Here is a 461,373-nt window from a genome sequence, read left to right on the forward strand (position 1 = left end):
CGAGCGGATTCCCCTCACCGTCAACGGCAAGCTCGACCGCGCCGCGCTGCCGGAACCGCAGTCGACGCAATCGGAATCGGCAGAACCAAGGACAGCCCAGGAGCAGGCCGTCGCCGAGGCCTTCGCCCAAGTGCTGGGGGTGGAGACCGTCGGCATCGACGATGACTTCTTCGAACTCGGCGGGCACTCCCTGCTCGCCACCCAGCTGGTGGCCTCACTGCGGGAGAGGTTCGCCTCCCCACCCGCCCTGAGCGAGATCTTCCACCATCCCACCGTCCGCGAACTCAGTGCCGGGCTCGACCTCGACGACACGGCGCAGGAGCCGGCAGACGAACTCGTCGCCGCAAACCGTCCCGCGACCATTCCCCTGTCCTACGCGCAGAGCCGTCTGTGGTTCCTCAACCAGTTCGACCCGGCATCCGCGGCCTACAACATTCCGCTCACCCTGCGCATCCGCGGAGACTTGGACACCCATGCTCTGCGTTCTGCAATCAACGACGTCGTCGCTCGGCACGAGAGCCTGCGCACCGTGTTCCCGTGGACCGAGGGTCAGCCCGAACAGGTGGTCCGCGCCGCCGACGATGCGCAGATCGCCCTGCCCATTGTGGAGATCAGCGAGGACCTCGTCGATCACACCGTCGATGCGGAGGCGACACACGGCTTCGACGTTTCGACGCAGCTGCCGATCCGGGCCCTGCTGATCAGGCTGGGCACCGAGGATCATCTCCTGCTCCTCACGCTCCACCACATCGCCGCCGACGGCTGGTCGCTGAGGCCCCTGGCCGGTGACCTCTCCGAGGCCTACCGCGCCCGGGCTCGCGGCGCCACCCCCACCATCCCCGAGCTGCCGATCCAATACGCCGACTACGCACTGTGGCAGCGGAGGAATCTCGGCTCCGAAGACAACCCCGACAGCGAGATCGCCGACCAGCTGGCCTATTGGAAGAACACACTGACTGGGGCTCCGGTCGAACTCAGACTCCCCGTCGATCGGCCGAGGAGCGCACAGAACACCGCCCGCGTCTCCCGCAGGATCCCGGTCGACATCGACGCCGAGACCCACGCCGGCCTGCGCCGGCTCTCCGGCGAGCGCAACGCCAGCCTGTTCATGGTCCTGCAGGCCGCCTTCGCTGTGCTGCTGAGCAAGCTCGGTGCCGGCAACGACATTCCCATCGGCACTCCCGTCGCCGGCAGGACAGAGACGAAACTCGACGATCTCATCGGCTTCTTCGTCAACACCATCGTTCTGCGCACCGACACCTCCGGCAACCCCAGCCTCGTCGATGTCGTCGATCGGGTCCGCGCGTCCAACCTCTCCGCCTATGCCAATCAGGATGCGCCGTTCGAACGCGTCGTCGACGAACTCGCACCCCCACGTTCGGACCAGCTCCATCCGCTGTTCCAGGTCATGCTGACCCTGCAGAACACTGCCCCCGCGGCTCTGGACATGGGTGACCTCGACGTCGAACCCGCACCGGGGCCAGAGGTGTCGGAGGCGAAGTTCGACCTCCTCCTCGACCTTGCCGAACGCGAGAACGACGGCGCGCCTCACACGGTCGGTGACATGCACACGGTCAATGAGGCTGCCGGCATCACCGGCTCCCTCGAGTTCGACTCCGCGCTCTTCGACGAATCCACCGCCGAAGCCATCGCCGCACGTTTCGTCCATGTGATCAACCAGTTCGCCGCCGACCCGCACACACCGCTGGGCGAACTCGAGGTGCTGCGCCCGGACGAGCTCGCAGAGATCCGCGCTCAGGGTCAGGGCCGCGACGCGGTCGCACCCGAGTCGACGGTCCTCGACGTCCTCGATTCGACGATCAAGAGGCATCCCGAACGCCGGGCGCTCATCGCCGACGACGGCGAGCTGACCTTCGCCGGCCTCGGGACCCGCATCGACCGGATCGCTCATGGCCTGGCCGCCCGAGGAATCACAGCGGGAGACACCGTCGCCATTGCCCTTCCCCGGTCCGCCGACGCCATCGCGGCACCCTTGGCCGTGCTCTCGATCGGGGCAGTCGCTGTGCCCATCGACCTCAGCTATCCCGGAGAGCGGATTCGGCTGATCCTCGACGCGAGTGCCCCCGCAGCCGTCATCACCGACGAGGCTGAGCTCCCGGTCCGCCCGGGCACAGCGATCGGCACCACCGAACTCCACACCGCCGAGGTGGGTCGACGTGACGATGACACCGCCGAACTCGGTCGCCACAGGGCCGACCGTCCGGCTCCGAGCGACCGCGCCTATGAGATGTACACCTCCGGATCGACCGGCACCCCGAAGGGCGTGGCAGTACCCCACAGTGCCCTGCTGAATCTGCTGGCCCATCATCGGGAGACCATCTTCGCCGAGGCGGGACTCGACGTCGGACCGGTCCAGGCGGCGCACACGGCGGGGTTGGGCTTCGACGCCGCATGGGACCCGGTGCTCTGGCTCGTGGCAGGAGCGAGCCTGCACATCGTCGGCGACGAGATCCGCCGCGATGCCGAAGCACTCGTCCGATTCTGCCGCGAGCATGAGATCCGGGCACTCGAGACCACCCCGTCGTTCGTCAGGCAGCTCATCATCTCGGGGCTGTTCGACGACGAGACCGAGGAAGACCGCGTCCCGCTGTCGCTCGCCCTCGGCGGAGAGGCCGTGCCCGCCGACCTCTGGCAGGAGCTTGCTGCGAACCCTAAGGTGCGAGCCCACAACTTCTACGGTCCCACCGAATTCACCATCGATTCCGTCACCGCCGCAGTAGCGGGAGACCGATCCACCATCGGGCACCCGATCAGGAATGTTCGAACCATGGTCCTCGATCAGCATCTGCGGGAGGTCCCCCATGGAGTCGTCGGCGATCTCTATCTCGCAGGCGCCGGAATCGCCTCCGGCTACGTCAACAGGCCCAAGGAAACGGCAACACGATTCGTCGCCGATCCTCTCGAACCGGGCGCTCGGATGTACCGGACCGGCGACCTCGTGCGCCGACACCCTGACGGCAGCCTCGACTTCGTCTCCCGCGATGACGACCAGATCAAACTGCGCGGATACAGGGTCGAGCTCGGAGACGTCGAGAACGCCCTGGCCTCGGGCAGCGGGGTGACCCAGGCCGCTGCCATCGTCGAGAATCTCACGGATCCCGAATCAGCACGGCTCATCGGCTACTACACCGGGGACGCCGACGAGGCGGCCCTCCGCGATCACCTCGCCGCCCAGCTGCCGGCACCGATGGTCCCCCACATCCTCGTCGGTCTCGACTCGATCCCGTTGACGTCACATGGCAAACTCGACCGCTCCCGGCTGCCTGCCCCCACTGCTTCGGGGACCAAGGACTCCAGAGCCGCGCGCACCGCGGACGAACACACCATGTGCCGAGTCTTCGCGTCCGTGCTCGGCACGGAGGAGATCGGCCTCGACGACGACTTCTTCGACCTCGGCGGGCACTCGTTGCTGGCGGTCTCCCTCATCGGCCGCATCCGGACTGCCTTCGACACCGAGTTGCCGCTGCGCGCAATCTTCGACTCCCCCACACCGGCTGCGCTGCTGAACCGACTCGATTCTCGCGGCCGCACCGGAGCGGTACCCGCCGAGGAGTCCGCGATGACGGCAGAATCGGCCGACGGTTCGCCGCACCTGAGCCTCACCGCGTGGAGTCGGTCGCACGGGCAGACCCGCCCACAGCTGATCCCTCTGTCCTATGGGCAAGCGCGGCTGCACTTCCTCAATCAGCTCGACACCGATGCCTCGGACTACACCATTTCCCTGGCTGTCCGATTCTCCGGAGATCTCGACCCGGATTCTCTCGGCCAGGCGCTGACGGACGTGATCGCCCGACACGAGATCCTGCGCACCGTCTACCCCAGTGTCGATGGCAGCCCCGTCCAGCAGATCCTGCCCCCGAACGCCGGTGAGGGTCTCATGGCACGCCGCACCACAACCTCTGGCACGCAGACCGCGGAGCGAGTGCGGGACGAGGCCGCCGTCGGATTCGACCTCAGCCACGACCTTCCCATTCGTGCGAGCCTCTTCACTGAAGGCGACGAGTGGGTCCTCCACCTGGTGATGCACCATATCGCCACCGACGGCGCCTCGCTGAGACCGCTGACGCAGGACCTGTCCACCGCCTACGCCGCACTGCGCGGCTCGGCCCATCCGATGCAGCGCACCCTCGAGGTCCAATACGCCGAGTTCGCGCTCTGGCAGCGCCATGTTCTCGAGGACCAGCAGGCCTTTGGAGCGGAGGTCCCACTCCTGGAACGGAAGATCCGGGCGTGGCACGACCGGCTCGAGGGGATTCCCACCGACATCACCCTGCCCGCCGATCGTCCCCGTCCCACGACCGCCAGACAGTCGGGTCGTCACCATCACTTCAGCCTCGACGCCCGTACCTCTGCCCGTCTGGCAGCGGTGGCCGCGGAGAACGGGGCCAGCCTGTTCATGGCGCTGCACTCCGTGCTCGCCGGCTATCTCAGCAGGCTCGGTGCCGGTGAGGACATCGTCATCGGCTCCCCCAGCGCCGGCCGCTCGGACCCGGCGTTGGAAGACATGGTCGGACTCTTCGTCAACACCATTCCGATCCGCACCGACACCTCGGCGGGCCCCGGCCTGCGCGAGCTCCTGGCTCGCACCCGCGCCGCAGTCATCGAAGCTGTGGAGCTCGACGACGTGCCGTTCGAGCGTCTCGTCGAATCGGTCAATCCGCCTCGCGACCTGGGACGCCATCCCCTGTTCCAGGTCATGCTGTCCCTCGAGGAGTCGGCAGCACCGAAACTCGAGCTGCCCGGGGTGACCACGAGCATCGAACCTGAGGTCGAAACCGGTGACGCGAAGTTCGACCTCTCGTTCACATTCCGCCGCAGCGATGCCGAGGCGGGGCTCGCGGTGGTCCTCGACTTCAACTCATCGATGTTCGACGCGGAGACCATCGCCGACATCTGCCGACGATTCTCCCGATTCGTCGATGAGGCCGTGCAGGATCCCGACCGTCCGCTTGACGACATCGCCCTGCTCGACCCGGTCGAAACGCGGACGGCGATCGATTCCCTCACCGGCCCCGAGCCTGCAGACACGCCGCCACCGGTGCTCGACGTCTTCGCCGCCACGGCAGCCCGAATGCCCGATGCCGTGGCGGTCCGGTCCGACCAGACGTCACTGTCCTACCGCGAACTCGACGCGGCTTCGTCCGAGTTGGCGTACAAGCTCATCGACCAGGGAGCAGGTGCCGGCGAAACGGTCTCCGTCCGACTGAGTCGCGGCCCCGGCGTCATCGTCGCCACGCTGGCCGTGCTCAAGTCCGGTGCGGCCTTCAACCCGATCGACATCGACTATCCCCGCGGTCGCACCACTGCGATCCTCGCCGACGCCGAACCGCTCATCGTCATCACACAGTCGGGCAGCAGCTCAGAGCTCTCGCCTCTCCTCGCCGATGCCGAGGTCACCCCGAACATCATCGAGATCTCGCCCGACGACGGTTCGGTTCGCACCTCGCCTGCTCCTCAGGGGACGCCGATCTCAAGGGGAACCGCTGCAACCACGACCGCGACGCTGCCCAAGCCTCACCGGGATTCGGCGGCCTATGTCACCTTCACCTCCGGCTCGACAGGCCGACCCAAGGGTGTCGCAGTCGGCCACTTGGCCTTGGCGAACCTCCTCGCCTCCCACCGGGCACGGTTCCTGCCGACCCCGACCGATGAGGCCGACCGGATTCCGGTCGCCCACACCACCGGAATCGGCTTCGATGCCGCTTGGGATCCGCTGCTGTGGATGGTGGTCGGGCATCCGCTTCACATCGCTTCGGAGGCCGTCCAACGCGATCCACAGCAGCTGGCGGCCGATCTACGCCGACTCGGCATCGGATACTGGGAGACGACACCAAGCTACCTTCGTCTGCTCTCCGCCGAACCGGATTTCGAGCGCATGATCGCTGAGGCCGCTGAAGAAGACTCTCCGATCATCCTCGCCCTCGGCGGGGAAGCGATCGATCCCGATCTCTGGCGGTGGCTGCGTGGTCACCCGGGCATCATCGCCCACAACCTCTACGGGCCCACGGAGACCACGGTCGACGCATTCGCCGCACCTGTGGGTGCCTCCCCGACTCCGATTCTCGGGTCGCCGCTTGGGCGCATGCGCGGATACGTCCTCGATGAGCGCCTCCATCATGTGCCGGCCGGGACGATCGGGGAACTGTATCTGGCGGGCGAGCAGTTGGCCCACGGGCACCGGGGCCGACCGGGACTGAGCGCCGAACGCTTCGTCGCCGACCCCTACGGGGGCCCGGGCGAGCGCATGTACCGGACCGGGGATCTCGTCGTCAGGCACGAGGGCGGAGAGCTCGTCTTCATCGGTCGCAGCGATGATCAGATCCAACTGCGCGGATACCGAGTCGAACCCGGGGAGGTCGAGCAGGCCCTGCGCCAGGCACCGGGCGTCAAGGACGCCGTCGTCCGTCCGTTCGGCACGGACCCTGCCACGATGCAGCTCGTCGGCTATATCGTCGCCGAGGTCGGCGCGAGGACGGAGACCGACGACCAGTTCGCCGAGGACGCTGCCGGGACTTGGTCTCGGGACCTCCTCGCCGATGAGGCCCGCGACCATGTGCGCTCGGTCGTTCCCTCCTACATGGCGCCCTCGCACCTCGTCGTCATCGACGAGATCCCCCTCACCGCTCACGGCAAGATCGACGAGGCGGCCCTGCCCGACCCGTCGACCGCGACCGTCGGATCGCGACTGAGACCGCGCACGCCGCAGGAGGAGATCGTCGCCGCGATCTTCGCACGCGTGCTGTCCCTGCCGCATGTCGGCATCGACGAGTCGTTCTTCGAACTCGGCGGGCATTCGTTTCTCGCCCGGCCGCTCATCGCAGCAGTCAACGAGGCCCTCCGTGCCGATCTGTCGGTCCAGACCCTGTTCCGCTCACCGACCGTCGAACAGCTCGTTCGCGAGGTCGGCCGAGGCAGTGCGGACTCCGTCGCTGACAGCCTCCACCGCCTGCTCCCGCTGCGCCGCGCGGGTGCGAAGCCGCCGCTGTTCGCCGTTCACCCGGCCACGGGCATCAGTTGGGGCTTCGCCGCGATGCTCCACGGTCTCGATCCGGATCGCCCGCTGATCGGACTGCAGATGCCCGGCCTCTCACCCGGGGACCCGGAAGAGATGACAGCCCAGACGCTGACCGAACTCGCCGACGACTACATCGACCACCTGCGGACGGTTCAGCCGTCGGGCCCCTACCACCTGATCGGGTGGTCTCTCGGCGGCATCCTCGCCCACCGTCTGGCCACCCGCCTTCAGGAGCAGGGCGAGTCCGTCGCGTTCCTCGGAATTCTCGACGCCTTCCCCACCGGGCAGGAGCGCAACGCCGATGTCGGCGAAGGGTCCGAGCTGTGGGCGAACTACCTCGGCGCCAATCATCCGGCGATCACGGAGACGACGGAGGGTCTCGATGACGAACTTGCCCTGGAGATCCTGCGTGCACACGGTGATCCTCTCGGAAATGTGACACCGGAGACCATTGCGGCGATGACTCGCGGGTTCTTCACCCTGGCCAGACTGATCCGCGAGGCCCCGGTGGAGACGTTCGACGGTGAGCTGGTGCTCTTCACCGCGGCCCGGGACGTTCCGAACGGCACTCCCGGTCCTGACTCATGGCGTCGGTTCGTCACCGGCGACATCCACGTCACCGAGGTCGACGCCCGGCACTCGGACATGCTGAGTGCCGAGGCTCTCGAAGAGATTCTTCCCGTCCTGTCCATCCACATGGACGAGGCCGCCGAATCACAGATGAGTTCCATCCACTCCTGGAACCAAACCCCGCCAAGCAACACCACTAGGAGCTGAACCCCCGTGAATAACCCCTTCGATGACACAACAGGGACCTTCCGCGTGCTGGTCAATGACCTTCAGCAGCATTCGCTGTGGCCATCGTTCGCCGATGTGCCCGCGGGATGGGTCCTCGTGTTCGGACCGGCCAGCCGCGACGACTGCCTCGAATTCGTCGAGGAGAACTGGACGGACATCACTCCACGCCGACTCACCGAGATCGCCTCATAGTGATTCGCCTGGAGAATCTGAGGAAGAACTATGGGGCCTTTCGAGCTCTCGACGGCATTAGCCTGGACATCGAGGAGGGACAGATCTTCGGTCTCCTCGGCCCAAATGGGGCCGGGAAGACGACGACCGTCAAGGTCCTGTCCACACTGATCCGCCCCGACTCCGGCACTGCCGTCGTGGCAGGCCACTCGGTGACCGCCGATCCCACTGCCGTCCGCCGCAGCATCGGCCTCTCGGGCCAGTACGCGGCCGTCGATGAGAAGCTCACCGGTTACGAGAACCTCGTCATGGTCGCCCGCCTCTACGGGATGAGCCGCCGGGAATCGGCGGCCCGCGCCCGCGAGCTGCTGGCCGAATTCGGTCTCAGCGACGTCGCAGGCAAACGCGCAGGCGCCTATTCGGGAGGCATGCGGCGACGACTCGACCTGGCCTCGGCCCTGGTCGTGCGCCCGCCGGTCGTCATCCTCGACGAACCGACCACCGGGCTCGACCCGCGCGCACGTCTCGACACTTGGGAGGTCATCACCACTCTGGTCAGAGGCGGCACCACAGTGCTGCTGACGACCCAGTACCTGGAGGAGGCAGACCAGCTGGCCGATCGCATCGCCGTCATCGACTCCGGACACGTCATCGCCGAGGGAACCTCAACGGACCTCAAGGGCAAGCTCGGTGCCGAACGAATCACACTGACGCTGACCCACCGCGACTCCCTCGACAGAACCCTGCAAATCCTCGACCGCATCATCGGCGACTCCGCCCACCCGCAGACGGACTCGTCGGGACAGCGCATCACCGCGTCCGCACCACTGGGACAGCGGAATCTGCTGCAGGTCCTTGCCGCCTTGGATGAGGAGGGGCATTCCGTCACCGAGGCGGCCCTGTGCCGTCCCACGCTCGACGACGTGTTCCTCGATCTCACCGGACAGCCCACCTCGGCGAGGCCCGCTCGGACACCGGCAGACACCGCCGAGGTGGGAGCATGACCGCACTCGTCTCCGCCGCTCGCGACAGCTCCGTCATCGCCTGGCGCAATCTGCTCACCGTCCGTCGGACTCCGGGCGCCCTGGTCACGGGAGTCGTCCAGCCGGTGATCTTCGTCTTCCTCCTCGCGTTCGTCTTCGGCGGCAGCCTCGGCGGCGGGCCGTACCGGGAGTTCCTCATCGGCGGGATCCTGGCTCAGACGCTGACCTTCAATTCCTCCTTCACCGCCGTCTACCTCGCCAAGGACCTCCAGCTCGGACTCATCGACCGTTTCCGTTCGCTGCCGATGTCACGGGTCGCCGTGATTCTGGGCAGAACATCCTCGGACCTGGTCACCAGCCTCATCTCCGTGGCGGTGACGATGATCTGCGGTCTGCTCATCGGGTGGCGCATCACGGAGGGATTCGGCTCAGCCCTGCTGGGCATCTCGCTCCTGCTGCTCTTCAGCTTCGCCATGTCGTGGATCGGTGCGGTCATCGCACTGACGGCCAGGAGCGTCGAGGTGGCACAGAGCCTCGGCCTCATCTGGCTCTTCCCCGTCACCTTCATCTCCGGAGCCTTCGTCTCGATCGACACCCTTCCGGGCCCGCTGCAGACGATCGCCGCGTGGAATCCCATCACCGCGGTCGCCACCAGTGTCCGAGAACTGTTCGGCAACCCACCACCGGCTGGTTTCGTCACCAGCTCGGGCTGGGCGGCCGACAACGCCGTTATCTATGCGATCCTCAGCTGCGTTGCGGTCATCGCCGTCTTCTCTCCCATCGCCGTCTCCCAGTACCGTCGGATCGGTCGGAGATGACGAGAGCCGCGATCGAATACCTCATCAGCGACATAACAGCGATCGAACGGGTGCTCGGCGAGCACCCGTGGCTCGATTCGCTATTATCACCGGACGAGGCCGCTCGCGCGGACCGCTTTCGCAGACCCTCCGATCGGGCCGCGTTCCGAGGGGCGCATCTGATCTTTCGGCTCATGGCGGCTCGCCGCCTCGGCGTCGATCTCGACGAGGCCGGCGACTTGGAGATAACACGCCGCTGTCGCACGTGCGGCGGCCCTCATGGCAAGCCGACAGTCCCAGGGGCGGAGCTCAGCCTGTCTCGGTCGAACGGGGTCGTGGCGATCGCCTCGGCGCCTGGGACCTCACCGATCGGAGTCGACATCGAACAGGTCCCTCCCGATGTCTTCTCAGGCTTCGACGACTACGTCCTCGGCCCGACGGAGACTCTGACCGAGGGCGGCGATCCCGTGCGTCAGCGCGTCGACCTCTGGGTGTGCAAGGAAGCCGCGGTGAAGACCACCGGGCACGGGTTATCTGTGCCGCCCAGTGATATCGAAATCATGGACCTGCCGTCGGGAATCGGCCCGCACGGACAATGGACGGCCACGATCGCGGCCCCCGGAAATTCCGAACTCGACGCACTCAACATCTCCCGGCTCACATGCCCTCGACCGTATGTCGCTGCGTTGTGCAGTGCCGATCGACTGCCCGTCGAGGCTGTCGGTCTGGAGGAGATTCTCGCCGGCCGGTGAGGACGCATGTAGCCCAGCAAGGTCAACGTCCTCAGGACGGATCCCGATCGCCGAGGACTTTCCCCGGGTTGAGGTTCTGCCCGGGGTCGGTGGCTCGGAATACGGCATCGACCATGAATGCCCCCGGCTCGCTGATGTCGTCGACGAGCCACGGCTGGTGTTCGGTGCCGACTCCGTGGTGGTGCGACAGGCCTCCGCCGGAGTCGATGAACTCCTGCTGGATGCTGTCCTTGACGTCCTGATACTCCGCCAGCGCCGTGTCCTCATCCGTGTAGGGAATTGCAAAGGTGAAGTACAGGCAGGCGCCGCCGTGATAGCTGTGGGACAGATGGCAGAACATGAATCCCGGTCCGCCCTGCTCACTGCGGGTCTGGCGGAATCGCTCGTGCACTCGAGCATGGACGTTCTTGAGATCTCCCCACGTCACTCCCGTTTCGCAGACATCGCCGAAGACCTTGTAGTTGAGCAGGAAGTCGCGTAGATACGGGGTGTCGAACTTCTTCTGATCGTAGACGGCGCCGGGCCCGGAGCCGAGACTGATTCCGCCTCGGCGACCGATGAGTTCCTTCACCTCGGCCTTCTCCCGTGCCACGCGTTCCTTCGACCCTTCGAAGCAGACGTATGACAGGCACATGCCTTCTGTCGTGTCCCATCCTTTGGACCGCAGGTAGGCAAACAGGGCGTCCTGACCGCGAGCCGCGATCGTTGCCTTCACGCCCCGCGGCTCAGAGACCATCGCGAGACTGAACCGAGTCTCGGGCCCATCGGAGAGACGGGTGAACGCGGGCGTGACCTCGGACCGGACGATGTCGTGCATGGCCTCGACCCCACTCGACCAATCAGGGAAGAGGTAAGCGATGACCTGCCGCACCTTCGGCAGCCGATGCACCTGCACCGTGCATTCCGAGATCACACCGAGACGGCCTTCGCTGCCGAGGACCATCTCATGCACCGACGGGCCCGAATCGCGGCCCGGAATGGGCTTGCTCACCATCACGCCACGAGGGTGGACTACGCGAAGTCCACGCACGATGTCTTCGATGTCACCGTACTTGTCCGACTGCATTCCCGATGACCGGGTCGCCGCCCATCCGCCGAGGGTCGAATAGCTGAACGAGTCGGGGAAATGACCCATCGTCCATCCGCGAAGATTGAGCTGCTCCTCGAGGTCAGGTCCGTATGCTCCGGCTTCGACTCGGGCGAGGCCAGAATACTCGTCGATGTCGATGACTCGACGCATCCTCCCGAGATTCAACGAGACGATGGGACGCTCCTCATCCGGACTCGGGGTCACAGAGCCGGAGATGCACGAGCCGCCGCCGTAGGGAATGAGCACGAGATCTCGCTCGAGGACGAGAGCGAGGACAGCGGCGATCTCATCCTCGCTGCCGGGGTAGACAACGGCGTCGACGAGGCGGGTGATCGGCTCGTGGCGCACCCGGTAGAGGTCCGGCAGGGAGCGGCCGAACGAATGGACCACGCGCAGTTCGTCGTCGACGCTGACATTGTCCGACTCGACCACGGCGCCGAGCTCGTCGAGAAGTGTCGATGTCATACGAGACTCGGGTATGTTCAGATCGCTGAGCACCGGGGTGGTCGGCCGCGGAGCATTCCAGAGATCGAGACCGACTTTGTCCTTGGCGATCGCAGCGAAGTCGGGTTTGGTCTCCCACCGGAAGTCGACACCTTCGGCTCCCCAGCCCCACCAGCGGTGTCGCTTGACGTCCTGCATTCTCATGGGTTCACTCATTTCTTCGTCCTTTCCGGCGATTCAGCGTGTTCACTGCCGACACCGATGTCGTCTGCTCCCGTGGCGAAGAGCTCCGCCACGAGTTGCTGCACCCGCGCGGTGAGCTCAGACAGCGATTCTTCTGATCGGGCGGTGACCGGTTCACCGAAGACCACATGCACAGGTGGCCTGCCCGGCACCGGCCAGGCAGAGCCTTTGGGCATCGCTTCTAAACCGCCGACGACCGCTGCCGGCACGATGGGAACCGACGCATCGACGCCCAGCTTGATCGACCCGACCTTGAAATCAGCGATCGTGCCTGACTTCTGCCGACCGCCCTCGGGAAACAGCAGAACCGGCACACCCGAGCGCAGCAGAGCGCGGGGCAGATGCGCGCTGCCGCGTGATCCTTCGCGATAGATCGGAAACGCGTTGAACAGCCAGCGGACGAAGAGCCGCTTGTGCCACACGGTGAAGAAGTAATCGTAGGCGACTCCGGTCGCAAGGAACCGCGACTGTCTGCGCGGCAGGCTCTGCGCGATCATGGGCGCGTCGAGGTGTGAGGTGTGGTTGGCAATCACGAGAAAGCCTCGGTCGAGCTTGCGCACTCCTGGAGCGATACTCACCGTCGGAGTGATCGTCGAACGGACGAGGCCCCGGAAGAGGACACGTTGGAGGAGGAATCGCAGCGCGGAGCGCGTGCGCGACCGGTACTTCGGCGGCGCCGGCGGGGAGAGAGTGTGATCAGTCATCTCCACTGATTCGGAGCCGCTATCGCATTCGGATGGGCATTTCCCCGAATTTCTTCGACCGGTCGAGCGTCGCCGCCCTACCCCTCCTGCTGCCGACGAGAAGTGAGCAGAGCGGACAGACGGTGGATTGCCGGACGCGGCAGCACCCGAAGCGTCGACGAGATCATCTTCCACCGCAGCTGCGGCACCGAGATCCTCTTCCCGCGAGCGACGTCTCGCAAGCACCCCTCCACGAGCATGTCCGCATCCATCCACAGCAGGTCGGGAATCGACGTTCCAGCGATGCCGGCTCGGGAATGGAACTCAGTGCGCACCCATCCGGGCACCAGAGCGGTCACACTCACCCCTGTACCTGCGGTCTGAACCGACAGCGCCTCGGAGTAGTTCTGCGTCCACGCTTTGATGGCGGTGTAATTGTTCTGCGTCAGCCCAGCGCTGACGGAGCAGACATTGATGATCCATCCCCGCCCTCGATGCTTCATCGCTCTGGCGGCGGCACCGCCGATGATCAGCACAGCGCGCTGCATCACTTCGAAGCCGCGATCATGTTCGGTGACATCCGGGCTGAGCAGGCTCGATCGGACCGAGAATCCCGCATTGTTGACCACGATGTCGATATCGGGTTCCGAACCGGGCTCCTCGATCCGAGCCGCCACGCGGGCCTGGGCATCTCGGTCGGCGAGGTCAGCCGCGATCGTTTCGACATGAACTCCGTAGTCGGCGCGAAGCTGCTCGGCAGACGACTCCAGGGCGTCGGGGTCTCGGGCGACGAGGACAAGGCTGACACCGCGTCTGGCGAAAGCGCGGGCAAAAGCCGCACCGATCCCCGCAGTGCCACCAGTGATGAGGGCCACATTCATATTGCTACGATACAGGCATCCAAAGACCGGTCCGCACCGAATCAATTGTGTAAACCACGTCCGCGTTTCCACGGAATCGCACTCTCTACCCGATAGGTTTCCGCATGCACCCCAGCCGATACCTCTTGACCGGTGCCACAGGGTTCCTTGGTCAGGCGCTGCTCCAAGCGCTCCTCGAAAGCAACTCGCACGTCGCCATCACTGCACTCGTTCGTCCCCGCGGAACCCAGTCCGGACATGATCGACTGCAGCGGCTGCTCGGCAAGCCGGTCTTCGCTTCCTGGATCGATCGGGTCGGCGAAAAGACAGTGCGCGAGGCCTTCGAATCGCGGGTCACGGTACTCGAGGGGGATCTCGCTGATCTGCCGCCCCTGACCGATCGCTTTGACGTCGTCATCCACTCCGCGTCGAGCGTGTCGTTCGACGCCGCGATCGACGAGGCGTTCGACACCAATGTCGGGGGCGTCGAGCGACTCTACGCTGCCTTGTCGGAATCGCAGCAGAGCCCCCACGTCATCCATGTCTCGACAGCCTATGTCGGAGGGATCGCAAAGGGCGTCGCGCAGGAGTCCCGGTTGCGCCACACCGTCGATCATGACGATGAGTGTCGGGCGGCCAGACAGGCCAGGACCAGCGTCGAGGCCGAATCCCGGCAACCGGAGAGGCTGCGCCGATTCATCCGCACAGCTCAAGCAGAGAGCTCTCGGATGGGCCCGAAATCGGTGGCCGCCGGGGCGGAAGCCGCCCGGGAGAGCTATGTGCGGGATCGACTCGTGGAGTTCGGACGCACCCGTGCCCAGTCCCTCGGGTGGACAGACATCTACACCTTCACCAAGGCGCTTGCCGAGCGGATCGGTGAAGAGTGGGCAGCCGAGGGGCATCAGGTCTCATTCGTTCGCCCGTCCATAATCGAATCCGCGTTCCGTCGACCGAGCCCCGGGTGGATCGACGGCTTCAAGGTCGCTGACCCCCTCATCATGGCCTACGCCAAAGGAAGCCTCTCGGAGTTTCCCGGGCACGCCGATTCGGTGCTCGACATCATTCCCGTCGACTATGTCGTCAATGTCATCCTCGCCCTTGCCGAACAGGGTCCACTCGAGCGGCAGCCGGCAGAGCACGACAGCAGCTCCGGACAGCCGGAGCAAGGTCATTCGGACTACTACCAGGTCGTATCGGGTACGAGCAATCCCCTGCCGTTCCACCAGATGGTCGGAACCGTCCGCGAGTACTTCCTCGCCCATCCCCTGCCTGACACAGAGGGGGTTCCCACGGTGGTGCCCGAATGGAGCTTCCCCAGCTCCGAACTCATCGAACAGCGCATCCGGCTGAAGGAACTGGTCACGGGCGTCGGCCGCGAAGTCGTCGAGCGGCTGCCCGCCTCGACGCGCACACGCGCTCTGGCCTCACGGCTGCACAGAACCGACGCCAAACTGAAGTCACTGCGTCAGTTCGCCGACCTGTACCAGCAGTACACGAAGACAGAGATGATCTTCGATGATGCGAACACGAGACGTCTGCTTGAGCGACTGCCGGAGGACTGCCCGACCAACCGCAGGTTCGACGTGACCGAGATCGACTGGACGGAATACTTTCAGGACGTCCACATCCCGGCGATCACAGAAGTCACCCGCAGCTATTCGCGCAGACGCCGCCAGAGCGAGGCCCCGCCCACTACGCGCCCCCTGCCGCCCACTTCCGAGGCTCTGGCCGTCTTCGACCTCGACGGGACGGTGATTTCGGCGAACGTCGTGCAGCAGTTCGCGGCGGTCGTGCGCGCCACGCAGCCGATCTACAAGTGGCCGGCGATGATGGGAACGATGGCCGGAGTCGTCCCCGGACTGCTGCGCGCCGAGTACCGCGACCGTTCGGACCTCATCCGCATGGTCAATCGCCGATATCAGGGCTTCGAACTCGATGAGCTCCGAGCGGCCGTCACCGGCCGCCTCGGGCGGACGATCCGCGACTCCATCCGGCCCCAGGCCCGGCAGCTCATCGACGAACACCGCGCGGCCGGTCACCGCACGGTCCTGCTCACGGGCGCTCTCGATGTCCTCGTCGAACCTCTGTCCGATCTCTTCGACGAGGTGGTCGCAACCCGGATGGACGTCACCGATGACGGTGTTCTCTCGGGGTTCCTCGCGAGCCCTCCGCTGGTTGATGAGGCTCGGGCGAACTGGCTGCGCAAATACGCCGACACCGTGGGCGCCGATCTGGGACGTTCGACCGGCTACGGCGACTCTCTGGGCGATGCCGCATGGCTCGAACTCGTCGGCAGCCCCGTTGCCGTCACTCCGGATCTCGGTCTCTACGGCCTGGCACTGAAGAAGCGATGGAAAGTGATGGAATGGTGACAAGCGACAGAACACTCCACAACCCTGTCGTCGAACATCCGCCCGGGCACGTCAGAGGACGACTGTTCTCCGATGCAGAGCATCCCATCGTGCTCCGCACAGCATTCGATGTCGACGACTATCTTGCTCACGCTCGAGGACGCATCGAATTCAACTCAGAGCGCATCGAGGTGGCCGGGGACGTGGTACGCGATCTCGGCTTCCTATGGCGACTGGAGAACTCAGCGCTGGCCGAGACCCGGGCGATGTTCGCCTCCTGGACGTCCAACGAAGCGCGAATCACAGCCTTCGTGACGGGATGGGGCTACGAGCGGTACTGGTTGGCGCGGGCACTGCGCGACATGCTCGAAACCACCCTCAGCCCTGAGGACCTTCGCGGGGGCAGGTCACGGAGACTGCGCGGAATGTGGGTCGAGCGGGGGCTGCCGATACTCGCACCTGTCGTCGGCGGACTGGTCAAGGAACCTCTCACCGCCGGACACATGGCCAGGCTCGCGATACAGGAGGCGGGCCTCCAGGCAGCTGAACGAGCAGTGTGTGCACGTCTCAGCGGTGAAGCCGCTCGCGTCCTGACCGAGATCATCGACCGGCGCGAGACGATCGTCCGCTTCTTCCGTTCGGAGGCGGTGGCTCGGATCCGACGATCACGGATCGAAGCCCTCACCGCTCGTGCTCACCTCATGCGGCCGTGGGCTCCACTGAGGATCGTCGGAGTGCCCGAACCGGATGAGGCCGGCGCTCTGACAAGCATCTTCGCCTCTGCCTCCGACAGACGACGTCTGATCGACTCGGATGCCGAGATCGGACGGTTCCTGCCGGGGAACCCTCAGCCTTCGATGAACCAAGTGACGGCGGCGCTGCGCTCGACGCGCAGAGCCCATGCTCAAGCAGGGAGAAACCATGGCCTTTGACTTCGACAAGTACGCCGAGACGTCCGAGGCGGTGAACTGGACCGATCTGGATCTCGATGTGTTCGATGACATGCCCTTGGACAGAGACACTCTCCGGTCGGTGCGATACATGTGCGACGTCGAATACCACACCACATGTTTCGTCAGGGAGCTGCTCGTCACTCCTTCACACAGTGAGGACGCCACGGCGGCATTCATGACCATGTGGAACCGTGAGGAGTTCTGGCATGGAGAGGCGTTGGCCGCCGTGCTCGAGAAACACGGAATCCACGTCGATTACGACGAGGTCAAAGCCAAGCGGATGAGCTTGGGGTGGAAACTCGCTCTCGGGCCTGCAAAGCAGTCGCTGCTGTCGAACATGGTGGGCACGGACTTCATTGCCGTGCATATGGCTTGGGGTGCGGCCAACGAACTCTCCGCCACAGCCGGATATCGCAGGATGGCGGCGATGCAGGACCACCCGGTGCTCTCTCCGCTGCTTGAGCGCATCGCCAAACAGGAGACTCGACATGTGGCCTTCTACACGACTCAGGCACGACAGAGGCTCGAGGACAACCCACGAGCTCAGAAGATCGTGCGCCTGGCGCTGGGGAAGCTGTGGAAGCCCGTGGGCTCAGGGATGATGGACGATGCCGAAGTCAAGCATGTGATGAGTCATCTCTTCCAGGATCACACAGACGAACTGGACAAGCTCGATAAGAGCGTCCAGAAGCTGCCGGGTCTGGACTCGCTGACCATCTTCCGCGATGCCTTCGCCCGCTTGGGAGTCGGCTGACTGCGGCCGGTTCCGCGAAGGATTACTCACTTTTCTTCTCCATCCGCCCATCCGAAACGGGCACCGCACCGAATACCCAGTACACAGCGAGCAATGGAGATCACTTCACAGCTGTGCGCGAATACGCATCACTGTTGATTAGGAGAAGAACAATGAAGACACTGCTTCGCACACGCACCGCCACCATCCTCTCGGCCGGCGCCATCGGCCTCCTGGCACTGAGCGGCTGCGGAATGGATTCCGGCTCCGGCGGGGAGGAGTCCGGTTCGGAATCGGGCAGCTCCGAATCTCAGCCCGCTGACTCGGGCGAGTCCGAGATGCCCGACGAGTCCGGCGACTCCTCCATGGCCGATTCCGACCTCGTCGGCAAGGGCTGCTCGACCTACGCCGAGGCGAACCCTGACGGGGCAGGTTCTGTCGAGGGCATGGGCCAGGACCCGGTGGCCACTGCCGCCTCGAACAACCCGATGCTCACGACCCTGACCAAGGCTGTCTCGGGCAAGCTCAACCCCGATGTCGACCTCGTCGACACCCTCAACGGCGACGAGTTCACGGTCATCGCCCCGGTCGACGATGCCTTCGCCGATGTGCCCAAGGACGACCTCGACGCCCTGGCCAAGGACTCGGACCAGCTGACGAAGGTGCTGACCTACCACGTCATCCCCGGACAGCTCTCCCCCGATGAGATCGCCGGTGAACACGAGACCGTCGAAGGTTCGAAGGTGAAGATCTCCGGTGAGGGCGAGGACATGAAGTTCGATGATGCCGGACTGGTCTGCGGCGGAGTCAAGACCGCAAACGCCACGGTCTACATGGTCGACGCCGTGATGATGCCCAAGGACTGACATCCCATACTCCTCGCAGCACCGGCCAGGGATCGATCCTTCATATCGCGATCGGCCCCTGGCCACCCCTCCTTCCTCTCCTCACCACCGGAGAACGTGCCAGGCACTGTTCGGAGGATGAGAAGATTGGTGCATGAGTTCAGACGATCCGACGACGTTTCGACACAGTCCCCCGGGGTCTGCGCCGCAACCCCGGCAACCGGCCCCCACCTCGACGGACACCACGTCTGGAGACTACGGTTCGGCCGATCCCAGCGGTCAGCTGCTGCTGAGGATCAGCGAAGGTGACGCGGCGGCATTCGAGGAACTCTTCACGAACCAGTCCAGGATCCTCATGGCCGTGATCGTCCGGATCGTCAAGAGCCAGTCACTGGCCGAGGAGGTCCTGCAGGAAAGCTTCACCGAGGTGTGGACGCGGTGCTCGGGCTTCAATCCCGCGAAGGGGACGGGCCGGGCATGGTTGATCACCCTGTGTCGCAGGCGGGCCATCGACTGCGTGCGCAGCGTCCAGTCCCAGCAGGACCGGGACCTCGCCGATGGACTGCGGTCCACTGCCGAGGCGGGTGATGAGGTCGAGCAGACTGTGATCGACCGGGCGGAATCGGACCGGACAGTCTCGGCGCTGAAGGGACTGCCGGAGGATCAGAGCAGACCGATCGTCATGGCGTTCTATCAGGGTCTGACCCACGCTCAGATCTCGGAGAGCCTCGAGGTGCCGCTGGGCACCATCAAGTCACGGATCAGAGACGGAATGAAGAAGCTGCGAAAGGAATTGGAGGCGAGTCGATGAGCACCGATCGTGACTATCTGGCCGCCGGCCTGGCGCTCGGCGGACTCAGCGACTCCGAGTTCGCCGAGGCTCAGACGCTGGCCGACTCCGATGCCGACTTCCGTTCCGAGGTCGCCGCTTACGCCGACATCATGGCCGAAGCAGCCGAGTCCGACGAGCCGGTCGAGGTCAGCTCGGCGACTCGACAGGCGATTCTCGCCATCCCCCAAACGCATGCGCAGCAGAGGTCGACGAATGAGCCGCTGAGCCCGGCGACTCATACGCAGGCGAACTCGACTGCAGCGCACCCGGTCTCCCTCGCGTCTCCGACTTCGCTGGCCGACCACCGCGAGTCACGTCGTCGCTCATGGCTGCCTTATGCGGCCGCCGCGGCCGCGCTCATCGTCGCGGCTGGATCCGGGGTGACCGTCTGGCAGCAGACGCAGCGTAAGAACCAGCTCGAGGAGGATCTCACCGCCGCGCAGCAGCAGCTCGACGATTCCACACGGCTGATGCAAGCCGACGATCTGCGCACGAGCACGGACGAGCTTCCCGAGGGAGGAACGGTCACCGTGTCATCCTCGGAGTCAGAACAGCTCATCCGGATCAGCCCCGACGGTGTCGGCCGGGTTCCAGAGGGGAAAGCACTGCAGATGTGGGTGATCGGCGACGAGGGGCCCGTGAGCGCCGGACTGATGACCGGAGAATCGACGACGATCGCCGGCCACGCTTTCACCGACGCCAGCGTCTTCGGCATCACCATCGAGCCGGAGGGCGGATCCGATCAACCCACTACGGACCCGGTCGTGGCGATCGACCTGTAAGACCCGGCTCAGGGACGGCGCGTTGCAGACGGGTCGCCACCAGTCTTGTCGCGCTGCTTCCCGAGCACATCAGCCTCTTGAAGTGGATGAGGCCACCGAAGCTGCCATATGCGCCGTCGGGTGGATAGTTGGCTGGACTGTTCGCTTGACGCGTACTGGCACTTTACTTCACTAGGTGAAATACTATCCGAGTGAATGAAAACAACGCCTGTCCACGCGCCAGTCGCCGCGTCATCCGCACCCTCGTTCCCGCCCTCCTCATCCTCGGCTGGTTCGCGGTGTTCGGCTTCGGGGGAATGAGTTTCGGATCGATCGACGATGTCGCCACGGATGAACGATCCTCGTTTTTGCCTGCGAGCGCCGAGTCCACGCAGGTCCAGAACGAGATCGCGAAGTTCACCGGCTCGGATGCGATCCCCGCGATCGTGGTCGCCGAACGCAGCGAGGGGCTCAGCGATGCAGATCAGCAGGATCTCGAAACCTTCGCCAAGGCGGCCGCCGAAGTCACCCCCGGCGCAGAGACCTCCCCTGTCATCCCGTCCGAGGACGGCAAGGCTGCCGAACTCATCGTGTCGATCCCCTCCGACGTTGAGATCGCAGACGTGGTCGAAAAGCTCCAGAGGAACGCCGATCGCACACTTCCGGGAATGGAGGTGTGGGTGAGCGGCCCTGCCGGCTTCACGGCTGACCTGCAGGCGGCCTTCGGCGGCATCGACGGCATCCTTCTCGTCGTGGCGCTGGCAGTCGTCTTCGTCATTCTCGTCGTCGTCTACCGATCCCTTCTGCTGCCGATCCTCGTCCTCCTCAGCTCCATGACGGCTCTGTGCGCAGCCGTGCTCATCAACGTCGCCCTCGCTCGCGAAGGCATCGTGACGCTCAACGGCCAGGTGCAGGGAATCCTCTTCATCCTCGTCATCGGCGCTGCCACGGACTACTCGCTGCTCTTCATCGCCCGCTGCCGGGAGTCGCTGCGAGACAGCACCTCCGCCTCGACTGCGGCGTGGACGGCGGTACGCGGAGTCTTCGAACCGATCCTCGCTTCGGGCGGGACCGTCATCGCCGGGCTTCTGTGCCTGCTCCTGTCCGACCTCGGATCGAACTCCGCGCTCGGTCCCGTCGCCGCCGTCGGCATCGCATGCGCGATGCTCACCACGCTCACCTTCCTGCCGGCCATGCTCGCCGTCGTCGGCCGCGCCGCATTCTGGCCGCGGAGTCCGAAGTTCGCCAGCTCTCACCCCGACCTGACCGGGCCGAACGCCAGGGGGCTGTGGCCGCAGGTGGGGCGGTTCGTCTCCGCGGCCCCACGCCGGGTCGTCACCGGGGTCGCCGTCGTCCTCCTCGCCGGCTGTGCGGGGTTGGCGTTCCTCGACGCCGACGGTGTGCCGCAGAGCGAATTCGTCCTCGGAGACAGTCAGGCTCGAGACGGGCAGCAGGTCATCGACAGGCATTTCACCGCCGGGTCAGGCAACCCCGCCTACGTGCTCGCACCCAGCCATGAACGGCAGCAGGTCGCCGAGGCGATCGCATCGACACCGGGCGTTGACAGTCTCAGCCTCGTCGCACAGGATGCCCCGTCGGGGTCCACCGCGATTGACGACCAAGGTGCTGTCGTCGCGGACGGGCGCTCTGGTCAACCACCGGCAGAGCCGACGGAGATCGACGGGAAGATCATGTTCTCACTGACCCTCTCCGCACCCGCTGACTCGCTGGAGGCCGAGGGCACCATCGAGGATCTTCGTGGGAATCTCTCATCGACCCAGGCGCTGGTCGGCGGAAGCACGGCTGTCGATCTCGATACGAACAACACCTCGTCGCGGGATCGGGCAGTGATCATTCCCATCGTGCTCGTTGTCATCACTGTCATGCTCGCTCTGCTTTTGAGGTCGCTGCTGGCGCCGCTTCTGCTGCTGGCGACCACCGTGTTGAGCTTCGGCACGGCCCTGGGTGTCGGTGCGCTCATCTTCCGCCTCATCGGCCAACCCAGATCCGACCCGTCGGTGCCGCTGTACGCGTTCGTCTTCCTAGTCGCTCTGGGAATCGACTACAACATCTTCCTGATGACCCGAGTGCGCGAAGAGGCGCTCACCCATGGGACCAGGGAAGGCACGCTGCGGGGACTGTCGGTCACCGGCGGTGTGATCACGAGCGCCGGAATCGTTCTGGCGGCCACGTTCGCCGCTCTCCTCGTCATCCCGATCCAGTTCCTGCTCCAGCTTGCGATCATCGTCGCGCTCGGCGTGCTGCTCGACGCTCTGATCGTGAGGACTCTGCTCGTCCCTGCCCTCAACATCTGGATCGGCGACAGGATCTGGTGGCCGTCACAGCTGGCCGCGCCGGCCAAGCACTGAGGCTTCTGACCGCGGGCTCTGCGGCGTGGGGCCGTCGCGCATGACGGTCACGTTCACGTTGCGGAATCGAGGCTTAGGCGCCGGTGTCCTCCTGCCGGGAAGGGCGGTCCCGTCCAGAATCGGCATCGGGATCCGTGAGGTCGCGTTTCGTGTCTCGGAGGAAGCGGATGACGACCTGCCGTTCGGCCGAGCTGAGCCGGGCCGCAGCGTGGAAGCGCCTGGACTGCGCCCGCCCGACGGTGTCGACTGCCGCCGTGTAGGTGGCCGGAGTGATGCTGATCGCCTGAGCCCGACGATCGCTGGGGTGCGGCTCGCGCACGATATGGTCGCTGCGCTCCAACCGGTCGAGCAGCTTCGTCGTCGCTGAAGCGGAGATATTCAGATGCTCGGCGATGCCTCCGGGAGTGCCCACTCGCTGCTGGTGCTGACAGATGATGAGGTAGTGGAGCGCGCGCATGTCGGTGGCGTTGAGCTTCATATAATCCTGCGACTCTTCTGACATCACTCGCTCGGCTTCACGCAGGTCAGCGAAGGCCGCCATCAGCTCCCCGATCTCAGCGATCTCCGCCGATGAGAAGCCCGATTGGTCAATGAGGGTCTGGTCTGGGTCGCTCGAGACGACGTCGTAGACCGCTGACTTCTCGAAATCTGCCACCCCGCGCTCCCACCTCTGCTGTCGCACTCGGCTCCGCTGTATTCGCTTACGAGGCGGAACAGCTTCCATTCTAGTCCTCGAGCACCGTCCAACAGCCGAGGTCGAATCGGCCTCTCCGTCCCGACCGGACCATTCGACCCCAGCACTTGAGCCAGGTGGCTGCATCGATCAGCACGACGGCGGACTGAGCGCCTGCTCAGTTGTCGCAGTCGACGATCACGCGGCCCTTGCTGCACCCGGAGAGCAGCGATGCGAAGGCCCCGGGGATCTGGTCGAATCCGGTGTGGAGTGTGTGCAGGCTCCGGACCTTCCCTGCACGCAGCCACCTGGAGACGGTGGCCTCGAAGTCGGGGCGCAGGTCTTCGTTCGCGGACACGTCAAAGCCGCGCATGGTCAGCTGCCCGAAGATCATGCGGTGGTAATTCGCTGGCCCCTGACGGTCGCTCCCTTTCCCGTACTGCGAAGCGGCCCCGCAGATCACGATGCGCCCGCCGTGGCGCAGAGTCTCCAGTGCGGCTTCCAACTATTGTCCGCCCACATTGTCATAGCACAGGTCGATTCCTTCCGAAGCTGCTTCACGAAGCAGATCCAGTGCCGAGCCGTCACGGTGGTTGAAAACCGCGTCGGCTCCCAACTCGCGCAGAAGTCCGACCTTTTCCCCCGTGCCCGCACTGCCGCACAACAGCCTGTCATGACTGCGTCGTGCTGTCCACACTCTCCGTCATCCGGGCGTCTGGACCGATCGGCTCTCTCACACCGCTGTGGTCCCGCCGATGTTCCTTCTGTCAGAAGGGGGAGGTATCGCTCGCGATGTTTACGATGTAATCTTCTCGGCGAGTGTTGTTTATGGTCGGCAGGCTCGGTGGATGGAGCGGCACCTGGAATCGCATCCGCCGGCAGACCAAGAAAAAGACAACTCTCCAACGTCGGCTGAGCTCAGCCTCGGCGTTGATCAGATTCCTCACCGGCTTTCGATCCGATGGCGCCGCACTCACAGTGAAACCGATAAGGAAGAGAAATTATGGCTATTGTCCTATGGATCCTCGCAGCGCTGCTCGTCGTCTCGGGCGTCTTCGCGATCTTGCGTAAGCAGATTCTTTGGGGCGTCGTCCTCATCGTCGTCGGCTGCCTCGTCGGGCCAGGAGGGGTGAGCATCTTCGCCTGATCCTCTCCCGCCTTCACGTGAGGTGTCATTCCCAGTAGGGAGGCCTCGCGTGAAGCCGGGAACGACGGCGACACCTTTCAGTGCACTGCGGAGGAGGACAGCCTCCGACTCCGCTTCGGCAGGAAAGCACCGTCGCTTCACGTCAGTTGACGCAAGTAGCTGCTGAAGCCGCCGCGTACGCGACCGGACAGACGAGCAGACGTGAGCACTCTGCAGTCATCGGTTCTGCGAATGCGGCCGCCCTCGCGCAGCACCGCATCGACGATTGCTTCGTCCTCACCACATTTCAGCGGAGGCACGCCGCCCATGGCTTCGAGCACGCCGGCGCGCAGACCCATGTTCGCTCCGAATATGTACGGGTGGTTCTCGAGCAGTTCGTGGTTGGCATGCCAAGCTGCGATCAGTTCGGTCGATGCTGTCTCCGGGCGTGGGGCCACAGTGCCCACCAGGCAATCGACACCTGTCGCGGCGAGTTCGAGATGTGTGGTGATCCAATGTTCGGGCACTCTGCTGTCGGCGTCTGTGAATGCGATCCACGCCGAGTCGGAGTCTTGCTCTGTCGTCGATTTCTCTGTTCGCATGAAGTGCCTCCATCCGAAGTCGCGTGCTCGACCGACGGACTGAAAAGAGGTCGCGAGGACGAAGACATCGCGATGTCGGGCGGCAAAATCCTCGACGATGCCCTCCGTGGCATCGGTGCAGGCATCTGCCACGACGAGGACTCGAAACCGACAGTCGATGCCTCTCTCGACAGCGCATGAGCGCGATCGCTGCACCGACTCGAGGCACCCGAGGATGTCTTCCTCCTCATTATGAGCCGGGATGATCACACCCAAACGCGTGATCATGCGTGCCCCTCGGCCGCGGATGGGCGGAAATCCTTGTCGATCGTGATGATGTCCAGACGATAATCCCCTTCATACCGGTGTTCGACCCGATGACGAGGCCAGGCGCCTAAGCAGATGCGATGCACTTCATCGGCATCCAGTGGCCAATCGTCGATCTCTCCCCTCCAGTGGCAGAGCACGAGGACGAAGCGAACCGTTGTCGAGCCATCGATCTTCTCCAAGGTGTCGAAGAGCTGGGAACGACTGAGGTAGAAGCCGGTCTCCGACAGCACGACGCAGTCGAAAGTGCCCTGGGGCCACTCGAAGGGAATGGTGGCATGGACGAAGTTGATTGCCGATGAAGGCGCAGCTCCTCGGCGTCTGGCGATTCGCAGAGCCTGCGAACTCGCATCGACTGCCGTCACCTGCGCCCCGACACCGGCGAGATCATGAGTCAAAGCGCCTACCGAGCAGCCGATCTCAAGGATATGAGCGTACGGAACCGCAGGCAGATGGGTGAGGAGATTCCGGCGTTTGGCGATCTCATATTCGGAACTCCACACCTGCCAGGGGTCACACCGTTGAACGTGGACTTCGTCGAAGACCGCAGAGGCCGCACTGGCGTCGTGGAGCGTCTCTGAACTGGCGCCGCCGCAGGAAACCGGAGTCGCAGCGGCGCGGAAGTCCGAGACAGCGAAGGTGTCTCCGCCACGACGGAAATGGTCGAGATGAGCGGGGCTGACGATTGCTTCGTCTCCGGGCTGATCGGATAGCGCTGACACCTGCGAGGGGTAGCAATCGAACACTGCCTGCCTGTCGAAGTTCGCTGGATCGGGCAGAAACGACCAGCTGCGCCACTCCTCGTCGGAGGGGTCTGCCCAATGCCAGTACCAGATCGGGTACTCGAGCACCGTCGTGTGGCGGTCACGCCCCAACTGCAGGGCGGCTGCTCCGATCGCCTCATGATCGCCATGTCCGTCCCGACTGTAAGGTGAGACGAGCACCACGGGTCCCTGGTGCTGGTCCACTTCGGCCCCGATCTCGTAGACGATCCTCTGGCTGAATGCGCTCAGCTGACCATCAGGCAACCCCACGAAACGACGGGACAGACGCTCGTGATCGAACAGATCCAGTGCCGCATCGAACTCGCGCAGACGAATCTCCCTGAGTTCCTTCGTCGAGTGGGTGGGAGAACCCGGATGGGATTGTTCCCCTGCGGTGAAGAGCAGGACGACGACTCGATGAACGGACCGGCGCAGGCGGGCCAGCAGGCCGGCGGCTCCAAGGGCCTCATCGTCCGGATGTGCGGCAAGGATGATGAACGTGGTCTCGGCAGGCATGGCCTCGACCCCGAGCGCGGGAAGCTCCTGCACACCGGCTTCCCTCCAACAGGCTTCGGGCGTGCCGGTGTCACGATGGTCAAAACTCATTGTGGTCGACCTTCGTGCGAAGTTCCGTGCCGAGAGCGGCTTCATCGCGTGGACCGTGGTGCTGACTGATGTAGACGGTGAGGTCAGCGTCGGCTTTGGCGAAGCCGACATCGCCTGTCAGCGCCGCCGGTCCCGCGATTTCGCGACTCAGGTGCTGGATCCGGCGAACTCCTGAGTAGACGATATTGCGCACTGTCAGGGCCACGGTCCAGGCACGTGCACGGGAGTACTCGTCACTCCCGTCGGCTGCGGCCGCTGCCTGCGCGAGGACGCTGCGAATCGAGAAGATCTCAGCCTCGAGCTGACCGATCAGCATCTCACCGACTGTGGATGAGTTGGAGCGCTTGCTGTGCCGTCGCACGGCATTTCTTGCCAGTCCCACGGCTGCGCCGAACCAACATGCTGCCACTCGGATGCCTCCCCACGCGAATGCAGGTCGATCCAGGTACCAGTTCGGCGGACCGAGGACGGTGACGGGCATTTTCGTGAATGCGACACTTCCGCTCGGGATCTCCTGCAGCCCCACGCTCGGCCAGGCAGTCGGCTGGGCCTGCGCTCGGGGGTCCCTGAGGTTTACGGCACAGGCGTACGATCCCCCGTCGCTGCCGGCGATGACGATGGCGTGCGAGAGTTCGGCGGCCAAGGAACACCAGGCTTTTTCTCCATCGATCACGGTCTGCTCGCCCTCTGCGCCCACGGTGAGGACGTGGGCTGGAGACTCGGCGGCGTAGACGCCCCAGGTCGAGCCATCGGGTGCGTCGTGTCCGGCTTCGGCAAGGATGCCCCGCGCATCCACATGGGGTTCGAGCATCCGAGCGACAGCGACATCGATGGCCGCCACCTCGAGCAGCGACTCCCACTGCCGCATGTGAGACGTCGTTCCGGTGAGTCCGAGAAATCGACTCAGGGCGCGAACCTTGTCAGCGGTCTGCGCATTGCTGGTGACCAGCTTTCGCAGATCATCCTGGCTGGCGGGTTCGTCGCGCCAGGAGCCCAGAGGCGCTGAAATCATCCCAGTGACGTCTAACCGATGCTGTGTGTTCATCTCATATCTTTCTGAAATCGCTGGGCAGGTCCTTATCAGCCATCAGGAGTTCTGGCTGACATCATCGGTGTCCGGGTGGTTGTCGGTGTAGACCCGTTGGCGCATGCGCTGTCCGTGAGTCAGTCGTTTCACATCTAAGTCGGAGTCGAAGCTTGCGCCGATACCGCCGGCGACGACGCCCATCGCTGCGCTGAGCCAGGCGATGTCGAGATAGTTGGCGACCGTCGCCTTCTGCTGGATCTGGGTCGTCATGAATTCGGGGTCGATGACAATGAGACCGCCCAGCAGAATGAGGCCGACCAGTCCCGCGTAGAGCGCGAGCACGGTGATCAGCAGGGTCAGGGCGGTCGAGAGGTTGTAGTACATCACCACTGTTGCCAGGTTGTCTCTGCGCGGTTCGTCCCAGAGTTTGTGGTTGATGATCAGCCAGGTGACCATGACCAGGATGGCGGCCGCGCCGATTGACAGCAGCCGCGTGGTGGACAGATAGGTCGACATCTGCCAGATGGAACTGTAGAAGATGCCGAAAGCTCCTGTGGCCGATGCCGCGGCGAGGGCGCCTGAAAGCTTCGGGACAGTGCGCCACGGGTCGTTGGCCATCGTCATTCCCAGCACCAGACGTGGGCCTCCTGTGATGGTGTGGGCATGCAGCGACTGGTGCTGGGCGTCTTCGTTGTCGGACCAGTCGGACCAGCGGAGCAGAAACCGACGGGTCGTATCTTCGGGATCCCACGGCACCAATTTGTTGACCGAGCTCATCAGGACTTTGATGATGCGGCGCTTGGTCGACCATGCGCCCAGAGTGGGACAGGACACGATCGCGAGATTGCTGTCGGAATGCACCTCGGCGATCAGCGGGTCGCCCTGGGTATGGCGCGGGATCTCGGTGAGTATCAGGACGATGTTGACGTCCGGGTAGTCGGCGCGAAGGTCTTCGACAGCGCTGAGGTCGAGTTCGCTCTCCGGTGTCAATCGGATGGTGTCAGTCGCCGTGTGCAAGGTCGTCGTGACCCCATACGCGTCTTGCAGAAGCCTTTCGAGACGTTGATGAATAGCGGCGGCCCGGCGGCTGGGCAGGCCCGGGTCGGCCACGAGGAGGACCTGGAGGGCCTCTGAAGAGGTGTCGAGCATATTGATCCTTCTCAGCTGGGTGAGCTGTTTGAGGTTACAGCTAATTAGTTGGTGAGAGGCGGATGCGTTCGATGAGTTCGTCGAGAGCATCGTCGAACTGCCGTTGGCGATGATCTTCGCTGAGCAGGTCACTCAGCGCGTTCACGGTGGGATACTCCGATAAGTCGGAGTCGTCACCCGCCCTCTGGTGATCGTCTCCGCCGATGACGTCGAGATTCGTGGAATGGACTTGCAGGAGCAGATCTCCGATGAGGAAGCTGGTGAACGATTTGTAAGCGCCGACCGCGGCCGCATCAGAGAACTCGAATCCCTGCAGAGTGGAGAGGAACTCTTCGACCCATCGCAGACTGCGCAGTGGAGGGCGCAGCCACGGGGCTTGGGACGGCTGCGTGGCGATCAGGGGAAAGATCCCGGGATGATCGCGCGCCAGTTCCTTCGTCGTATTGGCCACCCTCTGGAGATAGTCCTCCCACGATGACGGTGTCTGCCTCATCAGCCGGTTGTCGAACAGACTGTCGATGAGTGCTTCGACCATCGCTTCGAGAAGATCTTCGCGTCCGGAGACATGCCGATACAAGGCCATGGCTTCGACCCCCAGGGACTGCCCGAGACGTCGCATGGTCAGCGCATCGAGTCCGTGTGCGTCGACGAAGATGATCGCCGCTCGCACGATGTCGTTTCTGGTCAGACGATTCTGGGCCATGGGATCCTCCCTGCCCGAGTTGACAAACGTTGAACCTGCTCGCTCACCTCAGATGTCACACAGCCCAAGACCTCCTTTCACTTCTGAGGCGTGATTAGCGCGTAAACACTTTTACGCTATGCCGTCCAGGCTACATCGGGTCCGCGGCGACGAGAACCCCCTGCAAAATTGGCCGTAGGCTCTTCGCACAGACCCACAGTGTCTGTTAGCGTGATTACGTCGTAAACATGAAAGGAGTCGACATGAAACCCGCAGTCAAAGAATTCCAGGACGATACCGCACTGATGGATGAAGTGAAACGCCAGGCGGCGGCGGGCATCTCCAAGGATGACCTCTTCGTCATCTCCCATGATGATGACCGCACCGACCGCGTCGCAGGCAGCGTGAACGCCAACGAACCCGACGATCTCAGCAATCTCGTGGGCACCCGTTACGACAAGAAGGGCGACGAGCTGCGTGCGATCTTCGAGGAGTTCGGCTTCACGTCGATCGAGTCCGACGACCTCGAAGAGAAGCTCGACCACGGCAAGATCCTGCTCCTGATCAACAGCTGAGGCACAGGCAGCCGGACACTTCTCACACAGAATCTCCCAACGCATCGGATCCCGCCTGCTCGCGCGAGATCCGTCGTGCACGCGAAAGGAAGAAAGATGAACGACAGCTCCCCCGAAGCCGACAAGCTCAAGGGCTCCGCAAAATCTGCCGCAGGCAAGGCCAGCGGTGACAAAGGACTGGAGGCCGAAGGCAAGACCGACAAGATCCAGGCCGAGGGCAGACAAGCCGCAGAAGAGATCAAGGATAAGGCTCGTGGAGCCGCCGAATCTCTGAGGAACGGTCCGAAGCACTGACGCTTCCCGGAGGAAGGGCGAGGACTAGGTTCTCGCCCTTCCGCTGCCCCGGCAGGAGAAGAGCTCACCGAGTCTCAGCGGCAGATGAGTCAGAAGAGCGAGAAGAACATGGCAGAGACCAACCCTGAACATTCGTTCATCGTCCTGGCGAACCGCTTACCCGTCGACCGGTGCGAAGGCACCTGGCAGGCCGCGCCGGGAGGCCTCGTCTCCGCACTGGCGCCGATGGTCAGAGCCGAACGTGGGGCGTGGCTCGGCTGGGCTGGAGGCTTCGACGAAACGATCCCACCATTCGAATTCGACCGGATGTCACTCGTTCCTGTTTCATTGACTGAGGCAGAATATCGAGCCTATTACGAGGGCTTCTCCAATGGTGTGCTGTGGCCGCTCTACCACGACCTCATCGTCACTCCCCAGTACCATCGCACGTGGTGGCGCGCATACGAGGCAATCAATTCCCGGTTCGCGCAAGCGGCCGTCCGATCGGCCGCCTTCGGAGCCACCATCTGGGTCCACGACTATCATCTGCAACTGGTTCCGCACATGGTCAGGCTGCTCCGCCCCGACGTGCGGATCGGCTTCTTCAATCACATTCCCTTTCCCCCCGTCGAGCTGTTCGGGCAGCTGCCCTGGCGCAGAGGAGTCATCGAAGGTCTGCTCGGGGCCGACGTCATCGGCTTCCAGCGCAGCTCGGACGCGGAGAACTTCCGGGCGGCGGTGCGGAAATTTGCTGTCAAGGCCGATGGCCCGTCTCCCCTGATCGAGGCTTTTCCCATTTCGGTCGATACCGAGGCGATCCGTCAGGCCGCTGACTCGGAGGCGGTGGCTCGAACCGCGACCCAGATTCGCCGCGATCTCGGCGATCCGGACATTCTGATGCTGGGCATCGATCGTCTCGACTACACCAAAGGCATCCCGAACCGCCTCCGGGCGTTCGATGAACTCCTCGATGACGATCTGCTCTCACCGCAGACCACGAACTTCCTGCAGGTGGCTGTGCCCTCTCGCGAAGGCATCGCAGCCTATCAGGACCTCCGCGACGAGGTGGAGCGACTGGTGGGACGGATCAACGGTCGTTTCGCGACGCTGGGTCGAGGCATCGTCCAATACTCACACCATTCATATTCGTTCGAGGACACTGTGGCCCTGTACCTCGCCGCCGATGTCCTCGTGGTGTCGTCCCTCCGCGATGGGATGAATCTCGTTGCCAAGGAATTCGTCACCGCCCGCAGAAATAGGGCCGGAGCGCTCGTGCTCTCAGAGTTCGCCGGCGCAGTCGACGAACTCGAGCAAGCCATCGTCGTCAACCCGCACGATATATCAGAGCTGAAGAACGGAATGCACCAGGCTGCGTGCCTCGATGACACCCAGGCGCGGGAGCGAATCGCAGCGATGACGGCAACGGTCGAAGACCACGATGTGCACCGTTGGGCACACAGATTCCTCGCAACTCTGCGAGCAGCTTCGCCGCTTGGTCTCGCGATGGGAAAGACTGCGACTGACCATCACGACCGGACTCCACAGAAAATGACGTCATGTGAGTGACGAATCGGCTCGCCCGTCAGCCTCCTCTAACTGATCACCTCAGACATCACAAAGACCGTCACCGAACTCCCGGCCAGGTCGATCCGCAGCTTCCCGTCGTCGCCCATGCCGCCGGCGTCAGCCGACACCCCGGACCCATCCAGCGAACTCGACGCCGACGCCGACTCACTGGAAGAAGGCCCAGAAGCACTCTCACCACTGAACGGCACATCAGCCGGCAGCGGATTCGCCGGCACAACCTGAGTCGCACTCTTCACACCGTTCGACGCCCCATACACCTGAGAAGCCGACGTCACACTGAACCCCGACGGCATCGCCAGCGTCACCGGATTCCCACCCACCGAAGCCGCGTCGTTCGCGTTGATCACAGTCGTGACCAAGGTGCGCCCGTCGTTCTTCACCACCGTGTAGGCGCTCATATTCCCACCGCCGGAAACTGAAGTCCGCGTGAAATGACCACCAACACTCGGCACCAACAACCGCAGCCCCAACATGTTCGGCCTCGCCTGAAACTCCTTCGACCGGTCCCCGTGATCGGCCGGATCGCAGATGAGCGACATCGGCGCTCCCCCATTGCACGCCCCGAGCATCGAATGCATGGCCATCCGCTCGACACCGAGCGTGGCCGCATACATCGTGTAATCGGCCGCCCACAGCGCCGACGCGTTCGTCAGTGACGTGTCGTTCGTGCCCGGGCAGCTCGTCGGCCCAGTCTCTTCGAGCCACAGCGGCAAATCCGCAGCGTCAGCCTTCGATTTCCCGATGCCGAGGTTCTTCTTCGCCGCCTTCTTCGCCAAGGGATCGATAAGGTTCGCCGCCTGCGGCCCCCGCCCTGGAACCTGAGACGAATCGCATTCGTAGAGCTGATACCAGTGCTGCGAAATCGCCTTCTTATGCTTGACCCCGGCGCCGGCGAAAGCGTCCATCCACGCCCCGTCGTAGACATCGGGACCGATGATCGGCGCATCCGGCCGTTTCGCATGGATCGCCTTGGCATACGACTCAAGCTGCTCCACGTATTTGTCCTTGTTCCACCCCTTGCCGCGCACGGCACCGCTGGGCACATCCTTGACGGTGTACCCGTTCGGTTCGTTGCCGATCGCCAGACCGACAAGAGATTCGCCGAGGATGTCGACCGCATGCGCGGCCATGTCCGCTCCGCGTCCCGGATCGTAGGTGCCCAGAGGAATGCCGATGGTGACAGATGAACCGGTGACGTCGACGAGCTTCTTCAGCCGCTTGAGGTCATCAGGGGTGACGGTGACCTTCTCACCGTGCTTCGGCTTCTCACCCTTGGACGTCCAGAATGTCCTCCGGTCGAGAGCATTGCCGCCGAACCGCAGCGCCGGCGATCCGAGGGACTTCAACTGCTCGTCGAGGTTGGACTGCGCTGGATCGAGCCGAGGATCGGCAAGGTCTGTGGCTTCGAAAGAGATCCCGACATTGTCTGCGGTGAGGCCCGGGCCCGTTTTGTCGGTGGACGCTGTCACCACCGCATCGTCTCCGGAGATTGCACCGGCAAACGACTGCTCGAATTCGGTCGGAGTAGGGCTCGGCTCCGGCGACTGGCCAGACGGCGACGACCCGTCCGGATCGAACAACGAACACCCCGACAGAACGAGGGCGAGCGCCACCACGCCGCCCTGGATACTCCTCCTGAGGTTCACTCCAATAACTCTGCCCTGTCCCCGCGGAATCAACAACTTCCTACCGAAGTAGAAAGTCACTGGATCTCAGCCACCTTCGCCGTGGGCAGAGTGAAGATCGACCACTCTTCCCACGGCTCCGGCCTGGCGACCGCTCCTCCGGCATTCCGCACTACAAAGGCTCCAAGGAAATCGAAAGCTCACCTTTCGACCACTTGAGCGTCACCTTGAATCCGCGCTTCATATCCACTCCTCTCCACGGAAGCAAGACACCAGCATGTGCCTGCAACGCCAGCATCACCCGTCTGCAAGAAGGCCGCAACTGACATTTCCGTGGATGACTCCGTCGTATGTATGTAAACTTGGAGACATTCCTGAGTAGGAAACCGACAGACTAGATGCAGAGTAGGACTTCTTGCTTGTCCAACAGGGGATCCCATCAGTGAAGATGCAGAAGATCTATACCCCTATTACCCCTTCACCCCCATATCTCGTGTTACCCCACACATATGTCCTTCAACTTTAGGAAACTCCTTGCCAGAACGTAGATTTGAGATCCAAGCAGACGAACTCAGCCTCCTTCAGAAGGCGTGCCTCGACTCCGGACGGAAGGCTTCCGTCGAATTTGGTGCAGGCTTTGCCATGTCTTCGACCAGGAAGCCCCCAATGGCCAGGCTAGTGAGCTACGGGCCGGCTACCCTCAAGCTCTATCTAACGCTCGTGATGATGACCAAAACACCACCTCACGACCTCTATAGGCCAACCAGCTCGAACCTTCTGGCCAAAATTCTTGGCTATGCCCGAGAGGGCAAGAACGTTGATTCGGCCACCAGAAAGATGAACAGGGCGCTCCGTAACCTTCAGGACGAGGAACTCATCACAGTGACACCCCGTGCTTTACGAGTGCCAGCATTAAGGGTTGAGCACATTCCTAGTGACCGAAAGCGGTACATCACACTTCCACTTGAACTATGGAAAAACGGTTGGATAAATGTCCTCAGCAATGTAGAACTCGCCACTTACGTCGCTCTTCGTCTGAACGCCTCCGGCAAAGAAGACTCACCGGCCCACGTTCGAGGCTATGAACGCCTAGAGTATGGGTTTAGTTCAGAATTCTGGCGACGTGGAGCTCGCGAACTCACCGAGCGAGGCATCGTCGATACATCGATGGATACGCCCGACGATCCGGAAATTGTTAATCGCCGAAGAACCATTTACACTCTCCGCTCGCATACCATCATGGAAAGTAAGCCAAACAGCACCCGATAGGCGGATGCGGCCTCGAGATTTTAGGCGAAATCGACGGAGACTGCGCGGCAGCCGAGAGAGGGAACATGAACATATTTGAAGGATTCGGGTTTTCAGAAAACCCGTACGCGGTAGCTCCACTCAGTGGCGACGCCATGGGTTCCAGGTTGCTCGTGGGTAGGGACAAGGAAGTCTTAAAGCTCCACAAGCACTGGACGTCTGTCGACACCCACGCTTCCATGGAAGGAGACAACGGAGTTGGCAAAACCAGCCTTGTCGCAGTCGCGGCATACCGGGCAATGCAGAATTATTCTGCAGGGGAACTAACCTCGCCATTCTTACCGCTTGTGGAAGCGTTTCAGATTTCAGCTGACCATGAATCTCTGGAACGACATATACTTTCAGTTATAGCAAGATCGATCTTCAAGTACGAAGATTTCCTTTCAAGCGCAGGCTACGATCTCCCAAATTTGGCCAATATAAGAACGTGGCTAGAGTCTCCGTTAGTGTATGGCTATGGCGGCGGCGTAGGGTTCACACCTGTTTCTATTAGCACCTCTCGAAGCACCTCGATAAACACTGGAGGCTTCTCTGAATCCGGTTTCAGATCGGCCGTGCACGACTGGCTGCAAATCATCTTCCCAAAGGGGTCGGCAGGAGGGTTCGTTGGCGTCATCGACAACCTGGAGATCCTAGAGACGTCACAAGAAGCGCGCCGAGTACTGCGCGAGATGCGTGACACGCTCCTAAAGTTGCCTGGGGTGAGGTGGGTGTTATGTGGTGCCAATGGAATCATGCGCAGCGCAGTCGGCTCACCCAGTCTCAGTGGAGTAATAGCCGATCCTATTCCTGTTAGACCACTCAGCGCCCACGATAGCGCGAGAGTAATCGAGCGGCGCCTAGAAGAGTATCGAACACGTTCTGATGCCACTGCACCAGTCGAGCCTCAGGGCTTCGAATACTTATACCGAGTAGCGGGTAACAATCTTAGAATTGCGCTTAAACACGCCCAGGATTTTTCACTCTGGGTCGACATGAACGACTTAATGCCAGCGGACGCTGAAGAACGGATGGCCCTACTCAAAGAGTGGCTTGATCAGCAAGCAGACAAATACGAGACAGAAGCCCGTTCGGTTACTCCTCGAGGTTGGACCTTCTTCGACAAACTACTTAGCGAGGGTGGAAGTTGTACCCCTGGCGAATTCTTGGAATACGGTTTCAACTCAATGCCGGCAATGCGGCCGGTCGTGAAGCAACTCGAAGAAGCAGAACTCGTGTCCAGTTCCGTCTCAGAGTCGGATCAACGTCGCAAGACTATCCAGGCAACACCACGCGGTTGGCTCATCCACTACAAACGATCAAAGTTCTAAGAATGCTAAATATCGCGGGGGCCACCAGAGCCAAATTCGGCGACGAAGATGGCGACACATTTGCGATCACAGACGTGGGCTTTGACCTAATCGTGGAATTCGGTCATTGGTTCAAGACGAGCCCTCCGGCGCGTCCCGACATTGGAGGCGGAGGCGCGCTGGTTGCCTGCCAGGTTCAGTCTGACCAGATCAGTAATGTTCTCCGACTTGGTGCCGCCCCAGGGGCAAGAAATCTCTGCGTCGACATCGGCGCGAACGCACTACGGGAGGAGAGGATGCGCCTCGAGCGAGCGCGGCCTGAGATGAACTGAAAGGCAGATAGGTGGGGAAGTAGTATCTTTGGCTGTTGCCGACGGTGGTCCAGCATCGACCGTATCCGTCGGCTCTCACGGCCTCAGCCCGGTGAAAAGCCTTTCTGAGATCGTTCGAATTCTAGACCGGTTATTGGTTCTGGCACGCGGGAAGACCAAGCAATTGCACCTGACGTCGTTCTCGTCGGCATGGCCGGATTCGGGTAAGCGTGTGCAAATGAGTTTCGCGGGCAAAAACATGTACGGCATCGGACACCTTCGCGGACATATTGACACGACGTCACGCTCGCACATTGGAGAACCACGTGTTGCCCACCCGCCCCACCTCGTCGACGTCCGGAGTCCGAATCCCCACCCGCCGAGGCACCCGCCCCGCGGCCATGGCATCGTAGTGCTGGAGATCACGCCACCTGAGCCCGCCCGAGGAGAGGAACCGCCATGCCCGACAGCATCGCCAGGCCCTCCCTCACCCCCGCTCGCGGAGCGCTCGGCCTCTCGGTGGCAATGGGCATGGGCCGCTTCTTCTACACCCCGGCCCTGCCGCTCATGGTCGCCGCTCTGCATTGGGGTTCCGCTCCCGGCGCATGGATCGCGACCCTGAACTACGTCGGCTACTTCATCGGCACCCTCGTCATCGCCCAAGGCTGGGTCGAACCCAACCGCTTCGTCTACCGCCTCAGCCTCATCGTCTCCACACTGGGCCTCGCCACGGTCGCCCTGACCCCGAACCTCATCTGGCAGGGCGGCATCCGCACGATCGCCGGCATCGCCTCGGGGCTGATCTTCGTATGCGTGACCCAACGGATTCCCGCGAACTCCCGCAAACCGCGCGACGGCGGCGTCTCCTACGGCGGAGTCGGCTTCGGCATCCTCGTCTCCGGAGCCATCGTGCTCGCCGCCGGCAGCTTCGCCGACTGGCGCCAGCTCTGGCTCATCTGCGCGGCCGTGTCCGCGATCTTCTCCATCATCGCCTGGACCTGGCCGATCCCCACCCGGGTCTCACAGAACATCACCGCCGAGGCGGTCGACCCGACCGAGACCAACACCGACGATCCCGCCGAGGCGGCCACCCCTTTCGAGGCCAATCGTCGCCGAGCCATGGCGATCCTCTCCACCGGCTACTTCTTCCAAGGCGGCGGTTACATCATCATCGGCACCTACCTCGTTGTGCTCGCCGGTCCCGTTTTCGGCGCGACCGCGGCCGCCTCGACGTGGCTCATCGCCGGGATCGCAACAGCGGCATCTCCCCTGACATGGTCAGCGGTCGCGGCCCGCATCGGCACGGTCAAGGCGCTGACCGTCTGTTATTGCCTCCAGGTATTCGGCGCCCTGCTCGCGGTCTTCGGTTCCTCACCGATCGTCCTCATCATCGCCGCTGCCCTCTTCGGCTTCACCTTCATCGGTGTGGTCATGATGACGATCGGCGTCGGCACTCAGATGGGTGTCGCGAACGCCTCGGCGAAGCTGACCTCCTGGTACAGCATCGGTCAGATCGTCGGACCGGCCATCGTCGCGGCGGCGCTGAGCGAGCACATCGCAGCCGCGTTCATCGCCTCGGCGATCGCTCTGGCCATCGCCATGGCGCTGACCCTGGTCGGCATTCTCACCGGCAATGTGGAACGCTGACCGGCAACGTCAACCGCTGAAGGCTGACGGGTAACCGTCAGCCAGACCGAGCCATCCCACTCAGGCGATCTCTTCCTCACCCTCGCCAGCTTCGTCCTGCTCGGAGACCAGGCGCAGGAGTTCGAAGCGTGACTTCACCCCGGCCTTGCGGTAGATGCTCGTCAGCCGGAGTTCGACGGTGCGCACGGAGACATAGAGTTCGCTCGCGATCGACCGGTTCTTGAGCCCCCGCACCAGCAGCCGTACGACCGGCAGCTCCTTCTCATCGAGCAGCTCCAGCACAGGCGTATTCGACTCGTAGTTCGGGTTCGAGACGAACACCTTGTCACCGATTTCGATCCCTGCAACTTCCATCAGTGCTTTGGCGTCCTGAAGAACTTCAATGCTGCGACGGTCGTAGCCGAGTTCCTTGAGGCGAGTGGCGAACGCCAGCATTGTCCGGGCCCGGAGGTACTCGTGCTTCCCACCTTCCCACTCGTCGATGACCTGCTCGAATGCGGCGAGCGACTCCTCGCCGTCGAGCAGCTGGGCGTCGAACTTCTTCAGAACGAGATGCGCCCACTCCGAGGGGGCGGCGGCCGCACGACGGCGCAGATCCTCGGCGACTGCAACGGCATCGCCCTTCCTGCCGGAGAGCAGCAGCACCTCGACGTAGTCCTCGTGGATACGCAGCAGCTGCGGGTTCTCCAGATCACGCCCGTATCGAAAGGCTCGAGCGAAATGATCGCAGGCGCTGTCGAATTCCTGCGTCATCAGCGCCACTCGGCCCTGGCCGCCGGCCAAACGAGCCTCGAGGGAATTGCTCTGTCCGGCCCCCAACAGCTTCGCCGTCTCCTGGAGTGTCACCCCTGCCTCGGCGAAGTCGCGGGAGATGGCCTCAAGAGTCGCCCTCATCAGGTTGTTCGCGATCTCGAAATACCGACGGCTTCCCTGATCTGCCCGAATGTAGTCGGCGATCTCGCGTGCCCTGTGGTGACGGCCGGCGCCGATCTCGTTCGCAAACTGACTGTGCATGGCGATGTCCGACCACAGTCGTACCCTGGCTCCGGGGAACTGGATGAATTCGCCGAGGATCTCCCGCGCATCGTCGTAGCGTTCAGCCAGGGTGAGGGCCCGTGCCATGACCAACGTGGCAATCGGTTGCCCGTACGCCGGCCTGACGGTCTTCGCCTGTTCCGCCATGATCGTGATCTCCGGCAGCGGGCTGCCTTCGAACACTGCCTTGTACCACTGCAGAATCACGTTCGCGGCTGTCAGGACGCCAGGATTGCTCCCGCCCACGCTCTTTGCGCGATCGAGCATCGTCTGGGCACGCTCGTATTCCCACAGGTCGAGGTAGATGATCGCTGCTTCGCACAGCAGACGAACGCATTCGTTGGGGTGGGAGTGCTGAAGCTCGCTGACGGTGGCCTCGATCTGCCGTGGTGAGATCGTCTGAAACTGCATGTAGTCGAGGAAGACGAGAATGATAATGCCTTCAAGCCTGGCCTCGGCGGAAACTCCCGTCCCGAAGGCGAATCGCAGGCTGCGCCTGGCCAAGTCATATTCGCCATTGTCGAGGAATCCCGCGGCCACCTCGACGAGCTGCTCTCCGTGTGAGCCGTCGGTCATCCCCAGTGCCCGATCAACGAATTCGGCTGCCCCGTTGACGAAGCCGACCCGCAGCAGCGTGATCGAGTGGTCGAGCATGACGCTTACCAGTGTCACGTCAGGTTCGGTGAAACTGGTGTGCCATGCGCGGGTGCCGGGGAACTGTTCCCCGCTCAGCCTCGCGAGGAGGCGATGGATATCGAGACGTTGGCTGGCGTCGAGATTCCAGTACACGACGGCCGAGACTGCGCGGTCGATCCGCAGTGTGAGCTCCGTGCGGGTGACGAAGCCGGTCTCGATGAGCTCCTCCACAGCCTCGGCGGTGAGTGCTTCGATCTCATCGATCAGCGCGAGTGGAACGTAGAGTCCGCAGCTCAGCACGTTCAGCGCTTCGCGCGCAGCGTCGCTGAGTCCGCTGACTTCACTCTCCACACGTGCGGTAAGTGCCGTGCCCGGTTTAAGCGGCACCGACAGCGGCACGTCATCGGTGAGCTCTTTCATCGAGAGCTCGCCGAGGATGCTCTTGAAGATGAGCGGGTTGCCTGCGCTGGCTCGGGCGAAGAAATCGAGGACCACATAGCTGGCCGTCGCCGGCAGGTTCTCCTGACCGATGCGGATGAGCGTCCTCGCGGGCAGCGGTTCGAGAATGATGCTGGGGATGCCGCTGAACGCACTGCTGTCACCGAGGCAGTCGACCGTGAGCACGTGGCGAAGGCGCGGACTGACCTTGCGGCGCATCACATATCCCAGCACCTGTTGGCTGGCGATGTCCATCTCATCGGCGTCGTCGATAACGACGAGCTGCTCACCGAGGTCGGCACGACGAAGAAGGTCACCGATCGATTTCGCAACGTCGAAGGTCTCGCCGTCAAAGCCGATCCGGTGGGCTGTCGCCAGCAGATCAGAGCCGACTGCAGCGTCGATCGCACCGAGGTAGGCGGTCAGACCCGAATACTGCCAGTTGGATTCGGCGGAATTGATCGCAACCGAAGTGGTCGGAAACTCGTCTCGTTCGAGAAGCGCTGTGACAAGGGTGGTCTTTCCCAAACCGCGTGACCCGGTGAGAACGACGGAGCTGCCGTGCCCGCGACGGACATGGTCGATTACGGCGGTCAGTTCTTCGGTTCGGCTGAAGTAGGCCATGTTCTCTCTTCACTTCTCAAGCTGAATTCGTCTGGATGCAGGGGAGTGCGCTCCAGCTGAGCGTTCGGACCGGGCAGAGTGGGGAGCCGCGGCGATGGCATGCCACGTCGGGGTGACGAGACAGCGTGGTGTGCAGCGTTCAGCCAGATGCCGTGGGAATTGCTGGGGATTCCACGGCACCGGCGATTCGGCACAGAAATTCAGAGTACAAGCGTCATTTGAATTTTCACAATTGTTGCAATGACAACAACCGCCGAGGAGGTCCCCGCAAGTCCGAAATCGCCACGCTTTCGGAAAGGTCTACGGCTTTTGCGGATGGTTTTGCGTGTATTGCGGCTGCGATGTGCGGCACCATCGAAGTGGCGTCTTATCTGCTGACGATTCGTGAAAGGTCCTCGCACACTCCCCTCAGACGCATCCCCATCCCCTCAGACACATCCCCTCTTTTTGACGACCTCGCCGCTCTCACCGTCGGCTAGGTGGCACTGAAGCGACCGCCCGTGTAAGACTACGTAGGCGATTGCTCAGTCAATGATCACCCGATCTGCGAGCAAGCACACCGACTACGACAGCCTCCCCAGAGGAGCGCGGAGGAACCGAAGGAGCTATCCCCCATGACAGAGACTCCTGGGATCACAGGTCATTGGGACATCGATCCCTCACATTCTCGACTGGGATTCTCCACACGCCACGCCATGGTGTCGCGTGTGCGCGGAGCGTTCAATGATGTCTCCGGCTTCGCCGACATCGCCGAGGATCTCGCCGACTCGAAGGCCGAGGTCATCATCCAGACCGCGAGCGTCGACACCCGCAGCGAGGGCCGCGATGAGCACCTGCGCTCGGCGGACTTCTTCGACGTGGAGACCTACCCGGAGATCCGCTTCGTCTCCTCCGCTATCGATGAGGTCGACGAAGGCTCCTACATCGTCACCGGTGAGCTGACGATACGTGACATGACGAAGACTGTGTCCGTTCCGCTCGAGCTCATCGGCGTGGACACCGACCCATTCGGCAACCTGCGCGCAGGCCTCGAGGGCTCGCGTCGCATCGACCGCAGGGACTGGGGCGTGACCTGGAATACGAAGCTCGATTCCGGTGGCGTGCTCGTCAGCGACAAGATCACGCTCGAGTTCGAGCTGTCCCTTATCAAGAACCTCTACGAGGCGGCCCCCGCCGATTCGTCCGGGACCATCGATGAGGACGCGGCCCCCACCAAGACACCGGAACCTACCGCCGAGGCGTCCTCCGCCCCCGAGGCTCCTGAATCGGTGACCCCGACCCCGGCAGCCGACGAGACTGCCCCACCCGCGCCGAAGGCCCCGGAGAGCGCAGCATCGGTGGCCCCGAATGCGGAACCGGCCGGTACGGAGTTCCCTCCCCCGCCACCGGTCAAGCCAGCCGAAACTCACGCTGACAAGCCGACAGAAAAGGCACCTGAGACCAAGCAGTCGGGTGATCAGACGTCCGGAAGCACGTTCGGAAAGCTCTTCGGCCTCCGCTGAGAACCAACCGACTGGGATACCGTCAGAACGAAGACCACACCACTCGCTGTAACCGCTTCGGAAGAGGCACTCAACGCGTTGCCGAAGGCCACGATTACCCGAGTGCACAGTCCTGAAGCAGACTCTCTTGGGCTCCCTATGTCGGACTGTGGCCAACCCGGCGAGCGCTTCACTTCGTGGATAGAGTCTCCTCATGACATCCCGCAGAAACCCTTCGGCTATCGATGCCCTCGCCGATGCCTACTTCGAAGAGCTGACCGTCCTCTCCCCGTCGATCTCGCTGTTCCTCGGAACCGAGAACCCTCACGGCTTCGACGACTACTCCCCCGAGGGACTGAAAGCCGCCAACGACTTACGCTCTCGCACCCTGGCCAAGGTCGATGCTGCGGAGGCCGACGGTCTTTCGACGAACAGCCTGGATGTCACCGACCTTGTCACCATCGATGCGATGCGCGAACGTCTGGGCACCGCCACGGACCTCTTCGACGCCGGCCTGCAGCACACTGTCCTCAACGTCATCGAATCGCCCGTGCAGCAGATGCGGGACATCTTCGACCTGCTGCCCACCGACTCCGCGGCAGGATGGGAAACGATCTCAAAGACCATGGCCGCGCTGCCGCGCTCGATCGACGGCTACCGGGAATCACTTCGATATGCACGGGACCAGCTCGACCGGGTGCCCGCACGCCTCCAGATTGAGCGAGTTGCCGACCAGGCAGATGCGCTCGGTCAGGCAGACAGCCGCTTCACCACGATTGCCAACGAGGCCAGCAGCTCCACCGGCGAGACCCTCGCCCGCGAACTGACCTCTCACGCCCAATCCGCCAGAGCGGCCTTCAGCAGCCTCGCCCATTTCCTCCGCACCGAACTGGCCGGCTCCGCTCCGGAGAACGAAGCCTGCGGCCGCGACGACTATGCCCTGTTCTCACGTGAGTTCCTCGGCGCCGAGGTCGATCTGGAAGAGACGTACGATTGGGCCCTCGAAGAACTGGCCGCCATCGATGCCGAACAGAAGCAGACCGCGGCCCGCATCGACCCGAACGTCGAACTCTTCGAGCTCATGGCCCGACTCGACAGCGATCCGCAGCGCGCTCTCCACGGCACGCAGGCTCTTCAGGAGTGGATGCAGACGGTCGCCGACGAAGCGATCACAGAACTCGGCAAGACCCACTTCGACATTCCGGAACCGCTGCGGACAATCGAGTGCATGATTGCTCCCTCGGCCACCGGAGCGGTCTACTATTCTCAGCCCAGCGAGGACTTCACCCGTCCGGGCCGGATGTGGTGGTCGGTGCCCGACGGCGTCACCGAATTTGCCACGTGGCAGGAGAAGACCACGGTTTACCACGAAGGCGTTCCGGGCCATCATCTGCAGATGGGGCAGGCGTCCTATCTCGCCGATTCGCTGAACAAGTGGCGGCGGCACGTCTGCTGGGTCTCCGGCCACGGTGAGGGCTGGGCCCTCTACGCCGAACGGCTCATGGCCGAACTCGGATTCCTCGACGAACCCGGCGACTATCTGGGCATGCTCGACTCCCAGCGGCTGCGCACCTCACGGGTGGTCGTCGACATCGGCTTCCACCTCGGCCTCAAAGCCCCGGCCCACCTCGGCGGTGGTGTCTGGGACCGCGCAAAGGCGTGGGAATTCCTCACACAGAACGTTGCCATGGACCGGACCTTCCTTGCCTTCGAGCTCGACCGATACCTCGGTTGGCCCGGGCAGGCTCCGAGTTACAAGATCGGCCAGCGATTGTGGGAGGACATCAGAGACGAATCCCGCGCTGCTGCGGGCACGGGGTTCGACCTCAGAGATTTCCACAGTCGCGCACTGAACCTCGGGTCGATCGGACTCGATCCGCTGCGCAGGGCGCTGCTGCGCTGAGTCCGGTCCACTTCCGGGAGGGGGTGTGTCTCACCAGCGCCCCCTCCCGGCAGGCCTTGCGACCTTATTTGGTCTCCCACTCCCAGAAGTTCCAGAACATCGACGGGTCAAGCGTCGTCGTCGATACATTCGAGACTTTGTCCCCATGGATCGTCAGAGACGGGTGCTGGAAGAGTGGCAGCCCGAATGCATCATCGACGAGTTGCTTCTCGACTTCTTCAGCCAAGGAAGCCTGCTTGTCCGGGTCGATGGTCACCAGCATCTGGTCGAGCGTCTTCGTCAGATCTTTGTTGTCGTACCCGCTGTAGTTATTCAGCGCGCCCTTGCGGTAATAGGAGTCCGACTCCGTGACCGCTGTCGTGCTCAGCGCCCATCCGAACAGCGAGGCGTCATAGGTCCCATCTCCGAGGCGGGTCCCCCAGTTGACGTCACCGGCGTCTTCGACCTTGAAGCCGACCTTCTCTGCTGATTCCTTGATCAGCGCGAACAGTTGGGAACGTCTGGCATTCGTGTTGTCGTAGAGGAAGCGCACGCTCGGCCCCTGGGCACCGGCTTCGTCCAGCAGCTTCTTCGCTCCATCGATGTCGACCTCGTCGTAGTCCGAGATTCCGGACTCGGCGACGATGTCGTCGTACAGCGGCGAGTCAGGAGCCTGGTTGAACGAATCCCGTACCTCGGCCTCTTCGTTGAGAGGCTTGATGAGGCGGTCGATGATCTCCTGGCGTGGCAGTGTTTTGAGGAATGCCTGACGAACCTTGAGCGCGGCGTCTTCGTCGCCGCCATAGCTGGCCGGGTCGAAGGGACCGTTGTTGTCGAATGTGAGGTCGACGTGCTCGAACGTGGCGTCCTCGCCCGGCAGGATCGACACATCTTCGAGTTTCTCCGCGGCGGAGAGGACATCGGCCGTCGACTGCGGCTGGGTCAGGTCGACCTCGCCATTTTCGATCGCCTGAACCATGGCCATCGGGTCACCGTTGTAGCGGATCGTCACAGTATCGACCTTGGGTTCGACCGATCCGGTGTAGTCCTCGTCGCGGGACAACGTCAGGTACTGCCCCTCTTCGAAGTCGGTGATCTCATAGGGTCCGTTGTGGACGAGAAGGTCTTTGTTCTCCGGCATCGAGGTGAAGTCGAAGCCGGTGTTCCAGAAGTTCGAGATCTTCGACAGAGCGTTCTTGTCGTTGGATTCGATCGCATCGAGGATCGCTTCCTTGCCCTCTTGTGGGTCGGCGGTGCCCAACGCATTCTTGGCCACGATATGTGCGGGCACACCCGAACCGTAGGCTCCAAGTCCGAATTCGGTCTCCCAGTCGGCAAAGGGTTTCGAGTATGTGAACGTCAGGGATTTGCCGTCTTCGCTGATTTCAGGGAAGTCGTCGATCAGTGGAGCGCCCACTGCCGAGGAGTCGAAGAAGACTGTGCCGTCGGGATTGTCCTTAAGGGTACCGTCATCGTCACGGTTATCGTCGACTGTATTGAAGTGCTGAGATCGTGCCGCCCAGGTCAGAGCGAGGTCTGCTGCGTCGACCGGAGTCCCGTCCGACCAGTTTGCGTCCTCGCCGAATGTGTACCTGACCTTCAGCGGGTCGTCAGAGACCTTTTCCACTTCGCCGAGGGCACCATCGTGCAGTTCGAGTTCGTCGTCGTAGTACTTGAAATTGTCATTGCTCATATAGGCGACGATGGTGTTGGCGACGGCGTTGCCGTCCATCGTCATGTCGTTCATCGACCGGAACGCTTCGTTCCATCCGATGTTGAGCACCGCCCCCTTGCCGCCAGATGAGTCGCCGCCGCCAGGCGGCGTACATCCGGTCATGACGATCGCCGTAGCAGCGGCGAGACTTCCAGCGATGAAATGCTTCTTCACATTGTCCTCTGTTTCCTAGTGATCTTCTGTGGGTGGAGCAGATCTGCTGTGCCGCAGTCTTCGCGGCTGTCCTCACACGGCGGCGTTCGCACTCTGAAGCTGTCTCACTCCGGCCGGAGCGCTGACGCGCAGAAGGAGCGCGAATGCCTGGTCGACGAGGATCGCGAGCACGGCGACCCAGATGGCGCCGGCGATGACTCCCTCCATCCCGTAGGCGACCTGGTTGAGGATGACATCGCCTAGTCCTCCGCTGCCGGCGATCGTAGCGATGGTCGCCGAGCTCACCGTCAACACTGCGGATGTACGGATGCCCGCGATGATCATCGGCAGCCCCAAGGGTAGTTCGATCTTGAGGAGCACCTGTCCGGGTGACATGCCCATGCCGCGAGCGGCGCGAGTGAGGTCGCGGTCGATCGAGTCGACGGCCTGGAAGGCGTAGCTGAGGATCGGCGGAAAGGCGAGCAAGAATAGAGCGATCATCGCGTTGAGCATGCCGATGCCCACGAACCCGATGAGGATCGCGATGAGCGCGAGGCTGGGCAGCGCACGACCGATGTTTGTCACACTCACAGCGAGGAACTCGCCGCGGTGGGCATGGCCGAGCCAGACGCCGATGGGCACGCCGAGGACGATGGCCGCAAGCAGCGGGATGAGACTGATGACCAGATGATCACCGGTCTTGGCCAGCAGCAACCCTACGTTGTCGATCATGAAGGGGAATGCCCCGAAGACGACGTCCATCAGCTCCTCGCTTTCGTCCATGGGGTGAGCCCTCTGCCCAGCAGCACGAGCAGACCATCGAGCGCGAATGCCAGCAGCACGGCAAGGGCTCCGGCTCCGACGAACTGCGTATTGAATGGTGACGACACTGCTTTGATGATCGGAGATCCCAGACCGTCATCGACGACGAAGGCAGCGATCGTGGCGATGCTCACCGTGAGTACGGTGGCGATGCGCACCCCGGAGATGATCGACGGCAGTGCCAGGGGCAACTCGACCTTGAACAGCACTTGGTTGCGGTTAAGCCCCATGCCCGTCGCGGCCCTGCGCACGTCATCGGGAACTCCGGAGAGTCCGACGAGGACTGCCTGGAAAATGATGACGAGGGTGAAGCACACGAGCGCGATCTCGACTGTCAGCAGGCTCAGCCCTGTGAAGGGCACGAGCAGCTGGAACAGGGCCAGCGGCGGCAGGGTGTAAAGGAAGGTCGCGGCCATGCCGATGGGTCCCGCCAGCCACTTCTTCCGGTGGGCCAACAGCCCGGCGAAGAAGGCGATGACGAATCCGATCGATACGGCGATGGCAACCATGACGATATGGCTGAGCAGCGGGGGCCAGAAGACCGTCGACCATTGGCTGATGAACCAGTCGGTGCAGAATGCTCCGTTGTTGATCACACAATCAGAGGCCTGACCGTAGTCGGGGATGGCGGGATCGCCGGCGGGGGCGAAATCGCTCATGTTCTCACGCCTTTCCGATCCTCTCCGGCAGCGGGCGGTGCAATGAGATCGTGCAGGCTCACCTCGCCGAGGCGGTTGCCGCCTTTGTGGACGATGGCCCCCTCCGCCCTAGCGGCGGAGACTACAGACAGTGCTTCGCGCAGAGTCATTGTGGCCTCAACGTCGGGCCATTGCGCCGTCTCAGCACTCGCTCGGTCGCTGCGGTCGGGAACGATCTCGCCGACCGTCGTCAGCGCCAGACGTTTGAGTCCGCGCTCGGATCCGAGGAACTCGGCGACGAAGTCATCGGCCGGGTTCGACAGCACCTCGGACGGCGTGCCGAACTGAGCGAGTTTGCCGCCGGGCTTGAGGATGGCGATCCGGTCCGCCATCTTGATCGCCTCATCGATGTCATGGGTGACGAACAGCGTCGTCTTGCCCACCGCACGGTGAATAGCGAGGAATTCGTCCTGCACTGCGACCCTCGTGATCGGGTCGAGGGCACCGAAAGGTTCGTCCATGAGCATGACCGGCGGGTCGGCGGCGAGCGCCCGGGCTATGCCCACGCGTTGCTGCTGTCCACCGGAGAGTTGAGCCGGGTAGCGCGACAGCCAGGTCTCGACTGGGCTGAGCCCGACCAGTTCGAGCAGCTCGGCCGTGCGCGTACGGATACGCTCTTTGTCCCAGCCGAGGATGGTAGGGACTGTGGCGATATTGTGGGCAACCGTGTAATGGGGGAAGAGGCCGGACTGTTGGATCGCGTAGCCGATGGTCCGCCGCAGTTCGATGGCTGACTGGTCGCTGATCGAGCGGTCGCCGATGCGGATGTCGCCGCTGGTGAGATCGACGAGTCGGTTGACCAGCTGTAGGGCTGTGGTCTTTCCCCCGCCGGAGGGTCCGACGAGGCAGACGAGTTCTCCAGCCTCGACCTCAAGATCGAGAGCGTCGAGAGCGGGCGCGGCCGCGCCTGGGTAGGTCTTCGTAGCTCGGTCAAAGGTGATCGAGGTTCCTGTGGAGTGCTGGGTCATTTCACATTAATCCGTTCTCGTCGAGGAACTCCTTCGCCACCTGTGCCGGATCGAGCCGGTTGATGGCGGAGGCCTCGTTCATCGCCTGGATCGCTTCCAGGGTGAGCAGTGACTGCAGTTCGTCGAGGAACTCAGAAGCATCGTCATCGAGCTCGGCGAAGGTGTCGTCACGGATGAGGGGGACGACGTTCTGGAATCCGAAGAGCTTCGCGTCATCATCGAGGACGACCAGATCGCTGCGCAGAAGCTGCGGGTCGGTCGTGAAGACGTCTGCTGCGTCGATCTCTCCTCGCTCGATAGCCTGGTAGTTGAGCCCGATGCTCAGCGTTTTGAGTTTCATGTTCTCCAGCCCGTAGGTCTCCACGATGCCTTCGTAGCCCTGGCCTCCAGTGACATTGTCGGGGTAGGTCGAGTAGGTGAAGTCGCCGATCCCTTTGAGGTCGGACACGGTCGTCAGATCGTGCTGATCGGCGAAGTCTCGCCGCACAGCGATAGCGTTCTTATTCTCGAACGGTGTCGCCTCGAGCATCGTCACCTGGTTGTCTTCAGCCCACGTCTGCGCGAGATCGTAAGTCTGCTCAGCGGAGTCCATAAGCTTCTCTTCCCCCATGAAGCTGACGACCATCACTCCGGTGTACTCGGGGTAGAGGTCGATCTGGCCCGAGAGCAGAGCCGTGCTGATGATGTCGCTGGAGCCGACGTTCGTCTTGAGATCGACCGTGTAGCCGAGGTTCCTCAACCCCTGAGCGTAGAGCTCGCCCATGATCCAACTCTCAGCGAATCCCTTCGACCCGACGGTGATCGGCCTTGTGCTCTTCTTCGCCCCCGACTGGTCACTAAGCTGACTGCCGGTGCATCCGCTCAGTGACGCGGCGGTCACTCCGAGCGCCCCCAGACCCAGCAGACCTCTGCCGAGCCCGATCAGCGTCTGCCGTCTGTCGACATGTCGATTCTGTCCGAATGCGACCATTCCGCCTCAGTTCAGATGGCGAGGGATGCTCGCCGAGGTGGTTCGAGTGTGGAATGGCTCCCCATCGAGGTAGGCGACGAGTTCGTTGGTGACGACGAAGTTCTCCGCGTCACCGCGCATCGTCGATCGAGTGCGCAGTTCGACATCCCACCCCGAATCGACTGCTGCGTTGTCCGCAGCCTGCGCGTGGTTCGCCCCGATCTTCAGCGCCGGGCGCCGGTAGATGATCGTTCTTTCACACGTCGCCACAGGAGACTGCGGGTCGTTCTCACTGCGTGAGTAGGAGTCCCGTTCGTTGGTGTAGTAGAAGAGACCGTCACTGAGATCGGTCTGCCAATCCTCGGTCACCGTGGTCACGGTGGCGTTGCGACCGACGAGGTCCCAACTCAGCTCACGGGTCATCGGCGCACCGCCCGCGTCGATGACGGACACCGGTGGGGTCGGCGGGGTGCCCAACTGTGCGGTCACCTCGGCGGTGGTACGGGCGTCATCGTCGACGGAAACCACAGTGCGGATGGGCAGTGTCAGCTCGGGAGCTGAGTCGACGGTGATGAGTGTGGTTTCCGGCGAGGGCCAGAGGTTGGGCCAGAAACTCGCGGAGATGCTCAAGCGAAGCCGATGCCCCGGAGCGAACCGGTGCGCTGTGGCCAGCAGCGGGAAATCGACGGTGAGAGGAGTTCCCGGCGTGAGCGGTTCGGGGGTCCCGTGGCTCGAATGATGGGCGAGGTTGAACAGTCCTAGCGTGACCAGGCGCGAGCTGCCGTCGGGAGCGACATCGCACAGACGAGCCGCGATGACACCTCGATCATGATCGGAGGTGAGCGTCGCTCGCATGGTCGGTGTGCCGACGATCTCCAGACCGCTCTCGACCTCCCAGTCGCAGGTGTAGGACCGAGCATCGTCCGCGGCCTGGTCTCCTGCCATCCCGGCGGGTTCGCCGAACTGCAGCCAGCTTCCTCCCTGGAAGCCCAGCAGCGAGGTGGAATCGAGCGGGGTGTGGTCGGAGATCGTCGCCTCGGAGGCGGGCATCACTGTGTCCGCGATCTGCGGGCTCGGCCAGGTCGCCTCGGCGATCCATCGTCCCGGACGGTGCTCACGGTCGGAGTGGATCGGGGTGCTGTCGGGAACATAGGCGCGCAGCTGCGGCTGTTCGTCAATGCCGTTGTCGATCCCGCTCATCCACTTGTCCCACCACCGGACCGCTTCGGAGATGAAGTCGATGCCGGGGCCAGGAGCGGCCTGGTGGGGATAGTTGTGGGCCCAGGGTCCCAGCAGGGCGTGGACCGGTGGCGCGGCGGAGTCTGCCTCACGCCGACGATTGGCGTTGTCCATGAGGCGGAACAGTGTTGTCCGGTATTCGTCGAGCAGTCCGCCGACGGCCAATATGGGAACCTCGATGGCGTCAGGTGTCTCGCAGACGGATGCGTGCTTCCAGTAGTCGTCACGTCGTTGGTGTCCGAGCCAGTCCTCAATGTTGACGGGAGCTTCGTCAATGCGTCGCTTCCAGTCATCTTTCCAACCGTCGACCATCACCGCAGGGTCTTGGGGGCGGGCGTTGTACGCCCACATCGTCGAGGCCCAGGAGAGCATCTGGTCACCGACGATGGCTCCGCCGTTGTAGTGGACGTCGTCGGCATAACGGTCATCGGTGGAGCAGATGGTGATGACGGCGGCGAGTTCCGGCGGTTGCAGTGCGGCAAGCTGCAGGCCGTTGAATCCGCCCCACGACTTGCCGATGACGCCGACTTTGCCGTTGCACCAGTCCTGTGCGGCGATCCATTTGAGTACTTGCAATCCGTCGTCGAGTTCCGTCGCCGAGTACTCATCGGTCATGACACCGGTCGAGTCGCCGCAGCCGCGAAGATCGACACGGACACTGGCGTAGCCGGCGCGGGCGAACTCAGGATGGATCGTGTCATCGCGACCAGCGGTCATGTCGTTCTTGCGGTAGGGAATGTACTCGAGAACAGCGGGAACAGCATCATCACCGAGATCTTCGGGCAACCAGACTCGAGCAGCGAGTTCAACCCCATCACTCAAAGTGATGCGTGTGTGTTTGATGATTCGAACCGGTCGAGGATCTTCGCGGTAACGATCGGCCGGGGCGAGCAATTCGGTGTGGGTGTCGTCGGGAAGTGCAGAGTTCTCAGTATTCGATGACATGGCATGGCAGTCTACGGACACTCCTGCACAGCCGTTCAGTTCGCTCAAAGGCTGAGATATGGCTGACAATATTTTCCCTGGCCAGCACCCTGAGGCGACACCTTCTTCGAACTGGCCCACAGCTCCTGGTGGGCGACGTCATCTTGGCCGCCGTCCGTAAGCACGGCGGCCGAGCGCTGAGCGGGAGTCCCTGCTCAGCGCCCAGCCCCTGTTGTGCCTGGAATCTTGCCGCCGCTGCGACACCCCTCCTCCGTGAACCGAGGGTGCTGCTCTGATCAGATTCGGGCCCGATCGGCGATTGCTCCATCGACGAACGCCGTATATTCCAATGGTTTGTCGATGAGGTGACCGTCGACGATGCCCTGCTGCCAGCGCGCATAGGATTCGGCGTTGATCCGAGCCGTCTCCCACATCCCCCAGCCGCGCAGCTCATCGACGTGCGCAACGAGATCGGCCGGATTCGCTTTCGGGAACGTCCTTTCGAGAAAATCAGAGATCTCGGAGGCCTCGTGCGCCTTGAGCCATTGGGTGGCCCGATCGAGTGCACGCACAAAACCAACCTTGGCGTCGATTGAGGGGCCGTTCGTCGGGTCACTGTAGTAGACGCTCCACGGCACCGGGCCACCGGACTCCGCGAGACAAGTGACGATATGACCGACGCCCTGCCTCCTCAGTCGAGTCGCCGTGACCGGATCAATGAGAAGATAGTCCCCCATTCCTCCGCTGAACAGCTCTGCAAGCATCGCGCCCGAGAGGTCCTGGACGAAATTCACCGCATCGACATCGACGCCGGCTTCAGTCATGACGAGTTTGAGGAAGATCCCCGGGCTGGAACCGTTGCTGCCAGGCATCAGGACGGTCGCCCCTTCAGTCTTCGAATAATCGAATTCCCCGTCGGGCGTATGCGCCATGAGCACGAGCGGACAACGGGCCGACACCTGAGCGAAGGGTTCGTAGACGTGTCCGCGGTCACGGTACATCGACGGCACCCAGATACCGCCCAACGCCGCCTGCGAATCACCGTTGTTGATTTCGTCGAGGACGAGCGTCCAGGGATTCGGGACAATCGCGTCGACGTTCAGACCTTCCTCTTCAAAGTATCCGAGTTCGACCCCGAGGTACTCGGGTAGGTAGTTGACGCTGTGGCCGGTGGCGGCAATGCGAAATTTCTCCATGGGTGTTGTTCCTTATCTATTCTTTGTGATGTGGTGGACGTTAGTTGTCATCGACGGCCGATCTCCGCCTCCTCGTTGAGTTCTTCCAGACTCAGCCCCGCCGTCTCCGGTCCGAACCGTGAGGCCAGCAGGGCGAGGAGATAGAGCGAACCGACGGTGGCGAAAATCGCTGAGAGCCCCCAAGCGTCGAAGATGAACCCCGCGATCGGTGTCATGATGACGGCTCCGAGTCCGCCGATAGATTTGACGACACCGGTGCCGAACCCTCGAATCCGAGTGGGGAACAGTTCGGGGAGCCAGGCCCAGACTGTGGTGTTGAGCATGAGGATGAAGAACTGGAACAGCGCTCCCAGGCCCAGTACCGTTGGGGTTGTCGTGGCGAAGAGGCCGAAAGCAATAGCTGAGCAGGCGGCACCGATTGTGCTCACTGCGATCACGGATCGCCGCTTGAACCTTGAACCGATGACTGCGGCAAAGAGCGCTCCGAGGAGGCTGCCGGCCTGCATCACTGCCGTGTATCCGACACCGGCGACGATGCTGAAACCTTGCGAGACGAGGATCGTCGGCATGAGAGTGAGGATCGAGATCTGACCGGCCGTGAGCATGAAATATGTGGTGGACACCGCGATCGAGCGGCGACGTAGCCGGGCGGAGAAGATTTCCGAGATGCGGACCTTCTCCGGGGTCAATCCAATGGCGCCCGACGTCTCGATGAAGCGCTTCACCGGGATGGTTCTGGTGCGCGGGACGAGTCGTCCGTTTTCGAGAATCGTGAGGGTCCGGTTGCACTCGTCGATGCGGCCCTTCGCAAGCAGGTACCTCGGAGTTTCGGGCAGATAGCGCCGGAATACGACGATGAGCACGACGGGCAGGACGAGAAATCCGAATAGCCATCTCCAGGTGTTCTCCGAGGATCCGAGCAGAGGGGCCAGACTTCCGAAGATGAGCATCCCGTAGAGCGGGGCGAGGAAGTTGCCGATTCCGCCTCCGGCGACATTGAGGGTGGAGACTGCAGCGGCGCGGAACCGAGTCGGGCTGAACTCGGCAAGCATCGTGATTGCCGTGGACAGCTCCCCGCCGAGCCCGAGTCCGACGATCGTGCGGAAAACGAGCAGGAGACCGAAATTCGGTGCAAGGGCGCAGAGCAGAGCTCCGCAGGCATAGACGAGCAGGTTGATGGCGAGGACGTTTCTGCGTCCGAACCGGTCGGCCAGGACCCCGGAGACGATTCCGCCGATTGTCATTGCGAAGAAGGTCGCTGAGTTGAGGAGTCCGATCTGTCCGGCTCCGATGCCCCAACTTTCCTGCAGCGCAGGGCCGACGAGCCCGACCGCGTTCTGTTCGATGACGTCGAAGAAGACGCCGAACACGATGAGGAGAAGGATGAGTCTGTGTGAGCGAGTGAACCCCATGGTGTCGATGGTGGTTGCGAGCTTGCGGCTGGCGCGAAGCCCCTCGGGGTCGGCCTGTTCCGGTTGTGAGGAGGTGAACGTCATTGTTGCTCTCCGATCTGCAGTTAGTGAAGGAGGAGTTTGAGCTTCCCGGGTGTGCTGGTGCGGAGTTTTGTGGTGTCCGCACGGCGGGCTGGGCTCGACGGGCGAACTTCAGCCGGTGATACGGAAGGTCTTGAGTTGCGTGTGACAGCTGAGGTTCTCGAATACGTCATCGGTGACGAGATAGCAGTCGCCGATGTTCGCACCGGACCTGAGCGGAACTGGGACTGGCGGATTGACGCACCTGAGACGGTGTCGCTGGCGCTCGAAGCCGACGGCCTCGAGTCAATAAAAGAGGGGTTCGGCAGGCGGCGATATCGTCCATTAATCCCCAGTTGCAGGGCATCACCGCCCCAGTGAGATGCGTGTAGCAACCCGCAAGGTAAGTGGCGAAAGCCGCTTGGCGGAATTCGGTCGCCTGCACCCCGGCGCGATGGGCGCGGCACGTGCACCCCCCAGGCGGGATCGGCCCAAAGCAACTTGGTGAGGTCCCTAGTTGGTTGGTTTTGGCGAGCCCCTCGAGTTGAGCATCACTCAGACGCTCGAAGTCGCCAGCCCATCAAGGCGCGGCGGATCTCTGCTCTTGCAAATCAGACTGCGGACAAGCATCTTCGGTCATCCTCTGTTAGTGTTCCAGCGCCCTCAGATTACCAATTATTATTGGTATTGCCAAGTTTAATTGGCTCCAGAATGGAGAAATGACCGACAAGCCCGCGAGCAGCCCAGAATGGGCAGAGTTCGCGCGGCAGCTCGGAATCAATCTGCGCAGAGCAAGGGCCGCGAGAGAACTCACTCAAGATGAGACCGCTGCGATTGCTGGCATTTCGCTTTACGCGTATCAGCAATACGAGCGGGGCCGCACGATGAGCGGCCAGGGGTCCGCAACCAATCCTCGACTCGCGACCATTCTGGCCATCAGCCAGTCGCTCGGGACGAACCTGCAGGAGCTGCTCCCAGAGCCTCCGGATCTCACCGTTCGCTAAACCCGTAGACAGCACTCCGGCCGCATTCGCCGTACCGCCACAGTCGGATCAGGCAACCTGGCGAACTTGAGGCTACATAACCGATCGGCGAGGGCGAACCATGGTGGTTGAAGGATTCAACATTTGCTAAGAACAGGCCAGAAGAGCCACGGATAGTAAACACCGAAGGAGTCTCTTCAAGGCAATCGGTACGCGAGCCGATCTCACCCGCGGCTATTATTGGGACCATCACCGTGTGACCTGACAGAGGGAGTGGGACTGCCATGGCCAAGCTGACGAAGATGGTCTCTGCCATCGGTTCTCTCAAGGACCTCAACGCGGCCCGTGCCGAGTTCGATGACGCGTCGAAGACCATCCCCGCCGAGGCGGCTTTCCCACCCGACGACATCCGCCCAGCGGCGGACGATTCCCGAACCCTGATGCTTCGGATCGCGAATCCCGGAAACCTCGCCGAGGCGGCTCCACCGTCATCGAGCCAAGGTGACACTTTCGCTGTCATCCACGTTCCCGCCGGCGGCGAATTCGCTGCCGTGCTCGTGTTCAACCCGTCAACGCAGGTCGAGTCGGGTCAGACGTTCGGCACTATCGCCGACGAGGGTGGCTGGCCGGTCGTTGTGGCCATGGCCGAGGAGTTCCTCGGCATCCGCATCGATCACATCGCACAGTTGGAGTCGAACGCGCTCGGTCGAGTTATCGACGAACTCGGTGGTCTGCAGGTTTACAGCCGCGCTGCGTTCAACGCCGGCGGCACCGACTTCGTCGAGGGGACGAACAATCTCGACGGCGCGACATCGTCGATCTTCACCGCGGCGGACCCGGTCGATGACGCCGGCCAGACGCGAACCCGTAACCAGCGTGCGGTCGTGCGTGCTCTCGTCCAGGGGCTGAAGTCAGGCGGCTTGGTCAAAGACCCAAACAAGGGCGCGGCGGTACTCGGACATTTCGCTTCAGGAATTCAGCACAACGCCGAGCTGACCACGAGTGAGCTCGTCAAGATCGCCAACAGCCTCAGGACCCTGCAGACGGACGATATCGCTGTGGTCACTGTGCCCACGAACTCGCGCCGCGAGGACGACGGCACGGTAATCATCGACTTCGACCCCGAGGCGACGCCTGCACTCAAGAATGCATTGGCCGGCAACGACCTCGCGGACTTCTTCAGCTTTCTCGTCTCCCTGGGGTACTGAGACGCGCAGACTCGCATTCACCGCTTCACTCGGCGTCAGTCGACGATGTGCCCCGCTTTTCCACTAGGCCACGGACGCTTTGCACGATCGACCTGTAGTCCTCGTCTCTGTAATGAAACGGCTGCGGACCCCATTTGTGATCTTTACTGATACGAACCTGGCTACTCTTCCTGGTCACTGTTGATGGGACCATTGACTTAGCAACACTCCGGTAGCGGACGTAGTCTGCATTGGCAGCGGCTGCCCTATCCGCATACTCTTCTGCTTCAGTCGGACTAACGTTTCGCAGGCTAGTCAGTGCTTCGGCAATCCCTTGACCACGCGTCAGTCTGCGACTTGCCTCGCGGCCACCGCGTTGCAGTCGTCGCCAGCTCCGACCTAACTTCGCGAAACTATCGCTCTGAGGATGCTGACCCCCATCGACGGCCCCTGCCCACTCGATATCGAGAAGGATGGTCTTCTCCCACAGTCCTGCCGCTTTGAACCCTTTGATGAGTGTCGCGATGCCAGCTCTCCAACGAGAGAGGTGCTCGTCCGTGCCGAACTCGATCAGTCGAGCCCCTTCGCGACGTGCTGCGCGAGCAGCGCCACAAGACTCGACTTCGATCGAATTCGTCATAGTCGTACCGTCAGGAAACTGCCAGAAACCCCGTCGTTCGTCGACCAGGTCAAGAAGAACGACGTCCAGGTCATTGGCGTTCTCTATGATCCGTTCGAGGCCGGTGCCATTGAGGTCGCTGGTGACCATCCGCTTCTGAAAAGCAGAGGTCAGGTCCCTGAGATCGATTCCGGCCGTCCCATGCGGAGATTCCAGGCTCGTCACTGAGTGCCTGGCCACGTAGGCCACGACCTCGGCTTCAGGCATGAATTCCGCCGTATCACGGCTCACGCACGAACCGAAGATTGCGATCTTCATCGGCCTGAGTCCTGGTGGACGGCAGGGGCTTGGTCTTCCTGCCGCAAGCGCCGTCGCTCCTCATAACGTTCATCAGCGATCTTACGCGCGCGAGACGCGAGCCTCCGACCAGTGAAGTCATCCGCAGCGGCAACCGACGACGCACGGTCATTCGGGTTCGCCGCTCGCAGAACGACCCGTTTCTTACTTGGATTCAGCCGCAGTGGCGGTGCATCGGTAATTCTAGGTGCGCTCACTGCCTGAGAGGCCGGTTTAGGCAGAGCCGGGAACTTGGCTTTCGGCATTTCGGCGTCGAAGGATTTGGGCCAGACCTGTTCTTCGGCAGCGGCCAGCATCGGAGTCGGAGTCTCTTCGACTTCTTCGACCGTTTCCTGTCGCTTCACATGGCGTGCCGGAGCGGCCTTCTTCTTGGACGGGCGCGCCGCATGGCGCGGGATGGGGCTCTGGATGAGTTCGGGCTCGAGGATGTTGATCTCCTCTTTGACCGCGTTGCCCACCACATCGGCGAGGAGCTTGTCGGCGATATCTTCCTTGCCCTTGGCCACATTCCACGCCCACCACCGGTATTTCTCTGCAACAGCCTCGGCGGGGCCGTTCATGAGGATTTCGCCTCGGTGCATCCACACTGCACGGGTGCAGAGCTCCTGAATCACCTTGGCAGCGTGGTTGACCAACAGAACCGTTCCTGCTTCCGCGAGAAGCTCATCCATCGCACGTTCACTGCGCTCGGCAAAGGTCGCATCTCCTGTCGACAATGCCTCGTCAATGAGCAGAATCTTCGGTCGCGCAGCCAGGGCGATGGCAAATCGAAGTCGGGCGCCCATGCCCGAGGAGTAGGTTCCCATCGGCCGGTGGATCGCCGACCCCAATGCAGACAGCTCGACGACATAGTCGAAGGCTTCGGCCGCCTCTTCGGGAGACAATCCCATAGCCAGACATCCGAGGCGCACGTTCTCACTTCCGGACAGCGCTGGTTGCAGAGCAGCGCTGACACCGAGCAGAAGCGGCTGATACCGGACGAGGATGCGGCCTCGATCTGGTTGCTCGACGCCAGCGACGTTGCGCAGGAAGGTGGATTTTCCGGAGCCGTTGGCTCCGACGATTCCCACCATCTCTCCTTCGCGGGCGACGAAGTTGACGCCGCGCAGGGCGCGGACCGTCGTCTGCCCCTCGCGTCCCGCGACGGCGTTCGCCAGGCGGCGCAGACCTTTAGCCCGCTGGCTCGGATCGTTTGTATTGACGGTATAGCGAACCTGCACGTTCTCCGCGATGATATTCGGTTGTTCGAGTTCAGAGCCGCCCATAGCTCTCCTCCCCCCGCCAGAAGAACAGGAAGCCGACAATGAGCAGACCGAACGCCCACGCGGCTGCCATCCCCCACAGCCACGCTGGAGATCCGCCACCATAGAGCAACGAATCTCTAGTCAATGTCAGGTACGCGTGCATCGGGTTGAACTGCATGACCGTCAAGAGGACAGGACGGTCGGACAGCATCTCTTCGATCGAGAAGAACACTCCGGAGCCGTAGAGCCAGAATCGGCTGATGATCGACATGAAGTTCGTCAGGTCGGGGACCTTATGGCCTATTCGGGCAAGAAGGCAGGCAAGACCAACATTGAAGATCGTCTGCAGAATGACAACCGGGATAACGAGTATGACTCGCCAAGTGATCGTCTCGGCCGGAGGAATGAGCACGATGAGGACGACCATGACAGCAACGCTGGGGATAAAATCCAGGAAGTTCCTCACGACTACGGAAATCGGCAGAGCTGCGCGTGGGAACTGGAAGCCCTTGATCATCGAAGCTCCGGATCGGATCGCCCCAGTACCACCGGTCATCGATTTGCCGGTGAACTGGAAGAAGAAAACACCGATGACCAAGTAGCCGATGAAGTTCTCGATGCCGCGATCAGATCCCAGGATCAGCCCGAAGATGAACCAGAACGCCAGCACCGAAAGCAGCGGGTTGAGGAACAGCCAGCCGTAGCCGAGTAGGTTCTTCCTCGTCGAGCTCGACATCTTGGCTCGGGACTCGGCGATGATGAAGTGGCGGCGGTTCCACAGCGCGGCGAGGTAGCTGCTCAGGCTCGTCCGTCGTCCGACGGGCACGAGGCCTTCGCTCGACACGGACGGGATCGAACTCAGCCCGAGGGGGTTCTTCGTCTCACTCATCGCGCATCACTCCCCACGAGCTGAGAATAGACCTGCCCATATCGTCGTCCGATTTCCTTCCACCTGCGAGTTGCAAGAACGTGTGTACGTCCATTGTCTCCGAATCGTGCCCGCGCAGTGTCATCGGCGGCGAGCTCGGACAGCAGGTCCGCGAGTTTCTGCGGGTTCTCCGGCGGTGTCGCCAAGCCTGCACTGTCCGGAACCAGTTCGCGCAGCGCCGGCAGGTCGGAGATGACCACGGGTCTCGCTAGGCCCATCGCTTCGATCGGTTTGATCGGAGTGACCAAGCGGCAGACCGGTTCGTCCTTGCGCGGCACGACGATGGCGTCGAGAGCCAACTGGTAGTCGATTGCCTGTCCTTGGGAGACCCTCCCGGTGAAGACGGCGTTCTCTCCCAGGACCGCGGCGCGTTCCCGCAGTTCCGGCAGGGCGACACCGTCACCAGCGATCAGAAGCCGCAGGTCCGTTCGTTGACTGCGGGCGAGGATGACGGCGTCGACGAGGTCGTCGAGGCCTTCGTAACCGACGATCGACGCCGCCGTTCCGACCCAGATCCCGTCGTCGGGCAGGCCGAGGCTTCTTCTCACATCGGCAGGAGTGCGGGTGACATCAGTGTCGACGACGGCTTCGGAAACCGAGTTCGGAATGAGGGTGATGGATTCTGCTGGCACTCCCTCGGCGATGAGGTGATCGCGCATCGTCGCGCCCAGGGTGATGACGGCGTCGGCGGCTTTGGCGACCTCGATCTCCTTGGCCCGCATGAGTACGAAGCGCTGACTGGCCCGACGAGCCTCGCGTTCTGCTGAGCTGCCACCGGCGGCTGCCCAAGTCTCTTCGAGTACGCCACGGACTTCGTAGACCCACGGCAACCCGGCCGCCCGTGCGGCAGCACCTGTAGCCAATCCGTTGACGTAATGCGTGGTCGTGTGGAGGATCTGCGCGCCGCGGTTCTGTGCCTGAGACGCGAGCCAGCTCGCTTGGTCGTCCAGTCGAGCTGTTGGAGTCGACAACGGGCGGAGGGGAATCTGTCGGAGATAGTCGACACCGTCGACGGTTTCGACGGGTCCTGAACTCACCCGTCCGATCGTCACCGGGTAAGAGGGCCTGGTCGCAGCGGCGACCTCGTGGCCAGCTTCTTTGAGCGTGGTGAGGATGGCGTGCGAGCGGTACGCATATCCCGAGCGGGTGTGTGGCAGCGAGTTCGTCAGCACGTGCAGGGCCGAGGACAGCGAATCCTGCTTTGTTCGTCGCGCCGGGCGGGCCGTGATGTGACTATTTGTGTCGGGCCACCACCCTGGCTGCAGGCTCCGTCGTTCTTCGATGAGTCGAGTTCGGCGTGCGCCCGCGGGCAGAACGGCGATTGCTCCGTCGATGTCTCCCTTGGTCCACCGGATGCGCGAGGACAATGCCGCTGCGCGAGGGACCGCCTCGGCGATGGACTCGGCCTCGTCGAGCAGACCGAGATTGAGAGCGATCTCTCCGAGCAGTCGGGACGGAGATTGCGAGCTGGCGACGAGGTCTCTGGCAGTCGCTTCCTGACCGAGCAGCCATGCGGATGCCGCGTGGCTCGCGTCGCCGGGGAGTCGGCCGAGTGCTCGGCCGACGAGCCTGGAGACTGGTACCGGGAGGCGGCGGGCGAGCTGCATGCCGAAGAAGACACTGTCATCGGTGATGTGCGCCGCTGTCGTGGCGACGACGTTCGTGACCTGGCGGGCGAGGAAGGTGAGGTTCATGATACCACCTGCCGCAGGATGCGATCGTATCCATATCCCATCGCTGCTGCCGAGGCGTGGCGGATGACCCATTCTCTTGGTTCCATGCCGCTGGGGGCGTTCTGGCCGAAGGCGTCACCGGATTCGATGCGATCGCGCATCACCACCATAGCTGCGGCCACGGCATCGACATCCCCGGGACGTGCGACCTCGCCGGCGGCCGTGCCGGTGATGATCTCGGAGGCCTCACCAGCGACAACGCCGAGGACAGGGATCTGACGGGCCATGAGCGAGTAGAGCTTCGACGGCACCGTGCATTCGTAGGAGTCCAGCGGGCTGAGGCTGACGAGACCGGCATCCGCCCACGCCCAATGGGCAGCGAGCTCTGCGCCGGCGTGCTGGGGGTAGAACTCAACGGGGACTCCATTGATCGCGGCATCGTCCTTGAGCGCCTCCGCGTCGACGCCACCGCCGACGATGCGCAGGCGTATTCCTTCGGTGTGGGCCAGGGCGCGGATGGAGGTCGACAGGTCCTGAGACCGGCCGACAGTGCCGACATAGAGGAGGTTGAGCCCGGAGTGCTTGCTCGTCTCCTCGGACGGCGGGATCACCGGGATCGCGCCCGTGGCGGTCAGCCCGGATGCTCCCTCGAGCTCTGCCGGTGAGACGCCGCTGCGGACCACCTCGGCGGTCACGCCGCGCTGTTCCAGACGGTGTTTGAAACCGTCGGTGGTGACGACGACGACCGCGGCCCTGCGCTGGGCGCGGGTGAGCAGATTCGGCAGGAGCCGGTGTTCGAGCGATTCCGTAAGCGCGTTCGGCAGATACCGGCCGAGCGCGCCGGTGACCAGGTTCATCTCTGAGATGAGATCTGGCCAGGCGTCGCGCACCTCCGCGACATGTGGGACACGCAGCAGCCGGGACAAGGCGTCCCCGGCGAGCAGAAACGGCAGTGCCGGAGTCGTGGAGACGATGACATCGGGTTTCATCTTCCCGCGCAGTCGGTCGACGACGGCGGACATGGCGCCGGTGGCCGAGACCGTCTGGTCGAGAAGCTGCCGGGCCATCGACGAACCGCTGTGCAGGTAGGGAACGCGCAGGATCCGCTCACCATCGACTCCGGAGTCCCACGTGCCGCCGAGACGCACGTCGACTCGCTTCCGCCCTCGACCGACCCGGGATCCGAAGAACCTGTTCCGGTCCGGATACGGATAGTGCGGGTGCGGGGCGACGGTGATGACATCATGCCCGGACGCGCGCAGGTGATCGTTGAGGATCCGCCACCGGCGCTGCGGGGCCCCGACCTCCGGGTAGTAGTAGTGGCTGAGCAGGACGATCCTCATGCGTGCACCGCCTGAGCAGAATCGCGGCGACGCAGCCACAGCGGTACGAGGGCGTAGAGCGCGAGCAGGACGACCCAGAACACATGGGCAGGATATGTCGTAACCGTGTTGCCGCTGACCAGCGTTGGTACGGAGAGAATGCAGGCTAGGACGCTCAGCGCGGCATGGAACAGGGACACGGAGCCGTGCGGCCAACCGGCCTGCTGGATGCGCTGATAGATGTGTTCGCGGTGCGGCAGGAAGATGTTCTCGCCGCGGAAGAGTCGCATGACGAGAGTGAGCCCGACGTCGAAGAACACGAAGATCAGTGGGGCGACGATGACGACGATCGGCACGCCTTGGACGAACAGCCACACGGCGAGGACGAACACGGCCGCCCCGATCCCGTAGCTGCCGGTATCGCCGAGGAAGGCCTTCGCCTTGCCGAGGTTGAAGGGCAGGAAACCGATGGCGGCTCCGGCCAAAGCCAGAGCGAGGAGGGCGAGGTCCTTCTCACCGATCCAGGAGCCGACGAAGGCGTACCAACCGGCAGTGACGATCGTCCATTCCGTGACGTAGCCGTTGAGGCCGTCGACGAAGTTCACGGCGTTGACGGTGGCCACTCCGATGATCGCGAAGGCCAGGCCGTGGGCGATTCCCTGCGTGGAGAACATCGCGATGATCGCGCTGAAGAGCAGCGCGAGGACGATCTGTCCGACGAGGCGGCCGGCCGGCCGCAGCGAGTCGAGGTCATCGCTCATCCCGATCGCCGAATAGCACCAGGTGAGTACGAGGAATCCGATGGGCAAGACGATTCGACCGATGCCGAAGACTCCGTGTTCGTCCATACTCCACACCGTGGCGAGCACGGTGGCCACGGTGATTCCGCAGCCGATGGCGATTCCTCCACCGCGCACTGTCGCCCGTGTGTGTGAGGACCGGTGCGAGGGGACATCGACGATGCCCGCACGGCGCAGCAGGGGGAAGACGATGAGGGCGCTGAACGCCGCGACCACCGCGGCCACGACGAGGATCACCAGCGACTGCAGATCCATCAGTGGCCGGCTCCGGTGTCCAAAGGTTCGGCGTCGAGCAGGTCCGTCAGGCGTGCTTCGAGGGCCGCACTGTTGGTGAAGACGTGCGGGTCACGTGATTCGGCCACGAGGTCTTTGAGTGCGGTGAGGTCGATCGGGGTGATCGGCACCTGCGTGATGAGCGGGTGGTTGGGTCGGTCGTCGACCTCCCCCGGGGACAGGAGCGCCTCTGCGAGCTTCTCTCCCGGACGCAGGCCTGTGTAGACGATCTGCGCATCGGTTCGTCCCGACAGCGCGATGACGCGTTTGGCAAGGTCGTCGATCCTGATCGGCTCGCCCATGTCGAGGACGAGTGTTTCCCCCGGACGGCCGATGGCTGCGGCCTGCAGCACGAGTTCGCAGGCCTCGTCGGCGGACATGAAGTAGCGGGTGACCTCCGGATCGGTCACGGTCACCGGATCGCCCGCTGCCACCTGCGCGACAAAGGTCTCAAGCACGGAGCCGCGGGAGCCGAGCACATTGCCGAAGCGCACGGACATGTACCGGCGTCCGGTCTCCTGCGCCACCGTGGCGATCGCGCGTTCGATCGAGAACTTCGTGCGCCCGAGCACGGAGGTTGCCCCGGCCGCCTTGTCCGTGGAGATGTGGACGAAGGATTCGACGTCGTTCGCAATCGCGGCCTCGAGGAGATCGAGGCTGGCACCGACGTTGGTGCGCACGGCCTGTTCCGGAAAGCGTTCGAGGAACGTCAGGTGTTTGAGTGCGGCCGCGTGGAAGATGATGTCCGGCTTCACCTCGGCGACGAGGGCATCGATGAACGCCGGATCACGCAGGTCGCCAAGGACGAGGTCGTCGCTGGTCAGCAGCGCGGACCCCTCGAGGCCGAGTTCGGTGGCGTGGAGTCCGGATTCGTCCCGGTCGGTCATGACGAGTCGGGCCGGATCAAACCGGGAGACCTGACGGCACAGCTGCGAGCCGATGGATCCGCCGGCACCGGTGACGATGACGACCTTGCCCGTGATCGCCGAGGCGATGTCGTCGATGTTCGTCGAGATCGGCTTTCGTCCAATGAGGTCTTCGAGGCTGACATCGCGGAAACCGCGGTGCCGCAGGTCCGCGACATCATGGGAGTCGGGTTCGGGCCGAGTATAGTCGGAGTCCAAGAGCCTCGGCATGATCTTGATTTCGACCGGCCGGGATTCGAGATTCGAGGCGATGCGGGAGAGTTCTTCCGGCTCCAGGTCCGCAATGGCGATGATGACGACACCGGCGCCGGTGCGGTCGACCTGCGTGGCGATGTCGCTGATCGGGCCGAGCACGCGAGTGCCGTTGTAGCGCAGGTGCCGTTTGGCCGGGTCATCGTCGAGGATGCCGACGGCGACGAATTCGTTCCGCATATCCTGCGCGATCATGTCCAGCGCCAGCATCCCCTGGTCCCCGGCTCCGACAACAAGGGTCGGCCGGGAAGATCCCGAGGTGGTAAGGCTGCGCTGTCGCAGATTGCGGCGCACCCAGTTCTCGAGGCTCTTAACCACGACCATGAGCGCGCCCGCGGCGATGGGGACGCTGGTGGGAATGAGCAGACGGCTGGAGAAGGCGTATTCGGCCACCCACATGAGCCCGACGCCCACGGCAACCGTTCCTACGATGGCAGCGAACTGATCGGTCGACCCGCGCCGGTAACGACCACGGTAGATCGCCAGCGGCCCTCCGATGAGGAAGACTACGAAACCGATGATCGCACACACGAACATGCCGGGAACATTGATGCGGTGAGCCTCGAAGTCGTAGCGCACGAGCGTCATCGCCATGACGAGGAACGCGAAGACGAGACCGTCGATGAGGGAGAGCGCCATGGCTCTGCCGTGCCGTCTCATTGGGGTCCGTGAGGGAATGGGCTCAGAATTGCTTCCCACTGTCCTCTTTCCGTTCGGATTCTCTTACTGACGCGATGATTTCAACCTCGGTGACATGCACCGATGCAGACTCGCCGAGCCACGTTCAACTTCCCGATTGTACTATTGGGCCTGACAGGTTTTATACAGAAGGACCGATGCGAACATTAAGAATCGGTTGCAATCCTGGCTGCTTGGCCGCCGCTGAGAGGACTCCCCGTGCCCCGACTGCCACTTCGCACTCTGAGAACCGCTCTGTGGCATCTGCGCAAGGGCGGAATCTCCCAGGTGACGAAATGGCGTCGCCGCCGGACCGTCGCTCAAGGTGCAGCGGAGACTTCGGCCGCGGTGGCCACCGGCAGTCTTTCCGCCGAAGTCCTCGCCGAGCTGTTCCCGCCGCTGCCGCTGTCGCAGCGCACTCCCGTCTTCGACCAACTGCAGGTCGGTGTCATCCTCGATGAGTTCTCTGCCGAGAGCTTCGGTTTCGAATGGTCGACCGGGGCCCTGTCTCCGACCGGGTGGGCTGAGGAGCTCGACGGTCTCGACTTCGTCTTTCTCGAATCGGCGTGGAACGGCAATGCCGGGCAGTGGAAGTTCAAACTCACGGGCCCGTCCGGTCCCAGCGCTGAGGTCACCGACCTGCTGGCCGAATGCCGTCGCCGCGGAATTCCGACGGTCTTTTGGAACAAAGAGGATCCCCCGCACTTCGAGGACTTCCTGCCGTTGGCCGGTCTCTGCGATGTCGTGTTCACCAGCGACATCCGGCTAGTGCCTGAATATCAGTCGAGGCTCGGCCACGACCGTGTCGCGGCTCTGCCGTTCGCGGCCCAACCGGCGATCCACAACCCGTCCCGGCCCTCACGCAACGTCGCCGCTCGTGACATCGCTTTCGCGGGCATGTACTTCGCCCACAAATATCCCGAGCGTCGGGCTCAGATGGATCTGCTGCTCGGTGCCGCCGAGTCTGTCTCGGGGCGGATGCAGCACGGGCTGGAAATCTTCTCCCGTTTTCTCGGCGATGACGAGCGCTACCAGTTCCCCGGGACCTTGGCCAAGCGGGTCGTCGGGTCGCTGCCCTACCGGAACCTGCTCACCGCTTATAAGCACTTCAAGGTCTTCCTCAACGTCAACTCCGTAAACGACTCCCCCAGCATGTGCGCCAGGAGAATCTTCGAGATCACGGCCGCCGGCACTCCTGTCGTCACCACGCCCAGCGCGGCGACCCGGGAGTTCTTCCCCGCCGAGGAGGTGCCGCAGCCGGAGACGAAGGAGGAGGCCGAATGGACGCTACGTGCCTATGTGCGCAGTCCCGAGCTCAGGGACCGCAGTGTGCATCTGGCGCAGCGGCGCATCTGGGCCGAGCACACGTACACTCACCGGGCGATGACGGTGATGGATTCCTTAGGGCTCGACTATGCCCGGCCGTTCCCGACCTCGGTGTCGGCGGTCGTGTCGACGAATCGACCGGACCACCTCGGCGAGGTGTTGGCCACGCATGCCGCTCAGCTGCATTCAGACAAGGAGCTTGTGCTCGTTGCGCACGGTTTCGACGTGCCCACGGATCTGCGCGCCCGGGCGGCGAGCGCGGGCATCGAGCATCTGCAGATTGTTCAGGTGGGTTCTGACCAGCCCTTGGGTGTCTGCCTCAACCGGGGAGTCGAGGCGGCGTCCGGGGAGGTCATTGCGAAGATGGACGATGATGATGTCTATGGGGCGCACTACCTCGGCGATCAGCTGGCCGCGCTGCGCTATTCGGATGCCGATCTCGTCGGCAAACAGGCTCACTACCTGCATATGCGCGCACGCGATCTCGTCATCTGCCGGTTCCCCGAGCGGGAGCATCGGTTCACCGACCTCGTCATGGGTCCGACATTGATGACGCGTCGATCGACGCTGGTAGACAATCCGTTCGCCGATCGCACCCTCGGTGAGGACACCGAGCTGCAGCACCGCCTCATCTCCTCCGGGGCTCGAATTTATTCGGCCGACCGGTTCAACTTCGTCCAGGTCCGCGGCGAGCATGCGCACACGTGGAGTATCGATGACTATCTGCTGTTGGCGAATGGGGATGTCCACGCGTTCGGTTATGCACCGGGGCACTACTGTTTCTAACACGCAATTCAAGGCTCCTAAACAGTGACGGATCGTGCGTCCCGAGCGTGTGTGATAGACTCCAGCAGGTCATTCTTTGAACATTTAGTAGCGGAACGATCAAGTCGGCCCGATCGACAAAGTTCCGCACATACACTGATCAGGATTCCCCGCAGGCACGTGTCCCGACACTGTCCTCAGGGGAATGCGCCGCCGAGGTCATCGGCACCGGAATCACGCGGCGGCGACCGTGTATCCAACCCGGTGTACCGACTGGAGAACGCAGCATATGAATTCCCGAGACCGTTGGGGCTATCGCGTGACCTTGACAGCAGCCGTTGCCCTGGCCGTGGCAGCAGGATTGACCGCCGCATTCGGCTTCTGGGTCGCGACAGCGATCGCGATCGGACTGTGGTTGGCCGTCGTGCCCCTGCTCATCCATCTGCAGACGCGCATTGTCAATGCCGGTACCCGCGCGATGCGTGATTCTCTTGCCCGCCGCAACGTGGCCGCCGTTGATGACGCTGCGCTGATCAGCCGTTTGGACGCGCTCACCCAGGATCTCGCCGTCCTCCGCGCCACAGCCGCCGCGGAGCCGACGCAGAACGAGGTTCAGGCAGATCTGATTCAGCTGGCTCACACACTGCGCCGAGAGGTGCGACTGCTGCAGTACGCGATCTCGATCGCCGACGAATCATCGGTCTCCGACGAGCCCTCCGACGGGGCGTCGGGCGAGTACCGCGCTATCCCCGCGCAACAGTGATCGTCGCACAACCAACGACCACGCCTCAGATCGGCAGCGGCGCACAGAGCATCTCTCACTCCGCTTTGTCGGTGGACTTCAGCTCAGAAACGCTGGAACACCACCCGCTGACAGAGGCCAGCCCGCTATACGTACGTTTCGTCTCCGCTGATGGGGATGAAACCGAGTTCCGTCCCGGTGCCCGACGACAGCAAGTACTCACGGAACTGCGCCGGGCAGTGTCCGCCGAACTCCACTTCCCCAGAGTCGAGCACGTCCTCGCCGAAGCGTCGTCCGTCGGAGAGCCAGCCCTACGCGCCTGGGCAATGGCTCTCACCGCAGCCGAACTAGGACTCACCGGTCCCGTCGACATAGCGCCCACACCGAATCAGCGCTCAGCGCGATCCAACGCTCCATCCTCGTCCGAGCTCTCCGCCGAGAATTGCCGCATCATCGCCGAACAGACAGTCACAGCCGTCCAATCGGTGCAGGCGGCCGCGGCAACATGTTCGGGAGCCGATGCGCTTGCTGTTGAGAGCTTCCTCGGCGAGGCAGTCCAGGACGCGGCCTTCGCCTACTCGCGCGGCGGCACGGTGCGGCAACGGCTCTGCGACGTGCTGACCTTCTCGGGAGCGGATTTCGATTTCCCGTGGCCGCTCATCCGTGGGGCGGCGGAGTCACTGGCTATCCTCTACAACTTCGCCCCATTTCAAGACACCGGATCGACCGTTGCCTCGAAACGACTCCGTGCCTTCGCTGAAATCATTCGATGTCATCTCCTGTTCTTTCCTCCAGAACAAGAAGCAGGACCCCACGGTCGATGCGATCTCACGCCCCTACGTCTGCTCCAAGGAACTGCTGCCTCTTTCGCCGTCGTGGGCGACGTGGGGGCCGTTCCGGGCGTTCGCCACTCGGGCCGCACGCTCGGCCTCGGCCCGTATCAACAACGGAGCGCGGTATCGGCGTCTCTACACTCGTGCGATGTGGGCACCCTCGCTCTATGCGGGCATCCAGGTCAAACTCGATCATCCCGAACTGTTCTGGACTGCGGAGTTCTCCGATCCTCTGTCATTGGACGTCGAGGGATCGCAGCGCGGAGGACCCATCGCGCGTGACGATTTCAGCATTCCGCTCATTGAACGCTTGGAGTCGGACTTTGGCCCGCTGAGCGAGGCGGACCTGACGATCCTCCGGTTCGCCGAGCTGCTCGTCTACGGCTACGCGGATGGGATCGTCTTCACCAATGCCCACCAGAAGATGATCATGATCGAGACCATCGAACAGCCCGAGCTGCGTGAGCGAGTGGAGAGGATCTCCACCGTCGCTCACCATCCCACGCTGAGTTCCGGGTACTACGAGATCGAAACCACCGACTACTCCGTCGATGACAACCATATTCACTTGGGCTACTTCGGTGAGTTCTACACGGCGCGGGGAATCACCGAGATCACCGACGCCCTCCGAGCGCTCCCGGAACACATTCGAGACCGCGTCCGGCTGCATATCTTCACCAACTACATCCCCGAGGCGGCCGGAGGAACAAAGCCGGCCAGCTTCTCGCGCAAGCAGTTCGATCTCCTTGTCAACAGAACGCTGGAAGGCGTCGGCGCCACCGATCTCGACGAGAACATCGTCTTCAACAATTCGCTGCCGTTCCTGCAGTTCCTCGCTGTCTCTCAGGCGCTTGACTACCTCATCGTCACCGATGCCAGCTCGGGGGCGGGACATCCGATCAACCCCTATCTCCCATCGAAGTGGAGTGACTACAAAGGCTCGACCGCCAAGGTGTGGGCATTGGTCGAAGAAGGCAGCGTCTTGTCATCAATGGACCTCGACGTGCGCTCCCCGATCGGAGACGCTCACGCGGCCAGGTCAGTTCTCTGGTCCTTGGTCGCCGACCGGTTTGGAGATGAGGCAGATCTCGCCGAGCCGAAGCCAGAATCCGAATCGGTCGAGGAGGATCAGGCATGAGCAACGTCGAGGGCCCACCGGACAATCGCAGCATCGTCCTCGCCGCCATCGGTCGTGCTTCGACGCCTGAGGTGGCGAAATTCGACGGCGGACCGAGCCTCGGGGCCCTGACCCGGACGACTGTGAGCATTGCTCCGGGCTCTGTTTTGTTGGTCGGTGTGGATGATTCGAAGGCCGTCATCAGGCGCCATCACCCTATCGTGATCGGGGTGCCGGGAATGCTGATCGAGCAGGCGTCGCAGACGACGATCGACACCCTCGTCATCGACTCTGCGGCGTTCGACTGCGGACCGTGGATCGATGCCGACGATCATCAGTCACGTCATCTGGCCGAGGAGCTGTTCGAGGCCGCACGGATCCTGCGCTCACGCGGAGGTCAGTGTTGGCTGCTCCCCCGAGCCGCCGCTGGCGGTTCGATGCTCGCGCGACTCCGCTCGACAGCGACAGCAGACTTCGGAGACCTCCCTGTCGCCGAATACGAGGAAGGAGCGACTCAATCGCCCTTGTGGACGGCACTGGTCGAGCTTGTGAATAAGCGATTTCCCGACGCCTGCCACCACACTTCACTTCAATACCCTGCACCCCAGCACTCGGCGCTTCAATCGGATCGGAAAGATGCCATGTCCTCTCCCCATGTCTCCTCACGTACGGTGAGAACCCGATGATCCGTCCCAAGTCAGTGTTGGTGGCCGCCGACATCGCCTATGAGGCCGATCTCGGTGGGCGAGCCTGGGTCGATTCGATGGTGTCAACGCTCACCGAACGCGACTGGACGGTCCATGTCCTTGTGCGGGAGACCGATAGTATTGATCGTTTTGCGGCGCTCACCGCGCATGGTGCTCGCATCATCGTGCCCGACGACCTCGACCCTCATCACCATGATGAGCACGGACTCCTGCCGAGGTACCGGGCGAGGGCGATCGTCTCCACTGCCGAAGAGCTCGACACCGATCTGGTTCTCGTCCAGGGAGCGACACTTTGCCGCTACGTTGCCGGCTCGGGACGGCTCGACAGTCGCCTGTGGACGGTCCCTTTGAAATCGTCCTTCTTCCAGTGATGGGTTCTCACCGGAGGAACTCGCAGATCTCGCGAAGGTCGTGGGGCCGTCCGCTCGAATCCTCGTCAACGATGAGCTCCAGCGGTCCATGTTGGACTCGGAGTTTCCCGCTGCATCGTCGAAGGTGCGTCTGCTTCCGTACCCCCAGAGTCCTCGGGCTTCGATCGCTCCGGCCGAACTGGCCGACTTCTCACCCGAAGGATTCGACTCCGTGGATCTCCACATCATCGAGTCCCTGTTCTCGTCTGCCGATGCCGATGGTCTCGTGTCGCTCGGGGAACGGTGGCGGAACCAGCGGTGGATTCCGCGCGCACTGATCCACCGTTCCACGGATCCTGGCGATACGACCGAAATCATCCGAGCTCTTCCCGGAGCGGTGCAGGCAACGAGTTCGCCGAGTGGCGGCAGACTCCTGCTTCCCCGCGCCGAGGCGGCCCGACGATTCGGTCTGCTCATCGCCGAGGAGACCGGCTGCGTTCCCATCGACCTCCCGATCTGTGAGGTCGACACCTCTGCGACTGTCGAGACGACGCATCGTTCGGCTGACCGCCCCAACCCGTTCGACGAAGCCTCCGTCGAACCGGTCGCTGAGGAATCTGCAGAGCCGGTCAAACTGGTGATCGCCGGCAGCGACTTCAAGTTCGCGGGGGATCTCGTCGAATCGTTCCTCGCCGATGACAGCTTCGATGTGCGGTTCGATCTCTTCGACCACCATTCCCGCGCGCAGCCGAAGAAGAGTGAACCGTATCTGCAGTGGGCGGACATCGTCCTGTCCGAATTCGCTGTGCAGAACGCCATCTGGTATTCGCAGAACCTCGCCCCGCACCAATCGCTCATCGTTCACCTGCATGGGTTCGAGCTGCTGTCGGACTGGATCAGCGAACTCAACATCGACAATGTCACGACCATCGTGGTGGCCTCGGAGTTCTACCGGCACAAGGCTCATGAGATGCGCGGTTGGCCGCTGGACAAGATGGCGGTCATCCCGAACTCGGTCAATCACCACGACTTCATCCGCCCGAAGCACGATGACGCCCGATTCCACCTGGGCCTTGTGGGCATGGTGCCAGTGCTCAAACGCCCCGACCGAGTCCTCGACCTGCTCGAAGGTCTGCTCGAGATCGACGACCGCTACACCCTGCACATCCGCGGGCACTCTCCATGGAACTACCCGTGGGAGTGGAAGAAAGCCGCTCATCAGGATGCCTATCGGCACTTCTATGAGCGGATCGGTGCGCGCCCGAACCTGCTGAAGTCAATCGCCTTCGAACCGTTCTCGCCCGATATGGCCAACTGGCTGCGCAAGATCGGCTGGGTGCTCTCCCCCAGCAGCAGGGAAACCTTCCATCTCGCAGCCATCGAAGGCGCCATGTCAGGAGCGGTACCACTGGCCTGGGACCGTGAAGGTGCCCGCGAAATCATCGGCGACGAGTGGACCTTCTCTCATACAGCTGACGTCCTCGATTTTGTCTCTGCGAACAACGAAGACAGTAAAACGTACCGGGGCGTTGTCGATCGAGCCCACGAGTCTGCCGTGAAGTACCGTTCCGACGTCGTCGGTCGCGCGTGGCGGCAGTTGGCGGTGTCCGCTCACCGGTCAACAGGGTCCGCTCCTTTCACCGATGTTCCACGTGGGATAGCCGGAGCAGTCTTCCAGCAGACAGATGCTCTGGTCCGGATCGGGGACTTCGACGAGGCCAAAGGCGTTCTGGACCGGCATCTCTCGATCACCAAGAACGACACTTCTCAGCTGAAGTCCCTGGAGATGTTCGTCCGCGGGCTGCTCGTCCTCGACTCACGACGCACGGAGCTCGTCCCACGCGCCGAGGCCCAGACGTCTGTGCTTTCGACCACCCCCGATGACCGCTATGTTCGCGTGTCTGCAGGAAGCGATGCTGCAGGCTCGATCCTCATCGATCCCCAGTTCGTCACGGTCGGGATCGAGGTCGTCCCGTTCGCGTACACGGGCGGGTCCGAGAATTCGGGCCGTCAGGACGCCGCACTTCGGCCTGCACCTGTTCCGGCCCAAGAGGGTCCGACCTATGCCAGATCCGTGGTGACGGATGTGCTGTATGAGCTCGTCGATTTTCGGATTGCGGTCGGCGGACAGCTCCGCTTCGATCGTTGGGTCGAGATCGTCGCGGCCGAAATCGGACAGAAGCTGGATGCTGCTTCAAGCTGCGACCTCTTCATCGATGCTCCCTGGCATGTAGCCCTGCCCGCAGCCATTGCCGCGGGCCGCGCTGGTGTCTCCTACGTGTGGATGCCGCCGCAGACCGATACGGAGCCACTCCTGTCCGAAGTCCTTGCTCATCCCTATTCCGGCAACGTCATCGCTCAGCTCGTCGGGACTCTTGTCTCGAGCGCAACGGCCGTCATTGACTCCGACGCTCGTGACAACGAAACAGCAACGGTCTCAACGGCAGTTTCGCAGCAAACGGCGAAGACGATTCCGAACCGTGTCCTGGCTACCGCGCCTCAGCTCAGTCGCCTCAGCATCCTCGGCGATCGTCCCAACGCCATCATTGATGCCCGCACGTTTGCAGACATTCGGGATCTCAAGGACACCACGCATCTGCAGAGGCCGGTCGGTGCTCTGAATATCACTCGGCCGCGGATCTCGCTCGACCATGCGGCACCACGCTTGGCGTTGCTCGGCGACCGGGATTTCGTCCACCGGCTGGCATCCCTCGCACCGCGAATCCGAGCCACGCCTCTTACGTCGGTCGAAGAACTCAGTCCCGGTGTCGATGCTCTCATCGTCGATTCGAGCGTGTTCGAGGATCTGCAGGCTATTCCGGGACGAGGGACTGCCGTTGCACGGGTGAGGGCGTTGTACGACCGGTGTCGGTCACTGGGTATCACCGGCATCTTCAATGCCTCCGATCTGGTCGGCGGAGACACCGCTGCGGTGCAGATGGCGGAGAAGGCCGACGCCGTCACGGGAACTCGCGCACTGCTGACGGTCGGGCTGATGGCCAGGAATCCGAATTCGATTACCCGGCTGGCATCCGAAACGCTCGACAGCGCCGATGGCGATCACGTGCTCTCCGTGCTTGCCGCTGTCGGTGTGGCCACCGACCCGTCAAGAACCGTCCACAAAGAGTCTCCGGAACCCTCTGGGGTGCAAACCATCGAGGATCCGGGTCTGTTGCCCAAGGTGAGTGCCGGCGAGCTACACTCGTTGGCCAAGGAGCTTCGCTCGTTGAAGGTCGACGATTCCGACGGCGTTTCCGCGATCCTCGCTACCCGCTTTGGCGCCCAACGACTTCCGACACTCTTCGCCTCCGTTGCGGCACAGTCGATCCATCCGTCCAAGCTGGAACTGCTCGTCGTTCTCAACGGCCCGGAGGACGGATCTGATGCCGTCGTCGAGGAGTTCGCTCGCAGCAATCCCCGATTGGGGGTTCGGCTCCTGCGGTCTCCTGTCGAAGGAGTAGCCGAGGCACGCAACCTCGGAATCGAGGCTTCGTCCATGGACTACGTGACCTTCATCGATGACGACGATGAACTCGAACCCAATTATCTGCTCAATATGTGGCTTTCAGCGGACCCGACCGCCATCGTCGCAGCACCTCTGCGGGATGTCACGGCCACAGGGGAATCGCGGATTGATCTGCCCAATAACCGTCGTCTGGCGAGTACCGGTGGACGCCGCATGCCGCTGACCAACGCGCACGGTCTGCTCGGACTCAACGCGTGCAAGCTCATTCCCACACATGTGGTGAAGCAGCTGCACTATCCGACCGGTCTGCACAGCGGTGAGGACGTGGCGTTCATGAGCCAACTGCTGCTGCATGGGCTTGACCTGATCCCAGCTGATTTCGCACCTGGCTCGACCTATGTCCGGCATCTCCGGCCCGATTCGGTGTCCCGCCGGGCACTCACCCGTGACTTCGCGGTCGATCAGCGGCTCGCTGTGATCACCCGGCTCGAAGAAGTCAGAGCCGGCGCAGACAGGGCAGTAAGCAATTGCGTCCGGGCTCTGCAGCTCGATCAGCTCGGATTCGTGTCTCGCTATGTCAGCGAGAACCCGGCTGAGGGCGAATCGGTCATTCGGCAGGTCCTCGCAACAGGGATTCCCGCCGCCCATATCCAGATTCGACACCCAGGGCTCTACGGTCTCGCACAGCAGGTCAGCAGCAACTCACCGGTGCTGTCTGCGGCGACGCCGGGACCCTGAGTTCGGTCCCGAACCGCGCTGGTAGGTCAGGCCGTCTGGTCGGAGAAGTCGGCGATTCGGCTGCCGACGCCCAGAAGCTCTGCGATGGCATGAACCGAGCGTTCCGCGGCTCGACCGTCACCGTAGGGGTTGACGGCGCGAGCCATCGCTTCATAGGCGGACGCGTCGTTGAACAGTCGCGCCACCTCGGTGACGATTTTTGTTTTGTCCGTCCCGACAAGCTTGACCGAGCCGGCCACGACCGCCTCGGGGCGTTCGGTGTTCTCCCGCATGACGAGGACCGGTTTGCCGAGGCTCGGGGCTTCTTCCTGGATACCGCCTGAGTCGGTGAGGACAACGTCGGAGGCGGCCATGACGGTGGTGAACTCGCCGTAGGACAGCGGCTCTGTGACGAGCACATTGTCGAGCGTCTCAACACGAGGCAACACTGCTTCGCGCACCAATGGATTCCGGTGGGCAGGGAGCAGAACTAGCAGTTCGGGGCGTGCTGCGGCCAGCTCTGCCAGCGCATCGCCGATGTTTTCCATCGATGAGCCGAGATTCTCCCGGCGGTGGGTCGTCACCAGCAGTTTCGGGCGGTCGGTGGCGACATAGTCGGCGACGACCGGATCGGTGGGAGCGACGTTCATCTCGACGGCGATGTGGAGGGCGTCGATGACGGTGTTGCCGGTGACGACGATGTCGGCGGGGTCGATGCTCTCGGCGAGCAGGTTGTCCCGCGAGCGTGCGGTCGGTGCCAGGTGGAGCGCGGAGACCTGGCTGGTCAGCTTCCTGTTGGCCTCCTCAGGGAAGGGACTGAAGAGGTTGCCTGAGCGCAGTCCTGCCTCGAGATGGATGACACGAATTCCCCGGTTGAAGGCGGCGATGGAGGCACCCATGACGGTGGTGGTGTCACCTTGGACGAGCACTGCGGCAGGAGCTTCTTCGGCCAGCACTGCGTCGAGTTCTCCGATGACGCGGGAAGCGATGCCGTTGAGTGTCTGCCCTTGCGCCATGATGTTGAGGTCCACGTCGGGGACGATTCCGAACAGGTCGTTAACCTGGTCGAGCATCTCTCGGTGCTGCGCCGTGACGACAGTGCGGGAGCGCAGGGTCGAACTCGATTCGATCGCCCGGATGAGGGGAGCCACCTTGATGGCTTCCGGCCTGGTGCCGAAAACGGTGAGGACTGTGGGGGTCACGCACAAACTCCTGGTCGGGAGAACCGCGGGGCCGCCTCGGCGGGTGGAGTTCTCAAATCAAATACCGGTGAGGGTAATGGCATGCAACTCTGGTAACCTAGCCCATACCGTCTCGGTTTATCTCATCATATACGGTCCGTAGCCACGGATCGAATCAGCGATCCTTCACATTTCGTTCATCTAAAGTTGCCGAAGAGATCACGTCTGTGGTGACAATGTGAGTCATCGTGGTCCAGTCGCCTCGAGTCCGCCTGGGGTAACATCAGAAGTCGTTCAGCAAGAGTTTGGAGCCCCACGCACATGCCGCCCACCGCCACTTCGCAACGTCCCTCAGTCGCCGTCATCGGTCTTGGCTACATCGGCCTTCCGACCGCAGCGGTTTTGGCCAGTTCCGGCGCGGAGGTGGTGGGTGTCGACATCAACGCCGATGCTGTGGCGACGATCAATGAAGGCAAGGTCCCGTTCGTCGAACCGGATATGGCGACCACGGTGGCGGGTGTCGTGTCTCAGGGATATCTGCGGGCGACGACCGAGACCCCACATGCGGACAACTACATCGTCGCGGTGCCCACGCCATTCAAGGACGGGCACGAGCCGGATCTGTCGTTCATCGAAACCGCGGGTAAGCAGATCGCCCCGCTGCTCGAGGGCAATGAGCTCATCATTCTCGAGTCGACCTCGCCTCCCGGGGCCACGGAGTTCCTCGCCGAGACGATTCTGGCTGCTCGACCGGATCTTTCGCTCAAGTCCGGCAGTGCGCAGACGATCTACTTCGCTCACTGCCCCGAGCGTGTGCTGCCAGGTCGCATCATGATCGAACTGCGCACGAACGACCGCATCGTCGGCACGCTCAACGGCAATGCCGGCGAACGGGCTCGTGACCTCTATGAGCTGTTCTGTGAGGGCGAATTCCTCATGACCGATGCGCGCACCGCGGAGATGGCGAAGCTGACCGAGAACGCCTACCGCGACGTCAACATTGCTTTTGCCAATGAGCTGTCGGTGATCTCCGACGGGCTCGACATCAACGTGTGGGAGCTCATCAAGCTCGCCAACCACCACCCGCGGGTCAACATCCTGCAGCCCGGCCCCGGCGTGGGCGGCCACTGCATCGCCGTTGACCCATGGTTCATCGTTGCCACTGCGCCGGACCAGTCATCGCTCATTCGCACCGCCCGCGAGGTCAATGATGCGAAGCCCGGGTATGTGCTCGACAAACTGCTCCCCCAGGCGCGGCGTATCCAGGATGTGCAGATTGCCGCTCTTGGGCTGGCGTTCAAGCCGAACATCGATGATCTGCGCGAGAGTCCTGCCCGGCAGATTGTCGGTCAGCTTGCCGACGAGCTCCCTCAGGCCAACATCATGGCCGTCGAGCCGAACATCGACCGGCTGCCAGCGGAACTCGCGGAGCGCTCGAATGTCACTCTCACCGAGGTCAACGAGGCTATTCGTGCTGCCGACATCGTGCTGCTGCTGGTCGACCACAACGAGTTCACCCGGATCGACCGGACCCTGCTCACGCAGAAGATCGTCCACGATACGCGTGGCGTGTGGGGGTAACCGCAGCCTTCTGCCTCTTCTTGTTCGGCCCGCCTCGGAGACCTCTCCGGGAGCGGGCCGAATCCATTCCGATCGCATTGACATCGGATGAAACACGAGAGAGTCGCCAGGTTGGTGCGAGAATCGGCCGAAATTCGTTGCGGTCGACACCTTGACCGATGAAACATAGGATGTCTAGACTGCAAAAGAGGAAATCGGATGAGATTTCATCGAGAAAATCTCCATTTCTCGAGCAACACATCCGATCTATAGTTTTCTGCTGTGCCCGAGAAAGGGAATCATGTCTCAGATATCCGAGGTCGAGGTCATCGACCTGCGCTTCCCCACTTCACTGAGCCTCGACGGCTCCGACGCGATGAACCCCGACCCTGATTATTCAGCGGCGTACCTCATCGTGACGACGGACGCAGCGCCGGCGGATTCCGGGCACGGGTTCGTCTTCACCATCGGTCGCGGCAACGATATCCAGACCGAAGCCATCCGGGTCATCGCCGAAACCCTCATCGGACGTGATGTCGAAGCGATCATCGACGACATGGGCGGCTTCTGGAAGGAACTCGTCCATGACTCACAGATGCGTTGGCTCGGCCCGGAGAAGGGCGTCAGTCACATGGCGATCGGCGCCGTCGTCAACGCCATGTGGGATCTCAAGGCCAAGCGCGCCGGCATGCCGCTGTGGGAGCTGCTGGGCTCGATGAACCCGCAGGAACTCCTCAACCTCGTCGATCTGCGTTACCTCAGCGATTTCATGACCGCCGACGATGCCCTGGCGATCCTGCAGAAGGCCGAATCCGGCAAGGCTACACGCATACAGGAGCTGCGCGACCGGGGCTATATGGCCTACACCACCTCTCCCGGCTGGCTCGGCTACTCCGACGAGAAACTCGCTAGGCTCTGCCGCGAGGCCCTCGACGAAGGCTTCGAACAGATCAAGCTCAAGGTCGGGGCCAATCGCAACGATGACATCCGACGACTGCGCATCGCCCGGGACATCTGCGGTGAGGGTTTCCCCATCGCCATCGACGCGAACCAGCACTGGGATTCCGCCGAGGCCGTCGACTGGATCGGTGATCTGGCCGAGTTCGATCTGCGCTGGGTCGAGGAACCGACCTCGCCCGATGATGTCCTCGCTCACTCCTACATCCAGAAGCACATCTCGCCGACCCCGGTGGCCACCGGTGAGCACTGCCAGAACCGCATCCTGTTCAAGCAGTTCCTGCAGGCCGACGCCCTGCGCGTGATGCAGATCGACGCAACCCGCGTTGCCGGAGTCAACGAAAACATCGCCAATCTTCTCCTCGCCGCCCATGCTGGAGTCCCCGTCTGCCCGCACGCCGGCGGAGTCGGCCTCTGCGAACTCGTCCAGCACATGTCGATGTTCGACTTCGTCGCCGTCTCGGGTTCGATGGACGATCGCTGCATCGAGTTCGTCGACCACCTGCACGAACACTTCGTCACACCGGTAGATGTCCGCTCCGGACGCTACTGGGCCCCCTCGGCACCAGGCACCGGAGCCGAGATCAAACCCGAGACGCTCCACGCCTTCGCCTTCCCGGAAGGACCGAAATGGACGGAGCTGACCGATACCGCAGGTGCGACGTCACTCGACGCGGCGTCCGCCTGAGCACGCGCTCGGACCTTCAGGTATCCACTACACAACCCAAACTCTCCGCATGACAGGAACGACGACGTGACTGAATCATCTGACACCGCTGTTGACATGGCTCGCGACCATTCGAAGGAACCGATTCCCGGCAAGGTCATCCTCATCGCAGTCCTCGCCGGGTTCTCCGGACTGCTCTACGGCTACGACTCGGGAGCAATCTCCGGGGCGCTACCGCTCCTCATCGATCAGATGGGCCTCAACGTCGGCGAACAGGGACTTATCACCTCGTTGCTCCTGTGGGGCGCCCTGCCATCGATCATCGGTGCCACGATCGCTGCCAGGCGCTTCGACCGTCGCCACCTCCTCATCGTGGCAGCCGTCATCTTCCTCATCGGCTCGCTCGCCTGCGCCATCGCACCCAACCCGGTGGTGCTCGGCGCCGCTCGATTCTTCCTCGGCCTGGGCGTCGGCATTGCGAACATGTTCGGGCTGATCTATCTGTCCGAGCTCTCCCCCACGCGAATCCGCGGTCTCCTCACCGGCCTCTACCAGCTGGCCGTGAACTTCGGAATCCTCGCCGCCTACATCGTCGGCGACGCCTTCCAGACCTCGGGACGGTGGGAATGGATCCTCGGCATCGGAGCCCTGCCCGCCGTCATCTTCCTCATCGGCATGGCACTCGCCCCAGCCAGCCCCCGCTGGCTGATCACCCGCGGCCGTGACGACGATGCGAGAAAGGTGCTCAGCTCCCTGCGCGGCACCGAAGAGATCGCCCGCTTGGAATTCAACGACATCAAGGCCAGCCTCGCCCAGCAGGAAGGCGGCATCGGCATGGTCATGCGCTCAGCGCGCCGACCGATGATCGTCCTCCTCATCCTCACCTTCTTCCAGGTATTCACCGGCATCAACGCTGTCGTCTACTACGCACCGATCATCTTCGCGGAGTCCGGCATGGGCGCCAACGCAGGAGCCTATGCGAACTACGGCGTCGGCATCGCCCTCGTCGCCTCCACCGCCATCGCCCTACCCATCATCGACAAGCTCGGGCGCGTCAAGCTGCTCGCAATCTCGATGATCGGTCAGGCCATCGCAATGATCGGACTCTGGCTGCTGCCCGACGCAGGATGGATCAGCATCTTCGCGGTCTTCGTCTACACCTTCGCCTTCGGCATCGGCATGGGACCGGTCTTCTGGCTCCTCGTCCCCGAGGTCCTTCCCCTATCGATCCGCGCCATCGGCACCGGAATCATCACCTTCGCCCAGTACCTGTTCAATGCGATCTTCTCCTGGGCCTTCCCCGTCGCCCTCGACGCCATAGGATCGATCGTGTTCTTCATCTTCGCGCTGCTGTCGGCGGCCGCTCTGTGGTTCGTCCTCGCGCGGGTGCCCGAAACATCGAACAAATCTCTCGAAGAGATCGAGGCCTACTGGCGGACCGAACGAGCCGCCAAGCACTCCCAGTCCTCGACCCAGAACTGAGCGGAGGCTCCATGCTCACCACACCGATCACTCACCCGGAGCTGCTAGGGGCACTCGCGCGGTGCGGCCACGGATCGAAGATCCTGCTTGCCGACGGCAACTATCCACACGTCACCGGCGTGCCCGCCACCGCCGAACGCATCGGACTGAACGTCACACCCGGTCTGCTCACGGTCGACCAGATCCTGGCCCCGCTGAGCCGGACGCTGACGGTCGAATCCTGCGAGTATATGCTCACCGCTGACTCGTCGAAGGCACCCGCTCTCACCGGCTACGAAGAGATTCTGCCCGGTGTCTCCTTCACCGGTCACGAGCGCTTCGCCTTCTACGACGCCGCACGCGAACCCGACGTCGCCGTCGTCATCGCCACCGGTGACGAACGCCAGTACGCTAACCTCCTGCTCACCGTAGGGGTCGTCACCGCATGAGTACACCCGCACCGCCCGTCGTCGACGCGCATCTGCACCTGTGGGACAGGAACAGTCTCGACTACCCGTGGATGGCAGAGATTCCTCAGCTGCCGCAGACCAGTCTGCCCGAGGAGATTCCGTCGTCGACGATCGGAGCCGTCGTCATCGAGGCCGGTGCACGTGAGGACCAGACCACCGCCGAGGTGGAATGGCTGACCGAGCTGTCCCACCGGTTCCCAGCCATCTGGGGACTCGTGGCGGCCGTCGACCTCAACGACCTCCACCTCGGCGAGGTGCTTGCGAAACTAGGCGAGAATCCACTCGTCGTGGGCGTACGGTGCAATCTCGAAGGCCGTCCCCTCGGTGATCTCGAGCTCGCGTCGTCACCGGTGGCTCCGATGCTGAGGGACGGAATCATCACTGTCCTCGAGGCGGGGCTGACATTCGACATCTGCGTCCGCAGCGCCCAGCTGCCGGAACTCTCCCGGTTCCTGGTCTCGATTGTTGAGGCCCGCGGTTCAGCCGCCGGACTCGTCATCGACCACCTCGGCAAACCCTTGCCTGACGGTCCGATCTCCGATCGCGAGAGCTGGGCCCAGTCGATGCGAAACCTTGCCAATCTGCCCGGACTGCACGTGAAATTCTCCGGGCTGCCAGGGCAGATCACCGGCCCTGTCGATGTCGCCCGCGCACATGAACTCGTCCGCGACTTTCTCGAGATGATCGAGGTGTTCGGGGCACAGCGGACGATGCTCGGCACCGACCATCCAGTCTCCACCCTCGCTCACGGCCTCACGGCCTCCGAGTGGATGGACGCAGTCAACTCAGAGTTCCGCAAGCGACTCACCGCCGACGAGGCGGCCGCGGTCAGCGGCGGAACCGCCACCGAATTCTATGGATTGAGGAATCGATCATGACCATCAAGAACCCTGTCGTCCGCCGACTGCACGACCAGCGCAACCTCGGCTTCGGCGGAGCGCCGATCGGGAACCTCTACCGGAGCATCGACGATCAAACAGCCGTCGGAGCCGTCACGGAGGCCTGGGATCAGGGCATCCGCTACTTCGACACCGCTCCCCACTACGGTCTCGGACTCAGTGAGCGCCGCCTCGGCGAGGTTCTGTCCGACCGCCCGCGAGACGAGTTCCTGCTTTCAACGAAAGTCGGACGTCTGATCCGTCCGGCTGACCTGCCGCGCGAGCTCGATGACGAGGGCTTCGCGGTGCCCGGAGACCGGGTGCGCGTGCGCGACTACTCCCGTGACGGCATACGACGCTCTATCGAAGAATCCCTCGAACGGCTGGGCCTGGAGAAGATCGACATCGTCTTTATCCATGACCCCGACGACTTTTGGACCGAAGCGATCGACGGGGCAGTACCCATGCTCAATCAGCTCCGGGACGAAGGCGTCATCGGAGCCTGGGGCGCGGGGATGAACCAGGCCGAGATGCTCGCCCGCTTTGTCCGCGAGACCGATATCGACCTCGTCATGCAGGCCGGCCGCTACACGCTGCTCGAACAGGGTGGACGTGAAGATCTCATCCCCGAGTGCGAGCGCCGCGGCGTGGGAGTCGTCAACGTCGGCGTCTTCAACTCGGGCATCCTCGCCAACGAGGATCCGCTCGCGCAGGCGAAGTACAACTACGAGGAGGCCCCGGCCCCAATCGTGGAGAAGGCTCAGAAGCTCGCAGAACTCGCGGCCGCGCACGACACGACGCTTCCGGCAGCAGCGCTGGCATTCAGCTACCGAGACCCGGCCGTCACAAATGTGACCGTGGGCATGCGCACTGCCGAACAGGTCCGCCGCAACACGGAGCTCTTCCGGCAGCCGGTGCCCGATGCTTTCTGGGCCGACGCCGTCGCGGCCGGGCTGCTCGCCGTCGACCCGAAGTCATTCGGCGAATGAGTGCCTAGGTCCGTACCGGACATGGTTGGCGCTTGTCCGCCCACCCCCACAGCAAGAGACCGAGTCTTGGGTCCCATCAAAACACCCGCAGAAGGAGATACCCCATGGAGTTCATGAGAATCGGCGCACGCGATCAGGAGACGCCTGTCGTTCGCGTCGGCGACGACCACTTCGACATCAGCAGCGTTGTCAGTGATATCGACCCGGCGTTCTGGGCCGACGGGTCCGCACGTGTGGCACGGGCCCTCGAAGCGGGAAGCCTGCCGAAGGTCCATATCGAGGGCCAGCGCATCGGTGCCCCGATCACCCGCCCGTCCGCAGTGATCTGCATCGGCCAGAACTATGTCGAGCATGCGGCCGAGTCCGGTGACCCGGCCCCTGAACAACCCATCATCTTCTTCAAGACACCGAACACGATCACCGGTCCGTATGACGCGATCGGCATCCCGCCGCGGGCGAAGAAGTTCGACTGGGAGGTCGAGCTGGGAATCGTCATCGGCAAGCAGGCCGCCTACCTCGAAAGCCGGGAGGAAGCCCTGGACGTGATCGGCGGATACCTCGCCGCAAACGACCTGTCCGAGCGTGACTACCAGTCGGTCCACTCGGGCGGACAGTGGTCGAAGGGCAAGTGCGTGAAGGACTCCATGCCGCTCGGGCCGGTCCTCGTGACCGCGGATTCCATCGACGCTCACGATCTTTCGCTCGCCAGCTGGGTCAACGGCGAACCGCGCCAGGGATCATCGACCTCGGACATGATCTTCCCTGTCGAGGACATCGTCTTCCGCCTCTCCCAGTACATGCAGCTCGAACCCGGCGACATCATCTCCACGGGAACCCCGAAGGGCGTGGCCCTATCAGGAAAGTACCCCTACCTGGTCCCCGGCGATGTGTCCGAGGTCGAGATCGAAGGACTCGGCCGACAGCGCCAGGAATTCTTCCAAGTCGAGGTTCCGGCCGGAGTCGGCGCCGACCTGCTCCTGGGCTGAGCAGACAGGGTCGGCCAACTCGGCCGAAGTTCCTCGACGTACACGTCTCGACGCACACGGATCACAACTATTAAGAAAGCCGAAATGAAATGAGCACATCAGAAGAATTCGCCGGACTGACCGCGATCGTCACGGGAGGAGCCTCAGGCATCGGCAAATCCGTCACCGAGCTGCTGTTGGAGTCCGGAGCGAACGTCGCTGTCCTCGACCTCAACCCTGACGGCGCCCCGAACGGTGCTCTCGGCCTGCAGTGCGATGTCTCTGACCGCACCTCAGTCGAGGCCGCCGTCGATGCCGCTGCCACCGAATACGGCGGAATCGACATCGTCATCAACAACGCGGGAATCGGTGCTCAGGGCCAGGTCAATGCGAACGACGATGCCGAGTGGAACAGGGTCCTCAACGTCAACGTCGTCTCCGTCGCCCGCGTCACCGCTGCGGCACTGCCGTACCTGCGCAAGTCGGAGCACGCCGCCGTTGTGAACACCTCGTCGATCGCTGCCACTGCCGGACTGCCCGAGCGAGTGCTCTACTCCGCAACCAAGGGCGCCATCTACTCGATGACCCTGGCCATGGCAGCCGACCACGTCCGCGAAGGCATCCGTGTCAACGCAGTGTGCCCGGGCACCGCGAACACCCCGTGGGTGATGGGTGGCCTGATGTCGAAGGCGGAAAACCCCGAGGAAGAGCTGCGTCAGCTCAATGCCCGGCAGCCGCACGGTCGACTCGTCGAGCCGGTGGAAGTGGCCCGTTCCATTGCCTTCTTGGCCAGTCCCCTGCAGGGCTCGACGACCGGCTCCACGCTGGCCGTCGACGGAGGTATGCAGGGGTTGCGACTGCGCGCCGAATGAGTTGTTTAAAACGCCGAGGCGGCTGTGGGCGGGAACAACGATTCTCCGCGCACAGCCGCCTCGGCGTTTGTTATTCGTTAGATGTCAGATCAACCGATTCGGGTGATCAGTCGCCTGACGTTGGTGGGTTCTGGGTGATATCGGCATCGGCGCCGATGGCATCCTCATCGTCGACGTCGACATGATCGACCCAGCGCTGCACTCCGGTGACGTGCAGAACCATGATCGATTGGGCCAGACGTGCGTCACCGGCGGCGAGCGCATCGATGATTGCGCGATGCTCGCTCAGCGTCTTCTCCACTGCTCCGTCTTCGCTCATTCCTCGCCATGTCCTGGCCCGTGTGGTCTTTACCGAGACCGCTTCGAGCATCGCTGCCAAGTAGTCATTGCCCGCATAGCGGGCGATCGTGGAATGGAACTCGAAGTCCTGTGCGACCAACGACTCGATCGAAGTCGGGTCGGTGTCAGCGATCGTGGCTCGGAGCTCATCAAGGCCGGTCTCGTCGATGAGTGAGGCCGCACGATAGGCGGTTTCAGCTTCGAAGATGCGCCGAACCTCGAGAATCTCCCGCAGAGACCCCGACGCGTGGACGTCGACGAGAAACGACACTGCTTCGACCATGTCCTCGGCTGCGAGGGAAGTGACATAGGTGCCGGAGCCGCGTCTGACGTCGAGGACGTTGATGAAGTCGAGGGCCTTCACCGCCTCTCGCAGTGAGTTGCGGGAGAGGCCGAGCCGTTCGGAGAGTTCGACCTCCGGCGGGAGGCGGTCCCCTGGCCCGAGCTCACCGCTGACGATGAGGGCTTTGATCTTCTCGAGTGCGTCGTCCGTCAGTGCCATGGCCCCAACCTAATACACCTTCTGTCTGTTCTCGCCGTCGTCGCATTCAGATAGCTCAGCCAGCCGCACACCATTCACCAACAACACATGGGATGTCTCTGTCGATCTTACACATTCAAGCCTGCACCCGATAGTGGAGAAAGTGATGAAAACGGCGCATATCCGCGCAGACGCAGATTCATTGACCAAGAGCAACAAGGTGTTATAGATTACAAACATCGGATCATTTGGTGTTGTTCAAGGATGCAGCTGCCTGATCCGCCCCTGCCCCTAAAGCGCAATGCGTTCGTGAAACTCAGCGCATCTGAGCCAGAAAAGAAGAGGAGCCGAATGTCCCGGGAGACAGACAGCGGATTCAGCAATCAGATTCCAAGGAGCTGGGAAGAGCTAGATGCCCGAGAACTGCCTGATTGGTACGGAAAGGCGAAGTTCGGCATCTTCGTCCATTGGGGCGTCTTCTCGGTACCAGCTTGGCGGACCCTCAACGATGAACAATTCGGTTCTTACGCTGAGTGGTATTACGCAAGTGTCTACGGGTCCTACCGCAATGCTGATCCCTCATTCCATCAGGCAATGTATCCGGGCAAAAGTTACCGTGACTTTGCTGCCGACTTCGGCGCGGAGCTCTTCGACCCGCAGGCCTGGGCACAACTGTTTGCTCGCGCCGGCGCAAGGTACGTCGTCCTGACCTCCAAGCACCACGACGGATACTGCCTGTGGCCGACCGCAAACAGGAACAAGCGAAACTGGAATTCCGCTGATGTCGGCCCCCAACGGGACCTGGTCGGTGACCTCACCACAGCGGTTCGCGAAGCGGGTCTGAAGATGGGACTCTACTATTCGATTCCTGAGTGGGAAACCCATCAGTCTCACCGGGTTGATGACGGCTACTTCATCCCTCAGGAAGACGCTGAAAAGCACGGCATAGACCCGGCTGAATATCCGCGCGAGATCTTGCATCAGCAATGGGTTGAGCTCAACGAAAACTACGCCCCGTCGGTCATCTACACCGATGGTGGCGAATGGGACTTTGACGAGGCCTACACAGATACCCGCAAGATGCTCTCGTGGCTTTACGAGAAAGCACCGAACGGCAGCGAAGTGGTTGTCAACGACCGCATCCACCGGGGCATGCCGGGCGTCCATGGAGACATCTACAGCACGGAATACCAAGACATCGAAGGCTTCGGCACGGACCACCCGTGGGAGGAAAGCCGCGGAATCGGAGGATCCTACGGCTTCAATCGCGCAGAATCAGCCGAGGACTATTCAAGTGCTGCGGAGCTGATCGCGATGCTCGTACGCACGGTAGCTGGCGGAGGCAATTTCTTGCTCAACGTCGGTCCGACCGCGGATGGGCGCATCGCCGCAATCCAACAGGAGCGGCTGCTCCAAATCGGACGATGGATGGAGACGAACGGCGAGTCCATCTACGAATCTTCGCCGACCTCGGATCTGGTCTCGTCCGATGATGGTGTCTTCGTCACCAAGCGTCCTGGTGCACGGTACGTGACGATAATTGGGCGGCCGGAACGCCTGAGACTGAGGCTCAACGAATCGTTGACTGTGCTCGGGTGGGAGCTGCTCGGCGATGCCGAAGGAGTCGCCAGCCAGCTGCTCGACGTCAACAGCGGGGACTCAAAACAAGGGTCGGGCGAGCACGTCTCCATCCGACTCACCGAGGCAATCAGAACACCGACACCGCTGACGACAGATCTGCCCATTGTCATCAAGCTGCAGATTGACGGTGAGTGATCTTATGCGCAAGCAAATCAATTCCTCTGGTGATACGGGCCCTGTTGGCGAGAAGAAGGCGAGGATTCCGAACCTCGCGTTAGCGGTGTCGCCGATCGTAGTCATGCTTGTGGTCATAATCGGCGGTGTGACCGTACTCGACATCAGAGTCGAAGTCCTGCTGATGATCGCAGCCGCGTACGCCGCACTTCTCTCCATTTGGCTCGGTCATAGTTGGAAGGAAATAGAAGACGCGCTAGTCACGCAATTCTCCAAGGCGTTCCCGGCTATCCTCATTGTCCTATGCGTCGGCGTAGTGATCGGGTCTTGGGTGGCCAGCGGCACAATTCCGCTGCTCGTGTATTTCGGAGTCGAAGCGATCAGCCCGAAATTCATCATTGTCACCGCCTTCCTGGTCACGCTTATCTTGTCCGTCGCAACTGGTACCTCTTGGGGCTCAGTGGGCACCGTTGGGGCGGCCTTCATCGGTGTGGCCACCGCGATGGGGGCTCCATTGCCTGCAGTCGCCGGAGCCTTGGTCTCCGGCGCATACTTCGGCGACAAGATGTCCCCACTATCCGACAGCACGAACTTGTCTGCCGTGGCGGCTGGAGTCAATTTGTACAAACATATCCAGCACTTGTTGTGGACCACGGGCCCCGGCGCGATTGTCTGCGTCATCGTTTACACGATCGCGGGTTTCTGGTATTCGGACAGAGCACCTGCCGAAGTCCACACAATGGATAAGTTCCTTCACCAGTTGCAGGAGCTCTTCCACATGAGCATGCCGTTCGGTTTGCTGCTGCTGATCCCGGTGGTCATCATCGTCGTAGGGTCATTGATGCGGATGCCGACGGTGCCTGTGATGCTGGCCTCTGCCGCATCTGCATCACTGCTGGCAGTCTTCGGTCAAGGCTTCTCTCTAAAAGACACTGCGCTCTCGATGATGTCGGGATTCACGATGGACATGTTCTCGACCAGTCAGAACTCCAGCGTCGATGTGGGCTCACTTTCTGAAGCTATCCCCACGCTGCTCGAAAGAGGCGGAATGGAGTCGATGACGACGATCTTCCTTGTTGTCGTATGTGCTTTCGCGTTCGTCGCCGCGTTGACTGTGTCCGGTTCACTCGACGTTGTCATGAGCGCGTTGATGAAGGTTGTCCATTCGAACGGCCAGCTCATCGCAGTCACCGTCGCGGGCGGAGTTCTGCTCATCGCCGCCACCGGCACATCGACGGTCTCGTTCCTGATTCTGGGTGGAATGCTCCGCCATGAATACATCCGACGCGGCCTTGAAGCTCGGAATCTCGGCCGCACGATGGAAGACGCCGTCACCGTCGTGGAACCGATCCTCCCCTGGACCCTGGCAGGTGTATTCATGGCTTCCGCATTGGGAGTTCCCACACTCGAATATGCACCGTGGGCAGTTCTCTGTTACTCCGGCGTGTTCTTTGCGTTGCTATGGGGATTCACCGGTTTCGCAGTCTCGAAGATCACCAAGAAGAGCGATGACTACGAAGAGTATCAAGAGATCAAGGAGAAAGTCGCCAGGGAGAACGCAGCGACCTAGGGCGTATCTCCTATATTGACCATTCCAGGACTGGCGCGATCTGCCTCGTGAGCACTTCGGCCCCTGGCAGACGGCATGGAAACGCCACCACCGCTACGCCGTCTACGGCACCCGGGACCGAGTGCTGGCCCGGGAATGCCGTCTACGGTAAGGGTCGACCGCTGGTTGTGGTGGTCACTGGCGGGCAGCGTCACGACGGGGTGATTCTGCCGCAGGTCTTGGCCGACATTAGAGCGCCACGGGCTGGTGGCGGTCGTGCTCGCACACGCCCACACGCGGTTCTGGCTGAACGGGTTTACGGGTTCAATGCCAATCGCGACCATCTGCGTTCGCGTGGCATTCGGGCGATGACTCCGGACAAGAGTGATCAGATCGTGACAGCGGCCGTCCCAATCCGATCCGGGTCTGCAACCCGAGCGCACGACCCAGTCCAGGCTGCGCGAGCCTCGTTCTGACCCTCGTCAGCCTGAGTTTCGTTCGGCGGATCGCCACCTTCGTCGTCTGTGTGGACTTGGCGATCGCGGCCGTGCCCCAGCAGCCGTGGCGCTACCACTTCGGCGACCGATTCCCTGGGCGATCGCCTTCCTCACTATTTCGGTCTGCCTCATCTCGGCGCTGGGCATCGCGAGCTTGCTGAAGATCTCTGTCAGCCGAGTGAACGGATTCTCGACTACCAATCTATACGATATGTAAAGTTCCAGACTCCTTGTAAGCTGAGAGAAAACCCGGTACGAAGGATTTCCCATGGTGTTCATCGACCCCGAGCCCACAGCACTGGAACAGATCAGGCTGGACAGCGAGCGGGGCTTTCTCGGCACTCGCGAACAGCCCCTCATCACTGCCGACGACGGCAGTGTCGTCTCTGACCTCAGCGCCTACGACTTCCTCACCGACCCGGCTCCTGCCGAGGCCGATCCTGTGCTGTGGGAGCATTCGGGTCGTGTCGCCCGTCACGGACTCTTCCTCGTCATCGAAGGCATCTACCAAGTGCGCGGATTCGATCTCGCCAATCTCACCCTCATCGAGGGAGCCGACGGTGTGATCGCCGTCGATGCGCTCACGAGCACGGAAACCGCCGAGGCGGCCCTTGAACTCTACTTCGCCCACCGCGGCAGGCGGCCGATCACCGGAATCATCCTCACTCATCCGCATGTCGATCACTTCGGCGGAGTCGAGGTCCTCCTCGCCCACGCGGTCCCCGGTGCGCCTGTGCTGGCCCCGGAAGGGTTCCACCACCATGCGCTGCGGGAAAACCTGCTCGCCGGTCCGGCGATGCGCCGACGCTCGGTCTACATGTACGGCACCGAACTCGAGCCGGGCCCGACCGGCCACATCGGTTGCGGCCTCGGCCAGCGAGTGGCGACGGGAACCACGACGCTGACTGCCCCCACCGATACGATCACGGCCACCGGTGAGACCAGGACGATCGACGGTCTGGAGTTCGTCTTCCAACTCACCCCCGGCACCGAGGCTCCGGCGGAGATGAACTTCCTTCTCCCCCGCCTCGGCGCTCTGTGCCTTGCGGAGAATGCGGTGCACACCCTGCATAACATCATCACTCTGCGCGGTGCCCAAGTTCGCGATGCCAAGCTCTGGTCCGACTATCTCGATGAGACGTTGAGGCTCTTCGGGCCGCGGACCTCCGTCGCCTTCGCCACTCATCACTGGCCCACTTGGGGACGCGAGAGGGTCGCCGACTTCCTCACCGTCCAGCGCGACGTCTATGGCTTCCTGCACGATCAGACCGTGCGGCTGATGAACGACGGCTTCACCGCCGATGAGATCGCCGAACGGCTGGAGCTGCCCGAGGCCCTGGCCGCCTCCCCCGTCGTCCGCGGCTTCTACGGTTCGGTCAGCCACAACGTCAAGGGCATCTGCCAGTTCTATCTCGGATGGTTCGACGGCAATCCCTCACATCTGTGGCCGCTGCCGAAGTCGGAGAGCGCAGAGCGCTGGATCTCGATGCTCGGCGGGGTCGACTCCGCTGTATCGCGGATGACGGCCACACTGCCCGATGCGAGCACCGAGGATCTGCGGTTCGCCTCTGAGGTCCTCGACGCCTGCGTCTTCGCCGACCCCGGCCACAGCAGAGCCCGCAATCTCCTCGCCGATGTGCTCCAGCGCTTGGCCCATGGGTGTGAGAACGCCGTGTGGCGCAATGAGTATCTCAGCGCCGCCGCCGAACTCCGCAGCGAACCGGAGGCGGTGCCCGGAGCGACACCGCAATGGCTTTCTCCAGCCGGAGCGCAGTCGGGCAGCGGCTCCCGGGCTGACGCAGATGGCCGACCGTCGCAGGGCCGTCCCCACAACCGGATCGCTGCGGATCTCGGCCTCGCCGATGTGCTCGACTCGATGTCCGTGCGCCTCGACGGTCATGCAGCGGCCTCGATGCGGCTGAGCATCGACCTCGTCGAACTCGACGCCGAGTCCTCAGCCCGGGCCGTCCATCACGTCGAACTCCACAATGGGGTCCTCCATCACCGCCGTGAACCTCTCGCGGCAGGAGCATTACCGGAGTCATCGAGCCTGTCGTCTTCCGGTGCCGAGGCAGACCTGAGGATCGAGGTCCCACTCGGGTCGGCTTCGCGTCTGGTCGCGCGCGGCCTCACGGGCTTCACCGCCTCGGGCGACACCGCTGCGTGGGACCGCCTGCGCGCACTGCTGACCACCGCCCGACGCGGCTTCCCCATCATCGAACCTCGGTGAGCATCGTCGGACTGCCGTGACGCAGGACTTGCGAAGCCAGCAGCACTGAGCGGCCGGCGGAGCTGTCTCCGCCGGCCGCTCAGGCATCACCGTCTCAGACCCGGTGCCGCCTCGACGTCATTTCGTGATGCGCATCGTCTTCGTCGCCGGCAGACCGTCATAGATCCGCTGCTCGAAGCCCGGGGCAGTCGTCAGCTGAGCCGGGATTCCGCTCAACGGCACGGCGTATGCCTGCTCGAAGACCCGATCCTGCAGCTTCGCATAGATCTCGCAGCGTTTGCTCTCATCCTCTTCCGCCATGGCCTGGGCGAGCAGCTTCTGCACATCCTTGTGCTCGTCTCCGGTCGAGTTGCGTCCTCCGTCCTCGGTCACCATACCGGTGAACCGGGAGATGCCGTCGTAGAGGGTGCCCGAGGTGTTGATGAAGTTGAGGATTGCCATATCCCACGACTCAGGTTTGGAAGCGAGCTCGGTGGCCAGTCCCGCCGGGTCGACCGACCGCAGTGTGTTCTTCGCTCCGGCTTCGCTGACGACCTGGTCGACATACTTGTTGCCGGCGCCCTTGGCGACGGCCGGAGTGCCCAGCTGCACCGACTCCGCACCCTCGAGGCTCTCGGCCGCTGCCGCCGGATCATTGGCGATGAGGCGGGACTCGTCTGTGTTCGCGCAGGGAACCGTCTCGGATACGAAGCTCGTCGACGGCTCACCGAGCCCGTTCGTCGCCGCCTTCGCGTAGGCCGAGCGGTCGATGGCCTGAGCCACTGCCCGGCGCTTGTCCGCGTCAGCGAAGACGCGGCCGTCGCGTTCGTTGAAGACGAGGAACATCGTGCCCACCGAGAAGCGCTCAGAGCCGAAGTCCTCCTCGTCCTTGAACCGAACCATCGGCTCACCGGTGATGGTGGCGACGTCGAGGTCCCCGGTGATCATGCTGTTGGCGACGCTGTTGTAGTCGGTCGACACCGTGAAGTGCACGGTCTTCGCAGGATCACCCTTGAGCGGTTCGGCGAATTCGGGGAACGTGTATCCCGAGTCGCGCAGCGTGAACTCCACGCTGGCGCCCGGTTTGAAGTCTTCCAAGGTATAGGGGCCCGAAAATGCCGCTTCGACCTCTCCGGTGGCGGTCTTCTCCGGGTCTTCGAGTCCCGCCGGGCAGACGATTCCGGCTTCGGGCTGCGACAGTCCGCGCAGCATGTCCGCCCAGGGTTTGTCGAGTTCGATGGTCACGGTCCCCGCATCGTCGTCGGCGGTGATCTTCGGAGAGTTGGGCCCGAAGACCTGACTCTTCTGCTTCGAGGTCTTCGCGAATTCCTCGAGGGAGTCCTTGACGATGTTCGGGGTGATCGTCGTTCCGTCGGCACAGGTAGCGTCTTCACGCAGGGTGAACGTCCCCTTCGTCGGCGTGACGTCCCAGTCCGTCGCAAGATCCCCGCTGACGCCGTCTTCCGCATCGGAGTCGAGTGCCACGAGCGAGGCATAGAGCAGGCTGCTGGACTGGGTTCCCGGCACCCCCGAAGCCGTGTACGGGTAGAAACTGTTGGGGTCGGCGATCATCGTCGATCGGATGGTGTCGGTGGTTCCCTCGCCGCCACTCCCGGTGGCTCCGGTCGTGCAGGCGCTGAGCCCCAGCGTCAGGGCGGCGAGACCGGCGACGGCGGGAACGAGTCCGGTCGCCATCGACCGGCGTCGTGTGATGGACATTCTGTCTCCTCGTGGTGGTGGGTGGATGGGGTCAGTGCGGTGTCAGCGCAGTCTCACGTGCTGTGAGTTCGCGGCTGAGGCGGGCGAAGACGGGCTCGAACCGGGGGACGCTGACGGACTCGTCGACGGGGTGAGCGCCGAAGTGCGCGATCACCGTCTGCCGGGCGGGGTTGATGTAGAGCCTCTGCCCGGAACGGCCGCGGGCGACCAGTGCCCCTTCGCCGTCCTGGGGCAGCCACCAACCGCGCCGATAGGCCAGCACAGGTCGGTCGATCCTTTCGTCGCCTGTGCCCACGACGTCGGATGCGGGGCCTTCGGGCACCGTCCAGAAGTCTGCGACCAGGTCCGCCGGCAGCACCTGGTCCTGGCCGACCGCACCTCCGTCGGCCATGAGCTGCCCGAAGCGGGCGAGATCGGCCAGAGTGCAGGCGAAGCGGCCGGAGACGAGTTCCCGACCAGTGGGGTCAAGTCCGAAATGAGCGTCGCTGCTCGCCCCGATGCGCGAGTAGACCAGTTCTTCGAGCAGAATAGACACGGTGGCTCCGGTCGTCCGGCGGACGACTTCGCCGAGTGCTTCTGTGTTCCCGTTCTCGTATCTGAAGGACTGCCCGCTGGAGCCGTCCTCTCGCGATGTCGCCAACCTCTCAAGCAGTGTCCGGGGTCCGGTGTAGTCTGCCGGCGCCGGCACCATGCCGACGGCGGCGAAGAAGGCACGCGCCTCGGTCTCCTTGTCGAAGAGCCGCTGTCCGTAGCGCACGGCGGTGAGCATATGGAAGGCGTCGTCGACGCCGGCGAGGCCGAATCCGGTGCCCTCCAGCTCCGGCACGTAGTCGCCGATGGTTCGGCTGGGATCGATCTCCCCGCTGCGCATCAGCGAGGCCAGGACCAGCGCGAACACCGATTTCGAGATCGAGGCAGTGACATGCCTGTCCTCGGGTCCGAATCCGTGGCGCCAGTCGCTGTGGACGAGCCGGCCGCAATGGAACACGAGCAGACCGGTCGTGTCCGCACTGTCACAGAACCGGCGCAGGCTCACCTCGGTGCCGTCGCTGCCCGGCACCATGACCTCGCCGAGGCCGTCCGCCAGACTCGTCGGGACCTCGAGGTCACCCGCCCGGCTGAGGGCCGACTCGGTCGCAGCCGGTTGCCGGGTCTGCCGTGCCGTATCCGCTGCCTGTCGACAGTGGGCGCGCACTGTGCGCACCGGCATGCGATCTTCGTCGTTGGTCATATGGGCGCGGATGGCGACAGGGTCGGAGAACCCTGCCTGCGCGGCTGCCTCCGCCGCTGTGCGTCGGTCTGGCTGGGTCTCATTCATGAGAGCTTGAACCCCTTTCCGCCCGGAACGGAGTCGAGCAGCGTTCGCGTGTAATCGGCTTGAGGGGCGGCGAACACGCGGTCGAGCTCACCGACTTCGACGATGCGACCGGCTCTCATGACGACGATGTCGTCGCAGACTGCCTGTGCCACCGCGAGGTTGTGGGTGATGAAGATCATCGAGTGCTCGGTGGCTCCTTCGCGCAATCGGGCCAGGAGCCGGATGATCTCGGCCTGCACGGACACGTCGAGGGCCGAGGTGATCTCGTCGGCGACGAAGAGTTCGGCTCCGACGGCCAGCGCCCGGGCTATGGCGATGCGCTGTCGCTGCCCGCCGGAGAACTCGTGCGGGTAGCGGTAGGCGACCGATGCCGGCAGCTGGACGCTTTCGAGGACCGCGGCGATCTCCTCGGCGTGGGACCGGGGACTGGCAGACTTCGGGTCGAAGGCCTCGGCCAGGGTCTGGGCGATGGTCCGACGCGGATCCAGCGAGGAATACGGGTCCTGTGGGATGTACTGGATCCTGCGGTAGAGCGCATGCCGGGCACGCCGCTTCGCCCGGGCCAGCTCGGCGCCGGCGACGGTGAGGCTGCCGGTGGAGATCCGGTTGATCCCCACGATCGCTTTGGCCAGCGTCGACTTTCCCGAACCCGACTCTCCGACCAGGCCGACGACGCGTCCGCGCGGGATGTCGAGGTCGATGTCCTTGAGCACATGGTGATAGCCGAAGGAGAGGTTGAGCTCCCTCGCACGCACGATCACATCGTCCTCGGCCCGCACCGGCCGGGCCTCGTCTTTCACAGTCACGCTCATGGCCTGCTCCCTTCCGGCAGTCCTCGGCTCATATCGATCTGGGGCACCGCATCGAGCAGAGCTGCGGTGTAGGGGTCGGAGACCTCACCGGCGGCGAGCTGGGCGGCGGTGAGCTCCTCGACGACCGCGCCATCACGCATGACCAGCACGCGGTCGCAGAGTTCTCCGACGACGCCGAGGTCGTGGGAGATGAAGAGCACGGCTGTGCCGAGTCGCCGACGCAGCTGGTGGAAGATGCGCAGCACCTCGACCTGCACCGTGACGTCGAGGGCCGTCGTCGGCTCATCGGCGATGAGCAGCTGTGGCCGGTTGACCACCGCGGCGGCAATCATCGCTCGCTGCCGCATTCCGCCGGACAGCTGATGCGGGTACTGCTTCATCCGCAGTTCGGGCTGATCAATACCGACGGTTGCAAGGGCCTCGATGATGGCCTGCTGCGCTTCCTTGCGGGAGTATCCCGAATGGGTGCGCAGAACCTCGGTCAGCTGCGGACCCATCGTGCGCGAGGGGTTGAAGGTGGTGCCGGGGTCCTGGTAGATCAATGCGATCTCCTGGGCCAGCTGCGCCGCTGCCGGTGTGCCCTTCATGTTCATGTCTCCCACCCGCAGCTCTTCGGCCTCGAGCGCGAGGTCATCGGCGAGGAGCCCGGCCACGGACATCGCGGTGAGCGACTTCCCGGACCCGGATTCGCCCACGAGGCCGACAATCTCGCCGGGGGCCACATGCAGGTCGATCCCCTTGACGAGGGCGCGACGTTGCTGACCGCCGCGGATTGCGAGTTCGCGCACCCGCACCAGGGCCTCGTCGTCTGCCGCGGGCGAGGCTGTGGCGTTCGCCTCGGGGGTGCGCGGGGACCAGGTCCGGGCGGTGCGAGGGTCGGCGTGAGCGGCCAGGCCGTCGCCGATGAGCATGGCCGCCACGGAGGCGAGCACGATCATCACAGCGGGCCCCAGCGCCTCAATCGGCTGCGTGTAGAGGGACTCGAGGCTGTCGTTGAGCAGCGAACCCAGATCGTATTGGGGCTGCTGGACGCCGAGCCCGACGAAGGACAGGGCGGAGATCTCGACCAGAGTGGCAGAGAAGATCGTCGTCGCCAGCACCAGCAGCGGTTCGGCCATCGCCGGGATCATGTGCCGAACAGCCAGATGGTAGGAGCCGACGCCGAGGAAGCGCGAGGTGAGGAAGTATTCGCTGCGGGCCGTGCGTCCGGCGAGGTTGGCCGTTACGCGGGCGAATCCGGGGATCCCCGCGATGCCCAGGGCGAAGACCGCCGTGGTCGCACCGGGCAGGAGGATCGCAGCGATGATGAGGGCGGTGATCAGCGTCGGGTACGCGACGGCGGTCTCGAGCAGTCGCAGGCACCATTCACGCACGACACGAGGCGCCAGCCAGATCGCCACTCCCACGACGAGACCGCCGACGACGGAGATCGCTGCGGCACAGACGGTCATGATGAGCGTCAGGCGGGTGGCGACGAGGACTCGAGCGAGATTGTCCTGCCCGAAGTCGTTCGTCCCCAGCGGGTGGCCTCTGCCCGGCGGCAGAGCTGTGTCATTGGTGATGGCTGTCGCCGAACCAGTGACGAAGATCGGGGCGACAACGGCGATGAGGACCAGTGCGACCATGAGGACGACACCGAATGTGAAGGCCGGCCGCCAGACAGTCGGGCGTGAGGCAGTAGACATGGATCAATCACCGGCTTCCAGGGTTCGAGGGTCGACGAGGGCCAGCACGATGTCGACGACGAGGATGAGGAGGGTAGCGATGATCCCGAGCAGCAGGATGGTGCCGCGAATGACGGGATAGTCGCGTTCGGTGATCGCCGTGACGATTCCGGTGCCGAGTCCGGGCCAGCCGAATACTGTCTCGATGACGACGGCTCCGCCGAGCATGCCTGCCAGGATCAGCCCTGAGAGGGTCAGGGTGGTGGTGAGCAGGTTGGGCAGCACATAGCGAGTGGTGATCTTCCAGGTGCTCAGACGCCAGCCGCGGGCGGTGCGCACATAGTCCTGTTCGAGGATCGTTGCCGCCTCGCGCCGCACGATGCGAGCGAGCGCGCAGGCAGGGCCGATCATGATCGCGGCCGTCGGAAGTACGAGCGATGACAGGGTCGCCGCACCCGAAGCGGGAAACCATCCGAGAAGCACCGCGAAGATGTAGACGATGAGCGTAGCGAGAACATAGTTCGGCACGGCGAAGACGAAGCTCGTCGCGGCGTTGAACGCATGGTCGAGACCGGGACGGCGGCCACCTCGGGTGAGCAGAGCCGCCGCGGTCCCGGCGGGCACCCCGAGCATCAGGGTGAGCACGATGGCCATGATCGCGATCTCGGCGGTGAAGGGCAGTCGAGCAAGCACGACCGACCACACCGGCAGACCGGTGGCGAACGACGCTCCCATATCACCGGTGAAGATGCCGCCGACGTAGTGGACGAACTGCACGCCCAGCGGCGCCTCGAGCCCGAGCGCGGTCCGGGTGGCCTCGATCTGCTCGGCAGTCGCGCCCTCCCCTGCCGCGACGACCGCGGGGTCGCCGGGCAGCAGCGGCACGATGAAGAACGTGATGACGATGAGCAGGCCGAAGGACAGCAGCACTCCCCCGCCACGGCGGATGAGGAATCGGGTCCATGGGTGCTCGGTCGGTCTCCGGCGTCGGGCATTGGGACTTGCGCCCCGAGTCGACGTGATGGACAGGGCCATGAAGACAACACCTCCTCGTGTCGTGTGCGACTGCCTAGTTCGCCTCGGCACCGGACAGTGCGGTCGAGGACATGGCCTGAATTACATATTGTCCGCTTTTAGACACACTGTCAAGATTTATTCGGAGTGCAAAGTAGTCGGGCGAACATGCCGTGGCGGCACGCCGACGCCGGGCCCTCACCGCGGGCGGTCAAGACGCGCGACAGAGTCCCAGAAGTGAGCGGCTGCGCTCAGAACGTCCCTTCGGGGATCTCGTCGAAGCCGCTGGCCCACATGCGACCATGCACGGAGAGCTCAGTGAGCACCTGCGCGACCTCGGCCGCCGGGATCGGCCGCTCCTCGGGCTCGAGCCACCACAGCAGCACCGTGACCTGCTCGCCCACCCAGGCGCGGGTGAGGATCTCCGGATCTACCCGGAACTGCGCGCCGGTCACTTCGGCGCGCTTGAGGAAGATCTCCTTGGCCGCTTCGGTGCGGGTGTCGACGAAGATCCGCAGCGCCGTGCCATCACCCTCGCCACGCAGGATCACGCGGTAGGCGTCCCGCTCCTCCTCCGCATGCTCGAAGAGGATTCGCAGCGCTTCGCCGGAGAAGTAGGAGTTCTCGCGCAGCCGCAGCTGTTCGAGCCGCGCAGCCAATTCACTCTGGAGGTCGAGGACGATCTGAGTGAACAGCGCAGGTTTGTCGCGATAGTAGGCATAGAAGGTCGCGCGCGAGATATCGGCCTCCGCAGCGATGTCCTCGATGGTCACGGCATCGTAGCCGCGCTCGAGGACGAGCTCGACCAGCGACGACTTCAGCGCGCGCTGAGTCCTGCGCGCCCGACGGCTCTCAGCCATCTCCACTCCTTCCGCACCAGCACCGCCGACTGGCGACACCTCAGCCACAACCGTACCGACACATTGTCATTTCTGGACTCCGGTGCCCAAAGTTGTACACTGTGTCTAATTCTAGTCACATTGTCGTGAGGAGATCTCGGATGCTCAACCTTGGTTACTACATCACCCGCGCCGCCCAGCACTGGCCCGACACCGAGGCGGTGGTCGCCGGCAGTCTGCGCCTGAGCTTCGTCGAGCTCGACGCCCAGTCGACAGCGCTGGCCGGCGCTCTCGCCGCCCACGGCGTCAACCGGGGCACGCCGGTAGCGACTTTCGCTGGGAACACCGGAGAACTCGTCGTCATCGAAGCGGCCCTCTACAAGCTCTCGGCCCTGCGAGTGCCCATCAATGCCCGCCTCGGGGTTGCCGAGACCGCCCACATCCTCGGCGACGCCGGAGTGGCAGTCCTCTTCGTCGACCGGACCCACTTAGCCTCGGCTGAAGCGGCTGTCGCGGCAGCAGAGGCGAACGTGCGCCTCGTTGTCCTCGGAGACGACGGCGACCGCGGCTATGCCTCCTTCCTCTCTGAGGGTGCAGGAGCAGAGCCCTCCGAGGTGATGTTTGACGCTGAGGAGTCCGATCCCTGCGTGCTCAACTTCACCTCGGGCTCGACCGGCAAGCTCAAGGCCGCGGTGCAGACGGTCGGCAACCGTCTGGCGAATATGCGCAAACGCCTCATGGACCCGTCGAAGTCGACGGGCCAGGAAACCAGATACCTCGTCGCCGGGCCGATCACCCACGCCTCGGGCATGGGAGTCCTGGCCGCCCTCAGCCGCGGTTCGACGATCGTCGTCCTAGCTTCCTGGGACGCCGGCGAGTTCCTGCGCCTGGTCCGTGACGAGCGGGTGACCTCGTCCTTCGTCGTCCCGACCATGCTCCACATGCTCCTCGACCACGGCATCGAGCCCGAAGATGTCGCGACACTGCAATCGCTGACCGTCGGCGGTGCCCCGGTGAGCCCGAAGAGGCTGAAGGAGGCCGTAGAGGCATTCGGACCGATTATCGAACAGGGGTACGGACAGGCAGAGACGACCAGTGGGGTCACGGCGCTGACCAAGGAGGACATCGTCCGCGGCATCGAATCCGATCCACAGCTCCTGCTCTCCTGCGGACGCGCCGTCTTCGACTCGGAGGTCGCAGTCCTCGACGACGACGGCAGGCGCGTGCCTGCCGGGGAGCTCGGCGAGCTGGCGGTGCGCGGCCCCGACTGCGTGAGCGAATACTGGGGCGCTCCAGAGCTGAGCGCGGAGACATTCCGCGACGGATGGGTGCTCACCGGCGACATCGCCTACATCCGACCCGACGGCTACGTCTTCATCGTCGACCGGAAGAAGGACATGATCATCTCGGGCGGATTCAACATCTATTCCACCGAGGTCGAGGCCGCAGTCTATGAACACCCCGATGTCAGTGAGGTCTGCGTCGTCGGCGCCCCCGACGACCGATGGGGCGAGTCAGTGACCGCCGTTGTCGTCGCACGCAGCGGCTCGCAGCCGAGCGCGGAGTCGATCATCGACTTCTGCGGCGAGCGCCTCGACCGCTTCAAGAAGCCACGGCGCATCGACTTCGTCACCGAACTGCCCGTCAACCGCAACGGCAAGATCGATCGTCGACAGATCCGCTCCGGCTACTGGGCCGGTGCCGAACGCAGCGTCAACTGAGCGACCAGGCCCGCCGTTCTCGGTCCGCCGCAACCACCATCTGCCGATTGGAGACAGACATGTCCTTCACCCTCAACCCCGACTATTCCGACCACCCCCTCGCCGAGACCATCGCGAGTCTGCGCACCTATCTCGACGGAGAGCTCGCCGAATACGAACAGAAGCGCGAGCTGCATCCGGAGTCGCGCTTCGACCGCGAGACTCTGCAGAAGGTGTGGAAGCGCTCCTATGAGCTCGGCTTCTACGGAATCCACCTGCCTCCGGAACTCGGCGGCAGGGGACTGAACCACACGGACCTGGCCATTCTCAAGGAAGAGGTCTCCGCCTCGGGGCGGGTGCTGGCCCAGAGCGTGCTTGGGGATATGGGAGGGCCTCTGCGTGTGGGCTCCATCTTCCACTTCGCCACCCCGACCCAGATTGAACGATATCTGCTGCCCGTCATACACGGCGAGCGCGCCTGCTGCTTCTCCCTGACGGAGACCGATGCCGGATCGAATGTGCGTGCCATGCACACCGTGGCCACTCCCGAAGGCGAAGGCTGGAGGATCTCGGGGCACAAGGTGTTCTCCTCGGCGGGCCCCTTCGCCGACTTCTCGATCCTCATCGCCCGTATGGCCGGCGAAGAGGAGGCATACTCGGCCTTCCTCGTCGATCTCGACTCTCCCGGCGTCCGGGTCGTCGAGGGTGAGGTCCCGCTGTCCGGCCAGCACATCGAGTCCGACATCATCCTCGACGATGTGCGCGTCGAACCCGATCAGCTCCTCGGCGAGGTCGGACAGGGACTGAAGATCGGACTCGGCCGGGTGACCACGAATCGATTGCTGCACTGCCCGACTGTTCTGGGACAGGTGCGAAGGGCACTGACGCTGACCGTGGATTTCGTCCGCAATCGTCAGGTCGCGGCGGGGTCGATGGCCCAGCTGCAGTCCGTCAAGCACACTCTGGCCGAGATGGCCACCGACTACTACGCGGCCCGGTCGATGACCTTCGACGCCCTGGCCGCCCTCGATCGGGGTGAGGCGATCATGCCCGAAGCGTTCATGTGCAAACTCTTCGTCGCTCAGAAGGCTTTCTCCATCGTCGATTCCGCGATGCAGCTGCAGGGCAAGGCCGGCATGGTCCACGGATCCGAGATCGAGGGGATCTGGCGGCGTCTGCGGATGTTCCGGATGCTCACCGGCTCCGACGAGATCCAGAAGAACGGGATCGCAAAAGAATTGTTCAGGGCATGATGACCTGCACTCACTCAAGCAGTTACTCTGACACACCGCACAGAACTGAGATAGTTTTCAGCAACAAGACAGTCCTGCATTTGGAGTACAGATCGTATGGTGCAGTCCATTGCACGACATCTGCCAGAAGATCGCGCCCATCCTGACCGCAGTGGCAGCGGCGTAAGGTGGACTCAACGTCTCACCCGCAGGACGAGTCCGAGTCGTTCCTGCTGATGAAGCACCCGTCCGTTGCCGCCCACCGCTGTGCTGAGGAGAAGAATTGACCGCTGAACCGATCTGGCTTCCCGACCCTGACCAGACCCCGCGACCACAGATCGCCGACTTCACCGACTTCGCGAACCAGAGCACGGGCAAATCCATGGCAGGGTATGACGATCTGTGGAAATGGTCGGTGACCGACCTCGACGGATTCTGGGGCGCGGTCTGGGACTACTTCGACGTCATCGCCGATGAGCCCTATAACGAAGTCCTCGCCGATCGGTCTATGCCGGGTGCCACATGGTTTCCCGGCACTCGGCTGAATTACGCCGAACACGCCCTGCGAGCTGGTCTCGACGACAAGCTCGCCGACGAACCAGCCATCATCACCATCAGAGAATCCGGCGAGCACACTGAGACCACCTGGCGCGAACTGCGCCGCCAAGTCGGATCCGTCGCCGCCTGGCTGCGCGACCAAGGAGTCGGCGAAGGCGACCGCATCGTCGGCTACCTGCCGAACACCCACCACACGCTCATTGCATTCCTCGCGACCGCTTCGGTCGGCGCCATCTGGTCTGCCTGCGCCCAGGACTATGCCGCCGAAGGCGCCGCAACGAAACTCGGCCAGCTCGAACCGAAGGTACTCTTCGCCGCCGACGGCTACCTGTGGAACGGTCAGGCATTCGACCGCCGCGACCAGGTCGCGGACTTGGCCAACCAGATGCCGAGCCTGAGTGCCGTGGTCGGGGTGGGCAACCTCGGCGAGGAATTCATCGATGAACACGGTCAGATCACGAACCTTACCGCCTGGGACGATATCGCCTCCGGGGATGCCGAACCCGAGTTCACGCGCGTCGATTTCGATACCCCGCTGTGGGTGCTGTACTCCTCGGGCACGACGGGGATTCCCAAGGGGATCGTGCACAGCCACGGCGGGGTCGTCATCGATCACCTGCGCCTGCTGGGTCTCCACCTCGACATCCGGCCGGGTGACCGGTTCTTCTGGTACACGAATACGAACTGGATGATGTGGAATCTCGTCGCCTCGGCGCTGGTGGGCGGTGCCACTACGGTGTGTTTCGACGGCAGTCCCCTCTATCCGGGGCCCAGTCGACTGTGGGAGATCGCCGCGGACGCGATGGCCAATGTTCTCGGGGTCAGTCCCGGGATCTTCCTCGCCGGGATGAAGGCAGGGATCGAACCCGGCAAGGAGTTCGACCTCTCCGCACTGCGGACGATCGGTGCCACCGGCGCCCCGGTGCCCGCCCACTGCTTCCCGTGGGTGCGCGATGCCGTCGGCGAGCGCGTGCAGCTGGCCTCGACGAGCGGCGGCACGGACGTCGTCAGCGGCTTCGCCGGATCCGCTCCGAACTGTCCGATCTGGGCCGGGGAGCTGTCGCGGCCGGTGCTCGGCGTGGCGTTGGAGTCCTGGGACGATGCTGGTCAGCCTTTGGTTGGCGAGGTCGGGGAGATGGTCATCACCGAACCGATGCCGTCGATGCCGGTGAAGTTCTGGAACGATCCCGACGATGAGCGCTACCGCGACACGTACTTCTCGATGTTCCCCGGAGTCTGGCGCCACGGCGACTGGATCACCATCACCGACCACGGCAGCGTCATCATCTCCGGCCGCTCGGATGCCACCCTCAACCGGCAGGGGGTGCGCCTGGGCAGCGCGGACATCTACGACGTCGTCGACGGTATCCCCGAGGTGGCCGAATCCCTGGTCATCGGTGCCGAGCAGCCCGATGGCGGGTACTGGATGCCGTTGTTTGTTGTGTTGGCTGACGGGGTTTCGTTGGATTCCGGGTTGCGGAAGCGGATTGCTGGGGAGCTGCGGTCCAAAGCGTCGCCCAGGCACGTGCCCGATGACATCATCGCGGTCCCGGCCATTCCGCACACCAAGACCGGTAAGAAGCTCGAGGTCCCGGTGAAGCGGCTGATCCAGGGGCATTCGGTGGAGAAGGTGGCAAATCCGGATGCTGTGGACTCGCTTGAGGCGCTGGAGTACTTTGCGCGGTTTGCGGAAGGGGCCGGCGACTGAGCCTGCACTCGATACCGAGCTGAACGAACCCGACCCCGTACTCCACTGTTCGTGGAGGTACGGGGTCGGGCCGCCTCGGCGAGGATTTTGGTTCTTCAGCTGTTCCAGCGTTCCTGTTCTCTGGCATGAGTGCTCAGGTACGCGCCAGGACTGAACTTCTCGTCGTAGAAGTCGGTGTCAAGATGCTGGGCCTGGAGATAGTTCATGATCCACACCGAGGGAACGGTGCCCGGGAACTTGCCGAATGTCTCGTCAATGTATTCGGCCTGTGCAGTGAGGAGTTCCATGAACTCGTCGTCGAAGGGCGCCGCCGCGCTTCGGACCGTCTCGGAATGCTTCCATGGGCCGGGGGTTCCCGGATTGAAGGGACCTCCCGGACCGAACTTCCGTTCGGCAAGTGCTTCGACGACTTTCCGCATGGACCCGAAGTGCGGCCTGGTGAAGGACTCGAAGATTCCGTCGCGACCTGTCGGGTTGGGCATGGCCCATCGATCATCGGTGTCGTACCTGAAGCCCAAGCCTGGGACCTGTGGGTTGTCGGAAGCACCGAGGACGGACAGTCGGTCGATGCCGTCGAAGCTCCATCCGCCCAAGCCGATTGCGCCGAGCGCCAGATGACCCACATAGCTGGAGGTCATCAGTTCCGCGCTGGCTTCAGCCAACGAGTACTGCTCGACGAAGCTCAACGGCTGCGGATCGTCGAAGTGGGCAAGCCGGTGGCGATACTTCTCCATCCCGGGAATCTCGCGGTCGTTGATGTCGTCATAGATGACGTAGCCGTTCTGTGAGAAGAAGGCGATGTTGAGCAGCGTCTGCTGCGCGAGATCGGCAACGGGGATCACGAGAAGTGAACCTGGCCAGTTTCCAATCCACGTGTTGTGTCCCTCGAAATACGGCTGTTCGCGTGGCAGATACAGTCGTTCGTCGCTAACTCGCACAGCACGCGCAAGAACCGAATTGAGCGCATTCTCTACCGCGTCGTCCGACTCAAAGGTGTTGATATCGAGCTGATGGTCGAGGACATCGTCCCTGGTCGGCAGATAGTACGTGCCCGAATCGTCGGTAAAGAAGAACTGAGTCGTATGGAAACCCGCTGCCGACGGGAAGGTCCGTCCAATTGCTGAACCGCTGTAGTTCGGGAACTGCGGTGCATACCCGGGGTGTCGACTGATGCCGAAATGCCATCCGGTCTGTCCGGTGACAGTGGCCAGCACCAGAGCACGTTGCAGGTCTGTCAGCGGGCGGGATTCCTTCCGGCTCTTAAACGCCAGTACCCCGTCCGGGATCTCTCCACCGACGGGGAACCGGCGTGAGCGACGTCCGAGCACTGCTTCAAATAAGGGAAACTCGGACAGCTCCTTCAGAGCTTCGCGTTCCTGGCCGGTCAGGTCGATCGCTGCAAGTCCGTTGTCGAATGTGGTCATCATCGTCCTCCGTGTCAGGGTCTTCTTTCTCGAACCGTAGCCGACTACTCTCCGCCAAGCTATGGCCGTTGTCATACGTGTAGAGCTGGCACGGGCCCCGTGCGTCCTCGCTTCCGTCAGCCGAGGCGGACCTCTCCCCGGCTGATCGCAGTCTCACCGGACTCATTGACCAACTCGAACCGGATCCCGCCCGAAGTATCAGCCACGTGCAATATTGTCGTCGAGGGGCAGAAAATCATCGCCGAGAGCTTTCCGCTGAATCCGAAAACTCGGCTCGGGTCGCCGTCGGCCTCGTGATTGACGATGGCAGAGAGGACTGCAGCAAAGGTCCCCGTGCCGTGGATGATCAGACCCGGGATCCCCGCCGCCTCAGCGGCCTTGCGATCGGTATGGATCGCCCCGTAGTCACGCGCACATTCCGAGAACACATAGGGTGCGAGCTTGCTGAAGGGAATCTCGATTGTGCGATCGAACGGCTGCCCTTCGTCGAGCGTGGACTCTGGAATCTCCGGCCTCACGTCCGGTCCGTCGAGACCGACACCACGGAAAATCGTCTGAGTGTAAGAACGAGCGACCTGCGTATCGCCTACATTGGTGTCTATACGGATAGTCAGTCGCAATCCTGACCTGCGCTGCTCTGCGCCGACAAGGACTGCACGACTGTCGAGGCAGTCACCGGAAGTGAATGGAGCCAGCAGATCAGTGTGATTGTAGCTGTGCACTCCTTGGGCTCGCTCGGCTTCACTGAGATCGAGCACTTCGTGAAGCGCCCCAATTGCGTCCCATTCGAGGTGGGAAACATAGGTAGGATGCACCGCAGGAGCCTCAGTCCGGTTCTCGAAGTAACGGTCATTCTCGTCTCCGACTGCGGCAGCATAGTTGCTCAGCCAACGGTCCTCCACGAGGTCACTAACGACCTCACCCTCTCTGCCCACGGAATCTGAATGCAGTGACATACCGGTACTCTCTTCGTTGAAGGCGGGACAACCAAAGCTCAAACATCAGTAATTGCTTAATTATGACTTCTATCATGGAAGTTAAACTGCTTTCAACCACTAGAGGAAGAGGCTGAATGTCTGCACTGCCGCGCGACGCCGCCCCCACGGCAGTCGACTATTACTCCGGTGGACAAACCACATACCTGTCGAAAGCACCCGAGCAGAAGCGCGCGCAGGTGACGTTCAATCGCATCGTCTCCGCCGCAGTAGGCCTCCTCCTGGAACGCGGCCTCACCGCATTGAACACCAATGCCGTGGCCGAGGGCGCGGGAGTAAACGTCGCGTCCGTCTATTCGTACTTCCGCAACAAAGAGTCCATCTTGTACTTTCTCGCCGAATTCTACGAGGGCTCCAGAGTGGCCCTGGTCGCCTCGGGAGCCGAACGGATCCGCAATGGCGCAGACTGGAAGCAGACCGTCGCCGAGATAATCGACGCGATGGTCGACTTTCGCATCGCTCACCCTGGATGCGTCGTTGTCCGCAACGCTGTGGCATCCGTACCGGATTCGCCAGATTTCGACGCTGCCTCGACACGCGAAGCAGCCGAATCTCTGACGGAGTGCTTCCTCCGGCTATCGCCGACAAGTTCGCTTCAGACGCTACGGAAAGTCACGCTCTTTTTCGCCGACACGGTGACCGTTACCGTAGACCGCGCATTTGCAACGATGCCGCACGACGCACAAGCTATCGCATACCTCAAGGAGATGTCTGAGGCCTGGCTGTCAACGTACATCGACGCCCCGTAGCCCCTCAGCTTCAACCTCACCCGCACTTCACCCCGCCATCTCACGGCTGAAGGCAGTACCCGACCCTCCTCAAACCTGTCCGAAAAAGGCGTTGACGACTCTCACCTCCCCGTCCTATGCTCTGAAAAGGCAAATATAAGTAATCACTTGCTTATCGCCTGCTGTCGCCGCGATCTTTCCTCGTTGTGCGATCGACTTCATGCAAAGGAGCAGAAGAATGCCAACTGACCTCGCCGAGGAGCTCTCTCGCTATCTCGGGACTTCATCCACATCGAAATGGCTGACAATCGACAGCGACCACCTCAGAGAGTTCGCTCATTCGACCTTTCTCGACGCAGCATCTGTTGACACGACGATCAGCAAGAACAACGTGCTTGGGCCCGACCTTGTTGATGGTTTCATGCTTCTGTCAATACTCATGCACGTCGAGTTCGCCGATCCCCTGAGCAATCGCGTCGGCCTCTATGGATTCAACTACGGTCTCGACAGAGTGCGATTCACCAACCCGGTCTTCGTCGGACAGCGGATCCGCTACCACCGGACGGTCGTCAACGTCGAAACCAGGACTCCAACGCGTTCGATCATCACGTCCGAGCACTCCGTTGAGACCGACGATGGCTCAACAGCGATGCACGCCATCTGGAAAACGATGCTCATCGACGGCCCCAACGAAGCCGAATGACCGGCCAAAGCGGAGGAGAAATATGATTCAGGCAAACACAGCCACACGCGACTGGTGGCTCTCTGGCGACACCACACAGTTCCGTCCGATCTTCACAGACGTTCTCGAATGGTCCCGCCAGCAGCCGCATAAACGGGCCTTGATCTTCGGTTCAAGGACGTGGACCTACGCCGAGCTCGGAGCCGAGATCGACCGTTTCGCACGAGCACTGTTAGCCCATGGCATCACACCAGGCGATCGAGTCGCGATGATGAGCACACCGCGGCCGGAGTTTCTCATCAGCTACCTCGCTGCGACTTCCATCGGCGCAATCTGGCAGGGTCTCAACCCCAAGTACACCGAAAGGGAGCTGCTCCACATCGTCGGAGACTCAGCCCCCGAAATCCTATTCGTCCTCGGCCCCGAAGTGGAAGCGGACCTTCTCGAACGGCTAACGTCGACGGTCAACCATCTGGGACTCGACTCACCGATCGTAGTGTTCACAGACACCGAGAACCGAAGTGACCTCGATCCAGAAGGAAGTGCTCCAAGTCAGCAGGCGAGGATCGCTTCATTCCTCGAATCGGCAGACTCCGTTTCCGTGGAACAGCTCGATCGTGCGCGCAGCGAGGTCACCGTCGAACAGCCGTCCATCCTGGTCTACACTTCCGGAACGACCGGAGCCCCCAAAGGGGCTCTCGTACGGCATTCCGGACTATCCCGACTCGCCCACATCCAATCCAAGAGATGGGGAGTCGACCACCCACGCATCATCATCAATCAGCCAATCAACCATATTGGATGCGTCGGCGATCTGTGCAGTGTGAGTCTCCACGCCGGCGGCACCTTGATCTTCACCGATCTGTTCGATCCTGGACTGACCCTTCAGCTCATCGAGACTCATGAGGTGAGCACACTCTTCCAGATTCCTGCCCAACTCCAGATGATCGTCGAGCACGAGAGTTTCGACTCAACCGACCTGTCCTCCCTCAGTGCTGTCGGATGGGGTGGAGGAACGTTAAGTGAAAAGCTCATCAATGCGTTCCGCAGCCGAGGAATCGATGTGCAGAACACCTATGGACTCACGGAAGTGACCTCATCGGTGTCTTACAGCCGGCCTGGCGCGACGAATGAAGAACTCAACACCTCAGTGGGCGAACCGGACCCCGAACTACAGATCCGCTTCCTAACTAAAGACGGCGAATGGAGCTCGGCAAACGGTCCCGGCGAAATATGCGTCAAACACCCGACAGTGATGCTCGGATATCTCAACCTCAAGGAGAAGACCGCCGAAGCGTTCACTCCCGATGGATGGCTGCGCACCGGTGACATCGGCGAACTCGATGCAGATGGCAATCTCCACCTCATCGGCCGTACCCACGAGATGTTCAAGTCGGGAGGCTATAACGTCTATCCGCGCGAGATCGAAGCGGTTCTCGAAGCCCTTCCGGGAGTCGCCGCTGTGGCAGTCGTTCCACGGCCTGACGAAAAATTCGGCGAAGTCGGAGTCGCCTTCGTTGAAGGTGCAGCGAATCTGAATGCGGACGAGCTACGCACTGCCGCCCGGGCCGAGCTCGCCAATTTCAAGGTGCCGAAGGAGATCCACATCGGCGCACTACCGCACCTGCCTAACCACAAGATCGACAAACAGCTGCTCAAGTCGCGCGCGACGCGAGAGAGCCACAATGACACCTTTCGAACGGAGAACATGTCATGGCCGAACTGAAGAAGACGCTCGGCGCCGGCACCCTGATCGCCCTTGGCGCAGCTGGCGTAATCGGGTCCAGTTTCCTCTACCTCTCTAGCGCCTTCTTCTCCGAATTCGGGGCAGGAGGAGTGATCCTCGGCATGATCGGAGCCACGTTCCTCGCCGCCTGCGTCGCGCTGGCCATCAGCGAGCTGACTGCCGCATTCCCACGGGCCGGCGGTGAGTTCGTTTACGCTTTCGCCGCGTTCAATCGGCCCGTCGGATTCCTCGTCGGTTGGATCGCTATTGGAATCTACGTAGGCATTGTCGCCTTCTACGTCACTGCCGCCGGCTTCCTCCTCGCCCAGGTAGTTCCGAGCATGGAATCCGTCCCGCTCTATGCCATTGGCGGAGAGACCGTCTACCTGCCAGTGCTCGCGCTAGGCGTAGTGCTGATGCTCATCATGCTCGGACTCAATTGGTTCGGAGCTCAGCTGGCCTTTTCGGCCCAGCTCGTCCTCTTCCTCATCATGGTTGGCCTCGGCGCCATCATTGTCGTCGTCGGATTCGGACACGGCGAACCCAGCAACTTCTTCCCCGCATTCTCCCCAGAAAACCAGAACGTCGCCGGTGCGCTCGTCTCGTCAACGAAGTTCATTCTTCCTGCCCTAGGTTTCCTTACCGGCTTCAGCATCGTCGCTGTCATGGCCGAAGAAGCGAAGATCTCACCGAAGAAGGTGGGCACGATCGTCATCTTCGCCGTAATCGTAGCCGGGGCCTTTTACGCGATCATCTTCGCTGCCACTGCGTGGGTCATCCCGTGGACGAAGACGGCCGGTCTCGAGGCCGGAACGATCGACGCATTCAGAGAAGCCGGATTTGCACCGTTGGCCATGGCGGCCTTCGCCATCGGCGTCCTCGGAATCGTCACGACGTTCCTCGCTGTGTTCTCGGCAGTCTCGCGCCTTCTATTCTCCCTGTCACGGGCGGGCATGCTCCCTCGCTTCCTCAGTGCAGTCGACCCGAAATATGGAGTTCCCCGAAACGCCCTTCTCTTTACAGCTGCTGCCGGTCTGGCGATGGGTTGGATCGGCCCGGGTGGACTCACTTGGTTCCTCAACACCGGTGGGGTCAACTTGGCGTTCATGTGGATTTTCACCGTGGCGGCTTTCTACCAGTTGCGGCGCACCCACCCCCATCTCAGCCGCCCTTATCGGGTACGGCAGACTTGGCTGCCTGCACTCGGTGGTGCCGCAGGTGTGATTCTCGTAGTAGTCAGCTTGGTCCCCGGAACACCACTCTCGCTTGGCAGTATCGGGGAATACGTCATTGTCCTCGCCTGGCCCCTCTTTGGATTCCTCCTCTATTGGTTGACGAAAAAGCCAGCCGATCCCGAAGACAGCCTGCGCTTGCTACTCGGCGACTACTATCACGAGTTTCGAAACAGCGGACCCGACCGTTCTCAGAGCACGGAAAGCTCCGAGGCCGAACCGCGATAGTCATAGTGGATTGGGACGTCGACCTCGATGGATTCCGACGGGACCTTCGTGAAACTTGATGGGCTGCTTGGCCTCGGCGAGTTCGAAGCCCCGTGGTCGACGATGTCATCAAACAACGAACATGGCCGAGGCGGTCCGACCATTGTGGTCGGGCCACCTCGGCGAGGGTTTTGGTTACTGACGTCGATGGAATCGACGTCATGTCACGGGATCATTCCCCGTCGATGTGTTCGGCTGCGGTCTCCTTGGTGTTCTCGACGTTGGCGACGACCTCCGCCGACTTCAGGCGGGTCTTGATACCGACGTAGAAGACGATGGCGGTGAAGATGGTGCAGACCAGCTCGCCCCAGCCGAACGTGAGCACGCCCATGGCGCCCTCGCCGTAGTTGCTCAGCAAGCTGAGCACGGCCAGTCCGCCGAGCCACAGGATCATCCACCAACCGGACTTGAACTGCAGAGGCGGGATCTTGCTGCGGTCGCTGAATGCATAGTGCAGGCCGAGGACCACGTAGCCGAGGGCCATCGCCAGGAACAGCTTCCAGTTCGTATCCCACCCAGTCCAGAACACGATGAGGTTCGCGGCGAGGAACCCGAGGAACGGGAGGACGTCCCCGCCGGGCAGGCGGAACGGACGCTCCTGATCGGGCAGCTGCCGGCGCAGCGCCGCGACCGTGATCGGACCGGAGCCGAAGGAGATGACTGTGCCGGAAGTGATGAACCCGACCATCTTCGCCCACGACGGGAACGGGAAGAACAGGAAGCAGGCGACGATGAACGTGATGAGCAGACCGAACCACGGGATGCCCTTCTTGTTCAGCTTCGTCATGGCACTCGGGGCATTGCCCACGCGTGCCTGCGAGTACGACAGCCGCGGGGTGAGCGCGGTGAAGATCAGGCCAGTGTCGGCTGGAGAGACGACGGCGTCGATGTAGAGGATGATCGCCAGCCACATCGCGCCGAGCATGATCGCGATCTCCGCCCACGGTCCCGCCGAGTTCGAGAACGACAGTCCGCCCCAACCGTCCTTGAGCAGGTCGGTGGGGATGGCGCCGATGAACGCGACCTGCAGGAGGATGTAGATGATGCCGGTGAGCACGATCGAACCGATGACGGCGAAGGGCACGTTCCTCTGCGGGTTCTTCGTCTCACCCGCGAACTCCACGCCCTGGCGGAATCCGAGGTAGGAGAAAACGATGCCCGCAGCTGGAAGGGCCGCGAAGATCGGGGCGATGCCGTTGGGAGCGAAACCGCCGAACTCGGCCATATGGAAGTGACCGGGGTTGAACGCCAGCAGCGCCAGTCCCACGAACACCAGGACGATGACGATCAGCTTCCACCACACGAGCACGTTGTTGAACTGGGCGAAGAACTTCACGCCGAACATGTTGATGACGCAGAAGACCGCGACCATCGCAATGCTCACGAAGATGCCCGGCACCGTGAGGACGAGCACCCCCTCCTTCGACTCCATCAGCCACGGCATATAGCTCGAGGCATACTGGACGGCCGCGAGCACCTCGATGCCCACGGTTCCCGCCGCCGACAGCCACGTGATCCACCCGCTGGTGTAGCTGGCGAACGAACCGAAGGCATAGTGCGGGTAGCGCACGACACCGCCGGCGACGGGGAACATGACACCGAGTTCGGAGTAGTTCAGAGCCACGAAGATGATGAGGACCGCACCCAGGGCCCACGACAGGATCGCGGCCGGACCAGCCATGCTCGCGGCATCGAAGGCACCGAAGAGCCAACCGGAGCCGATGATCGACCCGACTCCGGTGAAGAGCAGGCCGGTCTTGCCGATATCGCGTTTGAGCCCTTTGTCATGGACGACGGTCACGCTCGTGGGCGAGCCCGACGACAGGGAACTTTGTGAGGGCATCTTTGCCTCCCAGGGTAGACGGCAGTTTATCCGCCGCTAGTTTTCTCCGATCGGCGTGTGATGTCAATTACATAGCCGTGTTATACGGCCAGGTCACAGACTCAAACGACCCCGAACACCTCTTTTCGGTGTTCGGGGTCGAATGGTGGAACGTTGAGGGTCACTATGTGAGGTTTACGCCTCGAGGTGGGTGCCGACGCGGTGGGCGCGGGCCTCAGCTCCCGGCGTTCGCGTCCGCGTTCAGGTGGGCGCGCGCCTCGGCGAGCATGGCCTCACGGGTCGCGATCTTCACGCGCTCACGACCTTCAGCCTCGCCGAGGGCCTTCTCGGCGGCCTCGAGCCGGTGATAGCCCTCCCAATCCGTGAAGTCGACGCCCTTCGACTCGAGGAGCTCGACGATCGAGGACTCCTCCGGGTACAGAGGTTCGGTGAGCGCCCCGGCGGCCTGATCGTCGAGGATGTGCCCGATCGTCTCGAGCGCATCGCCCTTCGTATGACCGATGAGCCCGACCGGTCCGCGCTTGATCCACCCGGTCGTGTACACGCCGGGGATGACGTCTGCCTCGGCGGCATGAGCCTGATCTTCGGCGTCGACGACGCGTCCTTCGTGATTCGTGATGACCTTCTTGGCCTCGTCGAAGGGCAGCTGCGGCAGCTGCGTTCCCGCATAGCCGACGGCCCGGTACACGGCATCGATGTCCCAGTCGTGGAAGTCCCCGGTGCCGTTGACGCCACCGGTCCCGTCGAGTTCCTGACGTTCCGTGCGCAGACCGGTCACCCGATCCTCGCCGAGGATGGCCACCGGTGCGTGGAGGAAGTGCAGGTGCAGTCGCCGCTTCGCCCCGGTCTCCTCCCGCATCGCAAAGTCCGTGAGTGTCTTCGTCACCTGCTTGACCTGGTTGCTCGACTCGATGGCCTCGAGCGACCCCTGATCGAACTCGTAGTCCTCGGGATAGACGATGATGTCGACGTCTTCGACCTGACCGAGTTCACGCAGCTCGAGAGGCGTGAACTTCGCCTGCGCAGGGCCACGCCGTCCGAACACATGGACATCGGTGACCTTCGAGGACTTCAGCCCCTCATAGACGTGGTCGGGAATCTCCGTCGTGTGGAGGTCATCGGCCTGCTTCGCGAGCACCCGAGCCACGTCGAGGGCGACGTTTCCGTTGCCGAGCACAGCGACCTTCTCCGCATCCAGTGGCCACGTCTGGGCGACATCAGGATGCGCGTCGTACCAGTTGACGAAGTCGGCGGCACCATAGGAACCGGGCAGGTCGATGCCGGGCAGCGACAGGGGTGCGTCGACGAAGCAGCCGGTGGAGAAGATCACCGCATCGTAGCGGTCGGTGAGCTCGCCGAGGTTGATGTCGGCCCCGTATTCGACGTTGCCGAACAGGCGGATGTCACCACGGTCGAGGACCTTGATGAGCGCATTGATGATGCCCTTGATCCGCGGATGGTCGGGAGCGACACCGTAGCGGACGAGCCCGAAAGGAGAGGGCAGGCGTTCGAAGAGGTCGATGCTCAGTTCCAGGTCATGTTCGGCCTTGGTCAGCAGGTCGGCGGCGTAGATGCCGGCGGGACCGGCACCGATGATGGCCACTCTGAAGGGAATAGCAGGCATGGATTTCCTTGATCAGTCGTTGGTGTTCTGGGGTGCCAGAGCTGCGATGAAGGGATGGTCTTTGTCGACAACCCCGTGGGCGGCAGCTCCGCCCGGGGAGCCGATGTCGTCGAAGAATTCGACGTTCGCCTTGTAGTAGGCCTCCCACTCATCAGGCACATCGTCTTCGTAGAAGATCGCCTCGACGGGGCACACAGGTTCACACGCTCCGCAGTCGACGCATTCGTCGGGGTGGATGTAGAGGGAACGGGTGCCTTCGTAGATGCAGTCGACCGGGCATTCCTCGATGCAGGCTCGGTCTTTCAGGTCCACGCACGGTTGGGCGATGATGTAGGTCATGGGTTCCTCACGAGTTCGGATGCCGATGCGGCAGGCTCGGTCGCCTGGGTGAACGCACCATCGGCGTAGGGGCTCAGGGTCACGACATCACCGGCAACGATCACGGCCGGTGAGCGGACGCCTCGGCGAGCCGCGCGGAAGGCGATGTCGCCGAGGGTTCCGATGGTCACTCGTTGGTTCTCACCGAAACCGTCTTCGACGATCGCGACCGGGCAGTCGTCACCGCGCCCGGATCGGGCGAGCACCATCGCCGAATTGATGAGTGTGCCCACTCCCATGAGCACGACGACGGTGTGGTCGCGTCCCCCGCCGATCTCGCTGAGCTGGTCGTGACCGGTCACGACCGTGTACGAGGTGGCGACGCCTCGGTGGGTGAGCGGGATTCCAGCGACCGCGGGAACGGAGTTCGCGCTGGTCACCCCGGGAACGACGCGGACATCGACTCCGGCGGCCCGGCAGGCGATGACCTCCTCTCCCCCACGTCCGAGGACGAACGGATCCCCGCCCTTGAGTCGGACGACCCGACGGCCGAGCTTCGCCTGTGTGATGAGGATGTCGTTGATCCCGCTCTGCGGCACCGGATGGTGCCCCGGCAGCTTGCCGACGTCGATGATCTCCGCGTCCAGGGGTGCACCGCGTTCGGTTTCGAGCTGATCGATGACCGATCTGGCGCCGAGGCGGTCGGCCACGATGACGTCGGCGCGTTCCAATGCGCGCAGACCGGTGACGGTGAGCAGTCCGAGATCGCCCGGTCCGGCACCGACGAGCAGGACCGTGCCCGGCTGCTGTGGGAGGAAGAGCGTCATGACTGGTCCTCGATGGATTCGGGGCTGGGGGCCGCCTCGGGGGTGTGGATTCCGGCCGCGAGGGTGTTCCCTGTCTGCGGGTCGATGACGACGAAGGCTCCGGCCGTGCCGTGGTCGCGGAAGTCCGGGACCGGCAGCTCGGCGGACAGCTTCACACGGGCCAGGCCGATGTCGTTGCCGGCGAGCACCTCGGCGGGTTCGGTCTCGGAGGTCTCGAGGTTGCGTTTGGCCTCGATGGTGACGATCCCCTTCACGGTCGTCGTCCCCGTCTTGATGAGCACCCGATCCCCCGTGCGCAGGCCCTCCGCGGTGAACGGGAACACCTCGGCGCGCAGTTCCCGGCGCGGGGTGGGCAGGGTGCCGGCCGCGGCGATGACGCTGCCACGGGCGGTATCGACGTCATCGGCCAGCCGCAGCGCCACCGACAGCGGCGCACTCGCGGTCTCAAGGGGACCGCTGGCGGTATCGATGCCGGTCACCGTCGTTTTCAGCCCGGCGGGGTGGATCTCGATCTCATCGCCGAGGCTGACCCGCCCGGCCGTGATCTGTCCGGCCACCGCCCGGTAGTCCCGGAATTCCTCGGGGTCGAGACCCGGTGCCAGGCCCCCTTGCGGACGCAGCACGGTCTGCACGTCGAGGCGGAAGGCCTCGAGGTCGGCGGTGTCTTCGTCCGTGCTCGGCAGGGTCTCGAGGAGTTCGAGCAGTGCCGGCCCGGTGTACCAGGGAGTGTTGTCCGAGGTCGTGGCGACATTGTCCCCGGCCAGGGCGGAGATCGGAATGAGGTGCGGGGTCTCGAGGCCGATCTCGTCGGCGAGTGTCTTGATGTCGTTCTCGACGGTCTCGATCGCTGCCTGGTCGTAGTCGATGAGGTCGATCTTGTTGACGGCGATGATGACGTGGCGGATGCCCAGTCGGGAGACGACGGTGAGGTGCCGGCGGGTCTGTTCGGTCGCGCCGGTGCGGGCGTCGATGAGGACGACGACGGCATCGGCGGTCGAGGCTCCCGTGACCATGTTCCTGGTGTACTGCACGTGTCCGGGGCAGTCGGCGAGGATGAATGAGCGACGGTCGGTGGCGAAGTACCGGTAGGCGACGTCGATGGTGATGCCCTGTTCGCGTTCGGCCCGCAGACCGTCGGTGAGCAGAGCGAAGTCGAACTCACCTCCCAGGAATCCGCGTTCCCGGCTGGTCGCGGTCACGGCGGCGAGCTGGTCGGCGAGGATCGCCTTCGCATCGTGGAGGAGCCGGCCGACGAGCGTGGATTTGCCGTCGTCGACGGATCCGGCGGTGGCGAAGCGCAGCAGCGTCTTCGTCGTCGTGTCCAAGGTCGGCGTCGCCTCGGTGGTGGTTGTTTCGGTGGTGGTTGTGGTCGTCATCAGAAGTACCCGTCCTTCTTGCGGTCTTCCATCGCCGCGGCCGAGATCCGGTCGTCGGCGCGAGTGGCTCCGCGCTCGGTCACAGTGGTGGCGGCCACCTCGGCGAGGATTGACTCGAGGTCATCGGCGCTCGATTCGACGGCCCCGGTGCAGCTCATATCTCCGACGGTGCGGTAGCGGACCTCCTTGGTCGTGACGGTCTCGCCGTCGCGCGGGGGAGGAGAATTCGCCCGTGGCCCACCACATACCGTCGCGCTGGAAGACTTCGCGATCGTGGGCGAAGTAGAGCTCGGGCAGTTCGATCCCTTCGCGGGCGATGTAGCTCCACACGTCGAGTTCGGTGAAGTTCGAGATCGGGAACACGCGCACGTGTTCGCCGGGCAGGTGGCGGCCGTTGAAGAGGTTCCACAGTTCGGGGCGCTGGCTGCTGGGGTTCCAGCCGCCGAATTCGTCACGGAGGGACAGGATCCGCTCCTTCGCCCGGGCCTTGTCCTCGTCCCGGCGGGCGCCGCCGAAGACGGCGTCGAACTTCCCGCCGGTGATGGCGTCGAGCAGCGGCTGGGTCTGCAGGGTGTTGCGAGTCCCGTCGGGGCGTTCGCGCAGGCGACCGTCGTCGATGTAGTCCTGGACCTTCGCCACCGTGAGGTCGAGGCCGTACTTCTCTGCCGTCTCATCGCGGAAGCGGATGATCTCGTCGAAGTTGTGTCCGGTGTCGACGTGGAGGAGTCCGAACGGGATCTTCGCCGGCCAGAACGCCTTCGCCGCGAGGTGGAGGACCGTCACGGAGTCCTTGCCGCCGGAGAACAGCAGCACGGGACGTTCGAACTCGGCGGCGACCTCACGGATGATGTGGATCGCTTCGGATTCGAGGACGTCGAGAGTGGACAGGCTCGCACCCGGGTTGTGGGCGGGCACCGCCTCGGTGTTGGTGTGTGTGTCGTGGTTGAACTGGGTGTCGATGCTCATGTGTGGAGTCCGCATTCTGTTTTGGTCGATCCGGCCCAACGGCCGGCGCGAGGGTCTTCCCCTTCGGCGACGGGGCGAGTGCAGGGCTGGCAGCCGATCGACGGGTACCCCTGGTCAAGCAGCGGGTTGACCGGGACGTCGAAGGCGCGGGAATAGTCGAGGAGATCATCGAAGGACCACGCGGCCAGAGGATTGACCTTGACGAGCCCGTTCTTCTCATCGAAGGTGATCAGCGGCGTATTCGTCCTGGTGGGAGACTCGTCACGGCGGACTCCGGTGAACCAGAGTTCGTAGCCGTTCAGTGACTTCTTCAACGGTGCGACCTTACGGCGGGCGCAGCACAGGCCCGGGTCGCGGGCGAAGAGGTCCTTGCCGAATTCGGCGTCCTGCTCTTCCACGGTCTGCTCCGGGAGGACGTCGACGATGTGGACATCGACACGGCGAGCCACCTCGTTGCGGGTGTCATAGGTCTCCCGGAAGTGATAGCCGGTGTCGAGGAAGAGGACGTCGACGCCGGGCTGGTACTGGGCGACGTAATGCGGCAGTGCCGCGTCGGCCATCGAGCAGGCCACGGCGCAGGCCGCGGTGTCGAAGTTCCGGGACACCCAGCGGATGACGTCGGCGGGATTGGCCTCGGGAACACCGTTCTCCGGGTCACCGGCGAGTTCACGGGCACCCGCCTCGGCGAGGGCTTTGAGTTCCTCGACGGGGCGCGGTTCGGGGCGGGACTGCGTCGCTGCCCCTCCCTTCGCCGCGGTTGCGGAGGTGGGCGTTGCCTCGGTGGCGGTCGTGTTCGTACGGGTCATACCAGTTCCTCCTCGTCAACGCGGTGGGCCCATTCGGAGAAAGTCTCGGTCTGCCCACGCCCGGCGAGGAAGCGACGGACGAGTTTCTCGACGTAGTCGCCGAGGTTCTCGGCGGTGACCTTGAGTCCGCGGACGGTGCGGCCGAGTCCGGCCTCGTCGCGGTCTTTCGAGGCCAAGCCTCCGCCGACGTGGACCTGGAATCCGGGGACCTGTTCGCCGTCGTCGGTGGTGACGATCTGGCCTTTGAGCCCGATGTCGGCGGTCTGGATGCGGGCGCAGGAGTTCGGGCAGCCGTTGAGGTGGAAGCTGATCGGGTGGGGCAGCTCCTCGATGTCGGCGAGGCGCTCCTCGAGCTTGGTGATGGTGTCGGCTGCGGTCTGCTTGGTCTCGACGATGGCGAGTTTGCAGTATTCGATGCCGGTGCACGCGATCGTCGAGCGGCGGAAGAGGTCCTTGCGGCTGGAGAGGCCCAAGGCGTCGAGCTCGGCGACGACGGCTTCGACGTCCTTCTCCTCGATGTCGAGGAGGAGGAACTTCTGGTGCGGGGTGGTACGCAGGCGGGTGGAGCCGTACTTGTCGGCAAGGTCGGCGACCTGGCTGAGCAGGGTGCCCGAGACGCGGCCGACGACGGGGCTGACCCCGATGTAGTAGCGGCCGTCGGTCTGCTTGTGCACGCCGACGTGGTCGCCGGCGGTGATCGGCTTGGCCGGCGCCGGACCGTCGGCGAGTTTGAATCCGAGGTATTCGGTCTCGAGGATCTCGCGGAACTTCTCCGGACCCCAATCGCCGAGCAGGAACTTCAGGCGGGCCTTGTTGCGCAGGCGGCGGAAGCCGTAGTCGCGGAAGATCGAGGTCACTCCCAGCCAGGTCTCGACGACCTGGTCGGGGGCGACCCAGGCGCCGAGGCGTTCGGCGAAGCGGGGGACGACGGACAGGGCGCCGCCGACCCACAGGTCGTAGCCGATGCCGTGTTCGGGGTGTTCGACGGCGACGAAGGAGCAGTCGTTGATCTCGTGGACGACGTCCTGGCTGGGGTGGCCGGTGATCGCGGTCTTGTATTTGCGGGGCAGGTTCGACAGGCTCTGGTCGCCGATGTAGCGGCGTGAGATCTCTTCGATCGCCGGTGTCGGGTCGATGAGCTCGTCGGCGGCGATGCCGGCGACGGGTGAGCCGAGGATGACGCGGGGGACGTCGCCGCAGGCTTCGGTTGTCTGCAGGCCGACGGCTTCGAGTCGGCGCCAGATCTCGGGGACGTTCTCGATCTCGATCCAGTGCAGCTGGATGTTCTGGCGGTCGGTGAGGTCGGCGCTGTCGCGGGCGAATTCGGTGGAGATGTCGGCGATCGTGCGCAGCTGCTCGGTGGTGAGCTTTCCGCCGTCGATGCGGACACGCAGCATGAAGTACTCGTCCTCGAGCTCATGCGGCTCGAGCTTCGCGGTGCGGCCGCCATCGATTCCGGGTTTGCGCTGCGTGTACAGGCCCCACCAGCGGAAGCGGCCGTGCAGGTCGTCGGAGTCGATCGACGAGAATCCACGTTTGGAGTAGATGGTCTCAATCCGGGCGCGAACGTTGAGGCCGTTGTCTTCGGCCTTGTCGATCTCGTTTTTGTTCAACGGTTCATGGCCGTCGATCTTCCACTGCCCATTGGACTTCTTCGGGCGGGCGGGCCGCTTTGCGGCCTGTTTACCTGCCGTTTCCTTGTTCTCTTCCACCTGAGTGGACATTGCTGTCTCCAAACGCTGAGGGGAACCAGTGATGAATCACGCTACATGAATGCCGAATTGCTCAACCAATTACCGAAGGGTTTGTGTCACGAAGTGACATATGGCGTCACGGCTTGCCGTGGGCGGTTGCGTGGGTGCGGTTAAGCGTTGAGCATCTGCGGGGTGAGGTTGTGGGGTTGGGTGTGAGGTTGGACGTAGGCAGGACAGCCGCCTTCGGCATGGGCGCCACCGTGGCCACTGTTGAGGCCGGCCGCGAGAACACCGTCGCGAACTTGGCCGCGGATGCCCTCTCGGACTCGGTCGCGGACGATGTCAACGAGTTTCGGCGGGACGGCGGACGTGGTGCCGCCTCCGGTGAGAAGCGGCGGGGCGAGGAAGCCAGCCGAATCAGTGCCGCCCTCAACGTGCTTGCGGGCGAGGTCGTCGAAGAAACCGGGGGCCAGCAGGTAGTTCGCCAGCACGGGTCGGGCACCGCGACTGCGGTTCTGTCCGACGAGGTCTTTCAATGGCACTCCTCCGCCGGCGAGGAAGCCGACCTCGACGGGGCGCTCGAGTTCTGCGGCCAGCAGCCTGCCCATCTCGCGGCAGGATTCGTTGGCCCGCTCGTCACTCGATCCGGCAGCGGCGAGGATGACGTCGTCGTTGTCGCCAAGCGCCGGGAGGCGGTCGGCGAGGATCTCTGCAAGCCTCGGGTCGGGCCCAAGCGTGGGCGTTCGTCGAACGTCACGGTCCGATTCAGCGGCACGGTCGACCGCCTCAGCGAGGTCGACATGGACGTGATACCCCGCCGAGAGCAGGAGCGGCACGAGGATCACCGGACGGTCGGCGGGCAGTCGGGCGATCACCTCGTCGACGTCGGGTTTTTGGACGTCCACATGGCCGAGCATGACCTCGTCGGCAATCCCGCGAATACGCAGGTCCGTGGCGATCTCTGTCGCGAGCACTTCGATGAGGACCTGCCCGGTCGGCGATGAGGTTCCGTGGGAGATCAGGCCCACAGACGGCAACCCTGTCATTGCGCCCGCTCCTCAGCGTTTCTCTGCGCGAGCCTCTGCACCCGTTCCCGCACCTGCCCCGGGGCCGTCAAGGTCACCGGGCAGGCTGATTGCTCAACGACTGAGCAACCAGGGCGAGCAGTGATCGTTTGGATTGAATGCATTCGCATAGCGTAACCCATCCGCCTCGGCGTCGCATTCAGGCTGTTCATCAGCGAAATATCGACATTCGACGTCATCTTTCGACACACGGCGACCGAGTTCGTAGGATTGCTGCCGATTTTCCTTTCTGCTCAACAGTTTCGCTAGTGTGTGTTGTCAACGCGTCTTTGCGTTGCCGGCATCGTCCGCATCTTCGACGCCTCACCAATCTTCTGCGCCTCCACATCCTCCGCGTCATCCACGAAAGGCAAGCACATGCGTCAGCTCATCATCCTGGGAATAGTCGGGCTCATCGCGCAGCTCATCGACGGTTCCCTGGGCATGGCCTATGGGGTCACCTCAACCACGCTGCTGCTCGCGGCGGGTACGGCACCGGCGGCCGCCTCGGCGGCGGTGCACCTCTCTGAAATTGGGGACGACGTTGGTGTCGGGGATCTCGCATCACAAGTTCGGCAATGTCGACTGGCGGACCGTCGCGATTCTGGCCGGCCCGGGGTTCGTCGGAGCGATCGCAGGGTCGACGTTCCTCGCCAGCCTGGACGGGGGAGCGGCGACCCCTTGGATCTCAGGGATCCTGCTGGCGCTCGCCATCTACGTCATCTGGCGTTTCCTGGCACTCGGCGGTGCGCGTCCGACGTTCAAGTCACGGCCGAGCGCGAAGATGCTCGTCCCCGTCGGGCTCATCGGCGGCACACTCGACTCGGTCGGCGGGGGCGGCTGGGGTCCGGTCGGAACGACGACGCTGCTGTCCTCGGGACGTTTGGAGCCGCGCAAGGTCGTCGGCTCGATCGACACCAGCGAGTTCATCGTCGCGGTCGGCGGTTCGCTCGGGTTCCTCATTGCGCTCGGATCGCAGGGCATCGAATGGCAGATCGTGGCGGCGCTGCTCGTCGGCGGCGTCATCGCCGCACCGTTCGCCGCGTGGCTGGTGAAGCTGCTGCCGGCCAAGGTGCTTGCGGTCGCCGCGGGCGGAATCATCGTTCTCACGAACGTCCGCACCATCTTGCTCGCCTTCGGCCTCGGTTCGTCGACTGTGTGGCTGACGCTCGCCGGCCTGGCGCTTGTGTGGTTCGCACTGCTGGCTCACGTCGTGCGCATCGAACGTGCGGCAGCGAAGGTGCGGAAGGCCGAGGAGGCTGGCGTCGAGGTGCCCGTCGGCGGGTGAACCGCCTCGGCGAGGGCGTTCCTTCCCTCTTCCATACCGTCGTTCAAGGCCAAGCTCGCTTATCGCGAGGCACACGCAACCAAATGCGCGGGCCGGCTTGAACGAGGCGAGGAAACCCCGTCGAGCACATGGATTCCTGCGGGTGAAGGCCGATAAGCCGGCGAGAACACGCGAACAGACCCGACTCCGCACAATCGCGGGGTCGGGTCTGTTCGGGTCTGCGGTGCGGTCAGCGCTGGCTGTAGAGCTTCCGGGCCATGATCACGCCGATGAGGGAGAGCAGCGACAGTCCCGCGTAGTAGAAGCCGGGCACGGTCAGCAGACCGGTCGCGCCGAGCAGTGCGGTGAGGATGAGCGGGGCGAAGCCGCCGAAGATCGCGACACCGAAGCTGTAGGCGATGGTCATGCCGGAGCTGCGCACCTTGACGGGGAACAGTTCGGACAGCAGCGCCGGCATCGGACCGAAGTAGAAGACCATGAACAGGCCGACGATCGCCTCGCACAAGGTGAGGACTTCGATCGAGGGATTCGCGGTCAGGAGGATGAACATCGGCCAGGCGACGATGATGCCCACGATGGTCGTCGGGATCATCACGGTCGTCGGTCCCACCCGGTCGGCCAGGCGGCCGGCGAACGGGGCACCGATGAGGGTGATGACACCGGCGACGACGGCGCCGGGGAATGATGCCCAGGCGTCGAGGCCGAGGTTGGTGACGGCGAACTGCGGCAGGAAGGTGATGAGGTAGACCGAGATCGTGGCCATCGCGATGATGAGGAACGCGGAGAACAGGCGACCGAAGTTCTCACTGAGGAGGACGCGAAGCGGGTTGTCGGTCTTCTCGGCGGCCTTGAACTCAGGAGTGTCATCCATCTTCGAGCGGATGTACCAGCCGACGGGTCCGATGAGCAGGCCGAGGGCGAAGGCCACGCGCCAGCCCCAGGAGTGCAGGGCCTCTTCGCTCAGTGCCGAGCTGAGGATCCACGAGATTCCGGCGGCCAGGAACATCGAGATGCCCTGGGTAGCGGTCTGGAAGGAGGCGTAGTAGGCCTTACCGCGCTTGGCGTTCTCGGTGAGGAAGGCTGTGGCTGATCCGAATTCGCCGCCGGCGGAGATGCCCTGGATGATGCGGGCGATGATGAGGCCGATCGCGCCCCAGATGCCGATGGTCGCTTCGCCGGGCAGGATGACGATGATGAACACGCCGAGGGTCATCAGACCGATCGTCAGCGACAAGGCCGATTTGCGGCCGTGCTTGTCCGAGTAGCGGCCGATGATGATCGCGCCGAGGGGGCGGACGACGAAGGTGATGGCGAAGGTCGCCCAGGTCATCAGCTGCGCGGACAGGCCTTCGCCGGGGTAGAAGACCGCGGTGATCGAGGTGGCCATGAACCCGAACAGGATGATGTCATACCATTCGAGGGCGTTGCCCAGTCCGGCCGCGACTACGGCCTTGCGGGCCCGCGACTTGTCTTCGCGGGACTCGACGGGTGTCTCAGTCATCGTGTGCCTCTTCTTGTAGGTGCCGGGATGCCGTGGTTGGCGAAGCCGGTGGTGGATCGTGGAATTGCAGGATGCAGGCACCGTTGCTCGTCACCCGGGCGGATGTTGCTTATTCACAGACCCGGTCGGAGTCTCTGATCTGACAAGTATGCCCCCTGTTCTCGTCAGCGAGACGATTGTAGTCCCGTAGTATCCGGCCGCAAAGGCAGTCTCAGCAGGTGACGAGTCACGTCAGTGTCGTTGTCGACGCCTTTCACCACATCGCCGCGGCGATTTGGTGAGGGCCCCGCACAGCGCGGACAGTGGAGCTCAGGGTGTCGCTGGCTGCGGCGAAGTGAAAGAAACGGCCCCGTCCTCAGCAGAGAACGGGGCCGAGTTCGCAAGGGGCCGAAGGCCGGGCAGACTAGGGCTCAGGCCGGCTCTTCCTGATTCTTTTCCTTCGCCTTCTCGGCCTTGGTGAAGGCCTGGTACTTGCGAATGACCTCAAGCGCCGGTCCGTCGGCGAGCAGCTCGCCCTTCTCGATCCACAGTGCACGGTTGCACGTGTCCTTGATCGTGCGCATCGAGTGCGAGACGAGGAAGACGGTACCGGCGTTCTCACGGATGGCTCGGATACGACCCTCGGAACGGTCACGGAATTTCTTGTCACCGACGTTGAGCGCCTCGTCGACGATGAGGATCTCGTGCTGCACCGAGGTCGCGATCGCGAACTTCAGACGCTGGGACATACCCGAGGAGTACGTTCGCATCGGCAGGTCGATGAAGTCCTCAAGCCCGGTGAACTCGACGATGTCATCGAACTTTGCATCGATCTCGTCACGAGTGAGCCCCAGAGCCAGAGACCCGAGGACGATGTTGCGGGCGCCCGAGAGATCCGGAATCAGTGCGGCACCGACACCGAGGAGGTTCGGCCGAGACGTTGCATAGATCGCACCCTCGGAGGTCGGAGTCAGTCCGGTGATCGACCGCATGAGCGTGGACTTGCCCGAGCCGTTGCTGCCGATGATGCCGATCGATTCGTTCTTGTGGGCGACGAAGCTGATGCCTTTGAGTGCGTGGACCTCTCTCAGCTCCCGGCGCTTGGACATGACGTCCTTGCTGCCGAGCTTGAGCTTCTTGCCCGTAGCCAGAGTCTTGTACCGGACGTGGACGTTGTCGCAGACGACGACGGGAGGATTGTTTCGCGTCACTTCGGGCAGGCTGCCGGTGTCGAAGGCCTGCTCTTCGTTCGTCTCACTCATCACGACCGAACCTTTCCTCGGCCTGCCAGAAGAACACGAAGCCGATGATGAAGATGCCGAATGCCCAGATGGCCAGGTGCCAGAAGTAGTCGTAGGGAATGACACCGTCCTTCATGAGGATGCCGCGGGCGATCGCCAGGACGTTGTTCAGCGGCTGCCAATCAGCGAAGGGCTGCAGGGACGGGTTGATCTTGTCGACCATGACCTTGAGGTCGAAGAAGACGCCCGAGGTGTAGAAGATCATCCGGGAGATGAACGGAGTCACCTGGGAGAGGTCACGGAAGTGGACCGTTGCGCGGGCGAAGATGAAGGCCACACCCTGGTTGAAGATCCAGAACAGGAAGACCAAGGGGATGAAGAGGAACCAGTCCCAACCGGGTTTCGCGCCCCAGAGCATGACGAGAAGTGCCATGAAGATGAAGGTGGGAATGAAGTTGAGCAGGTTCTGGAACACCGTGGCGATCGGCAGCACGATGCGCGGGAACGGCAGCGATTGGACGAGAGAGGCGTTCGAGATGATCGATTTCGATCCGCCGTTCATCGAGGTGTTGAAGAACTCGAGCACGAAGACGCCGATGATGACGAAAGGGGCGAAATCGTCGGGCCGGGCGGTGGCGCCCCGCATGATGAACCCGAAGACTGTGCCGTAGATGAGTGCGGAGAACGCCGGACGCAGAAGCACCCAGAGCATGCCGAGGCGATTGCGTTCGTTCTCGGACTGCATCCGGTACTTCGCTAGCGTATACGTGAAGTCGCTTCGGTTGAGAAGCTGTTTGACGTACTGAGGTAGAGACGGCCGTCCACCGACTCTCTCGAGTCCGTGCTCGGCAGCAAGCCTGGCCATATCCATGAACAGAAAATTCTCTCGTCGGCGACTGGGGATAGAACAGAAAGAGTCTACGGGATGAGACTAGCGCAGACTCACAGTCGGCTGTGAGCCTTGAAGTCGAAGTCGGGGTCGGCGATCTGAGCTCTCGTCGGAATATTGTTACCGCCGAGTACCCGTCGGGCGGCCGCCTGCATCGGGGGCCAGTTGAACGTCTCGACGCCGACGAGCACCGACTCCGGGGCGGGTCCGTCGAAGTGGAAGACCTGGAACTTCGCTCCGCTGGGGTCGTGTCGGGTGATCGTATCGTCGGCGTCGGGGCTCGTCAGGCCCGCCGTGAACACCTTCTCCGGGCCTTGGAAGCTCCAGTGCCAGGGAACATCGGACCAGACTTTCGGACCGTCGTCCGGCCCAGAATCTGAAGCGGATTCGGGCGCATTATCACCGTCGTTCGAAGCCGTGTCTGATCCTTCAGTGAGCAGTTCAGCGAGGAATTTTCCGTGGCTTTCGGCCACCGGTTCACAGGCCCAGGGGTGGTCGAGTGCATAGGGTCCGGCGGTGACGATGGCACAGTCACCAGCGGCGAAGACACCCGGATTGGATGTTGCCAAACTCTCATCCACACCCCACGCCTGAGCGGGTCGGTGACCATCGATCGGGATCAGCCGAGGGCGAGCCCCGACGCTGGTGACGAACAGGTCGTGAACATCGGCCGGGATGTCATCCGGGCTCGCAGTGTGGGTGACGAATTCGACTCCGGCGGCCTTGTGCTTGTCGAACAGCGCCTGCCTCACGGGAGCGGAGAGCTGCTTGCGCAGGGGTTCGTCCCCGCGCAGGTAGACCGTGGCGTGGTGTCCGGCCGCCACCGCCGAGGTGGCCACTTCCATTCCGAGATAACCGGAGCCCAGCACCCCGACGTTGAGGGCCTCGGTTGCGCTATTCACACGTTCAAGAATCCATTCGGCGTCGCCGAGGTCATAGACCGGCAAGGCGTCCGGATAAGCGGGGACATCGGGGCGATTCGCCTCCATCCCGGTGGCGAGAATGCAGTGGGTGAAGTCGATGGACTCCCCCGAAGCCAGCTGGATGGTGCCCGCGGTCGCGTGGTGGTTCGCCAGCGGATGGGGGTGTCGCTGGGTCTCGGCGGTGTAGCGGGAGTCCGCGACCGCCTCGGCGAGGGTGATCTCTTCTGCCCGGTCACGGACGAAGGTGATGTGCTCGGTCGATTCGAGGTGGTACGGCAGGTGGTGGCGGGAGCCGTCGAAGAGGTGCTTCGACAGCGGCGGCCGCTCACACGTTTCGCCGGCCTGGGGGTCGATGACGGTGACGGCCTGACCGCGCGCGTTCAGTTCCCGCGCCGCGGTCGTGCCGGCCAGTCCCGCACCGATGATGACGATCCGCTTGCTCATGCCTCCATGCTAATCCTCGCCGAGGCGGCCGGGTGGGAGGTGCGGGTGTGAAACCGACCTGGTCAGCCCTCGGTGACGAAATCCTGGATGATTTCGGGGGAGGCATGGATGCACACCATTTTGAGATTCTCAGTTCCGATGTTGCGGAAACGATGGACCGTTTCGGCTCCGACGGTGACGACGGCGCCGGCCTCGGCAGCGACGGTTTCATCAGCTGCGTCGATGCGCACTTGCCCCGACAGGACGATCCATGTCTCTGTGTAGGGATGCCAGTGCAGATCGGGACCCTTTCCCGGTCCGGTGTCGACCCAGAAGAACGAGACGTCGGCACCGTGCTCGGCGCCGATGAACTTGGCCGTCGGCGATCCGGGCAGCAGCAGGTCGGAACGCTGCATGACGGTGATCATGCCGGTCTGCTCGCCTTGCCGTCGAGCCAGAGCATGTCTGATTCATCGTTGTGTGTGCCGCCGGTGCCGACGTGTTTGGCGTCGATCTGCGGGCCCTTCTTGATGACGTGGACGAGGGCCATGCCGTGCCCGCGGCCAAGTCCATAGTCGATTTTGAGCCACTCGAGGATGGCTCCGGCCTTGACCGAGTCGTCGTCGAACCCCTTGTCTTTGGCCAGGTCGATGAACTGGCGAGGAGTGAGTCCGGTCTTGTCTTCGATGGTGTCGAGATAGGCCTGGAACGACATGGTGGGTCCCTTCAGCAGAACATGATGCCGAGCGACCTTGCGCGACACCGCGAGGCCCCGCACCGGACCCGCCTGAAAGAGAGCATAGTCTCTTCGGCGGGCCCGCTCCACAGTTATGTGAGTGGCTGATCCAATAGACCGTGCAGTCGCCTCGGCCGCTCGCTCCATGCGTTCAGATGACTCACCCGCTCAGAGCTCCGTGGTCTGCGTGCCGCCGGACGGGCGGTCTCCGGTGATCTTGGACTTGACCATGCGGAACAGGCCCGATGCCTTGCCGCCGGGCAGGCCCCAGTGCTGTGCGGAGTGTGTGACGACCTTGATGAGTCCGAGGTTCGGGTCCCGACGATCGTCGAACCACGCCTTGGCGGAATCCGACCACAGTTCATCGACCTTGGCCTCGTCATCGACGAACTTCACGCGTCCGGCCACGGACAACCAGTTGCCTGCCTCAGCGATGCTGATGTTGACTTCGGGGTTCGTCCGCAGCGCCTTCGCCTGGTCGCCGTCGAGGGCGAGGAAGAACCAGACGTCGGCATCCTCGGTGACCTCCTGCGGTGCCATCGGGTGGGCGAGGATCTTGCCATCGGCCAACGCGGTCGCGAGCATGACGGAGTCGCTGCCGCGCAGGATCTTGACGACGTCGGACTGGTCGAGCTCATCGGTAGCCGCCTGGCCTGCAGGAGCCTTCCCGTCACCGGCGGCGGAGACCTGGCCGGCCTCCGTATCATCGGTGGCAGCGGTGCGGGCCGGTGGCCCGGAGTCCTCAGATTCGGAGCTCAGGGATCCCTCGGCGGCTCTAGATTCGTCGACGGCCGTGTGCGAACCGTCGGGGTTGCGGTAAAGGTTCGCACCTTGGCTGGCAGCGGCGTCGCGCGCCCGGGTTTCGACGTCCCCCTCGGTGTAGCCGGCCTTTTCGCCCGGGGCGATGTTCGAGGTACCGGCGAACTTCTCGGTTGTCTCGTCGAGAACTGCGGCGACGTCGCGAGCCTTCTCCTCGCCGCGACCTTCGGTGCTCTTGTCTCTGTTCATGACCATTTCCCTCTTCGTCGGCGATGATTCGTCATTCTTCCATGCGATCACGGTGCGGAACGCTGACTGACTCAACATGGTGGGCTTTCCCAGTCGGCGCACAGACGCGCCGCCCTAAGAGACCTGCCCCACCTCACAGAGACGGGGCCCGGCCCGAGGCGCCAGACACCGCGCCATTCGGTGCTCGGGTGGAGAGCAGATCGGTCCGGCAGCCCATTGCGTCCGTGTCCTGGCTGATGTCTAGACTGAAGCCATGGATGAAGAAACGACCGTCACCGTCAACGACATCCCCGAAGGGGCAGCCATCATCGACGTCCGCGAGGACGACGAATGGGAGGCCGGGCACATCGAGGGCGCGATCCACGTGCCGCTGGGCGAACTGCCGAGCCGCCTCGACGACCTTCCTCTCGATGACGACATGTACGTCGTCTGCCGCACCGGCGGGCGCTCGAACCGGGCGGTCGCCTGGCTCAACCAGAATGGCTTCGATGCCTTCAATGTCGACGGCGGCATGGGTTCGTGGAACCTCGACAACGGCAAGCCGATCGTCTCCGAGACCGGCGAAGAGCCCTGGGTGAAGTGATTCTCTCCCCTGCCGTTTTCAGCCGCTAGATTCAGGCCGTTGATAAAGTTATCAAGCTGACCCGCCTGGTCTAGTCAGCCTCGGCGGGTTCGGGGATCTCATCAGGCCGGTACTTCGGCAGCCTTGAGGCCGGCACTGCCGCGATCAGGCTGATGCCGGCAAGGATGAGGAAGCCGAGCTTGAGCGTGCGCAGTCGCTGCTGGGAGTTGAGCTCGACGGCATGCTCGACCTGCTCCGGTGTCGCCGTCGTCCCCGCGAGGACGTCGCGCAGTTCGTCGTTGCTCACGAAGTTCGCATTGTCGAGGTCGACCTGTTCGACGAGTTCTGGCGGCAGGTCGGGATGGTCATCAGCGGCCGATGCCAGACCGGCCGAAAGCACCGTGACCAGCAGCGCTCCCATCACCGCGGTGCCGACGGCCGACGCAAGATTCTGCGCGGTGCCGCGGATCGAACCGACATCACCGGCCAGATGCTTCGGCGCTGCCGTGACCAACACATTGAACACCAGAGTGACCAGCGCACCCTGACCGATGCCGAAGACGATGAGGCCGAGAATCGTCGGCAGAGTCTCCCAATTGTTCGTCACAACGAAGGCCAGCCAGACGAGTGCCGCCGTCGTCAGCCCGAAGGAGAACAGGGCGATGGTGCGAGGAGAGTAGCGCTTGTAGAAGCGGACGATGAGGGTGGCGGTGACGAAGACTGTGAGGTTGAACGGCAGCATCGCCAACGAGGTGTCGAAAGGGGTGCGCCCCTGCACGACCTGGATGTAGGTGGGCACGGTGAAGTTCACCGCCGCTTCCATGGCCACGATGACGAACATCGCATAGACCGCTGCCCTCTCACTGGGACGACCGAGCACGCTGATGTCGACGAGCGGAACCTTCCCCGCCGCCTTCCGCCGCTTCGTCCAGACGAAGAACAGCTGCCCGAGGACCACGCCGACGACGATGAACACCGGCGCCGGTGACAGCCCCGCGATCGAGAACGGCGCCCCATCCTCGGCGCGGATGATCCCCCACCCGTTGAGGTTGTTGAACCCCAACGTCAGCAGCACGACCGCAGCACCGATGAGCGCCGAGGCGACGAGGTCGATCCGGATCGCAGCGTCCCCCTTGTCCGACTTCAGCGTGAACGTCAGCGCGAAGACGATGACGGCCAGGCCCAGCGTGATGAAGAAGATCGGCCGCCACCCGACAAATGTGCCCAAGGCGCCGCCGATGAGGAAGGCGCTCATCCCGGAGAAAGCGCGCGCCGAACCGAGCGAGCCGACCGCTGCGGCCTGCTGCGCACCCCGGTAGTTCTCCGCGATGAGCGCGACCAGGGCCGGCACGATGATCGCGGCGGCGGCCCCGGCGAGCAGCTGACCGGTGATGACCCAGGTGACCGTCCGGGAGAAGATCATCAGCAGCGATGAGGCCGCGAAGACGACGAGGACGACGCGGAAGATGAGCACCCACCCGATCCGCTGTCCCAGCTTCGCACCGGTCATCACGAGCGCGGCTACGGCAAGGCCGTAGACGACGATCGTCGACGAGGCGACCGTGGGCGGAACACCGAAGTCCTCGACCATTCCGCCGAGCGAGATCGGCAGGGCGGCGACGTTGAACGACATGAGCACCTGGGCGAGGAAGAGCCCGATCATCGGTGCCCAGGATCTGCGCTCTTCGGCGATGTCGTGCGGTGTGGTTTCGGAGCTCATCATTGTCCTTTCCCTGGACGTTCGACGGCCGCGTTCGATGCGAAGAGGTTCATGCCCAGGACTCTGGAGATGTGAAAACACGCCCATTGACCGCGCACGCTGTTGCCCGCGGAGTCCAACCTCGGCGAAAAAGTGCCCAGCGCTCCCTTGCCTGGGGCGATGGCGACGATGCCGCCTGCGACCCCGGACTTGGCAGGCAGTCCGATCTCGAAGAGCCATTCGCCGCTGTTTTCGTACATTCCGCACGAGGCGAGCAGCGCGAGCGTGTCACGCGCCACTTCGGCGGATACGACCTGCCGACCGGTCAGTGGATTGATTCCTCCGTCGGCCAGCGTCGCTCCCATCACCGCGAGATCGTGCGCGGTGACCAGCAGCGAGCACTGCCGGGTGTAGATGTCGACGGTGTCGAGTGGATCCGTGATGATCCGCCCGTAGCTCTCGAGCAGGCGAGCCAGGGCCTTGTTGCGCTGATTCGTCTTCGTCTCCGATTCGTACACCCGACCGTCGAGACGAAGCTGCCGCCCGGCGAAGCGGGAGAGCCCGGAGCGGATGTTCTCCCATTTCTCCGCCGAGGTGGCCCCGGGCATGAGTGCGGTCGTGGCGATGGCGCCGGCGTTGACCATCGAGTTCAACGGTTTGCCGTCGTTGAGTTCGATCGCCATCACGGAGTTGAAGGCGAGCCCGGTGTTGTTGACGCCGACGCGCTCGTGGACGAGTTCGGAGCTGCGGGCCTGACAGACGAGTGCGAAGACGAAGGCCTTGGAGATGGATTGGATGGAGAACTCGATATCGACGTCTCCGGCCTCGTGCACGGTCCCAGCCGACTCGATGAGGCTGAGTCCGAACCATCGGGGATCCGCCTCGGCGAGGATCGGGATGTAGTCGGCGACCTCACCGTCGTCGAGTCCGCCGTACCGTGTGTGGATGTCTGCCAGGGTCGCGTCGATGAAGCTGTCGGAGGGCAGGCCACCGGTGGAGGCCCGCTGTCTGACCGATTTCTCGTCGGGCTCGACCATCTTTGATCCTCGTCCCATTCGTGCGGGTTCGCGTGGGGCAGGCCGCTCAGCGCCTGTCCAGAGTGATTTCACCTTATCTCAGGGGAAACCTCTTGCACAGGTCTCTGACCAGTGATGATCACCGAGATTCTCGGTCGACAGTCGTGGCACTCTGCTTCCATGGCGAGCCGGTGGGGTGCGCCATGGAGGAGCCGCGGAGCCGAGCCCCCTTGCTCCGCTTCCACGATGGGTCTAACGTCGAGACCACGGATCACTTCAATACCTCTTGTGATCCCCATTCCTCCGTCGAACGCGGTGAGCGTGTTCAACTCCGAAAGGAGCCGAAGTCATGAGTGACGAGAAGAAGAACCTGCCGGAGAACTCAGCAGAACAGCAGACCGAAGACGAGCAGGACATCGAGAGCACTGCCGTCGGAGTCGGCGCTGAGACAGACGCCGAAGGCAGTTCCCAAACTCCCGAAGAGAGGCTTGAGCGAATCGCGGCTGAGCACGATGTTCCGATCGATCGGGATCCTGAGGAAGCCCAGACCAAAGCCGAAGGGTCCTCCTCCCCAGACAAAGACCGAGATATCAGCGGTGGAGACACGAAGGAAGAGGAGGACGACTCCGTGGAGCCGCCGGACTGAGACGTCAGCCGGGCGAGCGAGGCCGCTAATTCTCGCGCCAAGGAGCCGTCGAAGTCCACGATGCAAGAACTCCGTGGACACAACTGTGCGCAACCGCTGTCATTTGGTTAGGTAGAAGAATGACAACACGCGCCGGCCAGTTGGCCCAGGACAAGGATCTCGTTGACATCCCTGCCCTTCTCGATTCCTATCACGACTTGGTTCCCGACCCCTCGGTGCCTTCGCAAGCAGTGAGCTTCGGGACCTCCGGCCACCGCGGTTCGAGCTTCAACCGCTCCTTCAACGAGGCGCACATCGCGGCCATCACCGCAGCGATCGTCGACTTCCGCAGAGACAAAGGCATCCGTGGGCCGATCTTCCTCGGCCGTGACACTCACGCACTGAGTGAGCCCGCATTCCTCACCGTCCTCGAGGTGCTCGCCGCTGCCGAGATCCCCGCGCTCATCGACGAGCGCGACGGCTTCACCCCGACCCCTGCCGTCTCCCACGCGATCCTCGGCTTCAATGCCGGGAAGTCGCGCGATGATGCACAGGCCGACGGCATCATCGTCACTCCCAGCCACAATCCGCCCGCCGATGGCGGCATCAAGTACAACCCGCCGCACGGCGGACCTGCCGGCACCGAGACGACGACCTGGATCGCCGAACGCGCGAACCGGTACCTCGCCGAGGGGTGGGAGAAGATCCCGCGCACCCCGTTCCAGCGGGCATTCCATCTGGAGAACACCGAGAACTTCGACTACGTCTCGAACTACGTCGACGACCTCGAGTCGGTCATCGACCTCGACGTCATTCGCAGCTCCGGGCTGAAGATCGGCGCCGATCCGCTCGGCGGAGCCAGCGTCGACTACTGGGCGGCCATTGCCGAGGACTACGACCTCAACCTCGACGTCGTCCATCCGGACGTCGACCCCACCTGGTCGTTCATGACCCTGGATTGGGACGAGAACATCCGCATGGACTGCTCCTCCCCCTATGCGATGGCCGGCCTCATTGCCTCGCGCAACGACTTCGACATCGCCACCGGCAACGACGCCGATGCCGATCGCCACGGCATCGTCACTCCCGATGCCGGCCTGATGAATCCGAATCACTATCTGGCAGCGGCCATCGACTACCTGATCGACTCCCGCCCCGATTGGCCGAAGGACGCGGGGATCGGCAAGACTCTGGTCACCTCGTCGATCGTCGACCGCATCGTCGCCGCGCATAATCGCACCCTCTTCGAGGTGCCTGTCGGCTTCAAATGGTTCGTTCCCGGCCTGCTCGATTCGACGCTGGCATTCGGCGGCGAGGAATCGGCCGGCGCATCGTTCCTGCGGAGGGACGGCAAAGTGTGGTCGACGGACAAGGACGGCATCATCCTCGCCCTCCTCGCGGCCGAGATGACCGCGATGACCGGGCAGACTCCCTCACAGCGCTACGCAGGACTGGCCGCGAACCACGGCACCAGCTCCTACGCCCGCCAGGACGCTCCGGCGACGCGCGTACAGAAGGAACGACTGGGGTCCCTGGATGCCTCCCAGGTGAGCGCGAAGACCGTCGGCGGTGAACCCGTCAAGGAGGTGCTCACCTCGGCGTCGGGCAACAATGCGCCCATCGGCGGACTCAAGGTCACCACTGACAATGCGTGGTTCGCCGTACGGCCGTCAGGCACGGAAGACGTGTATAAGATCTACGCGGAATCCCTGCGCGATGAGGACCACCTGCGCCAGGTCCAGCATGATGCACGGACTCTCGTCGACGGGGTTCTGGAGTAAGGTCCAACAGTCCTACGGCTGGGCTTTTGGGTGCGACGCAGTGAGCTGGCCCTGGTCGCGAGAGGCCCGGGCGCGGGCGGCGATTTCCCGCGCCGCCGTCTCTGAACAACTGCATCCGCGTGTTCAAAGTGTGAGCGCAGGGATCCTGATCGCTGCACCCACACTTTGAACACACGGTTACGTATGCGCGGGCGCAGGTGCGGCCGGTGATCGCAGCTTCACGGCACTGCGCGGACCCCTGCTCAGTCCCTCGCGGACTTCTGTTCATTTTGTAAGCCCTCAGCGGGTCACGGTCGGATATCGCTGTCCGGTCGAAATTGTCGCAGAACGGGCTCCCCAACGATTCCCAAACAGAACGAACTTCAGAGCGGTCAGCTTCATGTTCCGCCAGGTCGCACAGGCAGGAACCATTGCCGTTTACCTGGCGTTCGCCACCCTTTGACATCGCCTGTCGCACGACTGCAATATTCCTGTCTTCGCGCTGTTATCCGCTTTGATTGTGCTCACAGTCACCGTTGCCTCTCCCTCAGGATCGGCGACAAGACTGATCTGCGACAACGACCCGTCGCCTAGTCACGACGACACAAAAGCAGAAGGGAAAGCACAATGAAACCCACTATCCGCACACGAACTACAGCTCTCGGAGTCGCCACCGTAGCCGGACTCGCCGGCCTCGGACTCGCTACAGGTCCAGCCATGGCCGCTGATTCCGGTGCTGCCGATGCCTCGACCCAGTCGGCCGCCACGGACGTCGACACGCAGTCCATCTATTATCCGATCGAAGCCGGCAAGTATGCAGATGAACTCGTCATCGCCTGGGGCCAGGACAACACCGACCGAGTCGAAGCGTTTGCCAACGACGAAGTCGCCGAGAAGCTGTCAGACCACGGCAATGACGACGGTTCTCACTGGAGGAACTCCGGAGCAGAAGGCGCCGCAGGAACAACGTACATCACTTACCGGAATACCGAGACCGGCGAGAAGATGACGCTCGGTGTCTCCAACCAGGCCATCGGCGACCAGGACGAATGGGGTGCAGCACCCCACGCTGTGCACCAGGTCAAGTTCGAAGGCTGACTCGCCTCGACCTCATCGCCTTTAGTTCCAGTCATCGATCTAAAACTCGATGACTGGAACTAAAGGCGATTATGCGTCCGCTGATATCGGCCGAAACTCGCCGTACAACAAGAGCCCCGCTCCAGAACGATCCTGGAGCGGGGCTCGGCGTGTGACTTAGCGACGCTAGACCTCGGCATCTGCGGCTGCGATGAACCGCCTCGGCGAGGTTTTAGAGGTGGGCCTCCGGGGCGTTCTGCACGTAGTCGGCCACGGTGTCGTTCTTGAACGCGTCGCGGACCTTCTTCAGCTCATCCTCGTCGACGTTGACGATCGACTGACCGTCCGGGGAGGTGCCGACGCCGGCAACGGGCGCGGTGAAGAACTCGATGTCACCGGGACGGACGTCGCGCATATTGAACGCGGTCGCGGAGATGTACTTCGCGTCCATGCCCGAGTCGACGTACATGTACGGCGCGAAGTTCTTGACCATGTCCTGGATCTTCTTCGGGTTCGACAGGGTATCGGCCGAGATCATCTCGTTCGTCAGCCCGCGGATGAACGCCTGCTGATTGCGCGCACGCTGGAAGTCGCCGTCCTTGAACTGCTTGCGCTCGCGCACGAAGGTCAGCGCTTCGTCACCGTTCAGCACGTTCTCGCCCTGGGTGAAGGTGTGGCCGTTCTTCTCGAACGCCTGCTCGGAATTCACGGTCACCCCGCCGAGGCTGTCGGTCAGTGCCTTGAATCCTTCGAAGTCGATGATCGCCACGTGATCGAGTTCGGTGCCGATGAAGTCCGAAACCGTCGATACGGCCAGCGGCAGACCGCCGTATGACAGTGCCGCGTTGATCTTCGACTTGCCGTGACCCTCGATATCGACGTAGGTGTCGCGCGGGATCGACATGATCTGGACGTTGCCGCCGTCTTCGGGCAGGTGCATGACCATGATCGTGTCCGAACGCAGGCCGCGCGAATCGTTGACGTCGACATCTTTCATCGACTCGTCCGAGCCCAGCAGCAGGATGTTCGTGCCGTCGCCGTCCTTGCCGCCGCCGGACTTGCCGAAGACCTGCTCATCGCTGAGCTGGTTCGCGTTCTTGTCGAACGACCGGCCGACGCTCCAGACGTAGAGCCCGATGCCGAGCACGCCGAGGATGACGATGATCAGCAGTGCGACGAGTACCTTGCGCCAGACGCGCTTCTTCTTGCGCGGGCGCTGCTGTTCCTCGTTCTGGTGGTCGAAGAGATCGTCGAAGGTGGTGTTGTCCGTCATCGGCACTCCGGGGTTTGAGCGGTCGGCGCCGGGCGCCGGGGTCATTGGGCAATCCCGCTCATTGTATAGCGACCGAGGTGACCCATTTCTCAGCCACGCGACTCACCCCGTACCGCACTGCGGAGGCGAACGGGAGGGCAGGGCCGCCTCGGCGAGGTGTTCTGCCTTGTCAGACGCAGTGATCCCCGGTTTCGACCGGGTGGACCGGGACTGATACCGGTTCGTTACCCACCAATGACCTCCGGCGCCGAGGTGAGGGGACTCACCAGTAATAACGCAGAATTCGTCTGGCTGTCGCTGAAGGCGCTCGGTAGACTTTCCTGGTGTTCAATAACTATCGGGAAATTCTGTCGCTTCCCGGTGCTCTCAAGTTCTCCTTGGCCGGTCTCGTCGCCCGGATGCCCATCGCAGTGCTGGGACTGGGAATCGTCCTCTTCATCCAGGGCGTGACCGGGTCGTACGGCATGGCGGGCATCGTCTCCGCCGTCTACATGATCGTCCAGGCACTTGCCGGCCCCGGGATCGCTCGCCTCGTCGACCGCCTCGGCCAGGCGAAGGTCATGGCGCCCATCGTCATCACCCACCTCATCGCGTTGGCGCTGCTCATCGTCTCCGTGTACGAGGAATGGTGGACGGGATTCGTCTTCGTCTTCGCCGGCATCGGCGGCGCCACCGTCGGCTCCGTCGGTTCGCTCGTGCGCTCACGTTGGTCGCATATCGTCGACACCCCGAAGAAGCTGCAGACCGCGTTCTCGTGGGAATCGGTCGCCGATGAGCTGATGTTCGTCTCCGGGCCGGTGCTCGCCACGGTGCTCGCCACCGCCGTGTGGCCGCCGGCCGGAATCATCCTCTCGATGATCACCGTCGGCATCGGCTCGCTGCTGCTCTACATCCAGAAGTCGACCGAACCCCCACCGGTGGAGCGCACCACCGAGGCGAAGGGCCACGTGTTCTCGAACCCGGGCATCTTCGCGATCATCATCGTCAACATCTTCCTCGGCGTGAACTTCGGTGCCATCGACGTCATCGCCGTCGCCTTCGCCGACGAACTCGGCGTGAAGTCCTCTGCCGGTGTGCTGCTGTCGTGCCTGGCGCTGGGATCGCTCATCTCCGGCGCGCTGTACGGGGCCCGCAACTGGCAGGCCGCCGTCCATCACCGCTTCGGCGTGGCCGTGTCCGCTCTGGCCGTGGGCGCATGCCTGATGCTGCTGGCCAACTCGATGATCACCTACGGCATCATCCTCATCGTCGTCGGATCCGCGATCGCACCGAGCCTCATCGGCGCGAACTCCGTCATCGAGCAGCTCGCTCCCCCGCGCAGGCTCACCGAGGCGTTCGCCTGGTTGGGCACCTCGCTGGGCTTCGGCGTCGCCTTCGGATCGGCCGTCGCCGGCAACATCATCGACGCCTTCGATGCGAAGACCGCGATGCTGCTGCCCGCCGGCTGCGCAGTGCTGGGAGCGATCATCGCGCTGTCGCTGCTCAAGCTGCTCAACCCTTCGCGGTCGAGTCACGAAGCCCGGCTGGAGAAGGACCGTCGGCGCGAGCGAGTTGTGGAGGCGTAAAGCGCGCTGGGGCGAGCGCTTGCGCGATCGCTGTCTCGCGCGCCGGTGTCACGTGCAATGGGCGGCAGTGCCGCCTGCCGGCGACCGCCTCGGCGAGCATCCGTCACCTTTTGTGTCACGCCCTCGCGTGAGTCTCTTTTCGCACCGGCCGGTGCGCATCCATCACCCATAGCGCGAAAACACCCCGTTGCCGCGGGGTGTTTTCGCGTTTGCGGGAGGTGATGCGCGGAGGGGATGGCGGCGCGACCGCTCAGCCCAGCACCAGTGGCTCAAACGCGAGCCTGCGGGGTACGGAACTGCAGGGCCTCCTCGGCGATGTCAAAGATCATTGACATCACAATGTCAAACATGCTTTACTTTTAGATGTAAAGAGAAGTTGACATCAAGGAACGGTATGGAAGTTCAGACCTCGGACCTCAAGCAGGTTCGCAAGGCTGCGGTGCTGACGCAGGCACAGTTGGCCCAGCTCACCGGGGTGTCGCGGCAGACGATCATCGCGACCGAGCGCGGCGACTACGCCCCCAGCGTCTATCTGGCGCTGCGCATCGCCCGAGCCTTGGACACGACAGTCGAAGAGATCTTCTCACTTCAGGAGGAATCGTCATGAACAACATCAGCGACAACAAGAACCGCCCCAACGCCTTTGCCGACAGAATCGCCGGCTTCGACGACCCCTCGATGGGAGACGAACGCGAACGCGACGTCATTCTGCGGGCATATACCTTGGGGGCCGTCGTCTCCACCTACGTGTTCTTCGCGCTTGCACTCATCTTTGCCGTCTTCGGCGCGGGAATGTGGAGTGTGCTCATCGTCTTCGGCTCCATGGTGACCAGCATCGTCATCTCTGCATACTGCCAGCGTGAGAATGTGGACTTCTCCATGTCGATGGCTCGCGTCTCGCCGAGGCGGCTGATCGTCGGCAATATCGTCGGCGCCCTGTTCGCCATCGTTTGGGTCGGTGCAATCGTCTTTCATATAAGCAACGGCTACCCGCTCATCGATGTCGGAATGGGCAATCAAACGATGCCAGGTGCTCCCTCCAGCACCTATTCCATCGCGATCGGCGCTGCGTTCGGCTTCATCGTCGCGCTGACCATCATGACGATCTCCCGGGTACGAAAAATCAAGCAGGCCCGCGCCGAGGCGGCCGCCGCCGCTGAGATCGAAGACGAGGACTGATTCCGCTCGGTTCTTGAGGAGCAGTGATTGAGCGTCCATCACCCTCAACGCAAAAACACCCCGTTGCGGCGGGGTGTCTTTGCTGTCTGCGGTGCGACATACCACCTAGTTGCCACTGCTACGCTTGAGACTCCGTGAAAGAGACCGAGGAGGTGGTACCAGTGAACGCAGTTTCGAAGGTGCTCCCCTACGGAGTCACGGTCGGACGGTAGGTCGTCCGGGAGCGCCGATCATTCATCGCACTCCCGAAAGGCACGACCATGCATTTCACCTCCGAACAGCACTTCGACGGGGATTTCGTCGAACGTCAATTCCGCCTCGGCGATACTCCGGGCATTCTTTGGACTCCGTCCTCCGCATCAGAAACCGAGCCGGTTCCGATCATTCTCATGGGTCAGCCCGGCGGCATCGGCATGGAGCGGATGTACCCGCGACTGATGGCACGCGCCCGCAGCACCGCCGCACTCGGGTTCGCATCCGCTTGCCTAGAGATGCCCGGTTTGGGTGAGCGTCCACGCCTCCCCGGCATGGATCAGGCACGCAATCGGCTGCGTTCTGCCATCCTCGCCGGCGAATCACCCTCCACTGATGTCATCAACGAGCTCATCCTGCCGCTCGTCGAGCAGGCAGTTCCCGAATGGCAGTCGCTGCTCGACGAACTCCTGCGCCTTCCCGGTCTTGCTGACAGTGTCGGCTTCTCCGGCGGAGTGATTGCGATCGCTGTCCGGCTGGCTGCGATCGATTCCAGGGTCGCGGCAGCCGGGCTCTTCGCCGGCAGCTTCATTCCCCAGTCGACCATGGAAGAAGCCCGGCGCGTGACCATTCCGCTGCACGTCCTCCTGCAGTGGGATGACGAAGGCAATGACCGTGCGGCCGCCCTCGAACTCTTCGATGCTTTCGCTTCAACCGAGAAGACGCTCTACGCCAATATGGGCGGACACACAGGAGTCCCGGAATTCGCCGGCGAGGATGCCGCCCGGTTCTTCGCCCGCCACCTGAAATGAGCTGACCGCTGCGGCGGGGGCCCTGGGGACGAGGAGATACTCCATCGGCCCCGCCGCGTCAGGCCCAGTCCTTCTTCGCCGACGTTTCGCCGACTCCGGCGTTGAAGACGTTGTGCGGGTCGAGGTCCTTGAAGTGCGCTTCCATCTCCGGCGGCACGGGGTAGAGCCGGCCGTAGTTGTGCTCGGCGGGCACGGCCGCACCGCGGGCCTCGAGCAGCTCAATCATCTGCTGCTTCAGCGCCACCGTGTCGACGCCTTTTTTCGCCACGTGGTCCTGGTGGAAGACGTGGCAGAAGAAGTGCCCGTAGTAGGAGCTGATGTGCAGCTGGTCGGCGATCTCGTCGGGCAGCACCTCGAGCCAATCGTCATCGTCGCGGCGCAGCGCCACATCGAAGGTGATCATGTCCGAGGAGTCCTCACGGTTGAGGTTGAAGTACCGGGTCGCCGCACTTGCGGCACCGAAACGGTGGAGCATCGCGGACTGAGCCTCATCGGCACTGCACACGAAATAGTTACCGTGGTGGGCATCCTCGGCGAAGAAGTCGTTGAGGAACGCACCCATGCGATTCTTCTCCTCGGCGCTGACGACGAGGAGAAGATGATGCTCGAAGCGGTCGCGGTACTCGAGCATCCGCTTGGGCAGCTGCTGCGGCAGCAGGCCGAACGCGTTCTGCGCGATCGTGTCGGCGACGGTCTCGCCGAAGAACGGCAGCTTCGCGAACACGCCGTTGGCCCAGTTCTTCAGCGCGAACAGCTTGATCTGCTCGCGGCTGCCAGCGTGCTTGACCGAGACGAACGTGTCTTTGCCGTACTTCTCGGCGAGGTCGAACGAGGGTCGGCCCATGTATTCGCCCGAGATCGGCAGCGGCATCTCCGAGGTCAGTATCGCCCGTCGCAGATCTTCGAGTTCGGTCGAGGAGTTCGTGCCGACGTAGAACGTGGTCGCTCCCTCTTCCTTCGGGAAGGTGCGAGTGCGCACGGCGAAGACCATGAGTTTTCCGGCCGAACCGGAGGCCTCGTACAGGTAGTCGGAGTTCGAATTGAATCGAGCCGGTGAGTCGACGATCCTGCGGACCTGCTCGCCGTATTCGGTCTCCGTCGTGTCCTTTGGGGCGGGCGTGACCCCGGCGGGATCCCAGTCTCCGCGCTGGAGTTTGTCGAGGATGTGGGCGGGGTCGTCACCGAGCTCCACGCCGAGGTGGTTGACCAGTTCGAGTCGCCCCTCCTCGTTGACGCGGGCGAAGATCGCGTGCTTCGTGAACGCCGGACCCTTGCGGATCTGGGAGCCGCCGGAGTTGTTGGCGATGCCGCCGATGACGGAGGCGCCGATCGAGGACGAGCCGATGACCGAGTGGGGTTCGCGGTGGAACGGGGCGAGCGCCTCGTCGAGTTCGTACAGTGTGGACCCGGCCAGACAGATCGCCTCGCGGGCATCGTTGATGAGATAGATCTCGTTGATCCGCAGGGTCGAGATGATGACGATCGGACGGTCGTAGTCCTGCGCGCCCGGACCGGAGCCGCCGGTCAGGCCGGTGTTGGCCGACTGCGGAATGACGATGAGGTCGTTGTCGACGCAGACCTGCAGGGCCCGCCACATGTCGACGAGGCTGCCGGGTCGCAGCACGGCCAGCACATTGCCGCCGCCGAAGCGGTTGCCCTTGGCGTACGGTGCGGTCGCCCGCGCGGAGGTGAGGACGTGGCGCGGCCCCATGATGTCGATGAACGCGTTGACGGCTGGGGACTGGTGACGTGTCTTGCCGGGCATATGGTCGATCCCTATCGGTAGGCGACGGTTGTTCTCATGGTAGGTGTCTCGGTTCGCACCCCGCACCCCCTCTCAGAACTACCCGACGGCTGTGAGTCTTGGTAGTGGCTGGTCTGGGACCGGCTGGCAGAGTAGGTGTTGGCCGTACCCATCCCGTGATCGTGACTCAACCCGGCGGTGACCCACCCCCTTTGGTGGTGTCTTCGGGCCGATTTGTCCGATCACATGGGTGGTGCGGCCGGCACCAGCCCGGCCCACCTCGGTAACTTGATCAGAAGGCTGTCCACCCCCGGAAAACCGGGGGCGTGACTCATCACAGTGTTGTTCCGAAGTGACTCCTACCCGGACCGGTACCGGCCGCAAGCGGCCGGTCAACCTATCGGTCAAACAGGAAGCTTCGAACCGCCATGTCCATTGTCGCGCACTTATACAACTTCTTCATCGGCGTCGATACCCACGCCAGAAACCACGTCTACACGATCATCACCAACACCGGTCTCCTCGTCGCTACCCGCAGTTTCCCGACGTCGCGGGCCGGGATCAAACGGGCTCTGAACTGGGCTGGTAGGCGCACCGGCGGTGACCTCGACACCCTCTGGGTTGTGGAAGGAACCGCATCCTACGGGGCGGTGCTGACCGGGCACATCGCCGCGGCCGGATACTCGGTCGTCGAAGCCGGGCGGATGGATGCCAAGGCCAGGTTCGGTGTGGGCAAGAGCGACGAGCTCGACTCCTACCGGATCGCGGCATCCGTGTTGGCGTTGCGCACTGACCAGCTGCGGTGGCCGCGACAAGGCGCGGGTGTCCGGCAGGCACTGCGTGTCCTGCTGGCAGCCCGGGACGCGATGACCACGGAACGGACTCGGATGATCAACTCCCTGACAGCTCTGGTGCGCACCATCGATCTGGGCATCGATGCCCGTCAGTCATTGACTGATGACCAGGTCACAGAGATCGCGAAATGGCGGGCCCGCAATGAGGACATTGATGTGTCCACCGCCCGTGATGAAGCGATCCGTCTGGCCAAACGGGTCCTGGCTTTGAATGACGATCTGCAGGACAACCATGACAGGCTCGCCGAGCTCGTTGAAGCCAGCCCGGCCGCGGTCTTGCTGGCCGAGCCCGGGATCGGTCCGTTCAGTGCTGCTGTGTGCTTCACCGCATGGTCCCATCCGGGTCGGGTACGGAACGCGGCTGCGTTCGCAGCTTTGGCGGGGGTCAACCCGATCCCTGCGTCGTCGGGTAACACGCACCGGCATCGGTTGAATCGGGGTGGGGATCGGCAGTTGAACCGGGCTTTGCACACGGTGATCACGAACCGGATGATCCACGATGAGAGAACCAGGGATTATGTTGCCCAGCGCTTTGGTGAGGACCCGACGAAGAAGTCGAAGAGGGAGCTCAAACGCAAGCTCAAATGGTATCTAGCGCGTCGGGTCTTCAGGATTCTCAACGGGCTAGAAACTAGTCCCGCGCCGGCTTGACAGACATAGAAGGATCGGCCCAGCTACCTGGCGCCAGGTTGCTGGGCCGCCGTCGGGTAGCAATTAGGGGTGTTTGGTGGATATGGCGACTGCTGTGAGGCAGGCCAGGCAGATGACGGCCACGGCGGCCAGAGACACCGTGTACGACAGCACAGTCAGCAAGGCGGCGAGCACCGTGGGCAGCAGGAACCCGGAGTACGCCAGCGAATAGTAGACCCCGGTGATGCCGGCGAGCTCCTGCGGTGAGGCGATGGCCTGGACGATGATGAGCCCGGAGACCACACAGATTCCGTACGCGACACCGAGCACGATCGCCACGATGAACGCGAGGATCGGGTCCGCCAGAAGTGCGGCCACCGCCCCGAGCCCCATCCCCACGGTCATCAGCCCGAGTCCGACGACGAGCGCCCGCCCGCCGGTCAGCCGGTTGATCCACGGCACGATGTTCTGCACCAGCGCACCGGCTCCGAGCGTGACGACGGTGAGCACCGTGGCGTACAGCGTCGTCCACTCCCCCAGCTCGCCCTGCACGATCGCCGGCATCACGGCATAGGCGACCCCGGCGGCACCGAACACCCAGGGCGCAGCCGGCACGATCAGTCGCAGGATCGTCCGATGTGCGACGAGCGGAACACGCAGACCGTGCCACCAATGGCCTGCTGCCCGGTGGTCGCGAGGCATCGATTCCGGCGCGAAGATCACCAGGATCAGGGCGGCGAGGTTGAGCACTCCGTGCACGGCGTAGGGCACGACTTCGGGCACCGGTCCCCATTGGGCCAGGCATCCGGTGACCGCCGCGCCCATGGCAAACCCCAAGGTCAGCGTCAGTGAAGGACGCCGGGCACCGGCGGTGATTCCGGCCTGGTGATCGAACGGCGGGGCCGAGAGCTCCTTGATCCAGCTCGTGCCCACCGACATCGCCACCCCGACGCCGATTCCCGCGAGCACCCGGCCCAGGCAGAGCAGCCAGAACAGATCGAAACCGAGCCCGAGGCCGAGGCTGCCGGCTATCGCGGCGAGCGATCCGGCGATGAGGACCGGTTTGCGTCCGTGCCGATCCGACAGCGCCGAGGCGACCAACAATCCCGGAATGAGTCCGCCCACGTACATCCCCAGCAGCAGGTTCGCCTGCCAGATGGCGTATCCGCCGTCCTCCTCATACATGTGCACGAGCGGGGTGAAATGATTGCCGCCCCATGCGAGCAGGAACATCGCCGGGGCCACCATCAGCCACGCCCGTGCCCGCCATGGCCGTTCCGGCCCTCGATCGGGAGCCACCTCGCCGAGGTGGGACCGGGCAGGGTTCGGAACCGGCGTTTCGATGTCCGTGGTGGGGGCCGCCTCGGTGCGGGTATTCCTATTCCCGGTGGGGACTGCCTCGGCGGCGGTATCGGTCGTGGAGGTCGAGGGGTAAGCGGTCATGGTCCTCCTCAGCGGGACTGCGGGAAGTGGGAGCCTTCGATGTGGTCGCGGACGAGACGGGCGAAGCCTTCTGCGTCGCCCGCCTCGGCGCGGTCGGTGAGCGTTTCGTGCTCGGTCAGGAGCGTGTCGAGGGCGTGCGGCGCGTCAATGGCGACCTGGAAGGTCAGGCGGGCCAGGCGCGGGCCCATGGTCGTGAGCATCTCGGTGACGATGGCGTTGTCGCCGCTGCGGATGAGGCGGGCGTGGAAGGCATAGTCGGCGCTGGCGAAGCCGAGCGGATCGCCCCCGTCAAGTGCCTTCCTCTGCTCGCCGAGCAGGGTGCGCAGATCGGCGGCCAGAGCGGTGAGGTCGCCGCCGTCGGCCAGTGTCTCCACGGCGTCGATCTCGAACATCGAGCGCACGGCGAGCAGGTCGCGGCGCTCCTTGCCCGTCACGGTGGTCACGAGCGCGCCCTTCTTGGGGACGAGGCGGACGAGGCGCCAACGCTCGAGCTGGAGCATCGCCTCCCGGGCGGGGGTGCGACTGGCGTTGTGCGCAGCGGCGAGGTCGGACTCGATGAGGAGGTCGCCGGGTTCGTGTCGGCCTTCGATGATCTCCCGGGCGGTCGCCGCGGCCATCCGAACGGCGATCGGAGCGGAGTCGTCGATGCGCTGCCAGGGCAGTGTCAGCAAATCATTCACGGACCCACGATAACAGATGCATACATTGATGCATGCATCTAACGTTTCGGACTACCTGACGGCGGCCCAGCAACCTCGCGCGAGGTTGCTGGGCCGCCGTCAGGTAGTAATTATCGGGAGGGCACTTGGCCGGTGGTGAGCAGGTGGGTGAGTACGTCGGTGACGGTGGCGACCGCGTGGCTGCCGTCGGCCCTCTCCACCAAGGCCAGCTGCACGCTGTCCTCCCGCATCGCCTCGAACGCCCGCACCACGGTCATCGATCCGTCCACGACGGTGACGGGTCGGGCCGCCTCGGTGATGGGAGCATCCTCGGCGAGTCCGAGCACATCCCTGACGTGCACCACATGACTCAGCGGGCCGTCAGCCTCGGTGTGCACGAGGATGCGACGGTGACGGTCACAGCGCGACGCCTCGCGCACCTCCCCTGCAGTCGCTGCCGGACCGACGGCCGTCGGCTCCGGGCGACCGGCCACGAGCTCGTCAAGTGTGAGCCGGGTGAGGTCGAGGGCTCCGAGCAGAGCCTCCGAGGACTCCTTCTCCAAGGTTCCCGCCTGCGCCGAATGCTGCAGCAGCTGCCGCAGGTCCTCGGGTGTGTGCGCCTGATCGACCTCGTCGACGGGTTCGACCCGCACGAGGCGCAGGCACGCGTTCGCCGCGTTGTTGAGCACATGCAGCAGCGGACGGGTGAGGAACATGAACGCTCGCATCGGCAGCGCCAGCATGATCGCCGAGCGTTCCGGGTGCGCCACCGCCCACGACTTCGGCGCCATCTCACCGACGACGAGGTGAAGGAAGGTGACGATGATGAGGGCGAGGACGAAGCCGACGATGTCGGCAATCCACAGCGGCAGGCCCAGCGCCTCGGCGACCGGGGTGATCCAGTGGTGGACGGCCGGTTTCGTGATCGCCCCGAGCGCCAGGGTGCAGGCCGTGATGCCCAGCTGCGACCCTGCCAGCAGCACCGACAGCTCAGTCGAGCTGCGCAGGGCGGCTCGGGCCGAGCGGCTGTCCGCGGCCGCGTCTTCGAGACGGTGCCGTTTGGCGGCGATGAGCGCGAATTCGACGGCGACGAAGAACGCGCTGAGGCCGATGATGACGATCGTGATCACGGTGATGACCCAGGGGTTGCTCATCGTTCCACCTCGATTCCGATCCGCAGCCGCGCGGGCACATGCGTGGCCACCTCGATGACGTCGATGACGAGGCGCTCGGTCTCCGGGGTGTCGTCTCCGCCGAGGTCGGCGGGGTCGATCGGCAGTTCGATCGAGACCCGGTCGCCCACCTCGGGGAATCCGCGGAGGTGTTCGATGACGAGTCCCGACAAGGTCTGCGCCGAGGTGGTCGGCAGTTCTCGTTGGAGCACGCGGGCCACCTCGTCGAGGGGGATGATCCCGGGCGCCGTCCAGGTGCCGTCGCCGGTCTCGATGAGTTCTTCGACGATGTGGTCGTGCTCGTCGGCGATGTCACCGACGAGTTCCTCACCGAGGTCCTCCATCGTCAGGATTCCGGCGAAGCCGCCGTATTCGTCGACGACGCAGGCCATCTGCTCCCGCCGTTTGAGGAGCGTGGCCACCGCGTCCGGCAACGGGAGGGATTCCGGAACGAAGACCGGGTCGCGCAGGAGGGAACGGACCCCGGTCGCGGTGACGGTGTCGGTGGTGCCCGACCCCGCCTCGGCGAGGACGTCGAGGAGGTCGATCGTACCGATCACCTGATCATCGGCGTCGAGCACGGGGTAGCGGGAGTGGCCGCGGCTCATCAGTTCGCGCACCTCGTCCAGGGGCGTGTCGATGTCGATGACGTCGACGCGGGAGCGCGGCACCGTGGCGTGGGCGACGCTCTGCTGTGGGAAGTCGAGGATGCGGTCGAGGATGAGCGAATCGTCGTCGACGATCTCGCCGCCCTCCCGGGATTCGGCGACGATGTGCTTGAGGTCGCGCCGGGTGGCGGAGTGGTCGACGTCGTGGACCGGTTCGATGCCGAGGACGCGCAGCAGGGCGTTCGAGGCTTTGTCGAAGATCGTGATGAGCCAGCCGAAGACGGCGAGGTAGATCGAGGTCGAGCGGGCGAGCCACGTGGCGAGCGCCTCGGGGCGGGCGATGGCCAGGTTCTTCGGGAACAGTTCGCCGAAGAGCATCTGGATGAGCGTCGAGACGAGTAGGGCGAGGACGGTGCCGATGAGCACGCCTGTGCCGGCAGGGATCGGGGTGCCGCCGAGTGCCTCGCCGACGGCGGTGCCGATGAGCGGTTCGGCGACGTAGCCGACGAGCAGTCCGGTGACGGTGATGCCCAGCTGCGCGCCGGAGAGCATGAAGGAGGTGCGGCGGGTGATGGACAGGGCCCTGTCCGCGGCGCGATCACCGGAGGCCGAACGTGCGGCGAGTCGGGAGCGGTCGACGGCCATGTACGCGAATTCCTGCGCCACGAAGTAGCCGGTGGCCACCGTGATGAGGAGGACGACGAGGAGGCCGACGAGAAGCGAGAGCAGCCAGGTCAACGGCGACCACCTGCCCGCGCGCTCTGTACTCGCAGAGCGTCTGCCCGCGCATTATTGAATTGTTCTGAGGTGCGAAGTGAAATGTCCCAGCCGGGACTTCGATAGTCGTCCATGGTCCTTCCGAAAGTGATCAAGTGGGCGGCCAGTATCGATTATCCTGGCCCCGGCTGGCAGAACGCTGAGCACGGACGGGCGGTCACGGACGAATAGTCAGACCGCCTCGGGGACCTTCCTCACCGCTCCCTTGTCTGCGGACTGAGCGAAGGCGGCATAGGCGCGCAGCGCGGTCGAGACTGTGCGTTTGCGTTGACGAGGACGGTAGGGCCCCTCCGCCTCGAGGCGGGACCGACGGCGGTCGAGTTCAGCCTCGGTGACCTCGAGGCTGATCGACCTGCGGGGGATATCGATGCCGATGATGTCGCCGTCTTCGACGAGTGCGATCGTGCCGCCCGCTGCCGCTTCGGGCGAGATATGACCAATCGACAACCCCGAGGTCCCACCGGAGAAACGTCCATCGGTGATGAGCGCGCACGACTTCCCCAGGCCCAGGCCTTTGAGGTATGAGGTCGGGTAGAGCATCTCCTGCATGCCGGGTCCGCCCCGCGGTCCCTCGTAGCGGATGACGACGACGTCGCCTTCTTTGATCTGTCTGCTGAGGATCTTCTCCACCGCTTCCTCCTGTGACTCGCAGACCACGGCGGGCCCGGAGAAGACGTGGATGGATTCGTCGACGCCGGCGGTCTTGACCACGGCACCGTCGACGGCGATGTTCCCGCGCAGCACGCCGAGACCGCCGTCTGCCGAATATGCGTGGTCGATGTCGTGGATGCAGCCGCTGACGGCGTCGAGGTCGAGACTGTTCCACCGGGCAGACTGCGAAAATGCCGTCGAGGAGCGCTTCCCTCCGGGGCCGGCATGCCAGAGTTCCTCAGCGGCAGATGCGGCCTTGCCACCGCGGACGTCCCATTCGTCGAGCCACGCGGACAGGGACGGAGCATGGACGGAGTGGACCTCCTCGTTGAGCAGACCCGCACGGCGCAGCTCCCCCAGAAGTGCGGGGATCCCACCGGCACGGTGCACGTCCTCCATGTAGAAGGTGCGGTCCCCGGCCACGTTCGGGGCGACCTTCGCCAGACACGGCACCCGGCGTGACAGGTCGTCGATATCGTCGAGGTCGAAGTCGACCCCTGCCTCATGGGCGGCGGCGAGCAGGTGGAGGATCGTGTTCGTCGACCCGCCCATCGCCAGGTCGAGAGCCATGGCGTTGCCGAAGGCCGCCGAGGTGGCGATCGCGCGGGGGCGCACCGAATCGTCATCGTCCTCGTAGAGGCGACGTGCGAGATCGACGACGAGGCTGCCCGCCCTTTCGTAGAGGGCCCTTCGCGCGGTGTGCGTAGCGAGCACCGAACCGTTGCCGGGCAGGGAGAGTCCGATCGCCTCGGTGAGGCAGTTCATCGAGTTCGCCGTGAACATGCCCGAACACGATCCGCAGGTCGGGCACGCCGCCTCCTCGATGCGGAGCACATCGGCATCGGAGGTCGCCTCGTTGACGGCCTCGGACATCGCATCGACGAGGTCGAGCGAGCGGACAGTGCCGTCGGCCAAGGTGGTCCGCCCGGCCTCCATCGGTCCGCCGGAGACGAACACCGTGGGAATATCGAGGCGCAGCGCGGCCATGAGCATGCCGGGCGTGATCTTGTCGCAGTTGGAGATGCAGACGAGGGCGTCAGCGCAATGAGCGTTGGCCATGTACTCGACGGAATCGGCGATGAGGTCGCGTGAGGGCAGTGAGTAGAGCATGCCGCCGTGACCCATGGCGATGCCGTCGTCGACGGCGATGGTGTTGAATTCGCGGGGAATGCCGCCGCCGGCGGTCACTGCCTCGGAGACGATCCGCCCGACCGGGGCGAGATGAGTGTGCCCGGGAACGAATTCGGTGAAGGAGTTCGCCACGGCGATGATCGGTTTGCGGCCGAGGTCGGCACCGGAGACTCCGGCTGCGCGGAAGAGGGCGCGGGCTCCGGCCATATTGCGGCCGTGGGTGACTGTACGAGAACGATAGGTCGGCATGGAATCTATCTCAGCGCGGTAGTGGCTTCGGCGGAAGCTACCATCGGTACCAGTACTGGGAGTACTATCAATCCATGATTCGACCCCGCACTCCCCGCCGTGAGCAGCTCGGTGAGTTCCTCACCAGCAGACGCAGGGAACGGCAGCGTTCGGCGGCTGGTCTGCCGCCGAATTCCAGGCGCGGTGACAGCGGACTCAGCCGCGAGGAGGTCGCCACCCTCGCAGGTGTGAGCAGCACCTGGTACACGTGGCTCGAACAGGGCCGGGACACCAATGTCTCCAGGCAGGTGCTCACCGCTGTGGCCCGGGTCCTCGACCTCAGCGCCGCCGAGACCGACTATGTCCTCGGACTCGTCGAACGGGTCGAGGCTGCTCGGGATGATGAGCCTGCTGAGGTCACGGAGTCGCTCCAGCGTCTGCTCGATGCGCTCGATTTCCCAGCCTTCGCTGTCGCCCCGGACTGGACGATCGCCGGTTGGAATGCGGCCTACGAATGGCTGTATCCGGCGATCACGTCGATTCCGAAGCCCGACCGGAATCTCATCTGGCTCATCTACACCGATCCCACTCTGCGCAGGATGCTTCCCGACTGGGAGGCAGAGAGCCGTCACTTCCTGGCCGAGTTCCGCGTCGAGTCCGGGGTGCGCTTGAGCACACCGGGGCACCGTGCGCTCATCCAGAGGCTGAGTCAGGCGAGTGAGGACTTCCGCGAGCAATGGGCCGAGCAGACGGTGGAGCGCTTCGCGAGCAGGCGGCGCGTCTTCGACCACCACGCGCAGGGCATAGTCGAGTTCGAGCACCACCGACTCATCCCCTCCGAAGACTCCCGCCTGCACGTCGTTATGTACGTCCCTGCTACCTGACGGCGGCCCAGCAACCTCGCGCGAGGTTGCTGGGCCGCCGTCAGGTAGCAAGGGAAGTCAGGGGGTGAAGCGGTAGCCCATGCCCATCTGCGTGTGCAGGTACTGCGGTCGGGCAGGGTCGGTTTCGAGCTTCTGCCGCAGCTGGGACATATAGACCCGCAGGTAACCGCGCTCCCCTGCGTATTCCGGCCCCCATACCTCGGTGAGCAGGGTGGTCGCGTCGACGAGGGCGCCGCGGTGTTTGGCGAACACGCCGAGCATGTTCCACTCGATCGGCGTCAGATGCACCTCGGCGCCTTCGACCGTGAGAATGTGGGAGGCGAGGTCGATCACGACCCGCCCGTCGCCGGTGCGTACGAGAGACGAATCAGCGGCCGAACCCGAGCGTCGCTCGATCGCGCGCAGCCGGGCGAGCACCTCGCCGAGCGAGAAGGGCTTCGTCACATAGTCATCGGCCCCGGCGTCGAGGGCGGCGATCTTGCCGTGGGCATCGTGCCGGGCGGAGACGACGACGATGGGCACCTGACTCCACCTGCGCACCTGGGTGATGAGTTCGATTCCGTCGACGTCGGGCAGACCGAGGTCGAGGAGGATGACGTCGACGGCCGCCTCGGCGAGCGCCTCATTCATCTGTCGCCCGCTTCCGGCGATCGTGACCTCGTGGCCTTTGCCGCGCAATCCCACGCTCACGGCACGGGCGATGTCGGTGTCGTCTTCGACGATGAGCACATGCTTCATGGGGCTTCCTCCCTGCCCGTCAGTCCCGCACCTTCCTGACTCGCTGTTCCCGATTTCAGGGGCGCCCCGTCTCGGAACGGAATGGTCAGCACCGCAGTGAACCCGCCGCCGGGGGTCGGTTCCGCGCTGAGCTCGATGCCCATCGCCCGGCACAGTCCCAACGCCACCGCCATCCCGAGACCGAGGCCTTTCGTGTTGGACTCGTTGAGCCTGGTGAACGGTGTGAAGATGCTCTCAAGCGCCTCCGCTCCCACGCCGGGACCGTAGTCGGCGATGCGCAGGTGCACCGCGTCGGCGCCGGCGGAGGCATCGATCGTGATCGGAGCCCCTTCGCCGTACTTCACGGAGTTCTCGATGATGTTGACGAGCACTCGTTCGACGAGCCCCACATCGACCTCGACCCAGGTTTCGGGGTCGATGTCGACGGCGATGGGCGGGCAGGGGCCACCATCGACCTCGCCCAGCTCGGCGGCCCGAGTTTCCCCGCCGGTTTCATCGATCCCGGTCTTCCGGGCCTCCCCGCCGATCTCGTCGAGCGCCGAGGCAACGAGGTCGGCCACGAGCACCGGAGCGGTCGTAATCGCCACCGCACCGGACTGGATGCGGCTCAGATCGAGGAGATTGTCGATGAGCTTCTCAAGCCGCAGGGCACCGTGTTCGATGGTCTCGAGCATGAGCCTCCGGTCGGACTCAGTCAGCTCGATCTCGTCGAACAGCAGCGTCGACGTCGCCGTGGTGATCGCCCCGAGCGGGGTGCGCAGGTCGTGGGAGACCGCGGTGAGCAGCGCGGTTCGCACAGCATTGCCGGCTGAGAGCTCCTCAGCCTCGGTACGGCTGCGCTGCAGGGCCGACTCCGTGAGCACCCGCAACAGTCGACCGGCGTAGGCGTCAAGGATCCGCAGCTCGCCGGCGCTGAGCGGTCGGCCGCTCAGCGCCAGGCTGGTGTCGCCGTCGAGGTCGATGACCTCGCTGGCCTGCGCCCGCGATGCAATCGGTTCCCCCGCCGAGGCGAGGACGAGGTCGGCCCCGCCCGTGCCGTCAGTGCGCGTGGTGCCGTCAGTGCGCGTGGTGCCGTCCGGGCCGGCAGCCGTATCGAGCCGACCGAAGCCACCGCCCCGGGTCAAGAGGGCGACCCCGTCGAGACCGAAACTCGTGCGGATACCTGTGACCATGGCCTCGGGGCTGTCGCCCTCAGCGATCATCGATCCAGCCAGCTCGCTGAGCACCGCGGCTTCGTGTTCGGCGGCTTGGGCTTGCCGGGAACGGCGAGCCGCCTGGTCGACGACGGTGGCCACGGCCACGGCGACCGCGACGAAGATGACGAGCGCAAGGATGTTCTCGAGCTGTTTGACCGACAGCGAGTTCACCGGATGAGTGAAGAAGAAGTTAATGAGCCCGGCCCCGAATACGGCCGTCATCACCGCCGGCCAACGCCCGCCGATGAGTGCCACGAACACCACGACGGTGATGAAGGCGAGGAAGTTCATGCTCAGCGAAGTCGATCCGGGGCCGAGGCCGACGAACAGGGCGGTGAGCAGCAGCGGGGCGATCGCACCGCTGATCCAGCCGAGGATGCGGCGGGCCTGCGAGAGCGGATTGGCCCGGGAGCGCTCGCGGTCGGAGCTCCACAGCCCGGCAGCCTGGGCGTGGGTGACCATGTGCACGTCGATGTCGGCCGCAGAGCTGATGACCCGGTTGGCCACTCCGGGCCCGAATATGCGCCGATACCAGGGTGTGCGGGAGACACCGAGGACGATCTGCGAGGCGTTGAGGGTGCGGGCGAATTCGATGAGCGCCTTGGCCACATCATCACCGACGACGGTGTGCCAGGTGGCGTGGTTGTCCTCGGCGAGTTCCCGGGCACTCAGCAGGTGCGGGGCGCCGGAACGGCGAGTCCCATCGGGTTCGATGACGTGGACGATGTGGAGTTCGCGGCCGGCGACGCGGCCGGCGATGCGCAGTCCGCGGCGGATGAGCGTCGTCGACTCCGGCCCGCCGGTGACGGCGACGAGGATCCGGTCGCGTGCGGCCCAGGTGGCGCGGATGCCCTTTTCGTCGCGGTACTTCTCAAGTCCTTCGTCGACACGGTCGGCCAACCACAGCAGGGCCAGTTCGCGCAAGGCCGTGAGGTTGCCGAGCCGGAAGTAGTTCGACATTGCGGCGTCGACCTTCGAGGCCGCGTAGATTCGACCGTCGACGAGGCGGGTGCGCAGTGCCGCTGGGGTGATGTCGATGAGTTCGACCTCGTCGGCGGCGCGGAGGAAAGGGTCGGGCACCCGTTCGGCTTGGTTGCGGCCGATGATCGCCCCGACCACGTCACCGAGGGATTCGAGGTGCTGGATGTTCACCGTCGTGAACACGTCGATGCCGGCGGCGAGGATCGCCTCGACGTCCTCCCACCGCTTAGTACGAGTCGGGCCGACTTCGCCTGCCACACCGGAATCGGGCGAGTTCCCGTTCCTGCCGGAATCGGGCACGTTCGTGTGGGCGAGTTCGTCGATGACGACGAGTTCAGGCGTCCGGGCCAGCACCGCCTCGGTGTCGAGTTCGTGAAACGTCCGTCCGCGGTAGTCGACGTGGCGGCGGTCGAGGGTCTCGAACCCTTCGGTCAGCGTCCGCGTGAACGCCCGCCCGTGGTCCTCGACGATGCCTAAGACGACGTCACGGCCGTTGGCTTTCGCCGTGGCGGCGGTCTCGAGCATAGCGACGGTCTTGCCGACCCCGGGCGCGTAGCCGAGGAAGACCGTGAGCGAGCCCCGCCGAGGTGATCCCATCAGTGTCCGCCGGTTTCCGCGCCCGAAGACGCCGTGTTCACACGCGCAGCACCCGAGGACTCTGCACCCACTTGTGTCGCTGTGCCGTTCGCGAGGTCGTTGTTGAGGGTGACGACGTTGACGCGGGTCTCGCCGATGAAGCCGAGCAGTGGATGCCGGGTGTTCTTCTCGACCATGGCTGCCACGTCCTTCCTGCTCAGTCCCGTCTCCCGCGCGACGCGGGGGACCTGGAGTCGAGCATACTCAGGGCTGATGTCCGGATCGAGACCAGAGGCCGAGGCACTCAGGGCATCCGCAGGAATCCTCGCCGGGTCGACGTGTTCACGACCGGCAACCTGGGCCCTGCGCTCGGCGATCTGGGCCACGAGTTCAGGACTGTTCGCCGCAAGGTTCGACGCCCCCGAGGCGAGTCCGTCGTAGTTCGAGACCGAGGGCCGGGGGTAGAACCATTCGTCCCCGCTGACCGGTTGAGCGAGGTGGGCATTGCCGACGACCCGGCCCGCGCTGTTGCGGATCGCGGCGTCCTGACCGGGCATGAGGCGGCCGACCGCGACCAGCGTCAGCGGGTAGGCGAGGCCGAGAATCAGGGTGAGCACAAGCAGCATGCGCGCCCCGGTGAGGAGCTGGCGACCGAGGATGGGACCCATGACGGGTGTCCTTTCTGTGTGGACGGGAGAGGAGGAATCAGAACAGCGGAATCAGAGCAGCGGCGCGATGACGAGGTCGATGACTTTGATGCCGAGAAAGGGGACGATGAGCCCGCCGAGACCGAAGACGAGAAGGTTCATCCGCAGCAGCGCCGAGGCCGTCCGCGCCCGGAACCGGACCCCGCGCAAGGCGACGGGGATGAGGACGAGAATGATGAGCGCGTTGAAGATCACCGCTGACAGGATCGCCGAGGCGGGGCTGTGCAGACCCATGATGTTGAGCGCCCCGAGTCCGGGGAACGCGGTCAGGAACATCGCCGGGATGATCGCGAAATACTTCGCGACGTCGTTGGCGATCGAGAACGTCGTCAGCGCTCCGCGCGTGATGAGCAGCTGCTTGCCGATCCCGACGATGTCGATGAGCTTCGTCGGATCCGAGTCGAGGTCGACGAGGTTGCCGGCCTCCTTCGCCGCGGTCGTGCCCGTGTTCATCGCGACCCCGACGTCGGCCTGCGCTAGCGCGGGTGCGTCGTTCGTCCCATCCCCGGTCATCGCGACCATCCGAGACCCCGCCTGCTCTCTCTTGATGAGGGCGAGCTTGTCCTCCGGGGTCGCCTCGGCGAGGAAGTCGTCGACGCCGGCCTCACGGGCGATCGCCCGGGCGGTGAATTCGTTGTCGCCGGTGATCATCACCGTCCTGATCCCCATCTGACGCAGGGTCGCGAAGCGCTCGGCCATGCCCGGTTTGACGATATCGCGCAGATCGATGACTCCGAGCACCCGTGCGAGCGTGCCCGATTCCCTCGCCGAGGCGACCGTGCGGTCGACCTCGGATCCTGACCCCGGGACCGGGTCGTCGACCGCTTCGGCGACAAGCAGTGCAGTGCCGCCTCCGGTGTTGATGCGCTCGACCTCGGCGGTCGCTGAGTCGGGGATCGTGGCTCCGCGGTCGCGGGCCCAGGCGATGACCTCTTTCGCCGCACCCTTGACCACGGTGCGGGTGCCCGAGACAGCGGGGAGGACGATTCCGGACAGGCGGGTGGTCGCCGAGAACGGGATGAACTCGGCCCCGGGAAAGGCCTCGAGACCCGTCGCATCGATCTGGAACTCCGCTTCCGCGAGGGTGACGACGGATCGGCCCTCAGGGGTGTCATCGGCCAACGATGACAGTCGGGCCGCCTCGGCGAGGTCATCCGGAGTGGTCGATCCGAGGGGGACGAAGTCGGTCGCCTGCCGGTCGCCCATCGTGATCGTGCCGGTCTTGTCGAGCAGCAGTGTGGACACGTCGCCGGCGGCCTCGACGGCGCGACCGGACTTCGCGAGCACGTTCGCCGCGACGAGTCGATCCATTCCGGCGATGCCGATCGCCGAGAGCAGCGCGCCGATCGTCGTCGGGATGAGGCAGATGAGGAGGGCGATGAGCACGGTCAGCGACTGCGGGGCACCGGAGAACGCGGCGATCGGGGCGAGGCTTGTGACCACGAGGATGAAGATGAGGGTGAGCACGGAGAGGAAGACGCCGAGGGCCACCTCGTTGGGGGTCTTCTGCCGGTTCGCGCCCTCGACCATGGAGATCATCCGGTCGAGGAAGCTCTCGCCGGGGCTCGCAGTCACGGTCACAGTGATCGAGTCGGAGAGCACCCTCGTCCCGCCGGTTACGGCGCACCGGTCACCGCCGGCCTCGCGGATGACGGGTGCGGATTCGCCGGTGATGGCGGATTCGTCGACGGTAGCTGCCCCCTCGATGACGTCGCCGTCTGCGGGGATCGTCTCTCCGGCGGTGACGAGCACTCGGTCCCCGGCCTGCAGCGTGGAGGCGGGCACGGTTTCGGTGTGCCCGCCTGAGAGCACGCGGGTCGCGTCGACGCTCACCCGGCTGGCGCGCAGGGAGTCGGCCTGAGCCTTGCCGTGCCCTTCGGCGAGCGCCTCGGCGGTGTTGGCGAAGACGACAGTGAGGAAGAGCCAGATGCTGATCGCCCAGGTGAAACGGTTGGGGTCGATGATCGCGAGGATGAGGGTGAGACACGCGCCGATCTCGACGAGGAACATCACGGGGTTGCGCCAGGCGGTGCGCGGGTCGAGCTTCTTCAATCCGAGGAGGCTCGCCTGGGCCAGGGCGGGGGCGGTGATGGTTCTCATCTCACATGAGTCCTTCGTTGATCGGTCCCAGTGCGAGCACGGGGAGGAAGGTGAGGGCGCTGATGACGAAGCCGATGCCGACGACGACCCCGACGAACAGAGGTCGGTGGGTGGGCAGGGTGCCCGGGCTCGCCTCGGCGGGGGTCTGTCCGGCCAGTGACCCGGCGAGTGCGAGCACGGCGCCGATCGGCACGAGGCGGCCCAGCAGCATCACGATGGCCAGGGCGATGTTGAAGAACGGAGTGTTCGCGTCCAGCCCGGCGAAGGCGGATCCGTTGTTGTTCGCCGCCGAGGTGAAGGCGTAGAGGAGCTCGGACAGGGCGTGGGGGTTGAGCTGCGGGGTGTTGCCGGCGGCTGCGGCTGTGGCGGCGGCTGTTGTGGTTGCCGCGTGGGTGGCGGTGGTGTTGAGGATCGAGTCGATCGCGCCGGGCCATAGAGTGGCCGCGGCGGTGCCGAGCAGCGCGAGGGCCGGGGAGACGAGGATGAAGACGCTCGCCAGTGTGATCTCGGTCCGGCCGATGCGTTTGCCGAGGAATTCCGGGGTGCGACCGACCATGAGTCCGCAGACGAAGACGGCGATGATCGCGATGATGAGCATGCCGTAGAGGCCGGAGCCGACGCCGCCGGGCGCGATCTCGCCGATCATCATGTTGAGCATGAGCACTCCGCCGCCGAGGCCGGAGTAGCTTGAGTGCGCCGAATCGGTGGCTCCCGTCGAGGTCAGCGTCGTGGCCACGGCGAAGAAGGCCGAGGGGATGACGCCGAAGCGGGTCTCACGTCCCTCCATCGCCGCACCTGCCGCCTGGGAGGCGGGAGTGGTGTTTGCCGTTTCGAGGACGATGACGGCGGTCAGGGAGATGAGGAAGAAGGCGGCCATGGCCGCGAGGATCGCCCACCCCTGCTTGCGGCTGCCGACCATGATGCCGAAGGTGCGCGGCAGTGCCGAGGGAATGAGGAGGATGAGGAAGATGTTCGCGAGGTTGACCAGGGCGGACGGGGCGGAGAGCGGGTGGGCGGAGTTCGCGTTGAAGAAGCCGCCGCCGTTGGTGCCGAGGTGTTTGATGACCTCCTGGCTGGCATCGGGTCCGCCGGGAATGGTCTGGGTTGCTTGGGCTCCTCCGGTGACGGTGTGTACGACCTGGTCGGGGGTGAGGTTGTCGGTGACGCCGAGGCCGATGTAGATGATCGCGAAGATCACCGAGATCGGGAGCAGGATGCGCAGGGTGGCACGGGTGAGGTCGACCCAGAAGTTGCCGATGAACAGAGAGTTCGAGCGCATGAGGCCGCGGATGAGGGCGACGGCCACTGCGATGCCGACGGCGGCGGAGACGAAGTTCTGGACGGCGAGGCCGGCCATCTGGGTGAGGAAGCCCATCGTCGTCTCACCGGCATAGGACTGCCAGTTCGTGTTCGTGACGAAGGAGACCGCGGTGTTGAGTGCCTGATCGACGGGGACGGCGGGACGCCCGTTGGACAGCGGGAGGAGGTGTTGGAGTCGGAGCAGCCCGAAGAGGACCACGATCGAGACGGCCGAGAACGTCAGCACAGAGAGGAAATAGACCCGCCACCGCTGTTCTGAGGTGGAGTCGACGCCGGTGAGACGATAGAGCAGCGCCTCGGCGCGGGTGTCGGACGTCGACAGGAACACCCGGGCCATGTAGGTGCCCAGGGGAACGTGAGCGGCGGCGAGGAGGACGAGGACGAGCAGGATCTGCGTAATGCCGGTGAACCAGCTCATGGGCGGCCCTCCCTGCAGGGGAGGTGGGGGCGCGAGTGTTCGCAGCGAATGCGGGACCGCGCGTTCGAACGATCGGCCGACCGCCTCGGCGATGGGGTGAGTGACATGCGTTCATCTCACCGCGGTGCGACCCGGACGGCGGGCGATTTTAACGCGATCTTGACACCTCCCAACACAACCCCAACACCCCAATTGCTACCTGACGGCGGCCCAGCAACCTCGCGCGAGGTTGCTGGGCCGCCGTCGGGTAGTCCTGGGAGTGGTTATTGGGTGATGAGGAGGTGCCGGAGGGTCTCGTCGTCGGCGATGACGTCGACGGACGCGACTCGGCCGTCGACGAAGTGGAACAGATAGAGTGCCCGGGCGACACCGTCGGAGATATAGGCGGCCGCGGGAACTCCGTCGATGCTGACCAGCTCGGTGGCTTTCGCTCGCCCGTTGAACACACGGGCCACAGCATCACGGCCGACGACCTCGGGGCGGATGAGTGGGGCACCGAATTCGGCGCCAGCCTGGGCGAGGCTCACGGCAGCGGGGTCGCTGCGCACCTCGATCTCCGGGTCGAGCAGCTGGAGGAGGCCGCCGAAGTCTCCTCCGCGAGCCGCTTCGAGGAAGGAGGTGATGGCGGTTTCCTGCCGGTGTCGGACCTCCTCCGCATCCACTTTGCGCAGGCGTGCGCGGGCCCGGGATGCGAGCTGACGTGCAGCGACCGGGCTGCGGTCGACGATCGGGGCGATGTCGTCATAGGACAGGGCGAAGATGTCATGAAGCACCAACGCCAATCGTTCCAAGGGACCGAGAGTGTCGAGGATGACGTGCAGCGCCACCGTGAGATCGTCTCGGAGCAGGGCGCTGTCCTCCGGTCGATCGGTGCGGACGCCGCTTCCTCCCCCACCACCTCCGGGAGTGCCGGCCGTGTCGGGTGCTTCGCCCGTCGAGTCATGGTCCGGGACTGCGTCGTCGTCAGATGCCTCCCAGTGCAGATCCTCACGCCTTGCGGCATCACGGCGAATGGCGTCGATGCAGACTCGCGAGATGACCGTCGTCAGCCACGCCTCGAGGTTGTCGATGGCCGCGATATCGGCTCGCTGCAAACGGATCCACGCCTCCTGCACGGCATCGTCGGCAGCCCACGGGGAACCGAGGGTGCGGTGGGCGATGGCGAACATCTTCGGTCGATGCGAGGAGAACAGGTCGGCCACCTCGGCGAGGGTCTGCGGTGATGTCTCCGATGGCATTGGGATCCTGACGACGACGGCTTGTCACGTTTTCGGGCCGAGCTGCGACTCATCATTGAGTCCGGCACACGTCGGCCTGATCACCAACACCAGCCAAGGAGTCATCATGACTGTTCTGTCGTTCACCATTCTTGACGAGCTTCGCGCCACTGTCCAGGGGCGCACCTGGTTTCCCGACGACTCGGAATTCGACGAGGTCCACCGCCCGTGGAACCGGGCCGTCGACCAGAACGTCCTCGCAGTCGTCGAAGCCGCCGACGTCACCGACGTCGTCACCCTCGTGAACTGGGCCCGCGAACGAAGCCTGCCGATCGCCACCCAGCCGACCGGCCACGGAGCGACCGGGCGGGCCGACGACACGATCTTGTTGCGTACGACCCGCCTCGACCGCATTGACGTCACCCCCGCACAGCGCACGGCGACGATCGGCGCGGGTGTGAAATCGGGCGAACTGCAGAGAGCGGCGGCAGAACACGGGCTGACCGGCCTGCCGGGCAGCTCCCCGGTGGTGACCGTGGCCGGGGTCGCCCTGGGCGGCGGCCTGAGCTGGTTCGGCCGATCCTTCGGATGGGTCGGCGACAGCATCCGTGCATTCGACGTCGTCGACGCCGACGGTCGGGCTCGCCGCGTCTCGTCGGTTGAGGACCCGGACCTGTTCTGGGCGTTGCGCGGAGGTGGAAGCGAGCTCGCCATCGTGACCGGTCTTGAGGTCGGACTGCAGGCCGCCCCTGATGTCTTCGGCGGGCGTGTGCTCTGGTCCGGCGATCACGCCAGGCAGGTCGCCGAGGTGTTCCGCACGATGACTCACACCGCTCCCGAGGGGCTGACCCTGTGGTTGGAACTCCTCCATTTCCCAGGCTCGGAGCCGATGGTCGCCATCGACTCGACGTACCTCGGCGGAGGGGAGGAAGCACGTGAGCTTATGCGCCCACTCGAGACCCTGCCGACGCCGCTGTCGGATACCCGGGCGCAGATGAGCGTCGCCGAATTGGGTGCGATTACGGCCGAACCGACCGACCCCGGAGTCGGCAGCTCCCGCGCCGAGCTGCTCACGTCCCTTGACGATGACACCCTGGACACGCTCCTCGATTCGCCCATCGACCCGCTTCTGTCGGTGCAGGTCAGGCACCTCGGCGGCGCGTTGGCGCAGCCGACCGACAACCCGCACGGCGCCCTGGACGAGCCGTACAGCGTCTATATGTTCGGTCTTCCCGTCACCGAGGCGGCCGCGGAGTCGATCGAGCATAAGCAGGCCGATCTGGCGCGGGCATTACCTGCCAGTGGACGCAAACCCGTCACGTTCCTCAATCCACACGAGGGCCTCGCCGACGCTTTGCCCGAGGAGTCCCTCACACGGCTACGCCGACTCAAAGAGGAACGGGACCCGGGTCGGGTCTTCCGCGGCAACTTCAGCATCGCCGACTGACCGCTCTCCCCGCCCGATGCCCCCGTGCTACCTGACGGCGGCCCAGCAACCTCGCGCGAGGTTGCTGGGCCGCCGTCGGCCGCGTCTCTGAAGCACCGTGACATCGCTGAATGCGCCCAGAGCAGTACGTATTCAGTGACGTCGCGGTCGTCTGGCAGAACGCTGAACGGCGAAGGTCTCAGCCGCCGAAACTCTCCAAGAGCGCGAGCACAGACTCTTTTCCGAGCTGATTCGCCGCGAGCGGACTGTCTCCGGTCAGGAGGTTGCGGTCGCGTGTGGTGGCACCGGTCATCTCATCGTTGATGATCTCGATGCCATCCTTCTTCAACGTCTCGCCGAGAGCCCATGGCATCTCGCCAGGCAGATAGCCGATGTCGAGGTTCGCCCCGAAGTCGAGCGCGTCCGGAAACGCGGTGACACGGTAGCCGGCAAAGGGATTCGTGGAGCGACCGAGGCCCGCGGCCAACAACGCCGCCGGACCATGACAGAGGGTGATGATGAGCCTGTCGTTGTCCAGGAAGAAGTCCAGGGCAGCCTGCACGTCCCGGTCGAAGGGGATGACGTTCATGGCACCGTGACCGCCCGGGATGAAGATCGCGGCGTAGTCGTCGAGGCCGTTCGCGATGACGTCGGAGAGCCTCAGCGGAGCCTTGAATTTCGCCTCGGCGCTCGACCATGCCGACGCGATGGCCTCGTCCTGCCCGGGGTAGGCCCACCATTCGAATTTTCCGGGTCCGCCGCTGACGGTGGCCACGTCGATCTCGTAGCCAGCCTCGGCCATGTGGTGGAGTGGCAGCAGCGTCTCGACGGGATGGTTGCCGGTGGAGAAGAACGTGCCATTCTTCATGAGCATGTACCGCTCGTCGGTGGCGATCGTGAGGATCTTCCACTTCCCGTCCGTGTATGTCTCCTCGGTGACGGGGCCGTCGAAGTCGGTCCTGCTCGACGTGTACTGGGAGAGCGAGTACGAGCTCGGGAAGAAGGCGTTGGCCTCCGCCTGATCGGGCATTGGGCTCCGGTCCTGAGAGTTGTCGCTGTCAGTCATGTCTTCACCTTTCGCTCGTGTGGCTCACTTGCATGTCGGTGTCGTCGGTGCATCGACTGACCTGTCAGCATACGACACACGGAGAGACGCCGCCAACGACTCGGCCCAACGGGCGCAGGAGGATAAGCCGATCGCTGGACCCCACCCCTCCCAGTACTACCTGACGGCGGCCCAGCAACCTCGCGCGAGGTTGCTGGGCCGATCCTTCTATGTCTGTCAAGCCGGCGTGGGAATTGTTTCTAGCCCGTTGAGAATCTTGAAAACTCGACGCGCGAGATACCATTTGAGCTTGCGCTTGAGCTCCCTCTTCGACTTCTTCGTCGGGTCCTCACCAAAGCGCTGGGCAACATAATCCCTGGTTCTCTCATCGTGGATCATCCGGTTCGTGATCACCGTGTGCAGGGCCCGGTTCAACTGCCGATCCCCACCCCTGTTCAACCGGTGTCGTTGCGTGTTGCCCGACGAAGCAGGGATCGGATTCGCCCCTGCCAGGGCTGCGAACGCAGCCGCGTTACGGACTCGTCCCGGATGCGACCAGGCGGTGAAGAACACCGCGGCAGTGAACGTACCGATCCCGGGTTCGGCCAGCAAGACTGCCGCCGGACTGGCCTCAACAAGTTCAGCGAGCTTGTCATGGTTGTCCTGCAGATCGTCATCAAGATCGAGGACGCGTTGAGCTAAACGGACCGCTTCGTCCCGGGACGTGGCCAGGCCGATGTCTTCCTTCCTCGACCGCCACTTCGAGATCTCGACGAACTGGGCATCGGTCAACGAGTTACGGGCATCAATTCCCAGAGCGACAGTGCGCACCAACGCGGTCAGGGAGTTGATCATCCGGGTCCGTTCGGTGGTCATCGCGTCCCGGGCTGCCAACAGCACGCGCAGGCCCTGGCGGACTCCTTCGCCTTGGCGTGGCCACCGCAGCTGGTCGGTGTGTAGCGCCAGCACGGACTTCGCGATCCGGTAGGAGTCGAGCTCATCGCTCTTACCCACGCCGTACCGGGCTTTGGCATCCATGCGTCCAGCTTCGACCACGGGGTATTCGGTCGTGGCGATATGACCGGTCAGCACCGCCCCGTAGGATGCGGTTCCTTCCACGACCCACAGGGTGTCGAGGTCACCTTTCGTCCACCGGCCTGCCCAGGTCAGGGCCCGTTTGATGCCGGCCCGAGATGTCGGGAAGCTGCCGGTAGCCACGAGGATGCCGGTGTTGGTGATGATCGTGTAGACGTGTTTTCTGGCGTGTGTATCGACGCCGATGAAGAAGTTGTATAAGTGCGCGACAATGGACATAGCGGTTCGAAGCTCCCTGTTTGACCGATAGGTTGTGCGGCCGCTTGCGGCCGGTACCGGTCCGGGATGAGGTCACTTCGGAACAACACTGTGATGAGTCACGCCCCGGCAAGGGGCGGACAGCCTTCTGATCAAGTTACCGAGGTGGGCCGAGTCGGTGCCGGCCGCACCACCCATGTGATCGGACAAATCGGCCCGAAGACACCACCAAAAGGGGGGTGGGTCACCGCCAGGTTGAGTCACGATCACGGGATGGAGAGGCCAACACCTACTCTGCCAGCCGGTCCCAGACCAGCCACTACCAAGACTCACAGCCGTCAGGTAGCAATTATTCGACTAGTTTGCCTTCTTGGCTGATTTCGCCAGTGTGCATGAGGGCCGCGACATCCGCAGACACTTCTGGGATCGACTCGCGGACGACTCCGGCCGACGGCGACCAGACCAAGTTGACCTGCAGGTTCGGGTCCTGGTCCGGGTAGTCGCTGCGGTTGTGGCAGCCGCGGGTCTCTCGCCGCTCCAGCGCACATTCGAGCGTCGCGCGGGCCGCGAGCACCGAGGACCGCAGGTCGAAAGCGTGGGAGAGATCGGCGAATCCAGCGATATCCGGGTGGATGCCGACGTCGGCCATCCGCGCCTCGATGCCGGCGAGCTTCTCCAGCCCGGCGAGCAGTCCGGCCTCGTCGCGAACGACTCCGGCGTGCTCGGTCATGAGGTTGCGGACCTCCCGCTGCAGCGCACGCACGTTCTCCGTGCCTTCGGAGGCCAGCAGATCGGAGATCTCTGCCCGGGCCTCGTCGACCGCGGCATGCGACCGCACCTGCGCCTCCAACGAATCGGAGTACGCGACAGCGGACCGCCCGACGATCCGGCCGAAGACGAGCAGCTCGATGAGCGAGTTCCCGCCCAACCGGTTCGCCCCGTGCAGACCGGACGAGGCCTCACCGATGGCCCACAGACCTTCGACATCGGTGCTGTGATCGACCGGGTCGACCCACACTCCGCCCATCGAGTAGTGCGCGGTCGGCGCGATCTCGATCGGCGAGGCCGTGATGTCGAGCATCTGGGTCTCCATGAGCGTCTGGAACACTCGGGGCAGGCGGTTCATGATGGTTTCGCGCGGCAGATGGGACACGTCGAGCCACACGCCGCCGTTCTCGGTGCCGCGCCCCTCGGCGATCTCCGTGTAGGCGGCGAGCGCCACCCGGTCACGGGTGGAGAGCTCCATGCGCTGCGGGTCGTAGCGTTCCATGAACCGCTCCCCCAGACCGTTGCGCAGGATCCCACCTTCACCGCGGGCCGCCTCGGAGACCAGCGTGCCGGCGGCGTTCTCGGGTTCGATGATGCCCGAGGGGTGGAACTGGACGAGCTCGGCATCGCGCAGCCGGGCACCGGCCTCGACGGCCAGACGGAAGGAGTCACCGGTATTCTCATCCCGACGCGAAGAGGTCCGCCTCCAGATCCGGTTGTGTCCGCCGGCGGCGAGGATGACGGCGTCGGCGTAGATCCGGTAGCCGGTGCCGTCGATGACGTCGAAGCCGAAGGCGCCGAAGATGCGGCCGTCGGCGACGAGCAGCTTCGTGATGTAGACGCGGTCGAGGATCGGGATGTCTAAGGCTTCGGCGCGACGAATGAGGGTGCGCTGGATTTCCAGCCCCGTGTAGTCGCCGGCGAAAGCGGTGCGACGCCAGGTGTGGGCGCCGAAGAAGCGCTGAGAGATCCGACCGTCGTCCTCCTTCGCGAAGTCCATTCCATATCGCTCCAGGTCAGCGATGCCTTCGGCTGCTCCCTGGGTGACGATTTCGACGGTCCGGGGGTTGGCGAGGTCATAGGATTCCTTGATCGTATCGGCAGCATGCTGCTGCCACGTGTCGTCCGGGTCCATCGTCGCCAGGGCCGCGTTGATGCCGCCGGCGGCCAGCGAGGTGTGCGCGTCCTCCTTCGGCCGTTTGCCGACCGCGAGGACATCGGCGCCGGCTTCGGCGACCTCGATCGCGGCCCGCAGGCCCGATCCGCCGGTTCCGATGACCAGCACCGAGGTGGAGATGGAGTGTTCTTTTCGGCGGGGTCCGCCCTGTGTGGTGTGCATGGATTCCACTATGGAACCACCCACTCCATACGTCCAATGCATTGTTTGAGTCAAGTCGATAGCGATAGACTATTGCCATGTCTGACCTGCACGGAGACCCACGATGAACCTCGAACAGCTGAGAAGCTTCGCCGAGGTGGCCGCCACCGGCCATTTCACGAAAGCCGCCGCGACGCTCCATTTGGCCCAGCCCTCGCTGTCCCGACAGATCTCGACGTTGGAGAAGGAACTCGGGGCCGAGCTCTTCCACCGCGCGCACGGACACATCACACTCACTGACGCCGGCCAGACCCTGCTGCCGACGGCGAAACGCATGCTCGCCGATGCCGAGGCGGTCCGCCGCGACATGGACGAGCTCGCCGGTCTGCGGCGCGGTCGCGTCCGGCTCGGTGCGACCCCGACCCTGTGCGTGAGCCTCGTGGCCGAGGCGATCAGCCGGTTCCACACGGCCCATCCCGGCGTCGAACTCGAGCTCGTCGAAAAAGGCTCTCGTGAGCTCATCGAGTCACTGGCCGGCGGCGAACTCGACCTCGCGCTCATCACCCGCACCTTCGACCTCGCCCCGCAGATGCCGAGGCTCAGCCTGCGCGGGATCCTCGCCGAGGATCTCGTCGTCATCGCCGCCGCCGGTTCCGATCTGCTCAACTCAGACCGTGCGCAGACCGATGGGATCACCCTCGCCGAGGTGGCCGACCGTCCCCAGGTCCTGTTCCATCATGGCTACGACCTCAGGGAGGCGACCTCCGCAGCGTTCGAGACGGCCGGACTGAGCCCCCGAGTCGTCGTCGAAGGGGTGGAGATGGATGCGGCGCTGCGGTTCGTCGAGCGCGGCCTCGGGGTCGCGATCGTCCCGGCAATGGTCCTCGTCGACCGGCCATTGCTTGACTCGGCGCCCCTGGCCGATCCGCAGCTGACGCGGACGGTCAGCCTCGCGACGCGCGCGGACGTGCGGGCGACCAGGGCCGCCTCGGCGATGGAGTCGACGGTCCTGTCCACCGCCCGCACGCTCGCCGACACCGAACCCGGGCTGGCGGCGCATGTGCGCCTGGTGGGGTGAGGTCGAGCCTCGGTGAGGACGGAGTGCCTCTATGCTTCAGTCGAAAGCGTGCGGACCATGGTCGAGACCTTCGGACCGTTCGGCACCTGCGTCTCGGCGATGGTACTGAAACCGAATCGGACGTAGAGAGCGACATTGCGCGGATCCGACGTCTCCAGCGACACCAGGGAGCCGATCGTGTCCATCCGGCGCAGACCTTCGGCGAGGATCGCCGACGCGATGCCCGACCCCCAGCTGTCGGGTTCCACACCGATGGTGGCGAGATCCCACGCGGCGTGGGGCCGCGACGGCAGGTGTGTGGCCATCAGCACCTCGAGGCGATCACCGAGCAGCTCGCTCACGCGGTTCTGTCGCTCGGAGTTAAGGTCGGGAGCTTCCGGGGGCACGAAGGCCGCCACGCCCCGGTACTTCTCCTCGACGATCACCAGCCCGCACTCGACCGCGTGGGCGAGATAAATCGCCTGCAGCTCCTCCAGCCGCGCGCGATAGCGGTCGGCCGGCACCGACCACCGCGTCCAGGAGTATTCATCAAAGGCTCTGGAGAGCACTCCTGCGGCGGCGGGGACATCGGCGGCAGTCGCCTCACGCACGGCAATCATCACGATACCAATCTACCGCGGTTCGACGGGTTCGCCGACACCGTCGATGTCCACAGCCAATGGCCGAACGGCGGCTCGCGCCCCAGCCTGGGGTCCGCTCAGTCGTCGCCTCAGAACCAGGCGTCGGCGAGCAGTTTCAGCGACTGGCGCTGCACCTCTGGATCGTAGGCGTAGGTGACGGTGATGAGTTCGTCGGCGCCGGTGCGTTCGACGAACTCGGCCATCTGCGCGGTCGCAGTATCCGGTGAGCCGACGGCGCTGATGGACAGCATCGGGCTGGTTCCGCCCTGCGCATAGATCTCGGCCGGGTCGACCGGGGGCTGCAGATTGCGGCGGCGGCCGGTGCGCATGTCGTTGAACATCTGCTGCACCGAGGTGAACTGGCGGGCCGCCTCGGCGTCGGTATCGGCGACCATGACGTTGATCCCGGCCATGACGTAGGGTTCGTCGATCTGGGCGGTCGGCGCATCGGCGGTGAACGAATCGCGGTAGGTCTTGATCGCGATGTCGATCTGGTCGGGTGCGAAGTGCGAGGCCAGGGAGAACGGGAGGCCCAGCTGACCGGCGATCGAGGCGCCGTTCATCGTCGACCCGAGCACCCAGATGGGCACGTTCATCCCCGCCGAGACCGCGGACTTGATCGGCATCGTGTGCGCCTGCCCTGTCTCGGAGAACCAGCCCTGCATGTCATAGATGTTCTGTGCGAAGTCCTGTGGTTCGGCCGAGGATCGGGCGAGCGCCTGCGCGGTCATCCCGTCCGTGCCTGGTGCGCGCCCGAGGCCCAAGTCGATGCGCGGCCCATGGATGTTCGCGAGCGTTCCATACTGTTCGGCCACCATGAGTGGCGCGTGGTTGGGCAGCATGACACCGCCGGACCCGACCCGGATCTTCTCCGTCACCGAGGCGGCCTGAGAGATGAGCAGTGCTGTGGCGCTGGCGGCCAGGCCCATCGTGTTGTGGTGCTCGGCGAACCACAGGCGTTTGTATCCCAGTTCGTCGGAGAGCTTCGCGTTCGCCATCGATTCGGCGATGCCCTCGCGCGCGGTGGCTCCTTCCCGGATGGAGACGAGATCGAGGATGTTCAACGGAACGGACAAGGCGGAAGGCTCCTTCGGTGGGCGCACGGTGCGGTTGCGGGATGCAGTCGCAGAATTTCAGTCACTTGAGGCAACAGTCCGAGCAGACGGTTCTATTCCTGTGCAGACGGTCCCATTCAGCGGCAAGCGGTTCAGTTCTTGAGCGGCCGACGGATAGTCTTGTGCCACCGGACTCCCCGATGAAGGCGAGATCATGAGCACCTCAGCACACTTTCGCACCCGGCGGCTCCTCACCGGTGCCGCCGTGTCCCTGGCCGTCGTCCTCAGCGCCTGCTCCTCCGATTCGCACTCCGGCGAGACCGACGGTCGGGACGAGTCAGCGGCGGGGGCCGCCTCGGCGAGCAGTGGTTCCGGATCATCCGACACCGGGTCCACATCGTCAACACCGGGCGCGGACTCTCCCGCGGTCGTCGCGACCGGCCTCGAATCCCCGTGGTCGATCGCCTTCCACGGGCAGACCATGCTGGTCAGCGAACGCGATTCGGGTCGCATCCTCGAAGTCTCCGCAGGTGGCGACGTTCGTGAGGTCGGCCGGATCGATGACGCCTCGGCCTCGGGTGAGGCGGGCCTCCACGGTCTCGCGGTCGACGATGACCGTCTCTACGCCTTCTTCGCCGCTGGGACGGAGAACCGGGTCGTACGGTTCGACCTCCTCGGCGAGGCCGGGAATCTGTCCCTGAGTGAGGAGGAGACGATCTTCGACGGGCTGCCGACCGCGAACTTCCACAACGGCGGGCGGCTCGCGTTCGGGCCCGACGGAATGCTCTATGCCACGCTCGGCGATACGGGCGATCGCGACAGCGCACAGGACGAGAGTGCGCTGTCGGGAAAGATTCTGCGCATGACGCCCGACGGCGACGTTCCCGATGACAATCCTTTCGGCGATTCACTCGTCTTCAGCATGGGGCACCGGAATCCGCAGGGCATCGGGTGGGACGACGAGGGCACGATGTACGCCTCGGAATTCGGGCAGGACACGTGGGACGAACTCAACGTCATCGAAGCCGGCGGGAATTACGGATGGCCCGAGGTCGAGGGCATCGCCCAGGGTGACGGTGCGAGTGACGGCGGCTCCGGTGACGGGGACGGTGATTTCATCGACCCGGTGCAGCAGTGGTCCCCCGACCAAGCGAGCCCCAGCGGACTGGCCGTCACCGATGACAGCATCCTCATCGCCGGGCTGCGCGGTGAGCGCCTACACCAAGTTCCGCTCGACGACCTGAAGTCGTCGTCAGAGCTGTGGACCGGCGAGCACGGGCGACTGCGCGATGTGGTCGAAGCGCCCGACGGGTCGCTGCTCGTGCTGACGAACAACACCGACGGTCGCGGAGAACCCGGCCCGGACGACGACCGTCTCCTGCGTTTCACACTCTGAGGTGCTGGCCCGACCGCCTCCCTAGCCTCTCCTTCAAGGCGAAGCACACTTATCAGCCGGTGTACCTCGCCATAACCGCGCTGACGCTTGAACGAGATCGCCGCCGATTCCACCACGGACCGGATACACCGAGGCCCCGAACGCTCTTCGCGTTCGGGGCCTCGTGTCAGACGTGCTGTGTGGGAGTCCTCGCTCAGTTGTCCTTGGTGCCGGGCAGGCCCTGGGACTTGCGACGCATGAGCAGAACGACGATGACGATGATGGCCAGGCCGCCGACAGACAGCAGCACGATCATCGGCGTCGACATTCCGGAGTCGCTGCCGGTGGACTCGCCGATCTCGCCGCGATCCTCGGTGTCCTTGCCGGGTTCGTCGACGACTCCGCCGCCGAGTCCGGCCTTCGTCGACTCTCCGGACGATTCCTTGACATCACCGCCGGAGCCTTCGGCATCCTTGATCGCGAACGAGTAGTCACCGGAGATCGGGTGGCCGTCCTGCGACACCACGCGCCAGGTGACCTTGTAGTCGCCGGGTTTGAGATCATCGGGCAGAGCGACGCTGAGTTTCTTGCCCTCAACGGTCAGCTCACCTGCGGAGACATCCTTGCCGTCGACGACGACCTTGACCTCGGAGCCGACTTCCTGGATGTCGCCGGAGAAGGTCATCTCGAGCCATTTGGGCTGCTGATCGAGTTCGGCACCGTCCTCGGGATTCGACGACACCAGCTGATCATGGGCACTGGCGGCGGGGGCGAATGCGAACACGCTCATCGCGGCCACCAGCAGGGCGGCGAAGCCCAGCCTGAGAGCGGACCAGTTCTGTCGTGTCATGAGACGAGTCATGAGAGTTTCTCCTTCGAGGCGTACCTGCGATGTCGGTCGTGTCAGCAAGCTTGTGCCTACTAGTATCACTGAGTTTTCGCGGCCAGCGCGCGCAGACGATCCGTGATTCCCGGCACGGACACTTCAATTGTCTCAAGAGTTTCTTCGAAATCCTTGAATTCGCCGTACCAGGGATCCTCGACATCCGGCGCCGGAACACCGTCGCCCTCGACCCCGGCCACCCGCGGATCGAACTCGCGTAGCATCCGCAGCTCCGGGGCCGCCTCGGCGGGAAGACCTGAGATCATCCGCTCCAGGGCACGATAGTGGCGGGCGGTCATCGCCACCGCCAGATCGCGGTCGGCCAACCATTCGGGGGTGATCTGCCGAGCGACGTGATCGTCGGTGCGGTAGCCGGCCGCGGCGAGCACACGCGCCTGACGTGGGTCGATGGGGTTGCCGGCCTCCTCGTCGCTGATGCCGGCGGAGTCGACGACCGCCTCGGCGCCGGTATCGGCCAGGTGATGTAAGAGCACACGTTCGGCGGTGACGGATCGGCAGATGTTGCCGGTGCACACGAAAACGACGGATGCCAGACTCATATCTCCTCCTCGGGCAGGGCGTGCGGGGCTCTGATCACGATACTGTGGGGCCATGACTTCTGAAACCTCACTGACCTCGATCAGGCCTCAGGACGACCTGTACCAGCACATCAACGGCGAGTGGATCGACTCGTTCACGATCCCCGATGACCGGGCCGGCGACGGAGCCATGCGTGAGCTCTTCGACACCGCAGAGACCAAGGTCCGCGACATCATCACCTCCGTGTCCGACGCCCCGCAGGAGCCGGGCTCCGAGGGGCAGAAGGTCGCCGACCTGTTCACCTCGTTCATGGATGTCGATCGCATCAACGAACTAGGAGTCGCCCCGCTGACCTCGACGTTCGCAGCCATCGACGCCGCCGAGGACAAGTCTGAGCTCGCCGCCCTTCTCGCCCGGTTGGAGACCGAGGGTATCGGCGGTCTGCTCGGTGGGTACGTCACCGCCGATGCGAAGGACTCCGACGTCTACGCCCTCTATCTCGTCCAGGCCGGCATCTCCCTGCCCGACGAGGACTACTACTTCAACGACGACCACGCCGAGGTGCGCGCGAAGTTCCTCGCACACGTGCAGAAGATCGCGGCCCTGGCCGGCCTCGGTGAGAAGTCCGGGATCTCCGACGCTGAGGTGGCCGCCAAGGTGATGACGTTCGAGACCGAGCTCGCCCGCCACCACTGGGACCGCGTGGCCTGCCGTGATGCCGAGAAGACGTACAACAAGTATTCGATCTCCGAGCTGCGCGACCTCGGTCCCGAGTTCGACTTCGACTCCTACCTGGGGATCCTCACCGCCGATGCGTCTGATCTGAAGTACCTCGTGGTCTCCCAGCCCTCATTCGTCACGGGCATGGCGAAGGTGTGGGCGGAGACCGACATCGAGACCATCAAGACGTGGTTGCGCTTCGTCGTCGTCTCCGACACCGCCTCGCTGCTCTCCGATGAGTTCGTCGAGGAGAACTTCGACTTCAACTCCCGGACTCTCTCGGGCACTCCTGCCCTGCGGGAGCGCTGGAAGCGCGGGGTCAGCCTCGTCGAGGGCTACCTCGGTGAGGCCGTGGGCAAACTCTACGTCTCAGCTGAGTTCCCGCCGTCGTCCAAGGACGCGATCGACCATCTCGTGGGCATGCTCATCAAGGCCTACGACAAATCGATCCGCGAGCTCGAGTGGATGAGCGAGGAGACGAAGGAACGCGCCCTGGTCAAGCTCTCGAAGTTCACTCCGAAGGTCGGCTACCCGGAGGTGTGGCGGGAGTACCCGGCCGCGATCGACTCCTCCGACCTGGTGGGCAACGTGCGTCGCTGCTCGCAGGCCGAGCATGTGCGGCAGGTGAAGCGGATCGGCGGGCCCATCGACCGCACGGAATGGCTGATGACCCCGCAGACGGTCAACGCCTACTACCACCCGGTGATGAACGAGATCGTCTTCCCGGCAGCGATCCTCCAGCCGCCGTTCTTCGACGCCTCCGGTGAGGTGGCCGCGAACTTCGGAGCGATCGGCGCGGTCATCGGCCACGAGATCGGTCACGGCTTCGACGATCAGGGATCGCGTTATGACGGTGACGGCAACCTCGTCGACTGGTGGACCGAATCGGATCGGACCCTGTTCGAGGAGCGCACGAATGCGCTCATCGCCCAGTACGAAGAGCTGGTCCCGGCAGGTCTCGAACCGAATCAGCACGTCAACGGGGCGCTGACGGTCGGTGAGAACATCGGTGACCTCGGTGGTCTGTCGATCGGATGGAAGGCGCTCGAGCTCGAGCTCGGTGAACGGGCGGGCACTCCGGGCGTGCCGGTGGCGCCGTCGGGCGAGCAGGCGAAGGCGTTCTTCGAGGCGTGGGCGAAGGCATGGCGGTCGAAGATGCGCACCGAGGAGCGTGTGCGCAGGCTCTCGATCGACCCGCATTCGCCGGAGGAGTTCCGCTGCAACCAGGTCGTGAAGAACATGACCGCCTTCCACGACACCTACGGCGTGGCAGAGGGCGACGGCATGTACTTAGCCCCCGACCAGCGAGTCACCATCTGGTAATTGCTACCTGACGGCGGCCCAGCAACCTCGCGCGAGGTTGCTGGGCCGCCGTTAGGTAGTTCTGGGAGGAAACGGGCGCTGGGACTGAGGCTGGGAACCGGCCGTCAGCGGTGGTGGCGGATGAGGGCGACCATGCGGTAGTCGAATTCCTGCCAGCTCGTGATCGAGGCACCGGATTCCATGGCCGCCTGGAAGTCCTCGACCTCGGTGCGATCGGATTCGAGCGGAATGTCGAAGGGCATCTCCACGTAGATCAGCCCACTGGCGTCGGTGTGGACGATGTCGAAACCGGCCTGCTTCGGGTCGAGTTCGTTGTTCATCACGATGAGCAGACGGTCCGCCGGCGCCTCGTATTCGGTCTCGATGCCATCGACATAGCCCTGCTGCGAACGCAGCTCACGCTGGGCCTGGATGACGAACGCCGAGTACGCGCCGATGCCGATGACCGGAATCCGTGAAGTCAGCGCTTCGGTGGCGACATCGATGAGCCGCGACCGGGCCTTGCGCCCCAGCGGCGACAGATCTCCGCCGGACATCGCGACCCCGTCGAAGCCGACGAGGGAGATCCGCCCGTCGTCGTGGTTGGGGTTGAGGATGGTGATGTCGAGGCCGAAACGCGAATACCAGGGGCGCGTCACCTCGGCGCTCTCTTCGTCCCACCACACGTAGAAGAGGAACGGCACGTTGATCCCGGCCTCCGAGTAGAAGAACGGGGGACGCCGCTCACCTGCGGTGACGTCGAAGGGAACGACGTTTCCCTCGATCGGGGCCGGGCAGGTGGCGAATGAGGTGAACGCGAACGGGTAGTTCACCGCACGGTTGAAATCGATGACGAGCGACCCGTCCTGATTCGGCACTCCGAGGTCGATGGTCCGCCACGCGGCGGTGGTGCTCCCGTTCGTCGAATCGTGGAAGTCCAGTTGGAGTCCGGTCTTCGGGCACCCGGTGGCGAGCAGGCTCACCTCACCGTGCGAGGTCTCGAAGGTGACGGTTCCCGCCGCCTGTGTCTGCAGCTGCAGGTCCTCTTGGGCGGTTTCGATGGTGTAGGTCTTGAACGGGTCGAACCTGGTGAACCGGGCGAGGAAGACGAAGTCCGGGTCCGGGTCGAAGACCGGAACCTCGAAGAACTTCCCGAGCAGCGGGGACTTCGAATTGCGCACACGCACGCCGAGGCGGCCGCCCCGATCGATGAGTTCGTAGAGGACGTTGCCGACGGTGAACCAGTTGAGCGAGCCGCCGTTCGGAAGCTTCGCGCTGAACCCGTTCTCTTCCACGCGGACCTGTGGCTTGGCGGGCGCTGCTGCGTGCCCGTCGGATCCGCCATCGGACCCCGCATCGGATCCGGCGCCCGTTCCGGCAGAAGGGTCGCTACCCGCGGAGTCTGCCGCAGCCGCGCCCGCACCGGACTGGTCCATCACCCTCGGCAGAGTCGAGGTGTCGCTGGGCACGGCCGGGCTGGTCGCACGGGTCGGTCCTCCGCCGTTCACGCCAGAAGCAGCAACGGCACCAGCTGACTCACCGTTGTCGACCTTGCTGAGCAGGTCGAATGTCTCGGCTGCGGGGCCGGCCTTGATTCCGGTCTTCAGGGATACGGTCACCCAGCCGTCGTCGACGGTGAACGTGCCGGGGGCGTCGGTCCAGGTCGATTCGGCGTCGAGCCAGTGGAGTCCGACGACACTGAGCCAGCCGAACGGTTTCGCAAGGGCTGAGTTCCGTGAGTCGCGCCAGGTGTTCCACTCCGTCACGAACTGGTTCACGTCGAACACTCCTTGCCGTCGCTGGTGCGGTCGCAGGGTCGCTGCCCCCGCCTGATTCTCGGACCCGGTGGCAACCCGGCGTCTGAGACCTGATCTTCTTCACCTCCAAACTACCGCAAACGATAGGCTGGGGAAATGAATGAATCACTCCCGAGACCGGATGTGGCCGCGACGACAGCGGCCGACCTCGGCGACTTCGTCAGCGCATCTCCCAGCTCCTACCACGCGGTGGACACCGCGGCGAAACGCCTGGAAGAGGCCGGTTTCTCCCGCCTCGACGAGTCCGTTCCCTGGGCGCTGACGCCCGGAACCGGGCACTACGTCATCCGCGACGGCGCGCTCATCGCGTGGATGAATCCCACCGTCACCGAGGCGGCTCCCCGGTTCCGCGTGTTCGGTTCCCACACCGACTCCCCGGCGTTCAAACTCAAACCCGGCGGCGAGTTCACCGCCGAAGGCACCCGGCAGGTCGGGGTGGAGATCTACGGCGGGCCGCTGCTGAATTCGTGGCTCGATCGTGAGCTCGCGTTCGCGGGTCGGCTCGGCCTCGCCGACGGCAGCATCGTGCTCGCCCGCACCGGGCCGATCGCCCGCATCCCGCAGCTCGCGATCCACCTCGACCGGCAGGTCAATGAGGGTCTGACCTTGGACAAGCAGCGTCACACCGCTCCCGTCATCGGTCTGGCCGACCTCGCCGAGGCGGACATCATCGAACTGCTCGCCGCCTCTGCCGGGGTCGATGCCGAGTCCGTCGTCGGCCACGATGTCTACACCATTCCCGTTCAGGAGCCGGCCCTCTTCGGTGCCGCCGAGGAGTTCTTCGCCTCGCCGAGGCTGGACAACCTCCTGTCCGTCCACGCCGGCGTCACCGCGCTCACCCAGCTCGATGCCGACGGGCTCGACGGCATCCCACTGTTCGCGGCGTTCGATCATGAGGAGATCGGGTCGAATTCGCGCTCGGGCGCGTGCGGTCCGTTCCTCGCCGACGTCACCGAGCGCATCGTCGCCTCCTTGCTGCCGCAGTCGACGCGCAGCGATTATCTCGCGTCGATGTCCACCTCGGTGTGTGTCTCCTCCGATGCCGGGCATGCTGCCCATCCGAACTATCCCGAACGGCACGATCCGCATGTCCGCCCCCGCCTCGGCGGCGGTCCCCTGCTCAAGCTCAACGCTCAGCAGCGCTACGCCACGGATGCGGTGGGCACCGCCGTGTGGTCACGGGCGTGCGCGGCCGCCGGGGTCGAGTACCAGGATTTCGTGTCGAACAATGCGATGCCCTGCGGGTCGACGATCGGACCGCTGACCGCGACCCGGCTGGGCATGACGACCGTTGATGTGGGCCCGGCTCTGTACTCGATGCACTCGGCACGCGAAATGGTCGCGATCTCCGACGTCGTCGCCCTCGGCGCCGCTGCGAAGGCGTTCCTCCAGGGCGGCTGACCCCATTCCCGTCGCTCAAGGAGCCACGGTTGTCCTCACTGCGTCAGTCGTGATACGAATGGCACGACCCCACGGGAGCCCGCTGCAAGGGCTGAGATCGGACTGGATCGTCCGAGACCGTAGAACCTGATCCGGTTGATACCGGCGTAGGAAGTGAGGACTGCAGATGACTGCATTCACCCGTGAAACACCTGCCCCTGCCACGACTTCGTCTGACGCAGATTCGCACGACCAGTTCACCCTCGAGCAGTATCCGACGCATTCGCCGGCGTGGGTCGAGGACGAGGAACACGGCATCCGCGTTCCCGTGACCCGCATCGAGCTCGAGGACGCGAACGGTCGGGCCAACGATCCCGTCGACGTGTACCGCACCGTCGGACCGGGCAGCATTCCGGAGGAGGGACTGCCCGCTCTGCGACTCCCGTGGATCGAGAACCGCCTCGACACTGAGACGTATGACGCCCGCGGCCACCGCATCGCCGATGACGGTCGTGCGGCCGTCCGCCGAGGTGCCCCGTCACAGCAGTGGAAGGGACGCAAACCGGTTCCGCGAAGGGCCAAGTCCGGCCGCACGGTGACCCAGATGCACTACGCAAGGCAGGGCATCATCACACCGGAGATGCGGTTCGTGGCGCTCCGCGAGCAGTGCGATGTCGAACTCGTGCGTGCCGAGCTCGCCGCCGGTCGCGCGATCATTCCGAACAACATCAATCACCCCGAATCCGAGCCGATGATCATCGGCAGGGCGTTCCTCGTCAAGATCAACGCGAACATCGGCAATTCCGCGGTCACCAGCTCCATCGCCGAGGAGGTGCAGAAGCTGCGGTGGGCCGCGAAGTGGGGTGCCGACACCCTCATGGATCTGTCGACCGGCAATGACATCCACACCACTAGGGAGTGGATCATCCGCAATTCGCCGATCCCCATCGGCACCGTCCCGATCTATCAGGCGCTGGAGAAGGTCGACGGCGATGCGAACGCGCTGACCTGGGAGATCTATCGCGACACCGTCATCGAGCAGTGCGAGCAGGGTGTCGACTACATGACCGTGCACGCCGGTGTGCTGCTGCGCTACGTTCCTCTCACGGCTGACCGGGTCACCGGGATGGTCTCACGCGGCGGGTCCATCATGGCCGGCTGGTGCCTTGCCCACCATGAGGAGAACTTCCTCTACACCCACTTCGATGAACTCTGTGAGATCTTCGCTCGCTACGATGTCGCTTTCTCGCTCGGCGACGGACTGCGGCCGGGTTCTATCGCCGATGCCAATGATGCCGCCCAGTTCGCCGAGCTCGACACTCTCGCCGAACTCACCGAACGCGCGTGGGCCCACGACGTCCAGGTGATGGTCGAAGGGCCCGGGCACATTCCGCTCCACCTCGTGCGGGAGAACGTCGAACGTCAGCAGGAGCTCTGTCACGGTGCGCCGTTCTACACCTTGGGTCCGCTGGTTACGGATATCGCGCCCGGATACGACCACATCACCTCGGCGATCGGGGCGACGGAGATCGCCCGCTACGGCACGGCGATGCTCTGCTACGTCACCCCGAAGGAGCATCTCGGGCTGCCCGACCGTGACGACGTCAAGACCGGGGTGATCACGTACAAGATCGCCGCGCATGCCGCCGATATCGCGAAGGGCCACCCGGGGGCGACGGCCCGCGATGATGCGCTGTCGAAGGCTCGATTCGAATTCCGGTGGCGGGACCAGTTCGCCCTCGGCCTCGATCCGGAGACCGCCGAGGCGTTCCACGACGAGACGCTGCCGGCGGAACCGGCGAAGACCGCGCACTTCTGTTCGATGTGCGGTCCGAAGTTCTGCTCGATGCGCATCTCCCAGGACATCCGCGATACCTACGGCAGCGCCGAGGCGCAGGAGGCCCTGGCGGGAATGCAGCGGAAGAGCCGCGAGTTCCTCGCATCAGGCGGAGAGGTCTACCTGCCCGATCCGACCGTCGGCCTGCGGGAAGGCTGAGTCCGGCTCCGGGCCGGATCCCGCCCGTCGGCCCTCAGAACAACGGAGGGCCGACGGCCCCGGCGAAAACTGCCCGAGGGTCGCACGGCCCGCCGTGCGTAGCGGGGTGCTCCGTTCCTCGTCAGCGTCGTTCAAGGCGGAGCGCGCCTATCGGACTGTACACAGATCGACAGACGCGCCAGGCCTTGAACGAGCGGTTGGGCAACTCGCACTTACTTATTCAGCTCGTCCAGTGCTTTCTGCGAGCCCGGGTGCAGCTTGATCGGCTCCGGCGGTTCGGCGGTGTCGAGGTTGATCTCCTTCGCCGCGGCATGCACCTTGACCAGGTCGTCCTTTTTGTCGAAGAGGAGCTTCGTCAGAGCGCAGGCCGTGCCTTCGTCCATGTCATTGCGGACCATGAGCACGTTCGGGGTGACGATCGTCTTCACCGTGTCGACGCCCTTGTACGTGTCACCGGGGATCTCTGCCACCTCGTAGACGGGGTTGATCTCCTTCATCTTCCCCTCGAGGTCGGAGATGTCGAGGATCTCGACGTCCTTGCCGTTCGAGGTGAAGAGATCGGTGACTCCTGCCGTGGGCAGTCCGCCGGACCACACCATGCCGTCGATGGTTCCGTCCTTCATCCCGTCGACGGTCTTCGACAGGTCGAGGCGCTGTTTGGTCACGTCCCCGTCCTTGAGTCCGGCCGATTCGATGAGACGGTTGGCGATGACCTCGGTGCCGGACTTCGGCGAACCGGTCGAGATCGTCTTGCCCTTGAAGTCCTCGACCGAGTCGATTTCGGCATCCTTGCGCACGACGACGTGAGTGAAGTTGTCGTAGATGCGCGAGAGCGCGGAGATGTCCTCGGCCTCCTTGAAGTCCGCATCCCCCGACACTGCGTCGGCAGCGGTATCGGCCAGGGAGAACGCGATGTCGAAGTCGCCGCTGGACAGCTGTTGGAGGTTCTGCACGGAGGCGCCGGTCTCCGACGCTGTGGCCTTGAGGTCGGAGTTGTCGGAGATCACCTGTGCCAGACCTCCGCCGAGCACGTAGTACACGCCGGTCGAGTTGCCGGTGGCGATGGTGATCTGCCCCGAGGCGGCGGTGCAGCCGTCTCCGCCTTCTGCGGCGGGCTCGGCTTCGCGCTTGCCACCGCATGAACTCATCGTCAGCACTGCGGCCAGGGCCGCAGCGGCGATTGTGAACGTCCTTGTTCGCTTCATGGACTTCGTCCCTTTCTCAGTTGGTCCCGGCCGGTGTTCCGGACGAGGGTGGTTCGGTGGAAAATCCGTCACCGGATCCGTCCGCTTCGGCTGTACTCGGGTCGACCGCATTCGCCGGTGCCTCGTCCTTCGCCGAGGCGGCCGCTCCTGTCACGGTTCCCGTCGCCGAGGCGGCCGGTCCAACCGCGGTTCCCGTCGCCGAGGAGGTCGCCGGCTTGCGTCGGAGGATGAGGTGGATGACGACGGCGAGGGCAAGGGCCGCGAAGCCGACCATCATCGACAGCGGCTGCAGGTAGAGGAGCGCGCCGGCGGCGAGGAAGCACAGGATCCGCTCGGGCCAGCCGGCGCGGCGGATGATCCATCCGCCTGCACCCGCGGCCAAGGCAGCGACTGCGCAGGCCGAGACAAGGAAGGTCCAGACCGCGCCGAGGAACCCTCCCTGAGCGACCAATGCGGCACCTTCGGGTGTGAAGGTGAAAGCCAAAGGCACGAGGAATGCGGGGATCGCGTACTTGCAGGCCTGCCACATGGTGGCGATGACGCGGCCGCCGGTGATCGCCGAGGAAGCAACCGCCGCCAGCGCGGTCGGCGGGGAGACCTCGGAGAGGACCGCGTAGTAGAAGATGAACATCGCCGCGGCCGCCTCGGGGACTCCGAGGGTGATGAGAGCTGGGCCGACGATGACCCAGCTGATGATGAACGAGGCGGTCACCGGCACTGCCAGACCGAGCACCGTCACGGCAACTGCGGCGAAGATGCAGGTGAGGATCAGGATGACCGTCGGATCATCCGAGAATGCCTGCGCTCCCTTGATGAGGATGTCGGAGATGACCTGGCCGAGCCCGGTCTTCGTGATCGTCGAGACGATGATGCCGGCGGCGGCACACACGCTCGTCACCGGCAGAACCGAGCGGATGCCCGTCGACAGGGCCCCGTAGAACACGTCCCAGACGGCGCGGAGGATCGTGGCGGGTTCGCCTCGGCGAGCGAGGATGATCTCGATGATGCCGAATCCGATGCCGACGAGCGTCGCGTAGACGACGGCTTTGAACGGTGCCATGCCGAGGGCGAGGAAGACGACGATGATACCCAGGGAGATGAAGTGGTAGAAGCCCTTTTTGAAGATCGGCCACGACCGCAGCCCCGGCGGCGGGGTGTAGTCGACTTCGATCTTCCGGGAGTCGATTTCGATGGCGAGGAAGATGCCGAGGTAGTACAGGAGAGTGGGCACGACTGCCCACAGAAGGACGAGTCCGTAGGAGACGTTGAGCAGCTCGGCGATGATGAAGGCCGCGGCACCGAGCGTCGGCGGGGACAGGATGGCGCCGATGCCGGAGGCGGCAAGCATACCGCCGGCGTTCTCCTTCGGATAGCCGGCTCTTTTGAGCACCGGCCAGGTGACCGCGCCGAGCGAGACGGCCGTTGCCGTGCCCGAGCCGGAGACCGTGCCGAGGAGGAATCCGGACAGTGCCACGGTGCGTCCGGGGGCTGCCTTGGATTTCTTGAACAGGGAGAAGCTGAGATCGATGAAGAAGCTGGCGGCGCCGGTCTTGTCGAGCACGGCTCCGTAGATGGTGAACAGCACGATGTAGGTCGCGGCCACGTCGAGTGGGATTCCGTAGAAACCGGAGGCGTCGTTGTACAGGGCGTTGACGATCTGGTCGAAGTTCTGCCCGGCATGCGAGCCCGGCCAGTTCACGGGGATATAGGAGCCGTAGTAGCTGTAGAGGAAGAAGACGATGCAGAAGATCGGCAGGATGAGTCCGGTGGTTCGGCGGGTCGCTTCGAGGATGAGCAGAAGCAGGACTCCGCCCATGACGACGTCCAGGCCGGTCAGCGAACCCTGCCGGTTGAGGAATTCGTTGAATCCGCCGGAGAAGAACGGCAGCACCGGATAAGCACAGGTGAGGAAGGTGATGACGACGAGTGCCCAATCGATGATCGACGGGTTGTCGTTCTTCGCCCGTCTCCGCTTCGGCGATGTCGAGGATTTCGCCGAGGCGACCCCCGCCTCGGTGCCGGCCCTACCCTTGCCCCCTGCGCCGTCCGTCGAAACCGCCTCGGCCGCTTCCGCGGCCTTGTCCGCCGCTTCGGCTTTGCGACCGAATCCGGGCCGATAGCAGACGAAGACCAACGGCAGCACGAAGGCGAGGAACCACATGAGGTAGAACTGGTTGCCCTGCCGCAGAGGGAAGAACACCTGGTTGAGCACGAAGAGCGAGACGACGAAGCAGACGATGCCGACGCCGAGGTCGAGTCTGCGCGTCAGCGTCCGCTGCGGCAGCTCTTCGTCGTATTGAGCGATGAGCTCGTCGACGTCGGTCTGCTGCACCGGGTCTGTCGAAGCGGCCTCGGCAGTGCGTCCGGACATCCTCATCCTTCCAAATGTTCGAAAGAGAGCAGCCGCGATCACCGTCGACCAGCGCCGCTCGATCACCTCAATGTGAACTCCCTCACAATATACCGAGGCGCTGACATGACCAGGTCTGCCGACCGCGCGTTCGAGACCCTTGATGGGATCGTTATCCGCAGTACCGAAGAATGAGAATCCCCGAGCCGCTCCCCGGTGTCCTTTTCAGCGTCGTTCAAGGCGGGACGCGCCCATCGAACGGTACACAGACCGACAGACGCGCCACGCCTTGAATGAGCAGTTCGGAGACGTTGTAGGTTGGCGGTATGAGCGAACTCCAGCGTGCCTTCGACGCGCACCTGCACATCATCGATTCGAACCATCCGCTGATCGAGAACAACGGCTATCTGCCCGATCCGTTCACGGTCACCGACTATCGCGTGCGACTGCAGAGCCTCCCCGATGTGGGAGTCGAAGTCGCAGGAGGCGCCGTCGTGTCCGGTTCGTTCCAAGGCTTCGACCAGGGGTACCTCATCGAGGCCCTGCGCCAGCTCGGCGACAACTATGTCGGCGTCACCCAGCTGCCGGATGAGACCAGCGATGATCAGATCCGACGCCTCGACGAGGCCGGCATCAAGGCTCTGCGATTCAATATCGCCCGCGGCGGTTCGGCCACCCTCGATGCCCTCGACGGCTTTGCCCGACGGGCCCATGACCTCGTCGGATGGCACGCCGAGCTCTATATCGACGCCCGCACCATCGATGAGGATCTCGCCGCACGCATCGCCTCACTGCCGGCGGTGAGCATCGATCATCTGGGCATGCACGAGGACGGACTGTCGACCCTGCTGCGCCTCGTCGAGGCCGGAGTCAAGGTCAAGGCCACCGGTTTCGGCCGTGTGGAGCTCGATCCCGCCGAGGCGATCCGTCGCATCGTCGACACCGACCCGACCGCGCTGATGGTGGGGACGGACTTGCCGTCGACGCGGGCACGTCGCCCCTTCGCCGATGCTGATTTCACGCTCCTTCGTCAGGTGCTCACCCCCACCGAGGCGGACGCCGTGTTCTGGTCGAACGCGGCCCGGTTCTACGGCGTCGAGTCCACAACCGCTGAGTAAGCATTCATCTCCCGCCAGTAGCATGAGTGAAATGAGTTCACGTCAGTCGAATCTCGCCTCTACTCTGCATAACCTCGACGGTCGCAGCTACGGCAATCTCAAGCAGATCCGCGGCCGCTACACCTTCGGACCGGTCACCGTGTTCATCGACCGGGTCCAGGCCGATCCGTTCGCCTCTCCGTCGAAGGTCCGGGTCCGCGTCGATCGTGCCGATGCGAAGTTCCCGCTCGACCTCACCACTGATCGCGCCGACCGCATCGCCGCCGCCGATTATCTGCTCCGGGCCGGCAACGGGGTGCTTGCGAAGCTCGATCAGCGCGCACTCATCCTCGGCCGTCCCGGGCAGGAGATCCTCGAGCGGACGAACATCCTCATCGATGACGCCGGGTTCGAGGCACGACTGCTCGTCAATCTGCCTGCGCGCGGCCGCCGCATCCTCGGCCATCAGGCAGCGGACATCCTCACCCGTGATCTGCCGGAATTCGCCGAACGGCTCTTCCTCTTCGACCGCTGGTCGGACGCCCCAGCAGACAGAGGAGGGAACACTCACGGCCCATCGGCCCAGGGGCTCGCCGACCACGTCCGACTGCACCGGGATCAGCTGGAACTGCGCAGCCACCTCGGCGAAGCAGGACTCATCGGTCTCGTCGGAAATGGTGCGATTCTCCCGCGGACGTCCGGGGATTCGGACCTGCCGATGAAGTCCTCCGATGCGGTTGTCTTCACCTCCCCTCTCGAACTCGAGCACACTGTCGAACTCTCCAGCGGCCGCACCGTCACCGGCATGGGCATCCCTCGCGGGGTCACCGTCATCGTCGGCGGCGGCTATCACGGGAAGTCGACGATTCTGCGCGCGCTCGAACGCGGCGTCTACCCGCATATCGCTGGCGACGGGCGCGAATGGGTCATCAGCGACCCAACTGCCACCTCCATTCGAGCCGAGGACGGTCGCGCCGTCACCGGCGACGACATCTCGGCGTTCATCAACAACCTACCCTCGGGCTCTGACACGAGATTCTTCTCCACGACGAATGCCAGCGGGTCGACCTCGCAGGCGGCCAATCTCGTCGAGGCGATCGAGGTGGGCGCGAACACCCTGCTCATCGACGAGGACACGTCGGCGACGAACTTCATGATCCGCGACGAACGCATGCGTGCGCTCATCCCCGCCGAGCGGGAACCGATCACCCCATTCGTCGACCGCGTGCGTCCGCTGCTGACCGAGCAGGGCGTGTCCACGGTGCTCGTCGCCGGCGGATCGAGTGCGTTCTTCGAAGTCGCCGACCACGTCATCGCGCTCGACGCCTATGTGCCCAAGGAAGTCACGGACCAAGCACATGAGCTCGTCGGCGTCACCGCAGCCGACCTCGAAACGGCTCCAACCGGCAGCGACCCACACACCGGTTCGGACTCCCCCGCCGCCCCCTCTTTCATCGCCGCACCGCGTGTGCCGACGGCGAAGGCGCTGCGACCGGCGTCGAAGACGAAGACCGCTCGAGCGAAGGGATCCGACCGGATCCAATTCGGCCGCGACTTCATCGACCTCATCGCCATCGCTCAACTCGTCGACGCTCAGCAGGCGTCGGGAGTGGCCGAAGCTCTCGAATACCTGGCCGAGATCTTCGACGGACGCACCTCCCTGACCGAGGCGCTGGCCGAGGTCGTGGACATGCTCGACGCTGAGGGCCTCGACGGAATCACGGGACACCGCGACCATCCGGGCCACCTGACCCGGCCGCGACGGCAGGAGATCGCCGCCGCACTCAACCGTTACCGGAGCTTGAGCCTCGAACGCTGAATTTCCGTGAAGTGACTCTCCACCATCACTATCCGGGACAACTCAATATTCCGTCGCCGATGGAATGTGGTGATTTCCCGAACAGTTCCCGATCTGCCGCCGAGGCGGCCCAACACCACCGCTGACGTGCGCGGCCTACCCGTCCAGCAGCCCAACCAGCTCGGCGGCCGTGCCGACCGGCAGGGAGCACTGCGTTCCCCGGCACACAATCGCCGTCCCCGCGGGGACGTCGACCTCCCGACCGTCCGGTCCCGGGACGCCTGTCGAGGCCGTGAGCAGAGTGAGCGACGGATGCCTGGCCGCGATGTTGCGCATTGCCTCGTCGACGGTGGCGACCCGCACGGGCGACAAGGCCCGCTCGGCCTGCCACAGCGCGTGTCCGCACCCGCGCGGAGCCTGCCCGGCCAGCGCCCGATAGACCCCGAGCAGCCGATCCCGAACCTCCAACAGCCGTCCCGTATCCAGCTCGGCGACCCCACCCGGGGACGCCGCTTCACCGGATAGCTCCCAGCCACCGAATTCCGACCCGCCAGATGTCGCAGCCTCGACGCCGAGCTCGGCGAGCAGCAGCGCTGCCTCGGCAGCCGCCGATCGTCCCGACGGCACGGTGTTGTCGACTGGGTCCGCCGACTTCACGTCGATGATCCCGTCACCGAGCGAATCGACTGCTTCGAGGACCCCGTCGCCCCGCTCGGCGGTGAAGAGGTCAAGCATCGTCGCACCGAGTTCGACCAGATCGTCCACCCGCACCGAGGGGGCCCCGTCCGGCAGCTGTCGGACCGTGATCCCAGCGGTGATGAGCTGCGCCCAATCGGCGAGCCCGCCCCGCCCTGGGCCGGCGACATCGCCGGTGAAGCTGCGCCGCACGTCGAATCCAGTCGGTCCGGCTGCGTCCACCGGCTCGGATGCCCCTGCCTGCTCGAACCGGTCGTGCATCGCCGTCCAGAATCGCACGGCGGTTTCTGCCCACCGCGCCGAATCTGCAGATTCGGCGTTCCCTGTAATCGCACCACCAGTCGGGTCCGCACTTCCCGTCGAATCTGCACCACCCGAATCCTCAGCTCCCGCGCCGGAGTACAGGGCCGCCTCGGCGAGGGCGGTGACGGCCAAGGAATTCCATTCGGTGATGATCTTCGTATCGCGGGCCGGCTGGGATCGGCGAGCGCGCATCTGCTCAAGCGCCTCGCGCTGTCGCTTCGTCGCCTCGATGTCCCACGGCGCGGGGTGCTCCGCATCGAAGGGCACATCCTCCATGCCGAGCCAGTCGATGATCCGCACCGCCGCGACCACCTGGCCGGACAGCTCTTCCCCTGCCGGCGAATCGACGAGTCCGAGAAGACCAGCCTGCCCCGCCTCCGCGAATTCTTCGGGAGTGAACACGTAGGCCGCGCCCTCCTCGGAGACTCCCGCCGAGTTGAGCGAATCCGCATCGAGGGCGGCGATGAATCCGTCATCGGTCGACAGGTCCCTGATCAGGAAGTTCGCGGTATCGGCGATCTCACGTTCGGCCAGGGCGAGCCACTTCGCCCCCGAATCCAGGGCGCGTTCGACTTTCGCCCAGCCAATGACGGCGCGCAGGTAGAGGGCGTTGTCGTAGAGCATCTTCTCGAAGTGCGGCACGAACCACTGCCGGTCGACGCTGTAGCGGGCGATCCCGCCGCGAACCTGGTCGCGCATGCCACCGGAAGCGATCCGCGCCAGTGTCGAACGCACGGCGATGAGGCAATCGAGGACGAGTTCACCGGTCAGGTGTCCGTCGGCGCCGAGCCAGCCGAGTCGTCCCTCGGCCCGGACCCGATCCATCGGGTGCTCCCCAGCCTCTCCCCCGTTCGCCGAGGTGGTTCCACCGGTTCCCGGGCGCGCCGAATCACCGTCGTCCGCCCGCTCACCCGCCGAGGCGGTCCCGCCCAAGCGCACGAACGCCGCGAGGAGCTGGAGGACGTTCATCATCGGCGGGAACTTCGGGGCACCGCCGAACCCACCCCAGGCCGGATCGTACGAATCGAGCAGCGCTGCGGCGGCGGAATCGAGTTCGTCGGGGGTCAGCGACTCCGCGGCCGCCTCGGCGGGGAGCGCACTGGTCACGGCATCGGCCATCTCGGCCAGACCACGGTCCATCCGGGCCGTCATTTGGTTGACCTCGTCACGGCGGTCCGTCCAGGTCGCTGACACGGCCGAGAGCACCTGCGTGAACGCAGGCAGATTGCCCCGCGGCGCGGGCGGGAAGTAAGTGCCGGCATAGAAGGGACTGCCGGCAGGTGTTGCGAATACTGTCATCGGCCATCCGCCCTGACCGGTCATCGCCTGCAGGGCGTTCATGTAGTAGGCGTCGATGTCCGGCAGTTCCTCCCGGTCGATCTTCACGGGCACGAACCGGTCGTTCATCATCGCCGCAACCGCTTCGTCCTCGAAGGATTCGTGGGCCATGACGTGACACCAATGACAGGTGGAGTAGCCGATCGAGATGAGGATGGGGACGTCACGGCGGGCCGCCTCGGCGAGGGTTTCCTTCGTCCACATCCGCCAGTCCACGGGATTGTCGGCGTGCGCGCGCAGGTACGGGCTGGTCGAGTCGGCGAGTTCGTTCGGCATGCTCCCAGCGTCTCACTTCGAGCGATCGCGTGCGAGGTCATCTCCCGTCGGCCGACCGAGTTCTTCTCACTCGAACCGACAAGGCGGCTGGTTTTTATGGGAGCATGGGGGCATGACCACCGCACCGAACACCGACGCCCCCGACCCGAGAACCGGCCTCGACAGTCGCAGAATGGCCATCACCATCGTTGCCGCCGTCGTCTTCCTCGTCGCCTGGATCGGTGCAGGGCTCCTCGAGGTCAAGGCTCAAGACTCCTACGTGTCGTCACCCGGTCCGAGCCTCCTGCGCCTCGCGCTCATCGCGGTCTCCGGCGCCGCCGCGATCACGATCGCCCGCGGACTTCGCCCGATCCCCCGCAACGTGTTCATCGTCATCACTGTGTTCCTCTGCGCCGTCGAAGCGATCAAGTCGATCTTCACCATCGACACGTTCGGCGCCGACACCGGCGTATTGGCCGACAATCCCGCGCTCACCACAGCCCTGGTCACCGTGAGCCTCATCGTGGCGGTGGCTTTCCCGATCGTTGTGGCACTCGCCCTGGCCGCAGTCACGGCCCAACTTGTTCCCGTCGCCGAGGCGGCCGCCCCCGCAGTCCTCCGCCGCCGTTCGCGTACCGCCGCCATCGGCTTGTTCGCCGCGACCGGGATCGTGCTCCTCGTCTGGTTGCTGCGAACCATGTTCGTCGACGCCATGTTCCTGTTCGAGTACGGTGATGCCTTCAATGCGCTGGGCGCAGCGGTCGGGTTCGTCTCCGCCGTCGCCGCCCTGCGGGTCATCGCCGAGTCTCGGTCGCTGCCGGCTGATGAACCGGCCCTCGGCTCGTCTTCGTCCGGCACCACACCGCGATCGGCTCGCACTCTGGCGTTCGTCGTCGTCGCCTGCGGACTGCACCTGTGCTGGGAGTCGACCATACTGGCAGTCGGGTACCCTCCGGCCGTCGCCATGGGATACCCGGGCTGGGTCATCAGCATGTTCGGCCTCGTCCTCGGCAGCCTCGTGCTCGCGGTCCGCACTCTCAACTGCGCTCCGGCCCACGACGTCGCCCGACCCGGTGACCGTGCCCGGCCCGGCGACACCGCCCAGTCGGACGAGACCATCGAATCCGACGACAGTAATGTGGCCAACGACAGTACTGAGGTCGGCGGCAGCGGCAGCAATCCCAGCAACGAGTCATGACCACCGCGGCGCAGCGAGGCGCTGATGCCGTCGCCGACCGAGACTCTGTCGAGCGACCGGCCCCGCTGAGCCCTGGAGACTTCTCACTGACGGTCCTGGCATTTCTCGTCCATTGCCTGTCGTGGGCGAGCGCCGCACTTCTCATCAGCGCCGATGATGTGTACTTCGCGACGGGTCCGGTCCGCGCGTGGACCCAGCTCGGCACCCTGCTCGTCGCCGGCGCATCGGGGATCGTCCTCATCCGGAGCCTGCCCCTTCATCCGCGCATTGTGCTCAGCGTGGTCACCGTGCTGCTGTTCGTCCCATCTGGAATGGCTTCGCTCGTCTCCGCTTCCGCTGGCGACTCGAATGTCGGGCAGGCGATCGCCACGAATCTCTGGTTACTGCGTCTACTGACGATCGCGGTCTTTCCGCTCATCGTTGCCGGTGTGCTGGCGACGATCCTCGGTCGAGTCCCAGAATCCGCCGGCCTTGCAAATCCCCACGCGGAGGCGGCCGAACCGACTCCACAGCTCCCACGCCATCGCCACGCCTCCCTGGTCACAGCCATCGTCCTCATCGTCTCTGCTCTCATCATTGCGGTGGCCTTCGCCTTCGAACCGTCCGTGGGCAGTTTCGCCGACGCCCCGGCCTCGATCGCCTTCCTCACCGCCTGCGCGAGTCTCACAGCATCGACCGCCGGCCTTTACAGCTTGTACTCCCTGACGCGAAACTGCATCGCCGACTCAGCACCGGGATCCTCTCCCCCGCCGAGGATCGCCCAGGTTCTGACTGCAGTCGCCGTAGTCTGCGGTATGGCCGCGTTCATGGTCTCCACTTCGAGGATGTTCGGCGACGGAGCTGACCTCTATTTCGGCCCGATCGCCGGACCGGTCGGGATGGGCGGGACGATCATTTCCAGCGTTCTGCTCTCTGTCCTCATCATCCGCCAGCCCGCCCACGACTGAGCCGACGCGGGACCTATAGAGCCTCCTCTAGAGAGCTTCGACGACCTCGACGAGGCGGTCGGGAGCGTTGGTGATGATGCCGTCGGCACCGACGTCGATGGCTCGTTCCATCTCGCCGAGATCGTCGACGGTCCACACCAAGCTGGTCATTCCGAGCTCGTGGATGGCGGTGAGGAAGTCCTCGTCGGCCGCGCAGAATTCGGGGTTGACCTGGTCGACCCAGTCCGCGAAGTCCTGGAGCTCGTCCGGGCAGGGTCGGCCGAGCACGCCGACCGGGATCTCCGGGGCGAGCGCGTGGAACTCTTCGACGAATGCCCAGTTCGCGGACTGGACGACGAGCATACCGGCGGCCAAAGCCCGGTCGAGATAGTTCGGCAAGGTGCGCAGGGCGGACAGGACCGCCTCGGCGATTCCGGGATAGAGCTCGGGATGCTTGACCTCGAGCAGCAGGCCGGTGCGAGTGTCGTGGGCGAGGGTGAGCACCTCGGCGAGACGGGGCACGCGGACACCGGCGAATTCCTCGCCCTTCCAGCTTCCGGCGTCGAGTGTGGCGATCTGGGCGGCGTTCATGCCGGCGATGCTGCGGTCTTGCCGATTCGGGTACAGGGTGCGGGCATCGGTGGTGCGATCCACGGTGGTGTCGTGCATGATCACGAGCTCACCGTCGGCGCTCATGTGGACGTCGGTTTCGATCATGTCCGCACCCTGGTCGATGCCGGCGATGAACGCGGGGATCGTGTTCTCCGGCCAATCGGCGGACGCACCTCGGTGTGCGATGACCAGGGGCGGGACCCGAACGCGGGCGGGGTCGATCACAGTGCCGGCCGCGCCGGCGCTGAGGTCGCGGGGCGAGTGATCGGAGGTGGGGGTGGCGAGGGTGATGGGCATTTCAGAACTCCTCCACGGAGACTGCGGGTGGCGTTCGGGCGCCGGATCCAACTGCTGCGCGGTGGCCGAACGATGAGTACTAGGCCGCCCAGACTAGGGGGCCCGAGCAAGTTCCGGATGATGCGCGAGTGGACGGGACATGAATCCTGACGGTGTCGACACTGGCCGTCGCCTGGGCCGATGCTGACTCGGCCGCAGGCCGACGGTGACCTTCAAGCAGGGGCCACTGCCACAGCTGCGGAACCGGAGGTGGCAGACTGGGAGTAACCACGGACGGAGTTCTCGCGTTCCGCACCTCCGATCCTCTCCAGCACAATTGCCGAAGGAGGCGCAGTTCGATGGAGATGCTCCAGAGTGCTTTCGACAGTGTCAGCACCGTATCGTCGTACATCCTCGTGGCTGTTCTCATCCCCACTGGTCTGTATTTCACCATCCGCACGGGAGCGGTGCAGGTCCGCCTGCTGCCCGAGATGTTCCGCACCCTGGTGGAGCCGGGCGGACGGGATTCCGAGGGCAACCGGAACATCTCGCCGTTCCGCGCCTTCTCGATCTCCGCGGCCTCGCGGGTGGGAACGGCGAACATCGCCGGTGTCGCTTTGGCGATCTCGCTCGGTGGACCGGGTGCGATGTTCTGGATGTGGCTGACGGCCATCGTCGGCGGCGCCACGGCCTTCGCCGAATCGGCTCTCGGACAGCTGTACAAGCTCAAGGACGGCCCGAACTTCCGCGGCGGTCCCGCTTATTACATCAAGCACGGGCTGAACATGAAGCGGCTCGGACTGGTCTTCGCCGTCATCGTCGCCATCACCTACGGCATCGTGTTCAACTCGGTGCAGTCGAACTCCATCGTCGACGCCGTCGGGGCATCCTTCGGAGTCGAGAGTTCGGACGGCGTCTTCGCTGCCGTGGCCGGCGCGATCATCGCCGTCGCCGCCTTCGCGATCTTCGCCGGCGGCGCCAAGCGCATCTCGAACATCTCGGCTTATCTGGTGCCGATCATGGCCGGCCTCTACCTCATCGTCGGCATCATCGTCGTGGTGATGAACATCGGTGCCGTGCCGTCGATGATCGCCACGATCGTCACCGATGCGTTCAGCATGGATTCGATCGCCGGCGGAACGCTGGGATCGATCATGCTCATCGGTGTTCAGCGCGGCCTGTTCTCCAATGAGGCCGGTATCGGTTCGGTGCCGAACGCGGCAGCGACCGCCTCGGCGTCGCACCCGGCCAAGCAGGGCTTCGTGCAGGCGCTGGGCGTGTACTTCGATACGATCCTCGTCTGCTCGATCACCGCGTTCATCATCCTGCTGTCGAATCCGGAGTACGGCAGCTCTGCCGAGGGCATCCAGCTCACGCAGACGGCGCTGAGCGGTCAGCTCGGACAGTGGGCGATCCACTTCCTCACGCTCGCGATCTTCCTCTTCGCGTTCTCGTCGATCCTCGGCAACTACTACTACGGCGAAGCGAACATCGAGCACCTGACGACGAACCGCGTCGCGCTGCGCGTGTATCAGGTCATCGTCATGGTCTCGGTGTTCATCGGAGCGATCGCGGCCCTCGACCTGGTGTGGACCGCGGCCGATATCTTCATGGCGATCATGGCTCTCATCAACCTCTTCGCCCTGCTGATGCTCTCGCCGTTGGTGTTCTCGCTGCTGAAGAACTACCAGCAGCAGCGCAAAGCCGGCTTCGAACCGGTGTTCCGACGCGGTGATCTGCCGACTTATCGGCGCATCAACACCGAAGTCGATGCCTGGGACGGCACCGACGAGGTGACCACAACGAAGTTCTGGCATGACCGCGGCAAGAAGGTTCGCTCCGACAACGAGTGAGGCTGCCGAACAGCAGTCGACAACGCACATCGGGCGCTCCCTTTCGGAGCGCCCGATGTGTTTTCATTCCCCAAGATCCGCAGGCAGTCCCCTGACCATAAAGAGGTCCCCATGTGTATCGATCGCGCTGAGTTGGCGAACGCCCTCGCCGAGGCGACCGGATGGTCGGTCTCGGCCGATCCCCACCGTGTGACGTTCACGAATGATGATCCGCCACAGGTCGTCATCTGGACAGTCACCGATGCTGAGATCAGTCAGATGCGATACAACCAAAATCTCACTTCCCGGGAAGCCGGGGGTCGTCAGAGCGCCGAGCTCGGAGTCTTGTGGTTTCCGCTCACGGAAGCATTGGGCCCGTTCGAGGGACCCCGAGGGCATATGGATGGGACAGATCTGACGATTCGCGAATGAAAAGGCCGGTCCGCATCGCGCTCACGTTACGGACCGACCTCTCACGCCGAGGCTGTCAGCGCTTGACTGACTTCGAAGTTGCTCCGGTGGCCCAGCTGACCTGGCTGAACGTGACACGGTAGTACCGCTTGCTCTTCGACTTCACCTTGTAGACGGCCTTGCCCTTCTTTGCAGTGACCGTCTTCAGGGTCTTCCATTTGCTGCCGGACTTGACCTGGAACTTCACCTTCGGGTTGTAACTGCGCTTCTCATCCCATTCGGGGTTGTAGTACTTCGTCGACGACGTCAGCGTGACGGTGCTGCCTTTGCGCTTCGAGGACACCGAAGCGTATGTCTTCCCGCGGACGTAGAAGTAGCCCTTGGTGTAATCGGTACGCGCGTCCCAAAAAACGTCTGAGTTGGCATCTACATATTCCATATCGACCTCAGACGGCCCAATGCGGTATTTCCCAAGCCCCGATAGATCCGGACAAATCAACCCTCGATCTTTGTCGCTCGGTGACGTGTAGTTGCCGAACATGACCGTATCTTCGGAACCGTACGGTCCCGAAATATCTGAGTCAACAGACCACGAATCGACGTTCTTCTTCTTGTACTTCAAATAGACATTGAAGTACTTGCAGTTGTCGTCTGATACGACCATGTTGCTGGCAGATAGCTTCGTCACGTCAAAGGACATCGTGACCGCCTCGGCGGATACAGCAGGACCGATGGTAAGAGCAAGGGCAGCAACGGACGCCACGAGGGCGCGCTTGAGGAACTTCATGGAGACTCCAACTGAAGATGGAATGGAAGAAGATGCCTGAGTCGGAGTCAACGAATGTGTAATCGGCAACGAGAAGTCACGAACTTGAAAGTTGTATGACCGAAGATTACCACACCTGCAGTGCGACCGGCTTCGGCTCAACTTTGCCGTCCAAGCGCACAACTCAACCACACGAAAAAGGCGGCCCGAGCGCAATGCTCGGGCCGCCTCGGCGAGGGGAACTGATTCAGTTCGCGGGTGCCGCTTCATCTTCGAGGATGAGCGGGTACACGCCGTTCTCGTCGTGGACCTCACGGCCGGTGACCGGCGGATTGAACACGCAGGCCATGCGCAGCTCTTCCTCGGCCACGACGGTGTGCTTCTCATTTCCGTCGAGCAGGTACATGACGCCATCGTGGAGCGGGTAGACCTTGCCGGTCTCCTCGTCGGTCAGCGTCCCCTTGCCCTGCACGCAGTACACGGCTTCGACGTGATTCTGGTAGTGGAACGTCGAGGTGGTACCGGCGTAGATCACGGTGTCGTGGAACGAGAAACCGACGCGCTCCTTGCCGAGCACCATGCGGCGTGAGCGCCAGGTCTCGGACTTCACATCGCGGTCGGTGTCGTTGAGGTCATCGCGGTTGACTACGTACATCTGTGGTCCTTTCGCAAAAGGTCGGTGAAAGTGTTCAGGGTGGGCCGCGGGCTTCCGTCTCACTTCGACGGCTCCCGTCGGCCCGGCTGGGCGATCGAGCAGGTGAGCTCGAATCCGCCCAAAGCTCGGGCCGGCGCCACAGTTGCGACGCCGGCCCGGCAGAGGTGGGTCAGGCCAGTGCGGCCTTCGCAGCGGCGGGAGCGAACTTGAGCACTCCGGCCTCGATGATGTCCAGGCCCGCCTGCAGATCGCGCGAATCGATCGTCAGCGGCGGCATGATCTTGATGACTTCGTCATCGGCGCCCGAGGTCTCGAGCAGGAGACCGTTCTCGAAGGCATAGGCGGCGACCTTCTCAGCTACCTCGAGGTCCTCGAAGCAGACGCCGGCCAGCAGGCCGCGCCCACGGATCGAAGCGCCTTCGGCCTTCTCGACGATCGTGTCGAGGCGCTGGTGCAACTCGGCAATGGTGTCGGCGAGCTGGTTCTGGAACTCGTTGTCGGCCCAGAAGGTCTTGATGGCGGCGGTCGCGGTCACGAACGCGGGGTTGTTTCCGCGGAAGGTGCCGTTGTGCTCGCCGGGCTCCCAGACGTCGAGCTCGGGACGGAACAAGGTCAGTGCCAGCGGCAGACCCGAACCGGAGATCGACTTCGACAGGCAGACGATGTCGGGCTCGATACCGGCCTCTTCGAAGCTGAAGAACGAACCGGTACGGCCGCAGCCTGCCTGCACGTCATCGACGATGAGGAGGATGTCGTGCTTCTTGCACAGATCGGACAGTGCGCGCAGCCATTCGGCGCGAGCGGCACGCAGTCCACCCTCGCCCTGCACGGTCTCGACGATGACAGCGGCGGGCTTGTCGACGCCCGAGCCGGAGTCCTCGAGGACCTTCTCCAGCCACAGGAAGTCCGGGACCTCTCCGTCGAAGTAGTCGTCGTACGGGATCTTCGAGCTGTTGGTCAGCGGGATGCCTGCGCCTTCGCGCTTCATCGAGTTGCCGGTCACCGACAGCGATCCCAGCGTCATGCCGTGGAACGCGTTGGTGAACGAGAGCATGTGCTGACGGCCGGTCACCTTGCGAGCGAGCTTGAGGGCCGCCTCGACGGTGTTGGTTCCCGTCGGTCCGGGGAACATGACGGAGTAGTCGAGTCCGCGCGGCTTGAGGATGAGGTCCTGGAAGGTCTGCAGGAACTCACGCTTGGCCGGGGTCTTCATATCCATCGAGTGCAGAACGGCACCCGACTGCAGGTACTCGATGAGCGGGCCCATCACGGCCGTGTTGTTGTGGCCGTAGTTGAGGGCACCGGCGCCGGAGAAGAAGTCGAGGTACTCGTTGCCGTCTTCGTCCCACTGCTTTGCGCCCTGCGAACGGGCGAAGGTCGCGGGCCAGGAACGGCAGTAGCTGCGCACGGCAGACTCGCGAGTTTCGAAGATGTCGGGCTTGTCAGTGGGTGTGGGCTTAGCGCTTTCAGTCATGACTTGAGTCCTTTCGACTTCTTTAAGTTCTGCGTCTGCATCGGATGCAGTCGCCGAGGCGGTGGCCGCTGCCGCTCACTGCGGGCGATCTCTTCCGCCTCCTGGCACCTGGCGCGTCCATGCCCTTGGAACAGGGGGCCGCGCGGCGCCGGGGTGAGGCTCGTTACAGGGGTGCGATCTCGTAGAGGTACTCGGTGTCGTGGCCGTCCGGGTAGAGGTCCGGGGTGAACAGCGGGCGACGGTCGAATCCGGCGCCGCGCTTCTCAGCGAACGCCTGGAACAGGCGGTTGGACGCCGCGTTGTCGTCGGTGATCGTCGTCTCCATGCGGAGAGCGCCGGTCCGGTCGGCCAGTTCATGGAGCATGGTCGATGCGAGTCCGTGTCCACGGAAGTTCTCGTTGACGGCGACCTGCCAGATCATCAGGGTGTCCGGATTCTCCGGACGGGTGTAACCGGTGATGAAGCCGGCGGGTTCTCCGTCGATTCGTGCGATCACCGAGGTGTCCGCGAAGTCGCGGCACCACAGCAGGTACGAGTACGAGGAGTTCAGGTCGAGCACGGCTGTGTCTTTCGCGAGCCGCCATAGATGTTGTCCGTCCTCCAGTTCTGGAGTCCGGACGTCGATTTGCGTCTTCGGTTCAGCGAGTGCGTTAATCACGCCAACAAACCTAACGGGCTGAGATCGAGCGTCAACCTCGAAAGTGCCGATTCCGGGGTACTTCCGCAACGATCGTCCCGAGCTACCGACATGTAACGGACCCGGCTTTCCCCATGGCATCTCTGGGATGTGACGGGGCGCTCCTTCGCGCTCATACCGCGCCAGAGGTTCGTTATCGTTTCGTTACATTTGACTGGAGTTGGAACAAGGGTTCCACGTGTTCCATGTCACTTTGCTTGAATTTGGATAGCAAGGTGTCCTGTTGCCCGAGGTTGCCGTCTGAGGCTCTGCGGGCGGGATCGAGGCGGCTGCGAAGTAGTTCGCGCAGGCGCGAAGGTGTTCGCGCAGCGCCGCCATCAGCCGGATGCTGCGCGCCTGCCGCCGCCGACACGAGTTAAGTGTGCGAAGAATGTCGCCTTGAGACCGGCGGTTTCTAGGTTCTAGTGCAACACCCGGTCTGACCAGCACTATCAGACCGGGTGTTTCCACTGAACGAAGGAACACCCCCATGACCACGCACTACAGACGTCCACGGCTGCCCTTCCACGTCCTCGACGAACTCTTCTGGCTCCTCCTCGAAGGCAGACCACGATCAGCGATCGCTGACCACCTCGGCATCAACCTCAACACCGTCACCCGGTGGGCGCGGCGACTCGGCCTGCCCAAAGGCAGGACCGGCAGAATACTGTCCATGCCGACCACCATCGTTGCTGCCCCGGCACCACCACGACCACCTGCCTACCGCCACCTGACGATCGCCGACCGAATGACGATCCAGGCTGGCCTGCAATCAGATCCGCCATTGTCGATGAGAACCATCGCGACTCAACTCGGTGTTGCTCCGTCAACCGTGTCCCGAGAGATCCGCCGCAACCGACTCATCCAATACGACAGAATCAGCCCACACCCGGTCTACAGTGCCGCCGGCGCCCACGGCCGCACCTATGCCCGACAGGCACGCAAGAAACACCGTCGCACACGTCTCGAGGATCCGTGGCTGCGGGCTCACGTGATCAACGGGCTCAACGACAAGTGCTCGCCCGAACAGGTCGCCGGTAGGCTTCGGCGTGACTACCCTGACCGGAAGGACCTGCACGTGAGCCACGAAACGGTCTACCAAGCTCTCTACGTCCAAGGACGCGGATCCCTGCGTCACGAGCTGGCCGTGGTCAAAGCCCTCCGATCGGGACAGACGGGAAGGAAGCCACAGTCGAAGCTGCCGCGTCGGTCCAACCGTCCCTGGCTCGATGGTGCCTTGTTGACCGACCGTCCCTCACAAGCTGCCGACCGCACTGTTCCTGGCCACTGGGAGGGTGATCTCGTCGTCGATTCCCACGCCGGTGGCCTGGTGACCGTCTTCGAACGCCGGTCCCGGTTCTCCTTGATCCGGAAACTGCCGAACAACCGCGAATCGGTCACCGTCACCGGACTAGTCCAGGACATGATCGCTTCCCTGCCGGAAGCGTTGTTCTCGACTCTCACGTGGGACCAGGGTCAGGAGATGGCTGAGCATCTGCGGATCACTGTCGCCACCGATTGCCAGGTGTACTTCTGCGACCCGCACTCACCCTGGCAACGACCGACGAATGAGAACTCCAACGGTCTCGTTCGGGACTACTACCCGAAGGGCACGGTCTTCGATGAGTCGGTTACTGACGAGGAGATCCAGGCGATGCAGGATCAGCTCAACCGCAGGCCGCGGAAGGTCCTCGGGTTCGCGACCCCGGCCGAGGTCCTGGCTGATCTGTTGCATGAGCAGGTAGCCTGAGACCAGCCCACTGTTGCACTAGAACACTGAGCCCACCACCGATTTTCGGCATTCTTCGCACACTTAACTCTTTCTCCCCGCTGCTTCAGGCCGCTGCAGAGGTACGGAAGTAGATGAGTGCGCAAAGCCGGCTCGAGAGGCCGCGACTCAGGTGAGCGCCGCTTGACTGGCTCCGAACCTCAGACGCACTGACCTCAGCACTCGACGACCCGTCCTGCCTCAGCACTCGACGACGTTGACGGCGAGGCCGCCCATCGCTGTCTCCTTGTACTTCGAGGACATGTCCGCGCCGGTCTGGCGCATCGTCTCGATCACCTCGTCGAGGCTGACCCGGTGCTGGCCATCGCCCCACAGAGCCATGCGGGAGGCGTTGATGGCCTTGCCGGCGGCGATCGCATTGCGTTCGATGCAGGGGACCTGCACGAGCCCGGAGATCGGGTCGCAGGTCAGTCCGAGGTTGTGCTCCATCGCGATCTCGGCGGCGTTCTCCACCTGCTCGGGTGTTCCGCCCATAACGGCAGCCAGTCCCCCGGCGGCCATCGACGAGGCGGATCCGACCTCTCCCTGACAGCCCACCTCGGCTCCGGAGATCGACGCCCGCTCCTTGTAGAGGACTCCGATGGCTGCCGCGGTGAGCAGGAAGTCGACGATGGCTCGATGCTTCGCGGACTCGCCGCCTTCCTTGACTGCGGGAACGTAGTTGAGCGCATAGTGCAGCACGGCGGGGATGATGCCGGCCGCCCCATTCGTCGGCGCGGTGACGACGCGGCCTCCCGAGGCGTTCTCCTCGTTCACGGCCATCGCGATGAGGTTGACCCATTCGAGGTAGTAGCCGGGATCCCGGTCGGGGTCCTCGGCCTTGAGTTTGAGGTACCAGTCGTGTGCGCGGCGGCGGACCTTGAGCCCTCCGGGCAGATAACCGGAGCGGTCCAGGGACGCCGAAGCGCATTCCTCCATCACCGAGTAGATGTGGAGCAGTCCGTGCCGGATCTCGTCCTCGTCGCGCATCGACAGTTCGTTGGCGTGCATGATCTCGGCGATGGACAGATCGTTCTCGCGGCAGCGCTGAAGCAGCTCGACTCCGGAGTGGAAGGGGTAGGGCAGCTCTTCGTCGTAGGACTCGAGTTCGGCATCGACGACAGAATCCGCGACCGCGAACTCGACGCCCGCGCCTGCACCGCTGCCGTCGGCAGCTGCACCATCCTCGGCGGTCTTCTCTTTCTCGAGGAATTCGGTCTCCGAAGTCACGAATCCGCCGCCGACGGAGTAATAGGTCTCCTCGGCGAGAGTCTCCCCGGCAGCGTCGTAGGCGGTCACGGTCATGGCGTTCGTATGGCGCGGGAGGACGGTCAGCGGTCGTTTGACCATGTCATCCTCGGTGAACTTGAGTTCGACGCCGTTGCCGGTCGAGTCGCCGAGGATGATCGTCCCGGTCTCGGACATCCGTGTCCGCCGGGCGGTCAGTTCGTTGGCTTCGATGAGATCGGGGCGGCAGCCTTCGAGGCCGATGAGGATGGCGTCGAAGGTCCCATGGCCGGCACCGGTGGCGGCCAGGGAACCGAACACGTCGACGCGCAGATCCGCCACGGAGCTCAGCGAATCGCTAAGGAGGTCGATGAAGCTCGCGCCGGCACGCATCGGTCCGACGGTGTGGGAGCTCGACGGTCCGATGCCGACCGTGAAGAGGTCGAAGACACTCAATGGCATGGCAATCACTTCGTTTCTGATGAGATGACGACGGGGCCGACCGAACAGCCGTGCACTCACGTGCATGGCAAGCCGATGCCGACGATGTGTCGGCACCGACCTCGACCGACCCCGCTTCAGGGTTTATATCCTCCGCCCGGAGGATGAGGCTCAGAGGGAGTTCGCCTCGGCGTAGCCGGCGGCGTCCATGACTTCGCCGACCTCGGTCACGGCGACCTCGAACAGCCAGCCCTCACCGTAGGGGTCGGAGTTGAGCAGTCCGGGTGAGTCCACGGCCGCCTCGTTGATCGTGACGACCTCGCCGGTGACCGGGGTGTAGAGGTCGGACACGGACTTCGTGGATTCGACCTCGCCGCAGGTCTCACCTGCGGTGACGGTGTCGCCGACCGCTGGCAGGTCGACGTAGACGACCTCGCCGAGGGCATCGGCGGCGACGGCGGTGATGCCGACCTTGACGGTCTTGCCGACGAGCTCATCGGCAGCGCCGTCGACCCATTCGTGTTCGGCGGAGTAGGTGAAGTTCTGCGGGAGCGGGGGCAGCTGTGCCATATGTCTTCCTTACTGTGACTGCCGCCGGAAGGGGCGGTCACGACGTTGTTGTGCCAGGTGGGACCAGTCTACGAGTCGCCGGTCCCACCAGGATGAATTGTGGGTGAGAGCTTCAGTCGGCCTGGCGCTTGTAGAACGGCAGCTGTGTGACGGTGAAGTCGTGTGCCTTGCCGCGGATGTCCACGGTCACGGCGGTGCCCACCTCGGCGCGGTCCCGATCGATGAAGGCCAGGGCGATCGGGTGGCCGAGCGTCGGCGAAGGCTGACCGGAGGTGACGGTGCCGACCTCAGCGCCGTCGATCGACACGGCGGCACCGGAACGGGCGGCACGGCGTCCTTCCGAACTCAGGCCGACGAGCACGCGCGGCGGTTCGGTCTCTCCGAGCTTCGCCAGCGCCTCGCGGGCGAAGAAGTCGTCCTTCGTGTTGAACCCGATCATCCGGCCAAGTCCCGCATCGTACGGGGTGGTGTTCTGATCGAGTTCGTTGCCGTAGAGCGGCATTCCGGCTTCGAGGCGCAGCGAATCGCGTGCAGCCAGACCGCAGGGAACGAGTCCGTAGTCCGCACCCGAGGTCACGAGCGTGTTCCACAGGCGGGTGGCGCCGATGTTGGGGACGTAGAGCTCGAACCCGTCCTCACCGGTGTATCCGGTGCGGGCGAGCATGAGGTCGATCCCGGCGATCGTCAGCGGCATCCACGCGTAGTACTTGAGTTCGCGCACCGCCTGACCGATGGTGATCTTCGCATCCCCCGCCGAGGTGGCTCCCCCGTTGGCATCGTCGGTGACCTGGGCCTTCGCCTGGTCGCCGGCGCCGGTGCGGGGTCCGAATTCGCCGTGGCCGGATTCGTCGAGGGCGCGCAGGATGATCGCCTCCGAGTTCGGCCCCTGCACGGCGATGAGTGCGGTGGCGTCGGACTCGTCGGTCAGGTGCACATCGGAGCCGGGTGCGACGGTCTGCACGAATTGGTGCACGCGGTCCTTCAGCGCGGCGACCACGGTGGGCGTGTTCGAGGCGTTGGGGACGATGAGGAACTCTTCGTCGCCGATGCGGTAGGTGATGAGGTCGTCGAGCAGGCCGCCTGACTCGTTGACTATGACTCCGTACTTGGCCTTGCCGATCTTCATCTTCGAGTACTTCGCGACGAGGGCATAGTCGAGGAATGCGGCGGCGTCGGTTCCGGCGATGCGCACCTCTCCCATGTGGGAGAGGTCGAAGAGGCCTGCGGCCTCACGCACGGCACGGTGTTCGGCGAGTTCCGAACCGTACTTCAGCGGCATGTCCCAGCCGCCGAAGTCGGTGAACGAGGCACCGAGCTCGGCGTGGATGCTGTGCAGCGGCGTCTCTTTGGGTGTGTTCGCGGTCGTATCGGTCATCACTTGTCCTCTTCCTCGAACTCTTCGAAGGCCTCTGGCGGCGGGCAGGAGCACACCAGGTTGCGGTCGCCGTAGGCTCCGTCGATGCGGCTGACCGGCGGGAAGTACTTCGTGAGGCGCAGCCCGGGAACGGGGAACACCGCGGTCTCGCGGCTGTACTTGCCGTCCCAGTCGTCCATCACTGCGGTCGCCGGGTGCGGCGCGAGGGCCAGCGGCGACTCTTCGTAGGTGTACGACTTGCCGATCTCGTCGATCTCGGCGCGGATGGTGCGCATGGCCTCGATGAAGCGGTCGAGTTCGTCCTTGTCCTCGGATTCGGTGGGTTCGACCATGAGGGTGCCGGGCACCGGGAAGGCCAGGGTCGGGGCGTGGAAGCCGAAGTCGACGAGGCGCTTGCAGACATCTTCGGCGGTGACGCCCGTCGCCGAGGTGATCGCGCGGAGGTCGAGGATCGTTTCGTGGCCGACGAGTCCGTTCTCTCCCGAGTAGAGGATCGGGTAGACGTCGCCGAGCTTCTTCGCCAGGTAGTTCGCACCGAGCAGAGCCGAGCGCGAGGCTTCGCGCAGTCCTTCGGCACCCATGAGTTCGAGGTAGGCGAAGCTGATGGGCAGGACTCCTGCGGAGCCGAACATCGATGCGGAGATCGGCAGCTCCTTGGCGTCCGGGTCACCGGCGACGAGCTCCGGCAGCGTGGCATCGCCGGGCAGGTACGGAGCGAGGTGTTCGCGCACCGCCACAGGGCCGACTCCGGGGCCGCCTCCTCCGTGGGGGATGCAGAAGGTCTTGTGCAGGTTGAGGTGGGAGACGTCGCCGCCGAATTCGCCGGGCTTGGCGAGTCCGACCATGGCGTTGAGGTTCGCACCGTCGACGTAGACCTGCCCGCCGGCGGCGTGAACCTTGTCGCAGACCTCGCGGATCTGCGGTTCGAAGACTCCGTGGGTCGACGGGTAGGTGATCATGATGCCGGCGATCTTGCCTTCGTGCTTGGCGATCTTCGCATCGAGGTCGTCCATGTCCACGGAGCCGTCATCGGCCGTCGCGACGACCTGCACCTGGAGTCCGGCGAGCACCGCGGAGGCGGCGTTCGTGCCGTGCGCGGACTGCGGGATGAGCACGACGGTGCGGGCATCGTCACCATTGGCCACATGGTAGGCGCGGATGGCGAGCAGTCCGGCCAGCTCACCCTGCGAGCCGGCGTTGGGCTGCAGGGACACGCGGTCGTAGCCGGTGACCTCGACGAGGGAGTCCTCGAGGCGGCCGATGAGTGCGCGCCACCCCTGGGTCTGTTCGACGGGGGCGAAGGGGTGGATGGAGGCGAATTCCGGCCAGGTGATGGGTTCCATCTCGGCGGCGGCGTTGAGCTTCATCGTGCACGAGCCCAGCGGAATCATCGTCCGGTCCAGTGCGAGGTCACGGTCGGCCAGAGTGCGCAGGTAGCGCATCATCGAGGTCTCGGAGCCGTGGGCGCTGAAGACGGGGTGGGTGAGGAATTCGGTGTCCCGGTGGAACGACGCCGCGAATGCGGGCTCCGGAACGGCGTTGGCTCCGAAGGTTCCCGCCGAGGCGGCTTCGAAGTCGTCCGCGTCGACCCGGGCATAGATGCCTAGGGCTTCGAGCAGGCCGTTGGCATCGGCGACGGTGTGGGGTTCGCCGAAGGAGACGCCGACGGTGGTGTCGTCGATGACGCGGATGTTGTATCCGGCTTGGTCGGCGACGTAGCGGGCGGCTTCGGCATCGGCCACGCGCAGGGCCACGGTATCGAAGAATTCCCAGGTGAGAACCTCGGCGCCGGGGGCGGTGTCCGCGGCACCTGCGAACGCGTGGGCGAGGCGGTGGACGCGGGAGGCGATGCGGGTCAGACCGACCGGGCCGTGGTAGACGGCGTACATGGAGGCGACGTTGGCGAGCAGCGCCTGCGCGGTGCAGATGTTCGATGTCGCCTTCTGGCGGCGGATGTGCTGTTCACGGGTCTGCAGGGCCAGGCGGTAGCCGGGCTTGCCCTGGGCGTCCTTGGATACTCCGACGAGGCGGCCGGGCAGCTGGCGCTGGAGTCCGGACTTCACGGCCATGAAGCCGGCGTGGGGGCCGCCGAAGAACAGGGGCACACCGAAGCGCTGGGCCGAGCCGACGGCGATGTCCGCACCCTGGGAGGCGCAGTCCTTGAGCAGAGTCAGGGCCAGCAGGTCGGCGTCGAAGGTGACGAGCGCACCGCGGTCGTGTGCTCCGTCGACGGCTTCGGTGAAGTCGCGGATGGCTCCGGTGGTGCCGGGCTGGGCGCAGACGATGCCGAAGATGTCTTCGCCGACGAGGCCCTCGGCGAGGTCGGCGACGGTGACGCGGAAGTCCATAGCCTTCGCCCGGGCGCGGACGACGGCGATGGTCTGCGGGTGGAGTTCGGAGTCGAGGACGACGGTTGTCCCCTTCTTCACGGCTCGACGCATGAGCAGGACCGCCTCGGCGACGGCGGTGGCCTCATCGAGGAGGGAGGCATTGGCGATGTCGAGGCCGGTGAGGTCCTGGACGACCTGCTGGAAGTTCAGCAGCGCTTCGAGCCGGCCCTGGGAGATCTCGGGCTGGTACGGGGTGTAGGCGGTGTACCAGGCGGGGTTCTCGACGAGGTTGCGGCGGATGACGGCCGGGGTGATCGTGTCGTAGTAGCCCTGGCCGATGAGCTGGGTGCGCATGACGTTCTGTTCGGCGAGGTCGCGCAGGTCGCCCAGCACATCGAATTCGGAGCGGCCGGCGGGCAGGTTGAGCTCGGTGTTCTGGATGGATTCCGGGACGGCAGCGGAAGAGAGCGCTTCCAGGGAGTCATAGCCGAGTTCGGCGAGCATGGCCTGCACGTCGTCGGCGCGGGGGCCGATGTGGCGGTCGGAGAAGGGGCGCGCGGTGTCCCCTGTTGCCTGCGTCGTATGGGCGAGTGAACTGGTCAATTGCCGTCCTTGGGTCGGTGTCGCGCCCACCGAATTGGAGGACGCAGCGATCGCTGAGTGTCCTCCCCGATCTGTCGGATGCGTGGTCGCACCGCACGTGTGCGGCGAACTCGCGTCCTTCAGATATGCCTGCAATCGGTGGTACTGGGCCTGAGAGTTTCCCGGGGAGGGAATTGCACCTACGGCGCTGCTCGGAAGTCCGGCTCGATTCGGCCCGACTGCGGCAGCTCTCCCACGTCTTGTCTTAGCGGCGTATGAAGTTATGTGCAGAACCAGTTGGGCCTCTGAAGCCCCCAGCTGAGACTGCGCCTCCGATTCTAGTGAATGAAATCACCCCCGACAAACCCCCTGCTGGCCCCCTCGCTGTGGCCACTCTTCCAACTGCCGCGAGGACCAGCTCCCCGCGGCAGATCCCCTGCATCTCCCATGCAGAAATAGGTCGCTATCGGATACTTTCCTTGCTCAGAAGTATCCGATAGCGACCTAGATTCGCCGAGGCGGTGCTGCGGTCCCGCCGCGATGTTCAGATCGCGTTGAGGTCCTTGCCCTTGGTCTCGGGCAGCTTGACCACGGCGACGATCGTTGCCAAGCAGAGCAGGACCACCCAGCCGCTGGAGAGCCAGCTGAGGTCGAGCGAGTTGAACAGTCCATTGAGATATGGTGCCGTTCCGCCGAACACAGCCACAGAGACCGAGTAGGCGAAGCCGATTCCCTGGGTGCGGACCTTCGTCGGGAAGGCCTCGGACAGGACTGCCGACAACAAGGCTCCTGCCATCGAGACCACGAGCAGTGCCAGCGTCGACGCAACGAACAACGTCCAGCCGGTGTCCGTGATCATGCCCATGAGCGGATACTGCAGGATCGCCATGAGCACTCCGAAGCCGATGAGCACCGGCCGACGACCGATCCGGTCGGAGAGGAATCCCCAGAAGGGCAGCGACGCGAGTGCGATGATCTGCGCACCGACGGTCGCCCAGTAAGCGGTCTGCGCATCCATACCGCGCTCGGTGATCGCCAAGGTCGACGCGTACGACGTCCAGGTGTAGTGAGCCGCGGTGATACCGGAGGTCATGAGCACGACGAGGACGATCGCACGGGCCACGCGGCCGCGATCCAGCGGGGTCGGGTCGACAACTTCTTCCGCTTCATCGGCTTCGAAGACATCGCTTTCGACCATTCCGCGCCGCATCCACAGCGCGACGAGCGCGAGCAGACCGCCGAGCGCGAACGGAATCCTCCATGCCCAGTCGGAAACTGCCGCCTCGGAGAAGACGTTCGTGATCACGCCCCCAATCGTGTAAGCGACGACCGAACCGCCGAAGATGGCGACGAAGACGATTGAGCCCCAGAAACCGCGCTTGTGGGCCGGAGCGATCTCAGCGATATAGGAGTTCGCCGTTGCCGACTCCCCTCCGTGGGCGAAGCCCTGTGCCACTCGGATGAGAAGGAGGATGAGTGAGGCGAAGACGCCGATCTGACCATAGGTCGGCAGGACGGCGATGAGGAACGAACCGCCTGCCATGATGAGCATCGTGACGATGAGAACGAACTTGCGCCCCTTCACATCGGCGATCTTCCCGAACACGATGCCGCCCAGGGGTCTCATGAGGAACCCGACGGCGAAGACGCCGAGGGTCGCGAGGACGGAGGAGACTGTGTCCTCGCTGTTGAACATCGCGGCGGCGATGAAGGGCGTGAACACCGCGTAGGCGCTCCACTCGTACCATTCGAGGATATTGCCGATGGTGCTCGCGACGACGGATCGCCGTTTCAGCTGCAGAGGCACCTTTGTCTCTGCGATCGTATCGGTCATGGCTTCCTTTCCACTGCTTCATTGGAGGTGGTGATGCTGTATATCTCTGTGGTGGTGTTCGGTGGTGCGGATACTCCTATCTCGCTCGCCGTCACACGACGGTGGAGGCGACGGCTTCGGCGGCTGCGATGAGTTCGGGGACCCCGGTCTCGAGGCTGCCGGTGAAGTTACCGGCCGACGGCGCCTCTCCGTTGAGCCATCTGGTGTAGATGGCTTCGCTGAAGATCGCGGCCTTCCACAGCGCGAAGGCCTCGTACCAAGGCAATACGGACAGGTCGAGGCCCGTCTTCTGCTGGTAGCGCTCGGCGAGGTCGGAACGGGTGAGGAACCCCTCCCCCGCAGTGACCGGGGTGAGGTCCATGACCGTGCGCGGATTCTCGCGGTCGGTGTAGGTGACGAGGAAGTAGCCGAGGTCGGCGAGCGGATCGCCGAGGGTCGACATCTCCCAGTCGAGGATCGCTGCGACCTCGACCGGCGTCGAGGACGCGATCATCGCGTTGCCGGCACGGTAGTCGCCATGGACGACCGCGTGCCGCTGAGTGGCCGGAATGTTCGCAGCCAACCACTCACCGAGGCGGCTGACCTGGGGCAGCGACCGCTGAGTGTTCTTCCCCCAGAGGGAGGCGAACAACTTCACCTGGCGCTCCAGGTACCCGTCCGGACGACCGAGCGCGGCCACCTCGGGAACTGCGACGTCGACCGAGTGGAGGTCGACGAGGCGGTCGACGAGGGCTTCGCTGAGAGCTCGACGGTCGGCCGCCTCGGCGAGGAAATCAGGCAGTGTGTCGGTGACGACTGTGCCCGGCACGAAATCCATGATGTAGAACGGCACGCCGAGGACCGATTCGTCCTCGCAGACGTGGAGGATCGTGGGCACGGCCACTCCCTGAGCGCCGAGGACCTTCTGGATCTTCGCCTCCCGGACCATGTCGTGAGTCGATTTCGGGATCGGCGGGCGCGGTCCGCGGCGCAGCACCACATCGAGGTCATCACGCCGGATCCGGAAGGTGACGTTCGACTGGCCCTCGCCGATGCGATCCCAGCGGACGGGACCGGACCCGAGGCCATGCGTGTCGAGGTAGTCGGTGAGGACGTCGACGATGAGCAACGGCGGTGCGGACAGTGCCTGCGCCTCGGCCGCGGTGTCGACGACGTCGATGAGCTTCTCGGTCAACGCGCCTCCCTCACGATGTCGAGGCGGGGAGCTCCCGCGGCGACTTCCTTGCGCCGCTTCGATGAGGCACGACGGGAGATCGCGAACTTGTGCGTCTCGGTGGCGCCGTCGTAGATGCGGAACGGACGGACGTCGTTGAGGTACTGGACGAGTGGCAGCTGGTCGGAGACGCCGTCTCCGCCGGTGAGCTGGATGGCCCGATCGATGACACGGTAGACGGCTTCGGAGCAGTAGACCTTCGCGATCGAAGATCTGGAGTTCGCTTCCTTCGCATCGGTGGCGAGCACTTCGGAGGTCTTCGTGATCATCGCGTCAGAGGTTTCGATGTCGATGACCGACTGCGCGATGAGCTCCTGCGCGAGGCCCTGACGTGCGAGGACGTCGCCGAATGCCTCGCGATGTTCGGCACGGTCGAGAGCCGTGTCCAGCGCCCGGCGGGCCAGTCCCAGCCACCGCATGCAGTGCGTGAGGCGGGCGGGTGCCAGGCGAACCTGGGCGTAGGCGAATCCCTTGCCGGGTTCGCCGAGGATCGCCGAGGTGGGGACGCGAACATCGTCGAAGTGGACGTAGGGATGGCCGCCGGCGATCGTGCGATCGACGGTGTGGATCGGCCGCCCGACGCTGACACCCGGGGTGTCCTTGGGCACGAGGAACATCGTGGCCGCCTGGCCCATCTTCGCCTGCGCGGAACCCGAGCCCTCGGTCGCAGCGACCGACTCCTCGGCGTCGGTGGCGGCCATGACGACGAAGAAGCTGCACAGCTCAGCTCCGGAGATGAAGCGCTTGTCACCGGTGATGACCCACTCGTCACCGTCCTTGACCGCGCGGGTCGCCAGCGCCGACGGGTCGGAGCCGGTGCCTGGATGTGGTTCGGTCATGGCGAAGGAGGAGCGGACGTCGCCGGCGGCCAGCGGGGCGAGGAACCGCTCCTTCTGCTCCTGCGTGGCGATCTGGGCGAGCATGTGCATATTGCCCTCATCGGGTGCCATGCAATTGAGCACGGCGGGCCCGATCGGCGAGTAGCCTGCCTCCTGGAACACCGGGGACCAGAACTCGATCGACACGCCCTGGCCGCCCCACTCGGCAGGCACGTGTGGAGCGAAGACTCCGGCCTCCTTGGCTTTGGCCTTGAGGTCGGTCAGAACCCCTTCGTCGAGGTAGTCCCCGGGATGAGGTTCGGCGGGTATGACGACGTCGCGGATGAAGGTGCGGGTGCGCTGGCGCAGCTCTTCGACGTCTGCGGGAATCCGGCTCATGCTGTGCCTCCTGCTGTGATGAGTCCGCCGTCGGCGGTGAGGATCCGGGCGGTGATCCAGTCGGAGTCGGACGACGTGAGGTAGGCCGCAGCTGCGCCGATGTCCTCGGGAGTGCCGAGCCGGCCGGCCGGATAGGCGGCGGTGACTTCGGCTTCTCTGCCTTCGTATAGCGCGGTGGCGAAGCGGGTCTTGACGACGGCAGGGGCAATTCCGTTGACGCGGATATCGGGTCCGAGTTCGACGGCAAGGGTCTTCACGAGGTGGGCCACGGCGGCCTTCGAGACGCCGTAGAGGCCGATGCCCTTGCTCGGATTCTGGCCGGCGACCGAGGAGATGGACAGGATCCGACCCTTGTTCTCCCGGAACTTCAGTCCCTCGTGATGGACGGCCCCCTGGATCCAGGCCAGAGTGCCGAGAACGTTGACCTCGAGGATCTTGCGGGCGGCATCGAGCTCGATGTCGATAGTGTCACCGTAGACCGGGTTGATGCCGACGTTCGTGACGAGGACGTCGAGGCGGCCGAACTTCTCGGCGATCGTGTCGAACACCTCGGCCCGGTGAGCCGAGTCATCGGCCTTTCCCGCGATGCCGATCACGGTGCCGTCGGGGAATTCTGCGACAGTCTCGGCAAGCGGTTCGGGCTTGCGGGCGGTGAGGATGACGGTCGCCCCTTCGACTTGCAGCCGCTTGGCGATGCCGAGTCCGATGCCGCGACTCGATCCCGTCACGAGGGCGACCTGCCCTTCGAAACGGCGTCCGATCGTTGATTCGCTCAATGTCTCTCCTGTCTTGAATGGTTGCCGGTCAGTGGTGCCTATTTATCTGACGCTGCTTCTCTTCCGGAGTCTCGCAGCAGCCTGCGTTGGATCTTTCCGGTATGCGTCTTCGGCAGGTCTGACATGACGTGGACGGTGCGCGGGTACTTGTACGCTGCGAGGCGTTCTTTCGCGAAGGCGATGAGCTCCTCGGCGCTGACGTCTTGGCCGGTGCGCAGGGAGACGTAGGCGACGACGGTCTCGCCGCGGTAGTCGTCGGGCTGGCCGACGACGGCGGCTTCGAGCACGGCCGGGTGTTCATAGAGGACGTCTTCGACCTCGCGCGGCCACACCTTGTAGCCGGAGGCGTTGATCTGGTCCTTGATCCGATCGACGAGATAGATCCAGCCGGCTGCGTCCATGACTCCGACATCGCCGGTGCGCAACCAGCCCTCGTCGAAGGCCGCCTCGTTGGCTTCGGGCTTGCCGAGGTAGCCGGGCGTGATCTGAGGCCCGCGCAACTCGAGTTCGCCGGCGCTGGAATCGGTGATGACGGTCCCGTCGGCGATGTCGACGATGCGGGCTTCGAGTCCGGGGAACGGCACGCCGATGGCCAGGGTGTCCGTGGCCGGGTCGACAGGCGCCTCCGTGTTCGGCGGGACTCCGATGACCGCCGAGGCGGTTTCGGTCATTCCGTAGATGTTGTGGATGTAGTGGCCGAACCGCTTCCGGAAGCGCTCGACCGTGGCCGGCGGCACGGGGGCTCCACCGGAATAGAGGTAGCGGATGCTCTGCAGGTCCTCAGCTGTGGCCGATTCGTGTTCGAGCAGGGCGTTGTAGACGGTGATCGAGCCGATGGTCACGGTGACCTTGTCATCGCGGATGGCGGTGACGATCTTGTCCGCGTTGACGCGGCCGATGAAGTCGAGCGTGATCGGAAAGATCAGCGAGGTCGCCGCGCAGGCGACGGCTCCGGTGATGTGGAAGAGCGGGGCGATGGCGAGCATGACGTCGCCTTCGCCGAGGTTCAGCCAATCTCCGTACGACCGGGCCACGGCGAGCACATTGCGATGGGTGCCGACGGCGCCTTTGGCCGGTCCGGTCGTGCCCGATGTGTAGGTGAGCAGGGCGGCGTCGTCGAGGCCCGGCAGCAGTTCGGTGCGGTGGTCGGGCGCGTCGGTGCGCTTGGAGGCGAGGAAGGGACCCCACGAATCGACGGCGATCCCGGACTCGGCGGGGGTCGCCTCGGCGGGGGTGGTTCCTGACTCACGGGCAGCTGCGGTCTGGGCGTCGCCGATGAGGTCGGAGGGGTCCCGGTCGTATTCGTCGTCATCGGTGGTGAGCACCCAGGTCAGGGAGCCACCGGCGAGGGTCTCACGAACCTGGCCGAGGTCTGCTTCGTCGCAGATGATCGCCGAGGCAGCCGAATCGTCGATGAGCGCGCGCAGTTCGCGGCCGCGGTACATGGGGTTGAGGACGAGGGGGACTACGCCGATCTTCCAGGCCGCGAGCAGCGCCACGGCGAACTGCGGGACGTTCTGAAGGTAGACGCCGACGATGTTCGACTTCTGCAGGCCGCGGGAGAGGAACCCGGCGGCGAGCGCCTCGGCTTCACGGTCGATGTCGGCGGTGGTGAACCTGCGGCCACGGTAGGTCACGGCGATCTGACTGGGGGCCGCCTCGACGCGGGCGTTCCACGCATGAGCCGTGGATGCGTCGTGGATCTCCGGCGTCTCACCGACTCCGGCGGGGTAGAGCCGCGTCCACACATGCCGCGTGGTGGTGGAAGTGCTGTCGGCTGCCATCTGACTGTCGCCCTTCATCGTGTCGGGACCGGAGCATCTCAGCTTCGGCCGACCGAGCGCTCGCTCGGTTAGTTCTGTATCGTAGGTCACACGACGACCGGGCGCAAGGGCGGCCCGGCATGACTGTCGACCGCTCGGGCAGCAAAGCGATCGAACTCAGAGATGGAGGGACGCTTCGGGGGTCGAATGGAACTGCGGGGCAGGAATGGCCGTAGATTAGGGATGAGAAGACAGTGAGACGGAGCAGGCAGGGACAACTCGTGAGCAATGCACCCATGATCGATTGGCGGGACTACGACGCCCCGTTGCTCTCGCCGATCCTCCAGGCCGCTCTCGACAGCTTCGTCACGGGCGGCTTCCACGGCACGAGCATCCGGCAGCTGGCCGGCGCAGCCGGGCTGTCAGTGCCCGGCCTCTATCACCATTTCGCGTCGAAGCATGCGATCCTCGCCGAGATCGACCGTCTGGCGATGGAGGATCTGTGGCAGCGCAGCGTCGCGGCACTCGCCGACGGCGGGCAGGAGCCGACCGCGCGCTTCGACAGGCTCATCGAATGCCTGCTGCTCTTCCACGCGCACCAGTCCGATCTCGCCTTCATCGCCTTCAGCGAGATCCGAGCGTTGAAGGATCAGCACCGGGATGCTCATATCGCCGCTCGTGACCGGCAGCAGAAACTCCTCGACGCGGTGGTCGAGGAGTGCGTTGCCGACGGCAGCTTCACCACGGAGTTCCCGCGGGACGCCTCACGTGCGATCACGACGATCTGCACGGGCGTCTCGCAGTGGTACCGGGCCGGCGGCGAACTCGACCCAGCTGGTGTGGCCGAACGCTACGGCGAGATCTGTGCGCACGCCGCCGGCCTCCCGGTGAAGTAGGGGCCAGCAGCCCGCGAACTGTTCCGCAAACCCCGCCTGCACAGGATTGTTGGGTCGATCCACGGTGGTTTCCACGCCTGAAACACCATGGATCGACCCAACAATGCGCCTCAGAACGGTGCCGCAAAGAACTTAGGTCGCCATCGGATACTTTCCGTCAAGAGAAGTATCCGGTGGCGACCTGGATTCGGGTGCAGATGTCCGATGGCGACCTATGTTTCGGGCTGCCGTTTATCGGCAACCAAGGTTCAGCCGCAGGCTCAGCCTCGGTGTCAGGCGCTGCCGCCGGCGGTGACAACTCCCCCATCGGCTGTGAGCACCTGAGCGGTGATCCAGTCGGCGTCGTCCGAGGCGAGATAGGCGACGGCACCGGCAATGTCCTCGGGAGTGCCGAGGCGCTTGACCGGGTACGCGGAAGCGACTTCTTCCTCCCTGCCTTCGTAGAGCGCGGTGGCGAACTTCGTCTTGACCACTGCCGGAGCGACGGCATTGACGCGGATGTCGGGCCCGAGCTCCACGGCGAGAGTCTTCGTCAGATGCGAGACCGCCGCCTTCGAAATGCCGTAGAAGCCGATGCCTTCGCTCGGGATCTGCCCGGCGACCGACGACAGGGTGACGACGCGGCCCTTGTTCTCGCGGAAGTTCAGGCGCTCGTGGTGGACGGCGTCCTGTACCCAGGCCAGCGTGCCGAGGACGTTGACGTCGAAGATCTTCCGCGCAGCGTCGAGTTCCATGTCGACGAGTGGGCCGTAGACCGGGTTGATTCCGGCGTTGGCCACGAGCACATCGAGGCGACCGAACTTCTCAGCGACCGTGTCGAACACCTCTGCCCTGTGAGCCGGGTCGTCGGCCTTGCCGGCGATGGCGAGCGCCGTGCCTTCGGGGAACTCCGCGACCGCCTCACCCAGCGCTTCGGGCTTGCGCGCCGTGAGGACGACGGTGGCGCCCTCCGCGTTCAGCCGCCGAGCGATTCCGAGACCGATGCCGCGACTGGCACCGGTGATGACAGCGACCTGTCCTTCGAAGCGGCGACCGGATTTCGGAGCCGCCGAGGTGGCTGCCGACTGAGTGGCGGAGGTGCTGTCTGACATAGATGAACTCCAGTGTTCGTGCTCTGACATGGTCATTCGGCGCTGACCTGGCGAATCACCCTGAAGCGAGCGTTCGTTCAGCGATCAGTTCTCATCGTAGGCCCAGCCGTTCGAAGATGACAAGGACTACGGCCATCGAACGAGAAAACTGAACGAGAATGGAGTCATGAATCATCTCGAGTTCCATCTCGACCTCGGCTTGGGCGATCAGTTCCCGCTCGCCCGCGAAGCGATCTTCTCCTGGACGCTGCAGGAACTCGCCGGCGTCGTCGTCCGCCCAGCTCGCCGAGCGGCCGAAGGTCAGATCGTCAGCCTGGGACTCAATCCAGTTTGGCCGACCTCGCCGAGGCGGCTGCGCGGTCGCGATCTGCTCGTGCCCGTGGGTTCGTGCGTCGTCACACGGGTGTTCGATGAGAAGGATCGCGCCGGTTTCACCTATCGCACCCTGCCGGGCCACCTCGAGAACGGTGAGGAGACTTTCCTCGTATCCATCGGCACTGACGGCCGCCTCGGCGTGACCATCAGCGCCGATTCCGTCCCAGCACTTCCTCTCCTCCGTCTGGGCGCTCCGGTGACCGTGGCGGCCCAGGAGTTGATGGCCCGGCGCTATGCCGAAGGGCTGAAGAGACAGCTCAGGACGGCCGAGCGAAGCCGCCGCGCACGCGCCCTCACGACAGCTTCGGCCCTGATCGGCCGAGAGCTGAGCTACAAAGAGACCCTTGCCGGCGGTCAGCACGCGCTGACCATAGCAGCCCGCGACGGAGACGCGGAGCTAGTCGTCCGCGCATTCCCCGCCGGCCATGATGCGGCGATCAGGGAAGCCGAGTTGCTGGACCGGCTGAGCCCGCTCGGTGATCTCGTCCCCCACCTCATCGCCCACAATGCCGACACCAACGATCCGGTCATCGTCACGACCCGTGCCCCGGGCTCACCACCGGATCCGGCGACGCCTCTGACCACCATCGCCCGCGAGATGGCCGCGGCACTGGTGCGCGTCCACGAACTCGACGGTACCGGCCTGCCTCAGACTCCGCAGTCCCCGCCGCCAGGAGACTCTGCCATCGCAATTCGCGCCCAGCGGGAGTGGGCGAACCTCGACCGCGACGAAGAGGTCCTCACGCACACCGATTTCTGGGCAGGCAATGCCTTGTGGACGGGCGGGCGCCTCACCGGAGTCGTCGACTGGTCGGGCGCGAGCCGCGGACCTCGCGGAGTCGACCTCGCTTGGTGCCGTCAAGATCTCGTGCTGCTCGGTTCCCCCGAGGCGGCCGCCGACTTTCTCGACGAGTACGAACGACTCCTCGGCCGCCGCATCCATGACATCCGCGCATGGGACGTCCAAGCCGCGGCACGTGCCCAAGATCGTGTCGAGACCTGGCTGCCGAACTACCACGGGATCGGCCTCACCGACATGACCGCCGAGGATCTCCGCCACCGCCTCGACACCTGGAACGAGCAGCTGTGAACCGGCCCGCCACCGCCATCATCCAACGGTCGGCAGGACCTCCTCGGCGAGGGTGAGCACCGCTTCCACGGAGGCCTTGCCGTGGTCGGCGCGGTGGGCGAGGTAGAGCTTCGTGGGCTCCTCGGGGATATCGAGGGGCACGGCCACGGTGCCGACCTCACGGGTGGCGGCGGACACCGAGTCGAAGGTGATCGAGATGCCGAGTCCGGCCGCGACCAGGGCTCCGATCGTCTGCGAATCCGGCGCGCTCTGGACTACGCGCGGTGCGAATCCCGCCTCGTGGCACAGCCGCAGCGTCGCCTCCCGCAACGTCGAGGAAGGATGCTCGGGCAGAGCGATGAAATCCTCGTCGGCAAGCTCGTTCACCCGCACCGAGGCGCGTCCCGCCAGACGATGACCCACCGGCAGGGCTGCCGAGAGACGCTCGACCATCACCGGCCGACCTGTGACCCCGGGTGGCCGCTTCGCCCACCTCACAAGCGCGAGGTCGAGCGAGCCGTCGACGAGGCGGGTGATCCCCTCCTCGGCGTAGACATCGGAGTGGAGCCCGAAGCTGACCCCCGGCCTGTGCGCGGTGGATGCAGTCACGAGCGCCGCGGCCAGTCTGCGCGATGACGAGTGGGCGAATCCGAACTCGATGTGCCCGGTCTGCCCGTCGGCGGCCCGGCGCACCGCCTCGGCGGCCAAGGTTCGGTACTCGATCATCTTCCGCGCCGGCTCCACCAGCGCCTCCCCCGCCGCGGTCAGCGCCACATTGCGGGTCGTGCGTCGGAACAGATCGACTCCGAGGTGGGCCTCGAGGGCGCGGATCGTACGGCTGAGCGGCGGCTGCAGCATTCCGAGCCGTTCGGCTGCACGACCGAAGTGCAGCTCTTCGGCGACTGCGAGGAACGCTTTGACCTGCTGAATCTCCATCGACTGCTCCTTTTCCGAATCCGTGCTGGAGCCTCTGCCGTTGCCCCGACCGACATCCCAGCCAATACCTGTTCCGATAATAATCCATGTACATTATTGCTGATCCTGTTATATGGTGGGACGGACCACGCGCCCGCTGCTCAAGCACGGGCCCAGAATGCCGAGCTCGACAGCACACAGCAGCGCCGGCGGCCCGACGAGAGGAAGACATTCGACGATGAAGCAGTCGACCACTTCTGAGCACCACGACAGCGGCTCCGGACGCGATCACCATCGGTCGCCTGCCCACGACCGCCTCGAGGAGTTCCTCCCCCGCGCCGGCTCGGGTCCCTTGTCGGGACAGATCGTCGTCGACTTCTCCCGCGTGCTGGCCGGACCGTACTCGACGATGATGCTCGCCGACCTCGGCGCCACCGTCATCAAGGTCGAAGGCCCCAAAGGCGATGACACCCGACACTGGGCACCACCGGTGCGCAACGAGGATGCCACCTACTATCTGTCGATCAACCGCAACAAATACGACATCGTCCTCGACTTCACCGACCCCGATGACCTCGCCACCGCACAGAAGCTCGCGGCCGAAGCCGATATCGTCGTCGAGAACTTCAAACCGGGCGGGTTGGCGAAGTACGGACTCGACTACGACAGCGTCTCCGCTGCCAACCCGACGGTCATCTATGCTTCGGTGACCGGCTTCGGGCCGCAGAACCCGCTGCCCGGATACGACCTCCTCATGCAGGCGCTGTCCGGCTTCATGTCGGTCACCGGCAGCCCCGACGGCTCGCCGTACCGCGCCGGCGTCGCCGTCTTCGACGTCATGACCGGTCTGCACACCACGATCGGCGTCCTCGCCGCGATCCAACACCGCACGCTCACCGGCGGGGGCCAGCTCGTCGAAACCAACCTCATGTCCTCGGCGATGTCCGGCCTGGCCAATCAGTCCGGTGCCTACGCGGCCGCAGGGGTGAATCCGACGCGGATGGGCAACGCCCACCCGAGCCTCTACCCCTACCAGCCGATGGCCGCGAAGTCCGGTGAGATCATCATCGCCGCGGCCAATGACGGCCAATTCCGGATCCTCGCCGAGGTGGTCGGACGCCCCGATTGGTGCGACGACGAACGATTCGCCCAGGCGAAGAACCGCAACGCCAACCGCGACTCCCTTGAGCCCGAACTTCTCGAGGCCCTCCAGGCTCACACCGCACAGGAATGGTTCGACAAGCTCTCAGCCGCGGGCCTGCCCTGCGCCCCGATCAACACGATCGCCGAAGGCGTCGAACACGCCAAGAGCCTCGGTTTGGAACCGGTCGTGGACACCGGCAGCGGCGACCGCATCATCCCGACCGTCCGCAACCCGATCACCCTGTCGAAGTCGCAGGTCTCCTACGACCTCGCTCCCCCAGAACTCGGAGCCGACTCCGATCAGGTCCGCGCCTGGCTCGACAGCCTCTAGATCGCACCGTTTCGGACTCACCCCGACCGAACCGCAATCCCGACACTTGCACGCAGACTTCTGCACAGCATCCACCTGAAGGAGACACAGCAATGGACAACTCAGAACTCGACGACATCCTGTCTGCCGTCCGAGAATTCGTCCGCGAGAAGGTCGTCCCCCTCGAGACCCAGGTCGAGGACGAGGACGCTTTCCCCGAGGCGATCATTAAAGAATCCGCCGAGATGGGACTCTTCGGCTGGGCCCTGCCCGAGGAGTACGGCGGCCTCGGCCTCAATGCCGAACAGGACGCACTGCTGGCCATGGAACTCGGCTACACGACCCCGTCGTTCCGCTCGCTGTTCGGCACGAACAACGGCATCGCCGGACAGGTGCTCGTCAACTACGGCACCGATGAGCAGAAATCCGAATGGCTGCCTCGACTGGCTTCCGGAGAGGTCGTCGCCTCCTTCGCCCTCACCGAATCCGAAGCCGGCTCCGACCCCTCGGGCCTGCGGACGAAGGCCACACGCGACGGTGATGACTACATCATCAACGGCTCCAAGCGGTTCATCACCAACGCCGAGGCGTCCGACGTCCTCATGGTCTTCGCCCGCACCGACCCGAATGCCACGGGCTCCAAGGGCATCTCCGTCTTCCTCGTGCCCACGAAGTCCGAAGGCGTGACCGTCGGCCCGCACGATCACAAGATGGGTCAGGCCGGCGCCTGGACCTCGGAGATCTTCTTCGACGACGTGCGCGTGCCTGCCGCCAACCTCATCGGCGGTGAGGAGGAGAAGGGCTTCTACGCCGCCATGGCCTCACTCAACAAGGGACGCCTGCACATCGCCGCGATCTGCGTCGGCCAGTCGATCCGCATCCTTGACGAATCGGTGCGCTTCGCCGCCGAGGCGAAGCAGGGCGGGGAACCGATCGCCCGATTCCAGCTCGTACAGGCGATGCTCGCGGACATCTACACCGACGTCGCCGCCGCAAAGGCCCTCGCCCTCTCAGCCGCACAGCGCTGGGACGCCGAGACCGATCGCAAGCTCGGCCCCTCCTCGGCGAAGCTCTTCGCCTCCGAAGCACTCGCCCGCATCGCCGACAAGGGCGTGCAGATCCAAGGTGGAATGGGCTATATGCGCGAGTCCGCGGTCGAGCGCTTCTACCGCCACGCACGCCTGTTCCGCATCTACGAAGGCACCTCCGAGGTCCAACGCGTCGTCGTCGCCAAGCAGCTGCTCAAAGGCGCGCACAAACCGCAGTTCAACCTCTGACGCAGGCCGCAGTATCCTGCACGCATAAGCGCAACGGCGGGCCGCCTCGGCGAGGTCCGGCTCCGCTTGGCCACAAAAGAACGAAAGGCATCCCATGACTGAATCCACGCCCGCGCATACCGGCATCACCGTCACCGAACTCGGCGGAGTCACCGCGATCCCCGGCCTGCTGGCCGGCAAGGTCGCCGTCGTCACCGGCGGCGGTCAAGGCCTCGGCCTGGCGATGGCGCGCAGCCTCGTCGACTCTGGCGCGAAGGTCGTACTCGCCGATATGAATGAGGAGACCCTGCAGGCGGCCGTGACAGAACTCGGCGGGGAGGGCGTGGCCACCGGCGTGGTGTGCAACGTCTCCGATCTCGAGGCCGTCGAGAAGCTCGCCGAGGCGGCCACGACCGCTTTCGGCGGCGTCGACATCTGGGTCAACAACGCCGGCATCACCCGCGATGCGACGATCCGGAAGATGACCGAGCAGCAGTTCGACGACGTCATCTCCGTGCACCTGCGCGGCACGTGGAACGGGCTCAAGGTCGCCACCGCACTCATGCGCGAGCAGGACCGCGGCGGATCGATCATCAACGTGTCTTCGATCAGCGGCAAGGTCGGCAACCCCGGTCAGTCGAACTACTCCGCGGCCAAGGCGGGCATCGTCGGCATGACGAAGGCCGTGGCCAAGGAGGTCGCATTCAAGAACATTCGCATCAACGCGATCCAGCCCGGCTTCATCAACACCGCCATGACCGCGGCCATGCCCCAGCACGCGATCGATTCGAAGCTCGCCGAGATCCCGCTCGGCCGTCCCGGCGAACCCGAGGAAGTCGCCTCGGTCGTGCTGTTCCTCGCCTCCGGGCTGTCGAGCTACCTCACCGGCACCGTCACCGAGATCTCCGGCGGCCGCAACATCTGACCAGGCAGAACCTCGCCGAGGCGACGCGCCGTTCGCGTCGTCCCCTCGCCGAGGCGACACGTCGTTCAGATCGGCCCGACGTCCCCGCGGGGACGTCGGGCCGATGTCGTTGGGTGGGGGCGTCCCGCGGGGACGTTTCAATGCAAGTTCCCGACCGCGTCAGTGCGGTTGGTTCTTTTACATCCCCGCGGGGACGTCCGGCTGTGACGGTCGGACCGCCTCGGCGAGGGTCAGTTCTCTGCGGTTCGCCGGCCGGGCAAGCGGACGACTCCGAAGGCGAACATACCGATGAGCGGCAGCAGCGGCCAGATCCAAGTGACCCCGTTGTCGTTGACCATCCCGGTATCGGCCATGATCGCCAGGCCGGCACAGATTGCGACAGACGCGGCGGTCGGCTTCCACACAGGCGGCGCGGGACGGTCGTCGGGCGCGGGTGTTTCGAAGCGGCCGAAGATCGCCACGAGCACTCCGGTGATGGCCAGCAGAGCGATGGCCCACAGCGGTCGGGTGGCCCACCAGATGCCGGTCAGCGGGGTGGGCAGCAGGGCTCGTGCGTCGAGGGCGATGAGGATATTGGCCAGGGCCGTCAGCGCGGTCAGGTGCCAGAGGAACCAGGTCATGATGCGCTGGTTGACCATGACGGTGAGGAACCACAGGCCCGGGCTGCGTAGGAGTTTCGCCAGTGGGCGCTGGAGCATGAGGACGATTCCGGCCTGCGCCATGCCGAGGAAGGCCATGGTCACGCGGGTCGGGGCCGAATTCGAGATCGCGTCAGTACCGGCGGTGATCATCGACACCGGGTACGGGCCGAGCCCGACGAGAAGCCCGAGGCCGACGGCGCCGATGACGAAGAGCAACAGGCAGCGTTTGATGTTGGAGAGTCGCCCGTCGAGCCAGGCGTAGCCGAACTGGTGGAAGCTCGCCCAGACGAGCAGGTAATTCGGGTATCCGGCGAGCTTGCTGTCGGCGGCGATGCTGATGATGTCGATGATCCCGGCCATGCCGATGCCGACGATGATCGACCACCAGCCCCACTTTTCCCACAGGATCAGGCACGGCGGGGCGACGATGACGACGAGCAGGTAGGCGGCGAGGAACCAGGTCGGCACCAGTGCCATCTGGGAAGCCAGCTGCACGGCGGCAGGCTCGGCACCAGCGGCTAAGGCGATGACGCAGGTGACCAACCAGGTCAGCAGCAGCGGGATGAGCGGCAGACCGAGTCGGCGCAGGCGCGCCCTCAGCCATTCGCCGTACCCGGTGTTCCGCCGCCTCGCCGAGCGCCACGACAGGGCGTTGGAGTATCCGCCGACGAGGAAGAAGATCGGCATCACCTGGAACACCCAGGTCAGCGGGTGCGTCCACCGGGCTTGGTCGAGAAGTCCGTGCGGGTTGATGCCGCCGGTGGCGCTGACGGCGATGATCGTCCAATGGCCGAGCACGACGACGGTGATCGCCGCGGCGCGCAGGAAGTCGACCTCGCGACTGCGAGAGTCCGGGGTCGCCTCATCGACCTTGCGGGCCTGGGCCAGAAACGAGCGGGGCATGCGGGGACGTCCTTGTCGGTTGGTCGAGGGAGCAGTTGGTCGAGGGAGCAGTTGGTCGAGGGAGCAGTTGGTCGAGGGAGCAGTTGGTCGAGGGAGCGGGCAGTGCGGGTCCCGCCCATCGCCGAGGTGGTCGACCGCCTCGGCGTGGTCAGGCGCGGTATTTCACCTCGCCGCCGACGACGGTGAGCGCGACTCGGGTATCGCGGATCGCCTCGGCGTGGGCGAACAGGGCTTCTTCGGAATCGTAGCCGAGGAGGCCGTCGCGCTCTGCCGCGGCGACCTCGGGATCGAGCCCTTCGGCCGCGCACGGATCGGTGTCGACGACGATGAAGTCGGCGTCCATGCCCGGCGCCAGATATCCGCGCCGGTCCTCGAGCCCGGCGGCGAAGGCCGGTCCCTGAGTGTGCAGGCGGATGGCCTCGACGGCACTCAGCCGACGGTGCGGCTGGAAGCTCGTCGTCGCGTCTCCGGAGATGTTCGCCCTGGTCATCGCCGCGTAGATCGCGGCGAACGGGTTGGCAGGTTCGACGGGCCCATCGGAGCCGAAGACCACTTGGGCACCCGCAGCGAGCAGATCCGGCCAAGCATAAGCGGCCAGCTGCGCGGATTCGTCGATGAGGTGGAGCAGGTGCAGGTCGGAGATGCAGTGGCGCGGCTGCATCGACGCGAGCACCTCGAGCTCGGCGAACCGGGCGACGTCGGCGGGTTGGATGAACTGGGCATGTTCGACGCGGTGACGCATGGGTCGGCCGAACTTCTCCTCCGCGGCCTTCGTCGTCTCCCGCAAGCGGTCGTAGACAGCGAGCACATGATGGTTCGCCTGATCGCCGATGGCGTGGATGGCCACGGATATTCCCGCCTCGGTGGCGATGTGTGCCTGGTCGAAGAGCTCGTCTTCGGTCATCTGCACGACACCGAAGTTCTCGTCCTCACCGTCGACTGCGGGAAACGCTGAGGACATGTGCGAGGTATGCGAGCCGAGCGCCCCGTCCGAGAACAGCTTCAGCCCACCGCATTGCAGCCAATCATCGCCGTCACCGGTGTGCCAGGCGGTTTCGATCGCCCACGGCACTTCGGGTGAACGCAGGAACAAGGTCACGCGCATGTCCTGGCGACCGGCCGCGTGCAGGTCGTTCCAGCCCAAGGTCGAGGCGATGCCGTCGAAGTCATGGATCCCGGTCAGCCCCTGTGACAGGAAGAGCTCCTGGGTGGCGGCGAGGCGTTCGACTTGGTCCTCGCGGCTGGGTTCGGGGATGAAGCGGGCGACGAGATCGGTGGCGTCTTCGCGTACGAGACCTGTGAGCTGACCGTTCTCGTCGCGGACGAAGCTGCCGCCGGAAGGGTCGGGGGTCGCCTCGTCGATGCCGGCGATCTCGAGAGCGTGGGCGTTGACCCACAAGGTGTGCAGATCGAGTGACCACATCGCCACCGGATGGTCGGGGACCTCGGCGTCGAGGAGCTCACGGTCAGGGTAGCTCGGGTCCTCCCACTTGTTGAGGTCCCACCCGGAGCCGACCACCCAGGTGCCCACCGGGAGGGAATCGGCGCGTTCGCGGATGGCGGCGACCGCCTCGGGCAGCGATTTCGTCTGAGACAGATCGAGGTCGGTCAGGGAGTCGGCGTACAGGATCGAGTGGATGTGGCCGTCGACGAATCCGGGCAGAATGACCTGCCCGCCGCAGTCGATCTCATCGATCTCGAGGCCGGGGATGACCGCAGTGGCACCGACCCCACCCGCCGAGGCGAGCGCCGCCGTCGTCGACGATTCCGCGGCGGCGATGTCGAGGAGTTCGGCCCGGGTGCCGATGGCCACGATGGTCTCCCCATCAACGAGGATCGCATCCGGGGCCGGCCGCGAGGGGTCGGAGGTGGGCGAGGGGTCGGAATCGGGGGCCGTTTCTGGGGCCGCTTCTGCGTTCGATCCGATCGGGTCGGATGCGATCGACGCAGGGGTGTTCGAGTCGGGGGCACTCGAGGCGGCTTGGGGTGCGAAAGTGCGCACCACGGCGTTGGAGAACAGACGCATGGACACCAGTCTAGAGCGGGTCCGGCGAAGGCGCTGAGCGTCCCGACCACCACCCCTTCTTGCTACCTGACGGCGGCCCAGATACCTCGCGCGAGGTTGCTGCGCCGCCGTCAGGTAGTAATTGGTGGGTGAAGGTGAGGGCGCGGCAGACGAATTTCTACGAGGAGTAGAATCGAAGGCATGACTCACTTCTTCAGCACCGATGACTCGCGGCTGGCGGCGAGCGCTCGGATCATCCTGCCCGCCATCTGGCTCGGACTCATCATCGGCATCTCGCTCATCGAGGCACCGCTGAAGTTCACCGCCCCCGGCATCACGATCCCGCTGGGGCTGGGCATCGGTCGGCTGGTGTTCGGAGTGATGAACTGGGTCGAGCTCGTCATCGCCGTGATCCTGCTGTGGTCGCTGCTGAAGTCGGGTGTCGATCGCGTCTATCGCAGTGTGGCATGCGGGCTCATCGGAGTGCTCATCATCAAGGTCGTCGTCATTCGGCCGCTGCTCAATCAGCGCACGGATGCCGTGCTCGCAGGTGTCGACGAGGGTGGGTCGTCCCTGCATCTGCTCTATATTGCCGCCGACGGACTGCTCATCGTAGGGCTGGTTGCCGCACTCGTGATGGCAGTGCGCCGTTGGGTATTGATCCGCCCGGCCGTCGCGGCAGACGACAGATAGAGGAGGCCGCTGGGTCGGCTCAGACCGAAACCGCAGCCGCCTTCCGCGCCCTCACCTGATCGAGGAAAGCTGAGAAGAGGATCCGACGGTCACGGACATCGGCGCCGTTCTCCTCCAGGTGCCACTCGAGGCCGCCGCACCGATTGGTGCTGGGCCGCGCCTTCACCGAGCACCGAGCACCGAGCACCGAGCACCGAGCACCGAGCACCGAGCCATGGCAACTCAGCGGCCTCTTCGGCGAACAATCGCCTTCTGATCAGGTCATCGGGATAAAACTCGATGCGCCACACAAAACTCGATACCCGACTGTACAAAACCCGATGGTTACCGGCACAAAAGTCGATGCGCGAACTCTACATCATTCGTCCGGGCTCCCGACCATCTGCTTCAGCTCCGGCACCTGTGTGAAGATCTTGTCCCGAAAGTCGTTGAGTCTGAGCACGTCGTCGAAACTCAGATGGATGACCTTATAGCCCAAGCTGAGAAGCCGATTGTGCTGTTCGCCTTCCCTCCGGATCAGCGAGGGACCCACCAGAGCGTATTTCTCACTTCCGTCGACCGCGAGGATCGTTCGTGCCTGTTCATTGAGAAAATCGACTCGAGCAATGAAGCCTCGGCTGTCTCGGACTTCGATCTGCTGTTCGAACCCCGTCAGGTTCAAAGCGATGAGGTTGAGTCGGCATTTGCTCTCGGCTGGGCTCTCAGAGAACGGCCCGATCGCATCAACCATCCGCTGCGCGGTGACCTGGCCCGATCGCATGCGAGCAACCGCAGGATAGAACGCCGTCTTGATGATCCGACGTGCCTCGGACTGAAACTTTTCTGTATACCCGGACCTCGGATTGAAGCCAGGGAAATGATCGGCCGTCGCCTGACGCAGTACCCATTCCAGTGCTGCAAAAGCTTCGTGTTGACCCGAAATCCGAATGAGGTCCAAGGCCGTCCTGATCGCCGAGGTGGCCGCAAGGTGACCGAATCGGACCTGATCCTCTGCGGGTACCTCATCCCGCACACGGATAATCTCCTTAGTGTGCGAATTGCTCCTTGGGTGTCTGACCGTGATCGCTTGCGATGCGTCCTTGTACAAAGGTATTCCGTGGAGGACAGCCGCCGATTTGCCAACGATCACGTCCTCTGGCCGGTACCAGCGGTAACTCTGAATGCGCAGCGCTCGGAGCTGGGTCTGATACCTGAAATCGCGCTTCAGGTCGGCTGGAGTTTTGCCGACGTGGAAACTGATCCAGTCGACGTCTCTGATAAATGCCGCAATCCGACTGTGGTCTTTCACTCCGCACTCACGGATCACCGAGTACACCCCGCGGCAGAGACGAATCAGACAACAATCCAGCGCGCTCTTGATCGTTTTGGAAGAGATGCCGGCGGCGGAGAACTCTTCACGATAGATCGTATTCTTCATCTGGCGAGTATCGGCATCAGCGAACTGCCGTTAGTACCCCTTGCGCTGAGGTTGTGGACAACGTTTCGTCGTCCACAAGTCAACGACGGTCGAGTCGAGATATTCTCCACAGGCCACCGATGAACGTCTCTGCACACGAATCCCTGAGAACTCGCAGATGCTGGGCACCGCTGAGACGGTTTAGCCCAGTTGAACCTATGAACGCGCCGACTGTCTGGATTCTCTAAAGGTGCCGAATGAGAAGGTACTCCACAGTGTCTGGTGCGCAAGTGAGCGCTCAGTCCACTGGAGCCCAAGTCTGGTGATCGGCTTTTGCACCATCCGCCATCGACTTACGGGCCATCTGTCATCGCCTTCTGATCGATGCATCTGGTTCGAACTCGATGGTTCGGTCAAAAGGCGATGAGCGCCCGAGAGTCGCCTCAAGTGGCTCCTCACCATCCCCATGCTTCCCGGAACGTACCCTCCGCCGGCCCCGCCGGCGGCATGACATCAGCGCAAAGGCAGAACTCACCCGCAGTCAGACGCCCCGGAGCCCGACCCGGACTCAGAAGTACACCGCAAGGGGGCCGCGGGGTCCGTCGATGACGTCGACTGGAGTGTCGAAGACACGTGAGAGCACCTCGCCGGTCATGATCTCCTCGGGCGCACCGAATTCGATGACGGCACCGTCTTTGACCGCACAGATGTGGTCTGCGTAGTGACCGGCGAAGTTGATGTCGTGGAGGACGATGACGATGGTCCTCCCCATCTCGGCGGCGGCCCGGCGCAGGTGCTGCATCATCTGCACCGATCGCTTCATATCGAGGTTGTTCAGCGGCTCATCGAGCAGCACGTAGTCGGTGTCCTGCGCCAGCACCATCGCCACATAGGCCCGTTGCCGCTGCCCGCCGGAGAGCTCGTCGATGAACCGATTCTCCAGCTCACCGAGCTCGAGGAAGTCGATCGCCTGCGAGATCACTTCCTCATCGGCGGTCGTCAGTCGACCTTTCGAATGGGGGAACCGTCCGAAGCCGACGAGCTGCCGGATCGTCAGCCGGGTGATGAAGTGGTTCTCCTGCCGCAGGATGGACACGATCTTCGCGAGATCCTTCGACTTCGTCGAGCTGACGTCATAACCGGCCACCGAGATCGCGCCGGAATCCATCCCGAGCAGCCGCCCGATCATCGTCAGCAGAGTCGACTTTCCGGCGCCGTTCGGCCCGACCAGAGCGGTGACTCCCCCGGCAGGGATCTGCAGATCGACGGGCCCGATCGAGACTTCGTCGGCGTAGGATTTGCGGACCGATTCGAGCGTGATCACAGGCGCCCCTTTCTCAGGATGACGAGCAGGAAGGCGCCGCCGCCGACGATCTCGATGATGATCGACACGACCCCCTCGGCGTAGAAGATGTTCTTCATGACGAAGTACGCCCCGCCGAGAACGACGAATCCAATGAGCGCGGCCATCGGGAAGAGGCGTTTGTGGTCGAAGGTGTCAGCGAACTGGTAGGCGAGCATTGCGACGAGGAAGCCGAGGAAGACCATCGGTCCGATCATCGAGACGGACACTGCCATGAGGATGGAGACGAAGAAGAGGACCTTGAGCAGTTCGCCCTTATAGTTGAGTCCCAGGTTGCTCGTCATGTCCCGTCCCAGGGCCACCACATTCAGGCGTGAGGAGCAGAGGTAGAGCCCGAGGCAGGCGAGCAGGCACAGCGGGATCGACACCGGCAGGTAGCTCGAATCCGAATTCGAGATCGACCCGAACAGTCGGGCGGAGAGGACGTCGAATTCGCTCGGGGTCAGCGTCCGCTGCATGAATGTCGCGACCGAGCCGAGTCCGCCGCCGATGACGACGCCGATGAGCAGCATGAGCGCCACCGAGGAATGCCGTCCCGACAGCAGCCACCCGTAGAGCGCCAGCGACAGCCCGACCATGAGCACGAGCTGGACGATGAAGGGCACTAGCCCCTTGAGTTCGACGATCGCGGTGACTCCGAAGAAGTACATCGCCGAGGTCTGGATCGCCACGTAGAGGGACTCGAATCCCATGATCGATGGGGTGATGATCCGGTTGTTCGTCACCGTTTGGAAGGCGACCGTGCCGAACGACTGACACAGTGCCACCAGGGCGATGACGACGAGGTTCGTCAGCCGCAGCTCGGCGATCAGCCAGAACCCCGGGTCGGTGATCGGCATCGGATTGTCCCAGGCCAGGATGCCCAGAGCGATCCCCGCCGAGGCGACCGCCAGCACGATGATCATCGTCCAGTAGCGACGCTGCGACCGTTTCGTCGGAAGCGGTCCCGACGACCGCTGAGCAGTCGCAGACCCTCGCCGAGGCGGCCGACCGTACCGTGCGCCCGCACCGGACCGGTCCCCGCCGTTCACGACGGTGGCCGCGGTCGGGTGGGCCGCCTCGGTGCCGGTCCCGGTCGATTCGGTTTCATCGTTTGCGCGCATCCGAGCTCACCCGACCTTTCGCTGACGCAGGAGCAGGGCGACGAACACGGCCGCGCCGACGACGCCGAGGATGAGGGAGACGGGCAGTTCGAAGGGCATGACGATGATCCTGCCGATGAGGTCGCAGATGGTGACGATCGCGATGCCGAGCAGACACACCCAGGGCAGGTTCGAGCGCAGGTCGTCGCCGCGGATGAGCGAGACGATGTTCGGCACGATGAGGCCGAGGAACGGCAGGTTGCCGACGACGACGGTGACCACTCCGGTCGCAATCGCCACGAACACGGTGCCCAGCAGCAGGATCTGGTTATAGTTGAGACCGACGTTGGTGGCGATCTCCTTGCCGAGCCCTGCCACGGTGAAGCGGTCGGCGAGGATGAAGATGGCGACGACGACGGCCGCGACGATCCACAGGGTCTCGTACTGGCCGCGCAGGATCGACGTGAAGCTGCCGGCGAACCAGATGCCCAGCGACTGCAGCATGTCCGTCTGCACCGCGATGAATGTCGAGACAGCGCCGACGACGGCGCCGAGCATGATGCCGACGATGGGCACGATGAGCGAGGATTTCAGGGACACACGGCGCAGGAAGACGAAGAAGACAAGGGTGCCGATGAACGCGGCGATGATCGCGCCGACCATTCGCGCGACGATCGAGGCATCGGGATAGACGATGACGGTGAGCATGAGGCCGAGCCCCGCCCATTCGGTGGTGCCGGTCGTCGTCGGCTCGACGAATCGGTTCTGGGTCAGCAGCTGCATGACCAGTCCGCACATCGCCATGGCGGCGCCCGCCAGGACGAGGGCGATCGTGCGCGGGATCCGCGTGATCTGGAACATCTCGGCCCCGCCCACACCGCCGAAGATGTCGTAGACGCCGGTGAGCAGCGAGAGCGCGAGGAGGATGGCGACCCCGACGATGCCCAACAGCAGGGGCCATCCGAACAGAGGTGCCTTCGCCGAGGCGGCCCCACGTGGGGACGGTTCCGACGTCCCGTTGAGGGACGGATCGACTGTTCCCTGTGGGGACTCAGCCGTCCGGTTGCGTCGGGCTTCGTTCCGACGTCGGGCCACCTCGGCGAGGGTCATCACTTCTGAGCTTCGAGCTTGTCGGCGAAGTCGTTGAAGAACTCGGTGTACGTCTGGATGCCTTCGTTGAGGTAGGTGTCCTCGGGGAAGTAGACGATCTTGTCGTCCTTGATCGCAGGAACGTCCCTAAGCGCTTCGGAGTCTTCGAGGACTTCGGCGGCCGGGGCCGAACCTTCGTCGCGTTCTTCAGGCGCGAAGGAGGCGTCGCGATCGAGGACGATCATGAGGTCGGGGTTCGACTTCGCGATGGCTTCGACGGAGACGTCGTCGCCCTGGTGGTCTTCGCTGCCCTCTTCGACCTCGAGGGCCGGGTCGAGGTCGAGGATGTCGAAGACAGGGCCGACGGTGCGGCCGACCGACGGTGCGGCATAGCCGATGTCGCCGGCCGAGGTGATCAGGCCCATGGCCGTGTCGTTGTCGTCGTAGGCCTTCTGGGCGCGCTCGATCGAGGCGTCGAAGTCGTCGACGAGCTTCTTCGCTTCATCCTGCTTTCCGAAGACCTCGCCGAGGACCTCGGTCTGGCGGCGCAGCTCGGCGTCGAAGTCCTCTTCGTCGCGGGGATCGAGTTCGAGCACGGTTGCTTCGGGGGCCAGCTTGGCCAGGTCGTCATGGAACTGGGCGAATCGCTGACCGTTGACGATGAGATCGGGCTTGGCCTCCACGACCTTCTCGAGGTCGGGTTCGCGGTGGCTGCCGAGGTCGAGGATGGAATCATCCTGCGTGTAGTCGAGGTCGTCGCTCATCAGGGAGACGGCGCCGCCGCTGAGTTCGATGCCCCAGTCGCTGAGCGTCTGGAACGTGCGGTTGTCGGTGGCGACAACGGACTTCGGCGGGGAGGCGACGGTCTGCTTGCCGTTGTTGTCCTCGACCTCGATCGTGGATCCGGAGTCTTCGGCCTGAGCCGAATCGGAGTCTGCCGAGCCGCAGCCGGCCAGAGTCAGAGCGACAACGCCTGCCAGGGCGCTCATTTGAAGGCGAGTCGAAACCATGGGGTCCCACTTTCAGGAATGTACGTATGAGAAAAACGTGTGCGCACACTGAAAGTAAGCTTAGCCTATGCTTTGAAAATAAAGTCAAAAAAGTATGACGTTATCTGCATCACATCTGAAGTGAGGGCTGGGTGGTCGTGTGATGGGGTGGTCGCGCGGTGGACCTCAGATCAGATGGCGGCGATGAGGCGGTCGACTTCTTCCTGAGTGTCGGCGGCGGCGGTCGGTCCGCCGGATCCTCCGCGACTGACCTTGAGTCCGGCCTCTTCGACGATGACTGCCCCACCGGCGTAGTCGTAGATGCCCAGTCCGCGTTCGGCGTAGCCGTTGACCCGACCTTCGGCGACCATGCACAGGTCGAGTGCCGCCGATCCGCAGCGGCGGATATCGTCGTAGCCGGTCATGAGGTCGTCGAGCTTGGCCAATTGGGCGCCGCGGTTGCTCAGGGCATAGGCGAATCCGGTGGCCAGGAGCCTGCCGGACAGCCCGGGCGGAGTCCCGTGCAGTCGTCGCGCCGGAACGGCGGAGCCGGCCTTGCGGTGGTCGGCCAAGCGTCCGTCGACCCGAAAGGCACCGCGACCGGCAGCTGCCAGCCATGTGGCATCCAATCCCGGCGAGGCGACGAGTCCGATCTGCCAGTCGCCGAGTCCGCGGCCGGCAGCTGCCTCAGCTGCGGCCGCACAGACTCCGACGGAGAACGCGTGGTGTTCGATGTTGCGGACATAGTTGACGGTGCCGTCGATCGGGTCGACATGCCATTCCAGACGCGGACCCTCGTCAGCAGCCTCGTTGAGTGCACCGACCTCCGAATCGAAAGCGTTGAGTTTGAGCAGGAAGTCCGCCGGGAAGAATTCGACCGGATCGAGGGCGTCCGAACCCTCTTCGCCGACCATGAGGTCATGGGGCCTGACTCGGTTGAGGTAGCCGCGCACAAGCGCCTCGATCTGCGCATCGGCGCGAGTGACGAGGTCATTCGGCGAGGTCTTCGTGTCGACGACACTGGCGTCGAGGCTCGCGCCGAGCAGCGGCCTCCAGGCGAGCATCTGTTCCCACGCGATGAGTGAGAGGTCGGAGGCGATGCGGATCAGAGAATGGTCGGCGATCTCAGCGGGCAGCGATTCGAGCTCGGAGTTCATACGGCCACTCTAGACAACCCTCTCCGCATCTCGCCCGAGTGTCCGCCGCCGGCCGGGAACCACTCAGATCCGCGACACGTGTAACAAGACTGCAATACACCGGCGAATATGTACTTCTTGTATCTAAGCTGTCCGAGGGGGTCGGGAACTCCGATTGCACGGCTTTTCCGCCGAACTGGAAACGCACCTGAGGTTGTCGCCAGGGAACTTCGGCATCTGATATTTCAGAAACAGTCGAAGAGTCGAATCGTGATGCGATTTCCGCACGCAGGGCAGAATCTTTCTGAAGGCTTTCTCAGCCCATCAGCCCTGTTGCCTCCGTTCATGCAATTCCCTGCTTCCGGCTCCGCGAAGATTCGGTCACGGAATCGTCAGAAAACGTCCATGAATCGCACAAGGGCGGTGATCCATATCGAGCATGGATCACCGCCCTGGTATCTGCGAGGGAAGTGCGAGCACAGAGGGGACCGGCAAATGTCGTTCTGCCCCTGTGTTCTCTGGGGTCAGGCGGGGTCGGCGACTCCGGCTTTCGGCTCGCTGCGCTTGACCGGTCCGTGCCTGCGCACGATCTCCTGAACGGCCTGCGAGGAGGTGCCGGCCGCCTCGGCGATCGCACCGAAGGTCGCGCCTTCTTCGCGGGCGCGCAGAATCGCCATCACATAGTCGGTGTTGATTTTCGAACGCTGCCGTGCGACCTTTCGGACGACTCCGACTAATGCAGTCTGATCAACTGTCAATTCACGAGCTCGACGAGACATGGTTTCTTCCCTTGCATTCATGTAGTGGCCCGTTGCCACGAATTGGTGTAGTCCCATTAGATACCACGAATATGTCAAGACGCCAAGAATTCCCGAATATAGGAACTCAGGCTACTGAGTAGCACCGTTCTGAGCACGTGAGATAACGAACGCATAACTTTCCCTGATCCTGGACGATGACTCTCGCTCGCCATCCCCGCCGTGGAAGATATCGGTGTTCCGGCAACCCAAGTGGCACAATGCGGACATGACGACTATGGCCCATCCCACTGGAGCGAATCGGGCGACCGTCGACGAAGACGAGTCCCAGACAGCGCTTCCCACCGCACTCGCCGAACAGTTCCGCACCGCGGGCATCCGTGATTTCAGCATCGACGACACCGATCGCGCCGCATACTCCTCCGACGCTTCGCTCTTCCGGCTCGTCCCTGCCGCCATCGTCTTTCCTCACGACGAAGACGAAGTGGCGCGGGTCCTCTCCGTTGCCCGCCGCCTCGGCGTGCCGATCACCAGCCGTGGCGCCGGCACATCGATCGCCGGCAATGCCATCGGCCGCGGCATCGTCCTCGACTTCTCTCTCCATATGAACGCGGTTCTCGACCTCGACCCGGAGGAACAGTCGGCCTGGGTGCAGTCCGGCTGCGTCCACGCTCATCTCCAGAAACAGGCCAAACCACACGGTCTGCGCTTCGGCCCGGACCCGTCCACCCACACCCGCTGCACGATCGGCGGGATGATCGGCAACAATGCCTGCGGCCCGCGAGCTTTGGGCTACGGCCGCACGGGCGACAATATCCTGGCACTGAAGATCATGCTCATCGACGGCACCGTCGTCACCCTCGATGACTCGGACGCTTCCACGACGTTCCCGCGGCTGCACGAACTCGTGGCACAGAACCTCGGCACCATCCGCACGAACTTCGGCACATTCTCCCGCCAGGTCTCCGGGTACGGGCTCGAGTCACTCCTCCCGGAGAACGGCTTCGACGTCCGGCGCGCCTTCGCCGGCACCGAGGGCACCTGGGGTGTCATCCTGGCGGCGAAGATGCGCCTGGTCAAGGATCCGAGCTTCACCTCGGCGGTCGTCCTCGGCTACGCGGACATGGTCGCCGCCGCCCACGATGCGCCGCTGCTGAAGGACTTCCCCGTCGCCGCCTGCGAGGGGCTCGATTCGCGCATGCTCGACCGGGTCATCGACACCAAGGGCGCCGAGGCGGTCCCTCCCCTGCCGGAGGGCGCGGGCTGGCTCGTCGTCGAGCTCACCGGCGAGGACGAGGCAAAGCTCGAGGCCGAGACCCAGCGCCTCATCTCCGAATCGAAGTCACTCGACTCCGCGGTCCTCGACGCCCAGGCGGCCGCCGAGGTGTGGGCGATCCGCGCCGATGGCGCCGGCCTGGTCTCACGCACACCCGATGGGCGCGACGCCCACGCAGGGTGGGAGGATTCGGCGGTTCCGGTGGACCACCTCGGCGATTATCTGCACGACCTCATGGAGCTGCTCGAGGAGCACGGACTGTGGGCCATTCCCTATGGCCACTTCGGTGATGGCTGCCTGCACATGCGTGTGGACTTCCCGCTCGAGGATCCGAACGGCGGGCAGGTGATGCGCGATTTCATGGTCGCGGCCACGAAGCTCGTCGCCCGCTACGGCGGGTCGGTCTCCGGGGAGCACGGGGACGGTCGGGCACGCTCCGAACTGCTGCGGCTCATGTACGCCCCGGCAGCGCTCGATCTGTTCGCCCAGGTCAAACGCCTCTTCGATCCTCAGCATCTGCTCAATCCGGGTGTCATCGTCGACCCCGACGCTCTTGACGAATCGATCCGTCTGACTCAGCTGCCTCTGCGTCAGGAGCTGCCCGGCACTCTGGCGATGGCCTATGAAGGCGAGTCTGCCGGTTTCGCCTCGGCCGTGCACCGGTGCACCGGAGTCGGCAAGTGCCGCGCGGATTCGGCGGCCGGCGGCGGCATCATGTGCCCGTCGTATCAGGCCACCCGGGACGAGCGGCATTCGACGCGGGGTCGGGCACGCGTGCTGCAGGAGATGGTGTCCGGGGATCTGCTCGAGCCTCGTTGGGACTCCCCCGAGGTGCACGAAGCCCTCGACCTGTGCCTGTCGTGCAAGGCCTGCGGGACCGAGTGCCCGACCGGCACGGACATGTCCACGTACAAGGCCGAGGTCCTGCACCAGACCTATCAGGGACGGCTGCGGCCGATGAAGCACTATTCGCTCGGGTTCCTTCCACAGCTCGCTCGCCTGGTCACCCCGCTCGCGCCGGTCGTCAACCGGGTATCGGGGCTGCCGGGGCTGACGACCCTGGCGAAGAAGGTGGCCGGCATCGACGTTCGTCGCTCGATCCCGCAGTTCGCGTCCACGACGTTCAGGAAATGGTGGACCACCACCGCCGAGGAGGCACCGCGGTCGCGTGCGAACGACGAGTCCCGCTCGAAGGCTGAGTCCCCGGCCAAGGCGTCGTCACTGGCCTCGGATTCGTTGCGACCGAACGCTGAGGTCGTGCTGTTCGCAGATTCCTGGTCGAACCATTTCGCTCCGCGCATCCTCGCCGCGGCCGTCGCCGTGCTCGAGCAGGCCGGTGTGCGTGTGCGAGTGATCGATCAGACCGTGTGCTGCGGGCTGCCGCTCATCTCCACCGGTCAGCTCGATGCCGCGAAGGCGAATCTCTCGGAGACGGTTACGGCTCTCGATGCCACCGGGGATGTGCCGATCATCGGGGTCGAGCCGTCGTGCTTGGCGACGCTCAAGGATGATTCGCTCAAACTCGTCGCCGATGAGGCCTCGCACCGAGTGGCCGACCGGGTGCAGACTCTGGCCCAGTATCTGCTGAGCATCGGCGCCGAACTGCCGGACCTGTCCGGGATCGAAGCGCTCGTGCAGCCGCATTGTCACCAGTCGGCGATCTTCGGCAACGCGGCAGATAAGGAGCTGTTGGCCAGGGCAGGAGCGAATACGGAGTTCCTCGGCGGGTGCTGCGGTCTGGCCGGGAACTTCGGCGTCGAAGACGGCCATTTCGAAACCTCGGTCGCCGTCGCCGAGGTGGCTCTGCTGCCGGCGCTTCGCAAGCGGGGTCGGGCCGCCGGCGTAGGGTCTCGGACTGGTTCAGGAGTCGATGCTTCGCCGACCGGTGCGACAGGGTCCGGTACCGATGTGTCACCGGAGCGTGCGACGAGTTCAGGTGCGGACGACCGGTTGCAGGTCGTTCTTGCCGACGGGTATTCGTGCCGCACGCAGATCACGGATCTCAGCGACGCCGAGGGCGTGTCGTTGGCCGAGCTCCTCGCCTGGGGATGGGGGCTGCAACCGCGGCGATGATTCCGAGGTCAGGGCCGTCTCGGCGAGGTTTCAGGCCTTGGCCGTCAGCACCGGGACCTCGGCTTCGAGGAGGATGCGCTGTGCCTGCGAGCCGAGGATGAACTTCCCGATCGCCGAGCGTTTGCGCAGGCCGATGACGATGAGCTGGGCTTCGTATTCCTCGGCGAGGTCGTTGAGCGTGCCGGGCAGATCGTCTTCGTGATCGGGCTGGAGCACCTCGACGTCGACGTCCGATTCCTTGCCGAGGTCGACGATCCGTTTGATCTCGTCCTCACCGATCTCGGTCGGAGCTCCACTGGCACCTCGTCGCTGTGAGTTGATCACGACGGCAGCGCTCGACCGCAGTTTGGCCTCCGCGAATCCCGCGCGCAGAGCAGCCTCACCCTCGGGAGCGGGTAGGTAGCCAATGAGAATCGTCATGGCCCCCAGTATATGGACTCATCCATGATTCGTTCACTTCGGGATCACGCTTCGGTCAGCAACCCGCAACCCCCATTGCCCCAATTACTACCTGACGGCGGCCCAGCAACCTCGCGCGAGGTTGCTGGGCCGCCGTCAGGTAGTAATTGATGCTTCGACGACCGCTTGCGCCCTCTCTGCGTGGTCGCGCAGGGCGTCGATGAGCTCAGGTGGGTCGAGCACTTCGATCTCGGCGGGGATGGACGCAAGGGTGGCCGCGACCCATCTGAGGTCCCAGAATCCGCAGGTGATGCGCACACCATCGGCCGCCTCGGTGATGGTGGCGCTCCGGGTGGGGAACCATTCCTTCGCTTCCCGCGCCGAGGCGGCCGTGCGCAGAACGACGGTGTGCGGATACGCGGTGGTGGTCACGGCTGCGGACACAGCCGCCTCGGCGTCGGGGTGCTCACGTGGGGTGATGCTCAATGTCGTCGCGTGAACCCGGCTCATCCGGTCGAGGCGGAAGACCCGATGGTCATCGCGGTCGAGGTCGAAGGCGAAGAGGTACCAGTGCGCGCCGAAGACGACGAGACGGATCGGTTCAACGCGGCGGGGCGTCGAGGGGTGGTCGCCAGTCGGGCCGGGCGACGCTTCGGCAATCGCAGTGCCGGACGCGTCGGTGGTCAGGGCGCCGGCCGGGCCCGTGACGGTGGGGTCGTCGACGGCAGTGCGCTGCATCTTCCGATAATCGAAAGTCGCGATCGTCGACGCATTGATCGCCGAGGCGAGCGTGATGACCGCGCTGATGTCGACTCCGGGTGCGTGGCCTTCGGACACTGACACAGCCGTCGAGATTTCGGCGACGGTCGCGCGCATCGCGGCCGGGAGCATCGTCTGCAGCTTCGTCGTCGCCGATTCCGCGTGTTCGGTGTCCAGGCCGGCCCCGCGCAGGAGTGCCAGGCCGACCGCGGTGGCCAGCGCCTCGCCTGCCTCGAGCTGCAGAGGCGGCAGCACCGTCCGCGATTCGGCGCGATAGCCCCCGGTCAGGCCCGGTGCCGAGGAGATGATGTAGCCGAGATCGCGCAACTCGGCGATATCTCGACGGATGGTACGTGGGGTGACGTCGAAGCGGGCGGCGAGCTCGAGGGCAGTGCAGCTCCTGCCGGATGCGAACAGTCCGAGCAGGCTCAAGAGTCGCGTCTCCGACCGCATTCCACCTCCGAATGAGAAACTTTCGCCCGACTTATTGATGCGGACAGTATATGTCCGCATAGCACCTGACGATAGGATCACCGCTTCAGCCATCCGGCCGCGGCGGACATTGCAAAGGAGAGATCATGCCGTTCTTCACCCCTTCCGTCACGAGCGAAGCCGACGCCGCGTTCACCTACCTCACCCAGCAGTGCACCCAGCTCAAGCTCACGGCGCAGGGCCTGACCGATGAGCAGGCCCGCAGCACGCCGACGGCCAGTGGTTTGAGTATCGCCGGCCTCATCGTTCACGGAGCCCAGGTGGTCAATAACTGGCTCATTCAAGTCAAGGACCCGACGCGAGAGGTCGGCGAGGATGACTACCGGACGGTCAACGAGAAGTTGGGGCTGACAGCGATGTTCGACGGGTCCGCTCTCCCCGACCTCGACATCACCGAGGCGGTCGCAATCTTCGACAAGGTCATCGACGGGATCGAGGACGCGAGGGCCGCAGTCGACGACGCGGGGACCGACCTCGGCACCGAAGTTCCGATGCCGTACAACCCGTGGATGCCCAACGATTTCACTATGACCGTGCGGTGGATCCTGTGGCATTTGGCCACCGAGATCGCCCGCCACGCCGGCCACGCTGACATCATCCGCGAATCGATCGACGGCGCGATCGCCTACCAGCTCAACGCTGAGGCGGACGGCGAACCGTGGCCGCCCGAAGGCATGGACTGGAGCTGAGTCCCCACACGATCCCGCCCAAAACTACCTGACGGCGGCCCAGCAACCTCGCGCGAGGTTGCTGGGCCGCCGTCAGGTAGCAATTGTTAGGCGACGAAGGCTTCGCTGGCCTTGGACACCCGGTCGACCAGGTGGTCGGTGTAGGCCGGCATGGTGAGGAACTCGGCGAACTCCTCGCCCATTGCCGTCTCGCGGAAGATCTCCACGGCCTCATCGAAGTGATCGTCGGCGGTGCGCTCCATCAGAGCCAGCTCCTCGCCGAGGTAGCGCTCCACCAGACGCGAGGTCAGCTGCTGCCCGTTGTCCAGAGTCACCTCGTGGCGGATCCACTGCCAGATCTGCGAGCGACAGATCTCAGCCGTCGACACGTCTTCGAGCTGGTTCTCCAGAGCCACGTGCCCGTTGCCGCCGAGCCATTCGTTCATGTACCCGATGGCCACGCGGATGTTCACCCGCACACCCTCTTCGGTCACGACCGGTTCGAGGCCGGTGATGTCGAGGATGTTCTCGCTGGTCACCTGCACATCGGGGCGCTTGTTCTCCAGCTGGTGCGGCTGCGAACCCAGGGCGGCGTCGAACACGGCCAGAGCCGCCGGAACCAGTGCCGGGTCGGCCACCCAGGTGCCGTCGAAGCCCTGCCAGGCCTCGCGGGCCTTGTCCTCTCGCATGCGCTCGAACTCGGCGGCCACGAATTCCTGGTCCGGGTGATCGGCCATGAGGTTGGACATCGTGCCGATCGCGTGTGCTCCGCGACGGTGGCAGGTGGCCACGAGGCGGTCGGTGAACGCCTTCATCAGCGGCAGGTCCATCGTCAGACGCTCACGGTCGGGCAGAACGTAGTCGGTGGTGTTGCGCAGGTTCTTCACCACGGAGAACAGGTAGTCCCAACCGGCGGCCTCGAGGCCTGCGCAGTGCTCGCGCAGCTCGAAGAGGATCTCTTCCATCTGGAACACCGCGGTGATCGTCTCGATGTGAGCGGTGGCCCGGATGGTGCCGTGCGGGATGCCCAGCATGTTCTGCGCCAGGACGAACACCTTGTTCCACAGGCGTGCTTCCTGCGAGGACTCGAGCTTCGGCAGGTAGAAGTACGGGCCGGAGCCGTTGTCGATGAGGTGGCGGGCGTTGTGGAAGAAGTACAGACCGAAGTCGACGAGAGCACCGGAGGTCGAGAACTCCTGGCCGTTGTCATCGACGTAGATCAGGTGCTTCTCGGGCAGGTGCCAACCGCGGGGGCGCAGTCCGATGGTCGGCTGGTTGTCGTTGTTGACGCCGGGCAGCTGTCCGCGGATGGCGCGGAAGAGGTTGACCTGCCCGCCGATGACATTGGCCCAGGTGGGGCTCGTGGCGTCTTCGAGGTCGGCCAGCCACACCTTCGCCTGCGAGTTCAGTGCCGCCACGACCTCATCCTCGGTGACCGGGCCGGTGAGCTCCACGCGGCGGTCTTCGAGGCCGGGGGCGCCGGCGGATCCGGCGACCGACCAGGAGCGGTCGGCGCGGATGCGTGCGGTCTCGGGCTTGAAACGGGGGAGGGTTCCGCCGTTCATCTCGGCCGCGCGGGCCCGGCGCGTGCGCAGCACGTCGCAGATGGTGCCGGCGAACTCGTCGTGGAGCTTGGCGATGAACGTCAGAGCAGGCTCCGAAAGGACGGTGCCGAAGCCGGTTTCGAGCGGCGCGTTGATCTTGATGTAAGACATGGGCTTCTCCTCACCCGTCGTAGTGTGTGCCTGGAATGTGTGGCTGGTTCTGTGGGTGATCCTCGCCGAGGCGGCTCTGCCGTAAGTCGTGAGCCGTGCGTTGGGATCGTGGCGGGGTTTCGACTCGTCTGTGGTGTGACGGAGCGGATCGACAATGTAAACCCCGTGAAAACACTGCCGATCCGCCCCGGGTTCTGGGTGGGTTCATCCCCGCTGGTCAGCGGGGTGCGAACCCGGTGCGGCTCAGTGGAACTGAGCGGTTTCGGTGGAGCCGGCCAGTGCGGTGGTCGACGACTCCGGGTTGACCGCGGTCGAAACCAGGTCGAAGTATCCGGTGCCGACCTCGCGCTGGTGGCGGGTCGCGGTGTATCCGCGGTCTTCGGCTGCGAACTCGCGTTCCTGCAGCTCGACGTATGCCTTCATCTGTTCGCGGGCGTAGCCGTGAGCCAGATCGAACATCGAGTAGTTGAGCGCGTGGAAGCCGGCCAGCGTGATGAACTGGAACTTGTAGCCCATGGCTCCGAGCTCGCGCTGGAACTTCGCGATGGTCGCATCGTCGAGGTGCTTGCGCCAGTTGAACGACGGCGAGCAGTTGTAGGACAGCATCTGGTCCGGGTACTCGGCGTGGATCGCCTCGGCGAACTTCTTCGCAGCTTCGAGGTCGGGCGTCGAGGTCTCCATCCACAGCAGATCCGCGTACGGAGCGTAGGACAGTCCGCGAGCGATGCCGGCTTCGAGTCCGTTCGTGATCTTGTAGAAGCCTTCGGCGGTGCGCTCACCGGTGACGAACTGCTGGTCGCGCTCGTCGATGTCCGAGGTCATCAGCGTGGCTGCCTCGGCGTCGGTGCGGGCGATGACGAGGCTGGGCACGTTCTCGACGTCGGCCGCGAGGCGGGCGGCGTTGAGGGTGCGGATGTGCTGCGAGGTCGGAACGAGGACCTTGCCGCCGAGGTGGCCGCACTTCTTCTCGGAGCCGAGCTGATCCTCGAAGTGCACACCGGCAGCGCCGGCGGCGATCATCGAGCGCATGAGCTCGTAGACGTTGATCGTGCCGCCGAAGCCTGCTTCCGCGTCAGCGACGATAGGAGCGAACCAGTCATCGACCTGCTTGTTGCCTTCCGAGGTCTCGATCTGGTCGGCGCGCATCAGAGCGTTGTTGATGCGGCGGACGACCTGCGGTACCGAGTTGGCCGGGTAGATCGACTGGTCGGGGTAGGTCTGGCCGGCGGCGTTCGCGTCGGCGGCGACCTGCCAACCGGAGAGGTAGATGGCGTTGAGGCCGGCCTTGACCTGCTCGACTGCCTGGTTGCCGGTCAGCGCACCGAGGGCGTTGACGTAATCACCGGAGTGGATGTCGCCGGCGGTGATCTGGTTCCAGAGGCGCTCGGCTCCGTGACGGGCCAGCGTGTGCTCCTCGATCAGCGAACCGCGCAGTCTGACGACATCCTCGGGCTCGTAGTCGCGAGCGATTCCCGACCAGCGGGCGTTGGTCGCCCAGTCGCGGCGGATGGCTTCAGCATCGTGCAAGCTGTTCTGCGTGGTGTTCTCAGTCATTGTCCTTCTCTTTCTCGATCTCTCGGGGTTGTTGATGTATCCAGTCTGCGGGGGCCGCAAGGGCTCTCGCACTGAATTTCTGGATGAATAATCTCGATATTTCCGGTTTCAGAAATTTCGCGGTTCTGTCATACTGTTTCTCAACCATGTGAACCAGCACACAGAAGCCGAGGGAGGCGCCTTGAACAGCGTTGGCGCGGAAGTCGAGAGCGAAGAGCAGCAGACCGACCCGCTCAGCATCGGCAGAAGAATCCGCTTTTTTCGAAAGAAGCGCGGTTTGACCCTCAACGAGCTGGGGCAGGAAGTGGGGCGTGCGGCCTCGCAGATCTCGACGATCGAGAACGGCAAGCGAGAAACTTCTGTCACGCTCCTGGCCGCGATTGCGAAGGCGCTGAAGACGGATGTCTCCGAGCTCATCGACCCCGCTCCGATCGACGAACGACAGGCCCTCGAGTTGGAGGCCGAACGCAATCAGGCCTCCCCCATGTACTCGGCCCTCGGCCTGCCGCAGGTGCGGATCAAGTCGCTGCCGGCCGATGCCCTCGAGGCGATCGTGGGCCTCCAGCGCCAGCTCGGCGAGGCCCTGGAACGGCGGGCGGCCACACCGGAGGAGGCCAGGCGGGCCAACCGTGAGCTGCGGGAACGGATGAAGGAGAAGAACAACTACTTCGCCGACCTCGAGGCCACCGCCGCCGAGCTGCTCGACCTCGTCGGCTACGAATCCGGAACGGTGTCACAGCGGCAGACGGCACTCATCGCCGAGAAGCTCGGCTTCAGCCTCCACTACGTCTCCGACCTGCCCGAATCGACCCGGTCGATCTCGGATACCGCGAACAAGCGGCTGTATCTGCCCAACGCCGACGCCGCGTTCGATCCGCGGTCGCACCTGCTCATGAGCCTGGCTCCGCATGTGCTCGGCTATGACTCCCCGAAGGATTTCCACGAATTCCTTCAGCAGCGCGTCGAGGCGAACTATCTGGCGGCCGCGATCCTGCTGCCCGAGTCCGCGGCCGTGCCGATGCTCGAGGAGGAGAAGAAGAAGCGGGTGCTCTCCGTCGAGCATCTGCGCGATATGTTCGGCGTCGGCTACGAGATGGCCGCCCACCGGTTCACGAACCTCGCCACCGAGCACCTCGGACTGCCCGTGCACTTCATGAAGGTCCACAATTCCGGCACGATCCACAAGGCGTACTCGAACGACGGACTGCCGTTCCCCACCGATCCGCTCGGCGCGATCGAGGGACAGTTCGCGTGCAAACGCTTCACATCGCGCACCGTCTTCCGTGTCGCCGACCGATTCAGCCCTTACTACCAGTACACCGATACCCCGCACGGATCGTTCTGGTGCACCGCCCGAGTGCTGCCCGGCGGCGACTACGCCATCAGCGTCGGCGTCCCGTTCTCCCACGTCCGCTGGTTCGAAGGACGGGAGTCACCGATCCGCTCGCAGTCCGGATGCCCGGATCCGTCCTGCTGCCGGCAGGCCCCGGATGACCTGGCCGAGAAATGGGAGGATCAGGCGCTGCCATCGGCCCGCATGCACGCCTCCCTGCTCGCCGCAGTCCCGCCCGGAGCGGTTCCCGGCGTCGACGACACCGAGGTCTACGAGTTCCTCGAACGCCATTCCGACTGATCGTCGACATCGATCGACGGTGCAGAAAACCCTCGCCGAGGCGGCTCCCCAACTTCGGGTGCTCCCCGACCCACGTTGACTGACGTTCGGGTCATTCCGCCAGGACTTCGGCCAGGCGGATGAGCATGAGTTCGCGCCACCACAGATACTCGTGCCCGCCCACGAACGGTCGGGGCACGAAGTCGATGCCGCGAGCCGCGAACTCCTCGGTTGCCTCGGCGACAGAGTCCGCAATGACAGTCTCGAGGATCCCGTGGTCGACACTGAACGTCGGATCTGCGGCGGTCGCCGGCCGGGTTTCCACCGTCCGAGACTCCGGCGCCCCTGCGCGTCCGTCCGGACCGTCGTCGGTGCTGCTCGGCGCGAGATCCCAGATCCTGCGCCCCTGATCGTCGGATTCCCAGAACGACGGCGAAAGGCAGATCCCGCGGAACGCTTCCGGGTGCCGCAGGGAGAAGTACGCCGCGGCCAGTCCGCCGTAGGAGGCGCCCGCGACGATCGTGCGGGCCGAAACCTCCGGCGCCATCTGACGAACGAGCGCGAGCACGTCGTCGCAGAACCGAGAATTCATCACGAGGTCGTCGGCGCGCTGGCCGACGGCCGCGTCCTCGTCGAGGCCGTCGTCCCCGACAGGTGCATGGTCGATGGCGATGACCGCTGACGGCGGAGACACCAGCTCGTCGATGGCTGCGAGCAGTCCCCCGCGGATGAACCTCTCCCCGTCGAAGACGACGAGCACCGGCGCCGAGGCGGGACCTCGCTGCGGCCGGTGGGTCCAGATCCGCCTCGGCGCGGAACCGAGGGTGATGACCTGTTCGTCGACGTCGGTCCGACCTTCGCCTGCCCCGCTGCGGGAGTCGGTCGCCGGCCGGTCCCCACCGGTCCAGATCAGGGGCCGGGCATCGGGTGCGGCGAGCTCGAGGACCTGTTTCCTGCGCATGTCCGTGATCGTGAGCAGATCATGGTCACCGGCGGGGACGAACCCCCGTTCGAGGACATCGAGCCATGTCGGACGGTCGGCAACTTGGAGTCCTCGTGGCACGGGCAGGAAGCGAAGCGCCCCGCGATACCCTCGCGGAACCGGCAGCTCGATCGAATACCTCGTCGCGTCGGCACCGTCGGCACTGTCGCCGCCCTCGTCCCGGGCAGGGCGCCGGGTCATGATCCCGCCGGGCACATTCCGTCGGTCGGTGACTCCGTTGAGGTCGACGAAGATCTCCTGCTCGTCTCCGGGAGCCGCCTCGGCGGGGATGGCTGTGGCCGGAAGTTCCACCTGCAGCCTCCAGCTCTCGTCCGGGCCGATCTCTGTCCAGGTGCACAGGGCAGAGGCCGAACCGGTCTGCTCCGCCGACGAATTGATCGCGCTGGTCCCGGTCATGATCCGACCGCCGCCGTGTCGAGCTTCTCTGCGATGGGGCCGACGATCTCGGGCAGCGCGAGCGCGGAGACGGAGCGCAGCCCGCGCCATTCCTCATCGGTCGGCTGGTAGAAGTGGCCGCCTTCAACGGCTGGCAGGCTCGAGAACGTGGGGACTCCGTCGTACTTCTTCCGCAGCTCCGGATCGGGGAAGTAACCGACGAGGATATCGCTCTGCAGGACGTCGAGCTTCTCCAGGGACAGGCTGTCGGGGACCGACCCGTCGGCCATCTTGTCAGCCACGGGGTCGAGCGTCAGCCCGAGTTCGCTGAAGAATTGGACGGTGGCCGAGTCCCGATCGGTCAGCACTCCCACCTCGTCGGGGCTGTGGAAGAGCGCGACGAGGAAGGACCTGTCGGTGAGGTCCGGGTGATCCTTTGCCGCATCGTCGATCGCTGTCTGCGCCGTGTCGATCGCTTTGTCGCCCTGGTCCTTCGCGTCGAGAACGGTCGAGACCCGTTCGGCCTGTGACTGCCAGCTGTCGGGGGTATTCTCCTTGGCCGTGCCCAGGGTCGGCGCGATTTCGCTGAGCTGGTCGTGGGTATCCTTGCCGATGATGGTCCCGGTCGCCAGGATCAGATCGGGTTCCCACGCTACGATGTCCTCGAATGGGATCGTGTCTTCGGTCGACCAGTGGAAGAGCTCCGGATCGTCGCCGCCGAGCTCATCGATCGTCTCCTCCGCCCACGGCATCACGGGCTCGACCGGAGCTTCGGTCATCGCCACGGGGACCACACCTACGGAAAGAGCAGCGTCCGCATCGGAGACGGAGAGAGCGACCACGCGTTCGGCCTTCCCGATGTCAACGGAGCCGAAGGCGTCGTCGACGCTGCCTGCACTCGCCCGTTCTGCATCGGTCCCGTCGGCGGAGCCTCCCCCGCACCCGGTGAGCGCGAGGGCGAACGCGAAGGTCAGTGCCGGCAATCGGCGCCGGCGGACCGCCAATGTCGGAGACGTCGAGGTGGAGGCGGGTCGAATCGCGGGCACGGGCATCGTCACTTTCGGTCATAGTTTGGTTAGCCTAAGCTAAATTACCATAGCAGCTGTCTGCGTCCCAGAGCGGCGGTGCAGGTCAGCTGGGAACGTCAGCGCGGCACGGTCCGCGGCGGGGCGATCTCAGCGGGCCGCGTTCTCGAAGGCCCGATCGACGATCGTTTCGGCAATCGCCAGCGCCGAGGTGGCCGCCCACTTCGGCACGGACCTGACCACGGTCAGCCTGCCGCGCCTGGTCATGGTGAGTTCGTCGATGAGTTCGCCTTCGGCGGTCATCGCCTGAGCTCGGACACCGCGGGCCCCGGGCGCCACGTCGTTCTGGTCGAGCTCGGGAACGAAGCGGCGGATTCCGTCGACGAAAGCAGTCTTGCTCACAATAGGCTTCACTCCGCGGGCCGCTGTCTTCGCAGTCTGTGCGGCGAACTTCCAGAACCCCTTGGACCGGGCGGTCGATGTGATGTCGGCCAGGTCGAATCCGTGCCGATCATAGGACTCGCGGCCGAGGGCGACGAAGGTGTTCGGTCCGAGGATGAGTCCGTCGTCGAGTCCTCGGACGATCGAGGTTTCGGCGAACGGGGACTGCGGGTCGGGAACGGACCCGATGATGCCGCGGACCACCTCGGTGTCGGTGGCCGGGCTTCGGTAGAAGTCGCTGGTGAAGGGTACGATCCTCGGTTCGGCGTCGAGTCCCGCAGAGACGGCGAGGCGATCGGCCTGGAGACCAGCGCAGACGATGACGATGTCGAAGGTGCCGAGCACTTCCTCAACTGGCGCTTCGCTGCGCGCGCTGCCGCCGGGAGCGTCACCAGCGCGCGATCCTGCGCCACCAGTGCGTGAGCCAGAGTCGCCGCTGCGCGAGCCGTCGCGGTTCGCCCACGCGTCAGAGACCTTCTGCGTCCACTCGCCGAGCGTCGATTCGGCCTGTTTGAACCAGTCCTGCTGTCCGAAGCGATCGCGCAGCTCATCTGCAATGCCGATGACAGGTTCGCGGCCCTCCTCACCGCGATATGTCCGCGGCCGGTCGTGGACCTGATCGTCGCGATGGTCACGGTCATGGACCTGATCGTCGCGGCTGCCTCGGTCATCGACAGCATCCTTGCCCGACCCGCCCCGTTCGCCGGCCGCGCTCACACCACGGTCGTCCTCATCGGACTCTCCGGCTGCGGTCCCATCCCCTGCCGGTGGGTCGTCCTTCGGAACCGGGCGCCCACGCAGGCGGACTTCGTTGCTCATGGTGTCGAATCCGGTGACCTCGGTTCCGAAGCGGAATGTCCCTCCGGCGGCGCGCACATCGGAGGCGAGCGCTGCGGTGAGCGCCGAGAAGTCGGCGATGGCCGCATGGGGTGAGAAGAGCCCGAGGACTCCCCTGACGGCCGGTTCGACGGCTCCGATCTCGTGACGCTCGAGCAGTCTGGCGCCTGGAACCTCGTTGTCTTTGGCGCGGGCGAAGATCTCTTCGAGGCGTTCGGCCTCATCGGTGTTCTGGGCGATGAGCAGCTGCCCGCATTCCCGGTAGGGAACGCCTGCCTCAGCCATATAGGGAATGAGCAGCTCGAGGCCGCGGCGGGTGAGCTTCGCCTCCGCCGAGCCGGGCTTCTGGCCGAGCCCGGAGTCGACGATTCCGGAGGTGTGACCGCTCTGATGTGCAGCGACGTTCTCAGCTTTGTCGAAGACGGTGATCTCGGCGTCGGGGAACCGCTTGATGACTTCGCGGGCGGCGGCGACACCGAGGATACCGGCACCGACCACGGCCACTCGTGAAATACTCATACAGCAATCTTGGCACCGTTCGGGATGAAGGAGAAGGATGACGACCGTCTTGGAGTGGACCGGCAAGGCCGCCGCCTTCGACCTCGGTCGCCGCCTCGTGGACGGTGCCCCTGAACGGGAGGGCCACCTCGGTGATGGTCGTCCGCATCTGCGGGACGTCGACGGTACCGCTCACGTTCCCGATCCACACGAGAATCTGCTCGTCGTCGGGGACAATCTGCCCGCGCTGATGGCCCTGCTGGCCACGCACCGCCGGCAGGTCAAGGTCGTCTACATCGATCCGCCGTACAACACGGGCAACGCGCACACCTACAAAGATCACGGGCACGATCACGCCAGTTGGCTGTCATTCATGACCCCGCGACTGCTGCTCGCCCGTGAGCTCATGCGTGAGGACGGGGTGCTTTTCCTCCATCTCGACGACAAGGAGAGCGCGTGGGCTCAGCTGCTCGGGCACGAGATCTTCGGTGAAGACAATTCGCTGGGCACGCTCATCCATCAGCGCGCGAAGGGCGGCGGCAACGCCCGCTCCTTCGTGCGCGGGCACGACTATGTGCACGTGTGGGCCCGCGATGCGAATCAGGTCGGGCCGTTCCTCACAGAGAAGAAGTCACCGGCGAAGCTCGAGGTCATCAACGGCAGGCGGATGCTCGTGGAGACCGATGTGCTGCGCGCCGGCTTCGGCCGCTATGCCCGCGGGTCCGAGCGGCGGCTGATGTACGAGGACATCGTCGCCGTCAAGGGTGAGGGGAAACTCGCCGAGGTGGATGCGAAGCTGGAATCGGGCGAGTACATCCTGCGATCCTGGGGCACAGAGGGCAAGCACGCGGTGGTGCGGGTGACCCCGGCGGAGAAGGCGAGTTCGAAGCTGTACTCGATCATCAAGGCGCTCGGCGGGCAGAACGATCTGGAGCCGCTGGGCCTGGCGGGAGTGTTCAGCTATCCGAAGCCGGTCGAGCTGGTGAAGGCGCTCGTAGCCTCGCAGACATTCTTCGACTCCGATGCCATCGTCCTCGACTTCTTCGCCGGGTCCGGGACCACTGCGCAGGCCGTGATGGCCGCGAACGAACGGGATCAGGGGTCGCGGTCGTTCGTGCTCGTGCAGACCCCGGAGCCGCTGCGGTCGAAGACGGCCCGGGCCGTGGTGACGGCAGCTGGTGGCGGAGTCGAATTCCCTACGATCAGCGAACTCACCGCCGAACGCATCCGCCGCGCAGCCGATGTCCACTCCCCCGGACTGACCTTCACCCAGCTCGAGGTCGTCGACGGCGAATAGCGCCCGGCGGCGACGTGACAGCCGAAGACTGCCCCGCCGTACCTTCCGACTGAATTGCTGGGTCGATCCACGGTGTTTTCGACCTCCAGAACACCGTGGATCGACCCAACAATCGCCTCAACAATCTCCTCCGACGGTACGGCGCCGGGCCGTTTCCAGAATGTGAGGTCAGGGTGCGACCAGTGGTGCCAGTTCCGCTTCGAGGATCGCCTTCGCCGAGGCGGCGCTGCGCTCATCGAGCATGACCTCCTGAGCCAACCCCTTGCCCAAGGCGATCATCCGCATCGCCCACGCAGTTGCGACCTCACCGTTGGTGCCATCGGAGCCACCAGCGCCATCGGTGCCTCCAGCGCCACCGGCGTCATCGACGTCGGCAGCCCCATCGCCTCCGACGACCGCCCGATAGAGGCGGACTCCGAGCTCGAGAGTCGCACGATCGCTGGCTCGGATGATGTCGGCGATCTGCTCATCCATCACCGCCCGGGCGACGTAGGTGTACCACACAGATGCACCGATGCGCATCGTCTCACCAGCGGGAATGAATGCGAAACAGAACTCGCGGAGCGCACTCACCGCCTCGGCGCAACCGGGTTCGGACGGCGCATCGGTACCCTCGGGACCTGCCGCCTCGGCGCTGTCGACGATCTGTCGGCACCCCTCGAGGATGAGCTCACTGCGCGAGGGGAAGTAATGCTGCACGCGACCGACGGAGATTCCGGCCGCCTCGGCGACGGAACGGAACGATACCCCATCGATCCCCTTGAGATAGATGACCTGCCACAGGGCATGGACGATCTCGGTGCGGCGCTGGGCATGGTCGACGATCTTCGGCATCCTCCCACTTTACAATACGATCAACTTGCATCATTATTGCAGTATGAATGTATTGCCATCGCTCGATGAAGGCATCTCGGCCCGCGGTCTGACGAAGAGCTACGGCGGACACCGCGTCGTCGACGATCTCAGCTTCGACGTAGCACCTGGCCAGGTGACGGGGTTCCTCGGCCCCAACGGCGCGGGCAAATCAACGACGCTGCAGATGATCCTCGGCCTCACCTCACCGGACTCCGGCAGCGCAGCCGTCCACGGCCGCCCCCTGCCCGAGCACACGGAACCCGCACGCATCGCCGGGGCGTTCCTCGGCGCCGAACACATGCTGCCGGGGCTCACCGCACGAGGACATCTCGACTGGATCGCCGCGGCGACGGGAACCGCACCCGCCCGGATCGACGAGATGCTCGACCTCGTCGACCTCACCCGCGCTCGCTCCCGCCGCGTCTCACAGCTGTCACTGGGCATGCGTCAGCGTCTCGGCATCGCCGCCGCCCTCCTCACCGACCCCGCGGTGCTCATCCTCGACGAACCGCTCAACGGGCTTGACCCCGCCGGAATCACGTGGCTGCGGTCGCTCCTCACGGATTTCGCGAGCACAGGCAGAACGGTGCTGCTGTCGAGCCATCTGCTGCGGGAGATGGAGCTCATCGCCCATCACGTCATCATCATCCGCGACGGCGCCCTCATTGCAGACCGGCCCCTCGAGGAGCTGCGGCGGGAATCCTCAAGCCGGGTGCAGGTGCAGGGGACGAACCTCGCACCGCTGCTCGATCACCTGCGGGCCGAGGGCATCTCGGTCGACCCCGACGGATCGGGCACTCACGCCGCGATCGCCGGACTCGAGCCCGTCGAGATCTTCAGGCTCTGTGTTCCCCTCGGAGTCGAACTCACGGGACTCGCGACCGACGAGCGCGGCCTCGAAGACACGTTCCTCGGTCTCACGGACTCCGGCGACGATCGGCACAGACACACACTTCGACATCCGATACAGGGAGCGACGGCATGACCACGACACCACCGACCATCCCGGTCCCTCCGCGAGCATCGGCCGCACCGATCACCGCTCGACCCAGCTGGATACGCGCCGAATGGGTGAAGTTCTGTGACCTGCGACGGTCGCGTCAGTTGCTCATCGTCACCCTCATCGCGGGCGCGGTCTCGGCCGTGCTGCTCGTGCTCACCATTCCCGCCACCCGCGGTGCCCCGCTGTCGGAGACGAGCACCGAGGATGTGCTCTCGGCCAGCGTCCTCGGCGTCGATGCCGCCGCGGCCGTGCTCGTCGTCCTCGCGGCATGGTTCGCCGGGGTCGAGTTCCGCACCGGCGCGATCACCGAGACCCTGCTGCGCGCCCGCGGGCGATCAGGCATCGTCGCGGCGAAGGCCGTCGTCATCGGCGCGGCCGCCACGGTCGCCGCTGATCGCCACGGCCGTGGCCGTGACGATCAGCGGCGCCCTCCTCGCGGCCACGCTCGCCGGGGCCGACTGGTCGGAGGTCCTTGCCGTAGCTGTCGGCTCAGGGCATCTGCGGTTGGCCTTCGGCAGCACTTTTCTGCCCGTCATCTATTCGCTTCTCGCGGTCTTCGGTGCGGTCGTCTTCCGCTCGGTCACCGGCGGAGTTCTCACCCCGTTGGCCCTGCTGGTCGGGTCCATGCTCGCCGGCTGGTTGCCGGACGCTCTCGCGTCCGTCCTCCGACCGCTCCTTCCCTTGGGCGCCGTGCACAACATCAGCGGGGTCGCCGAGGCGGGAGGGACCGAGTACATCGGTGTGCTCCCAGCTCTCCTCGTCCTCGTCGCCTGGGTCATCGGCGGAGCAGTGTTGGCGGCGTGGCGGCTGCGCCGACAGGACTTCTGAAGCAGATTCCGAGACCGGCCCTGAGATCGGTTCTGAGACTCTGCGGGCGAACAATCGGACTCTTCAGACAGCGCTCGGGTCAACGACGTAGGGTCGAGGTGACTCAGCTGCCAACTCGAACAGGAGCAACCATGTCAGTCGTCGCCATCAATGCCCTCACCGTCCCCGAACCAGCTCGCGCTGAACTCGAGAAGCGCTTCGCGCAGCGCAAGCATTCGGTCGACGGGGCTCCCGGCTTCGAAGGCTTCCAGCTGCTGCGCCCGGTGGCCGGCGGGGACCAGTATTTCGTCTACACCCAGTGGGCGACGAAGGAGGACTTCGAGAATTGGAAGGCCAACCGGACGTCCTCCCACGAATCGACAGGCAAGGCTCCGGTCTCCGAGCAGGCGAACCTCCTCGAGTTCGAGGTCGTCGACCTCGGCGACTGAGTCACGCGGCAACGCCCCGAGCTTACGCGCCCAACCACGGCGCCGCCTCGGCGAGGGAATGCCAATCGTCCAAGGACGTCGACCTATGCGTCGGCGTCCTTGTCCAATTCACTGAACGCTTCGACCTTCTTCGGGCTGCCGGCCACGAGGATCTCGTCGTCGGCGTAGAGCGTGACGTCTCGATCGGCAATGTCCCAGTGGGTGCCGCCGCGGCGTTTGAACGCGACGATCGTGACGTCGTACCTCGTGCGCAGCCCCAGTGAGGCCAAAGGCACGTCGGTCGTGCGCACCGGCGGAGTGGTGCGCGCCAGGACGAAGTCCTCGTCGATGGGCAGGAAGTCCGAGATATGCCCCCTGATCAGGTGGGCCAGGCGCCGGCCCATATCGTTCTCGGGGCTGATGACGTTGCCGACGCCCAGCTGATGGAGGATCTCGGCGTGGGTTTCGCTGATCGCCTTCGCCCAGATGTGCCGATTGCCGAGCTTGAGGATCCGCGAGGCCACGAGGATGCTCGCCTCGAGGTCGCTGCCGATGGCGATGACGACGCGGGAGACCTCGTCGATGCCGAGCTGTCGCAGCACCACCTCGTCGGTGGCATCGGCGCGAGAGGTGTGGGCGAGGACATCGGCGAACTCGGCTACAACCGACTCGTCACAGTCGACGCCGATGACCTCGACTCCATGCTCTGCGAGTTCGCGCGCCAGGGATCCGCCGAAGCGGCCGAGCCCGATCACGGCCACCGCTCCGTCCTTCGCCAGCGGCGAGGGGTCGCCGGTGAAGAACGACGCGGAGCGCGCCATCCAGTTCTTCTTCTCGTTCATGGTCTTTTCCTTTCTGGGCCGCCTCGGCGGGGGTGTCGGCAGTCGTTGATTCGGCTTTCGATGGACCTGCCATCAGCCGATCAGCGGCCGTTCCTTCGGCAGTTCGTAGCGGATGGGGCGCTCGCGCAGTGCCAGACCGGACGCCACGGTCACCGGACCCAGCCTGCCGAGCGCCATGGTGAGGATGAGGACGATCTGACTGGGCGCGGACAGATCTGCGGTGATCCCGGTCGACAGACCGACCGTGCCGAATCCGGAAATGACCTCGAAGAGGACCCTGCTGAGGCCGAATCTCGGGTCGCAGAGGAGGATGACCATCGTCGCCAGCAGCACCCAGCCGAGCGCGAGGACGATAACCGTCGTCGCCTGTCGATGCACGTCACGGGAGATGCGGCGACCGAACAGGGTCACGGATCGTCCGCCGCTGATCTCCGTCCACGTCGTCGCCGCGAGCACCGCCATCGTCGTGATCTTCACGCCGCCCGCCGTGCCGGCCGGTCCGCCGCCGATGAACATGAAGATATCCATCCCGAACCAGGACACCGTGTGCATCTGGCTGATGTCGATCGAGTTGAACCCGGCCGTGCGCGTGATCGTCGACTGGAACGCCGCTGCTTGGATCTTCCCCCACGCGTCGAGGTGGCCCATCGTGGCCGCGTTGTTCCACTCGATGACGGCGATGAAGACGGTGCCGCCGATGAGCAGAACCGGGGTGATGACGACCATGATCCGCGTGGTCAGACCCCACTTCAGCGGGGTTCGGTAGCGCCGGACGAGTTCGATGAGGACGGGATAGCCGAGCCCGCCGAGGATGACCGCCAGTCCGATCGGACCGCAGATGAAGGGGTCGGCCACGTAGTCGACGAGGTTGTCCTGACGGAGCCCGAATCCGGCATTGTTGAACGCCGAGATCGCATGGAAGATCGCATCCCAGATCGCGGCCGTGACCGGTTCGTCGTAGTGGAAGAAGAACCGGAGGAACAGCGCGAAGGCGACCACGAGTTCCGTGCCGAAGGTCAGCGCCGTGATGCGCAGGACGAGAGGCTTGACGCCGCCGATCGCATCGCTCTTCGTCTCCGAGGCCACGGATTGGCGGAGCCTGAGTCCGGCCTTTCCCGCCAGCAGCAGGGCGAGCAGTGCGGTGAGCAGGAGCACTCCGAGACCGCCGGCCTGGATGAGGCAGATGATGACGATCTGGCCGAAGAGCGTGAAGTCCTGACCGGTGTCGAGGACGACGAGTCCGGTGACGCTGAGCGCCGAGGTGGCTGTGAAGAGGGCTTTGAGCAGTGAGATGCCGCCGTCGGCGACCGTGGCCGCCGGGGTCATGAGCAGAGTGGTTCCGGTGACCAACGCTGCCAGATAGCCCGCGATGACGCGGACGATCGCTGAGCGATGTGAGCTGTGCACCAGACGAAATGTAGCACCATCGCAACGGTTCGGCGTCACCCGCAGGCAACTCACCGGTAACGGTCAGAATCCTGCTACTCTGCCTTATCGGAGTTGCCGTGATTCGGCTCATGCCCGGGGCACGGCCCAGCACCTGTTCGTCCATCCACAGAGAAGTGTCGAGGAACCTCATGAGTCAACCTGAAACCCAGACCGTCACCGGAGATCGAGGCCACGGCTTCGTCCGGGCTCTCGGCACGGTCGACGCACTCTTCATCGGATTCGGTGCCATGATCGGCTTCGGCTGGGTCGTCCTCACCGGGGAGTGGCTCAACGGTGCAGGCACGCTCGGCGCCATCATCGCCTTCGCCGTCGGCGGCATCATCATGTGCTTCGTCGGCACCGTGTACTCGGAAATGGTGGCAGCGATGCCGCATGCCGGCGGGGAGCACAACTATCTCATCCGGGCGATGGGTCCCCGCGTCTCCCTGTTCGGATCATGGGCGATCACCGGCGGCTACATCAGCGTCGTCATGTTCGAGGCGGTATCGGTGCCGAAGACCGCCGTCTACCTGTTCCCGAACCTCGAGCAGATCAAGCTCTGGAACGTCGCCGGCTTCGACGTGTACCTCACCTGGGCACTCGTCGGCACGATCACCGCCATCATCATCGCCTGGGTGAACATCCGCGGCGTCAAGCTCGCTTCGATGGTCCAGACCTTCGTCGTGTGGTTCCTCATCATCGTCGGTCTCATGCTGCTCACCGGCGGTTTCGTCGGCGGCAGCCTCGAGAACACCGAACCGCTGTTCACCGGCGGCGGCGCCGGATTCATCGGCGTCATGGCGGTCGTGCCGTTCCTCTTCGTCGGCTTCGACGTCATCCCGCAGTCCGCCGAGGAGGTCAAGCTGCCACCGGCGAAGATCGGCAAGCTCGTCGTCCTCTCCGTCATCATGGCCATCGTCTTCTACATCATCATCATCGGCACCACCTCGATGGCGATGCCAGCCGACGAGCTGGGCACTCATGACCTCGTCACCGCAGACGCGCTGTCGATCATGTTCGATTCGGACATCTGGGGCAAGATCGTTATCGCCGGTGGACTCGCGGGCATCATCACGTCGTGGAACGCCTTCCTCATGGGTTCGTCCCGTCTCATGTGGGCGATGGCCGCGGCCGGAATGATCCCGAAGTGGTTCGGCAAGCTCCACCCGAAATACCGCACTCCGTCGAATGCCATCATCTTCATCGGCATCCTCTCCGCGATCGCTCCCTTCTTCGGCACTGCAGCGCTCGGCTGGATCGTCGACGCGGGCTCGCCCGCCATCGTCATCGCCTACTTCCTCGTCAGCGTCGGCTTCCTCGTCCTGCGCAAGCGCGAACCGAACATGGAACGCCCACTGCGCATCGGCGGAGATCGCAATGGCGGAGTGGTCATCGGCGTGATCTCATCGGTGCTCACGTTCATCCTCTTCATCCTCTACATTCCGATCACCCCGGTGTCTGCGCAGCTGGCATGGCAGTCGTGGGTCGGCTTCGCGGTGTGGCTGCTCGTCGGCATCTGGTTCATGATCAAGCTGCCCACCGGCATCAAGGCCGGCCCCAATGCCGAGAACGAACTCCTCGCGAAGGTCAAGGCCCTCCGCGGAAAGTGATCGCGGGAGCCGCCGTGTGAGGTGCGGCCGGGGCGCCATAATTCGCCGAGGCGAAGCGTCCTGATCCGCTTCGCCGCGGCGCAGCACCTTCCCCCGCCCCTCACCTTGAGTCGCACCCCGCACCACTAGTGGCACACCGCACCGTGAGTCGCAATCCGCACCGGCGGTCGCATCCCTCACCTTCAGCGACCTATCGCCCCTTTGCACCGGGGTGGTTTGTCGCTGAGAGTGAGGGGTGCATTGCTACCTGCAGGAGAAGCCACTCCGGGTGAGGGAGGCCGGCAGTGCCAACGGGAGGATTCGGCGCCAACGGTGCGTGATGCCGCTGCTCTGAGCCGACTGTCGCGCCCGAATATCCGAGCGCATCCGGACATGCGAACGCGGCCGCCGGCTTTGCGCAACGGCGACCGCGCTCGGTCTCGGGGAGCGGGAGTCGGCTCAGACTGCGGCGTCGAGGCCGCGCGTCTTCAGGCGCTCACGCTGGTTGGGGTTCACGCTCGGGCGGAACGGCATCTCGACCACCTCGGCGCGAACCGGGACTCCGGGAGTATCTGCGAACGGCTCCGGCAGATGCACCCAGTATTCGGTGCCGAGCTCGGTTGCCGACACCGGCACATGGGCCATTGCGATATTCGCTTCGAGTTCCGGCGAATACCACGGCGACGTCACGTACCCGACCGCCTCACCGTCAGCGGCAGCGGAGACGAGCCAGAAGTCCGGCGCATAGTCCGTAATCGGTTTGCCGCCGACCAGCAGGCCCACCAGCTGCGTGCGATACGGCGGAGTTCCGGCCTCGATCAGCCCGCGCACCTCTTCGAGCTTGGCCTTGCCGATATAGTCGGCCTCCTTCTTCCGCGGTACCTGGTACGACAGGTTGACCTGGAACGGGAGCGTCTCGAAGTCCATGTCCTGACCCCACGAGAGGATGCCCGCGGCGATCCTGCGGTGGTGGCTGGGAGCGACGACCTTGAGGTTGTACGGCTCACCGGCTTCCAGGACGGCGTTCCACATGTCCTCGGCGTACTTCGTCGCATCCTTGAGATAGATCTCGTAGCCCTTCTCACCGGTGAATCCGGTCTGGGAGATGATGACGTCGCGGCCGCCGACCTGAGCTTCCATGAGTCCGTAGCTCGGCAGTGTGCGCCCTTCCTCCCCGACGAGGTCGGCGATGACGTCGACGGACTTCGGGCCCTGGACCTGTACGGGTGCGACGTCGATCTCAGCGATCGTGACGTCGAACCGGCCGCCGACGTTGACTCCCTGCAGCCAGAGCATGAGGTCGGTATCGGAGAGGCTGAACCAGAATTCGTCGATGCCGACCCGCAGCAGGATCGGATCGTTGAGGATGCCGCCGGCCTCGTTGCACAGGATGACGTAGCGGGCGCGCATCACCGGGATCTTCGTCGCGTCACGGGTGATGACGAAGTTGACGAACGCCTCGGCGTCGGGACCCTTGACCTGGATCTGCCGTTCGACGGCGACGTTCCACAGGGTCACATCGTTGACGAGGGACTGGTACTCGGCCATCATCCCGCCCTCGTCGCGGGGGATGTAGCCGCGTGGGTGGTACATCCGGTTGTAGATCGACGCCCGCCAGCAGCCCTGCTGCATGGATAGCTCCCAATAGGGCGACTTACGGACGCGGGTGTCGATGAGCATTTCGACCGGGGTGGGGCCGGATTGACGAAGGTTGATCGGGACTTCTCTGTCGCTTTGGTCCACTGACGGGACATTGTTGTCCATGGTGTTCCCCCTGCTTGCACAGTTTTATATTATGGAACTTGATTCCCATATCATGGGTACAATGAGTGTAGGATCGGACACACCGGGACGCAAGGGACTCGCACATGCGAGTTTCATGAATCGACCTCCGAGAAGGAGACGAGGATGTCACAGTCAACGCTGCGCAGGCTGTTGAGCACCGCCCGCTACGAGGTTCTGCCCACGGCCGGGATCGTCGAACGCATCGAGGAGTACGTGGCACCGGGCCGCGAGATCACGGTGACCGCGTCGACGGGGCTGACCCTCGAGGCGACGCTGTCCACGGCCGAACAGCTCCAGGCCCTGGGCTTCCGCGCCGTGCCCCACCTGGCCGCACGGATGATCCACGGCAGACCCGAGCTCACGGAGATCGTCGATCGTCTCGCCGAGGCGGCTGTGGACCGGATCTTCGTCCCCGCAGGGGACGCCACTCCCCCGGCCGGCGGATACGTCGGTGCGCACGACCTCCTCGTCGATCTCTCATCCATGGCCGCACCGTTCCAGCACATCGGCGTCAGCGCCTATCCGGAATCGCATCCGATCATCCCCGACGATGTGACGATCCAGGCGATGTGGGACAAACGCGATTACGCCACGCACCTGGTGTCGAATCTGTGCTTCGATCCGGCGCTCATCGCGTCCTGGGTGCCCAGGGTTCGCGCACGGGGCGTCGAACTGCCGCTGGTCCTCGGTATTGCCGGCAAGGTGGAGCTGGCGAAGCTCGCCCGAGTTGCGACGAAGATCGGGGTGGGAGAGTCCACGCGGTTCCTGCGGAAGAACACGGCGACCTTCACGCGGATGGCCAAGCCCGGCGGATACAACCCGCGGAAGTTCCTCGACAAGATCGGCCCGGTCCTCGACGACCAGGATATGGGCGTCGCCGGTCTGCACATCTATACGTTCAATCAGATCAAGGACACCGAGGTCTGGCGCCGCAAGCAGCTCGCGGCCCTCGGCGGCGCCGAAGAGGTCTCGACCGCGTGGTGATCGAGTGGTGAGAAGCGACGATCGGGCCGATTCGATCACCCGATGTCGCTCCGGTGTCACACAATGGGATCCCCATCCGACACAGTAGGTGGCGGGCCGAAGAGTCGCCCGCCGCAAACGCATCAAGCGAAAGGGACCCCATGGCACGCATCAGCCTCGACCAGATGAACAAGAAGGCCTACGCCTCCGTTGCACATATGGATTCCTACTGCAGGCGAGCCCTCGGCACAGAACTCTACGACTTCGTGAAGCTGCGAGCCTCCATCGTCAACGGCTGCGGATTCTGCGTCGACATGCACTCCAGCGACCTGATCGCCATGGGGGTCTCCTCGCGCAAGGTCGTCAACGTCGCCGCCTGGCAGCACACCGGGTCGCTCTTCGACGACCGCGAGCGCAGCGTCTTCGCCCTCACCGACGCCGTGACGAAGATCGGACCGGACTCCGTCACCGACGAGATCTGGGAAGAGGCGGCGCGCCACTTCACGGATGAGCAGCTGGGAGACCTCCTGCTCGGCATCTCGACGATCAATGTGTGGAACCGCCTGGCGATCAGCACCGAAACAGTCCCACCGGCCGAGGCAGAGTCTGCTGCATCACCGGCAGACGGCGAGCAGTCGTGAGCCGCCGCCACTGAGAATCCACGGTGGTCTACATTGGTGCACGTGAACGCGCCTGACACCGAATCACCGGCGACCCGCGCCTGGGAAGAGCACCGGGGGCGACTCTTCGGAATCGCCTACCGCATGCTCGGAGACGTCGGGCTGGCCGAGGACATCGTCTCCGAGGTCGGCATCGCAGCGGTCGTCCAAGAGCGGAAGGGTGCCGCCGATCGTTCCGACGGTGCCGCTGGCCATTCGACTCAGCCGCCTTCCGGCACGTCGACTCAGCCGTCCGCCGGCCCCGGCAGGACCCGCACAGTGCGTTCCTGGCCGGGGTGGCTGACGACGGTCTGCGTCCGCCGGTCGATCGACCAGGCTCGGCATCTCGAGAGCGTCAAAGAGGAGTACCCCGGGTCGTGGCTCCCCGAACCGATTGCAACCGAAGCACTGCCCGATGAAGCCGTGGCGAACAGAGAGCTGCTGTCGGTGACCCTGCTGCATCTGGCCGATCAGCTCACTCCCGAAGCCAGGGCAGCCGTGGTTCTGTCCCGAGCATTCGACGTCCCCGCGAGCGAGATCTCTTCGATCCTGGACAAATCTGCCGCCGCTGTCCGGCAGATGATTTCAAGAGCCGAACGACGGCTCGACCTCGACAGAGACCTACCGCGCTCGGGCAACAGGCAGGTGATCGACCGCCTCGTCGACGCAATCCGCTCAGGTGATCAGAGCTCGGCGCTGCGTCTGCTGCTGGCCGACGATGCGATCTTCTGGAGCGACGGCGGAGGGAAGGTCCCGGCCACTCGGAATCCGCTGTTCGGCATCGATCGGATCATCCGATTCTTCGCCGCGGTATTCGATCCGAGCGATCCCAGCAGCCAGCAGGTGACAGGGGTGATCGCTGTCAACGGCGAAGCGGGCATCGGAATCGTCAAGGACGGTGATCTGCGTGTGCTGGCCGTCGAGGTCGACGACACCGGCCGCGTGATGGGCCTGCGACAAGTGAACAACCCGTACAAACTGAAACGGATGCGCACCGATCCTGTGTCATGACGCCGGGTACGACCGTCCCTACCGGTGGGTGACCTTGCGTCTGAGACTGCGCGAGAGCAGTCCCGCCTCATCGACGAGGAGCGCACCGAGGCGGTCGTGGTGTTCGGCGATGCGCATCGTCGGTCCGGAGATTCCCACGGCCGCGACGACGTCTCCGTCGATGCCGAACACCGGCGCGGCCAGAGCGTCGAGGCCGATCTCGAACTCTTCGTGGACGATGGCGAATCCGCGCTTGCGCACCGTGTCGAGGTCGTCTGTGAGCTCCTTGCGTGAGCCCAAGGTCTTCTCGGTGCGCCGCTCGAGCCTGCCGGTCGGCAGCGGGATGACGTCATAGGCGAACATGACCTTGCCCAGAGCCGAGCAGTGCGGCGGAACCTCCACGTCCGCCCAGTTCGTGGCGCCGAGGACGAACGTCGAATCGACCTGGGCGACCTGGACGACTCCTTTGGGTCCCGGCATGGCGAGGTTCACCGTCTCACCGGTCTCCTCGCTGAGGCGCTGCAGGGTCGGGTCGGCTGCGGCGACGAGGTTCTCCACTCGGTCGAAGCGGGAAGCATAGGTCGCGAACAGCGATCCGCCGCGGTAGAGGCCGTCACCGTCGCGTTCGACCAGACCGTTGCGTTCGAGGGCGGAGAGCAGGCGCGAGACCGTCGACCGAGCCAATGCGGTCTCTTCGACCACCTCGGTGTAGGAGATCGGGTCGTCGGACCTCACGACCAACGACAGAATCTCTGCCGCCCGGTCGATCGACTGGGTCCCATTGCTCATCGTGCTCAGCTCCGTCGGGGAAAGGGGGTCGGCGGAATCGAGGCCCACCGACCGCACTCACCCTACCCCACGCCCTCAGACTCTGGCCGGGTTGCGCGTCGTGAGTTACAGTTTCGAAATGAGCAACAAAGATGCGGGCTCGGGCGGCGTCCAATCCGTGGATCGAGCCGTGACGATCCTCGAGATCATCGCCCGCACGGGGCTCGCCGGGATCACCGAGATCGCCGGTGAACTCGGCGTGCACAAGTCGACTGCTTCACGCATCGTCTCCACCCTCGAAGCCCGCGGACTCGTCGAGCAGGACCATCGCCGAGGCAGATATCGTCTGGGCCTGTCCATCCTCCGCCTCGCCGGAGCGACGACCGCGCGTCTCGACATCGTCCAGGAAGCCCGCCCGATCACCAAGATGCTCGCCGAGGCGACCGGCGAGACGATCAACGTCGCCGTCCTCTCCGACGGTGCCGCGCTCTACCTCGATCAGGCTTCGTCGACTGCCTCGGTGCAGAGCCACAACTGGGTCGGGCAGCGCATTCCGCTGCACGCGACTTCCAACGGCAAGGTCCTGCTCTCCGGCCTCAGCGAGGCCGGCATCCGTGGGACCCTGGGCGCGAAGCTGACCCGCTACACCCCGCACACCGTGACCTCGGTTGCGCAGCTGCTCACCCAGATCGCCGAGGTGGCCACCACCGGATTCTCGCTCGTCGTCGATGAGCTCGAGGTCGGGCTGACCGCAGTGTCCGCTCCCGTGCGGAATGCTCACGGGGACGTCATCGCGTCGATCTCGGCCTCGGGACCGAGCTTCCGCTTCACCGAGGACAAGGTCGCCTCGGCGAAAGACCTGCTCACTTCGGCCGCCGCCGACATCTCGGCCCGCCTCGGGTGGCGCGAACACTGAGCCACGCGACGTCGGTACCCCACGAAATCGGCACCTGCGAAGCCGACACCCGCCGAAATCGGCACGGACACGCCGACGTCGGCCCCGCCTCGGCGATGGTGTGATCATCCTCGGTGGGGAGGTGGTCAGTCGAGGATGTACGTGGTGCCGCTGTCGATGCTCTCGACGGCGCGGCGGTAGAGATTGCCCACCGCCTCATCGGAGGCCGGCGGGAACCCGGGGAAGAAGTCGTGGAAATGCGTGGCCGATTCCAGAACGGTCGGGCTGGCGACGTTGATGCGGATGCCGCGCGGCATCTCACCGGCGGCGGCCATGACGAATGATTCGATGGCTCCACTGGCCATCGCGGCCGCCGATCCGGTGGGGATCGCGGCGCGGGCCGTCACCCCGGTCGTCAGGGTGATCGAACCGCCGTCCCTGACATGGGGCAGGCCGATGCGCACCAGATCCAGCTGGGCGAGCGTCTTGCCGTAGAACCCCGACTCGAAGTCCTCCCGGGTCAGTTCCGTGACGGGTTTGAACGGGACGTGTCCGGCCGTGCACACGATGGCATCGACCTCACCGACCTCGTTCAGCAGCGCCTCGATCGTCGCCGGATCGTCGAGATCGACCGCCGGATCCGTGCTCCGACCGACCTGAATGACTTCGTGCTTGCCTTCGAGCGCTCGGACGGCCGCGGTTCCGACGTGTCCCTTGGCTCCGATGATGAGTACCTTCATGGTGTCTCCCTCGTCTCGCTGGTGTGGTGGTCTGCTGCGAGCCTAGGCACGTTCGGAGGCGAAGAGAAATACTTCTGTGCGGATATTCATGTCTGAGACGCATGAAAAGGCTGTCGCTCCGCCAGAACGGCTGGTCCCCCTGGGTGCCTCGGTCTTCCCAAGGACTCCGCCTCTCCGCGCGGCCTGGAGAATCCAGATCGGTCGCTATACGCTGAGCGCATGAGTGTTGAGCTGCGTCATCTCCGCGCCCTGGTCGCCATCGATCAGACCGCGTCGTTCACGGTCGCCGCCGCGCTGCTCGGCACGACTCAGCCGACTCTGTCGCGGACGATTTCGCAGCTGGAGGAGCTTGTGGGGACGACGCTGGTCGAGCGGACCACCCGCAGCGTCGTGCTCACCGAGCGGGGAATGGAGTTCGCTGTCGAGGCCGCGTCCCTCGTCGGCCGGCTCGACCGGCTGCTCGAACGCTTCGGCGACGATCGCGAACCCCTCCGGCTCGGATGGGCATGGGCGGGACTGGGCAAGCACACGCACGGGCTCATCAGGGAATGGCAGGCCACCTCGCAGACACCGATCGATGCGAGTCGACCCGACGATCTGGACGCTGCATTGGCCAAGGCCGATATCGACATCGCCATTGTGAAACGGGCCGTCGGTGAACCACAAGCACCCGAGGGACGAGAGTGCCGGCCGCTCTTTCGCGAGTCCCTCGTCGCAGCCGTCTCCGTGTCCAACCCGCTCGCGGCCAGCCCTCAGCTGAGCCTCGACCAGATCGCCCACAGCACGGTGGCGCTGTGCTCCGTCTCGCCGACGGCGAGTCTGCGGCTCTGGGACGACCGACCTGTCGCGCCTCGTCCGCTGATGGCGGGAAATACAGACGAATGGCTGGTCAATGTCGTCCTCGACAAAGCTGTCGGAGTCACCTCGGCGGCGACCTCATTCACCCACTCCCACCCCGAGGTGGTCTATCGCGAGATCGTCGATTCGCCCGAGGTCGACGTCACGATCGAGTGGAACACCCGCGGCGCCCACTCGGCCTGTCCCCGATTCGCCGAGTTCGCTCAGCGGTATTTCCGAGAGCTGACCGCTCAGCCCTGACGCTGTCGTTCGACGCGATCTTCCGACCGCGCAATGACCGCGCAAGCGACCTCTTGACACTCCCGCCTCGGCGGAGGACGATCATCGTACGCAGTTCCACATAGCGCGCATCGTTGCATAATTCGCAACGATGCCGGTGAAGGCGAAGATGCCTTCAGAGAGGAGCCTGCTCATGGCTTCCGTCCCCGCCCAGGCCAGCGTCGTCGTTGTCGGCGCCGGCATCGTCGGCAACAGCCTCGTCCACCATCTCGCCGAGCTCGGCTGGACCGATATCGTCCAGATCGACAAGGGCCCGCTGCCGAATCCGGGCGGCTCGACCGGGCACGCCTCGAACTTCATCTTCCCCGTCGACCACTCGCGTGAGATCACCGACCTCACCCTCGACAGCATGCGCCAGTACAAGGAACTCGGGGTCTTCACCGAGTCCGGCGGCTTCGAGGTCGCCCGCACCGAGGAGCGCATGGAGGAGCTGCGGCGGCGCATGGCCTCGGCACGCTCGTGGGGCATCGAATCCTCCCTCGTCACCCCCGCCGAGGTCGCCGAGAAGGTGCCGTTCCTCGATCCCGAGATCATCCTCGGTGCGTTCTGGACCCCGACGGTCGGAGTCGTCGATTCGGTCCGGGCGGGCACGATGATGCGTGAATCCGCCGAAGCCAAGGGAGCGCTCACCGTGTCCCCGAACACCGAGGTGACCGGCATCGATGTCAGGGACGGGCAGATCGCAGCCGTATACACGACGAAGGGTGAGATCGCGACGAACCGCATCCTCATCGCCTGCGGTGTCTGGTCCCCGCGGATCGCCGCCATGGCCGGTGCGGCCATCCCACTGACTCCGGCGGTCCACCAGATGATCAGCGTCGGGCCCGTCCCGCAGCTGGCCGAGCGTCCCGGCGAGATCTCGTTTCCGATCGTGCGGGACATGGACACCTTCTGCTACGAACGTCAGCACGGCTCGGACATGGAGATCGGCTCCTATGCCCACCGGCCGATCCTCCACGACCCTGATGAGATTCCCTCGATCGAGGCGGCGAAGCTCTCCCCCACGGAGATGCCGTTCACCGAGGATGACTTCGACCCGCAGCTCGAACAGGCCGTCGAGCTCATGCCCGAGGTGCTGTCGAATCCGGACGTCGAGATCCGCTACGCGATCAACGGACTGCTCTCGCTGACTCCGGACGGGGCGCCCATCCTCGGTGAATCACCCCAGGTGAAGGGCTTGTGGTCGGCGGCGGCCGTGTGGGTGAAGGAAGGTCCTGGCGTCGGGCGGGCGGTGGCCGAGTGGATGACGCACGGACTGCCGGAGATCGACGTGCAGGGTGCCGACATCGCTCGATTCCACTCCCATCAGCGCACCCGCGAACACGTGCGCGCCCGCACCTCGGAGGCATTCAACAAGACCTATGGCATCGTCCACCCCGGCGAGCAGTGGGCCAGCGACCGTGACGTCCGCCGATCCCCGATGTGGCAGCGCGAGGCCGATCTCGGGGCCGTGTTCTTCGAAGCCGGCGGGTGGGAGCGGCCGCAGTGGTATCAGTCGAATGCCGGTCTGCTCGAGGAGTTCGGTGACGCGGTCATGGACCGCAGCGCCGAATGGGATTCCCGCTGGTGGTCACCGATCATCAACGCCGAACACCTCGCCATGCGGCAGCGTGCCGGGCTCGTCGACCTCTCGAGCTTCGTCATCTTCGATGTGTTCGGTCCGGCTGCTCTCGACGCTGTCCAGCACATTGCCCTGGCTCAGATGGATGTCGCCATCGGTCGGGTCGTCTACACCCCGATCCTCGATGAGAACGGCGGGTTCCGTTCCGACCTGACGATCATGCGTCTGGCGCACGACCGGTTCCGCGTCGTCACGGGTGCCGCCCACGGAATGGTCGATCTGAAATGGTTCGCCGACCGACTGCCCGATATGGGGGCGCAGATCGCCGATCTCACGAGTTCGTGGACGACGATCGGGTTGTGGGGACCGCGAGCCCGCGACATCCTCGGCTACCTCACCAGTGCTGATGTCTCCCATGAGGCATTCAAGTTCGGCACTGCCCAGACGATCGAAATCGGTTCGCTCGAGGTGCTCGCCTCCCGCATCTCCTATGTCGGCGACCTCGGTTGGGAGCTCTACGTAACGATGGAATCGGGGCTGAAGCTCTGGGATGCGCTCATGGACGCCGGCCACGCGCACGGACTGCTCCCCGTCGGACTCGGCGTCTACGGCACCACGGGCCGGATCGAGAAGGGCTACCGCGCATTCGGGGCCGAGCTCGACTCCGAGCGCAGCGTCGTCGAGGTCGGGATGGCCCGACCGAAGGTGAAGTCCCAGGACTTCGTCGGCAGGGCCGTGTATCTGCGCCACCGCGAGGAGGAGCCGAAGACGGTGCTGTGCTCGCTCACCGTCGACGATCACACGAGTGCCGGCGGGGAGAAGCGGTACATGCTCGGCGGGGAACCCATCGTCTCCGCGGACGGCGATCCGCTGATCGACGGGCACGGTCGCCACTCTTATGTCACCTCGGCGGGATCGGCTCCCAGCCTGGGCAAACACGTGCTCATGGCGTTCCTCCCACCCGCCGAGGCGGTGCTGGGCAACCGTCTGCAGGTCGTGTACATGGAGGAGTTCTATCCCGTGACGGTGGCAGCGGTCGATTCGACACCGCTGTTCGACCCCGACAACGAGTGCATCCGGAGGTAGCCGTGAACATCCTCGTCTGCATCAAACGCGTCCCCGATATCGCCGGTTCCGTCACTCTCGACGACGCGGGCACCGGGATCGACGAATCCGGGCTCGGCCACACCATGTCCTCACACGAGGAGTGCGCTGTCGAGCTCGCGATCCAGACCGCGGCCCAGGCCGGTGGGACCGTCACCGTGCTCACTCTCGGTCCCGCCGAGGCGGTCGAGCAGCTGCGTGCGGCCGTGGCGGTGGGAGCGAACGACGGCATCCTCGTCGAGGCGGCCGACCCGTCCGTGTTCGCCCCCGAGGATATTGCGCAGGTCATCGGTGATGTCATCCGTGATCGCGCCGAGGCGGGGCAGACCTTCGATCTCGTCCTCACCGGTGACGATGCCGCCGACACCGGCGATTTCCAGGTCGGGATCCGCCTGGCTTACGACCTCGGGTACCCGGTGCTCACGAATATCCAGACGATCAGTGTCGGCGGGGCGGCTGGAGGCGGCGGCGAGCGCGGCTCCGGGCGGATCGAGGCGCGCGGGATCGGACCGGTGGGAACGGAGATCTTCTCCCTCGGTCTGCCCGCGGTCGTCGCCGTCCATGAGGGCGGGGTCGATCCGCGCTATCCCTCGATCACCGGGCGGATGAAGGCGAAGAAGGCCCAGGTCGTCGAATACGACGCGCCCGTTCCGGGGATGGGCAGCCCCCGGCTCCGGCTCGAACTGCCTGAGGTGAAGGCGAGTTCGGTGACCATCCTCGGCGAGGGCCCCGAAGCGGCTCCCGCCCTGGTCGATGTGCTCGAGGAGATCGGAGTGATCCGGCCATGACTATGGTTTTCGTCGAAACGGACCCGGCAGGCGAGGTCACACTCACCTCCGCCGAAGCCATCACCTTCGCCCGCAAAAACCCCCAATTACTACCTGACGGGGGCGCAGCAACCTCGCGCGAGGTATCTGGGCCGCCGTCAGGTAGCACGGAGGGGGTGGTGATCGGCCCGCTCAGTGATGCTGCGGTTGAGTCGCTGGGGCGGCTCGGGGTCGGTGTCATCCATCATCTCGACCATCCGGATCTCGCGGAGTATTCTGCGGCGGCGTGGGCCCAGGCGATCGTCGACGTCGCTCCGGAGTCCGGCACACTGTTGGCCTCGGGCACCCCGCGCGGTATGGAGCTCATGGCCCACGCCGCGGTCCGCACCGGCGCCCGCATGGCTGCCAATGTCATCGCCGCCGACGCAGAGGGCCTGCTCCGTCAGGTCCACGGCGGCACCACCTTCGAACGCCTCCGCCTCGACGGGGATCTGCAGGTGCTCACGATCGCCGGCCACGCCTGCACTCCCGAAGAGACGACCCCAATCACCCCGGAGGTCTACGCCTATGACCTCACCGTCGCCGAGGCGGACCTGACCACCCGTGTCCAGCGCACCGAGGTCGAGGCCGCCGATGATGCGTCCGGACTGACCTCGGCCAGGGCCGTGGTCGGGGCCGGTCGCGGAGTCGGTTCGGAGAACGGATTCGCCGAAGTCCTCGAACTCGTCGACCACCTCGGCGGTGCCCTGGGCGTCTCCCGTGTGGTCACGGGCCTCGGCTGGCGCCCACACGCCGAACAGGTCGGCCAGACAGGCAGCCGCATCTCCCCCGACGTCTACATCGCCTGCGGGATCTCAGGAGCAATCCAGCACATGGCCGGAATCGAGGGGGCGAAGACGCTCGTGGCCATCAACACCGATGAAGAATCGACGATGGTCCAGCGGGCGGACTATGCGATCATCGGCGACCTCCACGAGGTGGTCGGAGCCGTCAACGAGGAGATCGTCCGCCGTCGCGGCTGAGCGCAGTTATAGTTTCCTCAAAGACCTCCGCAAATGGGGGTCTCCAGGAAGCGGCGAAAGGCGGCTGTCGTGCGCTCTGTCCACTTGAGTTCGACACGATCGGCGGATCGGCGGTGAACCGGCTCGTCCGCATCGCCTACCTCGGCTTCATCGCCGGCGATACCAAAGCCTTCACGATCATCCACCAGGTCTCATTTGCGATCCTGCTCGGGGCGAGCGCAGCCCTGCTCAGCGCCCTGCGACCGGATTCAGCAGTGGGCCACGAGTGGCTCATATCGGGGTCCGTCCTGCTCGTCATCGCCACGCTCGGTGCCGTCTACTCGGAGAAGTTCTTACGCCCCTGGGTGCCGAATCTCGCGATCCCACTGCTCGACTTCCTCGCCCTGGGCCTGTGCCGATTGGGAACCTACCCCGACGGGGCGGGCCTGTCGATCCTCGCCTTCACCCCTGTCGTCTGGCTGGTCACAAGCTTCCGCACACGCGGCGCCGTCATCGCACTCGGGGCAGTGCTCATCACCCTCACCCCAGTGAGCCTGTTCGGCGGAGATGCTCCGGTCGATGCCGCCCGGATCGTGCTCGCACTCATCCTGCCCGTGGCCGTCGTGCTCGTCTCCGGGCTGACCATCGGGTTCGAGACGCGCCTGCGTTCGATGAACACGCGCCTGACTGCGGCCCTTGAGCGGCAGCAGAGCCTGACCAGCGATCTGCAGAAGACAAGCGCGCTGCTGCGCGGCACCGGTGCCAGCGTCGACGTCGGAGTGATCGTCTTCGACGAGAACGGGGACACCGCGTTCAAGAACCCCGCATTCACCTCCCACCTCGACGCGACGGTCAAACGCTTGGCCGGCGCTCGGACCACCTCGAATGGTCCCGGGGACGCAGACACCACCATCGGCAGTTCCGACGCCGGAGACTCTGTCATCGACGAGTCCGCCATCGCCGACGGGGACATGTTCGGTGCCGATGGGCACACCCGGATCGACCCCAGGGAGTCACCAGTGGCCCGTGCCCGCCGCGGAGAACGGTTCGACGATGAACTGATCTGGGTCGGTCCTCAAAGCGGCGATCAGCTGGCGCTGTCGATCACCTCGGTGAGTTGGCAGGGGCATCCGAGCATCGCCCCGCACACGATCGTGACCACTCAGGACGTGACATCCACTCAACAGCTCATCCGGGCCCGCGAGCGCATACTCGCCTCGGTCTCACACGAGCTGCGGACTCCGCTGACCTCGATCATGGGGTATACGGACCTCGCACTCGACGAACTCGAGAACGGCTCCCGCGCAGCCGCCTCGGCGATAGCCTCATATCTGGCCGTCGTACAACGGAACTCCGATCAGCTGCTCGCCATGGTCGAGGACATTCTCAGCGCCCAACAGACACCGTCGAACCGCTTCGAACTGAACATCACCGAGTTCGAACTCGCCCCGCTCATCCACGACGTCGTCCAACAGCTTCGCTCGACGGCCGCCGACCAGAAAGTCGAACTCGCCGTCGAGTCCGCGGGTTCCCCGACGATTTCCGCCGATTCAAAGCGCATCACGCAGGTGCTGACGAACCTCGTGGTCAACGGCATCAAATACTCCGGGCCCGGACATCGCGTCACCGTCCGAACCCGCTCTGATGCGCTCGGCATCGGTTTCGACGTTGTCGACGACGGGGCAGGAATGCCTGCCCGCGAGGTCGATCAGCTCTTCACGGCGTTCTTCCGCGGCGACGCCGCCCGGGCCTCCAGTCAGCGGGGCGTCGGATTGGGACTCTCCCTGGTCAAAGGCATTGTCGACGCACACGGGGGAACGATCACGGTGTCCTCGATTGAAGGCACCGGCAGCACATTCAGCGTCCGCATCCCCTCCCGAGACGAAGGAGCTCGACTGTGACCCGAAACGAAGGAGCCCGACTGTGACCAGAGACGACGGCCAGTCCTCAACGAGACAGATCGGTCCGATCGCGGTGCTGCTCTCCCTCGTCTATGGGGTTCTCGCGGCCTACATCTTCTGCTTCTCCGGATCCTTCGGGCGCCTTGGTGAGTACTGGTGGTTCGACATCGCGCTCATCACCATCACCATCACGGCTTCGCTCTCACTGGCCTATGTCAGCCTGCTGCTCATCTCCTATGTCCGGCAGAAAGCCGTCGACCCCGGCGACCCCACGGACTTCACCTGGCACTTCCTCATCCCCTGCCGCGATGAGGAATCCGTCATCGCCGAGACCGTCTCGGCCGCGCGGACCTCATTCCCCGAGGCCCACATCTGGGTCATCGACGACGCCAGCGAGGACGCCACCGCCGCCATCGTCACCGACATCATGGACGTCGACGACCGCACCCACCTCATCTCCCGGGTCCTGCCCGAGGCACGGACGGGCAAGGGGAAGGCGCTCAACGCGGCCTATCGCTCGGTGTCCGGATTCGTCGGCGCAGACTCCGCCGACCGTGCCCGCGCCGTCATCGGAGTCCTCGACGCCGACGGGTTCCTCTCCGACAACGCCCTGTCAGTGCTCTCGGGCCCGACTGGCTTCGGAGACGAGACCCTCGGCGCGGCGCAGCTCGAAGTGTGGATGAAGAACCGCGGCGACAAGCGGCCGCGTCCAGGACGCAATTGGTTCCTCAACCTCCTCGGCCGGTTCCTCATCCGGATGCAGGACATCGAGTTCCGCACCTCGAACTCGGCGATGCAGCAGCTGCGGGTGACTACTGGGACCGTCGGCATGGGCGGCAACGGACAGTTCACTCGCCTCACCGTCCTCGACGCACTCACCGACGACCATGGAGAACCGTGGGGAAACAAGCTCAGCGAGGACTACGAGCTCGGGCTCAATATCCTTACCCGCGGATTCCGCAACGGCTACTTCCCGCAGGCCCATGTGTCCCAGGAGGCACTGCCCCATTTCCGCAGACTCCTCACGCAACGCACGCGGTGGGGACAGGGAATCATGGAGTGCGCATCTAATCTGCCTGCTCTGCGCAGGAGCCGCGTCCTGAGGTTCCCAGGGTTCGTCGAGATCCACTATTTCATGAGCCAACCGTGGTTGATGATGCTCAATCTCCTGCTCATCCCGATCGTCACAGCCGTCGCGATCGCCCAAGGATTCTTCGGATTCGTCAGTGATGCCGCGACCTGGATCATCGTCCTCACCGGGCTCGTCTTCGTCGTTCTCCCTTATGCCCTGTGGGGCCCGCTCTACCGACGGTGGGGGCCCGAACCCATCGGTCGGACCGCCTCGGTGCTGCTGGGATTGGGGTACCTCGTCTACGTCTACTTCACCTACTTCTACTATCCCCGCGCGATCGCCCGCATGGTCACCGGCCGGAATTCGTGGGCGAAGACGAAGCGCAACGCCGACGACGTGCTCGTCACCTCGACCTTCACCCCGGCGGCACTGCAAGTCGTTCCGCTGCTCGACCAGAACAGCCTCACCGAACTCGCCGAGGAGCTCGAAGGCAGGGACGAGTACGCCGAGGAGATCGTGTCCCGGTTCGCCCTCATCTGGCCGCGCCGTCTGGCGAATCTGCAGCAGGCCGTGGCCGCCGAGGACGTGCTGGCCACCAGCGATGCGATTGCCAGCATCCGGGTGTCGTCGACGATGGTCGGAGCACGCCGACTGCAGGTGGCTGCCGAAGACTTCACAACCTTGGTCGAGAGCCGCGAGTTCGATGCCGCACGTGCTGCACTGCCGCGATTGTCCCGGGTCGGCGACGACACGATCGTCGAGATCCGCTCCCGTTTCCTCGATCTGCCGACCCGCGGTCAGCACTGAGATCCGGGCTGCGCTGCCCACCGGCACCCAGCCACTGAACCGGGCGATCAGCGCGGTCGACTCACTCTTCGTCCATCGCCTGCAGGAACTCGCGGACCTCGCGTGGTTTGAACGGTTTTGTGAGGAACGCGTCGGCTCCGGCGTCGAGGCTGGCGTCGCTGTCACGTTGCGTCGCCCGGGCGCTGATCACCGCGATCGTCGCCACGGTGCGGGGTCGGATCTGCCGCAGGAGTTCAAGACCGTCGATATCGGGCAGTCCGAGGTCGACGGTGATGAGTGTGCGTTCGGCTTCGTTGAAGAGTTCGAGTCCGAGCTTGCCCGTCGCCACCGATTCGACGCTGTATCCGCTCTGCTCCAGCACGACCTCGAGCAGCCGGCGGATATCGTCATCGTCTTCGATGACCAGTGCGTTCTTCGATTCCATACCGAACCATTCCCTTACGGCCGGCTCAGTCGGCCGCACCTGGACTCCTGCGTTCGCTTCATAGCTTAGTCTTCCCCGTAACGGCAGACGCGAGATTTCCGTTGCCACCGAGCACCTGGTTAACTGTAGAACGCTCGTTAAGTCACCGTCCCAATCAGCTCCCGGAGGCAGTCATGGCCACTTTCGAACTCTCACCCGAAGTGCGCTGGTCGGATCAGGACCTGCTCGGCCACGTCAACAACGCACGGATGATCACCCTCATCGAGGAATGCCGCGTGCGCTGGATGCACGAGATCCGGGCCGGACACATCACCGGCGGCGGACTGCTCGTCGCCCGCCAGACCATCGACTACCTCGTGCCCGTCATGTACGGCCCCGAACTGAAGATGACGGTGACGGTGAAGAAGCTCGGCAACTCCTCGTTCACCGTCAACACCCGCGGTGACCAGGACGGACGTCAGGTCTTCGACCACGACTGTGTGCTCGTCCACATCGATCGGGACTCGCAGAAGCCCACTCCGCTGACGCCCGAGCTGCGCGCAGTCTTCGAACCCTACCTGCAGGACTGAGGCCCGACGATTGGCGTAGGTGGGAGAAACAGTCACGCAAAACCGAGGCGGGCGTGGCCATTCAGCCCACCCAGTGTGAGAGCATCTCCAGCCCAACGGCAGCGAGAATCTCCAGAGGAACGCGCGATCATGGCCGATTCGTTCAAGCCGGCACCGCACCCGTCCGCATAGTCTGAAGTCATGAAACTCGACGCGATCTCGATCATCACCGCAGACATGCCCGCCGCCATCACCTTCTACTCCGCTCTCGGTCTCGAACTCGCCGACGGCGGCCCGGACGCCCCACACACCGAGTTCTCCTCCGGATCCCTGCGGATCCTCCTCGACACCGAGGCGGTCGTCCTCGGCATCGATCCCGAATGGACCCGCCCGACCGGCGGAAACAAGATGTCCTTGGCTTTCGACTGCTCCACCGCCGAGGCGGTCGATGCGACATTCGCCAAGCTCACCGGGCGCGGCGACGGGGGAAGCGATCCCGTGGCAGGAATCGTCCACGAACCCTGGGACGCGTTCTGGGGACAGCGCTACGCTGTGGTCTCCGACCCCGACGGCAACACGGTCGACCTCTTCGCCGCCCTCAACTCCTAATTGCTACCCGACGGCGGCCCAGCAACCTGGCGCGAGGTTGCTGGGCCGCCGTCGGGTAGTTCTGGGTAGGGACGAACTTACAGGACGAACGCCGGGTGCGCCCTCACCCGATGAGCGAGCGCTCGTCCCGCCGCAGGTGAGCGGCATCGGCATACCCGACCTCGGCCGCTGCCGCTGTCCGCGACCGCCCCGCATCGATGAGGTCTCGCGCGGCCCGCCAGCGCAGAATCTTCGCCAGGTGCTTGGGTCCGTAGCCGAACCATTCCGCGCTCAGCCGGCGCAGCTGCCGCGGTGAATACGCGAACTCCGCGGCCGCCTCGGTGACGGTCTGGGCCGGCGAATTCGAGCGCACGTCCAAGGCCCGAGCCAAGGCCATCGGACGCGGATCCAGCATGGCTCGGTCCGTCAGACCGCCAGCCATGTCGAGCAGCACCCGGGCAACTCCCGTCACCGAGGCGGCCCCGCCCTCGCCGACAGCGCGAACCTCTGAATGCCGGCCGCCGATGACAGCGTCGAGGGGCGTCACCCGATCGGCCAGCTCCCCCGCCGAGGTGGTCAACAGCTGCGCAAGCACGCCGGAGTCGAATCGCAGGCCCACCGTCGGTGCAGCCGAACCGTGGAACATCCGTGCCGTGGAATCGGCGCCGGCGATGAGTATCTGCGAATCGATGACGATGAGATCCATGCACCCGTCGGGAACGATGAGCGATGGAGCCGCGGCAGGTGCGACAGTCGGCCCGGAAGCCAGACCGGCGGCAGTGTTCCCACGATCAGGGTCTGCCGCCTCGACGGAGGAAGCCGCCTCGGCGAGGGAATCGGCCTTGTCGGAAACGGAGACCCACAGGCTCGCCCGCAGGCGCGGGATCCGGGTTTCGCGATACACGGACTCGGCCTCCTGACGCTCTCGGCGGTAAACTCGTCTGTGTTCATCTGGTGCGGGCGGCGCGATCTGCCCCCAGAATAGCGCGCGAATGGCCCCACCAGAGGGCCGCACGACTGAGCTCACGGGAAGGAATGATGGCTGCAGCATCCTCGGCGCCGGTATCGGCGCGCAGGCAGGCTCGCCATGTCACTGTCTTCCTCGATGTCGATGGCGTCCTCAACTCCTACCCGGTGCCCAAGCTGCGCGGCATGGCCGAGGGGCGAAAGAAGCTGCACGCGTGGCACTACGAACTCCACTACCGGCCGTCCGTCGTCGAATTCTTCGACCGCATCGTCGAGACCCATGAGGTCGACGTCGTCTGGCTGTCGACCTGGTCGCAGCGATGCAAGTCCGAGCTCGAACCGAAATTCGGTCTGCGCAACTCCTTCGACGTCATCGAAATGCCCGATGAGACGCACAACCGCTTCGCTCACGATCCGCAGCAGTGGTGGAAGGCCCGGGCCATGGAGGACTGGCTGGCCACCCACGAGCACGGGCGTGCGATCTGGATCGACGACGACCTGGCGTGGCCGGCCACCCGCGATTACTTCCTCAAGCACTACTCACCCAACCGCCTCAAGCTCATTGCCCCGGACTTCGCCCACGGCCTGACGAAAGCCCATCTCAAGGAGATCCGGGAGTTCGCCTACCCCAAGACCGACGCTCCAAGGACCATCGACACCAAGCCCGGCGGCCCAATGACCAAGGCATCGACGACATCCGACCCGAAGGGGACTTCATGACGCGCATCGGCCTGCTCGATTCCGGACTCGGACTCCTCGGCACCGCCGACGCGCTGTTCAACCTCGCCCCCGACGCTGACCTCGTCCTCGCCATGGACCCGGACTTCACCCCGTACGGCAGCCTGAGCACCGAGACCCTCGAACAGCGGGCCCTGCATTCGGCCGGAGTGCTCGCCGAATGGGAGCCCGACGCCATCGTCATCGCCTGCAACACCGCCTCGGTGCAGGCCCTCGAGGCCGTCCGCGCCCGCTACGAACCGGCCATCCCCGTCATCGGCACCGTGCCCGCCGTGAAGATGGCTGCCGGCACCGGGCAGGACTTCGCGATCTGGGCGACGCCGGCGACCACAGGCAGCGAGTATCAGCAGAACCTCATCGACTCCTTCGCCGCGGACCTGCACGTGGCCAAGATCGCCTGTCCCGGACTGGCCGAGGCCATCAACGCCGCCGACCTGGACAAGATCGACACCGCCATCGAGGATGCCTTCACCCGGATGGGACCGGGAATGGAGACCGTGGTGCTCGGCTGCACCCACTACGGACTCGTCGCCGACCGCATCATGGCAGCCCGAGCCGGAGCCCTCACCGTCTTCGACTCCCCCATGCCGGTGGCCAAACAGACGCTCCGCCGCATCGGCCTCGAACCCGCCGGAGTCGGCGAGGATCAGCCCGGCACCGGACGCGTGCTCGCAACCTTCGCGTCCGGCCGACGCGTCAGCCTCCCCCAGGCCTTGGATGCCTACCCGGCCGGCAAACGACTGCTCGCCCGAGAGGCCTGACTCCACCTCCCCTCCGCGTTCCCTCCGAACCCGGTCTTTCCCAACCGCACAGGCGTAGAATAGACCAGACAGTCAATCGTCAAAGGAGGCGATTCGACATGTTGGCGCTCAGTATCCTCGCCGCACTTGTCGCACTCGGAGCAATCACGCTGGGTAACAGCCTGAAGATCGTCAAGCAGTACGAACGCGGGGTGGTCTACCGCCTCGGCAGAGTCAACGCCGAGCCCCGTCCGCCCGGAATGACCGCGATCGTCCCCTTCGTCGACAAACTCGAGAAGGTCAACCTCCAGATCGTGACCATGCCGATCCCCGCGCAGGAGGGCATCACCCGCGACAACGTCACCGTCCGCGTCGACGCCGTCATCTATTTCAAGGTCGTCGACCCGCGCAAGGCCGTCGTCGACGTCGAGGACTACCAGCTCGCCGTCGGCCAAGTCGCGCAGACCTCGCTGCGTTCGATCATCGGCCAGAGCGAACTCGACGATCTGCTCACCAACCGCGAGCGCCTCAACCAGGGCCTGGCGATTATGATCGACAGCCCCGCCGTCGACTGGGGCGTCCACATCGACCGCGTCGAGATCAAGGACGTGGCCCTGCCGGAGACGATGAAACGCTCCATGTCGCGCCAGGCCGAAGCAGAACGCGAACGCCGATCCCGCGTCATCATCGCCGATGGTGAACTGCAGGCCTCGAACAAGCTCGCCAAGGCCTCCGAGGCCATGGCCCACACCCCGTCCGCCCTGCAGCTGCGTCTGCTCCAGACCATCGTCGAGGTGGCCGCCGAACGGAACTCGACCTTGGTCCTGCCCTTCCCCGTCGAGCTCCTGCGCTTCCTCGAGAACAACACCCCGACTGCTCCTCCCACCACCGAGGCGGGCGCGAAGTCGACCACGGAAGCAGGAGTCACACCCACCACGGACACCCCCGCCGAGGCGGCCGACCGGTCCGGATCGGACACGACGTCGAGTGCCCCGGCTGACCTCGACGCCATCGTTCAAGCCATGTCCGAATCGCTTAAGCTCACCGGGCTGATGCCCGAGCAGGAGCGTGTCACCTCGGACATGCCGGAGCAGGAGCGGACCACCTCGGATTCGGCCGCACGATCCGACTCCGCCGATCAGGAGGAGCACCTCGGGCACGCCTGAACCGTCGCACCCCGGCCGGTGACCGCCCTGGATCCGCCCACCGACCGCCCCCGGCGCCGTCTTCAGCGTCTGTCCAAACCGGAGGACTAGGCTGTGGGCATGGACCTCAAGCGCACTGGAAGAACAGTCATCGTCAACGGCGTCATCGCCCTCGTGATGGGTGCGCTGATGATGGTCTGGCCAGGCACCTCCGCCGAGGTGGTCGTGCGGATCTTCGCCTGCTGGCTCGCCGTCATCGCCGTCTCCTCCCTCGTCTTCGCACCGCAGGGAGGCCGCACCGGCAGCATGGTCACACGCGCGGTCCTGCTCATCCTCCTCGGTGCGCTCATCTTCTTCACCCCGATGCTGTTCGCGTCCATGGTCACCGTGCTGACCGGATTCGCCATCATCTTCTTCAGCTTCCTCGCGCTCACCATGTCCTTCTTCATCCGTCGGATGGGAGTCAGGACCTGGTGGGCGCTCACCGTCATCGGCGTCCTCGGCATCATACTCGGCGGCTTCTTCCTCTTCGCACCGGGCGCCGGAGTGACCGCGCTGATCTTCACCCTCGCCGGGTTCATCATCCTCGTCGGCATCGCCCTCATCGTTCTGGGCCGTCGACTGCGCAAGGTCGACAGGCAGATGAAATCCGATCCGCACCGCAATCGCCCCGATGAAGGCGGCGGCGATGTCATCCGCGGGGAGATCATCGACTGATTCCGGCCGCCTCGGCGAGCTTTTCCCCTTTCGACAGAGCCCCGATCCGCACAGCTGCGGGTCCGGGCTCTGTCACGTGCCTACAGCACACCAACTCACGCACCAAAGTCGGCCCGAAGTGGTCATTGTCACAACATGACTTTCCGACTCCTACACACCCAAGCGCCCTCTTCCCACGAAGATTGACTCATATAGCATCTGACCTGGAACATTGCGTGAACGGAAGGCGAAAAGTACCGAGTGTGCATGAGCATTTCGTGAGTCTCGGAATCGGAGTTAACCGTGCATTCATCTTCTCCGTAACCTGGCGGTCATCCGCCCTGCGAATCATGGAGGCAGACAGACACTGCCACATCGACTGAAATTCGCGAGGAGAACGAATGACCCAGGTTCTGGCACCGGAGCGCCACACTCCGCCACCTGCCGTCGGCCGCAGCAACGACCGCCTCTGGCATCTGGCCTTCGGCGGCCTGATGGCGATCACCCTCATCGCCTTCACCCTGTGGTCGCTCGACTTCGTGGGCCGGGACGCACCCCGCATGGTGCTCATCACCACGGTCATCTTCGGCGCCTTCATGGCCTTCAACATCGGCGGCAACGATGTCGCCAACGCCTTCGGCACCTCCGTCGGCGCCGGCACCCTGACGATGAAGCAGGCACTGCTCATCGCCGCGGTCTTCGAGGTCAGCGGCGCGCTTCTGGCCGGCGGTGATGTCACCGACACGATCAAGAGCGGAATCGTCGACCTCAGCGGGGTGGCGATCGACCCGATGGACTTCGCGTTCATCATGATGGCGGCCCTCCTCGGCGCGGCAGTGTGGCTGCTGGTAGCGACGCGGATGGGCTGGCCGGTGTCGACGACGCATGCCATCATCGGCGGCATCATCGGTGCATCACTGACGATCGGATTCGTCACCGGCACCGGCGGATTCGCCATGGTGCAGTGGTCCGAGGTCGGCCAGATCGCGATCTCCTGGGTGCTGTCTCCTGCCCTCGGCGGACTCGCCGCATTCGTCATCTACGGGCTGATCAAGAAATACGTGCTCGGCAAGTCGCTGTCGCACACGCTGAAGCCGCATATGCTCGCCCCGGTCTCCGCAGCCGAGGGATCCGTCGACGCGCAGATCGACGCCGCCGCCGAGGATGCCCCCGCCGAGGGAGGATCGATCGGCACGCACTCGGCCCTGCAGCGGTGGGTTCCCCTCATCGCCGCCGTCGGCGCTGTCATCATCACCGCAATGCTGCTGTTCAAGGGACTGAAGAACCTCGACATGAGCGTGACCACGGTCGGCGGTCTGCTCATCATGGCGATGATCGGCGCGGCCGTGTGGCTGGCAGTGTTCGTCTTCGCCAAGACCCTGCGCAAGCAGACTGTGCCCCGTGCGACGTACATCCTGTTCTCCTGGATGCAGGTGTTCACCGCCTCAGCATTCGCCTTTAGCCACGGTTCGAACGACATCGCCAACGCCGTCGGCCCCTTCGCCGCCGTCCTCGATGTGCTCCGCACCGACAGCATCAGCGGCGAGGCGAGCGTGCCGTTCGCAGCCATGCTCACCTGCGGCATCGCCCTCATCGTCGGTCTCTGGTTCATCGGCCGCAAGGTCATCGCAACGGTCGGCACGAACCTCACCGAGATCCACCCGGCCTCCGGATTCGCCGCCGAACTCGCTGCCGCGGGAATCGTCATGGCCGCCTCGGTGAGCGGTCTGCCGGTGTCGTCGACGCACATCCTCATCGGTGCGATCATCGGCGTCGGCCTGGTCAACCGTTCGGCAAACTGGAAGCTCATGAAGCCGATCGCATTGGCCTGGATCATCACCCTTCCGGCCGCAGCGGTCATCGGTTCGGTCGGCGTCATCGCCCTGCGCACCATGATGGGCTGACCCACTGGCACGAACGCTCACACGCGTTCGCCGGACTCCGTTCGACACACGGCTTCGAACGCATCCGCACGTCCGCCCTGCCGACTTCCACACGAAGTCGGCAGGGCGATTTTGTCCGAACCCTGGTCTCGGCAAAGCTCCCTGTGCTATCTTGTTCCGCATGGGAACATTGAACAGCAGCGCAATGACTGCGCCTTGCTTCTTTATTCGTCACCGCAGCGCCTGACAGCGCGCCTGACGAATTCTTCTGCGATCGGCTGACCGACGACAGTCACCCTGATCTGCTCTGCAAGCGCGTTGTCCTCCCGGAGAGCCATCGGCATCCGGGCGATGCGACAATCGGCTGATCCCTTTCCGATTCACTGACCACTTCGATCATCATGATCGACCGGGTCTATACGAATCGATCAGACTCACCATCATTGCGCTGCCTCGGGTGCCTCCATCTTCCTTTTGGAGCACATCCCATTGCGACCCCACACGTCACGACACCGTTCGACACGCAGTCAGTCCCATTCGCTCTCGGCCCCGCGGTCACAGCACGGCGGGCGGCATGAACTCGGCCAGAACTTTCTGCGTTCACCCACCACCATCGACACGATTGCGAGCCTGGCTCGTTCCACCTCCGGACCGATCATGGAGATCGGTCCCGGGGATGGGGCAGTCACTTCCGAGCTCTACCGGCTCGGTCGAAAGCTCACACTCGTCGAACTCGACGAAACGAGGTTGGATCACCTTGAAGACACGTACCCGCGGGCCGAGGTCCGGCACGCCGACATCCTGACCACCCGGCTCGACCGGCCGGTCATCGTCGGCAATCTGCCGTTCCACCTCACCACCCCCATCCTCCGCAAACTGCTGCGTTCCGGGCGCTGGCAGCGGGCGATCCTGCTCACCCAATGGGAAGTGGCCCGCAAACGCGCCGGCATCGGCGGATCGACCATGATGACCGCGCAATGGACCCCATGGTTCGACTTCCGCCTCGTCACCCGCGTCCCCGCCGACGCGTTCACCCCGAAGCCCAGCGTCGATGGCGGCATCCTCACCATCGATCGCTGTCCCACCGGATCGATTCCAGACAATGCTCGATCCGAATATCAACAGTTCGTCCGTTCGGTCTTCACCGGTCGCGGGCGAGGAATGAAAGGAATCCTCTCGAAGATGAGCATCACCGATCATCGCACTCTGCAATCGACCATGGACCGCAACGACATCAGAGGAGACATCTTGCCCAAAGATCTCACCCCCGACCAGTGGACCGGACTGTTCACCGAACTGGTCACCGAAACAGATCACAAGGATGCGAAGAAGGGAAAGACCATGCGAAACAGCAAAGCACCCAAACAGAACCCCATCACCGAGGCGGCCCCGCAGACACCGTTGATCACCGGGGAGATGCCCATCGTCGGCGCCAAACCGGCGACCGAGAAGCTACAGGCTTCCATCCCGGGCACCGATCCGAAGGCGAAGAGCCATGACAAGGGTCATCTGCAGGCCGAACGCGGTTTCATGAATCAGCATCAGAAACCGCAGCAGCCCCAGCCGAGGTGGAACCTGCCGCGCAGGTGAGTCTCCGATGCTCCGGTCCGACGTTTCCCCGTCGGACCGGAGCGTTGTCCGGCCCGTGCTCCTCCATGCCGATGCGCCGACGGACCACGACACCGGCGACTCCTCCGTCTTCTCCGGAAGTTCATCTTCGCCGACTGCCGGCGCTCGTAGACTGAAAACAGCAGGTCCACGCACTGCGCATTCGGTCGAGAGGTCAGCCGGAATGGACAATGAACACGGCACGCACATCAGACGCTTCATCAATGGGTGGTGTCCTGGCTGCGAAGAGAGCAGCAGCCTGACACCGGGTCGACTCAATTCCGACGGAACCATCGAATTCCGCACCTGTGTCGACTGTGGGGAAACCGTCGAGGACCACGATCCTCGATACTGGTCATCGGCCGCCGACGCCGATGAAGAAGGACTCGTCTAGATTCCTCCTCCGCCGGCCACGGAGGTCACCAACGCAAAGGTCGTGTCAGACCCTCCATCTACACTGAAATCACGTTCGCGAGCTGTGGCCATCGGTACCTGGCCGGCCACACGGCAACCCGTCATCGACCGGGTGCCCCAGGGGAAGAACGGGCCCGCGCCGACCGCTCGGGCAAGCTTCGATCCGGGTCAGCGCTGCGCAGGCGCGCCCGAGAAGGACGGTTTGCCATGTCCGCAGACTTCAACGACTCCGCCGACTCCCACAACCACTCCGAGAACCGCCGCAGGGCCGCCGAACAGTGGCCGGGCTTCGAACCCGAGGTTGCCCTGCACTGGTCGAAAGTTCTACTCCACCACTCCCCTGACCCGCAACGCGCCGGCATCAAAGCTCAGATGAGTTCGGCGATCAAACGGGGCATTCCGATTGCCGGACCCGGCTGGGTGAGCACTGCCGATGCGGCTCGCAGTGATGGCTTCACACCGGTGCTCTATCAGACCCTGTTCGACACGCTGCAATCCATTCCCAGAACGGCATTCCGGTCCCACCCGGGACATCGGCAGAACGGGCACGGAACCTACCTGCCCGGCACCCCGTATGAATCAGAACTCTGGTGCGACTGGCCGAAGCTCTTCCTCGCCGAAGGTTTCGACGCTCACGCAGCCACGACGCTGATCCTGCTACGTGCTGAACCGAAGTTCCCACGCCCGCGAAGCAACAACTGAGCAGAGGGTCTTTGACCTCACCGAACCCAAACACCACTGCCGGTCGGATCAACAGATCCGACTCGGTCAGCTCGCCGAGGAAGCCACGCGCAGATACACGGCCGCGGCGAGCGCGGAGTCGATCGTCTCCTGCTTCCCTCCGATATCCACGGTCACGACTTCATCGGTGTGATCGACGACGTCGAGCGCGACATCGGGCAGCACCCCCGCCTCGGCGAGCTTCCCGAGAACAACAGGATCAGCATCGGAGACCCTCAGCACCGCATAGGATCCGGCGGCCGCCTCGGCGAGCAGGGTCGGAATATGGGAATCGACGGCACCGTCGGCACCCGGAATGGGATCGCCGTGCGGGTCGGACGTCGGGTGGCCGAGGAACGCGTCGATGCGGTCGATGAGCCGATCGGAGGCTGCATGCTCGAGGATCTCGGCCTCGTCATGAACCTCGTCCCAGCCATAGCCGAGCGACTTCACAAGAAACGTCTCGATGAGCCGGTGCCTGCGCACCATCGACAGGGCGATCGCCTTGCCCTGCTCGGTGAGCACCGGTGGCTTATATGGGACGCGGGTGATGAGACCGAGTTCGTCGAGACGCTTGAGCACCTCGGTGACATTGGCCTTCGTCGTGCCGAATCGGTTCGCAAGTTCGGTGGCCGTCATCGGGTCGCCGCCCCATTCCTGAGCCGACCAGATGGCCTTGAGGTAGTCCTGGCTGACCTCGGAGACTTCACCTGCACGCATGCCCCCAGTATCCCATGGACGCGTCACCGCGCGTCGACACTTCACCCGAAGTGGGAGATCGGACACAGATGTTCCCAAACGATTACCACCGACCCACCCCATCGCCGAGGCGGCCCTGACAAAATCTCAATCATGACCTCCCAGCCCATCCCCTCCGACTCGGTTCACCCAACCGACAACGCCGACCAAACAGGGTCGGTTCGGCCCGCCATCCCCGACGGCCCCTCCCTCACAGACGGCTGGTCCCCGTTCCGTGCGCTCCGCCGCTGGGCGAAGGCCCGCAAGCCGGCGTCCCGACCAACAGCACGGCGAGGGCCGACGACCCCGGACAACCCGCGAGCACGATCAGAGAGGATCAATGCGGCCGGCCTGTTCCGCCCCGGCGAGATCGAGTACGCGCGGCTGCGGAGCCTGCCGCCGTTCGACACCGATCTGCTCATCCTCACCAACCTGCGGATCATGCGGGTGCGCACCGATGCTCAAGGCTCCATCGCGCAGCTCTCGGAGGCGGCTGCTCGGCAGGTCAGCGCCGTTCGAGCAGAGGATTTCCGCGGACGCGCGACCGTGACCGTGGAGCTGCACGTCGGATCGTCGATGCGGCTGGAGGAGACCATCCCCACCGAGGCGCAGCGATTCGTCGACACTCTCACCGAGGTGGCCGCTCGCTCCCGGGCATGATCCGTTCCACCCTTCGGGCCCGTTCGAACCGGCTCCCGTGCCCGGCCCGGCTGGACAACCCGGCAGCTTAGTCAACTTCCTAAAAAGAGGGGGTGCTGTCTTTGTGAAAATCCTCCAACCGTAGAATAGATCGGGCCCATTTTCGGGCCCAGTCCACTTTTGTCTACCGGAGGTCGATGCGTGCAGGATCCGAACGAAGAGAAGTTGAAGCGCCCAGTCGTCGAGCGTGAGCGATTCGGCGGTACCGACCGAGCTACGAGAATCAGCAGGGACGTCGACCCCGAGAAGCGCGCTCCGATCGACAGCACGGAGATGAGCAAGGGCCCGGAGGAGCTCTCCGACGAACGCGGCTCCCGGGTCAACTGGCGAGTCTTCATCGTCGCCTCTCTCATCATCCTCGCGTTCTCCGTGTGGGCGATGATGATGCCCGACTCGGCTCAGTCGACCATGAAGACGGCTGTGGACTGGATCGCAGAGAACCTCGGTTGGTTCTATGTCGTCACCGTCACCGTCGTCATCGGCTTCGTCCTCTGGGTGGCACTGTCCAAGGAAGGCGGCGTCAGGCTCGGCCCGGACCACTCCCGCCCGCAGTACAACCTCTTCACTTGGGTCGCGATGCTCTTCGCCGCAGGCGTCGGCATCGACATGCTCTTCTACTCGGTGACCGGACCGATCACCCAGTACCTCCACCCGGTCAACGCCTCCCCCGAATCGGCGGCAGCCGCTCAGGACGCCGTCGTGTGGACGATGTTCCACTACGGCATCGCCGGCTGGTCGATGTATTCGCTGCTCGGCATGGCGATGGGCTACTTCGCCTACCGCTGGGGCATGCCCCTCTCGATCCGTGCGGTCCTCTACCCGCTGCTGGGCAAGCGCGTGCGCGGAACCACCGGTGATGTCATCGACATCTTCGCCCTCGTCGGCACCGTCTTCGGCGTGGCCACCTCGATGGGCATCGGCGTCGTCCTGCTCAACGTCGGGTTCGCCACTCTCTTCGGCCTCGAAACCGGGCTGGCCCTGCAGATCGCGCTCGTCATCGTGGCCGTCGTCATGACCGTCGCCGCCTGCACCTCTGGCGTGGACAAGGGCATCCGCCTCGTCTCCGAGCTCAACCTCTGGTCGTGTGCGGCGATGATGCTCTACATCCTCATCACCGGCAAGACCGCCTTCCTGCTCAACGCCATGGTCGAGAACATCGGCCGCTTCATCTTCACCCTGCCCGAACGCACGCTGTCGACGTTCGCCTATGTCGACGGCGGCTCCGAATGGATGGGCGGCTGGACCCTGTTCTTCTGGGCCTTCTGGCTCGCCTGGGGTCCTTTCGTCGGGCTGTTCCTCGCCCGCATCTCCCGCGGCCGCACGCTGCGTGAGTTCGTCATCGCTGCGATCACTGCCCCCGTGATCTGCGACTTCATCATCGTCACGATCTTCGGCAACTCGGCCCTGTCCGAGGTCTTCAACGGCAACGACGAGTTCGCGAAGACGGCCATCGCCTCCCCGGAACAGGGCTGGTACGACCTACTCGAGATGTTCCCGGGAGCGACGTTCCTCATCGGCCTGGCCACTCTGTCCGGACTGCTCTTCTACCTCACGAGTGCGAACTCCGGTGCCATGGTGATGTCGAACTTCTCCTCCTCGATTCCGAATCCGGAAGAGGACGGAGCCAAGTGGCTGCGCATCTTCTGGGCCCTGGTCACGGCAGTGCTCACAATCGCCATGCTCGTCGCCGGCGGCGTGACGACGATGGAGTACGCAACGCTGATCTTCGCTCTGCCGGTGACGATCATTGCCTACCTCGTCATGGCCTCGTTCTCGAAGGTGCTGCGCATGGAGCGCGCCGAACGCGAAGGCCGGACCCGTCGTCGCCGCACCACGGCCGCCCACGGTGGACGTGCTCCGGAGAAGACCTGGCGTCAGCGACTGGCGACCCTTCGCTCCTACCCGACGAAGAAGTCCGTCGAACGCTTCGTCGCCGAGGTGGTCGGACCGTCCCTGGAAGCCGTGTCCAAGGAGTTCCGCGAACTCGGCTACACCGTCGAACACATCCAGACCCTCGACGAAGACACCGAGATCACGACGAACACGCTCAATGTCGACATGGGCGAGCAGCGCGACTTCCACTACGAGGCCGCAGCCATCGAGGCGAATGTGCCGTCATTCGGTGCCCGCAACGCCCCACGAGGTGACGACAAGTACTTCCGTATCGAGGTCTTCACGCAGACCGGTTCGGAAGGATACGACCTCATGGGTCTGAGCTCACAGCAGATCATCGATGACGTGCTCGACCGGTACGAGAACCATCTGTCGTTCCTCGCCTACTCGCACGAGCACTCGTTCCAGTCGGTCGTCACTCCACCGACACCGCCGACCACGGATTCGATTCCGGCGGTGCCCACTGAAGCCGACGATGTCGAGGACCTCGAGGAACCGAAGCACTGAGTGAAACCCCTCGCCGAGGCTGCCGTGCCCGCCCGTGCACAGCCGCCTCGGTGACGGGGTTAGCACAGCGATAGAAGGAGCGGTGACCGATACGGTCACCGCTCCTTCTGCGTCGGGACGGGGAATCTGACCGGGAACCGCTCAGATGTGTCAGGACCACTACCGGCACATCATCGATGCCGACCTCGGCGACTTCGGCGGCGACCCGTACTTGGCGCCGTCCGTGTTCTTCGGCATCCTCCTCGCCGCGCATGCTGTCGCGCACGCGACGCTGGCCATCGTCAGCGGAGACGATCATCCCGACCACGCCGAGGCAGACCCGCACACTCCGCGGCAACCAAAGTCGATCACCCGGTTCGTCCACGCTCCGCTGTCTCGGGTACTCCTCGTCGGTCCGATCTGGGCGGTCTGCGCATTGGTCGCACTGTTCATCGGTCATACCTATTCTGCGGACCCCGGCTTGTCGGGAACCGTCTGGGGAGACCTCACCGGCAACCCGCTGTCCGCTCTGTCGACCGTGTTCCTCTGCTGGGCGACAACGAACATGTCCTTCGCCTGGTCGTCTCTTGCCGAAGCGTTCAATCGAGATCACCGGCCGGGCTCTCTCACGATTCTCACCTGCGGGCTCGGCCTGGGGTGTCTGACGGCCGGTCTCTTCGGCTTCTTCGGTCTCGCCACACTTCCAACAGTCATCGCGTTTCTGCTCGGCGTGGTCTGCCTCATCGTCTCGACTGCTCTTCTCATCCCGCTCAGGTGGTGGGCGATCAGGCGAGTCGACCGTTTCGACTCCGGTGAACGGCCATCTGCCAGCAGTCGGCGAAGTCCCGGCCGGCCCGTTCAACCGCCCGAGGACGCCCTCCAGCCGGGAGAGCGGATCCTCACCAGCTACCTCGGTGAGACCCCGAGTTCCCGTGCAAACGGCGGCACCGCCGACCCGCAGATGTTGGTGCTGACCGACCGACGGATCTTCCGTGCCTCGATCATCGCACCTGGGCGCACGTTCGTTCTCGAGCAGGCCGAACCCGGTCAGTTGAGTGGGGGCGCATCGGAGCTTCGCACCAACCAGGTGATCACGACGGTGCTGTTCAATGGTCGACAGCCGATGAGCGTCACAGGAGGAACCGCGGAGGCATCCGGCCGTTTCGCCGAGGCGGTCACCGTCCTCGCGCGGACGGGTCGCCTTCCTCGCTGATCCGACGCGGCACTCCACATTCTCCCGTGACTCCGACGCAACGGATCCGGAACATCACAGCACCCACGGCTCGCAGAGTTCCTGCGAGGATGGAGGCATGACTAGGGACAGTCGCTCCAGGGGCAGTACTACTCTCGTGTTCGGGATCGGGTTCGCCGTTTTCGCCTCGATTGCCTTCTTCCTCGCCAATGCCGGTATCAACCCGATCAGCAATCACCGGTTCCGGGGAATCAACCCGGACCAGGCACCGGGCATCGGGATACTGGTTCTGTTCTTCTTCTCCGCCGTTACCGCCTTCGTCTTCTACGAGGACAAACCGCCCGCCGGCAGCAGCGCCGCCCGTGCACAGCAAGCCGCCGATCCTCATGGAGTGAAACGCAGACAGCCGCCCACTGCCTTCGTCCGGAACCCCTGGCCTCGAGTGTTCGCCGTCGAACCGGTGTGGGCCGTCTGCGGAGTCATCGCCACCTTCATCTGGCACGCCTTCGCGAAAGACTCCGGCATTCCCGGCACCGTCTGGGGCGACCTCACCTCGTCACCGCTGCCGGCCTTCGCTCTGCTGTTCGGGCTGTGGGGCACCGCCAACCTCAGCCTCGCGCTCGGCGCGATCGCCGATGCCTTCCACCGCACGCTTTGGGCGGTCTTCCTCGTCGTCTCGGTGCTCATCGTGATTCTGGCGATCACCATCGGCGTCGTGGCCTCGAACATTCTCACGATGTCACCGGTCGCGGCTCTGGCAGTGACCGTCATCTGCCTCATCATCGCCACGGCGGCCCTGGTCCCCGCACGCCTGTTCGCCGTCGCCCGTGACCGCGTCACCAACCGGATCGACGCCGCCCATGAAACTCGAGTGCAGTCGCTGCTGACAGCCCTCGCTCCCGATGAGAACCTCGTAGTCCACTTCGCCGACAGGGAGAACCCGGACGGACAGATCCTCGCCGCCACGAACCAGCGGCTCCTCCTGGCCGCGCCCACCAGCACCGGAACCGGACCCACCCGACCGGGCAGGTCCGTATCCTCGACCAGGCTCATCCAGGACAGCTGCGCGGCGCCAGCACCAAGTTCCGCCGGGCCGGGCACACCACCTCGGCGCACTTCCGGGACCGCCCGGACATGGAACTCATCGGCGGGGACCCGAGCGAGGCAGAGAAGTTCGCCGAAGCGCTCACCTCTCTGGCCACGACCGGACGTCTTCCGCAGGAGGAGGATACTTAAGCCATGGACCTCAGCCAGGTGGTCGCACTGCTCACCGCCGGCGACTACACGATCTCCCGCGAGATCATCCAACGCGGCTTCGGTGTGCTCTTCCTCATCGCCTTCGCCTCCGCGTTCAACCAGTTCCCGGCTCTCCTCGGCGAACGGGGACTCACCCCTGCCCCACGCTTCATCGCTCTGACCTCGGCCCGACAGGCGCCGAGCCTCTTCCGCTGGAAGCGGTTTGCGTATTCGGACCGACGACTGCGCCTCGTCTGCGTGATCGGAATGGTCCTGGCCGCCTCGGCGATCATCGGTCTGCCCCAAGCCGGCCCCGCATGGGTGCCGATCCCGGTGTTCCTGGCGATGTGGGCGCTGTATTTCTCGATCGTGTCGATCGGGCAGCGCTTCTACGGCTTCGGTTGGGAATCGCTGCTGCTCGAGGCCGGGTTCCTCGTCGGCTTCCTCGGCTCCCACGAGGTGGCCCCGACTCTGCCGATGATCCTTCTGCTGCGCTGGTTCGTCATCCGCATCGAATTCGGTGCCGGAATGATCAAGATGCGCGGGGATTCGTCCTGGCGGGACCTCACCGCGATGGACTACCACCACCAGACCCAGCCGATGCCGAAACCGCTCTCCCGGCGCGCGCACCTCATGCCCGGTTGGTGGCACAAGGCTGAGACCTTGGGCAGCCATATCGTCCAACTCGCCGCGCCGTGGCTTCTGTTCCTGCCCCAGCCGATCGCATCGTTCGCCGCTGTCGCGATCATCATCACCCAACTCGCGCTCGTGGTCAGCGGCAACTATGCGTGGCTGAATTGGGCGACGATCCTGCTCGCCTGCTCCGGCATCAGCGACACGTTCTTCCGCTGGATCGTCGGCGGCCCGTTCCCCGAATGGGGGTGGAGTTCCATCACCGATCCCACCACCACCGAGGCGGCCGACCCCGCACCCACCACCGCGCCGGTCGAGGCGCTGCCGGTCTGGTGGCTGATCGTCGTCCTCGTATTCGTCGTATGGCAGGCGTGGCTGAATGTGCCAGCGCTGCGCAACCTCTTCTCACCGAATCAGCTGATGAACGCGAGCTTCAATCGGCTCGGGCTCGGCAACGCCTACGGCGCTTTCGGATCGATGACCGAGACCCGCAACGAGATCATCATCGAAGGGTGGATCGCACCCGAGGACAGCAGCGCCGATCGCGGCGCGGATGCGGGTGGCGACACTGACGGCGCGGCTGCTATCGACGACGGCTGGCGCGAGTATCGGTTCAAGGGCAAACCCGGTGATGTCTGCCGCCGCGGACCGATCGTCGCTCCTTATCATCTGCGCCTCGATTGGCTCATGTGGTTCGCCGCGCTCGGCGACTACCGACAGACCTGGTTCACCGCACTGCTGCGCGCGATCGGCTCCGGTGATGCGCAGATCCGCAGACTGATGGGCCTCGACCCCTTCGACGGTGCCGCACCGGACCTCATCCGTGTCCGCGTCTTCACCTACCGCTATGCCACCCGCGCCGAACGGCAGGCGGCCGCCGCAGCCGGAGAACCGAAACCGTGGTGGGTGCGTTCGGACCCGCGAATCCTCGTTCGGCCGATAGACTTGCGACAGAGCTGACCGACGATGCGCGCACTGAAGAACTGACCATCCATGAGCACCCACAAGCGGGCACTGTCCCACGGACTGACCGGCGCTTTCGCCCTCAGCGCCGTGGCGACTGTGGTGTTCTTCGTCGTCAACACCGGCTTGGCACACGCATCCAGCTCATCGGACGTCGTCATCGATGCTGCGGCGGCCGGACCGCTGACCTTCGCTTTCATCGGACTCATCACCTTCGTCTCAATCATCTTCTTCACAGGATCCGACCGCGGCGAAGGACTCGAATCCGAACTGAACGGAGCCCCACGCGGATCGCTCACCCTCTTCACCCGCGACCCGCTCATCGCTGTCACGAGCATCGGACCGCTGTTCGGGCTGTGCTTCAGTCTGGCTGCGCTCCTGTGGCACTCTTTCGCATCCGTACCCGGTGCTCCCGGAACCGTATGGGGTGACTTCACGAACTCGCCCCTGCCGTTCTTCGCCTTGTGCGCGGCAGCCATCGCCTCGACGAACTTCGGTCTGGCGATGGCTGGAATCACGGTGGCGGTGCGCAGCCGCACCGGCATGGCGCTCTGGCTCGTGGCCGGCAACGTCATCCTCGGCATGGGGGCCGGGGCACTGTTCGCCTGGCTCTCTTTCGCGAACACGGTCATCGCCGCGGCAGTCACCGTGCCGCTGGCAGCGATCTCCGTCATCATTCTGCTCGGAGCCCGCCGGATGACCCTCAGCAGCACCGGCGAGGAGAAACTCTCCGCGCGAGCCCGCCGCCGTGGGCCGACCCCGCCGCCCTATGACGCCCTCGACCGGGATGAGTCCGTGTGGCTGAAGATCGGCAACAACAATCCGCGCGGTGCCGAATACCTCCTCGTCACACCTTCCCGCCTGATCCACACCCGCCCGACCACCTCAGGAAATACGGAGATCATCGACGAGGCGGCACCGAATCAGTTGGTCGGGGCGAGCACTCGAGTCGATCACGGGTATGCAACCGCCGTTGTGCAGTTCCGGGATCGACCGGCTTTCCGCCTGCACGGCACCGACCCCGAGGAGGCCGCCGAGTTCGCGCGCAGGCTCACCGTCCTCGCCCGGTCGGGGATCCTCCCCGACTGACGAGCCGCCTCGGCGAGGTGATTCTCAGTTCCGCAACGGGACCTCGGTGACACCGATGCGAGGAGCCGCCTCGGCGAAGGTCCATCGCAACACCACCCTCCACACTCCTCCGTCAGCGGAATGGACCGCCGTTCCGGCAGTGCCCAACGACTTGGCTTTCCTCAGCTCAGGGCATAAAGTTAACGTACCTTAACTTTTATTCGGGACCCCCGACGACAAGGAGCCCCTCGTGTCTGAGCACAGCAATTCCACCACCGCCGCCGACGCCGCATCTGCACCCGGAAACGCCCCCACCGGGCACCCGATTTCTCGCTCTCGTCGCGGACTCACTGCCGCCCTGGCCGCGGCCCTTCCCCTCGGTCTGGCCGCCTGCGGCAGCGCCGCGACGGCCGAGGACGCCGGCGACAAACCGGTCGTGCTCACGACCTTCACGGTGCTCGCCGATATTGCGGACAATGTCGCGGGCGAGCACCTCGAGGTCGAGTCGATCACGAAGGCCGGGGCCGAGATCCACGGCTACGAACCCACTCCCGGCGACATCCGCAAGGCTGCGAAGGCCGATCTCGTACTCGACAACGGGCTCAACCTCGAGCAGTGGTTCTCCCAGTTCGTCGACGAGGTCGACGTCCCTCATACCGTCGTCAGCGAGGGGGTCGACGAGCTCTCGATCACCGAGGACGCCTACGCAGGCAAACCCAACCCGCACGCCTGGATGAGCCCGCTCAACGTCCAGATCTACGCCGAGAACATGGCCCGCGCCTTCGCCGACCTCGACCCGGACCACGCCGATGACTTCACTGCCAACGCGAAGGACTACAGCGAACAGCTGCAGACGGTGCAGGACGACCTCGTCGAGGACCTCTCCACGCTGCCGAAGTCCCAACGGGCGCTGGTCACCTGCGAAGGAGCGTTCTCCTACCTCGCACGCGATGCCGGACTGAGGGAGAAGTACATCTGGCCGGTCAATGCCGAATCGCAGGCGACACCGGGCCAGATCACCTCGGCGATCGATTTCGTCGAGGACAACGATGTGCCCGCAGTCTTCTGCGAATCCACGGTCTCCCAGGCGCCGATGGATCGGGTCGTCGAAGCCACCGAGGCCGAATTCGGCGGCACGCTCTACGTCGATTCGCTGTCGGAGGCCGATGGCCCCGTGCCCACTTACCTCGACCTCATCCGCCACGACGCGCAGGTCATCGCCGAGGCACTGACCGGGAGCGAATCGTGAGTTCTGCAGCTCCCGCGTCCGTGACCGAACAGACGGGCTCCACGGTCGGACCGGTCGGCGATGCACCCCCGGCGATCACCGTCGACGAGGTGACCGTCCACTACGGGGACACGCTCGCTCTCGATCGCGCCTCCCTGACGCTCGAGCGGGGACGCATCTGCGGGCTGATCGGGATGAACGGCTCGGGCAAGTCGACCCTGTTCAAAACGATCATGGGCATCGTCGACCCCGACTCCGGGCGGGTGAGCATCGACGGCGGCCCGACACAGCGGGCCCGCAGGGCCGGAGCACTCGGCTATGTCCCTCAGAGCGAGGACGTCGACTGGGACTTCCCACTCTCGGTCCGCGATGTGGTGATGATGGGTCGCTATGGCCGCATGGGCCCGCTCCGGATGAGCCGGAAAGCCGATCGCGAGGCCGTCGAGAGCGCTCTGGACCGCGTCGAACTCACCGAGTTCGCCGACCGACAGATCGGTCAGCTCTCGGGCGGGCAGAAGAAACGGGCCTTCGTCGCCCGCGGACTCGCGCAGGGGGCGACGATCCTGCTCCTCGATGAGCCTTTCGCCGGCGTCGACAAACGCAGCGAGGCGACGATCACCGGCCTGCTGAAGGAACTCGCCGAGGCGGGGGCGACGGTGCTCGTGTCCACTCACGACCTCAACGCGCTGCCCGCACTCGCCGACGAGGCGATCCTCCTGATGCGCCGCGTCCTCCTCCACGGCTCTCCCGCCGAGGTGCTCCGACCGGAGAATCTCGCCCGGGCGTTCGGCCTCGACCCGTCCGGTGCGAGCGTGACACCCCGGGGCGGTGAGCGTCCCAACTCCGACCGAGCCGACCGCATCGAAGGAGAGACGGCATGACTCTCATCGATTTCCTGCTCGAGCCCTTCGGTTTCGACTTCATGCTCCGCGCCTTGGCGACGACTCTGATCGCTTCGGTCGTGTGCGCCGTTCTCTCCTGTTGGCTGGTGCTCATCGGCTGGTCGCTCATGGGCGATGCCGTTTCGCATGCAGTACTGCCCGGAGTCGTCCTCGCCTATGTCGTCGGCGCGCCGTTCGCCCTCGGTGCGGTGGTCTTCGGATTCCTCGCAGTCGGACTCATCGGAGCCGTGCGTGACACCAGCCGAATCAAGGAGGATGCGGCGATCGGCATCGTCTTCACCTCGCTCTTCGCCCTCGGCCTCGTCCTCATCTCCGTCACCCCTTCGCACGTCGACCTCAACCACATCATCTTCGGCAACCTCCTCGGCGTCTCGCGTTCCGAACTGGTCCAGGTGGCCATCCTCGGCGTGATCACCCTGCTTGTGCTCGCAGCCAAGAACCGCGATTTCACGCTCTACGCCTTCGACCCGACTCATGCACATGCGCTGGGGATCAATCCGCGCCTCCTCGGCGCCACCCTGCTCGGGCTGCTCGCCCTGACCTCCGTGGTCGCACTGCAGGCGGTCGGGGTCGTGCTCGTCGTGGCGATGCTCATCGTGCCCGGCGCGACCGCATACCTGCTCACGGACAGGTTCCAGCGGATGCTGCTCATCGCGCCTGCGATCTCGATTCTGTGCGCGGTGATCGGTCTCTATTCGAGCTACTACCTCGACACTGCTTCCGGAGGGATGGTGGTGCTTTCGCAGGGCGCGGTCTTCGCTCTCGTCTACCTCTTCGCTCCTCGACATGGACTCATCGGTCGTCACTTGGCAGCGATGCGCCGTAAGCGCGCGAATACACGAGTCCGATCCGCATCGACCCAAGCCGGCCGCTCCGCCTCGGCGAAGGTCAGCCGACGCCGAGAGCCAGCAGAACGATGAGCACGACGTTGAGGGCGATGATGAGCGCCGAGGCGGCCACGGCGATGAGCGTGATCCAGCGTGCGTTCGCGAATTCGCCCATCACGCGGCGGCTGCTCGTGAGCCTGACCAGGGGGATCATCGCAAACGGGATGCCGAGGCTGAGCACGACCTGGCTGAGCACGAGCGCCCAGGTGGGGTCGACTCCGATGGCGAGAACGATGAGCGCGGGGATCATCGTGAACGCGCGCTGCCACACGATCGGGATATTCACCCGCAGTAGGCCCTGCATGATCGAGGCGCCCGCATAGGATCCGACGGCGCTCGAGGCCAGCCCCGAGGCGAGGAGACCGATGCCGAAGAAGAGGCCGACGACTTCGCCGAGGTTGGCCGTGACGACCGCGTGGGCACCTTCGATGGTGTCGGTGCCGGTCTGGCCGCGCAGCGCTGCGGCGGCCAGCAGCAGCATCGCGATGTTCACGGACCCGGCGACGACGAGGGAGAGCACGACGTCCCAGCGGCTGGCGCGCAACAGCTGCCCGGTCGAGGCGGTCGCATTGCCACGATGACGATCGACCGACAGTGCCGAATGGAGGTAGATCGCGTGGGGCATGACGGTGGCGCCGAGCATGCTCGCGGCCAGCACCACGGAGTTCGTGCCTTCGAGCCGTGGCACGATTCCACCTGCGGCTTGCCCCCAATTCACGTTCCCGACGAACAGGCCTGCTAGAAAGCCGATGGCGATGATGACCAGGAATCCGATGATGACGAATTCGAAGGGACGCTGACCGCGGGTGGATTGGATCGACAGCAGGAACAGCGACACCACGCCCACGATGAGTCCGCCGAGCAGGAGCGGCAAGTCGAAGAGGATCTTCAGTGCGATCGCGCCGCCGATGACTTCGGCGAGGTCGGTGGCGATGGCGACGACCTCGGCCTGCCCCCAGTATGCGAGGCGGGACCTCTTCCGAAGGCGATCACCGAGGAGGCTCGGCAACGACTGCCCGGAGACGAGCCCGAGCTTCGAGGACAGGTATTGGACGAGAACGGCGATGAGGTTCGCGGCCACGAGCACCCAGACGAGGAGGTATCCGTACTCCGCGCCGGCGGTGAGGTTGGCCGCGACGTTGCCCGGATCGACATACGCGATGGCGGCGACGAAGGCCGGGCCGAGGAGGACTGCGGTGGAGATCTTCTTCCGGCCGTGCTTCTTCCGCCCACGCTCACGGGTGCGCACCGACGCAGAGGGTTCGACGTTCATAAAGTTAAGGTACATAAACTTTCCTGTTGAGGGCAACACGACACCGGGCCTGGAAAGTGAACACGGAAGGACCTAAGGTTCGAGCATGGCCAGTGAACACGTTCAGCTGAGGTCCGGCAAGCGCCGGCAGACCGAGGATCGGATCATCGGTGCCGCCGCCGAGCTGTTCCTCGACCGCGGCTTCAAATCCACAACCGTTCGGGCGATCGCCAAGGCCGCGGAGGTGTCGGTGGGCCGAGTGATGGCGGTCAGTGACAAGGACGCCATCCTCGTCCGGTGCTTCGATCGGTGGATCGGGCAGCTGCAGGACGGGACCTACACACCATCGCCTCGGCGAGAGAGCCTGTCGGAGCGAGGAAGCTCGACGGCCGCAGGTTCGGTCGGGATGAGGGCCGGCGCTGGGGCAAGCCCCAGGGACACGGGCCCGTCCCGACCATCCTCGGCGGTGCAGCGTCATCTGCTCGAACTCTTCTTGCCCTTCCTCGAGTTCTTCGCCGAGCACGAGGACCTGTCACGGGACTACGCTGCGGCGATGATGCGGGTCAAGGGCGAGCCCGAGGTGTTCAATACCCTCGCTGCAGATCTGCAGAGCCGCCTGAGCGAATCGCTGGTCTCGATCGGGATCAACGAGGACCATGCGCGGGCCAGCGCCGCAGCACTCTACGACTCATACCTGGGCATCCTCTTCCGGTGGGCGGCGACGACGATGAGTCTCGACGACGCCGTCGAGGCGATGCTGGCCAGCATCGTCTTCCACACTCGCGTCCGGAGTTCGCTGTGAGGGGTTCACGATGATCCTGCTGCCCGATCCGATCTGGCCGGTCGTCGTCCTCGCGGTCATCGTCTTCGGCGACGGCCTGCTCACCTTTCGACCGCCGCAGGCGATCGCCGCCTGCCTCGATGGCGTCGGCTTCCCGCGGGAGTGGTGGTGGGTGCTCGCGGTGGTGAAGTTCCTCGCCGCGGCTGGCCTGGTGGCGGGGATCTGGATTCCCGGGTTCGGCGCGGCGGCCGCGGCGGGCCTCGTCGTCTACTTCCTCTGCGCCGCGGTCGCTCATCTGCGGGCCGGCTATATCGGTCGGGATTTCTGGCTGAATTGCCTGGGCATGCTCGCCGTCAGCCTCGCCGTGCTCATCTTCTGCTTCGTCGTATAAGCGCCCGCTTACTGCACGCCGTAATCCATGTCTCAGTCCGGAGAATTCTTCGCCACATCCCGCACCTCGATCCTGTTTTGGCCTAGAGTCGAAGTACGGCACCGGCGCCATCGCGGTGCCGAGCCGTCCGGCAGAGTTGCAGAACTGCTCGGTGTTGGTGCCGAGCCACCCGGCAGAGGAGTGTGGACATGCCCGAATATGCCGACAGCAGTCGCACGCGCGACGAGACTCCCCACGAACGCCACGAACGATGGGCCTGGATCCACGAGACAGCCTCGATGACAGGGTGGAACTTCTCCCCGCTGGCCGGACGCCTCGTCGCCGATGATCCGCCGTGGGACTTCGACCAGATCTGCCTCGACGCAATGGCCGAGTCGAGCAGCTGCCTCGACATGGGCACGGGAGGCGGCGAGCGCCTCAGCGAACTCATCGATCGCCTCGAGGAGGCCCGGCCTCCCGGCGAACCCTCGCCGACGATCTCCGCGACCGAGGGGTGGGAGCCCAACGTCCCCTTGGCCGCCTCGATGCTGGAGGACTACGGCGTCGAGGTCACCCGGTACGACAGCGATCACCACCCGGAGATGCCGTGGGACGACGACGAGTTCGACCTTGTGATGAACCGCCACGAAAGCTATGACCTCGCCGAGGTGGCCCGAGTCCTCTCCCCGGGCGGACTGTTCCTCACCCAGCAGGTCGACGGCACGGAGGCGCAGGAGTTCCGCGACCTCTTCGGCGGCGGGGCGGGCGATCTGCGCCAGCAGCTCGAACCGCGCATCAGCGACGTCGAGAGTGAGGGACTGGCGATCGAGGCGGCCCGCAAGTGGCAGGGAACGATGCGCTTCACCGACGTCGAGGCGGTCATCGAGTACCTCGCCTATATTCCGTGGGATGTCCCCGGGTTCACCGTCAGGTCCAACCTCGATGTCCTCAGACGCTTAGCCGAGTCGAGTGAGCCGATTTCGGTCACACAGAAGCGGTTCCTCATCGTCGCCCGCAAGCCCTGAACCCCGAATCTAGGTCACAAACGGAGGTTCCTCGCGCCCGAAAGTATCCGTTTGTGACCTGAATTCGCGGCTACTGGCCGGGCTCGGCCCGCAGGGAGGTTTTCCCGACCTCGCTCTTGGGATAGCAGGATGGGGCGCAGCCGGTCCTTGTCGATAGCGTCGAAGCATGACTTCGACGGACTTTTCGTACCCTCAGCCCACCGATGATGAGCTCGCGGCACAGCAGCCTCGAGTCCCGACTCCTCCTGCCCAACCCATCTATGCCTCCCCGCGCCCCGACGATCTTGCCGATGCTCATGGCTCCGCTGCGGCCCGAATGGACGGTGCCGCCTCGGCGAAGTCGCCGACGCTGGGCAAGGTGGCCGTGGCGCTCTCGATCGTCGCCATGGTCCTCAGCCTGGCCGCCTCGGTGATCCTGGGCGCCACCGTCGGCCCCTCCGAGGCGGCATCCGGTTATTACTTCACCGACACACCGGACTGGTATCAGACCCTGGCGACCGTGCTCGTCGGAGTCCAGGGCCTCTGCACCTGCGCGGGAATCACAGCCATCATCCTCGGCATCACGGCCGCGGTCACCGGGCGGGGCCGAACACCCGGCGTCATCGCCATCGCAATCGCAGCGATCGCCCCGTTCGTCTCTTTCGGCACCTTCATCGTCCTCAGCTTCATCGCCGCCTGAGTCTCCCCGGACTCCGTCGAAAAACGGGCTGAGTGTCGAGAAACGGGTGCGTACATGCGTTTCTCGACACTCAGCCCGTTTTTCGGCAATCTGTCCGAATTCCGAACCGCTTATTGACACCGCCCCTCCCTCGATGCACGATTGAACAAATCGATTTGGCCGCTGTATTTCAGGCCGATCACGATGTGCATCGAGGAGCAGTGCCATGCCCGCAACACCCGATCCGGACCACACCGGCAGCACAGTCGGCAACGACGCCGCCGTCGACACCGACACAACGCCGTCCGCGGACACCACCACATCCGGCAAGGCCGTCCACCCCGTCGATCAGCTGCGGCCGATCCGCAATCTCGTCCCATTCGCCATTCAGCACGTGCTCGTCATGGTGGCGACCCCGATCTCGTCGGTGTTCCTCATCGCCACCGCACTGGGGCTGGACGCGCAGACCACCTCGGCGGTGCTGTCGGCGGTCTTCGTCTTCTCCGGTCTCGGGTCGATCCTGCAGTCGGTGGGTGTGTGGAAGATCGGCGTGCGACTGCCGTTCGTCATGCTCCCGGGCGGGGCCGCGACGATCCTGTTCATCACGATCGCGCAGGGCACCGACGTCGAGACCGCGGTCGGAGCAGTGCTGCTCACGGGAGTCTTCTACATCCTCGCGGTGACGCTGTTCGTCAAGGTGCTCAAGTTCTTCCCGCCGCTGGTCATCGGCATCATGGTCATCGTCATCGGCATCAACCTCGTTCAGGTCACCGGCAAACTCATGGTCGGCGAACCGGACTCACCGGACTTCGGCGACCCGCAGAACCTGCTGCTCGGCCTCATCACCATCCTCATCACCATCGTGTGCTTCCGGTTCTTCCGCGGAATGCTCGGCAAGCTCTCTGTGGCCGTCGGGCTCGTCGGCGGCACCATCGTCGGCGCGTTCATGGGAGCCACCGACTTCTCCAGTCAGACCGACGGCCCGCTGTTCGCCGTGCCGACCCTCTTCCCGTTCGGTTCGCCGAAGTTCGACCTCATCGCGGCGATCCCCATGCTGCTGTGGGCTCTCGCATCGATGGCCGAGGCGACCGGACAGACGATCATCAACGGCGAGATCGTCGGCAGGAAGGTCGAACCGCACCGCGCGGTCCCCCGCCTCATCCGATCCGACGGCATCATCACCATCCTCGGCGGCCTCTTCGGCACTCCCGCGATGGTCACGAGCGGCGAGAACGTCGGAATCGTGCGCGCCTCCGGTGTGCGCAGCCGCTACGTCACCGCGATCGCCGGAATCCTCCTCATCCTCATCGGACTCAGTCCCGTCGCCCGCATACTCAACGGCGTGCCGTCGGCCGTCGTCGGCGGCACCGCTGTGGTCGTCTTCGCCATCATCGCCGTCCTCGGCATCCAGATGCTCGCGAAGATCGATTTCAACCAGACGGGCAACCTCATCACCGCGACCGTCGGCCTGGCCGCGGGCCTCATGCCGGTGCTCCTTCCCGGAATGTACTCGAAGCTGCCGCAGACGGCATCGTCCCTGCTGGGAAGCGGTGTCGCCATGGCCGCGTTCGTCTCGGTGCTGCTCAACCTGCTCTTCCACCACACCGGCAAGCGCAACCGTCACCCGAAGGCCCGGACTCCGATCGCCGACCCGAGCAAGCTCGACCAGAGACCTGCCGACTACCGGATCTGAGGTTCGGCCGGTGGCCGGATCTGAGATTCGACGCGGCACCGTACCACTGGCCCGAGAGTCAGGCTCCGTCCTTGCTCCGGTCCGGCGGATGGCCGGCCGTCGATTCCCTGACGACGAGAACAGGACCGGATGAACCCGCCGAGGCGGCCGACCCAGTATCGTCCGCAGCGGCGGGTTTCGCGTCGCCTCCATTCAGGGCGGCGGACTCCGTGCCACTGTCCAGAGCGGCGGATTCCGCGTCGCCTCCGTCCCGGGCGACGGATTCCGTGCTGCCGTCCAGGACAGCGGTCGCATTCGAGGAATGATCACCGTCGAGAACGGTGACGAGCATCTCGACCGCCGCGCCCGAGATCGCCTCGAGGCCGAGGTCGATGGCGGTCAGCGGAGGATTGCTCGTGCGTGCGCGCAAGCCGTCGTAGCGGGTGGCGATGAGCAGGTCCTCTCCGACCGTTCGGCCGGATTTCTGTGCGGCTCCCACCGCTCCGGTGGCGAAAGTGTCGATGGGCGCGAGCACCGCGTCGATGTCCGGGTGCTCGGCCAACAGCTCCTCGGCGGCGGCGAAGGCTCCGTCTTCTCCGGAGGTCTCATCCGCCTCGGCGATCAGCTGCGTGAAACCGCGGGCGGCTGCGGTCTCGGCATAGACCTCGCGGGCCGCGATCTGTGCTCCGCGCAGGCTGCGGCTGACCAGCAGCGCCGGCTGTGTGGCTCCCTCGTCGAGGAGATGATTGAGCAACAGCTGAGCAGTCGCCCGGTGGTGGAGGTCGATGCTCCACTTGCTGGCGGCTCCGGTCGAAGCTGTCGATGCACGCGCCGGACCTGCCTCGTCAGAGGTCAGGGCGTCGTCGCCAGCTCTCGAACTCGGTCCGTCGATCGTGACGTAGGGAATGCCACGGTCACGCAGCGCCTCGGCGAGGGGATCGTCGACGGTGGGCTCGAGGAGGATCGCACCGTCGATGTCGAGCAGATCGACGGGGTCAGCCGCCTCGGTGGGTGGGGCGAGGACGAAGACGTAGCCTTCGAGCAGTGCGGTCCGCGCACATCCCATGGCCAGTTCGGTGAAGAAGCCCAGCTGAGACGGCCCGGCGGACACAGCCGCGGGCATCGAGGACAGCAGGGCGAGGGTCTGCGACTTGCCCGAGCGCAGACTGCGGGCACGGGCGCTGGGCCGATAGTTCAGCCGCTCGGCGACCTCTTTGACCTTGGCCCGGGTGGCGGCATTGACCTTGCCCTGACCGCTGAGTGCATGGGACACAGTCGTCCGCGACACTCCTGCCTCACGCGCCACATCGGCGATCGTGACGCGGTGCGCGCGCGGGAAGTCAGACATGGAATCAGCCTACTTCACTGCGTGGCGCCGACGAGGGCACAGCTGCACACGAGGTTCGCTGCCCGAAAATAGGTCGCAACCGGACAATTCTCGCGCTTGAAAGTATCCGATTGCGACCTAGGTTTGCAGCCCAAGATTCCGTTTGCGACCACTCTTCGCCGCACCTGGCACTCGCCGCCCTCACGCCTGAACGATGACGATGATGCCGGAGACGATCGCAAAGCCGAGGACGATATAGCGCAGCACCGGCCCGTCGAGGCGGTGGTGGACATATCGGGAGAGGAACGAACCGACCGCGAGGAACGGCAGCATCCACGCGGTCGTGACCATCGTGTCCGCCGAGACCTGCCCGCTGAAGGCGAGCACGATGAGGGAGATGATCTCTCCGACGAGGAAGCACACCGCCACCGTCGAGCGCAGCTCCGGGCCGGGACTGTGCTGATAGGCCAGCGCGTAGGGCGGGCCGCCGATGCCCGTCGAGGTCTCCGTGACTCCGGTGATGAGCCCGACCGTCGCGAGCACCGGCTTGTTCGGCGTGAACTTCGGTGCCAGCAGCGCGACGACCGCGGCGATGAGCGTCGACCAGCCGATGAGCAGCGCGAGCTGGTGCAGGTTGACGATGACGAGGATCCACAGACCCGCGAATGTGCCGGCGAACCGACCGACGCTGATCCATTTCACACCGGTCCAGTCGATGTACTCCCGCTCGCGCGCGGCGATGTAGAGATTGAGCGGAATCATCAGCACGAGCAGCATCACCGGAATGAGGCTCGGGTCGATGAACGTCACGACGGGCGCTAGGATCATCGCAAACCCCATCCCCGTCGATCCCTGCACGAACGCAGAGATGAGGACGACCGCGGCGATGATCGCAAAGGCGAGCATCGACATCAGAAGTCATCCCTCGCCGAGGTGGGGCCGCTGTTCCGCGGTGCGTTCGCCGAGGTGGGGCTGCCGTTCCACGGTGCGTTCACCGAGGCGGTCCCACCGTTCCACGGCGTGTTGGCCGGGGCGGTCCCGTGCTCGGCCATCCACCGTGCCCGGTGGTCGGCCGCGTTCGGGTCGATGCGGGTGATCGGGGAGTTCTCCACCACCCGTCGGGAGACGTCTTTCGCACGCTCGAGGAATTCGCGGCCATCCCAGTCGACGGGCCAACCGCCCTCGAGGCGCAGTTTGCCGTCGACGATGACCGCTTCGATCTGGTCACGGTTGGCCAGTCGGACGAGTTCCCACGGCACATCCCAGGAAGGCACGAACTCCGGAGTGTCGATATTGAGCACGAGCAGGTCGGCACGGGCACCGGGTGAGATCTCCCCGATCTGCCCGCCGAGTCCGACCGCGTCGGCACCGCCGCGCAGGCCCTGTTCGAGCCAGGTCCAGCCTCCGCCGGCCGAGGAGTCGATGACGTCCATTCCGCCGGTGAGCCGCTGCGCGGTCTCGGCGGCGTCAAGGAGGCGGAAGGCATCCGAGCGGGTGCCGTCGGTGCCGAGTCCGATGCGCATTCCGAGTTCGTGCATGAGCAGTGCGGGCGCCACGGCATTGCCCTTCCAGGAGCTGGCGACCGGGTTGTAGGCGATTGCGCCGCCGGAGTCGCGGAGCAGTCGGATCTCCCGCGGGGTCAGGAGAGTGGCGTGTGCGGCGAGCAGCTCGGGACCGAGCGCACCGAGGCGGGCCAGCCTTTCGAGCGGACGCTCACCACCGGAGATGAGGGAGCGCTCGACGGCGACGATGTGCTCGTTGAGGTGGGTTTGGAACGGCACACCGGCCTCCCGGGCAAGGCGTGTGATCGCCACGAGCGCCTCGTCGGAGGCGACCTCGGGGATGGACACGGCCAGGGACGGGTGGACGAGGGACTCGGCGTCCCACCTGCTCAGGTGGCGTTCTGCGGCGGCGACCACCTCGGCGACGGTCGAGGCGCGCATTCCTCCACCGAGGTCGTTGCAGATGACCCCGAGCACGCAGCGCAGGCCGACCTCGGCGGTGATATTGGAGATCGCGGAGACGTCGACGCTCGAGCGGGTGCCGGCGTCGGTGACGGTGGTGAAGCCGCCGCGCAGGGATTCCCAGGCGGCCAGGCGGGTGGCGACGTCGATGGCCTCGGCGTCCATGTTCGACTCCATGGGCACCCAGACGCGCTGGAAGATCTCGGAGGGCTCGCCGAAGACGAGGGATTTGCCGAAGGTCTGGGTGAGGTGGTGGTGGGCGTCGATGAAGCCGGGCATGAGCAGGCGTCCGGGCAGGTCGATGCGGACAGGTTCGGCGGGCGCCCAGTCGGCGCTCGGACTCGGGTCGGCGGCGTTCGCGTCGGTCAGCAGCGATCGGGCCTGGGCGTCCACCTCGGCGAGGGGGCCGACAGCGAGGATCCGGCCGTCGTCGACGAGCACCGCGTGGCCGGTCTGCGCGCCTTCGGGAAGGAGGACCTTCTCCGGGACGAGCAGTGTCGGGGCTTGGTGGAGGCTGCGCAGCTGAGTCATCGGTTCCTTCGGGCTTCGAGGGCAGAGCCAAATCGATTTGGCTACGTTCAGTCTACGGTTGTCGGGCGTACCGGGTCAACGATTTTCCGGGGCCGATCGCCGATTAGAATGAGGGGATGACGACCTTGCCGCTCACCCCCGCCTCGGCGGATCATGGGCACCTGCACTGCGGGTATTTCGAGCGCGGGGAGTGCCGTTCCTGCGCGCTCATCGAAACACACTACGGGCAGCAGATCGCCGACAAGGAAGCTTGGTGCCGCAAAGTCCTCGCCGAGGCTGCTCCGCGAGTTTGGCTGCCGACCTTCGCCGGTGGATTACGGGACTTCAGGAATCGGGCGAAGCTCGCCGTCGGTGGGTCAGCCGGGAATGTCACCTTGGGCATCCTCGATCAGGAGTTCCACGGTGTCGATCTGCGTGACTGTGGGATTCAGACCCCGGCGATCCGGGCGGTGATCCCGGTGCTTGCGGACTTCCTCGATGCCACCGGACTCGAGCCTTATGATGTTGCTGCTCGCCGCGGGGAGTTGAAGTTCGTCCATGTCACGGCGGCACCTTCGGGTGAGCTGATGATTCGTTTCGTCGTCCGCACTCAGCATGGGCTGGACGTGCTGCGATCGCGGAAGGGTCGGCTCTTCGAAGTCATCCCCAATGCGTCCGTGGTGTCGGTGAATCTGCTGCCCGAGCACAAGGCCGTGCTCGAGGGCAGCCGCGAAGAGATGCTGCGCGGCGAATCGCTGCGGATGAACCTCGATCGGGTCGATCTCCATCTGCGGCCGCAGTCTTTCTTCCAGACGAATACCGCTGTCGCCATCGGGCTCTACAACCAAGTGGCCGAGTGGGTGGACGCTGTTGACGCTTCGAACCTGTGGGATCTGTACTGCGGCGTCGGAGGGTTCGCGCTCTACTGTGCTTCCCCTGCGCGACGGGTCACCGGGGTCGAGGTCAGCGAACAGGCGATCGAGTCAGCGAAGGTCAGTGCCGCCGAACTCGGCATCGAAGCTCGGTTCCTCGCCGGCGATGCCACGGAGTTCGCCGAGACGAACCTGGCGGCACCGGCTGATATGACTGGCTCAGTCGCGGCGGCTGGGACGGGCGACCCGGTCTGTGTAACGGAACCGGCCAACCCGGCCGGCGTCGACCGGCCGGACTGCGTGATCGTCAATCCGCCTCGGCGGGGGATTGGTGCACGACTGTCGGCAGTGTTGGAGAACACCGGCGTCGAGCACATCGTCTACTCGAGCTGCAATCCCGTATCGCTGGCAAAGGACCTCGCGCGGATGCCTGCCTACGAGGTGACCCAGGCGCGGATCTTCGACATGTTCCCGCACACGAAGCACCTCGAGGCCGCGGTCCTCCTCCAGCGGCGGTGAACAACCGCGTGCCCGCGCCGATCGCTCGGGCTACCGCCGACCGCTCGCCTTGACTCGGCCTGCACTCGCCCGCCGCTCGACATACCGCCCAGCGCACGCCGCATAATTCGGTACAGCGACGGTAACTCGAGCGGTCGGCGACGTCGGACGTTCGCGAAAACTGTTCCGCTTCGACCTCTGGGGTTGTATGCTCGGTGGCGATGACCGGACAGGCAAACAGCCGCTCACGGATCGGTAACCCGGTCGACAGTTGAGCCGCAGAGGTCACGAGCGCTCTGCTCGCGGCCCTCCCCATGACGAAGCCATTTTCACAATTGTCAGTTCTCCCTGCCCGAAAACATTCTCGGGCGATCAGCGAACCACCACTCATTCGAAAAGGACTTCATCATGTCAGCAACCTTCAACCACACCATCATCGCCGCAGCGGATCCGGCCGCCTCGGCGCAGTTCTATGTCGATATCCTCGAGGCCGAACACACCGAATCCTGGGGACCGTTCGCCAACATCATGCTCTCCGACGGAGTCATGCTCCAATTCGCCACTCCCCCACCGGGATATGACATTCTGCCCGTGCACATGGCCTTCCTCTGCACTGACGACCATTTCGACCGAGCCGTTGACCTGCTCAAACAGCGCGGCCTCGATTTCTGGGCAGACCCACAGCGCACTCGCCCGCAGGAGACGAACACCGAGCACGGGGGTCGCGGAGTGTATTTCCTCGACCCGTCGGGAATGTATCTCGAGCTCATCACTCGCCCCTACCTCTGACTGCCCCTGACACTCACCGACCGCTCGAGTCAGCACCCACCGCTCGCCGCATGACTCGGTCCAGCGACGGCAACATGAGCGGTCGCCGTGACCCAGCAGCGTCAATGCTCCACCGCGAGAAGACTCACACTCTGCCGTTTCTGCCCTCACACATGCGGTGACTCGGCGACGAGCGCATAGACTCGTCAGTCGCACGGCCCCACGAACGACCCAGTTCGCGGGGCCTGTTGTGTAATCTGCCGATCCCGACCGACCCGACGATCGCTCATGCCTGCCGCCGAGGCGGCCACGAGCGCGGAGACCACGATGACGATGCTGAACTCACCCTCCCCCGAACCCGCCAGCAGCACTGCAGGCGGTTCCGACCGCTCCACGGCGTCCACCTCCTCGGGCGGGTCGGACGACCCTCCCCCTGCCCCCGGGGCCGGCCCTGCCGCCGGAGCCGGACCCGAGGCAGGGACAGAGTCCGAGGCTGCTCCGGGCACCACACAGACCGCACCCGTCGCGGCCCCACGCTCCAACCGGGTCGGGACAGTCTTCATATGCTCGGTCATCGCCGTCATCGCCTTCATGGTGTGGGCAACGATCGCCCCCGATGCCCTGTCGGACATCATGACGCGGGCGATGACGACGGTGTCCACCGGATTCGGCTGGATCTATCTCGTCGTTCCCTTCGCCGCGATCGCGATGCTCGTGTGGTTCGCAGCCAGCCGCTTCGGTCGCCTCCGCCTCGGCTCATCCGATTCCCGCCCCGAATACCGCACGATCACCTGGCTGGCGATGATCCTCGCTGCCGTGATGGGGATCGGCCTGGTCAGCTACGGGGTAGCCGAGCCGATGTCCCACTTCATGACCCCGCCCCACGGACTGGCGGAACCGGAGACCATGGACGCGGCGATTCGCGCGATGCAGTTCTCCTACCTCGACTGGGGCTTCCAAGCCTGGGCGATCTTCGGCGTCTTCGGACTGGCCATCGGCTATTCCACCCACCGAAAGGGCCGGCCAGCACTCGTGTCCACGATGCTGCGCCCCGTCCTCGGCCGCTTCGTCGACGGCTGGGTCGGCAGCTTCATCGACATCCTCACCATCATCGCCACACTCTTCGGCACGACGACGTCCCTGGGACTCGGTGCCTCGCAGATCGGCGAGGGCCTCAACACCGTCCTCGGCATCGACTCCACCATCATCGGCCAGATCATCGTCATCACCGTGCTCACCCTCCTCTTCACCGGTTCGGCACTGACCGGAGTGAGCCGCGGCATCAAGTACATCTCCCAGATCACGCTGACCATGGCGACCCTGCTCGGGCTCTTCGTCTTCATCACCGGACCCAGCGGTTTCGTCTCCAACCTGTTCGTCCGCTCCATCGGCGCCTTCGCCGGAGACTTCGTCGAACTCAGCTTTATGACCCCGACCAGTGCCGAGGACAGCGAATGGATGCTCGGCTGGACCTATTTCATGATGGCGTGGTGGCTGTCCTGGAGCGCCTTCGTCGGCATCTTCCTGGCCAAGATCTCGAAGGGCCGCACCATCCGGGAGTTCGTCGCCGGCGTCCTGCTCGTGCCCAGCGCCGTGTTCTTCATCTGGTTCACCGTCATGGGCGGTTCGGCGATCAAATTCGACATCGATGGGGCCGGGATCGGTGAGGCCACTCAGAACAACCTCGACACCGCCTTCTTCAGCCTCCTCGACCAGCTGCCGCTGTCCATGCTCGCTTCGGTCTTCACGATCGTCATGGTCACCCTGTTCTTCATCTCCTCGGCCGACTCGAACACCTTCGTCCTCAGCTCGCTGTCCTCACAGGGATCCTTCGCGCCCCGGCGTCCGGTGATCGCGACCTGGGGGTTCCTCACCGGCGGCTGCGCGGTGGTCCTGCTCCTCGTGGGCGGACTGCAGGCCCTGCAGCAGGCGGCGATGCTCTCGGCGGTGCCGTTCACCATCATCGTGGTCGTCCTGGGCATCGCCCTGATCAAGGAGCTGCGCAGCGATCACCAGATCGTCGAGGAGGTCGCACGCGAACGACGCGTGCTCGGACTCTGACGCTCGATCCGATCACACCAACCGCTCACGTTACCGTCCACCACTCACCACATAACTCAGTACAGTGACGGCAACGTGAGCGGTCGGTGAGGACCGGCAGTTCAGGCAGCCCAAGCAGGTGACGTGACCAGAACTGAGCACCCTCACCTCAGCTTGGCGGTCACCTCGGCGGCGGCAGCCTTGACCCGGTCGACCACAGGACCGGTGTCCTCGGGCAGGGTCTGGGTGACGAAGGAGAGGCCGATGGCTGCGATCGGGCGACCCAGCACATCGAACACCGGTGCCGCGAGCGTCGAGATTCCCGGCGTGACTTCGCCGTGTTCGATCGCGCTGCCGGTCCGTCGTTCCTGGGCGAGCACGGCGTTGAGCGCCTTCACCGAGGTCGGGCCCTTGCCCGTGCGCGTGACGAACTCGGTTTCGGACTGCAGCATCGCCAGCACCTCGGACTTCGGCAGCTGGGCGAGGATCGCCCGGCCGGTCGCCGTGAGGTAGCTCGGCATGCGCACACCGGTGGCGGTGATGACCGCGACGGATTTGAGCGACTGCTCCTTGAGCACGTACTCCGTCTCCCAGCCGCGGATGACGGCCAGCTGCGCGGTCGTGGCGGTATCCTCGGCGAGCTGACGGACGATCGGCTGCGCCAACCGCTGCAGGGGATTCGTCCGCAGGTAGGACGCCCCGAGCTCGTGCACACCGGCTCCGAGCACATACCCGGATTCGGTGCGCGCCACGAGCCCGAGCTCCTCGAGCACGGCGAGGATGTCATATGCGCTCGACCGCGGAATCTCCAGCGACCTGACCAGAGCACCGGCCGTGATCGACCGATTCGACGAGGCCATATGCCGCAGGATCGCGATCGCCCGCCGCAGTGCCGGAACCTCAGCCACGACTCAGCCCTCCATCTCCAAGACCGCGAAGGCCCGAGAGTAGAGCTCGGCGATTTCGCCGAGTTCGGTGTGCACTCCGTCGCGCACGCGGACTTGGCCGCCGCTGACGGTCAGATGCACGTCCGCCGAGGTGGCCGTGAGGATGATCTGCTCGTCCAGTGAGCCCATGGTGCGCATGCTGTCGGTGCGCAGAGCCACGAAGTCGCACGCCTTCCCGACCTCGAGCGCGCCGACGGGAAGGTCGAGGCTGCGCGCCCCGCCTTCGGTGAGTGCCGTGATGAGTTCGGCCGGGGAGAACCGTCCGCGCTGACCCGACCGCAGCCGCTCCCCCGCCTCGAGCCCCTGGGTCTCGCGCAGGGCGTCGAGGACGACGTGTTGGTCGGAGCCGAGGGAGATCACCGCTCCGGCGTCGGCGAGTTCACGGGCCGGTCCGATGCCGTCGGCGAGGTCCGCCTCGGTGCAGGGGCACATGACGATCGTCGATCGGGATCCGCCGAGGATCGCGATGTCCTCCTCGCTCAGGTGAGTGGCGTGGACGGCCGAGAGCCGGTCGTCGACGACGCCCGAGCGGGCGAGCACCTCGGTCGGGCTGGCTCCGTACGCCGCCTGCGAGGCGTCGTTCTCGGCCGGCTGCTCGGACAGGTGCACGTGCACGGGGCCGGACATTTCGGCGAAGCGAGGCAGGTTTGCGGCTGGGACCGCGCGGATCGAATGGATCGCCGCACCCACGTGGACGAAGCTCTCACCTGGAGCCTTGACGGGGAATTCGTCGGAAAACGTGTCGATCAGGCCGGTGTGCCGGTCCATGTATCCGTCGATTGTGCCGTCGCCGAAACGGGCCTGTTCGGCCGAGAGTTCGGAGTCGATGGCGCCGGTGAGGTAGCAGGTGTCGAGCAGTCGGATGCGGATCCCCGCCGAGGCGGCCGCTCGTGCCAGCGCTCGTTCCATCGCGTGGGCGCGCCGTTCGTCATCGTCGTTCGCGTCGCTCGCGTCCCCGCGGGGACGTTCGGTGTGTTCGTCCGCCTCGGCGACCGGATCCGCCGCGTCCCCGCGGGGACGATCGGCGCCGTAGGGTGTTCCGTCCTGAGCATGGTGGACGTAGTGGAACTCCCCCACCGAGGTGTAGCCGCCGGCGAGCATCTCTGCGAAGACAGCGCGGGCCACGGTCTCGTAGGACTGGGGGTCGAGTTTCGCGGCGACGGAGTACATGACTTCCCGCCAGGTCCAGAAGGTGCCGCCGTCGCCGTGGGTGCGACCGCGCAGCATCCGGTGGAAGGCATGCGAGTGCGCGTTGACTCCACCGGGCAGGACAAACCCGTGCACCGCCTCGGCGTCGGAGGGGGCGGCGTCGATTCCGGTCTCGACCGCGGTGAGCGTTGCGGTGTCATCGGCGCTCAGCAGCACCCCGTGGGCGACGGCTCCGTCAACCCAGGCGGATTCGCACCAGTAACGGGTGCTCATCGTGCACCTCCTGCCGTTGGGCCTCCGGTACTGCTGTCGGCAAGGGCGTGTTCGATGCCGAGTTCGCGGGCGAGCACCTTGACGAGCGCGTCGACTCCGGCCCTCTGGTCGTCGACCTCGCAGGCCTCTTCGGGAGCGTGGGAGACACCGGTCGGGTTGCGGACGTAGAGCATCGCCGCCGGCACATGGGGTGCGAGGATTCCGGCATCATGTCCGGCGCCTGAGGGCAGCAGCGGAGCGTCCGGCAGCACCGAGGTCAGGCGCGAGTTGAGGTCGGCGGTGAAGTGGGTCGTCGGCGAGTAGGACTCCTGCGAGATGGTCACCTCGACACCGGAATCGGCGCCGTGGTCCTTCGCACGTCGGCTGATCGCTTCGAGCACCTGTTTGACGACGGCATCGTCAGGATGGCGGATGTCGAGCCAGAAGCTCATGGTCGAAGCGATGACGTTCGTCCCGCCCGGATGGATGAGGGTACGGCCCACGGTCGCCACGGCGCTCGCGTCAGTGGCGGCCGCTAGGGTCGGGATATCCCCGATCACACGGGAGGCCGCGACCACCGGGTCGGCGCGATGACTCATCGGAGTCGTGCCGGCATGGTTGCCCTGACCGGAGAAGGCGAAGTGCCAGCGCCCGTGGCCGATGATCGAGGAGCCGATGGCGACGGCCTGATCGGTGTTGATCAGACCGACGCCCTGTTCGACATGGAGTTCGGTGAAGGAACCGATTCCGGCCAGCCGAGACTGGTCACGCCCGATCCGATCCGGGTCGAGGCCATAGCCACGGGCGACGTCGGCGAAGGTGTCACCGGCGGCGTCTTTGAGGCCGAGCGCGCGGTCAACGTCGATGGCGCCGGTGAGCAGCCGCGAGCCGAGGCAGGCGACACCGAAGCGTGAGCCTTCCTCTTCGGGGAACACGGCTAGCGCAAGAGGCCGGGTGGACTGGTCGAGTGCGCCGGAGGTCTTGAGCACGTCGAATGCCGCCAGCGCCGAGGCGACGCCGAGGGGGCCGTCGAACTCGCCGCCGCCGGGCACGGAGTCGAGGTGGGAACCGGTGACGACGGCGTTCGCACCCTGCGGGGTGGCCCATGCCCACGTGATTCCGTTGGCGTCGATCTCTGTGTCGAGGCCGCGGCGGTCCGCCTCGGCGAGGAACCACTCACGCAGCTCCCGTTCGGTGGCCGAGAATCCGGGCCGCTGGTAGCCCGGCCCGCGGGTGTCGCGGCCGGTGTCCTCGATCTGGCTCAGCAGCGAGACGACATCGCTCATTGTCAGTTCACTCCGTTCGAAATCGGTCGGGTCCGGTGATGTGTCGGAGCCGTGGTCAGCCGGCCCTGGCATCAGAGGCCCGACGGTCGGGTCCGGTGCGGACGAGCCGCGGGGCGGGACGGACCACACGCAGGTTCCACCCCGGCCCGGCGTCAGTCCTGGTGGGTGGTGGCTGCGGAGGTGCCCGAAGCCTCGGCGGCGGCTTCGAGGTTGCCCAGCGCAGTGAACTCGGGATCGTTGACGGCCGGTCCGCCGTCTTCCGGTTGCCAGGTTCCGGCAGCAGCGGTGACGGTGTGGGTCAGCGGTGCGACCGACTCGGCGGCGGCGACGAGCGAGCCGTCCTTGACCTTCGCAATGGTCTCGGCGAGTTCGGGCGAGAGGAACCGGTCGGGTCCGGGCCCCGGCACCGTCTCACGGATCGCCGCGATCACGGCTCCGGTCACCGGTGCCGGTGCGGCGTCGCGCATATCGCAGGCTCGGGAGGCGGCATAGAGTTCGATGCCGACGACGGAGGCGAGGTTGTCGACGACCTTGCGCAGCTTGCGTGCGGCCGACCACCCCATGGACACGTGGTCTTCCTGCATGGCCGAGGACGGGATCGAGTCGACCGAGACCGGAGTGGCGCCGCGTTTGGCCTCGGAGACCATGGCCGCCTGCGTGTAGTGGGCGATCATCAGGCCGGAGTCGACGCCGGCGTCATCGGCGAGGAACGGGGTGAGGTTCTGGTTGCGGGCGACATCCATCATCCGGTCGGTGCGGCGTTCGGACATCGAGGCGACGTCGGCGGCGACGATGGCCAGGAAGTCCAAGGCATGGGCCAGCGGTGCACCGTGGAAGTTGCCGTTCGAGGACACCATTCCATTGGTGAGCACGACGGGGTTGTCGATGGCGGCCCGCAGTTCGCGTTCGGCCACCTGGGTGGCGAAGGCGACGGCGTCGCGGGCGGCGCCGTTGACCTGCGGGGCGCAGCGCATCGAGTACGCGTCCTGGACGAGGTGGGTGGAGTCGCGGTGGCTGGCAGTGATGCCGGAGTCGGCGAGCGAGGCGAGCATGTTCGCAGCCGAGGCGGCCTGACCATCGTGCGGGCGCAGCGCGTAGTGGAGTTCAGGGGCGAAGACGGCGTCGGTGCCGAAGAGTCCTTCGATGCTCATGGCCGCGGACACATCGACGGCGGTGAGCAGGTTCTCCAAGTCGGTCAGGGCCATGATGAGCATGCCCAGCATGCCGTCGGTGCCGTTGACCAGCGCGAGGCCTTCCTTCTCGGCCAGGGTGACCGGGGTGATTCCGGCCTTCGCGAGGATCTCATCGGCGGGCCCGGCCACCCCGTCGGGCCCCTCGGCCACGCCTTCACCCATGACGACGAGGGCGCATGCCGACAGTGGTGCGAGGTCACCGGAGCAGCCGAGTGATCCGTACTCGTGGACGACCGGGGTGATTCCGGCGTTGAGCAGGTCGACGTAGGTCTGGAGGACTTCGGCGCGGACGCCGGCCCGACCGGTGGCCAGGGTGCGGGCGCGCAGCAGCATGAGGGCGCGCACGACCTCGCGTTCGACGGGTTCGCCGACTCCGGCGGCGTGGGAGCGGATGAGGGATTTCTGCAGCTGGGTGCGCAGTTCCGCGGGGATGTGACGCTGGGCGAGCGCACCGAATCCGGTCGAGACTCCGTAGACGGGCTTCTCCGCCTGAGCGAGGGCGTCGATGGCCTCGCGGTACTTGTTCACCCGGGCCAGGGTGGCATCGGACAGGGAGACCAACGCTCCGCGACGGGCGACGTCGACCACCTCGGCGAAGGTCAGCGTATCGGGGTCGAGATCGATGAATGTGGTCATCGTGTGCCTTTCTGTGAGTGCGTCAGTGTGATGTCTGAGTCGTGGGTGAAGTTCTCATACGTCGACGCCGAGGTGGTTCCTCCCCGTCGACGCACTGTGCTCGTGCGTAGGTGGTTCAGTCGCGGGGCCGGTTGTCGACGATGAGCTCACCGCCGGAATAGACGCGTTCGACCAGCTGCACACCGGGCCGGTAGGCCAGGTGCCGGTAGCTGGGTGCGTCGAGGATGGCCAGGTCGGCGCGGGCCCCCACTCCGAGGTGGCCGACATCGGTGCGTTGCAGGGCGTTGGCCCCGCCCGCTGTAGCTGCCCACACCGCCTGTTCGACGGTGAAGTGCATGTCCCGGACGCCGATGGCGATGACGAATGGCATGCTGTTGGAGAACCCTGACCCGGGATTGCAGTCGCTGGCGATCGCCAGCGATACTCCCGCGTCGGCGTAGCGGCGGGCGTCGGGGTAGGGCTGGCGGGTGGAGAATTCGATGCTCGGCAACAGGGTGACGACGGTGCCCGCCTCGGCGAGGACGGCGAGGTCCTCATCGGAAGCGAAGGTCGCATGGTCGACCGACACGCAGCCGAGTTCCGCGCCGAGCTTGAGCGCCCCGCCCTCGGTGAGCTGATTGGCGTGCAGCCGCGGTTTCATTCCGACGGTCTTGCCGGCTTCGATGATCCGCCGGGTCTGGACCTCGGTGAAGGCACCGGTTTCGCAGAACACGTCGATCCACTTCGCTTTGCCTTCGGCCGCCGGGATGATCTCGTCGATGACGAGGTCGACGTAGCGTTCCGGCTCGTCCTTGAACTCCGGCGGGACGACGTGCGCGGCGATGAGGGTCGATTCCTCGGTGTGCCGGTTGATGATGTCGAGGGCCTGGATCTCGTCGGGCACGGTCAGCCCGTAACCGGACTTGATCTCGAACGTCGTCGTTCCCTGCCGCTTCGCCTGCTCGAGCAGGTGGACGAGGTTGGCCTCGAGTTCGGATTCCGTGGCGGCGCGGGTGGCGGCCACGGTGGTGGCAATGCCCCCGGCCGAGTACTTCTGCCCGGCCATGCGGGCCGCGAATTCCTCGGACCTGTCGCCGGCGAAGATGAGGTGGTTGTGGCTGTCGACGAAGCCGGGGATGACGGCTTTGCCGCCGAGGTCGATCGTCTCGAGTCCGCCGAGGTCATTCGCCGAGGTGACTTCCCCGTTTGCGATGTCATCGTCGTTCAGGCCTTTTCCGACGCTCTCACCGAGGCGGCTCGACATCGCCGTGTCCGCCTCAGCGGACGGTCCCGACCAGATGATCCGACCGTCGTCGATGAGCAGCGCGGCATCGGTGATGATGCCCAGCTCGCCGAGGGTGTCGAGGTCGTTGACGACGAGTTCGCTGATGCCGGTGATGAGCTGCATGGCGAGTCGGGCCTTTCCGATCGAGAATGAGTCCCTCTCAGTATGGACCGCTCGGTGGCGGGGCAGAACCTCTCCCGCAGATATTTGTCCGATATTTCGGACGGCCGAGTGATGGGGGTCTGGTGAACCCGCCCGCCGGCTCGGTCGGGAACTCCCCGCGGCCCAGAAAAAGGTGAGTAGCCCAAGTTTGAAACCGGGCTACTCACCTTTTTCTGAGCTATTCAGCGACCGCGCCGTCGACGCAACGCCGCGGACTGCTTACTGTGCGGCGGATTTCTCGTCGCGCTTGTCGAGCTCGGGGATCATCGGCACGCGCTGACCGCGCTCTTCGGCCACCTCGGAGGCGCGATCGTAACCGGCGTCGACGTGGCGGATGACGCCCATGCCCGGGTCGTTCGTGAGCAAGCGTGCCAGTTTCTGAGCGGCCAACTCGGTGCCGTCGGCCACGGAGACCTGTCCGGCGTGGATGGAGCGGCCGATGCCGACGCCGCCGCCGTGGTGGATCGACACCCAGGTCGCACCCGAGGAGGTGTTGACCAGGGCGTTGAGCAGCGGCCAGTCGGCAACGGCGTCCGTACCGTCGAGCATGGATTCGGTTTCGCGGTAGGGGCTGGCGACGGAACCGGAGTCGAGGTGGTCACGGCCGATGACGATCGGGGCCGAGATCTTGCCTTCCGCGACGAGCTGGTTGAACAGCAGACCGGCCTGGTGGCGTTCCTTATAGCCGAGCCAGCAGATGCGTGCCGGCAAGCCTTCGAACTCGACGTATTCGTTGGCGGCGTCGAGCCAGGTGTGGAGGTGTTCATTCTCGGGAAAGAGCTCCTTGAGAGCCTGGTCGGTGACCTCGATGTCCTTCGGGTCGCCGGACAGCGCGACCCAGCGGAAGGGTCCGAGGCCTTCGCAGAAGAGGGGGCGGATGTAGGCGGGGACGAAGCCGGGGAACTCGAAGGCGCGGTCGTAGCCGGCCTTGCGGGCTTCGTCGCGGATCGAGTTGCCGTAGTCGAAGACCTCGGCGCCGCGGTCCTGGAATTCGACCATGGCCTTCACGTGCTTGGCCATGGATTCTTCGGCGCGGATGGTGAACTTCTCGGCATCCTGCTCGGCCTCTTCGTGCCAGTCGTCGACGCTCACGCCCACCGGCAGGTAGGACAGCGGGTCGTGGGCCGAGGTCTGGTCGGTGACGATGTCGACTTCGGCTGCCTCGGGGCGGTCGAGGATGAGCGGGAGGATCTCCGCGGCGTTGCCGACGAGTCCGACGGACAGGGCCTGCTTGTTCTTCTTCGCTTCGATGACCTTGGCCAGTGCGGTGTCGAGGTCGGTTTCGACCTCGTCGAGGTAGCGCTTGCCTTTGCGGCGATCGAGGCGGGTCTTGTCGACGTCGATGATGAGGCAGGCGCCGCCGTTGAGCGTCACGGACAGCGGCTGGGCTCCGCCCATTCCGCCGCAGCCGGCGGTGATGGTCAGGGTTCCGGCGAGGGTGCCGTCGAAGCGCTTGCGGGCGATGGCGCCGAAGGTCTCGTAGGTGCCCTGGAGGATGCCCTGGGTGGCGATGTAGATCCAGGACCCGGCGGTCATCTGGCCGTACATCATGAGGCCTTCGGCCTCGAGCTCGCGGAAGTGCTCCCAGTTAGCCCAGTCGCCGACGAGGTTGGAGTTCGCAATGAGCACGCGCGGGGCCCATTCATGGGTGCGCATGACGCCAACGGGCTTGCCCGACTGGATGAGCAGGGTCTCGTCGTCCTCGAGGTCGTCGAGGGTGCGCACGATCGCGTCGTAGGCTTCCCAGGAGCGGGCGGCGCGACCGGTGCCGCCGTAGACGACGAGGTCTTCGGGACGTTCGGCAACCTCGGGGTCGAGGTTGTTCATGAGCATGCGCTTGGGTGCTTCGGTCTGCCAGGACTTCGCGGTGATCTCGGTTCCGCGGTCGGCACGGATGACGCGGGACGGGTCGTGCTGGGTGAACGACGGCTTGGTGGTCATGGGATTCTCCTTGTCGCTGTGTCCGACGAGGCGGATGCTTGGCTGCCGCTTCGCCGTCGCGCCGAGGTGTGGGCTCCCCTGCGCTGTCGGCTCTGACTACACCATCCATTCTGACGACTGGAGCAGAATGCGGAAGTGGCCCGCATCAAGTTCCGTCCGACATTTCGGACATCCACGCATCGTCCGTCAGGCCGAAGGCCGGCGCAACGAGATTGAAGTCGGCTCAACGAGCTCGAACGGTCCCGGCGAAGTCAGGTGATTCAGGCAGTGATCGCGTGGTCGCTGATCGGTTTCAGTGCCGGATGGGTGTGCAACCCCTCAACTCCTTTGAGCTGACGAACGAGGAGAACCGAAGTTGCGGCGATGCCCGGCGAGAAGATTTGAAGAGGCTCAGTCCTGTCTCCGAAGTCCAGGGTCAGTGTCATCGCTTCTAACTCAGGGAAGAAGGCAGCCACCACATTGAAGTAGAACGACAACGTGCGGCTGCCGACCGGAATGATGAGCCTGCGATCAGTGACGAGAACATCGACGTATTGGATTTCTCGCCACTGCGCCGCTGCCACGCGCTGCGCCTGAGCGCGAGCATTCGCTCTACCCACTGCCGAGCCGATCATCGCACCGGCAACGAAGAGCGGGCTGCCCATAGCGAAGACCCCGCCCGTGCTGTAGGTGACGTTCTGTCCATAGAAGCGTGCGTATTTTGCCCGGCACTGGTCGAGAAGAGACTCTCCGGGCTCGAGGTTGAGGTTGAAGTCATCGGAGCTGGGCAGGGAGTCTCCCCGAGCAAGAGCCTCAAACCAATGTGTCGCATACACTCTGGCCATGGTTCTCGCTTCAAAATCGCAACGAGGACCACCTTCGGCAACGATCTGCTGTTCCATCTTGCGAGTCCAGGCCGCATGACGCTTCTGCATCTTCTTCTCGAACAGCCGACTACGTCGATACGTCTTCTGGGCACCGATGATCGCCAGAATGATGAACACGACCGGCGCAATTCCAAGGCCGAGGCCCGAGACAATGACCAGCCAGCCGATTCCTGGCCCGTCTTCGCTGGGCAACGCCGACGCCGCAATCAATGCGAACACGTATGCCGAGATCGGGATAAGCAGCAATGGGACAACCCAGCGAAGATGCCGCCTGAAGCCGCGTTCCACGTTCATCACTTCACCTTCGCAGTGCTATTGCCGATCCGCACAGGCCCGAATTCATCACTCCGGTCTCGGCATGACTCATTGTTGCTACAGACGCTACCAAACCATTGCGCGCAGAACCGGGTCAGTGTCCACGGGGAAGACCGGCTCGTGTGGTCTGCAGCCGACTGGTCCGCGCCCCCACCCTCATCTCGCCACTTCTCCACCCGTTCGCTCGCCCCATTTCGATTCATTACACCTACTTCTCAATCGAGACGTTTTCGATCCTTTAAATCAAGATGGGAACCGCATAAGGTCATGGGCAATACCTCAACCCGGACCATCTATCCCTCACGATCACGAATCGCCCGCATCCCGAAAGAGGAACAACGATGTTCATCGCTCCCACCGCCGTCGTAGCCGCCACCGAGTCAGACGCCCTGCTGACGACTCGCACCCGGGCGCAGAACTGGCGGTCGAAGGACATCGGGATCCCGGACCGCGAACTCACCGATGCGGCGCTGGAGGATCTCGCGCAGCGGGCGAACATCCTCGGCGAAGAATCCTTCGAACGCACCGTCGCCGCCGTGCGCTCCAGCCGCAGCGGCGAGTGCCCGATCATCCCCGACATCGCCTCGGCCGCCGAGGTGTTCCGTGAGTTTCTCCGTGCCGCCCGCATCGACGGCTGGCTCTATGTGCGCGAATCCGACGGGTATGTCCACCCGTATCTCGTCGTGGGCATCGACGTCGAACACGGTGACAAGACCCGCGGGCCGCGCGTGAAGGTCACCCTCGAAGCCGACAACCCCACGGTCAAACGTCCCTCCCGGGCACCCCGGATCCTCTATTTCGAAGAGACCGAGATCGTCGGCAAGACCCCGGAAGAAGCGCTCACCGCGACCGGAGCCTTCCGCGAATCCCCTGAACTCAAAGACGAATACTCACGGCGCCGCGCGGATTTCAAGGAGATCATCGACCACGGATTCGGCAGCCAGTACCTGTTCACGGGACGCGCCATCCGCACCGATGACCACCGTGCGGCCAACCGCCGCAGCGGCCGCAAGGTCGTCAACGACGTCGCTCCCGACGAGATAGCCGGTCTGCGCGGAGTCAGCGCTTCAGTGCTCTTCGACGCCGGCGAGTACGGACCGATCCCCGTCCTCACCGCGGTGCGCGTCTTCGACCTCGCAGCGCAGGACTATCTCGACGTCAACACCGGAGACCTGCGCGCCTTCGAATACGACCCCACCCTTCAGGACAAACTCGTTCTGCCGCCGGAACAGCGAGAGCTGCTGACCATTCTGACCACCGACATCGAGGTCTTCACCGGCGACATCATCGAAGGCAAGTCCGCCGGAAACGTCATCCTCGGCAAAGGCCGCCCGGGAGTCGGCAAGACCCTGACCGCGGAAGTCTATGCCGAGGTCATCGGCAAACCCCTGTACTCCATCCACTCCGGGTCCCTGGGCATCACACCCGAGGCCGTGCGGAAGAACCTCGAGATCATCTTCGACCGCGCGAAGCGCTGGAACGCCGTGCTGCTGCTCGACGAGGCCGACGTCTTCGTCCTCGAACGCGGTTTCGACCTCACACAGAACGCCATCGTCGCGGAGTTCCTCCGCACCCTCGAATACTTCGACGGGCTCCTGTTCCTCACCACCAACCGCACGAACGGTGTCGACGAAGCGATCCTGGCCCGTTGCGCCGCCGTCATCGACTACCAAGCCCCGTCCGCCGAGGATGCGCGCCAGATCTGGCAGATCATGGCCGCCGGCAACGAGGTGGAACTCGGCGACGATCTCCTCGACCGACTCGTCACGGAGTTCCCCGACATCACCGCCCGCGACATCAAGATGGTCCTGCGCCTGGCTCTGCGCATCGCCGCCCACCGAGGCGAGCGCCTCGACCTCGACGACTTCGCCCATGCCGCACGCTTCCGGGGAATCCGGATGGCCAGTGCCGCGGAGGCGACCGAGCTGGTCGGTGCCCGATGAAACTCGAGACCCGCCAATTGGAGTACTTCTCCATGGTCGCGCGCGAACGGCACTTCGGGCGGGCTGCCGAACGCCTCAAGCTCGCACAGCCGTATCTGTCGCAGCAGATCCGCAAGCTGGAAAGGCAGTTGGGGACCACTCTGCTCAACCGCACCACTCGCTCGGTGTCGCTCACCGACGCCGGAGCCCATCTACTCGAAGAGGCAGATCGCGTGCTCGCGCACCTCGACGCCCTCGGCAAGGAAGTCCAGCTCATCGGCGCGGGGCTCACCGGACCGCTGCGTCTCGGCTTCACCGGATCGACGACCTACGGGATCATGCCGCAGGTCGTCAGGCGCACGGCCAGTGCGGCTCCGAAGCTGCAGCTCAACGTCAGCGGAGAGATGGTCACTCCCCGGCTCGTCGACCGTCTGCTCGACCGCAGCATCGACATCGCTCTGCTGCGCGGAGGCACTCAGGCGAAGGGAGTGAGCAGCAGCGTCATCGGCAGCGAATCCTCCATCCTCGCAGTTCCCTCTGATTCTCTGCTTGACGCTCCCGGATCGATCACCGCGGCAGAACTCGGCGAGCATGCCCTCGTGGGATACCCCGAGAAGTCGACGATGTCGGAGATGACTGCGGAATTCCTCGGCCGCGCCGGTTCTCGCCCCGACTACTCCGTGCGGGCCTCCGAGACCTCGACGCTGATGTCGCTCGTCGCCGCCGGCCTCGGCGCCGCGATCGTCCCCCACACCGCCACCGCGCTCGGCATCCCCGGAGTCCGCTTCCGCAGCATCGACGAGGCGCCCCGCACGGACCTGACTGTCGTCTGGCGCTCAGACGAAGAGACCCGCACCATCATCCGGATGATCGAGATCATCACCGAAGTCGTCGGCGAGAACATCGACGATCCCACCGCCGAGGAGAAGGAGCAGCCAGCGTGAAGATCACTGGCGTCGAAGCCGTCCCGTACCGCATTCCCATGCGCAAACCGCTCAGGTTCGCCAGCGGCGAGGTCCACCACATCGAACACGTGCTCCTGCGGATTTCAACCGATGATGGCCTCGTCGGCTGTGCCGACATCCCACCGCGTCCCTACACCTACGGCGAGACGAAGGAATCCGTCGTCGGCATCGTCAACGGAGTGTTCTCGGATGCGCTCATCGGCAGGGACCCGCTCGACCGTTCCCTCATCCATTCCCGGCTGCACCGCACCATCGGCAATCAGACAGCCAAGGGCGGAGTCGACATCGCCCTGTGGGACCTCATCGGCAAGGCGCTGAACACGCCTGTGCACCGCCTCCTCGGCGGGTTCGCCGATTCGCTCGAGGTCTCCCATATGCTCGGATTCGCCCCCACCGAGGCGGTCATCGAGGAAGCGCAGCGATTCACCGAGACGTACGGGGTCCGGTCGTTCAAGATCAAGGTCGGCAGGCGCCCGGTAGCCCTCGACGTCGACCTCGTCGCCGCCCTCAGAGACGAACTCGGGCCCGATGCGCTGCTCTATCTCGACGCCAACCGCGGGTGGACCGCCACCGAAGCCGCTCAGGTGCTCGAGGCCACGGCCGGACTCGACCTGCGCTTCTTCGAAGAGCCCGACGACGCCGACGAGATCCTCGGAAGACGCCGCCTCGTCGCCGCCTCCCCCATCCCCATCGTCGCCGACGAATCGGCACCGAATCTCGGCGCCGCGGCCCGGGAGATCCACACGGGCGGCGCCAGCGCACTGTCGATCAAGACCGCACGGACTGGTTTCACCGAATCCCAGAAGATCCTGTCCTTTGCCGAGGCACTCGGCCTCGACGTCCTCATGGGCAATCAGATCGACACTCAGCTCGGCAGCACTGCGACAGTGACCTTCGGGGCCGCCTTCGAACATTCCTCACGATGGCCGGCCGAACTCTCGAACTTCCTCGACATGGCTGACGATCTCATCGCAGAGCCGATCGAGATCAGCGACGGACGGGTCCATGCTCCGACCGTTCCCGGCGTCGGCACGATCATCGACGAGGACAAACTCGCCCGCTACCGCATCGACTGACAACCCGAACCGACCCCCGCCCGACCACCCTTTATCCCCGACCTCGAAGGAGAGAACATGCTCTACCTCGTCAGAATGGACGTCACTCTGCCCCAGGACATGTCGGCAGACGACACCGCCGAGCTGTTGGCTCGTGAGAAGAACTATTCGCAGGAGATCCAACGCGACGGACGGTGGAAGGAGATCTGGCGAGTCGCCGGCGAGTATGCGAACTACTCGGTCTTCGACGTCGCCGACCACGACGAACTCCACACCATCCTCAGCGGGCTGCCGCTCTTCCCTCATATGAAGATCGCCGTCACCCCGCTGGCCACTCACCCGTCCCATATCTGAGACCGGAACCGATCCGGCACTGTATCAAAGGAGAGACACATGTCAGAGAACAGCTTCACCGCCGAAGTCGACGCCAAGGCCGCCGATTCCGGCGCCAATGCCTCCGCCCAGTTCCGTGAGCGTCAGGCTCGCGCCGCCGCCGGCGGAGTCGTCGACCACGAGCGGGTCAGCCTGTTGGCGGGAAAGGCCGTCAAGGCACTCAACGACCTCGTCATCGAAGAGCAGGTCAGCTATGAGGAATACAACGCCTTCAAGGCGTGGCTGATCAAGGTCGGCGAGGACGGCGAATGGCCGCTGTTCCTCGACGTCTGGCTCGAGCACTCCGTCGAGGAGGTCGCCAACGAAGACCGTGAGGGTTCGAAGGGCACCATCGAAGGCCCCTACTACGTCACGGATTCCCCCGAACTCCCATGGGACGGCACCATCCCGATGCGCCCCGACGAGCCGGGCACCCCGTTCGTCTTCAAGGGCCAGGTCACGTCCGTCAGCGGGGAGCCGCTGCCAGGAGCCAAGCTCGAACTCTGGCACGCCGACAACCTCGGCTTCTACTCCCAGTTCGCCCCCGGACTGCCCGAGTGGAACCTCCGCGGAACTTTCGTGGCCAACGAGGCCGGCGAATACGAGATCCACACGATCCGTCCCGCGCCCTACCAGATCCCCACCGAGGGCGCCTGCGGTCAGCTCATCGAGGCGGCCGGTTGGCACGCCTGGCGTCCGGCGCACATGCACTTCAAGGTGCATGCGCCCGACCACCAGCTCATCACCTCGCAGCTGTACTTCCCCGGCGATCCGCACAACGACGATGACATCGCTTCGGCCGTCAAACCCGAACTGATGCTCGATCCGCAGCCCAACCCGGACGACGAGGGCGAAATGGTCACCTACAACTTCGTGCTCGATCCCCAGCGCTGATCCTCAGCAGGGGCAGGGCCTGCGCCGGATGAGGTGCGGGTCCGAACTGAGCGCCTCGGCCACGACGAATTCATCGTCGCGGCCGAGGCGCTCGTTTCGTCCTGAGGGCAGTAATGCCACCACAGGGACGGGGCCCTCGGGTATCCGCACCGTCCCGCACCCGCGGGATTCACACCTCGGGGATTCCGTCACCGAGGTGGACCGCCGCCAATTCTGTGCGTGACCTGATCCCGAATTTCTCGTAGATGTGCGTGAGGTGGTACTGCACCGTCTTCTCCGCGATGAAGAGTCGACGTGAGACCTCGGCATTCGTCATCCCCTGGACGACGAGGTCGGCCACGGACATCTCCTGCGGGGTGAGGATGATGGAGTCGATGTTCTCCGGTCCAGCAGGACTCCCCTCCGCGTCAGGATTGCCTCGCCACGCCATCCCGGTCGCACGCAGCTCCCGATCACAGCGTCGCAGCTGAGCCTCGGCACCCACTCCTTCATAGAATTCCCGTGCCCGGACCAGACTCTCGACAGCATCCCGACGGCGGTTGGCCCGTCTCAACATCTGGCCGCGGCTGAACAGCACCTTCGCCACGGTCGTGTCGTTCTGGCCGTCCATGAGGATCGTCAGCGCGCGGTCGAATCCGTGCTCCGCCTCGGCGAGGTCACCGGCGTCCTGAGCGACCCTGGCTTTCGCCGCCTCGGCGCATCCACGCATATAGGCTCCAGATGTCGCAGCGTGGACGTGGAAGCTGCCGGCGATCTCGGTGGCCTGCTCGCTCATTCCCACGGCGATGAGCGCATCGACGATCTCCCAGCCCCACGGCCAGAAGGAACTGCGCGACTCCGTCCCCCGATCGACGTCGAGCAGGGGCCGCAAGGCCGCGGCTCGACCATCATGGTCACCCCGGAGATCCGCGGCGACCGAACGGGCCAGACGAGCCGGCACCTGCATCGCCAGATAGTCGCTGAGGATGGCGCCGTGTCCGCTTCGGCTCATCACCTCATCGACGGGGCGACCCCGCCAGAGCCTGATCTCGGCAGCGGTCCACTGCAGCAGCTGAGCGAGCAGCGGAATGTTTGCGTCATCGCAGATGCGCAGACCCGCCTCCGCCGTCTGCAGCGCGTCGTCCCATTCACCGAGGAGGTACTGGACTCGCGCCAGCCACCCGTAGGCCCACAGTGAGATCCGCAGCGAACCGCGCTCCCGATGAGTTGGCGCTGCGGCTTCGAAGTCGCGGACGGCTTTTCGATGGTCACCGGCGAGCATCGCCACCCACCCCTCGCACAGACGCAGTCGCTGCTCCTGTGCCCCGCGGAGTCGTTGGGCTGCCATGGTCCTCAGCTCCGCATCGGCTTCGGCGAGGAGTCCCTGCGCGGCGAAGCCGAGTCCGCGGACGACTCGGGATTCGACATAGGCGGGTTCGCTCGGATCACTCAGTTCGATCGCGCGGCTCGTCCATGCGCAGATCTTCGGACCGTCCCAGCGCACGAGGGAGTCCAAGGTCCGGCGCAGAGCGATCTGGGCATTGAGTTCGTCACCGCCGGCGCCGGCGTTCTCGGCACGAGCGAGCAGATCGTCTGCCAGGGCGGCCTGCCCCCGATGAGTGGCGATATTGGCCAGCACGGTATCGCGCAGCACCGACGGGGCGATGCTCTTTCCGATTTCGACCCACGGCAGGACTTCCGCCACTCTTCCTGCGCTGGCGAGCGCATCGATGCCGGCCAGGAGTTCATGGTCGCGGTCGGCAGAGGCAGGGAGGACTCGTGCGGCCCCGAAATGCAGCTGCGCGGCATCCTCCCAGCGTCCCTCCCGCTCAGCATCGACGGCAATGGTGATGAGACGCATGGCCAGCTCGGGGTCGAGGCCCAATGAAGCAGCGGAGAGGTGAAAGAGCTTCTCCTCTTCCGATGGGGCGGTCTCGGCAGCTCGGCGGCGGAGAAATCGCCGTGTCGACGGCGCCATAGTCTCGAGGATCACCTTGGCCGCAGCAGGGTGGCACAGACGCAGGGTGGTCCGACCCGCCGAGTCGTGTTCTCGAAAGACGCCTCGAGCCACGCCGAGGTCGATGGTCCCTTCGACGTCATCGATTCCGGCGACGTCCATCACCCGTTTGAGATCCTGCGGTCGGCGCAGAATGGCCAATGCGGAGGCAACGTCCTCGACTTCGGAGGAACCGGTGCTCTCGATCCGGCCCAGGACCTCCTGGGTGACTGCCGGCGGCAGCGGCAGCTGACCGGGGTCAGCGGGCCATCGGCCCGGAGGCAGCAGAGCCAGGATCTCTTCGGCGGCACGCAGTCGGCCGCCGCTCTGGGTGACCAGGGCGGCGGCTCCGTGATCTCCGATGTCGTGGAATCCGCGACCGGCGGCCAGTTCGATGGCATCGTCGGTGCCGAAGTCGCAGATCTCGATCCGGGCAGCATGGGAATCCCTCGCCATCCTCAGGAAGTCGGGGTCCAGCGAGTCTGTCGATTCCGGATCGAGGCAGATGAGCAGCAGGGTGCGGGTGTCGCGCATTCGCCGCCCGATCTGACTGAACACCTGCAGACTTTCGGGATCGGCGAAGCCGATGTCGTCGAGGACGATGAGACGCCCATCTGAGCTCGGACCGGTCGTCGGTGCGGTCTTGTCGCCCCTCAACAGTTCGATGAGGGCGCCGGCCACCTGCAGCTGCATGGTGGCGGGGCATTCGCTGCCCTCCTGCAGAATCTCGGATGCGTCTCTCAGTTGTCCGAGCAGGGCGAACGGGACCCCTCGGCTCCAGTGCGTGCCGACGAGGACTTCGCAGCTATGCCCGGTCGCGTCCTGCAGCGCACGGACGATACCGGACTTGCCAGTACCGGACGCCCCTTCCAGGACGACGATCCTCCCACCTGTGTCGGCCAGCGACTTCCACAGGTCGAGGACGGAGTGGAGGGCTCGTGTCGGACCGGGCAGCAGTGGAAGCGCAGCTGACCCTGCTCCGTCTATCCCTGATCACCTCCGCCGACCGGCAGCACCGAGCCGTTGATGTACGAGGCCGCATCGGAGGCGAGGAAGACGATCGGCCACGCCTGCTCTCTCAAGGTGCCGTAACGGCCGAACAGGCTCGATTCCGTCGTCTGTTCGACGACCTGTCGGAACCATCCTCGCTCTTCTTCGGTTTCGGCGCCCGGGCCGCGCGGGATCCGCCGTTCGGGGGCTTCGGTGCCTCCCGGTGCCGTTGCGACCACACGCACTCCCGCCTCGGCGGCCTCCATGGCCAGTGATGCGGTGAGCGCATTGACCCCGCCTTTCGCAGCCGAATACGGGACGCGATTGACTCCGCGGGTGGCGATCGATGACACGTTGACTATGGTACCTTCGCCACGAGCTTTCATCCCCGGCAGGACGGCACGGCACATCCACAGCGTCGGGAACAGGGAGCGGCGGATCTCCGCTTCGATATTCTCCGGTTCGTAGTACTCGTACGGCTTGGCCCAGATTGTGCCGCCGACGGCGTTGATGCAGACGTCCGGCAGCCGCAGCGCCTCGGTTCCTGCAGCCACCACGTGTTCCGCACCTGTCCAGGCCTCGAGATCACCCAGCACCGTCGCCGAGGCGAGCCGACGTCCCCGTGCAGCCGCGATCTCCTTCGCTTCCGCTTCCGTCTCGGACACGAGATCGGATCGGTCGGCGAGGATGAGGTCGGCTCCCTGGGCGGCAGCGAGCAGCGCCGTCTCCCGGCCGATGCCCTGGGCGGCCCCGGTGATGAGCACGAGCTTGCCGGTGAGCAGCCCCTGGTCCTCGACCCGCTTCTGCGCCGTCTGCGATTCAGGCGTCTCGGCCGACTCAGGAGGCATGCGGCACCACCATGCACATCGTCGCGCGAGTGTGCTCGCTGTGCGAACGCAGAACTCGACGCGCCGCATCGATGTCGTTGTTCTCGAACGCCGCAACGAGGTCGTAGTGCTCGGCGTCGACCTCGGGGGCGATCCAACCGCCGTTCTTCAGCGCCTCGACGATCTGGCTCTGCACCTCCAGCCGACGGAAGCTCTCTAGGAAGGCTGGATTGTCGGAGAGGATGAAGAGGTACTCGTGGAATTCTTCGTTGAGTTTGCCGAACTCCTCCGCGTCGATGATCTCTTCGCCCTTGAGCGCCGTCGAGACGTTCTCCGCCAAGCGTCGGAACTGTTCGAGCTGCTTGTCTGTCAGCCGCCCCATGAGCAGCTCGGTCACCGCGAGTTCCAGGCCGGTGCGTGCCTCGAGGTGGGCCATCGAGTCCTGGCGGGTAAAGGAGAGCCGTCCGGTCTGCATCGACGACACCGCATCACCGGCGCTGATCGCATCGCCTGACTCCTCGATCGTCTCTTTGCTGACCGGGGCACCGGATTCGTCGTCATCGGTCGACCCTTTGGGCGCGAACCGCTCGTAGTAGAAGTTCGCCGGCGTGATGTCCTCGTCGCCCAACCAGCTCGACACTGCATCGACCATCGGCGGCGGGCCGCAGAGGTAGATGTCGACGTCTCCGCCGTCGAGATGCTCGTCCTCGATGAATTGGGTGACGTACCCTTTCTTCTCCGCAGTGCTCTCCGGCGAGGACACACAGAAGCTGTAGCTTAAAGTGCCCAGTCTCTCGACGTACTCATCGAGGCGGTCGAGTCCGACGAGATCGGAGTCATTGGTGACACCGTAGATGAGGTGGATGGGCTGATCCGTGCCGTCGTCGGCGAGCTTCTCCAGGATGGACAGGATCGGGGCCAGGCCGGTCCCGCCCGCCAGCATCAGCATCCGCCGCTTCGGGGGACGGAGGAAGAAGGTCCCGAACGGTCCGGTCATCGTCAGCTTGTCGCCGACGGCTGCACGTTCGGTGAGGAAGGTCGACATCGCCCCGCCCGGGGTGTTGCGGACCATGAATGAGGTGTTCTCGATTTTCGGACCGGAGCTGAAGGAGTACGACCGGGCCTGGTCGGTGCCGGGAACCTGGAGGTTCATGTACTGGCCGGGCAGGTAGGCGAGATCGTCCCGGTTCTCCACTGCCAGCGTGAAGCTCACCGTCGAGTCCGCATGGAACTCAAGGTCGACGATCTCGGTGTCGAAGTCCGAGGCCGAGGTCTTCGCCACGTCCGAGGTCGTGGGGACGTCGATCGTCATGTCCGTCTCGGGGGTGGCCTGGCAGGTCAGCACATAACCGGCGTCGAGCTCGTCCTCGGTCATCGCATCGTCGATGAAGTCGCCGGGATCGAACTCTCCGGAAGTGCAGAACGATTTGCAGGTTCCGCACGCTCCGTCACGGCAGTCCGAGGGCAGGTTGATCCGCGCCTTGAACGCGGCCTCCATCACCGTTTCGAACTGGTTGACCTTGATGATCTTGGTGACGCCGTCTTCGAAGCTGATCGCTACGTCATTGCTCATTGTCTTCTCCTAAGTCTCTTCTGCGCGTCCTCGGGCAGGTGGGGCTGCGCGTCCTCGGGCAGGTGGGCCATCGATCTGATCGCCGATGGTCAGATCATGTAGATGTCGATGATCTGATGCACCGTGTCGTTCTTGAGGATGACCTTCTTGTCGCGGATCACCGGGGTCTGGCCCGACAGATCGAGGCTGTAGAGACTGTGGCCGTAATAGGTCAGCGTGCTCTGGTAGCGGTAATAGTGAGTGGTCCAGCTGAATCGGACCTCGACCCTGTCGCCGTCCCGGGACAGGAATTCGATTCCGCCGAGGTTGTGCTCCGTGCGGGGCTCGGGCAGCGAGGTCGCCGCCGAACGGTCGGTTCGGATCCGGAAGACGCGGTCTTCCAGGCCGCTGCGGTCCGGGTACCAGATGAGTGAGATCTCGTTCTGCGGGTCGCTGGTCAGGGTGTCGTCTACGTCCCAGGCGGGCATCCAGAAGGAGGCTTCCGGGTGGTAGCACTCCAGCCATTCCTCGAACTGCCATTCGTCGAGCAGGCGAGCTTCGCGGTAGAGGAACTGGCGGATCACCTCGGCGGTCTCCACATCGACGACGAGTGCGGAAGAGGTCTCCTGTGCGGTCAAAGTCATGATCGGGTCGGTCCTTTCGGGGTCTGTGCCGCGCGTGCGCGGTTGAATTCCGGGTTTGCGCGGGACGGTTCTGCGAATGCGCGGGTCAGCTCCGCGTGTCTGCGGATCAGCTCCGCGCGGAGGGCTCTGCCGCCGCTTCCTCCCGTTCCAGGGCGTCGACCATCACGGACTGCCAGTATTCGTGCTGGACGGGGTAGAGACCTTCGTCTTCGGTCTTCGCGCCCGAGGCGATCGGATTGATGCCCAAGCCCTTCGCCTGTTCGTCGGGCCCGTCGATCTGGTGCTCCTGACCACGGGACATGTCGTTCCACGGAGCTGCCGAGGCACGGTAGGTCTTGTGCGCGGACCGGAACTCCTCGAGATCATCCGGGGTGGCCATGCCGGTGGCGTTGAAGAAGTCTTCGTACTGGCGGATCCGATTCGCCCTCGCCTCGGCGGATTCGCCCTTCGGCGCGATGCAGAACGTCGTGACCTCGGTGAGGTCGGCGGAGATCGGCCGGATATGGCGGATCTGCGAGCTGAACTGGTCCATCAGGTAGACGTTCGGGTAGAGGCAGAGGTTGCGGGAGATGTTCGTCATGAAGTTCGCCATCGTCTCCCCGTATTCCGTGACCAGACGTTCCCGTTCCGACCACAGCGAACGGTCTTCGGGGTTCGTCCATTCCTGCCACAGCAGCAGGTGCCCGTAGGGGAAGGAGTAGAAGCCGCCGGCGACCTTGCCCCAGCCGCCCGCGTCCATGGCCTTGGTCTCGTTCTCCGATTCTCCGGACTTCCGGCGGGCTGTGGTTGCCGCATAGTTCCAGTGCACGGAGGTCACGTGGTAGCCGTCGGCGCCGTTCTCCGTCTGCAGCTTCCAATTGCCCTCGTAGGTGTAGGTCGTCGCACCTTTGAGGACCTCGAGACCGTCCGGTGACTGGTCGACGACGGAGTCGATGATCACCCGGGTGTCGCCGAGGTGCTCCTCGAGCGGAAGGACATCGGGGTTGAGCGAGCCGAAGAGGAAACCCCGGTAGTTTTCGAACCGGACGACTCGGGTGAGGTCGTGCGAACCTTCCTTGTTGAACTGCTCGGGGTATCCGCCGTTGCGGCCGTCTTTGACCTTGAGCAGCTCACCGGAGTTGCGGAAGGTCCATCCGTGGAAGGGGCAGGTCAGGGTGGTGCGGTTGTCGGTCTTGCGGCGGCAGAGCATCGCTCCACGATGGGCGCAGGCGTTGATGAGGCAGTTGAGTCCGCCCTGCTTGTCGCGGGTGATGACGATCGGTTGGCGACCGATATAGGTCGTGAAGTAGTCGCCGATCTCGGGGATCTGGGACTCGTGGGCCAGGTAGACCCAGTTGCCTTCGAAGATGTGCTTCATCTCGAGCTCGAAGATCTCCTCATCGGTGAAGATCTGCCGATTCACTCGGCGGACGCCTTCTTCGGGCCGTTCCTGGACGCCGTTCGCGATGAGTTCGCGGGTATCGGGGCGGACATCGAGCGTATCGGTCATAGGAGCCTCCATTGGTCTCTGCGGTGCGTTCGAGCATCCGATCTCAGGGCGAGCATTCGGCGCTGCCCGATCGGTCCACCCCATCCTCGGCGATCGTGATGCTCTTCACACCAGGGGGATGCCTAGGCATGACCCAGGGGGTGAGGACTGGGGTTCTCGGGGTGCCGGCTGCGGACCTCGCGCAGCTAGGGTGACCGGTGATCTCTCAGCGTTGAGGAAAGGACCGCACCTGTGGAACGCATCGAACAGCTCTATTCGGATCTCGCTCGGCTCGGCCGCGAAACGGAGATGATGGACACCGTCATCACCATGCTCGCCGACGACCTGATGGAGAAGACCACCGCTGACGGACACAGCCGTCATGTCGTGCTCTCGCGGATCGTCGAGGGCGGTTTCGAGCTCTCCCGCCTCATCGAAGAATCACTCGGACTGCCGACCGCGGCCGACGACGATGCCGTCGAGGATGTCCGCACCGGTTTCCGGCGCTGTCATCTGGCGTTCACCGCTGCGGCGGGTCACCTGAGCCGAATACCCGCCGACGAGACCGTGGACTACCGCGGGCTCCGGCTGAGCCCGGGCGAAGTCGTGAGCCAGCGGATCGGTGAGATCGTCATCGCCCACGATTCCCTCGGCACCGCATGGACCATCGAGGAGGCCGATCCGGACTCCGCGCTCGATGCCTTGGAGACGCTCATCCGCAGACTGCGGATCGCAGAGGCGGCTCCGAACCTCATCATCGACACGACCGAAGGCGACCGCTGGGAGATCGGCGAGGACGGTCAGATCGTCACCGGCGACCGCGAGGACCTCGTGCAGTGGCTGGCGTGGGGGCATCCCGGGGAGATCGAATCCGCCGCAGAGCTGCCCGACCTCCCGACCCTGCCGCGCTGGACCTGAGGACCACTGCATGCACGAGAACCAGCGAATAGCCCCGGTGGGTGAGTCCCAGAGCGGGACCGCCTCGGCGAGATCGGCTGCTGACCATGCCGCCTCGACACGACGCGAACCGCTGCTCGAGCGACCTGGCACTCGGATGCCTCGATGGAGGGAATTTCGGCGCGACATCAGCGTCGAATTCTGCCTGAATGCCCTCGTCGGCCTGATCTTCGGCATCACCGGACCCATCGCGGTGACGATGGCTGTGGGACTGGCGGGCGGCCTCAGCGATGCCCAGCTGTCGTCATGGGTCTTCGGGATCTTCCTCTCGGCGGGCTTGGCCACGCTGGTCATGTCACTGATCTACCGGCGCCCCCTGGGTTTCGCCTGGTCGATTCCTGGCACCGTTCTGCTCGGCCCATCGCTGCAGCACCTGAGCTTCGGCGAGGTGGTCGGCGCGTTCTTCGTCGCCGGCATACTGACCTTGGCCCTGGGCATGAGCGGCCTGGTCAGAAAGGCGATGGCAGCCATTCCGCCGCCGATCGTCATGGCCATGGTGGCAGCGCTGTTCCTGCGCTTCGGCACCGACATCGTCACCTCGGGGCAGGCGACACCGGCGATCGTCGTTCCGATGATCGCCGCGTTCATCGCCCTCACAGCGCTGCCCGGACTGGCTCGGTTCATGCCGCCCGTCCTGGGCGCACTCATCGTCGGATTCCTCGCCGTCGTCGCCCTCGGACAGCTGGACCTGTCATCGGGCGGCCCCGTCCTCGCCCACCCGGTCTTCACGACTCCCGAGTTCACGTGGGCGGCCCAACTCGAACTCGTCGTCCCGCTGACATTGACCGTCCTGGTCGTCCAGAACGGGCAGGGCGAGGCCGTGCTGCGCCACGCCGGACATGCCACTCCGGTCAATGCCTCGGCGGTGACCTCGGGAATCATGTCGGTGGTCAATGCCTGCTTCGGCGCGGTCTCCGCCTGCCTGACGGGACCGACGAACGCCCTGCTCACGTCCTCCGGAGAACCGAAGCGCCAGTACTCGGCAGCGGTCGTCTATTCGTTCCTCTGCTTCATTGCTGCCCTGTTCTCCCCGCTCGTCACGCGCTTCATGCTCGGCACGCCCGAGGCCTACATCCTCGCTCTCGGGGGAATGGCGATGCTGGGAGCTCTGCGGCAGGCGTTCGTCTCCGCGTTCTCCACTCGTTTCACGTTCGGGGCACTGGTGACCTTCGTCGTCACGATCGCCGAGTTCGACCCGTTCAACATCCATGCGGCCTTCTGGGGAATCCTGTTCGGCTGCATCGCCTCGCGCTTCCTCGAGCCGGGAGACTACCGCGCCGCTGAGGCTGCCCGGTCGCGGGACGATGCTGCTGCGAAGTCCTCGAACGGCTGATTCCGGGCCACCGCGTGCGGGTGCCCTTCGACCTCCGCGCCATACTGCCCTTCGCCATCGTCCCCGCCGGCGACCTCCGCAACCCGCTGCACCGGCGAGATCCGGTAGCTGGCCGGAGTCCGGGCGAGCTTGATCGGCGAGGCCACCCCGCGGTAGCCGTCGCCCATCTCCACGACCATCTCGCGGTGCGCGGTATGCGGGTGTTCGACCACCTCAGCGGCATCGAGGATCGGACCGGCGGGCACGCCGATGCTCATGAGCTCCTCGGACAGCGCCTCTGCCGACGTCGAAACCATGAGAGCTTCGAGTTCGACCCGCAGCGCATCCCTGTTTCCCAGACGCGCGGCATTATCGACGAACCGCGGGTCCTCGGCGAGCCCCGGAGCACCGAGGTGGTCGACGAGCTTAGCGAACTGCGCGTCGTTTCCGGCGGTGATGAATACCTGCCCGGCCCCGGTCGCGAACGCCGAATACGGGGCGATGTTCGGATGGTCGTTGCCGGACAACTTCGGCACGGCCCCACCGCCGAAGAAATTCGGCAGGTGCGGATGCATGACGGAGATCCCGCAGTCGAACAGCGTCGTCTCGACCCGCTGACCGCGCCCGCTGGTCACCCGCTCCTGCAGCGACATGAGCACGCCGATGGCCGCGTTGAGCCCGGTGACCATGTCGACGGCGGGCATGCCGATGCGCATCGGCCCGGTCGACTCATCCCCGTTGACCGACATCAGACCCGACATCGCCTGGATGATCGCGTCGTACCCGGGCCGCCCGCCCAGCGGACCGTCATCGCCGAAACCGGTGATGGACGCGTGCACGAGGTGCGGGTAGCGGTCCGGAATGTCCGACACCGGGTCAAGCCCCCACTTCGCCAGGGTCCCGGTCTTGAAATTCTCGACGAGCACATCGGCCCCGGCCAGCAGCCCGTGCAGCGCCTCCTGCCCCTCCTCGGTGCGCAGGTCAAGGGTGATCATCCGCTTGTTCCGGTTGATCCCGGCGAAGTAGCTCGACACTTCCGGCGCCACGAACGGCGGCCCCCAGTTGCGCGTATCATCGCCGGCCGGAGGTTCGACCTTGATGACCTCGGCACCGTGATCGGCCAGGATCTGCGTGCAATAGGGCCCGCCGAGGATACGCGAGAGATCGATGACCGTGATTCCGGAGAGTGCTCCCGCGCTCACTGCCCGCTCCCTCCGGAACGCGCAGTTCCATCGTCGGAGGGCTCTCCTGCTCCACCTTCGCCGAGGATGTCCTCAACAGCCGCGAACGCTTCGTCCCGGCCCATGCCGGCACCGTCGATGAGGGCGTCCAGTACGGCGTCGTCTTCGACGACCGGGACGAGCGGGTTCTGCGGCATCAGCTTGTGGCGCAGCACCAGTGCGGCGATGACGATGCGCGACCAGTCGCCGCGGCTGTCTCCGATCCGCGCGCCTTCCGAGGCCATGATGGACGCGCACACGAGGTTGTAGGTCGCGGTCGCGAGCTGACGCACCCGTGCCTGCTCAACACCTTCGGGCGTGGACTCGAGCGCGTGCAGCAGCGTCGAGCTCAGCGATTGGATCTGGCTGCGGAACGCGGCCGGGAGGTCGGCCGCCTCGGCGATGAGCGTCTCCAGGTGCAGGAACAGCGGTTTGAGCGTTCCCGCCCGGTGAGCGGCGCGGATGACGTCGAGGGCGACGATGTTCGAGGTGCCCTCCCAGATCGATCCGAGCTGGGAGTCGCGGAAGACGCGGGCGTCACCGTACTCCTCGATGTAGCCGACTCCGCCGCGGATCTCCATCGCGTCCGCGGTGACCTTGCGGGCGTCGCGGGTGGCCCGGAACTTGATGAGCGGAGTGAGGATGCGCAGCACCGAGGCGGCTTCGGCATCACCGGCATCGGCCCGGGCGAAGACCTCCGCCGTGTGCAGGGAGATCGACAGCGCCTGTTCCGTGGTCGTCATGATCTTCGCGAGCTGGCGACGCTGCAGGGGCAGCTTGCTCAACGTCGAACCGAAGGCTTCGCGATTGCGGCAGATGAACTTCGACTCGCCGAAGGCCCGCCGCATGAGGCCGGCCGCGCGCACGGCGTTGGACAGGCGAGAGGAGTTGACCATATCGGCCATCTGCACGAATCCGCGTCCGATATCGCCGACGAGGTAGGCCGTCGCTCCCTGCAGGCTCATCTCGCCGCTGGGCATCGACCGGGTGCCGAGCTTGTCCTTAAGACGGACGATGCGCATGGAGTTCGGCGAACCGTCCTCAAGAGTGCGCGGTAAGAGGAAGAGTCCGATGCCTTTGATTCCGGGCTGTGCACCCTCGGGGCGGGCGAGGACCATGGCGAGTTCGGCGTCGGCGTTCGAGCAGAACCACTTCTCACCGGTCAGCGCCCAGGTGCCGTCGCCGTTGTCGACGGCCGTGGTCGTCGCCCGGCCGACGTCGGAGCCGGCGTCCTGTTCGGTCATGAACATCGCGCCCTGGGTCAGGGTGTCGACATCGGTGCTCGTCAGTCCGCCGATGAAGCGCTCGACGAGTTCGGGTGAACCGTACTTGCGCAGGGTGCGGGTGAGCGAGTCGGTCATGTTCACCGGGCACAGCAGCCCGAATTCCGCCTGCGTGAACAGGTAGACGAGGAGGTATTTGACGATCGGCGGCATCGGTTCGTCCCAATCGAGGACACCGGGCCGGTGGCTCATTGCGGCCAGCCCGAGTTCGCCGAAGGCGACTTCCTGCAGGCGACGGTAGGCCGGATGGATCTCGACCGACTGCTGATCGGCACCGTTGCGGGTGCGGTGCTTGAGCACCGGAGGATTGACGTCGGCATCGTGAGCGAGGTCGTCGAGCTCTCCGCCGAGGCGGGGCCCGAGGTCCTCGAACACCGGCCGGAGGTGCGCGAGCAGCTTCTCGTCGAGGTAGAGCGGAAGGAGGTCCTTCAGCGACCGGTCGTCGGCGAAGCGGTCGATGCCGTAGCTGTCCGGAACGGGGGTCATGGTCGTATCGGGCGACGAAGCAGTCTCACGCAAGATAATCTCCTTTGATGGTTTCTTCGACCGTATGCCCGAGAACCTGGGGCTGACAAAGATATTTCTCTTATCCCTGATAATCTTCGGTTATGGCTGAACCGAGTCTCAAGCGCCTCCAGTACTTCATCGCCTTGGCAGAGCACGGCAAGTTCCAGCTCGCCGCCGACGCGGTGAACATCTCACAGCCGGCGCTGAGCGCCGAACTCAAGAGACTCGAGGACTTCGTCGGCAAACCGCTGTTCCACCGCAGTCCCGTGACGAAGCTGACCGCCGCCGGAGAGGCGCTGCTGCCCTATGCGAAGTCCGCCGTCGGAGCCGCCCACCGTTTCAACGAATATGCGGCGGCCGTGAACACGGGGGCGCCGACGTCGATCTCGATCGGCACAGTGGCCACCTTCCTCCATCGCGGCCTGCCGCAGACGATCACGGACTTCTCCGCAGCGCACCCGGACATCCTCGTCACCACAGAGGAAGCCACCTCGGCGGCGCAGTCGGACATGCTGCTCGGCCACGACATCGACATCGCCTGCGGACACATGCCCCTCCAACATCCCGGCGTCGTCTGCACTCCGGCTGCCCGGGAATCGTTCTGGCTGTGCGCTCCAGCGGGCTCACCGATCACCACCATCGCCGAGGCGGTCGATTCCCCGTTCGTCATCTTCCGCAAGAGCGCGTCCCCGATCTATCACGACACCGTCGTCGGCATCTGCCGCACGCACGGCTTCGAACCGCAGATCCACCATCGGACAGCCAGCTGGTCGGCCGCCGTCGAGATGGTCGCCCACGGACTCGGCGTCTCGCTCGTCCCCTCACCGGTGGCCCGCAGCTACCACGGCGATGAGCGACTGATCTTCACTCGGGTCGGCACTCGCCCGAATGCCCCGCAGGCGTGGATCACCGTCCGCCGGGAGGATCAGTCGACACTCATCGGCGACCTCGCCCTCGACCTCGTCATCGCCTCGGAATCACTCGCCGACCCGGTCGCCGACTGAGGAACCGAGCCTCGCCGCACGGACACTCCGGCCCGGCTGGAACCGGGCGGCCTCGCCCCGCCCGGCACCGCAACGGCGAGCGAGCGCATCCGCTTCGCTTGACGCGTGGGCACAGCCGCCTCGGCGAGGGCATGACCGCACTCTGATACGCATCGCGCAACAATCCGTTGCTCGACTACCTGTGCCAGTATCAGCAGAAATTCTCTCCTCGCGTCTTACGGCCCGGTAAGCCGCAGAACATAAGGGAACTCAGCTATAGCATCACTCTAGGTTATGACGACATAACCAAAAAGTGTTTGCGTGGCCTACAAGGGCAACTTACGGTGAACGAGCACCCATGCCACGTCAGAGACGCCTGGCATCGGTCGGCGCAATGACGCTCCACCTGAGAGGAATCGCATGTCTGATTCGGTCAACACCGCGAAACGCGCTCGCAAAGCCGGAATCGCATCATTCATCGGAACCACCATCGAGTGGTACGACTTCTACATCTACGGCACCGCCTCGGCGCTGGTTTTCGGGCATGTCTTCTTCCCTGACACCCTGCCTGCCGGCGTCGGCACTCTGCTCTCCTTCGTCACGCTGTGGGCGGGCTTCCTCGCTCGTCCGCTCGGCGGCATCATCTTCGGTCACTTCGGTGACAAATACGGCCGGAAGAAGACCCTCGTCGTCACGCTCGTGCTGATGGGCGCGGCATCGTTCCTCGTCGGACTGCTGCCCGGATATGCGACCATCGGCATCGCCGCTCCGATCATCCTCACCTGCCTGCGCATCCTGCAGGGCATCGCGGTCGGCGGCGAATGGGGCGGATCCGTGCTCATCGCCAGCGAGAACGCCCCGAAGGGCAAGGGAGTCCTCTACTCGGCCTTCGCCCAGCAGGGATCACCGGCAGGAAATCTCATCTCCTCGGGCATGTTCTTCCTCCTCGCGCTGCTGCCGACTCCGCAGTTCCTCCTCTACGGCTGGAGGATCGCGTTCCTCGCCTCGATCTTCCTCATCGTCATCGGCCTCGTCATCCGCCTCAAGCTCGAAGAGCCGGAGAACATGAAGGTCGTGAAGAAGAAGGACGCCGTCGCCAAGGTTCCCGCCTTCGAGGCGATCAGGAAGCACTGGGTGCTCATCCTCCTCGGCGCCGGTGCGCTGCCGCTCATCCAGGTCACCTACCTCAAGACGACGTTCGCCACGGCCTGGGCCACGGACACCTCTCACTCTTGGGCGTACAGCTCGTCGACGTTCCTCGCCGTCGTCACGCTCGCGCTCGTGGTGCAGTTCATCGTCCAGCCCTTCGGCGCGATCATCCTCGACCGGGTCAAGGACATGCGCAAGGCGATCTTCTGGATCATCCTGCCGGAGTTCGTCCTGATGCCGCTCATGTTCTTCGCGATCGAATTGGGCCATCCCGGCATCGCGCTGGCAGCCATGGCCGCTGCGACTGTTCCGCACTCGCTGTTCTACGCCGGCATCGGCGGCATCATCGCCCGGGCGTTCCCCACGCGGGTCCGGTACACGGGCATCTCGCTGGCCTACCAGCTGTGTTCGATGACCGTCGGAGGCGGCACCGCTGCGGCCGCACAGTGGATGTACACGAGCTCGGGTTCCATCGTTCCTGTGGCGATCCTCAGCGCAGGCTATGCACTCGTCTCCCTCGTCTGCACGCTCATCCTGCTCAACAAGACCGGCTGGACGGCCAGCGAGAACTCGAGGGCCGAGGCCGCCGACGAGGAGGAGTTCGCCGCAGCTCTCGCCGCCGAGAAGGCCGAGCGCGACGCCGACCCGACGGGCGCGCCTGGTGCGACCGGTTCCAAGCCGGCCGCCGGTTCCGCACCGGCCGCCGGTTCCACGCCGGCCGCCGACTCCGCGGACGCGGTCGGCACGAGCCATTCCGTGTCGGCGGCCGACGCCACAGGAGCGGGTTCCGAACCCGCACCGGCGCGCGCTCCCGTCACCCCCTAGGCCTCGGCTTTTACGACGGTGCGGCTCCGAGTTCCTATTGGACTGGGGCCGCATCACGTTGTGTGGTCGCAGAACTGCGTCCCCGACTTCTTCCACCAAATAGCGCCAGCAGCCCTGTTTACGACCAATAGCACTAGTTGCAACATGTGCTATTCGTCGTAGACAGTGCCGTGGCGCTGGTGCCCTCGGGCTGGCGCAGCGGGGCTACGGCCGGCCGGCCAACCTCTGCCGACTCCCGCACCCGCCCCAGCCTCAGCGCAGGTAGAGGCGGACCGTGTCGATCTCGTCACGGAGCAGGCGCACTTCTTCGGCCGTCGGCGCCTGGGTCTGCGTGACATCCTCGGCGACGGCGAGGTCCCAGCCGGTCGCTTCCTGCACCTGCGCGACGGTCACTCCCGGGTGGACCTCGCTGAGTTCGAGCTCGCCGAGGCGCTCACGCCGCCGCAGGATCCCCAGCGGGGTGATGACGGTGGAGACACCGAATCCGCGCGGTTGGATGAAGTCCGGCTGCGCCGCCGCGCGCACGGGCGAGGCCGAGGTGACGAAGTCGAGTTCGGCGGGGAAGGCGGCCGGGTCATGGCGGCGGAGGACGACGAAGACCTCTCCGGCATTGGCCATGATGTCGGCGGCGCCGCCCGAACCGGGCAGGCGCACTTTCGGAGATTCCCAGTCGCCGATGACGGTGGTGTTGAGCGAACCGAACCGGTCCACCTGAGCCGCGCCGAGGAATCCCACATCGACGTTCCCACCTTGGAGAACGTAGCCGAAGAGGGCATGCATATTGACGACCGCCTCGGCGCCGGAGACGACGACGGAGTCCGCGATGCCTTCGGCCATCGATTCGGGGTGCGCGCCGGCGACCCCGGATTCGTAGATGAGCTGGATGTTCGGATTCACCGTGCGGTGGGCGAGGTCGACGGCCAGAGTGGGCAGCCCGACGCCGGCGAAGACGGTGCGGCTGCGGACGAGCATCTTCGCAGCCGCACAGACGATGAGTTCGGTTTCGGTGAAGTCCTTCGCCGAGGCGGTGCTCACTTCAGGCTCCCTTCGCTCGGTTGCGTACGGCGTCCGTAATCGACCACGCCCGAGGGGCGCGGATCCACGAGCAGACCGCGGAGACGATCGTGACCGATCGATTCGAGGTATTCGGCATGGTCGCGGGTCCTGCGCACATGGACGTCGAGCCACTCCTGCAGCCGGGCGGGGTCCTTCGAGATCGCGGTCCATTCGCGATAGAAGGCATTGTCGCGATCGTAAGAGCCCTGCACATAGGACGGGTGCGCCCCGGTTCGCACCTCGCACACCGCGTCGACGGCGTGAGCCGGGATGAGAGTGCGGTTCGGGTCGGAGCGGACGACCTCGTCGTCGACGATTTCCTCGACGGTGACGATGACATGGTCGGCCGCGTAGACGGCTTCCTGCTGAGTGCCGGTGATGCCCCAGATCTGGACGTTGCCATGACGGTCGGCGCGCTGGGCGTGGATGATCGTGACATCGGGGTTGAGCGGCGGCACGACGTACGTCTTCTTGCCCGAATACGGGTCGACGACGGAGCGGATGTCCGGGTTGATGCCGGGGATGTCGGAGCCGACGAACGAGGCGATCGGGGCAAAAGGCAGGCGAGCGGCACCGGCGTGATAGCGCAGGGTCATCGCGTGGTGCGAGTACTCCTCGACCGCAAGCGGCCGCGAGTCGGCCGATTCGATGCGGCGCCGCACCTCGTAGAGGCTGCCGGCCGAACCGGAGGCGAAGAAGGAGCAGACAAGGCGATCGACGCAGTCGGCGGCGATCATCATGTCGCTGAGAAGATCGGGGGTGAGCCGGCAGAAGGTGAGTCCGGAGATTCCCTGTCGGATGATCTCGTGTCCGGCGGCGAACGGGATAAGGTGGGAGAACCCCTCGAGCGCCACCGTGGCCCCGTCCTCGACGTAGCGTTCGATGGCCTCAGGCAGACTGACGACTGTGTCACTGTGCATGGTTCGCAGGCTATAGCAATTACCGAAATCCGCAAAATATCTCTGTGATTATTGTCAATTCATGCAATAATTAAGACATTCGCCCGGACCGCCTGATACAGGAGAACACAGTGGAGCTGCAGCAGATCCGCGCCTTCGTCGCCGTCGCCGAGGAACTCCACTTCGGCCGCGCCGCCGAACGCCTCGGCATGGCCCAGCCCCCGCTGAGCCGCACCATCCGCTCCCTGGAGACCGAACTCGGCGCCTCACTGTTCCAACGCACGACGCGCTCGGTCAGCCTCTCCCCCGCCGGTGAGGCTCTGCTCGAACCGGCCAAACACATGCTCGCCACCCAGCAGGCCGCCATCGAATCCGTCCACCGCTCCTCCAGCGGCGAGGTCGGACGCGTGCGCTTCGGCTACTCGCATCCATCCTCCCGGGACCTCGCCGCCACCCTCGTGGCAGCCTCGCACGAACGCAATCCGGGCATCGCCTTCCACCTCGAGTCGACGGTCTATGCCGACGAAGGCCTCGAGAGGATCATGGACGGCACTCTCGACCTCGCGCTGGTCCGCTGGCGTCGGCGGCCTCCGCTCATCGCGGGTCGCCCAGTGGCGATCGAGCGCCCATGTGTCGCCTTGCCGAGTTCACATCGCCTGGCGAATCGGAAGAAGATCGACGTCGCAGAGCTCGCCGATGAGCCTTTCGTCCTCCTGCCCGCGCGCCCGAATTCGAACCTGCGCGAGACCGCCATGCGCCTGTGCCTCGATGCCGGGTTCAGCCCGCGCACGGTCCAGGAGGCCCCCGATTCGCAGTCGATCTCTGCGCTCGTGGCCGCCGGAATGGGTGTGACGATCACGTTCGACTCCGTCGCCGCCGGCTACGACTCGCGGATCACCGCCGTGCCGCTCGATCTCCCGAACGAAGCTACCCAGCTTCACCTCGCATACCGCCTCGACCAACAGGACGCAGCCCTGAGCACGGTCCTCGATGTCGCCGAGGCGGTCCTGCCGACAGTCCGCTGAGCTCGGCCGGTCTCACCGCCGTTCGGAAAACCTCCACACCCGCCGCCCACGCAACCGACCCCACCATCGTTCACCGCGCACGCGTCCGCCGTCGGCACATCCGCCATCGGGGCGTCGGATGCCCATTCATTGAGATGACCTCTTGTCTCTCGCGATCTATTCGGATATGTTCATAAATCAGAATGTATTGATATCAGCATCGGCAGTGATGCCGAAGGGATCGATGCCTCACCGCCGCAGCAGGACGGCTCGATCACAACCCAAAGGGAGACTCTGTGTCCGAAGACATCGTCATCTGCGAACCTCTCCGCTCCCCCGTGGGCGGATTCGGCGGACAGTTCAATAACGTTCCGCATGAGGAGCTCGGCCGACAGGTCCTCGCAGCTCTGCTGGAGAAGACCAACCTGCCGGGCGAGGCCATTGAGGATGTCATCCTCGGCAACTGCTATCCGCACATGGAGACTCCGGCGATCGGCCGCGTCGTCGCCCTCAATGCGGGACTGCCGATCACCGTTCCCGGCCGCCAGGTCGACCGTCGCTGCGGCTCCGGCCTGCAGGCGATCGCCGACGCCCACGCGATGATCTCAGCCGGTTTCGCCGACCTCGTCGTTGCCGGCGGCGTCGAGTCGATGAGCCGCGCACCGTTCTTCAACGAGGAGATCCGGTGGGGCGTCAAGGGCGGCAACATCGAACTCAAGGACGGTCTCGTCCGCGGCCGCCTCACCGCCGGCGGCAACGATTACCCGGTGCCCGGAGGAATGATCGAAACCGCGGAGAACCTGCGTCGGGAGTACAAGATCTCGCGGGAGGACCAGGACGCCTACGCCGTTGAATCGCATCGTCGGGCCGCCTCGGCGACGGAAGAAGGGAAGTTCGCCGAGGAGATCGTGCCGATCACGCTGCCGGCCACCAGGAAGACCCCCGAACAGGTCATCACGACCGACGAGCACATCCGTCCCGGATCGACGGTCGAGAAGCTCGCGAAGCTCAAGCCGATGCTCGGGAAGTCCGACGATGAGGCCACGGTGACCGCCGGCAATGCCTCGGGTCAGAACGATGGTGCCGCGCTGTGCATCGTCACCACCGCAGCCAAGGCCGCCGAGCTCGGTCTGCGGGTCTTCGCCCGCATGCGCAGCTGGGCGGTGGCCGGAGTGCCGCCGAAGACGATGGGCATCGGCCCGGTCCCCGCGACTGCGAAGGCACTGCAGCAGGCGGGTCTCGAACTCGGCGATATCGACCTCATCGAACTCAACGAGGCATTCGCGGCGCAGGTGCTCGCCTGCACGACCGAATGGAAGCTGTCCGAATCCGACTTCGCCGAGCGTCTCAACGTCAACGGCTCGGGCATCTCCTTGGGCCACCCGGTCGGCGCCACCGGTGGGCGCATCCTCGCCACCCTGCTGCGCGAGATGGATCGCCGCGAATCGCGCTACGGCCTCGAGACCATGTGCATCGGCGGCGGTCAGGGCATGGCAGCCGTCTTCGAACGCGTCGCCTGACAGGACGGCCTCGCCTGAGGCTGATCGACTCGAGGAGCCAGCAGCTCACCCCAGGCCGAGTGAAGGACCGTCCGCATCTGTCGCGGGCGGCCCTTCATGCCGACTCCGGCCACCCCAGGGACGGACCGCCCGTCAGCGCTCGATCCAGTCCGACACCTCGGACAAAATCCGCGGAGACCCCGTTGTCTTCGCCCAGGTCAGCGCCGAGGATGAGGAACATGAACGCAACGAAGCAGCTGCTGACCGGGGTTCGGGTCGCCGATTTCTCCCGGGTCCTCGCCGGTCCCTACGCCACGGCGATGCTCGCCGATCAGGGCGCCGAGGTCATCAAGATCGAGATGCCCGGCCACGGGGACGATTCCCGACATCTCGGACCCTTCACAGATTCCGGGTCGACTTACTTCACCGGACTCAACCGCGGAAAGCGCTCGATCGAGGCCGATCTCAAGGACCCGGAAGACCACGCTCGACTGCTCGATCTCATCGCGAGCTGCGATGTCGTCGTCGAGAACTTCCGGCCCGGCGTCGCCGCGAAGCTCGGCCTGTCCTATGAGGACCTCAAGGCCGTCAAACCCGATATCGTCTACGCGTCGATCTCCGGCTTCGGACAGCACGGCGCCCAAGCCGAACGCCCCGCCTACGACACGGTCATCCAGGCCCTGAGCGGCCTCATGGCCTCGACCGGCTTCCCCGACGGCTCCCCCACCCGAGTCGGCGAATCCATCGCCGACGTCTCCGCCGGAGTCTTCGCCGCCTTCGGCATCGCCTCGGCGCTCTTCCACCGCCAGACGACCGGCGAGGGCGCCCATATCGACATTCCGATGCTCGACGTCATGCTCGCCATGCAGCCGACGAACGCTTCCCTCCACTCCGCCGGATCCGCCCCCACCCGGGTCGGCAACCGCCACCCCGTTTCGGCACCGTTCGACACCTATCGCGCCGCCGACGGACTCCTCGTCATCGCCGTGGCCAACGACCGACTCTTCGCCACCCTGGCCGCCACCCTCGGCAAGCCGGAGCTGGCCACCGACCCGCGCTTCGCCACCGACGCTCATCGGTCGGACAACGACGAGGCTCTGCGCATCGAGATCGAAGAATTCACCACCGGGCGCACCGTGAGCGAGCTGTGCGGGATCTTCGATGCCGCCGGAATCCCGAACTCTCCCGTCCTCGATTTCGCCGAGGCGCTCACCGGCCCCATCGGCTCCGATCGCGATCTCACTGCCACCGATCCCCGGTCCGGGCACGCCTTCCTCGGCCACCCGCTCCTCGTCGACGGCGCCCGCCCCGCGTCCACGCTTCCGGCGCCCCGCCTCGGCGAACACAACGCCGACTTCGCCGCACCCACCGACGCACCCTGACCTGACCGGCTGGCCTCAACCTCGCCGAGGCGGCGCACTCCGCACGAATCCCCTGGCCTCTCAGTCAGGATTCCCCGATCCTCCTGGTCGGGACCCCGTCCAATTCCATCGAACCGATCCCCATTGCAAAGGAGCACTCTTATGGCCTTCGACATCACCGCCGATGAACAGGAACTCGTCGACGCCGTCGTCTCGATCAGCAAGGACGTCCTCGTCCCACAGGCCGCGGCCGCCGACGCGAACGAACGCGTCTCCGACGAAACCCTGAAGACCCTCGCCGAGGTGGGGGTCATGGGGCTCAACCTGCCCGAGGAATTCGGCGGGCCCGGCGTCGGTTCGGTGGCGATGAGCCAGATGGTCGCCGCCATCACCGAGGCGTGCGCATCGACCGCGTCGATCGTCACCGCGCAGTTCCTCGCCACCGACTCGATCCTCCTCGGCGGCACCGATGCCCAACGCGAAGCGTGGCTGCCACGTGCCGCTGCCGGCGAGGTCATCGGCGCTTTCGGGCTCACCGAGCCGGGTGCCGGTTCGAACCCGGCGGAGATGTCGACGAAGGCCACACGGGTCGACGGTGGTTGGCATCTCAAGGGCACGAAGTGCTTCATCACCAACGCCGGCTTCGCGGACTTCATCATCGTCTATGCGAAGACCGACGTCGATGCCGGCCACAAGGGCATCAGCGCATTCATCGTCGACACCGCGGCCGCCTCGGCGGGGCTGGATTTCAATCCCCCGGAGAAGACGATGGGCCTGCGCGGCAGCCCGGTCTTCGAATTCGTCATCGACACGGTCGTTCCCGAGGATGCCCTCCTCGGGAACGCAGGCGAGGGCTTCACCACGGCGATGCGCGTGCTCGACCGTGGTCGCATCGAGGTCGCGGCGATGAGCCTGGGAATCGGCAAGGCCGCTCTCGACGCCGCCGTGGATTGGGCGGGCGAGCGCAAGATCAGCGGGAAACCGCTGGGCCGCCTGCAGGGCATCGCGTTCAAGCTCGCGGACATGTACACGAAGTACCGGTCGGCGTGGCTGCTGACGATGGACGCCGCCGAACAGCGCGATTCGGGGGTCGATTTCACCCGGTCTTCGGCCACGGCAAAGCTCGCCGCCTCCGAGGCGGCCGCGTACATCGCCGATGAAGCCCTGCAGATCCACGGCGGCTACGGCTTCACCCGGGACTTTCCGCTCGAACGCTACGTTCGCGATGCGCGGATCTACCGCATCTACGAAGGCTCGTCGGAGATCCAGCGCACGATCATCGCGCGCTCTCTGTCGAAGTAGGGGCCGGTGCGGCCGGGAGACCGGGCGCGAAACGCCACCGAAACGTGTCGGAGTCTACGATCGGCACGGTATCTGAGGGCGAGTCGGTCGCTCCTCGGACCCCCGCTCCGCTGTCCGGACGTTCCGGGCCGCCTCGGCGAGATTTTCCGATATTTCGGACAGAAAGTGTGATCTGGACCTCGTCGGGTGTTGTGCAGTGGTGCCACACTGAACCAGGTCCATCAGTTCAAAGGAGACAATCATGGCTAGTACGACCAATTCGGGGATCGAGAAGCGGTCCATCGAGATGGTGCCTGACGCGGAGCGTCACGGAACGCCACGTTCCCAGTTCACTCTGTGGTTCGGCGCCAACACTCAGATCACTGCGATCGTCGACGGGGCTCTGGCCGTCGTCTTCGGTGCCGACGCGCTCTGGGCCATCATCGGCCTGCTCATCGGCAACATCATCGGCGGAATCGTCATGGCGCTGCACTCGGCGCAAGGTCCGCAGCTGGGTCTGCCGCAGATGATCTCCTCGCGTGCTCAGTTCGGCATCATCGGTGCGATCATCCCGCTCGTGCTCGTCGTGCTCATGTACATCGGCTTCGCCTCGACCGGCGCGGTCCTGTCCGGTCAGGCAGTCAACCTCATCATCGGCGTGCAGACTCCGTGGATCGGCATCGTCATCTTCGGCGCGCTCACCGCCCTGGTGGCCCTGCTGGGATACAAGTACATCCATGTGCTCGGTCGGATCTCCTCGGTGACGGGTCTGCTCGGGTTCCTCTTCATCACCTACTGCGTCATCACCCAGGTCGACGTTCCCGGACTGATCTCGGGTTCATCGTTCGCCTTCCCCGCCTTCCTCTCCGCGATCGCCCTGTCCGTGGGCTGGCAGCTGACCTACGGCCCCTACGTCGCCGACTATTCGCGATACCTGCCGCGGTCGACCCCGTCGTCGAAGACCTTCTGGTTCACCTTCGGCGGATCGGTCATCGGATCGCAGTGGTCGATGACCCTCGGCGCGCTCATCGGGGCCGCCGCCATGACGGAATCCGGCAACGAATTCGTCGAGAACCAGGTCGCCTACGTCGGTGACATCGTCGGCGGTGGCGTCTTCGCGCTCCTCATCTTCATCGTCATCCTGCTGGGCAAGCTCACCGTCAACACGCTCAACGCCTACGGTGCGTTCATGTGCACGCTGACGATCCTCACCTCCTTCGGCAACAAGGCGACGATCCGTCGCTGGACCCGCGCGGTCTTCGTCATCGGCATCGTCACCCTCACCGTGCTTGTGGCGCTCCTGGCCTCGGCGGACTTCCTCGCGAACTTCAAGAACTTCGTGCTCGCGCTGCTCATGGTGTTCACGCCCTGGAGCGTCATCAACCTCACCGACTACTACCTCATCTCGAAGGACCGCTTCGACATCCCAGCCTTCTACGACCGTCATGGTCGCTACGGCAACTGGAACTGGCGCGCGCTTCTCGCCTACGGCATCGGCGTCGTCATCCAGATCCCATTCCTCGCTCAGTCCTTCTACACCGGACCGCTGGTCGCCAAACTCGGCGGCGCGGACATCTCGTGGCTCGTGGGCATCGTCGTCACCTTCGTCCTCTACTTCGTGCTCATCCGCAACCACGGAGTCGCCCCGAAGGAGACGATCTACCCCAGCCTCGAGGAACTCGAGCGCAAGTGAGCCCCACCCTCACCGAGGCGGCCCTGCCCATCCCGGGCAGCTGACCTCGGCGGGGTGGTTCGGCTCCTCCAACGGCCGTCGGCCGGCAGCGTGCTTCGCTGCCGACCGGCGGCCGTCGTCGTGTCCCCTGTGGGTGGATCCACCTCGAAACCTGCATGAAAATCAGGGTGGGTCCACCCGCAGGGGACATCAACGGTTCCCGCAGCGCGGCAGATCAGTCGCCGAAAGCTCTCCCCAATCAGATCGCCACTTCACGCTCACAACGAGCAATCGATCATCGTCAAACCCACCCCTTCTGCGCAGTTCATGCACTATTGTTGCGCAAATCACGCATTTGATGGCACACTTGCATGAGCCGTGCCGACCGGGCCGTCGTCCTTCGATTCGCCCCGAGACACCGGCACGATCACTGGACAGATCCACCTTCGTGCAAGGAAGCCGAGTATGACCGCGCAGAACATCGACCGGGACGACCGCGCAGGCGCCGACGCCGCCGTCGACCCCTACCATCTCGACCCCAAGGACGTGCTCGAACCGCCCACGACCTTTGCGGGCAAGCTCAAGTACCTCGGTCCCGGTCTTGTCATCTCGGCCGCGGTCATCGGCTCCGGCGAACTCATCACCACCACGGCGCTCGGGGCCAAAGCCGGATTCGTCCTCCTCTGGCTCGTCATCATCTCCACCGCGGTCAAGGTCTGGGTCCAGCTCGAGCTCGCACAGTGGACCATCCTCTCCGGCAAGCCCGCGCTCGAAGGCTACGGCCACGTCGGTCCCCGCCTCATCGGGCGTGCCGGGTGGATCAACCTGCTGTGGATCCTCATGGACTTCGCGAAGGTCCTCCAGCGCGGCGGCATCATCGGCGGTGCCGTCGCTGCACTGAGCATCATGCTGCCCGTCTTCGGCGAGCCGCTCTCGACTCCGTCTCTCGTCTTCTGGACGGTCGTCTCGCTTGCGGTCGTCATCGCCCTGCTCGTGACGAACAGGTACAGCATCGTCGAGAAGTTCTCCGTCGGCGCGGTCATCATCTTCACGGTCTCCACCGTCGGACTCGCAGTATCGCTGCCCTTCACCGACTTCGCCTACACCTCGGCGGACGTCATGAGTGGACTGACCTTCGCCATTCCCGCCGGCACCCTGGGCTTCGCGGTCGCGATGTTCGGCATCACCGGCGTCGGCGCCGACGAGATGACGACATACACCTACTGGTGCCTCGAAAAGGGCTACGCCCGCTACACCGGTCCGAACGACGGCACCGCGGAACGCGCCCGCCGCGCCCGCGGCTGGATCTCGGTGATGCGCACGGACGTGCTCGTCTCCTGGATCGTCTCGACCGTGTGCACGATGTCCTTCTACGTCATCGGCGCGGCCATCCTCCACCCGCAGAACCTCGTGCCCGAGGGCAACGACATGATCACCACGCTGTCGTCGATGTACTCCTCGACGATGGGTGAAGCCGGACACTGGATCTTCCTCATCGGCGCCTTCGCCGTCCTCTTCTCGACCTTCATCGCCTCGACCGCGAGCGTGCCCCGGCTGTGGACGAACACGGTGTCCATCCTCGGCCTCTTCGAATGGGAGAACACCCTCACCCGTGGCCGCATCATCCGTGTGCTCACCGTGGTCTTCCCGATCATCTGGGCACTGAGCTACCTCATCATCCAGTCCCCGGTGATCATGGTCCAGATCGGCGGTGTGGCCAGCGGCGTCTTCCTCGTCGCCGTCGTCATCGCCGTCTGGTACCTTCGCTCCCGAGAGGTGCCGGCCGAGTTCAAGTCCAACCACTTCTTCACGGTGATGCTCGTCTTCGCCTCCCTGGCGATCGGCCTGCTGGGCATCTACACCGTGTTCGAGACCTTCGGAATCGAGATCGGAGCCTGATGCGCCTCACCGTCCTCACCCCGTCTTTCGGCAAGCAGTCGAATACCCCTCGCGCTCGCGCAGACGAGCTCGGCCTCGACCTCGACTACCGGACCGAGAATCATCCCAAATCCGGGTCCGACCTCATCGAGACGATCTCCGGCGCCGAGGCGGTCCTCGTCGGTCTCGATCGGATCAACGCCGAGGTGCTCGCCGCCTGTCCCGACCTCAAGGTCGTCGCGAAGCACGGAGCCGGAGTCGACAACATCGACCTGGACGCCGCCGCTGCCGCCGGAGTCAGGGTCGTCAACACTCCCGGAGCGAATGCCGAGTCCGTCGCCGACCTCACGCTCGGGCTCCTCATTATGGGCGCCCGCCGGATTCGCGCCGCCGAGGATTCGCTGCGCACCGGCGAGTGGGGCGTATTCTTCGGTTCGCAGCTGAGCGGCAAACGCCTCGGCATCCTCGGCTTCGGCCGCATCGGGCGGGAGGTCGCGAAGCGTGCCGCAGGATTCGGCCTGAGCATCGCCGCATACGATCCGTACGTCCCCGATGAGGCCATCGCCGAGACGGGGGCCGAGCCCCAGAACCTCGCCGAGGTGGTCGCAGGGTCCGATTTCCTCACCCTCCACCTGCCCGGTGGCGACGAGCCGCTGCTCGATGCCGAGCTTCTCGCCACGATGCCCAAGGGTGCCGGGCTCATCAACGCGGCCCGTGGCGGGCTCGTCGACGAGGCAGCTCTGGCCACGGCTCTTGAGTCCGGGCGGCTGTCATTCGCCGCCCTGGACGCCTTCGCCACGGAACCGCCGGCGGCGGACGATCCGCTGCTCTCCGCGCCGAATCTCATCGCCACCCCGCACATCGGCGCCTACTCGGATATTGCGAACGCGAACATGGGAACCTGGGCCGTCGAAGACGTCGTCCGGGTGCTGCAGGGCGAAGAGCCCCGCTTCCCCGTCGCCTGACCGATACGTCGATCAGCTCAGTTCCCCTCTGCCGGCTCGGCTGTCGGCTCCGGCGCGTCCAAGCGCTGATTCAGATTTCGTTGGCGAGCAGGAACTCAGGGAGTCTGCGATGTTTGATTCCATTCACGTTTCCTCCGACAAGAGGGTCGAGTGTCAGCAGGTATTTCGGATGGTTGTCCGCAATCGCTTCGAGCGGCCGATGTTCTCGGTGGCGGGTATCCTCAGTCGCGATCGTCGTGGCCACCTGGATGTAGACGACCTCGTCGGCACGCTGAGCCACAAAATCGACTTCGGCTGTTCCGATCCGACCGATGGTGACCTCGTAGCCGCGTCGACGCAGCTCCATCCACACGATGTTCTCCAGCACTCCCGGCAGACGCTGGTCCGAGTAGCCGAACAGGGCATTGACGATGCCATGATCGCCGACGAAGTGCTTCTCATCTGTCGCGAGGATGGCCCTGCCGTGCAGATCGAACCGAGGAACTCGTGCGATCACGAAGGCTTCGGACAGTGCCGTCAGATAGTTGAGCACGGTCTCATGGCCGATCGACCGGCGCTGAGACTTCATGAAGTCGGCGACACGTCGAGCGGAGAACGGATTGCCGACATTGTCGATCGCGAACGCGGCGACGCGTTCGAACATATCAGCGTCACGGATCCGATTCCTCGCGAGCACATCCCGGACGAGCGTGGACCTATAGATGTCCATGATCATCGAGCGAGCGTCGACCTCGTCGAGTGGCAGCATGTGCACACCGGGGAATCCGCCGAGGCGCAGATAGCGTGTGAACTCGGCATCTGTGCCCCCCATGTCGTCGGCGGCGAACGCCTCTCGGAACGACAGGTATTCGCGGAAGGACAGTGGCCATACTTCGATCGTCACGTACCGCCCGGCGATGTAGGTCGCGAGTTCGCCGGACAGCAGTCGCGAGTTCGACCCAGTGATGTAGAGATCAGTCCTCCCCTCGGCAAGAAGCGAATTGACCAGGCGCTCCCACTCGGTGACTTCTTGGATCTCATCGAGGAGGACGTAGGTGCGGCCCTCGCTCGGGAGCACATCCTTGAGGTGCGCATTGAGCGCTTGAGCCGATGCCAACGACGCATGTTCGAGGGAATCGAAGTTGAGATGCACGATGCGTTCGGGGTCGATGCCACGCGCGATCAGCCGCTCGACGACGAGGTCGAGGAGCCGCGATTTGCCGGACCGGCGCAATCCGGTGAGCACTTTGACGACCGGAGCGTCGATGAACGATTCGAGCTTCTCGAGATACTTCGGCCTGTCGACGATAGACATCGCACTACCCCCTCACTGTGGCGATCACAATCGCCGCACAGGTCGATCTGACCCATGGTGGCGATTATAATCGCCACAATCTGTTGAGTGAAGGATTCTGGCGGTTGTAATCGCCACGGAACGGGCGGATCAGGTCAGCCTGTCTCAGGCCAGGCCGCGCTCCACGTCCGCGACCACTGTCGCAGCGACCTGCTTCTTCGCTTCATCCGAGAGCGCGTTGAACGGCGCCCTGGCCGGGCCGAGGCCGAATCCGCGTTCGTTCGCAGCTGCCTTGACGACGGTGTTCGGGTTGCCGAGCGCGAGACAGTTGCGGATCGGGCGGATGCTGTCCTGTGCAGTGCGCGCAGCATCGGTGTCGCCGGCGACGAACAGGTCGTAGATCGAGGCCATCGTCTGCGGGTAGATGTTCGCGATGCCGCTGATCCCTCCGGCACCTCCTGCCAGCAGGGTCCAGAGAATGAGGGAGTCATTGCCGGAGATGACGTCGAAGGTCTCGCGATCGGTGCGCTCGAGGTACTGCAGGATTGTGTCGAAGTTCCCGCTCGAGTCCTTGACTGCGGTGATGTTGTCCACGGCTGCGAGCTTTTCGAGCGTCGCCGGTGCCACGACATTGCCGGTGCGTGCGGGAATGTTGTAGACGATGACCGGAACGTCGACGGAGTCGGCCACGGCCCGGAAGTGATTCTCGATCTCGACCTGCGAGGCGGCCGCGAAGTACGGGGTGATGATCGACAGCGCGTCGGCACCGGCCGCAGCGGCATCGGCGGCGATCGCGATGGTCTCCCGGGTCGTTGCGGCTCCGGCACCGATGACGACGGGGACGGCGCCGGCCACCTCGTCGATGACGATCCGCGCGGCCTCGGCGCGTTCATCGGCGGACTGGGCGTAGAACTCACCGTTCGTGCCGAGGGCGAAGATGCCATGGATGCCGGCGTCGAGCTGACGGCGGACATGGGCTCGCAGAGCGGACTCGACGAGGTTCTCATCCCCGTCGAACGGGGTGGCGATAGCGGCGAGGATTCCTGAGATGGATGACATGATTTCCCTTCGAACGGTTGGTGCAGCCGAGCCTGTGCAGGGTTGCGAGATCGGTGGAGACGGATGCGGGCCGGCAGCTCTGCCGACAGCTCTTGATTCGTGAGTCAGCGGTTGTACTTCGGCTGGGAACCGCGGATTGCGGCGGTGGCGTCATCGACGGCGGTGAGCACATCGGCCGGCAGCGGGCCTTTGGCGATTGCGGCGATATTGCCCTCGAGCTGGGAGACGCGGCTGGCTCCGAGCAGCAGGGCGGAGATTCCGGGTGCCTCGGCGACCCAGCGCAGGGCGAGCTCGGCCTGCGGGATCCCGGAATCGTCGGCGACGGCGGCAAAGGCCTCGACCGAGGCGAGGACGGAGTCGGAGAGGTAGCGCTGCGAGTACATCTCTGCCAGCACGGATCCCGAGAAACGGTCCCCCGTTCCGTCGGTCGACGGGCGGCGGGCGAGCAGGCCCCCGGCCAGCGGGTTGTAGGCCATCGTTGCGATGCCGTGGGACTGTCCGCATTCGAGCCATTCGTCCTCGATCCGGCGGGCCAGGACGCTGTAGACGTTCTGCGCCACGACGGGGCTTGGAGCGCCCGCGCGCTCGGCGGCGGCGATGACGTCGACTGCCTGCCAGGCGGCGAAGTTCGAGATGCCCAGCGCGGTGATCTTGCCTTCGGCGCGCAGGGCGGCGATGGTCTCGAGCGTCTCGTCGAGCGAGGCCGCACGGTCGGGCTGGTGGAGATAGAAGAGGTCGATCGATTCGACGTCGAGGCGTCGCAGCGATCCTTCCACGCTCGCGCGCAGGCCGGCTGCGGACAGCGGCGAATGCTCGCCGGCGTCGGCGTGGGGCATTCCTGCCTTCGTCGCGAGCACGATCCGGTCGCGGTGCTTCTTCACCAGCGGCGAGATCAGGCTCTCGGTCGTCGACTTCGCATATCCGTTGGCGGTGTCGATGCCGGTGATCCCGGCCGCAACGGCTGCTTCGAAGACCTCGTGCGCTGCCGCTTCGGTCACGGTGTCGCCGAAGGTCATCGTGCCGAGCACCAGCCGGGACAGGGGGACGGAGACTCCGTCGAGCGTGATGGTCGAGTCTGTGGTCAAGGGAGTCTCCTCGTTGAGTGGGGCAGATCGTCGATACACCGATCTTCCCATTTGTGCGTGGATCGTGCAACAGCTTGCGCATTCCGCGCACACATGTCAGTGTAGAGGGTGTTCAGCCGGACCGGACGCAAAGGAGTGCCATGTCAGCAGGCGAATCCGGTGTCCTGGTCATCGCCGACGATCTCAGCGGCGCCGCCGAGGTCGCCGCCACGCTCGATCCGGGCACCCCGATCGTTCTCACCCCGTCGAGTGCAGAGTCCGCGACCAGCTCAGATGACTCCATCGCCGAGGCGAACGCCGGCGCAGAATCCGATCGGCCCTTCACCGAGGCGGCCCACACCGATCCCCGGAACCTTGTCGTCGATCTCGACTGCCGTTATCTGCCGGCCGAGTCGGCCGGCGCCCGCACTTCGGCTGCGCTTCGTGACTTCGGCTCGTCACGCGCCACACTCATCAAGGTCGATTCCCTGCTGCGCGGCAACATCCGCGCCGCGCTCGCTGAGGCCGTCGGCCACGCGAGCGGCCCCGTGATCTTCGCTCCGGCGCTTCCGCAGCAGGCCCGCACGGTCGTCGGCGGAGTGCCCTTCGACAACGGAATTCGGCTGAGCAGCACCCGCGCCTGGAGCCTCGAGGACGGCAGCGCACCGGAGTTGCTTTCGGATCTGTGCCCCGTCCCCGCCCGCCATTTGGGTCTCGACGAACTGCGGTCTCTCCCCAGCACCGATGCTGCCGACGTCTTCGACAACGCCGCTGACAGCCGCGACACCGCTGCCAGTTCGGAAGCCAGTGTCGACGTCTCGAATGTCGGCTTCGGCGGCGAGCGCCTCATCACCGCCGACGCCGAGACGATGGAGGATCTCACCCGTATCGTCGCTCTCGCCGAGGCGACCTCGGCCATCCTCGTCGGCACTTCCGCACTCGCGCGCACCCTTGCCGAGCGTCGACGACGTGAACTCCCTGCGCCAAGCGACGCATCTGCCCTGGCCGATGTGGGTGACGCTGCAGCTGAACGGCCCGAGCCCTCATCATTTCCGCGCATGCCCACACGGGTCCTCACTCTGCTCGGCACCGCAGCGGAGAGGATCGAGACGCAGATCGCTCACCTGCGTGACCACTCGGACACTCGTGTGCTCGACTTTCCCGCCACAGAGGTAGCCGCGTGGGCCGACGATCCGCGCCGTCTCGACGATTCCGCCGTACGTGTACGCGCGGCGCTGGCCGAGTCCCACCTCGTCGTCCGACTCACCGACACGGGAGCATCCGTCGACCCTCGGCCGCTGCCGGGGCTCCTCGCCGAACTCACCACCCGTGCACTGTCCGGATTCGGTCCCATCGCCCTCGCAGCCGCCGGCGGCGAGACGGCACGAGCCGTGTTCGACCGCCTCGGCGTGCACCGGATCGAAGCGATCCGCGAAATCCACCCGGGGGCGGTGCTGTCCACGGTCGGGACCGCCTCGGCGAGCATTGCCGACGATGTCGACCTTGCCGCCGTCGTCACCCGGCCCGGCGGCCAGGGCGGACCCGATTCCCTCACCCTCATCCATGAGGCTCTGACCACCGGTGAGCCCACCACGACCACCGCGGCCACCGTCGCGAACCACGAAGGAGAGTCAATGAACGCGCTTCCCACTGTCGCAGTGACCATGGGCGACGGGGCCGGCGTCGGCCCCGAGATCTGCATCGCCGCCTGCCTCGACCCCTCGGTGCTCGCCGTCGCCGCGCCCGTCGTCATCGGCGATGCCGCGCGACTCGAACAGGCCGCGCAGGTGCTCGGCACCGCGGTCGAGATCCGCCGCGTCGACTCCCCCGCCGAGGCCGAACACGTGCCCGGAGTCATCAACGTCATCGACCTCGCCCTCCTTCCGGGCGACCTGCCCTGGGGCGAACTCTCCCCCGTCGCTGGAGATGCCGCGTTCCGCTACATCGAACGCGCCTCGCAGCTGGCCATGTCCGGTGAAGTGCAGGCGATCTGCACGGCGCCGCTCAACAAGGAGGCCCTCCACTCCGCCGGGCACAAGTACCCCGGGCACACCGAGATGCTCGCCTCGCTCACCGGCACCGAGGAGGTCTCGATGATGCTCTCCTCCCCCAAGCTGCGCGTCATCCACGTGACCACCCACATCGGACTCATCGATGCCGTGGCGAAGATCGAGCCCGGCCTCGTCGAACGCACCGTCCGCCGCGGCCACGATGCACTCGTCCGGGCCGGACTGGAACGACCGCACATCGGGGTGTGCGCGATCAACCCGCACGCCGGTGAGAACGGGCTCTTCGGCTACGGCGAAGAGGAGCAGAAGATCACTCCGGCGATCACGAAGCTGCAGGCCGACGGCATCGACGCCGTCGGGCCCCTGTCTGCCGACACCGCCTTCTTCCTCGCCGGCCGCGGCGACTACGACCTCATCGTCGCGATGTACCACGACCAGGGCCATGGACCGATCAAGGTCCTCGGCATCGATGCCGGCGTCAACATCACCGTCGGCCTGCCGGTCATCCGCACCTCCGTCGATCACGGCACCGCGTTCGACATCGCCGGCACCGGCAAGGTCGACACCGAGTCGATGAGCGAGGCGATGCGTCAGGCTGCGGCTCTCGCCGTCGTCTGAGTTCGGAAGGTCATCCGGCGGAGGCGAGGTGCGGTCCGCACAACGGAACACCGTGCCAGCGCCAAGGCAGTGGTGCGATCCGCGCGTCACCGTTGTCTGAGTTCTGCGCGGTTCGCGCGATAATCCGCGATACAGTGGCGATCAACGGCAATCCGACAGGAGAGACATGAACGCAGGCGAACGTCGCGAGGAGATCCTTCAGCTGGCGCGCACCCAAGGTGAGATGAGTGTCGAGACTCTGTCGGAGATGCTCGGAGTCACCGCGTCGACCATCCGCCGGGACCTGGCGAAGCTCACCGATTCCGGCGAATTGGCCCGCACCTACGGCGGTGTCATCGCTGTGCCCACCGAGGCGGAGACCACTCTGGCTGAACGGTCGCACGAAGCCCCCGAGGTCAAACGCGCGATCGGTTCCTGGTGTGCCAAGCAGGTGCCGGCGGGCTCACATGTGCTCCTCGACGCAGGCACGACAACCGCGCAGGTTGCGCGCGGACTGCGCGAGACTTCCCCGCTGTCGGTCGTGTCGACCGGGTTGACATCGCTGCAGCAGATGGCTGATCTCGAGGGGGTCGAGTTCACCCTTCTCGGCGGCAGATATCGTCCCGTCAGCCAGGGCTTCATCGGCCCCATCACCGAGGCGGGGCTGGAGAAGTTCACGTTCGACTTCGCCTTCCTCGGCGCCGATGCCGTCAACGCTGAGGACGGTGTGTGCGAAGCCCTGCCCGAACAGGTCCGCCTCAAGGAACTGATGAGCCGCCGCGCCACCCACGTCTTCGTCGTCGCGCACGCTGAGAAGCTCGGCCAGCGGCCCTTCCATGCCTGGGCCGACCTCGGCAGCGGATGGACGCTCGTCACCGACGATTCGGCCGATCCGGCGCAGATCACACCGTTCGAAGAGCGCGGAATCGCCGTCGTCCGTGTCGACCAGATGGGCAATGCCGTACACAACTGACGGCACGCGAGCATATAGAAGCCCCGGGGGCTCAGCCCCAGAGTTTGCAGTCGGTGTGGACCTGGTCCTCGACTCCGGAGATCCACGCTTCGTCGAAGACGACGTGCCGGATCGCCCGTCGGGAGCTGAAGGCGTAGACGACGTGGATGAGCCCGTCGGCATCGACGATGCCGTGCGGATACTCCTGACGGCGATTGCTGCGTAGGTTGCCGTCACCGGAGAACCCGTCACCGGGCTCGATGACTCGACGCACCGGCCAGGTGCGGCCCTCATCGTTCGACACTGCGATGACGATCCGCATCCGTTCGTACGGCCAGACCACCTCGCCGGGTTCCGTGGCGACCTGGTGCTCGTTCGAGACGAGAGCGAGCATGCCCGAGGGCAGACGGAAGGCGCTGAGACCGGCATTGTTATTCGGCACCTCGGTGGCCTCGGGAACCGACCAGGTCTCTCCTCCGTCGTCGGATCGGCTGAGGTAGACCCAGTCGGCGAAGCGTGAGCGGAAGAGGCTGACGAGGCGTCCCGGTTCGAGCTCGACGACGTTCGGGTGGACCCGACCGGCTGCATCGGGGAACTCGACCTGTCTCCAGATCGATCCCTGATCCGTGGAGATCTGGACGACCGGTCGGTCGGAGCCGTTTTTCGAATCGTCGTCGAAGCACAGCCACTGAGTGTGCACCCACGTCCCGTCCTCAAGGACCTGGATGGGCTGCCGGCAGAACGTCCCCTCCCGGTCGAAGAGCGTCTCCGGTTCGCTCCAGCTCACTCCGTCGTCGGTCGAACGGATCACTTTGACCACGGAGGTGTGCTGGAGGTTGAAGGTCTCGGGGACCCCGGACTGGCGCGACAGCTGGGAGGTATAGACGAGCCAGATCGTCCCATCGGGGGAGGCGAAGAGACCGGGGTTCTGATCAGATCGGATCTCATCGTGGGTCACCGCCGCCGAGGCGGTCCACCGTCCCGTATCGATGCCGAATCGGGAGACGAGGATGTCGATGTCCTTGTTGCCCTCATCGCTGCCGCCGAACCAGGCGGCCAGGAGTCCTCCGCCGGGCAGGGACAGGATCGACGGCGCGTGGTTCGAGCGCCGATCGGTCGGGATCACCGCGGCCGCGGAACCGTCGTCCTCGAAGCAGCGGAGCCAGCCGTCAGCCGACGGTGCGGGAACTCGTTCGAGTGCGGGCTGGGACAGCAGTGTCATGGGTGTCTCCTCCATGTCTTGGCAGTGAAATCAGGGTACGTAAGAGTGGGTCGCCTCGACGGGATCGTTCGCACGGCAGCCGTGGGCCGCCTCGGCGAGGGGATCCCCGGACCGACGGTCCGGACTCATCATCCGAACGCGGTCTGGAACATCGCGGGGATCTGCATGGCGATCTGGACGCCGACGACGATGGCGATGATGCCGAGGAGAAGCAGCAGTCCGGTCTGCCATTTCCGGTTCACCGCGTACGAGTGCATGTGCTTCTTCCGCGAAGTCAGCAGCAGGATGCACACGACGATGATCGGGAGGCTGAGCACGGTGGAGATCGCGGTGCCGACGATGTTGAGCGAGATGAGGTCCGGGGCGCCGGGGATCGTCGAGGCCAGAGGCAGGATGATGAAGACGATCGCCTGGATCCACCGGAAGGCGGGGTTCTCCTCATCGCGGCCGAGGAACTTCCGCATCGACGGCACGGTGTGGTTGATGCCGTTGATGGCCAGCTGGGAGAAGCCACGCGACTGCGGTGGGAAGCTCGTCATCGCGGCGAAGAAGATGCACATCCACAGCAGATACGGGCCGACCGGGCCGACGGCGACCGAGAGCATGTGGGAGAGGTCGAATTCGTCGGCGATGGAGAAGCCGGGGTGGGCGGCACTGAATTCGGCGGCGACGATCCAGAACAGCAGGTTGATGATGAGCAGCGGGGCCATGCCGGCGATGAGGTCGAACTGCTGAATCCTCCGGTATTTCGGCCCGACCCAGCCCTTGTCGCGCATGAACCCGGAATAGAGCAGGTTGGGCATATTGCCGGCGATCGTGCCGATGGTCGCCGAGGCGATGACGATGGGGGCGAATGCCGAGGTGTTCTGCTCCTTCGGGATTTCGAAGGCCATGCCCTGGACGAAGCCAGCGATGTCGAAGGTGCCGATCTTGATGAGCGCGTAGACGAACGCGACGATCATCGCGACCGAGGCGAAGCGGGCGAAGTACTCGAGGACCACGAACTGCTTGCGCAGCATCACCAGCGACAGGGTGAGAGCGACGATGATGATCGCGCAGAAAAATCTGCCCCAGGAGCCTCCCCACTCACCGCCGGTGAGTTCGTGGAGGCCGACGGCAGCGGCGAGGAGGAAGGTGGCCTGGGTGATGAAGCCGGCGATGAGGACGACCGCGGCCATGATCCCCGGCAGCACCGGCGACAGGCGGGCGAATCCGTCGAGGATCTGCGTGTCTCCGTGCTTGTTCATCAGCGTGTACTTCGCGATGGACGAGATGATGAACGTGCGGGCGACGAGCGAGAGGATGAGCGTCCACAGCAGCGCATACCCGTAGGAGGCGCCCGAGACCGAGGAGCTGACGAGGTCGCCGGTGCCCAGGAAGGACATGGCCAGCACGAGGCCGGGGCCGACCGAGGTGACGAGGCCGAGACCGCGCGGCAGCGGATTCTGCGCGGGCATCGAAGAGACAGAGCTGCGTTTCACGCTATGGACGTCGGCGGCCATGGCTGCACTCCCATGTGTAGATGGACAACTGGGTGATCGCCCGGCGAATGATGCAGCGGTGGAGGCGCGTCATCATCGTGCGCGATCTTCGTAAAGACTAGCCCATTCATGCGTGTTGTGCGCAAGTGTTTTCACAAAGAAGATGGTGAGCTGTTCGGTTTGCGCATAGAATAGGTGCTTAAAACGCGCAATCTGCGCCGCACGGCCATTGTCGTGAGCGGCGAGTGCCGTCTGACCGGAGGCCCGCAGATGTCTGACCGTGGAGCCCACAGCGGAGAAATGAGGAATCGATGGAGATCATCCAGTACCTGATCATCGGGATCGTGGTGCTGGGTTCAGCCTGCCTGCAGGGCTCCATCGGATTCGGCCTCGGCATGATCACCGCACCGGTGCTCGCGCTCCTGCGCCCCGACCTCCTGCCGTCCGCTCTTCTGCTGCTGGCCACCCTCACATCATTCACGGCGTTCGCCCGTGAGCGTCAGGACGTCGATTGGAAGCTCGTCGGCTGGGGCGCCCTCGGACGACTGCCCGGCATCGCTATCGGCACCGCCGCCGTGGTGCTGCTGCCGGATTCCGGACTGTCTCTGATGCTCGCGATCACAGTCCTCGCCGGCGCTGCATTCAGCCTGGTCGGCTGGTCACCGGCGGCCTCGCACCGCAATATGTTCTTCGCGTCGTCGGTCTCGGGGATCTTCGGCACGGCCACGAGCATCGGCGGACCCCCGATCAGCCTCATCATGCGCTCGCTCGATCCGTCATCGATGCGCTCGACGATGAGCGCCTACTTCACCCTCGGCAGCATCCTGTCTCTGACGGGACTGACCATCGGCGGAGAAGTCGGCACCAGACACCTCATCGCGGCGGCGGTCCTGCTGCCGTTCATGCTCATCGGACTGTGGCTGTCGAACTTCGTCATCCGACGCGCCGACCGCCGACTCCTCTACCGCCTCGCCGTCGGCTCTTCGATCGTCGGCGCGCTCCTCGTCATCGTCGAAGTCGTTCGCTCTCATCTCGCCTGATCAGATCCGACCTGATCCAGCGCCGACCAGCTCAGACCCGGCACGACCAGACCCGACCCGGAAACACCCGCCCCGACCAGGCAACAGACCGAATCAACCACTTAACTACCACTCAGTTCTACTATCAAGTAATGTGTGTGGTGCCCGTCACAATCAGGGCGTCCAACGGTGAACACTCTGGCCGACGGCACCCCGTCACCACACTGACCTCACCGTCACGGTGCACTCCACCGCGATCTGCACCGACACTACTGTCCCGCACCTTCTCAATGCCGAGAGACATGGCAGAACAGGACCACCGCCTATGAGCACGCCAACTACAGCACTGCCGACCACCTCCTCACACGGGCCCCGTCGTCGCCTCCAGGCCCTGAGCGCCGCAGCCGTCGTCGGCCTCGCACTCACGTTGTGCACGACCACCGCGCCGGCCCACGCCGCCGAACTCGTTCCGCAGACCGATGCCGAGGCCGAACAGTTCCTCGACGACCGTGCGGCAGAGGATCCGAGCACACTCGACCGCGAATCAGTCCCCGAGGGCATCAGCGTCGAACAGGCGAAGAAAGCCGTCGAGAAGACCGACGAGCTCACGCCCGCCGACGTCGAATACGCAGCCGCGCAGGAAGACCTGCCGGCATCAGGAGTCCCCGGAGATTTCTATCAGACCCCGGACTCGCTGCCGAGCGAGGACGGCACAGTGCTCAAGCAGGCCGACTCGGAGTTCTACCTCGATCCGGTGAAACTCATCAAGCATGACGCGAAGTCGACGGTCTTCATGTATAAGACCACTGATGAGAAGGGCCAGGCCCGAGCCGCGACCGCCACCCTGCTCACTCCGAACGGCGCGAGCGGCCATGCCGACGATGCCGTCGTCATCTCGCCGGGCACTCAGGGCATCGCCGACAAGTGCGCTCCCAGCCGTCAGCTGGGCATGGGAACCGAGTACGAGGGGATCTCCGTCGCCTCAGCCCTGGCCGCGAAGCATCCAGTCGTCGTCGTCGACTACATGGGCCTCGGCACCGAGGGCACTCACCACTTCGTCGATCGCGTCGAAGAGGGTCGGTCGGTCCTCGATGCGGCACGTGCCGTCCAACAGGTCGATGGCAGCGAGATCGACGAGGACACCAAACTCCAGCTGCGCGGCTACTCGCAGGGCGGTCATGCCACGACGGCGGCCCTGGAACTCCAGAAGGAGTGGGCACCCGAGCTCAACATCGCCTCGGCTTCGGCCGGCGCGGTGCCGGTCGATCTGCACAAGACCGTGTCCGGACTCTCGAGCGTCTACACGGCATTCGCGCTCTACGGTGTCGTCGGGTTCGCCGAGCAGGCCGACATCGATACAAGCGACTTCCTCAACGAGAAGGGGCAGAAGATGGTGGCCGAAACAGCGGACAAGTGCACCGTCGAGGCCCTGCTCTCGACAGCCTTCACGGATGGGAAGTCGCTGACGAAGAACGGCGAGTCATTCACCGACATCATCGACGAGAACTTCACGGACATCGTTGACCGGCAGCGGTTGGGCAAGGCCGAGGTTCCGGATGTTCCGCTGCTGGTCAACCACAGCCGCCTCGACGACGTCATCTCGTTCGATCAGGGCAAGGAACTCGCCTCGACGTGGTGCCGAGCCGGCCACAAAGTGGCGTTCGAGGACAACCTCGGGCCCACGCATGTCGGCGGCTACGTCGCCGCGCTGCCGCGCATCGAGACCTTCACCACCCGCACCTTCGCGGGCAAGGCTCCGCTCGACAGCTGCTGGAGGCTGTGACCTCCCACCTCACCGAGGCGGCCGGCCCAGTTGGGGAATCTGTCCCCACCGAGGCGGCCCGCCCGGTTGAGGAGCCCATAGGCCCGAGGCGGTCCACCCTGAACGGGGTGGGCCGCCTCGGCGATATTCACGGGGTGGGGCTGTGCCTGTGACGGTCACATGACGTAGGAGAGGATCATCGAGACGAGGGTCGCGACGACGACGGAGTTGAAGGCGAAGGCGACGATGACGTTCGTGCGCACCAGTCGCCAGGCTTTTCGCGATACCGCTCGGCCGGGGAGCGCGGCCGTCATCGTCGATGACAGCACGGAGAAGGTCAGGTAGTCGCCGAACTCGCGTGGGCCCTCCATGTCGAATTCGAGTTGCCGCTCCCCCGGGCTGCCGCCGCCACTGAGGTCGAGACGCATGAACTCGAGTGCGAACGAATACACGAGCACCGCCCACGAGGCGATGACATTCGCGATGCCGAGCGCCGCAGAGACGACGATGCTGGCGCTCGAGTCAGAGGTGACGAGGAAGATGTTGAAGATGAATGCGAGATAGGCAGCCATGGTCGCCCAGGACACTGCTCCGCCCATCCCGAACCACCGCGACCACCATCGTCGGCGGTTCGCCACTGACCACCGGGAATGGACGATGAGTTCGGTCTCGTCGAGGTCTCTCAGTCCCGCGTGGGTCCACAGCAGATAGGTCAGCGCGAAGAGCGGCCAGAAGACGAGGAAGAGGTTGATGACCTCGTGCGGCAGGGCCAGCGATGCAGCCATGCTCGGGCCAGAACCCAGTGGGTCGAAGTCGAATCCGAACACGAGGATGCCGCTGACGATGAGCGCAGGAACTCCCGCGATATTTGCGCGCGAGTCGTCGGAGAGGGTGAGCATCTGACTGTGCGTGGGTCTCATCGGCCCGGCTCCGGTTCGTTCGACGCGGCGGCTGTTCGAGTTCAGCCTAGTCGAGGGTGGGCTCGACTCCGCCGATCTCCGAATCGGACCGGTGGCACCGAGTCAGACCAGGCATCCCGAATCAATCGAACTGATCCCCATGTCAGACCAGCCACGGGTCTAGTCAGACTAGCTGCGAGGCGAAGGCGAGCAGGTCGCGGTCGCTGCCGGGGCGACCGACCAGCTGCACCGCCTGTGGTCTGTCTCCGGCTCCGGCCCCGGGCAGCGGGATCGTCAATGCCGGCCAGCCGAGCACGTTGAATGGCATCGAATAGCGCATGAACTTCGCCGCCGTGCCGGAGTCGATCTCATCCCAGCGGGCCACGGGCCCGTCGATGGCCGGAGTGAGCAGGAAGTCGGTGCCGCCGAAGACCGCTAGTGACCGTTCCCGCAATTTGGCGAGCGCGTCCAGCTGCGTCCGGTATTCAGCCTGCTCGAGGCCCCGTCCTACCTCGACCTTCTTGGCCACACCCGGTTGGTAGTCCGCGGCATGCTCGGCGAAGAGGTCTCTGTGGACCTCGAAAGCCTCATAGAGGCGGATGTAATCGTAGATCGGTGCGAGGTCGTCGAGGAGTTCGTCCAGGGCCGGCCCACTCGCCGAGGTGATCGTGAGCTCGGGAGCCGACCTGAGCAGGTCTCTCGCCCGGTCATCGTCATCCGCGAAGAGACTGACATCGATGGTGTGTGCACTGCTCCCTCGGCCATCACCCGAACCGGCTCCCGCGATCACGTCGAAAGCCGTGGTCATCACGCCGAGGTCGGAGGCGAAGAGTCCGACGGTGTCGAAGCTCTGCGAGAGCGGGAAGACTCCGTCGACGGGCACGACGCCGAAGGTCGGTTTGAACCCGAGCACGCCTTGGCAGGCCGCCGGCACCCGCACGGACCCGGCCGTGTCGGTGCCCAAAGCCAACTGCACCACCCCGGCGGCAACGAGTGCGGCCGATCCGGAGCTCGACCCGGCGGTGCACAGTGCCGCATCAACAGGATTGACGACTCGGCCGAAGGCCGACTCGTCGCCGAGGATTCCGTAGGAGTACTCCTGGCAGTTCGTCTTCGCCACTGGGATCGCGCCCGCCGCTTCGAGTCGGTCGACGACCGGCGCCGAGGTAGCAGCCGGGGCATCGCTGCGCACATTCGATCCCATCGTCGTCGGGTATCCGACGAGGTCGATGACGTCTTTGATCGCGAAGGGAATCCCCTCCAATCGCCGAGGCGGCTGACCGGAATCCCGGCGGCCGATCGATTCCGCGGTGAGGGCATTCGCACGGTCGACGGTCATCGCTGTGACGGCGTTGAACTGCGTTCCGGCTCGCTCCATCTCGGCGAGGGTGTGCTCATCCATCCGATGAGCCTATCTGAACCGTCGGCGCCAGTCCGGGCCATGGGCACAGCGCTTCGATGGCGGCGGCGACGTCGAAGGCGCGGACGTCGTCATAGGGGTGGGCGATGACCTGGACACCCGTGGGGATGCCGCAGTCGGCCATGCCGGAGGGGACGTTGACGATCGGCACGCGGTTGCAGATGTTGAACGGCATCGTCATATGCGCCTGCCAGTAGTGGTCGAGGCGCACACCGTCTCTTCCGCTGTTGTCGGACGCACCGTCCGCCCCGGAAGCGTGTTCCCCTTCGCGACCGACGCCGTCGACGCCGATCGTGATCCCATCGAGGTAGCTGGCTCCGGCCTCCAATCCCGCCACCGCCGAGGTGGGTGCCAAGAGCACATCGAAACCGTCCATTGCTGACGCCAGCTCCGCCTGGATCTGTGCTTCCATGGCGAGTCCGTCGTAGAAGGAGCGGCGGCCGGCGACCGCCTCGGCGTCGGCCATGAACCGCAGCGTGTATTCGGCCAGGGTGTCCTCGTGGCCGCGGGTGGCGGCACGCATGGCGGGGGCGAGGAGATTCCCGAAGTGGGTGAACGCGGTCTCGAAGATCCGCTCGGCCGTCCACGGCAGTTCGATCTCCTCGACGTGTGCCCCGGCCGATTCCAGCGCCGAGGCGACCGCGCGGGTATTCGCTTCGATGTCCTTCCCGACGGGGAAGTCCCCCAAGCGCACGCACAGAGCGACCCTGCGTCCGCGGAGTCGGTCGGCCGCCTCGGCGGGGTCGAACTCAGCGAGGAACCCGGGCGAGGAGATGGTCGCATGATCGCTCGGATCGACCCCGACCATGACCTTGGCGAGCAGGGCGGCGTCGGCGACGGTACGCGCCATCGGCCCGTCCCCGCGGTACCAATCCGCGGCCAGAGGCTGGGCGCCGGGGATCCGACAGTACGGGGCCTTGTACCCGACGGTGCCGGTGAAGGCGGCGGGCAGCCTCGTGGATCCGGCGATGTCCGAGGCCGTGGCCAGGGGCGCAAACCCGGCTGCCAGCGCAGCACCGGAACCGCCGGAGGACCCGCCCGGTGAGAGGTCCGGGTTCCACGGATTGCGGGTCACGCCCCACAACGGCGAGTGCGTGATGGTCGCGCAGCTGAACTCCGGAGAGGTCGCTCGGGCGTGGACGAATCCGCCGGCAGCGCGGATGCGGGCGATGATCGCGGCATCATGGTCGGCGACGGTGTCGCGTTCGTGCAGCAGCCCTTGAGTGAGGCCGCGGCCGGCGAGCGCGTGCTTCTCCTTGGCGATCACGGGAAGTCCGAGCAATGGCCGGGAGACGGCCGCCTCGGCGAGGTCATCGCTGGTGGCGTTCGCGTAGAAGTCCTCGGCTTCCCGCGCCGAGGTGACCGCCTCCTCGACGACTTCGGTGACCGCATTGATGCGCTCGTCTTCGGCGGTGATGCGGCCGATGAAGGAGGTCAGGTAGTCGATTGGGGACAGCTCCTTGGACCGGAAGGCGGCGAGCGCCTCGGCGGCGGACAGGGTCCAGGGTTCGGCTGTCGAACTGGTCGGGTCTGCGGCCGAGGCGGCGGCGCTGGGGCGCGGGGTATCGGTGCTCATGCGCGCGCCTCGGCGACGGACGAACCGACCCAGACGGCACCGTCGCGGACATCGGCGAGCTCACCGCGGACGAGTTCACCGGCGACCGAAGTGAGTACGCGGACACCGCGGAGCATGTCCTCATCGGTGGTGAACTCGCGTTCGCAGTGGGAGACGCCGTCGACGCTGGGAACGAACATCATCACGGCGGGCACGCGGTGATTCATCGCCACGGAATCGTGGCCGGCCATCGTCTCCAACCGGCGGATGCTCAGGCCTTCGTTGGCGACAGCCTTCTCGGCGAGTTCAACGCCTTCGGATGGGAAGTGGCGCTTGTCGCGGATGTCGAAGTCGCGGGCGTTGATGGTGATGTCGTGGGCACGGGCGATCTCGGCGATCTGCGTCTTCAGTGAGTCGCGGGCGGCTTGGACGATGGCAGGATCGGAGGAGCGGAGGTCGGCGACCATGTGGACGCGGCGGGGCACGACGATCGGAGAGTTCGGTTCGACGACGTGCTGGCCGACCGAAGAGACGAGGGCTTCTTCCTCGAACTCGTCGACCACCTCGGCGACGGCGAGGACGACCTTGGCCGCGGCGACGAGCGCGTCGTGGCGGTCGGCCATGGCTGTGGCCCCGGTGTGGGACTGCTCGCCGAGTACGTCGATGTCGAGCTTCTGCGTGTACCAGCTGGACTCGACGACGCCGATGTCCGTGGCTTCGCGTTCGAGGATTCGGCCCTGTTCGATGTGGATCTCGGCGTAGGTGATCGCCTCCGGCGGGGTGTCGGTGCCGGCATAGCCGATGGCGCCCAGCGCCTCTGCGACGGTGGTGCCTTCGAGGTCGGCGACGGCGAGCATCTCGTCGAGGTCGAAGAGCCCGGCGTAGACGGAGCTGCCCATGATCGACGGGGCGAAGCGCCCGCCTTCTTCGTTGAACCAGTTGACGACGGCGAGGTTGAAGGTGGGTTTGAGGCCAGATTCGGCGAGCTCCTCTTTGACGCGCAGGGCCGCGAAGAGGGCTGCGATGACTCCGTAGGCTCCGTCGAAGCGACCGCCGAGCGGCTGCGAGTCGAGGTGGGAGCCGATGAGGACGTACGGGGCATCGGGAACGAACTCGAGGCACGCGAACATGTTCCCGATCGCATCGACGCGCACGTCGAAGCCTTTGTCCGTCGCCCAGCCGCGCATCCAGTCGCGCGTCTGCTTGTCTTCGGCCGTCAGCGCCTGCCGGTCGACGCCGTTGTTGTCGGTGGCACCGATGGTGGCGACGAAGTGGAAGTCTGCAAGGAAGGCCGCGTCGGAGGATGGGGGTGCCTGATGGTTCATTGCTGATCGCTGCTTTCTTGTGGGTGGTGTGGGTGTGGGTCTGTGGTGGGGTTGGCGCGTCTACCCCAACCGTCCGCGGGTCTCGGGGAGGCGCGTGACGAAAATGAGGACGAGGCACACGGCGGCCGCAGCGGCCATGTAATAGCCGGGCGCGGTATTGACGCCGGTGATGTCGACGAGCCACGTGCCCACGAACGGAGCGGTTCCGCCGAGCGCCGCGTAGGAGATGTTGTAGCTGATGGCCGCCGAGGTGAACCGCGTCTTCGTCGAGAATCGCTCACAGAAGAAGGTGTAGCAGCCGCCGCCGTAGCAGCAGAGCGCGAGGACGAAGATCGTCTGCCCGAGGAATGCCAGCCCCATGTGTCCGCTGGTCACAAGCCCGAATGCCGGCACCGAGGTGACCGCGAGCAGGATCGCACCCGCGATGAGCATGGGCCGACGTCCGAATCGATCACCGAGATGGCCGGCGATGGGCAGGAAGATCGTGTAGCTGGCCATCGCGATCGCGTTTGTCAGCAGCGACTGTTCGCGGCTGAGGTCGCCGGTGGTCTGGATGTAGGTGACGAAGTACGCCGAGAGCATGTAGAAGCCGAGCGCGGTGACGCCGAGGACGAAGAAGACCTGGAGCATCCCGACCCAGTTCTCGCGAAAGCTTTCGCGGATCGGGCTGAACTCCTTGGGCCGTTCGGCAGCTGTCTTCTTGAACAGCTCGGATTCGTCGGTCTTCGACCGGATCCACAGCCCGACGGCCGACAACGGCAGCGCCAGGAGGAAAGGAACGCGCCAGCCCCATAAGTCGAATGAGGCATCGCTCATCACCGTCGACAGCAGGAGGATGAGGCCGCCGGCGAACACCGAAGGCAGAGCCGTCGCGGCCAGGGTGATGTTGATCCACAGTCCGCGCTTGGCAATCGGAGCGTGCTCGTAGACGAAGGACGGTCCGCCGACGGATTCGCCGCCGGCAGAGAAGCCCTGGCCGAGTCGGGCGAGGATGAGCAGGATCGGCGCGAACCACCCGATCGTGTCGAAACCGGGGAGGATGCCGATGAGGGCTGTGCAGGCTCCGACGAGGAAGATCGTGATCGTCAGGGTCTGCCGCCTGCCGACCTTGTCGCCGAGAGCTCCGAAGAACAGTCCGCCGAGGGGGCGCATGACGAACGCGACTCCGAAGGTCGCGAAGATGACCAGCAGACCGGTGATCCGGTCGCCGTCGGGGAAGAAGTACTCGGACAGGATCACTGCCGATAGACCGTACAACGTGAAGTCGTAGAACTCGACGAACTGGCCGATGCTGCCGCCGAGGAGCACCTTCCGCTGCATCTTCGTCGACCGACCACGGCCGTCGGCTGTGGGCGTGTGCTCCTGGTCGGTGGTGGGAGTGGACATCAAAGCTCCTTTGCTCTGTCCCATGAAGGGGCTGTCACCCTGATGGGGCGGAAGCATCACCGTCTGCCCGTGTGATGCCTGCCATTTATTGTGATGAGCGAATCGGAATCAGTCCAACAGATACTTTTGAACATTGTCATCAATTGAATCAATGAGAGCAGACGTGGTCGGCGCCCGGACCGTCACTGCTTCACCGCAGCACCCAGAACCTCTTTGCTGACTTCGCAGAATGCCTTCCCGCGTCGGCTCAAGCGCACGCCGCTGGGCCAGATCACGGCGAGGTCGATGCTCGGGAAGTCGTCGAGCAGGGGAACATCCACGGTCTGCAGCCCGATATAGGTACCCGATGACACGCTTTGGCTCAGCAGCGAATACCCGTGTCCCATCGCCACGAACGACCGCAGCGTCTCGTAGCCGGAGAACGAATGCCTCGTCTTCGGCACAACCCCTGCGATGCGGAACAGTTCGTCGTAGTACTGCCTGGAGAAGGGCAGATCGAGCTGAATGTAGTCTTCGTCGGCGAGTTCACTCAGGCGCACCGGTTTCGGCTGCCCACCCCCGGCAAGGCGATGATTGCGGGACACCAGAACGTGAGGCTCGACGACGTCGAGGAGGAACGTGCCGAATCGGCCCGTCGGACCGAGCATGTACGTCAGTGCCAGATCACAATCGCCTGCCGTGACGGCCCTCTGCAGCTCTTCCAGGTCGGCCTCGAGGTACGTCACCTGCACTTTTGGATAGCGCTTCGCGAACTCGTCGTGGATCAGCGGCAGTCGGGTCGGCGCGATCGGCGAGAACACGCCGACGGTCAGGCTTCCGCTCAGAGACCGGGACAGCCCTTGCGCAGTTTCTCCGAGCGCATCGGAAGCCTCGAGGAAGCTGGTCACTTCGGCCAGGAATCGCTTACCTGCCGGAGAGAGCACGACCGATCGGTTCTTCTGCCTGATGAAAAGGTCGAGGCCGATGGTCCGCTCGAGCTGGGCCATCGCCGTCGAGATCGCCGACTGAGTGACGTTGAGCTGCTTCGCCGCCTCGGTCATGTTCTCCCGCCTGGCGACCTCCTGGAAGTAGCGCAGCTGCACCAGGGTGAAATCAAGGGCCATAGCTCCCCATCATCCCACCGACAATGGCGATGCGTGCAGATCCAACCTCGCCGAGGCGGCTCTATCCGAGCACTACCGGTCAACCCTTCCCAGGCGGCCAGGCTCCAACCCTTCCCGGACGCCAAGCATCGCACAGATCACCCACCTCTACCGGGTAGGACCCCGTTCCGAGAATCCTCCCGACACTTCAATCGTCGCCGATCCCGAGTCAGTGCCGACGAGTAAAGTGCCCTCAAACTGACTCACATCCCAATAACCAACTCAAAAGCGACATTTACATTTAGTATGCCATTTCCAGTCGAATTTTTTTCGAAGATTCTATTGTCTTCTATTCTCTGGCTGCCTACAATTGAGCTAAGAGACCTTCAATGACGAACGGAACTCAACAGCGATGACCTTCACCCCCGACCGCAAGCGACGCAAGTCAGGAAAGCGCGACCGCCGCGCTGCCACTGACTCGCGCGGTGGGGCGAGCAGAAGACCGCCAACGAACACCACACCGGCAGATCTCGCGGGCGCCACATCTCAGAATGCCCACGCACCCGAGGACACCGCGCAAGCACAACCCGAAGAAACATCGGGCCCCGCAACACTGGCCGAACAGCTCAAGGCGGCCGGGCTCGACCTCAGCGGCCACCACTTCGCCGAGGTATTCGAAGCCCTTGACCCAGTTTCGACCGACGATGACGCAGCGATTGACAATGCGCCGATCGCCGACGACGAACAAATGGGCGAAGACACGTCGGCTGTCGATGCCGGACAACCGAACACAGCTGGCACGGCTGTCGGTTGCGAACAGTCGAGCGAAGGCGTCGAATCAGCGACATCCATTGAGAACGAGCCGAACGGCCCGACAGACACGATCGCAGGTCCAGACCCGACCGCACTGTTTGTGGCAAACGAGCAGGCCCGCTCAACCACGCAGCCCACATCCGCGGGCCCCGCCAGCTCGGCCACTACGAAGGACCCTGACGCCGCTCAGCCCGAGGCTGGAACTGATTCTCAACGACCAACCTCGATGCACCCGATCCTCACCGACGCGGCGTGGAACGACCTTGCCGCGAGCGCTCCCGAAATCACCGACTCGATCGCCTCCCTGACCGAACTGGTCGGAGGTCTTCGCGCTTTCGACCGGCCGATGGGGCCGAACGAGGCCCTGCAGGTCATCGATGGAGCAGAGGCTCTGCGTCGACTCAGTGAATCTCTGTCCACCCTGGCACTGGCCGCCTACGAACGTGTCGGCACGCCTAAGGACAGTGGCGCCAAGTCGACCAAGGCGCTCATCCAGGAACGCCTCAACCTCTCGGGGCGAGAAGCTAACCGCCGGGCAAGGCTCGCAGAGAATCTCGGCGGACGAGTTGCGCTCGACGGCCAATCGCTTGAGCCCGAACACCCGCTCGTCGCCGAGCAGCTCCACCTCGGCACCCTGCACGCGGAGCACCTCACTGTCATCGAAGACTGCCTCAAGGCACTGCCCGCGTGGGTGGATCACGAGACGAAGTCCCGTGTGGAGACCGACCTCGTGAAGTACGCGAAATCGGTGACTGTGAGCGAGCTCCGCGACATCTTCCGTCGGATGCTCGCTCTCATCGACCCCGACGGCACCGAGCCGCTCGACCCCAGCGATCGTTCCGCCTACTTCATCACTGCCCGGCCCAAGCGCAATGGAGACTGGAGGCTGGAAGGCGTCCTCGACCCCGTGGCGGGATCCGAACTGCACGGACTGCTGACCTCCAGGATTCAATCCGCGAAAGACACCACATCGACCACCGCAGAACCCACCGGTGACAACCCGTCGAACACTGCAGAATCGGGCGACGACACCACATCGAACAACGTCCGCCCCACCGACACTGAAGCGGCCCGCCCCGCGGCCGACGACGCTCCCGCGCTCTTCCCGAACGTCGGACTCGGTCAGGCTGCCGGCGAAGAGAAGTTCGAACCCATCGACGCAGTGCTCACCGGCGATCGTTATGACGCTCCCCCATGGGCTGTCTTAGACGCCGCCAACGATTCCAGTGCCGACAGTGAAGCTGCCGGTGACGCCGGTGCGGATACGGCCGATTCCGCTGCCGACCGCCCCGTTCATGCCGGTCAAGGGGTCCGCGCCGATGGTTCGGCCGTCGATCTCATGAGCGAGCAGCCCAGTGCGAAGGCCTGGATCTACGAACGTTTCGCCACTCTCATTTCGCGCATCAGCATGAAAGAAGCCGCCAAAGGTTCGCCCTACGCCCTGGTCGTCACAGCCAAAGCGTCCGACATTGCCAACGGCATCGGCGAAGCCACCACAGGCTCCGGCGACCGCTTCCCGATGGGCGACGTCGCTCGACGCGGCCTCGATGGCACCGTTTTCTTCCACCTGATGGACGAAAAGGCTCGCACTGTGGAAATCTGCACGGAACAGCGCTTCGCCAACAAGAAGCAGACCGCAATCGTCACCGCCAGGGATCGCGGATGCGTGTTCCCCGGCTGCGACGCACCAGCGGGGTGGTGCGACGTGAACCATGTTGTGCCGCACGCCCTGGGCGGCAAGACAGACATCAACAACATGTGCCTGCTTTGCTCCTTCCACCACCACCTCATGGACCGCTCCGACTGGGAAGTCTTCATGCTCGGCGACGGACGGCCGGCATGGCGACCGCCCGAAAGCATCGACCCCGCCCGCACTCCCATCCTCCACTCACGATTCGTCACCGACGACATCATCAACGGCCTCTTCGGCACGTAGCTGCGCATGGCCATTCAATGGCACCGCTGTGCCTCCATTCTGATGTGAGCGCGAAAGGCCTTGTCGCGGCTGCCTTCACCCCACAGGACTCGGGTTTACGCGCTAGTCGGAGCGCAGGCGGCACAGCAATCGGCCCGAAAACGGTCCTCGCCGGTCAGAGAGCAGACGCTGCATAAGAGATTCTCAGACGGGTGCAAATAGACTGGCCTCATGCACCTCGGCCTAGTGACTTCCAGCGCGACCGCGATTCCACACGACATCTCGGCGGCAATCCCCAGCCCGTCCATCTCGAGCTTCCAACTCGGACCGCTGACGATCCATTTCTATGCACTGTGCATCCTCGTGGGCATCATCATCGCCATTGTGCTGACGAACCGCCGCCTGACCAGGCGCGGTGTCGAGGACTGGCAGGTGCTCGACATCGCGACTCTGGCCGTACCGATGGCCATCGTCTTTGCCCGCATCTATCACGTCATCACGCACTACACCGATTACTTCGGTCCCGGCCGCAACCCGTGGAACCCGTTCGAACCCGGCTCGGTATGGGCGATCTGGGAGGGCGGCATCGCGATCTTCGGTTCACTCATCGGCGGCACGCTGGGTGCATGGATCATGTGCCGCCGCCTCGGCCTCAAACTCACCACTCTGCTCGACGCCCTGGCACCGGGCCTCATCCTCGCTCAGGCCTGCGGTCGCTTCGGCAACTGGTTCAACCAGGAGCTCTTCGGCCTGCCCACCACGTTGCCTTGGGGACTCGAGATCGATCCCGGCAATCCGGCAATCCCACTGGGCACTCCCCCCGGCACCCTCTTCCATCCAACGTTCCTCTACGAGGTCATCTGGAACAGCCTCGGCGCTCTCGTCCTGCTCTACCTCGGCCGCAAGGTCTTCTTCCAGTGGGGACGCCTATTCGCTGTCTATCTCATGTGGTACGGCGCCGGTCGCATCGTCTGGGAGTCCATCCGCCTCGATCCGAGCTTCGTCATCCTCGGCCTGCGCACCAACGTGTGGGGCGCGATCGGCGCCGTCGCTCTCGGTGTGGCGATCATGCTCATCCAGTGGAAGCGCCACCCCGAGCCCGAAGAATCACCGTTCATCCCCGGCCGCGAACCCGAAACCGCGAAGGACTGACACCCACCCTCGCCGAGGCGGCTCCCCGGGTCCGTGGATGCGCACCCTTCCGTGGGCGCATTCGCCGTCGGGTCTACGTTCATCAATCAGAGCCCCATTCACCCGGCAGGGTTATGGTCGCCCATCAAACTACTGTCAAGTAACATAGATTGCATGCACTTCTTCCGCATGATCCTGCACCTGCTGAGGTCCCGCCGACGTTCCGCGCGCGACATCTGGGACACCTACTCCCTCCCTATGCGCGTCCACCTGGGTGAGATCGACATATTCATGCATCTCAACAACGGCAAGTACCTCTCCATCATGGACCTGGGACGACTGGACATGATGGTACGCAGCGGAGCATGGCAGGCGATGCGTGAGCGCGGGTGGACCGGCGTCGTCAGCGCCGAGACCATCAGCTTCCGCAAATCACTGAAACTCTGGCAGCGCTACAACCTCGAGACCAAAGTCTGCGGAATCGACGAGCGCACCGTGTTCTTCGAACAGCGCATGGTCGTCGACGGCGAGATCTTCGCCCGAGCCTATGTCGCCACCCGCCTGATCTCCGAGGACCGGCCGCTCACCAGGGACGACCTCATCGAGGCGTTCGGGATGCCGGAGAACGAACCCGAACTGCCCGACTGGATCCACGATTGGCGCCGTGACAACGCGCTGCCGAGCACCCGCCGGCCTGCCTGGAGCAGCTGGACATAACAGAGCTGTCGTCTGGACCGAGCTGTGGTCTCGGCACTGCACCGTGGTCCGCGTTGAGTTGCGGTCGGCACGGCACCGTGGCCCGAACAGAGCCGTGGCTGGGACGGCGCCGCGGTCCGGACAGAGCCGTGGTCGCGACGGCGCCGCAGCCCGGTACCACTGCAAACAACCCCGCCAAACGGACTACCGCCCCGCTTCGATCCACTCCTTGAGGCGGCCGAGCCCGGTCGTGATCGCAATTTCGTCGATTCCCGAATAAGCGAGCCGAATGTACGATCGGTCTTCACCGGGCTGCGGTGACCCGAAGTGCTCGCGAGTGCAGAATGAGACACCCGTGGCGTGCAGCGCCTCGGTGGTGAAGTCCGCCAGAGTCGCGATTCCCTTCGTCTCCATCGCCTCGGTGACATCGGGGAAGACGTAGAACGTCGAGCCCGGCGTCGCCACGGACATGCCGGGAATCTCGTTGATGAGCCGACAGGTGGCATCACGTCTCTTGCGCAGCACCTCCAGCATCTGGCCGACCGGCCCCTGCGGTCCGCGCAACGCAGCGATCCCTGCCCACTGCACGTACTGGTTGGTGCAGGATTCGTCATTGGTGTTCATCAGCGAGATCGCCTCGGCGACCTCCTTGGGTGCCACCGCACAGCCGAGCCGCGAACCTGTCATCGCGTACTTCTTCGAGAACGTGTAGAGGATCACGGTGCGCTCCCGCATTCCCGGCAGCGCGGCGATCGACTGCGACTTCCCCTTGTAGCGCATCTCGAAGTACGCCTCGTCGGAGAGCACCCACAGGTCGAATTCCTGCGCGATCGCGGCGATGGCCTCACGCTCGCCCGGAGTCGACTCTGCGGAGATCGGATTCTGCAGGTCGTTGTAGATGATGGCGGTGGTGTTCTCGTCGATCGATGCCCGCAGGTGGTCGAGGTCGATGGCGAAACCGTCGGAGGTCGGAACATATCGGTAGGGCAGGGCCGTACCGCCGAGATATTCGATCTGGGATTCGTAGATCGGGAAGCCCGGATTCGGGTAGAGCACGCCTTCACCTGGGTTCATCACGGCTTGGAGGAATTTCGTGATCACGGGCTTGCCTCCGGTGGTCACGACCACCTCGGCGGGGTCGATCTTCATACCTCGTCGCGAGCCGATGTCATCGGCGAGCGCCTCCCGCAGCTCGGGGATCCCCGGTCCGGGGCAGTAGCCGGTCCTGCCGTCGCGGATGGCCTGCTCCATTGCGTCGACGATGTGAGGAGCGAGCGGGAAATTGAGATCGCCGAGGTGGAACGGGAAGACCTCGTTGCCCTTCGCCTTCCATTCGGCGGCGGCCTGGGCCACGCGGAAAGCGGTCTCGGTGCCGAGGTTGTCCAAACGGCGAGCAGTCTTCATCGTCGACTCCTTCTTCGGGGCAATACTGAGGTGTCCGTGCTGGGGTGTCCATGCGTGCTGCGCAACGCGGGACGAAACCGTCCCCGGACCACGGTGCGCACCGGTTCACTCACGATAGAGCACCTGACCAGGGATTGTCAGCGGTGTCCGAGTTTCATCCGGCGGCGAGCGCGCTGCGTCCGGCGAGCAGACACCACAGACCGATTCCGAAGAACACCGGGGCGCCGAGGATGCCGCACCAGAAACTCGGCGCCGCGGTCTCGCGCGGCAGGATGAACGCGACCACCGCGACAATGGTCAGCAGCAGCCCCGCCACGTGAAGGACGGGCTGGCCGAAGACGACGGCGAGCGCGAAGAAGTGGATTCCGACGATCGCGAGGATGAGCGGAGCGATGTTCTCAGTCTGGCCGGTGCGGATGAGGAAGAAGCTCGCCACCGCGCCAATGATGACCTCGGCCCAGAACACGATGAGGTAGAGCGTGAATGCGGAGGTCCCGGTGGTGAAGGCGCTGGGTTCCGACCAGTTGCCGATGGCGGTGAGAATGCTCGGCACTGCGAGTGCGAGGCCCGCGACTCCGATCCCCGCGAGCACGAGTCGCCAGACCAGCGCTCTGGGCGGCGCTTCCTGTGCCCAGCCTGACCAGATGAACGCGGCGAGTCCGAAGATCGCGCCGATCATGACGAGGTCGCGCGGGTGGGCCAAGTCGATCATCGTCGATCCCTTTCGTCCGAGCGGGCTGCCTTCGACACTACTCAACGAGGTGGATCCGCGCCCATGACGTTTTCCCGACTCCCTCGGCGTCGTAATCCGTTACCCGCTGCCCCCTGCCCACCCGAGCGTGGAACTCACCCTTCGCCGGGCGCGATGAACAGCTTCCGCAGCGGCGTTCCGTCGATATACCAGCGCGTCTTCATCCCATCAACGAGGCGAACCAGCGATCCCGGCACCAGTTCGATGGAGTCACGGCGGGGTTCGTCGAATTCGATGCGCCCGGTCCCGGAGATGACAAGGAAGACCTCGTCGCCTTCGATATCGCGCATCGCTCCGGCGTTCATCTCCCAGAGCCCGAAATCGGCGCCGCCGATGGTGCCGAGTTCGGCGAATCCCGTCGTCACAGACGCTTCCCCCGCCGAGGCGGTCGCCCCTTCCTGCCCCACCGAGCTGCCCGTGTTGGCGCCCCTCACCGAGGCGACCGACCCATCCTGCCCCACCGACCCAACCGCGTCGGGCCCTCCCGCCGAGGCGGCCGGAATGATCTGCCAGGCCTCGATCGGTTCGTGGCTGAGTGGAAATTCGCGGGTATTGATCGGCTCCATTGCGCTCATGCGAACAGTGTAATCAGTACAGCCACCCAAGAGCCGCCCTGACGAAGAAATCAGTAGGCTGTCGAGATCGTTTCAGCAATCAATACAAATCGGCGCAACTATTTACTTCACCTTGAGCGTGAGATAGAACTGTTTTCGTAGGCGACCGCATGGTCCGCCTCGACTTCAGGAGATGATCCGTGTCCTACTTCAATGGTGAAGCCTCGCACTGGTTGGCGGCCTCCCCCGCCGACGACGTCGACCCCGCACCGCTGCCGCGCGAGAAGCAAGATCTCGTCATCGTCGGCGGCGGACTGACCGGCCTGTGGTCGGCTTATTACGCCCGGCAGGCCCACCCCGATTGGGCGATCACCATCATCGAGGCCCGCCACATCGGCTACGGCGCCTCCGGCCGCAACGGCGGATGGCTATCTACCCTGCTGCCGGGCAATCGCACCAAGTTCGCCGAGGCGGTCGACCGTGCCCGGAAGAACGATCCCTCCGGACCGGTCGGCTCGGCAGGTCTCGACGGCGTGGCCAGCGTCAGCGCCTTTCAGTCCGCACTCTTCGACTCCATCGACGAGGTCCTCGACGTCTGCAAAGCTGAAAGCATCGATGCCCACCAAGTGCGCGGCGGCCATATCGACATCGCTCAAACGGAGGCCGGCCTGTCCCGGCTGCGCGATCTTCAGGCCGGCAATGAGCAGTTCGGATACGGGCCAGAGGATATGCAGTTCCTCGACGCCGAGGCGACTCGCGCCCGCATCAATGTCGACGGGGCGCTCGGCAGTCTCTACTTCCCCGGTACCGCCGCCATCGATCCTGCACTGCTCACCCGGGGACTCGGCCACGTGCTCAGGGAACAGGGCGTAACCATCTGTGAGGCCACCTCGGCGAGGCATATCCGAAAGAATTCGGTCGCCACGGACCGCGGGCCGGTGCGCGCGGACACGATCTTCGTGTGTCTCGAGGGGTATTCGGACACTGTCCGCGGCGACCTGCCGGGCCTGCAGGGACGGCAGGTCATCCCGGTGTTCTCGTCGATGATCGCAACCGAGCCGCTGTCGGACGACGCGTGGGCGTCGATCGGCTGGGAGGGGCGCGAATGCCTCGGCGACACGGCGCACACGTTCATCTATGCCCAGCGCACGGCCGATGGCCGGATCGCGCTCGGCGGCCGTGGGGCGCCCTATGCTTTCCGGTCGGGCCTGCCCGGTGACGGTGAGGTCCCCGCCGAGGTAGTCGACCTCTTGGCCGGGCGCCTGTCCTCGCTCTTCCCGGACCTCGAGTTCGAGGTTGCGCATGCCTGGCGCGGTGCGCTCGGGGTGACCAGAGACTGGTGCGCCGGCATCTTCTTCGACCCGACACAGCGCATCGGAGTGGCCCGCGGCTATGCCGGACACGGGGTGACGGCTACTCATCTGGCGGCGAAGACCCTGCTCGATCGGGCTGCCGGGGCATCGAGTCCGCTTACAGCGCTGCCGTGGAACGACCACTTCTCCGGGCAGTGGGAGCCCGAACCGATTCGGTGGTTGGGCATCCGGTCGATGTACAAGATCTTCGGCCTCGCCGATGCGTGGGAGTCAGCGACCGGGGCGAAGAAGACAAGCCTGCTCGCCCGATTCGGATCCCGCTTGGCCGGGTTGCACGAGTAGGCGGGGCGGAGACTGACAGGCACGAGTAAGACCGCCCAGCTGACGCACTCGTCCCGAACCCGATGCCCAGTCTTACGCTGTGGCCCACCCCTGTCGTCCGGTTCGTGGAAGAGGCAGACTGAGGCCATGACGAGTTCGCACAGCCGCATCTCCCCCATGGCCGCTTCTTACCCGGCGTCGAGCATCCGCAAGATGTTCAACCTCGCCCTCGACTTCCCCGATGCTGTGAAGCTCACCGTCGGCGAACCGGACTTCACCACTCCGGAGCACATCAAGGCCGCCGGCATCCGCGCGATCGAGAACGACAACACCCGCTACGTCGCCAATGCAGGCATCCCCGAACTGCGGCAGGCGATCGCCAGCAAGTACTCGGCTCGGTGGAATCGCAGCATCGCGCCCGAGAACGTCATGGTCTCCTTCGGCGCGATGGAGGCGCTCACCTTCGCCCTCGACGTCACTGTCACCCCAGGGGATGAGGTCATCATCCCCGACCCGAGCTTCCCCAATTACATGGGTCAGGTGCACCGCCTCGGCGGGGTTGCCGTGTCCGTTCCTGTCACCGAGGACAACGATTTCAAGCTCCGCGCCGAGGATGTCCGCGCCGCTATCACGGACAGGACCGCGGCCGTGATCATCAACAGTCCGTCGAACCCTTTGGGCTCGGTCATGGATCGGGCCGACCTCGAGCAGATCGCTGTGCTGGCCGATGAGCATGAGTTCACCGTCATCTCCGATGAGGTCTATGACGAGATGGTCTTCGACGATGCCGTCTTCACCTCCATCGCCGAGGTGAAGCCATCCACCGCCGAGGTGGGGGCTGAGTTCGATCGGTTCCTGGCCATCGGCAGCTTCTCGAAGACCTATGCCATGACCGGCTGGCGGTGCGGTTTCGTCATCGGTTCGCAAGATTTCATCGCGCCGATGGCACTGCTGCAGGAGGGCCTGACCTCGAGTCTGCCCGGATTCGTCCAGGAGGCAGCGGTCGCCGCAATCGAGGGACCGCAGACCGCGGTCGAGGAGATGGTCGCCTCGTATGCCAGGCGGCGTGAGCTCATGGTCGAGCGCATCAACGCCATCGATGGGCTGAGCCTCCTGCGGCCCGCCGCAACCTTCTACGCCTGGGTGAACGTGTCCGAATGGGGTTTGGACTCATGGGAGCTGGCGACCCAGCTGCTTGAGAAGCACAATCTTGCGACGATTCCCGGTTCGGCTTTCGGCCCGGCCGGCGAAGGCTACCTGCGCCTGACCTTCGCGGTCTCGGACGAGACCATCAACACCGCGTGCGACCGGCTGGAGGCGTTCGCCGCTAACCGGTGATGCCGGGGTGTTGGGCCACCGAGCGCTCAAGTTACCGTCGACCGCGCATCGCAAATAGGGCATAGCGTGAGCAGTCAGCAGAAGGATGCGCGGTCGCTGATCCACACCTCACTCCACTGCAGCGAGCGCTGAATTCCAACTTCCGTAGAACTTCCGGACGGCCGCTGCCGAGGGAACCTCCCCCTTATGCTCGACGGCATATTCGGTATAGGCCTTATAGGTCGCGGCGGTCCCACGCGATTCGCAGTCGGCGAGGAATTCGGCAATCGCCTTCGCATAGGCATCCGAGTCGAAGCGCAGCTGCCCCTTGGCTCGGCCGATTTTGTTCGTCGCCAGACCCGCCGCCTTGAGCGCTTCGTTCCAGGACCCGAACCTCTGCACCGCGGTCTGACTGGTCGGCGGCCAGATCGTCGCCCCCTGCGCCGAGGTCGCTCCGAGGCCGTCGAGCACCGACTTGCGCAGCTTGTCGTACCTGCTGGCGGTCAGACTCGGGACCTCCGCCCGGCCACGGACGTACGCAACCGCCGCAGCCACCTCGGCGAGAGTGGACGTCACGGACGTCCCCGAGTTCTCGAGTTGGACGGTCAGTGCGGACTCCACCTCGGCGAGGGTCTCTCGGTCGGTGGGGCTGAGCTTGGCAGGGTCGGCACTCGCGGGGGTCCCCGGCGCGCCGGTGGAATCGAGGCTGCGGGCGGTGATGAACAGCAGCGCACCGAGCACGGCCAGCGACGAGGTGTGGGGTCTCCCGGTATCAGACATCCAGTCCATTGTACGTTTCAGATGGTTCCCTGCTCAGGATCACCGCCACCGTGGAGATCAGCGCCTGGGCTGGGTCAGCTGGATCGTCGGAATCCTGTCGGTTTCATCGCCCGAACATCGAGCATCGTGTTCAGTGCGAAGAACAGACCGCTGATCACGACCGCGGTGATCGCGGCCAACGGAATCGAGCCGGTGATCAGCAGGTAGCCTCCGCCGAGCACGAGTACCGATGCACCAGCCGACACCAGACGCCCGGTCATCTTGCCGCCGATGTCGCTTCCGCTGAGGACGACGTCGATCGTCCGTGAGATGACGAACCAAGCAACGAGGATGCCCAAGGTCGCGAGCAGCGATTCGGGCAGACTCAATCGCATCTGCAGGTGCATCGTCTCGCCCAGCAGGGTCGCGGCGAACGGGACGACCAGGGGCAGTCCCAAAGCGATGAGGATCGGACCAGTGAGGGTGAGGACCAGCCGGTGGCGATACAGCGAGCGCATGATTCGTCCTTTCTTCTTGCGATGTTGAGTCTGAGCCCTGTGAGCCGCGATCCAGCGACTTCAGCCGGCCAACAGGGCAAGCGATCCGGTGGCGATGAGCGTGGTCAGGGTCGTCCAGGCAATGATCGCGATGCCCTGCCACAGCAGGATCCACGAGGTCTTCACACCAGCACTGACGAGGATCGTCGAGGTGATCTGGGTGGGAATCGCCAACGGTCCGAGCAGGCTGGCACCGGGAACACCGAAGCGGGTGAGGAACTTCTTGAACTTGACCCGTCCCTTGGACTCGGGCTTCCCTCCTTCACCGAGGTGGCCCTCCGTCGCCGTGTCACCGGCATTGCCGTCGGCCGCTGAATCCGGGGAGAGAACGTCGGCGGATCCATTCCGCGTGGCACTTGCCTTGGGCACAGCGCCATCAACCGATCCGGAGCCGACACCTGCGCCGACTCCCACGGCCGCGAGCTCACGCTTTTCGCTCTGACGATTCACGACGGCGCGGCGCGCCCGGGCTCCGAGGAGCACGATGACGGTGACGCAGATAAAGTTGCCGATGGCTCCGGCGACTCCGGCGAGCACGGGGTTCATCCCGGCCCACACGCCGATGATCGAGGAGATCTCACCCTCGATGAAGGGGATCGCCCCGGCCGCGGCGATAATGAACGGCTGAAGCAGATCCGGAACCTGAGCGGCGAGACCTTGGAAGAATTCGATGATGGGGTTCATGGTGTCCTCCTGAACGTGATCGGCAGATCCCGGCTCGGATGAACCGGATCTGATGGTTGATACGTTCAGTACAGACTGTGTTCTCAGAACAGGGTCAAGCCCTCATCGTCGAATCCAGCGAATCCTCAGCTATCTTCCCCAGTCACTGTCTTCAGCTCTCTCCCTCAGCTCCCGACCTCACTCCTCTTCCTCCGCCTCAGTCCCCTGCCTCAGCCTTCTTCCTCCGTGGCAACGTGCTTGATGAAAGCAATGAATCGCTCGCGATCATCGTCCGGAATCTCGAGAGTCGGGAAGACGGCGATGAAGGCACGCTGGATGACGTCGATCTGTGCGTCGTTGTACAGCTCACTGATCGAGCCGATGATCGCGGCCTGCCCCATCTTCACGTCCCCGGTCATCCGATCGGTCGGCGCAAGGAGCCAGGGTTTCGCTTCGAGATGCCTCTTCATGCTCGGAGCGATCTGCTCTGCCAAGCGTGCACGGGTGGCGTCGTCGGCATCCTCGGCGAGGTCGTCGACCTCCTGGTCGTATGGTGTGGTCTCGGACATGATGGACCGCATCTCCGCGAGCGCCGATTCCTCGTACAGGGTCGAGTAGATGTTCATCAGGCTGCGATCGGCACTCGACATCCGCGAGGCGACATCGATGAAGCCTGCGGCAGTGTCGATCGGCGCTCCGTGTTCGAGCAGTTGGGACACCTCGGTGCGGGCCTTCTCCAAGGCCGCGATCTGTTCGCCGAGGTCGGACTCGAGCTGCTTGAGGGCGAGCTGCTGCTGTTCGTGATCGTCATCGACCGAACCGATATCGGCCAACGGGATCCCGAGTTCGCGCATCCGCCGGATCTGATGGAGTCGGAGCAGGTGGGAGGCCCCGTACTGTTTGTAGCCGTTGCTCATCCGTGCAGGCTCGGTGAGCAGTCCGAGCTTGTGATAATGCCGAATCGTGTTGACCGTGGTGCCGGTCAGCCGCGCCAATTCGCTCGTGCTCCATCCCACGGTCAGGTCCTTCCGCCGATGCCGTGTGGTCCCGAATCGATGCCGTTCAGTGACGATTCCGGTTGCGGCCAGTCTATGCGGACGGACTGACATGGACGGTCCGATGTACGCGGACTACCGTGAAGCCATGAACGCAGGATTCGATTCGGTCGAGGCTCTCGTCTTCGATATGTTCGGCACCGTCGTCGACTGGCGCAGCAGTGTGTCCGCCGAGGTGGCCGTGCACTTGCGCGACCATGTTCCCGATCTCGTTCCGCTTGAGTTCGCCGATGCCTGGCGGGCCGAATATCAGCCGTCGATGGAGCGTGTGCGCAATGGTGACCGAGAGTTCGTTCGTCTGGATGTGCTCCATCGGGAGAACCTCGAGACCGTGCTCAGAGGTCTCGGCGTCGATCCGGTCTCGATTCCTGCGCCGGTCCTCGACGAGACCAATCGTGCGTGGCACCGGCTCGACCCGTGGCCGGATGCGGTCTCGGGGCTGACCCGATTGAAGGAGCGGTTCATCATCGCTCCACTATCGAATGCGAACGTCCGGTTGGCTCTCGACGTCGCCAAACGTGCCGGTCTTCCCTGGGATGCGATCCTCGGCGCCGAGGTGGCGGGAGCCTATAAGCCCTCCCCGGATGCGTACCTGCGAACCGCCGACATCCTCGGTCTCGAACCGCACAAAGTCGCCATGGTCGCCGCGCACAACAGCGATCTGGCCGCGGCGCAGTCCCTCGGACTCCGCACAGCGTTCGTTCGGCGCCCCACCGAGCATGGACCCGATCAGTCCATCGATCTCGAGCCCACGGGCGACTGGGACGTCATGGCCGAGGATTTCGAGGACCTCGCTGACCAGATCGGCTGACGCATCGTTTCGAACGGGTGCTGGGCCGGCAGTCCCTGCGGAACGCCAAAGTGACTATTTCAGCGGCTTCAGCCCGCACCACTCGGCGATGAAGAGAGCGATGGTCTTCGTGATGTTGCGGACGGACTCGATGTGGACGCGCTCGTCGAAGGCATGGATGTCGAGGGATCGGGGACCATAGGTCAGAGTCGGCATCGATCCATAGTTCGTGTACACCCGGCCGTCGAGGTAGCCCGGCGTGGAGAACGACCGCAGGGGCTGGCCGAACACATCCCGGTGGGCCGAGCCGAGGACGGCCTCGGCTTCTCCGCCTTCGTCGAGTCGATATCCTGCGGCGAAGAAGCCGGTTCGCTCCAGGCGTGGCAGGCGACTGTCCTGACCGCGCCGGGCGATGCTCGCGTGCCGGACGTGCTCCTGGATCTCTTCCCACGCCTGTTCCGGGTCGATCCCCGGATAGATGGCGGCGCGGACGGAGATCTCACACCATGACGGGACGCTGGAGGGCCAGTCTCCACCCGAGATCTCTCCGACGTTGAAGTTGATGGGATGATCGACATCCTCGAAGCCCGGGTACCGGTCCTTCTGGCCATTCCAATCCGCCTCGAGTGCGCGCAGGTCGGCGATCACGTCATTTGTCGCGTCGAAGGCGTTGAAGCCCTTGCTCATCTCCCGGACATGACTCGGTTTCCCCTCGACACGAACGGTGAACCAGATGACTCCGACGTTGGTTCGCACCAGAGCGTTCTCTTCTGGTTCCGGGATGAGCACGGCGTCGCCGGTGTAGCCGCGCAGAAGTGCCGAAAGCGCTCCGTTGCCGGTGCTCTCTTCCTCCACTACGGATTGGAGATGGATCGGGGCTGCAGGAGAGAATCCGGTAGCTGTGATCGCGTCGAAGGCGAAGAGGTTGGCAGCGAGTCCGGCTTTCATGTCCCCGGCGCCACGTCCGTACAGCCAGCCGTCCTCGACTCGAGGCTCGAAGGGCGGAGTAGTCCAATTCTCCAAGGGTCCGGTCGGAACGACATCCACATGACCTTGCAGGATCAGGGATCGGCCTTGCGAGACTGCCGGCCGATAGCTGCCTACGATGTTGAAGTCTTCGTCGTAGGGCACGGTCATCGGTCCGAAGCCCACGTGATCCTCGATGTCCTCTTCGTCGATGCGCCAGCGGTCGGTCTCCAGTCCCCTGTCGGCGAATTCCTGCTCCATGCGGTCCTGGATCGCCGCCTCACTGCCGCGGACAGAAGGACAGCGGATCAGATCACCGGTGAACTCAAGCTGACGATCGAACGCGTTGTCGACGGCGTCGGTGATGGCCTGGGCGACTTCTCGATTCATGCTGTGCTCTTCCCAGTTCTCGTGTTGATGGTTGACGGTCCGAGCCCCGGAGACGCGGATGGCACGTACCTCTGTCGGCTATTCTGCATTCCTCAACGAGTATCCGGAAGAGTGACCGCATTTGCTGTGATTGATTGCGCACCCCCTCCCGTCACTTGGATCGAGCGTATAGCGTGGGCGTCAGGGACGGGTCGACCGACCCGTACTCCAGCCACCATCTGACGAAAGGCGACAAGCATGAATGAGACGAGCATCAGCGCTTCCCGCACGATCGATGCCCCCGTAGAGGACATCTTCCACGTCCTCTCCAATCCAGAGCGTCATGCCGAGATCGACGGCTCGGGAATGGTCCAGTCGGATGACAAGACCGATCGCATCACCGAGGTCGGTCAGAAGTTCTCGATGAATATGCACTGGGACAAGATGGGCGGCGACTACAAGACCGACAACCACGTCATCGGCTATGAGGAGAACAAGCTTCTCGCCTGGAAGACGGCACCAGCCGGTGAGGAGCCACCGGGTTGGGAGTGGGTCTGGGAACTCACGTCCCACGCCCATGACTCGACCGAGGTCTCCGTGACCTATGACTGGAGCGCGGTCACCGACAAGGAGGTGCTGAAGCAGGTCGACTTCCCGGCCGTCAGCGAAGAGGACCTCGAATCGTCCCTCGGCAACCTGGCAGCAGCGGTGTCCGGAGTCTAACGCCGCGCAGCAGCGCGCAGGCGCGGGTTCCTCACGCCTGACAGCACCCTGACGGCCCTGTTCGAACTCAGCGCAGTTCGTTCAGGGCCGTCTCCGCGCGCCGTCGACGGTCTTCGAGCGACATCTCCCACCAATATTCACCGCGTTCGCCGAGGCCGTTCTTCGCGACATCCACCCTCCGTCTCGCCTCCGCGAGATCTTTTCCATCGCCCCGCTTCTTCGCCTGCTTGACGGCGTTCCTCGCGGCGCCGAGGCGGCTCTTGAGTTCCTCGATCACGCTCGGTTCCAGTGCTGGGTCGGTTCGTCGCCACCGGCGTCCTCTGACGATCAGCCAACGCTCGTCATCATTGTCGCTGTTCTCGCTCATGCGACGAATATGCAGAACGGATGGCCGGAGGGATCGGTGAAGACATACAGCGGTTCGTCCTCATCGTCGGTACGATCGACGCGCAGTTCGGCACCCAGGTCTTCGGCACGCTGCAGCTGTCGTTCCAGCATGGTCCGGTTCGGCACCGTGAGGTCGAGGTGCATCTGCATGGGGATGTCCGTTGCCGGCCACGTCGTCGGTTCGAGGCGATCAACCCGCTGAAAAGCGAGCTTCCGGTTCCCACTCGCATCAGTGAGCACCAGCAAGTCGGGGACCTCGGGCTCGGCACTCGTCGCTGAACTGCGATCGTCGGTCGGTTCGTCTCCCGGGCGATAGACGTAGCCGAGCAGCCGTCGATAGAACTCCGCGAGCATCCTCGGTTCGGTCGTATCGATGACGGTGTGGAGCAGCTCAGGAAATCCAGCGTCTTCCGCCTCACCCGTCATCCGAGCTCCAAAGGCGTGAGCACCGCGATTTTCCAGCCGTCTTCGGTACGCACCAGCTGATACATGTTCCGCTCGTCGGGGGCACTTCCCTGATATTTCCAACTGACGTCGGCCCAAATGCTGTGCTCGGTCGATGCCGCCACCGTGACATCAACGTCGACCTCGGTGACGCCCGAGTACTGCCCGACAGCACTCGCGAAGAAGCTCTCCGTCTGCGCCGCCTCGGTGACGAGGATCCGCTGCCCCGGGAACTCGATGAGCGCCGGAACCGCGTAATGATCGGCGATTGCCACGGCATCCCGATCGATGAGCGCACGGGTGTAGTCGTCGAAGAACTGCGTGTGAACCTCTTTGTCCTCATCCATGCCGCATATGCTACTCCGCGCCCCTGACACAACTCCGTCACCCCATGTCACCGTCCAATGAGAAGATGGCATCGTGCCTGAGACCCGACCGTCCGCCGCCACGACCGGTGCCGCCATCCCCGCCGATTGGCGTGATGCCTTCGCTCCTCTCGCCGAGGCGGCTCCGCACCCACACACGCCCGTGGCCCTGGGATTCGAGCTCGTCCAGGTCATCCCCCGCACTTGGTTCGAAGCTCAGTACTCCGTCCTCCTCGACAAGGACGACGTCACCCCGGGCGCGAATCCGAGCCTCGCGATCCGCCCGCTCATGCTCAGCGGGTCCGGCAACTGGGTGAAGAAGTCCCTGACCTGGCGCACCATCGACCGCATGGCCCGGCAGTTCGACATCGACCCGGTCCACCAGGAATGGTTCACCCAACTCGCGGGACTGCGCACCCGCGGGAAGACGGACTTCACGCCCGACGGGGCGCCGTACCACCTCGGCGATTTCCGCACTCCCCTGCTGTGGGATCACTTCACGCAGGGGAAGAAGCTCGGCATCGAATTCGTCGGCATCAATCCGGATATGACTGTCCGCATCGGGCACACCGCCCGCGCCGCCATCGACATCCGCCGCAGCCAGAACCGCCTGCAGGTGCAGACGCGGGCGACCATCGACGAACGCGAATATACTCCCGGGCTGATCAAGCCGATCTGGACACACGGCTTCTTCGGCGTCAACGTCACCAGCGGTTTCACCGTCACCCTCGCCCCCGCGGAGACCCCGACGAAGGAATCCGCGCTGCCCGTGCTCCAATCCCCCGGACCGATTACGATCCCCGAAGCCGAGGCCGAAGAGTTCTTTGAGGAGTACTACCCACAGCTGCGCTCCAGCGCCGAGGTCATCAGCAGCGACGCCACCGTCGCCTTCCCCCAGTACGGTCGCCCCCGCCTTGTCGTCTTCGCCGCTTTCGGCGCCGGCGACAAACTCTCCTTAAGCTGGTACTGGGAATACCAGGGACCCCGCCGCACCTTCCCCGTCATCGATCGATTGAGGCTCAGCGCCGCCTCGGCGAGGGAATATGCGAGGCAACGCGAACTCGACTTCGAAGATGCCGTCGTCACCGAGGTCGACAAACTCCTCGCCGACACCCACGAAACCGGCTCCGCCCTGCCGGGCATCAAGGACGTCGAACTCAACGACGCCGACACCGCGGATTTCGTCGTCAACGTCCTGCCCGGGCTAGAGGAGATCGAGCACGTCAAGGTCATCACGCGCGGGAAGAAGCAGCCATACCGGGAGCTCGGCGGGGAGCCGAACGTGAAGATCACCTCGGTCGAGTCGGAGAAGAACGACTGGTTCGACCTCGGCTTCCAGATCAGCATCGACGGCCGCCCGGTCCCTTTCGTCAAGCTGTACAAGGCGTTGGCCGCCGGGACGAAGAAGATCAAGCTCTCCGACGATTCGTTCCTGTCGCTGAACAAGCCGATCTTCGACAAGCTCAAGGCCCTCCTCGCCGAGGCGGACCTCATCCCCGAATGGGAGCCCGGAGCGCCGAAGATCTCACGGATGCATATGGGTCTGTGGTCGGATTTCGAGGACCTCGCCGACGAGTCCGAACCGGCCGTGATCTGGAGAGACTCGGTGCGCGCACTGGCCGACCTCGAACACCTGCCCGCCACCGAGGTGCCCGACCTGAACGGTGCGAAGCTGCGCCCGTATCAGGTGCAGGGATTCCGGTGGTTGGCACTGTTGTATCGGTGCCGGCTGGGCGGGATCCTCGCCGACGACATGGGCCTAGGCAAGACCCTGCAGACGCTCGCGTTCATCAAGCACGCGAAGTCTGATGCTCCCTTCCTCGTCGTCGCACCGACCTCGGTGGTTCCGAACTGGGTGAAGGAGGCAACCTCCTTCACCCCTGACCTCGATGTTCGAGTCGTGGCCGAGTCGACGCGAGCGCGTGGGATCTCCCTCGCCGAGGTGGCTCGCGGTGCCGATGTCGTCGTCATGTCGTATGCGATGCTCCGGCTGGAGGAGACCCCGATCTCGCGGATGGAGTGGGCGGGGCTCATCCTCGACGAGGCGCAGTTCGTGAAGAACTCCACCGCACAGACCCACCTGGCGGCGAAGGAAGTGCGGGCACCGTTCCGCTTGGCGCTGACGGGCACTCCTCTGGAGAACTCGCTCAAGGACGTGTGGTCGCTGTTTTCGATCACGGCGCCCGGACTGTTCCCGAGTCCTCACCGGTTCGAGGAAGAGTACGTGCGTCCGATCGAGTCGGGTGAGAATCCGGGACGGATGCAGCGTCTGCAGCGGCGGATCCGACCGTTCATGATGCGGCGGACGAAGGATCTCGTGGCCGCAGACCTGCCGGAGAAGCAGGAACAGGTCATCTCGGTCGAGCTCAACGCCGCGCACCGGAGACTCTACGATCGGATTCTGCAGAAGGAGCGGAAGAAGATCCTCGGCTTCATCGACAGCGAATACGACAAGCAGCGGTTCATCGTCTTCCGGTCGCTGACGCTGCTGCGGATGCTCGCTCTCGATCCGTCGATCGTCGATGCCGAACATGCTGAGGTGCCGTCGTCGAAATTGGCCGCGCTCCTGGAACGGCTCGACGATGTCATCGCCGAGGGGCACCGGTCGATCGTGTTCAGCCAGTTCACGTCCTTCCTGGCCAATGTCGCCGCGGAGCTCGACGCTCGCGGGATTCCCTATGTCGTCCTCGACGGGTCGACGCGCAATCGCGGGGCGGTCGTCGATGCGTTTCGGTCGGGTGAGGCGCCGGTGTTCCTCATCAGCCTCAAGGCCGGCGGGTTCGGGCTCAACCTCACCGAGGCGGACTACGTCTTCCTCATGGATCCATGGTGGAATCCCGCCTCGGAGAATCAGGCGATCGACCGGGCTCATCGGATCGGGCAGACGAAGAGCGTCATGGTCTACCGCTACGTCGCCGAGGGCACGATCGAGGAGAAGGTGCTCGCCCTGCAGAAGCGCAAGGCCGAGCTCTTCGACGAGCTCATGTCCGACTCCGGCAACTATGAGGGCCGCGGCCCGGAAGGGCAAGCATTCAGCAAGACCGTCACGGCCGCAGACATCAAGGGGCTGTTCGAGGGGTAAGGTCTCCGGCTAACCTCACAGATCCCACGAGAATATTTACTTTAGAGGCCCTAAAGTAAATGTTTCCTCGGTCTCGCACCTAGGCTATGTAGCCCTTCACCGTTTCTCTGATCGCATCTGCGTGCAGATAGATTTCGTCGAGCCCGTCGATCGGATGCCGAGACTCGTTCTTGTCTGCGTCGAAGATGCCAATGTATTTCTGCTTCTTACCGTTGAAGTGGAGCCGGGCAATCGGCTTCCGATTGTTGTCGTCCAGGAGCACAGCAAAATAGGACTTGGCATCACGCTGTGCAACCCGCTCGGGCTTCACCTCACTGCAGCTGATCGCCTTGACGATCTGATAGCCCTCAAGTTCCTCCAGAGTTGTCTCAAGTTCGGTGTCTCGATCCAGGTCCGATTCGGCTACCTCCGCGCTGGTGACAGCTTCTCCGTTCGATGCTTGCACAGGCATTGCGGCCTCAGAGGCTCCCAACGCAGTCTTCAGTCGATCATTCACCCTTTCATTGAGAAACTGTTTCGCCGCCTTGGACACCAACTGGGTGAACTGCGCCTTGGTGTCTTGAGTGAAACGCCCTTCGTAGACACGGCTGGTGAAGAGACGTACGAATGCCTCATCCGGCTCTTTGAACTGCCCGGCGATCTCTCGCTTGATGGCTCCGACGTACTTCAATTCTTCTGCCGCGCTCACCACCGAGTCGAGGTCGAACACTTCTTTCGTCAACTTCTTGAGCTCCGGAACGATCGTCTCGTCGATCTCATTGAGGTCGAGCACCAGGAAGGGCCTGTCGTCCATCTTGTTCGGCGCATCGAGATCGGTATAGAAGTTATAGACCTCGCCGTTTGTGAGCACAGCAATCCGCGCATTTGTCACGGAGAAGTACCGGAACAGCTGGGAAGCGTGTTCGATCTTCAGCGGCTCCGTCGATTTCTTGCACTCGATGAGGATCTGCACTTCACCATCGCGCATGATGGCGTAGTCGACCTTCTCGTTCTTCTTCACTCCGACATCTGCGGAGAACTCGGGCACTACCTCAAGCGGGTTGAAGATGTCGTAGCCCAGAATCGTTGAGATGAAAGGCATGATGAACGCATTCTTCGTTGCCTCTTCGGTCTGAATCGCCTCTCGCTGGTTTCCAACCTTGGCAGCCAGGGCAGACAGTCGTTCTTCGAACTCCATTGTTCCTCCACAAATGCACTTCAGTGATAGTTTCGCAATTTCAGACTGTAGCCTTTGTGGAATGAAACCGGCGGCTGAGTCGCCTTTGGTATCGGCAAAGTTGTCAATCAGTTACCTGCGCAGCCACCATCGGCTCAAGCACCCGCCCCAATCACTGACGCGATTGCGACGACCGCGACTCTTCCGATCAGTCGAAGAACCCGAAAGATGACAGTTGCCCCGCTGACGAACGGCGGGGCAACTGCAGGCGACCAGCGACGAACCTGAGCGGCTCACCCCCACCCGGGAACGACGAAGATCAACCAGGTGACGATCGGGGCGATGACGACCATCGAGAAGCCCCACACCATGAGCTGCTTGAACACCCTGTCCCGCTGATCTTCTGGCGAGTTCGCGACGACAAGCGCCCCCGAGGTGGAGAACGGCGAGGAATCGACCACCGAGGACGAGATCGCCAGAGCAATGATCAGCCCGATCTCGCCCACGCTGCCCGTGAGCAGGAACGGCACCGCCAAGGGAATGAGAGCGCCGAGGATGCCCGTCGTCGACGCGAATGCAGAGACGACTGCGCCGATGAAACAGATGATCAGGGCCGCGAACAGCGGAGCTCCCATGCCAGCGACCTGCCCGCCGAGCCAATCCATCGTGCCCAGACGCTCCATGAGTTCGACATAGGTGACGATGCCGCAGATGAGGAGGACGGTCGGCCACGCGATCTTGCTCACCGCGCCCTTGCTGATGCGGGGAGAGAAGAACGAAATGATCACGGCGATGCTGATCGCAGTGAAGCCGACGTCCTGATTAAGCGGGGGCACGACCATGACCGCGAGAACGATGAGTCCGACAAGCGTGACGATGCGGTTGAGATCGAGAGTGGTGACTTCGACATCCTCGTCGGTGTCTTTGACCATCGTCGTCTGGACCGATCGTCGAGCCGCCCTCCGCTCGGGGTCGTGATACGGCGCGGGCGAGCCGCCCGATCCGCTGCCAGAACCGCCCACCCCGGCACCGCTTGAGCCGGACGTACCCGAGCTGCCGCTGCCACCGGTGCCGCTGCCGGAATCGGTGCCGTCGCCCTCGCCGGAGGTTCCGACGTTGACCAGTTCCCCGTCCTTGTCCTCGAGCCCATGTCCGAGGTCGCGCTTGCCCAGCAGCTCCCGCCCGCCGAAGAGGAAGAAGCAGACGAAGCCGAGGACGACGTTGAAGACGAAGGAGGCAAGGAAGAGCAGCAGAGGGCTGCCCGGTAGGTCATTGCGCTCGACGACCTGGTTGGTGATCGTGCCGAAGATGCTCAACGGCGAGAATCCACCCGCAGTCGCACCGTTGATGACCATCAGCCCCATGAGCAACGGCCGAATGCCGTACCGACGAGAGAAACCCATCCCCATCGGCGCGATGATCGCGATGGCTGCCGGCACCACCGAGCCGAAGCCGGAGAGAAGCGCCGTGACGACGAAGAACACCCATGGAATCAGCGCTATTCGGCCGCCGACAGCTTTGACGAGTATATGGACGATCCAGTCGACCGTCCCGTTGTCCTTCGCCAAGGCGAAGAGATAGGTCACGCCGACGAGGATGAGGAACAGATCCGCGGGGAAGCCAGACAGCAGAGTGTCGACGTCCTCTCCCAGGACAAAGGTTCCGAACAGGAAGGTCGCCATGAGCGCGAGCGCACCCATATGGACCGAAACAAAGGTGGCGATGACGAACAGAGCCACCAGGACGAGTATCGAAGCAATTTCCAAAGACACAATTCGCTCCTATGCGATGTGTTAATCAGTCGGAAACGACCCCATTGCCGCAACCGACATTCCACGATGTGGAAATCTTGCTGCTACTTTATGAAAGTCTGCCCCGAGGAATTCCGAACCGTCAAGACCTCGACTTCACTTTCCCGAATAACAGGAGCATGTATACCAACCCGTGGTTTTCAAAGAAATCCTTTCGGCACAGAACAGTACAGAACTCCACGTCAGAAGCTCAGAGAAAATGGAATACCGCAATCCGAACCGGGCAGAAAAGGCTCAACTCGACCGGCGAGCAGAATGCCACAAATCTCCGTTCCGAATCCTGGAAAAGGCATTTTTCTCTCGAAACCATTGTGGTAGCGTCAAATGAAAGTGATGTACCGCATCGTGGAATCAGAGAGGATTCTTCAATGACAATCAGCGGACGGCATTTCCTTCAGATTCCGGGCCCCAGCAATGTTCCGGACAGCGTTCTCCACGCCATCTCCATGCCCACGATCGACCATCGCGGACCGGCATTCAAAGAACTCTTCAGCCATGTGCTCACAGGCATGGCCGACATCTTCGGAACCGCCAATCAGGTCGTCATCTACCCGGCCACGGGAACCGGCGCGTGGGAAGCCGCACTGGTCAATACGCTCAATCCAGGCGATGAGATCCTCTGCTTCGAAACCGGGCATTTCTCCTCACTGTGGAAGACGATGGCCGAGAAATGGGGACTCAAACCCACAGTCATCGCCGGCGACTGGCGCACCGGCGCCGATCCGCAGAAGATCGGTGAGGCCCTCGCCGCCGACACCGAGCATCGCTTCAAAGCCGTATGCGTCGTCCACAACGAGACCTCGACCGGCGTCACGAGCCGTATCCCCGAGATCCGCGCCGCCATCGACGCCGCAGACCACCCGGCCTTGTTCATGGTCGACACGATCTCTTCACTCGGTTCCGTCGACTACCGTCACGACGAGTGGCGCGTCGATGTCACCGTCTCCGGTTCACAGAAGGGCCTCATGCTCCCGCCGGGACTGTCCTTCAACGCCGTGAGCGACAAGGCCTTGGAGGCCCACGAGTCCTCGACCCTGCCGAAGTCCGTCTGGAACTGGACGGAGATGCTCGCCGCCGGCAGAAACGGGATGACTCCCTACACCCCGAACACGAACATCCTCTACGGCCTCAAGGAATCCCTGCGGCTGCTCAACGAGGAAGGTCTCGACAACGTCTTCGCCCGACACATCCGCTTCGGCGAAGCGACCCGAGCCGCAGTCGAAGCCTGGGGCTTGGAAGTGCTGTGCACGAACGAGAGCGAATACTCCCCCGTCCTCACCGCCGTCGTCATGCCCGAAGGGCACGACGCAGACGAGTTGAGAAAGATCATCCTCGACCGCTTCGACATGTCTCTGGGGGCGGGCCTGTCCAAACTCCAGGGGACGGTCTTCCGAATCGGCCACCTCGGCGATCTCAACGATCTCACCCTCGCCGGAACCCTCGCGGGCGTCCAGATGGGACTGCAGCTGGCGGGAGTGAAGATCGACCCGGCAGGCCTCGGAGCCGCCCTCGACATCCTCCGCGAGAGCTGAGCTCATTATGAGCGCTGACACGACTGCTGACACGAACACGGACGTCACCGACGTCGTCACCGATCTCACCCGCAGCATCGCAGGCACCGTAGACACCTCGCCCCGCCGGCTGGCCGAATATGCCGTCGACGCGTCGAATTACCGAGTGGTCCCACAGGTCGTGGCCTTCCCGAAGTCCACGGCCGACGTCGTCACTATCCTCGATGTGGCCAGGTCGCAAAGTGTGCCCATCACCTCCCGCGGCGGCGGCACCTCACAGGCCGGCAACTCGATCGGAACCGGGATCGTCATCGACTTCTCCCGCCACCTCAACCACATCCTCGACATCGACCCGGTGGCGAAGACCGCCCGGGTCGAACCAGGTGTGCTCATGAGTGAGCTGCAGAAGGCCGGGAAACCACACGGGCTGACCTTCGGACCCGATCCCTCGACGAAGAACCGGGCGACGATCGCGGGCATGATCGGCAACAACTCCTGCGGACCGCACGCGATCTCGGCCGGGCGCACCGTCGACAACATCGTCGAGATGACGGCCATCGACGGCACCGGCCGCTCGTTCCTAGCCGGCGCCGGGCTCGATCCCATTCCCGGACTCGCCGAGGTGGCCGGCCGTCACCTCGGAGCCATCCGCACCGAGTTCGGCCGGTTCAGCCGCCAGGCCTCGGCGTATGCGATGGAACATCTGCTCCCGGAGTACGGCCCGAACCTCGCGAAGTTCCTCGTCGGCAGCGAAGGGACCCTGACGACGATCACCGAGGCGGTCGTCAGCCTCGGAGATCTTCCGAACTCACCCACGGTGCTCGTCCTCGGCTACCCGGACATGTTCGAAGCCGCCGACGCCGTCCCCCTGGTGCTGCCCCACGGCCCGCTCGCCGTCGAGGGCATCGACTCACGGCTCATGGACATGGTCCGCAACCACAAGGGCAAGAACGCCGTGCCCGAACTGCCGGCGGGCAAGGGCTGGCTGCTCATCGAGGTCGCCGGCGCCACCGCGGACGAAGCCGTCGCGAACGCCCAGGTCATCGCCGCCGATGCCGGCACCGACCACTTCCGCATCCTGCCCGCCGGAAAAGAAGCGAGCACCCTGTGGGGCATCCGCGCCGACGCCGGCGGACTGGCCGGACGCACCGAAGACGGCGACCCCGCCTGGACCGGGTGGGAGGACGCCGCGGTTCCGCCCGAGGTGCTCGGCGACTACCTGCGCGACCAGGACGAACTGATGGCCTCCTTCGGAATCCGCGGCCTGCCCTACGGACACTTCGGGGACGGCTGCGTGCACATGCGCACCGACTTCCCCTTCGACCGCCCCGACGGCATCGACGTTTTCCACGACTTCGTCATGGAGGCCGGGCGACTCGTCACGAAATACGGCGGATCCGCCTCCGGCGAGCACGGCGATGGGCGAGCCAGGTCCGAACTCCTCGGCCTTCAGCACTCGGACGAGGCGATCGCCGCCCTCGGCGAGGTCAAACGGCTCTTCGACCCGAACAGCCTGCTCAATCCGGGCATCATCGTCGACCCGCTGCCGATCATCTCCGACCTGCGCAGGCCGCAGTCGATCTCGATCGGCACGACCGGCGGTTTCTCCTTCGCCCACGACAAAGGCAGCTTTACGAGCGCCGTCCACCGCTGTGTGGGCGTCGGCAAATGCCGTGCCGACACCTCCGGGTCCGGCGGCTTCATGTGCCCGTCGTATCTGGCGACGAAAGATGAGAAGGACTCCACCCGCGGTCGCGCCCGGGTCCTCCAAGAGGTGACCAACGGAGGCCTGATCAACGCATTCGACAGCGCCGAGGTGGCCGAGTCCCTCGACCTGTGCCTGAGCTGCAAGGCCTGTTCGTCCGACTGCCCGGCCGGAGTCGACATGGCCCAGTACAAGTCAGAGGTGCTCCACCGCACCTACCGTGGGAAGCTCCGTCCCCTCGCGCACTATTCGCTCGGCTGGCTGCCCACCTGGGGCCGTCTGCTCACGGCGGTGCCCGGGGTCAGTGCTTTGGCGAACGCGGCGCTGGGGTTCCGTCCCCTGGCTAAGCTCGTCCTGACCGGCGGCGGGATGGACCCCCGCCGGAAGATGGTCCGGTTCAACGATCGCCGGTTCTCCCGCTGGGCGAAGTCCCGCATCTCCCCCGCCGAGGCGCGCGGTGCCTCAGCTGCGGATCGCGACGCCCTCGTCGCCGACGAATACGTGAGCACTACCTCGGCGAGCAAGAAACAGGTCCTGCTGTGGGCGGATTCGTTCACCGAATACCTCTCTGATGCCGGGGCCAGGACGGCCGTCGACCTGCTGGAATCGACCGGATTCGAGATCCTCCTGCCGCAGCAGCAGGCCTGCTGCGGGCTCACGCTCATCTCCACGGGTCAGCTCGACGCAGCGAAGCGGAAGCTCGAATCGACGATGGAGATCCTCGATCCCTACGCCCGGAAGGGCATTCCGATCGTCGGCATCGAACCGAGCTGCACCGCGGTGCTGCGCAGCGACCTCGGCGATCTGTTCCCCGATGACGAACGGGCTCGCCGGATCGCGGCCGCCACCTCGACGCTGGCCGAGGTCCTCGTCGACGCGCAGGTCGACGTCCCCGATCTCACGGGACGCACCGTCGTCGTCCAACCGCACTGCCACCAGCATTCGGTCATGGGCTTCGCCGCGGACCGGGCGCTCCTCGAGCGGACCGGCGCGACGGTGCGCGAACTTGCCGGCTGCTGTGGTCTGGCCGGGAACTTCGGCATGGAGGCCGGCCATTACGAGACTTCGGTGGCGGTGGCCGAGAACGCTCTGCTGCCGGCCCTGCGGGATGCGCCGGAGAATTCGATCTACCTGGCCGACGGGTTCTCCTGCCGCACTCAGGCAGCGGACCTCGCGAACGTGAACGGCATGACGCTGCCGCAGCTGCTCACCGGCGAGGCATCGAAGCCCGGGCATTCGGCCCGTGCCTCCCGCCTGCCCGAAGCCGCCGAAGCGTGATGACGCAGACCAACCGATCAGAGAGGACGCAATGAGTGACGACTCAGCACCAGGACCGCTGTCGGGGGTGACCGTGCTCGAGCTCGGTGTGTTCATCGCCGGGCCGTATGCGACGATGCAGCTGGCCGATATGGGCGCCCGCGTCATCAAGATAGAACCGCCGGGCGGCGATCCGATGCGCGCTGCGGGGCCCTTCGTCGACGGCGAATCGAGCCCGTTCATCCGGCTCAACCGCAACAAGGAGTCGATCGTCCTCGACCTCAAATCCGACGCAGGCCGAGCCGGCCTGCACTCCCTGCTCGCCGAGGCGGACGTCCTCGTGGAGAACATGCGACCCGGGGCGCTGACGAAGATGGGCTTCGGATACGAGGATCTGCGCGAGGGCCATCCCGATCTCATCTACGCCTCCGCCTCGGGCTGGGGACAGGACGGGCCGCTGGCTCCCCTGGCCGGCCTCGACATCATGGCGCAGGCCCGGTCGGGGCTGATGAGCATCACCGGATTCCCCGATCAGCCGCCGGCGAAGGTCGGAGTGCCGATCTCCGATCTCTCGACCGCGCTCTACGTCGCGCTCGGCATCGTCTCCGCCCTCTATGAGCGGCGCGAGTCCGGGCAGGGCCAGTACCTCGACGTTTCCCTCTTCGAATCCGCTGTGTCCTTGGCGGTGTGGGAGGCCGGCGGGTACTTCGGTGCCGGGACGGTGAGTCGGCCGAATGGTTCGGCTCATCAGGCGCAGGCGCCGTATCAGGCCATCGAGGTCGGCGACGGATTCGTCACCATCGGCGCGAACACTCCGGCCACGTGGACGCGGTTATGCTCGGCCTTCGACCTCGCCGATCTCGAGCACCACCCGAAGTACGCCGAGCCAGCACTGCGGTTCGCCAACCGAGAGGCCCTCATCGCCGTCATCGAGGATCGGCTGCGCAACCGCTCGATCGCCGAGGTGGTCGAGGAGATGAATCGCGTGGGTGTCCCGGCCGCACCGATCAACGACTACGAGCAGGTCTTCACCGACGACCATCTGCGGCAGCGGAACTTCTTCTGGTCGTCTCAGCATCCCCGCCTCGGCGAGGTGACGCAATTGGGCAATCCGATGCGCTTCTCCCGTTCGCAGCTGACCCACGGTCCGGCCGGGCCGTCGCTCGGCGCGGACACCGACCGGGTGCTCGCGGAGTTCGCGGGCAGTACCGGGACGGACGGGTCCGGCTCGGAGCCCGCCCCTGCCGGAACCGACACCATCACCGAGGAGGTCCGGTCATGAGCGACGATGTTCTCACCGAGGTCGTCGGACGCACCCTGCGCGTCACGTTCAACCGTCCCGAGGCGCGCAACGCGATGACGTTCGAGATGTACCAGAAGCTCGCCGAGGCGGCCGCCCAGGTCGACGCGGACCCGCAACTGCGTGCCCTCGTCCTCCGTGGAGCCGGAGGTCGGGCCTTCGTGGCCGGCACGGATATTGCGCAGTTCCGCGGGTTCACCGGTGAGGACGGAGTCGCGTACGAGCAGCGCATCGACGAAGTGCTCGGGGCTCTGGCCACGGTCGGCAAACCGGTCATCGCCGTCATCGACGGCCACTGTGTGGGCGGAGGTCTGGGGATCGCGTGCTGCGCGGATGTGCGGATCGGATCGGCCGCCTCGGCGTTCTCCGTTCCCATCGCGCGCACTTTGGGAAACACCCTGTCCGCGAACACGCTGCGCCGGTTGGTCCGGGCGTTCGGGGAACCGCGGACGGCGTCGATGCTGATCACCGCGCGGAAGGTCGACGCGCAGGAAGCGCTGGCCTCTGGGTTCCTCACTGCGGTCGCAGAGGATCTCGACGCCGAGGCCGAAGCTCTCATCGACCGGGTCGTCTCCGGGGCACCGCTGACGCAGTGGGCGATCAAGGAGAATCTCCGTCGGCTGGCTGCAGGCGGACCCGTCGACGATGCGGATGTCATCGCGAAGGTCTACGGCAGCCGGGACTTCTCGAACGCCGTCGAAGGATTCCTCACCAAGACCCCGGTGGAGTGGACCGGGGAGTAAGCCGGTTCAGTCCCGATTCCCCTCGCCGAGGCGGTCGACGAGTCGCGCGATGATCCTGGCCCTGGTCGTCTCGGTGCGGGCGGTGAGGATCGGCAGCATGGCCGTGAACCTCTCCGCGCGGTTGAGGGTATCGAAGGCGGATTGCGCGGCGGGCGCCTCGGCGAGGGCGTCACGCAGGTCATCGGGGACGGTGGCCTCCGACTGCCTGGGGTAGGCGTTCTCCCAGCGGCCGTCGTGCTGAGCCAACCGCACCTCGGCGCGGCCACGATCCCGCAGACGACCGTCGACCTCGAGACTGCCGATGATCTCGACATTGCGCTTCGACCAGTTCGAGCGCGGGCGGCGCGGGGTGAAGCGCTGGACGAACGTCGTCGCATCGAAGCTGCGGCGCTGGCCGTCGATCCACCCTCCGCACAGTGCTTCCTCGAGGGCATCTTGGTAGCCCAGCGAGGTCGGCGAGGTGACGTTCTTCTTCGCCATGAGTACCCACACACCCTTTGAGGTGTGCTCGTTCTCAATCAACCACTCGCGCCAAGCGTCGAGGTCGGCGAGGACCAGTGGGGATGTGGGCGAGTTCTCGACCAGGGGCTGGCCGTCGTCAGCTGTCACGGGGTGCGCTGTGCCATCAACCGTCAGACGACGCGGCAGTATCGACGATCCACGGCACTCCGTACTTATCGAGGCACATGCCGAAGCCTTCGGACCAGAACGTCGGCCCCAGAGGCATCTGAATCTCGCCTCCGTCAGACAGACCCGCGAACACCGTGCCGGCGGCCTCGAGGTCGGAGGCCGTGTAGGACAGAGCGATCCCCTGCCTCGGACCACCATCACCCGTGGTGTCATCCGATCCCATCAGCAGGGTATCCCCGAATTTCAGCGCGGCATGCATGACGGTCTCGTCGGTCGAACCGGGCATTCGCTGGTCTTCGGGGACGTCTTTCATCGGCATGATCGTCAGCTCGCCGCCGAAGATCTCCTGGTAGTGGTTGAACGCTTCAGCGCATTGTCCGTCGCTGAAGAAGATATAGGCATCAATCGACATCGTGCGTCACCTCTCGGAGCTTCAATTGGTCGGAGAATCAGTGGTTCCACGTGCACAGTGCTCCTGCAAGGTTACGCGCGCGGGCACACGACATGTGCAGTCCCGCGCGAGCGCCTCACGCTTGCGGATCGGGGATGATCGGAAGCTCAGTCGTCACCTCATCCCGGGGAACCGCCTCGGCGCTGGTGGCGGCGTTGTCCACGGAATCATCGGCGGGCATTCCTGTCAGCCGCTCGGGTCGGAGGATCTCGCCGAGCTCATCCCGCTCGAGCAGTCCGTGCTCGACGACGAGATCGGCGATGGATTCGTTCTTCGCCAGCGCTTCCTTCGCGAGCTTCGCCGCGGCGACGTAGCCGATGACCGGGGCGAGCGCGGTGATGACCGTGACCGAACGGTCGACGGTGTCCTCGATATGCGCCTCGTTGGCGGTGATGCCGTTGACGCAGTTGATGCGGAAGGTCTGGGCCGCGCGTTCGAGCCACGTGATCGACTGGAACAGCGAGTGGGCGATGATCGGTTCGAAGGCGTTCAGCTGCAGCTGTCCGCCTTCGACGGCCATGGACACGGTGACGTCGGCGCCGGCCACGGAGTACGCGACCTGGGAGACCGCCTCAGGGATGACGGGATTGACCTTGCCGGGCATGATCGACGATCCGGCCTGGCGGGCGGGCAGATTGATCTCACCGATGCCGGCCTGCGGCCCCGACGATAGTAGACGCAGGTCGTTGGCGATCTTCGACATCTTCAGCGCGCTGCGCTTGAGCGCACCGGAGAAGGTGATGAAGACACCGGTGTCGGAGGTGGATTCGACGAGGTCGCCGGCCGTTTTCAGGTCGAGCCCGGTGATCTCGCGCAGGTGTTTGATGACCGCTTCCTTGTACCCGACCGGGGCGTTGATCGAGGTGCCGATCGCGGTGGCGCCCATGTTCACCTCGCCGAGGAGGGCGACCGCTTCCTCGAGGCGCTGGACGTCCTCGCGCAGGGTGGTGGCGAAGGCGTTGAACTCCTGACCGAGCGTCATCGGCACGGCATCCTGCAGCTGGGTGCGCCCGACCTTGACGATATGGGCGAACTCGCGGCCCTTCGCGGCGAAGGCATCGGCAAGGAGTCGAAGCTCGCCGAGGAGGTTCTGCAGTGAGAACGCCAGCGCGATCTTGATCGCGGTCGGGTAGGTGTCGTTCGTCGACTGGCTGTGGTTCGTGTGGTCGTTGGGGTGGATGAACGCGTAGTCGCCCTTGGAGCGGCCGGCGATCTCGAGGGCACGGTTGGTGATGACCTCGTTGGCGTTCATGTTCGTCGAGGTGCCGGCTCCGCCCTGGACCACGCCGACGGCGAACTGGTCGTGGAGTTTTCCTGACTTGATCTCTTCGCAGGCGGCGTCGATGAGGTTCGCGCGTTGGTCGTCGAGCGCTCCGATCTCGGCGTTGGCCCGGGCTGCGGCCTGTTTGACGCAGGCGAAGGCGCGGACGAAGTCGGGGTAGACGGAGATGGGGCGGCGGGCGATGGGGAAGTTCTCGTTCGCGCGAGCTGTGTGCACTCCCCAGTAGGCGGTGTTGGGGATCTCGAGGCTGCCGATCGAGTCGGTCTCGGTGCGGGTGGGGAAGTTCTGGCTCGTGGGGATCTGGTTCGTCGAAGTCGGCGAGGTGAGGGGAAGAGAAGCGGTGTTGGGGTCTGCGGAGGCGTTCGACTCAGTCATAGTGGTTTCACAATCTCATACTTTTCGAGCCAACCGAAGGTGTATCCGGAGGCGGCGGACGGGCGGCGGAATTGCGGGGGCGATTCAACCGACAACAGGGCTTTTCACCCATCATGTGGATCGAAATGTCCGCCGCCCGTCCGCGGTTGACTCAATCAGCCTGTTACTGACTCAATCAGACTGCGGCTGCTGCGAACCCGGACCGTGCAGGGGCATGATTGCGGTACATGCGCTGGATGTCGATCTGATCGGCAATGTATTTCGCATCATGCCAAACTCCCCAGATGAAGCTTGATCCACGCCGCGACAGCCATGGCAGGCCGAGGAAATACACGCCGGGGACCGGCGAGACTCCCCGTGCATGAACCGGATATCCAGTCTCGTCAAGCACACCATCGACGTTGAGCCATGAATAGTCGACACCAAATCCGGTAGCCCAGATCACCGTGCGAATGCCAGCTTCGGCAAGATCGAGTTCGAGGATCGGATTCGTGACGCATTCCGGGTCGGCTCCGAGCACGTGAGCCTCGGGTTCGGGCGGCAAGTCGAGGCCATTGCGTTCGATGTATTCGTCGGCCGCGTTGAGCAGTGAGAGATAGTTCTCGTCACCATTGGCGATGTTCTTCTGCAGATCCGGCCCAAGAACAAGCTTTCCATCTGAGTACCCGTTCGCGCGCCCGAGGAGCGTGATTCCGGAATCGGCCAGGTCCCTGAAGTCGACGGTATGTCCGCCGCCGGCACCGCTGACAGCGATCGTGACATGCTCCGCCCCGGCCGGCGGAGTGACGAGATCCCACAGCCCGAGGACTCCCAGCCACCAGCAGAAATCGCGGCCACGGTACGACCGAGGTGGACGGTCATGGGGACCGACCGCAAGATGAACCGGCCGGCCCGAGTTCTGAATCTCTGCGGCGATCTGTACGCCTGAGGATCCTGCTCCAACGACGAGGACTCCGCCGTCTTCAAGCTGGTCAGGGTTCTTGTACGAACTTGAATGCATCTGTGTGAAACCGGCGTTCTCGGGGATGAGCTCGGGAATCCGCGGAGTCTGGAAAGGGCCGGTTGCCGACACGACGTAATCGGTGTCGATGACACCCGAATCGGTGGTCACGCGATAGCCTCGACCGCCTCTGTTCTCTTCGACCGAGGTGACCGTCACCCCGGTTCGAACCGGCAGGCCTTTGCGGTCGACAAGCTTTTGGAAGTAGTCGGCTACTTCCCCCTTGGTGGCGAAGCCGTCCGGGTCGGTCTCCTCGAATTCCTGGGTGGGAAAACGATCGTGCCAAGCCGGCCCGTTGGCGACGAGGGAGTCCCAACGGCGCGTGCGCCAAGCTTCGGCGACACGCTCCTTCTCCAGAACGATGTGCGGAACGCCTCGACCTTGAAGATGTTCGCTCATCGCGATTCCCGCTTGGCCGCCGCCGATAACGACGACCTCGGTGGTTTCTGTCTGCGTGTTCGACATTGATGCCCTTCCGTCGGGGGCCGCGCTGCCACGACCGAACTCTCTGTGCTGACGGGCACAACTTCATCGTTGCCCTGGTCATGTCCAGCAAACCGCAGGTCAGAGCAGCAATGCCAATAGTTCTTCTCGGTCGATTGCATCAATAGAATTGATGTAGTCAGTTTTCGCAATCTCCCTGACGGATGGAAATGCTGAGATTCAGCCTGTCCGCTCCGACTCGTCGAGGAGCATTTTGACGGCGTCCATCACTGCAGCGGCCTTGGCTGTCGGTCGCGATCGCGCGAGCGTCGACATGGATATATGGAGAGTCGGCACCTGGTCGGAAATCTCGAGAATCGCTGTCTGTTCGCCCGTGTAAGTTTCGCGAATCCGAGGTCGCTGATTGAGTATCGAAAACCCTAGCCCCATCGCCACCATCGACCGGACGGTCTCATAGCTTGAGGTTCGATAGCGAACGTTCGCGGTGATCCCCATCAGCCGCAGGAGGCTGATGAAGTATTCGCGGCTTCCGGGCAGATTCAGCACTACGAAGTCGTCATCCGCGAGCTCCGACAGCGAGATCTTCTTCCGCTTCGCAAGCCGATGGCCCGTACCGACGATGACATGCGGACGGGCCTCGCCGACGATCTGAAATCGAACTCCATCGGCTTCCGACAAGTCGTAGTTGATGGCAAGTTCGGCCCTGCCGCTCTTCAGAGCGGTCATACATTCGTCGTGGTCGCCTTCGATGATTTCAACATTGAGCGCGGGATAGTTCGCCTCGAGCTTTTCGAGGAGCTGTGGAAGCAGAAACGGGGCAATGGTCTGAAAACAAGCCACGACGATCGTCCCGCGGACCTCGTTCTGACCAGCCTGGATGGATTCGACGGCGTTCGAGATCCGACCAAAGATCTCCCGCGTCTCCTGCAACAGGCTTTCCCCGGCTGGAGTAAGCACTAGCCCCTTCGAGTGCTGGCGAACAAACAGCGGAGCACCGAGCGCCTTCTCGAGCTGGTTGATCGCGGTCGATACCGCAGACTGGGCAATGTGAAGCTCCTGGCTGGCTTCGGTCATATTCAGCGTCTTTGCGCACTCAGCGAAATACGAAAGCTGAGTCAGTGTGATTGAGAATCTCTTGACCATGACTCGCCTCCGACGACCTCAAAATCTACTTTGCAGATACTCTGACTAAATTATAACTATTTCACAGATAGATGGATCTCTTCGAGAATGGGTTCACGTTCCTATGACCCAGTTCACTCGACGAGGAGACCCCGTGGCAGAACCAACCCATACCCGCTTGCGGATGTTCAACACCAAGGACACCTACCCGGAGCAGAATCTCGACAACGACCTCTGCCAGGCCGTCGTCGCCAATGGTGTCGTCTATCTGCGTGGGCAGATCGGTCAGGATCTGGACACCAGGGAATCTGTCGGCATCGGTGATGTCACGGCCCAGACTGAACAGGCGATGTCCAACATCGCCATGCTGCTCGAAGAAGCAGGCAGCCGCCTCGAAGAAATCGTCGAGGTCACCGTCTACATCATCGACCCTCGCTACCGCGAAGACGTCTATCGCACAATGGGCAAGTGGCTCAAGGGAGTCTTCCCCGTCTCGACAGGAATCGTCGTACAGGCCTTGGCCCGCCCCGAGTGGCTGGTCGAGATCGACGCCACCGCCGTGATCAGCGAGAAGGATGCCTGATGACGTTCTCCCTCCTGCTTCACGATCCGCAGACCGCTGAATTCGGATCAGCGATCTCGTCATCGTCACCGGCCGTTGCCGCGCGCTGCATCAATCTTGCCGACGGAATCGGTGGGGTCAATTCTCAGAACATCACCGACCCTCGGCTCGGGCCTGCCATTCTCGATGAGATGAGCTCCGGCAAGAGTGCACAGGCGGCTCTCGACTCGGTTGTCGCTTCGGCAGATCCGACTGCTATCGACTTCCGACAGCTGCTCGTCATCGACGCACAGGGGCGCACAGCTGCGCATTCCGGCGCCCAGGCTCTTGGGATCTTCGGCTCCAGAACCGAAACCAATGCCGTGGCCGGCGGAAACATGTTGGCCAGTCTTGAGGTTCTCGACGCTTTCATCGAAACTGCTCTGAGCTCGTCTGGACGTTTGGAAGAACGACTCTTCGCCGCTTTCGGGGCCGCCATGGCGGCAGGTGGCGAGGCTGGCCCCGTCCACTCGGCTGGCCTGTCTGTCGTCAATGGATCGGGCTGGAGAGTCACCGACCTGCGGGTCGATTGGGCCGACGAGGACCCGATCGGTCAGCTCGGAAGGCTTTTGGAAATCTGGATGCCGCAGCGTGACGACTACATCACCCGAGGGCTTGACCCTGCGGCTTCGCCTTCCTACGGCGTGCCCGGAGACGACCGATGAGCACAAGCCACCGCGTCAACGACACGGCAGCCGAGAACCGTCAGCCGCCGGCACTCGCCTCTGCCGACGTCAAGGACGGCATCTCCTCCCGCATCGCTGAGGTTTCGGATCGCCTAGTAGATCTGTCGAACTCACTCCACGACGATCCGGAGCTTGGTTGGCAGGAATTCCGATCCTCGGCGACAGTCGCCCAGGTGCTGAAGAACCAAGGATTCGCTGTCGAACAGCCGTACCTCGACCTTGAGACGGCCTTCCGAGCCACATACGGCGCTGGCGCATTCACCGTAGGATTCCTTGCCGAATACGATGCCTTACCCGGGCTCGGACATGCCTGCGGACACAATCTCATCTCTGCGATGAGTGTAGGCGGCGCAATCGGTCTTGCTCAGATGGCTGACAGGCTGGGAATTACCGTCGAGGTCATCGGCACACCGGCAGAAGAAGGCGGAGGAGGGAAGATCGAGCTGCTCGAACGCGGTGCGTTCACTGAACTCGACTTCGCCCTCATGGCTCATCCGGCTCCTGTCGATGTCGCTGAGGCCGAACCCTTCGCCGTCGCGCATTGGCACATCGAATACACCGGCCGTGCGGCTCATGCTGCCGCCTACCCGGAACGCGGCATCAACGCCAATGACGCGTTCCTCATCGCCCAAACAGCGATCGGTTTGCTTCGTCAGCAGCTGCCGAAGTCCGTCCGAGTCCATGGTGTGATGACTAACGGAGGGGAAGCGCCCAACGCCATTCCCGAGAAAACGGAGGGCCGTTGGTATGTGCGCGCCGAAAGCATGGACGAGCTGCTGGCAACGGAGAAGCGAGTCATTGACTGCTTCGAGGCTGGTGCTCTTGCGACTGGAACACAGCTGACGATCACCCCCGAGAGCAAACGCTATTCGGAGATGCGCACTGACGAATCCGCTCTCGATCTCTATCGCGCCAACGCTGAACGATTGGGACGAGACTTCGACGTCGACCCTGCTGCAGCCACAATGAATCGGGCTTCGACGGATATGGGGAATGTTTCCCAAATCGTCGACGCCATTCATCCTTATATCGGTGTCGGCGGGGAAGCGAGCAACCATCAGGCCGCGTTCGCTGACTCATGCGTCGGCCCCACTGCGGAGAAGACATTGATTGACGGAGCGGTCGCGCTCGCTTGGACCGCCGCTGACGTAGCAGCTCAGAGACGCTGAGTCTGCCCGAACCGAATTGCTCAGAGATTCCAAAGGAGGAACTCGCCATGACCGGTCAGAATCCGACCGCCCTCGATGACACCGTTCGCACAAGAGGACTGCAGAAGAGCGTGGTTGCCGGCGCCATCGGCGTACTCGTGCACTGGTTCGACTGGGCTGTCTACGCCTACATGGCGACGACGATCGCCTCAGTCTTTTTCCCCGAATCGAACGAAACCGCCGGACTGCTCGCCACCTTTGCAGTCTTTGCAGTCTCGTTCCTTGTCAGACCAATCGGGGCGATCATATTCGGCCGGCTCGGGGACAAGCTTGGTCGCAAATTGACGCTTTCGGTGGTCATTATTGCGATGGCTGCTTCCACCCTCGTCCTCGGCATTCTGCCCACCTATCAGACGATTGGGCTGTGGGCCCCTATCCTCCTGATTGTCACTCGCATCGTTCAGGGTCTTGCGGCCGGAGGCGAGTTCGGCAGTGCCGCTGCCTTCCTCGGCGAATCCTCGCCCTCGCACCGGCGCGGATTTGGCTGCAGCTGGCTTGAGTTCGGCTCACTTCTCGGCTTCCTGCTCGCGTCGCTTGTCGTCTATTTCCTCAATCAGGTGCTTTCTCCTGAACAGGTTATTGCTTGGGGCTGGAGAATCCCGTTCCTCATCACAGTGCCGCTGGGTCTCATCGGGCTCTACATCCGCCGTCGGATTGAAGATACTCCAGAGTTCGAGGCGCTGCAGGAGAATGAAACGGTCGCCCAGTCCCCACTGCGCGAAGTCTTCAAGCGCAACCCGAAGGAATTCATCCAGACCTGCGGGATGGAGATCTTCATGAACGTCACCTTCTACGTGGTTCTCGTCTACCTCCTGACCTATCAGGAGACCGCCCTCGGATTCGACGCCGGTCGAGCAGCATTGCTCTCGACTCTTGCGTCGGCTCTGGCTCTCATCATCGTTCCTCTGGCCGGAATCGCCTCCGACCGCCTGGGACGGAAGCCCGTGCTCATGTCGGCCGCAATAGCACTGACGGTGCTCTCGGTTCCATTGTTCATGCTCATGAACATGAATAGTGATTGGGCATCCTTTGTCTCGACCTTCGGGCTCGCATTCATTCTCGCGATCATCCTTGGCACTCACGCCGTCACCGTCGTGGAGCTCTTCCCAACCAGAACTCGACAAACGGGTCTTTCGATCGCTTACGCGGTGACCGCCGCCCTCTTCGCCGGAACGGCTCCGTATGCTCTGACGTGGCTCATTGACCGAACCGGCAGCACGTTGAGCCCCGGGTTCTTCCTCGCTGTGGTCGGCATCGTTGGAATCGTCACGGTAGCCTCGATTCCAGAGACACGTGGCATCGACCTTCTCAAGAAATCAGACCTTGCAGGTGCAAAGGACTCAGCGAAGAACACCGGCACGCCAGTCGTCGAGACTCAGAACTGATCTGGTAAGCAGCCCGATACAACCGTTGCCGCCGAACCTCGGCGGCAACGGTTGTTTTGTTTCCCAGCGTGACTTGCGCCAACCGCGCTTTCGTCGGCCTCACCCTAGCTTGAGAAATATAAGTCCGAGTGGGCCGCGCAGCGGGGGTTGAAGGGTGCGTGGCACTCGGGGCAGCTGTCGTTGCTTTTGTATGCCGAGATCGTCAGTTCGCTCCAGCAGTTCCCGCAAAGGATCGCCGGTTGGTCGAACTGCTCGCTGGGCCACTGCTGGGCCGGATGGTCGGCGGTCTCGGAGTGGCAGAGGTGGCACGGGTAGTAGCGGTCGCAGCAGGCGAAGCGGACGGCGATGATATCGAGTTCGGTGGCGTAGTGGACGCACCTAGTGTGATCATCGACCGTCGGGCCGAATACTTCGGGGGTCCGCGCCATTGCTCACCTGTCCTCCCTCATGCTCACATTAGTATTTGACCGAAACAAACGGCACAAGAACCCTACCAGCAGGGCACCCACTCCCAATATCGCAACACTAACAATTATTACCATCAAAATATCACCTGCATCCCCAAAGAACGACGGATCCGACAAATTCATGCAGTTTGTAGCATCAGGCACATCAAGTCCCTTTAAATCCTGATAAGAATCACATTCGTCCGCGCTTAGATTCGAGGACTCTCGCACGACCAGTCGAAGCATCTCCTCAGGAGACATCGCCTCAAGCAGCGAAATCAACCAGGCAGAAATGGCAATCACACCGAATGTGGCAACCTCACGATATACGAGATTTGATATAGACTTGTTGTACTTTCTTAGTGAGAGGTACATGCCAAACAAAGCGCCAAACACAACACCTAAGCTAGAACAGGTGAGCGCGAGGTCACCTGAAATAGCCGGGTTTTGAGTCAGCATGGAATCAAAGACGCCCCAGGTCCTCACGAGACTCCAAGCAGCAGGTGAAAGCACACCGGCAACCAGCCCCATCGCCGCGCCAACGCCTGTCGCTCCAGCAAAATAGGCAAACAGTCGCAAGCCCTCTCGGGCTGCGCCGTGTCGGCCAAACAGCATCCCAAAAACCCCAACCAGGACACAAGACGCTAGCCAAGTAGCAGTCACGAACGGCCCATATACAACTAGAAGTCCCCCACCAAGCCGACGCAAAAGCAGCGCTTTGGAAGAATCATCAGAAGCAACCCACGTCAAGCCCAGTATTCCCAATCCAAGAATCAGGAGTATTGCTATAACAATAGTGGAACCGTATATAATCACAAACAAAAGGAGGGTCGACCTTCTACCTCTATCGATTATGTTTAAAATAAATTCTATTGCTTTGCTGTCATAGTTTATTTTTATTCTCCAGCCGTGCGGCGCCAAGAGTACCCGCAAATTTTTGGCACCATATTTTGCGGTGATGCAAAAGTTGATCCAAGCAGTATTTACTTCTTGCCGAAGCGTTAAATCGACCTGACCTTCAGATCGCTTGTTTGCCTGATGGCCCAGCGTGATATCCACTGCCAGAAGGGCAAACATGGACAGAAAGGCCAGAGCTCCGCCAGGAGTATCTGCCCAGCGCGTAGATACTAAAATCAACCCTAAGTAGATCGATACTCTGGGAGCCCTCCAGCGATTCGTATATTTCAACTTATCTCGACGCCGAAATGTGACAAATGCTCCACCGAAAATCAGCGCAGCAATCAGTATGATTGCGGCCATTGCAATACTCCAAGAATCTACGATATACGGCTGTGGTTGACCTATGAGTTGGACAGCAAGAAGTCTTGCATCATCTCTTGCCCGTTCAAAATTCTCCGGAAAGGACACGTAACGGCGGGAAGGAGTGTAAGGAAGTCGATTCAGCGCGCTGTCTGCGACCTTGCTCGTCGGCATGCTTCATATCTAGCTGTCACTGAACCGCCCTCGCGCCATAGGTTTAGGGGCTGATACACAATGCATGCCGCCTTTGCTTGGCGCAGGTGGCACAGGTAGTAGTACCGGTCGCAACGGGCGAAGCAGATGTCGAGGTCGGTGGCGTAGTGGACGCACTGAGCGTGCTCATCGACCGTCGGGCCGAAGACTTCGGGATCCCGCGTCATTACTCGCTCGTCCTTTCGCACGCCTCGCGACCGAGGTTGTTCCTCGTCCGATCCAGCCTAGCCGCTGCGGTTCGACTCATGGAACGGTGATCATCCCAGTAGAGTGGAAGGCCCCGAGCCGATGAGGATCTATGCCGCAGACTGCCGACTACGTCCACCCCTTCGCCGAGGTTGCGCTGAGCAACATCACCCGCGAGTATCCGTTCGCCTCCCATCATCTGGCGCAGAGCTTGGCAGACAACGTGCCCGCTGTGGAGAAGAATCCCGCGTTCGCGAATTCCTATGACTGGCATTCGAGCGTGCACATGCATTACCTGCTCGCTTCGCTCTTGGAGATGCAAGAAGCCCGCGGTGCGAGCTGGCGCGATCGTGCCCTCGAGGTCCTGTATTCGCACTTGAGTGAGGAGAATATGCTCGCCGAGGCGGCCTTCCTCCGTGAGAATCCTTCGTGGGAGCGGCCGTACGGCTGGGCGTGGGCGGTTGAGCTCAACCGAGTACTCAACGCCAGCGAAGTAGCGGAGTTGCGGGAGTTGGGGGCAACCACGCAGGTGCTTGCCGAAACTGTCTTCGACCTCGTGGCCGCGTGGTTGCCGAAGGTCGCCGAGCCAGTGCGGCATGGGGTACATTCGAACACGGCATTCGGGCTGCGTCGGATTCTCGTCGGGGCTCGGGCGACTGACCGTCACGATGCCGTCGATGCCATCGCAGGTGCAGCACGCCGATTTTTCGCCCGGGATGCCGCCTGGAACTTCGCGCAGGAGCGCAGCGGCCACGACTTCCTCTCCCCGGGGCTGTGCGAGGCCGACCTCATGGCCGAGGTCTTCACCGAGGATGAGCTCGCGTCATGGCTGCCGAGCTTCCTTTCGGAGTTGTCTCCCGAGTCGCCAGCACTCACTCCGGTCAAGGTTCTCGACCCAACCGACGGCCAGCAGAGTCACCTCTACGGGCTGGGTCTGTCGGTCGCAGCATCGGTGACGCGGTTGGCGCCCGCGCTTGAGGCGATTGGGGAGAAGACGGGCCAAAACGAGCTCATGGCTCATGCCAAGGGCATGCTCACCCGGGCCGATGCGCTGATGGCACCCGGACTCGAAGCGGCGGTATCAGACGAATACATGTCGTCTCACTGGATCGCGACGTTTGGGTGGGAGGCGCTGAAACTGAACCACTCATGAGCATCCTGCAATGACCTATTTTAGATCAGCCTCAGTTAGAAGTACGAAACATGAGCTCGAACTAACCCTGTTCGAACTCCGCATCTTCATCGTCGAAGTGTCCTATAACGTCGCCGACAAGCTCCCTCATGTCTATCGCAGAGGCGTCGGGTTTTGGACGATTTTCGGCGTGAGCCAGACGGGATGCAGCCAAATCTGCTAGTCGGATGGCTTGAATAACAATGACCCGTCGGAGCCCAGGTGAAACAACCCCTCTCTCGTGGGCAACTGCGGCCACCCGGGACAACGTCTCAGCTCGGCGCGCAATACGGACATCGGGGTGCTCCCTCTCTTCTCTCATTTCATCCGGTATCAGCCCAAATCGATAGGATTTCGGAAGAGCAACTGTTTCACTGGGAGGAGGCATTTTCTCGTTAAGGATTGCTCTATAACGAGAAGCCTCGATGGCGGACAGATAGACAGAATATTCTAAAGCGTTGAGCTTTACTTTTTTCTCAGGGTCGTCACGAAGCTCATCAACCGGCCACAGCTCAATTTCAGCAACCTCAAAAGGGTCAAGAATACGATACGCGATCGTATCTGACCTCTGGCCCTGCAAATGCCTACCCACACGTGTTGAGAACTTTTCGGCAGTCTGACCAACGTAGATTGGCTCGCCGTCGTAGTCATAGAATGCGTAAACACCTATACATTTTCCAAGTGCTTTATCGCTCTGCTCGTCGACAGCATCCATCGCAATGCTAAGAAGCTTCCGGAACCCTTGGACAAAACGTGTCGGTTTAGGTTTCCCACGCCTCGCTACTCGGTGAGATCCATGGTACGAAGCTCGTCCCTCACTTGCCATTGTCTGCCCCATGCGAAATCAACTGGTCGCCAACTGCTAGAGAGTGCGCAACGTCCTGGACTCCCAAAGTTCCACGAATTAGCGGCCGCAAATAGTGTTCGCCTAGCCAACGTACGACTGGGACAGCTACGGCGTCACCAAATCCGAAGAGAATCTGGCTGGCCCTCAAACCGCCTAGGTTGTAATCTCCCGCGCCCATCAGCCGTGCATACTCCAACGGCGTCATCCAACGCACCCGCACTCGACCTCCTCCAACTTGAACCACTGCCTGCTTGGAAGATCCGCCGCGAGCGGTACGAAGGCAACCCGCTATGTCGTCGGGTCGCATTTCCCAAACTGCGTTTCCCTTTCGAGTTCGCCGATAAGCGGTTCGATAGCGAATCGTGGGGTCATTAAGGAATGCGTTCAAGCGCTCGAGTTGAACTGAGGATAGCGAATCCACGAACGCCGATGTTCGCTCTGCACCCCACCACCGCTCATCTGCCGCTGGCACTAACTCGATTACGTTTTCCAAACCTTCAGCGAGAAGTTCAGGCGGTTCGGGTAGGAGCGCTTTGTGCGTGACGAGCGTTGGATCGTCAAAGATCCACTGCAGCCAATCGGGCCTGAGAGTCGAAACCTCTTCACTATGTTGCGGCGGCACCTGAGCTCCAACCAAGAAGAGGCGGGGCCTTGATTGAGGAACGAATCGGCGAGCGTCGATGGAGAGAACGTCAACCGAATAGCCCAAAGAGTTGAAGGCACGGATTGCGGCTGAAATGTCATCGCCACCATGCGAAGTTGCCAACCCTGTCACGTTCTCGAGAACAACCAGAGATGGACGGTCCTCACCTAGATCCTCCAGTATCCGGATTAGGTGCCAAAACGTCCCCGACTGTGTCCCTCTGAGGCCCGAGCGAGTTCCTGCCAAAGACAAGTCTGTACACGGGGACGAGGCCCATGCCAACGAAGCCCCACGTGGAAGTTGTGCAGCCTCAATGGTGGCTATATCTTGCGAAACATACCCCGAGACGTCGTCAACAAACTGGGATTCGTACATTGACTTCTTGTCTGGCGCGAAATCGTTGGCCCATGAGACCTTGAACCCGGCAGACTCCAAGCCAATCCGAGCAAGACCTATTCCAGCGAAAAACTCAAGAACCTGAGGTCGGATAGAGTCAATCGAAGTTACTTTAGGCATGCCGATAATCCTACCTGTTTAGTCATGATTGCAGCATGACATCCGGCACTGACGTAGAGAGCTCTTCACGATTGGGGCAACTGCGAGGAGTCGGTCTTCAGTATGATTATTCTTGCAATAGCTTCACACACCAGGCTACTCAACTAGCCCTGTGCACATGTCGATCATTGTCTTGGCGATATTTGAAGTGAGTGCCGGGTCGTAGGCGACAGCCAGACGCAGCTTCGGCCATTGCGTGCGGTCTTTGACCTGGAGTAGTACGACCCCCGGATTGAGGCGATGTCGAAAGCTCGACGGGACAAGGGCGAACCCGAGACCTGTCTCGACTAGAAACAACGCCGTCTCCACCTGTATCGCTCGCTGAGCGATCGGTGGATTGATTCCGGCGGCTTCAAGTGCCACACGGCATTGTGCCGCGAGACCAGGAGAGCCCACCGAGGTGTAGCCGATGTACGGCTCTCGACCAAGATCTATTGCGCGGATCTCTGCCATTCCGGCCAATCTGTGCCGTGCCGGCAAAGCAACGACCAACTCATCATCTTCGATGTTCTGCGTTCGAAGCTCCGACCGCTCCCCCAGCGGTGGGCGCAGCAGTGCCAGGTCCAGCCGACGGTCAAGAACCGCCGTCGACAACTCCGCATTTGAACCTTCGAAGACTCGGAGCACAACGTTGGGAAATCGATTTCTGAACTCAGGCAGCAGCCTCGGCAGGACGCGATTCTTCGCAGACCCGACAAATCCGAGCCTCAACTCGCCAGACAACCCCGCGACTGTCTCAACAGCTTTGCGTTTGACCTCTTCAGCACCGAAGAGCAGTTCCCTCACATCTTGCAGAATCTCTCGACCGGCTGCAGTCAGCTCCACCTGATGAGTCGAACGCACCAACAGCTCAGCGCCGATCTCTTCCTCCAGCTTGCGGATCGACACCGAGAGCGGGGGCTGAGTCATATTGAGCTTCTCCGCCGCAGCGCGGAAGTTCAGAGTCTCTGCAACTGCGAGAAAGTACTTGAGCTGGCGCAGCTCCATCGACCCCTCCTTGATACACATGATGTATCAGTACTTTTGATCTAGATTACTCTCTTGTATCACGGAACGATCCTCGATCAAGCTGTCTCTGTTGAGAAACCCGTCATCTCAAGGAAGAGACTCTATGCAAACTCGGTCCGCCACAGCTCCCTCCGCTGCTACAGGTTCTAAACATTTCCTCGACCGCGCCCTGCACCCTCAATCAGTCGCCATCATCGGTGCGTCGAACAACACCGAACGCATATCCGGCAGAGCTCTGCACTATCTCAAAAGCGCGGGATTCGAAGGACGCATCTACCCAGTCAACCCCAAACGCTCAACCGTCCAGGGTCTGCCGGCCTTTGCCTCAGTCACCGACCTTCCCGAATCAGCAGACATCGCGCTGATCTGCCTCGGCGCCGCTCATCTGCTGGACGCTGTCAATGAGTGCGCAGACGCAGGTATCGGAACGGCGGTGATCTTCGCAGCAGGATTTGCCGAAACCGGGGCAAAGGGACGAGCAGCACAGCGGGAACTCGAGGCCGTAGCCGCGCAGCGCGGCGTCCGACTCTTCGGACCGAACTGCCTCGGCGTTATGAACTCATCGATCGGCTTTATGGGAACCTTCTCCAGCGCCTTCGACGGCGGATTGCCGAAACCCGGCGGCGTTGCCATCGTCAGCCAGAGCGGAGCCTACGGCGGCCACTTGGCCTACCTTTGCCGTCGACGCAATCTGGGTGTGAGCTACTGGATGTCGACTGGCAACGAAAGCGACATCGATGTTGCCGAATGCATCGACTGGCTTGCCCGCCAAGACGACGTCTCCGTGATACTCGCCTACGCCGAAGGCGTTACCGACGGAGCACGGTTCACCTCAGCGTTGGAAAATGCCCGCAGTCGCCACATCCCGATCGTGTTCATGAAGGTCGGCCAATCAGCGATCGGCGCACGCGCCGCCCAGTCCCACACGGACAGCCTGGCAGGCGAAGACGCGGTCTTCGATGCAGTTCTTCGCCAATACGGTGCCTACCGGGCCACGACGACCCAGGAACAGATCGACGTCGCCTATGCCTGCAGCCGTGGGGTCTACCCTGCCGAACGCAGCCTCGGAGTCGTCACCGTCTCGGGCGGCTTCGGCGTCCAGCTCTGTGACGCTGCGGGAAGGCACAACCTCGACGTCGCGCCACTGCCTGAAGCAGGTCAGGAGAAGCTGCGGCAGATCAATCCCATGGGCAGCGACAACAATCCTTGCGACACGACGGCAAACTGGCTCAACGACACCTCGCTCATCACGCAGACTCTCGAAGTGATGTATGCCGAAGGCGGGTACAGCAGCATCGTCGCCGCGCTGACCATGCTCCCCGATACACCCGCCTTCGGCGACCAAGTGCGCCAGGCGATCACAGCTGGCACGGCAGACTTCTTCGACCGGCCGACGGTCCTCTGCATGGAAGCTCGCACCTCTGTCATCACCGCCTACGAAGACGATGGCTTCCTTGTTTACGACGACTCGGAACGGGCGGTGAAGGCGCTGAGCGCACTGAGCTTCTTCGTCGAAGCATGGGGGCGTCACACTCACGACGTCGATACGATCGAATCGAGCGACAGCCTCGGCGATCGTGCTCTATCCGAGTTCGAGTCTCGTCTCAGACTCGAAGCTGCTGGTCTGCCCATGTTGCCGTCTGCCCTGGTAACGAGCTCAGATGAACTGTCTGAGGCCACTCAGGCCATTCCTGCTCCCTACGCGATCAAGATCGTTTCGGCCGAAATCGCTCACAAGACCGAGATCGGCGGCGTCGTTCTCAATGTCGCCGACGCCGCATCCGCCGAGGCGGCCCGTTGCGCCATCGTCGATCGCGTATCCGTGGCGGCCCCCGACGCCCTCATCGACGGCGTCCTCATCACCGCCATGGCGCCGGAGGGAATCGAGGTCATCATCGGCACGACGAACGATCCCGTCTTCGGTCCGGTGACCGTCGTCGGACTCGGCGGGACCGAGGCCGAGCTCTATGGCGACATCGCCATGCGAATCGGCCGGATCGACACCACACAGGCCCACGAGATGATCAGCGAAACTCGCATGTCCGCTCTGCTCGACGGTTTCCGCGGGCACCCCGGCGGTGACCGTCAAGCCTTGGTGAGAGCCATCGTTGCGGTCTCGTCCTTCGCCGACGCCCATGCCGACGAACTCGGCTCCGTCGAGATCAATCCCCTGCGGGTGCTTCCGCCCGGCCAGGGAGCCTTCGCTCTTGACGCTCTCGTCATCCCAAGCACAGTAAGGAATGCCACATGACAAGCGACAATGCCCACCTCGTCGGCTTCCACACGGTCGGACGCACAGCGGTGCTCACACTGTCCAACCCTCCGGTCAACGTCATGAGCATCCCGATGGTCGCACGCCTCGGCGGACTCATCGATCATTGCGCTGCCGATGACTCCATCTGCTCAATCGTGGTCACCGGGGACGGCACCCGGGCCTTCTGCGCCGGTTCCGACATCACCGAGTTCCCCGATCTGCAGGTTCCGGGCGCAGCCGTCGACCGGAAGCTGCGCCGACAGAATGCGATCTTCGCATCCCTTGCGACGATTCCGAAGCCCACCGTCGCCGCGCTTCAAGGACTGACCTATGGAGGCGGTCTGGAGCTGGCGTTGTGCTGTGACCTCATCGTCGCCGAAGAACAGGTCTCACTCGCACTTCCGGAGACGAACCTCGGCGTGTTTCCCAGCAGCGGCGGAACGTATCGCAGTTTGGACCGCATCACCGCAGGACGGGTCAAGGAACTCATCTTCCTCGCCGAGCCGATCAGCGCTCAGACTGCATTGGAATGGGGGCTCATCAATCGCGTCGTCGACCCCGGCAACGCATTGAACGCGGCCCTCGTCCTGACCGACAACCTCAACAGTCGTCCTCCACAAGCCCTCGCTCTGGCCAAACAGCTCATCGACGACGGTACAACCCATTCGAAACGGGCGATGATCGATCGCTCGTTGGCCGCCAGCGACCTCGCCTTCAGCTCATCGGAGTGCGTCGAAGGAACAACCGCATTTCTCGAACGCAGACCGCCCGACTTCACACACGCTCAGACCTCCCGCACCTCCGAACAGACAGGACCGCAATGAAACGTGCAGCCATCGTCGCCCCGACACGCACACCTATCGGCAGCTTCGGCAAGTCATTGCGCCCGGTGCCTGTCGAAGACCTCGGTGCGACCGTTGTCAGAGAAGTGATTGCTCGCAGCGGAATAGACATGGATCAGATCGAAGACGTCGTCTTCGCTCAGTCCTATGCCAACAGCGAAGTCCCGTGCGTCGGCCGATGGGTTGCGCTCCAGGCAGGGCTGCCGATCCATGTGGCGGGCATGCAGCTCGATCGTCGCTGCGGCAGCGGTCTGCAGGCCATCGCTACCGCAGCGATGATGGTGCAGACAGGAGCCGCCACCGCAGTGATCGCCGGTGGTGTCGAGTCGATGAGCAACATCGAGTACTACTCAACCGACATGCGATGGGGCAGCCGATCAGGCAGCTCCACCATGCATGACAGGCTCGAACGCGGGCGGGAACGATCACAGCCCGAAGACCGATTCGGTTATATCTCCGGAATGATCGAGACCGCAGAGAACCTCGCACGAACCTACGGGATCACACGAGAGGACGCCGACGAATTCGCCGCCCGCAGCCACTGCCGTGCCGCTCAAGCATGGGAATCCGGGGCCTTCGACGCCGAGGTGGTCCCCGTCACCGTTCCCCAACGCCGTGGTGATCCCGCCGAATTCACACGCGACGAGGGTATCCGACCCGACACCACCATCGACTCCCTTGCACGACTCCGCCCGCTCATGGACGGCGGAATCGTCACCGCAGGCAATGCGAGTCAGCAGAACGATGCGGCAGCCGCATGCCTGGTCGTCGCCGAAGACACATTGGACATACTCGGTTTGGAACCCCTGGGTTACCTTTCGGCGTGGACTGCCGTCGGCTGCGAGCCCGCACAGATGGGCATCGGACCGGTTCCAGCTGTTGAGAAACTCTTCAAACGCACCGGGCTGACCTTCGATGATTTCTCACTCGTCGAGCTCAACGAGGCGTTCGCCCCGCAAGCCCTCGCCGTCCTCAAAGGCTGGGACTGGGCCGATATGGACCGCCTCAACGTCAACGGCTCGGGGATCTCCCTCGGTCACCCTGTTGGGGCCACCGGCGTCAGAATCATGACGACGATGCTGCACGAGCTCAATCGCCGAGGCGGGGGCTTGGGCCTCGAGACGATGTGCATCGGCGGAGGCCAAGGAATGGCTGCCGTCTTCGAATCCGCCTGAACGCCCCGTTTCACCAGTCACCACACAATTGCCACTAACGGCCAGTACTCAAAGAGGAGATATCCATGGTCGCTCTGCCAATTCTCACTATCATCATCGTCGCCGTCGCGATGGTCTCGTTCGTACTCGAAAAGATTCCGATCGCCGTCACCGCGGTCATCGCCGCACTGCTCATGGCCATCGTCGGAGCCATCGACCTCGAAGAGGCCTACAGCCCCTTCGGAAGCACGGTCACGCTCTTCTGTGCCGGAATGATGGTTGTCGGAAATGCTCTCTTCAAGACCGGATTCGCGGATTTCGTCGCCTCGAAGTTCGAAGCGATCGGTCTCTACCGCAATGAACGTGCACTGATCGCGGTCGTCACGGCCGCCTCGGCGATTCTCTCAGCGTTCCTCAGCAACAGTGCAGTCGTCGCGATCTTCATTCCCCTTGTTGCTATCATCGCGAACCGGTCACAGGGACGCATTCGCATGCCACTGGCCATCATGGGTGCTGGAATCGGCGCCGCGATCGGCGGCATCGCCACGCTGACCGGGTCGACAGCTCAATTGGTCACCCAGGGAATCCTCGAGACCACCGACGGTACGGAGCCGATGGGCATCTTCACCCTGTCGCGCATCGGCGGTCCGCTCATCGTGATCACCGTCCTCTACATGGCCACAATCGGTTATCGCGTCGGAAACAAGGTGCTGACTTTCACCCCGCCCGACCTCCTCGCCGATCAGAAAGATCCGAACAGCGCGAGTGAAGTGAAGCCGGCACGCTGGAAGCTTCCGTTTTCGATGCTCCTCATGGTCGCCATCATCATCGGGTTCGTCTCCGGGCTGTGGAATATCGCCGTCATCGCGCTCATCGGCGCTATCCTCATGATCGTCACCGGCTGCATCTCGTTCAAAGACGCCATCAGGCAGATGGACTGGAACACCTTGATCATCCTCTCCGCGGCTCAGGCTTTCGGCCAAGGTCTGACAGATTCGGGCGGCGGACAGCTGATCGCCGATGCCATCGTCGGAGTCTTCGGTGAGGCGTCGAGCCCCTGGTTGGTGCTCAGCGTCTTCATCATCGTCGCGGCGATCCTCACCAACTTCGCTTCGAATACGGCCCTGACAGCGATGTTCGTTCCAATTGTCATCTCAGTCGCGCTCTCTTTCGGCGCCGACCCGACGAGCTGGGCAATTGCCGTCACCCTGGCATGCAACCTCGCATGCGGAACTCCGATCGGCACGGCCTGTATGACCCAGACACTCGTCGCTGGTTTCCGCTACATGGACTACATCAAGATCGGCGGCCCGCTGGTTCTCATACTCGCGGCTGCCACGGCGTTGTTGGCACCTGTCGCTTATCCCTTCTGACCGGTCACCTCGTATCCCACTACTGAAGGAGTTCACATGAAACTGCTCGAAAACCGCACCGCGGTCGTCACCGGAGGAGCCCAGGGACTTGGCTATGCCATTGCCCGAGCATTCGCCGACGCCGGCGCCGATGTCGTCATCGGTGACCTCGACGGCGAAGCCGCCGCTGCGGCCGCTAGTTCACTCGACATCGGTGACCGAGCGATCGGCGTGACATGTGATGTCGTCAACCTCGACCAAGTGGAGCACCTGTGCGCCACCGCGGTCGAGAGGTTCGGGTCGTTGGACGTCATGGTCAACAATGCCGGAATCACCCGCGATGCCACCATGCGCAAGATGAGTGAAGAACAGTTTGACCAAGTCATCGCCGTGCATCTCCGAGGAACCTGGAATGGATTGCGTTCCGCTTCCGGACTCATGCGTGATCAGTCCGAAGGCGGATCGATCATCAACGTCTCGTCGATCGCCGGGAAAGTGGGCAATCTGGGCCAGACGAACTATTCAGCGGCCAAGGCCGGAATCGTCGGCATGACCAAAGCCGCCGCGAAGGAAGTCGGGTTCAAAAATGTCCGGGTGAACGCAATCCAGCCTGGCTTCATCAACACACCCATGACAGCCGCGATGAGGCCAGATCGCATCGAAGCGAAAATCGCCGATATTCCTATGGGTCGAGCGGGTGAGCCAAGCGAGATCGCGTCTGCGGTGACGTTCCTCGCTTCCGATATGGCTTCGTACATCACCGGGGTGGTGCTGGAAATCGCCGGAGGCCGTCATATATGAGCGTGGAAAAGGGGTTGCCGAGATTCAGAACGGCTCAACTTCGTCATTCCAGAAGAACTCATCGCCGTCATAGTCGATGAGCCCGACGTCTAAAGCTCGGTGATGATTCGGGCACAGCAGCAGACCATTGTCCAAGGACGACGCTCCTCCATCGGAGTCGGGAACGATATGAGCAGCTTCGAGGAGTCGCAGATCGCAGATCGGACAACCGTCGACCTGGCATTTGAGCTCACGATTCTGAAGCAGCAGCGCTCGGAAACTCTTTTGATGCCGCCTTGCGCGGATGACCGATACCGCATAGCGCCGCTCGATGGGGGACGCTGAATCATGATCGACATCATCACGGTTCTGCTCCTGTCGAAGTGCCCGACCGAAGTGGCCCTGCCACTGACGTTCCAGCTCTTGAGTGGCATCGTCTGGAATCCTCATGCCGCTCTGCATTCCCCTCCAGATGCCGGAGGGAAACTGTTGGGAAATGGGTTCAAGGTTGAAGGGGTTGTCGACGTCAACCAAAGAGTCCCAGGAGATTGGGACGTAGGTGGCCGCTCTTGCCGAGCCGTCCCAATGTGGCTGCATGATGACCTCTCCTTGGACCCACCCGGCAGCGACGATGCCTCGATCTCCCTGGCCCGTCTTGCGCAGATAGACTCGATCACCGACCTGCACATGGCGATGGTTCGCACTCATTGACCACTGGGCCTCGGCCGGTTCGCCTGCTTCGATACTGGCAAGGGTCTCCAACCGTTCGTCCTCGGGCCAGAAGAAGTAGTCGGGATTCCACAACAACATGTATGACGCGTAGGCGCTGCGGTGTTCGGGATGAAAGGTTTTGGCCATCAGGTATGTCTTTCTCAGTCGAACGGCTTCAAACTCGGCGGTTGGTTCGCAGTCTAACCAGGTAACGTCTTGCACCCATCTGCGTAGCCCGGTTTCGACATGCGCAAGCACTGAGAAGCACCGTCGTGAGACTAGACGATGCGGCGGATTCCTCGGGCAACGAGTTCAGCCAGCTTGATCGAGTCCGACAAGATCTAGGTGGGTATCACGAAGGGCCGACGTTTCCCGGTTGAGCTAGGTGTTGCCGAACACCGTAGTGAACTTCACGTCATCGTCAATGATGTCCAAGCCCGCGCACTGGCCGCTCACTTCGCGAGGTCGACCACTCCGTCCAAGCTCAGCCGATTTCTCGCTTCGGCATCGAGACCAAGTTCAGATTCGAGTACCTCGGCCGCATTACCACCCAGCTGTGGTGCAGGCATGGCACCGGCTGCTGGGGACCCGCCGAACTTCAACGGCACTCTTGGTGCCAAGACACGACCCACACCCGGTTGATCGATTTCGGTGAGCATCGGGTTCTCTGTCGAGCACCTAGGGTCTGAGTTCACCAGTTCCTCGAACGACTGGAACCCGCCGACAAGCACCCCCGCCTCGGCGAGCAGCCTCGTCGCGTCTTCGGAATTGTGCGCAGTGAACCACGGACGCACCACCGCATCGATGGCCTCCCTAGCCTCGAACCGACCGCCTTCGGTCGACAAGTCGACGTCGAGCAGCGGGCCGATCATTTCGAGCTTCTCAACCAGCCCCGTTGCCTTTCCCAAACCTCTCCAGTGCTTGTTCGAAATGACCACGACCATCACCTGACGGCCGTCCGCGCATTCGAACGACTGCCCATACGCTCCGTACAAGCCATTGCCCAAGGCACCTCGGGTCTTGCCCGTCGCCTGAACTTCGGCGATGTATCCGAGGTTGCCGACGGTGGCGAGCATGACATCCGAGAGCGCCAAGGTGATCTCCTGGCCTTTGCCCGAGGTACGACGATCCAGCTCGGCAGCCATGATTCCATTCGAAATATAGAGTCCCGCAGCGACGTCCCATGCCGGCACCGCATTGTTGACCGGACGCTCGTCGTCACCGGTGATGATCGGGAATCCGCTGGCCGCGTTGACCGTGTAATCGACTGCCGGGGAACCGTCGTGCCACCCGCCTAGGCGGAGCATGACGAGATCCTCGCGATGCTGCTTGAGATTCTCATAGCTCAACCACCCGCGAGCGGGCAGATTCGTGATGAGGGTGCCCGCCTCGGCGATGAGGTCGGTGGCGATCTTCTGCCCTTCCTCGGACTTGAGGTCGAGTGTGACCGAGCGCTTCCCCTTGTTCAGGGACGCCCAGTAGATCGAAGTGCCGTCATCGCTGATCGGCCACCGGTTCGCATCGATGTTTCCGCCGATCGGGTCGATGCGGATGACATCGGCTCCGAGCTGCGCCAACGTCATCGACCCCAGTGGGGCTGCGACGAAGGCAGAGATCTCGACGATCTTGAGGCCGGTCAGGGGTGCGGGGCGGGTGTCGGACATAGTAGTGCTCCTCAGTTCTTCGTTGTCACGGTGGCGGCGATCGCGGTCTTCCCACCTGGGGCGATGGCCTTGAGTTCGTGGCTGCCGGGTTCGGTCTCTCTGCCGACGAGGTGGATCTGTTCGTTCGCGAACAGCGGGGACTTCGCGGTGAACCGGTACCCGGTCACAGCCGCTTCGGGGTGGGTGGACATGAACGCGTCCAACAGCAGTGTCGCCGTCAATGGACCATGCGTGACCAGCCCGGGATACCCTTCGATCTCGGTCACGTAGGGGGCGTCGTAGTGGATCCGGTGGGAGTTGAACGTCAACGCCGAATATCGGAAGAGCGTGACCTCGTTTGGTCGTACCGAGCGAGTCCAGTCCCAGGCCTCTGGTGCGGGTGAATCCTCCCGTGGGAGCTTGGCCGCTGATCCCTCGGGCGCCGTTGTGGCTTCGCGGTAGACGATCGTGTGCCGGTCCGTCGTGGCAGGCTTCCCGTCCGCGGTGATCTCGTGACGAAGCACGACGAAACACAGGGGGCCGGTGCTGCCGGTCTTTTCCGTGATCGATTCGATCGTCGTCGTCCGCTCGATCGCCTGACCGGGCAGGATCGGCGTGTGGAAAGTCAGGTCGCTGCCGGCCCACATCCGCCTGGGCAGAGGCACCGGCGGCATGAACCCACCAAGCGCGGCATGCCCGTCGGCTCCGAGTTCGCTCATCGGGACGTCGTCTTCCGAGAAGTGCAGCCAGTGCCCCAGCGGGAACAGCGGTGCAGCCTTGTCCCCGTCACGGCCGAGCAGTGTCGCCAGGCGTGCGGCCCGTTCCCCATCGGCGGTCTCGGTGACGGTGGCGCTGCGGCCGACCCAGTCCTGGAGGTTCGTCTCACTCATCGCAGTCAAATTCCAATCGGTAGTTCGTGAAAAGCGCCCATAACCTACTAATTGCTACGTGACGGCGGCGCAGATACCTGGCGCCAGGTTGCTGGGCCGCCGTCAGGTAGCAATTGGGGTCAGCGGCCTAAGAGTTCGTCGGAGATGATGCGCATCTGGATCTCGGACGAGCCTTCGAAGATCTTCGTCAACCGAGCATCCCTCCAGTGGCGTTCAACGGCGAAGTCCTTCGTATACCCGGCACCACCATGGATCTGCAGAGCCTCCGAGGTGACCTTCTCGCTCATCTCTCCGGCCAGGTACTTCACCATCGCCGCTTCCTTGTCACAGCGACGACCCGAATCGATCTCCGTGCACACGTGGTACATCAGTTGCCGGCACGCCTCGATCTGAGCGGCCATGTCCGCGACCTTGAACCTCAGATGCTGGAAATCAGCCAACGGATGCCCGAACTGTTCGCGTTCCTTGAGATACTTCACCGAGTCCTCGAGCGCCGCCTGCGCCAACCCGATCGACCGCGCAGCCGTGTGCGCACGCCCGACCTCGAGGCCAGACACCGCCTGGTAGAACCCGCGTCCTTCCTCACCGAGCAGAGCATCGGCGGGCAGGACGAAGTTGTCGAACGACAGCTCCCACGTCTTCCACCCGTGATACCCGATCTTCTTCGCCGGCGCCCCGGAGATCCCCTCGGGGAAGGTGCCGCGTTCCTTCTCGACGAGGAACACCGAGATCCCCCGATGCCGCTTCTCCTCCACCGAAGTGCGGGCGAAGAGGATGATGTAGTCGGCCTGATCGGCATATGTGCACCACATCTTCGTGCCGTTGATGACCCAGTCACCATCGGCATTGCGTTCGGCCTTGCACCGCAGATTCGCCACATCCGACCCGGCCTCAGCCTCCGACAGAGCGAACGCGCCAAGGTACTCACCACTGGCGACCTTCGGCAGCAAGCGGGCTTCCTGTTCGGGAGAGAACCCACCGCCCATGCCATTGCCGCGGGCCAGCAGTCCAGCCACGGACATCCAAGCACGGGAGAGCTCCTCGGCGACGAGGCAGTACTCGAACACACCCAAACCGAGTCCGCCGAACTCTTCGGGGATGAGAATCCCGAAGAAGCCCATCTCGGCCATCTGCTTGACCATCGAGTCGGGGAACTGACCTTCAACCGGGTCGAGCTCGTTGGCGAGCGGGAGGACGACGTCGCGGGCGAACTCGTGGGCGAGCGCCTGGATTTCGAGGCGCTCCTCGGTCATCATGTGCGGGGTATCCGGACGTGGACGGGGTTTGTGAGTCATGTTCTTCCCTCAGGTGGAGTGCGTGGTCAGATGGCTAGAGGCGAATCGTCTTTGTGCGGCAGGTGCAGGTGCCAGCCACGACCCTCAGGCCTTATTCCGACCGATGAGCTGCTTGGCGATGACGTTCATCTGGATCTCGTTCGTGCCTTCGCCGACGATCATCAGCGGAGCATCGCGGTAGTAGCGTTCGACGTCGTATTCGGTGGAGTATCCGTAACCGCCATGGACGCGGATGGCATCGAGGGCCACCTCGGCGGCCATCTCCGAGGCATAGAGCTTCGCCATTCCTGCCTCCATGTCCACACGCGCACCCGAATCATAGGTGCGGGCGGCGTGGAGGACGAGCTGCCGGGCGGCCTCGAGCTTCGTCGCCATCGTGGCGAGCTTATTGCCCACCGACTGGTGCTTCCAGATCGGCTTGCCCATCGACTCGCGCTCCTGCGAATACTTCACCGCATCATCGAGCGCAGCCTGCGCGACGCCGAGCGACCGGGACGCGACCTGGATGCGGCCGATCTCGAGGCCCTTCATCATCTGCTTGAACCCGACACCCTCGGCCTCACCCAGCAGCTGCGACTGCGGCTGCCGCAGACCGTCGAAGGACAATTCGCAGGTCTCGACGCCCTTGTACCCGAGCTTCGACAGATCCTGGGAGACCGTGAAGCCCTCCCCCTTCTCCACGAGGATGATCGAGATGCCCTTGTGACGGGGTTCCGCCTCGGGGTCGGTCTTGCACAGCAGTGCGATGAGGTCGGATTTCCGGGCGTTCGTGATCCACGTCTTCGACCCGTTGATGACGTAGTCGTCACCGTCCTTCGCTGCTGTGGTGCGCATGGCCTGAAGGTCGGAGCCGCCGCCGGGTTCGGTCAGCGCCATCGTCGCTCGCAGCTCACCGGTGGCCATCCGAGGCAGGTACTTGTCCTTCTGCTCCTGGGTGCCGTATTCCTGGAGGAGCTTCGCGACGACGGTGTGCCCGCCCATGGCACCGGCCAGGGACATCCACCCGCGAGCCAGCTCCTGAGTGATGAGCGCATACGCCTCGGTCGAGACCTTGCCCATCCCCCACGGCTCGTCGATGGCGAGCCCGTAGATGCCCATATCCTTCATCGTCTGAATCCACGCCTCGGGGTACTCATTGGCGTGCTCGACCTTGTTGACACTGGGTTTGACCTGCTCGTCGATGAATTCGGCGACCAGGTCGATCATCATCTGCTCTTCATTGCTCACTGCCATGGTGAAATCCTCTGTTCGTTCGTCATTTGGAAAGCTCAGTCCAGTCGGGTGCCGTCGCGGACCGTGCGGGTCCGGCCGAGGCCGAGCGTCGGCGGACCGGTGCTGTCGAAGAAGTCATTGCCCTTGTCGTCGGTGATGATGAACGCAGGGAAGTCTTCGACGTGGATCTTCCACACTGCCTCCATACCGAGCTCCTCCATATCGAGGACCTCGACCGAGGTGATGCAGTCCTGAGCCAGCCGGGCGGCAGGGCCGCCGATCGATCCGAGGTAGAAGCCGCCGAATTCGGCGCAGGAGCTCTTCACCTGCGCGGACCGATTGCCTTTGCCGAGCATGATCATCGATCCGCCGGCCTCCTGGAAATGCCGCACATAGGTGTCCATCCGCGATGAGGTGGTCGGACCGAACGACCCCGAGGGCATTCCCTCGGGTGTCTTCGCCGGCCCCGCATAGTAGATCGGATGGTCTTTGAAATACTCGGGAAGCTCCCCACCGGAATCGAGGCGGTCGCGCAGCTCCGCGTGGACGATGTCGCGGGCGACGACGACCGTTCCCGTCAGCGACACACGGTCGCCGACGGACAGTTCGGACAGCTGTTCCTGCAGACTCGGCATCGGTCGGTCGAGGTCGATGGCGGTGACATTGCCGGATTCGATCTCCTCGACGCGGCCCATCGCGGGCAGGAACCTCGCCGGATCGTGTTCGAGTTCTTCGATGAACACGCCGTCTGCGTTGATGCGGGCGATGATCTGCCGGTCTGCCGAACAGCTCACGGCGATCGCGATCGGCAGGGATCCGTTGTGTCGGGGCAGCCGGACGACGCGGACGTCGTGGCAGAAGTACTTGCCACCGAACTGTGCACCGAAGCCGAGGTTCTGGGTGAGTTCGAAGACGGTCTGCTCGAATTCCCGGTCCCTGAATCCGTGCCCCAATTCGGCGTCTCCGGTCTCCGGCAGGTCGTCGAGGTAGTGGGCACTGGCGAGTTTCGCGGTTTTGAGCGTGAATTCGGCCGACGGCCCGCCGATGACGACGGCCAGATGATAAGGCGGGCAGGCTGCGGTGCCGAGGGTGGAGATCTTCTCGGCGAGGAAGTCGAGCATCGCCGACTCGTTGAGCACGGCCTTCGTCTCCTGGTAGAGGAAGGACTTGTTCGCACTGCCTCCGCCTTTGGCCATGAACAGCAGCTCATAGTCGTCGGCGGGGCTCAACCCCACTTCGATCTGGGCGGGCAGGTTGGTGCCGGTATTCGTCTCTTCGAACAGGCTCGTCGGCGCCAACTGCGAGTACCGAAGGTTGAGCTCCTCGTAGGCGCGACCGATTCCGCGCGACAGATGCCTGGCATCATCGCCGTCGGTGAGCACGTTCGGTCCGCGCTTGGCCGAGACGATCGCCGTGCCCGTGTCCTGACACATCGGCAGGATCTCCCCGGCCGAGACCGCAGCGTTCTGCAGCAGGTCGAGGGCGACGAAGACGTCGTTGTCGCTGGCTTCCGGATCGTCGATGATCGCGCGCAGGCTGGCCAGGTGGTCGGTGCGCAGGTAGTGCGAGATCTCCTTGAAGGCGACCTCGGCGAGGTCGGACAGGGTCTCCGGCGCCACCGTAAGGAACGAGCGCGACGTCCCGCCCACCTCGACGGTGGTCGTCTCCACTCCCCCGATGTCGAGCCCGCGCATCCGCGGGCCCTCACCTTCGGTGGGCAGCAGAGGTGAGTAGGTGAAGTCGTCGGCCCTCGCCGAGGCGGCCCCGCCGTCGGTCCGATGTGCGGATTCGTCGTCCATAGTCGTCAGATCACCCCGTTGTGGCGCAGTTCGCCGATCGCCTCGGCATCCATTCCCAGCTCGCCGAGGATGGACTCCGAGTTCTGTCCCACCGCCGGAATCGGGTCCATGCGATGGCCCACCCCAGACATCTCGACCGGTGGTGCGAGCATGGAGATCGGACCGGCGGGGGTCTCGACCTCGTGCCAGCGGTGGCGTTCGGTCAGCTGCGGGTGGTCGGCGATCTCGCTCATATCGCGCTGCCTCGAGTGGGCGACCGCGGCTTGTTCGAGGAGGGCGTCGCAGGCTTCGCCGGTGAGAGCGGAGAAGGCTCGCTCGATGATCTCTTGGAGTTCGTGTCGGTGGGCGTAGCGGTGGGCGGCGCGGTCGAAGCGTTCGTCGGTGACCATATCGGGACGGTCGAGAACCTGAGTGGCGAAGCGTTCCCATTCGCGTTCGTTCTGGATCGCGAGCATGATCTGAGTGCCATCGCCGCAGGTGAACGCGCCGTAGGGGGCGATGGCGGCGTGGGAGGTGCCGGCCCGGGTGGGACGGGTGCCGCCGTAGCGGGTGAAGTAGAGGGGGTAGCCCATCCATTCGACGAGGGAGTCGAAGAGGCTCGTCGACAAGGTGGCGCCAACACCGGTGCGCTCACGGTTGTACAGAGCGGTGAGGATGCCTGAGTACGTGTACATGCCCGCGGCGATATCTGCCGTCGAGATTCCCGTCTTCGCAGGGAAGTCCTCTGTTCCGGTCACGGAGACCAGTCCTGCCTCGGCCTGCACAAGTGCATCGTAGGCCTTGGCATCTTTGTACGGCCCGTCCGTTCCGTATCCGGAGATCGAGGCGTGGATCAGCCGAGGGTTGATCGACCGAAGGTCTTCGGCACCGAGGCCAAGTCTCTCTGCCGCGCCGGGGGCGAAATTTTGGATGAAGACATCCGCCGAGGCGATGAGCTCGTGCAGGACCTTGAGTCCGTCGGGGCTCTTGAGGTCGAGCGCCAGGCTCTCCTTGTTGCGGTTGATCCACACGAAATGGCTCGAGAGTCCATTGACCGTCGTGTCGTATCCGCGGGCGAAGTCGCCGACGCCTGGGCGTTCGATCTTGATGACCCGGGCTCCGAGGTCCGCCAGCTGGCGTGAGGCGAAGGGGGCGGCGACTGCCTGCTCGCAGCTGATGACAGTGATGCCGGACAGCGGCAGGTTCGAGGCGGTCGCGTCGTCCTGGCCCGCGGGGCTCGGTACGGACGTCGGTGCAGCAGTGGCCATCGGCCCTCCACGACGAGGTATGAAACGTTGACATCCACATCATACATATCTTCACAAATAATGCATTCTTCGGTCTCAGTTGATGCCCGAGCCTGTAGACTGGGACCACCGAGACATGAAACTGACACCCCAACAGCGGGTGACGCATGAACGAAAGGCATCGGGTGGATCAGGAGTCGGCATCGACCAAACGGGACGTCATCGTCCTCGGCCTGCGCCGAAAGATCCTCTCCCGCGAGCTCGATCGCGGCGAACGACTGCGACAGGATCAGGTCGCCGACTGGTTCAATGCCTCCATCACGCCGGTCCGCGAGGCCCTGCGGATCCTCGAAGCCGAGGGTCTCGTCACCTCCGAAGCTCACCGCGGTGTACGCGTCGCCGGCGTCGACGTCGACCGTCTCAAGTCCCTCTTCGTCACCCGAAAGCTCACCGAGACCTTCGCCATCGCCCGTGCGACCACGCGGATCTCCAGGCACGAGCTGCGCCAGGCCGAGCGCCTGCTCGAGGCGCTTGACGAGGCGAGCGCCGACGGTGATTCACTGGGACGCAACACCCGCAACGAGGAGTTCCACTTCTTCTTCTACGACCGCTGCGGAATGCCCGCGCTGCGCGACGACATCGCTGCACGCTGGCGAGCCTTCCCGTGGGACCTCACCCTCGACAGCCCCGAGAGACTCGACCAGGTGCACGCCGAACATCAGTCGATCGTCGACGCTGTCCGCGACGTCGATCCGGACGCGGCGGCGCGCCACCTCGGCGATCACATCACGAACGGCTTCCTCCGCCTGGCCGAGTCGACGACCGGTCAGGCAGTCTCCGACCCCTTCGACTTCGACACGGACTGACGCTCTCGAGGCAGGCCGCGAACTCTCAGTTCTACAAATAATGCATTCTTTTGCCGATCATATTGGAAATCAGCGAAAAGTCCTCTAGGCTCGTGAACGGTCGATCGAGAACCTGACTCGGCACGAACTCTCCGCACGGCAATGACCAGCCGTCTTCTACGCCGAGTTCGTCCACACGCAGGCTCCCGATCGGCATCGCCCCTGGCCAACCAGACTGGAGCTGACGATGACGTCAATGAGACGACCGAGGTGGAAGCCGCTCATCGCGGGCCTCTCGATAAGCCTCCTGCTGCTGAGCGGATGCAATCCCGCACGCAGCGGAGACCAACAGAAATTCGAACTGCGCTTCGCCCATGTCACCTCGGTGGGCACACCGAAGGGACTGGCCGCAGACTTCTTCGCCGAACAGGTCGAGAAGAAGTCCGGCGGCCGCATCGAGGTCGAGGTGTTCCCGAACTCGGAACTCTACGGCGATAAGGACGAGATGCAGGCCATCCAGTCCAATGCCGTCCAGGTCTTGGCCCCGGCGAGCGCGAAGTTCACGACGATCGCACCGAGCCTGCAGGTTCTCGACCTGCCGTTCATCTTCGACGACCCCGACGAGATCCCCGAGGTCGCCAGTCCCGATACCGAGATCGGCAAGGCCATCTACGCGAACCCCGATCTCGAGGAGAACGGGCTCAAAGTCCTCGGTCTGTGGGATTCGGGCATGAAGCAGATCCACTCGAACAACAAGACGCTCAAACCCGAAGACATGAAGGGCAAGAAGTACCGCATCCAGCCTTCAGACGTGCTGCGCACCCAGTTCGAGACCTGGGGTGGGATTCCGACTCCGCTTGCGTTCGCCGAGGTCTACAGCGGACTGCAGCAGGGTCTCATCGACGGAGGCGAGAACACCTACTCGAACATCCAGTCGCAGAACATGCACACCGTCCAGAAGTACGTGACCGAACTCGATCACGGCTACATCGGCTACATCCTCACGGTGAACAAGCGTTGGTACGACGAGCTTCCCGACGACCTGCAGACCGCAGTCGACGAGGCCGCCGATGAGGCCAGCGAGTTCAACCGCAAGGAAGCTCAGAAGGTCAACGAAGAGTCGAAGAAGACCATCGAGGAATCCGGCGGCACGGAGATCGTCATCCCGAGCAAGGACGAGCGCCAAGCCTTCAAGGACATGGTCGTGCCGTCCGAATACGAGAAGTACCGCGACGTCATCGGTCCCGAGGTCGTCGACGAACTCCTCGAACGCAACGAGAAGAGGGGCTGATGATGAAGACCATCGACAAGTACCTCAGTCGGCTCGAGAACGTCCTCGCCGGCGGCTGCCTCATCGCGGCCACCGCCTTGGCGGTCTTCGCCGTGCTTCTGCGCAATATCACCGGTGACGTTCTCTTCTGGTCCGAAGAGGCGGTCATCTACCTCATCATCTTCTCGACGTTCTTCGGCGCGGTGGTCACCCTGCGCCACAACGAGCATGTGGCCGTCGACATCATGCCTGCTCTGCTCAAGGGCAAGGCGAAGAAGTTCTTCGTCGTCCTCGGCGGACTCGCCACTCTGGTCTACGCGGGCTTCATCGCCTACCTGTCGTGGGCGCTCATCACCGAACCGTTCTCGCGGACGACGATCACCCCGGCGCTCAAGCTGCCGCTGTGGGTCGTCGAACTCTCGCTGGCCGTGGGCATGACTCTGTTCTTCATTCGGGCGGTGGAGATGACCATCCGCGCCCTGCGCACTCCTGCGACAGAGCTCGACAAGGATGTCCTCGCCGAGGAGGCCGCCGCCGTCGGCATCGACGTCGACGACCTCGCGATCGTCGATGACGGAAGCGACCGCGCGAACCGCGTGGAGGGAGCCAACGGGGGCGACCGCCTCGGCGATGGCGGGACCGACGAGAAGGGAGGCGATCGTTGATGTTCGAAGCCACCATCGTCCTCATCGTCGTCCTCATCGCACTGCTCGTCACCTCGGCGCCGATCGCGGTCGCTTTGGGCCTGACGAGCATCGTCTATTTCTACTACTTCACGCTCATTCCGATGACCCAGGTCTCGGAACGACTGTTCAATGCGCTCAACTCGTTCCCGCTCATGGCGATCCCGTTCTTCATCCTCGCGGCGAACATCATGTCCCGCGGCGGGATCTCCCGGCGGCTGACCGATTTCGGCGCGGCCATGGTCGGGCACCTACGCGGCGGCATGGCGATCACCACGGTGCTCGCGTGCATGTTCTTCGCCGCGGTCTCCGGGTCCTCACCGGCCACGGTCGTCGCGGTCGGTGCGCTGATGATCCCGGCGATGATCAAGAACGGGTACCCGAAGGAATTCTCCACGGGCCTCGTCGCCACCTCGGGGTCGTTGGGCATCCTCATCCCGCCGTCGATTCCGCTCATCGTCTTCGGCATCGCCACCGAGCAGAACATCGGCGACCTGTTCCTCGCAGGCGTCCTGCCGGGCATCCTCGCCGGCGTGATGCTGCTGGGCATGGCCGTGTTCGTCGCTTGGAAGAAGGGCTACGGTCACGCCGGGGTCGGCTTCCGGATGTCGAACAAGGACAAGTTGAAGGCGTTCCGGGATGCGATTCTCGCCCTTGCGCTGCCGTTCCTCGTCCTCGGCGGAATCTACTCCGGATGGTTCACCCCCACCGAGGCGGCCGCCGTGGCCGTCGCTTATTCGCTGGTCGTGTCGCTGCTCATCTACCGCGAGATCAAGATCTCGCAGCTGTGGGAGGTCACGCTGGCGTCGGTGAAGACCTCGGCGATGGTCATGTTCATCATCGCCAACGGCATTCTCTTCACCTTCGTGCTCGCCAGCGAACGGATCCCTGGTCAGATCTCGACGACGATCACCGAATGGGACCTACAGCCGTGGCAGTTCCTCATCCTCGTCAACATCCTGCTGCTGTTCGTCGGCTGCGTGATGGAGACGTCCTCGGCGATCCTCATCCTCGCCCCGATCCTGTTGCCGATCGCGATGGAGCTGGGCATCGACCCGATCCACTTCGGCATCATCGTGGTGATGAACCTCGAGATCGGCATGATCACACCGCCGCTCGGCCTCAACCTGTTCGTCGCATCGGGCATGTCCGGGATGAGCGTGATGGGAGTGGCGAAAGCCGCGATCCCGAGTGCGCTGGTGCTGCTGGCGGCACTCGCGCTGGTGACGTTCGTGCCGTTCTTCGCTACCGCGTTCGTGGGGTGACACTTCGGCAGTGATGACCGACCGTTGCGGGGCGGCGTTTGTGAAGTTTCGCTTACGTCGCCCCGTTTCTATTCCTACAACAGACATCAACCAGCATCTGCCGTTCTAGGACACCGAACCGGCTCCGTGTCAGTACCGGACGAAAGAATTTGTCTACGAATGGCAAGCCCGCAGGGGCACCCGGTTATGGATGAGGAAGCGATGATGAAGACTCTTCGGACCAAAATGTTGCAACTGTTCCTCTGGTGCCGCAAAGTTTTCGAAGCCGGCTCTACAAAGTGGTGGCCCGGGCTTGCGCTTATTCTCCTCGGACTCCTTGTATCCGCAATTCTGTACTTGCTCGTCGAGTACGTCTTCGCCCGCTCGTTGATTTCAGTCGGTTGGTATGAGGCAATGCCAAAGATCGCATCGGTGTTCACAAGCCCATTGATCGTCACTGGTGTTTATATGCTGATATTCCATTTGCGAGCAAAACATCGGGCCGACCCTCTCTTCATCGTTGTCGGCTCTGCCCGGCTCGGCTATTGGTTGTGGGGGCTGACAACAACGCTGATCTGTGTAGCTGGACCAGCTTTATGGCTCACCGGGGTCAGCCCTATGGCCGGGGCCACAGCCGCTTTCTCGGCCGTGTTCATCACGATCGGAGCCACGCTGGTAGAGCAGCCAAAGCCCGAGATGAAGATCAATTCCCTTCTGCTCTTGAAGCGAGTCGCGAACTGGCAACTTATTTCTGGAAGCGCAGTGATAGCAATGTTGTATGAGTCTCCCAAGCCTCATATGAATCTGTTTACTCAGCTTGGTGACAACAGAGGATTCATGTTCTACCTCATGATGTTGTGGGTGATCGGCGCTGGTGGACTCACTGTTCTACTTGAGCCTCTCAAATACAAGTTGGAAGAGGAAAGAACCTCTGCGCCACCGTCTGCCTCTTGGTACAGCAGTTCTCGATATGTTTGATGGATTTGCCTAGTTCGATCCCTTGACTTCGAGTGCACTCAAACCTCTAGCGTTGACGCTATGCCACCTACTACGGACAGTGCATCGATTCCGATCGAGACCCTATCGATCAGCGAAGTCTGCAACCGACTCGGCATCACAGCACACACTGCGCGGTACTACGAACGCATAGGGCTGCTCCACGTGGGACGTTCACCCTCAGGTCGCCGCGTCTTCGACCAGAGAGCCGTCGACCGGCTCGATTTCCTCGTGCGCATGCGGTCCTCGGGCATGGGCATCTCCGAACTCACCCGCTATGTCGACCTCGTCAACCAGGGCGAGTCGACCACCCCTGAACGCCTGCAGATTATGCGCGACCAACGGCAGCGGATCATCGAGCAGATCCGCGACCTCGAACGAGCACTGACCGCCACCGAATACAAGATCGCCGTCTACGGCGGCGCTCCCGACGACACTTCTCATTCTCCGAAAGGACACCACTCATGACCACCACAACCAGCCGCCTCGGCGACCTCGAGGTCTCCCCCATCGGCTTCGGCTGCATGGCCCTGTCCCACGTCTATGGCGACACCACTGACGACGATGCACGCGCCACACTTGGCAAGGTGGTCGACGCCGGCATCACTCTGCTCGACACTGCCGACGTCTACGGCGAACCTCGCGAGGGCACCACCGGTCCCGCTGGAACGAACGAGGAGATGCTCGCTCCGTTCCTCGCCAGGCGCCGCGATGATGTCCAGCTCGCCACGAAATTCGGCATCACCGGGCTGCGAACGCTCTCCGACGGATCGACGAAACGAACCGACGGACGACCCGAGTACGCACACTCAGCGTGCGATGCTTCGCTGCGCCGCCTCGGCGTGGATTCGATCGATCTCTACTATCTGCATCGGCCGGACCCCGATGTTCCCATCGAGGACACGGTCGGGGCGATGGCCGAGCTGGTCACGGCCGGCAAGGTCGCGCACATCGGACTGTCCGAGGTCACCGCGGACGAGCTGCGTCGTGCCCATGCGATCCACCCGATCACCGCGGTCCAATCCGAATGGAGCCTGTGGTCGCGTGATGTTGAAGACCACGTTGTGCCCGCCTGCGCGAAGCTCGGGGTCGGGTTCGTCCCGTACAGCCCGCTGGGTCGCGGATTCCTCACCGGAACCCTGACGAAGGACCAGGTGGCAGGCGATGTCCGCGGCGGGACCGCGCGCATGGGTGATGCGTGGGATGCCAACCAGCGGATCGTCTCTATCGTCGCCGAGGTGGCCGACCGTCACGGAGCGACCAATGCTCAGGTGGCGTTGGGTTGGCTCCTTCACCGTGCAGCAGAGATGGGAGTCCGCGCGGTTCCGATTCCGGGCTCCCGCAAGCCCGAACGCAGTCTGGAGAACTTCGGCGCTCTCGACCTGCGGCTCGAGCCTGAAGACATGCGGCGACTTGATGAGATCCGCACCCTCGTCGAAGGCGGTCGCAACATCGTCGACAGCCCGAAGTGGATCAGTTCCGGACGGGAGTGAAGGACACGCGAAACAGCAGCGTATGAATCCCGCAAACGGTAGCGTATAGACTCCGCAAACAGTAGCGTAGCCGATCGTCGGCAACGTCGGATTGCCCGAACATCACCCACCCTGACCTGGTACTTTACCGTTCGTCACGCCTCAACCAATAAAACCCATCACCGACTCTTTGACCTGCAGGGCAGCGAGGAACCCGAACAGGGCCAAGCACACGGCCAGCAGCACGTTCGACCACTTCGTGTTGCGCAGCTGAGCCGGAACGGATGAGCGGTTGAGGATGACGAGCAGCGCCAGGGCGAGCACCGGCAGGATGAACGCGCTGATCGCCGCGTAGACGAGCACGAGGGCGACGGGTTTGCCGAGGCTCATGATGACCAACGTCGCGATCGAAAGGTAGACGAGGACGCCGCGGAACTCGATCGACCTCGCCGACATCTCATTGGCCGGCTCGTCCTGGTGCGGGTACCGACGCAGCACGCGCAGGCAGTCGGCAGTGACGTAGGCAATGCCCGAGAACCCGCCGAGGACACTCGTGTACACCACGGCGAGGAAGCTGATGAGGAACACCAACCGCCCGGTCTCACCGATCCGACCCACCAGGTCATCGGCGATCGCGAACAGCGCATCATTGTCCGCAATAGTGAAGCCCTGCCCGTAGAGGATGAAGGCTCCCACAGCGCTCATCGCCACGGCGAAGATGAAGACGAGTCCATAGCTGATGACGAGGTCAAGGCGGACAACCGGCTTCCAGTCAGGGGTCCGCCACGCCTTCTCGCGGATCCAGAACGAGTAGGCGAGGATGCCGGTCGCTCCCCCGACCCCGCCGATGAGCGACATCACCGTGATGATCGAAGTGTTCGGGAACGTCGGCATGGTCGTCTCTGCAGCCACAGCTTGAGCGTCCTGGCCTTGGAACACCGAGATCGCCAGGGCAAGGATGCCGAAGAACATGATGATTCCGAAGCCCATCATGGCCTTTTCCACGATCCCGTAGCGGCCGATGCCGACAAGAACCGCGGCGGACAGGAGCACAACGATCGCGGTCGGCCAGAATGGGAGGACCGGGAAGATCGCCTGCAGGATCGTCGTCGTCACCGCGACGACTCCGGCTCCGAAGAACAGCCCGACGAGCAGCTCCGCGATGAGGAAGAGGATCGGGAACGTCCGCCCGCCGAATCGAGTGAGATGGGAGATCAGGGATCGGTCGCCGCTCATCTGCAGCCGCGATACCGCCTCGGAGAGGACGAACTTGAGGATGATGCCGACGGTGAACACCCAGATGAGCGCCAGACCGTATTCGGCGCCGGAGTTCATCGTAGTGATCATGTCCGAAGCTCCGACGCTGGCCAGCGCCAACACGATCCCCGGACCGATGAGGCGGAGGCGTCCAGCCCATGATGTCGGCGCCGAGGCGGCGTTATTCGTCTGCGATGTCGTTTCGGCGGACATTGGCGGGGTGGGCTCCTTCACGTGAGTTCGTCGACGCCGCCGGAATCGTTCGCACGGGCATCGTTCGCTCAGGAGAGTATGGCCGAGGTCGTCACATTCCGGGACGAAAGTCTCACCACCCGGGAAACGCCGCTACCTCAATCCGTTCCGCAACGCTCCGCGTCAACCGCTCAAGGCCCATTCTAGTCGCCGAATCCGAGGCCGATTCGCAGTCTTCGAGCGTATATTCGACGCCATGGCTGACGCACTCGATGAGGGACCCTTCTTCCACGGCACCCGTGCCGAACTCGCACCGGGAGACCTGCTGACCGCAGGCTTCGCCTCGAACTACCGACCCGAAGTGACGATGAATCACATCTACTTCACGGCCCTGCCCGACGGTGCAGGATTAGCCGCCGAGGTGGCCGCCCTCAACGGCGGGCAACCGCACGTCTACGAGGTCGAACCCCTCGGCGACTACGTCGACGACCCGAACGTCACCGACAAGAAGTTCCCCGGCAACCCCACCCGCTCATTCCGCAGCACCGAACCGCTGCGCATCGTCCGCGAGCTCACCGACTGGAAACGCCTGAGCGAGCAGGACCTGCAGATGTGGCGCGAACGCCTCGCCGCCATCCGTGAGGATGACAGCAAAGAGATCATCAACTGACACCGCCGAGGCGGCACGTCCCACTGCGCCCGAGAGGAGTCAACCTCGCTTCGCTCCGAACACCGCGTGGGCTCAGTCCTGCTTGGCTCCGAACACCGGGTGGTCGCTGGCGATCGAGATGCGGTTGAACGCGTTGATGAGGATCGTCGACCATTCGATCGCAGAGATCTGTTCGGTCGTCAGGAATTGCGCCACCTCGGCGGCGATCGCATCGCGATCTTCCGACTTATCCAACACAGTCAACGACTCGGCCAGAGTCAACGCCGCGAACTCCTGATCGGAGAAGATCTCGGCCTCATGCCAACTCGGCAGCACATCGAGCTTGAGCTGGGAGACGCCAGCCTTCCTGGCCGCCGGGGCATGGATGCTCAGGCAGGTGCGGCAGCCGTTGATCTGCGAGACCCGCGTGTTCACGAGCTCGATGAGCGCATCGTCGAGACCCGCCTCGCGCGACGCCTTCCGGGAACTCGCGGCCGCCTGGGCCAGCGCTTTGTAGTTCTCGGGGTGGATCTTGTCGATGAATGGTCGACTCGCGTTGCTCATGCCCTCACTCACGCCTGCCGCTTGACGATGTCGATATCCGCACCCGTCGCATTGCGGAACTTTCCGCCTTGAGCGATGTAGTCGTCGCCGGTCTCCTGCAGCTTCTTGACGAAGAGCGGGCAGACGGGCACGACGGTCACGCCACGCTCACTGGAGTCATCGAGCGCCTCGGCGACGAGGAACTTCGACAGCCCTCGGCCGCCGAACTGCTCGTTGACGACAGTGTGATAGAAGATGCGTTCGGTCTCCGCATCGGGTCCGGGCAGGAAGAATGCGCTCCCGGCGACTGTCCCGTCGGCCACGGCGACTTCGTAGGCCTGTGTTGATTCGTTCAACGAGACCGTGACCTCGGCCCCGGTCTTGTCTTCGAATGTCTTCGACATGGTTGACGCTCCTTCTGCTGTGGCGGCTGGGTCTCGGGTTCTTCTGTGCCGACTGACTGACGCGGCGAATTCTGTCGCCGCTGACTAGGACAGAAATCGGCGCGAACTTATTCCGCGGGTCCGCCCTGGACCTGCGGGGGCGGATTCCTCCGCGCTTTGATCGTCACGTCGGGCATCCTCGGCGCGGGGAGCCTGCCCATGCCATCGGCGTTCTGACCGGGCCCGCCCTTGCCGACGTATCCCTCGACGGCGCCGAAGCGATCGCCCTCGGCCTGCCATTCCTCGCGGTACCGGGCGATCTCCTCGTGCGTGCGGCCTATGAAATTCCACCACATGACGATCTCTTCACCGAAGGGCTCGCCACCGATGAGGATGAGTCGGCCGGGTTCGTCGCCGTGGTTGGCGATGCGCAGCTCCTCGACGCCGGTGCCCGTGTAGCCGATCGCCGCGACCGGCAGACCGACGTTCTCCAGCGCGATATCACCGGAATCGACGAGGAGGCCGTGCTCGAACCGCGGATCGACGGGCAGGTCGATGATGGCGCCCGGATCGAGGCGGATCTCCGCTCCGAGCAGCGGAGAGTGCGTTTTCACGGGCGACGACCCTCCGCCGAGGCGGCCGAGGAAGACGAGCATCTCCCCGCCGTCAAGCGACACCGGCTCGGGTTCGAAGTGCTCGAATTCACGTTCGGGCTGGTGGCGAGCGGCATCGGGCAGGGCCAGCCACAGTTGGACGCCGTGCAGCGTCGTCGTGTCGTCGGTCGAGACTTCGGAGTGGCAGATGCCGGCGCCGGCGGTCATGAGGTTGACCTCGCCGGGTAGGACGAGGCCCGAGTTGCCGCCGGAGTCGATGTGCTGGATGGCGCCTTCGAACAGCCAGCTCACGGTCTGCAGCCCGGTGTGTGGGTGGGGTGCGACGTCCATTCCGCCGGTGACGGAGACATCGGCCGGGCCGTAGTGGTCGACGAAGCACCAGGGGCCGATGAGGGAGCGCTGGCGCTGCGGCAGGGTCCGCCGCACGGTCATCGCGCGGGGTCCGCCCAGCGGCACGTCGCGGGAGGTGATGATCTCGACAGGGGAACGTCCCTGCTGGTCACAGGCTGGCCCGGGCAGTCCCCCGGCCTTGCAGACGACCTGCTCGGGACGGGTCTCAACGTTGCTCATGGCCACAGCCTAGCCGTCTTCTCACTGGGCGGGGAGGGGTCTCCTCTCCCCTGCGGATCGCTCCCCTACCCCACCGGGCAGATCTTGGACGCGAGCTCGAAGATCTCCTCCGCCTCGGAGTCCGTGAGACCGGAAAAGGCGGAGATGATGATCTCACCGTTCGTCTCAGCCGCCTCGGCGCAGAGCTTCTGCCCCGCCTCGGTGAGGGCGACGAGCACACCGCGGTGATCCTCCGGGTCGGGCTCCTGGGTCACGAGCCCACGCCCCTCGAGTTTGCCGAGCAGGCGGCTGAGCGCACTGCGGCTGATCACCAGACTGCGAAGCAGGTCGCGGTGCCTGACCTGCGCCGAGGTCGACGCGTTGATGAGCACATCGAATTCGTTGGCGCTGAGCCCGTGACGGGTCCGGAACTCGTGTTCGAACCGCGTCATGAAGTCCTGATATTTCTCCATCATCAACCGCCAGGCCGCGATCTTGACCGGGCCGTTCTGCCTGATCATGCTGCTGACGGGAGTCGTCTCTTCCATCTGCCCTTCTATCCCTCACGAACTGCCGGCTGACGTGTCGGGCGGCACATTTGTTGCGCCGTCAACAAAATCGTAGTTCAATGGTATACCTGGCCCTGAGTTGTAGGGCCACGTCGACGATCCCCTCGTCGAAGTACCGGAGTATCCCCCACGAACCCCCGGCGATCACGGATGAAGACGGTCTCCCCACGACCCTTCATCACCGGCCGGGGGTATCGTATTGCCTCCCGCCTCTCCGCTCAGACCCAGGGCATCCGCTTTCCGGCCCTGCGGAACCCACCCGCCCAGTCCGGGGACATCCGCGCTTCAATCCCGCGGAATCCGCTTCCGCCACGGCCACCACACGCTGCGCCCGATGTCGTGGACGAGCGCCGGCACGATGAGCGACCGCACAAGGATCGCGTCGAGGATGACGCCGAAGGTGACGATGAAGGCGAGCTGGAAGAGGAACATCACAGGGATGACGGCGAGCGCGGCGAAGGTCGCGGCCAGCACGATTCCCGCCGAAGTGATCACCCCGCCCGTCGAGACGAGTCCCTTGAGCACGCCCGCACGGGTTCCCAAATGCAGTGACTCCTCCCGCACCCTGGACATGAGGAAGATGTTGTAGTCGATGCCGAGCGCGACGAGGAAGACGAACGCGTAGAGCGGCACCGAGGGGTCTGCTCCGGAGAACCCGATGACGTCGTTGAACACGAGAGCGGAGACGCCCAGCGCGGTGCCGAAGGACAGCACGGTCAGCGCCACGAGCAGCAGCGGTGCCAGCAGGGACCGCAGCAGCAGGATGAGCACGATCGTGACCACGACGAGGATGAGCGGAATGGCCAAGGCCCGGTCCGCCTCGGCGGTGGTGTTCGTGTCGAGGTCGACCGCGGATTCCCCGCCGACAAGGGCATCCGGGTCGATATCGTGCACAGCCTTGCGGATCTCGGTCACCGCGGTTTCGGCTTCGTCCGAATCCGCGACCGACTTCAGCGTCGCTTCCAACAGGACGTTGCCGTCGACCTCAGTGGGGGCCGGCGTCTCCGACTGACCGGACCCGCCCGACTGACCGGACGTGTCCGGCCCGGCCCCGCTCGGCATTCCGCGCGGTGGGTCGATCTCCCCGTCCGTGCCGATGGACAGCGTCCCGCTCGGGGAATCGTTGGCGACGACGGTCATCGACTCGACCTCGCCGAGGCGGCCGACCGCCTGTGCGGCATCGCTGAGTTCGTCTTCCGCCACGACGATCTGCGCCGGCGATCCGGAGCCGCCGGGGAAATGCTCGGCGAGGATGTCCTGGCCGTCGCGGGCCTCGGAGTCTCCGAGGACGAAGTCGGACTGTGGGACTCCCTCGGCCTTGAACTGCGAGAGGGCGAGCAGCGGGATGGCGAGGAGGATGACGAGCGTGACCCAGATGCGGCGCGGATGCCGCGCGACCGCCTCGGCGATTCGGGCCCAGATTCCGCGCTTGGGCTTGGCCGTCTCGGCCTGGACGTGCGGAAGGAAGGGCCAGAACACGGCGCGGCCGATGATCATCAGGGCGGCGGGCAGGAAGGTCAGTGCTGCGAACATCGCCACGACGATGCCGATCGCGGCGACCGGTCCGAGCGCCCTGGTCGAGGCGAGGTCGGTGAGCAGGAGGACGAGGAGCCCGGCGATGACGGTTCCTCCGGAGGCCGCGATCGGTTCGAGGACCCCCTTGAGGGCGCTCAATCCGGCTCTGACTCGGTCGGGTTCGTGGAGAAGCGCGTCGCGGAACCGGGCGACGACGAGGAGGGAGTAGTCCGTGGTGGCGCCGACGACGAGGATGAAGAGAATGCCTTGGACCTGCCCGTTGATCAGGAGGATTCCGGCGTCGGCGAGATGCCAGACGATGAAGATCGAGGCGGCGAGCGCGGCAACCGAGGTGAACAGGACGATGACGGGCAGCAGCGGGGACCGGTAGACGATGATGAGGATGACGAAGACGGCGATGAGCGCGACGAGCAGGAGGATGCCGTCGATGCCGGCGAAGGCTTCGGAGAGGTCAGCGGAGAATCCCGCCGGACCGGTGACGTGGACGTCTGCCACGGTGGTCGGTGCTTCCGCGGACTGGTCCGAGGTCATATCGGCGGCGACCGCGGTCGGGAAGACCTTGCCGACCGCGTCTCGGATGGATTCGACGTCGTCGGAGGTGGTCGTCGAGGAGACCGGGAGGATGAGCTGGAGGGCCTCGCCGTCATCGGACGGGATGGCCGGTGAAGGGTCTGCGGCCAGCAGGTCGTCGTCTTCGAGCGTCTTCGTCAATTCATCGAGCCGGGACCGGTCGTCGTCGGTGACTCCGTCGCTGTTCTCGAGCACGACGATGGCGGGAACGTAATCGAGGTCGCTGAACTTCTCGATCTGGTCCTGGGCGCGAGTGGACTCCGCGGATTCGGGGAGGAACGATGAGCGGTCGTTCGTGGCGACCTCGGAGATCTTGCCGAAGTACGGACCTCCGACACCGGAGATGCCGACCCAGGCGACGAGGAGGACGGCGAAGAGTGCGAGCAGTGCCCCACGGCCGCGGACGGGACCCTTGGGGTGCTGTTTGGGCGCGGCAGCTGTGTCGGCGCCGTTTACGTCGTCACCGGCGGGACCCCCTCGGCGAGGGTCGGGGTTCGGCGGCGTCGAGGTCAGGAGGTGACGGGGCATGGTCTCAGGCTACGCGTGTTCGGCGGAATCGAGACATTGCAGTGCGAGGACGATTTCTGCGGCCGTCCGTGGATCGGTGAGGCGTGCGCCCAATACCTTCTCGATCTGCCCGATTCGGTAACGAACAGTGTTCTCGTGCACATGCAGCCGACCTGCAGCCTCAGAAATGTTGCCGCCGCTTTCCAGGTAGGTGCGCAGTGTGGTGGAAGATTCGGGCTTGGCGATTATCGGGTTGAGGAAAGCAGCGACGAGGCGGCTGTCGAATCGTGAACTCATGCGGGCCGCCGCCCATTCGATCGGGCGCATGCGATCGACGAAAGCGAACCTCGACTCCCCCGCCGAGGCAAGCGCCACGTCCGCCGTCTGCAGCATCTCCGGTACCTGACTGAGTGCCGTGAAGAGTCCGGAGACCCCGACTCCGATGAGGCCGAAATCGTCGAGGCTACCCTCGATATCGAAGTCTGCTGTACACAGCGCGGTCCGTTCGACCATCGAACTGACGTGCCCGGAATCCTTGATGACCAGGCCGCGCCCCGGGTTCGGGGTCGGTTTCCCATGCCCCGAGTCGGAGGCGTCGATGCGGAGGCGCAGGGCGCGAATCGGCTCGTAGGCTGCAAAGCCGAAGGTCTCGAGGACCCGCCAGAGCGCCGGTTCGCGACCGGGAGAGACACCGGCTTCCAAGTCGCGCAGAACCCGCGACGATTCCTCCCGTCGATTGCTGATCGAAAAGGACTCGAATCCCTCGAAGGCGCGCAAGAGTTTGGACAGAACATCGAGGATCACCTCGGCGGAAGGGTGGGTGGTGTCCGTGTAGCTGCCAGCCCTGCCCTCCCCAGTTCCACTTCTGCGCTTGCTGCCGGCAGTACCGGCCCCTTCGTCATCGACGTGGTCGGCGACGACGATGACATGGGTGCGACTGCGTAGTCGCACTGTCCGAGCGTGCACCTTCCAGCGGCCGATCGCACCGGACGTCGACTCGGCCCAGCCCGCTGGTGTCGCCGGACCGACGACCTCCTCCTGAGTCCACCGGGCGATGAGGTGGACCGGGGCGGAACCGACGGACCTGACGACTTCGCCGAGTTCGTTGATGACGAGACCTGCGCCCCGACTCATCCGCGCTACCCGGGAGAGCGCCGATTCAAGCGGATCTGCAGAATTCATCGCGCTCAAAAGCTCATCGAAGATCCGCTCTCGCGCCAGGGCGTCTCGGCTCGAATCCATCGGATTTCACCTCTGCTCCCACTCGCCTGCTGCATCATTCCGCGCCGTCGGCACGGCTTTGTGATTCTTACAAATCTAGCCGTCTTTTCCTTCGTCTGCTCCATTGACCGGCCCGATCATCGAAGGCCAGGCTATGAGGGAAACCACAATCAAAGGAGATGACCGTGGCAGATCTACGCGTCGCAGTTGACGTCGGCGGAACGTTCACCGACATCTGTGTATTCGACGAATCCACCCAGACAATGCGGGTGACGAAAGTCCCGTCCACCCCGGACAACCCCATGGAGGCTGTCCTCAACGGAGTGAAGCGGGCGAACATCGACCTCAGCCAGGTCGAGCTCTTCTCACATGGCACGACTGTTGCCACCAACGCGCTCATCACTCGCAGATTTCCCAAATCAGCGATGGTGACGACCAAGGGTTTCCGCGATGTCATTGAGATCCGCGATGGCACGAAGGACGATCTGTGGGACGCCTATTCCGATGTATCCGGCCCCTATATTCGTCGCCGTGACCGCTTCGAGGTCACCGAACGCGTCGACTACGCGGGCAACATCGTCACCGAGCTCGACGAAGACGAGGCCAGGAAGCTCGGCCGCCTGCTCAAGAAGCGCGGTGCCGACACCGTGGCCGTCTGCTTCGTCAACTCCTATGCGAACGCCGCGAACGAGATCCGGATGCGCGAGATCCTCTCAGAGGAGCTTCCCGGAGCCAGCATCTCCACCTCGGCCGAGGTGCTGCCGGAGATCTTCGAACACAACCGGTTCAACACGACTGTCGCCAATGCCGTTCTTGGTCCGTTGGTATCCGGCTACGTCGAACAGCTCGACTCCAACCTCACCGAGGACGGCTATGCCGGAGAACTCCTTCTCCTCCATTCGGGCGGTGGATCGATGACCTCGGAGATGGTCAAGCGGTTCCCGGTGCGACTCGCGGCCTCAGGAATCGCCGCCGGCGCGATCGCCGCTCAGCACGTGGCCGAGCAGTGCGGTCATGCCAATGCCGTCGGACTCGACATGGGCGGCACTTCGACGGACATCTCACTCATCGCCGACGGCGAACTGCGGGAGACGAACGAATGGGAAGTCGAATACGGCCACCCCATCGTCTTCCCGAGCATCGAAGTACTCACCATCGGCGCCGGCGGCGGCTCTTTGGCTCACATCGACATCGCCGGCTCCCTGCGCAACGGGCCGCAGTCGGCCGGTGCCGCTCCCGGTCCGGTCTGCTATCGCCGCGGCGGCGACCAGCCGACGAACACCGATGCGAACCTCGCCCTCAATCGTCTGGGCACCGACCTCGCCGACGGTGAGATGACGCTGGACCGTGAGAGCGCACGGGCAGCGATCAAGGAGAAGATCGCCGATCCGCTCGGCCTCGATGTCGACTCCGCGGCCGAATCCATCGCCCAGGTGGCCAACGCGAACATGGCAGATGCGGTCCGCCTCGTGTCCATCCGTCGCGGGCTCGACCCCCGGGACTTCGCACTCATCGCCTTCGGCGGTGCCGGTGCACTGCACGGGGCGGACGTCGCTCGCGAACTCAACATCCCCACTGTAATCGTCCCGCCCAGCCCGGGAGTCACCTCGGCGCTGGGGTGCCTCCTAGTCGACATCCAGCACGACCTGTCGCAGATGTTCACCGGCGTCGCGGACTCCGCAGACGGAGAAACGGTCGAACAGCACTTCCGCGAACTCGAACTCGAAGGTCGTGATCGACTGCGGCATGAGAAAGTCGCCGAGGAAGACTCGGTCTTCGAACGTGGCATCTCGATGCGTTACCACGGCCAATGGCGGTCGCTGCAGGTGAAGATGGGCTCCGGCCCGAACGCGCTGCGCGAGGCCGTCCAACTATTCCACGAGGAACACGAGAAACAGTACGCGTTCCGGCAGGACGACACCCCGGTCGAGATCTACCAACTCCACCTCAAAGCACTCGGGAAGACACCGAAGCCGACCTTCAAACCGACCCCTGTCAGCAGCAAAGATCCCGGCGAGCCGCTCGAGGTCCGCGACGTCTACTTCGACGGACAGTGGCATTCGACGCCGGTCTACCAGCGGGAGAACTTGCCCTCGGGTGCTGCGTTCATCGGACCGGCGATCCTCAACCAGATCGACTCGACCACCGTCATCCCGCCGAACTCGTCCGCAGTGATCGATGAGTGGTTCAACATCCGCATCGCACTGACGGCAGAGACAACAGAGCCTGCGCTGTCAGCTGCGAACAATTCAACACAGAACGGCCTGTGAGGAGAGACCCATGACCACAGCAACGGAACAGTCGACGTCCACGCTCGACCCGGTGACTTTCGAAGTACTCAAGAACGCTTTCGCGACCAGCGTCGACCTCATGAGCGAACAGATCCTGCGGACCTGCTATTCGTTCGTCATCTATTCACGCGACTTCTCGTCGGCACTTTGTGACCGCGACGGCAACACTGTCATGCAAGGAAGTGCAGACATCGCCGTCCACGTCGGCACCCTGCATTTCCAGTGCAAGGCCGTTATGGAGGAGTTCGGCGACGACATCAACCCAGGTGACGTCTTCCTCATCAACGACCCCTATCGAGGCGGTACCCACTTCAACGACGTCAGCTTCATTCGTCCGATCTTTGCTGATGACGAGATCATCGGCTTCGCGCAGAACAAAGGCCACTGGGCCGATATCGGTGGGTCCGTCCCGGGCTCGTTCGATGTCTCTGCCAGTGAGCACTTCGGTGAGGGTCTGCGCATCACCCCGCTTCGGGTCTGGCACAAGGGCCGGTTCCTCCACGATGTAGCTCAGCTGCTCGTGTCGAATACGCGTGCTCCCGATCAGGCCCTCGGCGATCTCAACGCCCAAGCCGAGGCCACAGCTGTATGCGAACGCGAAGTGCTCCGCCTCGTCGACAAATATTCGAAGGACACGGTCCTCGATGCGATGCAGGAGACGCAGGACTATGTCTGCCGCACCGTGCTCGCCAGCCTCGGCGATCTGCCGAAGGGCGAGTGGGAGACGGTCGACTTCCTCGACGGCGATCCGGCTAAGGGCGAGGGGCTGGCTCCGATCCGGGTGAAGCTCACGCTCGATGGGACAGGTATCCACTACGACCTCACGGGATCCGCCGAGGCGGTCTCAACGTTCCTCAACTCCGGCTACGGGACGACTTTCTCTGCGATCTACGCGGGCACGAAGACGTTCTTCCCCGAGGTTCCGCTCAACTCCGGGTTCTACCAGGCGGTGACCGCAGAGATCGGCGAAGAGGGAACCGTCGTCAACGCCGGCTGGCCGCATGCAGTGACCGGGTTCTGTTCGGGCCCGTACGAGAAGGTCATGAACGCGATCTTCGAACTGTGGTCCCACATCATGCCCGAACGCGCGATGGCGTGTGCATTCAACCTCGAGTATCTGCTCGTCGGCGGTCATGATGCCAGGACCGAGTCGAGCCCGTACTTCATGTGGTACGACTGGATGGCTGGCGGTTGGGGCGGCCGGTCGACGAAGGACGGTTCATCCGCGACCTCACCGGTATTCGGCACCGGACTCGCCGTGCAGCCGGTCGAGGGACAGGAGCGCTTGACTCCGGTAATCACGACTCAGCACTCGATCAACATCGACTCCGGCGGGCCGGGCAGGTTCCGCGGAGGATGTGGAGTGAATAAAGGCGGCATCCTCACAGATGCGACCGGTGCGGTGATGAGCTACTGCTGCGACCGCGGGCGGTCGACGACGTGGGGCATCAATGGCGGACTGCCGTCGATCCCACACGGAGTCTGGCTCAATCCTTCGTCAGAGAACCCGCGCTACTTGGGTGCCACGTTCTCGAATGTAATCATCAGCCCCGGTGACACGTTCGAACGACCAAGCGCCGGAGGTGGTGGCTTCGGTGACCCGCTGGATCGGCCGACTGTCGAGGTGCTCGAGGACGTCATCGACGGCTATGTCTCCATCGACCGGGCGGCGAAAGACTACGGCGTCGTCATCCGTGAGATCGATGCCGAGCTCGATGAGTACGAGATCGATGAGACCGCGACAGCGACGGAGCGGGAACGGATCCGCTCCGAACGTGCGTCCTGGCTGGAAGCCGACCCCGCCGAGGTGGCCCGCCGTTACCGCGATGGTGAGATCACCGTCCACGACGTCATCCGCCAATACGGCGTCGTGCTCGATTGGGGCACCGGAGAGTTGTTGGAGAAGTCAACGGGACAGTTCCGCGACAGTATGCGGACTCGGTCTGCTTCGCACTGGAGCTGATGACTCGAATCAATCGGGGCGCTCGTCCATTCGAGGCGAACGCCCCGATTGTTTGACCTGAATCACCTCGCGTTCGAGAGTGATAGCAGGAGAATCCACAGAGAAAAGAGGGTCGAGCATCATGAACACAGTGGCAATAGTCCAGGCAGGGTCCGTTCCATTCGATGCCGAAGCGTCGACTGACAAGGCGATCGCCCGGCTGCGGGAGGCCGCCGGCCAGGGGGCCGGGCTCGTCGTGTTCCCCGAAGCGTTCATCGGCGGCTACCCGAAGGGCAGCACGTTCGGTGCTCCCGTGGGAATGCGCACCGGGCAGGGCCGGGCGCAATTCGAACAGTACTTCGACGGAGCAGTCACCGTCGATGGACCGGAAATCACCAAGCTCGCCGAGGCGGCCCGCGAGGTCGGTGCCTTCGTCGTCATCGGCATCATCGAACGGTCCGGCAACACCCTCTATTGCACAGCGGTGATGATCGACCCGAAACTCGGGATCGTCGGCGCACACCGGAAGCTCATGCCCACCGGCACCGAGCGTGTCATCTGGGGATTCGGAGACGGGTCGACTCTCGACACGATGGACACACCTTTCGGCCGAGTGGGCAGCGTCATCTGCTGGGAGAACTACATGCCACTGCTGCGCCAGGCGATGTACGCCAAGGGCGTCTCCGTCTACTGCGCGCCGACGGTCGACGACCGTCCGACCTGGACGGCGACGATGACGCATATCGCCTTGGAGGGCCGCACTCACGTGCTCTCGGCATGCCAGTTCATCACGAAGAGCGAGTTCCCCGACGACCACCCCTTCGACGAGGAACTCCCCTACGGCGAGACCGCGATCCGCGGCGGCAGCGTCATCGTCGCACCCACCGGCGAGGTGCTGGCGGGACCGGTCTATGACGAGGAGACGATCCTCTACGCCGACATCGACCTCGGCGCCAAGACCCGTTCGCACCTCGATTTCGACCCGGTGGGCCACTACTCCCGGCCGGACGTTTTTGAGCTGCGAGTCGACACTCGCGCGAAGAGCTCCGTGACGTTTGAGTGAAGCGGCGGGCGGCCGGTCGCGAAGGCCGCTCGACTTCGTCCTTGCCGGCCAATGCATCCGGTCGCATCACTTCTAGGACAGGTCATCAGGACGCGAACCGATGACCTGTCCTAGAAGTGATGGCGGATTGCACTTAATGTGATGACGGCATGTACCTGTTGCGGTACCTCCGCTTATCGGCCGGTGCTGTGAGCGTTAGATCCTCATGGACTGCCGCTGGCGACGCCACTCCCTCAGCCCGAGCAGAACGTCGATGACGACGAACCCGACGAGGCTGATACCGACAAGCGGCAGGAACACACCGATCACGATTGCGGCAGCACCGACCGCAGCCACACCCCACCACGGAGCCCCATTGAGCACACCGCGCGCGGGTGCGCGCCCGAACCGTCTCGCCGGACCGCGCTTCGGCCGACGCTGCCACCACATGACATATCCCCAGATCACCATCGACGCGATGGCGATAGCGAGTGCAACGAGCACGATCTGGTTGGCCAAGCCGAACAGTGTGCCCATGTGCAGGTCGACACCCCAGCGGGCGAGCTTGGCCGCCACACCGTAATCGGAGAAGTCGACCCGGTCGACGGCTTTCATCGTCTCGGGGTCGAAGGCGACCGTGTCGACCTGAGTGGGCCAGCTGCGCTGAATCTCCTGCACCACCCATGCGGATCCGTCTTCCTCGGGCGGCAGGATCTCGACGGCTCCGGAATCGATGCCGACTCCGCGCGCCATCGACAGCATCATTTCGAAATCGGCCGGATCGAAATCGGACCTTGCCGAGGCGCCGGTTCCCGAGTGGCCCTCGTGCCCGGCGTGGCCTTCGTGACCAGCGTGCCCGGACCCGCCGTCAGCATGCGCGGCGGCCGCGCTGCCGAGTTCCGTCGACACGGCCGGAGTCTCCCAGCTCAGCGCCGCACGCAGCTTCGTGACGTTCTCTCCACCGAACTGCGACCAGGTGATTCCCGTGGCCGAGAGGAAGAGCATGCCGATCGCCGCCCAGACACCGACCGAAGCGTGCCAGGAGAATGTGCGTCTCAGCCCCTTGTGCTTCCGGTTCGGTCGCAGCATCGCGGCGGGCTTCTTCGTTTTGCGAGCGCGGAGGATCCAGAGGACGAGACCCGCGGCGGCGACGATTCCCAACCATGAGGCGGCGAGTTCGCTGTAGATCCGCCCGACGTCACCGAGGTGGAGGCTCCGGTGCATCTGATCGATCCACGTCCGCAGCGGCAGGGCACCCGAGGTTCCGTAGACGGTGAGGTCACCGACCACCTCGGCGGTGGCAGGGTCGACGAAGATCGCCCGGGATTCGCTCTCGCCGAGGCTGGGATCGGAATACATCACTCGCGTGGTATCGCCCGGCTCGGGGGCCGGTCGCACGGCGGACAGCGTCGAATCGCTGCCTGCGATGACGGAATTCGCGACGTCGATCTGGGCGGCCAGTGGCAGAGGGTCGTCGGTGGCGGGGACGCTGAGCTGGTCGGCATAGACCAGCTTCTCGAGCGTCGGGCTGATCGCGTAGGCCGCCCCGGTGAGCGCGGCGATGAGGATGAACGGACCGATGAGGATGCCCGCGTAGAAGTGGAGACGGCGCAGGAGCGGACCGAGCCACGGAATAGGACGGTCGGGGCGGTCGGGGCGGTTACGGTGGCGGGTCGGTTCCGGGCCCGAGCTTTCGGGCACGGTTGATGAAGGTGTGGTCATGATAATGCTTTCTCTCAGGTGCGCTGAGCCAGATCGGGTCGGCCTGATGCCTTCGACGAGCAGATGCGGTCGACGGGCAGTTGCGGTCGGCAGTGGTTGCGCACGACACGCAGTCGCGGTCGACGACCAGATGCGGTCAGCAGTGATCGCACCGGCTCACGAGAGCCGATGCGCGGATGTGATGAGTGTCAGAAAGCAGGCTGTGGTGGCCCTCGCCGCAGCACCGGGGATCGGTGCACGCCGAGGCTGCGCGGCAGTTCGGGTTCGAAGCCGACCAGTGACCGCGGCTTCTCGATCTGCGCCCGCAGGAGGACGAGGCGCGGGACGACCGCCCGGATGATCAAGCGGGCGAAGTCGCCGAGCATGACCGGAAGTCGCTCGGCCCAATAGATCATCGCGATCGTCACGATCCCGGCAACGCAGTGGGCCAGCAGCATCCCCGGTGACGAGTGCGAATGCATCTGGGCTACTGCGCCCACTGAACCGTCCATGGCAGGCATGACCGTGGAGTCATGGGCCATTTGCATCGCGCCGCCGGGCGTCGAGTGCATCGACGCGTGATGGGCTCCATGCGCCGGCGAGTGGTGAGAGTGCGAGCCGAGGAGCGCGGCGAGTCCGTTGTCGGAGCGCGCCATCGTGTTCGGCGATGCGGAACCGTGCGGAGTGAAGAGGGAGAAGAGGAGGTGAAAGAGGGTCTGGCTGATTCCGACGGAGGCTGTCAGCCGAGGCAGCGACATTTGGCGCCCGGCCAAGAGAACGCAGACGAGGGTCGACAGCGCCAGCGGCACGATGACGCCCATCGCAGTCGGAAACGATCCACCGCCGAGGATGTGCGACGTCAGCGCGACAAAGGTCGCGAACGCTGCGGCGAGAGTGCCGCGCAGAGCGCGCCGGTGCCTGACTCTCATCCTCACCGTGCCATTGTCACACAGGTGGAACCCACCCGAATGATCGTGCGGGATCGACCCTTGCGCCAGGCAGTGAACCATAGGTACAGTACCAACATGACTACAGCTCCGCAGACGTCATCGCCCGCCAACGCCCGAACCCTTCTGCTCCCATACACGTTCGGTCTCATCATCGCCATGACCATCGTGCAGATCGTCGTCTCTGCCACCGGCGGCGAGGTCACGATCCTCGCCGGTGGACTCACAGCACTCGTCGCCATCGGAATCGCGGTGTGGCTGTGGCGGAACCTGACCGCGCTCAAACGTGTCCGCTTCGGCGTGGTCATCGCCCATGCCATTGCCTTCGTCACCGTCACCACCTCCTTCAATCTGCACGCGATCCTCCGGGTGATGTTCCTCGGCTTCGAAGTCGACGGCGCCGGAGACGCGACCCACACCCTTCTCGAGAGCTCTTGGTTCGGGGCCACGCTCGTGATGAGCGCCCTGTGGGGGCTCGGACTGCTGGTCCACCTCCTCGGCTCAGTCCTCGGCCGCGGCTGGGAGGACTGAGGTGGCGGCACAGTCTCGCGACACCACGAACGAGGCAATCGACATCACGACTGCGGCGAATGGCAGCCCGGCCGCAGTCACCCCAGAAGAGCGGGAGTGGCTCGACCACCGCGTCGAGTCCTGGGTCGAGACGTATAAGAAGTCGATGCTCACCCCGATCACGCTCTCCCTCGTCGCGACACATCAGCCGGCCGAGATCTCCACCATCGCCGAGGCGGTCACCGCAGCCACGGGATGGCAGATCACAGAACGCGGCCTCTATCGCACCATCAAACGCCTGCAGGACTCCGGATTTCTGGTAAGCACGGCGGTCGATGCTCCGCGGACCGGGGCGAAGAGAAAACTGCTCTCGCTCACTCCGCTGGGAGCGAGCTATCTGTCGGGAATCAAGGGCAGCCTCGTCGAGGTACCGGAAGAGAGATGACAGCGCCGGGAGTTCGGTCTCCGCATCGACAACAGCACCGAGGCACGAACCAACGGCGACTGCACCTCGAGCCTAGACTGCCAAACCTTCAAGGACGATCCCGGCGATAGATGACGTGCCACCCGTCATCGATCGGGTTGTCGGGCGGGATGTGGCCCTCGGCGATGCGCTCATATCCGGCAGCCTCGAGAGCCCTCCACGATGCCGGATTTCCCGCGATCACGGGCACAAAGATCGCCGAGGCGGCCGGGCAGTCAGCGAAGCAGAGCTCGGTGAACTCCCGGATCATCCGCGTGCCGATGCCCTTGCCTGTCGCGGTGACCTCTCCGATGAAGTAGTCGATCGTCAGCGCATCTGGCGGGGCCTCGGCTAGAGCGATGAGCTCCCGCTGCTCGTCCGCATAATCCCAGATCGCACTGCGTTGGATGAACCCGACCGGCACCCCGGCGTCCTCGACGATGAAGTCGAATGACGGTTCGGTGCCATCGATGCTGCCGCCGAAGTCTCGTTCGATCGCCTCCGGGGTGGTCTCGTGGTTCCAGAATCGGGCGACGTGAGACGACCCGAGCCACCGCGCGAGCAGCGGAAAGTCACCCCGCGTGGTCCTTCGAAATTCCACGTGTCCTCGCGATCGGCTTCACCCGCCGCTGCGCCGCCTCACATCTCCTCGTGAGTGAGCGGATCCCGGTCCTTCATGCGACCGCGCTCGAGTCCGGAGATCGCCGCCACCTCGGCTGGGGTGAGTTCGAACTCGAAGACGTCGGCATTGGACCGCTGACGTTCGAAGTTCGCCGATTTCGGGATCGGGATGCTGCCGATCTCGATATGCCAGCGCAGGACCACCTGAGCCGGAGTCACGCCATGGGCGGCGGCCGCCTCGGCGATGGGGGCTTCATCGAACAGTCCCTGGTCACGGTAGAGCGGGGACCAGCTCTCGGTCTGCACGCCGATGGAGCGGTGGAAGGCGACGAGCTCGGTCTGCGGGAAATACGGGTGGAGCTCGACCTGGTTGACGGCCGGGGTGACGCCGGACTTCTCGACGAGCTCGGTGAGCATCTCCGCGGTGAAGTTCGAGACGCCGATGGACTTCACCAGCCCGCGTCTGCGCAGTTCGATGAGGCCCTCCCAAGTCTCGACGTACTTGCCGACGCTGGGGTTGGGCCAGTGGATCAGGTGGAGGTCGAGGTAGTCGAGGCCGAGGCGGGCCAGGGATTCCTCGGTGCTGGCGATGGCTTCGTCGAAGCCGTGGTGGCGGCCGGGGATCTTGCTCGTGACGAACAGATCCTCGCGAGCGACGGAACAGTCGGCGATGGCCCGGCCGACCTCGTGTTCGTTCTCGTAATTCACCGCGGTGTCGAGCAGGCGGTAGCCGACATTGTCGACGGCACCCACGATGGCGTCGACCCCCTCGTCGCCCTTCATCGCGTAGATGCCGAGCCCGAGCTGCGGGATCGCGCGTCCGTCGTTGAGGTCGAGGGTGGGGATCGGTGAGTTCTGTGCGGGAGTGTTCGCTGGGGTCGTCATGTATTCACCCTATGACCGCCGAGGCATTGCTGGCCAGAGCATTCTCCTTGAGTTCGAGCAGGGTGTCGTGGGTGAACTCTTCCTGTGAGGTGTCCCGAGGAGGCACTGCCGCGGGGTTTTCACAATGCGGCTTGGGCTAGCGTGGACGCATGGAGACGAACGCGCGAGCTGCGGAGCGGGGATTCCTTCGCCGTATTCGCAGGCTTTCGCGGTGGCGGGTGGCCTTTCTCCTGCCGAGCGCCGGATTGGTGGTCGCCGCGCTGCTCCACGCTGCCCAGTGGGTGACGTCGTGGATTTCAACAGCGGTCGCCCGTACGCAGGGTGCCGCCGATGCCTGTTCCGATCTGGTCGATACCCTCAGCGTCGACCCCGATGCGATCGAAATCGAGGATCGCGCACCGTCCGGATTCGTCTGCCAGGCCCCGACCTACGACGGCGGGCACGCGATCATTGAGCACTCCGGGGCCACCTCGGCGCTGTTTATGGTCTCGATGGCACTCGCCGCGGTCAGCGTCGCGGTGCTTCTCGGTGTGCTGATCGCGTTCGCGGTGACCCGGTTGCTCGGGCTGTACCGGTCGCCGCTGGCCGAACCGCGTCGAGATCGGTGGCCGCTGCGGCTCATCGGGATCGGGGTCTTCATGCTGCCGGTGATGATGCTCGGCCAGTATTTTCAGTGGTACTCGAAATCGGACGGCTTTGAGATCTGCCCGGAATCCGTCGGCGGCAATGATGTGCTGGGATTTTCGGTCACGGCCGACTATCTGCCGCCGAGCCTGACCTGCTCGGGCGACACCGTCACCGGTCAGGAGTTCTCGGTGACGCAGTACGGGTGCCCCTTCTACGGGTTCCTGGCGGGAGTGGTCATCGCCGTCGCGGGACTGGTCCTGCTCATTATTGTGAGGATGCGGCGCACAAGAGTCGAAGCTGACCAGCAGCGTCTGAGGACCGCTCGAGACTGATCGCCGAGCGGGAACATTGAGCGCTCATTCCTGAGCGTCAAGGGCCTTGATCAACCTCGTCGAGGCGGTGTTCCGATAGGAATCAATCGTCAGTTCGCGCAGCTCCTCGTCGTCGAGATCGTCGAGTCCGAGTCCGACCCAGCCGGAGGGGCCGAGGTACATAGGAACGAAGGAGTCCGGTCGCTCGAGCACCACCTCGGCGTCCATGGGGTCGAGCAGGACGAGCAGCGCCTGCGGGTGCTGCACCATCTCCCCCGATGCCAGCTTCTCAGTGCCGCCGTAGTGAGCGAAGATCTTCTTCGTGAAGAAGGCCGGTCTGCCGTGCGAAATCTTCTCGTCCGCCCCGGGCAGGCCGAGTGCGATCGCGCGGACCCGCTCGAGCAGCGGATCGTCGTCATCGAACATCTGCGGATGCGCCATGAGTCAACGGTACGCCGTCGGCAGGTGAGGATAGGACTCTTCAGACGATGAGTCCGACGGGTTCCTTTCCGTCGAGTACATCGATGACTGCTTGAGCTGCGGCGAGACCGGCGCGTTCGCGGGCTTCGACCGTCTGACCGGCCAAGTGCGCGGTGATCCAGACATTGTCGAAGTTCCGCAACGGGTGGTCTGCGGTCATCGGTTCGGTTTCGAGCACGTCAAGGGCGGCTCCGGCAATCTGGCCATTGTCGAGGGCGTCGATGAGGTCTGCCTCGTCGATGAGCGATCCGCGAGCGGTGTTGACGAGGAACGCTGTGTCCTTCATCGCCGCGAATCGGTCGGCCCCGATGATCGGGGTGCCGGTCGCTCGGGCGTGGAGGGTGAGATAGTCGGCGGCCGCGACGACGGTGTCAACGTCGGCGAATTCGATGCTCGGGTCCGCGTTGGTATCAGGGTGGGAGGTGCCGACGATGACTTTCATGCCCAGAGCTGCACCGATTGCGGCGATTGCCTTGCCGCTGGGGCCGTAGCCGATGACGCCGAGGGTCTTGCCGCGCAGTTCCGTGCCTGCGGTGCGTGGCCACTGACCGGCGTTGGTGCCGGTGATGACGTCGCTCAAGTGTTTGGCGCAGTTGAGCATGAGAGCGAGCGTGAGTTCGGCGACGGCGTGATGGTTGACGCCGGGCGTGTTGGCCACGTGGATGCCGAACTCCTGGGCCGCGTTGGTGTCGACGGAGTCGTATCCGACTCCGCTGCGGGCGAGGATCCGGAGGTCGGCCGCCTCGGCGAGCATGTCACGGGTAATCGGTTCGCTCGCAACGATGGCACCGACGGCACCTTTGAGGAGATTGCGCTGTAAATCCTCGGTGCGTCGACCAGCCGCCGGGGAATACACGGGTTCGAGTCCGTGCTCCCTCAGCAACCGGTCGACGCTGTCGCCGGGTTCGAGGTAATCGGTGGTGATGACGATGCGACGGCTCATGATGGTGAGCCTAGCCGCCCGGAATCACTTGAGTCGCCGGATCTCCCATGCCGGTCGGTACCAGTCCTGGCTCAGCGACGTGCGGAACAGCGCCACACCGTCTTTGCTCACTGAGCGCAGGCCACCGGGCGGGTCATCGTCGATGACGACTCCGGCGGAGTCGATCGACAAGGTACCGTTGGGCTGCTCGACGAAGAAGTTTCCAGCGGCTGAGCCGCTCACGCCGGCGACCGTCCGGCTGCGCAGCTCGGTCACCTCGACACCGGAATCGGTCGTATTGACAACGACGGGAAATCCCGGCCGCGAGGTCGCCGTGTCCGGTACGGAACTGCACATCACCGGACCAGCCGCGCCAACGCAGTCGGCCAGCCGTTTGCCGATGCTCGCGAGGCTGGACCCGTCTTCGGCATCGATGATCTCGGTGCCGTCCTCCCACCGGATGAACACCAGCCCGTCGGCGGCGGTCACCGAGCCGGGCACCTCGTCCACCCGAGAATCCCGTGATGACCATAGCTCTTCCTTGTCCTTTCCAAGTCCGAGCACGCGAACGTCGGTGCGCTCGGCAGTGCGACCTTCGCCGACCTGCTTCTGCACCACCACGGACTCCGCGGTGATTCTCTTCGCTTCGGTGCCTTTGTCCTTCCACACTGTCTTGGGTTTCGTTGCGGTCGAGAAGTCGGTGAGCATCGTCGTCCGGGCCTCCGTCGATGTCTTCACCGTGACGGCGGCAAGGTGTGACCGTGTCGTCGCGACTCTTACAGTCGCCTCCGAATCGGCCAAGGGGTGGAATGAATCGGGCTCACCTGTGACGACATCGATCGCAGCGATTCCGGACCGCCCTCCGGAGACGGCTGGGATGACCAGCTTGGCGCCGTCTTTCGTCTCCACCACGTCGGGGTCGCCGAAGCGACTGAACTCCACGTCAATGGCGGCACCGGCCTCGGTGCGCAGATCGGTCGTGCGGTCGATCGTCCATGCCGCG

Annotated in this window: 373 protein-coding genes, 2 pseudogenes and 3 riboswitches (2 of these 378 running past the window's edge); of the genes and pseudogenes, 179 read left to right on the plus strand and 196 right to left on the minus strand. The window is 64.2% G+C overall.

Annotation, left to right across the window (positions count from 1 at the left end; translation table 11 throughout):
- The 5 genes in view from ACU4IU_RS05885 to ACU4IU_RS05905 are tightly spaced (at most 6 nt apart) and all read left to right on the plus strand, a layout consistent with a single transcriptional unit that may run on beyond the window.
- Positions 1 to 7,813, plus strand: partial view of an amino acid adenylation domain-containing protein gene (locus ACU4IU_RS05885; RefSeq protein ID WP_446656129.1) — the 3' portion only. Its footprint begins 2,834 nt before the window's first position; the window shows 7,813 of its 10,647 coding nt (coding positions 2,835–10,647); its start codon lies beyond the left edge, outside the window; it ends in the stop codon at positions 7,811 to 7,813.
- Positions 7,814 to 7,819: 6 nt separating this feature from the next.
- Positions 7,820 to 8,026: an MbtH family protein gene (locus ACU4IU_RS05890; RefSeq protein WP_172174762.1), complete on the plus strand. Its 207-nt coding sequence runs from the start codon at positions 7,820 to 7,822 to the stop codon at positions 8,024 to 8,026.
- Complete coding sequence (locus tag ACU4IU_RS05895; protein ID WP_172174732.1) at positions 8,026 to 9,009, plus strand: ATP-binding cassette domain-containing protein; 984 nt, start codon at positions 8,026 to 8,028, stop codon at positions 9,007 to 9,009. Before ACU4IU_RS05890 ends, ACU4IU_RS05895 begins: the two co-directional genes overlap by 1 nt.
- Positions 9,006 to 9,806, plus strand: a complete 801-nt coding sequence (locus ACU4IU_RS05900; RefSeq protein ID WP_376905518.1) for an ABC transporter permease — start codon at positions 9,006 to 9,008, stop codon at positions 9,804 to 9,806. The genes ACU4IU_RS05895 and ACU4IU_RS05900 overlap by 4 nt, the downstream gene beginning before the upstream one ends.
- Positions 9,803 to 10,537 (plus strand): 4'-phosphopantetheinyl transferase family protein, encoded by a 735-nt coding sequence (locus ACU4IU_RS05905; RefSeq protein WP_172174756.1) that lies wholly within the window; start codon positions 9,803 to 9,805, stop codon positions 10,535 to 10,537. The genes ACU4IU_RS05900 and ACU4IU_RS05905 overlap by 4 nt, the downstream gene beginning before the upstream one ends.
- A gap of 31 nt (positions 10,538 to 10,568) precedes the next feature.
- Here the strand turns inward: ACU4IU_RS05905 and ACU4IU_RS05910 are convergent, their stop codons facing one another.
- From ACU4IU_RS05910 to ACU4IU_RS05920, 3 genes are all read right to left on the minus strand, one after another.
- Entirely contained in the window at positions 10,569 to 12,269 is a 1,701-nt protein-coding gene (locus ACU4IU_RS05910; protein WP_446657579.1) for an FAD-binding oxidoreductase, read from the minus strand.
- Between the two features lie 14 nt (positions 12,270 to 12,283).
- Positions 12,284 to 13,018 carry a lysophospholipid acyltransferase family protein gene (locus tag ACU4IU_RS05915; RefSeq protein WP_446656130.1) on the minus strand — a complete coding sequence of 245 codons (735 nt, stop codon included), beginning with the start codon at positions 13,016 to 13,018 and terminating at the stop codon, positions 12,284 to 12,286.
- 77 nt (positions 13,019 to 13,095) lie between these two features.
- Entirely contained in the window at positions 13,096 to 13,878 is a 783-nt protein-coding gene (locus ACU4IU_RS05920) for an SDR family NAD(P)-dependent oxidoreductase (protein WP_172174747.1), read from the minus strand.
- 104 nt (positions 13,879 to 13,982) lie between these two features.
- Here ACU4IU_RS05920 and ACU4IU_RS05925 point away from each other — a divergent pair, with 104 nt between their 5' ends.
- The 7 genes from ACU4IU_RS05925 to ACU4IU_RS05955 all read left to right on the plus strand — a co-directional run bounded on the left by ACU4IU_RS05925 (position 13,983) and on the right by ACU4IU_RS05955 (position 22,701).
- A complete protein-coding gene (locus ACU4IU_RS05925; RefSeq protein WP_446656131.1) occupies positions 13,983 to 16,229 on the plus strand; it encodes an HAD-IB family hydrolase in 2,247 nt (748 codons plus the stop codon).
- Positions 16,223 to 17,140 (plus strand): hypothetical protein, encoded by a 918-nt coding sequence (locus ACU4IU_RS05930; RefSeq protein ID WP_446656132.1) that lies wholly within the window; start codon positions 16,223 to 16,225, stop codon positions 17,138 to 17,140. Before ACU4IU_RS05925 ends, ACU4IU_RS05930 begins: the two co-directional genes overlap by 7 nt.
- The gene (locus tag ACU4IU_RS05935; RefSeq protein WP_181276381.1) at positions 17,130 to 17,915 is read left to right on the plus strand and encodes a ferritin-like domain-containing protein; all 786 of its coding nucleotides are present in this window, start codon (positions 17,130 to 17,132) and stop codon (positions 17,913 to 17,915) included. The genes ACU4IU_RS05930 and ACU4IU_RS05935 overlap by 11 nt, the downstream gene beginning before the upstream one ends.
- Positions 17,916 to 18,067: 152 nt before the next feature.
- On the plus strand, positions 18,068 to 18,760 hold the full coding sequence (locus tag ACU4IU_RS05940; RefSeq protein ID WP_446656133.1) for a fasciclin domain-containing protein: 693 nt from the start codon (positions 18,068 to 18,070) through the stop codon (positions 18,758 to 18,760).
- A 133-nt stretch (positions 18,761 to 18,893) separates the two neighbouring features.
- The gene (locus ACU4IU_RS05945) at positions 18,894 to 19,550 is read left to right on the plus strand and encodes a sigma-70 family RNA polymerase sigma factor (RefSeq protein ID WP_446656134.1); all 657 of its coding nucleotides are present in this window, start codon (positions 18,894 to 18,896) and stop codon (positions 19,548 to 19,550) included.
- On the plus strand, positions 19,547 to 20,353 hold the full coding sequence (locus tag ACU4IU_RS05950) for an anti-sigma factor (protein ID WP_446656135.1): 807 nt from the start codon (positions 19,547 to 19,549) through the stop codon (positions 20,351 to 20,353). Before ACU4IU_RS05945 ends, ACU4IU_RS05950 begins: the two co-directional genes overlap by 4 nt.
- Before the next feature lie 191 nt (positions 20,354 to 20,544).
- Positions 20,545 to 22,701 (plus strand): MMPL family transporter, encoded by a 2,157-nt coding sequence (locus tag ACU4IU_RS05955; RefSeq protein WP_446656136.1) that lies wholly within the window; start codon positions 20,545 to 20,547, stop codon positions 22,699 to 22,701.
- Between the two features lie 73 nt (positions 22,702 to 22,774).
- Here ACU4IU_RS05955 and ACU4IU_RS05960 read toward each other — a convergent pair whose 3' ends face one another.
- Positions 22,775 to 23,356, minus strand: a complete 582-nt coding sequence (locus ACU4IU_RS05960; protein WP_446656137.1) for a MarR family winged helix-turn-helix transcriptional regulator — start codon at positions 23,354 to 23,356, stop codon at positions 22,775 to 22,777.
- A 196-nt stretch (positions 23,357 to 23,552) separates the two neighbouring features.
- Complete coding sequence (locus ACU4IU_RS05965; protein WP_446656138.1) at positions 23,553 to 23,879, minus strand: hypothetical protein; 327 nt, start codon at positions 23,877 to 23,879, stop codon at positions 23,553 to 23,555.
- Positions 23,880 to 24,377: 498 nt separating this feature from the next.
- Between ACU4IU_RS05965 and ACU4IU_RS05970 the strand changes: the two genes are divergently transcribed.
- Positions 24,378 to 24,521 carry a GPGG-motif small membrane protein gene (locus ACU4IU_RS05970; protein ID WP_162835624.1) on the plus strand — a complete coding sequence of 48 codons (144 nt, stop codon included), beginning with the start codon at positions 24,378 to 24,380 and terminating at the stop codon, positions 24,519 to 24,521.
- A 137-nt stretch (positions 24,522 to 24,658) separates the two neighbouring features.
- On the opposite strand, the gene ACU4IU_RS05975 is transcribed toward ACU4IU_RS05970, so the two are convergent.
- From ACU4IU_RS05975 to ACU4IU_RS05995, 5 genes are all read right to left on the minus strand, one after another.
- Positions 24,659 to 25,369, minus strand: coding sequence for a glycosyltransferase (locus tag ACU4IU_RS05975; RefSeq protein WP_446656139.1), 711 nt, complete (start codon positions 25,367 to 25,369; stop codon positions 24,659 to 24,661).
- Positions 25,366 to 26,778 carry a PIG-L family deacetylase gene (locus ACU4IU_RS05980; protein ID WP_446656140.1) on the minus strand — a complete coding sequence of 471 codons (1,413 nt, stop codon included), beginning with the start codon at positions 26,776 to 26,778 and terminating at the stop codon, positions 25,366 to 25,368. Before ACU4IU_RS05980 ends, ACU4IU_RS05975 begins: the two co-directional genes overlap by 4 nt.
- Complete coding sequence (locus ACU4IU_RS05985; RefSeq protein ID WP_446656141.1) at positions 26,768 to 27,790, minus strand: hypothetical protein; 1,023 nt, start codon at positions 27,788 to 27,790, stop codon at positions 26,768 to 26,770. Before ACU4IU_RS05985 ends, ACU4IU_RS05980 begins: the two co-directional genes overlap by 11 nt.
- 75 nt (positions 27,791 to 27,865) lie before the next feature.
- Positions 27,866 to 28,954, minus strand: a complete 1,089-nt coding sequence (locus ACU4IU_RS05990) for a hypothetical protein (protein ID WP_446656142.1) — start codon at positions 28,952 to 28,954, stop codon at positions 27,866 to 27,868.
- 40 nt (positions 28,955 to 28,994) lie between these two features.
- Positions 28,995 to 29,657, minus strand: a complete 663-nt coding sequence (locus ACU4IU_RS05995; protein WP_446656143.1) for a TetR/AcrR family transcriptional regulator — start codon at positions 29,655 to 29,657, stop codon at positions 28,995 to 28,997.
- 242 nt (positions 29,658 to 29,899) lie between these two features.
- Between ACU4IU_RS05995 and ACU4IU_RS06000 the strand changes: the two genes are divergently transcribed.
- From ACU4IU_RS06000 to ACU4IU_RS06010, 3 genes are all read left to right on the plus strand, one after another.
- On the plus strand, positions 29,900 to 30,211 hold the full coding sequence (locus tag ACU4IU_RS06000; protein ID WP_434593531.1) for a general stress protein: 312 nt from the start codon (positions 29,900 to 29,902) through the stop codon (positions 30,209 to 30,211).
- Positions 30,212 to 30,307: 96 nt separating this feature from the next.
- Entirely contained in the window at positions 30,308 to 30,505 is a 198-nt protein-coding gene (locus ACU4IU_RS06005) for a CsbD family protein (protein WP_446656144.1), read from the plus strand.
- Between the two features lie 84 nt (positions 30,506 to 30,589).
- Entirely contained in the window at positions 30,590 to 32,050 is a 1,461-nt protein-coding gene (locus ACU4IU_RS06010; protein ID WP_446656145.1) for an alpha,alpha-trehalose-phosphate synthase (UDP-forming), read from the plus strand.
- Between the two features lie 26 nt (positions 32,051 to 32,076).
- Here ACU4IU_RS06010 and ACU4IU_RS06015 read toward each other — a convergent pair whose 3' ends face one another.
- A complete protein-coding gene (locus ACU4IU_RS06015; protein WP_446656146.1) occupies positions 32,077 to 33,540 on the minus strand; it encodes a hypothetical protein in 1,464 nt (487 codons plus the stop codon).
- A gap of 822 nt (positions 33,541 to 34,362) precedes the next feature.
- Here ACU4IU_RS06015 and ACU4IU_RS06020 point away from each other — a divergent pair.
- The 3 genes from ACU4IU_RS06020 to ACU4IU_RS06030 all read left to right on the plus strand — a co-directional run bounded on the left by ACU4IU_RS06020 (position 34,363) and on the right by ACU4IU_RS06030 (position 38,251).
- On the plus strand, positions 34,363 to 34,965 hold the full coding sequence (locus ACU4IU_RS06020) for a hypothetical protein (protein ID WP_446656147.1): 603 nt from the start codon (positions 34,363 to 34,365) through the stop codon (positions 34,963 to 34,965).
- A gap of 65 nt (positions 34,966 to 35,030) precedes the next feature.
- Positions 35,031 to 36,314, plus strand: a complete 1,284-nt coding sequence (locus ACU4IU_RS06025; RefSeq protein WP_446656148.1) for a hypothetical protein — start codon at positions 35,031 to 35,033, stop codon at positions 36,312 to 36,314.
- A 749-nt stretch (positions 36,315 to 37,063) separates the two neighbouring features.
- Complete coding sequence (locus tag ACU4IU_RS06030; protein WP_446656149.1) at positions 37,064 to 38,251, plus strand: YbfB/YjiJ family MFS transporter; 1,188 nt, start codon at positions 37,064 to 37,066, stop codon at positions 38,249 to 38,251.
- A gap of 60 nt (positions 38,252 to 38,311) precedes the next feature.
- On the opposite strand, the gene ACU4IU_RS06035 is transcribed toward ACU4IU_RS06030, so the two are convergent.
- The gene (locus tag ACU4IU_RS06035) at positions 38,312 to 40,984 is read right to left on the minus strand and encodes an AAA family ATPase (RefSeq protein ID WP_446656150.1); all 2,673 of its coding nucleotides are present in this window, start codon (positions 40,982 to 40,984) and stop codon (positions 38,312 to 38,314) included.
- 614 nt (positions 40,985 to 41,598) lie between these two features.
- On the opposite strand from ACU4IU_RS06035, the gene ACU4IU_RS06040 reads away from it, so the two are divergent.
- The gene (locus ACU4IU_RS06040; RefSeq protein ID WP_446656151.1) at positions 41,599 to 42,486 is read left to right on the plus strand and encodes a YceI family protein; all 888 of its coding nucleotides are present in this window, start codon (positions 41,599 to 41,601) and stop codon (positions 42,484 to 42,486) included.
- 193 nt (positions 42,487 to 42,679) lie between these two features.
- Positions 42,680 to 44,368 carry a DUF885 domain-containing protein gene (locus ACU4IU_RS06045; protein WP_446656152.1) on the plus strand — a complete coding sequence of 563 codons (1,689 nt, stop codon included), beginning with the start codon at positions 42,680 to 42,682 and terminating at the stop codon, positions 44,366 to 44,368.
- A gap of 64 nt (positions 44,369 to 44,432) precedes the next feature.
- Here ACU4IU_RS06045 and ACU4IU_RS06050 read toward each other — a convergent pair whose 3' ends face one another.
- The 8 genes from ACU4IU_RS06050 to ACU4IU_RS06085 form a co-directional block, all read right to left on the minus strand.
- Positions 44,433 to 46,235, minus strand: a complete 1,803-nt coding sequence (locus ACU4IU_RS06050; protein ID WP_446656153.1) for an ABC transporter family substrate-binding protein — start codon at positions 46,233 to 46,235, stop codon at positions 44,433 to 44,435.
- Between the two features lie 72 nt (positions 46,236 to 46,307).
- Positions 46,308 to 46,997, minus strand: coding sequence for an ABC transporter permease (locus ACU4IU_RS06055; protein ID WP_446656154.1), 690 nt, complete (start codon positions 46,995 to 46,997; stop codon positions 46,308 to 46,310).
- Positions 46,976 to 47,695 carry an ABC transporter permease gene (locus ACU4IU_RS06060; RefSeq protein ID WP_446656155.1) on the minus strand — a complete coding sequence of 240 codons (720 nt, stop codon included), beginning with the start codon at positions 47,693 to 47,695 and terminating at the stop codon, positions 46,976 to 46,978. Before ACU4IU_RS06060 ends, ACU4IU_RS06055 begins: the two co-directional genes overlap by 22 nt.
- Positions 47,692 to 48,702 carry an ABC transporter ATP-binding protein gene (locus ACU4IU_RS06065; protein ID WP_172172221.1) on the minus strand — a complete coding sequence of 337 codons (1,011 nt, stop codon included), beginning with the start codon at positions 48,700 to 48,702 and terminating at the stop codon, positions 47,692 to 47,694. Before ACU4IU_RS06065 ends, ACU4IU_RS06060 begins: the two co-directional genes overlap by 4 nt.
- A 1-nt stretch (position 48,703) precedes the next feature.
- Positions 48,704 to 49,672, minus strand: coding sequence for an ABC transporter substrate-binding protein (locus ACU4IU_RS06070; protein WP_446656156.1), 969 nt, complete (start codon positions 49,670 to 49,672; stop codon positions 48,704 to 48,706).
- Between the two features lie 6 nt (positions 49,673 to 49,678).
- Positions 49,679 to 51,835 (minus strand): CocE/NonD family hydrolase, encoded by a 2,157-nt coding sequence (locus ACU4IU_RS06075; protein WP_446656157.1) that lies wholly within the window; start codon positions 51,833 to 51,835, stop codon positions 49,679 to 49,681.
- Positions 51,836 to 52,110: 275 nt separating this feature from the next.
- The gene (locus tag ACU4IU_RS06080; RefSeq protein WP_446656158.1) at positions 52,111 to 53,010 is read right to left on the minus strand and encodes an ABC transporter substrate-binding protein; all 900 of its coding nucleotides are present in this window, start codon (positions 53,008 to 53,010) and stop codon (positions 52,111 to 52,113) included.
- Positions 53,011 to 53,057: 47 nt separating this feature from the next.
- Entirely contained in the window at positions 53,058 to 54,506 is a 1,449-nt protein-coding gene (locus ACU4IU_RS06085) for an MFS transporter (RefSeq protein ID WP_446656159.1), read from the minus strand.
- Between the two features lie 695 nt (positions 54,507 to 55,201).
- Between ACU4IU_RS06085 and ACU4IU_RS06090 the strand changes: the two genes are divergently transcribed.
- Both ACU4IU_RS06090 and ACU4IU_RS06095 read left to right on the plus strand, forming a co-directional pair.
- Positions 55,202 to 55,486: a helix-turn-helix domain-containing protein gene (locus tag ACU4IU_RS06090; RefSeq protein ID WP_181272377.1), complete on the plus strand. Its 285-nt coding sequence runs from the start codon at positions 55,202 to 55,204 to the stop codon at positions 55,484 to 55,486.
- A gap of 263 nt (positions 55,487 to 55,749) precedes the next feature.
- The gene (locus tag ACU4IU_RS06095) at positions 55,750 to 56,673 is read left to right on the plus strand and encodes an LCP family protein (RefSeq protein ID WP_446656160.1); all 924 of its coding nucleotides are present in this window, start codon (positions 55,750 to 55,752) and stop codon (positions 56,671 to 56,673) included.
- Between the two features lie 25 nt (positions 56,674 to 56,698).
- On the opposite strand, the gene ACU4IU_RS06100 is transcribed toward ACU4IU_RS06095, so the two are convergent.
- From ACU4IU_RS06100 to ACU4IU_RS06130, 7 genes are read right to left on the minus strand one after another with little or no spacing between them, the layout of a single operon-like run.
- Positions 56,699 to 57,589 (minus strand): DUF6270 domain-containing protein, encoded by an 891-nt coding sequence (locus ACU4IU_RS06100; RefSeq protein ID WP_446656161.1) that lies wholly within the window; start codon positions 57,587 to 57,589, stop codon positions 56,699 to 56,701.
- On the minus strand, positions 57,586 to 58,995 hold the full coding sequence (locus ACU4IU_RS06105) for an ABC transporter ATP-binding protein (protein WP_446656162.1): 1,410 nt from the start codon (positions 58,993 to 58,995) through the stop codon (positions 57,586 to 57,588). The genes ACU4IU_RS06100 and ACU4IU_RS06105 overlap by 4 nt, the downstream gene beginning before the upstream one ends.
- Positions 58,880 to 59,761, minus strand: coding sequence for an ABC transporter permease (locus ACU4IU_RS06110; protein ID WP_446656163.1), 882 nt, complete (start codon positions 59,759 to 59,761; stop codon positions 58,880 to 58,882). Before ACU4IU_RS06110 ends, ACU4IU_RS06105 begins: the two co-directional genes overlap by 116 nt.
- Positions 59,758 to 61,494, minus strand: coding sequence for a glycosyltransferase family 4 protein (locus tag ACU4IU_RS06115; protein WP_446656164.1), 1,737 nt, complete (start codon positions 61,492 to 61,494; stop codon positions 59,758 to 59,760). The genes ACU4IU_RS06110 and ACU4IU_RS06115 overlap by 4 nt, the downstream gene beginning before the upstream one ends.
- On the minus strand, positions 61,491 to 62,816 hold the full coding sequence (locus ACU4IU_RS06120) for a glycosyltransferase family 4 protein (RefSeq protein WP_446656165.1): 1,326 nt from the start codon (positions 62,814 to 62,816) through the stop codon (positions 61,491 to 61,493). The genes ACU4IU_RS06115 and ACU4IU_RS06120 overlap by 4 nt, the downstream gene beginning before the upstream one ends.
- Complete coding sequence (locus tag ACU4IU_RS06125; protein ID WP_446656166.1) at positions 62,813 to 63,850, minus strand: MraY family glycosyltransferase; 1,038 nt, start codon at positions 63,848 to 63,850, stop codon at positions 62,813 to 62,815. The genes ACU4IU_RS06120 and ACU4IU_RS06125 overlap by 4 nt, the downstream gene beginning before the upstream one ends.
- Complete coding sequence (locus ACU4IU_RS06130; RefSeq protein ID WP_446656167.1) at positions 63,850 to 65,706, minus strand: polysaccharide biosynthesis protein; 1,857 nt, start codon at positions 65,704 to 65,706, stop codon at positions 63,850 to 63,852. The genes ACU4IU_RS06125 and ACU4IU_RS06130 overlap by 1 nt, the downstream gene beginning before the upstream one ends.
- Before the next feature lie 237 nt (positions 65,707 to 65,943).
- On the opposite strand from ACU4IU_RS06130, the gene ACU4IU_RS06135 reads away from it, so the two are divergent.
- From ACU4IU_RS06135 to ACU4IU_RS06160, 6 genes are all read left to right on the plus strand, one after another.
- Complete coding sequence (locus ACU4IU_RS06135; protein ID WP_446656168.1) at positions 65,944 to 67,836, plus strand: glycosyltransferase family protein; 1,893 nt, start codon at positions 65,944 to 65,946, stop codon at positions 67,834 to 67,836.
- A gap of 298 nt (positions 67,837 to 68,134) precedes the next feature.
- Positions 68,135 to 68,578 (plus strand): hypothetical protein, encoded by a 444-nt coding sequence (locus tag ACU4IU_RS06140; protein WP_446656169.1) that lies wholly within the window; start codon positions 68,135 to 68,137, stop codon positions 68,576 to 68,578.
- A gap of 726 nt (positions 68,579 to 69,304) precedes the next feature.
- Positions 69,305 to 70,528 (plus strand): hypothetical protein, encoded by a 1,224-nt coding sequence (locus tag ACU4IU_RS06145; RefSeq protein WP_446656170.1) that lies wholly within the window; start codon positions 69,305 to 69,307, stop codon positions 70,526 to 70,528.
- Complete coding sequence (locus tag ACU4IU_RS06150; protein WP_446656171.1) at positions 70,525 to 71,193, plus strand: hypothetical protein; 669 nt, start codon at positions 70,525 to 70,527, stop codon at positions 71,191 to 71,193. The genes ACU4IU_RS06145 and ACU4IU_RS06150 overlap by 4 nt, the downstream gene beginning before the upstream one ends.
- Positions 71,190 to 71,585: a hypothetical protein gene (locus tag ACU4IU_RS06155; RefSeq protein ID WP_446656172.1), complete on the plus strand. Its 396-nt coding sequence runs from the start codon at positions 71,190 to 71,192 to the stop codon at positions 71,583 to 71,585. Before ACU4IU_RS06150 ends, ACU4IU_RS06155 begins: the two co-directional genes overlap by 4 nt.
- Positions 71,586 to 71,673: 88 nt before the next feature.
- Positions 71,674 to 75,768 carry a glycosyltransferase gene (locus ACU4IU_RS06160; protein ID WP_446656173.1) on the plus strand — a complete coding sequence of 1,365 codons (4,095 nt, stop codon included), beginning with the start codon at positions 71,674 to 71,676 and terminating at the stop codon, positions 75,766 to 75,768.
- A gap of 26 nt (positions 75,769 to 75,794) precedes the next feature.
- On the opposite strand, the gene wecB is transcribed toward ACU4IU_RS06160, so the two are convergent.
- Entirely contained in the window at positions 75,795 to 76,949 is a 1,155-nt protein-coding gene (gene wecB, locus ACU4IU_RS06165; protein WP_446656174.1) for a non-hydrolyzing UDP-N-acetylglucosamine 2-epimerase, read from the minus strand.
- 300 nt (positions 76,950 to 77,249) lie between these two features.
- On the opposite strand from wecB, the gene wecC reads away from it, so the two are divergent.
- From wecC to ACU4IU_RS06205, 8 genes are all read left to right on the plus strand, one after another.
- A complete protein-coding gene (gene wecC, locus ACU4IU_RS06170) occupies positions 77,250 to 78,509 on the plus strand; it encodes a UDP-N-acetyl-D-mannosamine dehydrogenase (RefSeq protein ID WP_446656175.1) in 1,260 nt (419 codons plus the stop codon).
- A 280-nt stretch (positions 78,510 to 78,789) separates the two neighbouring features.
- Positions 78,790 to 80,133, plus strand: a complete 1,344-nt coding sequence (locus ACU4IU_RS06175; RefSeq protein WP_446656176.1) for an enolase C-terminal domain-like protein — start codon at positions 78,790 to 78,792, stop codon at positions 80,131 to 80,133.
- A gap of 66 nt (positions 80,134 to 80,199) precedes the next feature.
- A complete protein-coding gene (locus ACU4IU_RS06180; RefSeq protein WP_446656177.1) occupies positions 80,200 to 81,594 on the plus strand; it encodes a sugar porter family MFS transporter in 1,395 nt (464 codons plus the stop codon).
- A gap of 11 nt (positions 81,595 to 81,605) precedes the next feature.
- Positions 81,606 to 82,022, plus strand: coding sequence for an RbsD/FucU family protein (locus tag ACU4IU_RS06185; RefSeq protein ID WP_446656178.1), 417 nt, complete (start codon positions 81,606 to 81,608; stop codon positions 82,020 to 82,022).
- Positions 82,019 to 82,921: an amidohydrolase family protein gene (locus tag ACU4IU_RS06190; protein ID WP_446656179.1), complete on the plus strand. Its 903-nt coding sequence runs from the start codon at positions 82,019 to 82,021 to the stop codon at positions 82,919 to 82,921. Before ACU4IU_RS06185 ends, ACU4IU_RS06190 begins: the two co-directional genes overlap by 4 nt.
- On the plus strand, positions 82,918 to 83,910 hold the full coding sequence (locus tag ACU4IU_RS06195; RefSeq protein WP_446656180.1) for an aldo/keto reductase: 993 nt from the start codon (positions 82,918 to 82,920) through the stop codon (positions 83,908 to 83,910). Before ACU4IU_RS06190 ends, ACU4IU_RS06195 begins: the two co-directional genes overlap by 4 nt.
- A 104-nt stretch (positions 83,911 to 84,014) precedes the next feature.
- Positions 84,015 to 84,896 (plus strand): fumarylacetoacetate hydrolase family protein, encoded by an 882-nt coding sequence (locus tag ACU4IU_RS06200; RefSeq protein WP_446656181.1) that lies wholly within the window; start codon positions 84,015 to 84,017, stop codon positions 84,894 to 84,896.
- Between the two features lie 89 nt (positions 84,897 to 84,985).
- Entirely contained in the window at positions 84,986 to 85,747 is a 762-nt protein-coding gene (locus ACU4IU_RS06205) for an SDR family NAD(P)-dependent oxidoreductase (RefSeq protein ID WP_446656182.1), read from the plus strand.
- A 106-nt stretch (positions 85,748 to 85,853) separates the two neighbouring features.
- Here ACU4IU_RS06205 and ACU4IU_RS06210 read toward each other — a convergent pair whose 3' ends face one another.
- Positions 85,854 to 86,588, minus strand: coding sequence for a FadR/GntR family transcriptional regulator (locus ACU4IU_RS06210; protein ID WP_446656183.1), 735 nt, complete (start codon positions 86,586 to 86,588; stop codon positions 85,854 to 85,856).
- A 330-nt stretch (positions 86,589 to 86,918) separates the two neighbouring features.
- On the opposite strand from ACU4IU_RS06210, the gene ACU4IU_RS06215 reads away from it, so the two are divergent.
- The 3 genes from ACU4IU_RS06215 to ACU4IU_RS06225 all read left to right on the plus strand — a co-directional run bounded on the left by ACU4IU_RS06215 (position 86,919) and on the right by ACU4IU_RS06225 (position 92,598).
- Positions 86,919 to 88,343, plus strand: coding sequence for an alpha-L-fucosidase (locus tag ACU4IU_RS06215; RefSeq protein WP_446656184.1), 1,425 nt, complete (start codon positions 86,919 to 86,921; stop codon positions 88,341 to 88,343).
- A gap of 4 nt (positions 88,344 to 88,347) precedes the next feature.
- Positions 88,348 to 89,892: a Na+/H+ antiporter NhaC gene (nhaC, locus tag ACU4IU_RS06220; protein ID WP_446656185.1), complete on the plus strand. Its 1,545-nt coding sequence runs from the start codon at positions 88,348 to 88,350 to the stop codon at positions 89,890 to 89,892.
- 744 nt (positions 89,893 to 90,636) lie between these two features.
- Complete coding sequence (locus tag ACU4IU_RS06225; RefSeq protein ID WP_446656186.1) at positions 90,637 to 92,598, plus strand: alkyl/aryl-sulfatase; 1,962 nt, start codon at positions 90,637 to 90,639, stop codon at positions 92,596 to 92,598.
- Positions 92,599 to 92,715: 117 nt separating this feature from the next.
- On the opposite strand, the gene ACU4IU_RS06230 is transcribed toward ACU4IU_RS06225, so the two are convergent.
- The 6 genes from ACU4IU_RS06230 to ACU4IU_RS06255 form a co-directional block, all read right to left on the minus strand.
- Entirely contained in the window at positions 92,716 to 94,296 is a 1,581-nt protein-coding gene (locus ACU4IU_RS06230; RefSeq protein WP_446656187.1) for an ABC transporter substrate-binding protein, read from the minus strand.
- A gap of 31 nt (positions 94,297 to 94,327) precedes the next feature.
- Positions 94,328 to 95,614, minus strand: a complete 1,287-nt coding sequence (locus ACU4IU_RS06235) for a serine hydrolase domain-containing protein (protein ID WP_446656188.1) — start codon at positions 95,612 to 95,614, stop codon at positions 94,328 to 94,330.
- Positions 95,611 to 96,426, minus strand: coding sequence for an ABC transporter ATP-binding protein (locus ACU4IU_RS06240; RefSeq protein ID WP_446656189.1), 816 nt, complete (start codon positions 96,424 to 96,426; stop codon positions 95,611 to 95,613). The genes ACU4IU_RS06235 and ACU4IU_RS06240 overlap by 4 nt, the downstream gene beginning before the upstream one ends.
- Positions 96,423 to 98,111 (minus strand): ATP-binding cassette domain-containing protein, encoded by a 1,689-nt coding sequence (locus tag ACU4IU_RS06245; RefSeq protein ID WP_446656190.1) that lies wholly within the window; start codon positions 98,109 to 98,111, stop codon positions 96,423 to 96,425. The genes ACU4IU_RS06240 and ACU4IU_RS06245 overlap by 4 nt, the downstream gene beginning before the upstream one ends.
- A 3-nt stretch (positions 98,112 to 98,114) precedes the next feature.
- Positions 98,115 to 99,125, minus strand: a complete 1,011-nt coding sequence (locus ACU4IU_RS06250) for an ABC transporter permease (RefSeq protein WP_420097060.1) — start codon at positions 99,123 to 99,125, stop codon at positions 98,115 to 98,117.
- Positions 99,126 to 99,355: 230 nt separating this feature from the next.
- Positions 99,356 to 99,964 carry a TetR/AcrR family transcriptional regulator gene (locus ACU4IU_RS06255; protein ID WP_446656191.1) on the minus strand — a complete coding sequence of 203 codons (609 nt, stop codon included), beginning with the start codon at positions 99,962 to 99,964 and terminating at the stop codon, positions 99,356 to 99,358.
- Positions 99,965 to 100,104: 140 nt separating this feature from the next.
- Between ACU4IU_RS06255 and ACU4IU_RS06260 the strand changes: the two genes are divergently transcribed.
- The 3 genes from ACU4IU_RS06260 to ACU4IU_RS06270 all read left to right on the plus strand — a co-directional run bounded on the left by ACU4IU_RS06260 (position 100,105) and on the right by ACU4IU_RS06270 (position 105,141).
- Positions 100,105 to 101,664, plus strand: coding sequence for an AMP-binding protein (locus tag ACU4IU_RS06260; protein ID WP_446656192.1), 1,560 nt, complete (start codon positions 100,105 to 100,107; stop codon positions 101,662 to 101,664).
- A gap of 59 nt (positions 101,665 to 101,723) precedes the next feature.
- Positions 101,724 to 102,896 carry an acyl-CoA dehydrogenase family protein gene (locus ACU4IU_RS06265; protein ID WP_446656193.1) on the plus strand — a complete coding sequence of 391 codons (1,173 nt, stop codon included), beginning with the start codon at positions 101,724 to 101,726 and terminating at the stop codon, positions 102,894 to 102,896.
- A 262-nt stretch (positions 102,897 to 103,158) separates the two neighbouring features.
- Positions 103,159 to 105,141 carry an acetoacetate--CoA ligase gene (locus ACU4IU_RS06270; RefSeq protein ID WP_446656194.1) on the plus strand — a complete coding sequence of 661 codons (1,983 nt, stop codon included), beginning with the start codon at positions 103,159 to 103,161 and terminating at the stop codon, positions 105,139 to 105,141.
- A 95-nt stretch (positions 105,142 to 105,236) separates the two neighbouring features.
- Here the strand turns inward: ACU4IU_RS06270 and ACU4IU_RS06275 are convergent, their stop codons facing one another.
- Together ACU4IU_RS06275 and ACU4IU_RS06280 are read right to left on the minus strand one after the other, a co-directional pair.
- Positions 105,237 to 106,565: a hypothetical protein gene (locus ACU4IU_RS06275; RefSeq protein ID WP_446656195.1), complete on the minus strand. Its 1,329-nt coding sequence runs from the start codon at positions 106,563 to 106,565 to the stop codon at positions 105,237 to 105,239.
- Between the two features lie 116 nt (positions 106,566 to 106,681).
- Positions 106,682 to 107,467, minus strand: a complete 786-nt coding sequence (locus ACU4IU_RS06280) for a MaoC/PaaZ C-terminal domain-containing protein (RefSeq protein ID WP_446656196.1) — start codon at positions 107,465 to 107,467, stop codon at positions 106,682 to 106,684.
- A 170-nt stretch (positions 107,468 to 107,637) separates the two neighbouring features.
- On the opposite strand from ACU4IU_RS06280, the gene ACU4IU_RS06285 reads away from it, so the two are divergent.
- From ACU4IU_RS06285 to ACU4IU_RS06300, 4 genes are all read left to right on the plus strand, one after another.
- Entirely contained in the window at positions 107,638 to 108,309 is a 672-nt protein-coding gene (locus ACU4IU_RS06285; RefSeq protein ID WP_446656197.1) for a TetR/AcrR family transcriptional regulator, read from the plus strand.
- Positions 108,310 to 108,526: 217 nt separating this feature from the next.
- On the plus strand, positions 108,527 to 108,991 hold the full coding sequence (locus ACU4IU_RS06290) for a MaoC family dehydratase (protein WP_446656198.1): 465 nt from the start codon (positions 108,527 to 108,529) through the stop codon (positions 108,989 to 108,991).
- A 22-nt stretch (positions 108,992 to 109,013) separates the two neighbouring features.
- Positions 109,014 to 110,696 (plus strand): class I adenylate-forming enzyme family protein, encoded by a 1,683-nt coding sequence (locus ACU4IU_RS06295; protein WP_446656199.1) that lies wholly within the window; start codon positions 109,014 to 109,016, stop codon positions 110,694 to 110,696.
- Entirely contained in the window at positions 110,684 to 112,156 is a 1,473-nt protein-coding gene (locus ACU4IU_RS06300) for an APC family permease (RefSeq protein WP_446656200.1), read from the plus strand. Before ACU4IU_RS06295 ends, ACU4IU_RS06300 begins: the two co-directional genes overlap by 13 nt.
- A gap of 211 nt (positions 112,157 to 112,367) precedes the next feature.
- Here the strand turns inward: ACU4IU_RS06300 and ACU4IU_RS06305 are convergent, their stop codons facing one another.
- The 9 genes and pseudogenes from ACU4IU_RS06305 to ACU4IU_RS06345 all read right to left on the minus strand — a co-directional run bounded on the left by ACU4IU_RS06305 (position 112,368) and on the right by ACU4IU_RS06345 (position 122,695).
- On the minus strand, positions 112,368 to 114,038 hold the full coding sequence (locus tag ACU4IU_RS06305) for an APC family permease (RefSeq protein WP_446656201.1): 1,671 nt from the start codon (positions 114,036 to 114,038) through the stop codon (positions 112,368 to 112,370).
- A 214-nt stretch (positions 114,039 to 114,252) separates the two neighbouring features.
- Positions 114,253 to 115,662 carry an FAD-dependent oxidoreductase gene (locus tag ACU4IU_RS06310; protein WP_446656202.1) on the minus strand — a complete coding sequence of 470 codons (1,410 nt, stop codon included), beginning with the start codon at positions 115,660 to 115,662 and terminating at the stop codon, positions 114,253 to 114,255.
- A 12-nt stretch (positions 115,663 to 115,674) separates the two neighbouring features.
- Complete coding sequence (fdxA, locus tag ACU4IU_RS06315) at positions 115,675 to 116,001, minus strand: ferredoxin (RefSeq protein ID WP_446656203.1); 327 nt, start codon at positions 115,999 to 116,001, stop codon at positions 115,675 to 115,677.
- A complete protein-coding gene (gene cobA, locus ACU4IU_RS06320) occupies positions 115,998 to 116,807 on the minus strand; it encodes a uroporphyrinogen-III C-methyltransferase (RefSeq protein WP_259358551.1) in 810 nt (269 codons plus the stop codon). The genes fdxA and cobA overlap by 4 nt, the downstream gene beginning before the upstream one ends.
- Positions 116,804 to 118,183, minus strand: a complete 1,380-nt coding sequence (locus ACU4IU_RS06325) for a sulfate adenylyltransferase subunit 1 (RefSeq protein WP_446656204.1) — start codon at positions 118,181 to 118,183, stop codon at positions 116,804 to 116,806. The genes cobA and ACU4IU_RS06325 overlap by 4 nt, the downstream gene beginning before the upstream one ends.
- A pseudogene (gene cysD, locus ACU4IU_RS06330) lies at positions 118,183 to 119,071 on the minus strand (sulfate adenylyltransferase subunit CysD); the annotation flags it as partial. The gene ACU4IU_RS06325 and the pseudogene cysD, both read right to left, overlap by 1 nt.
- 74 nt (positions 119,072 to 119,145) lie before the next feature.
- The gene (locus ACU4IU_RS06335; protein WP_446656205.1) at positions 119,146 to 119,955 is read right to left on the minus strand and encodes a phosphoadenylyl-sulfate reductase; all 810 of its coding nucleotides are present in this window, start codon (positions 119,953 to 119,955) and stop codon (positions 119,146 to 119,148) included.
- Positions 119,952 to 121,679 carry a nitrite/sulfite reductase gene (locus tag ACU4IU_RS06340; RefSeq protein WP_446656206.1) on the minus strand — a complete coding sequence of 576 codons (1,728 nt, stop codon included), beginning with the start codon at positions 121,677 to 121,679 and terminating at the stop codon, positions 119,952 to 119,954. Before ACU4IU_RS06340 ends, ACU4IU_RS06335 begins: the two co-directional genes overlap by 4 nt.
- 140 nt (positions 121,680 to 121,819) lie before the next feature.
- The gene (locus ACU4IU_RS06345; protein ID WP_446656207.1) at positions 121,820 to 122,695 is read right to left on the minus strand and encodes a sirohydrochlorin chelatase; all 876 of its coding nucleotides are present in this window, start codon (positions 122,693 to 122,695) and stop codon (positions 121,820 to 121,822) included.
- 565 nt (positions 122,696 to 123,260) lie between these two features.
- On the opposite strand from ACU4IU_RS06345, the gene ACU4IU_RS06350 reads away from it, so the two are divergent.
- Entirely contained in the window at positions 123,261 to 124,001 is a 741-nt protein-coding gene (locus ACU4IU_RS06350) for a sulfite exporter TauE/SafE family protein (RefSeq protein ID WP_446656208.1), read from the plus strand.
- A gap of 229 nt (positions 124,002 to 124,230) precedes the next feature.
- On the opposite strand, the gene ACU4IU_RS06355 is transcribed toward ACU4IU_RS06350, so the two are convergent.
- The 7 genes from ACU4IU_RS06355 to ACU4IU_RS06385 all read right to left on the minus strand — a co-directional run bounded on the left by ACU4IU_RS06355 (position 124,231) and on the right by ACU4IU_RS06385 (position 130,701).
- Positions 124,231 to 125,502, minus strand: a complete 1,272-nt coding sequence (locus ACU4IU_RS06355; RefSeq protein ID WP_446656209.1) for an MFS transporter — start codon at positions 125,500 to 125,502, stop codon at positions 124,231 to 124,233.
- Between the two features lie 410 nt (positions 125,503 to 125,912).
- Positions 125,913 to 126,743 carry an ABC transporter ATP-binding protein gene (locus ACU4IU_RS06360; RefSeq protein WP_139469991.1) on the minus strand — a complete coding sequence of 277 codons (831 nt, stop codon included), beginning with the start codon at positions 126,741 to 126,743 and terminating at the stop codon, positions 125,913 to 125,915.
- Complete coding sequence (locus ACU4IU_RS06365) at positions 126,736 to 127,593, minus strand: ABC transporter permease (RefSeq protein WP_139469989.1); 858 nt, start codon at positions 127,591 to 127,593, stop codon at positions 126,736 to 126,738. Before ACU4IU_RS06365 ends, ACU4IU_RS06360 begins: the two co-directional genes overlap by 8 nt.
- A 71-nt stretch (positions 127,594 to 127,664) precedes the next feature.
- Positions 127,665 to 128,978 carry an FAD-dependent oxidoreductase gene (locus tag ACU4IU_RS06370; RefSeq protein ID WP_172172287.1) on the minus strand — a complete coding sequence of 438 codons (1,314 nt, stop codon included), beginning with the start codon at positions 128,976 to 128,978 and terminating at the stop codon, positions 127,665 to 127,667.
- A gap of 62 nt (positions 128,979 to 129,040) precedes the next feature.
- The gene (locus tag ACU4IU_RS06375) at positions 129,041 to 129,385 is read right to left on the minus strand and encodes a cupin domain-containing protein (protein ID WP_172172289.1); all 345 of its coding nucleotides are present in this window, start codon (positions 129,383 to 129,385) and stop codon (positions 129,041 to 129,043) included.
- Positions 129,382 to 129,672: a DUF4287 domain-containing protein gene (locus tag ACU4IU_RS06380; protein WP_172172291.1), complete on the minus strand. Its 291-nt coding sequence runs from the start codon at positions 129,670 to 129,672 to the stop codon at positions 129,382 to 129,384. Before ACU4IU_RS06380 ends, ACU4IU_RS06375 begins: the two co-directional genes overlap by 4 nt.
- A gap of 189 nt (positions 129,673 to 129,861) precedes the next feature.
- Positions 129,862 to 130,701 (minus strand): pyridoxamine 5'-phosphate oxidase family protein, encoded by an 840-nt coding sequence (locus tag ACU4IU_RS06385; protein ID WP_446656210.1) that lies wholly within the window; start codon positions 130,699 to 130,701, stop codon positions 129,862 to 129,864.
- 253 nt (positions 130,702 to 130,954) lie between these two features.
- Between ACU4IU_RS06385 and ACU4IU_RS06390 the strand changes: the two genes are divergently transcribed.
- Positions 130,955 to 131,284: a rhodanese-like domain-containing protein gene (locus ACU4IU_RS06390; protein ID WP_369865124.1), complete on the plus strand. Its 330-nt coding sequence runs from the start codon at positions 130,955 to 130,957 to the stop codon at positions 131,282 to 131,284.
- Between the two features lie 70 nt (positions 131,285 to 131,354).
- Here the strand turns inward: ACU4IU_RS06390 and ACU4IU_RS06395 are convergent, their stop codons facing one another.
- Positions 131,355 to 132,983 (minus strand): MFS transporter, encoded by a 1,629-nt coding sequence (locus ACU4IU_RS06395; RefSeq protein ID WP_446656211.1) that lies wholly within the window; start codon positions 132,981 to 132,983, stop codon positions 131,355 to 131,357.
- Entirely contained in the window at positions 132,983 to 133,999 is a 1,017-nt protein-coding gene (gene glsA, locus ACU4IU_RS06400; protein ID WP_376905598.1) for a glutaminase A, read from the minus strand. The genes ACU4IU_RS06395 and glsA overlap by 1 nt, the downstream gene beginning before the upstream one ends.
- A gap of 328 nt (positions 134,000 to 134,327) precedes the next feature.
- Here glsA and ACU4IU_RS06405 point away from each other — a divergent pair, with 328 nt between their 5' ends.
- From ACU4IU_RS06405 to ACU4IU_RS06415, 3 genes are all read left to right on the plus strand, one after another.
- The gene (locus ACU4IU_RS06405) at positions 134,328 to 134,624 is read left to right on the plus strand and encodes a hypothetical protein (protein ID WP_376905599.1); all 297 of its coding nucleotides are present in this window, start codon (positions 134,328 to 134,330) and stop codon (positions 134,622 to 134,624) included.
- A 119-nt stretch (positions 134,625 to 134,743) separates the two neighbouring features.
- Entirely contained in the window at positions 134,744 to 136,384 is a 1,641-nt protein-coding gene (pgm, locus tag ACU4IU_RS06410) for a phosphoglucomutase (alpha-D-glucose-1,6-bisphosphate-dependent) (RefSeq protein WP_446656212.1), read from the plus strand.
- A 606-nt stretch (positions 136,385 to 136,990) separates the two neighbouring features.
- Complete coding sequence (locus ACU4IU_RS06415; protein WP_446656213.1) at positions 136,991 to 137,461, plus strand: hypothetical protein; 471 nt, start codon at positions 136,991 to 136,993, stop codon at positions 137,459 to 137,461.
- A gap of 211 nt (positions 137,462 to 137,672) precedes the next feature.
- On the opposite strand, the gene ACU4IU_RS06420 is transcribed toward ACU4IU_RS06415, so the two are convergent.
- Positions 137,673 to 138,713, minus strand: coding sequence for an LCP family protein (locus tag ACU4IU_RS06420; protein WP_139469966.1), 1,041 nt, complete (start codon positions 138,711 to 138,713; stop codon positions 137,673 to 137,675).
- Positions 138,714 to 139,036: 323 nt separating this feature from the next.
- Between ACU4IU_RS06420 and ACU4IU_RS06425 the strand changes: the two genes are divergently transcribed.
- From ACU4IU_RS06425 to ACU4IU_RS06440, 4 genes are all read left to right on the plus strand, one after another.
- Positions 139,037 to 140,278: an MFS transporter gene (locus tag ACU4IU_RS06425; RefSeq protein ID WP_172172303.1), complete on the plus strand. Its 1,242-nt coding sequence runs from the start codon at positions 139,037 to 139,039 to the stop codon at positions 140,276 to 140,278.
- A gap of 394 nt (positions 140,279 to 140,672) precedes the next feature.
- On the plus strand, positions 140,673 to 140,885 hold the full coding sequence (locus tag ACU4IU_RS06430; RefSeq protein ID WP_172172305.1) for a helix-turn-helix transcriptional regulator: 213 nt from the start codon (positions 140,673 to 140,675) through the stop codon (positions 140,883 to 140,885).
- Positions 140,882 to 141,457, plus strand: coding sequence for a hypothetical protein (locus tag ACU4IU_RS06435; protein WP_172172307.1), 576 nt, complete (start codon positions 140,882 to 140,884; stop codon positions 141,455 to 141,457). Before ACU4IU_RS06430 ends, ACU4IU_RS06435 begins: the two co-directional genes overlap by 4 nt.
- A 260-nt stretch (positions 141,458 to 141,717) precedes the next feature.
- Entirely contained in the window at positions 141,718 to 142,461 is a 744-nt protein-coding gene (locus ACU4IU_RS06440; protein WP_172172309.1) for an alpha/beta hydrolase, read from the plus strand.
- 58 nt (positions 142,462 to 142,519) lie between these two features.
- Here ACU4IU_RS06440 and dld read toward each other — a convergent pair whose 3' ends face one another.
- Positions 142,520 to 144,226 (minus strand): D-lactate dehydrogenase, encoded by a 1,707-nt coding sequence (dld, locus tag ACU4IU_RS06445; protein ID WP_172172311.1) that lies wholly within the window; start codon positions 144,224 to 144,226, stop codon positions 142,520 to 142,522.
- A gap of 407 nt (positions 144,227 to 144,633) precedes the next feature.
- On the opposite strand from dld, the gene ACU4IU_RS06450 reads away from it, so the two are divergent.
- Positions 144,634 to 145,710 (plus strand): IS110 family transposase, encoded by a 1,077-nt coding sequence (locus ACU4IU_RS06450; protein ID WP_446656214.1) that lies wholly within the window; start codon positions 144,634 to 144,636, stop codon positions 145,708 to 145,710.
- A gap of 63 nt (positions 145,711 to 145,773) precedes the next feature.
- Here ACU4IU_RS06450 and ACU4IU_RS06455 read toward each other — a convergent pair whose 3' ends face one another.
- From ACU4IU_RS06455 to ilvD, 5 genes are all read right to left on the minus strand, one after another.
- A complete protein-coding gene (locus ACU4IU_RS06455; protein WP_253903923.1) occupies positions 145,774 to 147,132 on the minus strand; it encodes an MFS transporter in 1,359 nt (452 codons plus the stop codon).
- Positions 147,133 to 147,140: 8 nt separating this feature from the next.
- Positions 147,141 to 147,812 carry a GntR family transcriptional regulator gene (locus tag ACU4IU_RS06460; protein ID WP_172172313.1) on the minus strand — a complete coding sequence of 224 codons (672 nt, stop codon included), beginning with the start codon at positions 147,810 to 147,812 and terminating at the stop codon, positions 147,141 to 147,143.
- Between the two features lie 110 nt (positions 147,813 to 147,922).
- Complete coding sequence (locus tag ACU4IU_RS06465) at positions 147,923 to 148,945, minus strand: CNNM domain-containing protein (protein ID WP_172172315.1); 1,023 nt, start codon at positions 148,943 to 148,945, stop codon at positions 147,923 to 147,925.
- Positions 148,942 to 150,309 carry a hemolysin family protein gene (locus ACU4IU_RS06470; RefSeq protein WP_172172317.1) on the minus strand — a complete coding sequence of 456 codons (1,368 nt, stop codon included), beginning with the start codon at positions 150,307 to 150,309 and terminating at the stop codon, positions 148,942 to 148,944. Before ACU4IU_RS06470 ends, ACU4IU_RS06465 begins: the two co-directional genes overlap by 4 nt.
- Positions 150,310 to 150,519: 210 nt before the next feature.
- Positions 150,520 to 152,379, minus strand: a complete 1,860-nt coding sequence (gene ilvD / locus ACU4IU_RS06475) for a dihydroxy-acid dehydratase (protein WP_172172319.1) — start codon at positions 152,377 to 152,379, stop codon at positions 150,520 to 150,522.
- Positions 152,380 to 152,453: 74 nt separating this feature from the next.
- Between ilvD and ACU4IU_RS06480 the strand changes: the two genes are divergently transcribed.
- Entirely contained in the window at positions 152,454 to 153,242 is a 789-nt protein-coding gene (locus ACU4IU_RS06480) for a helix-turn-helix transcriptional regulator (RefSeq protein ID WP_172172321.1), read from the plus strand.
- A gap of 57 nt (positions 153,243 to 153,299) precedes the next feature.
- On the opposite strand, the gene ACU4IU_RS06485 is transcribed toward ACU4IU_RS06480, so the two are convergent.
- The 6 genes from ACU4IU_RS06485 to ACU4IU_RS06510 form a co-directional block, all read right to left on the minus strand.
- Positions 153,300 to 153,980: a response regulator gene (locus ACU4IU_RS06485; protein ID WP_172172323.1), complete on the minus strand. Its 681-nt coding sequence runs from the start codon at positions 153,978 to 153,980 to the stop codon at positions 153,300 to 153,302.
- Positions 153,977 to 156,754, minus strand: coding sequence for a DUF4118 domain-containing protein (locus ACU4IU_RS06490; RefSeq protein ID WP_172172325.1), 2,778 nt, complete (start codon positions 156,752 to 156,754; stop codon positions 153,977 to 153,979). The genes ACU4IU_RS06485 and ACU4IU_RS06490 overlap by 4 nt, the downstream gene beginning before the upstream one ends.
- The gene (locus tag ACU4IU_RS06495) at positions 156,754 to 157,401 is read right to left on the minus strand and encodes a potassium-transporting ATPase subunit C (protein WP_446656215.1); all 648 of its coding nucleotides are present in this window, start codon (positions 157,399 to 157,401) and stop codon (positions 156,754 to 156,756) included. The genes ACU4IU_RS06490 and ACU4IU_RS06495 overlap by 1 nt, the downstream gene beginning before the upstream one ends.
- 51 nt (positions 157,402 to 157,452) lie before the next feature.
- Positions 157,453 to 159,540 (minus strand): potassium-transporting ATPase subunit KdpB, encoded by a 2,088-nt coding sequence (kdpB, locus tag ACU4IU_RS06500; protein WP_376907214.1) that lies wholly within the window; start codon positions 159,538 to 159,540, stop codon positions 157,453 to 157,455.
- Position 159,541: 1 nt separating this feature from the next.
- The gene (kdpA, locus tag ACU4IU_RS06505; protein WP_376907215.1) at positions 159,542 to 161,278 is read right to left on the minus strand and encodes a potassium-transporting ATPase subunit KdpA; all 1,737 of its coding nucleotides are present in this window, start codon (positions 161,276 to 161,278) and stop codon (positions 159,542 to 159,544) included.
- Positions 161,279 to 161,541: 263 nt separating this feature from the next.
- Positions 161,542 to 162,516, minus strand: a complete 975-nt coding sequence (locus ACU4IU_RS06510) for a sigma-70 family RNA polymerase sigma factor (RefSeq protein WP_446656216.1) — start codon at positions 162,514 to 162,516, stop codon at positions 161,542 to 161,544.
- 106 nt (positions 162,517 to 162,622) lie between these two features.
- On the opposite strand from ACU4IU_RS06510, the gene ACU4IU_RS06515 reads away from it, so the two are divergent.
- Positions 162,623 to 163,942 (plus strand): FAD-binding oxidoreductase, encoded by a 1,320-nt coding sequence (locus ACU4IU_RS06515; RefSeq protein ID WP_446656217.1) that lies wholly within the window; start codon positions 162,623 to 162,625, stop codon positions 163,940 to 163,942.
- 178 nt (positions 163,943 to 164,120) lie between these two features.
- Here the strand turns inward: ACU4IU_RS06515 and hchA are convergent, their stop codons facing one another.
- The 3 genes from hchA to ACU4IU_RS06530 all read right to left on the minus strand — a co-directional run bounded on the left by hchA (position 164,121) and on the right by ACU4IU_RS06530 (position 168,366).
- On the minus strand, positions 164,121 to 164,987 hold the full coding sequence (gene hchA, locus ACU4IU_RS06520; RefSeq protein ID WP_446656218.1) for a glyoxalase III HchA: 867 nt from the start codon (positions 164,985 to 164,987) through the stop codon (positions 164,121 to 164,123).
- Between the two features lie 216 nt (positions 164,988 to 165,203).
- Complete coding sequence (locus ACU4IU_RS06525) at positions 165,204 to 166,280, minus strand: IS110 family transposase (RefSeq protein ID WP_139470449.1); 1,077 nt, start codon at positions 166,278 to 166,280, stop codon at positions 165,204 to 165,206.
- A gap of 328 nt (positions 166,281 to 166,608) precedes the next feature.
- Entirely contained in the window at positions 166,609 to 168,366 is a 1,758-nt protein-coding gene (locus ACU4IU_RS06530) for an FAD-binding protein (RefSeq protein WP_446656219.1), read from the minus strand.
- A gap of 103 nt (positions 168,367 to 168,469) precedes the next feature.
- On the opposite strand from ACU4IU_RS06530, the gene ACU4IU_RS06535 reads away from it, so the two are divergent.
- Positions 168,470 to 169,423, plus strand: coding sequence for a LysR family transcriptional regulator (locus ACU4IU_RS06535; protein ID WP_139470323.1), 954 nt, complete (start codon positions 168,470 to 168,472; stop codon positions 169,421 to 169,423).
- Between the two features lie 29 nt (positions 169,424 to 169,452).
- Here the strand turns inward: ACU4IU_RS06535 and ACU4IU_RS06540 are convergent, their stop codons facing one another.
- Both ACU4IU_RS06540 and ACU4IU_RS06545 read right to left on the minus strand, forming a co-directional pair.
- Entirely contained in the window at positions 169,453 to 170,022 is a 570-nt protein-coding gene (locus tag ACU4IU_RS06540; protein ID WP_216657127.1) for a GNAT family N-acetyltransferase, read from the minus strand.
- 110 nt (positions 170,023 to 170,132) lie between these two features.
- Positions 170,133 to 171,119, minus strand: coding sequence for an LLM class flavin-dependent oxidoreductase (locus ACU4IU_RS06545; RefSeq protein ID WP_139470325.1), 987 nt, complete (start codon positions 171,117 to 171,119; stop codon positions 170,133 to 170,135).
- A 193-nt stretch (positions 171,120 to 171,312) separates the two neighbouring features.
- Between ACU4IU_RS06545 and ACU4IU_RS06550 the strand changes: the two genes are divergently transcribed.
- Positions 171,313 to 172,494 carry a PQQ-dependent sugar dehydrogenase gene (locus ACU4IU_RS06550; protein WP_446656220.1) on the plus strand — a complete coding sequence of 394 codons (1,182 nt, stop codon included), beginning with the start codon at positions 171,313 to 171,315 and terminating at the stop codon, positions 172,492 to 172,494.
- A 193-nt stretch (positions 172,495 to 172,687) separates the two neighbouring features.
- On the opposite strand, the gene ACU4IU_RS06555 is transcribed toward ACU4IU_RS06550, so the two are convergent.
- Together ACU4IU_RS06555 and ACU4IU_RS06560 are read right to left on the minus strand one after the other, a co-directional pair.
- Positions 172,688 to 173,335, minus strand: a complete 648-nt coding sequence (locus ACU4IU_RS06555) for a copper resistance CopC family protein (RefSeq protein ID WP_446656221.1) — start codon at positions 173,333 to 173,335, stop codon at positions 172,688 to 172,690.
- 65 nt (positions 173,336 to 173,400) lie between these two features.
- Positions 173,401 to 173,916: a low molecular weight protein-tyrosine-phosphatase gene (locus ACU4IU_RS06560; protein ID WP_139470328.1), complete on the minus strand. Its 516-nt coding sequence runs from the start codon at positions 173,914 to 173,916 to the stop codon at positions 173,401 to 173,403.
- Between the two features lie 52 nt (positions 173,917 to 173,968).
- On the opposite strand from ACU4IU_RS06560, the gene ACU4IU_RS06565 reads away from it, so the two are divergent.
- Positions 173,969 to 175,939 (plus strand): M13 family metallopeptidase, encoded by a 1,971-nt coding sequence (locus ACU4IU_RS06565; RefSeq protein WP_446656222.1) that lies wholly within the window; start codon positions 173,969 to 173,971, stop codon positions 175,937 to 175,939.
- 104 nt (positions 175,940 to 176,043) lie between these two features.
- Here the strand turns inward: ACU4IU_RS06565 and ACU4IU_RS06570 are convergent, their stop codons facing one another.
- Positions 176,044 to 177,696 (minus strand): DUF1684 domain-containing protein, encoded by a 1,653-nt coding sequence (locus tag ACU4IU_RS06570; RefSeq protein ID WP_446656223.1) that lies wholly within the window; start codon positions 177,694 to 177,696, stop codon positions 176,044 to 176,046.
- A 135-nt stretch (positions 177,697 to 177,831) separates the two neighbouring features.
- On the opposite strand from ACU4IU_RS06570, the gene ACU4IU_RS06575 reads away from it, so the two are divergent.
- Together ACU4IU_RS06575 and thiC are read left to right on the plus strand one after the other, a co-directional pair.
- Positions 177,832 to 179,136, plus strand: a complete 1,305-nt coding sequence (locus ACU4IU_RS06575) for a M18 family aminopeptidase (protein WP_446656224.1) — start codon at positions 177,832 to 177,834, stop codon at positions 179,134 to 179,136.
- A 62-nt stretch (positions 179,137 to 179,198) separates the two neighbouring features.
- Positions 179,199 to 179,307: riboswitch (TPP riboswitch) on the plus strand.
- Positions 179,303 to 181,111 (plus strand): phosphomethylpyrimidine synthase ThiC, encoded by a 1,809-nt coding sequence (gene thiC / locus ACU4IU_RS06580; protein WP_446656225.1) that lies wholly within the window; start codon positions 179,303 to 179,305, stop codon positions 181,109 to 181,111. It overlaps the preceding riboswitch by 5 nt.
- Positions 181,112 to 181,323: 212 nt before the next feature.
- On the opposite strand, the gene ACU4IU_RS06585 is transcribed toward thiC, so the two are convergent.
- Together ACU4IU_RS06585 and ACU4IU_RS06590 are read right to left on the minus strand one after the other, a co-directional pair.
- Positions 181,324 to 182,316, minus strand: coding sequence for a TAXI family TRAP transporter solute-binding subunit (locus ACU4IU_RS06585; RefSeq protein WP_139470334.1), 993 nt, complete (start codon positions 182,314 to 182,316; stop codon positions 181,324 to 181,326).
- 16 nt (positions 182,317 to 182,332) lie between these two features.
- Positions 182,333 to 184,687: a TRAP transporter permease gene (locus tag ACU4IU_RS06590; RefSeq protein WP_139470335.1), complete on the minus strand. Its 2,355-nt coding sequence runs from the start codon at positions 184,685 to 184,687 to the stop codon at positions 182,333 to 182,335.
- A 305-nt stretch (positions 184,688 to 184,992) separates the two neighbouring features.
- On the opposite strand from ACU4IU_RS06590, the gene ACU4IU_RS06595 reads away from it, so the two are divergent.
- Both ACU4IU_RS06595 and ACU4IU_RS06600 read left to right on the plus strand, forming a co-directional pair.
- Entirely contained in the window at positions 184,993 to 185,784 is a 792-nt protein-coding gene (locus tag ACU4IU_RS06595) for an amidohydrolase family protein (protein ID WP_139470336.1), read from the plus strand.
- Positions 185,785 to 185,815: 31 nt separating this feature from the next.
- Complete coding sequence (locus tag ACU4IU_RS06600) at positions 185,816 to 187,582, plus strand: ABC-ATPase domain-containing protein (RefSeq protein WP_139470337.1); 1,767 nt, start codon at positions 185,816 to 185,818, stop codon at positions 187,580 to 187,582.
- Positions 187,583 to 187,717: 135 nt separating this feature from the next.
- Here the strand turns inward: ACU4IU_RS06600 and ACU4IU_RS06605 are convergent, their stop codons facing one another.
- A complete protein-coding gene (locus ACU4IU_RS06605) occupies positions 187,718 to 190,174 on the minus strand; it encodes a thioredoxin domain-containing protein (protein WP_446656226.1) in 2,457 nt (818 codons plus the stop codon).
- Between the two features lie 112 nt (positions 190,175 to 190,286).
- Here ACU4IU_RS06605 and ACU4IU_RS06610 point away from each other — a divergent pair, with 112 nt between their 5' ends.
- Together ACU4IU_RS06610 and ACU4IU_RS06615 are read left to right on the plus strand one after the other, a co-directional pair.
- Positions 190,287 to 191,351 carry a hypothetical protein gene (locus ACU4IU_RS06610; RefSeq protein WP_446656227.1) on the plus strand — a complete coding sequence of 355 codons (1,065 nt, stop codon included), beginning with the start codon at positions 190,287 to 190,289 and terminating at the stop codon, positions 191,349 to 191,351.
- The gene (locus ACU4IU_RS06615; protein ID WP_446656228.1) at positions 191,348 to 192,298 is read left to right on the plus strand and encodes a hypothetical protein; all 951 of its coding nucleotides are present in this window, start codon (positions 191,348 to 191,350) and stop codon (positions 192,296 to 192,298) included. The genes ACU4IU_RS06610 and ACU4IU_RS06615 overlap by 4 nt, the downstream gene beginning before the upstream one ends.
- Positions 192,299 to 192,325: 27 nt before the next feature.
- On the opposite strand, the gene ACU4IU_RS06620 is transcribed toward ACU4IU_RS06615, so the two are convergent.
- Positions 192,326 to 193,186, minus strand: coding sequence for a glycerophosphodiester phosphodiesterase (locus tag ACU4IU_RS06620; RefSeq protein ID WP_259358953.1), 861 nt, complete (start codon positions 193,184 to 193,186; stop codon positions 192,326 to 192,328).
- Positions 193,187 to 193,524: 338 nt separating this feature from the next.
- On the opposite strand from ACU4IU_RS06620, the gene ACU4IU_RS06625 reads away from it, so the two are divergent.
- Both ACU4IU_RS06625 and ACU4IU_RS06630 read left to right on the plus strand, forming a co-directional pair.
- Positions 193,525 to 195,018 (plus strand): alanine/glycine:cation symporter family protein, encoded by a 1,494-nt coding sequence (locus tag ACU4IU_RS06625; protein ID WP_446656229.1) that lies wholly within the window; start codon positions 193,525 to 193,527, stop codon positions 195,016 to 195,018.
- A gap of 111 nt (positions 195,019 to 195,129) precedes the next feature.
- Complete coding sequence (locus ACU4IU_RS06630) at positions 195,130 to 195,429, plus strand: hypothetical protein (protein WP_446656230.1); 300 nt, start codon at positions 195,130 to 195,132, stop codon at positions 195,427 to 195,429.
- A gap of 55 nt (positions 195,430 to 195,484) precedes the next feature.
- On the opposite strand, the gene ACU4IU_RS06635 is transcribed toward ACU4IU_RS06630, so the two are convergent.
- From ACU4IU_RS06635 to ectA, 4 genes are all read right to left on the minus strand, one after another.
- A complete protein-coding gene (locus ACU4IU_RS06635) occupies positions 195,485 to 196,195 on the minus strand; it encodes a hypothetical protein (protein ID WP_446656231.1) in 711 nt (236 codons plus the stop codon).
- Between the two features lie 226 nt (positions 196,196 to 196,421).
- The gene (locus tag ACU4IU_RS06640; RefSeq protein WP_135810511.1) at positions 196,422 to 196,829 is read right to left on the minus strand and encodes an ectoine synthase; all 408 of its coding nucleotides are present in this window, start codon (positions 196,827 to 196,829) and stop codon (positions 196,422 to 196,424) included.
- Between the two features lie 169 nt (positions 196,830 to 196,998).
- Positions 196,999 to 198,303: a diaminobutyrate--2-oxoglutarate transaminase gene (gene ectB / locus ACU4IU_RS06645; RefSeq protein ID WP_446656232.1), complete on the minus strand. Its 1,305-nt coding sequence runs from the start codon at positions 198,301 to 198,303 to the stop codon at positions 196,999 to 197,001.
- A gap of 163 nt (positions 198,304 to 198,466) precedes the next feature.
- Positions 198,467 to 198,862 (minus strand): diaminobutyrate acetyltransferase, encoded by a 396-nt coding sequence (ectA, locus tag ACU4IU_RS06650; protein WP_229664249.1) that lies wholly within the window; start codon positions 198,860 to 198,862, stop codon positions 198,467 to 198,469.
- Between the two features lie 607 nt (positions 198,863 to 199,469).
- On the opposite strand from ectA, the gene ACU4IU_RS06655 reads away from it, so the two are divergent.
- Entirely contained in the window at positions 199,470 to 200,729 is a 1,260-nt protein-coding gene (locus tag ACU4IU_RS06655) for an IS30 family transposase (protein ID WP_139470450.1), read from the plus strand.
- 219 nt (positions 200,730 to 200,948) lie between these two features.
- Here ACU4IU_RS06655 and ACU4IU_RS06660 read toward each other — a convergent pair whose 3' ends face one another.
- The 9 genes from ACU4IU_RS06660 to ACU4IU_RS06700 form a co-directional block, all read right to left on the minus strand.
- The gene (locus ACU4IU_RS06660; RefSeq protein ID WP_446656233.1) at positions 200,949 to 202,436 is read right to left on the minus strand and encodes an L-serine ammonia-lyase; all 1,488 of its coding nucleotides are present in this window, start codon (positions 202,434 to 202,436) and stop codon (positions 200,949 to 200,951) included.
- 150 nt (positions 202,437 to 202,586) lie between these two features.
- Entirely contained in the window at positions 202,587 to 202,985 is a 399-nt protein-coding gene (gene gcvH / locus ACU4IU_RS06665) for a glycine cleavage system protein GcvH (protein ID WP_172172378.1), read from the minus strand.
- Positions 202,986 to 203,097: 112 nt separating this feature from the next.
- Positions 203,098 to 204,360 (minus strand): glycine cleavage system aminomethyltransferase GcvT, encoded by a 1,263-nt coding sequence (locus tag ACU4IU_RS06670; RefSeq protein ID WP_446656234.1) that lies wholly within the window; start codon positions 204,358 to 204,360, stop codon positions 203,098 to 203,100.
- On the minus strand, positions 204,360 to 207,293 hold the full coding sequence (gcvP, locus tag ACU4IU_RS06675; protein ID WP_139470403.1) for an aminomethyl-transferring glycine dehydrogenase: 2,934 nt from the start codon (positions 207,291 to 207,293) through the stop codon (positions 204,360 to 204,362). Before gcvP ends, ACU4IU_RS06670 begins: the two co-directional genes overlap by 1 nt.
- A 129-nt stretch (positions 207,294 to 207,422) precedes the next feature.
- Positions 207,423 to 207,538, minus strand: a riboswitch (glycine riboswitch).
- A 278-nt stretch (positions 207,539 to 207,816) separates the two neighbouring features.
- On the minus strand, positions 207,817 to 209,106 hold the full coding sequence (locus tag ACU4IU_RS06680; RefSeq protein ID WP_139470402.1) for an MFS transporter: 1,290 nt from the start codon (positions 209,104 to 209,106) through the stop codon (positions 207,817 to 207,819).
- 91 nt (positions 209,107 to 209,197) lie between these two features.
- Entirely contained in the window at positions 209,198 to 210,280 is a 1,083-nt protein-coding gene (locus tag ACU4IU_RS06685; RefSeq protein ID WP_446656235.1) for a phosphotransferase family protein, read from the minus strand.
- Positions 210,277 to 211,536, minus strand: coding sequence for an acyl-CoA dehydrogenase family protein (locus ACU4IU_RS06690; RefSeq protein ID WP_446656236.1), 1,260 nt, complete (start codon positions 211,534 to 211,536; stop codon positions 210,277 to 210,279). Before ACU4IU_RS06690 ends, ACU4IU_RS06685 begins: the two co-directional genes overlap by 4 nt.
- The gene (locus ACU4IU_RS06695; RefSeq protein WP_446656237.1) at positions 211,533 to 212,312 is read right to left on the minus strand and encodes an SDR family oxidoreductase; all 780 of its coding nucleotides are present in this window, start codon (positions 212,310 to 212,312) and stop codon (positions 211,533 to 211,535) included. Before ACU4IU_RS06695 ends, ACU4IU_RS06690 begins: the two co-directional genes overlap by 4 nt.
- Positions 212,313 to 212,350: 38 nt before the next feature.
- On the minus strand, positions 212,351 to 214,096 hold the full coding sequence (locus ACU4IU_RS06700; protein ID WP_446656238.1) for a class I adenylate-forming enzyme family protein: 1,746 nt from the start codon (positions 214,094 to 214,096) through the stop codon (positions 212,351 to 212,353).
- 260 nt (positions 214,097 to 214,356) lie between these two features.
- On the opposite strand from ACU4IU_RS06700, the gene ACU4IU_RS06705 reads away from it, so the two are divergent.
- The gene (locus tag ACU4IU_RS06705; RefSeq protein ID WP_248284106.1) at positions 214,357 to 214,971 is read left to right on the plus strand and encodes a TetR/AcrR family transcriptional regulator; all 615 of its coding nucleotides are present in this window, start codon (positions 214,357 to 214,359) and stop codon (positions 214,969 to 214,971) included.
- A gap of 272 nt (positions 214,972 to 215,243) precedes the next feature.
- Here ACU4IU_RS06705 and ACU4IU_RS06710 read toward each other — a convergent pair whose 3' ends face one another.
- On the minus strand, positions 215,244 to 216,062 hold the full coding sequence (locus ACU4IU_RS06710) for an SDR family oxidoreductase (protein ID WP_446656239.1): 819 nt from the start codon (positions 216,060 to 216,062) through the stop codon (positions 215,244 to 215,246).
- A gap of 166 nt (positions 216,063 to 216,228) precedes the next feature.
- Between ACU4IU_RS06710 and ACU4IU_RS06715 the strand changes: the two genes are divergently transcribed.
- Positions 216,229 to 217,527 carry a DUF1990 family protein gene (locus ACU4IU_RS06715; protein ID WP_446656240.1) on the plus strand — a complete coding sequence of 433 codons (1,299 nt, stop codon included), beginning with the start codon at positions 216,229 to 216,231 and terminating at the stop codon, positions 217,525 to 217,527.
- A gap of 18 nt (positions 217,528 to 217,545) precedes the next feature.
- Here the strand turns inward: ACU4IU_RS06715 and ACU4IU_RS06720 are convergent, their stop codons facing one another.
- Entirely contained in the window at positions 217,546 to 218,442 is an 897-nt protein-coding gene (locus tag ACU4IU_RS06720; RefSeq protein WP_446656241.1) for a LysR family transcriptional regulator, read from the minus strand.
- Positions 218,443 to 218,659: 217 nt separating this feature from the next.
- Between ACU4IU_RS06720 and ACU4IU_RS06725 the strand changes: the two genes are divergently transcribed.
- The 3 genes from ACU4IU_RS06725 to fabG (ACU4IU_RS06735) all read left to right on the plus strand — a co-directional run bounded on the left by ACU4IU_RS06725 (position 218,660) and on the right by fabG (ACU4IU_RS06735) (position 222,055).
- Entirely contained in the window at positions 218,660 to 219,895 is a 1,236-nt protein-coding gene (locus ACU4IU_RS06725; RefSeq protein WP_446656242.1) for a CaiB/BaiF CoA transferase family protein, read from the plus strand.
- A 92-nt stretch (positions 219,896 to 219,987) separates the two neighbouring features.
- Complete coding sequence (locus ACU4IU_RS06730; protein ID WP_139470394.1) at positions 219,988 to 221,151, plus strand: acyl-CoA dehydrogenase family protein; 1,164 nt, start codon at positions 219,988 to 219,990, stop codon at positions 221,149 to 221,151.
- A 94-nt stretch (positions 221,152 to 221,245) separates the two neighbouring features.
- Positions 221,246 to 222,055: a 3-oxoacyl-ACP reductase FabG gene (fabG, locus tag ACU4IU_RS06735; protein ID WP_139470393.1), complete on the plus strand. Its 810-nt coding sequence runs from the start codon at positions 221,246 to 221,248 to the stop codon at positions 222,053 to 222,055.
- Positions 222,056 to 222,285: 230 nt separating this feature from the next.
- Here fabG (ACU4IU_RS06735) and ACU4IU_RS06740 read toward each other — a convergent pair whose 3' ends face one another.
- Together ACU4IU_RS06740 and ACU4IU_RS06745 are read right to left on the minus strand one after the other, a co-directional pair.
- A complete protein-coding gene (locus ACU4IU_RS06740; protein ID WP_446656243.1) occupies positions 222,286 to 223,599 on the minus strand; it encodes an acyltransferase family protein in 1,314 nt (437 codons plus the stop codon).
- 148 nt (positions 223,600 to 223,747) lie between these two features.
- A complete protein-coding gene (locus ACU4IU_RS06745) occupies positions 223,748 to 225,625 on the minus strand; it encodes an amidohydrolase (RefSeq protein ID WP_139470391.1) in 1,878 nt (625 codons plus the stop codon).
- A gap of 180 nt (positions 225,626 to 225,805) precedes the next feature.
- Between ACU4IU_RS06745 and ACU4IU_RS06750 the strand changes: the two genes are divergently transcribed.
- Positions 225,806 to 226,297, plus strand: a complete 492-nt coding sequence (locus tag ACU4IU_RS06750) for a hypothetical protein (protein WP_446656244.1) — start codon at positions 225,806 to 225,808, stop codon at positions 226,295 to 226,297.
- Positions 226,298 to 226,655: 358 nt separating this feature from the next.
- On the opposite strand, the gene ACU4IU_RS06755 is transcribed toward ACU4IU_RS06750, so the two are convergent.
- The 7 genes from ACU4IU_RS06755 to ACU4IU_RS06785 all read right to left on the minus strand — a co-directional run bounded on the left by ACU4IU_RS06755 (position 226,656) and on the right by ACU4IU_RS06785 (position 234,029).
- The gene (locus tag ACU4IU_RS06755) at positions 226,656 to 227,714 is read right to left on the minus strand and encodes an RAP domain-containing protein (RefSeq protein ID WP_139470389.1); all 1,059 of its coding nucleotides are present in this window, start codon (positions 227,712 to 227,714) and stop codon (positions 226,656 to 226,658) included.
- A gap of 547 nt (positions 227,715 to 228,261) precedes the next feature.
- Positions 228,262 to 229,017, minus strand: coding sequence for an iron ABC transporter ATP-binding protein (locus ACU4IU_RS06760; RefSeq protein ID WP_139470388.1), 756 nt, complete (start codon positions 229,015 to 229,017; stop codon positions 228,262 to 228,264).
- Positions 229,014 to 230,159 carry an iron chelate uptake ABC transporter family permease subunit gene (locus tag ACU4IU_RS06765; RefSeq protein WP_139470387.1) on the minus strand — a complete coding sequence of 382 codons (1,146 nt, stop codon included), beginning with the start codon at positions 230,157 to 230,159 and terminating at the stop codon, positions 229,014 to 229,016. Before ACU4IU_RS06765 ends, ACU4IU_RS06760 begins: the two co-directional genes overlap by 4 nt.
- A gap of 6 nt (positions 230,160 to 230,165) precedes the next feature.
- The gene (locus ACU4IU_RS06770; protein WP_446656245.1) at positions 230,166 to 231,248 is read right to left on the minus strand and encodes an ABC transporter permease; all 1,083 of its coding nucleotides are present in this window, start codon (positions 231,246 to 231,248) and stop codon (positions 230,166 to 230,168) included.
- Positions 231,248 to 232,237, minus strand: coding sequence for a siderophore ABC transporter substrate-binding protein (locus ACU4IU_RS06775; protein WP_139906744.1), 990 nt, complete (start codon positions 232,235 to 232,237; stop codon positions 231,248 to 231,250). The genes ACU4IU_RS06770 and ACU4IU_RS06775 overlap by 1 nt, the downstream gene beginning before the upstream one ends.
- Before the next feature lie 170 nt (positions 232,238 to 232,407).
- Entirely contained in the window at positions 232,408 to 233,373 is a 966-nt protein-coding gene (locus ACU4IU_RS06780; RefSeq protein WP_446656246.1) for an inositol monophosphatase family protein, read from the minus strand.
- A 503-nt stretch (positions 233,374 to 233,876) separates the two neighbouring features.
- Positions 233,877 to 234,029 (minus strand): hypothetical protein, encoded by a 153-nt coding sequence (locus ACU4IU_RS06785; protein ID WP_164742748.1) that lies wholly within the window; start codon positions 234,027 to 234,029, stop codon positions 233,877 to 233,879.
- A gap of 349 nt (positions 234,030 to 234,378) precedes the next feature.
- On the opposite strand from ACU4IU_RS06785, the gene ACU4IU_RS06790 reads away from it, so the two are divergent.
- Complete coding sequence (locus tag ACU4IU_RS06790) at positions 234,379 to 237,459, plus strand: FAD-binding and (Fe-S)-binding domain-containing protein (RefSeq protein ID WP_446656247.1); 3,081 nt, start codon at positions 234,379 to 234,381, stop codon at positions 237,457 to 237,459.
- Between the two features lie 30 nt (positions 237,460 to 237,489).
- Here ACU4IU_RS06790 and ACU4IU_RS06795 read toward each other — a convergent pair whose 3' ends face one another.
- Positions 237,490 to 237,879, minus strand: coding sequence for a universal stress protein (locus ACU4IU_RS06795; RefSeq protein WP_101546446.1), 390 nt, complete (start codon positions 237,877 to 237,879; stop codon positions 237,490 to 237,492).
- Between the two features lie 135 nt (positions 237,880 to 238,014).
- Entirely contained in the window at positions 238,015 to 239,049 is a 1,035-nt protein-coding gene (locus tag ACU4IU_RS06800; RefSeq protein WP_446656248.1) for a helix-turn-helix transcriptional regulator, read from the minus strand.
- Between the two features lie 146 nt (positions 239,050 to 239,195).
- Between ACU4IU_RS06800 and ACU4IU_RS06805 the strand changes: the two genes are divergently transcribed.
- On the plus strand, positions 239,196 to 239,798 hold the full coding sequence (locus ACU4IU_RS06805; RefSeq protein WP_446656249.1) for a mycothiol transferase: 603 nt from the start codon (positions 239,196 to 239,198) through the stop codon (positions 239,796 to 239,798).
- Positions 239,799 to 239,884: 86 nt separating this feature from the next.
- Here ACU4IU_RS06805 and aceB read toward each other — a convergent pair whose 3' ends face one another.
- On the minus strand, positions 239,885 to 241,492 hold the full coding sequence (aceB, locus tag ACU4IU_RS06810; RefSeq protein WP_434593250.1) for a malate synthase A: 1,608 nt from the start codon (positions 241,490 to 241,492) through the stop codon (positions 239,885 to 239,887).
- A 243-nt stretch (positions 241,493 to 241,735) separates the two neighbouring features.
- Positions 241,736 to 243,046, minus strand: a complete 1,311-nt coding sequence (aceA, locus tag ACU4IU_RS06815; protein WP_446656250.1) for an isocitrate lyase — start codon at positions 243,044 to 243,046, stop codon at positions 241,736 to 241,738.
- 181 nt (positions 243,047 to 243,227) lie between these two features.
- On the opposite strand from aceA, the gene ACU4IU_RS06820 reads away from it, so the two are divergent.
- A complete protein-coding gene (locus ACU4IU_RS06820; RefSeq protein ID WP_219922294.1) occupies positions 243,228 to 244,679 on the plus strand; it encodes a helix-turn-helix domain-containing protein in 1,452 nt (483 codons plus the stop codon).
- A 91-nt stretch (positions 244,680 to 244,770) separates the two neighbouring features.
- On the opposite strand, the gene ACU4IU_RS06825 is transcribed toward ACU4IU_RS06820, so the two are convergent.
- From ACU4IU_RS06825 to ACU4IU_RS06835, 3 genes are all read right to left on the minus strand, one after another.
- Positions 244,771 to 246,057 carry an alpha/beta hydrolase gene (locus ACU4IU_RS06825; RefSeq protein WP_446656251.1) on the minus strand — a complete coding sequence of 429 codons (1,287 nt, stop codon included), beginning with the start codon at positions 246,055 to 246,057 and terminating at the stop codon, positions 244,771 to 244,773.
- Positions 246,054 to 247,082 carry an ABC transporter substrate-binding protein gene (locus ACU4IU_RS06830; protein ID WP_446656252.1) on the minus strand — a complete coding sequence of 343 codons (1,029 nt, stop codon included), beginning with the start codon at positions 247,080 to 247,082 and terminating at the stop codon, positions 246,054 to 246,056. Before ACU4IU_RS06830 ends, ACU4IU_RS06825 begins: the two co-directional genes overlap by 4 nt.
- Before the next feature lie 129 nt (positions 247,083 to 247,211).
- Positions 247,212 to 248,858, minus strand: a complete 1,647-nt coding sequence (locus ACU4IU_RS06835; RefSeq protein WP_248284029.1) for an FAD-dependent oxidoreductase — start codon at positions 248,856 to 248,858, stop codon at positions 247,212 to 247,214.
- 37 nt (positions 248,859 to 248,895) lie between these two features.
- Here ACU4IU_RS06835 and ACU4IU_RS06840 point away from each other — a divergent pair, with 37 nt between their 5' ends.
- Positions 248,896 to 250,134 carry a site-specific DNA-methyltransferase gene (locus tag ACU4IU_RS06840; protein ID WP_446656253.1) on the plus strand — a complete coding sequence of 413 codons (1,239 nt, stop codon included), beginning with the start codon at positions 248,896 to 248,898 and terminating at the stop codon, positions 250,132 to 250,134.
- Positions 250,135 to 250,302: 168 nt separating this feature from the next.
- On the opposite strand, the gene ACU4IU_RS06845 is transcribed toward ACU4IU_RS06840, so the two are convergent.
- On the minus strand, positions 250,303 to 250,968 hold the full coding sequence (locus ACU4IU_RS06845) for a TetR/AcrR family transcriptional regulator (RefSeq protein ID WP_139469401.1): 666 nt from the start codon (positions 250,966 to 250,968) through the stop codon (positions 250,303 to 250,305).
- A 43-nt stretch (positions 250,969 to 251,011) separates the two neighbouring features.
- On the opposite strand from ACU4IU_RS06845, the gene ACU4IU_RS06850 reads away from it, so the two are divergent.
- Positions 251,012 to 251,974, plus strand: a complete 963-nt coding sequence (locus ACU4IU_RS06850; RefSeq protein WP_139469402.1) for an ABC transporter ATP-binding protein — start codon at positions 251,012 to 251,014, stop codon at positions 251,972 to 251,974.
- Positions 251,975 to 252,089: 115 nt separating this feature from the next.
- On the opposite strand, the gene ACU4IU_RS06855 is transcribed toward ACU4IU_RS06850, so the two are convergent.
- Positions 252,090 to 252,359: a hypothetical protein gene (locus tag ACU4IU_RS06855; protein WP_446656254.1), complete on the minus strand. Its 270-nt coding sequence runs from the start codon at positions 252,357 to 252,359 to the stop codon at positions 252,090 to 252,092.
- 44 nt (positions 252,360 to 252,403) lie between these two features.
- Between ACU4IU_RS06855 and ACU4IU_RS06860 the strand changes: the two genes are divergently transcribed.
- Positions 252,404 to 252,820, plus strand: a complete 417-nt coding sequence (locus ACU4IU_RS06860) for a hypothetical protein (RefSeq protein ID WP_446656255.1) — start codon at positions 252,404 to 252,406, stop codon at positions 252,818 to 252,820.
- Between the two features lie 131 nt (positions 252,821 to 252,951).
- Positions 252,952 to 253,248 carry an antibiotic biosynthesis monooxygenase family protein gene (locus ACU4IU_RS06865; RefSeq protein WP_139469404.1) on the plus strand — a complete coding sequence of 99 codons (297 nt, stop codon included), beginning with the start codon at positions 252,952 to 252,954 and terminating at the stop codon, positions 253,246 to 253,248.
- Between the two features lie 83 nt (positions 253,249 to 253,331).
- Here ACU4IU_RS06865 and ACU4IU_RS06870 read toward each other — a convergent pair whose 3' ends face one another.
- Together ACU4IU_RS06870 and ACU4IU_RS06875 are read right to left on the minus strand one after the other, a co-directional pair.
- The gene (locus ACU4IU_RS06870; protein WP_446656256.1) at positions 253,332 to 254,069 is read right to left on the minus strand and encodes a potassium channel family protein; all 738 of its coding nucleotides are present in this window, start codon (positions 254,067 to 254,069) and stop codon (positions 253,332 to 253,334) included.
- A gap of 72 nt (positions 254,070 to 254,141) precedes the next feature.
- Positions 254,142 to 255,476 carry a TrkH family potassium uptake protein gene (locus tag ACU4IU_RS06875; protein ID WP_446656257.1) on the minus strand — a complete coding sequence of 445 codons (1,335 nt, stop codon included), beginning with the start codon at positions 255,474 to 255,476 and terminating at the stop codon, positions 254,142 to 254,144.
- A 170-nt stretch (positions 255,477 to 255,646) separates the two neighbouring features.
- Here ACU4IU_RS06875 and ACU4IU_RS06880 point away from each other — a divergent pair, with 170 nt between their 5' ends.
- The gene (locus tag ACU4IU_RS06880) at positions 255,647 to 257,107 is read left to right on the plus strand and encodes an APC family permease (protein WP_181271270.1); all 1,461 of its coding nucleotides are present in this window, start codon (positions 255,647 to 255,649) and stop codon (positions 257,105 to 257,107) included.
- Positions 257,108 to 257,545: 438 nt separating this feature from the next.
- On the opposite strand, the gene ACU4IU_RS06885 is transcribed toward ACU4IU_RS06880, so the two are convergent.
- Positions 257,546 to 258,850: a glycine cleavage T C-terminal barrel domain-containing protein gene (locus tag ACU4IU_RS06885; RefSeq protein WP_446656258.1), complete on the minus strand. Its 1,305-nt coding sequence runs from the start codon at positions 258,848 to 258,850 to the stop codon at positions 257,546 to 257,548.
- A 144-nt stretch (positions 258,851 to 258,994) separates the two neighbouring features.
- Between ACU4IU_RS06885 and ACU4IU_RS06890 the strand changes: the two genes are divergently transcribed.
- From ACU4IU_RS06890 to ACU4IU_RS06900, 3 genes are all read left to right on the plus strand, one after another.
- A complete protein-coding gene (locus ACU4IU_RS06890; RefSeq protein WP_259358902.1) occupies positions 258,995 to 259,855 on the plus strand; it encodes a methylenetetrahydrofolate reductase in 861 nt (286 codons plus the stop codon).
- A gap of 140 nt (positions 259,856 to 259,995) precedes the next feature.
- Positions 259,996 to 260,475: a carboxymuconolactone decarboxylase family protein gene (locus ACU4IU_RS06895; protein WP_446656259.1), complete on the plus strand. Its 480-nt coding sequence runs from the start codon at positions 259,996 to 259,998 to the stop codon at positions 260,473 to 260,475.
- A 42-nt stretch (positions 260,476 to 260,517) separates the two neighbouring features.
- Positions 260,518 to 261,504 carry a sigma factor-like helix-turn-helix DNA-binding protein gene (locus ACU4IU_RS06900; protein WP_446656260.1) on the plus strand — a complete coding sequence of 329 codons (987 nt, stop codon included), beginning with the start codon at positions 260,518 to 260,520 and terminating at the stop codon, positions 261,502 to 261,504.
- A gap of 18 nt (positions 261,505 to 261,522) precedes the next feature.
- Here the strand turns inward: ACU4IU_RS06900 and ACU4IU_RS06905 are convergent, their stop codons facing one another.
- The gene (locus ACU4IU_RS06905) at positions 261,523 to 262,272 is read right to left on the minus strand and encodes an IclR family transcriptional regulator (RefSeq protein WP_139906728.1); all 750 of its coding nucleotides are present in this window, start codon (positions 262,270 to 262,272) and stop codon (positions 261,523 to 261,525) included.
- A 118-nt stretch (positions 262,273 to 262,390) separates the two neighbouring features.
- On the opposite strand from ACU4IU_RS06905, the gene ACU4IU_RS06910 reads away from it, so the two are divergent.
- Entirely contained in the window at positions 262,391 to 263,167 is a 777-nt protein-coding gene (locus ACU4IU_RS06910) for an IclR family transcriptional regulator (RefSeq protein WP_172172457.1), read from the plus strand.
- A 125-nt stretch (positions 263,168 to 263,292) separates the two neighbouring features.
- On the opposite strand, the gene ACU4IU_RS06915 is transcribed toward ACU4IU_RS06910, so the two are convergent.
- The gene (locus ACU4IU_RS06915; protein ID WP_139469412.1) at positions 263,293 to 263,886 is read right to left on the minus strand and encodes a short chain dehydrogenase; all 594 of its coding nucleotides are present in this window, start codon (positions 263,884 to 263,886) and stop codon (positions 263,293 to 263,295) included.
- A 219-nt stretch (positions 263,887 to 264,105) separates the two neighbouring features.
- On the opposite strand from ACU4IU_RS06915, the gene ACU4IU_RS06920 reads away from it, so the two are divergent.
- The 6 genes from ACU4IU_RS06920 to ACU4IU_RS06945 all read left to right on the plus strand — a co-directional run bounded on the left by ACU4IU_RS06920 (position 264,106) and on the right by ACU4IU_RS06945 (position 273,236).
- Positions 264,106 to 264,984, plus strand: coding sequence for a LysR family transcriptional regulator (locus ACU4IU_RS06920; RefSeq protein ID WP_446656261.1), 879 nt, complete (start codon positions 264,106 to 264,108; stop codon positions 264,982 to 264,984).
- Between the two features lie 172 nt (positions 264,985 to 265,156).
- On the plus strand, positions 265,157 to 267,670 hold the full coding sequence (locus ACU4IU_RS06925) for a GcvT family protein (protein WP_446656262.1): 2,514 nt from the start codon (positions 265,157 to 265,159) through the stop codon (positions 267,668 to 267,670).
- A 2-nt stretch (positions 267,671 to 267,672) separates the two neighbouring features.
- Positions 267,673 to 268,476 carry an electron transfer flavoprotein subunit beta/FixA family protein gene (locus tag ACU4IU_RS06930; protein ID WP_446656263.1) on the plus strand — a complete coding sequence of 268 codons (804 nt, stop codon included), beginning with the start codon at positions 267,673 to 267,675 and terminating at the stop codon, positions 268,474 to 268,476.
- A gap of 2 nt (positions 268,477 to 268,478) precedes the next feature.
- A complete protein-coding gene (locus ACU4IU_RS06935; RefSeq protein ID WP_446657580.1) occupies positions 268,479 to 269,477 on the plus strand; it encodes an electron transfer flavoprotein subunit alpha/FixB family protein in 999 nt (332 codons plus the stop codon).
- A 113-nt stretch (positions 269,478 to 269,590) separates the two neighbouring features.
- Complete coding sequence (locus ACU4IU_RS06940) at positions 269,591 to 271,357, plus strand: ATP-binding protein (RefSeq protein ID WP_446656264.1); 1,767 nt, start codon at positions 269,591 to 269,593, stop codon at positions 271,355 to 271,357.
- Positions 271,358 to 271,379: 22 nt separating this feature from the next.
- Complete coding sequence (locus tag ACU4IU_RS06945; RefSeq protein WP_446656265.1) at positions 271,380 to 273,236, plus strand: glycosyltransferase; 1,857 nt, start codon at positions 271,380 to 271,382, stop codon at positions 273,234 to 273,236.
- A gap of 61 nt (positions 273,237 to 273,297) precedes the next feature.
- Here ACU4IU_RS06945 and ACU4IU_RS06950 read toward each other — a convergent pair whose 3' ends face one another.
- Positions 273,298 to 273,660, minus strand: coding sequence for a response regulator transcription factor (locus ACU4IU_RS06950; RefSeq protein WP_446656266.1), 363 nt, complete (start codon positions 273,658 to 273,660; stop codon positions 273,298 to 273,300).
- 173 nt (positions 273,661 to 273,833) lie between these two features.
- Between ACU4IU_RS06950 and ACU4IU_RS06955 the strand changes: the two genes are divergently transcribed.
- Positions 273,834 to 274,229 carry an acyl-CoA thioesterase gene (locus tag ACU4IU_RS06955; RefSeq protein WP_062860664.1) on the plus strand — a complete coding sequence of 132 codons (396 nt, stop codon included), beginning with the start codon at positions 273,834 to 273,836 and terminating at the stop codon, positions 274,227 to 274,229.
- Positions 274,230 to 274,409: 180 nt separating this feature from the next.
- Positions 274,410 to 274,817 carry a VOC family protein gene (locus ACU4IU_RS06960; protein ID WP_172172471.1) on the plus strand — a complete coding sequence of 136 codons (408 nt, stop codon included), beginning with the start codon at positions 274,410 to 274,412 and terminating at the stop codon, positions 274,815 to 274,817.
- Between the two features lie 103 nt (positions 274,818 to 274,920).
- Here the strand turns inward: ACU4IU_RS06960 and ACU4IU_RS06965 are convergent, their stop codons facing one another.
- On the minus strand, positions 274,921 to 275,700 hold the full coding sequence (locus ACU4IU_RS06965) for a helix-turn-helix domain-containing protein (protein WP_446656267.1): 780 nt from the start codon (positions 275,698 to 275,700) through the stop codon (positions 274,921 to 274,923).
- A gap of 134 nt (positions 275,701 to 275,834) precedes the next feature.
- Between ACU4IU_RS06965 and ACU4IU_RS06970 the strand changes: the two genes are divergently transcribed.
- The 9 genes and pseudogenes from ACU4IU_RS06970 to ACU4IU_RS07010 all read left to right on the plus strand — a co-directional run bounded on the left by ACU4IU_RS06970 (position 275,835) and on the right by ACU4IU_RS07010 (position 283,688).
- Complete coding sequence (locus ACU4IU_RS06970; protein WP_446656268.1) at positions 275,835 to 276,482, plus strand: HAD domain-containing protein; 648 nt, start codon at positions 275,835 to 275,837, stop codon at positions 276,480 to 276,482.
- Positions 276,479 to 277,261 carry a glutamate racemase gene (locus ACU4IU_RS06975; protein WP_446656269.1) on the plus strand — a complete coding sequence of 261 codons (783 nt, stop codon included), beginning with the start codon at positions 276,479 to 276,481 and terminating at the stop codon, positions 277,259 to 277,261. The genes ACU4IU_RS06970 and ACU4IU_RS06975 overlap by 4 nt, the downstream gene beginning before the upstream one ends.
- 98 nt (positions 277,262 to 277,359) lie before the next feature.
- Positions 277,360 to 278,406 (plus strand): slipin family protein, encoded by a 1,047-nt coding sequence (locus ACU4IU_RS06980; RefSeq protein ID WP_139906713.1) that lies wholly within the window; start codon positions 277,360 to 277,362, stop codon positions 278,404 to 278,406.
- Positions 278,407 to 278,505: 99 nt separating this feature from the next.
- Entirely contained in the window at positions 278,506 to 279,102 is a 597-nt protein-coding gene (locus tag ACU4IU_RS06985; protein WP_446656270.1) for an HdeD family acid-resistance protein, read from the plus strand.
- Between the two features lie 380 nt (positions 279,103 to 279,482).
- Positions 279,483 to 280,985: an inorganic phosphate transporter gene (locus ACU4IU_RS06990; RefSeq protein ID WP_139469424.1), complete on the plus strand. Its 1,503-nt coding sequence runs from the start codon at positions 279,483 to 279,485 to the stop codon at positions 280,983 to 280,985.
- A 573-nt stretch (positions 280,986 to 281,558) separates the two neighbouring features.
- Positions 281,559 to 282,369, plus strand: a pseudogene (gene erm, locus ACU4IU_RS06995) (23S ribosomal RNA methyltransferase Erm).
- Entirely contained in the window at positions 282,306 to 282,554 is a 249-nt protein-coding gene (locus tag ACU4IU_RS07000; protein ID WP_446656271.1) for a hypothetical protein, read from the plus strand. Before erm ends, ACU4IU_RS07000 begins: the two are co-directional and overlap by 64 nt.
- A 202-nt stretch (positions 282,555 to 282,756) precedes the next feature.
- Positions 282,757 to 282,966, plus strand: a complete 210-nt coding sequence (locus ACU4IU_RS07005; protein ID WP_446656272.1) for a hypothetical protein — start codon at positions 282,757 to 282,759, stop codon at positions 282,964 to 282,966.
- 73 nt (positions 282,967 to 283,039) lie between these two features.
- A riboswitch (SAM riboswitch) is annotated at positions 283,040 to 283,150 on the plus strand.
- Positions 283,151 to 283,193: 43 nt separating this feature from the next.
- Positions 283,194 to 283,688: a hypothetical protein gene (locus ACU4IU_RS07010; RefSeq protein ID WP_446656273.1), complete on the plus strand. Its 495-nt coding sequence runs from the start codon at positions 283,194 to 283,196 to the stop codon at positions 283,686 to 283,688.
- 66 nt (positions 283,689 to 283,754) lie between these two features.
- Here ACU4IU_RS07010 and ACU4IU_RS07015 read toward each other — a convergent pair whose 3' ends face one another.
- Positions 283,755 to 284,426, minus strand: coding sequence for a metal-dependent transcriptional regulator (locus ACU4IU_RS07015; protein ID WP_172172499.1), 672 nt, complete (start codon positions 284,424 to 284,426; stop codon positions 283,755 to 283,757).
- 132 nt (positions 284,427 to 284,558) lie between these two features.
- On the opposite strand from ACU4IU_RS07015, the gene ACU4IU_RS07020 reads away from it, so the two are divergent.
- From ACU4IU_RS07020 to ACU4IU_RS07060, 9 genes are all read left to right on the plus strand, one after another.
- On the plus strand, positions 284,559 to 285,104 hold the full coding sequence (locus tag ACU4IU_RS07020) for a hypothetical protein (RefSeq protein ID WP_446656274.1): 546 nt from the start codon (positions 284,559 to 284,561) through the stop codon (positions 285,102 to 285,104).
- 180 nt (positions 285,105 to 285,284) lie between these two features.
- Positions 285,285 to 287,543, plus strand: coding sequence for a choline BCCT transporter BetT (betT, locus tag ACU4IU_RS07025; protein ID WP_446656275.1), 2,259 nt, complete (start codon positions 285,285 to 285,287; stop codon positions 287,541 to 287,543).
- Between the two features lie 145 nt (positions 287,544 to 287,688).
- Positions 287,689 to 288,735, plus strand: a complete 1,047-nt coding sequence (locus ACU4IU_RS07030; RefSeq protein WP_446656276.1) for a hypothetical protein — start codon at positions 287,689 to 287,691, stop codon at positions 288,733 to 288,735.
- A 97-nt stretch (positions 288,736 to 288,832) separates the two neighbouring features.
- Entirely contained in the window at positions 288,833 to 290,131 is a 1,299-nt protein-coding gene (locus tag ACU4IU_RS07035) for a hypothetical protein (protein ID WP_446656277.1), read from the plus strand.
- Positions 290,017 to 291,543, plus strand: coding sequence for a lipase maturation factor family protein (locus ACU4IU_RS07040; RefSeq protein WP_446657581.1), 1,527 nt, complete (start codon positions 290,017 to 290,019; stop codon positions 291,541 to 291,543). Before ACU4IU_RS07035 ends, ACU4IU_RS07040 begins: the two co-directional genes overlap by 115 nt.
- A gap of 33 nt (positions 291,544 to 291,576) precedes the next feature.
- Entirely contained in the window at positions 291,577 to 292,635 is a 1,059-nt protein-coding gene (locus ACU4IU_RS07045; protein ID WP_259358344.1) for a hypothetical protein, read from the plus strand.
- Between the two features lie 304 nt (positions 292,636 to 292,939).
- Positions 292,940 to 293,863 carry a metal ABC transporter substrate-binding protein gene (locus tag ACU4IU_RS07050; protein ID WP_446657582.1) on the plus strand — a complete coding sequence of 308 codons (924 nt, stop codon included), beginning with the start codon at positions 292,940 to 292,942 and terminating at the stop codon, positions 293,861 to 293,863.
- A 20-nt stretch (positions 293,864 to 293,883) separates the two neighbouring features.
- Positions 293,884 to 294,723 carry a metal ABC transporter ATP-binding protein gene (locus ACU4IU_RS07055; protein WP_446657583.1) on the plus strand — a complete coding sequence of 280 codons (840 nt, stop codon included), beginning with the start codon at positions 293,884 to 293,886 and terminating at the stop codon, positions 294,721 to 294,723.
- Positions 294,720 to 295,664: a metal ABC transporter permease gene (locus tag ACU4IU_RS07060; RefSeq protein ID WP_259358343.1), complete on the plus strand. Its 945-nt coding sequence runs from the start codon at positions 294,720 to 294,722 to the stop codon at positions 295,662 to 295,664. Before ACU4IU_RS07055 ends, ACU4IU_RS07060 begins: the two co-directional genes overlap by 4 nt.
- On the opposite strand, the gene ACU4IU_RS07065 is transcribed toward ACU4IU_RS07060, so the two are convergent.
- Entirely contained in the window at positions 295,633 to 296,904 is a 1,272-nt protein-coding gene (locus ACU4IU_RS07065) for an Nramp family divalent metal transporter (protein WP_446656278.1), read from the minus strand. The genes ACU4IU_RS07060 and ACU4IU_RS07065 overlap by 32 nt on opposite strands.
- Before the next feature lie 85 nt (positions 296,905 to 296,989).
- On the opposite strand from ACU4IU_RS07065, the gene ACU4IU_RS07070 reads away from it, so the two are divergent.
- The 5 genes from ACU4IU_RS07070 (at position 296,990) to ACU4IU_RS07090 (ending at position 301,410) form a co-directional block, all read left to right on the plus strand.
- Positions 296,990 to 297,685: a TetR/AcrR family transcriptional regulator gene (locus ACU4IU_RS07070; protein WP_446656279.1), complete on the plus strand. Its 696-nt coding sequence runs from the start codon at positions 296,990 to 296,992 to the stop codon at positions 297,683 to 297,685.
- A 10-nt stretch (positions 297,686 to 297,695) separates the two neighbouring features.
- On the plus strand, positions 297,696 to 298,055 hold the full coding sequence (locus ACU4IU_RS07075) for a DoxX family protein (protein ID WP_139906702.1): 360 nt from the start codon (positions 297,696 to 297,698) through the stop codon (positions 298,053 to 298,055).
- A 188-nt stretch (positions 298,056 to 298,243) separates the two neighbouring features.
- The gene (locus ACU4IU_RS07080; protein WP_446656280.1) at positions 298,244 to 299,059 is read left to right on the plus strand and encodes a class I SAM-dependent methyltransferase; all 816 of its coding nucleotides are present in this window, start codon (positions 298,244 to 298,246) and stop codon (positions 299,057 to 299,059) included.
- 166 nt (positions 299,060 to 299,225) lie between these two features.
- Positions 299,226 to 299,738 carry a hypothetical protein gene (locus tag ACU4IU_RS07085; protein ID WP_446656281.1) on the plus strand — a complete coding sequence of 171 codons (513 nt, stop codon included), beginning with the start codon at positions 299,226 to 299,228 and terminating at the stop codon, positions 299,736 to 299,738.
- A gap of 205 nt (positions 299,739 to 299,943) precedes the next feature.
- Positions 299,944 to 301,410, plus strand: a complete 1,467-nt coding sequence (locus tag ACU4IU_RS07090) for a uracil-xanthine permease family protein (RefSeq protein WP_446656282.1) — start codon at positions 299,944 to 299,946, stop codon at positions 301,408 to 301,410.
- Positions 301,411 to 301,468: 58 nt separating this feature from the next.
- On the opposite strand, the gene ACU4IU_RS07095 is transcribed toward ACU4IU_RS07090, so the two are convergent.
- The 3 genes from ACU4IU_RS07095 to ACU4IU_RS07105 all read right to left on the minus strand — a co-directional run bounded on the left by ACU4IU_RS07095 (position 301,469) and on the right by ACU4IU_RS07105 (position 305,211).
- Positions 301,469 to 302,737, minus strand: a complete 1,269-nt coding sequence (locus tag ACU4IU_RS07095; protein WP_446656283.1) for a LacI family DNA-binding transcriptional regulator — start codon at positions 302,735 to 302,737, stop codon at positions 301,469 to 301,471.
- A 180-nt stretch (positions 302,738 to 302,917) separates the two neighbouring features.
- The gene (locus tag ACU4IU_RS07100) at positions 302,918 to 303,628 is read right to left on the minus strand and encodes a sulfite exporter TauE/SafE family protein (protein WP_446656284.1); all 711 of its coding nucleotides are present in this window, start codon (positions 303,626 to 303,628) and stop codon (positions 302,918 to 302,920) included.
- Positions 303,628 to 305,211, minus strand: a complete 1,584-nt coding sequence (locus tag ACU4IU_RS07105) for an amidohydrolase family protein (protein ID WP_446656285.1) — start codon at positions 305,209 to 305,211, stop codon at positions 303,628 to 303,630. Before ACU4IU_RS07105 ends, ACU4IU_RS07100 begins: the two co-directional genes overlap by 1 nt.
- 116 nt (positions 305,212 to 305,327) lie before the next feature.
- Here ACU4IU_RS07105 and ACU4IU_RS07110 point away from each other — a divergent pair, with 116 nt between their 5' ends.
- The 3 genes from ACU4IU_RS07110 to ACU4IU_RS07120 all read left to right on the plus strand — a co-directional run bounded on the left by ACU4IU_RS07110 (position 305,328) and on the right by ACU4IU_RS07120 (position 309,389).
- The gene (locus tag ACU4IU_RS07110) at positions 305,328 to 306,581 is read left to right on the plus strand and encodes a methyltransferase domain-containing protein (RefSeq protein ID WP_446656286.1); all 1,254 of its coding nucleotides are present in this window, start codon (positions 305,328 to 305,330) and stop codon (positions 306,579 to 306,581) included.
- A 387-nt stretch (positions 306,582 to 306,968) separates the two neighbouring features.
- Positions 306,969 to 307,349 (plus strand): VOC family protein, encoded by a 381-nt coding sequence (locus ACU4IU_RS07115; RefSeq protein ID WP_181271308.1) that lies wholly within the window; start codon positions 306,969 to 306,971, stop codon positions 307,347 to 307,349.
- Between the two features lie 267 nt (positions 307,350 to 307,616).
- Positions 307,617 to 309,389: a BCCT family transporter gene (locus ACU4IU_RS07120; protein ID WP_446656287.1), complete on the plus strand. Its 1,773-nt coding sequence runs from the start codon at positions 307,617 to 307,619 to the stop codon at positions 309,387 to 309,389.
- 143 nt (positions 309,390 to 309,532) lie between these two features.
- Here the strand turns inward: ACU4IU_RS07120 and ACU4IU_RS07125 are convergent, their stop codons facing one another.
- From ACU4IU_RS07125 to ACU4IU_RS07155, 7 genes are all read right to left on the minus strand, one after another.
- Positions 309,533 to 310,276, minus strand: a complete 744-nt coding sequence (locus tag ACU4IU_RS07125; RefSeq protein ID WP_446656288.1) for an IclR family transcriptional regulator — start codon at positions 310,274 to 310,276, stop codon at positions 309,533 to 309,535.
- Positions 310,277 to 310,279: 3 nt separating this feature from the next.
- Positions 310,280 to 311,737 carry an amidohydrolase family protein gene (locus ACU4IU_RS07130; RefSeq protein WP_446656289.1) on the minus strand — a complete coding sequence of 486 codons (1,458 nt, stop codon included), beginning with the start codon at positions 311,735 to 311,737 and terminating at the stop codon, positions 310,280 to 310,282.
- The gene (locus ACU4IU_RS07135; RefSeq protein ID WP_446656290.1) at positions 311,734 to 313,002 is read right to left on the minus strand and encodes an allantoate amidohydrolase; all 1,269 of its coding nucleotides are present in this window, start codon (positions 313,000 to 313,002) and stop codon (positions 311,734 to 311,736) included. The genes ACU4IU_RS07130 and ACU4IU_RS07135 overlap by 4 nt, the downstream gene beginning before the upstream one ends.
- Before the next feature lie 152 nt (positions 313,003 to 313,154).
- Positions 313,155 to 314,831, minus strand: coding sequence for a histidine ammonia-lyase (hutH, locus tag ACU4IU_RS07140; RefSeq protein WP_446656291.1), 1,677 nt, complete (start codon positions 314,829 to 314,831; stop codon positions 313,155 to 313,157).
- 115 nt (positions 314,832 to 314,946) lie between these two features.
- Entirely contained in the window at positions 314,947 to 316,218 is a 1,272-nt protein-coding gene (hutI, locus tag ACU4IU_RS07145) for an imidazolonepropionase (protein ID WP_446656292.1), read from the minus strand.
- Between the two features lie 258 nt (positions 316,219 to 316,476).
- Complete coding sequence (gene hutU, locus ACU4IU_RS07150) at positions 316,477 to 318,198, minus strand: urocanate hydratase (RefSeq protein WP_446656293.1); 1,722 nt, start codon at positions 318,196 to 318,198, stop codon at positions 316,477 to 316,479.
- 260 nt (positions 318,199 to 318,458) lie between these two features.
- A complete protein-coding gene (locus tag ACU4IU_RS07155; protein ID WP_446656294.1) occupies positions 318,459 to 319,358 on the minus strand; it encodes a hypothetical protein in 900 nt (299 codons plus the stop codon).
- A 362-nt stretch (positions 319,359 to 319,720) separates the two neighbouring features.
- Here ACU4IU_RS07155 and ACU4IU_RS07160 point away from each other — a divergent pair, with 362 nt between their 5' ends.
- Genes ACU4IU_RS07160 through catA form a run of 5 tightly spaced genes read left to right on the plus strand, consistent with a single transcriptional unit; the run spans position 319,721 to position 324,587 of the window.
- On the plus strand, positions 319,721 to 321,322 hold the full coding sequence (locus ACU4IU_RS07160; RefSeq protein ID WP_446656295.1) for an AAA family ATPase: 1,602 nt from the start codon (positions 319,721 to 319,723) through the stop codon (positions 321,320 to 321,322).
- Complete coding sequence (locus tag ACU4IU_RS07165; RefSeq protein WP_446656296.1) at positions 321,319 to 322,245, plus strand: LysR family transcriptional regulator; 927 nt, start codon at positions 321,319 to 321,321, stop codon at positions 322,243 to 322,245. The genes ACU4IU_RS07160 and ACU4IU_RS07165 overlap by 4 nt, the downstream gene beginning before the upstream one ends.
- Positions 322,242 to 323,342 (plus strand): mandelate racemase/muconate lactonizing enzyme family protein, encoded by a 1,101-nt coding sequence (locus ACU4IU_RS07170; protein ID WP_446656297.1) that lies wholly within the window; start codon positions 322,242 to 322,244, stop codon positions 323,340 to 323,342. The genes ACU4IU_RS07165 and ACU4IU_RS07170 overlap by 4 nt, the downstream gene beginning before the upstream one ends.
- Before the next feature lie 57 nt (positions 323,343 to 323,399).
- Positions 323,400 to 323,675, plus strand: coding sequence for a muconolactone Delta-isomerase (gene catC, locus ACU4IU_RS07175; protein ID WP_259358322.1), 276 nt, complete (start codon positions 323,400 to 323,402; stop codon positions 323,673 to 323,675).
- A 39-nt stretch (positions 323,676 to 323,714) separates the two neighbouring features.
- The gene (gene catA, locus ACU4IU_RS07180; protein ID WP_259358321.1) at positions 323,715 to 324,587 is read left to right on the plus strand and encodes a catechol 1,2-dioxygenase; all 873 of its coding nucleotides are present in this window, start codon (positions 323,715 to 323,717) and stop codon (positions 324,585 to 324,587) included.
- Between the two features lie 169 nt (positions 324,588 to 324,756).
- Here catA and ACU4IU_RS07185 read toward each other — a convergent pair whose 3' ends face one another.
- The 5 genes from ACU4IU_RS07185 to benA form a co-directional block, all read right to left on the minus strand.
- Positions 324,757 to 327,549: a LuxR C-terminal-related transcriptional regulator gene (locus ACU4IU_RS07185; protein WP_446657584.1), complete on the minus strand. Its 2,793-nt coding sequence runs from the start codon at positions 327,547 to 327,549 to the stop codon at positions 324,757 to 324,759.
- Positions 327,546 to 328,400: a 1,6-dihydroxycyclohexa-2,4-diene-1-carboxylate dehydrogenase gene (locus ACU4IU_RS07190; protein ID WP_259358319.1), complete on the minus strand. Its 855-nt coding sequence runs from the start codon at positions 328,398 to 328,400 to the stop codon at positions 327,546 to 327,548. The genes ACU4IU_RS07185 and ACU4IU_RS07190 overlap by 4 nt, the downstream gene beginning before the upstream one ends.
- Complete coding sequence (gene benC / locus ACU4IU_RS07195; RefSeq protein ID WP_446656298.1) at positions 328,390 to 329,952, minus strand: benzoate 1,2-dioxygenase electron transfer component BenC; 1,563 nt, start codon at positions 329,950 to 329,952, stop codon at positions 328,390 to 328,392. The genes ACU4IU_RS07190 and benC overlap by 11 nt, the downstream gene beginning before the upstream one ends.
- A gap of 89 nt (positions 329,953 to 330,041) precedes the next feature.
- Positions 330,042 to 330,575 carry a benzoate 1,2-dioxygenase small subunit gene (gene benB, locus ACU4IU_RS07200; protein WP_259358317.1) on the minus strand — a complete coding sequence of 178 codons (534 nt, stop codon included), beginning with the start codon at positions 330,573 to 330,575 and terminating at the stop codon, positions 330,042 to 330,044.
- Positions 330,576 to 330,681: 106 nt separating this feature from the next.
- Entirely contained in the window at positions 330,682 to 332,064 is a 1,383-nt protein-coding gene (gene benA, locus ACU4IU_RS07205; protein ID WP_259358316.1) for a benzoate 1,2-dioxygenase large subunit, read from the minus strand.
- A 231-nt stretch (positions 332,065 to 332,295) separates the two neighbouring features.
- Between benA and ACU4IU_RS07210 the strand changes: the two genes are divergently transcribed.
- On the plus strand, positions 332,296 to 332,961 hold the full coding sequence (locus ACU4IU_RS07210) for a hypothetical protein (protein ID WP_259358315.1): 666 nt from the start codon (positions 332,296 to 332,298) through the stop codon (positions 332,959 to 332,961).
- Positions 332,962 to 332,971: 10 nt separating this feature from the next.
- A complete protein-coding gene (locus ACU4IU_RS07215) occupies positions 332,972 to 334,333 on the plus strand; it encodes a benzoate/H(+) symporter BenE family transporter (RefSeq protein ID WP_259358314.1) in 1,362 nt (453 codons plus the stop codon).
- Here the strand turns inward: ACU4IU_RS07215 and ACU4IU_RS07220 are convergent.
- Together ACU4IU_RS07220 and ACU4IU_RS07225 are read right to left on the minus strand one after the other, a co-directional pair.
- A complete protein-coding gene (locus tag ACU4IU_RS07220) occupies positions 334,270 to 335,514 on the minus strand; it encodes a CaiB/BaiF CoA transferase family protein (RefSeq protein WP_446656299.1) in 1,245 nt (414 codons plus the stop codon). The genes ACU4IU_RS07215 and ACU4IU_RS07220 overlap by 64 nt on opposite strands.
- Positions 335,511 to 337,334, minus strand: coding sequence for an acyl-CoA dehydrogenase family protein (locus tag ACU4IU_RS07225; RefSeq protein WP_446656300.1), 1,824 nt, complete (start codon positions 337,332 to 337,334; stop codon positions 335,511 to 335,513). The genes ACU4IU_RS07220 and ACU4IU_RS07225 overlap by 4 nt, the downstream gene beginning before the upstream one ends.
- An 89-nt stretch (positions 337,335 to 337,423) precedes the next feature.
- Here ACU4IU_RS07225 and ACU4IU_RS07230 point away from each other — a divergent pair, with 89 nt between their 5' ends.
- Positions 337,424 to 338,326 (plus strand): LysR family transcriptional regulator, encoded by a 903-nt coding sequence (locus ACU4IU_RS07230; RefSeq protein ID WP_139906688.1) that lies wholly within the window; start codon positions 337,424 to 337,426, stop codon positions 338,324 to 338,326.
- Positions 338,327 to 338,725: 399 nt separating this feature from the next.
- Positions 338,726 to 340,279 (plus strand): MFS transporter, encoded by a 1,554-nt coding sequence (locus tag ACU4IU_RS07235; RefSeq protein WP_446656301.1) that lies wholly within the window; start codon positions 338,726 to 338,728, stop codon positions 340,277 to 340,279.
- A 252-nt stretch (positions 340,280 to 340,531) separates the two neighbouring features.
- On the opposite strand, the gene ACU4IU_RS07240 is transcribed toward ACU4IU_RS07235, so the two are convergent.
- Together ACU4IU_RS07240 and ACU4IU_RS07245 are read right to left on the minus strand one after the other, a co-directional pair.
- Complete coding sequence (locus ACU4IU_RS07240; protein WP_446656302.1) at positions 340,532 to 341,314, minus strand: CoA-transferase subunit beta; 783 nt, start codon at positions 341,312 to 341,314, stop codon at positions 340,532 to 340,534.
- Positions 341,311 to 342,255 (minus strand): CoA transferase subunit A, encoded by a 945-nt coding sequence (locus tag ACU4IU_RS07245; protein ID WP_446656303.1) that lies wholly within the window; start codon positions 342,253 to 342,255, stop codon positions 341,311 to 341,313. Before ACU4IU_RS07245 ends, ACU4IU_RS07240 begins: the two co-directional genes overlap by 4 nt.
- A gap of 110 nt (positions 342,256 to 342,365) precedes the next feature.
- Between ACU4IU_RS07245 and ACU4IU_RS07250 the strand changes: the two genes are divergently transcribed.
- The 7 genes from ACU4IU_RS07250 (at position 342,366) to ACU4IU_RS07280 (ending at position 351,894) form a co-directional block, all read left to right on the plus strand.
- Entirely contained in the window at positions 342,366 to 343,259 is an 894-nt protein-coding gene (locus ACU4IU_RS07250; protein ID WP_181271317.1) for a LysR family transcriptional regulator, read from the plus strand.
- Between the two features lie 275 nt (positions 343,260 to 343,534).
- Positions 343,535 to 344,758 (plus strand): acetyl-CoA C-acetyltransferase, encoded by a 1,224-nt coding sequence (locus ACU4IU_RS07255; protein ID WP_446656304.1) that lies wholly within the window; start codon positions 343,535 to 343,537, stop codon positions 344,756 to 344,758.
- 218 nt (positions 344,759 to 344,976) lie between these two features.
- Positions 344,977 to 346,119, plus strand: coding sequence for a CaiB/BaiF CoA transferase family protein (locus ACU4IU_RS07260; protein ID WP_446656305.1), 1,143 nt, complete (start codon positions 344,977 to 344,979; stop codon positions 346,117 to 346,119).
- 141 nt (positions 346,120 to 346,260) lie between these two features.
- Positions 346,261 to 347,400: an acyl-CoA dehydrogenase family protein gene (locus ACU4IU_RS07265; protein ID WP_139469454.1), complete on the plus strand. Its 1,140-nt coding sequence runs from the start codon at positions 346,261 to 346,263 to the stop codon at positions 347,398 to 347,400.
- Between the two features lie 241 nt (positions 347,401 to 347,641).
- Positions 347,642 to 349,072, plus strand: coding sequence for a purine-cytosine permease family protein (locus ACU4IU_RS07270; RefSeq protein WP_259358307.1), 1,431 nt, complete (start codon positions 347,642 to 347,644; stop codon positions 349,070 to 349,072).
- Positions 349,073 to 349,516: 444 nt separating this feature from the next.
- On the plus strand, positions 349,517 to 350,950 hold the full coding sequence (locus tag ACU4IU_RS07275; protein ID WP_180345656.1) for an Nramp family divalent metal transporter: 1,434 nt from the start codon (positions 349,517 to 349,519) through the stop codon (positions 350,948 to 350,950).
- Positions 350,950 to 351,894 carry a phosphoglycerate dehydrogenase gene (locus ACU4IU_RS07280; protein ID WP_139469456.1) on the plus strand — a complete coding sequence of 315 codons (945 nt, stop codon included), beginning with the start codon at positions 350,950 to 350,952 and terminating at the stop codon, positions 351,892 to 351,894. The genes ACU4IU_RS07275 and ACU4IU_RS07280 overlap by 1 nt, the downstream gene beginning before the upstream one ends.
- A gap of 70 nt (positions 351,895 to 351,964) precedes the next feature.
- Here the strand turns inward: ACU4IU_RS07280 and ACU4IU_RS07285 are convergent, their stop codons facing one another.
- The 3 genes from ACU4IU_RS07285 to ACU4IU_RS07295 form a co-directional block, all read right to left on the minus strand.
- On the minus strand, positions 351,965 to 353,188 hold the full coding sequence (locus ACU4IU_RS07285) for an ATP-binding protein (RefSeq protein WP_446656306.1): 1,224 nt from the start codon (positions 353,186 to 353,188) through the stop codon (positions 351,965 to 351,967).
- A 144-nt stretch (positions 353,189 to 353,332) separates the two neighbouring features.
- Positions 353,333 to 354,226, minus strand: coding sequence for a dihydrodipicolinate synthase family protein (locus ACU4IU_RS07290; protein ID WP_446656307.1), 894 nt, complete (start codon positions 354,224 to 354,226; stop codon positions 353,333 to 353,335).
- Between the two features lie 104 nt (positions 354,227 to 354,330).
- Positions 354,331 to 355,311, minus strand: coding sequence for an aldo/keto reductase (locus ACU4IU_RS07295; RefSeq protein ID WP_219922297.1), 981 nt, complete (start codon positions 355,309 to 355,311; stop codon positions 354,331 to 354,333).
- Between the two features lie 140 nt (positions 355,312 to 355,451).
- Between ACU4IU_RS07295 and pdxA the strand changes: the two genes are divergently transcribed.
- A complete protein-coding gene (pdxA, locus tag ACU4IU_RS07300; protein ID WP_446656308.1) occupies positions 355,452 to 357,917 on the plus strand; it encodes a 4-hydroxythreonine-4-phosphate dehydrogenase PdxA in 2,466 nt (821 codons plus the stop codon).
- 166 nt (positions 357,918 to 358,083) lie between these two features.
- The gene (locus tag ACU4IU_RS07305; protein WP_139469461.1) at positions 358,084 to 358,869 is read left to right on the plus strand and encodes a DeoR/GlpR family DNA-binding transcription regulator; all 786 of its coding nucleotides are present in this window, start codon (positions 358,084 to 358,086) and stop codon (positions 358,867 to 358,869) included.
- Positions 358,870 to 358,900: 31 nt separating this feature from the next.
- Here the strand turns inward: ACU4IU_RS07305 and ACU4IU_RS07310 are convergent, their stop codons facing one another.
- Together ACU4IU_RS07310 and ACU4IU_RS07315 are read right to left on the minus strand one after the other, a co-directional pair.
- Positions 358,901 to 360,070, minus strand: a complete 1,170-nt coding sequence (locus tag ACU4IU_RS07310) for a sialidase family protein (protein ID WP_446656309.1) — start codon at positions 360,068 to 360,070, stop codon at positions 358,901 to 358,903.
- Positions 360,071 to 360,198: 128 nt separating this feature from the next.
- Positions 360,199 to 361,551, minus strand: coding sequence for an Nramp family divalent metal transporter (locus ACU4IU_RS07315; RefSeq protein WP_446656310.1), 1,353 nt, complete (start codon positions 361,549 to 361,551; stop codon positions 360,199 to 360,201).
- A 311-nt stretch (positions 361,552 to 361,862) separates the two neighbouring features.
- Here ACU4IU_RS07315 and ACU4IU_RS07320 point away from each other — a divergent pair, with 311 nt between their 5' ends.
- Positions 361,863 to 362,591: a sulfite exporter TauE/SafE family protein gene (locus ACU4IU_RS07320; protein ID WP_259358297.1), complete on the plus strand. Its 729-nt coding sequence runs from the start codon at positions 361,863 to 361,865 to the stop codon at positions 362,589 to 362,591.
- 304 nt (positions 362,592 to 362,895) lie between these two features.
- On the plus strand, positions 362,896 to 364,353 hold the full coding sequence (locus tag ACU4IU_RS07325) for a lipase family protein (RefSeq protein ID WP_172172559.1): 1,458 nt from the start codon (positions 362,896 to 362,898) through the stop codon (positions 364,351 to 364,353).
- Positions 364,354 to 364,508: 155 nt separating this feature from the next.
- Here ACU4IU_RS07325 and ACU4IU_RS07330 read toward each other — a convergent pair whose 3' ends face one another.
- The 6 genes from ACU4IU_RS07330 to ACU4IU_RS07355 all read right to left on the minus strand — a co-directional run bounded on the left by ACU4IU_RS07330 (position 364,509) and on the right by ACU4IU_RS07355 (position 372,020).
- Positions 364,509 to 365,252 (minus strand): DUF1345 domain-containing protein, encoded by a 744-nt coding sequence (locus tag ACU4IU_RS07330; protein WP_259358295.1) that lies wholly within the window; start codon positions 365,250 to 365,252, stop codon positions 364,509 to 364,511.
- 163 nt (positions 365,253 to 365,415) lie between these two features.
- Positions 365,416 to 366,633 carry an amidase gene (locus ACU4IU_RS07335; RefSeq protein ID WP_446656311.1) on the minus strand — a complete coding sequence of 406 codons (1,218 nt, stop codon included), beginning with the start codon at positions 366,631 to 366,633 and terminating at the stop codon, positions 365,416 to 365,418.
- Positions 366,626 to 368,227: an amidase gene (locus tag ACU4IU_RS07340; protein ID WP_446656312.1), complete on the minus strand. Its 1,602-nt coding sequence runs from the start codon at positions 368,225 to 368,227 to the stop codon at positions 366,626 to 366,628. The genes ACU4IU_RS07335 and ACU4IU_RS07340 overlap by 8 nt, the downstream gene beginning before the upstream one ends.
- Entirely contained in the window at positions 368,224 to 369,531 is a 1,308-nt protein-coding gene (locus tag ACU4IU_RS07345; protein WP_446656313.1) for a M20 family metallo-hydrolase, read from the minus strand. Before ACU4IU_RS07345 ends, ACU4IU_RS07340 begins: the two co-directional genes overlap by 4 nt.
- A gap of 60 nt (positions 369,532 to 369,591) precedes the next feature.
- Positions 369,592 to 370,917: an MFS transporter gene (locus ACU4IU_RS07350; protein ID WP_446656314.1), complete on the minus strand. Its 1,326-nt coding sequence runs from the start codon at positions 370,915 to 370,917 to the stop codon at positions 369,592 to 369,594.
- 182 nt (positions 370,918 to 371,099) lie between these two features.
- Complete coding sequence (locus tag ACU4IU_RS07355) at positions 371,100 to 372,020, minus strand: LysR family transcriptional regulator (RefSeq protein WP_446656315.1); 921 nt, start codon at positions 372,018 to 372,020, stop codon at positions 371,100 to 371,102.
- A 391-nt stretch (positions 372,021 to 372,411) separates the two neighbouring features.
- On the opposite strand from ACU4IU_RS07355, the gene ACU4IU_RS07360 reads away from it, so the two are divergent.
- The 3 genes from ACU4IU_RS07360 to ACU4IU_RS07370 all read left to right on the plus strand — a co-directional run bounded on the left by ACU4IU_RS07360 (position 372,412) and on the right by ACU4IU_RS07370 (position 376,575).
- A complete protein-coding gene (locus ACU4IU_RS07360) occupies positions 372,412 to 374,748 on the plus strand; it encodes a DUF222 domain-containing protein (RefSeq protein ID WP_446656316.1) in 2,337 nt (778 codons plus the stop codon).
- Between the two features lie 210 nt (positions 374,749 to 374,958).
- On the plus strand, positions 374,959 to 375,879 hold the full coding sequence (lgt, locus tag ACU4IU_RS07365; RefSeq protein WP_172172571.1) for a prolipoprotein diacylglyceryl transferase: 921 nt from the start codon (positions 374,959 to 374,961) through the stop codon (positions 375,877 to 375,879).
- A gap of 153 nt (positions 375,880 to 376,032) precedes the next feature.
- Complete coding sequence (locus ACU4IU_RS07370) at positions 376,033 to 376,575, plus strand: acyl-CoA thioesterase (RefSeq protein WP_172172573.1); 543 nt, start codon at positions 376,033 to 376,035, stop codon at positions 376,573 to 376,575.
- A gap of 183 nt (positions 376,576 to 376,758) precedes the next feature.
- Here ACU4IU_RS07370 and ACU4IU_RS07375 read toward each other — a convergent pair whose 3' ends face one another.
- The 3 genes from ACU4IU_RS07375 to ACU4IU_RS07385 form a co-directional block, all read right to left on the minus strand.
- Positions 376,759 to 377,958, minus strand: coding sequence for a pyridoxal phosphate-dependent aminotransferase (locus tag ACU4IU_RS07375; protein WP_446656317.1), 1,200 nt, complete (start codon positions 377,956 to 377,958; stop codon positions 376,759 to 376,761).
- Between the two features lie 154 nt (positions 377,959 to 378,112).
- Complete coding sequence (locus tag ACU4IU_RS07380; RefSeq protein ID WP_446656318.1) at positions 378,113 to 378,670, minus strand: hypothetical protein; 558 nt, start codon at positions 378,668 to 378,670, stop codon at positions 378,113 to 378,115.
- 134 nt (positions 378,671 to 378,804) lie between these two features.
- Positions 378,805 to 379,284, minus strand: a complete 480-nt coding sequence (locus ACU4IU_RS07385) for a cupin domain-containing protein (RefSeq protein ID WP_446656319.1) — start codon at positions 379,282 to 379,284, stop codon at positions 378,805 to 378,807.
- Between the two features lie 179 nt (positions 379,285 to 379,463).
- On the opposite strand from ACU4IU_RS07385, the gene ACU4IU_RS07390 reads away from it, so the two are divergent.
- Together ACU4IU_RS07390 and ACU4IU_RS07395 are read left to right on the plus strand one after the other, a co-directional pair.
- Positions 379,464 to 380,918, plus strand: a complete 1,455-nt coding sequence (locus tag ACU4IU_RS07390; protein ID WP_446656320.1) for an NAD(P)/FAD-dependent oxidoreductase — start codon at positions 379,464 to 379,466, stop codon at positions 380,916 to 380,918.
- Between the two features lie 126 nt (positions 380,919 to 381,044).
- Positions 381,045 to 382,235 (plus strand): pyridoxal phosphate-dependent aminotransferase, encoded by a 1,191-nt coding sequence (locus ACU4IU_RS07395; RefSeq protein ID WP_446656321.1) that lies wholly within the window; start codon positions 381,045 to 381,047, stop codon positions 382,233 to 382,235.
- Positions 382,236 to 382,343: 108 nt separating this feature from the next.
- Here ACU4IU_RS07395 and ACU4IU_RS07400 read toward each other — a convergent pair whose 3' ends face one another.
- From ACU4IU_RS07400 to ACU4IU_RS07415, 4 genes are all read right to left on the minus strand, one after another.
- Positions 382,344 to 382,994: a homing endonuclease associated repeat-containing protein gene (locus tag ACU4IU_RS07400; protein WP_446656322.1), complete on the minus strand. Its 651-nt coding sequence runs from the start codon at positions 382,992 to 382,994 to the stop codon at positions 382,344 to 382,346.
- 74 nt (positions 382,995 to 383,068) lie between these two features.
- The gene (locus ACU4IU_RS07405; RefSeq protein ID WP_446656323.1) at positions 383,069 to 383,491 is read right to left on the minus strand and encodes a hypothetical protein; all 423 of its coding nucleotides are present in this window, start codon (positions 383,489 to 383,491) and stop codon (positions 383,069 to 383,071) included.
- Between the two features lie 60 nt (positions 383,492 to 383,551).
- Positions 383,552 to 384,214 carry a small multidrug efflux protein gene (locus ACU4IU_RS07410; RefSeq protein ID WP_446656324.1) on the minus strand — a complete coding sequence of 221 codons (663 nt, stop codon included), beginning with the start codon at positions 384,212 to 384,214 and terminating at the stop codon, positions 383,552 to 383,554.
- Positions 384,215 to 384,423: 209 nt separating this feature from the next.
- A complete protein-coding gene (locus tag ACU4IU_RS07415) occupies positions 384,424 to 385,209 on the minus strand; it encodes a helix-turn-helix domain-containing protein (RefSeq protein WP_446656325.1) in 786 nt (261 codons plus the stop codon).
- A 127-nt stretch (positions 385,210 to 385,336) separates the two neighbouring features.
- Here ACU4IU_RS07415 and ACU4IU_RS07420 point away from each other — a divergent pair, with 127 nt between their 5' ends.
- On the plus strand, positions 385,337 to 386,059 hold the full coding sequence (locus ACU4IU_RS07420) for a haloacid dehalogenase type II (RefSeq protein WP_446656326.1): 723 nt from the start codon (positions 385,337 to 385,339) through the stop codon (positions 386,057 to 386,059).
- A 54-nt stretch (positions 386,060 to 386,113) separates the two neighbouring features.
- Here the strand turns inward: ACU4IU_RS07420 and ACU4IU_RS07425 are convergent, their stop codons facing one another.
- On the minus strand, positions 386,114 to 387,394 hold the full coding sequence (locus tag ACU4IU_RS07425) for an ArgE/DapE family deacylase (RefSeq protein ID WP_446656327.1): 1,281 nt from the start codon (positions 387,392 to 387,394) through the stop codon (positions 386,114 to 386,116).
- 237 nt (positions 387,395 to 387,631) lie between these two features.
- On the opposite strand from ACU4IU_RS07425, the gene ACU4IU_RS07430 reads away from it, so the two are divergent.
- Positions 387,632 to 388,096, plus strand: coding sequence for an SRPBCC family protein (locus ACU4IU_RS07430; protein WP_446656328.1), 465 nt, complete (start codon positions 387,632 to 387,634; stop codon positions 388,094 to 388,096).
- A gap of 67 nt (positions 388,097 to 388,163) precedes the next feature.
- Here ACU4IU_RS07430 and ACU4IU_RS07435 read toward each other — a convergent pair whose 3' ends face one another.
- Genes ACU4IU_RS07435 through ACU4IU_RS07445 form a run of 3 tightly spaced genes read right to left on the minus strand, consistent with a single transcriptional unit; the run spans position 388,164 to position 389,274 of the window.
- Positions 388,164 to 388,463, minus strand: a complete 300-nt coding sequence (locus ACU4IU_RS07435; RefSeq protein WP_446656329.1) for a biopolymer transporter Tol — start codon at positions 388,461 to 388,463, stop codon at positions 388,164 to 388,166.
- Positions 388,460 to 388,909, minus strand: coding sequence for a VOC family protein (locus ACU4IU_RS07440; RefSeq protein ID WP_446656330.1), 450 nt, complete (start codon positions 388,907 to 388,909; stop codon positions 388,460 to 388,462). Before ACU4IU_RS07440 ends, ACU4IU_RS07435 begins: the two co-directional genes overlap by 4 nt.
- Positions 388,906 to 389,274 (minus strand): hypothetical protein, encoded by a 369-nt coding sequence (locus tag ACU4IU_RS07445; protein WP_446656331.1) that lies wholly within the window; start codon positions 389,272 to 389,274, stop codon positions 388,906 to 388,908. The genes ACU4IU_RS07440 and ACU4IU_RS07445 overlap by 4 nt, the downstream gene beginning before the upstream one ends.
- A 73-nt stretch (positions 389,275 to 389,347) precedes the next feature.
- Between ACU4IU_RS07445 and ACU4IU_RS07450 the strand changes: the two genes are divergently transcribed.
- On the plus strand, positions 389,348 to 392,374 hold the full coding sequence (locus tag ACU4IU_RS07450; protein WP_446656332.1) for a DEAD/DEAH box helicase: 3,027 nt from the start codon (positions 389,348 to 389,350) through the stop codon (positions 392,372 to 392,374).
- 79 nt (positions 392,375 to 392,453) lie between these two features.
- Here the strand turns inward: ACU4IU_RS07450 and ACU4IU_RS07455 are convergent, their stop codons facing one another.
- Together ACU4IU_RS07455 and ACU4IU_RS07460 are read right to left on the minus strand one after the other, a co-directional pair.
- Positions 392,454 to 393,551, minus strand: a complete 1,098-nt coding sequence (locus ACU4IU_RS07455) for a type I restriction endonuclease (protein WP_446656333.1) — start codon at positions 393,549 to 393,551, stop codon at positions 392,454 to 392,456.
- A gap of 272 nt (positions 393,552 to 393,823) precedes the next feature.
- Positions 393,824 to 395,302 (minus strand): SLC13 family permease, encoded by a 1,479-nt coding sequence (locus ACU4IU_RS07460; protein ID WP_446656334.1) that lies wholly within the window; start codon positions 395,300 to 395,302, stop codon positions 393,824 to 393,826.
- Between the two features lie 407 nt (positions 395,303 to 395,709).
- On the opposite strand from ACU4IU_RS07460, the gene ACU4IU_RS07465 reads away from it, so the two are divergent.
- The 4 genes from ACU4IU_RS07465 to ACU4IU_RS07480 are packed head-to-tail and all read left to right on the plus strand — an operon-like array spanning position 395,710 to position 401,857.
- Positions 395,710 to 396,873, plus strand: a complete 1,164-nt coding sequence (locus ACU4IU_RS07465; RefSeq protein ID WP_446656335.1) for a pyridoxal-phosphate-dependent aminotransferase family protein — start codon at positions 395,710 to 395,712, stop codon at positions 396,871 to 396,873.
- Positions 396,874 to 396,880: 7 nt separating this feature from the next.
- Positions 396,881 to 399,835 carry an FAD-binding and (Fe-S)-binding domain-containing protein gene (locus ACU4IU_RS07470; RefSeq protein ID WP_446656336.1) on the plus strand — a complete coding sequence of 985 codons (2,955 nt, stop codon included), beginning with the start codon at positions 396,881 to 396,883 and terminating at the stop codon, positions 399,833 to 399,835.
- A 31-nt stretch (positions 399,836 to 399,866) separates the two neighbouring features.
- Entirely contained in the window at positions 399,867 to 401,096 is a 1,230-nt protein-coding gene (locus tag ACU4IU_RS07475) for a CaiB/BaiF CoA transferase family protein (protein WP_446656337.1), read from the plus strand.
- The gene (locus ACU4IU_RS07480) at positions 401,093 to 401,857 is read left to right on the plus strand and encodes an enoyl-CoA hydratase (protein ID WP_446656338.1); all 765 of its coding nucleotides are present in this window, start codon (positions 401,093 to 401,095) and stop codon (positions 401,855 to 401,857) included. The genes ACU4IU_RS07475 and ACU4IU_RS07480 overlap by 4 nt, the downstream gene beginning before the upstream one ends.
- Before the next feature lie 6 nt (positions 401,858 to 401,863).
- Here the strand turns inward: ACU4IU_RS07480 and ACU4IU_RS07485 are convergent, their stop codons facing one another.
- The 5 genes from ACU4IU_RS07485 to ACU4IU_RS07505 form a co-directional block, all read right to left on the minus strand.
- On the minus strand, positions 401,864 to 402,466 hold the full coding sequence (locus tag ACU4IU_RS07485) for a YdeI/OmpD-associated family protein (protein ID WP_446656339.1): 603 nt from the start codon (positions 402,464 to 402,466) through the stop codon (positions 401,864 to 401,866).
- 16 nt (positions 402,467 to 402,482) lie between these two features.
- Positions 402,483 to 402,899, minus strand: coding sequence for a VOC family protein (locus tag ACU4IU_RS07490; RefSeq protein ID WP_139469494.1), 417 nt, complete (start codon positions 402,897 to 402,899; stop codon positions 402,483 to 402,485).
- Between the two features lie 115 nt (positions 402,900 to 403,014).
- Positions 403,015 to 404,595, minus strand: coding sequence for an aspartate ammonia-lyase (locus ACU4IU_RS07495; RefSeq protein ID WP_446656340.1), 1,581 nt, complete (start codon positions 404,593 to 404,595; stop codon positions 403,015 to 403,017).
- Between the two features lie 175 nt (positions 404,596 to 404,770).
- Positions 404,771 to 406,060, minus strand: a complete 1,290-nt coding sequence (locus ACU4IU_RS07500; RefSeq protein WP_446656341.1) for a flavin-containing monooxygenase — start codon at positions 406,058 to 406,060, stop codon at positions 404,771 to 404,773.
- A 198-nt stretch (positions 406,061 to 406,258) separates the two neighbouring features.
- Complete coding sequence (locus ACU4IU_RS07505; RefSeq protein ID WP_446656342.1) at positions 406,259 to 407,182, minus strand: LysR family transcriptional regulator; 924 nt, start codon at positions 407,180 to 407,182, stop codon at positions 406,259 to 406,261.
- Between the two features lie 133 nt (positions 407,183 to 407,315).
- On the opposite strand from ACU4IU_RS07505, the gene ACU4IU_RS07510 reads away from it, so the two are divergent.
- The 4 genes from ACU4IU_RS07510 to ACU4IU_RS07525 all read left to right on the plus strand — a co-directional run bounded on the left by ACU4IU_RS07510 (position 407,316) and on the right by ACU4IU_RS07525 (position 411,041).
- The gene (locus ACU4IU_RS07510) at positions 407,316 to 407,744 is read left to right on the plus strand and encodes a RidA family protein (protein ID WP_446656343.1); all 429 of its coding nucleotides are present in this window, start codon (positions 407,316 to 407,318) and stop codon (positions 407,742 to 407,744) included.
- A complete protein-coding gene (locus ACU4IU_RS07515; protein ID WP_446656344.1) occupies positions 407,744 to 408,427 on the plus strand; it encodes a DUF1028 domain-containing protein in 684 nt (227 codons plus the stop codon). The genes ACU4IU_RS07510 and ACU4IU_RS07515 overlap by 1 nt, the downstream gene beginning before the upstream one ends.
- Positions 408,424 to 409,617 carry a M20 family metallopeptidase gene (locus tag ACU4IU_RS07520; RefSeq protein ID WP_139906641.1) on the plus strand — a complete coding sequence of 398 codons (1,194 nt, stop codon included), beginning with the start codon at positions 408,424 to 408,426 and terminating at the stop codon, positions 409,615 to 409,617. The genes ACU4IU_RS07515 and ACU4IU_RS07520 overlap by 4 nt, the downstream gene beginning before the upstream one ends.
- Positions 409,618 to 409,727: 110 nt before the next feature.
- The gene (locus ACU4IU_RS07525) at positions 409,728 to 411,041 is read left to right on the plus strand and encodes an MFS transporter (protein WP_446656345.1); all 1,314 of its coding nucleotides are present in this window, start codon (positions 409,728 to 409,730) and stop codon (positions 411,039 to 411,041) included.
- 104 nt (positions 411,042 to 411,145) lie between these two features.
- On the opposite strand, the gene ACU4IU_RS07530 is transcribed toward ACU4IU_RS07525, so the two are convergent.
- Both ACU4IU_RS07530 and ACU4IU_RS07535 read right to left on the minus strand, forming a co-directional pair.
- Positions 411,146 to 411,469: a CHY zinc finger protein gene (locus tag ACU4IU_RS07530; protein WP_446656346.1), complete on the minus strand. Its 324-nt coding sequence runs from the start codon at positions 411,467 to 411,469 to the stop codon at positions 411,146 to 411,148.
- Positions 411,470 to 411,472: 3 nt separating this feature from the next.
- Positions 411,473 to 412,921 (minus strand): hypothetical protein, encoded by a 1,449-nt coding sequence (locus ACU4IU_RS07535; RefSeq protein ID WP_446656347.1) that lies wholly within the window; start codon positions 412,919 to 412,921, stop codon positions 411,473 to 411,475.
- A 337-nt stretch (positions 412,922 to 413,258) separates the two neighbouring features.
- Here ACU4IU_RS07535 and ACU4IU_RS07540 point away from each other — a divergent pair, with 337 nt between their 5' ends.
- The gene (locus ACU4IU_RS07540; protein WP_446656348.1) at positions 413,259 to 414,299 is read left to right on the plus strand and encodes a DUF2891 family protein; all 1,041 of its coding nucleotides are present in this window, start codon (positions 413,259 to 413,261) and stop codon (positions 414,297 to 414,299) included.
- A gap of 61 nt (positions 414,300 to 414,360) precedes the next feature.
- Here ACU4IU_RS07540 and ACU4IU_RS07545 read toward each other — a convergent pair whose 3' ends face one another.
- The 3 genes from ACU4IU_RS07545 to ACU4IU_RS07555 form a co-directional block, all read right to left on the minus strand.
- Complete coding sequence (locus ACU4IU_RS07545; protein WP_446656349.1) at positions 414,361 to 415,032, minus strand: GIY-YIG nuclease family protein; 672 nt, start codon at positions 415,030 to 415,032, stop codon at positions 414,361 to 414,363.
- A gap of 100 nt (positions 415,033 to 415,132) precedes the next feature.
- Entirely contained in the window at positions 415,133 to 416,323 is a 1,191-nt protein-coding gene (locus ACU4IU_RS07550; RefSeq protein ID WP_446656350.1) for a DNA cytosine methyltransferase, read from the minus strand.
- Positions 416,324 to 416,458: 135 nt separating this feature from the next.
- On the minus strand, positions 416,459 to 417,349 hold the full coding sequence (locus ACU4IU_RS07555; RefSeq protein ID WP_446656351.1) for a LysR substrate-binding domain-containing protein: 891 nt from the start codon (positions 417,347 to 417,349) through the stop codon (positions 416,459 to 416,461).
- Between the two features lie 124 nt (positions 417,350 to 417,473).
- Between ACU4IU_RS07555 and ACU4IU_RS07560 the strand changes: the two genes are divergently transcribed.
- The 5 genes from ACU4IU_RS07560 (at position 417,474) to fabG (ACU4IU_RS07580) (ending at position 423,773) form a co-directional block, all read left to right on the plus strand.
- On the plus strand, positions 417,474 to 419,621 hold the full coding sequence (locus tag ACU4IU_RS07560) for an acetate--CoA ligase family protein (protein WP_446656352.1): 2,148 nt from the start codon (positions 417,474 to 417,476) through the stop codon (positions 419,619 to 419,621).
- On the plus strand, positions 419,618 to 420,448 hold the full coding sequence (locus ACU4IU_RS07565) for an enoyl-CoA hydratase/isomerase family protein (protein WP_446656353.1): 831 nt from the start codon (positions 419,618 to 419,620) through the stop codon (positions 420,446 to 420,448). Before ACU4IU_RS07560 ends, ACU4IU_RS07565 begins: the two co-directional genes overlap by 4 nt.
- Positions 420,445 to 421,641 (plus strand): acetyl-CoA C-acetyltransferase, encoded by a 1,197-nt coding sequence (locus ACU4IU_RS07570; protein WP_446656354.1) that lies wholly within the window; start codon positions 420,445 to 420,447, stop codon positions 421,639 to 421,641. Before ACU4IU_RS07565 ends, ACU4IU_RS07570 begins: the two co-directional genes overlap by 4 nt.
- A 65-nt stretch (positions 421,642 to 421,706) precedes the next feature.
- Complete coding sequence (locus ACU4IU_RS07575) at positions 421,707 to 422,993, plus strand: SLC13 family permease (RefSeq protein ID WP_446656355.1); 1,287 nt, start codon at positions 421,707 to 421,709, stop codon at positions 422,991 to 422,993.
- A gap of 36 nt (positions 422,994 to 423,029) precedes the next feature.
- Positions 423,030 to 423,773 carry a 3-oxoacyl-ACP reductase FabG gene (gene fabG / locus ACU4IU_RS07580; RefSeq protein WP_446656356.1) on the plus strand — a complete coding sequence of 248 codons (744 nt, stop codon included), beginning with the start codon at positions 423,030 to 423,032 and terminating at the stop codon, positions 423,771 to 423,773.
- A 24-nt stretch (positions 423,774 to 423,797) separates the two neighbouring features.
- On the opposite strand, the gene ACU4IU_RS07585 is transcribed toward fabG (ACU4IU_RS07580), so the two are convergent.
- The 7 genes from ACU4IU_RS07585 to ACU4IU_RS07615 form a co-directional block, all read right to left on the minus strand.
- On the minus strand, positions 423,798 to 424,610 hold the full coding sequence (locus ACU4IU_RS07585) for an HNH endonuclease (protein WP_446656357.1): 813 nt from the start codon (positions 424,608 to 424,610) through the stop codon (positions 423,798 to 423,800).
- A gap of 305 nt (positions 424,611 to 424,915) precedes the next feature.
- Positions 424,916 to 426,127 (minus strand): CoA transferase, encoded by a 1,212-nt coding sequence (locus tag ACU4IU_RS07590; protein WP_446656358.1) that lies wholly within the window; start codon positions 426,125 to 426,127, stop codon positions 424,916 to 424,918.
- An 11-nt stretch (positions 426,128 to 426,138) separates the two neighbouring features.
- Positions 426,139 to 426,996 (minus strand): FAS1-like dehydratase domain-containing protein, encoded by an 858-nt coding sequence (locus ACU4IU_RS07595; protein ID WP_446656359.1) that lies wholly within the window; start codon positions 426,994 to 426,996, stop codon positions 426,139 to 426,141.
- A gap of 119 nt (positions 426,997 to 427,115) precedes the next feature.
- On the minus strand, positions 427,116 to 428,291 hold the full coding sequence (locus ACU4IU_RS07600) for an acyl-CoA dehydrogenase family protein (RefSeq protein ID WP_446656360.1): 1,176 nt from the start codon (positions 428,289 to 428,291) through the stop codon (positions 427,116 to 427,118).
- An 84-nt stretch (positions 428,292 to 428,375) separates the two neighbouring features.
- On the minus strand, positions 428,376 to 429,524 hold the full coding sequence (locus ACU4IU_RS07605; protein ID WP_139469507.1) for an acyl-CoA dehydrogenase family protein: 1,149 nt from the start codon (positions 429,522 to 429,524) through the stop codon (positions 428,376 to 428,378).
- Positions 429,525 to 429,559: 35 nt separating this feature from the next.
- Positions 429,560 to 431,302, minus strand: a complete 1,743-nt coding sequence (locus tag ACU4IU_RS07610) for a FumA C-terminus/TtdB family hydratase beta subunit (RefSeq protein ID WP_446656361.1) — start codon at positions 431,300 to 431,302, stop codon at positions 429,560 to 429,562.
- Between the two features lie 5 nt (positions 431,303 to 431,307).
- Positions 431,308 to 432,549, minus strand: a complete 1,242-nt coding sequence (locus ACU4IU_RS07615; protein ID WP_446656362.1) for a CaiB/BaiF CoA transferase family protein — start codon at positions 432,547 to 432,549, stop codon at positions 431,308 to 431,310.
- Between the two features lie 146 nt (positions 432,550 to 432,695).
- On the opposite strand from ACU4IU_RS07615, the gene ACU4IU_RS07620 reads away from it, so the two are divergent.
- From ACU4IU_RS07620 to ACU4IU_RS07650, 7 genes are all read left to right on the plus strand, one after another.
- Positions 432,696 to 433,394: a GntR family transcriptional regulator gene (locus tag ACU4IU_RS07620; RefSeq protein WP_139469509.1), complete on the plus strand. Its 699-nt coding sequence runs from the start codon at positions 432,696 to 432,698 to the stop codon at positions 433,392 to 433,394.
- Between the two features lie 235 nt (positions 433,395 to 433,629).
- Positions 433,630 to 434,664 carry a TRAP transporter substrate-binding protein gene (locus tag ACU4IU_RS07625; protein ID WP_446656363.1) on the plus strand — a complete coding sequence of 345 codons (1,035 nt, stop codon included), beginning with the start codon at positions 433,630 to 433,632 and terminating at the stop codon, positions 434,662 to 434,664.
- Positions 434,664 to 435,308 (plus strand): TRAP transporter small permease, encoded by a 645-nt coding sequence (locus ACU4IU_RS07630; RefSeq protein WP_139469511.1) that lies wholly within the window; start codon positions 434,664 to 434,666, stop codon positions 435,306 to 435,308. Before ACU4IU_RS07625 ends, ACU4IU_RS07630 begins: the two co-directional genes overlap by 1 nt.
- Positions 435,308 to 436,591, plus strand: coding sequence for a TRAP transporter large permease (locus ACU4IU_RS07635; RefSeq protein ID WP_446656364.1), 1,284 nt, complete (start codon positions 435,308 to 435,310; stop codon positions 436,589 to 436,591). Before ACU4IU_RS07630 ends, ACU4IU_RS07635 begins: the two co-directional genes overlap by 1 nt.
- Positions 436,592 to 436,750: 159 nt before the next feature.
- Positions 436,751 to 437,548 carry a hypothetical protein gene (locus tag ACU4IU_RS07640; RefSeq protein ID WP_446656365.1) on the plus strand — a complete coding sequence of 266 codons (798 nt, stop codon included), beginning with the start codon at positions 436,751 to 436,753 and terminating at the stop codon, positions 437,546 to 437,548.
- A 60-nt stretch (positions 437,549 to 437,608) separates the two neighbouring features.
- The gene (locus tag ACU4IU_RS07645) at positions 437,609 to 438,034 is read left to right on the plus strand and encodes a MerR family transcriptional regulator (RefSeq protein WP_139469514.1); all 426 of its coding nucleotides are present in this window, start codon (positions 437,609 to 437,611) and stop codon (positions 438,032 to 438,034) included.
- A complete protein-coding gene (locus ACU4IU_RS07650) occupies positions 438,031 to 439,059 on the plus strand; it encodes an aldo/keto reductase (protein ID WP_446656366.1) in 1,029 nt (342 codons plus the stop codon). Before ACU4IU_RS07645 ends, ACU4IU_RS07650 begins: the two co-directional genes overlap by 4 nt.
- Positions 439,060 to 439,200: 141 nt before the next feature.
- On the opposite strand, the gene ACU4IU_RS07655 is transcribed toward ACU4IU_RS07650, so the two are convergent.
- Positions 439,201 to 440,508: an Nramp family divalent metal transporter gene (locus tag ACU4IU_RS07655; protein ID WP_446656367.1), complete on the minus strand. Its 1,308-nt coding sequence runs from the start codon at positions 440,506 to 440,508 to the stop codon at positions 439,201 to 439,203.
- Between the two features lie 235 nt (positions 440,509 to 440,743).
- On the opposite strand from ACU4IU_RS07655, the gene arr reads away from it, so the two are divergent.
- A complete protein-coding gene (gene arr / locus ACU4IU_RS07660; protein ID WP_139469517.1) occupies positions 440,744 to 441,157 on the plus strand; it encodes an NAD(+)--rifampin ADP-ribosyltransferase in 414 nt (137 codons plus the stop codon).
- 72 nt (positions 441,158 to 441,229) lie between these two features.
- Here arr and ACU4IU_RS07665 read toward each other — a convergent pair whose 3' ends face one another.
- The 6 genes from ACU4IU_RS07665 to ACU4IU_RS07690 all read right to left on the minus strand — a co-directional run bounded on the left by ACU4IU_RS07665 (position 441,230) and on the right by ACU4IU_RS07690 (position 447,649).
- Positions 441,230 to 441,700 (minus strand): carboxymuconolactone decarboxylase family protein, encoded by a 471-nt coding sequence (locus ACU4IU_RS07665; RefSeq protein WP_446656368.1) that lies wholly within the window; start codon positions 441,698 to 441,700, stop codon positions 441,230 to 441,232.
- An 8-nt stretch (positions 441,701 to 441,708) separates the two neighbouring features.
- Positions 441,709 to 442,083 (minus strand): GNAT family N-acetyltransferase, encoded by a 375-nt coding sequence (locus ACU4IU_RS07670; RefSeq protein ID WP_446656369.1) that lies wholly within the window; start codon positions 442,081 to 442,083, stop codon positions 441,709 to 441,711.
- Between the two features lie 107 nt (positions 442,084 to 442,190).
- Complete coding sequence (locus ACU4IU_RS07675) at positions 442,191 to 443,246, minus strand: pirin family protein (RefSeq protein WP_446656370.1); 1,056 nt, start codon at positions 443,244 to 443,246, stop codon at positions 442,191 to 442,193.
- 65 nt (positions 443,247 to 443,311) lie between these two features.
- Positions 443,312 to 443,773: a MarR family winged helix-turn-helix transcriptional regulator gene (locus ACU4IU_RS07680; RefSeq protein WP_446656371.1), complete on the minus strand. Its 462-nt coding sequence runs from the start codon at positions 443,771 to 443,773 to the stop codon at positions 443,312 to 443,314.
- 306 nt (positions 443,774 to 444,079) lie between these two features.
- Positions 444,080 to 446,428 (minus strand): MMPL family transporter, encoded by a 2,349-nt coding sequence (locus ACU4IU_RS07685; protein WP_446656372.1) that lies wholly within the window; start codon positions 446,426 to 446,428, stop codon positions 444,080 to 444,082.
- Between the two features lie 9 nt (positions 446,429 to 446,437).
- Positions 446,438 to 447,649 (minus strand): PucR family transcriptional regulator, encoded by a 1,212-nt coding sequence (locus ACU4IU_RS07690; protein ID WP_446656373.1) that lies wholly within the window; start codon positions 447,647 to 447,649, stop codon positions 446,438 to 446,440.
- Between the two features lie 164 nt (positions 447,650 to 447,813).
- Here ACU4IU_RS07690 and ACU4IU_RS07695 point away from each other — a divergent pair, with 164 nt between their 5' ends.
- The 3 genes from ACU4IU_RS07695 to ACU4IU_RS07705 all read left to right on the plus strand — a co-directional run bounded on the left by ACU4IU_RS07695 (position 447,814) and on the right by ACU4IU_RS07705 (position 452,924).
- On the plus strand, positions 447,814 to 449,898 hold the full coding sequence (locus ACU4IU_RS07695; RefSeq protein WP_229664058.1) for a hydantoinase/oxoprolinase family protein: 2,085 nt from the start codon (positions 447,814 to 447,816) through the stop codon (positions 449,896 to 449,898).
- 10 nt (positions 449,899 to 449,908) lie between these two features.
- Positions 449,909 to 451,882 (plus strand): hydantoinase B/oxoprolinase family protein, encoded by a 1,974-nt coding sequence (locus tag ACU4IU_RS07700; protein WP_446656374.1) that lies wholly within the window; start codon positions 449,909 to 449,911, stop codon positions 451,880 to 451,882.
- A 121-nt stretch (positions 451,883 to 452,003) separates the two neighbouring features.
- Positions 452,004 to 452,924 carry a carbon-nitrogen hydrolase family protein gene (locus ACU4IU_RS07705; protein ID WP_259358213.1) on the plus strand — a complete coding sequence of 307 codons (921 nt, stop codon included), beginning with the start codon at positions 452,004 to 452,006 and terminating at the stop codon, positions 452,922 to 452,924.
- Between the two features lie 195 nt (positions 452,925 to 453,119).
- Here the strand turns inward: ACU4IU_RS07705 and ACU4IU_RS07710 are convergent, their stop codons facing one another.
- Both ACU4IU_RS07710 and ACU4IU_RS07715 read right to left on the minus strand, forming a co-directional pair.
- Complete coding sequence (locus ACU4IU_RS07710; RefSeq protein ID WP_446656375.1) at positions 453,120 to 454,625, minus strand: PepSY-associated TM helix domain-containing protein; 1,506 nt, start codon at positions 454,623 to 454,625, stop codon at positions 453,120 to 453,122.
- Between the two features lie 188 nt (positions 454,626 to 454,813).
- On the minus strand, positions 454,814 to 455,533 hold the full coding sequence (locus ACU4IU_RS07715; RefSeq protein ID WP_446656376.1) for a hypothetical protein: 720 nt from the start codon (positions 455,531 to 455,533) through the stop codon (positions 454,814 to 454,816).
- A 96-nt stretch (positions 455,534 to 455,629) separates the two neighbouring features.
- Here ACU4IU_RS07715 and ACU4IU_RS07720 point away from each other — a divergent pair, with 96 nt between their 5' ends.
- Together ACU4IU_RS07720 and ACU4IU_RS07725 are read left to right on the plus strand one after the other, a co-directional pair.
- Entirely contained in the window at positions 455,630 to 456,082 is a 453-nt protein-coding gene (locus ACU4IU_RS07720) for a hypothetical protein (protein WP_446656377.1), read from the plus strand.
- A 1-nt stretch (position 456,083) separates the two neighbouring features.
- A complete protein-coding gene (locus ACU4IU_RS07725; RefSeq protein ID WP_167193364.1) occupies positions 456,084 to 456,506 on the plus strand; it encodes a PadR family transcriptional regulator in 423 nt (140 codons plus the stop codon).
- Positions 456,507 to 456,594: 88 nt separating this feature from the next.
- Here the strand turns inward: ACU4IU_RS07725 and ACU4IU_RS07730 are convergent, their stop codons facing one another.
- Complete coding sequence (locus ACU4IU_RS07730) at positions 456,595 to 457,125, minus strand: GNAT family N-acetyltransferase (RefSeq protein WP_446656378.1); 531 nt, start codon at positions 457,123 to 457,125, stop codon at positions 456,595 to 456,597.
- 38 nt (positions 457,126 to 457,163) lie between these two features.
- Positions 457,164 to 458,030, minus strand: coding sequence for an aldo/keto reductase (locus ACU4IU_RS07735; RefSeq protein ID WP_446656379.1), 867 nt, complete (start codon positions 458,028 to 458,030; stop codon positions 457,164 to 457,166).
- A 149-nt stretch (positions 458,031 to 458,179) separates the two neighbouring features.
- Here ACU4IU_RS07735 and ACU4IU_RS07740 point away from each other — a divergent pair, with 149 nt between their 5' ends.
- Positions 458,180 to 458,989, plus strand: a complete 810-nt coding sequence (locus ACU4IU_RS07740) for a hypothetical protein (RefSeq protein ID WP_446656380.1) — start codon at positions 458,180 to 458,182, stop codon at positions 458,987 to 458,989.
- A gap of 24 nt (positions 458,990 to 459,013) precedes the next feature.
- Here the strand turns inward: ACU4IU_RS07740 and ACU4IU_RS07745 are convergent, their stop codons facing one another.
- The 3 genes in view from ACU4IU_RS07745 to ACU4IU_RS07755 are tightly spaced (at most 40 nt apart) and all read right to left on the minus strand, a layout consistent with a single transcriptional unit that may run on beyond the window.
- Positions 459,014 to 459,409, minus strand: a complete 396-nt coding sequence (locus ACU4IU_RS07745; protein WP_139469531.1) for an MmcQ/YjbR family DNA-binding protein — start codon at positions 459,407 to 459,409, stop codon at positions 459,014 to 459,016.
- Positions 459,410 to 459,449: 40 nt separating this feature from the next.
- The gene (locus tag ACU4IU_RS07750; protein WP_139469532.1) at positions 459,450 to 460,391 is read right to left on the minus strand and encodes a phosphoglycerate dehydrogenase; all 942 of its coding nucleotides are present in this window, start codon (positions 460,389 to 460,391) and stop codon (positions 459,450 to 459,452) included.
- A gap of 24 nt (positions 460,392 to 460,415) precedes the next feature.
- Positions 460,416 to 461,373: the 3' end of a hypothetical protein gene (locus tag ACU4IU_RS07755; RefSeq protein ID WP_139469533.1), read on the minus strand. It continues 1,547 nt past the right edge of the window; the window shows 958 of its 2,505 coding nt (coding positions 1,548–2,505); its start codon lies beyond the right edge, outside the window — the gene reads right to left on this strand; its stop codon occupies positions 460,416 to 460,418.

The organism is Brevibacterium sp. CSND-B09 (assembly GCF_052906525.1).

Coding starts and splice junctions, on each gene's coding strand:
- ACU4IU_RS07480 (WP_446656338.1), top strand. CDS start 401,093: ATGAGCGACGATGTTCTCACCGAGGTCGTCGGACGCACCCTGCGCGTC.
- ilvD (WP_172172319.1), bottom strand. CDS start 152,379: ATGCCGACCTATCGTTCTCGTACAGTCACCCACGGCCGCAATATGGCC.
- ACU4IU_RS07230 (WP_139906688.1), top strand. CDS start 337,424: ATGGCTGAACCGAGTCTCAAGCGCCTCCAGTACTTCATCGCCTTGGCA.
- ACU4IU_RS07015 (WP_172172499.1), bottom strand. CDS start 284,426: ATGCGTGCAGGTGAAGTCTCCGAGGTCAGCCAGGACTACCTCAAGGCC.
- pdxA (WP_446656308.1), top strand. CDS start 355,452: ATGTCAGCAGGCGAATCCGGTGTCCTGGTCATCGCCGACGATCTCAGC.
- ACU4IU_RS07165 (WP_446656296.1), top strand. CDS start 321,319: ATGAAACTCGAGACCCGCCAATTGGAGTACTTCTCCATGGTCGCGCGC.
- ACU4IU_RS07120 (WP_446656287.1), top strand. CDS start 307,617: ATGCCTGCCGCCGAGGCGGCCACGAGCGCGGAGACCACGATGACGATG.
- ACU4IU_RS06455 (WP_253903923.1), bottom strand. CDS start 147,132: ATGACCGCTTACCCCTCGACCTCCACGACCGATACCGCCGCCGAGGCA.
- ACU4IU_RS07670 (WP_446656369.1), bottom strand. CDS start 442,083: ATGTCGAAGACATTCGAAGACAAGACCGGGGCCGAGGTCACGGTCTCG.
- ACU4IU_RS06680 (WP_139470402.1), bottom strand. CDS start 209,106: ATGACCGATACGATCGCAGAGACAAAGGTGCCTCTGCAGCTGAAACGG.
- ACU4IU_RS06150 (WP_446656171.1), top strand. CDS start 70,525: ATGAGCAACGTCGAGGGCCCACCGGACAATCGCAGCATCGTCCTCGCC.
- ACU4IU_RS06700 (WP_446656238.1), bottom strand. CDS start 214,096: ATGGCAGCCGACAGCACTTCCACCACCACGCGGCATGTGTGGACGCGG.
- ACU4IU_RS06200 (WP_446656181.1), top strand. CDS start 84,015: ATGGAGTTCATGAGAATCGGCGCACGCGATCAGGAGACGCCTGTCGTT.
- cobA (WP_259358551.1), bottom strand. CDS start 116,807: ATGACGCTCTTCCTCCCACAGCAGCCGGGCACGGTCCTGCTCGTCGGT.
- ACU4IU_RS06490 (WP_172172325.1), bottom strand. CDS start 156,754: ATGGGATCACCTCGGCGGGGCTCGCTCACGGTCTTCCTCGGCTACGCG.
- ACU4IU_RS06670 (WP_446656234.1), bottom strand. CDS start 204,360: ATGACCGATACGACCGCGAACACACCCAAAGAGACGCCGCTGCACAGC.
- ACU4IU_RS06095 (WP_446656160.1), top strand. CDS start 55,750: ATGGCCAAGCTGACGAAGATGGTCTCTGCCATCGGTTCTCTCAAGGAC.
- ACU4IU_RS07400 (WP_446656322.1), bottom strand. CDS start 382,994: ATGTCTGATACCGGGAGACCCCACACCTCGTCGCTGGCCGTGCTCGGT.
- ACU4IU_RS07030 (WP_446656276.1), top strand. CDS start 287,689: ATGTGTCAGGACCACTACCGGCACATCATCGATGCCGACCTCGGCGAC.
- ACU4IU_RS07020 (WP_446656274.1), top strand. CDS start 284,559: ATGACCTCCCAGCCCATCCCCTCCGACTCGGTTCACCCAACCGACAAC.
- ACU4IU_RS07420 (WP_446656326.1), top strand. CDS start 385,337: ATGAACGCAGGATTCGATTCGGTCGAGGCTCTCGTCTTCGATATGTTC.
- ACU4IU_RS07515 (WP_446656344.1), top strand. CDS start 407,744: ATGACGTTCTCCCTCCTGCTTCACGATCCGCAGACCGCTGAATTCGGA.
- wecC (WP_446656175.1), top strand. CDS start 77,250: ATGCCGCCCACCGCCACTTCGCAACGTCCCTCAGTCGCCGTCATCGGT.
- ACU4IU_RS06795 (WP_101546446.1), bottom strand. CDS start 237,879: ATGACGATTCTCATTGGCTACCTACCCGCTCCCGAGGGTGAGGCTGCT.
- ACU4IU_RS06590 (WP_139470335.1), bottom strand. CDS start 184,687: ATGTCCGGACGCACTGCCGAGGCCGCTTCGACAGACCCGGTGCAGCAG.
- ACU4IU_RS06840 (WP_446656253.1), top strand. CDS start 248,896: ATGACGACCGTCTTGGAGTGGACCGGCAAGGCCGCCGCCTTCGACCTC.
- ACU4IU_RS07085 (WP_446656281.1), top strand. CDS start 299,226: ATGACTTCGACGGACTTTTCGTACCCTCAGCCCACCGATGATGAGCTC.
- ACU4IU_RS06630 (WP_446656230.1), top strand. CDS start 195,130: ATGTGTATCGATCGCGCTGAGTTGGCGAACGCCCTCGCCGAGGCGACC.
- ACU4IU_RS06865 (WP_139469404.1), top strand. CDS start 252,952: ATGTCAGTCGTCGCCATCAATGCCCTCACCGTCCCCGAACCAGCTCGC.
- ACU4IU_RS07705 (WP_259358213.1), top strand. CDS start 452,004: ATGAACACAGTGGCAATAGTCCAGGCAGGGTCCGTTCCATTCGATGCC.
- ACU4IU_RS06075 (WP_446656157.1), bottom strand. CDS start 51,835: ATGTCATCGAATACTGAGAACTCTGCACTTCCCGACGACACCCACACC.
- ACU4IU_RS07360 (WP_446656316.1), top strand. CDS start 372,412: ATGACCTTCACCCCCGACCGCAAGCGACGCAAGTCAGGAAAGCGCGAC.
- ACU4IU_RS06030 (WP_446656149.1), top strand. CDS start 37,064: ATGCCCGACAGCATCGCCAGGCCCTCCCTCACCCCCGCTCGCGGAGCG.
- ACU4IU_RS05945 (WP_446656134.1), top strand. CDS start 18,894: ATGAGTTCAGACGATCCGACGACGTTTCGACACAGTCCCCCGGGGTCT.
- ACU4IU_RS07445 (WP_446656331.1), bottom strand. CDS start 389,274: ATGGATGAGGACAAAGAGGTTCACACGCAGTTCTTCGACGACTACACC.
- ACU4IU_RS07065 (WP_446656278.1), bottom strand. CDS start 296,904: ATGAACGTCGAACCCTCTGCGTCGGTGCGCACCCGTGAGCGTGGGCGG.
- ACU4IU_RS06265 (WP_446656193.1), top strand. CDS start 101,724: ATGTCCTTCACCCTCAACCCCGACTATTCCGACCACCCCCTCGCCGAG.
- ACU4IU_RS06155 (WP_446656172.1), top strand. CDS start 71,190: ATGATCCGTCCCAAGTCAGTGTTGGTGGCCGCCGACATCGCCTATGAG.
- ACU4IU_RS07005 (WP_446656272.1), top strand. CDS start 282,757: ATGGACAATGAACACGGCACGCACATCAGACGCTTCATCAATGGGTGG.
- benC (WP_446656298.1), bottom strand. CDS start 329,952: ATGAGCAATGACGTAGCGATCAGCTTCGAAGACGGCGTCACCAAGATC.
- ACU4IU_RS05995 (WP_446656143.1), bottom strand. CDS start 29,657: ATGGCCCAGAATCGTCTGACCAGAAACGACATCGTGCGAGCGGCGATC.
- ACU4IU_RS07575 (WP_446656355.1), top strand. CDS start 421,707: ATGGTCGCTCTGCCAATTCTCACTATCATCATCGTCGCCGTCGCGATG.
- ACU4IU_RS06890 (WP_259358902.1), top strand. CDS start 258,995: ATGTCACAGTCAACGCTGCGCAGGCTGTTGAGCACCGCCCGCTACGAG.
- ACU4IU_RS07465 (WP_446656335.1), top strand. CDS start 395,710: ATGACAATCAGCGGACGGCATTTCCTTCAGATTCCGGGCCCCAGCAAT.
- ACU4IU_RS06655 (WP_139470450.1), top strand. CDS start 199,470: ATGACCACGCACTACAGACGTCCACGGCTGCCCTTCCACGTCCTCGAC.
- ACU4IU_RS07680 (WP_446656371.1), bottom strand. CDS start 443,773: ATGGAAGAGACGACTCCCGTCAGCAGCATGATCAGGCAGAACGGCCCG.
- ACU4IU_RS06125 (WP_446656166.1), bottom strand. CDS start 63,850: ATGGATCTGCAGTCGCTGGTGATCCTCGTCGTGGCCGCGGTGGTCGCG.
- ACU4IU_RS05990 (WP_446656142.1), bottom strand. CDS start 28,954: ATGCTCGACACCTCTTCAGAGGCCCTCCAGGTCCTCCTCGTGGCCGAC.
- ACU4IU_RS06765 (WP_139470387.1), bottom strand. CDS start 230,159: ATGCGCGCAAACGATGAAACCGAATCGACCGGGACCGGCACCGAGGCG.
- ACU4IU_RS07555 (WP_446656351.1), bottom strand. CDS start 417,349: ATGGAGCTGCGCCAGCTCAAGTACTTTCTCGCAGTTGCAGAGACTCTG.
- ACU4IU_RS06365 (WP_139469989.1), bottom strand. CDS start 127,593: ATGGATATGGCCAGGCTTGCTGCCGAGCACGGACTCGAGAGAGTCGGT.
- ACU4IU_RS06535 (WP_139470323.1), top strand. CDS start 168,470: ATGAACCTCGAACAGCTGAGAAGCTTCGCCGAGGTGGCCGCCACCGGC.
- ACU4IU_RS07305 (WP_139469461.1), top strand. CDS start 358,084: ATGAACGCAGGCGAACGTCGCGAGGAGATCCTTCAGCTGGCGCGCACC.
- ACU4IU_RS06245 (WP_446656190.1), bottom strand. CDS start 98,111: ATGTCTACTGCCTCACGCCCGACTGTCTGGCGGCCGGCCTTCACATTC.
- ACU4IU_RS06805 (WP_446656249.1), top strand. CDS start 239,196: ATGCCGTTCTTCACCCCTTCCGTCACGAGCGAAGCCGACGCCGCGTTC.
- ACU4IU_RS07135 (WP_446656290.1), bottom strand. CDS start 313,002: ATGAGCGATGTCGTCTCGCTGCTGAGCCAGATCGAGGACACCGGCCGC.
- ACU4IU_RS07235 (WP_446656301.1), top strand. CDS start 338,726: ATGTCTGATTCGGTCAACACCGCGAAACGCGCTCGCAAAGCCGGAATC.
- ACU4IU_RS07090 (WP_446656282.1), top strand. CDS start 299,944: ATGCCCGCAACACCCGATCCGGACCACACCGGCAGCACAGTCGGCAAC.
- ACU4IU_RS07665 (WP_446656368.1), bottom strand. CDS start 441,700: ATGAGCAACGCGAGTCGACCATTCATCGACAAGATCCACCCCGAGAAC.
- ACU4IU_RS07700 (WP_446656374.1), top strand. CDS start 449,909: ATGACCACAGCAACGGAACAGTCGACGTCCACGCTCGACCCGGTGACT.
- ACU4IU_RS07350 (WP_446656314.1), bottom strand. CDS start 370,917: ATGTCCACTCCCACCACCGACCAGGAGCACACGCCCACAGCCGACGGC.
- ACU4IU_RS07160 (WP_446656295.1), top strand. CDS start 319,721: ATGTTCATCGCTCCCACCGCCGTCGTAGCCGCCACCGAGTCAGACGCC.
- ACU4IU_RS06850 (WP_139469402.1), top strand. CDS start 251,012: ATGAATGTATTGCCATCGCTCGATGAAGGCATCTCGGCCCGCGGTCTG.
- ACU4IU_RS07375 (WP_446656317.1), bottom strand. CDS start 377,958: ATGAAGACTGCTCGCCGTTTGGACAACCTCGGCACCGAGACCGCTTTC.
- ACU4IU_RS07505 (WP_446656342.1), bottom strand. CDS start 407,182: ATGGTCAAGAGATTCTCAATCACACTGACTCAGCTTTCGTATTTCGCT.
- dld (WP_172172311.1), bottom strand. CDS start 144,226: ATGCCCGGCAAGACACGTCACCAGTCCCCAGCCGTCAACGCGTTCATC.
- ACU4IU_RS07675 (WP_446656370.1), bottom strand. CDS start 443,246: ATGAGCAACGTTGAGACCCGTCCCGAGCAGGTCGTCTGCAAGGCCGGG.
- ACU4IU_RS06825 (WP_446656251.1), bottom strand. CDS start 246,057: ATGACCGGGACCAGCGCGATCAATTCGTCGGCGGAGCAGACCGGTTCG.
- ACU4IU_RS07000 (WP_446656271.1), top strand. CDS start 282,306: ATGCGAAACAGCAAAGCACCCAAACAGAACCCCATCACCGAGGCGGCC.
- ACU4IU_RS06240 (WP_446656189.1), bottom strand. CDS start 96,426: ATGAGCGTGACTGTGAAAGACGAGGCCCGGCCGGTGCGGGCCGAGGAC.
- hutH (WP_446656291.1), bottom strand. CDS start 314,831: ATGACCACATTCATCGATCTCGACCCCGATACGCTGACCTTCGCCGAG.
- benB (WP_259358317.1), bottom strand. CDS start 330,575: ATGACTTTGACCGCACAGGAGACCTCTTCCGCACTCGTCGTCGATGTG.
- ACU4IU_RS07130 (WP_446656289.1), bottom strand. CDS start 311,737: ATGAGCACCCGTTACTGGTGCGAATCCGCCTGGGTTGACGGAGCCGTC.
- ACU4IU_RS06375 (WP_172172289.1), bottom strand. CDS start 129,385: ATGATCACCGTCATGCAGCGTTCCGACCTGCTGCTGCCCGGATCGCCG.
- ACU4IU_RS07285 (WP_446656306.1), bottom strand. CDS start 353,188: ATGTCTATCGTCGACAGGCCGAAGTATCTCGAGAAGCTCGAATCGTTC.
- ACU4IU_RS06620 (WP_259358953.1), bottom strand. CDS start 193,186: ATGCCCATCACCCTCGCCACCCCCACCTCCGATCACTCGCCCCGCGAC.
- ACU4IU_RS07245 (WP_446656303.1), bottom strand. CDS start 342,255: ATGCACAGTGACACAGTCGTCAGTCTGCCTGAGGCCATCGAACGCTAC.
- ACU4IU_RS07750 (WP_139469532.1), bottom strand. CDS start 460,391: ATGAGCCGTCGCATCGTCATCACCACCGATTACCTCGAACCCGGCGAC.
- ACU4IU_RS07590 (WP_446656358.1), bottom strand. CDS start 426,127: ATGTCCGACACCCGCCCCGCACCCCTGACCGGCCTCAAGATCGTCGAG.
- ACU4IU_RS06835 (WP_248284029.1), bottom strand. CDS start 248,858: ATGAGTATTTCACGAGTGGCCGTGGTCGGTGCCGGTATCCTCGGTGTC.
- glsA (WP_376905598.1), bottom strand. CDS start 133,999: ATGGTCGAGCCCGACGAGAAATCGGTCAGACAGCGGGCCTCCACCGGT.
- ACU4IU_RS06380 (WP_172172291.1), bottom strand. CDS start 129,672: ATGTCGTTCCAGGCCTATCTCGACACCATCGAAGACAAGACCGGACTC.
- ACU4IU_RS06515 (WP_446656217.1), top strand. CDS start 162,623: ATGACTGTTCTGTCGTTCACCATTCTTGACGAGCTTCGCGCCACTGTC.
- ACU4IU_RS06175 (WP_446656176.1), top strand. CDS start 78,790: ATGTCTCAGATATCCGAGGTCGAGGTCATCGACCTGCGCTTCCCCACT.
- ACU4IU_RS07110 (WP_446656286.1), top strand. CDS start 305,328: ATGACGACCTTGCCGCTCACCCCCGCCTCGGCGGATCATGGGCACCTG.
- ACU4IU_RS07335 (WP_446656311.1), bottom strand. CDS start 366,633: ATGGATGAGCACACCCTCGCCGAGATGGAGCGAGCCGGAACGCAGTTC.
- ACU4IU_RS06755 (WP_139470389.1), bottom strand. CDS start 227,714: ATGAAGAATACGATCTATCGTGAAGAGTTCTCCGCCGCCGGCATCTCT.
- ACU4IU_RS07320 (WP_259358297.1), top strand. CDS start 361,863: ATGGAGATCATCCAGTACCTGATCATCGGGATCGTGGTGCTGGGTTCA.
- ACU4IU_RS07330 (WP_259358295.1), bottom strand. CDS start 365,252: ATGAGACCCACGCACAGTCAGATGCTCACCCTCTCCGACGACTCGCGC.
- ACU4IU_RS06070 (WP_446656156.1), bottom strand. CDS start 49,672: ATGGTCGCATTCGGACAGAATCGACATGTCGACAGACGGCAGACGCTG.
- ACU4IU_RS07710 (WP_446656375.1), bottom strand. CDS start 454,625: ATGACCACACCTTCATCAACCGTGCCCGAAAGCTCGGGCCCGGAACCG.
- thiC (WP_446656225.1), top strand. CDS start 179,303: ATGACTGCATTCACCCGTGAAACACCTGCCCCTGCCACGACTTCGTCT.
- ACU4IU_RS06035 (WP_446656150.1), bottom strand. CDS start 40,984: ATGGCCTACTTCAGCCGAACCGAAGAACTGACCGCCGTAATCGACCAT.
- ACU4IU_RS07105 (WP_446656285.1), bottom strand. CDS start 305,211: ATGACTCAGCTGCGCAGCCTCCACCAAGCCCCGACACTGCTCGTCCCG.
- ACU4IU_RS06925 (WP_446656262.1), top strand. CDS start 265,157: ATGGCTTCCGTCCCCGCCCAGGCCAGCGTCGTCGTTGTCGGCGCCGGC.
- ACU4IU_RS07380 (WP_446656318.1), bottom strand. CDS start 378,670: ATGATCGACTTGGCCCACCCGCGCGACCTCGTCATGATCGGCGCGATC.
- ACU4IU_RS06625 (WP_446656229.1), top strand. CDS start 193,525: ATGGAGATGCTCCAGAGTGCTTTCGACAGTGTCAGCACCGTATCGTCG.
- ACU4IU_RS06780 (WP_446656246.1), bottom strand. CDS start 233,373: ATGAACTCCGAGCTCGAATCGCTGCCCGCTGAGATCGCCGACCATTCT.
- ACU4IU_RS06055 (WP_446656154.1), bottom strand. CDS start 46,997: ATGGACGAAAGCGAGGAGCTGATGGACGTCGTCTTCGGGGCATTCCCC.
- catA (WP_259358321.1), top strand. CDS start 323,715: ATGTCAGAGAACAGCTTCACCGCCGAAGTCGACGCCAAGGCCGCCGAT.
- ACU4IU_RS06555 (WP_446656221.1), bottom strand. CDS start 173,335: ATGACTCGTCTCATGACACGACAGAACTGGTCCGCTCTCAGGCTGGGC.
- ACU4IU_RS07650 (WP_446656366.1), top strand. CDS start 438,031: ATGACCACCACAACCAGCCGCCTCGGCGACCTCGAGGTCTCCCCCATC.
- ACU4IU_RS07550 (WP_446656350.1), bottom strand. CDS start 416,323: ATGCCTAAAGTAACTTCGATTGACTCTATCCGACCTCAGGTTCTTGAG.
- ACU4IU_RS07010 (WP_446656273.1), top strand. CDS start 283,194: ATGTCCGCAGACTTCAACGACTCCGCCGACTCCCACAACCACTCCGAG.
- ACU4IU_RS07410 (WP_446656324.1), bottom strand. CDS start 384,214: ATGAACCCCATCATCGAATTCTTCCAAGGTCTCGCCGCTCAGGTTCCG.
- ACU4IU_RS06640 (WP_135810511.1), bottom strand. CDS start 196,829: ATGTACGTAGTCAACCGCGATGACCTCAACGACACCGACCGCGATGTG.
- ACU4IU_RS07585 (WP_446656357.1), bottom strand. CDS start 424,610: ATGGCCAAAACCTTTCATCCCGAACACCGCAGCGCCTACGCGTCATAC.
- ACU4IU_RS06575 (WP_446656224.1), top strand. CDS start 177,832: ATGAATGAATCACTCCCGAGACCGGATGTGGCCGCGACGACAGCGGCC.
- ACU4IU_RS07455 (WP_446656333.1), bottom strand. CDS start 393,551: ATGGAGTTCGAAGAACGACTGTCTGCCCTGGCTGCCAAGGTTGGAAAC.
- ACU4IU_RS06415 (WP_446656213.1), top strand. CDS start 136,991: ATGAAACCCACTATCCGCACACGAACTACAGCTCTCGGAGTCGCCACC.
- ACU4IU_RS06600 (WP_139470337.1), top strand. CDS start 185,816: ATGAGTTCACGTCAGTCGAATCTCGCCTCTACTCTGCATAACCTCGAC.
- nhaC (WP_446656185.1), top strand. CDS start 88,348: ATGCGCAAGCAAATCAATTCCTCTGGTGATACGGGCCCTGTTGGCGAG.
- ACU4IU_RS05910 (WP_446657579.1), bottom strand. CDS start 12,269: ATGCAGGACGTCAAGCGACACCGCTGGTGGGGCTGGGGAGCCGAAGGT.
- ACU4IU_RS07095 (WP_446656283.1), bottom strand. CDS start 302,737: ATGTCTGACTTCCCGCGCGCGCACCGCGTCACGATCGCCGATGTGGCG.
- ACU4IU_RS07620 (WP_139469509.1), top strand. CDS start 432,696: ATGAACGAAAGGCATCGGGTGGATCAGGAGTCGGCATCGACCAAACGG.
- ACU4IU_RS06390 (WP_369865124.1), top strand. CDS start 130,955: ATGGATGAAGAAACGACCGTCACCGTCAACGACATCCCCGAAGGGGCA.
- ACU4IU_RS06115 (WP_446656164.1), bottom strand. CDS start 61,494: ATGAACCTCACCTTCCTCGCCCGCCAGGTCACGAACGTCGTCGCCACG.
- ACU4IU_RS07640 (WP_446656365.1), top strand. CDS start 436,751: ATGGCAAGCCCGCAGGGGCACCCGGTTATGGATGAGGAAGCGATGATG.
- ACU4IU_RS07740 (WP_446656380.1), top strand. CDS start 458,180: ATGGAGACGAACGCGCGAGCTGCGGAGCGGGGATTCCTTCGCCGTATT.
- ACU4IU_RS07475 (WP_446656337.1), top strand. CDS start 399,867: ATGAGTGACGACTCAGCACCAGGACCGCTGTCGGGGGTGACCGTGCTC.
- ACU4IU_RS07035 (WP_446656277.1), top strand. CDS start 288,833: ATGACTAGGGACAGTCGCTCCAGGGGCAGTACTACTCTCGTGTTCGGG.
- kdpA (WP_376907215.1), bottom strand. CDS start 161,278: ATGAGCTGGTTCACCGGCATTACGCAGATCCTGCTCGTCCTCGTCCTC.
- ACU4IU_RS06310 (WP_446656202.1), bottom strand. CDS start 115,662: ATGCCTGCTATTCCCTTCAGAGTGGCCATCATCGGTGCCGGTCCCGCC.
- ACU4IU_RS07370 (WP_172172573.1), top strand. CDS start 376,033: ATGCACTTCTTCCGCATGATCCTGCACCTGCTGAGGTCCCGCCGACGT.
- ACU4IU_RS06975 (WP_446656269.1), top strand. CDS start 276,479: ATGACGCGCATCGGCCTGCTCGATTCCGGACTCGGACTCCTCGGCACC.
- ACU4IU_RS06430 (WP_172172305.1), top strand. CDS start 140,673: ATGGAAGTTCAGACCTCGGACCTCAAGCAGGTTCGCAAGGCTGCGGTG.
- ACU4IU_RS07260 (WP_446656305.1), top strand. CDS start 344,977: ATGAACGCAACGAAGCAGCTGCTGACCGGGGTTCGGGTCGCCGATTTC.
- ACU4IU_RS06215 (WP_446656184.1), top strand. CDS start 86,919: ATGTCCCGGGAGACAGACAGCGGATTCAGCAATCAGATTCCAAGGAGC.
- ACU4IU_RS06465 (WP_172172315.1), bottom strand. CDS start 148,945: ATGAGCAACCCCTGGGTCATCACCGTGATCACGATCGTCATCATCGGC.
- ACU4IU_RS06785 (WP_164742748.1), bottom strand. CDS start 234,029: ATGGCGATTCTGCGCGCCCGCGAAGAAGGCGCGACCTTCGGTGCGATC.
- ACU4IU_RS07690 (WP_446656373.1), bottom strand. CDS start 447,649: ATGGATTCGAGCCGAGACGCCCTGGCGCGAGAGCGGATCTTCGATGAG.
- ACU4IU_RS06110 (WP_446656163.1), bottom strand. CDS start 59,761: ATGAGTGAGACGAAGAACCCCCTCGGGCTGAGTTCGATCCCGTCCGTG.
- ACU4IU_RS06405 (WP_376905599.1), top strand. CDS start 134,328: ATGAGTGACGAGAAGAAGAACCTGCCGGAGAACTCAGCAGAACAGCAG.
- ACU4IU_RS07155 (WP_446656294.1), bottom strand. CDS start 319,358: ATGAACGTGGAACGCGGCTTCAGGCGGCATCTTCGCTGGGTTGTCCCA.
- ACU4IU_RS07715 (WP_446656376.1), bottom strand. CDS start 455,533: ATGAGAGTCAGGCACCGGCGCGCTCTGCGCGGCACTCTCGCCGCAGCG.
- ACU4IU_RS06340 (WP_446656206.1), bottom strand. CDS start 121,679: ATGTCCACTCAGGTGGAAGAGAACAAGGAAACGGCAGGTAAACAGGCC.
- ACU4IU_RS07595 (WP_446656359.1), bottom strand. CDS start 426,996: ATGAGTGAGACGAACCTCCAGGACTGGGTCGGCCGCAGCGCCACCGTC.
- kdpB (WP_376907214.1), bottom strand. CDS start 159,540: ATGAGAACCATCACCGCCCCCGCCCTGGCCCAGGCGAGCCTCCTCGGA.
- ACU4IU_RS06085 (WP_446656159.1), bottom strand. CDS start 54,506: ATGACGTTCACCTCCTCACAACCGGAACAGGCCGACCCCGAGGGGCTT.
- ACU4IU_RS06525 (WP_139470449.1), bottom strand. CDS start 166,280: ATGTCCATTGTCGCGCACTTATACAACTTCTTCATCGGCGTCGATACA.
- ACU4IU_RS06040 (WP_446656151.1), top strand. CDS start 41,599: ATGACAGAGACTCCTGGGATCACAGGTCATTGGGACATCGATCCCTCA.
- ACU4IU_RS06560 (WP_139470328.1), bottom strand. CDS start 173,916: ATGAGTCTGGCATCCGTCGTTTTCGTGTGCACCGGCAACATCTGCCGA.
- ACU4IU_RS07540 (WP_446656348.1), top strand. CDS start 413,259: ATGCCGCAGACTGCCGACTACGTCCACCCCTTCGCCGAGGTTGCGCTG.
- arr (WP_139469517.1), top strand. CDS start 440,744: ATGGCTGACGCACTCGATGAGGGACCCTTCTTCCACGGCACCCGTGCC.
- ACU4IU_RS07405 (WP_446656323.1), bottom strand. CDS start 383,491: ATGCGCTCGCTGTATCGCCACCGGCTGGTCCTCACCCTCACTGGTCCG.
- ACU4IU_RS06690 (WP_446656236.1), bottom strand. CDS start 211,536: ATGAGCCGGATTCCCGCAGACGTCGAAGAGCTGCGCCAGCGCACCCGC.
- aceA (WP_446656250.1), bottom strand. CDS start 243,046: ATGACTGAGAACACCACGCAGAACAGCTTGCACGATGCTGAAGCCATC.
- ACU4IU_RS07310 (WP_446656309.1), bottom strand. CDS start 360,070: ATGACACTGCTGTCCCAGCCCGCACTCGAACGAGTTCCCGCACCGTCG.
- ACU4IU_RS06435 (WP_172172307.1), top strand. CDS start 140,882: ATGAACAACATCAGCGACAACAAGAACCGCCCCAACGCCTTTGCCGAC.
- ACU4IU_RS06100 (WP_446656161.1), bottom strand. CDS start 57,589: ATGAAGATCGCAATCTTCGGTTCGTGCGTGAGCCGTGATACGGCGGAA.
- ACU4IU_RS06450 (WP_446656214.1), top strand. CDS start 144,634: ATGTCCATTGTCGCGCACTTATACAACTTCTTCATCGGCGTCGATACC.
- ACU4IU_RS06480 (WP_172172321.1), top strand. CDS start 152,454: ATGATTCGACCCCGCACTCCCCGCCGTGAGCAGCTCGGTGAGTTCCTC.
- ACU4IU_RS07430 (WP_446656328.1), top strand. CDS start 387,632: ATGAATGAGACGAGCATCAGCGCTTCCCGCACGATCGATGCCCCCGTA.
- ACU4IU_RS06065 (WP_172172221.1), bottom strand. CDS start 48,702: ATGACCCAGCACTCCACAGGAACCTCGATCACCTTTGACCGAGCTACG.
- ACU4IU_RS06770 (WP_446656245.1), bottom strand. CDS start 231,248: ATGACCCTCGCCGAGGTGGCCCGACGTCGGAACGAAGCCCGACGCAAC.
- ACU4IU_RS06880 (WP_181271270.1), top strand. CDS start 255,647: ATGAGTCAACCTGAAACCCAGACCGTCACCGGAGATCGAGGCCACGGC.
- ACU4IU_RS06720 (WP_446656241.1), bottom strand. CDS start 218,442: ATGGAGATTCAGCAGGTCAAAGCGTTCCTCGCAGTCGCCGAAGAGCTG.
- pgm (WP_446656212.1), top strand. CDS start 134,744: ATGACAACACGCGCCGGCCAGTTGGCCCAGGACAAGGATCTCGTTGAC.
- ACU4IU_RS07270 (WP_259358307.1), top strand. CDS start 347,642: ATGGCTAGTACGACCAATTCGGGGATCGAGAAGCGGTCCATCGAGATG.
- ACU4IU_RS06235 (WP_446656188.1), bottom strand. CDS start 95,614: ATGAATGAGACCCAGCCAGACCGACGCACAGCGGCGGAGGCAGCCGCG.
- ACU4IU_RS07060 (WP_259358343.1), top strand. CDS start 294,720: ATGACTCTCATCGATTTCCTGCTCGAGCCCTTCGGTTTCGACTTCATG.
- ACU4IU_RS06585 (WP_139470334.1), bottom strand. CDS start 182,316: ATGAAGCGAACAAGGACGTTCACAATCGCCGCTGCGGCCCTGGCCGCA.
- ectB (WP_446656232.1), bottom strand. CDS start 198,303: ATGACTGAAAGCGCTAAGCCCACACCCACTGACAAGCCCGACATCTTC.
- ACU4IU_RS07345 (WP_446656313.1), bottom strand. CDS start 369,531: ATGAACCATCAGGCACCCCCATCCTCCGACGCGGCCTTCCTTGCAGAC.
- ACU4IU_RS06615 (WP_446656228.1), top strand. CDS start 191,348: ATGACCACCGCGGCGCAGCGAGGCGCTGATGCCGTCGCCGACCGAGAC.
- gcvH (WP_172172378.1), bottom strand. CDS start 202,985: ATGGCACAGCTGCCCCCGCTCCCGCAGAACTTCACCTACTCCGCCGAA.
- ACU4IU_RS05915 (WP_446656130.1), bottom strand. CDS start 13,018: ATGACTGATCACACTCTCTCCCCGCCGGCGCCGCCGAAGTACCGGTCG.
- ACU4IU_RS06895 (WP_446656259.1), top strand. CDS start 259,996: ATGGCACGCATCAGCCTCGACCAGATGAACAAGAAGGCCTACGCCTCC.
- ACU4IU_RS05950 (WP_446656135.1), top strand. CDS start 19,547: ATGAGCACCGATCGTGACTATCTGGCCGCCGGCCTGGCGCTCGGCGGA.
- ACU4IU_RS07070 (WP_446656279.1), top strand. CDS start 296,990: ATGGCCAGTGAACACGTTCAGCTGAGGTCCGGCAAGCGCCGGCAGACC.
- ACU4IU_RS06335 (WP_446656205.1), bottom strand. CDS start 119,955: ATGACCCGTACGAACACGACCGCCACCGAGGCAACGCCCACCTCCGCA.
- ACU4IU_RS06990 (WP_139469424.1), top strand. CDS start 279,483: ATGACCCAGGTTCTGGCACCGGAGCGCCACACTCCGCCACCTGCCGTC.
- ACU4IU_RS06855 (WP_446656254.1), bottom strand. CDS start 252,359: ATGACGACGGCCTTCGCCGCGACGATGCCTGATCGCCCGCGGGCGCGC.
- ACU4IU_RS06960 (WP_172172471.1), top strand. CDS start 274,410: ATGAAACTCGACGCGATCTCGATCATCACCGCAGACATGCCCGCCGCC.
- ACU4IU_RS06275 (WP_446656195.1), bottom strand. CDS start 106,565: ATGACCACATTCGACAACGGACTTGCAGCGATCGACCTGACCGGCCAG.
- ACU4IU_RS06005 (WP_446656144.1), top strand. CDS start 30,308: ATGAACGACAGCTCCCCCGAAGCCGACAAGCTCAAGGGCTCCGCAAAA.
- ACU4IU_RS06660 (WP_446656233.1), bottom strand. CDS start 202,436: ATGCCATTGAGTGTCTTCGACCTCTTCACGGTCGGCATCGGACCGTCG.
- ACU4IU_RS07520 (WP_139906641.1), top strand. CDS start 408,424: ATGAGCACAAGCCACCGCGTCAACGACACGGCAGCCGAGAACCGTCAG.
- ACU4IU_RS06915 (WP_139469412.1), bottom strand. CDS start 263,886: ATGAAGGTACTCATCATCGGAGCCAAGGGACACGTCGGAACCGCGGCC.
- benA (WP_259358316.1), bottom strand. CDS start 332,064: ATGACCGATACGCTCGATGTCCGCCCCGATACCCGCGAACTCATCGCG.
- catC (WP_259358322.1), top strand. CDS start 323,400: ATGCTCTACCTCGTCAGAATGGACGTCACTCTGCCCCAGGACATGTCG.
- ACU4IU_RS06205 (WP_446656182.1), top strand. CDS start 84,986: ATGAGCACATCAGAAGAATTCGCCGGACTGACCGCGATCGTCACGGGA.
- ACU4IU_RS05905 (WP_172174756.1), top strand. CDS start 9,803: ATGACGAGAGCCGCGATCGAATACCTCATCAGCGACATAACAGCGATC.
- ACU4IU_RS07720 (WP_446656377.1), top strand. CDS start 455,630: ATGACTACAGCTCCGCAGACGTCATCGCCCGCCAACGCCCGAACCCTT.
- ACU4IU_RS07115 (WP_181271308.1), top strand. CDS start 306,969: ATGTCAGCAACCTTCAACCACACCATCATCGCCGCAGCGGATCCGGCC.
- ACU4IU_RS07605 (WP_139469507.1), bottom strand. CDS start 429,524: ATGGCAGTGAGCAATGAAGAGCAGATGATGATCGACCTGGTCGCCGAA.
- ACU4IU_RS06230 (WP_446656187.1), bottom strand. CDS start 94,296: ATGTCCATCACACGACGCCGGTCGATGGCGACCGGACTCGTTCCCGCC.
- ACU4IU_RS06325 (WP_446656204.1), bottom strand. CDS start 118,183: ATGACGACCACAACCACCACCGAAACAACCACCACCGAGGCGACGCCG.
- ACU4IU_RS06905 (WP_139906728.1), bottom strand. CDS start 262,272: ATGAGCAATGGGACCCAGTCGATCGACCGGGCGGCAGAGATTCTGTCG.
- ACU4IU_RS07685 (WP_446656372.1), bottom strand. CDS start 446,428: ATGCCCCGTCACCTCCTGACCTCGACGCCGCCGAACCCCGACCCTCGC.
- ACU4IU_RS06845 (WP_139469401.1), bottom strand. CDS start 250,968: ATGCCGAAGATCGTCGACCATGCCCAGCGCCGCACCGAGATCGTCCAT.
- ACU4IU_RS06740 (WP_446656243.1), bottom strand. CDS start 223,599: ATGCCCCGCTCGTTTCTGGCCCAGGCCCGCAAGGTCGATGAGGCGACC.
- ACU4IU_RS06045 (WP_446656152.1), top strand. CDS start 42,680: ATGACATCCCGCAGAAACCCTTCGGCTATCGATGCCCTCGCCGATGCC.
- ACU4IU_RS07490 (WP_139469494.1), bottom strand. CDS start 402,899: ATGTCGATTGATGCCTATATCTTCTTCAGCGACGGACAATGCGCTGAA.
- ACU4IU_RS07535 (WP_446656347.1), bottom strand. CDS start 412,921: ATGCCGACGAGCAAGGTCGCAGACAGCGCGCTGAATCGACTTCCTTAC.
- ACU4IU_RS06225 (WP_446656186.1), top strand. CDS start 90,637: ATGGTGTTCATCGACCCCGAGCCCACAGCACTGGAACAGATCAGGCTG.
- ACU4IU_RS07275 (WP_180345656.1), top strand. CDS start 349,517: ATGACCGCGCAGAACATCGACCGGGACGACCGCGCAGGCGCCGACGCC.
- ACU4IU_RS06060 (WP_446656155.1), bottom strand. CDS start 47,695: ATGAGCGATTTCGCCCCCGCCGGCGATCCCGCCATCCCCGACTACGGT.
- ACU4IU_RS07570 (WP_446656354.1), top strand. CDS start 420,445: ATGAAACGTGCAGCCATCGTCGCCCCGACACGCACACCTATCGGCAGC.
- ACU4IU_RS05975 (WP_446656139.1), bottom strand. CDS start 25,369: ATGATCACGCGTTTGGGTGTGATCATCCCGGCTCATAATGAGGAGGAA.
- ACU4IU_RS06025 (WP_446656148.1), top strand. CDS start 35,031: ATGAACATATTTGAAGGATTCGGGTTTTCAGAAAACCCGTACGCGGTA.
- ACU4IU_RS06870 (WP_446656256.1), bottom strand. CDS start 254,069: ATGAACGAGAAGAAGAACTGGATGGCGCGCTCCGCGTCGTTCTTCACC.
- lgt (WP_172172571.1), top strand. CDS start 374,959: ATGCACCTCGGCCTAGTGACTTCCAGCGCGACCGCGATTCCACACGAC.
- ACU4IU_RS06285 (WP_446656197.1), top strand. CDS start 107,638: ATGTCTGCACTGCCGCGCGACGCCGCCCCCACGGCAGTCGACTATTAC.
- ACU4IU_RS06710 (WP_446656239.1), bottom strand. CDS start 216,062: ATGTCAGACAGCACCTCCGCCACTCAGTCGGCAGCCACCTCGGCGGCT.
- ACU4IU_RS05925 (WP_446656131.1), top strand. CDS start 13,983: ATGCACCCCAGCCGATACCTCTTGACCGGTGCCACAGGGTTCCTTGGT.
- fdxA (WP_446656203.1), bottom strand. CDS start 116,001: ATGACCTACATCATCGCCCAACCGTGCGTGGACCTGAAAGACCGAGCC.
- ACU4IU_RS06370 (WP_172172287.1), bottom strand. CDS start 128,978: ATGAGCAAGCGGATCGTCATCATCGGTGCGGGACTGGCCGGCACGACC.
- ACU4IU_RS06920 (WP_446656261.1), top strand. CDS start 264,106: ATGAGTGTTGAGCTGCGTCATCTCCGCGCCCTGGTCGCCATCGATCAG.
- ACU4IU_RS06775 (WP_139906744.1), bottom strand. CDS start 232,237: ATGGTTTCGACTCGCCTTCAAATGAGCGCCCTGGCAGGCGTTGTCGCT.
- ACU4IU_RS06790 (WP_446656247.1), top strand. CDS start 234,379: ATGACGACTATGGCCCATCCCACTGGAGCGAATCGGGCGACCGTCGAC.
- ACU4IU_RS06970 (WP_446656268.1), top strand. CDS start 275,835: ATGGCTGCAGCATCCTCGGCGCCGGTATCGGCGCGCAGGCAGGCTCGC.
- ACU4IU_RS05920 (WP_172174747.1), bottom strand. CDS start 13,878: ATGAATGTGGCCCTCATCACTGGTGGCACTGCGGGGATCGGTGCGGCT.
- ACU4IU_RS06185 (WP_446656178.1), top strand. CDS start 81,606: ATGCTCACCACACCGATCACTCACCCGGAGCTGCTAGGGGCACTCGCG.
- ACU4IU_RS07425 (WP_446656327.1), bottom strand. CDS start 387,394: ATGAATCGAGAAGTCGCCCAGGCCATCACCGACGCCGTCGACAACGCG.
- ACU4IU_RS06510 (WP_446656216.1), bottom strand. CDS start 162,516: ATGCCATCGGAGACATCACCGCAGACCCTCGCCGAGGTGGCCGACCTG.
- ACU4IU_RS06080 (WP_446656158.1), bottom strand. CDS start 53,010: ATGGAGAAATTTCGCATTGCCGCCACCGGCCACAGCGTCAACTACCTA.
- ACU4IU_RS06950 (WP_446656266.1), bottom strand. CDS start 273,660: ATGGAATCGAAGAACGCACTGGTCATCGAAGACGATGACGATATCCGC.
- ACU4IU_RS07440 (WP_446656330.1), bottom strand. CDS start 388,909: ATGACGGGTGAGGCGGAAGACGCTGGATTTCCTGAGCTGCTCCACACC.
- ACU4IU_RS06255 (WP_446656191.1), bottom strand. CDS start 99,964: ATGGCTGAGAGCCGTCGGGCGCGCAGGACTCAGCGCGCGCTGAAGTCG.
- ACU4IU_RS05970 (WP_162835624.1), top strand. CDS start 24,378: ATGGCTATTGTCCTATGGATCCTCGCAGCGCTGCTCGTCGTCTCGGGC.
- ACU4IU_RS05980 (WP_446656140.1), bottom strand. CDS start 26,778: ATGAGTTTTGACCATCGTGACACCGGCACGCCCGAAGCCTGTTGGAGG.
- ACU4IU_RS06910 (WP_172172457.1), top strand. CDS start 262,391: ATGAGCAACAAAGATGCGGGCTCGGGCGGCGTCCAATCCGTGGATCGA.
- ACU4IU_RS06385 (WP_446656210.1), bottom strand. CDS start 130,701: ATGAACAGAGACAAGAGCACCGAAGGTCGCGGCGAGGAGAAGGCTCGC.
- ACU4IU_RS07470 (WP_446656336.1), top strand. CDS start 396,881: ATGAGCGCTGACACGACTGCTGACACGAACACGGACGTCACCGACGTC.
- ACU4IU_RS06300 (WP_446656200.1), top strand. CDS start 110,684: ATGGCCGAACTGAAGAAGACGCTCGGCGCCGGCACCCTGATCGCCCTT.
- ACU4IU_RS07325 (WP_172172559.1), top strand. CDS start 362,896: ATGAGCACGCCAACTACAGCACTGCCGACCACCTCCTCACACGGGCCC.
- ACU4IU_RS06010 (WP_446656145.1), top strand. CDS start 30,590: ATGAGTCAGAAGAGCGAGAAGAACATGGCAGAGACCAACCCTGAACAT.
- ACU4IU_RS07290 (WP_446656307.1), bottom strand. CDS start 354,226: ATGTCATCCATCTCAGGAATCCTCGCCGCTATCGCCACCCCGTTCGAC.
- ACU4IU_RS06955 (WP_062860664.1), top strand. CDS start 273,834: ATGGCCACTTTCGAACTCTCACCCGAAGTGCGCTGGTCGGATCAGGAC.
- ACU4IU_RS07395 (WP_446656321.1), top strand. CDS start 381,045: ATGACGAGTTCGCACAGCCGCATCTCCCCCATGGCCGCTTCTTACCCG.
- fabG (WP_139470393.1), top strand. CDS start 221,246: ATGACTGAATCCACGCCCGCGCATACCGGCATCACCGTCACCGAACTC.
- ACU4IU_RS06355 (WP_446656209.1), bottom strand. CDS start 125,502: ATGACTGAGACACCCGTCGAGTCCCGCGAAGACAAGTCGCGGGCCCGC.
- ACU4IU_RS06565 (WP_446656222.1), top strand. CDS start 173,969: ATGACTTCTGAAACCTCACTGACCTCGATCAGGCCTCAGGACGACCTG.
- ACU4IU_RS06750 (WP_446656244.1), top strand. CDS start 225,806: ATGACTCACTTCTTCAGCACCGATGACTCGCGGCTGGCGGCGAGCGCT.
- ACU4IU_RS06540 (WP_216657127.1), bottom strand. CDS start 170,022: ATGATTGCCGTGCGTGAGGCGACTGCCGCCGATGTCCCCGCCGCCGCA.
- ACU4IU_RS06605 (WP_446656226.1), bottom strand. CDS start 190,174: ATGCCGAACGAACTCGCCGACTCGACCAGCCCGTACCTGCGCGCGCAC.
- ACU4IU_RS05930 (WP_446656132.1), top strand. CDS start 16,223: ATGGTGACAAGCGACAGAACACTCCACAACCCTGTCGTCGAACATCCG.
- hutU (WP_446656293.1), bottom strand. CDS start 318,198: ATGACCACCAAGCCGTCGTTCACCCAGCACGACCCGTCCCGCGTCATC.
- ACU4IU_RS06725 (WP_446656242.1), top strand. CDS start 218,660: ATGAAGCAGTCGACCACTTCTGAGCACCACGACAGCGGCTCCGGACGC.
- ACU4IU_RS06420 (WP_139469966.1), bottom strand. CDS start 138,713: ATGACGGACAACACCACCTTCGACGATCTCTTCGACCACCAGAACGAG.
- ACU4IU_RS07075 (WP_139906702.1), top strand. CDS start 297,696: ATGATCCTGCTGCCCGATCCGATCTGGCCGGTCGTCGTCCTCGCGGTC.
- ACU4IU_RS06495 (WP_446656215.1), bottom strand. CDS start 157,401: ATGGGTCCCATCCTCGGTCGCCAGCTCCTCACCGGGGCGCGCATGCTG.
- ACU4IU_RS07655 (WP_446656367.1), bottom strand. CDS start 440,508: ATGTCCGCCGAAACGACATCGCAGACGAATAACGCCGCCTCGGCGCCG.
- ACU4IU_RS06195 (WP_446656180.1), top strand. CDS start 82,918: ATGACCATCAAGAACCCTGTCGTCCGCCGACTGCACGACCAGCGCAAC.
- ACU4IU_RS07645 (WP_139469514.1), top strand. CDS start 437,609: ATGCCACCTACTACGGACAGTGCATCGATTCCGATCGAGACCCTATCG.
- ACU4IU_RS07215 (WP_259358314.1), top strand. CDS start 332,972: ATGCACGAGAACCAGCGAATAGCCCCGGTGGGTGAGTCCCAGAGCGGG.
- ACU4IU_RS06985 (WP_446656270.1), top strand. CDS start 278,506: ATGGACCTCAAGCGCACTGGAAGAACAGTCATCGTCAACGGCGTCATC.
- hutI (WP_446656292.1), bottom strand. CDS start 316,218: ATGCAGCTCATCACCGGCATCAGCGAACTCGTCGTCAACGACCTCGAC.
- ACU4IU_RS06395 (WP_446656211.1), bottom strand. CDS start 132,983: ATGAGCTCCGAAACCACACCGCACGACATCGCCGAAGAGCGCAGATCC.
- ACU4IU_RS06485 (WP_172172323.1), bottom strand. CDS start 153,980: ATGAAGCATGTGCTCATCGTCGAAGACGACACCGACATCGCCCGTGCC.
- ACU4IU_RS05935 (WP_181276381.1), top strand. CDS start 17,130: ATGGCCTTTGACTTCGACAAGTACGCCGAGACGTCCGAGGCGGTGAAC.
- ACU4IU_RS06130 (WP_446656167.1), bottom strand. CDS start 65,706: ATGAGACGGCACGGCAGAGCCATGGCGCTCTCCCTCATCGACGGTCTC.
- ACU4IU_RS06120 (WP_446656165.1), bottom strand. CDS start 62,816: ATGAGGATCGTCCTGCTCAGCCACTACTACTACCCGGAGGTCGGGGCC.
- ACU4IU_RS06345 (WP_446656207.1), bottom strand. CDS start 122,695: ATGACAGGGTTGCCGTCTGTGGGCCTGATCTCCCACGGAACCTCATCG.
- ACU4IU_RS06530 (WP_446656219.1), bottom strand. CDS start 168,366: ATGCACACCACACAGGGCGGACCCCGCCGAAAAGAACACTCCATCTCC.
- ACU4IU_RS07385 (WP_446656319.1), bottom strand. CDS start 379,284: ATGAGCGCAATGGAGCCGATCAATACCCGCGAATTTCCACTCAGCCAC.
- ACU4IU_RS07265 (WP_139469454.1), top strand. CDS start 346,261: ATGGCCTTCGACATCACCGCCGATGAACAGGAACTCGTCGACGCCGTC.
- ACU4IU_RS06980 (WP_139906713.1), top strand. CDS start 277,360: ATGTTGGCGCTCAGTATCCTCGCCGCACTTGTCGCACTCGGAGCAATC.
- ACU4IU_RS06610 (WP_446656227.1), top strand. CDS start 190,287: ATGACCACCGCACCGAACACCGACGCCCCCGACCCGAGAACCGGCCTC.
- ACU4IU_RS07560 (WP_446656352.1), top strand. CDS start 417,474: ATGCAAACTCGGTCCGCCACAGCTCCCTCCGCTGCTACAGGTTCTAAA.
- ACU4IU_RS05900 (WP_376905518.1), top strand. CDS start 9,006: ATGACCGCACTCGTCTCCGCCGCTCGCGACAGCTCCGTCATCGCCTGG.
- ACU4IU_RS07610 (WP_446656361.1), bottom strand. CDS start 431,302: ATGGACGACGAATCCGCACATCGGACCGACGGCGGGGCCGCCTCGGCG.
- ACU4IU_RS06730 (WP_139470394.1), top strand. CDS start 219,988: ATGGACAACTCAGAACTCGACGACATCCTGTCTGCCGTCCGAGAATTC.
- ACU4IU_RS07625 (WP_446656363.1), top strand. CDS start 433,630: ATGAGACGACCGAGGTGGAAGCCGCTCATCGCGGGCCTCTCGATAAGC.
- ACU4IU_RS06290 (WP_446656198.1), top strand. CDS start 108,527: ATGCCAACTGACCTCGCCGAGGAGCTCTCTCGCTATCTCGGGACTTCA.
- ACU4IU_RS07630 (WP_139469511.1), top strand. CDS start 434,664: ATGATGAAGACCATCGACAAGTACCTCAGTCGGCTCGAGAACGTCCTC.
- ACU4IU_RS05985 (WP_446656141.1), bottom strand. CDS start 27,790: ATGATTTCAGCGCCTCTGGGCTCCTGGCGCGACGAACCCGCCAGCCAG.
- ACU4IU_RS06745 (WP_139470391.1), bottom strand. CDS start 225,625: ATGCGTCTGTTCTCCAACGCCGTGGTGCGCACTTTCGCACCCCAAGCC.
- ACU4IU_RS06885 (WP_446656258.1), bottom strand. CDS start 258,850: ATGGACAACAATGTCCCGTCAGTGGACCAAAGCGACAGAGAAGTCCCG.
- hchA (WP_446656218.1), bottom strand. CDS start 164,987: ATGACTGACAGCGACAACTCTCAGGACCGGAGCCCAATGCCCGATCAG.
- ACU4IU_RS05940 (WP_446656133.1), top strand. CDS start 18,068: ATGAAGACACTGCTTCGCACACGCACCGCCACCATCCTCTCGGCCGGC.
- ACU4IU_RS07190 (WP_259358319.1), bottom strand. CDS start 328,400: ATGCCTCCTGAGTCGGCCGAGACGCCTGAATCGCAGACGGCGCAGAAG.
- ACU4IU_RS07500 (WP_446656341.1), bottom strand. CDS start 406,060: ATGTCGAACACGCAGACAGAAACCACCGAGGTCGTCGTTATCGGCGGC.
- ACU4IU_RS06190 (WP_446656179.1), top strand. CDS start 82,019: ATGAGTACACCCGCACCGCCCGTCGTCGACGCGCATCTGCACCTGTGG.
- ACU4IU_RS06260 (WP_446656192.1), top strand. CDS start 100,105: ATGCTCAACCTTGGTTACTACATCACCCGCGCCGCCCAGCACTGGCCC.
- aceB (WP_434593250.1), bottom strand. CDS start 241,492: ATGTCTTACATCAAGATCAACGCGCCGCTCGAAACCGGCTTCGGCACC.
- ACU4IU_RS06090 (WP_181272377.1), top strand. CDS start 55,202: ATGACCGACAAGCCCGCGAGCAGCCCAGAATGGGCAGAGTTCGCGCGG.
- ACU4IU_RS07495 (WP_446656340.1), bottom strand. CDS start 404,595: ATGACTGAGTCGAACGCCTCCGCAGACCCCAACACCGCTTCTCTTCCC.
- ACU4IU_RS07600 (WP_446656360.1), bottom strand. CDS start 428,291: ATGACTCACAAACCCCGTCCACGTCCGGATACCCCGCACATGATGACC.
- ACU4IU_RS06550 (WP_446656220.1), top strand. CDS start 171,313: ATGAGCACCTCAGCACACTTTCGCACCCGGCGGCTCCTCACCGGTGCC.
- ACU4IU_RS07565 (WP_446656353.1), top strand. CDS start 419,618: ATGACAAGCGACAATGCCCACCTCGTCGGCTTCCACACGGTCGGACGC.
- ACU4IU_RS07545 (WP_446656349.1), bottom strand. CDS start 415,032: ATGGATGCTGTCGACGAGCAGAGCGATAAAGCACTTGGAAAATGTATA.
- ACU4IU_RS07635 (WP_446656364.1), top strand. CDS start 435,308: ATGTTCGAAGCCACCATCGTCCTCATCGTCGTCCTCATCGCACTGCTC.
- ACU4IU_RS06360 (WP_139469991.1), bottom strand. CDS start 126,743: ATGAGTGAGACGAACGAAGAGCAGGCCTTCGACACCGGCAGCCTGCCC.
- ACU4IU_RS07355 (WP_446656315.1), bottom strand. CDS start 372,020: ATGGCCCTTGATTTCACCCTGGTGCAGCTGCGCTACTTCCAGGAGGTC.
- ACU4IU_RS06210 (WP_446656183.1), bottom strand. CDS start 86,588: ATGGCACTGACGGACGACGCACTCGAGAAGATCAAAGCCCTCATCGTC.
- ACU4IU_RS06440 (WP_172172309.1), top strand. CDS start 141,718: ATGCATTTCACCTCCGAACAGCACTTCGACGGGGATTTCGTCGAACGT.
- ACU4IU_RS07615 (WP_446656362.1), bottom strand. CDS start 432,549: ATGGCCACTGCTGCACCGACGTCCGTACCGAGCCCCGCGGGCCAGGAC.
- ACU4IU_RS06020 (WP_446656147.1), top strand. CDS start 34,363: ATGGCCAGGCTAGTGAGCTACGGGCCGGCTACCCTCAAGCTCTATCTA.
- ACU4IU_RS07340 (WP_446656312.1), bottom strand. CDS start 368,227: ATGAGCACCGATACCCCGCGCCCCAGCGCCGCCGCCTCGGCCGCAGAC.
- ACU4IU_RS06715 (WP_446656240.1), top strand. CDS start 216,229: ATGAATCATCTCGAGTTCCATCTCGACCTCGGCTTGGGCGATCAGTTC.
- ACU4IU_RS07745 (WP_139469531.1), bottom strand. CDS start 459,409: ATGGCGCATCCGCAGATGTTCGATGACGACGATCCGCTGCTCGAGCGG.
- fabG (WP_446656356.1), top strand. CDS start 423,030: ATGAAACTGCTCGAAAACCGCACCGCGGTCGTCACCGGAGGAGCCCAG.
- ACU4IU_RS06595 (WP_139470336.1), top strand. CDS start 184,993: ATGAGCGAACTCCAGCGTGCCTTCGACGCGCACCTGCACATCATCGAT.
- ACU4IU_RS07280 (WP_139469456.1), top strand. CDS start 350,950: ATGCGCCTCACCGTCCTCACCCCGTCTTTCGGCAAGCAGTCGAATACC.
- ACU4IU_RS07100 (WP_446656284.1), bottom strand. CDS start 303,628: ATGTCGATGCTCGCCTTTGCGATCATCGCCGCGGTCGTCCTCATCTCT.
- ACU4IU_RS07735 (WP_446656379.1), bottom strand. CDS start 458,030: ATGACGACCCCAGCGAACACTCCCGCACAGAACTCACCGATCCCCACC.
- ACU4IU_RS06000 (WP_434593531.1), top strand. CDS start 29,900: ATGAAACCCGCAGTCAAAGAATTCCAGGACGATACCGCACTGATGGAT.
- ACU4IU_RS06935 (WP_446657580.1), top strand. CDS start 268,479: ATGGTTTTCGTCGAAACGGACCCGGCAGGCGAGGTCACACTCACCTCC.
- ACU4IU_RS06250 (WP_420097060.1), bottom strand. CDS start 99,125: ATGGCCCTGTCCATCACGTCGACTCGGGGCGCAAGTCCCAATGCCCGA.
- ACU4IU_RS06305 (WP_446656201.1), bottom strand. CDS start 114,038: ATGCCCTCACAAAGTTCCCTGTCGTCGGGCTCGCCCACGAGCGTGACC.
- ACU4IU_RS07045 (WP_259358344.1), top strand. CDS start 291,577: ATGAGCACCCACAAGCGGGCACTGTCCCACGGACTGACCGGCGCTTTC.
- ACU4IU_RS06105 (WP_446656162.1), bottom strand. CDS start 58,995: ATGGTGGCGGATCTCCAGCGTGGCTGTGGGGGATGGCAGCCGCGTGGG.
- ACU4IU_RS07435 (WP_446656329.1), bottom strand. CDS start 388,463: ATGAGCGAGAACAGCGACAATGATGACGAGCGTTGGCTGATCGTCAGA.
- ACU4IU_RS06160 (WP_446656173.1), top strand. CDS start 71,674: ATGTTGGACTCGGAGTTTCCCGCTGCATCGTCGAAGGTGCGTCTGCTT.
- ACU4IU_RS06295 (WP_446656199.1), top strand. CDS start 109,014: ATGATTCAGGCAAACACAGCCACACGCGACTGGTGGCTCTCTGGCGAC.
- ACU4IU_RS07530 (WP_446656346.1), bottom strand. CDS start 411,469: ATGGCGCGGACCCCCGAAGTATTCGGCCCGACGGTCGATGATCACACT.
- ACU4IU_RS06635 (WP_446656231.1), bottom strand. CDS start 196,195: ATGAAGTTCCTCAAGCGCGCCCTCGTGGCGTCCGTTGCTGCCCTTGCT.
- ACU4IU_RS07080 (WP_446656280.1), top strand. CDS start 298,244: ATGCCCGAATATGCCGACAGCAGTCGCACGCGCGACGAGACTCCCCAC.